We start from the raw sequence: 461,373 nt of genomic DNA, 5'->3' as shown, positions 1-461,373 counted from the left end.
AGCGTGATGCCTGGGTATTCTGTGCCCTGTACTGCGTGACGTTCGGCGGCTTTGTGGGACTTGCTAACTATTTGACGATCTTCTTCAACACCCAGTATGGTCTCTCCGCGGTCCAGGCCGCCGACATTACCACGATCTGCGTCATAGCAGGGAGCTTCTTCCGCCCTGTGGGCGGCTTTCTGGCCGATCGAATCGGGGGCTCACGGATGCTCATGTTTCTCTATACCGGGGCGTCCATCATGCTCATCGGCGTCTCCTTCATGCCTCCACTTTGGCTTGTTGTCACGCTGCTGTTTATTGGCATGATGTGCCTGGGTGCGGGAAACGGTTCGGTATTTCAGCTCGTCCCTCAGCGGTTTGGCGGCGAGATCGGCCTGGTTACCGGTATTGTCGGAGCCGCCGGAGGGCTTGGAGGTTATGCTCTGCCGCTTATTCTCGGCCGATTATACCAGGCGACAGGCTCATACACAGCGGGCTTCATTATTTTAAGTTTCATAGCTGCCGCTTCGCTGACCCTTACAGTCGTGATGCAGCTGAAATGGCGGCGAAGCTGGCTTCGCAGTGTGTCATCAGGTCCGCAGGCCGGTTCGGCCAAGCTATAAATAAAAGTCTCTCAGGTTATATCCTTGTCAAACGAATACAAATGTTAAGAATATGTTGAGGAGACCAATACCCGGTATTAAACCGGGTATTGGTCATGCTTTGTAGCTGTGCTTTTTCAATCCCCCTTCTATCCAATCCACTTCAGTTCCTTACTCGTTCGTTCCCAGTTAAAGGCTTACCCGTTCTTTCTCGTCTCTCGTCAATAGGCAGAGTTGTTCCTGAAAAGATTAGCTTCAACATGAGAAACACGCCGTATCCAAGCACCCCGCCGGCTGTATTCAGAATTAAATCATCCACATCAAAACTTCCCATTGAAAAAACGAGCTGGGAGCATTCCAGCGCGAGACTCAACCCCAGAGATGTCGTAAAGGAGCCAATGAACCCGAGGAACTTGCTCCTAAGCATAAGACCGACGAATATGCCATTAGGCATGAATATGGCGATATTCCCGAAGAGATTGATCACGTCATGTGGACTCGTAAGACGCCTCATATTCATTCGAATGGATTCAAAAGGCGTGAAATTGGCAAATTGCAATCGATTCTGTGCATATTCCGGGATCTCGGTGGCTCGATGCAGCTGCTGCCACAGAACCGATATATCTACGGAACCGAACTTGAATAGAATCACCTTGAGTAAGACGTAGAGATACAATGAATACGGCAATAATAGTAACCATTTATTCGATAATTTCATTCCGCATCATCCTTGCTTAGCAGTACCGTCACTATGATTCCGTCGATATTGTTTCCAGATATCTCATACTCGCTTCCTGCCGGTATCTCAATCTCCATGTCTTTGGATGTCACGGGTACATACTTAATTTCGTATTCCTTCCCATCTACGGTTGTTCTGTAGCTGGATTGATCCTTTAGGTAATCCAGATATTCCTCCAAGGTAAGATTCAGTTCCTTCATGATCATGCTGTGCGGCTGCCCAACATAACGAAAATGCCACGGTTCATACTGAATGCCTGTAATCTCTGTCTTGTCCTGAGGATAGCGCAGAATGAATCCGTGCGCCCATGCATGCTCCTTCAGCCACTTCCCTTCGGGCGATCGATCAATCGACTGTTGCGTCGATCCGATATCCATCGAGAGCCCGAGATTATGCTCGCTGTAGCCTGGAGGCAAGGCGTAATCGGAACCTTTTTCACGATAAAGCTGTTCTTGCTCGTCTTCATCCCGATACCCGCTGCTGATCATGAAGCGATTGACTCCATCTTCTCCGGCGGCTTCAATCATATTACGGAAATTCTCCGCCACACTGCGCGATAACCGGATCGTGTTATCCAGAACCACATAACCATACATTAAATCTTGATTTTCAAACAATGTTACGATATCCTTCGGCACCGCTTCCGGATCAAGCGGATGATCCTTATTGACCAGAACCAAGTTTCCACGCGTCACTTGTTCATCCGTTACACGGATCGTCTGCGTAGCGGATGTCTGATTCGATTGCGTGCCGGAATCCGTCTTTGTTTCCTGTCCATCCCTACTGTCCACCCTATCCTTCACGTTAGGCGTCTCCGTCAGAATGGACTCGCATCCGACCAACAGAAATATAACGAGCATAATCAAACCTTTTTTCAACTTCAACAACTCCCTCTAGCTTGGTCTATCCAGATTAATGAATAGAGTTTAAGGAAAAGTAGGAAAAAGTTAAAGTTTTTCTTAAGAGAGATGATTCTCGCCTATCCCTTTTCCCTTTGACAAGATTGAAGCCAATGGCTTAACTTGGTATTTAGACTAAAAAGAATAAAGAAGGTGCCATTATTCTTGCTCAAATTATTTCGTTATTTACGTCCCCACTGGGCTGCGGCCCTGCTTGCGCCGCTGCTTATGCTGCTGGAGGTCGCCATGGATTTGCTCCAGCCCATTCTCATGGCCAGCATTATTGATCAAGGCGTCATGCAGAACGATACTGCGCACATTCTCCATACAGGTCTCATCATGCTGGGTGCGGCTGCCATCGGGCTGCTTGGAGGTCTCGGTTGTACGATCTATTCTTCCATTGCCTCGCAGCGTTTCGGTGCCGACCTGCGCCGGGATTTGTTCCTTAAGGTTCAGACCCTCTCGTTCCGTAATCTGGACGATGTCTCAACGGGTTCGCTGATCACACGGCTTACGAGCGACATCGTCCAGATTCAGACCATGGTCCAGATGCTGCTGCGTATCTTCGTACGCTCTCCGTTGCTCGCGATTGGAAGCATGATCATGGCAGTGATCATTAGCCCGAAGCTCGCCATCATTCTGGCCATTGCCGTTCCGTTGTTGTTCGTTGTGATGTTCTTTCTGATCCGGGCTACCCTACCCTTATTCGCCACCGTTCAGAAGAAACTCGATAAAGTGAATACAGTCCTGAAAGAGAATTTTGCCGGCATCCGGGTATCCAAAGCATTCGTGCGAGCCGGGTATGAGAAGGATCGATTCCATCAAGCGAATACCGACTTCACGCAAGTTTCGGTTAAAACACAACGGATTGTCGCGCTCAATATGCCCATCTTGACCATGATACTGAACATCAGCATCGTGATTGTCCTCTGGCTCGGCGGGAAGAACGCGATTGATGGCTCGTTCGAGGTGGGAAGCCTGGTAGCCTTCATCAACTATGTGACACAGGTGCTGTTCTCCGTTTCCTCCGTGGCGATGATGCTGGTTCGAATCTCTACGGCCAAGGTTTCCGCTGATCGTATCCAGGAAGTCATGCATACGGAATCCGAGATTGCAAACGCTGATCATCCGGCGGTAAATGCATACAAGCAGGGAGAAATCGAATTTGACCAGGTGACTTTTTCCTATAAACCGGGGATTCAGAAGCCTGTTTTACATCATGTCAGTTTCAAGGTTCGACCGGGGCAGACCGTCGCGATTATGGGAGCAACCGGTTCGGGAAAAACCTCTCTGGTATCCCTGCTTCCCCGCCTGTATGATGTAACTTCCGGACGGATCTTCATCGATGGAACCGATGTGCGACAATTCGACTTATCGGCGTTACGCGAACGCATCGGCATCGTCCTGCAAGAATCCATCCTCTTCACAGGCACCATTCGGGATAATATCCGCTACGGGAAAGCGGATGCTTCCGATGAAGAAGTGATTGCAGCGGCCAAGGCTGCGCAGGCGCATGAATTCATTTCGTCCATGCCGGAAGGATACGATACGATGCTTGGACAAAGAGGCGTGAACCTCTCCGGCGGCCAGAAGCAGCGGATATCCATTGCACGGGCATTACTGCTCCGCCCCGCCATTCTGATTCTGGATGACAGCACCAGTGCCATCGATATGGGAACGGAGTCCAGGCTTCAGAAAGAGCTGGCCCGGCTGATGAAGGGTCGAACCTGCCTCATGATTGCCCAGCGGATCTCTTCCGTAATTGATGCCGATCGCATACTGGTGCTGGACGATGGAGAATTGGTAGCGGAAGGTACGCATAGCGAGCTGCTTGCTTCCTGTGAGCTGTACCAGGATATTTATCAATCGCAATTCGGCAAGGAGGTGTCTTCCCATGGCTAAACCCGATCAAGGATCCAAGCATGGCAATACAGAAGCTCCGGATCTGAGTTTGCGCGGCGGCAGCCCCATGCGCGGAATGACGATGGCCAAGGCGAAGCCCAAAAATACAATGGGAACATTACGCCGGATCTGGGGTTACATACGACCATTTAAAGGCGGCATGATCGCTGTTTTCTCATTCACGCTCATCACGACGATTCTGTCCCTGATTGCTCCTTACCTGCTGGGGAATGCGGTGGATCATTATATCATTCCGGGAGATTTTGAGGGACTCATGGGGCTGTGCGCGGTGCTTCTAGCGGTTTACGCGGGTACTGCACTCACAGCATGGCTGCAGCAGCATGTCATGGTTAAGGTCTCGCAGCTGTCTATTCAGGACATGCGGAGGGATATTTTTGCGAGACTTCAAGTCCTTCCGCTGCGTTTCTTTGACAGCAAGACCCACGGCGAATTAATGAGCCGCACGACCAACGATATCGAGAACGTTTCCGGGACGTTGAATCAGAGCGTAACCCAGCTCATTTCAAGCCTGCTGTCCCTGGTTGGATCGCTTGCCATTATGCTGTACCTGAACGTATGGCTGACGCTGCTCAGCATGGTGACCATTCCGCTTGTCATGCTGTTCACGAAGATCGTAGCAAGCCGGACAAGGAAGCATTTCTCCAAGCAGCAGAGCACGCTGGGTGAGCTTAATGGCTTTATCGAGGAAACCGTCTCGGGGCAGAAGGTCGTTCAGGTATATCGCCGGGAGCGGCATGCCGCTGCGCAGTTCGATGTCATGAACAAGAAGCTGACCGATGCCAGCATTCAAGCTCAGATTTATTCGGGTACCGTCGGTCCGGTTATGAACGTGCTGAATAACATCAGTTTTGCCTTAATTGCGGCGGTCGGCGGGTATATGGCATTCAAGGATTTTACTACCGTGGGGGTTGTCGTTGCATTTCTGAACTACTCGAAGCAGTTTCAACGGCCGCTGAACGACCTGGCGAATCAATTCAATCTCGTGCAATCTGCTGTGGCGGGTGCTGAACGGGTCTTTGAGGTGATGGATACCGAGTCCGAGTACCAGGACAATCCAGACGAGAATACAGCAGATGACATGTATGGCGAGGTGCAATTTGACCATGTCTGCTTCAGTTATAAGGAAGGAATCCCGATCCTGAAGGACGTTTCCCTTACCGCTCGGCCGGGCGAGACCATTGCGCTTGTCGGTCCGACAGGTGCCGGCAAAACCACCATCATCAATCTGCTGACCCGTTTCTATGAGATCGATTCTGGCATGATCACCATTGATGGGGTCGACATCCGACAGCTTGATAAGGATCACCTGCGGAGCAAGCTGGGAATCGTGCTGCAGGATGCCTATGTATTCTCGGCATCGATTCGGGAGAACATCCGCTACGGCCGGCTTGATGCCTCGGACGAAGAGATCGAAACCGCCGCCAAGCTTGCCAATGCGCATGACTTTATCATGAAGCTGCCCGAAGGCTATGACACGCTGCTTGTGTCGGGCGGAGGCAACCTGAGCCAAGGCCAGAGGCAGCTCTTGACGATCGCTCGCGCGGTGCTTGCCGATCCGGTCATTTTGATTCTGGACGAAGCTACCAGCAGCATTGATACGCGGACGGAGATGCATATTCAGACCGCCATGCGCACCCTGATGAAGGGCCGAACCAGCTTCGTCATCGCTCATCGTCTAAGCACGATCCGTGAGGCTGACCAGATTCTCGTCATGAATCAAGGCGGTATCGCAGAGCGCGGCACACACGAAGAGCTGCTGGCCAAACGCGGCTTTTATTACGAGTTATATAACAGCCAGTTTAAGTTAAGCGGTTGAAGATGGGTTAGGTAATATTCTTACAAGCCGCTGACAACAATTAAGAGAGCCGGTTCCATGGAACGGCTCTCTTGTTTGTCTGCTATAAGGATAAGTGTCTTGAGTAATGAGTGCTGCGTGTTGGGTGTTGCTTATCGACTACCTTCTCCTTGTTACTGCAGAGCAGAATCTGTATCTGTATCTGCTTAAGACTATCGGGAATAACACAACCGGATCTGAGAGCCTTTAATTCGATCGAACCAGCTCGATTCGCAAATCGAGCGGACACCAGATCCGTTATTTCCATCAAAACAGCTCAATTCACGAATCGAACGGACACCCGGGCCTTCATTTCCATCGAACCAGTTCAATCTACAAATCGAGCGGAGATTAGGGCCTTCATTTCCATCAAACACCAACTCAATCTACAAATCGAGCGGACACCAGGTCCGTTATTTCCATCAAACCCGCTCAATCTACCAATCGAACGGACACCCGGGCCTTCATTTCCATCGAACCAGTTCAATCTACAAATCGAGCGGACACCAGATCCGTTATTTCCATCAAAACAGCTCAATTCGCGAATCGAACGGACACCAGATCCGTTATTTTAGTTAGCATAGGGCGAAAATCACACTTTTACGGGGAATAACGTACCTCATGTCCGCTAAACTAGTTAATTTCGTCTTTTTTAACTAAATAACGGATGCTCAGTCCGTTAACAAAACAAATACAATGCGAAGCAATACAAATGCCATTCAATCGTACTTTCGATGCCATACTAATGCTATTCAAACGCACTTGCGATGCCATGCAAATGCCATTCAATCGTACTTTCGATGCCATGCAAATGCCATTCAAACGCACTTGCGAAGCAATACAAATGCCATTCAATCGTACTTTCGATGCCATGCAAATGCCATTCAATCGCACTTGCGATGCCATACAAATGTCATTCAATCATACTTTCGAAGCAATACAAATGCCATTCAATCATACTTCCGATGCCATACAAATGTCATTCAATCGTACTTTCGATGCAATACAAATACAAATCAAACGCACTTCCAATGCCATGCAAATGACTACAAGGCCACCATCTCGTACGATCCCATCATTCCAACTCAACTTGACTGGCATTACTCACGATCCGTTTTACAGCCCCGATCATCCATTCCATCTCCACATATTGATTGTTCGGTGCATTGCATTCGACGCCCCAATAGCCCTTGTAACCGCCTGCGAGCAGACACCGTACCTTCTCCTCCGCACCGGGATGGACCGCTGTTTTCGCGTCAAAATGAGTATGTACCGTCCACGGGGCAACCATCGCATCCCCTTCAGCCTCATCGGCCTTCCATCTGCCAAGATGAAGCAGAAAACCAAAAGCAGGATGATGGACTTCCTCTGCAAGCCGTTTCATTTCATGTGGAAGCAGTGAGGCGCCCATATGATTTTCCGGACCAATGGTATAACCGCCATCCGCTGCACGATCCGCATATTCGCGATAACGTTTAACCGTATACTCGAACTGTTCATCAGTCATCGGCTCCGATCCCTTATAACTGCCGCCGGTGTCGATCCGCACGGTTTCAGCGCCCAGGATTTCAGCGGCATCCAAATGAACCAGCGCATTCTCATACAGCCTCTGCCGAAGATCCGGGTCAGGATCCCATAGTTGCGCTCCGTCCACAGCAAAGTTGACCACCCTCATCTCTTTCTCATCCAGCGCTTCTCTAATCTTGCGGATGTAGCTCTTATCAGCAAGCTTGTATACGCTGTCGCTCCGATCGATAAAAAAACCGTTCCACAAATCAACCGCATCCATTCGGTACCGGTACTTCACCGTCTCCAAATAACCGAACACATCCATTTTTCCTTCCAGAAACGTATTATAAAAAGAATAACCGCCAATCGAAATGTTCAACTGAATACCTCCTCAGAATGGATAAAGGAACTAGCTTCCGTTTATCGCACTTCCAAAAGACCTACGCATCACATCTTACTCGATGGTGTATCTAAGCTGATGATATTCCCCGCCGGAGAGAAAGCCTCTCTTCCTATACAGCTGCTCCGCCTGATTTCCCGTCGTTACAAAAAGACGCAGAACCGGATAATCAGGCTCCAGGACTGTTAACGCCCTATCCAGCATCGCGGTTGCCAACCCCATCCCTCGATGTTGGGGTAATACGGCGATACTATAGACGAGTGGCAAGCCCTCCCATAAAGAGATCAAACATACACCGACGATTTCTCCCGTTATTCGGTCATATACTACGGAAGATGCTCCCAACAGCTTGGGGTCCACTGCGTCAAAATATCGTGCTACGTCCTCAGCATAAACCTGGGCTTCCCGCTCATCCGGTCCATTAGCATAGGCTTCCCTAAACACCTCTACAATCTTAGACATATCATCTATTGACGGTATTCTATGCATATCATTGAGATCCATCGATGTTTCCAGCTGCTCGGTAGGCCGCATCATGCATTGCCTGGATTCAACTCGAACGAAACCAGTTTCACGAAAAGCGATCTCCTGCTCAGCTAGAACGTTATATGCATGCAGATCCTCTGTCAATTTCCAAGATTTTAAGGCATAGCGCTTTACGGCATCCATCATCTTGGTGGTAATGGAATATGGGGGGATGCCAAATACAAGAGCGATAGAATGGTCAGACAAATAAACCCCAGCCGCTTTATCTTCGCCTGCGAATACCCAGTAACCGTCGTCCGAAGCCGATAGAACCTTGGTTAAATCACCCCAGCTCGGTCTAAACCAATTATTCTTATAATAGGTAGCGAAATATTTCGAGAACATTTTGCGATCCGCCTTTACTAATCTGTATTCCATAACTCCCCCTCCTTATCCCCTTTTGAATTAGGCTCATTATATAGGTTGGAAGAAGCGTGGGCCAAGGGATTTATCAGCTATAATAAAAAAATCACTCATTGTGTTCCTAGCTAAGATAGAATCAGGCTAACCCCCAGATACGCCGCTGTTCCCCACATAATCAACGCGGATATTCGGTTCAACGTAGACAACAATTTCCCTGATGCATCCATCCTTCCAGCTGCCCTGCCTGCTATTCCTAGACCCAAGAACCACAGCCATGAAACTGCGATGCATACGACGGCAAAAATCACTTTATCCATCCCTGAATATTGAAGAGAGCTTGTGCCAATGACCCCCATCGTGTCCAGGACAGCATGCGGATTTAACAAGGATACGGACATGGCAAAAACAATTTGCCTCTTCGGCGTAAACGAACGAGCCTCTTCCAACACTTGACCCGAAGGTTTGCTCTTCCAGGTCACCATTCCCATATAGACCAGGAAACAAATCCCCAATGTAAACAGCACGGTTCGGATCCATTCATATTCCAGAACAACAACGGATACGCCCAGAACCGCTAATGAGATCAGCAGCGTATCACAGAGCGATGCCGTAATTATGGCGGGCAGTGCCTTGACGAAGCGGGATTGTACCGCTCCCTGATTAAATACAAACACGTTCTGGACGCCCAAAGGAAGAATAAGGCCTAAAGCCAGGATGAAGCCATGAAGCAAGACACTGATCATATAAAACCAAACCTCCAGTGAATATTTTCACCATTGTAAAGGAGGATGTCGGCTGCGTCTCCAACCAATTGGTTGGCGCTTGAACCAACCAATGAGGTATACTGAGGCATATTCCTACATGAAAGCAGGTTTACTTATACTTATGGCTGAAGAATGGAAATTAAATAAGTACTCCGATGTGCCGCTTCATCGGCAAATTTATGATGATATCAAGAGCAGAATCATGAACGGGGAATGGCCGGTCGGAACCCGAATTCCCACGCAGCGAGAGCTAGCTGCCAAATATCAAGTTAACCGCAGCACCATTGTGTATGCGCTCGGGGAGCTCGCTGCAGACGGTTTAATTGAATCCCGCGTGGGACAAGGCACGGTGATTATCAACAATACTTGGAGTTTACTTGCTGCCACGCCTCCGCCTGATTGGAATCAATATGTAAAATCCGGCTCCTATCAGCCCAATATCCAGATGATCCAGCAAATCAATCGTGCGGAAACCGATTCGAACATGATCCGTCTCGGAACAGGCGAGCTCTCGCCCGATCTCCTCCCGACCGACCAAATACGGGAGACGTTTAACGGCAGGATGTCCAGCCGTTTCACCTTGGGCTACTCGGAACCGAAAGGGAGCCTATATTTAAGAGAATTCATCAGTGAGCATCTGAAAAAGAAAGGGATTATAGCCTCCCCTGCTTCCATACTCATCGTTTCCGGGGGGCTGCAAGGCTTACAGCTGATCTCGCTGGGACTGCTGCATCACGGCTCCTCCATGTTGGTGGAGAATCCCTCTTACCTGAACTCGATCCATGTGTTTCAATCCGCCGGCATGCATTTGCACGGCATCCCTATGGATGAGAACGGGATCCGAACGGAAGCCATCGGGAGACTCAAGCGCCAACACAGGGCTGCTCTGCTGTATACCATCCCTGCCTTTCATAACCCAACCGGCACCCTGATGTCTTCTGACAGGCGGGCAGAGCTGCTTCGGATATGCACTCAGGAAAGGTTGCCCTTAATCGAAGATGACGTGTATGGGGATTTATGGTTCGATACCCCCTCGCCACCTCCGCTGAAGGCTTCGGATAAACAAGGTCTGGTGCTCTATATGGGCAGCATGTCCAAGACCCTGGGTCCCGGGCTGCGCATCGGGTGGATCGCCGGGCCTGAGCCTGTCATCGACCGGCTGTCCGACATCAAAATGCAAACCGATTACGGCTCCAGCTCACTATCCCAGCATGCCGTCGCGGAATGGCTCTCCAGCGGGTTATATGAGAATCATCTCGATCATATACGGTCAGAGCTTAGGAAACGCCGAGATTTTACCCTATCGTTACTTGAGCAACATTTCCTCGATATCGCACACTGGAATATCCCTCAAGGCGGATTCTATATTTGGCTTCGTATCAAGAATCCCCTCTCTATTCGGCCTTTATTTGAGCAGGCGCTGAAGGAGAGTATTTTGCTTAATCCCGGAAATATATATGACCGTAACGACCAGCAGCATCTGCGCCTATCCTATGCATACGCCTCGTACGATCAGCTGAAGAGCGGGCTTATCCGGCTGGCAAAGCTTATCCGCCTTCATGCGTTGTCATGAAAAAAAGGGCTCTCCCGAGGACTTTGATCCTTTGGGAAGGCCCTTTCCTTTTGTCAGTGTGCCCGCTTCATTTCACTAATCCATACCCGTAACCTACACATGACGCCGCTCCATCAAATTAATGCCTATGCCCATGCACAACACCCCGATGAGCAGCAATTTGGTAATCGGGATCCAGAGATCCGCGATGCCATTGCCGTACACAACTATTCCCGTCAATGCTTTCATAGCATGCGTCAGCGGAATGACTTCCGCGAGGCCAAGCAGAATCGGATTCGTGATTGTGCCTGGCGGCATATATACCCCGCTGATGAGCGGCATGATCGGAATGATGGACGGAAACAACGTCCCAAATTGCTCAGGCGACTGCAAGATGCCAACAAAGAGCATGGATAAAGCGACGATGGTCAGTGTGTAGATCACAGTGACTAGCAGCAGCAAGCCGAATTGGTCGCCTAGGTCGAAGCCGAAACCATACCGAAAGATAAGCAGCACCAGGATGATCTGCAAGATGCCGATCACAGAGCTGTATAGCAGATGACCCATATACATCTCTGTTTTTCGGACAGGAGACAGTATCAGCCGATTCCATACGCCGGAGGCTTTATCCTTCGTAATCGTATTTACCTTGAAACCAATGGTAAACATGACCAGGAATAACGAAAATCCGAACATCAGCTGAAGTCCCATATCATGTGAAACGAGTTCTCCCCCACCCTGCGACTCGGATTGGAGACGCAAGGGTGGCTTCTCCATATAAGCATGCACGTGCTCGCGAAATTTCGTTTCATCTTGCAGGTTCGCCGCTGCGGCCCGAAGCTGCAGCTCTCGTTCATAAACCGTACGGAGATGCTGATCAGCTAACTGGGCATATGGGTTATCCATTGCGGCTATGATGCGATAATCGTCCGAGACCAGCTTCACGGCGAGATCTGCGCGTCCCTCGCGCACTTTCTTTCTTGCCGTCTGTTCATCCTCCATTCGAAATTCGAACGTATCGTTTTGATTCAGCCATTCGATCCACTTGGCTTCGGACTCATCAACCGCCCCGTCTGCGGTGAAGATGTCAATCTTGATCTTGCTATCAGCCTTCCCTCCGAACATCAGCGTGGCCAATATGCTCAGACCGATGAACATGATGATCATCCATGGATTCCGCTTTTCTTTCATCCATTGCGATAATAAGATGGGCGCCATCAGATCCGCCCCCTTCGTGGAAAAATCCATAAACTCGCAGCTAGAATAACGATGAAGAACACCCCTTGGTACAGGATCGGCAGCCATAGTTCTTGAAACGGACTACCCTGTATCCACTGAATCATGGACATTAAAGCCAAGCCGTTGGGGGTTACGCTGCCAATGCTCATCAGCCAATCCGGCAAAATATAGATCGGCACCAGATTCCCTCCGATAACGCCAAGCACGAGAAGCAGTATGAATGAAATGCCGGTTGCGACATCCGTGTCCTTCATTCGGAAGAGCATGGCCGTATAAAACGCAGATAACGCCGCAACCGTTAGACACATCATGAAGATAATGAAGGTCAAACCGATCCAGAAGATCAGGGATTTCCCCGGAAAAAGCTGAAACAGAAAATGCGAGACGATCAGCAGGACCGCAGATTGCAGCAGAGACATGCAGAAGGTCGACCCAACCTTACCGGACAAGTAGCGAAATGGATGGGTTCCGGCAAGAAGCAGACGCATAAACACCATCTCTCGCTTTTCTGTGATCGATTTGGACGCCGTCGTTGTGGAAACGGACAGCGCAAAGAATATACTGACCGCCAGGGCGTAATATTGGAACGAGGTGATCATGTCCACACCTTCAATTTGTTCCAATCCCCCGACAGGACTGTTCGCCAGCGCAAGCTCGCCCTCACCCTTGCTTTCCTGTTCTTCCATTCCGCTGTCCAGCGCAGCTTGATAATTAACGGCACCCAAAAATCCATCCAGCATATTTTGCAGAACATTCACTTTCATTGAATTCTCTAGCGCCGTCAAAGTCAGCACCGCACCGTCCCCCTCATGCAGGAGCAGCCTGTTAAGCGCAGCCAGCGTATACCCCTCAGGAACTGTTAGGACGGCCTCCACCTTCTCTTCCTTCAGCTGTACCTGGGCAGTCTGGTCATCCAAAGCAGCAACTTGAAGAAATTCCTCCACATCTTCGCTGCCGAACATATTCATTAATAAGGCTTCCGGTTGGAAATTCGCAGCTGCCTTACTCAATTCGTTCTTCTCTTCCGTGCTGATTGACAAACTCTTTAGACTTTCCTGAAAGGCATGGACTCCCTCTTCATGCCGGTCCTTCACGACCAATGCAACTCTCATCTCAAGGGATTCATTCGAATTCTCTACCCAATTCGGCAAGGCAAATCCAAGAATTAGGATTAACACTAATGGCATAAACAAAGCAATCAGCATCTCTTTCCGGTCTCTCCAATAGACGAGAAAGTCTTTTTTGAAAAATACGCCCAAGCGGCTGTCCCTCCCCTCAATCCCGAAGCTTGCGGCCGGTCAAATGAAGAAATACATCCTCGAGACTTGGCGACTGGATATGAATATTCTGAATCTGCACCTCATGGCGTTCGGCAGCCTGCACAATACCGGACAGAATGTAACTGTTCTTCATGACAATGAGCTTCAGCCCATGATCCGTCTCCTCAACCTGCCTGACGCTTTCTAAGGAGCGAAGCTCCTCGGCCAGCTCCGGATTCGGGCGATTCAGCTGGATGATCAGCGTATCCTCACCGGACAAGATGTGCTGCAGCTCCTCCTTAGTACCCGAAGCGATAATCCGCCCGTGATCCATGATGTACATCCGGCTGCACAGCTGCTCCACCTCTTCCATGTAATGGCTTGTGTACAGTACCGTTGTCCCTTTGTCCCGGTTTAATCGCCGGACCGTTTCAAGAATATGATTGCGGGATTGCGGATCAATGCCCACGGTCGGTTCATCCATGATGACGATTTGCGGATCATGCAACAGAGCAGCTGCAATATTGATCCTTCTCTTCATGCCCCCGGAATAGGTTCGAATTAACTCCTTCTGGCGATCCCGAAGACCGACCGTCTCAAGCAGCTCCTGAATTTTGATCTCCAGTTCCTTTCCGTTCAATCCATATACGCGCCCAAAAAATTTAAGGTTTTCATACGAGGTCAATTCCTCATACAAGGCAATTTCCTGAGGCACCACGCCTAATACGGTGCGAATGTCCTGCGGATGCTTGAGCACGCTTTTGCCGTTCAGGCGCACATCGCCGCCCGTCGGTTTCAGCAAGGATGATATCATGGAGATTGTTGTCGATTTCCCGGCGCCGTTCGGACCGATCAATCCGACGGATTCTCCCCGGTCCAGATACAGGCTGACTTCCTCCACAGCAATCTTGCCCTTAAACACTTTTCGAAGTTCTACGGTTTCCAGCATCATGTCCCCCCATTCTCGATATGAACCCTAACGTGCCTTGTTGCCCTTCGTTCATATCGTCCTCCACTGCTACAAGTGTATATGCAAAAAGGCAGTGCCATCACTGCCCTCGGTCATTGCTTTGATTCCGAACCATGACTTCAGTCATGTTAGGTTCGGATTTAACGGGATATCGTCCTCTCTCGCGAATCAAACCACATTGTGCCGTATAGCATAAATCGCCAGCTGTGTCCGGTCTCTTAGATCAAGTTTGTCCATAATCTGGCTGACGTGATTCTTGATCGTTCCGATTGACAAACCCAGCTCGTCTGCGATTTCGCGGTTGCTGCGCCCTTCCCCTACCAGACGCATGATGGACAGCTCCCGCGGGGTAATCGAAGCATCAACGACGGGTGCTTTCTTATCTCCCAGCAGTTTGGGGATCACCTTGGCCGCCACATCCTCCTGGAGCGACAATCCACCGCTCAAGCAGCTTCGAATCGAGCGGATCAAAGCCTCCGGCTCCGCCTCCTTCAGCATGTATCCGCTTGCCCCGCTCTTTAGCGCCTCGACCGCATACTGATCGTCGTTAAACGTCGTCAGCATCAGCACTTTTGTCTTCGGCCAGCGTGAACGTATGATGCGGGCAGCCTCCAAACCGTTCATCTCCGGCATTCGGATATCGAGTACGACGACATCAAAGGTATGGCTTTCGCATAAAGCCACAGCCTCTTTGCCGTTACCTGCTTCACCGGCAACCAGCATATCCGAATCGCTTTCGATCATCATCTTCAGACCTTGACGAACCATGGCCTGATCCTCTGCCAATAATATACGTATCAGCGGACTCCCTCCTCTATTAACTTGGACATGAATAACGTTCCGCGAACGATAAATTGGTTGTCGTACTGGGAGATTTGAAGCTCGCCCCCAGCCTCTTCCATTCGCTCTCGCATCGCTTTTAAACCATAGCCCTCCCGGTGTATATCGCGTTTCCGGTGATACGGATTGCTTACCTCAAAACGGAAAATGCCGCCTCCCGGCGCTTCAAAAATGATATACACTTCTCGCATGCTCCCATGCTTCATCGCATTGGTCATGGCTTCCTGAACCGCACGGTATACCGCAATGGATTGGATATTGTTTAAAGGTACGGTTAGGGCTCCATGCCGCGCCGTTAGCGTTACGCGCATAAAGCTCTCGGATTCCAACCGCCGGAGAAGCCCAATGATCGCGGGCAATCCGCTGGTCTCCTGCTGCTTCATGGATTTCACCGCATTCCTGGTCTCCTCCAGACTTTCCTTGGCAAGGGCTTTAAGCCCCTTCAGAACCTCGGCGGTTTCCCCGTCTGCCTGCATCCGGTGCATCTCAAGCTGCATGAGCAGTGCCGTTAATTTATGCCCGACGGAGTCATGGATATCGCGACCCACTTGAGCCCGCTCCTCTTGCCTGGCATGCTGCTCATCGGTAATCAGGCGACGTTTCAAATTACGATACTCACTGAGCAGCGTTTCATATCGCACTCTTGACTCTTCATTACGGGAGAAGACGGTGCGAAATAAGGCCAGCCCCATCGCGAGCATAACCGAGTATAAAACGAGGAAGAACCACGGAAACTCGGGGTATCCGAACAAACCCGGCACCATGGCACCTGCAGCCAGAACAAGACCAATGCAGGCAGCATGAACGAACGGGAGCCGATACACGGCTTTTCCCGCCAGGATGGAATAAACCAGCAGAATGTACGGGTTCGTTGCAGTCGTATTGGTCGGCCATAAGGAGATAACGGAAAATACCGACGCTACGAGCAGTGTGACAAATAGCATTGCAGGTCTGGCACGGAATAATGGCGCCAAAAAAAAGGCCATGAAAAAAATGGCGCTGCTCCCCAACCTCCAAGGCAACTGATCCGGATTAACATGCTGGAGCACAGGGGCGAAGGCACCCAGCCAGCTCAAAACAAGAAATAAAAACCATATCCAGAACGACCGCACTTGCTCCCCTCTCTTTCCTATCAAGAGTTTCACAATTTCCAGAAAAAAATCCCGTTCCAATTTTTAGTTATATCATATCACATGCCTCGTCGCGCCTTTGGGTGAAATAAGTAAACTGGAAATAAAAATTCGCTTCGAATTTATTGTGAAAAAATATACATACACCTTTAAACCCTTACCAATACAGGGATTTATTCGGCAGGCTTAGGGGTCGATTGCGGCGAAAAACAGGCCCGGAATTGTGACGAAACTGGTAACTCTCGTGAATGTTTGAACAAAGTATGAACTGCCTCAAAACCGCGCCACTACAATGATTTCGCTCACAGCCGTACCCTTTTGTAACAAATTGAACACATAAAATTACATACATTGACACGAATGTGGATTTATTTGTTAATTATACAAGTTTATGTGTTTTGCAAAGCCGACCGGAACTTTCTACTATAGATGTGTCAGTAACATTGAATCGAACGAACGTTTCAAGGAAAGGGGTACATCATGAACAAAAGAGGGCCGTTATTTGCATTGTTATTATGCTTTACCTTGCTCTTATCGGGATGCAGCTTGCTCACGGTATTAGATCCGAAAGGACCGGCTGCCAGAACCCTATCCGATACAATCATATTCTCCATTCTCATGATGGTCGGAATTCTAGCGGTAGTTTACGCGCTCTATATCTACATGCTTACCAAATATCGAGCCAAGAAATCCAACGAAGGTTACGAGCCGCCTCATGAAGAGGGCAACAAATGGCTGGAAATTCTGTGGACCGCCATTCCGATTCTGATCGTTGCCGTGCTCTCGGTCGTAACGGTCAAAACGACGGTGGCCGTCGAGAATGTGCCTGAAGGCTACGAGAACCAAGAGCCTCTGGTTATTTACGCTTCCTCCTCGAACTGGAAATGGCACTTCAGTTATCCGGAAGAAGGAATCGAGACTGTCAATTACGTGAACATTCCGACCAATCGTCCAATCGAGTTCAGACTGTATTCATTCGGTCCGATCACAAGCTTCTGGATTCCTCAGCTTCACGGACAGAAGTACGCGATGAGCGACATGATCACCAAGCTGAACATGGTTGCCGACGTGCCGGGTTCGATGATGGGCCGTAACGCGAACTTCAACGGCGAAGGCTTTGCCCATATGGAGTTCGAAGCTCTTGCCATGACCTCTGCCGAGTACGATGAGTGGGTTAAAGATGTAAAGGACACCGCGCCTGAACTGAAGGAAGATGAGTTCAAGAAGCTTCTGGATACCGCGCATGTCGGTCGGATGACTTTCTCCAATACGCATCTGGAATTCAGTCCGCCGCCATCCGAAGATCATCACCATGGCGGCGATGTCAACGGCAATGAGGAGCATCAGGACCATAAAGACGTCCACCCGGATCCTGCAACAACGGAAGAAACGGAATTTGACAGCGAAACGAACGTGGATCCGAACGAACCGCTGCCGAACTTCCCGGCTGAAGAAAGCCCAAATCATCAACATGAAGGACATTAAATCGGTGCGTGAAACGTTGTTCACCCGATCTACTTCATACATCCAGAAAGGAGCTAGGCCTTTATGAAATGGGACGAATTTTTCGTTACCGGTGATCCGTTAATTTACGGCGCCATGGTGAGTATCGTGCTCGTCTCGCTCGCAATCCTCTTCGGTTTGACCTATTACAAGAAGTGGGGTTACATGTGGCGGGAATGGCTGACGACCGTGGATCACAAAAGAATTGGTGTCATGTACATCATCTGTGCATTGATCATGCTGTTCCGCGGAGGCGTGGACGCGATCATGATGCGTGCGCAAACCGCCGCACCGGAGATGAAGTTTCTGACCGGTCAGCATTATAATGAAGTATTCACGACTCACGGGGTCATCATGATCCTCTTTATGGCCATGCCGTTTATTTTCGGTCTGATGAACGTCATCGTTCCGCTCCAGATCGGCGCCCGTGACGTAGCATTCCCTAAACTGAACGCAATCAGCTTCTGGTTGTTCTTTGCCGGCGCGATGCTGTTCAACATTTCCTTCGTTATCGGAGGTTCGCCGGATGCCGGCTGGTCCGCTTACTTCCCGCTGGCCAGTATCGAATTCAGTCCGACGGTCGGCAATAACTACTACTCTCTGTCGCTTCAAATCTCAGGGATTGGTACGTTGCTGACAGGTCTTAACTTTATCGTAACGATACTGAAGATGCGTGCTCCGGGCATGACCTTGATGCGCATGCCGATGTTTACGTGGTCTGTATTGATCACTTGTGTCATCATTATCTTTGCTTTCCCTGTACTTACGATTGCGCTCCTGCTTATGATGTTCGACCGCATCTTTGGTTCCCAATTCTTCACGATGGCGAACGGCGGTATGGATATGCTATGGGCCAACCTGTTCTGGGTATGGGGTCATCCTGAGGTGTATATCGTTATTCTGCCGGCATTCGGTATTTTCAGTGAGATTATCTCGGCCTTCTCCAAAAAGAACTTGTACGGTTATAGCTCCATGGTATTAAGCATGGCGATTATTTCCGGATTGTCCTTCCTGGTATGGGCCCACCATTTCTACACGATGGGTCAAGGGGCCATGGTCAACGGTTTCTTCTCCATCACAACGATGGCGATCGCCGTACCGACCGGGATCAAAATATTTAACTGGCTCTTTACGCTTCGCAAGGGTCGAATCAGCTTTACGACGCCGATGCTCTACTCGCTTGCCTTTATCCCGATCTTCACGATCGGCGGCGTAACCGGCGTTATGCTGGCGATGGCCAGTGCCGACTATCAGTATCACAATACGATGTTCCTGGTTGCCCACTTCCACTATGTGCTCATTCCAGGCGCGGTATTCGCCGTCATTGCCGGTTTCCATTACTGGTTCCCTAAAGTGTTCGGCTTCCGTCTGAACGAAAAGCTGGGCAAAATCGCATTCTGGTTCATTGCCATCTCATTTAATGTAACGTTCTTCCCGATGTTCTTCCTGGGATTGATGGGGATGACCCGTCGTACGTACACCTATTCGGCCGAAACCGGCTTTGGCCCGCTGAATATGCTGTCGATGGTCGGCGCAATTGGACTGGCGATCGGATTCATCATTCTGGTATACAACATCTACTGGAGTACACGTTACGAGCCGCGCGACAAAACAGGAGATCCATGGGATGCACGCGCACTGGAATGGTCAACGCCAAGTCCGGTTCCTGTATACAACTTTGCGGTAACACCGAAAGTCAAGGGCCGCGATGCCTTCTGGTTCTCGAAGAAAAACAACGAGCCGCTTTCGGATGAGAAAATCACGAAGATTCATATGCCAAGCAACACCGGTAAACCGTTTATACTGGGTATCGCCTTCTTCTTCCTTGGCTTCTTCCTGGTATTCAGCTGGTGGATTCCATCCATCGTTGCGGGTATCGCGGTATTGATTATTTTGGCAACCATGTCCTTCGACCGTGATCACGGATACTACATTCCGGTTGAAGAGATTGTTCAAACCGAACAGAAACTGCGGGGTGATACGGTATGAAAATAGATGCCACTCAGCCGCTGGAATATGGAACAGAGGAAAACCGTAATCGAATATTTGGCTTCTGGCTGTTCCTCGGAGCTGAAATTGCGCTCTTTGCCACCTTGTTTACCGTCTACTTCGTTCTCGTGAACCGCTTTGCCAGCGGTCCGAGCGGAGCGGAAATCTTTGAAATTACGCCGGTCCTGCTTGAAACGTTCCTGCTCTTAACGAGCAGTTTCACCATCGGTTTGGCTGTTCATGCGATGCGTCTGGGACTGAAAAAGCAGATGATGATCTTCATGGTCATCACCCTGCTGCTGGGTGCGGGATTCCTCGGAATCGAGATCTTCGAATTCTTCACCTATGTGCATGAAGGAGTAACGCTCTCAACCAGCGCCTTCTCCTCCAGCTTGTTCACATTGCTTGGCACGCATGGAGCTCACGTTACCTTCGGTCTCCTGTGGGGAGCTGCCATTCTGATTCAACTTAAAAAGCATGGACTGGATCATTCCACAGCCAACAAGTCCTTCATCTTCTCGCTCTATTGGCACTTCCTGGACGTTGTGTGGATCTTCATTTTCAGCTTTGTATACTTGAAAGGACTGATGTGACATGATAAAACAGCTGTTTCCAATTAAGCATGTAGCGGGTTATATATCGTCTCTCGTCCTTTCAGCAGTTGCACTCGTCGTTCTGCTGGATATGCCGGCAGCTTCGAAAATGGCCGTTCTGCTGGTGACCGCTATCCTGCAGGCAGCCGTTCAGCTCATGCTGTTCATGCACGTCGGGGAAAGTGATGACAAAAAATCCGTTTACATCAACATTGCCTTCGCTCTGTTCGTTGGCCTTGTCACGATTTTCGGAACGCTGTTCATCTTCGTATGGGGCTGGTATGCTTAATCCTGCGAATATCTCTGAATTTGCAACGTAACGATGAATGTTCGCAGCCTGAACATATATCATCCCATATCATAGAGGGTATCCCAAAAGATGTTAGATCTGGCGGGATGCCCTCTTTTTCTGTTTTACGACGCAGCGTGTACGAATCGATAAGACAATAGGAGGTTCCATTAGTTATGTCCAGACTCCATATCCAAAATCTCATCAAGCTCGCCCTGAAGCTTCTTGGTCAGAGTCTGTTCGTCACCAATGATCCAGGCGTGATTGTACGGAGCCTCCCCATTGGACGCAGCACTTTGACGGCGGATCGATTCAACATACTTCGTAATGGAGCGTGGCACCCCGTCTCGCTCCGTAAACAATAAAGGGGCATGCTTACCCATATGGGACAATGGAGCGGCTGCAATGGACAATACGGGCGAATCTGGCGTCGAGAACGAGAGACTGTATCCCGACGATTGAACGCCCCAACCGAAGCCTGTTACGGGATCATTAAACTGCGCGAAATGAACGGCATTCTCGAATGGGTCATCCCCGGATATTCGCGTCACCTTACCATATTGCCGCAGCTCGTCCTCTACTGCCCGGGATACCACCTTTTCCGGACCGATGATATAGATATTCGCTTTCCCTTTCCGCTTACGAAGCGCCTGTGCCGTTTCTTCAGGGACATTCTTCTCGCCAACATACAGCATTGTTTCCGGCATATGGGCAATCCAGCTCACCGCTGGGAGCGTATAATCCGGACGGTCCATCGATCCGACAATAACCGAGGTGGGTACAGATCCGGATACCTTAGAAGCATATTCATCAATCGCGGCTGCGGCTGCTTCAGGTTCCCCGGCAGCAATGTGATCAAGCTTGTATTCAAGCCCGTTCAGCTCCTTCATCACCTGATCCGAGATTGGTCCGACGGTGATAATCTCAATGCCCTTGTTATGCTCCGCTCCCCTTGGCTTCAACCGCCGCAGCTCTTCCAGCGTTTCCTTGGGAATCCCCTCTTTTTCCACAAACAGCAGCGGCCCTTCGCTAAGCTGCGTCAGATCGACGCTCACAGCCGCTATGGACCATTGAGCCGCATCCACCAGAATCACCGTCTGCGGACGACTGTGCTCATTCGTGGACTGCCACAGCGTCTTGGAGGTCAATACGGCCGCATTTACAGGATCGGATGTATTCAATCGAATGGTGTTCTTCGTAGCGGACCATGGTACAGGGACATCCTTCAGCAGCTCTTTGCTGTGAACAGCCGAGGGGATGGAGGGTTCGGAATGACTTTGAGTCTGACTCCATGCGAGGATGCCTGCCGTTAACAGGGCAAGAGCCCAGCCAGCGATCATTTTTTTCACCGTATATTCCTCCTGTCTCACAATGAAGTCTCTCTAGGACTGATCTACTCCACTCTTGATGCTGTTTAAGCTACAGATCTTCCATTAACTTCTCCTCGTCCATATCCAGCGGCAGGCCTGGACGATCATTGGTTCGGTTTCGCACCCATTGCTCCTTCAGCATCTTCACAAACACGTCATCCCGGGACAGCCAGACGCCATACTGCCGCTTCATGTGCCGCTCCGCCTCCTCGAACGATCTGAACCGGAATGGGAGAGGTTCCCCGTTCCACTCGACAATCCATTCACCGGCGTTGGCATAAACAAACAGCAGATCCTCGCCCCAGCTTTCGTATAACACGCCGGACTCCGTGCCCTTAATGTTGAACTGATTCCGCGAAGCATCGAACCGGATCGGTTCCAGCTCGAACGGTTCAGCAGCAAATAACTGATACACTTCCTCCGTGATCGTGCACCCCGCTGCTTTGGGATGACCGCCTCCCCCGTACCGCATCGCCACATCGGACACGTCCACGTGATCATGAATCGTGCGAAGGCTCATTTTCCTTCCCCCATGTTCAAGATAGCAATGTAATCAAGGTGGGGATACGTCGTTCCCAGTTCGCTGGCAAGTTCAGAGTGATAGGATTCGGCATATACGATGCCTACGCAATGCTCCCCCACGAAGGTCTGGATGAGCTCTCGCTGCTTGCGGCGGATGTAACGATCGATTTTATTCTCTTCCATGTCCAATATTTTTTCTTCAAACTCATCAAAGAAGAAGCCCCCTTGCTCCCGCAGACGCTGCGTCATCTTGCTCTCAAACTCGTCAAGGGACAACATATAGAACAAATCGTTCAGGCGTTTAGCCTCAACCTTCTGGTTCTCTTCCCATTCCCACGTATCATAGAGGCGAACCAGCTCTACGAATTCATCCAGCGCTTCACTTCTGCCCAGATGTCCATGCTCGATTAAATATTCATAGAATAACGAGGTTGCCGATGCCAAGCGGCCGTCCCGATGCGTGACGTCCACTTGCCCCCAGCTATATTCATTCAAGTGAAGAGCCGTTTTATGGTGATCGATAAGCTGCACCTGCCCTCCCTCTTCAACAAACACGTTCAGTTCCTTCTCCATATCCGGAGCGACCGACAAATCCGTAATAAACAACACATCATACGGATTATCCTGCAAGGAAGTCCGATTCAGATACCTTGCGACTTGTTGATTCAATCCGTGAATGGAGTTGTAACGGACATCAATTCCTTCGCCGAAAGCGCATTTGGCGATAATGCCGCAACCGACACCATCCAGATCATTATGGCTGTACAGATGATACATAGGTGACTTCCTCCAAACAGTAGGTTGAATGTATAGCTGATCCAAGTCTTTCATCCCTTTACAGTTCCCTAAAATCTGCCGTTTTAACCCCCTGTCAGCCCTACCCGATGGTACAATGTAACAAAAAAAAGAAGCAGCTTTAACAGCCGCTTCTTTTTGGATAATTAATTTATTATGCCTGTTGAACAGGTCTCGGTCCTTTGGTTGCCATAACCTCATACATGCCGTGGCTGGAACTGATCACATGCTCAGGCTGCGGCTTGCCGCGGTTATCACGATGTCCTTGAATATGCGCGGGACTGGTCTCCCAGCGTTTCCACGCCTCTTTGGATTCCCAGCGAATCATAACGATAACCTCTTCCGTTTCGTCGGTACGCTTTGCATTCTTGACAAGGACATTCAGATCAATGAAACCTTCAATTTCTTCTATGGGTCCGGGCTTGCTGAAACGCTCTACAACCAGATTGGATGTGCCTGCCTTAACAATAATCGTTTTCGTCTCGATCAACATATTCAACGAACACTCCCTTAGCGAAAATAACCGTAATATGAACGATATTCTTTCATTCTAAATGATAACGATTATCATTGTCAAATTTGATCCCCTTACCCGAAAAACAAAAAATCTGACCAGCAAAGTCTGCTGATCAGATCGTCATTAATTCAGTGAAACGTGCTGCATGGAATTGCAAGCTGTGCAATCCTCCTGTAAATAAAAAAGCGAAGTAAAGCCGGCCTTCTTCAGCTTGCGCGCAGCCAGGATTCCATCCGAACGCTTGGGCGTTACAATGACCACGGAGTCATCGGGTTTCAGCTCCTGCTCCCACACATAAGGCAACCTTCCGAGAGAGATGTTAATCGTCTCTTTCCGCGGACAAGCCATATAATCGGACACATCACGTACATCGAGCACTTTCAGATTCGGACATTCCTTCTGGGCCTGTCGAAGATCACTGCACTTCATGAACCGCAAGCCAGATATAGGTACATACCTTCGGTAATATAAACTGAGTATAAATATAATCAGAGCGGCAGATGCAATCAGCACAAAGCATTCCCCCATCATTGTCATGTGCATCGACTTGATGCTTGGTGAGCATGGAACATTTAACTTTCATCCCCTACCCCTACGGGTATATAGTATGTGCTTCATGCCTAAATGTCAATACATCATGACAGAGCGCATTCCTCAATTTCAAACCCTAGGTCTTCAATCAATCCCCAGTCTGCGTTATGGGCCTGGCCTTCTGTTGTTAAATAATCGCCGATGAAGATCGAATTGGCCGCATATAATCCCAACGGCTGCAAGGAGCGCAGATTCACTTCACGTCCCCCTGCAATCCGAATCTCCTTCGTAGGGTTAACAAACCGCATCATGGCAAGAATCTTCAAGCACATCATCGGGGTCAATTCTTTACGCCCTTCAAGAGGAGTGCCTTCAATCGCATTCAGAAAATTGCAAGGAATCGAATCGGCTCCAAGCGACTTCAGAGCAAACGCAATCTCCACCCGTTCTTCCAGGCTCTCGCCCATTCCGAAAATGGCTCCGGAACAAGGGGACATTCCGGAAGAGCTTGCCTGCTTCACGGTATCTAAGCGGTCATCGTATGTATGCGTGGTCGTAATCTGTTCATAGTTATCTTTGGAAGTATTCAGATTGTGGTTATATCGATGCACGCCGGCATCAGCGAGCTTGCGCGCATGATCCTCATTCAAAAAGCCCAGACAACAGCACACCTTCAGCTGAGTCGTCTGTGTAATCTCCTTCACCGCTGCGACTACATGATCTATCTCCCGATTGGAAGGACGACGACCGGAAGCAACGATGCAATAGGTTCCCGCCTTCCGGCGAATCGACTCACGCGCGCCTTCGAGAATTTTGTCTTTGGTAAGCCATGCGTATTTATCAATAGGCGCTTCCGACACGATGGACTGGGAGCAGTATCCGCAATCTTCAGGACACAGACCGGATTTTGCGTTAACGATCATGTTCAGCTTAACCTTGTTCCCATAATACTCGCGGCGGATTCGATATGCAGCCTGCATAACCGTCAGCAGTTCCTGATCCTCGCTGTTGAGAATGGCCAAAGCCTCAATCGGCGTTATTTCATGCCCTCGCACAACGTGATCAGCCAGCTTCGCCCAATCATAATGGATTTGAGTCGTCATATCCTTATTCTCCCTCTCTGTTTAAATGTAAACCATTTTATATCATGATTAGGTTAACAATAAGAGTAATAATAGCATAGATGACAAAACCGTGACAATCCTTCATGGCAGCTTTTACAAAAAAAAGGATTGCTTCATCCATGCCTGCTTCGGCTTGATAAAACAATCCTCTTCCTCGTTAATTATTCATTGAGCTTTATGGCGCTCGCTTGGGCAGCATTTTCACATATTCATCGGACAGCTTCATTAACTGCAGAATATAGTCGTAATCGCCGCGATACCGCGTGATGTCCGTGACGGGCTCGAGCGTCTTCAGTGAAACCGCCGTGCCATCCTCAAATCCGTCACCGGGAACGAACAGAATGTCATTATTAAAGAAAGAGCCTGTCGGCAAATAATATCTCATCCCGATTACATTGCGGTCCACATTCAGCAGGTCATGCCCAAATGCGTTAAAGCCTTCATCGTCAAGCGATACGCCTAAAAGGTTAGCGACGGTTGGCAGAATATCGACCTGCCCCCCTACCTGCTCGATGACCTTTCCTTCCTTCATGCCAGGTACATGAATGACAAGCGGGATATTAAATCGGCTGACCCGCTCATGGTAAGGAATGCCCAGCGTTGACGAGATCATCTCGGCGTCGGCTTCTGCCGGATTGATGCCGAAGTGATCCCCGTACACCACCAATACGGTATCATCCCACAATCCGTTCTGCTTCAGACGGTCAACCAGAGTACCGAGTGCATAATCCGAATAATTCACCGACTTCAGGTAATTCCCCAGATGGGTCCCTTCCAGTTCAGCCGGCAGAGTGATCTTCGCAAATTCATCCTTCACATGATATGGCGAATGGTTGGATACCGTGATGTAATGGGCATAGGTAGGCTTGTTCTGCTGTTGATTCTCCAGCAGCTTATCCACGCCGACACGGAACAGCTCTTCATCGGAAGGTCCAAACTCATTGAAGTTATCATTCGTGAAGTAGGGCTTGTCGTAATAATGCTGAAAATCAAGCGCAGGGTACATTTTGCTTCGATCCCAGAACTTCACGTCATTCACGTGGAATGTCGTCGTAACATAACCGTGCTTGTTCAAGAGCCGCGGCAGACTTGGCAGCTCTTTATTCCCGAATCCGGTGGACATCGCCACCGTTCCGGTTGGATAAATCGATGTATTGACCGCAAATTCGGCATCCGAAGTGTTGCCTTGCCCGATCTGTTGGAAGACATGCGGGAAATACAGGCCGCCATCTGCGAGCTGGTTCATCACCGGTGTCAGCTCCTGGCCATTCAAGGACTGACCAACCGGAAAATTCTGCAGCGATTCCATCTGAACGATGATCAGATTTTTGCCTTTGGCAGCGCCGTAGTAGTCCGGCTTGTCCTTTGCTTCCTTAACGTAAGGATAAGTCGCCAGGAGCTGCTGGGAGCGCAGAATCGTGTCTTGCAGACTCCCTTCGGCCAGCGCACGGTTCTCCTGCGATATCCGGATCACGGAGGAAACCTGGTAATTCATGAATCCCATTTGCTCCGCTCGCACGATTTCATTCTCGATTCCCCATTCTTTACGGATGATAAGTCCGGACAGAACACCCGCAATGACCAGCACAACCATCATGGATATGCGCCACTTCATGCCAGGCCTGCGCGAATAGGAAACGGAATAACTGGAACGGACTCCACCAAAATGCAATCCTCCTCGGGTGCGGGAACGAATTTTTCGAACCGCCCATATGATCAACAGGACCAGCAGGTCCAGGAAGAAGAGAAAGTGCTCCGGCTCTAACAAAGCCGTAATGCTGGCTCTTACCTGGTTTACTTGCCCGATCCCCGCAAGCGCGGTATATGTCGGTATGGACCCGAAATGAACGTTATAAACAGCGGACGCAAACATGATGAACGATAATACGACATTTAGGATCACATAGACCATCTTTTTGCCTCTTACCGGCAGGAGCAGCTCCAGAAAGCTAATCAGCGCCAGCAGGGATAGCGCGTCGGTGAGCACCTTCCCCCATATGACCCCATTAAACAGAAACACTCTTAGAAGGATCAGCTTCAATAAGAGCGTCAAAAAAACGAGTATGCATAATCTCAACCTTTGTTCAAGGTAGCGTTCCATTTTCCATTCCCTCTTTTGTGTAAAAATAATGTTAAATTGCAGCTTCCATTATAACAGGAATGTAAACGTCAATCTAATCTGCCCATTCCTTCGCCCTCCCTGTCAATTGTCCAATGCATGATCCTTACGTATCACGTAGGATAAAGCATCCCAAACAAAAGGCTGGAGGGTATAAGACATGAAGATGGTTGTAACCGGCGGAGCAGGCTTTATCGGCTCCCACCTGGTGAACGGACTCGTGAATCAAGGCTATGAAGTCCATGTGATTGATAACCTCACAACCGGAGATCCAGGTCGCCTTCACAGCGAGGCGATTTTACATGTAACCGATGTAAACAGCCAGCAGACAACGGCGTATATCTCCGTGCTGAAGCCGGACGTTGTGTTCCACTTGGCCGCACAGGCCGATGTGCAGCGGTCGATCAAAGAGCCTCAACTTGATGCGGATGCGAATGTAATGGGCACCATCAATGTACTTGAAGCTTGCCGCAAGGCTGGAGTCCGTAAGATTGTGTTTGCATCGACTTCTGGCGTATATGGAGATCTGGAGAAATCTCAGCTGACGGAGGATGATCCGGTTAATCCAATCTCCTTCTATGCCCTATCCAAGGTGGCAGGCGAGCAATATATCCGCTTATACCACCGTTTCTTCGGCCTGCAGTACACCATTCTTCGTTATGGGAATGTCTACGGTCCGGGTCAGACTGCGAAGGGGGAAGGCGGTGTTGTGGCGGTATTTGGTGACCGTCTGCGTCAAGGTGCTCCGTTTCATATATTCGGCAATGGCGAGCAAACCCGGGACTTCATTTATGTCAAGGATGTGGTTGAAGCAAACCTCGCCTCCATTCAACACGGGGACGAGAGCGTTCTACATGTTAGCACCGGCACCGGCCATACCGTCAATTCACTCGTCGATCACATCAGCAGACTGCATCCTGACCGCATTGATGTTCACTATTTGCCCGCGAAGAACGGCGATATTCTGCACAGCTGCCTGAATAATGAGAGGACCCGGGCATTGCTGCAGTGGAGTCCGTTATTTAGCCTGGAAGAAGGCATGGAAGAAACCTACCGCCACTGGCTTCGCACATCCTGATTCGGCCAATGAACGCCAGGAGACAGTAGAAGAATGAACATAGAAAACAGCCTGATTCCTCGCTCAACTGGAGGAATCAGGCTGTTTTTTTCGCTCTGAAATTTTGGATCACGGGAATTACAACCCTATCGATTGAAGCAGGCCGGCAAAATTCATCGCATAGATATGCGGATTGAAATGTTGCTCGACATGTCTCATCGCCTGGTCTCGAATCTGTTCACGAAGAACAGGTTCCTTCATGAGTTCAAGCGCTTCGGTAACGGCATGGTCAATGTTTCCGAGCACATAAAACTTGCCTGTGTAGTTATGATGAACCGAGGTGGATACCCCATCCGAATCGGTTGTCAGCACCGGGCAGCGGCAGCTCATCGCCTCAAGCACCGCATAAGGTGCTCCCTCTACCTTGGAAGTGCAGCACAGAAATCCGCCTGAGTCTCCAATAATTGAATAGTAATAAGGCATCTCGGCATTAGGCACGTTGGACCGAAGGGTTAAACGATCCGACAGGCCTAATTCATCAATGAGTAATAGGAATTGCTCCCTTTCTAACGGCTGGCTGAGCTCACTATCCTCAAACATCCACATTTGGAGATCAGGAACATGCTCCTTAAGCGCATGCCCGACATGAAGAAACTCTCGCCAATTCTTGTTATCCTCGATCCGTCCAAGCCATGCCATTACAGGGCTTGAGGGTCTCGGATAAGAATGGTACGTGAACCGTTGACTATCAAAACAATTGTTGAAATGAAACTGCGGCTTATGCGGATACAGCTCCTGGAACAGAGCGGCAATATGCGGGGTATTGGGATTAAGCAGCGCGTCAGCATATTCATTCACATATGGAACTGCCTGTGAAAGCTGCGCATGGGCAACGCTCTTGGGTCCATACCCTTGAATCTCCAGCACGAATTTCCCTTTGAACCCCAGCATTCGAAAGCGCGGGAAACTGGCGTGATCCGTCGTAACGACGATGACGTCAAAATTATTCGAATCCAAGATGTGCTTGATCTCGATGTCATTGCGGGTGACGTAGATGGGGAAGTCCGCAGCATTCTGCATGCCGGACCCCCAGTTATAATACAGGCAATGCGCCTCGATTCCGGCTAGTCGCAGTGCACGGCATCGCTGTCTGTTTAATGTCTCGACCCCCCCGCTCGGCACATAGTAGACGAACAGCACCTTCATGTCGCACCCCTCCCCTTATTCAATCACTTGAAAATCAGAATGTGAGTAAACGGCCACAAGCTGTCCTTCATTCTTGGCATGTAAGGTAACCAGCGTAGTGAACGCGTAGTTAATATTGGTCACAAGCAGAAGGCTGAATGCCATATTATGGTTCGTGATATTGGGAACATTCACTGTATTTCCAACTGCGACATGAGTCAGTCCGACATAATAGACTCCATGGGGGTGGTATCCATGTATGAGGACATCAAAATCTTCAGTTCCTGCATTGGTAATCGTTAGATCCACCGACTGGATATACCGCGCATCAATTTGACCATATTCCACTGCATCTAAACGAAAGATGGACATTTCATTCCCTCCTGGCTATGGCAGCATCATTAATATCAGGTTATGTAACTACCTCTTCGCGTGTAAGGGCATATCCATAGTGACGATCATCCATTTGTGAGTTACTTGATCCCTGGTCCAAGCCAATTCTTTCAAATTCGCATTTAATATAATGTAAGCACATCTAAAGAAAGGATCGGTGACAAGGGATGTTGAGCCTCCAAGATATCAAAGGCCCCTACCATGCGATATTCAGTTTGGGAAACAACTGTTTGCCGGGTATTGAGCTAAGAGAACACGGTTTGCGCAGATTTGCCGGACCTATCGATTGGATGGGTACTCCGGTGCTGCCTCAAATATCAAGAATGCTTCGCAATCGGTTTGAAGGCATGCTGGTGTATTCCAACTTACTCATGGTTAATCAGGCTAGTGAAGAGCTGTATAATATCTGGGATCAAGAATACGACCTCTATCTTAACCATGATTTTTATGTGCATAACAATTTCCCTCCCGATCTGCTGGGATATCCGGATGTTAAGGTTAAATATGATCGTAGAATTGCCAGATTTCTGCAGACGTTGGGAAGCGGGGGCCGCATTCTGTTTATCCGAACCGATTCCAGTCGCGAGGATATTAAGGAATTGGTAGATTCTTTGAAACAAATATGCTACGGACCTTTCCATGTGCTCGCCGTCAATCATGAACCTGTCCAGGAAATAGAAATGTTGGATTGGAACTTAGAGCACGTTTGCGCTGTAAAAATGCCGAATGTCGATATCTGGTTCAGCAACCGCTTTCGCTGGAGTTTTCTGTTCCAAGGCATGTATTTGATCTAACTTCATAACACGAGATTCGGTTCGAATCATCACATGTTCTCTTCTCCATACGACAATGGCAGACCAATATTAAAACTTGGTCTGCCATTTGACATAGGTTCTTAAACATAGTTTACCGGTTCATCCGGGAGCTTGTAATCTTTCGGAAGTGACTGAAATATTCGGTTCCAAATAACATAATCGACCAACACATCCGGAGTGGATCTTTGATTGACAAAAATCCTGTTGTACAAATCACTCATTACGTTAAAGGCTTGCTGATTCATAAGCTACTCACTCCTTTTTACTGGGATGATTTCTGAGCGATGGCGCCGTAGTATATGTTCAGCATACGTTCGATCATAAGATCCATGGACCAATGCTTATAGGCGAATGTCTTGGCGTTATTACCCAGAAATTTTCGATAATCCTCATCTCGGAGCAGCAAATTGAGGTGCTGGGCCGTGCTTCCCGGATCTCCTACAGGGGCTAACAATCCCGTGAAACCGTGAGTTACCATTTCGGGCAACCCCCCTGCGGTCGATACGACGCTCGGGAGTCCTGCCATTTGGGCTTCCATAACCGAGTACGGCTGGTTATCTTGAATGCAAGTATGGACAAAGATATCCGATTGGCTGAGCAGCCCCGGAACGTTGTCATGCTGTCCAAGGAATAACACCTCATGCTGCAGCCCCGTCCTTATGGCCTGCTCTTCCAGTTGCCCTCGCATGGCACCATCCCCTACAATCCAGCACACCCAGTCGTTTCGCATCCGCTTGAGAATAGCAAGGGATTCAAGCAGCACATGAATCCCCTTCACGAACACCAATCTGGCCGGACAGATAATGACCTTTTTCCCAGGTGGTCGCCGATGTGACGATCCCGCGCTATATTTTGCCTGAAACGCTTCAGCGTCCAGACCATATTGAAACACCGTAATCCGATAATCAGGTACCCCGCAATCGCTCATAAGAACATTCTTGGACCATTGATTAGCCGTAATCGTTAAATCAGAGGACAAGGCCGCATGATACTCAATGGCTGGAAAATAACGCCAGGCGGGACTTCCTTCATTGACGCCTTGTGCAGGATTATTTCGAAATATGTCCTTCATCTCACGTGCGACAGAGCCGTGGATATGCGATACGAGTGGCGTACGCTTGGGTTTTACCCTACTTAAAGAGCGTGTAGAAAAACTATCCTGTGTATGAATGATATCGTATTGCTCCAGCCCGAAATAGGCTGCCGCCAGCTCCATGCAGTAACGCTCGAGCTCATAAAAGCGTATCGCACTATGCTGATTCAAACCAGGAGCCGTCTGCGGATCAAGCTTTGCCTCCAGCATGGGCAGCAAAACTTCTTTGGCTAGTTCCTTCCCTTGGTTGACAATATGGATTTTCCTGTAATCCGGACTGTTTCCGAGCAGATCAACTTCATGACCCAGCTGTTCAAGACGTTTCTTGAGCTCCTGCATGAAGTTATATACTCCGCCAACATGGGGGAGTAGCCAATGGGTTGCCAGTAGTATTTTCATGGTATCCCCCATTATCGGCCAAGCTGAGCCAAATGCTCAAGTACATGGCGGTAATTGTTTTTCACCATCTCATATTCTGGAAGAATTCTCGCTTGATGACGGACCGTACCCATCTGGGAATGTACCCGATACATCGTAAGCATATCCGGTATGAATCCAAAAGAAGCTCCGCTCATTAACAGCCGAATCCAAAGATCGAAATCATGGGTGTAGGGAAGCTGTGGATTAAATAGACCTACCCGGTGAAGCCAGTCTTTCTTCATAATGACCGTGCAGCCGTTAATCGGATTGGAATACGTGAGCTGACGGGCCAAATCTGCATGAGACGCCATGGGAATCCCTTCGTACGGCGTTGTCACCCGGTTGTGCTCATCAATGACGCAAAAACCGGTATACGTGACATCGAGTCCGCTGCTCAGCATATACGACATCTGCCGCTCAATCTTTTGGGGAACATAACGATCATCCGAACTGAGCCAGGCAATATAATCACCGGAAGCATGCAAAATGCCATGATTCAAGGCGCTGGCCGTTCCGCCGTTACTCTTGCCCATATAGTAGACTCTGTTCATGTAAGGTGCGATCAGATGTGAATATTGAGTTGACCCATCATCTACGACTATGATTTCTACGGCAGGGTACGTTTGTTGTACCGCACTTTCCAATGCTTGCTGTATATACTGGCAGTTATAGAAAGGTATGACTATCGTAACCGTCGGCATCATCCCCTGTCTCCTCCTTCTGCCTAACTTGATATATGATCTCAATACATATCATGGGTTAGTACACCATATGCAGTGCACTCGCATTCCGAAAGGGACCCCTGTCCCCTGACATTTGACCAAATAACAGGCAGACGGCTTATATAGTATGAACGAAAGGAATAGTTTCTTGTACATCGTGCGCCTCCCCCTCACTGCACACACAGTGTATGGTCCAGCATGCTGGGAGGGCTGTCGACCACATAAAACAAGCTGTCCTCCCGCTTGTGAGCTGGGAGAACAGCTTGTGCAATCATGCGATATTTAATTAGAAAAACAAGCGGAGCCCCACCAAAGTCAGGATCCCGACAATGACGGTGGCAAACAGGCTTTTTGTGAGAAAAGCGGTTAGGAAAGCGGGCACGGCTGCAATCAATTCTAGTGAATGCCCCCCTGGGTCTATACGTCCATCCGATAACAGCAGCTCCTGGGCTAGCAGCGCTCCCATGACGGCAATCGGGACATGATCTAACCACCGGATCATCGCCTCGGGAATGCGGAGCTTGCTCAGAATCATAAGCGGCAGAACCCTTGGAATAAGGGTTACGACAGCACAACCGATAATCAATATGGCGATATGCCATCTTATTTCCATCGTTCGATCACCATCCCTGCAGTAGCCGCAACCACAATCGCGACTATGACCGCCGCGCTTCCCGGCATAATTGTACTGACAGCTACCACTGAAACAGCGGCAATCATAACCACCATGAAATCAAGTTTATACTTCTTCCGGCTGATCCATTGCAGAGCAAGCAATCCGATAAACATCCCCGGCAGTGCAAAATCAAGGCCAAACTTCTCCGGCTCGGGAATCCACTCCCCGACTAAACCGCCTGCTACATTGGCTGCGCACCAGAACAGATACGCCGTAATATTCAGGCCGACCATCCATTTATAGCCGAGTTTTTTCTGCTCGGTGGCCTTGGCTGCCGCTACACCAAACGTCTCGTCGGTTAACAAGGAACCGATGAAGAAGCTTTTTCCCGAAGAAAGACCTTTAAAGTAAGGGGCAAGCGCCGCGCTTAACAGCAGATGCCTGGCATTCACGAAAAATATCGTAACTATGATCGATAGGATCGGGCTAGCAGCCGCTATCATCCCTGCCGCAATAAATTGCCCGGAGCCCGCATAGAGCAGCAGCGAAATGAGCGCGATTTCGAGCAGGGTGAAACCTGCGGTGCGCTCGACAACACCTGCCGCAAAACCGATGCTTAGGTAGCCCAAGAGGGTTGGAATACAATCTTTGAAGCCTTGAAGATAGGTGTTTCCCTGGTTCCCATCCATACTAGCAGGGAGCCGTTCTGACTTGATGCTCATCTGTGTTCGATTCCTCTCTCACTCTACAATTCTATTTTTAATTACTATGAATTCTTCCCGCTGCCTTGTCAACGCTGTTACACCATTTTCCCATCAAAAAAAAGCGCACCAGGAATGCTGCTCATTCGCCAGGAACGCTTTTTTCATTCGGTTTATTTAGCTGCCTAAGGCTTTAAAATGACTTTGATACAGCCATCCTTCCGCTCATTGAAGATTTCGTAGCCGTGGGCAGCCTTCTCCATCGGAAGCCGGTGTGTGATGATATCCGAAGGGTCCACAGTCCCTTCTTTCAACATTTGATAAAGGCGCGGCATGTAATGAATAACGGGAGCAAGCCCCATTTTTAACGTAATATTGCGTTCGAACAGCTCTCCAAGCGGAAAGGCATTATACACCAGCCCGTATATGCCGGTTAGCTGGATGGTCCCGTATTTGCGAACCATGTTGACGGCCATGCGGAAAGCTCCTAAAGAACCGCCCTGAACCCTTAGTACGCTGCCCAGCATTTCCAATCCCGTCCGCTTGGCATCAAGGCCTACGCAATCGATAACAACATCCGCGCCGCCCTTTGTGAGTTCTCTGATGAAATCTTCAATCGGTTTGATCTTCTCAAAATTGTAAGTCTCCACGTGATTGGTCCGTTTCGCATGCGCGAGCCTGTAATCCACATGATCAATCGCAATTACCCGCTTCGCGCCTTTTAACCAGGAAAACTTTTGCGTTAGCAGTCCAATGGGACCGCAGCCCAGAACAACCACGACATCGCCTGGTTTAACCCCTCCGTTCTCCACGCTCCAGATGGCTGTGGGCAGCGCATCGGAAAGCATGAGCAGCTTCTCATCTTCCATCTCGGCGTCCTCAGGTATAACAAAGGGCATGGAATTCCCGTAAGGAACCCGTAAAAGCTCTGCTTGCGCACCTTGAAAACCGCCGTAGGCGTCACTATATCCAAAAAAACCGCCGGTATTCTTGCCCTCATTCGCATAATCGCATTGGCTCTCCATGTGATTCTGACAAAACAGGCATTTTCCGCAAGATACAATAAAAGGAATGATCACGCGGTCTCCCACTTTGACCCTGCTTACTTCAGGACCTGCTTCCACCACGATTCCCATCGGCTCATGGCCGATAATGTAATCATCGTTCAGCTGTTTTAATCCACCGTTGTATAAATGCAAATCCGATCCGCAGATGGCCGTGGTGGTGACTCGGATCAGGACATCGTCGCTGTGCCGAAGAACGGCGTCCTTCATATCCTTTACTTGGATCCGATGTCTGCCTTGATAAGTGACTGCTTTCACGCTCGAAACCCCTTCTAGAGTCGATATCCATTTTTGTAAGGATTTGACTTTTTTAGGTTCAGTGTGCGCCATTTCAATCAGAACTACTCCGGCAGAGCAAAAATAAAGCGAAGTTCACCCCAGCGCTTCGGGTTGAAGGTCTACAGGCTGCTTTTTCGATTTCCCGACTTTCAAGAATAATACCAACCCTAACAGCACGAGCGCCCCCCCTGCCGCCTGCAGGGAGTTCATCGACTCATTCAGCAGGAGAAAAGCCAGTAAACTCGCTCCAACCGGCTCTCCAAGAACGCTCATCGATACGGTGGAGGCTGTGGCATACTTCATCAGCCAATTGAACAGCAGATGGCCGAATACCGTTGGCACGACAGCCAATAAAGCAAAAATCCCCCACTCTCGTCCGGAATACCCCGTCATCGGAATGTTCATTCCTACGTTATACACCGCCAGTACGGAGGCCGCTACTGCAAAGACAAGCCAGCTGTATAAGAATGAAGGCAGACGCCGCAGTAGCAATTGACCCAGGAGCATATGCACGGCGACCGCAGCCGTCCCCAGCAGCGACATGATATCACCAGTCAAATGCCCCTTGCTCCCACTGAGTCCGCTGCTCCCAATGAGAAGGAATACGCCGAGGAAAGCGATCGCCATGCCGCCGATTGCCGCCAGCGATGTTTTCTCCTTAAACCAGAAGTAAGCACCTATCATCACAAACACCGGCTGAAGGGCAAGGATAATTGTGGAGCTGGCTACACTCGTCCACTTCAAGGAGCCCATCCATAACAAAAAGTGCAGGGCCAGCATCGAACCGGATAGAAGAAGCAGCAGCAGTTCAGAACGCTTCAACGATTTGATAGCCGGCGCATATTTGCCCGCGAAGGGCAGCATGATCAGGAACGTGATCACCAGTCTGTACATCGCTTGAATGGATACGGGACTGGTGGACCATTTTACGAATATGGAGGAAAAAGAAATAGCGATGATGCCGATAAACAGTGGGATAAATACAGGGATCGGTGCTCGGTTCGAATTCATGATGGTTAAATGATTCACCTTTCGTGTTATATTAGAGAATGATTTCAAATTTAAACTTTCGGAAAAGGATAATTGGCATGAAAAAGAAAGACCTTCGCAACCAAATGACCCCTCCCAAATTTCTGGCAATCGGCTTTGCTTCGATTACACTGATTGGGACGTTCCTGCTGAAACTTCCCATTGCTACGGCGGACGGAACTTCTACCCCAATCGTAGATGCTCTCTTCACAGCAGTTTCCGCCATCAGTGTAACGGGTTTAACCGTTGTGGATACAGGGACCCATTGGTCCATATTTGGACAAATTGTCATGCTCATGCTCGTTCAGCTTGGCGGATTGGGCTTTATGACCTCAGCCACCTGGATTGCATTGATGTTCAACCGCAGAATCTCGCTTCGGGAGCGCATGATCCTTCAGGAAGCAATGGGACAATACCAAATTCAAGGGATTGTAGACCTTATCCGAAGAGTGCTCGTCTATACGCTGATCATAGAAGGGGCAGGCGCATTACTGCTAACGCTCAGGTTCTCTGCCATCATGCCGCTTTCCGATGCGGCTTACTTCGGCATATTCCAGAGTATTTCCATATTCAACAATGCAGGCTTTGACCTCTTTGGCCAAATTCACGGACCCTTCTCAGGATTTGCAACCTATGTAGCGGATCCTTTTGTCAATATTATTCTCATGCTTTTGATCTTCCTTGGAGGAGTCGGCTTTATCGTCATTTTTGATCTTATTGAATATCCGAAATGCAAGAAACTGTCTCTTCATTCCAAGGTTGTATTAACCGTAACGTCACTATTAATCGTAATTGGGGCTGTCATGATCTTTATTCTGGAGCATGGCAATCCCAAAACATTAGGGCCGCTTTCGTACCCGGTAAAAATCATGGCTTCCCTATTCCAATCGATCACTCCCCGTTCCGGTGGCGTCAGCACCTTGGATATCGCGAGTCTGGAGCAATCCTCCCAGTTCTTCATGATTATCCTGATGTTCATCGGGGCAGCTCCCGGATCAACGGGGGGCGGAATTAAAGTGACTACTTTTGCCGTACTTATCGGTGCCGTCGTTACGATGATCCAGGGAAAACGGGACGTTGTTCTCTATCGCAATCGAATCTCCCAAGCCCTGGTTTACCGTTCCATTACACTAACGATTCTATCGTTGCTGCTATTGGTGGGAGCTTCCATGTTTCTGTCCATTACGGAATCTGGCGAATTCTTAAGAATTCTGTTTGAAGCCGTATCCGCGTTCGGTACTGCCGGGCTATCCATGGGACTTACAACCGAGCTGTCCGGGGTTGGTAAGGTGACCATTTCCCTGCTCATGTTCCTTGGCCGGTTAGGACCGCTAACCCTTGCTTATGCGCTGAGTCGCAAGAATAATAAAGAACTGTACCGCCATCCGGAAGGCCGGATTACGATTGGTTAAGTTATACGTCTCCCATGTCGGAACTTTTTTTGCGATTATCGAATGTGTTCAGCTTACCTGAAAGCTTATACAATCTTAAACAAACCGTACACTTCCCCCTTCCATGGGAGGCGTACGGTTTGTTTCATTGGAATACATTTCTAAAATCGTCTCTTATTCGCCGAACTCGCTAGCATCGATGGCAGCATCCAGCAAGTCATCAAACAATTCGTTATCGGCTTCAATCCGCTCGTCAATCTGAAGAAACTGCTCCTCGATTCCTGGCTCGCCAGCGAAGTTCAAGCTGTAGTCCCAGTCCCGGCCATTCTTGCTCAGGAAAGTAATCTCGTAGGCTGATGCATGTCCATCTATAGAAAATACGGTATATCCTACGAACTGATCGCTGTCATCCCGCTTCATATCCGCACGCTCGATTCGGACTTCTGACACGTTTTCACGCTCCTTCATTACGTTGTAAAGCACTCACAAGACTCAGTATATCACTTTTCCTGGCAGCTGATTATTGTTTTTATTATACGCCATGATCTAGTATAATATGGGTTGGTAAATTAAATTGCATTGGAGGGTACCAAATGTCCGATTTCAATACATACTTGGACAAATATGCCGAGTTGGCTGTAAAGGTTGGAGTTAACATACAAGAAGGACAAACCTTAGTGGTTCATGCTCCTGTTGATTCCGCCGAATTCACTCGCTTGATTGCCAAAAAGGCATATGAAGCGGGTGCCCGCCTGGTTAAGATTCTGTGGAACGACGAAACAATAACACGACTTCAATTCGAAAAGGCTGCAGATGACGTGTTTACCGAAGCGCCAAAATGGTATGCCGGCGAAATGACGGAATTGGTGGAGAACGGCGCAGCCATTCTGCACGTGCTTGCCGAAAATCCCGATCTGCTCAGCGGCATTGATTCCGAGCGTATCGGAAACTTCTACAAAGCGCGCGGAGAAGCATTGAAGACCTATCGCGCTTATCAGCAGTCCGACAAGTTTAGCTGGTGTCTGATCGCTGTGCCTTCAGCAGCTTGGGCAGCCAAGGTGTTCCCGGATGTGCCGGAATCCGAACAAGTCGGCAAATTGTGGGATGCCATCTTCCACACCGTGCGTGTGGATCAGGATAACCCGGTTGAAGCCTGGAACAAGCACCTCGAAGTGCTTGAAGCGAAATCCACCGTGTTGAACGCTAAGAAATACAAGAAACTCCACTATATCGCACCGGGAACCGATCTTACCATTGAGCTGCCGGAAGGGCATATTTGGGCGCAAGGCGACAGCATCAACGAACGCGGACATTCCTTTGTGGCTAACATGCCAACAGAAGAGGTTTTTACTGCTCCGCTCAAAACAGGCGTCAACGGAACCGTACACAGCACGAAGCCTTTGAGTTATGCCGGAAACATCGTGAACAATTTCTCCCTTACTTTTGAAGAAGGTAAAGTAGTCAGCTTCACGGCAGAGCAAGGTTATGAAACCCTTGAGCGTCTCCTGAACATGGATGAGGGTGCCCGTTATCTTGGAGAAGTGGCGCTGGTGCCGCATCAATCCCCGATCTCGGAGTCCAACATCCTGTATTACAATACGTTGTTTGATGAGAATGCCTCCAACCACCTTGCACTCGGCAGCGCTTATGCTTTCTGCTTGGAAGGCGGAAAAGATATGAATCAGGAGCAATTGATTCAAAGCGGTCTCAATACGAGTGTAACCCATGTTGATTTCATGATCGGCTCTGGCGACATGGATATTTACGGAGTGACGGCGGACGGCAAGGAAGAACCGGTATTCCTGAAAGGAAACTGGGCATTTTAAGATACGGGACAGTATAAAGCAGCTATTTCATATGAAGTAGCTGCTTTCTTGAACTTTTCCGGCTTTTAATTGACCTGAGGTTGATTTACAAACGGAAAAATTGTGTCATAATCAAGAAAGCGCATCAAATTACTTATTGATAGCATAAAGGAAATGGAGGGGCTGTCATGTCCAACTTTGAACAAAAAATGGAACGCTACGCGGAGCTTGCAGTCAAGGTGGGTGCTAATGTGCAGCCGGGACAAACGCTGGTCGTTAACGCCATGATCGATGCTGCACCGTTGGTACGTCTTATCGTGAAGAAAGCTTATGAAACGGGTGCCAAGCAAGTAAAGGTGAACTATAGTGATGAGGTTGTGAACCGGATACGGTACGACCTGGCACCAGACGAAGCTTTTCTGGAGCCGCCGACATATTATGCGGAGGAAGTAACCGAGCTTGCCGAGCAAGGGGCTGCTTTCTTGACCATTCTCTCCTCGAACCCTGACCTGCTTAAAGGCGTTGATCCGGAGCGTATTTCCAATTACCAGCGTACATATGGCGCCGCTATGGCGAAATACCGGCAATATCAGCAAGCCGATAAAATGAGCTGGACCGGCATTGCCTATGCTTCCCCTGATTGGGCTGCCAAGGTGTTCCCTGACGTTCCGGCCGAGCAGCAGGTGGATAAAATGTGGGATGCGATATTCCACGTGGTCCGCGCGGATCTCGAAGATCCCATTGGTGCATGGGAAGATCATATCACGACCCTCCAGCACAAATCGGATGAACTCAATGCCAAGAAGTATCATAAGCTTCGCTTCACTTCACCAGGGACGGATCTTACGATCGAGCTTCCGGAGGGACATATCTGGGCCCAAGCGGGCAGTCACAACGAGAAAGGCGAGCGTTTCGTTGCCAACATTCCGACGGAGGAAGTGTTCACCGCTCCGCTCAAAACCGGCGTGAACGGCACCGTACGCAGCACGAAGCCTTTGAGCTACGGCGGCAACATCATTGACAATTTCTCGATCACGTTCGAGAATGGCCGCATCGTCGATTTTTCCGCGGAACAAGGCGAAGATACCTTAACCCGCCTGATCTCCATGGATGAAGGCTCACATTATCTTGGCGAGGTTGCCCTTGTGCCTTATCGCTCCCCGATCTCGGAAAGCGGTATTTTGTATTACAACACACTGTTTGACGAAAATGCTTCCTGTCACCTGGCCATCGGCAGCGCGTATGCCTTTAACCTTGAGGGCGGCAAGACCATGACGTCCGAACAGCTTCAAGCAAGCGGTCTGAACACCAGCATTACCCACGTTGACTTCATGATGGGCTCCAAAGAGCTTCATATTACCGGAATCACTCATGATGGCAAAGAGGAGCCTGTATTCATCGACGGCAATTGGGCTTAAACCGCTACATTTTCGTTATGTGCATGACACAATGAGATCGGAAATCTGCAACAGAGCAGTCTTTTAATTAGAGGCTGCTCTGTTTTTTTCATAATGGACCTTCTAGCCCTTTCCTTTCCCTTCCCTTCCCGATTCCCGATGCAACTTCAACCCTATTTTGATTAATACCGATAGATTGCCGAGCATATGATGAAGAGATGGACGCATATCTAAGATTGCCATATTATTTCATAAGCTAATGCGCTTCAACCACATGACTTCATAAGGATCAACCCGTTTCCCGGAAACAGTCTTCAGAGTCGGCTGTTATTAGAATTAATAGGGCTTTTTTACCCGATATGTTGTAAAATGATGAGAGAAATAGGATGGTTACACCAGAGAGGGGATTATCGCGTGTCCAACCGATTACAGCTCCTCCTTGCAGCAGATTTCGCTGATCTGAGCGAACCTATTCAGGAAGAAGTCTATTATGAATTTTATGACCTCGTTTATGGACAGATACTGTATGTCGTACGGGATCATGCTGCTGTTGAGGATATCATTCAGGAGTCCTTTATAAAAGTGATTACAAGTAAGCCGAATTTTGAAACCGAAAGCAAGATGCGGGGATGGCTCCGTGTCGTCGCCAAAAACTCAACCATGAATTATTTAAGAAAAAATAAAAAATACCGTAACCAAGTGGATGTCGAGAGTGTTTTTATTAATGAAGAGGACGTGGTAGTTTCTTCCACGAACGTCGAACATCAGGTGGAGTCGAATATGCTGGAGGAATCCATCGAGCATTATCTCGACCAATTGAAGCCTGAATACAAGCTATTGATTGAGTATCGGTGGAAGCATAGTCTGACGTACAGAGAAATCGCGGAGCTGCTGAATACTCGCGAAGAGATCGTGAAGCAGCGCTTGTTCCGCGCCAGAGAATCCGTAAAGAAAATGCTGTATAGAGAGTGGGGTGAATTGGATGAGCAACGAAAAATACGATGATTGGTTTGATGAGGCGTTTGACGAAGCCTTTGATCGTGCAGCTTCACGTTCCTCACTCCCTACTGACATTGAATCTAAACGACAATCCTGGCAGCAGGTTCAACAGCAAATCAAACAGGTACACAAAAAGAAACAGCGTCGACGCACTTTTCAGTTAGCCGGAGTCATCGCAGCATCGATGGCCTTTGGTGCATTGATATTCTCTCCATCCTCTGTAACTCAAGCGGTAACACCGGTTTATCAGGAGATCAAGGATTGGGGAAATGGTGTGGTGACCCAAATTTTCGGTATGCGAGAGCCTGTTGATAAGAGCAAGGCATTAACGGCTCCCCCACCGGAGCAGGGAATAGAACCCGAAGGGTATGTGCCGCCAGCTCAATTAGTGGAAACCGAATATATAACTTTCACAGATACCGATGAATCTCTGACAGAATCGCAAAAACGCGCACCTTTTAAAATACCAAAAATCAATTATCTACCGGAAGATTACAAATTCTATGAGGCTACAGCATTAATAACGGATGAAAATCCGGTTTTTGAAGAGCTTCATCTTCATTATAAGAATTCGGAAGAAAAGTTTTTCCATATAGATCTTATCGGGATGACACTTGGTAAAATGATCAATCTCAATGGGGATATTAAGAAGACGATTATTCTTGAATCCGGAGCAAAAGCCTATTTAACCGAGACTAACCTTCGCTTCTTATACGATAATGATCAAGTGATTGTATCCATTAGCGGCTTCTTCACAGAAGATGAATTCATAAAAATTGCAAACAGCATACAATGATTTTTTAGAGAATCTAAAAAAAGAACAGGTTGTTCCCAATAAAATGGTTGAAGACAGGCTTAAGGGCTGGTCTTCGACCTTTTTGTTCCATGGCTGCCCACACAGATCAGCAGATGATGGGCCAGCGAAGGGTGAAACGCTTCCTGTACGGAGCGTCTTTCGATGCAAAAAAAGAGGGTGCCCTGCAAGATCTAGGATCTTGCGAGGCACTCCCATCATAAATCCATATTCGGATTATTGTGCTACCAATATCGAGCTCGTGTGATAAGTTCCTTCTTCATATGTACCGCTCTCTTTGACCCAGTGAATCGTCTTGGCCCGGTAATAATAACCCGCCTGCACACTAAAAGTCTTGCTTCCGCTCAGAGAGGCTCTACTCGTTCCGTTATCGTATGAAGCTCCCGAATCGACCCAAGCGGAGCCCGTCCAGCGTTGAAGAACATAATTGATACCCAGAGAATCTACAGCTTGAGAAGCACTGGTAGTGGCGCTAATCCCTACTTGAGTACTGCTTACTTTCCCTATCGAAGAAAAATAATCCATCAAATATTTATTGGCTAACGTGTTGAGAGAAGAATTTAGGTTCATTTCCACAGGAGGCGGAGTCGTTAAGGCACCGGGTGCAATGTCTGTAGCCGAATCCGCGTAAGCCCCTCCTGCCAGAGATAAACTTAATAGAACACTGACTGCAACCGCTGAAGCTATACGTTTAGGACTGCGTACTTTTGACATCATATCACCTTTCTTTCAATGTAATAGGTACATCCATATTTTAACACGCAGTGACAGAACAAAAGTTTCTAATTCTTCATGGATTGATATATTTTTTGAAACTTTTCTGCAAATAAAAAGAAGCCTCGACATATATTGTCGAGGCTTCTTCTAATATCCAGTTTACGCACCTGCTTCTTCCTGAATCAGCTGCTGCTGCTGCCTGATCAGACGAATCCGCGAAATCCGTTTATTCTCGGTCTCCTCAATCACAAAGCGATAATCCTCATACATGACAGATTGACCTTTGTGTGGGAGCAGCACCTCAAGACGCGAGGACAGCCATCCACCGATAGTATCATAGTCTTCTGTATCCACGTTCAGACCAAATTGGTCATTAATTTCATCGATCAGCATCAATCCATCAATGGAGTATTCATCCTCCCCCACCTTTTCAATGCCCGGACGCTCTTCGTCAAACTCATCTTGAATTTCACCGACGATTTCTTCCATGATGTCCTCCAGGGTTACGAGTCCTGAAGTCCCGCCGTATTCATCAATTAGAATGGCAATTTGCGTCTTGCTCCGCTGCATTCTTCGCAGCAGATCGCTGATCTTGATCGACTCAGGAACAGCAATGATCGGGCGAATCAAGGAAAGCTGGTCACGAACGAATCCGCGCATCAGATCTTTAATGTGAATAAAGCCAATGATATGATCCTTGTCTTCGTCACAAATCGGATAACGGGTTCGCATCCCCTCGCTTGCGATCTTCAGATTTTCTTCCAATGAAAGATTGTTGTATAAGCAGATCATTTCTGTTCTGGGGATCATGATCTCCCTTGCTGTCGTGTCGGCAAATTCAAAAATGTTGTCTACCAACACCATATCCGTGCTATCCATCAGGCCGCTCTCACTGCTCTCTTTCATCATATCCCGCAGTTCTTCCTCGGTATGAACATTCCGTTCAACCACCGGTTGCATCCGGAATAAACGGAGAACATTATTGGAGAGCCCATTGGCAAACCAGATAAACGGGAACATCATCGTGTAAAACACCCGCAGTGGGCCTGCAGATAGCAGCGCAATTTGTTCCGCCTTACGTACAGCCACTGTCTTGGGCGCCAATGCACCAAATACAATGTGCATGAGTGCAATCAGGATGAAGGCAATTACCAAGGACACGGCATGAACGGCTGTATTGCTCCAGCCTATGCCATGAAACCAAGGCGTAATCATGGCGGATATCGTTCTTTCGCCAATCCATCCGAGTCCAATGGACACGATGGTAATACCAAACTGGCATGCGGATATATATCCGTCCAGGTTCTTCAATATGTTCTGCGCAAATTTTGCACGTCTATGTCCTTCTTCGGCCAGAGCGTCAATACGGCTGCTTTTCACTTTAACGAAAGCTAATTCAGCCGATACAAAAAATCCATTTAACAGGACGAGAATCAATACCAAGGTTAAACTTATCAAACTCGGTAAGGGGTCACTCAATCGATCTCCTACCCGCCATACAGCATGCTATGACGAATAGGAACACCTCCTTCGGTTATTAAAAATGTGTGGTGCCATCAAGCATAACAGCGTGTTCGGACTACGCATCAACTTCCCAATGGTCTCATCTCCTTGTCTTATTCCGACTTAATCAAGCTATATAAGTAATTATATAGTACTACGATACACAGTCAAACGTTGTCTTATGACATTAATCAACGTTGTTATCAGCTTTAATTTGATTCTCAGCCATTAGCACTCGTTTTTCGATGAATTGATATATTCTATGAATAAACATTCAAAATGTTAATAGAATACGATGAATCCGCACGCGTTGGATAGAAAAAATCGCATGAACATTGAATATGTCCAAGTATAACATAAAGAAAAAACCCTCGTTTACGCCTGAGTAAACGAAGGTTCTTTATGCAATCGGATCGATTATCTAGCCGTTGGAGGCGGATTGCCGATAACACCCGGATATTGATAATGAAGCGGCTCGTCGAACACGACATAATCTAGGTTTACCATCAGCAGGATGATACGGCGGCCTGTCGACCGTTCGCTGATAATGATATGATCACGTCCAGCAGCTTCGACCACACCTGTGAACACCTTGGCATTCCATTGCGAATTGTTTTCATACGTCATATAGAAGGTTCCCTGTTTGCCCAGATTCAGTCGTAGAATATTCTCTACGTAGGATTGTTCGAATTGCGGGGCGGGAACAACGGTGCCTCCTGGAGTCATTGGGCTTCCGCTAGGCACCTGCGGTGGAACGTTCGCCGTATAACCAGCCGTCCCGCGGTTCGGCACTCCCGGATAACGGACTCCATTCATGAAGTTCACAGGTGGCACACCTTGATTGTACATAAGTAATTTCCTCCTTTAATTTATAACTCCCGCCTAAGCGGTTGTATAACATGAATCAAAAAACGGACGGGCAATCGGCATATGTCGGGGTGAAGAAACAGTGTGCTTTGAATCGGCCTGTGTTCTGCTGATTGTACCAGGTTGCCGGGCAATCTCCTGCCGGCCGGAAAAACCACAGCGCGTTGCTAGCCGGCCATATGCGTTCCCCATTAATGACCCTTTGGGCTAGCCGACGATCCCGATCCCTAGCTCGTTGATAAAAATAGCCTTTCTGTGTTGCTTCAAAACCACCCGGGCTCTGAAAAACCATATCGTTCATGCTGCGGATGTTTCGAAAATCCAGGCAGTTGCCCAATATCCGGTTCACTCCGACATTCCCGACCATGAGCATGCCTTGCTCGCCTTCGCCTTCTGCCTCTGCGCGGATCAATCTTGCCAGAAGATCCACATCATTCGAATTCGCTTTGATGACTGCCACAGAGTTCCCCTCGCTTCCTTAAGATCACTTTGTATTTGTATGTGCATTCGCCCATAAATGTGACTATGTGAAGAGAAAAAAAGTTCCTTACCGCAATTCACCACGGTAAGGAACTCTAAGCTTCCTGTTTCTATTCATGACTGCACAGCATGATCGGAATAAACATATCTGAATGTATACTCTCCTGAGCCCGCTTGAATCACAACACCCGCTTCACCATCACGTGCAGATTGAATCCCTCTCGCTTCGTCTAGAGGTATCGCCTCTCCTTCTGTAACGCTTGATGCATTAAAAACACCTGGCAGTCGGATCTCCGCTGTTGTATTAGGCGGGATGGTTACCTCTATTTGAAACTCTCCACCACTTTCCAATCTCCAACTTGACCGGACGGATCCGTACAGCGTATCGATCACGCCTTCAGCCCATGTCAATCCTTCGCCCGGCACGGGTGCAATCACGGTATGCTTATAACCCGGCGCTTCCTCCACAGTTTGTATGCCGGCAACCGTACGATACAGCCACTCGCCAATGGCTCCATATGCATAATGATTAAATGAATTCATATCCCGGCTCCAGAAGCTGCCATCTTCCTTAATACCGTCCCAGTGCTCCCATATCGTGGTTGCGCCTTTCGTAACCGGGTACAACCATGAAGGATAGTCCCTCTGCAGCAACAGCTTATAGGCCGCGTCATGCATGCCATGCTGACTTAATACATGGTTAATATAGGGTGTTCCCACAAAGCCTGTCGTTAGATGAAATCTACTCTCCTCCAGCAGCGAATAAAGACGTTTCGCTGCTCGTTTTTCCGCATCTTCATCCAGCAGCCCAAACATGAGCGCAAGCACATGCGCGGTCTGAGTCGAAGCCGCTAGCCTTCCTGACGGGGTCACGAATTCGTTGCGAAATGCAGCGACCACCTTATCTTTAAGCTCCGTATACAGGGCAGCATCTTTTTCTTGACCCAATACGATCGCTGTTTTCCTAAGCAGTTCTACCGAATAACAGTAAAATGCCGACGCTATCATATCCCGCTCTGTAGCCCCCACATAGTCGCCGGATTTCGCATCAAGTCCCAGCCAGTCACCAAAATGAAAGCCGGTATTCCACAAATACTCATTCTCCCCCTGAGCCTGAATGTAGGAGACCCAGCTCTTCATGCTCTCATACTGACGTTCCAATATCCGTCGGTCGCCATAACTGACATATACCGTCCACGGACATATGACCGCTGCATCTCCCCATGCGGCCGAAGCGTAGGCCTCATCGCCAAGCACATGGGGGACAACGAAAGGCACTGCCCCATCGCCACGCTGGTCTGCAGCCAGATCAGATAACCACTTGGTGAAGAAAGGAGCCACGTTCGCTAGATAGGCCGCCGTCCCAATAAACATCTGTGCATCTCCCGTCCAGCCAAGCCGCTCGTCACGCTGGGGACAATCCGTGGGCACATCCAGGAAATTCCCCTTGAGCCCCCATCGAATATTGCTCTGCAATTGATTAACCATGGGATCTGAGCACTGAAACGTTCCGATTTCTTCAAAGTCCGAATGGAGCACAACTGCTTCAAAAACCCCACGGCTCAACTGCTCCTCCGTGAAACCGTCTAAGCGGACATACCGGAAGCCTTGGAACGTAAACCGTGGCTCATAGGTTTCTTGTCCTCCACCTTTTAACGTATACTGAATGGTTTGTTTAGCGGTTCGGAGGTTCTCCGTATACAAGTTCCCCTCGGAATCCAGTATCTCCGCATGCTGCAGCGTCACGATAGCGCCTTCCGCGCCGGACACGCTAAACCGGACCCAGCCCACCAGGTTCTGTCCGAAATCGATGACGGTTTCACCTTTGGGTGTAATCAGACATTCAACGGGCTGCACCTTTTGGATGGCTCTTACCGGCTCGTTAATTTGAGGCTTCAGCATGTCAAACCCGTGATCGATCGTTTCGATACCATGCCAATCATTTGAGTTAAAATCTCCTGAGCTGAAGCCTTCCAGCTCCAACCGGGCATCGTAGGTTTCACCATGATAGAGTTCTGACATTGTGATCGGGCCTTTGGCCGACTGCCAGCTTGAATCGGTTGCAATTACTTCTTCGCTCCCGTCTGCATAAGTAATATGCAGCTCCAGCAAAAGGGCTAATCGATTCCCATAGATTGCGCTCCGTTCCTCCCATCCCAATTGCCCCCTGTACCATCCATTTCCGAGCCAAGCGCCGATGCCATTTAGGCCAGCATTCAGCATATCCGTCACGTCATAACTTTGCGTCTGTATCGCATGTTCATAACTCGTCCATCCGGGTGTGAAATAACAATCTCCCACCCGCTGCCCGTTCAGTTCCAGTTCATAAAGGCCTAAGGCCGAGGCATATATTCTCGCCTTCGCAATGGGCGTCTTCAAGCTGAAGCTCTTGCGAAGGAGCGGTAGATGAGGAGACTCGGCCGGCAGCAAAGAACTGGGTGCCGTTATCCATTCCCCTATCCATTTCTCTCCCTGCAGTTTACCCGTCTCCCAATAGGCTGCATCCGACCATTCCGATACCTCCCCGGCTTGATTCCAGACGCGGACTCGATAAATATAGCGCTTACAAGACGATACGCTCCATTCGCTTAATTCCACATGAACCGATTGCGAAGAAGCTACTTTCCCTGAAGTCCAAAAGGGCACAGCAAAACGATCATCATTCGAAACTTCAATCTCATAGGCCGTTTGCCTGAATGCCCTTTCGTCCGAGACCAGCTTCCAATTTAAACGCGGATGCTTCTCGCCGATTCCAATCGGATTATGCTGATACTCACATCGTAAATCCGTAACGCTGAACATAGGCTATCCCTCCGTTCACCTTCATTAAAGGTTATTGCCACAATCAAGTTTTATAGGCCGCAACTCGGGATGTGCGCTTCCCTAACCGTGCCTGTTTCAACTATTATTATAAGTGAACCTGAACGTGGAATTATGGGGATATCGGACAACAATATGAGGCATAACGGACATTCTTTCCCTATTAACGACAAGGAGAATGATGATGAAGCGACCCATGGAAACCTATTATGGAGATACCTTTTTCCAGGATGACACCTTGATGTATGTGAATCGAAACGCGGAGAATTTTACAGGCTCATACCATAACCATGATTTTCTGGAGATTGCTTATATTGCGGAGGGTGAAGGTTTTCATCACCTGGAGAACTCGGTACAGCGCGTGCGCAAAGGTCAAATGTTCTATATCCCACTCGGAATATCTCATGTATTCCGGCCCACTTCTGCAAACGGGAAGCCGCTCATCGTGAATAATTGCATTTTCTCTGTACAGCTGCTGCCCAAACTGATTGCTTTTACAACAGGTTCGGATACGGCTGCCTTTTTGAAAGGCATGGAAGATGGCTCCCTTGGATACCATGCGATTATGGACCGACATGATCGCTTCGAGAGGCTCTTTAGCTTCCTCTATGAACAAAATGCCATGCACGGCAGCGGTTCTGCCGTTTATCTGCACACGCTGCTGCTGCAGCTGATCATTGAGTTCAGCCGTGTCATCGAACATCCACATACGATGCCTTCGGTGCCGCAGCACCATTCCTTTCAGGATGTCCTTCAATACGTGGAAGTGCAGTACATGCATGAGCTCACTTTGACGCAGCTTGCACATATCAGCGGATTCAGCGAGCGCCACTTGCAGCGGCTGTTCCGCCGATATACAGGCCAGAGCTGGCATCATTATTTGCAAACCGTACGGATTCGAATGAGCCGCGAGCTGCTGCGCACCACCTCGGACAAAATCAGTACGATTGCCGAGAAGGTCGGTTATAAGGACATGCATTCTTTTCACTCCGTGTTTAAACGAAATACAGGTCTCACACCTGGTCAATACCGGAGCGATGTTCAGCATTCATAAACGATGGGACTCTCCGGCAAATAATGAAAGCATGATGATCCTGAATACTCGATCATCATGCTTTTTGAATATACTTTGATGATTTTGAACGTCATTCATTTCCCTTGATAGGGCTTTTATCACGGAGGGAAGCCATTGAAATTACTGCGATTCCTATCAATAGAACGGAGCTCAGAATGCCAACGACTTGAAATCCGGACGCAAATGCCGCTTGAGCTAACATTTGGATCTCATCGGCAAGCGCTGCAGGTAGCTGTTCCGCTGCATTCATAGCAGCAGCCAATGTATCACTGGCCGATTCTGCCGCTTCATTCGGAATACCGTCAGGAACATTCATCCGATTGCGATAAATAACTGTACCTATACTCCCCATCACAGCGATACCAAGTGCCATCCCAAGCTCGCCGCTTGTTTCCGACAAGGAAGATGCTGCTCCTGCTTTCTCTGGCGGTGCTGACCCGATAATAAGGTCCATGCTTAAGACTTGAAGAGGACCCACTCCCATCAGCAGAAGAACGCTGCCGAGGATGGGGATTAACATTCCCCATGACGTATCCGTCCATATGACCATGAGATAACCGACTGATGAGATCAATAAACCAGAGGCGATGAGATGTGATGAGGGAAACCTTCGTGCTAAGATCGGCGCTGCCAATATACCAATAATGCTGCCGGCGGCATAAGGCATCATCCACAGACCTGCTTCCACCGGAGAAAGTCCTTCCACCATCTGCAAATACTGAGTAAACAGAAAGACAAATCCCCCAACGATCAACGAACCCATCAGCATCATGATTAGCGACCAGCTAAACCCACGGTATGCGAACAATCCCAAGTCGAGCAGCGGATCTTTCAGCCTTTTTTGCCGTCTGACAAACCAATAGCCGATACTGAGACCAATGATCGATAATAGCGCTGCTAGGAAACTGATGCCTTCCTTGGCCATGTCCTTAAGACCGTAAATCAAGGGGAGAAGCGAGCCAAACGACAATATAACGCTAATGGGGTCCAGCTTCTTGGATTCAGAATTGCGGTATTCAGGCAGGAGCCACGGCCCCGTCACAAGCAGGAGAAGCATGACGGGAACGCCAAGGAGAAATACTGAGCCCCACCAAAAATATTCAAGCAGTATTCCTCCTACGGCCGGGCCGATCACAGCCCCGCTTGAGAAGCAAACCATCCACACGCTAATAGCTGTCGCCCTTTGCTTTGAATCCTTAAACATATTACTGATCAGTGCAAGCGTAGATGGCATCAAGGTAGCGCCGGATATACCGAGCAGTGCACGGGTGACAATCAGCATGCCAGCACTGGTGGAGAACGCGGCTACGATTGAGGCAACGCCAAATGCAAAGGCGCCAATTAGAAGTAGTTTTCTCCTTCCGATCCGATCACCGAGCGTCCCCATTGTAATCAGAAACCCGGCAATCATGAAGCCGTATATGTCAAGAATCCACAGTTGCTGCACACTGCTCGGCTTAAGATCCGCAGCCAAATGCGGAAGAGCCAAATGCAGCATTGTGAAATCAAGGGCTAATAGCAATGTGGGCAAACTGAGCACGATCAGTCCGATCCACTCCCGCGGTCCCGCACGTGAAGCCCGTTCGTCATTCATGATCATTCCTCCTTCATTCATTTCTTACCATTTGAAGTAACTTGCGTGCTCTTCCGCCCACTCGGCAAACGTTCTTGCAGGACGTCCTGTGATCTGTTCAACCGTTTGATTGACGGTATATGCTTCGATCGGTGGATTCTTGTACCAGTTGATGACGTAATCGATGACACCCTCATCGACTCCAAGTTCGGCCATTCGTTTACGCTCCTGCTCTTCGGTTAACTGAATAAACTTTACAGCTTTACCGATATAGTGACTAAGAATCTGCACCTTGTCAGGAACCGTTAGCGCCTCGGGACCGGTTAGGGGATAAATCTTGCCCACATGAACGTCCTCCGACAGGACCGCTGCAGCCACCCGTCCGATATCCTGCTCATGAATCGAAGCATTTAACGAATCACCAAACATATCGCGTACTACACCCTCTGTTCGTATCGATTCTCTCCAGTTCATAACATTGGACATGTAATCGACCGGCTGCAGCTGGGTCCATTCCAGATTACTCGATTCTAGTGCTTCCTCCACCGTCCCTTTCTTTCCGTCCCACAATACGCTGACGCGCTTTACTCCGGCAGCCTCCGCGATTCGAATAATCTCCTCCCCTGTCGTAAGCGGGACGTAGCCTGCTCCTGTCGTGATTAAATGGAGGCCGGTCACACCCCGTAACGCTGGAACCAGCGAGTCGGGCTTACTCAGATCACCAGCAACCACTTCTACGCCAGCAGGTAATGTGGCTGATGCCGGATAGCGGCTGAGCGCTTTGACGCGATGTCCAGTCTTAAGCAGCTCATTTACCACCTGTCGACCAACTTTTCCTGTCGCACCTGTAACTAATATGGTCATTGTTTATTCCTCCTTTTTAGCCATTGACGGTGTACTTCTGTTTCCCTATAGTTCCATTTAAACGCAATTCCAGACCGGTTACGTCCAGCCCTGGTCTAAATCAGCCATACAAAAAAGGCCTTACCCGAAGATAAGACCTGACACTACGACCATAGTCTGAGGGTTATGTGTCGAACCAATGGTTCCTTATCGCGTACAAGGCCGCCTGGGTGCGATCCTGCACCTCCATTTTTCCCAGAATATGCGTGATATGCGTCTTTACCGTTTTCTCGGTAATATGTAGTTCTGCAGCGATTTCTTTGTTACTCCTGCCGAGCGTAATCTGTTCAAGTACATGCTGCTCACGAATAGTCAGAATGTCGATGCCTTTAACAGGCTCGGTATCTGTCGCCACATGGGCAATTAATTGATTCGTTACCTGAGGATGAAGCATGCGATTTCCGTTTACGGCAGCGATGATGGTTTCGACCAGCACTTTAGGCTCGATATCCTTCAGTTGATATCCAATAGCTCCCGCTTTAATCGCCGGCAAAACCGAATCCCGATCGGCAAAACTGGTAAGAATGATAACTTTCGTATGTGGAAACTTGTTTGTGATTCGCTTCGTGGCTTCGACTCCGTCCATCTCCGGCATCTTCAGATCCATCAGGACCACATCAGGCTGCAGCTTCTCTACCTTATCCAGAGCCTCTAGCCCGTTAAGAGCTTGATCTACGATTTCGATCATGGGCTGTGTCTGCAGAAAATAACGCAACCCCCTTAATACAACGAGATGATCATCAACGATTAGCACTTTAATCTTCATAAGTTCAAACCTCTTTCTTGGATAAAAACGGAACCATTACGGTCACCATCGTCCCTGTGCCTTCCTCGCTGCTTATACTTAAGGTTCCTTGTATTTCTGAAGCCCTCTCCCTCATGCTGGTAAGCCCAAGCGAATGCGGACAGAGTTCGGGCGATCCCGGGTTGAATCCTCGGCCTTGATCCGATATTTTCATATATAGACTGGAGCCGTCCTGTTCCATTCGGATCCAGGCTCGATTCGTACCCGCGTGTTTGCTGATATTGTTCAATGCCTCCTGCCCAATTCGATACAAGGACTCTTCCACCCGGTTCGTCAAAACAGGAATTTCCTTCATGATAAACGTCAGCTGTATGCCAAGTTTCTCAGCATAGTCCTTCAGTGAAGCCAATATCCCTTTGGCCTCTCCGGAAGGTCGCAGCTGCCAAATTAACGAGCGCATTTCAGTGAGCGTTTCCTGGGCAAGCTGTCCAATATCGTGTATTGCCTCCGCCGTATGCGGATTCTCATGTAAGGTCGTCTCACGCACGCCTTGGGCAAGCAGTGAAAGAGAGAACAGCTTTTGATTGACGGAATCATGTAGGTCCCGTGCCAAACGGTTCCTCTCTTCAACCAACAATAAATCCTGCCACTCGTAATATAAACATATCTTTTCAATGGCCAATGATATATGCTCCGCCAGCACCTCTAAGATTTCAACCTCCAGCTCAGAGAAGGGCCCACTCTCACGGCCAATAAAGAGCACCCCCATCGTCTCATAGGTCTGAAAAATACGCTCAAGATGCTTTAATGGTATCGCCGCCGTATACGTATGGGGCTGAACGCCGGGAAGCACCCGGACCAGGCCTTCTTGCACCACTACGTTTTGTTCCTCATATGCCCGTTGTACGATTCCTGACTTTCGTGCGGTCTTATGGGCAGCCTTTCGTACCAACTCCTTGCAGCTATGCGTCACTTCATTCTGACGGACCGCACGAAGATACAAGTTGTCATCGTCAGACGTAATCATAGCAACAGTCGGCCAGCCAAATGCATGAGCAAGCTCCTCCACAATCGCCACATGCATTCTCTTCATATCGTTAATTTTCCATAGATATCTGGTTACTTTGCTTGCCTTGGCATAATAATCGACGATGAAACGGGCTATGCTGTCCACCGCCTGTTTCTCCCTTTGCTCCGACAGTTTTGTCCGCTCGACCGCCGTTCCAATCTGATAGGCAACGGATTGCAACAACGCAAGTTCTCCCTCGCTAAAATGCTCTTTGCCTGGCGAACCCACATTCAGCAGCCCCAGCCGTTTACCTTGAACCGTGAGGGGAATCGTAGCATGATGGGTCAGATTGTGAGTTTCTCCCCAGCACTCCTTTTTGGCATTATGCAGTCGTTCACATTCAATAATCGTAACCGGTTCATTTAAATTTCCTGCCCAATACAAGCGCAGGCATAGGCAGTCTCCGCATCGCATCGGTTTTTTGTTATCCCGTGATAAAGCAGGCGGAAGGTTGACATCGGCTATTTGATCATAATGTGGTTGATCCCCGATCAGAAAAAGCCATCCTGTCTCAAGCTGGGTTAAATCCAGCAATTTTTCGAGTGTCGTTTGCAGCATTTGCTTCATATCGTTGCTCTGGTTCAAATTTTCCGCTATTGTCTTCAGAATGAGCAATTCTTCAACGTATTGGTCTTTATCACATAACATCAGGCTCACTCCATCCCCTATCGATAAGTGAAATATCCATTGGTTAGCAGGTTACACACATTCAGCATATTACCCAAGCTCTTTCTCCAGAAGCACTTCATCTTCCCGCTTATAACCTGATTTCTCATAAACTCCGATGGCTTGGTGGTTATCATGACCCGTAAGCACCTTAACGGCCTTCACCCCACGCGCAATCAATTGATCCTCCAGAAAAACGAGCAGCATTCCTGCCAGCCCCTGCCTTCTTGCCCGCTCCTGAATGTACAATTCCGTGATCTCGCCAACATGCTCCCGGTAACAGAAGGATTGGAAGGACTGAGCACAGGCAAATCCAACAGGGTCATCACCTAAATAGGCTATGGCCACAATTTCACCCGATTGTTTTAAGTGATGTTCAGCTTCCTCCAGCGGCATTAACACTTCATTAAACTCCCAGTTTAACCGGACCAGGATGGATGCGTCCGAATGAGAGGCCAAGCGGATATGTCTCTCTTTTTTCATAAAACTTCCTCCATTCGCAGAGTAGGTGCAGGTGGTCCTTTTACTCGCAAGTATACCATCTTTATCCAGTCTGAGCTTCCTCATCCTATCATAAAAAAAAGATCCTGCCGCGTAAACAGCAAGGATCTTGTCAACTCAAACGATATTAAACTGTAGTAACCGAGAACATCAGGCCGCAATAAATGAACACAACAGCGCCTAGCCCGCATAACAACGCGCCTGCCGCGGCCCGGTTTTTGCGGAATACGTTCACGACGTTCCACAGAAGCGCTAGCCCGAGACAGAGGCTAAGGATTCCTATCCAACTCCACGTGAAAGCCAGCTCACCGATCGTAAACCCGGGATGGAACCAAACAAAAGTTGCAGCAGGGCCATACAAGGCCAATGTATCTATGACCTCATGCGGAGCAGGCTGCTGGTTCATGTATCCGGTGACGATATAAATCAACCAGATCAGAACTCCCTCACTTCGTGCCCATGCCATCGGATGATAACCGGAATCCCGGCGCAGCTTGCGCTTGACGAGATGACCGTTTACAAACGCGAATACCAACAGCGGCAGAATGAGAATATGCTTAACCAGCAGAGCCTGACCATAAGACAGCGTCCAGCTGTTTATCGGATCCGGCGTCACGGCCGTCATCAAGAATAATCCCGATCCGATAACAATGATGACACAGACGATCGCAGTTGGATGGAACCATCTAAGAAACGCACTCCAGCGGCTCTGATCCGTACTGAACCATCCTGTTATCAGCAACGTTCCCGTCCATATCGCCATCGCTGTAAAATGGCCGAAGAAGGCAAGCTGTCCTGCACTTTCGAACAAGGATGCAGCGTGGTTAAACGAGGACATGGCCACCGCAATGCCCAGCAAGGCAACGGGCATAAGCCAGCGTAATACGGAACCCGGCTTCCGGCGGACGATCATGGTCAGAATTGCCAACAGGATCGCTAGAACCAGAATCCAGGCGTAACGCTCACCCTCGCTGAACTTGAACATGATGCTGTTAAAAGACTTCCAGAACCCGATATCATCCTTGAAGAACATCATGATCTGCAGCAGCGGCACAAATCCAAATACGATGATGGCCGCTGACGCCACCGGGCCAAGCCAGGCCGGAACCGAAATGTCCGGCTTATATGCTTTCGGTACGAGGGACAGTACCGTGATGCCTGCCAGAATGGCGTAGGCTAAATATAGTAGCGGCTCACTTAACCAATAATAAGACATTTATTTTTTCTTCCGTGAGGCTCGTATTCCAAAATATCCTGCGACAAATGCTACAATCACGATGACGACGATCCACACGGTTGAACCGCTGCCTGCCGATTGTTCGGGAGCCGAAGTGTTGTCTGCCTGCTGATCCTGGCCAGCCGTTTGATCCGTGTTGTCCGCAGCGGTATCCTGCGCAGGCGTTGTTTCATCCTGCGTGTTTCCTGTATCCGCAGGCGTTTCTTCGGTATCTGCCGGTGTCTCCGGAGCGGCTTCCGCTTCCGGGGCATCTACTTCGAAAGCGTATGTCCCGTCCACGGGATGTCCATCGCCGCCCACGATTTTCCACTCCACCGTGTAGGAGCCGGATGGAAGCGGTGCAGACAGCGTCCCCAGCATGGTGTTCTGACTGATCTTGACCTCTGCTACTTCAACCGATTCGCCTTGCGCATTCTTTATCTTGAGCGTGCTCAAGTTTTCATCGATATTTTCATTAAATGACAGGCTTACTTCCTGTACGCTTTCCGTCAGCTTGGCATCCGCCGCGGGCGTACTGGTTTCCAGCTTGGAATGGGCCCACGTTGCAGTCGGGAATACCAGTATTAGCAGCAGACCCAGGGTCAGCAAGACTGAAGTTTTCACATGTTTCAACACGCATATCTCCTCCAAACCATTTATCTCAAATTTGAATCTTCCTCATCATAACAAAGACATTCTGACAATGCTAATGAGTAAATTGTGAACAATGAATTCCACATATTTCACAGAAAAAAGGAGGTGCCGCATAACACGCGACATCCCCACTTTGTTACACAGATTCTATTATGCTAACCTCTCTCATACCAATAGCCAGGTATCCCTTTGGTCAGCCGCAGCAAAGCTTCGAGGTAATAGTAATCGCCCCAGATCATATAATCATCCGGACCCGCACCGCCTCTGACGTAATAGGAACCATGCTTGATCAAGCCTTCCTCTGCTGCTTCACCGATGGTAGAATATTGGTTTACGAGAGATATCATCGACTTCTCAACGGCTTCTGTCAATAGCCCTTTATTGTCATCTTCTCCGTCCAGATGCTCCAATATCTCCAGCATGCCGCACGCCGCAATGGCGGAGGCGGAGCTGTCGCGAGGTGTACCCTCTTCAATCGGAACGTCAAAATCCCAATACGCAACATGATCCTCCGGCAAGTATTCAATAAAGAAACGAGCGGCGCGTAAAGCCGTATCCAAATATTTCGGATCACGGGTATAACGGTATGAGAGCGCAAATCCGTAGATGGCCCATGCCTGGCCGCGCGTCCATGTTGATCCGTCATGATATCCTTGATGCGTTCCTCCTCGGATGGGGGTTCCATCCTCCGGATTGAAGTAAAAGGTATGATACGACGAATCATCACCCCGCATTAAGTAGCGTCGACTCTTGTCCGCATGCGCTACGGCGACGCGCTTGTATCGCTCATCACCCGTCTGATCATATGCCCAATACAGCAGCGGAATGTTCATCATGCAATCGATAATAATGCGACCGCCGTTCTTCTCGTCGCCTTTCCGGCCCCAGGCCTGAATATACTGACCCTCTTCCCGCCAGCGCAGCATCAGATGATCCGCTGCTTTCAAAGCGAGCTGTTTACCTTCTTCATGCTCATCCACAATCCACGCTGCCAGTGCAGAGGGAAGATACAGAAATCCGATATCGTGATGGTCCAGATGCCGCTGTTCCTGCAGGCGTTGCTTATAATCCTCCAAGTGTGCTATTGCCGTTTCCTTAAACAGGGGGTCTTTCGTGTATTCATAACACAGCCAGATCATCCCGGTGTAGAATCCTTCAATCCAGTCATTGCTTTCTCCCCACTCGTAACGCTTCTCTTCCGTGATATGAGGAAACTTCATCGGAAATTGACCGATATTCCGCTTGGTTTTTTCTACCGCATCCATAATAGCTTGCTCCCACATGAGTCAACTGCCTCCTTATTCTTTAATGGCTCCGATCATGACGCCTTTCACGAAATATTTCTGCAGGAATGGATATAGAAACAAAATCGGCAGCGTAGCCACCATAATCGTTGCATACTTAATTGTTTCGCCAACCGGCATCCTATCTCCCCCTCCTACCGAGGTCATCATGCTGCTGGTATCGTTCTGGATCAGAATTTCGCGCAGGATGAGCTGAAGCGGAAACAAGTCCCGGTCCCTTAAATAGATGAGGGCGTCAAACCATTTATTCCAATGCCACACCCCGTAAAAGAGCACCATGACGGCAATGACCGGCAGCGATAACGGGATGATGATCCGGAACAGAATGGTCCAATCGCTGGCTCCGTCGATCCGCGCGGATTCCTCGAGCGCATCGGGTACTCCTTGAAATGCCGTTCGCATAATAATCAAGTTCCATGTCGTCATGGCGCTTGGAATAATCAATGCCCAGTACGTATCGAGCAGACCCATATTTTTCACGAGCAGGTATTTCGGAATGAGCCCGCCGTCAAAAAACATCGTCATTACGATCAGCATCATGATGGTGCCCTTCCACATCACGTTTTTCCTGGATAAGCCATAGGCTCCGAGAGCCGTCATCAGAATGTTCAGCGTCGTGCCGACCACCACATAAAATATCGTGTTCAGGTAACTTCGGATAATATTGGGGTTCTCAAATACCATACGATAGGAATCCAGCGAGAAGCCCTTGGGCCACAGCAGGATTCCCCGGTGCTGAACGAAATCAGCCGGCGTGCTGATGGAAGCAAACAATACGTAGAGAAACGGGTATAACGTGACGATCGATAACAAGCACAAGAGAATGACATTCGCAGAATCAAACAGGACTTCACTGACAGATTTTGAAGTTCGCATAGATGCCCCCCTTTCTACCACAGCTTCGTATCCGTAAACCGCTTGCTGAGATAATTGGCTCCAATGAGCAGCATAAAGTTAATCATGGAATTAAACATGCCGACGGCGGCACTAAAGCTGTAGCTTGCTTCCAGAATTCCCTTACGGTAGACGTAGGTACCGATAACGTCGGCCGTCTCATAGGTAACCGGATTGTACATAATCAGGATTTTCTCATCTTGCAGCGCCATAAAGGACCCAATCCGCAGGATGAGCAGAATGATGACCGTTGGCAGGATGCCAGGCAGCGTAATTTGAAGCATCTGCTTCCAGCGGCCGGCACCGTCCACTTTAGCCGCTTCATAAAGGGACGGATCGATATTGGAAATAGCTGCGAGATATATAATGGAGCCCCAACCGACCCCCTGCCAGATCGCAGATGAGGTATATATGGTGCGGAACCATTCCGGCAGCCGCATGAATGATATCGGTTTGCCGCCGAAGTAGGTGATGATATGATTAATCAGCCCGTCTACCGACAAGAAATCCACCAGCATCCCGACAACCACAACGACAGATATGAAATGGGGAATATACGTAATGGATTGTACCGTCCGCTTAAATATGCGATGTCGTACCTCATTCAGCATTAACGCCAGCACGATGGATGCGGGAAAAACAAATATGAGATCGTACGCGCCCAGTATAATGGTATTGGTAACCACTCGTTCAAAGAAAAATCCGTTAAAGAATTCGCTGAAGTGTTGAAATCCGACCCACGGGCTATTCCATATGCCGAGCCCTGCCGAAAAGTTCTTGAACGCAATCTGCAGGCCATATAACGGTCCGTAGTGAAACACGGCATAAAACGCCACAACCGGCAGCAGCATCAGGTAAATCGTGGAGTTTCGGCGAAAGTCCTTCGCAGCTCTTGCGCTGAACCTCTCTGGCTTGCTCTGTATCGTAACGTGGTTTGTCTCTTCCTTAAGCTGCACCGTATACCCTCCTCTGACAAAAAAATCATTCACAGTTAGAGGGAGAATCCCGTCGAAGTCTCTCCCTCTTCATGCGCCTACAACTTAACGGCTGTTGAAGCGGTCCAGCGCGGCTTGCTGAATCTGGAGCGCTTCCTCAATGCCCATACCCTGTACCGTTTGGACAAATTGGTCAAAACCGCTGATCGGCTCCACACCCATAATGAATTTGTTGACCATTTCTTCGTAGTACGTATTAATATCGTTCATGATCGAGGCATAACGCGTGCTTTCTTCTGCCGTTGGGGAAATAATCGGCATCAAACGGTCATTCTCCGCATTCATCCATGTCTCAATAGCCGCTTTCTGCTGAGGCAGCGCGGAATACTGTTCGATGTATCGGCGATCCTGGACGAAAGGTCCCGAATAACTAGCCAGGTTGTATTTTGACATCGCCTGGGTGATCGACAGCCCATCTGGATTTTTCATCACTTCATCGGTATAAGTCGGGTATCCGTCCTTCATCTCGTAGCTGACTCCCTCAACTCCGAAATTAAACAGCATATGTCCTTCATCTCCATATTTGTAATCGAGCCATTTCACCGTTTCCGCCGGGAACTTGTTCGCTTTCGTCACAGCCGCCCCAAATCCGTTGAACGGCGAATCCTTCTGTCCAAGGACCGGTTTATCCCCCTTATTCAGGACAACGTTCGGAGCGCCCACCAGTTCTACATCCGGATTGCTTTTTATCATGAGCTCGGAATAGCGGCCGAGGCTGCTGCCCATGTAACCGGAGAAGGCACCCACTTGATTGTTGGTCACTTTGGCATCTTTAAGCGTGCCGTCCGTTGCCGCGTAATCCTGATCGATCAGGCCTTCGGCATACCATTTGCTCATCGTTTCCAAATAAGATTTGAATTCCGGTTGGATCGGTCCATACTGGACCTTCCCATCCACTTGATAAAATCCGGTTGTAACTCCCCATGCGCCGACAAACGCATGGTTGATGCCCGTCATATCCATATCCAGCAGCAGCGGGATTTCATCCGCTTGCCCGTTTCCATTTGGATCTTTGGTCTTGATCGCCTTCAATACTTCATACCACTCATCAATCGTTTCCGGTACGGGCAGCTGAAGCTGGTCAAGCCAGTCCTTGCGGATGATCAGGCCGTTAAAGGTCAGCAAATATTCGTCCCCGCGGATAAATGGAAATACGTAAATGTTTCCTCCGTCTGTCGTAATCAGTTTTTTATATTCCGGGTGCTCGTTCAACACTTTCGTTAGATTTGGTGCATGCTCTTCAATCAACTCATTCAGGCGGATGATGGACCCGTCCGAAATGGCTTTATCCGGACCTCCTGATACGTTGGCCCATCCATGCTCCACCACATCCGGCAAATTGCCTGAAGAGACCATAATGTTAAAAGCGTCTGCCTCCTGGCCCGCCGGCGGATGCTGGAACTTCACTTTGGTGCCTGTCGTTTTTTCCAACTCCTGATATGCGGCAATTCCGTTCATATCCTGCATCGTTGCAGAGGCATTTGCATTCAGCGATACCCAATAAGTCAATTGTTCAGGATATTCTGGGTCACCACCAACAGCGACGTCTGTTCCTTCCTTACCTTTTTCCCCGGCAGGCTCCTCGGCCCCCGAGCTTTTTCCGCTGCATCCGGCAATCATAGCCACAATCAGCATAAAGATCACAAGTCTCACAACACGTTTCCGGTTTGTCTTCAAATCACGACGCCTCCCTTTTTTCCCTAATGAATGATCATTCGATAAGATTAGGCTTAGGTGGTTCCAACTAGCCCGCCCTGTTCAAATCGTAACTCTGAAGCGCTTACATCGTATACCGTACAGTTTCAACATCCATAAACAGGGATTAAGAATTGAGATGATCATTTCTTAAGGTCGATGATAGGGAATGCAGGGTTTCCTTGTATTTTCCCGGAGTGATCCCTTCGTATTTCTTAAACACCCGGATAAAACCGACGTCACTGGTATAACCGACGGAACGGGCAATGTGCGAAATCGTGTTTTTGGCATCCCGCATCATTTCCTTGGAGCGCTCGATCCGAATCTTGGCCAGGTAATCCGTGAGATTGGTGCCGCTGTTTTTCTTGAAGAAAGCCGACAGATACGGCGGTGTAATATCAAATTGCTCGGCAATGGAAGCCAGACTGATCATGGCATCGTCGTGATGATCCGCAATGTATCTCTTGATTTTCTCAAGCAGCAGCGAAGAGGAATCGCCCCTTTGATCCTTTACGTAGAGACAAACCTTGCCGAACATCCATTTCACTTCCCGGTAGAGCTCCTCAACCGTGCTCCCCTCCGTAATTTCTTCAAGCGTTTTGCCTGACTCGCCGAATATATCCTCGTACTTCAAATTCAAAGCATTCAGCAGCTTGAACATCGTACTGAGCAGGTTAGCGAACATGAGTCTGCCGAGCTCAGGTGAGATGGATTGTCCGTTGAAGTTATTGTGGTACAGACACTGGATGATATCTTGCGCCTTATCCGTATCCCCGCTTTTCATGGCGTTAATGAGCTGGATTTCCGTCTCAATGGGAAAATCATAATACACCTCCGTTTTCTGTTTCATTTCCTCGTACAATAAAATCGGTTTATACGCAGTAAAAATGGAATATTCCAAAGCCTTCAAGCTTTCGGTGTAACCGCTCGCCAAACAGCCAAGACCTGTACGGATTTCGCTAATCCCGATCGTGATATCGGATTTAAAGCGCTGTTCAATCACCAGCTTCACTTGCTCTGCCCAATCGTACAGCTGGTCGACCTTATCATGCAGCGGTTCCGGCATGTTTAGAATAATGGCAACCAGGTTCTTCTCCAGCTCCACGGAATATGCGGTAAAGGGATGAATTTCTTCCGCCACCTTCCCGGTGACAAAACGGATCAGGGCCCATTCGCTTTCCCGCTCATTATGTATGAACCCGCTGGCATCCCTCAGCTCGATCAAGGCAACCGCAAAACTCGAATGCGGGAACGAGATCCCCATGAAATCCAGAGCATGATCGGACATATCCGCCGTATCCACGTTTCCCTTCAATAAACGCTGCAAAAAGTTAGACCGAATCACCGGTGTTTGCCTGGACAATTGCTCCTTCATCTCCGTCTGCTTACCGAAGGAATCCGCCATCGTCGATTTGATAAAATCATATTCGTTACGCACCTTACCCTCCTTAGCCGGATGAGATTGCCGGATGAAACGGATAATGTCACGCAAAGGGAAATACGCGCGGTAGGTCATGAACGCACAGGCCGCAATCCCAGCAACAAGACAGATGGCCAGAACGCCGACGGCCATTCGCTTGACCATATAGACCTTTTCCATAAACGCCTTTTCCGGCACGGCCGATACATACTCCCACCCGCTCCGGGCAGATCTTGTCGATACCGTCATCACTCGTGGATTATCCGCGGTTTTACCCGTACTGTGAACCTCGGGTTCACCGGCACTCAGAATCACTTGGCCGCTGGCATCCTTGATGTAAATGGTTCCGTGGTTTGTTTTCACAATCTCATCAAGCAATCCTGCGATCTGCCTCTCCTCAATCAGCATAACAAGGGCGCCTTTGGGATTGGCTTTCTCACCAAATGGAAGCGTTTGCATATATGTGAGCATGCGTTTCTGATTCAACCCTTTGCCAACTTCGGTCACGGGTAAATACCGGTTAAAGTGGATTCCGTGCAGAATATCTGCTTGATACTGTTGATAGGTTAATTTTTCATATCCGTATATATCGGAGAACAAGACACGAGACGTTGTCTTTAAGGAGGGACTGAGAACCGTATCGCTCTCCCGTAAATATACGTAAAAATCGGTAATAAAACTGCTGCTGTTACGGTATCGCTGCATTTCCTGCATGAAAGTGTAGTAATTGTAGTTCTCGGTACCATTTCGAGGGGAGCTTGCCTTTAGCAGCGCATCCAGCCGCGGATGCGAAGTGATGTTCCGGGAAATCAGATGCATTTCATCCAATCGGCTGTCCACCACCTGCTTCGCCTGCTCGATCAGTGCCATGTTGGAGTTGTTGGCATTTTCGATCATTATCCGCTCGATTTGCGTATACAGTCCCCAGAACACGATGACCGGGATCAGCAGTATCACAAGATAGGACATGAGCAGTGTAACGAACACGGACACTCGATTGGAACGTTCATTTTTTGCACTGGTTGTCTTCAATTTCCCCATACCCACATTCCTTCCCATTCTTTAGATGTGACCTTCTTCATACTTACATTAATTACATCATACTGTTTTTATTTATCATGAACAGGTTTTCTTCAAAAATGTTAATGCATCACGAATTTGTATCATATACGAGAGTATCGGCCCCATGACTATCACGAAGAAGAGCGCCTTCCATGGGAAGACGCTCTAGATATTCAGATGAACTAAGGCTCATATATCATTTTGCGGGTCATGCCGCCATCCACAACCAGATGGGTCCCTGTGACAAAATCATTATCCGGATCGGTAAAATAAAAGCAGGCTTTGGCGATATCAGCTGGGGTTCCTACCCGTCCAGCTGGGTGCTGCTTATGATCCGCTGTACGAAGCTCATCATAGTTTCCCGTTTCAATCCACCCCGGACTTATACAATTCACCCGAATTCCATCGGGCCCCAGGCTTACGGCCATGGCATGGCTCAATGCGACAATGGCTCCTTTGGAAGCTGCATAAGCCTCCGAATTCGGCTCGGACATGATCGAACGCGTGGATGACATATTGACGATAGCCCCGCCATTCCCAGCTTTTTTCATATGTACCGCCGCTTCGCGCGTTGCCAAAAAACAGCTTCGGGCATTCGTGTTGATCACATCGTCCCAGTCTTCAACCGTTAGCTCATATGGCGATTTCCAACGGGAGACCCCGGCATTATTAATCAAAATATCGATGGTGCCGGCATATTGGACGGCTTGGTTCATCAGGCGTTTAATATCTTCTTCCTTCCTTACATCGCAAGGGGTGAAGACCGCGTTCAATCCTTGTTCCTGCAAGGCATTTGCCGCCAGGCTGCCCTGTTCTTCATGTACATCGCTTAATATCACTCGAGCTCCGCTTAGAGCATAAGCCTCAGCCAATCCGCGGCCAATCCCATGGGCAGAGCCCGTTATTACGACCGTTTTATCCTGAAATTTCATATGCCGCCCCTCCTTCTCCTTCATTATATACCACAGGAGAAGGCGTATATAAAATTAAGCCCGTCTCTTATTTAGGATGGTCATAACCGCGGACCACGCTAAGATTCGCTCTAGGGTGCCTAACGAATCCGTAGTACCGGGTTCCCTGGAAACGCAGCAGTCCCTCGTCTCCTTCCGCGCACATGCCGAATTCCTCCCCATTTACAACAAACTCCATGCGGTCTCCGCTCTCCACTTCAAAGGTCAGATAATAGGTGGTACGAGTGCGGCTCGACATCGTATCATCCGTCTGCTGCGTATGTTTCACTTCCGTTCGTTTGCTCACAATCTTGGAATCGACCGATAGCAAAGGCTGTCGGTTATTCTGACTCCATTGCAAGATTCCCTTACCGGCCGACAGCAGAATGATCCCGATGACGACGATGAAAAACACGGGCATAACGCTGCCGAAAAAATCGAACATCCAAACTGACCCCGATCCCATACGGCTCCCCCCTCCACCTTGTCTTGAAATATGTATATGCTTTATTTCGGACAATTTAACTCATAGCTCATGGAAAGTTTGATTGAAATTTTAAAGAACTTGTCCTTTTCTGGGAGCACCAAAAAAGCCGATGTCTGCACTTAACCAGTCATCAGCTTCTTCGCGAAGACTAGAACGTCCGCTTCCATTCATACTCTTCATGGTCATCTTTGTCATCATTATTCAATCGTAAGCCAATCTCATCCATTTCATCGTTTCTTCTTGTCCTGTCATTTCATGCTCCTCTGGTGTCATTTCCTGCTCATTCCAGCAAGCCAGACACTGCTCCTCGGTGTCGCATAAACATGCATCATCACAATGGTAGCAAAGGCGGAGGAAGTTAATCGTCATTTGATCGGTATGCATGAGGATCGTCCCCTTCTAAACAATTTGGAGTATCTGATTACATCTTTATAGTAGCATACATGGAGGTTAATGTTTGTGATTAATTTCACAAAATAAACCGAAAAAAAGCTTTATCAAAACTGATAAAGTCGCGGTTGATAAAGCTTTTTTAATCTGGTCTTTTTATTGGCATATTCAAACACGTATTCTCGCCACAATCTATAGACCCTGCCAGGTTTCCCCACCGTCACTGCTTTTCATTAGTCGCGATCGATTCTTGTCCGTTGTTTCAATCAGCATCCAACCGACATCAGACGATGTAAATTGCAGTTTCACCACGTTCGGATATTTGGCGAGATTATCGTTCAGGAGCTTGCTTCTCGGAAATGGCTTCCAGGTCTTGCCCATATCATTCGTATGATAAACAATACCGTTCACCATTCTCCACCCGTCATGAAGCCGGCGGAAAACAGGCTGAATGGAGCCCTTGCCGGTATCACCCGTCATGGGGAATGACACCAAATTCCATGATTTCCCCGTGTCGGCCGTAAAGTAACCCAAATAGCTTGCCTGATCATCCTTCACGCAGGTAACCGGTATATAAACCTCGCTTCCGTTACTTCCTCTGCCCAGAAACTTGGGGGCGCCGGCAAAGATCGAACCGCACCGATCCAGCAGCTTGCTCTTAAATATCTGTCCGGAGGACTTCCACTTCTGGCCTCCATCACGGGTAATATACAGTTTGGAGGATTGCATTTCACGGATGGTCGCAAATCCGACAAGCGAATCCGTGAAGGTTAAGCCGATGATGGACCCTGTTCGTGGAATCACGCTGCCGGGAACACGGGATGTAGGATACTCCGTATTCTGCATGACCTCTTCCCATAACCCGCCATTATTACTGGTTCGAAATAGCGACTTCTCCTCAGAGCCCCGGGATAGATCGCCTTTCGCCATAATCCATCCCTGCTGAGACGAAACGAAGGACATGGCCGTGACGACACCCGTCTCCGGCAGCGAAGAAAGCTTCCAGGTATCTCCCCCGTCCGTCGTATTGAGCAGGATCGTTTCGGCTGATCTCTGCTTGTTGCGTATAATCCAACCATGTTTTTTATCCGTAAACACGATGTCTTTCCCATACTCCAGCTTATCAACGAACTGTACATTGGAGGATGGAGAGATATCAACCCACGTTTCGCCATAATCCTGAGTCTGATACAGACGTAATTCCGTGTTCGTTATCCCCCAAGCAATCCCCGTTGACTCATTCAAGAGTTGGAAATCCGTCAACCGTGTATGTATCTGATATTTGCTTTTTTCCTCGGGTGCTTTCATCGCCGTATCCGGCGTTACTAGTGTAATGGTCTGACCTTCTTCTTCATCTTCAACCGATTCAGGAGGGCCTTCTACTGTAGAAGTTTGCTGTTGTTTTATCGGTTCTGAGGTACAGGCTGCTAACATGAATGCCATCATCATTAGCATACTGAGCCAGACTATAAAACGACTTGATCTCAAGAATTCTTCCTCCTCTTATTTCGATGTCATGCTGCAAGTCTGCTTTTTCGACATTATAACATATTCCGTCCAACAGAAATGTAAAGAACTGACTTGCAAAATTTACAATACTGTAGCTTTTTTGATAGTGTCAGTCTCATATGCATAAGGATGTTTTTATGATGGAAAACTATTTGAGGTGTGTAATTTTAGCAAGGCAGTTGAATTTAAGGAGGTGAAATGTCATGGCTAAACCCGATAATCGCGAAGACAATGTAGAGCATCTGCAGCAGGCGGTCCAGAAAACGATTGAAAACTACCGTGAAGCCGAAGATTATCTCGAGGAGTTTGGGGATGAAATTCCGGCAAGCGAGAAAGAACAGATTCAAGATCGTAATGCTCGTCGTGAAAAGAGTATTTCCGGCTTCCGGGAAGAGATCAAAGACGAAGCTGCTCATCAGCAAGGAGAATAATCCACAGATCAACATAAAAACAGGAGGCGCATATAATGCTCCTCCTGTTTTGTACATATCGTATTGGCCATGAGACATCACCTATTTTGAATCAGCTGTCTCATCTCGAACCGACTGAGATTATTCCTTCTTCACCAAATTCTTTTTGACAATGACTCCCTTATAATCCTTTAAATACTCGGGCGCGCCCGTAATAAAATGTCTGATTGCCTTCACCCTGGATTCCAAATCCATGGTATCGTTCGGACCCACCTGTACAACCGACGCAGATGCAGTCGCTATAATATCGATACATCCCACATGAATCTTCTTATGGTCTTGTATAATGTTTAGTTCTACGTCTGATTGCGGCGACCATGTGGGTATGGATCGGGAAAATATCGAGTAATCCTCATAATCTCCCTCGTCTTCAAAAAACACCGGCACCTGCCGCTGAACCGCCAATGCGCGTGTATTGGCATCGATATGTCCCGATTCACCGCATATACATGCTGAACTATCTGAAATATTGATGATATACATGTGATCAACATGTGAATGACGTTTCATGGTGCGGAACCCGGGGATAACGGAACAAGCGGGCTGATCTGCAGTGATTCGGAAGGTGTATCATACATGGAGGAGCTATTAATCACATGGGTATCTCCAATCAACAGTACGGACGAGCTTGAGATCGCCGTAATGCGGATCGAACCAACCTGGAGCTCTTTATTGACGACTGTCATTTTCATTTGAATGCCACTTCCCTCGTTGCAAATTAAGAAGGTGCTGCTCAACTGCCGAAGCGATCTCACTCTTCATTTGTTTGATGATCGATTGCTCTACCTCTTGCGGGTTCATGGTTTCCCTGTTCGTTTGATATTGCTTCAAATACACCGTAATTCGGTCACCGAGTTGTTTGCGCACATCTTCAATAATAACGGCAGCATATTCATCACCAAGCACAAGATGGGCTTCGGGAATCATGCGCTCGATCTGCTCGGGTACTGTATCTTCTAGATAACGTGATACATTCTGATAGATGTTCGAGTACAGTTCGCCGCCCGAATATCCCGACTGGGACAGTTCTAACGGCGGCTGACCATTCACGGTAATATCGTCCAGGGACTGCCCATCCTTTGGCATCAGTCCAATATTTAAAGTGCCTTCCAACTTTTCAATTTTCAATAAATCAAAATTATATTCCACCCGATCTATCGTTTTCTCGCTTCCCTGTCTTAATCGATCTACTTCACTGCGCATTTCCTTCAGCATTTGTTCCATTCTACTCAGCTGCTCTGACTGGGTATGAAGAATATGGAACAATTGCTGTATATAATAATCGTACATGGAACCGCCTCCCTGCTCCTATACAATCTATGCGCAGGCCATTCACCTCATTCTTGTCTATACAGTCCTTCAGTCGGAGCAGGTAGAGGAACCAGGGGATTGTTATTAGGCTGAGGCTCAAATTCAGGGGCAGGGCCTGTAAATCCACCCGTATTATAAATATTGGACAATGCCCGGATCTCTCCAGCGGTCCCAATCTGCAGCACCGAAGAATTCGTTACCGCCTCAACCCGAAGCTGCTGTATGTTAATACATTGATGTACCGTTAGATTCACAGTGGATCACAACAACCTTAATTAAGCATTAGCCGAATCAATCAGGTCCGGATCAATGGTGTTCAAGCTGTTGGCCTGGTTGTTTGCAATATTCGTGCCAATATTGTCACCGGTGTTGAACGAGTTGGCGCCGGAATACGTTTTTGTGGAGCTGTTTAAATCAATGACGCCTGTATTTCCAACCAAGACCGTAGAACTGGGGCCCACGTTAACAATCTTCATATTGCCGATAATCGAAACCACAATTCCACCTCTTCATTCAAAATCATACGCTTGGATTTATTCTATGTGGTTGGATGCCCAGATGTCACTCTAACCTTCCTTCGCCCATACAATGAAATTACAGAACGAAGGAGGGATATCTAGTGAACTCAAGATCCAAGCGCCCTGAATGGTTATCGAAGGACTCTTTTTTCAACAACAGTTCCTTTCCATTCAAGGATCTTAATGACCTCAATGAGGATTTTCAGCTGGATCCAACCGTCATTGAAGATTATGTGAAGGATACGATAAGACAAGCAACGGCCGGAAATGAAATGCTGCCTAACCCCTATACGCTTCGATACGAAACTTTTGATACGCATAACTTTCTGGTTGTGAAATGCTATGTACCCAAACGTGTCCATCCGGAAAATTTATGGATTAAACTTAATCGAACACAGATCAAAATCCACGGTTTGCCAAAAGATCAAAGCCAGACCATCGTCTTGCCCGTCCCCATTCTTCCTGCACAAAGCATTGCGACCTATAAACAGTCCACTTTACAAATTAAGATGCCTAAAATGTCTACTGGCCGATTTCATGATATCAATATTCGTTTCTTATGAATGAAGAATCCTTACCCGTTATTCACAATCTGAAAAACCTGCGTACAACATTGGTTGTATGCAGGTTTCCCCTCCTTTTATACTTAAATGACAGGATCTATACAGGTGGTTGGGGTGCAGAGAGATAGAAGTGGCTAGATAAATAGAGGTTATTTCATTGTTGTGAATTTTTCATATGATGAAATACTCACTTATTGAGTTAGATATTTCGCATCAAAACAAGCTGATTTCTAATGAAATCAGCTTGTCGAGATTTATATAAAGGTTGTTGCCGGGCTTATTCCGCCTCGGATACTACCGTATACCGCTCATGGATATGCTTCGGCTGTTCAAGCTCATCCAATACCGCAATCGCGTAATCTGCGTAGCTGACATAGCTTTGACCGTTTGAATTGACAATGACATGGTCCTTGCCTTCCTGATAGCTGCCCGTGCGCTGACCGTGCGGATTAAAGAACGCTGCCGGACTTAGATACGTCCATTTCACATCGGAAGATTTTTCCAGGTCTTTCAAGTTCTCACTGGCATGAAATGCCGTCGGATAGTATTCCTTAGGAAAATCTGGAGTTTCCAAGAGTCGCAAGGTTTTGGCTTCATCCACGAACAAGCTTCCGGCCCCACCCATCACAAACAGTCTGGTATTCGTGCCTTTAAGAGCTTCTATCAATACCCGGCCAACCTCCACATATTGCGTTTCTTGCCCGGGCGCCGCCGCAAAGGCATTCACGACGACATCGAGGCCCTGAAGATCGGCATTCGTCAAATCCAGCACGTTCTTCTCCAAAATGTTCACGCTCGAATCGGAGATCTTGGAAACATTCCGTACAATTGCCGTTACCTCATGACCGCGTGCTTGTGCTTCCTTGAGAATCAGACTTCCCGCTTTCCCTGTCGCACCGATAATACCAATCTGCATTGTGAATCTCTCCTTTATCAATTGTATATGCAAATGAGGGACGAAAAAAAGGCTTTATTTTCCCTTTTTCAATATTTCACTGGATTCATGAAGAAGTTTAGTTAACTGTTCGCTATGTTCCTTCCCCAAGAGGGAAACATACTGTCCATACAGCTGTTCAAAATATTGGTTCAGCTCCTCATATAACGACTTCCCTTCATCCGTTAAGAAAATATGCGTTTCTTTCCATTCAGATTTGCGCTGTACTAACTGCTTCTCCTCCAGCTTATCGATGAACCGTGTGCTTGTGGATGGAGCAATGGACAACTTATCGCTTAGCTCTTTCTGCGTAATGCCGGGATATTGATGGATCACCACCAAAACGTAGGAATACGTAGGAGATAAGCCGGCCTTCGCAAAAGCATCCTCCGCCATCTTGGTCATCGAACGAGCAAACCGATTTGAAGTAAAAAACAAGCATGAGCTCAGTATGGAATCATCAATGTTCATAACCAGACACCTCTCATTTGTATATACAAATTAACACAGCACTAATATATTGTCAACAACTTTCTTTTAGTTAGTCTTATGATTGATTTTATTATGATCGTCGTAATTAGGTACGTTCAAAAGCGTATATAGTTTGATTGAGAGATAGAGAGCGTTATTCTTCATTGTTATGAATTTTTCATATGTTGAATTACTCACCTCTTTTTGGAGATTAAAAATAACGATTGACCTTGACATTAGTGTCAAGGTCTACACTATATTCGAAGCCAACACTCAAGGAGGAAAAAAAGATGGAACAATTGAATCAAAGTCAAGGTCATGGGATCGAACCTAATGTTCGTGAAACTAAGCAAAACACCAATAAGGAACATGTGACCGTGCTCGGGCTCGGCCCTATGGGCCAAGCGCTTGCCGGAGCTTTTATCAAGAATGGCCATGCTACAACGGTGTGGAACCGGACAGCTGCTAAGGCCGACCCACTTATTACACAAGGTGCAGTGCTTGCTCCGACTGTTCCGGATGCCGTGCTTGCCAGCCGGCTTATTATCATCTGTGTACTCAATTATGATGCAGTCCGCTCCATTCTCTCTAATGCGACTAGCGCATTGAAAGGGAAAACCCTTATAAACCTGACAGCCGACTCTCCTGAACGTGCACGCGAAATGGCGGCTTGGGCAGCCGAGAACGGTATTAACTATATTGATGGTGCGATCATGACGCCGATAACGACCATTGGGCAGCCTTCAGCCGTTGTTCTGTACAGCGGGCAAGAAAAAGTTTACCGCAGCCACCTGAAAACACTTTCCAGTCTGGGAGGGACCGCTTCGTTCCTTGGGGAGGATCCCGGTCGTGCCGCAGCCTATGATGTTGCATTGCTGGATGTGTTCTGGACAGCCATGAGCGGCTATGTACACGCTCTGGCTATCGCACGCGCTGAGAACATTGCCGCGAAAGACATCGCTCCCTATGCGCAAAATATCATCAACATTATGCCGGATATCATGACCTATATCGCACAAGATGTGGATCAAGGCGTATACCCTGGTGAAGGCTCGAGTCTCATCTCCAATATGACAAGTATGGAGCATATCATCCACGTGGCCGAACATCACGGCATCGATAGCAGCGTTTTAAACGCAGCAAAAGCCATTGCCCAAAGAGCAATCCATGCCGGTCATGGAGAAGATGGTTTCTCACGCTTAGTTGAATTTAATCGTCCAACTGCTTAAATTGCTGATTCAACTCTTGCTTCAGATTAAAAGACTAAATGGAATATAACAACGAATAGGCAAGTCAAACAGGTGACGACAAGGTCCCCTCTTGACTTGCCTATTCGTTGAGTTCGCTCTCTTCTTAACCCTTGACAGCTCCTTCAGTCAAACCTTTCTGAATATACTTCGAGATAAACAGGTATACAATCAGCACCGGAATAACGGTCAACGATACTGCCGTAGCCATCAGACCAAAGTCTGTTCCGTATTGGGAGCTGATCTCATTCAGCAATGCAACGATCGGACGGACATTCTCTTTGTTTACAAAGATCAACGCTGAGAACAAGTCATTGTACGACCACATAAATACAAATATACTCGCCGATGCAAATACCGGCTGCGAGATCGGCACGAAGATCTTAACAAACATCTGCCATCGGTTACATCCATCCATGAAAGCCGCTTCTTCAAGCTCTTTCGGGATGGTTGCCATATAACCGGCAATCACCAAGGTGGCAAACGTCAGATTGCCTGCCGTTTGCGGGAAGATCAGGCCCCAATATGTATTGACCAGGCTCGTTTTGATCAGCAGCTCGTATACCGGGACTACGGTTGCAAACGCTGGAATCAACAAAGTCGCATACAGAATGGAATAGATGGTGCGCTTGCCCCTGAAGTTGAATCTGGACAATACATAAGCGGCTAATCCCCCGAGCAGTAATACCAAGAATACGGTACTGAAGGACATCACCAAACTATTGATATAACTTCTTCCGATATTAATGCGGTCAAATGCGTTCTGATAGTTCACAAACACCGGTTCCCATGCGATACCAAAGGAATTATTCATCACATCGCGAGAAACCTTGAACGAGTTGTTCACGATCCAGAATAACGGATAAATGGTTGTTAGGGACCACGCTGTCAAAACAACGTACATCAACGTGGTGCCTAAATTAAACTGACTCTTCCTAACGCGCTGAGTTTTGTGTTCAACGACGATGGTTGGCTCCATAACAGTACACCCCTATAATGCTTAGTATGTAATCTCGTCTCTTTTCAACAAACGGTTGGCAATTAACGCAAGCAGTACGCCAAAGACCACCATGTATATCGCAACCGCTGATCCGTAACCAAAGTTCTGATCCACCATGGCCTTTTTGTACATATACGTTCCCAGGACTTCCGTTCCATTCTGGCCGCTTGTAATGACCCAGATGAATTCGAACACCTTCAACGTACCCGTAATGGCAAGTGTGATAACAACCTTGATGTCACTCATGATGAGCGGAATTGTAAGCATCGTTGTTTTCTTGAGCCCCGTGATTCCTTCCAGTTTTGCAGCCTCATAATAATCCGCGGGTATTTTGGACATCGCGGTCAGGAACAGAACAAAATAAAAGCCCACATAATGCCATACCGTTGGAATCGATACCGCCTTTAGCGCATTCTTCGCATCCAACCACAAAATCTTCTCAATATTAAAGTTCGCCAGCAAGTTGTTCAGCAAACCGAAGTTGTAATTGTAGAACAATACAAATAATAAGGAAATGGCAGTACCGGAGATGACAACCGGGAAGAAAAAGACCGTTCGATAAAAACCTTTGAGCTTGGAAATGTTATCTACCAGGACAGCCAACACAAGCGCGATCCCCACCTGAAACACGATAACATAGAGCATGATTTCGAGCGTGTGCAATGTTGCAGCGCCAAGCAGTTTATCCGTAATGAGTCTCTCATAGTTAGCCCCTCCCACAAACTTTTTATCGAAAAAGCCGCTTGTGCGATAAAAGCTGAGATACAAACTCTTGAAGAACGGATAATATAGAAAGATTGTCATGATGGCTGCTGCGGGTAATAGAAACATCACAATATACTTGCGATCACCCTTCATATTAATCACCCTTGATGTTTATTTTTCTTCAACGTCCATGCCGAAATGACTACGCCGCCCAAATGAAAGCAGAGGGGCGGCGTACGTCACTTTTATTTCTACCGTTTCTGATGCTATTTTTTGTTGGCATCCTCGGTTTTCTTCGCTTCTTCGATCGCTTGAGTAGGAGTTTTCTTGCCTTCCACTACAGGCTGAACGCTAGCACGAAGGTTACCAAACGTTTCTTGCGAAACTTTACTGTCAACCGGCGCGCTGATGGAAGCTGCTTTCGCGGCCATAGCGAAACCGTCAAGAGCTACTTGCGGCAATCCAGTCACTTCTACGTCAGCCGCAGGTGTGCCACCGTTAGCCGAAGCGATTTTTTGAATGGACGCCGGGGAAGTCAGATGTTTCAGCAAGGCGATTGCTGCTTCTTTTTTAGCTGCGTCATCATAAGTGGCTTTGGAGAGATAGAAACCGGAACCGAAGCCGCCGACGATATCGTTACCGCTGCCAGCGCCGTCAGGAACTGTCGGGAATGGCAGTACTGTAGAGTTGTCACGGGTTTCATCGCTCCAACCGCCAATGGCCCAAGATCCTTCGATGGTCATGGCAGCAAGGCCTTCACTGTAATAGTTGCCGGACATGCTCAGGTCGATTGTTGCCGCATCTTTAGGGAATGCCCCAAGGTCATACAATTCTTTCATAGCCGCATACGCTTTTTCCCAATTTGGATCGATGCCTTCAAGCAGACCTTTGTTTTGGCCTTCAGGACCTGCTGCAGACAAAATGGTATGCTCGATCAGGTAGTGCGATTGGTCAAATGGTACGGACAAAGGAATAATGCCTTTGGCAGATAACGTTTTCACAGCTGTGGTCAATTTGGCCCAGTCTGTTGGAAGCTCCAAACCATTTTCTTCGAAGATTTTTTTGTTAACGAACAAGCCTTCATAGAAACCGGTCAATGGCGCTGCGTAAATGTTACCGTCTTTTTGCTTGGCAAGCTCGAGCGCATCAGGAATGAAGCCGTTCTTCCACTCAGCGTCCGCGTCGAGAATTTCGTTCAACGGCACAACTTTACCGGCATTGACGAATCCTTCTGCGTCAGCCCCGATGAAGTAGAACAACAAGTCAGGCTCGTTGCCGCTGTTCATGTCGGTGTTCACTTTCGTTCTGAAACCGTCATCATTTGCTGACATGGTGTCGTTGTCTATCTTCACGTTCGGATGTTCCTTCGTGAATTCATCCAACGCTGCCTGGAAGGCTTCGCGAGCTGCGTCAGTTCCTCCGAAAGTCGAGAACACGCGGAGTGAAACCGGAGCGGCTTCATCCTTCTTATCATCGGCCGGCGGAGTTGTTTCCGTCTTCGGAGTTTCTCCTCCTCCAGCAGCAGGAGTGTTGGTGTCACTGTTGTTACCGCATGCTGCGAGGAACATGGAGAGCAGCAACATGACACTCATGAGTAACATGGAAGTCCTTTTCATTTCTAATCCCCCTAAGTATTTTTTCAGAACCCTATGTAAATACTTGCTGTCTACCAGAATTTTATTCCAAGCCCTACTGGTTTCAAAGGGGGACATTCATCTTCTACAGGGGGAAATATTTCCATATCAATCTTTTATTCGCTTCACGCCTCCTTTTTTAGACTAGAAAATGTGCTAGGTATCGAGAAACCAGGTAAAATAAGGTAGTTGCTAGCTGATGATATTGATCGGTACTTCCCTATTGTGAATTTTTCATATGATGAAATAACATCATTAATTTTATTACCAGCATTCGTATTCTTTTAAGCCGCAAAAAAGAGCCTGTCGAGAGAACTCGACAGGCTCTTTTTTAGATCACTTACACCTTACCCACCCAATCCGCACCGGCAACCTCTCGCCAGCGGTTGCGGATCGACTCGTAAATATCCTCCGGCAGCTGCCCTTTTTCCAGTAACGCAGCATTTTGCTCCCACCGCTCCGGATTTGCCGTACCGACGATGGCGGTAGCTACGCCCGGCGTGCTTAAAGTGAATCTTAACGCCGTTTCAACGCCTTGCTGAACATCGGCGAGAAAATCGTAATTCAACTCGCCTAGCCGGATCCAATAAGGATAAGCATAATCCTGTTCGCTTAGCGTTTCGTTCTTCCAGGCAACATTGGCTACCGGACGTTTGGCAATGATCCCTATGCCCTGCTTCATGGCAAGCGGAACCGTGAGATCGATCGCCTCCTGGTCGGCGATGTTCAGCGAAGTTTCAAAGCTGTCGAACACGCCGGTTTGAAGGGCATAGAGCGCATCGGTCGAATCGCCGCTGTAGCCGATGTACCGTGTTTTCCCCTGCTCCTTAGCTCTTCTTAACACTTCAATCACTTCGCCCCGGCGCAAAATCTCTTCCGAGCAGCTGTGAAGATGGATGACATCGACGTGGTCCACCTGCAGTCGCTTCAAGCTGCGGTCAATGCTCTGCGCAAGCATCACGGGATCCCAATCCGGATAATCCAAACCGGAAGCGTGGCCGCATTTCGTAAACAGGTAGTAATCATCTCTTCGACCTGACAAAGCCTTGCCGATTAATTCCTCGCTGTGGCCATAACATTCCGCGGTATCAATCATGTTAAGGCCTGCATCAATGGCACTGTGCAGCAGCCGGTCAACCGTCTTTTGATCCGACTGGCCGATCTCGGCCCCTCCAAATCCCAACACACTAACCTGCATGTCCGTACGTCCAAATGCTCTTCGTTCCATATTCCTTCACTCTCCTCCCTGTTCATCCCATTCATCATTACCCGACATGAATAAACCTGAAAGCCTATTTTCGTTACATTTTCGATTTCACTATATTTATTCTGTTTGAAAGAATGCTCCCCTGCTAGAATCCATAAATGCTAAGACCGCCATCCACCAGCAGCGTTTGCCCGGTCATGTAATTGGCAGCCTCCGACGCCAGGAAAACGACAGGTCCCACCACTTCTTCCAGACTTCCCACGCGCTTAAGCGGTGTCCGGTCCAATATGGCCTGCATATAAGCTTCATCATTAAGCAGCTTCTCCGTCAGCGGAGTCCGGAAATACCAAGGTCCGACCGAGTTAACCTGAATTCCATACTGCGCCCACTCCATCGCAAGCACCTTGGTCATATGGATGAGAGCCGCCTTCGTTGAACCATAAACAACGCCTGTGCGAAGAGCCGTGTGTCCGCCTACGGAAGAGATGTTGATGATTCTTCCATTGCCCTGATCTTTCATAAATCGGGCAGCCGCTTGAGAAGCGACAAAAGCCGATTTCAGATTGGTTTGCACAATCACGTCCCATTCCGAATCCGTCACTTCCAGCGCAGGCGTACGAATGTTCATGCCGGCATTATTCACCAGTATGTCGATTCGTCCTGCCTGATGTACAAATTCTCGAATCGCTCCCTCCATCTCTTCTCTTACGGTCAGATCACCCGGCAGCACAAATGCCTGACCCTGGTTCAAGCTCTTGATCAGATTTGCGGTCTCCTCCAAATCGCTTCGGGTTCGGGACATCAAGCCGACATCGCAGCCGGCCTCTGCCAATCCTATGGCTATGGCGCGTCCGATCCCGCGTCCAGCCCCTGTAACAAAAGCTTTTTTCCCTTCCAGATGAAAGCTCGGTAAATACATACGAATCCCTCCTAAGCACTGATTTGTAACCAAATTTTATAAGCAAACAATGGAGCGTTCCTTAAACTCCGTGAAACAATTCTAGGAATTGAAATATTGCGAAGGATTGTGGCGAACCGGATCAATATACTCCTCATATCGGCCGCCCGTATAAGCTTCAATGACTTTTCGCCAAAAAGCCTGCGCCGGTATATTACTGCTGACTTGCGTCACCTTCCAGCGTCCCTGGAAATGATCAAACAGCCGGGTTGCCGCCCAAGTCCCTAATCCCGTACGCCGATATTTTTGCATAACGAAAAACTCCGTCATGTAATAGTCCGCATCTAGGGCATCATCCATCCGCTCGATCAAGGCAAACCCGGCTGGCCGTTGATCAAATGTAATAAGATAAGGATATTTACGTTCTCGTTTTTTCCAGAATTCATCCAGATCCGGATACGGTAAAAACAGCCCTTGATCATTCACCGAAATATCCAGATACTTGGTAAAATCATATAAGTACAATTGCATCAAGTTTACGATAACGGCTTGTTTCCGCTTGGGAACCAGCTCAATTCCCATACGTTCACATCGATCTGAAATCATGCTGCCGCCTCCCTAAAGCATCTCATCTATCATTTTAATGCTTCTTATCTTCATCGTATTATCCGCTCATTGTGGCACAAGCGCCATATCGGGTTCGTGAGAATCGACCATGGTGATCTGACACACGCAAGCAAGATCGACTTTCCATATGTTACACTAGTAATTAATGACACATGTCATTGCTATAAAGACAATCATTCGAGGTGGAACATGAATATACAAAAAGATATCGACCGTGCAAGACTCGATGAGAAATCGCCGGACATGCCTTGGTTTGTACAGCAATTTATCGACTACAAGCTCCCGGATCTCTCCCCCTCCACCCTGCTCGAATATGTAAGGGATTATGAAACGTTCTTTAATTGGCTCCGTTCGGAGGGGCTGTCACAAGCAGCCTCGAACCGCGAGGTAACGCTGCTTGAGCTGGAGACGCTGCGCATGGACAGCATCACCAGTTACCGGTTATATCTGACTACACGCCGGGAGGGGACCAACTCCAGAATCACGGTTTCCCGCAAGCTCTCATCGCTGCGCTCCCTGTTTCATTATTTAAGCCAGATTGCGGAAGACGAGGAGTTTTACCCGCTTCTCAAGCGTAACATCATGGCTAAAGTAGAAATTAAGCGAATTCATAAACCAAAAGACACGGCTGCCAAGTTAAAAGGAAAAATACTGGAAGAAGAAGAACTTCAGGATTTCATCACTTACATTCACGAAGGTTATGGGCTGGATGTGGAGCAGAACAAACAGGCGCTTTATGCGCATGAACAAAATAAAGTCAGAGATGCCTGTATCGCCAGCCTCATATTAAATTCCGGCCTTCGTGTATCCGAAGTGGTCAATTTGAATCTTGCGGACATCGACCTGAACAATAAAATGCTGCATGTCTATCGTAAAGGTAATAACGACGAAACCTTTAAGACCCCGGTCTACTTCCGTGCGCAAGCCAAAGACGATCTTGAATATTATCTGCAGCTTCGGCAGGCCCGCTACAAGGTGCCAAAAAAAGAAAAAGCTCTGTTCGTTGCACTGCGTAACGGCCAGAATGAAGGGCAGCGCATGACCAAGCGGGCGATTCAGGCGATGATCATCAAATACGCCAAGCGTTTTGGCAAGCCGTCCCTGACCGTTCATAAGCTGCGGCATTCGTTTGCCACCGACTATTATCTGCAAAATGATATTTACAAAACCAAAGAACAATTGGGACACGCGTCCACCGAGACAACTGAAGTGTATGCCCACTTAACGGACAAAACGATGTCCGAGGCGATTGAACGCCGCTCGGAGGACTAACTTCTTCATCATGACAGCAGCAGCGACGTGATCCGCTCCGTGTCATTCCAAGTAAATAGGGGAACCGCTAGCCGCTGCTGCATCTCATGCAGGGCTGACGGTTCCTTTAGCATTTCAGGACGCACGACGATACCCCGGGTCTCCTTAACTTGATCCAGCAGCCCCATGTCCTCCGTTCCCCGCAGCAATACGAGCTTTGGATAAGGCTGCATCTTATAGCCTTCGACAAGCACCAGATCAAAATCACTGTACAAATGGATCAACGACGCAAGTTCCAGCTCCGTTTCCATCAGCATCGCCGTACGCCCCGGTGAAGCGATGGCGATCCCCTCCGCTCCCGCCTCTCGGAATTTGTACGTGTCCGTCCCTTCATGGTCCATTTCGAATCCGTGCCCGTCATGCTTGATGACGGCTGACCGAATGCCATGCCGTTTCAACTGTGGGATCAAGCTGGCAATCAATGTGGTTTTGCCGCTGTTTTTATAACCGCATATCTGGAAAACCTTCATGTCCAGGCCCCCGGCAGAACGAGAACTTGTACGGTTTGGCCTTTAACGGCACCACGAAGCTCTGGCGGAATCACGATTAAACAGTCACTGTCTTTAATCGTGATCATGACACTTGACTCATCAAGGGAAGCAGGTGTCGCTACAAGCTTGCCGTTTGACACCTCCAGGCTCCCCCGGACGAAACGGGTAAAGTTGTTCACTTTCGAATAATCCGAACCCAACTCTGCCGTCCATTCGGTTAAAAACAACTGCTCCATGCCAAGCATCTTTCGGATCGCAGGTCGGACAAACAACAGAAATCCCACATAACAGGCCCCCGGATTACCCGATAACGCAAAGAGCAGCTTGCCCTCCTTCACAGCCGCGGTTGTAACACTTCCGGGCCGCATTGTGACTTTATTAAACAGCATGTCCAGACCTCCGGATGTCACCAGCTCCCCCATAATATCGTAGTCGCCTACAGATACGCCGCCTGTCGTCACCACGATGTCATACACCTGGAGCGCTTCTTCCACCTTTTGGCGGGCGAGCTCGATATCATCCGGGATCGCCTCCATAATCACCGGGACACCACCGGCTTCCCGAATTTGCGATGCGAGCATATAAGTATTGCTGTTGCGAATTTTACCAGGTTCAAGCGGCTCGGTGATGTCCAATAGTTCGCTGCCCGTCGAGAATATTCCTACCACCGGTTGACGATACACTTCAACCTGGTGTATGCCAAAGGTGGCCAGAACCGAAATTTCTCCAGGTCCGATGAGTGTTCCTCTGCGGAGGATCAAATCACCTTCCTGAAGCTCGAATCCGAGGGGAGTAATATTCTTCCCCGTCTCGATGGACCGCTTGAAGCCTACATGGGTAAGGCCATCCTCTGTTCGAAGCTCCGTCGCTTCAAGCATAACGACAGCGTCTGCCCCTTCAGGCACCTGAGCGCCCGTCATGATGCGGGAAGCCTTGCCTTGCTCGATTGAAATGGAAGACACATATCCGCACGGGATCTGGTCGACAACCTCTAGCCACACCTGTTCCCCTAAATCGCATGCGGCTAAATCCGCTGATCGAACGGCATAACCGTCCATGCCCGAACGCGCAAAAGCCGGAAACGGGTGGGGCGCGATCACATCGGAAGCCAGCACACGTCCATCGCTGTCCTGCAGCCGAATAAGCTCCTCCTGACCAAGCTCCGCATTAGAAACGGCTAGCCTTTGCGCGTCCCTTACCTGCAATGCACGCCGATCAAATTTATGATTGTGTTTCTTAGGCAATATCGAATGATTATCCTTCACTACACATTCCTCGCTTTCTGACTCAAAGAAAAAACTGACATTCTTACTGTACTACATTCTGCGCAATCTTCAAACCGAGCTTCCGGTCTCATCCATTCGCCGTTTTGTAGGAGAATCACAACAACCGAGTGTGTATGGGTCACCAGACAAAAAAGCGCATGGTCACTTGACCATGCGCTTGAACTCTTTGCTTTACCTTCGTCCCCTTCGGGAGATCCTGCCAGATCCGATTCGGGTCTTCGGCTTCTTGTACGATTTCTTCGGCGAATCGAACAAACCTCCGCCGCTTTCGCCGCGCTTGATCGTGCCGCGGTCTCCGCCTGTATCCGGATTTCGTCTGAACAGGCTTCCGCCCGTACCGGCAGAATCCTGGCCACGCCGGGTAATCTTCCCGCTCCGGTCCACCGTCAGCGGCGGAGCGATCTTCTTATCCTGGCTTGTTGGCTTCTTATAGTTACCTTGTGCCGGTTTATACACATCTTTACTTGTATACCCCCGGTAACCCCCGCCGCCCATCGAATCGAATAAATTCCCGATCAGAACGGCCGTTAAGTACCCTTGCAGGAAACTTGAATCATAATTGCGCTGAACATACTCCTTGGAGTCGATTTCGATCAGCGTATCGGTCGGCTTCTGGGGATCCTGCTGCAAATGGTAATACTCATCCCCATATACCAGAAACATCCGCTCGGTATCCTCAGGAGACGATTGATCCGGCGTGTTCGCCGCGATGAGCTCGCCTGCGACATCCGGAACGCTTTTATCAGCTGCCCGGTACACATAGGACGTTGCGTTTCCGTCTCGATTGACGGATTCCAGCGGATAGGTATCCTTGATATTCGGCGCTCCGCATCCACTCAATAATGATACGAACAAACTCAGCACCAACATGATTTTTATAGATATAAAAGAGCGTTCCTTCATGCCACCACTCCTAAGTCGCCCGGATAACTCGAACGTCCCCCGGTATCACTTTCTCGCCTTCATACAACATAAACCGCCCGTTCTGCCATTCAATCCGCAGCAGCTTGTAATCGTCCGATTGGTATTGCCATACGTGCTGCTCCCCGCTTTGCGTAAACGCGGTACGACCGGTAATCGAAACATGCCCCCCATATTCCTCTTCCAGATGAAATACATGATCGTCCAGATCGATGATGGATGGTACCTCATCGGGAGAATCCAGCCGTCCATCGATCGGAGCGTATAACGCGTACTGTACCGTCTCGCGTTCTTCGATATGAAGGTAAGCAATGGTGCTGCCATCCTGCAGCGTCAAGACGACCGCATTACGACCGCGATTGTGCACGCGACCCGTGACTTCATAAGTGACCAGAGACACTTCGCAAATATCGCCAGGAGCCAGCTGCAGCATGCTTTTCTCTACCTTGGGCGGCTCCGGCTTACTAAATAAATTGCTGATTCTTTTCCACATACTCATCTTTCCTGTCCCCTATCTCCATTATGCGTTCTATAGGCAAGCGGTAATAATTAACGCCCCAACCACATGCAGCGAACCTGCAAACAAACCGTATCCCGTCTTTCCCTCGCGAGTCCCTTTGTCAAGGTTCAGCTTGCCGAAGTTACGAAGCATGAGCTCTGTTAACGATTCGAGAACCAGCAATATGATAAATGAAATGATCGATACCACAATGGCCTCAAGCAGATGATATGACGTTCCGATCGACACGGATAAAATATACCCTTGTGCGAACAGCTTCAGTATCAGTCTTGTGGTTACCGCCATATTACCCGCTTTCACTTCTTCAAGATCGTTATATTTCGTGAACAGGGAATCCACAAACATCAAAACAAACAACAGCAGCCCACCGACAGCTGTCCAAAGCAATACACGCAAGATCATATCAAAATCCATCTCTAAGCCTCCACATTCAACATACAAACAAACTCCTTGAGCTCGAGCTGCTTCAATCGAAGACAGACGTTCATAAAGGGGATGTGCTCCATGTATATCTACGATCAATCAAACAAAAGCGAAGGAGAAGCACAGCTGTATTCAGCCCTGCTGTTTCTCCCTCGCCCCCTAAACTATATTACCTGTTAGACCACTGGATCCGTTTTTACTTGTTCTCGTACTGTTTCATCAAGGCTGCAAGCTCATCCTCAACGACTTTGTCCTTGCCAAGGTTCTCAAACTCTTCATCAAGGGATTTCTCTTTTGCCGACATTTCATTGCTTGCTTCCGCACGTGCTTCCATAGCGAGCATCTTCTCTTCCATACGTTTCAATCCAGCCGATGCTGTGTCGGAACCAAACCCGTTCATCGCTTTGTTGATCTCGGTTTGCGCTTTAGCCGCATTATAACGGGCGACCAAAGTTTCGCGCTTGTTCTTCATCGCGGTAAGCTGCTTACGCATTTCTTCCAGCTTGCCGCGCAGATTGTCAGCTGCCAGTTTGTTCTGATCGTAGCTTGCTTTGTACTCATCACGCTTGGCCTCGGCGGCCTTCTTCTCTTCCAGCGCGCGGCGGGCAAGATCAACGTTTTGAGCTTGTGCTGCCGTATGAGCCTGCTGCGTGCGTTTTTCAACAAGTGCAGCTTGCTCTTCATAAAGTGCTTTAAAGCGTTTCTCGATGGCAATTTGCGAAGCTACTGCTTTCTCGGCATCCTCAAGATCTTCCGTCATATCCCGAATGTACTGATCCGTCATTTTAATCGGGTCTTCCGCCTTGTCGATAATGGCGTTAATATTGGACATGGTCAAATCGCGCAATCTTTTAAATATGGACATCGTTCTCTTCCTCTCGCTTTCACTTTAAAATACTGGTATATGATTAATGTTTACGTTCCATGATCCAAAACGTTTCAAAATATTTTTTATTTAATATCCCCGTTCATACTGCTTGGGAACTTTCTGACCTCCATCAAGCGCCTTGGCTGCGTGAACCGCCCAGTAGGGATCCCGGAGCATTCCCCGGCCGATCGCCACCAGATCCGCTTTGCCTGACAAAATCACCTCTTGCGCGGCATGGTAATCATCCAGCATTCCTACCGCAATCACAGGCACCTTTAACAGCTGCTTGAACTCTGCTGCCAGATCCACCTGGTAACCGGGCTTAGCTTCCGGGCCGCCATTTGCGCCGACCTGGCCTTCTCCCCCCGAGGAGATATGAAAAATATCGACGCCGGCATCCCGGTAACGTGTGCAGACTTCCGCGCAGTACTGCACATCGTAGCCTCCGTCCACGTATTCTTTCGCAGATACCCTCATAATGATCGGCATGCCTTCAGGCAGCACTTCTTTAACCGCTTGAACAACCCGCTCGCCGAATAGAGGGAGATCTTGACCATATTCGTCACTGCGCTGATTCGTGAGCGGCGAATGAAACTGATGAATGAGATAGCCATGGGCGCCATGAATCTCAACGGTATCGAACCCGGCCTCAACAGCTCGACGAGCGCCTTCCTGGAAGGCTTGAATGAGCTCTTCCACTTCCGCCCCGGATAGCACCTTGGGCATTTTGTAGTGGGAGCTGAACGGAATCGCAGAAGGGGCCACCGACGGCTCTGCATCCTGCGCTTTTCTTCCGGCATGCCCAAGCTGGATACCAATCTTGGTCCCATAAGAATGCACGCTCTCCACAATACGGCGATAGGCCGGAATCTGGTTGTCGTCCCATATCCCCGTATCCTGATTCGTGATCCGTCCATCCGGATGGACACCTGTCATTTCCACAATAATTAAGCCAGTACCTCCTACGGCACGGCTGACGTAATGAACAAAATGCCAATCATTCGGAATCCCGTCCTCGGCTTGAACGGAATATTGACACATCGGTGGCATAACAATGCGGTTCTTGAGGGTCAAATTCTTGAAATTGTAAGGTGTAAACAAGTCTGCCAAGCGATTATCTCCTTCCATATCCAAATGATCAAGATGTAATAAAATCTGATACCGGTTATTATACACCTTTCTAAGGGAAAACTAAAAATCATCGCATTCCCATATTGAGGATAATCACCCAATCAACTGGGCATACCATATTAAAAAGCTAAAGGGGCCGATCGTGATGTTCAAACGATACCGCGCAGGAAGCTGCCTGTTGTGGATTATGTTACTCTTTTTAATAGGGCCGGACATTCCGGCAAACGCATCCGATGTACATCGTTTGTCACTTCACCCCCAGGAAACTTCCGTCATGTCGGAGTCCAGTCAGCATGCCAATCAAAGCAAGAACCAAATTTCAGACGATGCGCCGTCTTTAAGTCAATTGCTGAGAAAATACCCGGATACCTTTCGCTCTAGCGGACCCCGGGTCAAACAGATCGCTTTGACCTTTGATGATGTTCCGGATCCCCGATTTACCGGCAAAGTTCTGGACGTCCTTAAAGAGTATCAAGTAAAAGCCACATTCTTTGCAGTGGGGGAACGGGCCAAAAAACACCCCGATCTCGCAAAACGAATCCATGATGAAGGTCACGCCATTGGCAATCACTCCTATAATCATGCGCAGCTGAACAAGTTGAGCCTGGACAAATTTAAAGGCCAAATCGAACGTACCAACACGATCTTGAAGTCACTAACCGGTGTGGATCCGCGGCTAATCCGTCCACCTTACGGCGATATAAATGAAGAGCAGCTACAGTGGGCACGCAAAAACGGGTACAAAGTCGTGAATTGGAATGTTGACTCGCTCGATTGGAAAGGTCTGCCTAAGGAAGGAGTTAAGAGCAACATTCTGTCAGCTGTCGGACCAGGCTCGATCGTACTCCAGCATGCCGGAGGTGGCGTGGGATCGGACCTAACCGGAACGATTGAAGCGCTCCCGGATATTATTACCGAACTGCGGAGAAAGGGATATAGCTTCGTGACACTGCCGGAGATGTTAGGCGTGTCAGAGTCGAGATAGATCCCCATAACATAAAAAGACGGCTGACTGGAGCATTAATCCAGACTAGCCGTCTACCATATTAAAATTGTTTTTCGATGATGATGGATTGAATTATTCGATAATGAACAATTTGATATCCTGGATGCCGAATTGCTTCACGGACGATTGGGAACCCGGGATGAAGATATCAATCTTATTCCCTTTAATAGCCCCGCCGATATCACGTGCTTCTGCCACAAATGCCTTTTTCGGCAGACCTGGATGCTCATGCCCTGTAACAAGCACCTTGGTGCCGAGCGGAATGATTTTTGGGTCGACAGCAATCGTACCAAGCTCAAGGGAATTTCCGAAGTAATCAACAGCGCCCCATTTGCCGTTCTCGCTTGCAGCAGCAGAATATGCGGTTGCTTTGACGGACAATGTTTTGCTGTAATTAAATGTCTTGCCCCATGCTTCCACTACATTCTTCTCAGGGGAAACGCTCAAGCTAGGCGTAAACCCGGAAGCGCCTGGAGCGATGGGTGCAGCAGACGCTGTCGCGTTCATCGATACCGAGCCGGGAATGGTGATTTTCAGACCAGAGTATATATTCGTTGCTTTAATTTTCGGATTGGCTTTCATCAGCTTGTCCATATTAACGCCGTACTGTTTGGACAAATAATAGAAGGTATCGCCGTTCTTCGCTACGTGTACGGAGCTTGCATGGGCTTGCAAGCCGCCTCCGGCAAAAGTCATGCCTAGCGCAACGGCTGTAATGGTAAACCATTTTGCTGTTTTTCCAGCGATCTTATGGTTGAGTCCACGATGTTTAGTCCATGCTTTCATTTGTTGTAACATCTAAAGATGCCTCCTTATATGTAACTTGGTAAATCGGATGTAGTATGTCAACGAACATGAATATATCACAATTTTGTAACCTATACTGCAAGCAATTGTTACCAATACGCAAACAAAAACAGCGACAATTCCTGAAACAATCAGGTATAGCGCTGTTTTCGTCTGATGCAATGTAGATATAAAAGTTACAAAACCTTACTTAAAAACTCTTTCGTACGAGGATGGGTCGGATTGCCAAACAGCTGGTCCGGCGTACCTTCCTCTACGATTTTACCGCCATCCATGAACAGGATCCGATCTCCCACTTCCCGGGCGAAGCCCATCTCATGGGTGACGATGACCATCGTCATCCCGCCATCGGCAAGCTTCTTCATTACCTCCAATACCTCACCCACCATCTCCGGGTCCAGTGCGGAGGTTGGTTCGTCAAACAGCATGACATGCGGCTGCATCGCGAGTGCTCGCGCTATGGCGATTCTCTGCTTCTGTCCACCGGACAGCTGGGAAGGATAAGACTCCTTCTTATCCTGCAGCCCCACCGACTTCAGCAGCTCGTCTGCAGTAGCCTCGGCTTCCTTCGCCGAGACCCCCTTCACCTGAATAGGAGCAAGCGTAATATTCTCGATGACCTTCTTGTGAGGAAACAGGTTAAACTGCTGAAACACCATGCCCATTTTCTCGCGGGTAGCATTGATATTGTGATTCTTGGCGGTGATCAGCTCACCCTCGAACGAAATTTCGCCGCTGGTCGGCACTTCAAGCAAATTGAGACAGCGTAAAAAGGTGCTTTTTCCGGAGCCGCTCGGTCCGATGACAACCACCACTTCTCCTTTTGCAATCTCGATGTTAATGCCCTTCAATATTTCCAGCTTGCCAAATGATTTATGAAGATCCTTAACGGTTATCACTTGCACTCAACTTCCTTTCCCAGACACCCAGAAGCTTCGAAAGAACGAATGTCAGTATAAAGTAGATCAGGGCAGCCACAAGCAGCGGATTTAATGCCGCAAAGGTCATGCCGCGCAAAATCTGGGCTTGATACATAATATCCACCACACCGATAAAGGAGACGATGGAGGATTCCTTAATGATGACAACAAACTCATTACCGATGGCAGGCAAAACGCCTTTTAACGCCTGCGGCAATATAATGTGGCGCATCGCTTTGCCCTTGGTCATTCCGAGGGAACGTGCGGCCTCCAATTGACCGCGGTCCACGCCTTGAATGCCGGCACGGAATATTTCAGCCAGATATGCCGCACTGTTGATAGAAAGCGTCAAAATACCCGACTGTATCGGTGAGAATTTAATATCGAACGCCGCCAAACTGTAATGAATAATAAACAACTGCACCAGCATCGGGGTACCGCGGATGATCTCGATATAAGCGGTAGCCAAAAACTTAAGGATTTTGACACCCGACATCCGCATTAAAGCGATAATCAGACCGAGAATGAATCCGAAGAATACACCAAGTGCCGAAATAAGCAGCGTAAACTGGATGCCCTTGGCATAATAATCGCGATATTTCCAAAAGAATTCAAATGTGTTCAGATTCTCTGCCTTACGACCTGCAGCCAGGTCACTGGCCTCGTCGACAAATTTCTGGATCTGGTCATTCTCCTTCAAGCGCTCAAGTGTAGCATTAATGCTCTTCAGCAGCTCTTCGTTCCCTTTACGAACCCCGATGGCATAGGCGTCGTTCTCAGCCGTCGGTTTAGCGTCCGTGATCGCCATCGTTGCTTCATTCATATTGGTCTTTGCGATCGGATACTCGGCGAGGACAACATCCACGCGTTCAGATTCCAGCTGCAGCAGCAGGTCCGGGATTTTATCCAGTGATATCACATTGGCTTTCGGGATTGTTTTTGCAATGGACTCCTGAATGGAGCTTTTCTGAACCCCGATCCGAGCTCCCTCCAGGCTTTCAAGCGTGTTGAACTTTAGCGCATCTTCCTTACGGACGACGACCGATTGTTCCGCTGCATAATAAGGCTCGGAAAAATCGATGCTTTTTCGGCGTTCTTCCGTCGGATTCATGCCCGATATGACGAAATCCACGCGTCCGCTCGTCAGCTCTGGCAAGAGTGCATCAAAGGAGGTGTCCTTAATAATGAGCTCGGCGCCAAGATCCTTGGCGATTTCCTTCGCGATGTCGATGTCAAATCCGACGATGGTATCCACGCCATCTATCGTTTTATGGAACTCATAAGGTGCATAATCGGCACTCGTACCGAGAATCACCGTTTTCTTCTCACCCTCCGCATGGACGATACTGCCAAAAGACAGCACAACCACCATGAACAGGGTCATCCACGCTGTAAATTTACGTTTCATATGTCTCGTTTCTCCCCTAACTGTTACGTATAGATTCAATCATAGAAAAATGCAACTGAGTCATTATAAAACAGGATGCATGAATATGCAATGAAAATTCATCGGCTCTTATGATCATCATACTTAATAAGCCTTACTAATTGCGTTTGTTTCATTATTTTAATACAATGGTCAATTCATCATACACATAGGATTATGTAACTCTTCATTCCTTTAATCATTTAAACAAATAAATTAGGGGGTAAAATCAGTAGATAGCCATTTTGTGGATAATACTTTGCCCATATAGCCAGTAGAGGGCCATACATTTCTTCCTTCATATTAATGTAAATACAGGCCTTCAGCATTACCCATTAGGTGATAAGAGGATCTAGGGCAAACTCCTTTTTAATGATGCATAATCTATCCGTTCCCTTCCCATCTTATAATAGCGTATGAAATCCGGCACATGATAAATGAACGGTTCCCGGACTGTCTCTTTCACTCCATGATTCATGCAAGCCAGCAGTTGGTTATTAATTAGCTATAGCTTTACTCATATAGGAGGTGTAACCATGCTGTTAGAAGCACTGTATCATGTTCCAAGAGATAAATGGGCTTATGCATATGATACAAAAACCATTCATCTTCGGATCCGAACCAAGAAAAACGACATTGATTCTGTTGTTGCCATGACCGGCGACAAATACGATTGGGACCGTACGTACTTCGAGATCACCATGGAAAAGGCCGCCTCGGATGACATGTTTGATTACTGGGAATGCGGAGTCAGGCCGAAATACAAAAGACTGTCCTACGGCTTTCGGATTCATGCCGGAGATGAGACGGTATATATGGTGGACAGCGGGATTGGATGGGACTATCCTTATCCGCCTGCAGGTTACTTTGAATTTCCGTACATACATGAGATCGATGTATTCAAAGTACCGGAATGGGCCAAAGAAGCCGTGTTTTATCAAATTATGACGGAACGCTTTGCTAACGGAAACCCCGCCACCAATCCTGAAGAAACCGAGGTCTGGGGCGGCAAGCCGGAGGTGGATAATTTCTTCGGCGGTGATCTGCAGGGCGTGCTGGATCATTTGGATGATCTCGTTGATCTGGGTATAAACGCCATTTATTTTACTCCGCTTTTCCTCTCCCCCTCCAATCATAAATATGACACGGTTGATTATAAACAGGTGGATCCGCACTTTGGCGATAATGAGTTGCTGAAAAAAGTAGTAGATTCTTGCCACGCAAAAGGCATTCGAGTGATTCTCGATGCGGTATTCAATCACTGCAGCGAGGAGTTTCCTCCCTTTCAGGACGTGCTGAAGCACGGGGAAAAATCCAGATATGCCGAATGGTTTCATGTGAACCAGTTTCCATGCGAGGTCAAGGATGGCATTCCCAGCTATGACACCTTCGGCTTTTTCGGAAATATGCCGAAATTCAATACCGCCAATCCTGAAGTGAAGGCGTATTTGCTGGGTGTAGCCGAATATTGGATCAAGGAAATCAATCTCGACGGCTGGCGTCTGGACGTTGCCAATGAAATTGACCATCATTTTTGGCGGGATTTCAGACAGGTAGTCAAGAAAGCCAACCCTGAAGCTTATATCGTGGGCGAGGTGTGGTCGGACTCCTTAATCTGGCTGCAGGGTGACCAGTTTGATTCCGTGATGAATTATCCTTTTGCCGATAAGGTCCTGGAATTCTTCAATGGCAACATGGACGGGCTCACGTTTGCCAACCGCATCGGTTCGATCCTGATGCGATATCCGCAGCAGACCAACGAAGTGGTCTTTAATCTGCTGTGCAGCCACGATACGCCGCGGCTGCTTACCCGTGTGGGTGGAGATATCCGGCGCATGAAACTCACGGTTGTATTTCTGTTTACATTCATGGGAACGCCGTGCATCTTTTATGGCGACGAAATCGGATTGACAGGGGACGGAGATCCCGACTGCCGCAAATGCATGGAATGGGATCCTAAGAAACGAAATCAAGAGCTCTATAAGTTTTATCAAGGGATGATCGCGCTTCGGAAAAAGCATAAGGCGCTGAGACAGGGACGCTTCCGCTTCCTGCAAGCGAATCTCCATGATCCTTGCATTGTGTACGAGCGTGCGGACGAGACCATGCATTTTATCGTCTGGATGAACAACAGCGACTCGAAGCGGACCATCTCGCATCCTATTGTCACGACCGATTGGATTGATGCCGAGACGAAGGATCCCGTAAAACCGGTAAACGGTACGATGCATATCGATTTAGAACCATACTCGTATCGAATTTTATGCCGGCAATTGAAACATTCGTAAACCCATCTTATGTAAACCACTGACACCGTAAAATCCATACCAGGCTTTAACGAACATAGGGGTGCAAGGATAGCAGCGTTATTCAGCTATCCTTGCACCCCTGTGTCTTGTTGCCGTTTTTAAGCATGAGATTTGGTGATTTGCTGGTAGATCTCCTGATATTCCTTGGCCGAAACGTTCCAGCTGTAATCTCCGCCCAACGCATTCTTGCTCACTTTACGCCAGTGCTCAGGCTGGCGGTAAATAGCGGTCGCGCGCCGGATCGTGTTCATCATATCATGCGCATTGTAATCCTTAAAGGAGAATCCGTTCCCTTCCCCCGTATATTCGTTGTATGCATGAACTGTATCATTCAGTCCGCCTGTTTCGCGGACAATCGGCACACTGCCGTACCGCATGGCGATGAGTTGGCTGATACCGCACGGTTCAAATTTGGAAGGCATCAGGAACAGGTCGCTGCCAGCGTAGAAGCGCCGAGATAACGGTTCATTAAAGCGAATCTGGGCCGACATTTTATTGGGATACCGATTCGCCGCTTCCCGGAACCAATGTTCATAAGAAGGGTCCCCCGTTCCCAGGACAACAAATTGAATCTCATCGTAGTAGAGCAGCTCATCCAGAATCCGAATGACCAGATCGAGTCCCTTCGAATCGACCAGCCGCGTCACCATGGACATCAACGGAATATGCGGTGCCACGGGAAGATTCAACTCTTCCTGCAAGGCAATTTTGTTCTGCGTTTTTTTATTCAGACCGCTCCGGTACTTCATCGCGATATGCGAATCGGTCGCCGGGTTGTAGCTCTTGGTATCAATGCCATTCACGATACCGCTTAATCTCGAACCTTGGGCTGACAAAAGCCCGTCGAGGCCGTATCCGTAATAACCGGTCTGAATCTCCGAGGCATAAGTCGGGCTTACCGTCGTTACATGGTCTGCATAGACGATGCCCGCTTTCATGAAATTTACGTTTCCGTAATATTCCACGCCTTCCGCTGTAAAATGGCGGCTGTGGATTCCAAGCAGATCGACCAGCACCTCGTACGGAAACACACCTTGATACAACAAATTGTGGATTGTAAATACGGTTCGTATTCCCGCATAGTAGGGATCATGACGGTAGACATCTTCAAGGAGAAGCGGAATCATGGCCGTATGCCAATCATGGCAGTGAAGCACGTCCGGCTGAAAGTCGATAACCGGCAATAGCTCAAGGACGGCACGGTTGAAGAACGAAAAGCGTTCGCCATCGTCCATGTAGCCGTAAATGCCGTCGCGGCCAAAATAATATTCATTATCTATGAAATAGATCGTGACCCCGCCCTCAACCAGGGACTCGATGCCGCAATACTGCTCGCGCCAGCCTACCCGAACCCGGGTTTCCCCTACATGCGCCATGCGCTCCCGGTAGTCCTCAGGAATTCCCCGATATTTGGGCAGAACCACCCGAATATCCTCGCCCATGCCATGAAGGGATTTAGGCAAAGCAGCGATCACATCCGCCAATCCGCCTGTTTTGATGTACGGTCCACACTCTGAGGCTGCAAATAACAATTTCAATCCTGCTTCCCCCTTTGATTTCGCTTGGTTTTTCGTGCCGTCTTTTCTTTTACTTTTGCCGCCTTCAGTGAAACGTCCTCTTGAGCCCGCGGCTTTCTGGAACGCGGCTTTTTCTTTAATACCACCATACTCAGCGGAGGCAGCTTGATCTCCAGGCTGTATGTTTGGCCATGCCAGACCATTTTCTCCGCTTTCATGACTTCGTTATTGACCAGTCCGGAGCCGCCATAATCGGTGTGATCGGAATTCAATATTTCCACGTACTGCCCCGATCTCGGTAAGCCGATCCGATATTGGTCATATGCCCGGGGCTGAAAATTAATGACGATGATCAGTGTATCACCAGGTTTTGCGCCCACTCTCATGTACGATAGGACACTTTGCTCATGATCATCGGCGCTAAGCCACTCAAAGCCTTCCCATCTGTGATCCTGCTCCCATAGCGCCTTCTCCTCCACATACATGCGGTTTAACGCTGACGTATAAGCCAGCTGCTTCCGGTGGCTTTCGTAGTCCAGCAGCAGCCAATCCAGCTGCTCCTGATCCTTCCATTCAATGAACTGGCCGAACTCGCCCCCCATAAACAGCAGCTTCTTGCCGGGCTGGGTGATCTGATATCCGAGCAAAATCCGGAGGCCCGCAAACTTCTGTTCATAACTCCCCGGCATTTTATTAAGCAGTGATTTCTTCCCATGAACTACTTCATCGTGGGACAGCGGTAATGTAAAATTCTCTGAATAGGCATAACAAATGGGAAATGTTAGTAAATTATGATGGGTAGGCCGCTGATCGAATTCTTGCTCCACATAGGACAGCGTGTCATTCATCCAGCCCATATTCCATTTGTAATTAAACCCGAGACCTCCCTCGTGCACGGGTGCGGTAACCCCTGCCCATGCGCTGGATTCCTCGGCCATCATCAAGGCATTCGGGTAATACCGAAACACGGCTTTATTCAATTCCTGCAGAAAGGATATCGCTTCAAGATTTTCCACCCCACCATGCGCATTAAGGCTGTACTGACCTTCTCGCTTTTCAAAATCCAGCCGGATCATGCTTGTCACGGCGTCAACACGAAGACCATCAATATGATACATATCCATCCAAAATAAGGCATTGGAGATGAGGAATGAAATCACCTCTGGCTTGGCATAATCGAAAGACAGTGTTCCCCAGCCCGGTTTCTCTGCTTTTTGCGGATCTGCGTACTCATAAAGAGGCGCCCCGTCAAACAGCCGAAGCCCGTGGGCATCCTTGGCAAAATGTGCGGGCACCCAGTCGAGCAGCACGCCGATACCTGCTTGATGCAGCTGATCAACAAGATACATGAAATCATGGGGACTTCCGTATCTGCTGGTCAGCGCAAAGAATCCGGTTCCCTGATACCCCCATGAAAGGTCATACGGATGCTCAGCCAAGGGCATGAATTCCACATGGGTATAACACATCTCCACCAAGTAAGGAATCAGTAGGCCAGCCAGTTCGCGGTATGTATAGAACGAGCCGTCCGCCTTTTGCCGCCAGGTTCCAAAATGCATTTCATATATGTTCATCGGCTTGGTGTAAGGGGATTTGTTCTTTCTTTTCCATGCAGCATCTTGCCAATGATATCCAGAGAGATCGGTCACAACCGATGCCGTTGCAGGTCGAACTTCGGCTTGAAACGCGTATGGATCGGCCTTCAAGAACGTTTCTCCATACGGTCCGGTGATATGATATTTGTAATAAGTTCCAGTCTGCATCCCAGGGAAAAACCGACTCCAAATTCCCGAATCGGGTATCCTATATAACGTGTCTTGGGAACCGTCCCAGCCGTTCCAGTCTCCGGCAAGACCCACCTGCCTTGCATTTGGAGCCCATACCGTAAACCGCACGCCTTCTTCTCCATCTTCAGTTGCACGGTGTGCGCCCATGCATTGGTAACTGTGATACCAGGTTCCTTCATGAAATAAATACAATTGTTCCGGAGTCATGTTTCCTTCCCTAACTGCTTGGTTCAATCATCGTCACCCGCTTTTTCTTAAAAATCCATATTATTAGTGCTATTACCCCATTCTAACCATGTTGAAAATAAAAAATGTCCCTGAAAAATAATTTTGTAATTTTCATTTTACTTTTTCAATATAATCGTTTCAAACCCCGGGAATGTCGTTTATGTAATGTACAACGTGAAAATACATTGGGAGGGAAACGTGATGAAGAGAAAAGACTGTATTGCTATGCTTCTGGCCGGTGGAGAGGGTAAACGATTAGCTCCCCTTACGTCCAAGCTGGCAAAACCCGCCGTTCCTTTTGGCGGACATTATCGTATAATCGATTTTCCTCTCAGCAATTGTGTGAACTCCGGAATCGATACGGTTGGAGTACTTACACAATATGAGGCAGAATCATTACACGAACATATCGGTGAAGGTGAACCCTGGGGACTAACACATACAGGACGCGAAGGCATTGCTCTGCTTCCATCCAACAGTACACACCAAGATGGATACTTGGGTACAGCAGACGCCATTTATAAAAACATTCCATACATCGATGATCAAAATCCCGAACACGTCCTCATTCTATCCGGGGACCATATTTACCAGATGGATTACCGCGAAATGCTTGAAGCTCACATGAAACAAGCGGCTCCTGCCACGATCTCCGTGATGGAAGTGCCATGGGAAGACGCCAGCCGGTTCGGCGTCATGAGCGTTGATGACAATCTCAATATCACCCAATTTGCCGAAAAGCCGGCAGAACCGCAAAGCAACCTTGCCTCAATGGGCATTTATTTGTTCCGTTGGGACTATCTGAAGCAGCACCTCATTGAGGATGCGGCTGATCCAAACTCCAGCCATGACTTCGGGAAGGATGTCATCCCGAAGATGCTGTCCGGAGAAGAGTCGCTGCTTGCGTTTCGCTTCCAGGGCTACTGGCGCGATGTGGGCACCGTAGAGAGCCTCTGGGAAGCCCACATGGATGTGCTTAGCCAAAACGAGCTCGTTCTGGAGAGATCCGATTGGCCCATGTATACCCGTGCATGGAAGACCAAACTTTCGGCAGCGCGGACACGCAATGCGGAACACACGGACTGCTTGATTCATGACCAATGCACCTTCGAAGGAAAAGCCAAGAGCTCCGTTATATTCTGCGGTGCGGAGATCGGCAAATACTCCATCGTCAAGGACAGTGTGGTCATGCCGAATGCCAAAATCGGCAAAGGTGTCCATATCGAGCATGCTATTATTGGCGAGGGAGCGATCATCAAGGATGGAGCGATTGTAAAAGGAGCCCCTGGCAACGTTGTGGTCGTTGGACCTTACGAGACGGTGCTTCCGAAACCAACCATTCGTACCCAACCGTCCCGACTGCTTCAGGATGTATACGAAAAAGGACGCTTGCGGGCGAATGTCTCTTCATCTTAAACGAGTTTCTTCAACAGAATATTAGCTCTGAGATAAATCCTTCAGACTTTTATACAAAAAAGCGATCCGTGACGGATCGCTTTTTCTCATGTATCGTGCCCTGCTGACTGTGTCTTAAGCGCATGCGACATAGATTGGTAACACGGTAAAATTATTACATAAACCTCTTCTCATATAAATTCACGAAGCGACCACCCATATCCTGCTTAGCCACGAACAGAAATCCTTGGCGCTGATAAAATTGATTCAGCGTTGGCAGATGGGATACGCAATCCAGTCTGAAACCCTGTTTACCCTTGGATAACAAATACGATTCCGCAAAAGAAATCATCTTTGTTCCCAGCTCCAGTCCCCGATAGGAAGCGCGTACGGTCAGCCGATGCAAATAACCATAGGCCGGATCGTCCCGATTTCCCCAATAGGCTGGATCCCTATACTGTAACGTAAACATGCCGACGGCCATGTCTCTATGCCATAGGATGAACACTTCGCGCTCCGCCAGGTACTGCTCCATCAAGTCCAAGGAAAAGAGCGATGGACTCCACTGCTTGCGCCCTTGCTGCTCCATTACCTCCGCCGCTTCCTTGAGAAGCGACAGCATTTCCCCTGCCTGTTCTGCTTCAGCCGCCTTTAATTCAAACAGACCTTGCTCCGTAGAAAACGTTGCTGCTGTGTATCCCACTTCTGCACTCTCCCTTTTAAACAGCCCCACAAAGTGGAGTCTATCTATGCTTCGAAACTTGTGCCAAATACTTTGCGAGACCCGAATACAATACACATTACCCCACAAAGTGGAGCCTATGCTTACAGTTAATCTTAAGAAAAAGCTTTGCCGGTAACCCGGCAAAGCTTATACGGTCGGTCCGGCTACGTCATCCTCACCGTTCTCTAATCCGCCGGCCATCGGTATTTTCCCTTCAGGCAGCGGCAGCTTGACAATAACAGACGTTCCGTGCCCGAGCTCGCTTTCCATCTCCATCGTGCCCCCATGGAGCTCAATGAGCTGCTGCGTAATCGCAAGGCCCAGTCCCGTTCCCCCGTTAAGCGGATTAACCTGGAAGAACCGGTCCTTTACCCGCCGGAGATGTTCGTCCGATATGCCAATACCGTGATCTTCCACGGTTACGATAACAAACTTGTCTTCCATAGCGAAGGACAGGTTGATCACTCCGTTCTCATGCGAGAATTTAACCGCGTTGTCCACAATGTTCAGAAACACCTGTTTCAACCGGTTGGCGTCCCCATAGATAATCGGTTTTTCGTCGGACTCCAGTTTGATCTGGATGCCCCTCTTCTCGGCCTTTGTCCACAGATTGAGCATAATCTCTTGCAGAAGCTCCCGTAAATTCACGATACCCTTCACAAGTTTCATCTCATTCTGCTGGAGCTTGGAGAAGTCGAGCAACTCTTCAACAAGACCGATCAAACGATCGGTTTCCTTAGAAATAATCTGCATCCCGATCTTCGTTTCTTCCGGATCATAGCCACCGGAGTCGAGCGTTTCACTCCAGCCCTTAATGCTTGTGAGCGGAGTCCGCAGCTCATGCGAAATGGATGAAACAAAATCATCCTTTACCTGATTGCTTCGTACAATCTCCTGCGCCATGTAGTTCAGGGTTGACGACAGCTCACCAAGCTCGTATTTATAATCGCCTTTGATTCTCACGTTAAACCTGCCCTTGGCCATCTGCGCCGATACCGTGGTAATGTTGTTGAGCGGCTTTACGATGGAGTTGGCCAGCCCGATGCTGAAGGCAAGCACGAGCGCTAGCACGGCCCCACCGATGCTGACGGCAAACAGCGTGATTTTCATTAGCTTGTCGTTAATGAACTCAAGCGAAGTCACATAGCGAAGAATGTACGTTTTCTCAAATCCGTTCGAAACGGATTGAGATACAGCCATGACGATCTGCCCCGTACCTTGCTGCTTACCAATCCAATGGCCCGTATTGCCTGCAAGCGCTTGGGTGACATCACTGGTCTTGATGGTCTGCTCGATTTCGAAACCGGTGGATGTGGAGAGAACTTGACCACCCGGATTCAAAATTTGAAGCTCCGTTGTATACAATTCAAAATGACGAATCATCTCACTCAGCTGGTTGACGTTGTCCGTTGACGTCAATCGGAAGGGCTGATAAAAAGCGTTGGCGGTATTTATATGATTCACAATATGATTGTATACCGTATCGTAATAATACGATCGTAAAGCGATTAGAAATATAACCTCAATCAGCAGCAAGGCGATGAACACTACCAGGAAGTAGTGCAGCACGATTTGCCGCCGAATGCCTTTTTTGATGATCATTGTCCCTGACCCTTCCATTTATAGCCGTGTCCCCATACCGTCTGGAGGTATTCCGGCTCGGAAGGATTGCCTTCGATTTTTTGGCGTAATCTCCGAATGTTCACGTCCACGATTTTGGGGTCACCCATATATTCTTTGCCCCATACATGATCGAGCAGCACATCACGACTAAGCGGCGTGTTTTCTTTCTCCAGGAAAAACTGCACCAGCGAAAATTCTGTTGGCGTCAGCTCCACCGGCTGCCCGTTCTTCTTAAACTGCTTGGAGATCAGATCCAGCGTAAAGGGACCTGATTGAAACGATACCTTGGCGGTTCCCGCACGCTGGACATTCACCCTCCGCAGTAGAGATTGCAGTCTAGCGATTAACTCCGTCGGACTGAACGGTTTGCTTACGTGGTCATCGGCCCCGACGGAGAGGGCATACACTTTATCCTGCTCCTGAACTTTTGCCGTCAGGAAAATAATACCGATCCGCTCGTTCGTTTCCCGAATTCTGCGGCAAACTTCAAATCCGTCAATCCCTGGTACCATGACATCAAGCAAGGCGATATCGATATCTGGCGTCGTTTGCAGCAAACGAAGGGCTTCGTTGCCATCCCCAGTCTCCAGGACGTCAAAGCCGTTTCGTTTCAGATTAATTACGATAAAACTGCGGATAGATTCTTCATCTTCTAATATGAGCACTTTACTCAAGGTCTAGTTCCCCTTTCTTTCGATAGGAGCCACATTATTGCTGTTTGGCTTTTTATCTTTTTTACTCAATTTCAGATCGCCATGACTGCGATAAGCAATGACGCGGTTCTTCTCCTTCACCAAAATATCCCAATCGGATTCAGCTTTCCCCCACTGGGCCGTTGAAAAGAATTTAATCTCTGCAACGGACTCTCCCGTGTCGGTCATGACAAAGTTTAAATAAGCATTTTTATTGGATTCCGGTGTGATGGTAATCTTATTGTACATGTCGGGCGGAAAGTCCAGATAGAAGCGATTGTTCATATCGTAGTACCGCTGGAGTACGAATTGAAGCCCTTCTTTTTCATTGCTCTCCCGTACTTCTCCGTCCCACTGGAAGTACGTGGTGAAGAACGGGATCTCATCCAGGATAAGCCGATCTTCCCAGCCGCTTGGTCTTGTAAGAACACCAAACTCTAGAATACCGTCATCATTCACATCTTCGCTCTCAACAGGCAGTTCCTTATAGGTAAGCAATTCATCCTGGAGGACGTCAATAAACTGGTTATCCTCCATAATGATGAGCTTGGAATAAGAAGAGTTAGACACAACCGAAGCGTCCAAGATGATACCTTCTTTGTCCTTGGCCACTTTACCTGCTACAACATTGTAATAACTTTCGATATTGGGTCCCAGATCCAGCTTGTTCAGCTCGACAAAGGCATCTTCGAATTTGTCGTATTGATAGGTGCTGATATATGAGAGCTCCTTCTGCTGAAGATAGACAACCGTAATATCGTTGATCTTATCACCGTTCATATCTCCGATATTAAAGTTCGAATATGGCAAAGCCGGTATTTTTTCGAGTGAATCCCCTGAGAATGAATACACGGCCAGCAGGTTCTGAAGATTCTCGTCTCCGCGGGAGAAGCCGGCTACGATGTCGACCTTGCCGTCATTCGTAAAATCGACGAAATCAAAAGACTCCAATACCGTCCCTTCTCCGTCGAAATCAAGCTTCTTCACCCATGTATCGCCTTGCTGCTGCATAATCATGCCATGGATTTTCACTTCATCGTCCGGCGTCTGATAGAAGACGACAGCTTCCATAATTCCGTCATTGTCCAAGTCATGAATACGGATTGAACTGCTATCCACGTCACTTCGCGGCCGGACAATGGAGCCTTCCAGCTTATTCTTCAGAAGCGCAGATTGGATGGCGCCATTCAACGTCGCTTTATCCGTCGGCAAATCCGGTTTCTTCATTAAGGAGACCGGGTCCTCCTGAATAAACGTACAGCCGCTTATGATCAATAATAACAAGCCTGCCAAAAGGGCTTGCATCACTCTATATTTCAATAAGTATCAACTCATTTCTATTCATTCACCTGGCGTTTTTGGTGATCGATAATTACAGTCTTGACTTCTCGCCATGGGTTAAACGTCTTCCGGTCACATCCACGGCCAGCTCTCCGCCGGATAGACCCATGATCCGGGTGCAATACTTCTCGGCCAGCTCCAAGGGTATCACGGTAAATACGGTTAAACGTTCTTCCTCGCACAAGGTTTTAAGTGTCTTCAATACATGCTCGGCCGAAGCTGGATCAAGTCCCGTGACCGGCTCGTCCGCCAAAATCACCTTGGCACCATGCACAAGTGCGCGGGCAATAGCTATCCGCTGCTTCTCTCCGCCGCTTAACTCACCGGCCTTGCGTTTGGCCTTGTCCAACAACCCAAGGTGCTCAATCGTATCCATAGCTCCCATATAATCATCAGATCGGACCATCCCGGTTACCATTCGCCACAGCGGTGTCTGGCTGGATTGTCCGATCAATACATTCTTAAGTGCCGTTCGATTAACATTCAAGGACGGGTTCTGCTCAAGATAAGCCCATTCCCGGCGAATTCTCCGTTTTCCCGCAGGATTCATCATATCTTCGCCATCAATCGTTAATTTGCCGCCGTCCCATTTTTGCTGCATGGATAGACAGCTCATTAACAAGCTTTTCCCGCTTCCGCTAGCACCGATCAGACCGATCATTTCCCCGTGCTCCATCTGAAAAGTGATATCCTTTAACACCGGTGTGCGTTCAGGACCCATCGTTTTCTTCAGCCGATCCACTTTAATCATGTTATCGTCTCTCCCCGTCAAGTGCATATTCCTACTCTCTAGTTTAGAAGAAAGCGAAAGCAATTGCCATGAGAACAGATGTTCTATCCCTGTGTTGATGCAGTTTTGACTTTAAACCATAATCCCGTACACGCAAACAGAATATACAATCCTCCAAGCAGAACGAAGATCCCCCCGTTCCACCCTGTTTCCATGATGGCGCCCCCGGCATTCGGACCTGCTATGCTGCCCGCATTAAAATGGAAGGAAGCTACGACGTTGGCAGCCGGCAGCAGCACTCTGGGAAGGATATCCGCCGCATAAGCCAAACCAAGCGAGAAGAAGGAACCAACCAGTCCGCCGGCCAGCGTTAGCAATATTAAGGTTGCCCAGAAATTCGTTCCCGCCACGGGAATGAGCAAGAAACAGCATCCGCCCACAATACCGGCAATCGCCAGCACCCGTTTGCGGCCGAATTTATCACTCCAAATGCCGAGCGGAAGCTGCAACACCAGACCGCCGATGCCGACAAAAGGAAGCAATGCTGATATTTCGCCCAATGTAAATCCGCTTCTTAAACCGTAGACCGGGAAGTTGCTGTTAATTCCTGCTTCCATATAGCCGTAGAGAAACGCGGGAATCAATGCAAACCAGGCCAGGCGGTAGCTTTTGAGATATCGTCCAGCCGGCTGCTGCTCCCCATTCTCGCTTTTTTCCGGCTTCAGGTTCGGAAGTTTAAAGAGCACGACCAGCAGAATGAACAAGAACAGCACCGCCAGAATTATAAACGGTACCGCTTCGCCATACTTTAGCAGCGGAATGCCCAGCGGTCCTATACTGAATCCCAAACCGTAGGACATGCCGTAAAAGGATATGCTTCGCCCCCGGTTCTTCGCCGTTGACATCATCAGCACCCATAGCTGTGCCGCATAATGAAGTGCGCTGTCCCCAATACCCACAAGCACGCGCAGGACAAACCAGACGGCCACGCTCGGAATCAGCGGAAAGGCGACCAGTGACAGCATCACCAGGACCAGTCCCGAAATGATCAGTTTTTTGAAACCGACCCAGCCGAGAAGTCTTTCCGCAACAAGCGTCATCGCAAATGAGCCTACATATAAGGCCGCCGCGTTCAATCCGTTCATGGAGGATGAAATGCCCATCCGTTCCAAAAAAATAGCCAGCACCGGCAATAACAGTCCCTGGCTTAAACCAGCCGCAACCACGACGGCAATTAAAATGAAATAATGAGTTCTCCCCTGACGGGGGGTTACAGCTTCTGTCACTGAAATATAGTCCTCCTCTAATGTGAAAAAACGATGAATTTAAACAGTCAGATGAACATTATAGTGGACAAGCCCAATCCATACAAGCCATAATAATAACAATGCCATCAATTGGGAGGGTATCCGTTAATGAAATATAAAGTCAGTATCGATGTATCTATGGTCTACGAGCTGCTGGGCAGCTTCATGATATATGCAACAAGGAAATGGACCGATAACCTGGATATCGGAAAACAGCTGATAACGGAGATGGACGAGCGATTACCTCAACCTGTTCGTGTCCAGTTCAGTCGAGCCCGTTCATGGCCACTCGCGGATTATGATGTGTTATACGCCTTGATCATGCTTCGGGGAGAGCACATTGAAATCCCGGATTTTCTGAATTGGGTCGAATCTTCCGCCGTGGAAGAGCTGCATGACCTGCTGCTGCCGCACTTGCCGTCCCTCTCGCTGGATGAAACATCTAGAATTCGAGAAAACTACACACCGTTGATGAAGTTGTGGCATGAGCACTACTTCTCGGAAGTGGAGCCTGAACTGTACCAGCTCCTGGAAGAAGATGCCGAAGAGAAGCGAATGCTCCTTCCGAAAATGGACGACGAAAATTTAATCGAATACGCTTCTAGCGGCGTTATACTCGACGACGTGCCCCAGGAGAACGTAGTCTTGTTCCCGGGCACGCATTTCCGGCCGATCAATACCTATTGCTTCTATGAGAACGTACTCCTGCTGCAGTATCCGATCGATGTCCCGGAAGAAGAGGAAGATGAGCCGCCCGTGGTTCTCCTCCGCATGACCGAGGCGCTTGCGGACCCGGAACGCCTGCGTCTCCTGCGATATATTGCCGATGAACCGAAGGCCGTGTCCGAAATGGCGTCCGAGTTGGGTCAGCCTTATGAGGAATTGATGCACCATCTGATGATTTTGAGGGCAGCCGGCTTGCTGCGCTCCCATCTGAAATCCGAGAATAACGAAAGATTCAGCCTGCGACCGGATGGGGCTGCCGAACTTCAGATGTTCCTGGAGTCATACATTCGACTTTCATAGTAAGAAGGAGTGAACCATGAGTAAAACATCGCAGCATATTATCTTCGACATGGATGACACATTAATACATTGCAACAAATATTTCGATCTGATTCTTGGCGATTACTTCGAGTGGATGACCGAATGGTTTCAACATGTTGGCTTGACTACCGAAGAAGTCCGAGCCAAGCAGATGGAGGTCGACGTAGCCGGCATAGATAAGCTGGGATTTGCAAGTGCGAACTTCCCGCAATCCCTTATCGATACGTATCATTATTTCGGCCGCATTCATGGAAGAGAAAGCTCGCCCAAGGAAGAAGAGCTTCTCTACGAATTAGGACTCAGTGTATATGAGCAGGAAATCGAAGCCTACCCCGGCATGGTTGAGACGCTCGAGAAGCTCCAGCAAGATGGCCATTGTCTCCATCTCTACACAGGAGGCGAGACCCGGATTCAGAAGCGGAAAATCGAACAAATGAAGCTGGCCGATTACTTCAAAGACCGAATCTACATTCGCCAGCATAAAAATATTGCGGCGTTGGAAGAAATCCTCACGATGGGGACATTCTCCCGCTCCGATACCTGGATGATCGGCAACTCACTTCGCACCGATGTCGTTCCGGCGCTGACGGCCGGCATCAACAGCATCTATATCAAACAGCAGCGCGAATGGCAATATAACCTGGTCGAGCTGAAGCAGGAGCCTCATAACGTGTTATATACCGTATCGGCGCTGACCGAAGTGCCCGAAGTCATTGAAGAGCATTTAGATTAATCAAAATAAACCGAACCGATCAAGGATGGCATCCCTGATGGGCTCGGTTTTTTATTTAACTGTGCCGTTTCACGATTTCACGGCTTCACTCGAGTCCTCTGCCTGAACAGCAAGCTTTCCGTTCCCTTCAGCAGCTAGGACAATTCTGCCTTTAAACGTGCTGCCGTCCTCGTTTTTAAAGGATAATACCTGAGTCTTGCCTTGCAGCAGCAAGGATTTCAGCATCGCATGCGAAACCTGTTTACCGGCAAATTCCTTCCAGATGACATAGCTGCAGCCGGTTTTAAAATTGGCACAACCATAACCTTTGCGCCCTTCAATAATATGCCCTTCACATCCGGGTCTAGGGCATCGGCCTAATGAAGAACGTACGGACGACGTATCGTTTGAAGCAGCGGCATTGGATTTCGGAATCCGCTTAGCCGCTCGTTCTTCCTTGTCGCGTGGGGCTGCGGCAGCTTTTCCCGTGCTTCGCTTCCCTCTTCCTTTGGACTTGTCCTCATCTCCGCCGAAAAGCGACGAAGGCGCGGGACGCTGCGAGGATACCTTATTGATGATCGAAATGGTAAACTTCTGCACGTTTTGCATGAACACGTCGGCGGAAGCCTCGCCCTTGGATATTTGGTGAAGGCGCCGTTCCCATTGGCCCGTCATCTCAGGCGAAGCAAGTAATTCTACGCCTGCATGACGGATCAGCTCCACCGCCGTCCTCCCTTTTTGGGTAACCGTGATTCTTTTGCCCTGCATCGTAATGTATCCGACCTTCTTCAAGCGTTCAATGGTCGCTGCACGGGTAGCCGGCGTTCCAAGCCCGCTGTCTTTCATCGCATCCCGAAGCGCTTCATCCTCGATGGATTTTCCGGCACTTTCCATCGCCTTCAGCAGCGTTCCTTCCGTATAACTCTTAGGCGGCTGGGTTGCCTTTTCTTTCACTTCGGATTTCTTGCAGTGCACCGGCTCATCCGGGGACAGATCAAAGGAACGGTCGTTCCATTCCTGGGTCTCCTCTTCCTCGTCCTCTTTTCCCTTCTTGGAAGACTTGGCTTTCTTCTGCTCTTTATCCTGGGCAATCAGCACCTTCCAGCCAAGCGACAGCAGTTCCTTAATTCCCGTCTTGAACGCTTCGCCCTCGACCTCGGTAAGCACCGTATGCTGCTTGTACATGGCCGGCGGGTAAAAATGCGAGAGAAACCGGATGATGACCAGATCGTAAATATGCTGCTCTTCCTTGCTGAGCGTGCCCGGACGCTTTAACGTCGGCAAGATGGCATGGTGATCTTCAACCCGCTGCGGATTGCATACCGCCTTATTATTCATGTGCACCCGGCTAGGATCCGCTCCTTCCGCCATCGATGCATAGGAGGTCGATTTCAACATGTGAAGTGCCTTGTGCATGCCTTCGATATTCTGTTCATTCACGTAATTGGAGTTGGTACGCGGATATGAAATGACCTTGTGACGCTCATACAATGCTTGCGCAAGATCCAGCGTTTTTTTGGCAGAGTATCCGTATTTGGCATTGGCTTCACGCTGAAGAAGGGTCAAATCATACAATTTAAACGGATATTCTTTCGTTTCTTTGACTTCATATTTGGTGATGAGCCCATTCTTCCCATTAACCTTGGCTGCAATCGTCTCTGCTTTCTCTTGCGAGGTCAGCCGCTCTCCCTGCCATGTTCCGGTATACTCCAGCTGCTCTTGCTTGAACACGGCCTTCACGTCGTAGAACGTTTGCGATTCAAAGGCTTCAATTTCCTTCTGCCGGTCATAGATCAGAGCCAGAACCGGCGTCTGGACCCGCCCAACCGACAGTAAAGTCTGATGGCGTGTCGTAAAGGCACGCGAAGCATTCATGCCGATCAACCAATCGGCTTCACTGCGTGCGCGCGCAGCCTGCGTTAAATTCTCGAATTCAATCCCATCCTTCAGCTCCGCAAACCCACGGGCGATGCTTTCCGCCGTTAAATCCGAAATCCATAGTCTTTTTACAGGCTGTTTCAATTTTAATTGTTGTTGGATAAGAGCGAAAATATATTGTCCTTCTCGTCCCGCATCACATGCGTTTACGATATGGCTGCAGCGCTTGGCGACCTCTCCAATGACCTTCAGCTGATCCTTGGTTTTCGGATTCGGGATGATTTTGAATTGCTCCGGAATGATGGGCAGGTCCCGTAAATTCCAGCGTTTGTACTTCGGATCATATGCATCCGGCTCCGCCAGCCCAACCAGATGTCCGATAGCCCAAGTTATGATGTATTGCTCACCTTCAAGATATGTACGGTTATTCTTGGCCCGCGGCTCGATGACCGCAGCGATGTTCCGTCCCATATCCGGCTTTTCGGCAATGACCAACGTTTTCAAATGACATTCTCCTCCCCGATGAGTAACCATGGCGCGGTGGCTAACTCCAAAAAGGACTTCGCTCTCGCGAAGTCCTTTTAACTACTATTCATATGATAGCATATTTAGGAGAAGGATTAAACCAGTACGGTCGCACCCATCAAATATTTGTCTACCTCGCGCGCTACCTCACGGCCTTCGTTGATCGCCCATACCACGAGGCTTTGTCCGCGACGCATGTCCCCGGCGGCAAATACTTTATCTACATTGGTCGTATATTTGCCATACGGCGCTTTCACATTGGAACGGCGATCCGTTTCAAGTCCAAGCTGCTCGACCAGCGTATGCTCCGGTCCGTCAAAACCGATGGCAATGAACGCCATTTGAGCAGGAAATACTTTCTCCGTGCCCGGAATCGGTTGATACACTTTACGGCCGGTTTCGTCTACAATACGCTCGATTTGAACGGTATGAAGCTCCTTCAGATTGCCCTCTTCATCCCCGACAAATTTCGTGGTCATAATGGAGAATTCGCGTGGATCGCTGCCAAACAGCGCTTTGGCTTCCTCGTGTGCATAATCGAGCGTGTACACGTTCGGGAACTGCGGCCAAGGGTTCGCAATCGGATCACGCTGCAGCGGAGCCTGTTTATGCGTGCCGAACTGGGTAACACTGCTGCAGCCGTGGCGAAGCGCTGTTGCGACGCAGTCAGAACCGGTGTCACCGCCGCCGATGACAATAACGTCCTTGTCTTTTGCCGACAAGTAGTTGCCATCCTCGAGACCCGAATCCAGCAGGCTCTTGATGGTTCCGTTCAGATAGTCCATCGCATAATGAATGCCCTTGAGGTCACTTCCCTCAATATTGAATTCACGCGGTTTTGTTGCACCGCCGCACAGTACGACGGCATCATAGTCTTCCATCAGCTGCTTGGCGGGAATGTCTTTGCCGATCTCGGTGTTGACAACGAATTCGACGCCTTCCGCTGCGAGCAGATCTACACGGCGCTGAACAATACCCTTGTCCAGCTTCATGGATGGAATCCCGTAAGTCAACAATCCGCCGATACGGTCGGCACGTTCATAGACGGTTACGGAATGGCCTGCTTTGTTCAATTGAGCAGCCGCAGCCAGCCCTGCCGGACCAGAACCGACAACGGCTACGCGGCGTCCCGTACGCTTCGCCGGCGGCTCGGGAACGACCCAGCCTTCTTCAAAGCCCTTGTCGATGATCGCTTGCTCGATGGATTTTATCGTGACCGGCTCCCCAATCAAACCGACGGTGCAGGAACCCTCACAAGGAGCAGGACATACGCGTCCGGTAAACTCCGGGAAGTTGTTTGTTTTGTGGAGACGCTCCAAGGCTTCTCTCCACAAGCCCCGGTATACAAGATTGTTCCATTCCGGAATCAGATTATGAATCGGGCAGCCCGAAGTGCCGCCGAGCATATCGATTCCTGTATGGCAGTATGGCGTACCGCAGTCCATGCAGCGTGCTCCCTGGGTCTGGAGCTCTTCTTCTTCTAAATGTTTATGAAACTCTTCCCAGTCTTTAACTCGTTCGGCCGGGCTCCGATCTGCCGGAAGCTGGCGCTGATATTCCATAAATCCTGTTGGTGTAGACATACTGCTTTACCCCCATCCGTTCTATCCATGCTGGTTACCATGTACAATTTATCATATCATAAATCATCCGACATCGATCTTCAGATGACCCAAGAAACAGGTTTCAGTCTGATTTATTTTTTCTATTTATGCTAAAAAATTTTTTATCAGAGCATGAATCCCCATGATTAGCGGCTATTTAAGCAGCGATTTGTATAAACATTAAAAATATAGTAGCATTTCGCTTTTCTCCTGTTAAATGGACTATATGCATGATCATTTGTATTATCCTACTAACAAAACATTGTCAACATGGATGGATTGGAGTATGTCTATCCCTTCAAAGCTCGTCATCAAGCTCTTTATTTTCGTTCGAACGTAACAAACCGGTAGGCATACGGGTTCTTTTCATCCGTTATGCCGGGAACTTCTTCGATAATTTTCCATTCGTCCCAGTTCACTTCAGGGAAGAACGTATCCCCTTCAAAAGTTTCATCAATAAACGTGCAGTACAACCGATCCGCTTTCGGAAGCATCAATTCATAAATCTGGGATCCGCCGATCACCATCAGCTCTGCGTTCTCCGCGTAGGGAAGGGCTTCATCTATATCATGGATCACGATGCCCTGATCGTCCGTCAGCGTGAAACTTCGGTCTCTCGTCAGCACGATATTCTTTCGGTGAGGCAGAGGTTTGCTGCCAAAGGACTCCCAGGTCTTGCGCCCCATCAGAATCGTTTTGTGCAGGGTCGTCTCCTTGAAGAAGGCCATATCCCGCGGCAATCGCCACGGCATGGTGCCGTTCAGCCCGATTACCTGGTCCTTGCCCATTGCCCAAATCATCGATATCATTACACCGTCACTCCTTCCTTGTACAAATGGATTGCGCCGAATATCGGTACCACTTGTTTATTTACACAGCTACGGTCGCTTTAATGGTTGGATGATACTGGTAACCCTCAAATTCAAAATCTTCGAATGTATAATCAAAGATGCTCTCCGGCTTGCGCTTGATGACCAGCTTCGGCAGCTCATAAGGCTCGCGTTCAAGCTGCGTTCTGACCTGTTCCATATGATTGGAATAGATATGGACGTCGCCACCGGACCAGATGAATTCACCTGGCTCCAGGCCGCACTGCTGGGCAACCATATGGGTAAGCAGTGCATAACTCGCAATGTTGAACGGTAGCCCGAGGAAGCTGTCCACGGAACGCATGGTAAGCATGCAGGAGAGCTTCCCGCCCGCCACGTAGAATTGGAATACAAAATGGCATGGAGGCAGCTTCATGTTGTCGATCTCTGCCACGTTCCAGGCACTGACGATATGCCGCCGGGAGTCGGGATTGTTTTTAATCGAATCGATGACGTTGGCAATCTGGTCGATATGGCGTCCATCCGGCGTTTCCCACGCTCGCCACTGCGAGCCGTAGACCGGTCCCAAATCGCCGTTCTCATCTGCCCATTCGTCCCATATCCGCACGCCGTTCTCTTTTAGATACCGGATATTCGTCTCCCCGCTTAAGAACCACAGAAGCTCGTGTATCACCGATTTTAAGTGAATCCGCTTGGTTGTCATCAGAGGAAAGCCTTTAGAAAGGTCAAACCGCAGCTGTCTTCCAAATACGGATAACGTTCCCGTCCCCGTGCGGTCCCCTTTCTCTACGCCATGATCAAGAATGTCTTGCAGCAGCTCCAAGTATTGTTTCATGTATAGTCACCTCACTAGAATCTCATATCAACAGTCTACCATGTTCGTGGAATGATTGGGATGCTTAAAATAACCCTGCCGAAAGAGGCCGGATATCGCTTGCGGCATCCACATAAAAAAACAGGAGGCAGAAAACCGCCTGCGCGTTCTCTGCCTCCTGGCCGAATATATAATGACTCGAAAAAACGAAAGTCGTTTGGATTAACGGGCGATGATGTGGATCGGATGACCCATAACCAATTCCGCTGCTTCCATTACGATTTCGCCAAGCGTCGGATGCGCATGGATGGTCAAGGCTACATCTTCAAGCGTAGCGCCCATCTCAATAGCAAGACCGAGCTCTGCAATCAGGTTGGAAGCTTCCAGACCTACGATTTGCGCTCCGAGAATAAGTCCTGTTCCTTCTTCAGCTACGATCTTCACGAAGCCTTCCGGATGGTTCAAGGATACGGAACGTCCGTTACCTGCGTAAGGGAATTTGCCTGCTTTCACTTTATGGCCTTTTTCCTTCGCTTGAGCTTCGGTGTAACCTACGCTGGAGCATTCTGGATCCGTAAACACAACGGCTGGAATACATTTGTAATCCACGACGGACGGCATTCCGGAAATGGCCTCAGCAGCCACTTTACCTTCATAGGAAGCTTTGTGTGCAAGCGCCAGACCGGATACGATATCCCCGATCGCGAAGATATGAGGAATGCTTGTGCGTCCTTGATGGTCGACTTTCACAAATCCGCGCTCATCCATATCGAGGCCGATCAGATCCAGGCCAAGCTCTCCGTCCGTGTTCGGACGACGGCCAACCGTAACCAGCAGGTAATCTGCTGTTACTTCTTTGGTTTCGCCATTCACGGAGTATTTCACGGTAACTTCTTTATCGTTTTGCTCGGCACTTTCAGCTTTAGCACCTGTGATAATTTCGATACCGGTTTTCTTCATGTTTTTCGTAACGAGGCTTGTCATGTCTTTGTCAAAGCCAGCCAAAACGCTGTCCAGACCTTCGATGATCGTTACTTTCGAACCGAATTTGGAGTACATTTGACCAAGCTCGGCACCGATGTAGCCGCCACCGATTACGATCATGCTCTTCGGTACCTCAGGCAGGTTCAATGCTTCGGTAGAAGACAGGATGCGTCCGCCAAACGGGAATGGCTTCAGTTCGATTGGACGGGAACCTGTAGCAATGATGCAGTTCTTGAAGCGGTAACGCGGTGATTCATGATCATTGAATACACGCGCTTCGTTTTCGTTGATGAACATGCACTCGCCGTTGAAAACTTCCACTTTGTTGCCTTTCAGCAAACCGGCTACGCCGCCAGTCATTTTTTTGACAACGCCGTTTTTGAATTCCTGTGTTTTCGCGAAATCAACCGTTACGTTCTCCACGGAAATACCGAATGCATCGGCATGCTTAGCGGACTCGAACTGATGAGCTGCAGCGATCAAAGCCTTGGAAGGAATACAACCACGGTTCAAGCAAACACCGCCGAGTTCCGATTTATCAACGATCAGAACCTTTTGACCCAGTTGGGCGGCACGAATCGCCGCCACATAACCACCAGGACCAGCACCAATGACTAGAGTATCAATATCTAAAGAAGCATCTCCAACTACCATTAGTTACACCTCCATAACAAGCAGCTCAGGGTTAGCGAGCAGTTGTTTAATATAGTTCATAAAGTTTTGAGCCGTTGCGCCGTCGATGATACGGTGGTCAAAGCTCAAGGACAATGCCATAACAGGTGCTGCTACAATCTCGCCGTTCTTCACAACCGCCTTTTCGCTGATGCGGCCGGTACCGAGAATAGCAACCTCTGGGAAGTTAATGATTGGCGTAAAGAACATGCCGCCTGCAGATCCGATGTTCGTGATGGAAATCGTGCTGCCCTTCATTTCGTTAGGAGACAGTTTGCCTTCACGGCCGCGAGCAGCCAGATCACGGATGCTGTCAGCGATCATCCAAATGCTCTTACGATCCGCATCTTTGATAACCGGTACGATCAGACCGTTGTCTGTATCCGTAGCGATACCGATGTTGTAGTATTTTTTGTACACGATTTCGTTCGCTTCTTCGTCGATCATCGCATTCAAAGCCGGGAACTGACGGCTAGCCGCAACGAGTGCTTTAACGATGAATGGCAGATACGTAACTTTCGTGCCTTTCTTCTCAGCGATCGGTTTCATGCGGGTACGGAACGCTACCAGCTCGGTTACGTCCACTTCGTCCATGATCGTAACGTGAGGAGCTGTGTAAGCCGATTTAACCATAGCGTTCGAGATCGCTTTACGGATACCTTTGAATGGTACGCGCTCTTCTTCTGCACGAGTGTCCACCGCTGTGGATGCTGCTGCAGGAGCTGCTTTCGCTTCGGAAGCCGCTTCTTGCGCTGGAGCTGCTGCTTGGCCTCCACCGTTCTTGAAGGCTTCAACATCTTCGCGAGTCACTTTACCGTTGTTGCCAGAACCTTGCACTTGTGCAATGTCTACGCCTTGCTCACGAGCGAATTTACGCACGCTAGGTGTAGCCAGAACTTCACGATTAGGTGCTGCTGGAGCAGCTGCTCCACCGTTTCCGCCTTGTTTAGCGTCAGCCGGTGCATCTTGAGCCGGGGAAGAAGTTGTATCCGCGCTGCCTTTAGCTGCGTCAGCTTCTTGCGCAGACTGCTCTTCAGCAGGAGCCTCTTGCTCAGGAATGTCGCCTTCAGCATCGATGATAGCTACCACTTCACCGACACGGCATACTTGACCATCCTTGGCAAAAACTTCTTGAACCGTACCGTTCACGGGACAAGGAACTTCTACGACCGCCTTGTCGTTCTGTACTTCCATGATGATGTCGTCGTCTGTTACTTTGTCGCCTGGCTTGATATGCATTTTGATGATTTCACCTTCATGCAGACCTTCACCCAGCTCTGGAAAACGATATTCAAATTTTGCCAACTGAAAAACCTCCCTAGAAATTGCTGCTATTAGAAATTCATTACTTTATTGACGGCATCCACGATACGTGCTGGAGTAGGTAACCAAGTGTCCTCGATTTGCGCGAATGGATACACGGTATCCGGCGGAGTCACACGAAGCACTGGAGCTTCCAGGTGCAGAATCGCCTTCTCGTTGATTTGAGCGATAACTTCTGCGGCTACGCCTGCAGATTTTTGCGCTTCTTGAACCACGATGGCACGGTTGGTTTTCTTAACCGAAGCAAGCACAGTATCGATGTCGATTGGAGAGATCGTGCGCAAGTCGATGATTTCCGCTTTGATTCCGTTCTTCTCAAGTTCGTCCGCCGCTTTCGTTGCGGTATGAACCATCAAACCATATGCGATAATCGTAACGTCGGTTCCTTCGCGAACCACGTTAGCTTTACCAAGCTCAACCGTGTAATCACCTTCAGGAACTTCAGCGCGGAACGCATGATACAGGTTCAAGTGCTCCATGAAGAACACAGGGTCATTGTCGCGAATTGCTGCGATCATGAGTCCTTTTGCATCATAAGGATTGGAAGGTACTACAACTTTAATACCCGGGGTTTGCGTGATCAAACCTTCGAGTGCATCGGTGTGCAGCTCAGCCGCTTTAACCCCGCCGCCGAATGGCGTACGGAATACGATCGGGGAGTTGTAACGTCCACCGGAACGGTAACGCATACGCGCTGCTTGAACGACGATTTGGTCGAGCGCTTCAAAGATAAATCCAACGAATTGAATTTCAGCGATCGGACGGAAGCCTTGAATACCGAGACCTACCGCCAAACCGCCAATAGCGGACTCAGCCAGCGGTGTATCGAATACGCGCTCTTCCCCGAATTCTTTTTGAAGGCCTTCCGTTACCCGGAAAACACCGCCGACATTACCTACGTCTTCACCGAAGATGACAACGTTAGGGTCACGGCTCAATTCAACGCGCATGGCGTCGCGAATCGCTTCTTTCATGTTCATTTGTGCCATTGCTTCATTTCCTCCTTAAGAAATACAGTTCACTAAAAATTCCAGTGTATATATCGATGTCAAAACGTTCAAAAACCGACCTGATGCCGCCATGACAAAACCAGATGATTATCCAGGATCAAACCTTTGACAATCATCGGCCGTCATTTTTATTGGAAATCAGCTTTCTGCTCTTCCAGATGCTTCGGCGTTTGCTCGAACATGCTGTCGATCAAACCAGGTACTGTCATTTTTTCCGTTTGTTCTGCTTTTTTAATTTGCTCGTTGACTTTCGCTTTCGCTTCTTCTTTCACGCGAGCTGTATCTTCCTCTGTCCAGAGGCCTTTTGCTTCCAGGTACTTCGCAAGACGTGCGATCGGATCCTTCTCGTTCCACTCGCCCTCTTCTTCCTTCGTACGATATTTCGAAGCGTCGTCAGACAGGGAATGCGGACGGAAACGGTATGTCACAGCTTCGATAAGCGTTGCGCCTTCGCCATTGCGGCCGCGTTCTGCAGCATCACGAACGGCCTTGATCACAGCGAGGACGTCCATGCCGTCAACCTTAACACCCTTGATACCAGCTGCTACAGCTTTATGTGCGATCGACAATGCTGCAGTCTGCTTGGAGAATGGAGTCGTGATGGCATAACCGTTGTTTTGCACGAAGAAGATAACCGGCAGTTTGTACACACCTGCATAGTTCAAGCCTTCGTAGAAATCGCCTTCGGAAGAGCCGCCGTCACCGGTATACGTAATAACCACTTGTTTTTGCTTCTTCAGTTTGTAACCCATAGCGATACCCATAGCATGCAAGATTTGCGCGCCAATGATGATCTGAGGCATCAATACGTTAACACCCTCCGGAATTTGTCCGCCATGCTGATGTCCGCGGGAATAGAGGAATGCTTGATAAAGCGGAAGTCCATGCCATACGATTTGCGGCATATCACGGTAGCCCGGGCAGACAAAGTCGTCTTTCTCAAGCGCGAATTCGCTACCTACCATCGTTGCTTCTTGACCGGATACAGGAGCATAGAAACCGAGACGTCCTTGGCGGCCGAGATTTACGGCACGGTCGTCCCAAGTACGGGTAAATACCATACGGTACATAATTTCTTTCAGTTGATCGTCTGACAATTCAGGCAGAAGATCTTTGTTTACGATTTTGCCATCCGGGGAAAGTACAGATAGAGTATCGACTTCCTCGGTATATACTTCATAAGGAACCTTGGTCATTTTTTTCACCTCAATAAATATTTGAATATCAAGTTCCGCTGTTATAGAATTATTATACACCTGTTTTACTCCATTCGTCAAAGAAATACGGGATAAAATTTCACATTTCTTAACGTTTGTATGTATAACAGTTTGTGGATAATACTATAACAGTATGACAAACATCATAGAACAGCAGCCAACTTCAACATGTCAGGGTAATTTTAACTTATTGTTTACCGCATTTCAAAAACTAACCCGAAAAAGGTGACGAATGATGACGAATGAACGTTTATTGAAGCGAACCATCGTAAAAGAAGTGATTGAAAGCCAGTTTCTGCAGGAGAATCGAACGCTGCGCATCTACCTTCCTCCCGGATACAATGAAATTCTCAGCTATCCCGTCGTGTACTGTCAGGATGGAGAGGAATTCTTCAATTTTGGTCGCATCGCGACTTGGGCCAACCAGCTCATTCTCGAAGAAGGCGTGGAGCCGTTCATCATTGTAGGCGTGGAAGTGAACACCAAAGTTCGCACCGAGGAGTACGCGCCATTCGGCAACAGGTTCGACGCTTACCTATCCTGCTTCGCCGAAGAGATTATTCCCTTCGTCGAACAAAAATATCCTGTGCGCAAAGAGCCTGCCGAAAGAGTACTCGCCGGCGACTCCCTTGGCGGAAGCGTATCCGTGCATCTAGCCTTGCGTTACCCGCATCTCTTCACCCGAATCATCAGCTTGTCCGGCGCCTTCTATGAGAAGTCCCAGAATATGATCAGAGAAGAGAAAGATTTGTCCTGGCTCGACATCTATATGATTGTAGGCTTGCAAGAAGACAACTATGCAACCGATACAGGTGTCTATAACTTCGTTGAATTGAATCGTTCAACAAAGGCGTTGCTGGAAGAACGGGGTGCCACCATATCTTATCTTGAAAAAGACGGCCGTCACCTTTGGGGATTCTGGCAAAAAGAGCTCCCTGCTGCTCTTATGTACTTCCTGGATTAATCGATTGATTGGCAAAATCCGTTGGCTTATCTAAATGACCTGTTACAGCAAAGTTCATGGCCTGTCCCACTGGGGACTTTTTACGAGTTACGCTTTAAAGCTGTTGGCAAAAAAGAATACCTATGATGCAACAGGAAGCGCAAGCTATGCGCTCTTTGTTGCTTCACTTCAAAAAAAGATGAACAACCGCGCATTTTTTCTGGAATGTGCATTGTTCATCTTTTATGTTCAGCAGCCCGTTCTTCTTGGTATCGCTTTCAATTATTCTCGTCAAAAAAGCGGTAGACTCACCGCTTGTTCGAATCGATTATAGCTTTTCTTTCATGATTTTGTCCAGTAAGATGTCACACCCCGCATCAATAAGACGATACACTTCATCAAAATTTCCAGTGAAATACGGATCCGGCACCTCGCGCAGCTTTTCATCAGGGAGCAAATCCATAAACTTCAGAATCGCGGCCTGGTCGCCTCCCGCTAGCTTGCGCAAATTCGTCACATTCGAATCATCCATGCCGATAACGTAATCGAACTTGACGAGGTCCTGGCTTACCACTTTGCGGGCGACCATTCCCTCGTAGCTGATTTGCCAGCTGTCCAGCAGCTTTCGGGTTCCTTCATGGGGAACGCTTCCGATATGCCAATCTCCTGTGCCGGCAGAATCCACGCTGATCTTATCCTGCAGTCCACGCTGTTCAATTTTATGTCGCAGCACCGCTTCCGCCATCGGCGAGCGGCAGATATTGCCCAAACATACAAACAAGACGGATACCATAATCCTCTCTCCTTCACGCTATAATTCATCGTCATTTCACGAGGAAATTCTAATTCATGCATGACGTTACCTACCATCCATTAACCTGAACTGACTTTTTTTCCACTGGCTGCTGTAGGATGGCCTTCGTGCAGCGACCTTCTGGGCAGTCTCCATTTATAAAGCACGGACAGCATCCGGAATACAATCACCACTACAAACAGAGTAAGCAGCTCCCAAGTCTTGGTGGCCACGCCAAGGCCGATGGCGACCCCTGCTATCATGGCCCACACCGCATAGATCTCATCACGGAGTACCAGCGGCTTCCGCCCTGCCAATAAATCGCGGACCATTCCCCCGCCGCTTCCGGTAAGCACAGCAGCCACAATCACCGCGCTCATGGGGTGATTCATTTGCGTAGCATATAGAGCCCCTTGAATCGCAAAGGCAGATAGTCCGATCGCATCGAACAGCGCCTCCGTTTTCTTCCAGTGCTGAATCAAGCCGAGCGGCAGCACAAACGCTACAAATACTGAAATCATCGCGAGCATGATTAAATCGCCCTGTCCCCACAAGGTGGTAACCGGCACGCCGATCAGTACGTTTCTTATAATACCCCCGCCGAAGGCTGTTACTAAACCTAATACCACAACCCCCAGAATATCGTATTCCTCTTCCATAGCTACAAAAGCTCCGGACATGGCAAACGCAATGGTGCCAATGATACTGAATACGTCAAACACATGCATGTCCAAAATTCAGTTCCCCCGCTCCCCCGTCAATTTACATACTACATTGTAGCCGTGCCTATTAAAATTGTGCAAGCATGAAAACTGCTCTATACTAGAATACAATGACAATTCTCTCGAAAAAGGAGGAATTATAATGAAACATACTCGCGTCCTGATCTTTACAGGTGGGGAGTTGTCACCACGATTCCTGGATGAGGTTCAAAACGGGGACTTCATTATAGGGGCTGATCGCGGAGCCCTCTACTTGATTGAACATGGGATGAAACCCGACCTGTCCGTTGGAGATTTCGATTCCATTCCGCCAGAACAGATGGATCGAATACGCTCCAATAGCGGCAAGGTGATTGACTGTGATCCGATCGATAAAAATTTAACCGACACCGAGCTTGCCTTCGAGCTGGCACTGGAGCATTCCCCCGAATCCATCATGATTCTGGGAGCAACAGGGACACGCCTCGATCACACGCTGGCTAATATCCACATGCTGATTCGCGGACTCCAACATCATATTCCGTGTTCTATATTAGATGAGAACAATTTTATTACCCTGACAGGCTCCAGCTGCATTGTCGAGAACAAAGGGTTTACATATGTCTCCCTGCTGCCGCTGACTACGGAAGTTACCGGGATTTATCTCGAAGGATTCGAGTACCCGCTCCACGACGCCACATTGCGATTGGGGCAGTCACTAGGAGTCAGCAATAAGCTGGCTGAGGACAAAGGGACGGTCCGGATCGAAGGCGGTCTGCTCCTTATTATTCAGAGTAAGGACCGCTAATCGTTACTATTTTGTCATCTTTGATACGGTAATGTTAACAATCAAATCCATCGCTAAAAACCCTTGTTTATCAAGGGTTTTTTCTCATTCCCAACTCATCGACTGCACTCATTTCTTAATATTTTGTAACTTTTAATGATATTTTAATAATCCGCTTTCATTTCATGCGGCCCAAGGGTTTGCGCCGATTAACCAAAATATAGTCGGTTTCAAATCTGATATACTCGGTTCATCGCAAAAAACAAAACTGCTTGGAGGTAATAACAACATGAATCGACAGCATTGGATTAAGAAGGCCGTAGTAATCAGCTTGAGCGCAACTTTGGGTGTAGGGGCAGTTCTTACTGTTGCACCACCAGCTCCTGTAGAAGCAGCATCGGTAAGCACAGGAACTCGAGTCGTTAACTTCGGTAAACAATATATGGGAACACCTTATAAATTCGGAGCATCTACATCCACTACAAGAGTATTTGATTGCTCTTCCTTTATGAAGCATATCTTCAAAAAATACGGCGTGAATCTGCCTCGTACATCTGCTGCTCAATCCAAAGTGGGTAAAGCGGTATCGAAATCGAACCTGAGAGCCGGCGATTTGGTATTCTTCTCGAGCGGAAGCCGTGCAAATGGCCGAAACGTGACTCACGTTGCCGTATATATGGGTAACAACAAAATTTTGCACACCTACGGCAAGCCTGGCGTAACCATCTCCAGCCTTTCTGGCAACTGGAGCAAAACTTACCTGAAAGCTCGTCGCGTACTGTAGTAGTTTAATTACTCCATTGTTACTATGGAATTAGAATTATATCAAAGACCGTCTTCCTCTCACGGAAGGCGGTCTTTTTTGCTTGCAGCATTGATTTCTTCCTCCGATAGCAGTTTATATCCGGTTCCCCGAATCGTTCGCAGCAGCTTTTGTTTGCGTCCTCGATCGATTTTTTCTCTCAGATGAAGAATATAAACATCTACCACATTGGTGCCTGTATGGAAATCGTAATCCCACACCTGTTTTAATATATCCTCACGCGTGCATACCTGCCCCTGCCTTCTAGCCAAAAACAACAGTAGATCATATTCGCGATGAGTCAGCTCGATCGCTTCCTCTGCTCGGGATACATTCCGGCTCAGAGGATCGATCACCAGATCTCCGATTCGGATGACTTCTTCTTGTTCCATGCGACCAGTCTGAAATAGTTTCAGTAAATTGGCAATACGCGCCAACAGCTCCCTTGTATCTCTATCATTAGGGATGTAGTCATGGGCACCTGCCTCCAATGCCTGAATGGCTTCATCAGAACCGTCATTTCCGATGATGATGATCGGGATCTGTTCCCTTTTGCCCGTCAATCGCTCCACGAGATTGAATTCGCTCATACCCGGCAATCTGCTGTCGATAAGCAGCAGGTCTGCGCCTGAACGCTGCAAAACGGCGACCACTTCCGAATAATTCATGACATGTTTAACCTTATAGCCCGATTGTTCCAATATCTCCATAACGCTCTGGACCCGATCTTGATGATCTGCCGCGATCAGTATTACTTTCTCCACGGGTTCCCCCCCGCTTTCAACGCTTAATAATGTAAGTATGGCTGTTTCATCCTGCTTTCACTCCAAAAGATGCTCGGATCACGCACGTTTTCCGTAGTAATACATCTTATCTCCGAAGCGGCGCTATTTTTATAATGGGATAAAGGATTAGGAAAGGGGGATATTTTCGCCGATTAGCTCATTTAATCGAAAAGTATCGAGTGAACACTCTGGAGGAGGAAAATAACATGCGCAACAAACTCGTGGTATGGCCTCTTGTCATGGCTATGCTGATATCTATCGTATGCAGTGCCGCAGTGCCGCCAACCCCGGTTTCGGCAGCAGCCGAAACCAACCTCTCGCTTGGCAAAGCCGTAACAGCAAGCGGTCAATCCCAAACCTACGGGCCAGCTAACGTTATCGATGGCAATCAGGGTTCGTACTGGGAAAGCACCAATCATGCGTTTCCGCAGTGGATTCAAATCGATCTTGGCGCTGACACCAGCATCAACCGGGTCGTTCTTAAACTTCCTGCCACCTGGGAGTCTCGGACACAAACGCTAACCGTACAAGGCAGCTCGAACGGTTCGACATTCTCCAATTTGGCGGACTCGGCCGACTATGAATTTAGCCCCTCTACATCAGGAAACTCGGTGACCATCCGTTTTGATGAAGCGAGCACGAGATATGTTCGCCTGACCGTAACCAGCAACACGACGTGGCCGGCTGCGCAGCTGTCTGAGTTCGAGATTTATGGACCATCGGTCTCCCCGCCAACACCTCCAACGGGAAACAATATCGCCAGCGGCAAACCGATTACCGCCTCCTCAAGCACCTTTACGTACACTGCAACCCAAGCTAACGACAACGACATCCAAACCTACTGGGAAGGCGGAAGCAATCCAAGCACCCTGACGCTCGACTTGGGAACGAATCACGATATCACCTCCATCGTACTGAAGCTGAATCCTTCTCCGGCATGGAGCACGCGCACGCAAACCATACAAGTGCTCGGACATGATCAGAGCACAACAAATTTTAGCAATTTGGTATCGACGCAGTCCTATACGTTCAACCCCGCGTCCGGCAACTTTGTGACGATTCCCGTAACGGCAACCGTGAAACGTCTTCAATTAAACATAACGTCCAATACCGGCGCACCGGCCGGGCAGATTGCGGAATTCGAAGTTTACGGCACAGCCGCCCAGAATCCGGACCTGACCATTACGGATATGTCATGGACCCCATCTTCTCCGATTGAAAACGATGACATTACACTCCGTGCTACGGTTAAAAACATTGGGGCCGTGGAAGCCGGGGCTACGACGCTCAATTATTACTTAAATGCGGATAAAGCAGGCTCCTCCCCGGTAGCTCCGCTCGCGGCAGGTGCTTCCACCACGGTAACTCTACAAGTCGGTACCAAGGCCGCTGGATCCTATTCCGTCAATGCCAAGGTTGATGAGGATAATGAAATCATGGAACAGAATGATGAAAATAACAGCTATTCGCATGCGTCCCCGCTCGTCATCGGTGCCGTTGAAAGTTCCGATTTGGTAGGAACTGTACAATGGACACCCGCCACTCCAGTCGCAGGGAACGCAGTAGCCTTTACCGTTAATCTTAAGAACCAGGGCAACAAAGCCACGGCAAGCGGATCCCATGCGATATCCGTCGCTCTGAAAAATCCGGCCGGTTCAACGATTCAAACCTTAACCGGAAGTTATGATGGCGCCCTCGCTGCAGGTTCCTCTGCTCCTATCCATATTCCGGGCACATGGACAGCGGCAAATGGCAGCTATACAGTAACAACAACCGTGGCACCCGACACAAACGAAGTACCCCTCAAACGGGAGAACAACGTCAGCCAGGCGAATCTCACGGTATATTCCGCTCGCGGTGCCAGTATGCCATATACCCGATACGATACGGATGATGCATTACGCGGCGGCGGAGCTCAGCTGAAGACGGCACCGACATTCGATCAAGCGCTCACAGCATCGGAAGCATCCGGGCAGCGTTATGTCGCGCTTCCTTCCAACGGGTCCAATCTGGAGTGGACGGTTCGACCAGGTGAGGGCGGAGCCGGCGTCACTATGCGCTATACGATGCCGGACTCATCAAACGGCATGGGATTAACCGGCTCGCTCGACGTTTATGTAAATGGTGCGAAGAAAAAAACCGTTCCATTAACTTCTTACTACAGCTGGCAGTATTTTTCCAGCGATCATCCTGCAGACGCCCCAGGTGGAGGACGCCCGCTCTTCCGGTTCGATGAAGTACACTGGAAGATGGATACGCCGCTCCAGCCGGGTGACCAAATCCGTATTCAGAAATCCAATGCGGATAACCTGGAATATGGCGTTGATTTTATCGAAATCGAGCCGGTCCCCGCGGCAATCGCCCGCCCGGCTAACTCGGTATCCGTAACGGATTTCGGTGCAACGCCGAACGACGGCCAAGATGACCTATCGGCGTTTGAAGATGCTGTGCAGGCTGCCGCTTCAACCGGCAAAACCTTATACATTCCTGAGGGGACATTCCATCTGGGCAACATGTGGAAGATCGGCTCGGTTGGGAATATGATTGATGACATCAAGATCATAGGGGCAGGCATTTGGCATACAAACATTCAATTTACCAACCCGAATGCCGCTTCTGGCGGGATATCGCTTCGGATCGCGGGTCAGCTTGATTTCAGCCATATCTACCTCAACTCAAATCTGCGTTCACGTTATAATCAAAACGCAGTCTACAAGGGATTTATGGATAACTTCGGCACTAACTCCAAAATCCACAATGTGTGGGTTGAACATTTTGAGTGTGGGTTCTGGGTAGGCGATTATGCGCATACCCCAGCCATCATCGCGGAGGGGCTGATCATTGAAAACAGCCGGATCCGCAATAATCTTGCCGACGGTGTTAATTTTGCCCAAGGAACCAGCCATTCAACTGTACGTAACAGCAGCATTCGTAATAACGGAGACGATGGTCTCGCCGTATGGACGAGTAACGTGAATGGCGCGCCTGCGGGCGTTAACAACAACTTCTCTTATAACACCATCGAAAATAATTGGCGTGCGGCAGCTATCGCATTCTTTGGGGGAAGCGGTCATAAGGCTACTCACAACCTGATTGTTGACACCGTAGGCGGTTCCGGTATTCGAATGAATACCGTGTTCCCGGGTTACCATTTCCAGAACAATACCGGCATTCTGTTCTCCGATACCACGATCATTGGGAGTGGAACCAGTAAAGACCTGTACGATGGGGAGCGCGGCGCCATCGATCTGGAAGCGTCAAATGATGCGATCCGCAATGTCACGTTTACCAACATCGATATCCTGAACACCCAGCGCAGTGCCGTTCAGCTTGGTTATGGCGGCGGTTTTCAGAACATCGTATTTAACAACATCCATATTGACGGTACGGGGCTTGACGGGGTCACATCCTCCAGATTCTCGAATCCTCATCCAGGTGCGGCAATTTACACCTATACGGGCAATGGGTCGGCAACATTTAACAATCTGACAACGAAAAATATCGCTCATCCTGATTTGTTTTTCATTCAGAACGGTTTTCAATTAATCGTGCAATAACCCGGCTTAAACATCACAAAAAGGAGGAGTCCATTGCGACTCCTCCTTTTGATATTGATGGATTAGATAAGTAACGTTGGGTTAGTTTCAGATTAACCACCAACATATTGATTATACAACGACCTGGCCTTGGCGATATCCGATGTGCCATGCACCAGGGTTCTGCCGTCCCGGAATATAACCAAACGATGTGGATTCACCTGATAGATGATCATATACGGCGTTACGGTTGCTTTTCCTTGATGAAGCTTGTTCAACCGCTCAGCCATTTCGTCCAATTGAAGCTGCAGGGGTCTGGCTGGCCTGATCTGCACCGTATCCCTGCCGCACAACACTTCGCTTTTATCCGCGTGTTCAGCCGTCAAGTAAGGATATTTCGGATGCTCCCCGCATGTGGGACAGTCCGATTTTTTCGCTCGGTCTACGCCAAACTCCACCCGTTCATTACGCCACAAATCGAAGGACAGCATCTTTTTTCTAAGAACATGTCGATGCCCCGATAAAAGCTTCATCGCTTCCATCGTTTGATGAGCAGCGACCATCTGTACCGCTTGCGGAAGAATTCCGTTAATGTCGCAGGTGTCGCCGCCCAAGGGAATCGTCCCAAGCAGACAGTTCAAGCATGGCGTCTCTCCCGGTAAAAATGTGTAACTCATGCCTGAACATCCGACGCAGCCTCCGTAAATCCACGGGATTCCATACTTAAATCCGATGTCGTTCAGGATCAGCCGGGTTCCGAAATTATCGGTAGCGTCCATCATCAAATCAACGCCTTGACTGAGTACTGCCAGTTCCTGCGCACGTACATCCATAACGATACCGTCCACGATAACGTCTGAATTAATCGCAGATAAGCGCTTAGCCGCTGCTACGGCCTTCGGCAATCGATCGATCGCGTCCTGTTCGGTAAACAACTGCTGACGCTGCAGATTGCTCCATTCCACGTAATCCCGATCCACGATGGTTACATGCCCGACACCTGCGCGAACCAAAGTTTCCGTTACGGCGCTTCCCAGCGCCCCGGCACCAAGAACGAGCACATGGCTCTTTCGGAGGCGAAGCTGACCTTCTTTTCCAAATGGGGTAAACCGCTCTTGTCTAGAATATCGATCCTCTCGTTCCATAGGAACTGTGACACCGCGGTCCGTGGACTCCGAGGCTGCCATGAAGTGAGGCAACGTACGATTTACTTCCTCCCTGTTATCGTTTAAACGAGACATGAATTATCCTCCGATCAATATCTGCAAATCTTCTACGAATAAGAGAAGACTTCACGAAGTTTTTAAATGACAACCTATGATTAGAAATACCCATCCCCCGAAGAGGATGGGCTGTTTACTATTTCAGCCTAAAACAACCTTGTATTCAGCGCCTTCTCTAGGACACCGCGATGACGCATAATCCAGGCTGCACTCCGCGCCCTCCAGGCCAATCCCCACAGAGGGCCTTCCGATTCCGGCGTGACCTGCAGCTCAATCGCTTCCTCTGCCGTTTCCCGAACGACCACCTCAACGATCATATCAAACAGGGCCGTTCGAAGGGACGGATCGACGCCATAGGCGTCAACCATTAAACGGAGCTGCCTTGCACGGGCATTAGCATCCGGCAAACCGACTCTTTCCGCAACATCATCATCGTGCAGCTGCGGAAAGAGCCAGCACACACGGGCTAATTCGACGAGCGGATGTACAGGTCCGGCGTATTCCCAGTCAATTAATGCAATTGGCATCCCATCACGGGTAACCATATTCCAAGGTGCAATATCACCATGGCTGTATACAAGTCCGCTGTCACCCAGCTCACGCAGGAACCACGGCTTCCAGACACTCCCGGGCTGCGATTTAAATGTAGCCGAAGCGTCATGAAGTTTACGCAATAATTGTCCTACTTCGATGATGCCTTCGTCGCTCCAGGGCCCGGGATGAACAAATTCGCCTTCGATGTAACTTAACATCTCTTGGCCTTTCTCATTACATCCAGAGCCTATAATTTCCGGAATCGATGTAAACCCTGTTTGCCTCAGATGCCGCAACAATGAGTGTATAGCCGGCGTCCAAGGTCCTGATGGGCGGTACACAATCTGGCCCTGCCGTACAACCGACTTTTCAGGAGAAAGCACGACGTCCTCTCCCTGACTGGAGTTATGTTCTGAATTCATTTTAAATACGTCTCCCCTTCAGAAGGGAATTACACGGGTTAACGGGGCTATGGATGCGAATCCCCTTCATATAATAATGCCCCGATGGATAAGTCCATGTCTTCCATCAACATCTCCTCCGTTCATTTCAGGTTGTTTCTAGCATATCACAAATAAACCATAAACCGAATGTCCATCTTACCGGATATACCAAAGGAGGACAGGCAGCAATCTGCCCATCCTCCTTATAAAAATACTAATACATTCATTCTAATCAAAGTTTTCATTTCATATATCCTGCTGAGGGCAGGGTGGGGATTCTGATTGAATCAGGAATTCTGGTTGGACCAATCTTCGACGTTCCAGATCTTGGTCACCCAATCCTCATAAAACTCAGGTTCGTGGGAAACCAGCAGAATCGTGCCTTTATATTCTTTCAAAGCACGTCTTAGTTCCTCCTTAGCCACAACGTCAAGGTGATTCGTCGGTTCGTCAAACAGAATCCAGTTGCTTTCGCGCATCAGAAGCTTACACAGACGGACCTTGGCTTGCTCTCCGCCGCTAAGTGCCTTCATCGGACGGGTAATATGCTCGTTTTTGAGCCCGCAGCGAGCAAGCGCTGCACGAACCTCGTGCTGGTTCAAATGGGAAAATTCGTTCCACACATCATCAATCGGCGTAATATTCCCTGGACGTACTTCCTGCTCAAAATAAGCAGGCACCAAAAAATCCCCTTGATAGGTCTTCCCCGAGAGCGCTGGAATTTTGCCAAGTATGGTCTTCAGCAGCGTTGATTTACCTACGCCATTACAGCCTACAATAGCAATTTTCTCTCCACGCTCGATCAGGATATTCATTTTGGGGAGCAATGGCCGATCGTATCCGATCTCAAAGTCGATTCCCTCAAATACCGTTTTACCGCTGGCACGGGCTTCCTTGAAGTTAAACACAGGTTTAGCCGCTTCCTCCGGACGGTCAATCCGCTCCATACGATCCAGCTGCTTCTCCCGGCTCTTCGCCCGGCCAGAGGTGGAATAACGAGCCTTGTTCCGCTGAATGAAGTCTTCCTGTTTCTTGATGAACTCCTGCTGTTTCTCGTAAGCATCAATATGCTGGTTCTTATTGATATCAGCCATTTCCAGGAACTTCTCGTAGTTCGCTGTATAGCGAGTTAATTTCGCAAATTCCAGATGATAGATCACATCCACCACCTGGTTCATAAACTCCGTATCATGGGATATCAGAATGAAAGCATATGGGTACTGCTTCAAATATTGAGTGAGCCAATCAATATGCTCAACATCCAGATAATTGGTAGGCTCGTCCAGCAGCAGTACATTCGGCTTCTCCAGAAGAAGCTTCGCAAGCAGTACTTTGGTACGCTGTCCCCCGCTTAAAGTTGCGACATCGCGATCCAGGCCAATGACGGATAACCCAAGACCATTCGCCATCTCCTCAACCTTTACGTCCAGCATGTAGAAATCCCCGATATCCAGCTGCTCCTGAATTTCACCCATTTGCTCGAGCAGCAGCTCCAACTCTTCAGGAGAAGCATCACTCATCTTATTGGTGATCTCCATCATTTCTTTTTCCAGCTCCAGTAGAGGCAGGAAGGCATCCTTTAACACATCGCGAACCGTTTTGCCAGGTGTCAGCTTGGTGTGCTGGTCCAGGTATCCGTACCGGATCTTCGGTGTCCATTCCACCTTGCCGCTGTCTTTTAACAGCTGCCCGGTCAAAATATTCATTAGTGTTGATTTGCCTACGCCGTTTGCTCCAACCAAACCAACATGTTCGCCTGCCAGCAAACGAAAGGATACATTCTTAAATAGAGTACGTTCCCCGAAATTATGTGATACGTTCTCTACAGTCAATAAACTCATGGCTATAGTAACTCCTGTCTGTATAAAATGAACTTATTTCATGTTAATTTAGCGAAATATACACAGTCAAGAGTTTATTGTATCACATCATGGAGTCCGGCAGAAACCATAACTTTCAGGGATTAGAGGACACCGGGATTAGAACAGCTTTTCTCCTGATATCCTGCTGCCGCTGCGTCTTTGGCACTCGGGAACACTTCTTCCACGCGATAGTTGAATTGACAGACATCACGGTAATAATATTTGAACCCCCTACTATCCACCCCTCCAAAATAAACAGGAGCTTTAACAAGTCTGCCTCCTCCAAGGGCATAGTTATTATAATACTGATCGCCCATGGGGACGCCTTGAATGAACGCCATCATACCGATGTCATCCATCGTATTCACCCACTCTTCCTGGGATATCAACGGAAGCGCGAACGTATAGGTTACTCCGTTTCGGAGCGCCACTTGGTTGTGCCGCTGTATGTAATAAGCAAGATGATCTTGAACGCAATTCACAATCGTGATCCGTCTGACTTGTTCAAACCTGTCCTTGTCTTCCAGCAAAGCTATACCCGTCCTGCCGCTCAGATCCTCCCGATAGCCGGAGTGCCAGATGGAAGATCCTCCGCCTGATTCATATACCTGAACGAAGGAATCCAATGTAAACTGGATGCTGTTGGCCCTGCCATCATTCCAGGCATAAGGGATTTTGGGTGTCCATCTATGCTCCATGAGCTCCTCCCCATACGCGTTGGTGAAGGTTTGTGAAACATACATATAAAACCCGTCATAATCCAGAACAACGATAGCAGGAATATACCACCACAGAGCAGACTGAGCAGCCGGATCATCCGCGATCCCCATATTGATGTACAGCGTCCGGGAAAAGGACTCCAGCGCTCGTTCTTTATCCGCACGCATAAATTTTATAGAATCATATGCCGACTCTTTGTCCTGGGTCTCATTATCGTTCAGCATCATCCCGCCGTCTTGAACGGCTGTACGCAGAGCAGCCGAATATTTCATTTCTACGTACCGGACATCCTCTAAACTCTCGGCACGCATGCCCAGAATTATAAACATGGGGAAAAACACGGCGGTAAATACGATGGCAAGATCAGTAATCTTCATTCAGTACCAAACCTCCGTATGGAAATGCGATTGCTGCTTTGCCACCAGAATTTGATCCGGTCAACGCATCGAACATGATCAATCCGGGTGTTCGATTCAGAGTACTGACACTTACCTGAAAGTGATCTCCAGCCGTTAGACGGTATCGGCGTCTGTCATCCTGTTTATCGACATTCGACTCCGGGAATAGATAACCCATAACATCTTCCTGATAATAAGCATCATATACGACGGAATAGCGGTTCAAGAATGTTCCAGGATCTGAAGGATCGGCATATTCCGGGTGGTATTTCTTATGATGATGTTCCATTTCCACATTGTAAATGTTCCCGGTGGCTGCCAGCTCTTGCAGGAAGTCATTGTACATGATCGGAGTAATATACCCCTTCGTACGAACACTGTCCACGAATTTGGTAACGGATTGATAAACAACGAGTCGTGACAGATCATCCTGTCTTCTGGCCATCTCGCCTGCGGGAACCAAGTACAGCAGAAGAAGAGCTAGAAAGGCAGCAAACCATTTCGAAACCGAGTTTGACATTGTTGTTACCTCACTTTTACAAACTGGATGCTCTCCACTTCTCCATCGATCCTCCGAACGTACTCCGCATCATAATGGGCTTCCATATCTATGATCGAAAGATCCAGTTCCTCCGGATTACTGCCTGATTGGAACAGCACGCCATCCACATACATATTGAAGCCGCCAGCTTGAACCTCTCGCAGCGTGAATACGACTTCGCTTCCCTTATAAATGAGCTTTCTGTTCTCGTTCGTCATCTCTACGGTGATCACACCCGCATGCTGCTCCTGAGTCATTCTGCCTACGGCTGATATACCGCCATCCACCATCGTCTGAATATGGAAGGCATACAGGGCTGCGCCAAGAAATAATGCCACTGCTGCTGCCAATTCAAGTGCGCTTATCGTTTGTCCACGCAAGGCAAGTCACCTTTCCATTCATAACTATTGATCGAATTTAATGCCTCTGATTACGTTAGAATCATCCTTAACGATGGTCGCCTTAAATTTGCCGCTTGGATTGACGTACTCTGGGCTTTTCTCATCCATGACGAGTTCGATATTCCCTTGTCTTGAATCCGGATTGAGAATCGAACCGTCCTTCTCCAACACATTGCCGTACCATTGCCCTGCTTTATTTTTCCCTGTTGCTATGAAAACTCCAAATTGATCCTTATCCTTGTATTTACGCAGTGCGTTTGTCACCTGAGAACCGCTGATGGTTGTTCCGTCATACACGGTAAATGCTGCCTGGGACAACTCTGTCTGAATATCTGAAAAATTGTTTTGAGCGGTTTTGGTTGCCTCCTGCGCCGAAATAAACAAAATAACAACAATGGTAATCAGTGCTATGGTCAGAAATATGCCTGCTGCAACCTTTAAAGCGGATGATGCATTATTCATTGAAATCTCCCTCATTCTTTCAATTATTTTTTGATCCTGTCGATCATGATTCCGGTTGAGCCAATCCACGTATCGTTATAATCGTTGAATTTGCTCATAATACGTTTCCATCTGGGAGAAACTCATGCCGATAAGCGGGATAACAAGATACATAAAGATCAACGCATACATCGGAGTAAAACCGATCATTCGCCCCCATGCGGCCTTCGTATCGATCATCGCTTCGTACTCCTGCTTGCGTCGCTCGAAACTGTATATCATTTCTCCATCGAGGTCATCAAAAACATCCTTGATCGGTACTTTATCTACCGCAAGCAGCAGCTTGTCCACCAGCCGCTGAAATTCAGGAAACCAGACGTCTTCCTTCAGCTCCAGCAATGCCAGCTGGGCGCCATGTTCGTAATGAAGCAAGCTTTTTTGAATGGGAATCTTAAAAATAACAGCAAACCGATTAAGCCATTCCAATATGGCCTCAACCGAGATGCGCTCCATTCCGCGCAGTATGGATATGACCGTTTGAAATTGATAAATTTCATGCCTCATTTCCATATTGCGTACTTTCCGGTGAAAATGCAGCAGCCATAATGGCGCCGCATATGCAGCCACACCTGCCAGAAAGGATAGCAGCAGCTCCCACCATTTCAAATACTCGCTGTCATAGCGCTGCAGTTTAGTCATAATTCGATCGGTTATGATCTCAACTTGTTCCTTGGTCAATGAAGTAGGATCTGTCTCACTAATCATCTGCTTGACCTGATCATCGGTCACTTCCGGCGACATATGCAATTGTTCCATTAGCAGCCGATCGCGCTCAACCGTTTCCTCTGCCTGCCGACGCTCGATCTCATTCATCTGGCCGAACAGGGAATGATTCAAAGAAACGGGGACATACAGCAGATGATGTTTAGCCTGCACATGCAGACCTGTAGCCAGCGATAGCGACAGGAAGAAAGCCAGGCAGAAGAACGTCACCCTTCTGATATAGAGCCATTCGAACTTGATTCTCGCGTTGCTTTCCTTTAGTAAGCGTACCTGCCTGTCATATTTCACCGTACCGGGTGTCGGAGCCATTACCTTCACAAGCCAACGCATAACAGCAATCCGGTACATTCTTTCTTCCAGGGTCATCTTCTGAACCTCTGCGCGGTAATCCGTTTCCCGATTTTGCTGGAGCTTCTGAAGCAAGATGTAAGAGATTAGAATGATGATATAAATCGATATCTTGGTCATAAACCCGAGCTTGCTCATATAAAACTCATCCATCGACGGAAAACTGCTCCTGGCCCAGCGTTCAATCGGTTTGGTGAAAAAGACCGGAGCCAACGCAATCACATTCAAGCCCTTCATTAAATAATCCAGCTTGTCTCTGCGCAATATTTCCAATTGGATCTCCTTGGTCAACCCGCTTAGGCCATGCAGATAGATAGAGCCTTGTTTTCTCGCATGATCACCAAACTCCATGACAAGATGTGAAATACCCGCAAACGCTTTAAGATATCGGTTCGGCGCTACCTCATAATACCTCTCCAACTCGTCATCAGCATCGTTGGATACCAAGGCATTATAGATCCGATGAGCATGCATAGAAATTTCATGCCCTGAAGTCTCCGCTCCCTCGTACAAAGCTTCCTCTACCATTCCATGCTGCTGATAGTGATGGCGGACGGAGGAGAACAAATCAACCGATTGGACAAGTATTTTTCGTTCCAGTCGGTTAATGAACATCTCAACAAGCATATTGTTAATAACCGCTGCTGCAAGAATAACAATGACAATAAACCCCAGGTCCGGATGACTCCATATAAGGAGCATGGCGGTTAACCCGATCGTACCGGTAATCGCGAAGGCTAATCTCACGGTTTCAAACCGGAGTGATATTTCGTCATAGGGATGCATGATCGCGATCCGCTGTCTGATCCGTTTAAGATAGGCTTCGATTATAGGAAGCTTCATTCCATACCTATAGGCCAATTGAAACCATTGCCGGTACATCCCGCGCAATGACCTTACCTCGCCCGCATCAACCTCTACGACAGCTACCTCACCATACCCTCGTCTTCTGTTCATCCACGACACGATACCGAATGTGATGGAAAATAGTGCCAAAGATATGATTAAAATCAGAATTAATACCTCTTTAGAGGACACTTTGTTCCCCCCAACCCGAAGCCAGAAACACTCTGAATTCTTCGGCATCTTCCGGATGCATATGCTCCGTCATTTCGCGAACACTGCTTTCGGATAACTTGGCGGCAGCGATATAGCTACCGTCCCGGTATTCAATCACATTACGAGATACGAAATAACTTACTTCGTTCAATCTCCGCATATGTTCTGTACTTAACTGAAAATATTCCTCCATACTGTTCTTCCAGCGCTTTTCTGAAGTTCCCTCGAATGGTGGCAGGGATCCCTTCTCAACCGGGATGCACTCTGTAATACGTTCTATGTAGCGGTTACCGTAAGCGTCTCTTCTTAGATGAATGTCAAAGTTGATCACGCTGACCACCTGCTGCTCTGCAATATGCTCTTGCCTGAAAACGCCGCTCTTGAGCAAGGAGTTGCGCAAGGATTGTACAAGGTCTTTGAATGTCTTGGCATGATGGGTAAACACGGTAAACAAACTTGCCACTTGAGACATCTGTATCATCCATGACGCTACCTCGTCACTGGCAACCTCACCAAGAATATTAACGGTACCGTCCGTCTTCTTCTGCAGATCCAGACCGGCCTGCCCACTAATATGCTCGGTTTCCCTGAAGCTGAGAATATTTCTGCGGCTATAGATTTTCCTTAAATGCAGCTCAAAGGCCATCTCTTGCACCCGAAGGGTATAGGAGGCATAAATATGACCCACCATCGCCATGAGCAGCGTTGTTTTTCCGGAACCCTGCGCACCGGTGATTGCCGTAATCCGGCTGCCTTTCATTAAATACCTCAACAAACCGATTACCAATTCCGAACCGTTTCCCGTAATTAACTGATCAAGCGAAGCCTTGGGCAGATCAAACTTGCGGACAAAGAACGCCCAGGACTCGGCAAACGGGGGCCGAACCACAACGACCCTGGAGCCATCTTTCATCTCATTCACTTTATAACCGCTGGCTTCTGAAAGCTGCCCGGGATGATTGTATTTGTATATGTTTTGACATACTCTCTTCAGTTCCAGCATCGAACCAAACGATAAAAAAGCTAGATGCAGCGACACCCCTCGATAAAAAATCCAGACACTCTCGCAGCCTGTTGCTGGTGATTCGATATTTGAAAAGCCAAGCCCCAAAAACTCATCCTGGTCGTGAAAGATATCCTGTCCGCTGTCACGGTTGACAGAAATGCCACTTACCCCGCCACTGATCCCGTCGATCCGTTGATCCCTGATTTCATCCACGACGGAAAAGCCTTTGTACTGCTGATAAATGCGCTGAACGACGATATCAAGCTTCTCCGGAAACAAGAGCGGTCGCTGCTCTGACTCATAGATATACGCAATATCCTCTGCGGTTACCGCATATACGCTGCCCTCTCCATAACCGGGAATCACGCGAGGCCCTGCAAGATCATACGTCTCAAGAAGTACGGATAAAGCATTCTCTCCGTGCCTCTGCTTATACAGGTATAAGATGATCTCGAATTGATCCTGGGCTGTTAACTCGGTCAGGTTTTCGAATGGAATGGCCGCATGAATGTTGGACTCGTTCAAACCCAGATCTCTGACCAGCAGCTGCTTTAAAAAATCCTTTACATAAGCTTTATCCAGCACATCTCCGGATACGCAGCCCTTGAGGGCACTTCTCAATTCACTTCGCTTGTTCAGCCTTCGGCGATACTCCTCTTCATGCAGCCCTAAATCAGACAACTGGCTGTGCGTCAGCTGATGGAGGCTTTCTTTAACAAACGCAGTCATGGCTTCAAGAGAATAAGGGTCGGACCCCCGCGAAATAGCAGCGGTCGGTTTTCGGGTATCCAAATAACGCAGATATACAAACAGCAGTACAAACAAAATAATGATGATGATCCATATCGTATTAAAGGAATTACCCAAGAGCATGCTGGCCTCCCGCTTTCGAACCGCCGGAAGGAAGACCAAGATGTTCAGCCGCGGCATCCGCCAAGTTACAAACGGCAACATACAGTGAGCTCATCCGTTTCAGGTCAGCGCCTCTCCGACTTCGCTGCATATAAGGCATAACGGAGCGCATATTCCATGCATCCGTCATGCCGGAACAATATGGAACACCAAGCACCGTCGTTTTGATGCCAAAGCGGCGCTTGATATTTTGCAGTGTACAATGGCTCTCCCGGTCATATTTGCCGACGATATATAGGCTTGCCTTGTCCTTCAGTTCAGGGGGTAGCCCCTCCTGTTCAAGCTTATTCTCCAGTACATGCAAATTTTGATTCAAACCAACCACGATGAAGTCGGCAGCTTGAAGTATCGCGCGATCTACCGCTCCCGGATCTCCATTACCTGCATCGGCCACCGTGACGTCGTAACTTCGCTTGGAGAACTCCATAACTCTGGTCATAAGTTCCGCCTGTTTTCTGTCCTCCGCACTGCTTGTGGTCTGTATATCATCGGCGGACATTAGTTTCGGTCCACATAAAAGATCTAGCCGATCAGACAGGAGCGGCAAAGTATAATTGCGTACATTCTCCGGGTTCAGCCTCCCGCTTGTACAAAGTCTTTCCAAGGCATCCATTCCGGTATCTTGAAATGCTGTCATAAAATCAAATGATTCCTGCTTAAAGGAAAAAGCTTGTTCCACTCGCTCCCCTGCATGTCCACCATGGGCGAGCAGCACTTTGACCTGATATTCAAACGCCAATACGATAGGTAAACTCGAGGCCAGCATCGTACTGCCGCTGCCGCTTTTCAAGGGACTCCATACAGCAATCAGACTCATGCATGCCTCCTTCCTGCTTGCCGAAGTGCCCGGCGAATATGCCGCTGCTCCATTTCCGTTAACAGGCGGAGAAGTTCGGTAAGCGATCGTTTATACTGTCTGGATAATGGCTTGATACCCAGTCTTCCTGCATGTTCATTTTTTATTTTCAAGGCGAAGAACAATTCATCCCACGGCATTTTCACGGGAGGACCCAGCCACTGAATCCGGCTGTCTTCCAGATAACCTTCTATATAGGACTCATCCATCAAATCTTCAATGACCTGAACATATACCCGATGGAAAGGAGGGAGCGGATCATCTGTTCTTGCGGCTCTTAGTTCATCAAGCAAAGCCGTACTCTTGCGCAGTCCGGTTACCTCGAACCCGCTAACCCAAACATGGGCATCTGCTGTATCCCACTGCATCTTGTCCAGGAATTCCGACTTCTCCACGTCCATGACGATATAGTCGTACTTCTTCTCGTCTGCTTCTTCCAGATAGTCCATGAGCGAAGTATAATTCTCAAATCCGGTTGCCACGTCGAATCCGGCAAACTCCATAACCGGCAACTTCGGGTGCATCACGCCTATGCAATGTTTGTACTTCGCATCCATCGCACCATCCACGAGCAGTACCCTATTGTCTCCATTGGCTAATATTTTGCACATATAGAGGAGCATGTCGCTCTTATCACAGATACCTGTAAATATCCACGTCTTCACTTTGATTACACTCCTTCAATTGCTCATCTGTTCTTAGGGCTTAGCTTTGTCTTTACTAAGGACTTGAGAATATCAACTCCGCTTCTTCTGATTCCTTATCACTGCCCGCCTCGGCTTCTGGCGGTCCGGATGATCCCAGAATCTGCTCCGCTTCTGAATCCCGCTCTTCACGGAGCGGAGTCTCTGTATTTGCCTCGTCGTCAAGACGGATGTCAGCAGTATTCCGTTTTGTATCCGTTGAAGATTTCGTTTGGGAGCTTAAATTGGACGCAGGACTCCAGGAGTCTGGACTTCTTGCCCCACTAGCGAAGATGGAGTTGTGATGCATGTCGGATACCTGTGCCTGCTGATTCGGCTGAAGCTTGCTTAAATCCTCTTCCAGCGTGTTTCGCAGCGTAACTTCGAAAAACTTCTCGGCTTTCTTCACAATATTCGGGTTGCTTGCAATCAGCTTCGTTACTTCAGCGTTCGGAGGATAATTAGGTATTGCTCTCTCTTGAAGTTCCGGCTCTACATAGGTGAGTGCATAGAGCGTGGCATTATGCAGATAAGCATCCACCAAAGCGCTGGAAAGCAATAAAATCTCCCGTTCGCTTAACGTTGTCCAAAACGCCGGATTTTGAAGCCTGTCGATCTTCTTCTTGGATAAAATGATGTAATCCTGTCCGCTTGGAAACTGAACCCTTACATCGATCACGTCCCCTTGGCGTAAATTGCTTGGCAGATATACGGACTTCATCTCCCGATGACGAAGATCGGACGGTGTCGGCTCTTCTTCAAAGAGCATCGAGCGGGTAATCGGTGTTCCCTGCAGCAGCTCGATCTTGGCCCCCTTCCCGGCAATCTCTTCCTTGACCGAGAACAGATTGCCGGAAGAACCGTCATCAGGCAAACGCACTTCCTTAATATCCTTTGCATCGATGAAATGACCAGGCGGAATATCTTTTAACGGGACCCATGCAACCTTCATTGAATTGAGCTGCTGAAGCTGCGTCTCTTCAAGCTCCTTGATTCGCTGCTCGTATTTAGTACGCTCTATACTCTGCTGCTCTTTATAGCCGTGCACATAATACAACATTGCGCCGGCACATACGGCACCTGTTACGGCTGCGCCGGCTAAGCCAGCAAATATCAGTTTGCGGCTGCGCCTCCTGATAATTGGCATTGCTTCATCTCCTTCAGTTCATATGCAGTTAATTCTTTAGAAACCTGAATCTTCGCTTCCTTTCTGCCCGCGGCAGGTAATCCAGAAATAACTGTGCAAATGCCTCCCGGCTGCTGTCAGGCAATTCAAACGGGTCCAATTGCAGGGGCAAGGAATGAACTCTATTCGTTCCTAGCGTTCTTCTCATCTCTTGAATCGTTTCTTCCCCAGCAAGTGGCAGTGCGTAGATCCTGGCCGGCTGAGGATGTCTTGACAGCATCCGGGCCAGCGTTACCACATCATGCTGTCGCCACTCCGCTCCTGATCCGATAACGATAGGGAGATCGGCCCGAAGAAACTCCTCGAGCCGTTCGCTGTCCCGGTATGCTCCCAAATCCAACACCACCGCATCGTAACTGCCCCCGAGCAGCGAAATAACTTCCGTTCTGGCTGTTTGCCGCCAAAAGTGAATCCCGTTGATTTCGAACTTTCGGATAGACCCCAGCTTCCCGCCCTCGGCAATTTCCTGAATCCGGGTAAAGGCGGTAGATTTTGCGCTCATTTCTACGATCGCTACCTTCCCGTACCTTGAAGCCAAGTAATGCCCGAATGCGATACAGCTATGGGTTGTTCCTGCACCGGATGATGCCCCCAATACGGCTGTCACAAGCGTCCCGGCTAGCGTGTTGGACTGAGCACTTGATATATTCGCAGTGATCGGCTGATGCCGACTGAGCGCTGAACGAACTTCTGCCGCGGATTGATATCGATGCTCCGGAGCATATTGCAGCAGCTTTCGAATAACGGGTACAAGTTCTCTTGGCAAATCGCCACGGATATGTCGCTCCACGCCCGTTATCCATTCACTGAATTTACCGCCGGTTGAGAGATAAAGCAGAAGCGCTCCAAGCCCATACAGGTCCGATCTCGCATCGCTTTGCCTACCTCCGTATTGCTCCGGCGCCGCAAATCCAACCGTGCCCAGCTTGACGGTATCCTCCCCACTCTCTTGTTTATAGCTTCTGGCGATTCCAAAATCGATGAGTCGAACCTCCAGCTGATCGGTCAGCATAATGTTTGATGGCTTTAAATCCCGGAATACAACCTGAGGTTCGTGATTATGGAGATACTCCAGAACATCCAGCAGTTGCTCCGTCAGTTCCATGATGAAGTCCGGATTCACATTCCCTCGATATCCCCGAAAGTACTTCTCCAATGTCATGCCCTGAATATAATCCATAACTAAATAGGTGTAGCCGGTAGCCTGTGCATGAAAAAAATCGACAATGCGCGGCAGACGCGGGTGACTGAGTTTAATCAGAAGTTGTGCCTCGTCCTGAACGGTGCGCTGCATACCGGGTTCAGACAAACTCTCCTTCACTGCCCATTTCTTCCCGGGCAGCTTCAGATCCTCGGCCAGATATACACAACTCATGCCCCCTTCACCGATCACGCGGTCAATCACGTAACGCTCGCCCAACACTTCCCCATGTACTAATCTGCAAGGCTGATTCATTTCAACGCCCTCTCCCCTGACTTACAAACACAACAAAAAAAGGAAAGCACTCCGCCACATCACTGAATCGTGATGAATAGCGGGATGCTTTCCCTATCGTTGTCGTTGGTTAATTTTGGAATCATTATAGAACAAGATACATTGACTTGTAAAGAGTTTTTTAATACTTAATCATATAAAGCGTAATCTCGTCCCGATTGTGGAACAGCTGCTTTGCTCCCTGAATCTGCATTCTGGACTCTTCAAACACCGACATGATCTCTTTCACCAGCGCCATCGGTTTCTTAGTCAGCAGCTTAACCGTAATGACAGCAGTGCCGCCCGTCTGAAGACTGTGCAGCAGCCCGGTTACCATTCTGGCCATTAGTTTAGGACTCCAGCTCATATCACACACCAACAGGTCAAACTCAGAATCTCTAAACGATACGTCCGCTGCATTCTTGTGAATCACGCGGAGGTTTTTGTGACCATCGAGGGATGGGTGCATTTTCGCCGGATCAATGGCCGTAACTTGCAGGCCGCGCTCCAATAAAAAGGAGGTCCATCCGCCAGGCGCTGCTCCGATATCGACAGCCTTGCGGAAGGAATCAAACGGAATTCCGAACTGCTTCTCCGCCTCAAGGAGCTTGAATTTGGCTCTTGAGATTTGTCCCTCTTCCCGCTGAAAGCGGACGGCGCCTCCGTTCCAATCCGACAGGTTGTCCTCCGGCCGTGACACGCCCACATACCAGACACTGTCGGCAGCGAATAGTGAAATGATCCACTCCGGTGCCTGTACCGTGTATTCAAGTTCTAGCGCAGCCAAGCGATGCTGTAATTCATCCCGAAGGGCCGCGGGGTTTTCCTTCCACGAGCTGTTCTCCGTCTTTCGGATCTGGATGGATACACGGCTGCGGCCGATTTCCTCCCGCTTCATGACATGCTCAACGACAGCATGCAGTGCATCGTCAGCGGTATCGGCTGTCACCTCCAGATGTACCGGAAACAAATGCCGCAGAAAAATAGGCGGGGAAGACGTAATCAGCCGCTTCGCCTCATCTTCGGAGCTGCCGACTGTCGCCAAAAACACCTCACCCGGTATCATCATCGTGCTCTTTATACTGCCAAACATCCGGCGCAGCTCTTCTTGGGCGTAAGGAGCAAACCCATGGTTTGCCGTACATACCCACTTGCTGTGAAAATCCCGATGACTTTGATTCTGTTCCTCAAGCTCTTGCATAACATTTAATTCATCCAAACGGATTAACCTCCAGAAATAACTTTGATCCAGGGACGTCCGCCATCCCATTCCAGCTGAGCGTCGATATCATAAGTTTGTTTGATAAGTTCATGGTTTAATACGTCTTCTTTTGTTCCCGCACCCGTTAAGCGGCCGTCTTTCATGAGCGCCACATGAGTAAATAAAGGGACAATCTCCTCGATATGATGCGTGACATACACAACCGTAATTTCGCGCTGCCTCAGCTTGTCAATCTCCTGCAGCATCTTCTCCCGTTCATACAAATCCAGGCCCGCACACGGTTCATCCATAATCAGAATCTTCGGATCGGCCATGAGGGAGCGTGCCAGCATTACCTTTTTACGTTCACCTTGTGACAATATTCCGAGAGGCTGCTCCGCCAGATGGCCGAAATTCATTTCGTTCAACAGGGCATGGGCCTGGTTCCTGGCCTCTTCCGGTATGTCTTGGTAGAAGCGCAGAAAGGCGTAAGCCCCTGTTGCCACAACCTCCCAGACCGGGTCGCTCAGCGTCAATTTCTCCAATAACGACTGGCTAATATAGCCGATCGATTTGCGGACCTCACGAACGTCGCATTGTCCGTAAACATGGCCAAGGACCTCCACACGCCCGCTGGAAGGAAACATATATCCTGTCATCATTTCCAGCAGCGTCGTTTTGCCTGATCCGTTCCTGCCCAAGATGGCCCAGTTCTGTCCCGGCTTCATCTTGATACTAACATCATCCAGAATCTGACGGCTCCCTCTGACGAGCGACAAATGCTGTAGCGAAATCATGGCTTCACGCTCCTCACAAAACTCACGATATCCTGCACGGAACCCATCCGGTACAGCACCTCCGGTGCGGGGAGGGGACTCGACTGAATAGCCAGCAATGCAGGAACACTGCGGATTTGATACCGTTCCACAATGTCCGGAAGAAAGTTCACATCGGCTTCGAGCAGCTGTACATCCGGCACCACATGTTCTACAATGTTGATCATCTTACGCGCAGCGGCACATGTGCCGCATAATGGCGTATGCAAAAATACGATGACTGGGTCCGCATTCGCATCCCGTTTCGTCAGGCGCTCGTGCCATTCAAGCCTCTCCGTCAATTCACGCTGCGTTACCTCTATCATCTTGAACCCTGGGCGACTTCCCGCAGAACGGATTCCGGCATCGGTCCATTGTGAACCCGGACGCTTTCCGGCATATGCTCATAGAGCAGCTCATACATTTTTCTTCTGCCAGATGGGCTTGAGGTATGCAAATATATTTCTCGGGCCTGCAGATTTTCGGCGATCATGGCTGCAACCACGTCTCCGCCGTTCATTTGGCCATGTCCCAATTCAAAGTCAAGGGACAGAACATCCACTTCACATTCACGGAGCATCAGCAAACACTCTTCCCCGCTTCGTGCCAGCGCAAATCCTTTCGGATTGGGGCGCCAGTCGTCTAAATACAGATGAATCATATTACTCTCTCCCTTAATCAGGACCAGGACAGCACCTTGGCGATGTCTTCCCTATGCGTGCCGTCAGCCCCTTTTTCACTTTCCAGGACAAATGCCTTGCCTGCAAGTTCCGGTGCCAGAACCAGACGTTTCAGCGCTTCTGTTCCTATCATACCTTGTCCGATGCGGGCGTGGCGATCTTTTCTTGAACCGGCCCCATATTTCGAATCGTTCAAATGAACGGCAACGGCAGATTCCCAATAGCCCAGCGATTTGCCCCTGGCAAGGAGCTCATCCGTATTCGAAATATCCCAACCTCCGGCGGCAAACAAATGGCAGGTATCCAGGCAAAAGCCTATTTTCTCCGGATAATCAGCAAGCTGTCTGACCTTCACGCTCTCTTCAAGCGTCATCCCCATAGATCCATGATCCCCCGCCTGATTCTCGATCAGCAGCTTAGCCCTTCCCGTCCAGGAAGACAACACATCATTCATGCAGCGGATAATATTCTGATACCCTTCAAGGATATCCTGGCTCTTGAGATGCCCAAAATGAACCACGATACCCAGCGATCCGCAAGCCTCGGCAATCATGAGATCATTCTTCAGGGAATCTACCGTCAACTGGTAAAACGCTTCGCCCCGGGTTAAGCCAACCGCCATATTCGTCGGATATGGGGTGTGCGCGATCGAAACGAGTCCTTGTTCCTGACAAAACTTGGAGCAGGCGGCGGCATTGCGAACGTCCGGCATCTTTAAGTGAAGACTGCGCGGATTTTTCGGGAAATACTGATAGGCTAGTGAACCGATCCCGGCTGCATGCTGGGCTGCTGCGAGAAATCCGCCCCGTGTGCTGACATGGCTCCCAATTCGGACTTTAGGCTTCATGCTGACAGTTCGGACAAAAGAACACTTTGCGCGAGGTATGCTCCATCTTCACGATCGGCGTACCGCAGCGAACACAAGGCTCTCCTTCGCGATCATACACCTTGCACTCGTCATTGTAAGCCCCTGTCAGGGTATCCCCTTCCTGAAACGGCATTTCCATATATCCGCCGCCATCCGTCGCCTCGCGCATCACTTTAACGGTACTCTCGTATAACTGCTCTAAAGACTGCTCCGATAAATCCTGGATTTTGGACAGCGGGTGAATGCGGGCATCAAAGGCAATCTCATCCGCATAACAGTTGCCGATCCCGGCGACAACCTGCTGATTGACCAGCGTAGTTTTTAAAGCGCCCCGCCGTTTTCCAATCCGTTCGACAAAGCGCGCTTTGGTCATTCGCCGATCCAGAAGTTCAGGACCAAGCTCTTTAAGCGCATTTTCCGTCTCTCTGGCTGTCAGGAAATGCAAGTAACCCAGACGCAGTCCGATAAAGTACAGCACCTGATCGCCAAAGGTGATCTCGACCTGGGTCGACCTTGATGGACGCTCCTCATCTTTATGCCCCAAATACAAAATGCCGCCCAGCATAAGGTGAAGCAGCAGTCTGCCTCCGTTATGCAAATGGAATATGAGGTGCTTGCCTCTACGTTCCACAAAAATGACCTTGCTTCCCTTTAACACGGAAGTAAACTCATCAACGGTCACATTCAGTGATTTTTCACGGTTCACGACGACATTTGTAATCGGCACATTCAAAATGCTCTGCGATAACAATCTTCGGTAATTTTCCATTTCCGGCAGTTCCGGCATCATTCATCTTCCCTTTCGTCAATCACAAAAGTTTACATGTACACTCTCACTCATTATGAACACAGCAGATCTTTCACTTCGCTTAAATCCCGGCAGATAAAATCCGGTGTGACACCCGTGGCTTCCATATGGGCCTCCATATTGAGATCGGTCGTGATTCCGGTCATAACGAGCACCGTCTTACAGCCGGCATGCGCGCCAGCCGCGATATCCGTACGTATATTATCTCCGATTACATAAGTGTCCTCCGGAGCCAAACCAAGGCGATCCGAAGCAAATTTCATTAATATCGAGGACGGCTTTCCGATGACCGTCGGTTTCACTCCGGAAGCAGCTTCGATCGCAGCGCCGAGCGATCCTGCACCGGGCATCAAGCCGGTATCCGATGGAAGCTGCAAGTCCGGATTGGTCAATATCGACGCGGCTCCCTCCTGAATCCAGCGAACGGCACGGGTTAACTTCTCGTAATGGAACGAGCGGTCGATTCCTTGAATGACATATTCAGGGGACTGCTCCACGATGTTCAGACCTGCGGACAAGAGCGCTTCACGGAGCCCCTCTTCGCCAAGCATTGCCACTCTGGCACCCGGCGACTCCTCAGCGATATATTTAGCAGCAGCCAAGGAGGAGGTGCATACTTCCTCCGGCAAGGCGGGTATTCCCATCTCCATCAGATGCGCCGCCACTTGCTCCGGTGTTCGTGATGAATTATTCGTTACATACAGAAATGGAATCTGCAATTCCTTCAGCCGCTCGATGAGAAGGTCTGCCCCCTCAATCCGATAACGGCCATGATACAGCGTTCCATCCAGGTCAATCAGCAATCCTTTTGGTTTTGGTTTTTCCATGAATTGATAGCACCTTCTTTATTTCTTTCCTTCACGCCATAAATGATTCATTGATTAAAGTATTAGCGTTCTCGGCATCGCCGTGTCGTTACTCATCGTCATATTTCAAAATAAATATGTATAACCATGGTTCATAATCTGAGCAGATGTTTCCTAACGTAGAAACCCCGGTTAGTATTATTGTAAAGAAGGCTACTTCCGGTTGCAAGGTTCGTGGACAGCTCTTCAGTCCGGCGGCTGAATAGTCGAAAGAGATCGAAGACTGTGTCCAAGGGTTAGTGATTATGAACCGCTTTGTCATTTCCTGCGCTTTCCCGGAAAATAATTCACTCAATCACTCGATATTTCCCTGTAAATAACAGCGGTGTTCTGCTCATGATTTGCGCTGGATGGGGTACAGGCCAAAATCCTCTGCCAAGCGTGTATTCGCAAAAATCTCCTGCGCTTCCTTGAGCAGCGGCTGCAAATGCTCTATATCCTTATAACGGGAGCTGAAATGGGTCAGGAATAACGATCTTGCTTCAGCCCGTTTCGCTGCTTCTGCCGCCTGTTTAGCCGTACTATGATAGTATTCGTGCGCGAGTTCAGACAGATCCTCCATGAAAGTGGCTTCATGAACCAACAGATCGGCACCTTTGGCCAGAGTATCCACCCCAGGGCATGGCCTTGTATCCCCGAGAATCGTGACCACTCTCCCTTTTTTCGGTGTCAGGAGCACATCTGAGGCATGAATCCATCGTCCGTCGCCGAGTTCCACGCTTTCCCCTCGTTTCAGCTTGCCATAAAGCGGTCCTGGCTTGAGTCCATAATCCGCCAACCGTTTCAGGTCCAGACTGCCGGGAAGATCCTTCTCCACGATACGGTATCCATAACTCTCGGCCCTGTGATCCAGCTTTGCCGATTCCACGAGGAAGTGATCGTCCTCAAACAACATGCCCCCGGTATGCTCAATGACCTCCATCGTATAGGGTACGCGCGATTGGCTGATGCTCAGCGTAGTATCAATGAATGTCTTTATACCTGGGGGACCGTATATCGTCAGGGGTGAAGTTACCCCTTGGGCACCTCGGCTGGACAGCAAACCTGGCAACCCGAACACATGATCACCATGCATATGGGTAATAAATACCTTCTCAAGCTTGGACAGCTTGAGCGGGGATTTCAATATTTGATGCTGCGTGCCTTCTCCACAATCAAACAGCCACAGACTTCTTCGCTCTTCCAGCAAACGCAGTGCAATCGAGGTCACGTTACGCTGCAGCGTAGGAACCCCCGCATTTGTCCCTAAAAAATAGAGTTCCATCCCTCTTCTCCCCTTTCGGTTGTAAACCGGAGAAATCCCCCGAAACATTCGGAGGATTTCAAACCGGCTGTACCGGTATTCAAATGTTAAGCTTTATCCACGTTAAAATAATGAGCCTCCGGGTGGCTGAAGACCATAGCGGATACCGATGCCTCCGGTTCCATCATGAAACCTTCGGTAAGATGAACGCCGATATCCTCCGGCTGCATCAATTTAAATAACGGTTCCTGATCCTCCAGATCCGGACAGGCCGGATATCCGAAGGATACGCGAATGCCTTGGTATCTCGCACCCAAGCGCTGTTTCATTGTCATGTCTGCCGGATCGGGGTATCCCCAAGTATCCCGCATCATATGGTGAATCCGCTCCGCCAGCCCTTCTGCCGTTTCCAGCGCGACCGATTGAAGTGCATGGGAGCGCAAATAGTCACCCTTGTCCTTCCATTCCCCGGACAATTTTCCGACGCCGTGACCGGCCGTAACGACAAGGAATCCAACGTAATCCATAACCCCGCTGTCTACGGATTTCAGGAAATCCGCCAAGCACAGGTACGGCTCAACCTGCTGTCTCGGAAACGTAAAGGTATGCAATACTTTTGTTGTATCTTTTGGATCGTATATGAGAATGTCATTTCCTCTAGACTGTGCCGGGAAGAAACGGTACATCGCATGCGCCTGTATGATCCCCGATTGAACGGCCTCTTCCAGAATGCCATCAACGGTTTCCTTAAGCGATACCGCCTTGGGATCCTTGGCTTTAAGCAGCTGTTCCACTGAACCTTTCAGACCTAAATGATGTCCTAACAGCATCTGCATGTTGATATATGGCAGAATATGCGAAATCGGATAATTTCGGAGCACATGCCGCTCCATATCCGGTGGTAAATATACAGGAGCATCGGTCGAAATTTTGGAGCGCAGTCCTTCTGACAGCTTCGGCATTACTTTAACCACTTGCGGAGCCGCAGCATCGGCTTCCTGCTCTGCCTTGATCTCTTCCGCGATTCTCGTCCGCTGGACCGGATCGCTGAGCTGGTTGGCCAACGCAAGACCATCCATTGCGTCCTTCGCGTAAAGCACCATGCCGTCATACTCGGGACGAATGCGGGTCTTCGTGAATTTTCGTGTAAGAGCCGCCCCGCCTACCATGATCGGAACGCTAATGCCCGCGTTCTTCAAATCCTGGGCGGTGGATACCATCTGTTGGGCTGACTTCACGAGCAATCCGGACAAGCCGATAGCATCGGGCTGTTCGCGGCGGTATGCCTCGATAATTTGCTCTGGTGGTACTTTTATACCCAAATTAATGATTTGGTAACCATTGTTGGATAAGATGATCTCCACCAGGTTTTTACCGATATCATGCACGTCCCCCTTCACGGTGGCAAGCATGATTTTCCCTTTGACCGACGACTCGTTTTTCTCCATAAAGGATTCGAGATACGCCACGGAGGCTTTCATCACTTCGGCGCTTTGCAGCACCTCCGCGACAATCAGTTCGTTGTTGTTGAACAAACGTCCAACCTCGGTCATCCCGGCCATCAGAGGTCCATTAATGATCTCCAGCGCGCCGTATTTGGTTAATGCTTCATCTAGATCCGGAATGAGGCCTTCCTTGGAACCTTCCACCACATAGGATGCAAGTCGCTCCTCAAGCGTCAGGTTGGATACCTTAACCTTCTTCTCTACCTTCTTATCCCGGAAAGCCGCGACAAAAGCCGCCAGCGTCTCATCATTGGTTCTGTAAATCAGGTCCTCGGCTAGACGACGCTCTTCTTCAGGGATCGAGGCATAACGCTCCAGCTTCTCCGTATTCACGATCGCGTAGTCCAATCCGGCCTTCGTACATTCGTACAGATAAACGGAGTTCAAGACTTCACGACCCGCTTCCGGCAATCCAAAGGAAACGTTGCTGATGCCGAGAATGGTATGCACTTTTGGCATGGCTTCTTTAATTATGCGGATGCCTTCAATCGTTTCCTTGGCTGATCCGATATACTGCTCGTCCCCCGTACCTACCGGGAATACAAGTGTGTCGAAAATAATGTCCTCTGGCGAGACCCCATATTTGTTCACCAACAGATCATATGAACGCTGGGCCACCTTGAGCTTGTCATCGCGATGGATTGCCTGACCGGTCTCATCAATAGTTCCAACAACAACCGCGGCACCGTATTTATGCACCAACGGGATCACATGCTCAAATTTCTCTTCACCGTCTTCAAGGTTAATGGAGTTAATAATCGCTTTCCCTTGCGAATATTGCAGCGCCAAGTCAATTACTGCCGGATCCGTCGTATCGATCATAAGCGGCACTTTAACCTTTTTAACTACGAGCTCCAGGAACTTAATCATATCTTCCGATTCTTCACGATCCGGATCCTGTACGCACACATCAATGACATGTGCGCCATTCTTAACCTGTGCACGGGCGATCTCGGAGGCTTCCTCGTATTTACCTTCTACGATTAAACGCTTAAACTTTCTGGAACCCAGAACATTCGTTCTCTCCCCTACCATATACGGTCGGTTTTCCTGCTCGATATATACCGGCTCGATACCGGATAATGCCGGCAAATGTCCACCATCCAGCGGTCGTGGGGAGAAGCCATCCATCGTTTGTTTTAATGCGCGAATATGGTCCGGTGTTGTCCCACAGCAACCGCCGGCAATGTTAAGCCAGCCTTTTTCAGCAAAAGCCCCCATCTTTTGAGCCAACGATTCAGGAGATTCGTGGTACTGCCCATTCTCGTCCGGGAGACCCGCGTTAGGATAACAGCTGATCGCGCTTCTGGACATTTCGGATAAGGAGCGAATATGGTCACGCATGAATTCCGGGCCAGTCGCACAGTTTAGGCCAATGGATACGGGATTCAGATGTTCTAATGAAATGTAGAAAGCTTCAATATTTTGTCCGGCCAGCGTCGTGCCCATCGGCTCAATCGTTCCGGATATCATGATTGGAAGCGTGACGCCCGTTTTATCAAACGCTTGGCGAATCCCAATGCTCCCGGCTTTCACGTTTAATGTATCCTGCGATGTTTCGAGCAAAAGCGCATCAACCCCGCCTTCAATCAAGGCAACGGCTTGCTCCTCGTAGCTCTCGATCAATTCGGCAAAGGTCACACCGCCGGTAACCGATAGCGTCTTGGTTGTCGGACCCATCGCTCCGACCACATAGCGCGGGCTGTCCGGCGTGGAATATTTTTCAACCGCTGCACGGGCCAAATGAGCCGCTTTCAGGTTAATTTCTCGGGCAAGTTCAGGTATATCGTATTCAGCAAGCACAACCGAGGTTGCGCCAAACGTATTGGTTTCAATCAGGTCGGCACCTGCTTCAAGATATTGTTCATGTATTTTCTGAATGACATCCGGCCGATGAATGACCAGCATTTCATTGCAGCCATCAAGGTCCGGACCGCCAAAATCTTCAGCTGAGAGGTCCTCCTGCTGGATCATTGTGCCCATGGCACCATCAAGAATTAATATTCGTTCTTTAAGTACTTCTTGTAAGCTAGGCTTGTTCAACTCATAAACCTCCCCCGAAAACGTTAAATCTTAGTGTATCAGAATATTTTTCAATAGAAAAGCCGAAATATTGCGTTGCAATGGGTACAAATCCACATTTGCAGATGACAAATGCTGTGAGGGGGGCTATAATACATATTAATCCAACGGGAGAAAGAGGGTTAAAGCTATGGCAGAGATTGTGATTCGCAACACGAACGAACGCATTACTGGGGAAGAGAATGTTCGGGAATTCCTGAATAACCAAGAGGTTGTTTACGAGCACTGGAATATGGAAAAACTCCCGGCAGCGCTTCAAGAAAATTTCAAGCTGAGTGATGACGATAAGAAGCGCATTTTGGACATCTTTGATGAAGAAATTCGTGACTTGGCTGCAAGACGCGGCTACAAAATCTGGGATGTCATCACACTATCCGAGTCCACGCCTAATATAGAGGACCTGCTGAAAAAATTCGAAGAGGTTCACACCCACTCGGAAGACGAAATCCGTGCGATTGTCGGCGGAAAAGGAATCTTCATTATTAAGGGCTCCGACGATGTCGGTTATTTTAATGTAGAGCTTGAGCCAGGCGATGTCATTTCCGTACCGGAAAACACGCCTCACTTCTTCACATTGATGGAGAACAAGCAAATCATCGCCGTTCGTCTTTTCATTGAGGAGAACGGGTGGGTAGCCACACCGGTAGAAGATCCTCAATTCCAATAAGCCCTAAGGCTCATGGAAGCTGATTGAACAGGAAAATGAAATAAGGCAGCGCAACAATCCGCTTCCCGGATCATGCGCTGCCTTATTTATTAACGATGCGTTACTCTGTTACCTTCAGTTCCTTTAACGGCATGGAATGTTGTCCTCTCGCCGTGACATGTGAAACAATCCGATAGGTTCCTGCCTCATCGAAGGTTTTCTCCATTTTGTATACCCCGCCTTGATCATGCTTAACCGGGACCTTCGCCTGAACGCCGCCGCCTTCCAGCGTGACTTCAAATTCCACAGCGTTCGCATCTTCCACCGGACTTCCGGCTTGCGTCACCTTCGCTTCGATCAGTACCTTCTCGCCAGCCTTAATGCTCTCCGGCGTCAGAGACAGCTCGACGATGATGGGTTCGGCCATCACATCGTCACCGGATTCTGCCTTGCTGTCATTGCATGCGGCAAGCGCAACTGCCATCAGCACCATAGCTGCAATTAGGGCCATTTTTTTTCGGGTCATGCTCTACACCTCTTTTACAAAATAGGGCTATGTATTGGTTCATTCACGTAATGGTCATTTCCAAACCTCGTTAAGTTACCTATTCCATTATATCTCATTATTCTGTTACTTCTATCTCATGCAGCTTACAATTGTGTGACGTTTATCATAGCCAGCTGCAAGGTTGAAGTCCGATCGTATAACCAACAAAAAAACAGCCGATAACCGCAGAATTCTGCAGTTATGGCTGTTCCTATGTACAGTAGAATACCAAGTATACAGGTGTAAGCTCTTTATTGCATGGTTTATAGGGATGCTACGATGGCATGCAGCTCCGATAAATGTTTGATCTCAAACTTCGGTTGAATGGAAGGATCATGAGGTCGGTTTACCCGATTGATCCAAACGGTATGCAGTCCAGCCGCATTTCCGCCTTTAATGTCTGTGGTCAGCTTATCTCCTACCATCACGGCCTGATCCGCCTCGACACCTAACAAGTCGAGTGCATGCTGGAAGATGGAAACATCCGGCTTTCCTCTGCCAAAATCGCCAGATATGATGATATGATCAAAATAAGGAACCAGTTCTGGAACACCGTCCAGCTTCTCCTGCTGCAGATCCGGGCTTCCGTTCGTAAGAAGCAGCAGCTTTACATTCCCCTGCAGTTCCTTCAGAACTTCAAACGTTTCTTCATATACGTATGGTCTTGTTCTGCGTTCAGCAGCGAATTGTTCGGCCAACGTCTGGGCCAAGGTTTCATTATCAACGCCCAGGCGCTGAAGTCCGCGCCGCCATGATTCCTTGCGGTATACGGGTGCCAGCTCCTGCAGCTGTCTGAATTCAGGCTGTGATCCAGCCGTAAAATTAGCCCACAAGCCTTCAAAAGGGTTAATTCCGATCATTTTGGTAAAAGCAAAGGTATCATAGGATTCATATAATGCTCTCGCTTCTTCCCGTACTGCGGCCAACAGTGCTTTGGCATCAACGCCGGTCTCGTCCGCTCCGGCCTGGCAAGTCACTTCAAACGCTTCTTCCACACTACGTTCATCCCACAACAACGTATCGTCCAAATCAAACAAAACCGCAGCTATCGGCATGTCTCTCCCACTCCTCATATACACTGTGATCTATTTTATTTGTTAATTATGCTCCACTGGAATTTGATGAGTCTTTGCGAACTCTTCCAATCTTTCGCCCATCGCTTTCGTATCATAAAGATTCATCATGCGCGAGAATACCCAGTTGCCTGCTTTTCCCTTGCCTTGAATCACAACAGAGCCCGAAGCCAATTTGATTTTCTCGATATCGGATACAGCCAAACGACGTTCCCGATTGAACTTCATCGTGGATACGGAAGCACGCTCAATCTTCAAGTAAGGCTTGCGTAAGAAAATCATAAGCGCCAACAGAATATACAAGCTGACACCAACCCAATTCAACACGTCATTGCTTCCACCGGCTGCCTGTGACGTCGCCGTTCCGAGAAGCGCATACAAACCAGCCAATGCAACAAGCACTAACGGAAGTACATACTTACGTCCTTTAAACACGTCATGCTTATCATTAACGGCAGAGCCTTGGTACGAGGTCAGCCCCTGCTTCTTACGCTGCTTGTTGAGCTGTGACATATTTTTGTTGACTTTTCTTTCCCATGATCGTGACATATGGTTCCCCCTGGACTCAATTTCAAAATATTACCAATCCATATAAACTTGGGGTTACCGTATTCGATTCCCACGAATAATCGGCACCCCAAGTATTATAATTCTATCCTTCTATCTGGTCCCTGAATCCACTGTTGTAGATCCAGATGCCAGTTCATCGACTAATGCTTTAATCGCGGGCCGCCTTTTTGTTCATTTTCATCAACCCATTCGATCGATTCCAGCTGTTGTCTAAAGTTACTGCGAATATTGTTAAGGTATATTTCCCGAAGCTCAGCCCGTTCTTTGAGCTCTTCCGCGGTCAATCCCTCACTCTTCTGTTTTCTTGCTAGTACATTGATGCGTTCAACCAAAGTATCGATGTCCATGACTTCTCCTCCAATTCCGATATCATGTATAACTTAAACATGTGAAAAAGAGCTTGTCAAGGCAACAGCGCCCTTACAAACTCTTATTAAGAACAAATATGAACATATGATGCCTATATATGGGCTCCTCATTGTTAAGAAATCAATACTCGTCTATTATAAACACGCTTATACTGCGTGAAATCACATCGTCAGGCAAGACTACAAATATGAAGCGAGAAGTTGAGACATATATAAGGAAAGAGCCTCTCGTAGTATCATCCCATTACCAGACTGGTAAAGACAACACCTCTCCGGCCTGTATATCCGGACCTTTCAATCCGTTCATTCTTCGGATGCTATCCAGATATACTCGTGTATCCATATCTGCCGGTTTATGAAGGGAAGCAATCCGCCACAAACTATCACCATATTGAACAATAACCTGCTTCTCCCCAGTAGGCTTGTCCATCCCCCCGGCAAAAACAGAGTATGCCCCTGTCCAAAAAGAAGCTACGATCAACAGGATGAATAAAAGCTTTATAAAAGGAATGGATGCCATTCTGGACTTTAATTGGTGGATCCAAGTCTCCGGGGACTTCATCGTTTGCACTGGAACGTTCTCATAAATGCTGCGGTATGTACTGTATTTCAACATGGAATCATCATCTCCCAAACAAGTGTTCTCTTATGGATTTATATTAACACGAACACTTGTTTGATTCAATACCCAAAAGAACATTTGTTCTATTTTTATTTAGAACTTATGTTTGTACGAACGGAAGTTCTATGTTATAATTTTCCCAAACGTTACTAAATGGGGTTGATACGGCATGTCGAAAATATCCAGCCGCCAGCTGGCGATCTTAGAGTTTATCCGCAACGAAGTTCGTAGCAAGGGTTACCCGCCTTCTGTCCGGGAAATCGGAGAGGCTGTCGGACTAGCTTCCAGTTCAACGGTCCATGGACATCTTGACCGTTTGGAGAAGAAAGGCCTAATTCGCCGTGACCCTACGAAACCAAGAGCAATCGAGCTGCTTGGCCAAGAAGAGTCCGATAGCGCGAATCTGTTTACCCACACCATTGCCAGAGTACCTGTTGTTGGTAAAGTCACTGCAGGTGTTCCTATTACAGCCATGGAGAACATTGAGGATTATTTCCCGCTCCCTCAGCATTATGTAGGAGACGATAAGGTTTTCATGTTGTCGGTTGTCGGTGACAGTATGATCGAAGCTGGGATTCACAGCGGTGACTACGTCATTGTGCGCCAGCAGCAAACTGCAGACAATGGCGACATTGTAGTAGCGATGACAGAGGAAGACGAAGCAACTGTAAAGACCTTCTATAAGGAGAAGGATCATGTACGATTGCAACCGGAGAATCCTACCTACGAGCCACTGCGTCTGAACCATGTTACGATTCTCGGTAAAGTAATCGGACTCTTCCGGGATGTCCACTAATCTCATAGATCTATGAATAAGAGGTTACCTCCCTTAATTGGATGGTAACCTCTTCTTTTTCTAAATAGATCACGAAACTTGATCATAGCTAGTTTGTTTGCTGCATAATGCCTTGTTTAAGATCCAGCCGATACATCCGTATAGGTTTATAATCCGGCGAGCCTTCCCCACCCGGCCCCTCCGTGGACTGCAGAACAAGCTTATTGTCTTTCACCATGGGTGCAGTACCTGGTCTGTAATAGGAAGTATAGGACACCGTTAATTCATCTTGAAACCTGAGCTGCACAGCCTTGCCCGTATCATGCTCCACGGCGAATGCGTAAATTTGTATGGCATGACAGTCTTGATATTGCGGTGCAAGTATAAATACATCCGCATCCTGAAACGGCAATCGAACCATATGGACAGCTGCTGATGTTGGCTGAATAAAAGTAAGATCATCCAGCGTGGTTACTTCATCCGTAACTTCATTATAGCTATACCGTACGATGTAGTTTCCGGTAAACGATTGGTCCGTTTCGATACCGAAGCAGCTAGGAGCCCCCAGTGTCGTGATTTTTTCCTTTTCCACAGCAACCACACTGAGCCTTCCCTGATCTGTAAAGCCTTGCGCCCGAATTGTCTCCTCGTTATGTGGTGGTACATCCCCAGCTCTCTGTTGTTCTTCAACGTCAAAAGGCAGCTGTATGGCAAGTAACATAACCAGAAGCAGCAGCACGCCTATAAAGCCAACTTGTAGATACTTTCGGCGCTTAGGCCTACCTTCGTCACGGATCACGGACATCTGGACGTTTTTTTTCATTTCAGCCGTAAATTTTTCATTTGGAAAAGGTCCCTTTGAAGCCCGGGAATACCAGTCTGGTTTATCCTCATTCATCGCCATTCTCCTTTAACAGGTTCTGCACTTTTTTCCTTGCCCGATACAGTCTGGATTTTACGGTACCCGCCGCTAGGTTAAGGAACTCCGCAATCTGATTGATTGACATCTCATAGTAAAGGTCCAAGATGAGCACCTCCCTAAACTTCCTGGGTAAAGTCATAATCATGGCCCATATTTCATCCGTGTACTGCCCGTCCAGATACTCCAGTTCCGCGGACCGACTTGACGCATCGATGTGCAGTCTGTCCTTAAGGGTCACTTTCCGAAAGAAAAAAGCCTTTTTGTACCGGAACGCGGTATGTCGTGTGATCGTGAGCAGCCACGTTTTTAACGACGCCTGACCGCGAAATGTATGTATGCCAAAATAAGCTTTAATAAACACATCTTGAGCAATATCGTCTGCCAGTGCTTGCTGTTTGGTCAGAAAATAAGCGTAATTCCAGATATCATTTCCGTACAAGTTCATGATTTTATCCAGTGTCTGTGTGTCCATCACCGTCATCTGCTTCAAGTATTCCAGCTCCAACCGATTCACCTCATCTAATTAGAGTCATGGAGGTCAGCAAAGGTTCCCCTCTTCCGAAAAAAACAAAAAAAAGAATCTCCCCTTATAGAGGGTGATTCTGTAGTAGTTGCATTCTATGAACGATTCTCCATAACCATAAGTCAAAATGATGACTATTATTAATGAGCTACCCATTCTAAAATAGGGGCATTTTGGGGGTGAAACAAGAATAACTATCATTCCACCACCATCTGCCCCCAAAAACAAAAAACCCTCACGCCTTACGGCGCAAGGGATTCCTCTATTAATACATCGTAATGTACTGATCGCGTTCCCATTGGTGAACTTGCGTGCGGTACATGTCCCATTCGATTTCTTTCAGCTCATAGAAGTGAGCCAACGCATGATCACCGAGTGCATCGGAGATGACTTCGCTGCGGATCAACTCGTTGAGCGCTTCCTTCAGGTTTGCAGGCAAGCTAGGGATGCCTTCCTCAATGCGCTCTTCTTCCGTCATCACGTAGATGTTACGGTCAATTGGAGCCGGGAGCGACAGCTCGCGCTTAACGCCGTCCAAGCCTGCTTTCAGCATGACAGCCAGAGCCAGATAAGGGTTAGCCGCCGGATCCGGGTTACGCACTTCGATGCGCGTGCTGAGACCACGGGACGCAGGAATACGAATCATCGGACTGCGGTTACTTGCAGACCATGCAACGTAGCAAGGTGCTTCGTAACCAGGCACGAGACGCTTGTACGAGTTAACCGTTGGGTTCGTGATCGCGGCAAACGCGCGTGCATGCTTAAGAATACCCGCCATATAGTGCCGAGCCGTTACGCTCAAGCCAAGCTCATCACTCTCGTCGACAAACGCGTTCTCTCCGCCTTTGAAGAGCGATTGGTTACAGTGCATGCCGGAGCCGTTCACACCGAATAGCGGTTTTGGCATAAATGTTGCAATCAGTCCATGCTGACGAGCGATCGTCTTCACTACCAATTTAAACGTTTGAATCTGGTCAGCTGCTTTAATCGCATCTGCATATTTGAAATCGATTTCGTGCTGGCCGGGAGCAACCTCATGGTGAGAAGCTTCGATTTCGAAGCCCATCTCTTCCAGTGTCAATACGATATCGCGGCGGCAGTTCTCGCCAAGATCCGTAGGCGCGAGGTCAAAGTATCCACCTTGGTCATTGAGCTCCATGGTCGGGTTGCCTTTTTCATCGGTTTTGAACAGGAAGAATTCAGGCTCCGGACCGACATTCATGGAAGTGAAGCCCATCTCTTCGGCTTCTTTCAGCGCTCTCTTCAGAATGCCGCGCGGATCTCCTGCAAACTGTGTGCCGTCAGGCATGTAGACATCACAGATCAGACGTGCAACGCGATCCTCGGATACCCAAGGGAAAATCATGAAGGTATCCAGGTCCGGGTACAGGTACATATCGGATTCTTCGATCCGTACATAACCTTCGATGGATGAACCGTCGAACATCATTTTATTATCAAGCGCTTTAGGCAGCTGGCTGACAGGAATTTCAACGTTTTTAATCGTTCCAAGCAAATCTGTAAATTGCAAGCGGATAAATCGAACATTTTCTTCTTTGGCAATGCGTAGAATGTCCTCTCTGGTATAACTCACTTTATCCTCTCCTTTTTAAATAAAAACTAGATTGAATGATGAATTACAGCATGGCAATCCTTATTTATTAAAAAACCGGGATAATTCCCCTTGAATCAATGAAACCTGACCCGGTCTTTTAGCGGTAATCAATTCCTGCTTCAGCAAACGTCGCAACTGGGACTCAGACATCTCACGGCGTCTGTTCTCGGTATCAGGAGTAATGACGGTAGCCTCTTCTGACTCCTTCGTGACAGGGTTCATTACTTGCTTAATGCCGGCGATATTAACACCTTTTTCAATCAAAGCCTTAATCTCTAGCAGTCGCTCCACATCATTGAAGGAAAACAGGCGTTGGTTGCCCGACGTACGGGCTGGGACAATTAAGTTATGCTGCTCATAATAGCGAATTTGTCTGGCAGATAGATCCGTAAGCTTCATAACAATGCCTATCGGAAATAACGCCATATTCCTCCGAATCTCATCACCCATATCTCATCAACCTTCCAAGTGGTCTATTCTGATCCTATTGTACATTTCCTGATCAACCACGTCAACCGCATGTAAGGATAACTCACAACAATTTACGATCTTTCATGCTTTGGAGGGCCATAAGCACACCATATTTAACATGGGAGTAGGTTAAGCCGCCTTGCATATAACCGATATAAGGTGATCGGATCGGCGCGTCCGCTGATAATTCGAGGCTTCCTCCCTGAATGAACGTACCTGCCGCCATGATTACGGGATGTTCATACCCAGGCATATCCCAAGGTTCAGGCACCACATGACTATCGACCGCCGCGGCCTGCTGAATCCCTTGAACAAAAGCGATCAGATGATCCGCACCGGTAAACGATACAGCCTGAATCAAATCGGTTCGCTCATCCTGCCAGCCCGGCTTGGTTGTGAATCCTACCGCCTCAAACATCGCAGCAGCATAAATGCTGCCCTTAACCGCTTGTCCAACCGTGGATGGTGCCAGGAATAATCCCTGATAGATCCCTCTGGTCGTTCCCAGCATAGCCCCCACTTCTCGTCCGATGCCGGGAGCAGTCAGCCGATAGGCCGCCTTATCGACATAGGCTGCTTTACCGCATATGTAGCCGCCGGTTTCAGCAATGCCGCCGCCAGGGTTTTTGATAAGCGAACCTGCCATCAGGTCAACGCCCACCTCCGTCGGCTCCAATCGCTCCGTAAACTCGCCGTAACAGTTATCAACGAAAACGATCAAATCCTTGCGTATAGACCTGATCCGGCTGACCATGTCACCAATCTGCGATACCGTGAACGAAGAACGCCAATCATAACCTCGGGAACGCTGGATACCGATCACCTTAGTTGAAGGCGTGATGGCCCTCTCTACCCGCTCCCAATCAATCTCCCCTTGTTCGGTTAGCGCAACCTCCTGATAACCGATTCCGAAATCTCGAAGAGACCCAGTGCCGTCCCCGGGTTCGCCAATCACTTTATGGAGGGTGTCATAGGGACGGCCCGAAATATACAGCAGCTCATCTCCAGGCCTTAACACACCAAACAGTGCTGTTGAGATCGTATGGGTACCGGAAGCAAAATGCGGCCTTACCAGGGCAGATTCGGCTCCAAATACGTCCGCATAGACTTCATCCAGCACTTCACGGCCGCGATCATTGTATGCATACCCGGTGGAAGCCGCAAAATGAAAATCACTCACCTGAAACTTCTGGAAAGCATCGATTACCTTCCACTGATTAAAATCAACAATAGCGTCGATCTCCCGTATACGCTGACCGATTTTGGACTCAATCTCACTGCTCAATTCGAGTATATCTTGCGAAAATCTTGCCATGACTAACTGCTCTCTCCTCTTATACACATGATGTCTCACATCTTAACATATATTTTTGTTGCATAGAACTCATCCACCTCGAGCCGCCCTGAACACGCAATATAAGCCCCTGTACAGGGGCTTATATTGCATTTCCTACCTATGACTAAGATCCATTCTGAACGTAATCATGGAGCAAATAACCCATTTTCTCATAATCCGCTTTATTGATCCGAACCTCATAGAGGATATCATTCTCATCAAAAGACTGCTCCAGCACATCTCCGACACGGTATACAACCGAATTCAGATCTCCGCGGTCAGCCGGAATCCGGAACGTCACGTTCCCTCCGGACAGCTGGTCCTGAATCGCTTCGCGTACCGTTTCCAAATCCTGATCCTCATACGCGCTGATCTTTAATTGTCCATCCCCCGTCGGCAGCATTTCCAGCTGGCCCGGCTCACAAGCATCCTTTTTGTTAAACAGAACGATCTGCGGTTTATCCGCTGCCCCCAGATCCTGGAGGATGGATTGAACGACAGCCATCTGTTCGTCCCGCATAGGCGAAGAAGCATCTACCACATGAAGGATCAGATCGGCTTCGTTGGCTTCTTCCAGCGTCGCACGGAACGCCGCTACCAGATCGTGAGGAAGGTTCTGGATAAATCCTACGGTATCCGTAAGGACGACTTCTTTGCCGCTCGGAAGCTCCAGCACGCGCGAAGTGGGATCCAGCGTAGCAAACAATTGATTTTCAATATATACGTCTGCTGCCGTTAAACGGTTCAACAATGTCGACTTCCCGGCATTGGTATAACCGACGAGAGCAACCTGCACGGCCCCGCTCTTCTTCCGGCGCTCCCGGTGGAGCGTCCGGTGCCGGGTGACTTCATCCAGCTGCCGCTTTAGGTCGCTGATTCTGTCCCGAATATGCCTGCGGTCGGTTTCAAGCTTGCTCTCCCCCGGTCCGCGTGTCCCGATCCCTGCTCCTAGCCTGGACAGGTTCTTGCCATGTCCCGACAACCGCGGGAGCAAATAAGTAAGCTGCGCTAATTCCACCTGGATAATCCCCTCACGGGTCTTCGCCCGCTGAGCGAAAATATCCAGTATCAATTGAGTCCGGTCGATAATTTTTACATCGAGCGTTTCTTCCAGATTCCGAACTTGCGCACCGGATAATTCCTGATCAAATATGGCCGTTGTTGCGCCCAAGCCATCAATGGCCATGCGCAGCTCTTCGACCTTTCCTTTGCCGATAAACCACTTGGAATCCGGAACTTCGCGATTCTGCGTAATGACATCCAGCACCTCCACTCCTGCGGTTTCAGCAAGCTGAACCAACTCCTGGAGCGAGTGTTCCGGGTTTATTCCCGAGCGTTTAACCGCATCCGTCACCAAACTGACCAAAACGGCTTTATCTTCGATCTCTGTCCGGGTATCATGCGTTATATTTGTCATATAGCCAACTCCTTCTAACATTACGTCTCCTAATTTAACTAACCGCTGCTGCCCGCAATAAACATTATGATCCAAAGAAAGCAGCGCTACCCCTTCATTATGTTCGAAGACAAGCTTAAAATCATTGTATTTTTCCGTTTAACTTAAAGTCCTCCGGCCGCAGGGTCATAAGCTCCAGCTTGCCGGGATTACCGGTTACGTACTGATTCAGCAGCCGAACCGATTGATTCCTTATCGATTTCTCGATGACATTCCGTACATAACGCGCATTACTAAAGGCGTGCAGTCCGTGATCCTTCTCCATCTGCAGGTGTTCCTTGAGCTTGCTCAGCGACTGTGGCATCAAGATATAATCCCTCTCCTTCGCCATCAGCTCCGAAATCTGTATCAATTGATCCAGATTGTAATCCGGGAAGTCCATCTGGATCGGAAAACGGGAATACAGGCCGGGATTCGAATCCATAAAAAAATCAATCTCATCACTGTAGCCTGCCAGAATAAGAATGAACTGGTTTTTATGATCCTCCATCGCCTTGACCAGCGTATCGATCGCTTCCTTGCCAAAATCCTTCTCGCCACCGCGCGCCAAACTGTAAGCCTCGTCGATGAACAGGATCCCTCCAAGCGCTTTTTTAACCAGCTCTCTGGTCTTTTGTGCCGTGTGACCGATATATTCACCTACGAGGTCCGCCCGTTCCACTTCGACCAGATGACCCTTATTAAGCACGCCCATCTTCTGAAACAGCTTTGCCACGATACGGGCGACTGTTGTTTTCCCTGTTCCGGGATTTCCTTTAAAAATCATATGGTACACATGACCGCCGCTTAATAAGCCTGCTTCCGAACGCATCTGGGCCACTTGAAGCAAAGCATAGATTTCAAATACCAAGTCTTTGATTTGTTCAAGACCTACCAGTTGATCTAGCTCTTTCTGTATTTCCTGGAATAGACTGTGCTGGGAAACAGGGTTTGGCGAAGGGGCCGGTTCGCGTTCCGGAACCGCACTGCTGATGAGTGGAGGTTCCGCGCTGCGGAGCACGACATTAATCTGCCTGGATGGCCGTCCTTCAGATCGGCCGTTAGCGGCCGTTACACGCCCGTTCATTGCTCCTCACCTCTTTATCCAAAGGGCTGACTATCTATTCCAATGTATTCTATTTACAGCCTGCTTATTAGAAGTTTCGTCCTCATAGGACACCCATGGCGATCAACAGCCGATCGGCCGTCCATTTCGTATACGCCAGCACTTCCCTAGACTTGTGTTTGGCCATCGGCAAAACGGTAGATTCCGTCAGCGATATAGAAGGACGATCATAACCAAGGGTTGTCGCAACCTCCATCGCCCTCGTCCCGTGATAGTCATGGGTTACTATAATGGCGGTTTTCCACCCATGCTCCTCCATTATTGCTTGGCTGAAGAGCAAATTCTCGTAAGTGCTCGTAGCTTCGTTCTCCAGGAAGATTTGTTCCTCGGGTACGCCCGCGTCGACCAAGAAATTTCTCATCCCTTCGGCTTCGGTAAATGGATACCCGGGCTTATCAAGGCCGCCAGAAACGATGAAGGTATCAAAACGGCCTGCATGGTATTCAACCAGTGCATGCTCAAGCCGTTCGCGAAGCCCAGGACTTGGCTGATCTCCCCACATGGAAGCGCCCAAGATGATGCCGACATCCGCCTTTTCCGACGGACTGCTGACGGCGCTTTCGATCTTCCAATATGCATAACCTGACCAGAGCACTCCAAGAACAACGAGAGAGAGCAGGGTAATCATCCCTCTCCGATACCATGCTCTCTTCTTAGTGCCTGCTCGTGGCAGACTCTTATGTATTTCCTGACGCATTATTTCTTCCTCCTGAACTCTCCGTTATGAAATAACTGGTCGCGATGCTTCAGAGACATCATAAAGTAAGGGAATTCATGCGCGTCGATGGCCCGAAGCAGATTCCGCGCGGTCACCTTGGCAAGCCTGTAATCATCCCGCGTAATGTCATTCCGCCCTAAGGCATCCTCAAGCTCATCTTCATCCAGCAAGAACACTTCACCATTTTTGACGACAACAACGTCCAAATACAGATCATCAAACCAAGGGACACCCTGATCCGTTACCCCTTGTTTCTTGCAAATATCGATGTACCATTGAACAATATTTCGTTTGTCATCAAACATGGCTGTCACGATGAAATGGCTGTCCTTCGGATAATACTGCAGCCATGAATAACCTTTGTCCGCGATTCGGTAAGTATGACGGCCATACGTCTTCCACAACGGTTCTTTCAGGCCATATATGGTATATAACGTGAGATACCCTGTAAATTGCTCACATTCCACATACCGGGAAGTGAAGTGCCGGCGGGTGATACGGCGCCAGTTCGCCCGATCTCCGAATTTACGTTTCATGGAACTTTTCCTCCCCATTCGTATTCCCAGCTTACCACATTTGGGTTTCACACTCAAAACAAAGAAGCCTCCGCAATCATGCGGAGGCTTTCAAATTCATTATGGGCTGTCCTGGGACTCGTCAGATCCGTCAACCGGATCCGACGGCTCCACAATGGTTCCCGGTACCGTAGGAATATTGCCCGAATCGGTGTCGGTTCCTCCAGTGCCTGTGTCGCCATTGTTAGATCCATCTCCCGAGCCATCCGATCCATCGCCAGGAAATTGACCATCTTGGCCATTCCCGGCCCCGTTTCCATTGTCAGGAGGATTTGTTCCATTACCGTTACCGTTACCGTTACCGTTACCGTTACCATTTCCGTTGCCATTGCCTGGGCCTTCACCATTCCCATTGCCTGGCTCGCCATTACCGTTGCCGTTCCCGTTGCCATTCTCATTTCCAGGAGGGAACTCATTGCCAGCTCCGTTGTCACCTTCATCAACCGGAGGCGGTTCCTGAATGTCCCCCGGATCGGGTTCCAGATCCTCAGGCGGCAATTCCTCGGATACAGCCACGATTTGCAAAATGTTCGAAGGTTCCGACTCATCGCCGGTTGATGGATCGAAGGCCGTCACATAATAATCGTAAGTCAAACCTTCCATCGCACTCATATCCTCGATAGCGGTTCCTCCCAAGGAATCGAGAATGCGGGTGTATTCCGATTCCGACGTTTCCTTACGGTACACGCGGTATTGAATGTTGCCGTGAACCGGATTCCAGCTCAGTGATACAGTCTGAGTCTCCCCGTTATAGGAGCCCGTCAAACCGCTGACTGCAGTTAATGTCGTTTCTTCTACAGGCGGCTGTACCGGCTCGGTACTCGGGAAGCTCTTGGCTTCATATCCCTGAACCGCCTTCTCCATTACTTTGCCCCATAGGGAAGCCGAGATCGAACTGCTTCGTTTCAGCAGATGCTGCCGGTCAGGGTTGTCATAACCCATCCATACAGCTGCCGTTAACTCCGGCGTATATCCGACAAACCATACGTCGCGGTTTGAGCTGACGCCCTTATAGCCGCTCTGCGTGGTTCCGGTCTTACCGGCTACCGGACGGCTGATTCGAGCATTTCTACCCGTTCCGTCCTCTACGACGCGCTTCATCATGTCTGTCATTTGCGAAGCCGTCGAAGCACTCATTACGCGCTTCCCTTTGCTGCCTTTATTCTCATGCACAACCTTGCCTTTGTTATCCTTAATCTGTTTGATCGCAAAAGCCTCTTTAAATTCTCCGCCATTGGCAAAAGCGCTGAAAGCCTGTGCCATCTCAAATGTGTTCGTACCTGTATCCATTCCGCCGAGGGCCAGGGATAAGTTCGCATCGCCTTCGGTCATCTTGATGCCGAGACTCTGTGCAAACTCGAATCCGGCTTTTACGCCGATTTGGTTCAACAGCCATACGGCCGGAATGTTCTCGGAACGCTGAATCGCTTCCGGCATGCCAATGGTCTCCGAGTAACCGTGCAGGTTGTTCGGACAGTAATTGCTGCCAAAACATTGCTTTTTATTACTTAATCTGGAGTCCTTCGTAAACTTCCCGGATTCCAGCGCCGGTGCATACGATACAATCGGCTTCAAGGCGGATCCCGGCTGACGACGGCTGTCGGTAGCCCGGCTGAACCCGCCGCGCGTATATTCCCGTCCACCGGACATGGCGACGATACCGCCGGTTTCCTGGTTTATGATGACCATAGAACCTTCAACCGGCACGTCGTCCGGACTTTCTTCAAAGTTTTCCGGATTCTTGAACTCTTCTTCCATTGCCGTCTGGGCATTCACGTCCATCGTGGTGTAAATCTGATAACCGCCGATGTTAACGTCGTCCTCGGTAAGGCCCCACTTCTCTTCTGCCTCTTCCATGACATAATCGATAAACGCTGTATATTTCTGCTGTCTTTCAGGCGGTGTATAAGCATAGTCCACTTTTTTGGCTTCCGCTGCCTCTTCGGCCGTGATATACCCCTGCTGTTCCATCAGGGTCAATACGACCGCACGACGCTCTTTGGAGAGGTCAGGATTCTTAAGCGGATTATATCGGGACGGTCCCTTCGGCATTGCCGCAAGTGTCGCCATTTCCCATAAATCCAGCTTGTTCAGATCCGACTTGCCGAAATAACGCTCGGATGCGGCTTTGATGCCGTAATAAGGTCCTCCGAAGTTAATCCGGTTTAAATACATCTCGATAATTTCCTGTTTGCTGTGCTGACGCTCAAGCGCCAGCGCGATCGACATTTCCGTCGCCTTCCGGAAGAAGGTTTTATCCCTGGTCAAGAATATATTCTTCGCCAGCTGCTGTGTGATCGTGCTTCCGCCTTCAACCATGGAACGGGCCATGATATCCTTTACCGCTGCGCGGCCGATCGACCACATGTCCACGCCGTTGTGCTCCATGAACCGTTTATCTTCTGTTGCAATGAATGCTTGTATCAATTTCTCAGGAATATCCTCGTACTTCACGGGATCACTCTTCTGGAGGGATAGTTCGCCCATCAGCGCGCCATTACGGTCATATACCTTGGAAGTACCGTATGCGGTCAATTTATCCTGATTCTGCTCCAGCAGCTTTTCACCGCTGATCAGGATGAACAAATAACCTGCAAGCGCACAGAAGATCGCAATGACGGCCGTGAAAAACAACGCCCACGCGATTCGCTTTCCCTTGCCCTTTTTCTTCTTCGCATTCGGTTTCGTGGTTTTGGATGTCTTCGAGTTGTCTTTGTTTTTATTCAACCGTGACATCTGATTATCTTTTCCAGCCATTTGTCCCCCTCCTTACTCCCTTGCGGGATCAAGCCTTCTGACTTTAAGTCATGCCTCGGAAAGAAAAGAACAACCTTCTCAGGTTGCTCTCTGCACTCCTTATAAGCTAAACGAATTATAAACCAAAAAGTTTCAAATTAATCAGTTGACGGTATGATTCTGCTCTTTATAAAACCATTCTAAAATCTATTGATCGCTGCTGTTATCCTGCATCAGGGACACATTACGCTGCGGCATGAACGTGGAGATAGCATGCTTGTACACCATTTGCTGACGGCCGTCGCTGTCAATCACGATGGTAAAATTGTCAAAAGCTTTGATCGTTCCACGGATCTGAAAGCCGTTTGTAAGGTATACCGTGGCCGGAATGTTCTCTTTGCGCAGTTGGTTCAAGAACGTGTCTTGGATGTTAATGGACTTGTTCATTAGCCGTACCCCCAATGGTTCATTTAGATTGTTTTGAAAATATATTCAAGATTTCAGTGAAACTTTCCTGCTATTATAGCACGGATTTTTTGATAGTTTGCAGAAAAATTTCCCGAGTCGGTGACGTCTACCCACTCGATGTCCTTCATGTGGCGAAACCAAGATAGCTGCCGCTTAGCGAATCGGCGTGTATCGCGCTTGAGCAGCACGACGGCCTCCTCGTAGCTGAATTCTCCGCTAAGGTATGAAACGATTTCCTTATAACCCAACCCTTGCATGGATACAAGTCCCGGAGCGAACCCTTTGTCCATGAGCGCCGCCACCTCATCAACAAGTCCCTGGCTCAGCATAAGATCAATTCGCTCTTCAATACGGTTATATAGCATTTGCCTGTCCATTGTCAAACCGACCAAGCATAAGTCATAGGGAGATTGCTTGGTTTGGGGCGCCAGTTGGGCCGAAAGTGGGACGCCGGTCATATGGTATATTTCTAAAGCACGAACGACCCGGCGTAGGTCATTAGGGTGAAGCCGTTCGGCCGTTTCAGGATCAACCTCTGCCAATTTTTGATGAAGAGCCTCGGCTCCGTGTTCATTGGCATAGCGGAACTGCTCTTCCCTAAAAACTTCATCCGCTCCGGTCTCGCTAAACTGATAGCCGTAGCACACCGACTCCACATAAAGGCCGGTTCCGCCAACAATGAACGGAAGTTTTCCCCGCTGCGTGATCTCCGTAATGAGCCTTTGGCTTTGCTCTTGAAATTCGGCTACCGAATAGGGGTGATCGGGCTCGTGAATGTCAATGAGATGATGGGGGACGCCTTCCATTTCTTCGACTGAAATTTTGGCTGTTCCGATATCCATTCCCCGGTATACCTGCATCGAATCGCCCGAGATAATCTCACATCCGAATTCCTTCGCAATTTCAATGCTCATTTTGGTTTTACCTACAGCTGTCGGTCCTATAAGAACGAGCAGTTTCGGTTTGGTTTCAACTGTCAATGGAAATCACTCCGTACGTTATTTTCGATTTTCCCCGTTCAGGCAATGTAAAGCCAAGCCGTTCAAACTCTCCGCTGGATCGCGCTTCCTTCATGACAACGGTTTTGCGCGCGACCCTGACCGCTTCTCTCACACTTTCCATTTCCAGCGGCTCCCCGTTTGCATAATGTCTCAAAGGATGGATGGAAGCCGATTCGGCGATCGGTTCACGGAACATCGGATCAAAATAAACAATGTCTACGCTCCGGTCCGGCAGCGACTTCAAATAATCCAAGTGATGGCTGTGCCTGACCTCGATTCGCCTCATCGCCTGATCACTGGCCTCCAGATGGCTTTCATAGGTCCGAAGCCCTTCTTTCAGCAGCGCATACAAGGGAAGCGAGCTTTCCAGAGCAGTGATCCGACTGTTCGGGCCGCCTTTGCCCGAAAATACCAGGGAGTCGGCTCCAAGCCCCGCCGTACAATCCAGTACGGAATCCCCTTCCTCCATTCCGGAAGCCTCCAGCATGGGATCGGGTTTTCCGCTCAGTACGCGTTTCAATCGGACAAACCCCATGCTCGGATGAAATTCCATGACCGAGCCGTCCGGTCCGCTAAGACGTACATGTCCGTTGAGTACGACCAACACGTCGTCATCTCCGGACCTGCGTGCTAATTTTCGCAATGAATGACCGCCGCGCTGGACATAACGGCAGCCGGTTTCCCGGGCTAAACTTATCGCGCGCTCCACAATGTCCGGCGCTTCCGCTTCTCCAGTTGTTATTATCATGAAGGTCCTCCTTGCTGTTACATAACGCGCTTAAACATTTTCTCCAAATCATAAGCCGAGAAGGAAACCACAATCGGTCGTCCATGCGGACATGTGTATGGCTGCCGGCAGGCGCCCAAACGCTGTATCAACGTCATCGCCTCCTGCTCCGTCAGCTTCTGATTGGCTTTGATGGAAGCCTTGCAGGAACACATGATCGACGAGGTTTCTCTCAGCTTGGCGATATCGATATTGCGTTCGCTCAACACCCATTCAGCCATCTCTTCGATAATGGCCTTCTCGTCGCCCTTGGGGAACCAGAACGGATGGGAGCGCACCAGGAAGGTATGACCGCCAAAAAACTCCATATACACGCCAACCTTTTCAAACCAGTGCAGCCGTTCCTTCACCTTTTCCGATTCCGAGGGCGTAAATTCCAGCGTAATCGGCAGCAGCAGCTCCTGGGATGCGTCTGCCGGGTTGCCAAACTGTTCGTAGTAATACTCGTAGTTAATCCGCTCATGCGCGGCATGCTGATCAATCAGGTACAGCCCGGTATCATTCTGCGCTATGAGATAAGTGCCGTGATGCTGGCCGATAAGCGTGAGCTCCGGAAATGGCGGGATCTCTGGATCTGGTCCTGAGGCCGACTGCAGCCACTCTTTCGTTACGGCAGGAATTCCGGCATTCCCCCTGGTCTCATTGCGGTATTCACTGCGATAAGAAGAAGCTGCTGCCGTTTCCCGCATTTGCGAGGTGGCGGATGTACCTGCTGCTCCGGACCCATAAGCGCGCTTGATATCCGGCTCAGACCGGGTGAAGACCTGCCCCTCCGGCCATGTCGCTGCAGGTGGCGCCTTGAGAGGCATGTTTCCGCCAATTGAAGGCTCGCCGCTTCCGGGGATCGCGATATCCCGTTCACTGCCGCTGTCGTTCGGCGAGGCATGGCTTTGCGCAGGAGAAAATTGCAGCTGTTCCTGGATATAGGCGTTGTCGCTTTTGCCAATATTTTGTTTGGCCGGGCGTGGAATCAGGATTTCCTGCTGCAGCACCTTGCGAATTTCTTCCTCCACCAAAGCGAACAGCTCCTGCTCTTTACTGAACCGCACCTCCAGCTTGGAGGGATGAACATTCACATCAATCAAAGAGGGGTGCATGGACAACTGAATGACAACGAGCGGAAACCGGTTGATTGGCAGCAGCGTATGATAACCTCTCAAAATCGCCTGCATCAAGCCGTAGTTCCGAATATACCTCCCATTGATGATCAGCGACATGCCGTTACGGTTTGCCCGGGTATAATCCGGGCGGCTGATATATCCGCTTAGCGTGTAGTCCATATTCTCCGCTTCAAACGGTAGCATCGCTTTGGCCGATTGGGTACCGTATATGGCCGCAATGACCTGAAGGGCATCGCCGTTGCCCAGCGTCTGCAGCAGCGAGTTTCCATTGTGCCTGAGCGTAAAGGCAATATCCGGCCGGGAAAGGGCCAGACGATACACATAGTCGGATATATGCCCCAGCTCGGTTTGGATCGTTTTCATATATTTCAGCCTTGCCGGCGTATTGAAGAACAATTCCTTCACGAGAAAATCCGTTCCTCGGGGTGCAGCCGTTTCTTCGTTCACGCGCAGATGACCGCCTTCGATTTCGAGCACCCGTCCGCGGCCATCCTGAGCATTGGACGTAACCAGACGCACCTTGGATACGGCCGCGATGGATGGCAGGGCTTCGCCCCGGAATCCAAGGCTGGTGATTTGAAACAGATCGCGGCCTTCAGCGATTTTGCTTGTCGCATGGCGGTAAAAAGCCGTCTCGCAATCCTCCGGATCAATGCCGGCGCCGTTATCCGTTACGCGAATGCTGTCCAGTCCGCCTTCTTCGACCGTTACGTCAATCTTGGTGCTCCCGGCATCAATGGCGTTCTCGACTAGCTCCTTTACAACGGAGGCAGGCCGCTCCACCACCTCACCGGCAGCAATCTGGTTTGCAATATGCTCGTCCAAAATCCGAATAATCCCCATCGTTCCTACCTCCGTTTCATTTCATCCCCATGCCAAAATCACATATCCTTCGCTTGAAGCTTCAGGTCGTTCAGGAATTGCATGGCCTGAAGCGGCGTCATATTCATCACGTCCGCGCCTTTAACGGCAGCAATGAGGCTCTTGACGGCAGGATCTTGAGAAGTTTCCTGCGCCATGGAATGCTGATCCTTGCCAGGCTTAACACTCGGTTCAGGCACTTCCTCCTCGCCAAAAATGGAGAGCTGCACCACGCCGCCCTTCCGGTCGGCGCCGCTCAAGCTTTCGGTATACGGCATCTTATCATCACGATGCTCATAGACAGCTTCCGATCCGCTTCGTCTCTCATCGGAAGGAGCTGCGGCAGCTGGCTGCTCGCGCTGCATCACAATCCCTTGCTCCGATGCCACCGCGGCCAGCGAGGCCATCTCCAGGCCCTGCAGGAGCCCATAGGCGCGGTCAATGATGCTGCCGGGCAATCCTGCCAATCTCGCACAGTAAATGCCGTAGCTGCTGTCAGCCGCGCCAGGGATCAGCTTGCGGAGAAAATGCACTTTGTCTCCGCTTTCCTGAACCGCCATGGAATAATTTTTGAGACCGCCAAGGCTTTCCTGAAGATGGGCGAGCTCATGGAAATGCGTGGATACCAATGCCTTACAGCCGATATGGTCATGCACATACTCAATCACGGCTTGCGCAATCGCCATGCCTTCACTCGTCGACGTACCGCGTCCCAGCTCGTCGATGATAATCAGACTGCGGGGCGTTGCTTTTTCCGTCATGACCTGAATATCCGCCATTTCCACCATAAAAGTGCTCTGGCCGCCGATCAGATCGTCTGCCGCTCCGATGCGGGTAAAGATCCGGTCCACCAGCGGGATAACCGCGCGCTCTGCCGGAACAAAGCAGCCCATCTGGGCCAAAATCGATAACAAGGCAACCTGGCGCATGTATGTGCTTTTTCCAGCCATATTCGGACCGGTAATCAGCAGGATCGAGGAGCCGTCCTTGCGTAAATCCGTCCCGTTCGCGATAAACGATGAATCCTTCATGACGGCTTCCACGACAGGATGACGACCGCCTTCAACGATATAATCATACCCTTCGCTCAGCTCCGGCTTCACGAACCGGTATTCCGCGCTGACCGCGGCCAGGGATTGATAGACGTCAATCTCGGCAATGCGCTCCGCGAGCTTTTGGAGCCGGCTCACTTGGGTATTCAGCTTGTCCCTGAGCTCGGTAAAGAGAGCGTACTCCAGATCCACCATCTTCTCCTGCGCCTCAAGGATCAATCCTTCCTTCTCCTTCAGCTCGGGCGTGACATAACGCTCCGCGTTCGCCAGCGTCTGCTTGCGCTCATACCGGCCTTCCGGCAGGGACGACAGATTGGACTTCGTCACCTCGATATAATAGCCGAACACCTTGTTGTAACCGATCTTCAGCGACTTGATCCCCGTAGCCGCGCGTTCCTTGGCTTCCAGCTCGGCGATCCAGCGTTTGCCGCTGGTGCTCGCTTCACGAAACTCATCCAGCCGCTCGTGATAACCCGGCTTGATGATGCCTCCGTCACGCACGGATACCGGCGGTTCGTCAACAATCGCATTCTCGATCAGTTCGCACAGATCGTCGCAAATATCCGTATCCGCAGCCACCCGGCGCAGCGTCTCGGAAGCAGACTCGGCACACAGCTCTTTCAGAGAAGGAATTTGTCTTAATGACAGTTTGAGCGCGTTCAAATCCCGTCCGTTCGCGCTGCCGAACGCAATCCGGCCGACCAATCGCTCCAGATCGTATATCTCTTTAAGCGCCATCCGCAAATCTTCACGCAGTATGTACTGGTTATACAAATGCTCAACAGCCTCCAGCCGCTCTTCAATCCGGCTGCGGGACAGCAGCGGTTTATCGATTCTCCGCCGCAGGAGTCTGGCTCCCATCGAGGTTTCCGTGCGATCCAGAAGCCACAGGAGCGATCCTTTCTTCGAACGCTCACGAACCGTCTCAACCAGCTCCAGGTTGCGTCTGGTGAACGGATCCAGAACCATGTATTGTCCCGGTTCATAGGAAGCAATCTGCGTCAGCTGCCCCAGCGACCGCTTCTGCGTCTCGCTTAAATACGAGATCAGCAGGGATATGCAGGCTCTTCGCTCCTCTTCCAGGCGGGCCCAAGCCGGCTCACCGAACTGGGTGCGTACCAATGCGTCCTCCCTGCGATCCCATGCCGTATAGACGATGTTGCGGCTGCCTGGAAGCGCCTGAGATGAAATGATATCAAGCAGCGCCGCGTCCCCAATAATCTCGGAAGGCTCATAGAGGCCAATCTCATCCCGCAGCCATTCCTCCGAAGATGGAACTGACGTCACATAAAGCTCCCCGGTTGACAGATCGCATGCCGATAAAGACATCAAGCCGCCCGTTTCCGTGACACACACCATGTAATTGTTCGACTTGTCGTGCACAACCTTGCCGTCCATGATGGTCCCCGGCGTGACGACCCGAACGATTTCCCGCCGCACCATGCCTTTCGTGACTGAAGCATCCTCCATCTGTTCGCAGATGGCGACTTTGTACCCCTTCTCAATCAACCGCTGAATATAACCCTCCGCGGAATGATAAGGGACTCCGCACATCGGTATTTTCTCTGCACCGCCGCCTTCGCGGCCGGTCAGCGTAATCTCCAATTCCTTCGATGCAAGGATTGCATCATCAAAAAACATTTCGTAAAAATCGCCTAAGCGGAAAAAAAGAAACGCATCGCGCGCTTGTTCTTTGACCTTCAAATATTGTTCAATCATCGGCGTATATTTAGCCATGACGTACCTCCATTACCTTCTAGCTTGACCTCCATTATAACAGAAATTGACCGCAAGGCATTACGGTTTAACGTGCGCGTTCAAAAAGGTCGGTTTTCAGCACCGAAGCTTATGCTTCCGATGTGCGTTTGTTCAAAACGCTTCAGTTGGATGAAGCTAGGGAGTGAGGAGCGGAGCGTACGTAGTTTGTACGTGAGCACCGGAAGGCCCGGCTGAATTCAAGATTCGATGCCGAGTTGCTTCTTGATTCACTTCGTGTTAGATATAGAATTTATTCGTTATCAGCAGAGCTGATGAAATTCTATATCGCAAGAAAACCTACCTTTGAATCGCGGTCGCTCATCCTTGATTGGCCTCGATTGGTTTTCTTATCAAAATCGGACTTTTTGAACAACCTCTTAAACGGGAATATTCCATAGCGGCCTGATATCTCTGCTCTCATCCCAGGCCCGCCCCGCTTCCATGTGAGCAAGCGCCAGTTCGATTTCGCGGGCAAAGTCCGAATATTCCGGCAGCGCTGATAAATCCCTGTGCCAGCCTGCGATACATTCTTTAAGCACGGACTTGTCGCCTTCATAATAGGCGCGATGGTAACGCTCCGTATTGAATGGCCTCGCCAGCAAACGGTCGCTGTATCGAGCTGCCAGGTAGGCAACATAAAGTGACACCTTCGCGACAAGCGGGGAAACGAGAAAGCTGGGAAGCGTACGGTATTCAAAGCCGCCATACGGCTGCCTCCGAAAATCCCCCAGGAACCCATAACGCGGTCTGCGAAAACGCCCCTTGGGGTCTTCGAGCAGCGCCAGCGGCAGAGCCAGATAATTGTCCAGCGTCTGAAGAAGGGACAGGGAGAGCGGTACTCCGCTGAAATGAATATGACCGCCTAGCGGGAAATCACCATAAGGCAGAGCTCCTGCCCTCCATGTCAGCGAACGATCGGTAATCAGGCTCTGGGCTTGACGCAGAGCTTTTTGCATTTCAATCATTAACGCCTTCGGATTCGCTCTCGGTAACGGTCTGAGCTCGGCAATGGGGTAAATGACCTCCCCCCGAAAACGAACGGCGTCACTGCCGACCGATCCGCCGCGCTCCATAAATTCGGATGCAAACACAATCTCCCCGTTATCCTTCATCAGCACAAACTCGGGATCCATCCCCATGAGCAGCGGCGCAGCCAAAGGGGATTCACTGTCTTCGTTATGCGCGTGAAAACCTGCCGCCGGCACCCCCTTCGCACTCATGACGGTTTTAATCCGGCCCGCTTTCATGCGGATGTCCTCGACTACATATCTTCGCTCGGGCCGGGCATTGATGATAACCTCTCCTTCATCCACGCCCAGCGTATACAGCGACCGCAGGGCCGCTTTCTCCAATCGCCGATGCAGGCCATCCTCATACCTCCCGTTCTCGGGGTCAGGCTCAAACATGACTTCACCGCCGCCGAGCTGATAGGAGCGGATCGAGACTGCGGACAGCTGCTCAACATGAACCGCGTACCTGGCCGTGTAATGCTTTTCCTCAACCGAGCCCAAGCCCAGAAGGGACGGTATTCCGGATCTGGACAGACGTGCCTGCGCGAGAAGCACAGCAGCTCCCTTCAAGGGTACATATTCTTTTACAGCAGCTGGTTTTACTTTAAATTGAGCCATCTCCTAGTCCCCCTGTAAAAAAAAATAAAAAAGAGGGCATCCGCCCTCCGCAAAGCTGCCCTCACTGCATATGCTAAGATTAGAATCATTCCTACAGGAGGGTTATCTTACAGTTCATCCTCCAGACCTTCGTAATCAAGGTCTTCGTAATCATCGACTTCGTCTCCCAGGACGTAATCGAATTCTTTGTCCTCGTAATCGCCATGATGATGGCTGCATACTTTGACAACGACCTTGGTCTCGGCAATCAGCTCCACCGCGTACTCTCTCTCTACCCGCAGAATGACACTCGTGCCATTCGAGGATACGCTGGCCTCAACGCAGCTCGGCTCCTGTGTCGCTTCAGCCGACACTTCCACCGTGGATGCACGATGCTTCGGATCCAGATAGGAAAGAGGCACGCGTTCTACATACGATACCGTTTCTTTCGCCACATCGGTCTGTGAATTTTTGTCATAGGAATACCAGATGTTAACATCGTAAGTACCAATAACTTCAATTCCGTCTCCGGCGGCAACCGCCTCGTATTGATGGTTTATAATCCAAGCCCCCAAAATACTGGTCGGATTATTAGGCGGAGTCACGGTATGTGTTACGGTAGAGAATTTACGACCCTTGCCGCAGATCGCCTTCGTGATGATTTCTCTACATTGGTGTTTATGACTCAATGACATCTTCGAACCTCCTCCATACAATCATTCCATACATGTGTATGCAAGACATGGGCGAATGTTGAATGAAGTGGTCCAAATAAATTCATATGATGCTAAAAATATCAGATTTTTTTTTTGCAAATCCCAGAGCTATACGGCCGAATCCGCGCGCTTCTGCGGTTTTTTTGCCGTGGGCGCCTTATACTTCTTTGAAATATTCAAATAGTATTCCAGCTCATGGCATAGCTGCAGGATCGCGGAACGGACCTCGAATTCTTCGCGAGTAGTCGGCAGTTCCATCTCCTTGAACCTGTCCTCCAGCTCAATCAGCAATCCTTCGGACTTGCCCGTATATCCTTCGGCAACGACATCCTTGCTTAATTGATCGAATATTTCCGCCGTCAGCACACCGTGAGGAAGCCGCTCGTACACCTGGGATATTTGATGCATCATGCTCTGGATATTCTCCATCTGTTCCTTCCGCATATAAAAATAGATGTTCCAGGAGCCGTCCGGATGAATCATCTGGTTCTCCGATGCCCGCTTCGCTTCCTCAATTCCTTTCTCAATCTGCCGGTTGGCCTCAATCAGCTCTTTCCCGTCCCATATATGTTCAGGATCCCGAAGCGTAAGCGAGAAGTGACGGAAAATGACGGAGAAGAGCCCGTCCACCTTCTGGCGGATCTCCATCATCGCTCCCTCGCTGTTCGGCATATAAACCAGGTTCACAAGCATCGCCGATCCGAGACCGATGATCAACAGTTCAATTTGGGTGAGCAAAATGTCCATCCCGATCTCTTCCCCCTGGAACACCCGAAACACCACGACCGAGCTGGTTACGATGCCTTCCTTGAAGTTCGCCTTCGAAATCGCGGGAAAGGCAAGCAATATGTATAGAGCCAATACCCAATAATGAAATCCGAGAAAATAAAATAGAATACACGCCAGCACCAGACCCAGCAATGAAGCGAACAATCTGGACGATATGGAGCGCACACTCCGTTTTCGCGTGACGTCAACGCCAAGTATAGCAAGAAGACCGGCGGACGTAGCCCCCGGTATGTTCAAGGCATCTGTAATTAAGATGGCAAGCAGGCTTGCCGCAGCCGTTTTGATGACACGAAATCCCATGTGATGAAGAGCCTCCAGGCGAGTTGATGATGACTATATATGTTTCTTTTTATATGACCACATATATAAGGTATCTTCATCCTAGCTTATTTTTATGCCATAAACAACCATGCCTGGGGGCAATAGACCAAGCCCATTAACGATGAGTCAGCAATTTCCTTTCTATATATACCACCATTTGATACATGGCTGTTGCCACGACGGCGATAATGAGCAGACTCGACAGCACAAGCGTGAAATTGAATACCTGAAACCCGTACATAATCAAGTAACCGAGACCCGATTTGGCGACCAGAAATTCGCCGACGATGACGCCGACCCATGCCATGCCCACATTGACCTTGAGCGTTGATACGATCGCCGGATACGAAGCTGGCAAAATAACCCGCTGAAACACCTGGCGCTTGGTTCCGCCGAACGTCCGGACGACCTTGATCAGATTGGAATCCACCTCATGAAAACTGTTGTATACAACAAGCGTGGTCACGATGACCGTGATGGATAACGTAGTGACAACAATAGCCGTAAAACCTGCGCCAAACATCACGATAAATATCGGACCCAGCGCTACTTTCGGCATACTGTTGAACACAACCATATAGGGATCCAGAACCTTGTTAAGAAACGGTGACCACCAGATGAATACGGCGAGCAGCGTGCCTACCAGCGTACCGAGCAGGAATCCGACAACCGTCTCCCCTACCGTGATCCCCAAGTGCCCCCATAACTCGCCGCTGATCATATTCCCCCATATGTTGGCAAAAATTTTGGTCGGATAGCTGAAGAGCAGCACGTCTATCCATTTGAATCTCCCCGCCGCTTCCCACCAGATAAAGAATAGCAGCAGCATGCTAAGCTGGACGGTCAGCACGCGTCTGCGTAAACTTTTCTTGCGCTTCATGTGTTTTACATAAATATCCTGGAGCCAGCCCTTCGAAGAAGAAGCATGAGGCTCATCCCTTGATGTCATAGGCTTCACTCCTTCCCGATCGTTTGCATTTCGCCCCAGATCTCATGAAACAATTCGTTGAACCCCGGCTCCTTACGAGCATAAAAAGGCTGTACCTGACGTATGTTCTCAGGAATATTGAACATTCGGTGAATCCTCCCCGGGTTGCGGTTCAGGAGAATGACCCGATCGCTCATCGCAATGGCTTCGGACAAATCATGGGTCACCAGGATGGCGGTCTTCCCGCGCTCCTTCAAGGTGTCCACGATCAGATCTTCAAGCTGCAGCTTCGTCTGATAATCGAGTGCGGAGAAAGGTTCATCCAGCAATAGCAGGCCCGGATCCGTCGCCAAGGTCCTTACAAGTGCAACCCGCTGTCTCATTCCGCCTGACAGCTGGGCGGGATAGAGGTTGCCGCTGTCCCCAAGGCCCATCTCCTTGAGCAAACTCTGAACGATACCGCGACTTTCCGGATTCAACCGCTCCGTCAGTTCCAAGCCGATCAAGGCGTTATCCATAATGGTGCGCCAAGGAAATAAATAGTCCTGCTGCAGCATGTACCCGACCGCCGGCGACGGCCCGTTTACCGGTTTGCCGTTCACATAAGCGGCTCCTTTAGATGGCTGCAGCAAGCCGGCAATGACAGACAAAATCGTTGTCTTGCCGCAGCCGCTAGGCCCAACCAGGCTGATGAACTCCCCCGGTTCCACCTTCAATTGAATCCCTTCCACAGCCAGAGAGGCTTCCCGATCCGTGACATATACGTGAGCGATATCGTTCAATTCAACTACCGGTACCATTGGTGCTCTCTCCCTTCGTTCTATGGATTAGGCTATTTCATCATTTGGCTTGTTTCGCTTTCTCGGCAAAGCTGTTGTTGACGATTGTTTCAGGCGCTACACGTTCTTTCAGTTCCCCGGCCTGCTCCATCACGTCCAGCAGATTGTTCCATTCCGCCTCGTCCACGATCGGATCGGTCGCATAGCTGCCCTGCTCCTTGTAGCGTTTAACGGAAGACACTACGATGTCGCGGTCGCTATCCTTAAAATAAGGCATGATTGCATCCGCGATATCTTCGGGGCTGCTCGCATCCACCCATTGCTGTGCCTTGTACAGGGCATTCGTAAACTTCTGCACCGTGGCATCGTTTTTGTCGATAAAGCTCTGTTTTGTCATGAATACGGTATATGGCAGTCGTCCGCTTTCTACGCCAAAGGAAGCCACCACTTTGCCACGGCCTTCTTTTTCAAAGATGGAGGCCTGCGGTTCAAAGAGCTGAACAAATTCACCGGTGCCGGAAGCATAAGCAGAGGCGATATTCGCAAAATCGATATTCTGAATCAGTTCCAGGTCCGCGTGCGGATCGATCCCTTTTTTACGGAGCGTAAACTCGCCTGCCATCTGCGGCATTCCGCCTTTACGCTGACCGAGGAATACTTTACCCTTCAGGTTGTTCCAGTCAAATGCGCCCTCATCCCTGGCCATCAAAAATGTCCCGTCTGTCTGCGTCACCTGTCCGAAGTTAATGACCGGATCTTCAGAGCCCTGTTGATACACGTAAATCGAAGTTTCCGAGCCGACAAGTGCCACATCGATGGCTCCTGACAGCAGGGCCGTCATCGTTTTGTCTCCGCCAGGGGTCGTCTGCAGCTCGACATCAAGCCCCTCTTCCTTAAAAAATCCTTTTTCCAATGCGACGTACTGCGGCGCGTAGAAGATCGAGCGCGTCACTTCGCCAATCTTGACCTTCGTAGCCGATCCGCCGCCACCGCACCCGGCAAGCGCCACTCCGCAAACAAGCAGCATGGTTAACGCCAGCCCCCACCATTTTTGACGCTTCATCGTAACCCTCCATTCCCATTGACCCTTTGTTTCTTTTCAGCATATGCATGTGCCTGCCCAAAGGTTAAACGCCTGATAGATATGCTGGGGGCTATTCATTTGGCATGATCGATCGTAAACCGTCTATCGACGTATTTTCTCGGAGGACAGACCACGTTTAGTGGAAGCTTTTCTAGCGAGATAAGCATTGAAGCTTCAGAGTTGTATACTGTCTTAATACAAAAAAAACGCAGCCACTTGGGCTGCGTTTATAATGTGGATCAAAGTTTGTAAATCTCTTTATACTTCTCTTCGAGATAATCGGCCAGATAGTCCGGATTCAATTCTTCTCCGGTGACGCGCACGATGATCTCGGACGGCTTCTCGCTCTTTCCGTACTTGTAAACCTTGTCCGTCAGCCATTCCTTGATCGGGGCGAGGTTCCCCTCTTCGATAAGCTGGTCGAGGTTTGGCAGTTCTTTGCGCATCGTGTGAAGCATCTGGGCCGCATACATATTGCCAAGGGAATACGAAGCGAAATATCCGAAATCCCCGCCGGACCAGTGAACGTCCTGCAGAACGCCCATTCCGTCATTTGGCGGCATAATGCCGAGGTATTCTTTATACTTCGCGTTCCAGGTCTCCGGCAGATCCTTCACGGCCAAACCTTCGTTAAAGAGTTTCTTCTCGATCTCATAACGAATAATGATGTGCAGGTTATAAGTAAGCTCATCCGCCTCAATTCGAATCAGAGAGTTCTCTACCTTGTTCGCGGCCAAATAAAAATCCTCGATGTCCACGTCCTTCAATTGTTCTGGGAAGTGCTGCTGCAGATCCGCGAAATAACGGCGCCAGAACGGGCGACTGCGACCAATCATATTTTCCCACAATCGGGATTGAGATTCATGGATGCCCATCGAGGTACCGCCGGAGAGCGGCGTTCCTGCAAGCTCTTTATCGATATTTTGCTCATAAAGGGCATGCCCGCCCTCATGCAAAGAGCTGAATACCGCACTTAGCACATCGTCCGGAAGATACATGGTCGTAATGCGCACGTCTCCAGGGTTTAAGCCCGTTGCAAATGGATGCACACTCTCGTCCAAACGTCCCGCTTCAAAGTCGTAGCCCATCTGCTCCAGCAGGAACAAACTGAATTTCTCCTGCTGTTCTTTCGGGAACAGCTGCTTCAAGAAGTCCGTTCTCGGCTTGTAGGGCGATTTCTGGATCGCATGAACCAGCGGTACCAGGCGCGCTTTCAGACGGTCAAAAATAGCATCCACCTTTTCCACCGTTAAATCCGGCTCATACATATCAAGGAGTGTGTCGTATCTGGTGTTTTTCACGCCCCAATAATCAATAAACTCTTGCTTGAACGCAACGATCTTCGTTAAGTAAGGTTCGAAACCTTCAAAATCGCTGTTCTTCTTCGCTTCCTCCCACTTCGTCTCCGATTGGGCGGCGAGAATGGAATACTCCTGAAAGCGTTCAGGCGGAATGGATTTGCTCTGATCGTACACCTTCCGCACTTCCGCAATCATGCGGCGTTCGCGATCATCCAGCTGATGCGCCTGTTCCGGCTCCGAAAAAAATGATAACAGCTGACCCATCTCTTCCGATATTTGCAGTTTAAATGCCTCTGTAGATAAAACCCCGATCGTTTCTGAACGGATTTCGGTTCCCTTGCGTGGAGCACCCGTCCGTAAATCCCAATGAAGTAGGCCAATAGCTTCGTAATAACTCATAATTTTGCGAACCAATCGATCAAATTGTTCCCATTGTGGTAAATGTTGTACTGCCATTCCGGCACACCTTCTTTTTTTATATTAGGATTTTTCTTTACTCTATTGATGATACTTTTTACAAGGTATATAATCAACTTCCAGAAAGAATAAATAACAACATACATATAAAGGAGTGTCAGGAGGCCGTGAATATTCAACTCACCCGGCAAGCCGAGCTGAAGCTGAAGGACAAGCTCGGGGACAAGCCGGGCGCAATCAGGCTGATCTATGACACGGAGGGATGCGGATGTGCCGTCAACGGCGTCCCAAGCCTGCGTATTGTAGATGAGCCGACGACGGAAGATATCGCTGTCGAGACAGGCAGCCCGGTGTCGTTTATCGTAAACCGCAAGCAGGCCGTTTTTTTCGAAGAGAAGATGAGGCTCGATGCAGATCCAGCCACTTACTCCTTCCGGCTGGACAGCAGCGGACAGAACTATGGCACCAATATTCAAGTATTAGATGCCAGAGCGTAACTACAACAAATAATTTATAGATACAAAGGAGAGAAAATCGATGGAAAAACACCTTAACAGCATACTGGAACACAATCGCAGCTTTGTAGAGAATAAAGAGTACGAATCCTACCTGACAGGGCGTTTTCCTGAGAAGAAACTCGTCATTATTACTTGTATGGATACACGATTGGTTGAACTGCTCCCTAAAGCGATGAATTTCAAAAATGGCGACGTCAAAATCATTAAAAATGCCGGCGCGATCATTTCACAGCCCTTCGGAAGTGTTATGCGAAGCGTCATGGTTGCACTGTACGAGCTGCACGCCGAAGAAGTCATCGTTGTGGGTCACTACGAATGCGGCATGGCTTCCTTGAACGCGGATGATATGATCCAGCATATGAGAGACCGCGGCATATCCGATGAAGTGTTATCCACGCTGGAAAACTCCGGCATCCGGTTATCCAAATGGCTTCGCGGTTTCGATAACATTACGGACGGCGTAAAAAATACGGTGAGCCTGATTAAAAACCACCCGCTTCTTCCTCCAAACGTTCCCGTTCATGGCATGGTCATCGACCCTAACACCGGCGCGCTTGATCTGGTCGTAGAAGGATACGAGAACGAATAATTCGATCAAAGTCAAATGGAAGCACGAACGCATACGCGTTTGTGCTTTTTTAGTCACAATTTTGCCAAAAGCAGAGAGAAAGCCCCCTCCCCCAGTTGTCAAACCATACAGTTTCAGTGTACACTTTTTAACAACCGGACCAATAGGCGGATGACCATCCACGCCTTAGCGTCCACGATATGCGTTTCAAAGGGAGTTATGTCCATGAATACGTTGTCATACGGCTTGTTAGGCTTACTAGCAAGAAGAGAATCATCAGGATATGATTTGATGCTTCGAATACAGCCCTTTTGGCAGGCCAAACACAGTCAAATCTATCCCCTGCTGTCCAGCATGGAGGAGAAACAGCTGTTGTCCTCGCACTGGGTTCAGCAAAGCGATAAACCGGACAAGAAAATTTATGCGATTACAGAAAAAGGCATGCAGAAGCTGCGTGAATGGATGTACCAACCAATCGCGCCTGCAGTCACCAAGGATGAACTTTCTCTTCGAACCTTTTGCCTGTGGCTGACGGAGATCGGCATCGCCGTCGATATTTTCGAGGACCGCAGAATCGGGTATCTGGAGAAAAAACGTTATTATGAGCAGATTTTAGAGGGAATTCCGGAGGATACCCGCGAGATTGGAAGCAAGGCTTTCAGCAATTATGTACTCGCTACCAAAGGGCTGATGATGGCTGAAACCGAGCTGAAATGGTGTGATTGGGTACTGGAATTACTGAGACAGCAGCAGCACACAACAGCCTCAAAACATGGCCGCACAAATTTTGAAACCTTATCGTGACTCGTCCGTATTACTCTTTATTACTCTAAATTTACTGGGAGGTTCGACAGAACACGATGAAAAAAGTATTGACGATTCTTGTAGCGATTACACTGTTCTTTGTAGCGCTGACGCCTGATTCCGCAGATGCCAGAAGAGGTGGCGGAGGTTTCAAATCCGGGACCAAGTCATACAACAGCACTCCGAAAAAGGATACTAATAATGTTCAACAAACGAACAACCGTTCCAATACAGGGGCAGCCGCTAACACGAAAAAACCAGGATTTTTCAGCGGTGGCAGCTTGATGAAAGGACTTATGATCGGTGGTCTGGCTGGCTTGCTCTTCGGCAGCATGTTCGCCGGCATGGGCTTCATGGGCGAAATCATGGGATTGCTCATTAACCTGATCGCAATCTGGGCTTTGATTATGATCGTTATGGCTGTTGTACGCTCCGTGAAGAATCGCCGTAAACAAAACGAGCCTCGCGACAACAACAATAACAATAATCGGTACTAATCCATGGTTCTAAGCATGGACGAAATCGTCAATGCGGTCTGCCTTCATCAGGCGGAACGCAGAGGCGTCAAACCAACCGATGTATCGCTTGAGCTTAGCTGGGACGAAGATACCGGATATACAGCTGAAGTATGGGTCGGCGGAAGAACGCAATATTTGATTGAGGCTAACCTCATCGAAGCTATTCTCCGCTACCTGTACTCCGAATACAATATCCGCGCTTACAGTGAGCAAGTACGACTTGAGCTGGAAGACGAAATTATCGCAATCGTTCAGCAATAATACCATCTATCGATAAAGCAGCCGCTTCGCTAATATGCGAAGCGGCTGCTTTTTTGACCAAATGCACGATCATCAACGAGCTCATAGTACGATTGGTTTATAATTCAATGCCTTATCAACGATTTCCTCAGGTGTCAGATCTTTTTCCGGCCAAAAAATCAAATTGCTAATGTCGGGGTGGGGAACATTCCGCTGCAGCAATTCGATCCATTCCCCCACCTCTTCCTCGCTGCCTTCCCCATTATACAGACTTGTCACCAGATCAACGATTTGCGCTTTCGTTAATTCGTTCATGTACGGCTCCTTTCTTGTCATCGACCCAGCGCCGAATAAATTCCTTCTCAGACTTATTCAACCGCTTAAACGAATTTTCAAAAAAATAGAGATACTTGGAATGAAGTTGTTTAAGCTTTTCTATTTCGCCAGCAGAGATAGCTTCTTTAATTGCATACGTTAATTTCCCATAACTATCTACGATAATTTCTGAACTTAAAATAACATCAATCATTAACTTACCCTCGGGATTAACTGCCTTCATTTTTTTGTCCATCTAAGACTTCGATACTCCTCATACCATTTATTAATAAATTTTATGCGAAAAACGCATAAATATCAATATGCAATTTTCGCATAAACTAAACTTTTCATGGGTGATATATGATGTATAAACGAATTCGAGGACTACGCGAAGACAGAGATCTGACACAACAGCAGCTGGCGGATTATTTGCACATTTCTCAAACCACATACTCTCGATACGAAAGTGGAAATTTGGACGTACCTAGCTCAGTATTGATCAAACTAGCGGATTTCTATGACGTAAGCATTGATTACATACTCGGCCAGACTGACATTGCAAAACGTAATCACAGCAAGAAGAAAAGTAACACCAAGATCGTTGACTAAAAAGCAGTATGAATCAACCTGTTCCTACCCCACCGCATGAATAAAAACACCATTCCAGCCTTGGAAGAACCTAAATAAAAGAAATAAGCCTCCCATATTTGAGGCTCATTTCTCATTATTATTCATTCCTCTATAAATACGCCATTCAAGACATACTTCGTTTAGGAGCACTTTCCGTAACAGCTCAAACATGATATAAAACCGTATAATTGCTATTTTCCTTCATGTATTTGTCCGGCTAAACCATAAAAGAAAAGCTCCATCAAGGTTTCCATGCTGCCGTTGACATATTCCCGGTTCCCCGAATCCCAGCGTCGCCCCAGCTCATGCATGAACATCGAGAAGTACAGCATCGTGACCTCTTCGGTTTGATCCTTATGAATATACCCTTCTTGTTTCCCCAGCGCGACAAACTTCATAAAAAAATCTTTCACCTTCTCCTCGCTATACTGCTGGATGGTCTGACTTATGCCGCGCTCCTCGGAGGTTTGGAAATTCCGAAACTCTTCCGATAAAAAGGTCAGATTTTTAGCCTCCAGCAGCATGATTTCTTGGGTCTTTTCGGCAAATGTGCGCCCGGAATCCAGAATGCGCTCATACAGCGCCAACTGCTTGTCCGTCCAATCCATGATCATATCCATATAGAGCTGATCTTTGGTTCCAAAATAGTTATATATCGTTGCAGGTGACACGCCTGCCTGTTGGGCGATTTCATTAACGCTAACCTTTTGGTAACCGTGCCTCGAAAAAAGCTGGAAAGCGACAGCGTAGATTTGTTCCATTTTTTTATGCTTTCTGCGTTCATACCCGTTCATGTGTTCTCCACCTCGAATGAAGTATAAACCAAGTTTTAGAGTGATTCAATATTTTCACTACAAAACAATTGACATTCACCTACTCGAAGTTATACTCTTTTTGTAGTATATTACTCTATTTACTACATAACTTCAAATTAAATTACGAAGAAATGAGGGCGGTATGAAATGAAAGCAATAAGGATTCCTTCGATTCTGCATGAGGTTTTCGGTGAACAGCAGTCCGTTGGCACGATTCTTGTCGTCTTGGCGTTCGGCGGATGTCTGACCCTAGCGGTAAGCCTTGTTTTTCCGGATATCCTGCATTCTTTGCCTTTATGGCGTGGTATCCTAGCTTTATTGCTTATTTTCGATATTTTCTGCGGCTGTATCGCCAATTTCACCCGCTCGACCAGTAATTTCTATGCAGCCCGTAAAAAACAGCGGATTGTGTTCATCGCCATTCACGTTCATATCCTCCTGGTCGCCGTATTGCTGGATACCGACATGGTGTATGCGGTGGGAATATGGGCATATACCATCGCTGGAGCTGTGATCGTGAATGCGCTGATCGGGAAATCATCGCAGCATTTTGTAGGAGGCTTGCTCCTATCGATCGGCATAGGGGGTACGTTCTTGCTGTCCAACATCCAGCCCTACATGTTATTGGCCGGCACCCTGTTTATGCTGAAAGTATTGTTCAGCTTCGCTGTCGATCATTATGGGGGAGCAGAACAACGGGCATGAATCCTGCCCCGCACTCTATCAAGATCCGTTTCCCATTCTTCCAGTCTATATCGGGTGTCATTGACCTGTGCTGTGAGATTGTCGATAATAGTAGATAGTAGAATAAGTTCACTATCTTCAAGGGATTGGAGCTATGTAATGAAATATCATAATCTGGAAGAATGCATTATGGATCTGGAGAAACATGGGCATTTGGTTCGTATACATGAAGAGGTTGATCCTCATTTGGAAATGGCTGCCATACATATGAAGGTCTATGCTGCAGGCGGCCCGGCACTACTGTTTGAAAATGTAAAAGGTTCGAGGTTCCGCGCGGTCTCCAACCTGTTCGGGACGATCGAGCGTAGTAAATTCATTTTTCGGGATACCTTTGCATCCACGCAAGACGTCATTGCGCTGCGCAACGATCCGATGAAGGCGCTCAAAAATCCGTTCAAATATGTCGGGACAGGATTAGCAGCTAAAACCGCGTTACCTATCAAAAAAACGGGGGGGCTGCCACCTGGGTTTCAGGAAATCCAAATTTCTGATATGCCGCTAATTAAACACTGGAAGGACGATGGCGGTGCTTTTGTCACGCTGCCTCAAGTCTATTCGGAAGATCCGGAGAAGCCCGGCGTCATGAATTCCAATCTGGGCATGTACCGGGTGCAGCTGACAGGCAACGAATATGAAACGAACAAGGAAGTCGGCATCCATTACCAGATCCACCGGGGCATCGGCATTCATCAAGCGAAGGCTAATAAATTGGGGCAGCCGCTTAAAGTAAGCTGTTTCATCGGGGGCCCCCCTGCCCATACGATTTCAGCGGTTATGCCGCTGCCGGAAGGCATGAGCGAGCTAACCTTTGCCGGCTTGCTGTCCGGACGCCATTTCCGGTACAGCTATGTTGACGGCTACTGCATTAGCCACGATGCGGATTTCGTCATAACAGGGGAGATCCATCCCGGCGAAACCAAGCCCGAGGGACCTTTTGGCGATCATCTGGGCTATTACAGCCTGGTCCATCCGTTTCCCGTCATGCGCGTGCACAAGGTTTACGCCAAACAGCAGGCAATCTATCCATTTACGGTAGTCGGAAGACCGCCGCAGGAAGATACGTCCTTCGGAGAACTGATTCATGAACTGACCGGCGGTGCCATCCGGCAAGAAATCCCGGGTGTCAAAGAGGTGCATGCAGTGGACGCTGCAGGAGTACACCCCTTGCTCTTTGCCATCGGCAGCGAACGATATACCCCTTATCAACAAGTAAAACAACCGGCTGAGCTTCTCACGATTGCCAATCGGATACTGGGCACGGGTCAATTAAGCTTAGCCAAGTATTTGTTCATCGCGGCGGAAGAGAAAGAGCCTTTAAGCACACATCGCATCGAGGACTTCTTGACCTATATATTGGAACGCATCGATCTGCAGCGGGACATCCATTTCCAGACCAATACCACGATCGATACACTCGATTATTCCGGGACCGGACTCAACACCGGCAGCAAGGTCGTATTCGCGGCGGTCGGGGATAAAAAAAGGGAATTGTGCCATGAGTTGCCTGAAGTCCTAAAGGATCTCCCGGGATACACGCCAGCAAAATGGATCATGCCCGGCATTGTTGCGATCCAGGGAGTCCCTTTTGCGAGTTATGCCGAAGTGGAGCAGGAAATGGCGAGCCTAAGCGATGCAATCCGCGAGCGAGGTTCGCTCCCGTCTTGTCCGATGATCATTCTGTGCGATGACAGTGAATTCATGAGTGCGACCGTGAATAATTTTCTGTGGGCAACCTTTACGCGCAGCAATCCTTCCCATGACATTCACGGTGTGAACAGCCGCTATGAGCACAAGCATTGGGGCTGTGATACGGTCATTATCGATGCCCGTACGAAGCCGCATCAGGCCCCGCCATTAATACCGGATGAAGAGGTCGAACGCAGCATCAAGCGTTTATTTGCGGACGGAGGCAGTTTAAGTCGGATTCCGATACGATAAGTGCTGGGCAATCCTAAAGCGGACGACTAACATTAAAATGAATGCAATTTAGATGGGCTGGTCCTTTTAAGGCCAGCCCGTTGTTATATAATATTTTATTATCTACTTGGGAGGATGAACATGTTTCCAATACTAGAGACCCAACGATTAAGACTGCGGGAGATCCAGCATCAGGATGCCGGGGCTATCTACAGCTGCTTCTCGAATGATGACGTGACTCGCTATTACGGACAAGACACACTGACCACCCTAGAGCAGGCTCTCCATTTCGTTGAGCTCTTCGCTAACAATTACAGGGAGAAACGCGGAATTCGATGGGGCATCGAAAGGAAAGATGCCCAGGGTCTCATCGGCACGATTGGGTATAACGTATGGTCCCCGCGGCATAAGAGGGCCGAGATCGGATATGAATTACATCCTGCATTCTGGGGACAAGGTTATGCAAGTGAAGCCGCCTCTGCCGTTATCGCATATGGTTTTCAAGTGCTTGGCTTAACCCGCATCGGTGCCGTTGTTTTTATCGAGAACCAGGCTTCCCATGCCCTCCTGACCAAACTCGGTTTTGAAGCAGAAGGTATTCTTCGCCAGTATATATATCAAAATGGCGTGGCGCACGATACGCGGGTGTACTCATTATTAAAGAACCAGCTTCATTTGCGTTAGAGGTAGTACATAAACCGCGGAAGATTATTCATCCAGGGATTCATTGGCATCCAGAAATGGTTTGTTCACAAAATAATACATAAAACCCATCAGCAGCACGCCGCCAATCAAATTGCCAATTGTTACCGGAATCAGGTTATGCAGTACGCCTTCCAATGAAATCGTGCCGGGATGGTTCAGTACGAGCGCAATGGCAAAGGTGCACATATTGGCAATGCTGTGCTCGTATCCGGAAATGAAGAAGCAGAATACAAACAGCATCATGGCAAACATTTTGGCCCCGTCGCCCTTCAATGACATCGGGATAAAAAAGGCAAGGCACACGAGCCAGTTACAGAGAATAGCCCTGAAAAACAGCTGCACCGTCGGGGTGGTCATTTTGTGCTCAACCACATCAAGCAGAAAACCGTTCACGGATGAATCCATGAAAAGCCCGGTCAAAAATATCAGCAGCGCAAACGTGCACGCCCCCAAAATATTCCCCGCGTAGCTGAATACCCACAGCTTGACGACCTCCAGCCACCTTAGTTTCTTGCGCAGAGCGGCATACGTGTAGTAGAACGTATTCCCCGTAAACAAATCCCCTCCCCCATATGCGATTAGAATGATCGCCGCGCCAAATGTAATGGCGGCCATCGGGTAAGTCAGAGGGGAATGTTCCAGATAAAAGAAGTTGCCTGTCTTAAACGCAACAATGACACCGAAGCCGATAAACATGCTGGCAAGCATGGAGCGGGCGATGTAACGAAGATGGCTTTGTTTGAAAATTTTGTGTTTTTTGAGAGCAAGCTGCTCCACCTTGAGTAATGATTCGGTTTCCATAATTCCTCCTGAAAAAGTCGGTTCTATATAGATTACACGATTTTTCCAATAATTCATATCACCTCAAGCATCATTACCCCATTCTCCCCGATGAAACATACATGGTGGGCAGAACTCGATCCACTCCGGGTATCAATTCTGATATTTCATCTTCATAGAATCGTAACCCAATGCCGCTTCGCTTCCACTATTATGGGAAGATAAGTTTGACACACTTGTTTGATGCACAGTGCATGTGGTAATTAGTTGTTACAAAGGAGAGGATGCAACATGAACTTGAAACATCCAGCAAAAAAAGCAATCGTTGCCTTGACCATGGCAGGCGTCTTCGGCGTAAGTGCAATCGGCGTAAATCATGCTGTTTTTCCGCTTCAGCAAGCAGAAGCCGCCCAGGCCGCAAATACCGGCGATTATGCCGCGAAGCAAGCGCTCAAGACACTTAACAGCTTCTATAAACCCGCTTTAAAGGGACATTTCCCTGGAGCCGTCATCGGTTTAACGATTGGCAAAAGCACGAAGCAGGACGTGTACAAAGCCATTGGCGAGCCTTCCGTGCCCGGCAAGCATGCCGATGCTTTCGATGTATACGGGGCAAACATGGGGAATCCTGGCTACGCCTTTTCCTATAAACTGAACAAAATCCGCGAAATGCGTTATTTTGGCACGAACGTGGAACAGCAGACCAACATCGGCGGCATCACCATGAAAATGCTGAAGCAGAATTGGTTTGCACCGGATGCCACAACCACTTTCAAAACCGGAAAAATCAAACAAACCAAGCTCACTTACAACCGGGGAGAGTACAAATTGGAGTTCATCTTTAACAGCAGCACAGAGCTGGACCATATTAATCTGCTGAAAAAATAACCGTGATTGGAAACTCTTACTTTCCCAATAGCATGTTCCAGAATACATCGGAAAAGCCCGGTCTCTTAGAGCCGGGCTTTTCGGATTCATGAGAGATTTTCACAGCAAATACTGAAACAACATATCATCCAGCCACTCCTGGCTGTATTCCATCCGCTTAAATCCGGCAGCCAGCATATCCACTTGTTCCACTAACACATGAGACTCATCGGTCCCTTCCCGATAGCGGCTCAAAAAATGAAGAAACACATCCACCATACGCAAGCGCATGAGAATCGGTATTGTGCCAATCTCCTCTGCGCTCAGCCGTACACGTTTGGCAAATCCTTCGCAAAACCGCCTGATGGCCTCCCTCTCGTCCGCCATTCCCATAAACCCCGATATGACGACCGCAGGCTCCATCGCTCTTACATCCTGTGTACAAAATTCAAAATCAAGCAAAGCGGTGACCGTATGCGAGTGCTCTGCGTCTACCAGCAGGTTCGAAAAGTTCAGATCGCCATGAACCAACTGCTGCGGCAGATTTTTTAGCGATTCAAGGCTGCTGCATATATCGATGTATGCTTCTTTTAGCAAATGGAGTGCCTCTCCTTGATCCTTGAATGCCGGTGGCGGCTGCATGCAAAAATCAAGTATGAACGTCTTGTTGCACACAGGATAAGACTGAAGCAGCTCGTAATACGGCGGGTACACCGGCTTCATTTCGATTGAACAAACCGCCAGGGCATTCACCAGTTCCCCCGTCTTCTCCCCGAAGGAATACGCTGCTTGAATGCTGCCTTCTTCCGGACGTACTCCCTCAATGTAGGTAAACAGGCAGGCGTAACGCTCACTCCCGTCCTGAACCCGAACCATCTTATCGCCAGACATGGATGGAATAGGAGCCGGAATCTTAAAGCTCAGCGGCACCCGCTGCAGCGAGTCCAGGACCGCAAACTCGAATTCGATTCTTGCCCTGTCTCGATGTGTATTGTAAATGCGCATGACCGAACGGCGTTGTTCATTATGAATAAAATGGGTCGTATTGTTCCAACCCGTAGGACCTTTAGCCAGTTGACCGTCCCACTCCGGCCAGTTCGCTTGCAGAAGCTTCTGAATCATGATTTTACCTCGCTTACCTGTTAAATCTTACCATATATAAAGTTATATCAATGGATCGTCATGTCTGTGCAACTTCTTCCGTTTTCGTCACAATGACCTTTACGCCAAGCTCCTGAATCCGGTCCATAACCTCCTGATCCGCCTTCTGATCGGTAATTAACACATCCAGATCTTCGACGGCACCAGCTCTGGCAAAACCATCCTGCCCAAGGATCCGATGCGTTGCCAAGCCAATTCTGCGGCGGGATACGGCAGAGACCGCGCGTCCAAAAGCGGCAACTTCTGGTGTAGCGACGAATATTCCCTCATCGGAAATACCGCCTCCGCTAACGAAACTGATATCAAATTTAAATTGACGGATAAATTCGTTAGCCAGCACGTCCGTGATATTTCCGGAAGGCTTCACCCGTCCGCCAATTAAATAAGTGTCAATCCATTCGCGCTCTCGCAGGGCATCCGCTACACGCATGCAGTTGGTCACGATTGTCAAGGGCATTTGCTCCGGAAGAAACTTCAGCAGTAAGTAGGTAAGCGAGCTGCTGCCAATGAATAAGGTATCTCTTTCTCGGACGTATGAAACGGCTAATTGAGCAATGGCGTGCCCTTCCGGAGAGCCTTCACCATACCGCTGTTCCGGAGCCAAGGGCGGCTGCCTGACTTTCATGGAGGGGATGGCGCCTCCGTGCGTTTTCTGGAGTAAACCTTGCTCCTCCATGATTGTCAAATCCCGACGAATCGAATCAATCGATATTTCAAACCGCTCGGCCAAGTCCTTGGCAATCACCCGTTTATCTTGATGCAGCAAAGCAAGAATTTTCTGACGACGTTCCTCGGCAAACATTCCTGATTGATCTTGCACCATACAATTATCCTCCCGTTTATTCATTTTATTTCCACTTCACACCTTGATTATATTCATTTATGTCCCGCTTTTCAAGTAATATTCTTCCGTTTTATTCATTTATATGCGTCTTCATTCGCGCATAATCCTGAATGTGCATCATCATCATAATACAACATATTTCATATTCTACTTTCTATCTCACCACACGGAAACCGCAATTGCCCGTCGAACTGTCGGGCGTATTCCCGCTGCGTGCCGCGACTCGATAACGGTTGCAATAGGATCTGTGGCACAGGTACGAACCGCCGCGCATCGACCTTCTACCCGTAGACTCACCAAAGAACGGATTGATGGCCGAGGTCATTTGATGATAAGTCGGGCTAAACCAATCGCCGCACCATTCCCATACGTTGCCGGACATGTTATATAGTCCGTAACCATTCGGTTTATAGGCATCTACCGGCGCGGTACCGATAAATCCATCGCTTGCGTTATTTTTAACTGGAAATTTACCCTGCCATATGTTGCATTGATGCTCTCCGTCCAACTTCAGCAGATCTCCCCAAGGATAGGTCCTGCCCTCCAAACCGCCGCGCGCCGCATACTCCCACTCCGCTTCTGTGGGAAGCCGCACACCGGCCCAATGGCAATAAACAACCGCGTCGTTCCAGGATATATGTACAACCGGATGGTCCATTCGGTCTTCGATGCTCGAATCCGCTCCCTCGGGTGCAGCCCAGTATGCGCCTTCGACCACCAGCCACCAAGGCACTTCCTGCGGAACTTGTGCAACACTTGCCTTGGTCTCCTCCGAAGCCAGCAGTTCAAATACAAACGACCATCCGAAATGCTCCGCTTCCGTGACATAACCGGTAGCTTCCACGAACCGTTGAAACTGTTCATTCGTAACGGCATACGGTGAGATTTCAAATCCGGAAACGGTCACGCTGCGAGCCGGACCCTCGCCGTCACGCGGGAACCCTTCATGTGAATTCGTGCCCATCGTAAACGTCCCTCCAGGGATCGTGATCATGTTGGAATGTAGCTCAAGATGAGACTGGTCATGATATTGGCCTTCACTTAGACTGTCTTGATGATCCTTCGGATCGGCTTCCCCCAACTGTACTTTCGCTCTCACGCCGGCGCAGCAAGAATGTTGTTCTCCCATGCTCGTTCCTCCTATGCTAGATACAGAGAACAGGACAACCACTACCGGAGCGGTTATCCTGCTTCACTTTAACTATATATTTTATACGAATTCCTGCGGATGGCGACGCATCAATTCCGGCACCGCTTCCCCTCGGCCTGTATTTTTCAAACGCTCGATATACCGGGGCAGATGACCTTTGGCATGGTAAGGTCCTCCCTCTTTCATGACCGTCCACAACGGGTCCACGTCATACGGCATCGTTGACATCATATGATCATGCCATTCATTCAGAAGGTATACAGCCTCCCTGCACAGATCCGGTCTTTCAGCTGCCCGATTGTACTGCTCGTGGACATCCTCGGTGATATGGAACAGCATTTCTTTGTCGAACAGATGATAGCCGTCATGATACGTTCGAATGTAGAGCCATTCTCCAAATCGCACGCTTCGCTGACAGACATGGGCGCATTGAGAAACCACCAGATACTCCCTGCCGCCGCCTTTACCGGTCCGCAGGCTCTCCGCATAACTGATGCCATCCCAGCTACGTACCGGCGCAACGTTCAAATATTCCGCCATCGTAGGGAGAATATCCAGATGATAGTGGAGCTCGGGATCCGTTCCCCCCTTCACGATGCCAGGCCCCGAATGATCATCGGGATACGGCAAGTGCCCTGATCCGCTGTTCCGTGTTCTCCATAAATGCCAAGCTCCCCCATGTTCTCGCCATGATCCGCGGTAATGATGACAACCAAATCATCCATTACTCCCTTGTTCTCCAGCAATTCGAAGATCGCACCGATATGCTCGTCCATATGGCGAATGCCGCAATCATAGCCGTCCACCATGGTCCGCAGATCCTCCATCGTCCTGATCTCTCCGGGATGACGCGGATAATCGGGGGATACTTCACTATTATACATGTTAATTTCGTTCACCCCATGCGGTCCGACCTTCTTCTGATGCTCTTGAAGCACTTCTTCGGTAATCCAATCGGGAAGCGGTTCCTGCTCGAAAGGATTTCCCAGCGACTGGGGTGCCCGATACGGTGTGTGCGGATCCCAGAAGTTCACATAGAGCATCCAGTTATCTTCATCGGCGTTGCGATCCAGCCAATCCAGCACGACCGGAGATACTTCTTCTGCCGACTCCAACCCGCCCTTACCCGTATTATACATTTCATTGAAGCCCGCGTAGAAGGTCCAAGCCGAATGACGTTCACCGAACGGACTGATCAAAGCGGTCTTCATGCCGGCCCTGCGGAATATAGCTGGAAAGCTCTCCGACCCCAGCTTGTCGCGGAAGTCACGGGTGATACCTTCATGGCGCACATCGGCAGCCGTGCCTCCATGACCGACGACACCGTTATGAATGCCGAACTTACCTGTCATCAATGCGGTTCTTGAAGGAAAACATGGAGCATCCGAGGTATAGTAATTGTCAAAACGCACGCCTTCCGCCGCAATTCGGTCAATATTCGGCGACGTATTCCGATGATAGCCATAACAGCCTAAATGATCCGGCCTTGTCGAATCCAAATCCAGCAACAATACTCTCATATCCTCATCGATTCCTTCCTCATCTGAATTCACTTGATATTTCTCAAGACTTCACATGTCAGCGTTTACAATTTTTCTGCATTTGTTTGAAATTATAGGCCACGATCCCTGCAGAGTCGATGTACATTTTGTCACTATGTTGTACGATTCTACTCCGATTTGAAATAACAGGATCACATAATCGAATCAATGAGTACTCAAATGAAGCATTATTGTGCTAGGCTATAGGTATAAAATCACTGCGGGGTGTTGTCCTATGATCCAATTGATGAGCGTGAATTTTGATGATTACATACCGAATTGGCGAACCCAGCTGGAGACGATTGAGTACAATGTCCTTGTTGTGGTTAGAGAAGGCAAGGTGAGATACGAAATCAACGGGGAAGACATCATTGCCGAGCAAGAAGACGTACTCTATATCCCTCAGTCGACGAGACGAAGCGGAGGCAACTGGAAGGACACTTCACATCAGAAGCATACCATTCTCTTTACATTGGATCGTCAAGAACCCACAGGAATTCCATTTCTGGATGCGGGTCGATTCATGAAATTCAATCTCTCTCATATCCAATATGTTTACCGGCGCTGTGAGCGCCTGTATGAGGAAATGCGGGGTGGAAAAAGCTACCGTACCATGATCTGTCAGGGCATTATGCAGGAGCTCATCGGCATGCTGGCCCGCGAGCTCGAGAAGAATGAGCTAGCACCCAGCAAACGAAACTACGCGGATACCATCAAATCGTATCTGCTGGAGCATTACCGCGAACCTATCGAAATCGATCGGTTAGCGAAACTAATCCATCGCTCTCCGAGTTATGCTGCAGCCCTCTTCAAAGAGGTATACGGTCTTTCACCGATCCGGTATATGCATCAGCTGCGCGTGCTGGAAGCGTGCAGCCTGCTGCTTCATTCGGACATGACCATCGCTCATATCGCCCACTATTTGGGTTATTATGACACGTCCTATTTTTATCGGATGTTTAAAAAACATACCGGCCTGTCGCCCTCTGACTATGTACAGCAAGACGATCGGTCCGATATGTCCATGCTGTTCACTTAATCCTCGCTCGTCTTCATTCATGTTTTTAACGGCTTCTGCCCCGCAAACTGAATGACATGGGACAAGCCCTGGTGCCCCTGGCCCTCATGACGAACGACCTCTCCCATAAAAAAGTGGACTATGCGCCAATCTGCAAAGGGCTCGAGGAAATCCTCAGGCACGTATAAAAACTGCTGATCCTGCGGTCCCCCGCTGCGATAAGGAATCTGGTACGGTGAATATACCTCAGTGAGGAAATATCCTCCCGGCTTCACCGCTGTCTTCACGCCTTCTAAAGTCCTCGTTCTCAATGCCTTTGGAAAATGTCCAAACACGCAAATAATCTCATCCCATTGATCCAGCTTCCACTGCGCTTCGTGCAGATCCACAAGCTCCGTGCGAATGTGCACACCGCTTGCTTCCGCCAGTCGATTGGCTTTGTTCAGGCCGGATTCCGCGTAATCCCATACGGTTACGTTCATGCCTTCCCGGGCCAGGAACACCGCATTCCGTCCTTCTCCCTCTGCGATAGCCAGTGCGTCGCCCGTTAAACCTAATTTCTTGTGCATGTCGGATATAAATACATTCGGGTCCGTTCCAAATACGTAATCGTCCCCCTGAAACCGTTCATTCCATGGATTCATCGTTTGAGCACCTCTTTCTTTAAAATCAACGCCATTCTGTACACACAAAAGCTCATCCCCATCTTACCATTCCTGCCGCATCGATGTTAGCGGGACTTCCGAATGGTTCGGGGAATTAGCCTCTTTGCGCGTAATCTCCACTGGGCTCGGTCAGGATTAACCATAGTGATTTCTGGAGTCCGCCATCATAGAATGTCCAGCCAAATTTTGATAGCCGTTGCCAGGATCAAAACGGCCAGCATGATCTGCAGGATCCTCGTGTTCATCTTCTTGCCCGCGGCCGCTCCCAGTGGAGAAGCGATCAAGCTGGCAACAACCATAATAAGGGCCGGGATATAATCCACTTGTCCCGTCGTCAGCTTCCCTACCGTAGAACCGATGGATGAGATGAAGGTGATTGCGAGCGAGGACGCAATGGTCATTCGCGTCGGTATTTTCAATACAACCAGCATGATCGGAACGAGCAGGAACGCCCCGGCCGCCCCGACGATGCCAGCTCCGATACCGACCACAAGAGCCAGCGAAGCGGCCAGCCATTTATTGAACTTGACCTGATCCAGCGGAATATCGTCCACCCCTTTGTTCGGAATGAACATCATAATGGCCGCAATCAGCGCCAATATGCCGTAGATGAGATTGATGCCGCCTTCGCTCATCATCTTGGAGCCGAAACCGCCGATGAAGCTGCCCAGCAGTATGGCCGAACCCATATAGATAATGAGCGTTTTGTTCAGATATCCGCCCTTACGGTATGCCCACACGCCGCCGATCGTGGCGAAGAATACCTGTACGGCGCTTATGCCCGATACTTCATGCGCCGTGAAAGCCGCAAGGCCGAATAACGGCGGGATATACAGCAGCATCGGGTATTTGATGATCGAGCCTCCAATGCCAACCATTCCTGATATATAAGAGCCAATGAACCCGATTAAAAATATCGTAATGATGAAGGATATGATTAGTTCCATCGTGCTGCCCCCTTATTTCTCTTTAGAAAAGGGAACCTGTCTGGTTCCCCTTGATCTCTTTTTCTCTAGTTTCATCCGTTTATATCCATGGCCGATGTTGTTAGCGACCCTTGCAAGATTAACGTACCGCGCAGCGGTTCGGCCCGATCTCCATCTCTCGCTGCTGCTCCGTATCCGGATTCATTTTACCCATGTTCGTTTGGCGGATCTCCTGATAGCTGTTAGGCTGCGGCGGCAGATTTTGCGTGACCAACGTCCGGAACTCTGCCTCATCGGCGATGTTGAGTCCATGGTTTTCCCGGTATAGCTCTCCCAGTTTCTTCGCGACGGTTCCGTCCTCGTTCAGTTCGTCCATGACCATGAAATGCGCCGGCAGCACGGTCAGATCATCCGATAGATGGGTGTAGCGGACATAGAGCGTTTCCCGCAAGTCGCCAACCCAATCCTCCGCCAGCCCCGCCAGATCCGGACGGCCGATGGAATCGATAAACAGAATATCGCCTGTCAGCAAATATTGATCATCAATTACAAACGAGGTGGACCCGATGGTATGGCCCGGAGAATGGAGCGCTTCAATGCGAATTGTGCTGCCGCCGATCACCACTTCGCCTCCGTTCTTGAGCGGTTCGTACTTAAACGCCACCTCGCCGGCATCCTTTGGCGGAAGCCAGTATCCGGCTCCTGTCTGCTTAGCAATCAATCGTCCTCCGGAAATATGGTCCGCATGGAGATGGGTATCAAACACATGCTTGATGTTTGCATTCAGGCTTTTTGCGAAATCAAGATATACCTCCGTCATACGGGTTGCGTCAAACAATGCCGCTTCACCGTTCGATACCGCCATATAAGACAAGCAGCCTTTGCCTATGCGAACAAACTGATAAAGCGTGCCTCCATCTGCCAAACTGCCGATCTTCAGGGGAACAAGGTGTTCACTCCAGGCCTTCATGCCGCCTTTCAAATACGCCACATGCCGGCCGTGCTCGGCCAGCATCTCAGCCACCATCACCGACGAGCCTTCCTTGGCGCATACGACGAGCACTTCTTGATCCTTCGGGATTCGATCCAAAATTTCTTCCACGCCGTCAATCAAATCAAAGTAGGGAATATTCAAATGCTGAATTCCTTCGCCTTCAATCTTCCAGTCCTCGTAATCCGATGGGTTCCGCACGTCCAATATGAACAGGCTCTCTTTGCGAATCGCCTTCATGGCCACTTCTTGCGCTTGCATTACTCTTACTGTCATGTCGCCTTCCTCCTCATAATTTCAAATGGATCTGAAATGTTAAATTCCTTCCGGCTGCCTATTAAAAGCGCTCAGCATGTTTTTTCAGCAGCCATCTTAAACTGCGTTATCGTTCAAGCCCACAGTTTCTCCACGCCAGCCGCTCATGCCAGGTACGACGTTTATAATGCCTGCAAAGCCGTTAGCTGAAAGCTTTTGCGCAGCCAGGTCGCTCCGCGTTCCGGTACGGCAGATGACATAGATTTCATCCTCTTTGTTCAGCTCAGCCATACGTTCATCCAGATCACCAAGAGGAATCGATACGGCATTGCGAATATGCTCGAAAGCAAACTCCGCCGCTTCCCTTACATCCAGAACGACGATTGACGCTCCGGACGCAAGTTTCTCCTCCAGCTGATCATTAGAGGCTACATGCGGATAAGTTCGTTCTGCCGTTTCTTCTCCTGATGATTTGCGAAGGTAGTGCTTCAGCACATCCCCCTCTTCAATCGTTCCGAGATATTGATGCCCCGTGCTTTCCGCCCATGCCTGCATGTCGGCCTTGGAGCCTTTATCGGTTGCCTCTACCTCCAGTACATGTCCGGCTTCAAGATCCTTCATCGCTTTTTTCGTGCGGACGATGGGCATCGGGCAAGCGAGCCCCTTAGCATCCAGCCTCATATTCGATTCAATTGCTGCCATATCACATCGAACCTCCATTGTTTTGTTTTCGGACACACATACCGCCAGGGGTATATTTCAGTTCAAAAAAAGGGGGTGCCTATCACACCCATTCTTTTTCAAATAGACACAGTTACTCTGTATTGCCCTCCCATGCCAGCATACCGCCCGTCATATTGACGACTTGATAGCCTTGACCTTCCAAATATTCTGCAGCACGGCCGCTGCGCCCCCGGAACGGCATACCAAGACATACTCTTTCGACCGATCAAGATCCTGTTTGCGGAATTCAATCAAACCTAAAGGAATGTTGACGGCGCCCGGAATTTTACCTTCCGCGACTTCCTCCGCTTCTCGAACATCGATGATATTCATGTCAGCTCCGTCACTCAGCAGATGCTCAACTTCTTTTGGAGAAATCTCTTTCATGTTGATCAGAACTCCCTTTACTTTTTTTAGTTAAGACCAGCGATTCATGCCGCCCTTCACGTTAGTCACCGTCTCAAAGCCTAATTTCTTTAAAGTTTTGCTCGCTTTGTTGCTTCGCATGCCGCTTTGACAGATCAATACCACTTCCATGTCTTTGGAGAGCGAATCGCTGCTCGACATGAGCTGGTCCAGCGGAATATTCCGGAAACCCCGTATGTGATTCCCCTTGAACTCTCCCGGCGTCCGGACATCGATGAACTGCTTGATTGTGTTGCTGTCTTTAAGCTCTTGCTCCAGCTGTGCCGAGGTAATCTGCCTGACTCCCTGAGCCGGGAGGATTCTCCAAACGACAAACAGAATGATAAGTGCAATGAACGATACATTGAGTATATCCATCTTTATTCCCTCTCTTTATAACAGCAACCGTCGCCGCTGTTTTCCTTAAATGAACAAGTTAACATGGCCATCCTGAGCATCGCCCAAATACGCAGCAACCCCCGCATACTCAATGCCGTCAAACAGTTCTTCTTGCTGCAGCCCAAGCAGATCCATCGTCATGGTGCATGCAACAAGCTTGATGTCCTGCTCCTGCGCCATCTCGATCAATTGCGGCAGCGGAACGGCGTTGTGTTTCTTGATCACATCCTTGATCATTTTTGGACCCATCCCGGCAAAATTCATTTTGGAAAGACCCATGTTATCGGATCCGCGCGGCATCATTTTCCCAAACATCTTCTCGATGAAACTTTTTTTCTTGGGCAGCATGACATCCTCGTCCTTACGCAGTGCGTTCAGTCCCCAGAAGGTATGAAATATCGTCACCTCATGGTCATAAGCGGCAGCGCCGTTCGCGATGATATAGGCGGCCATGGCTTTGTCATAATCGCCGCTGAATAATACAATCGTTGTCTTTTTTGTTTCCGTCACTTCGTGATCTCCCCTTGTAAAATTTGATTTATAAATCTCAATGAATACGTTTATACCCCCATAGGTATATTTCCATTCAAAAAAAATTATCCCTTTCTAATCCAAAATTTCAATACGCCCCCATCCTCTGCCTGCTCCAGCATCTCGTTACCCGTCGACTTGGCCCATGCCGTCAAATCGCTCTTCGCGCCTCGATCCGTTGCATGAATCTCAAGCACTTGGCCTTGTTGCATCTCTTTCATCTGTTTCTTTGTTTTCACGATCGGCATGGGACATGCCAAGCCTTTCACATCCAATACTTTATCCGCGTTCATTATAATTCCTCCTTAAAATGATGACTATATGTTTCGTTATTTACCTGTGGGGGTATTTCAAGCAATGGCGTAAGTCATGTCAATCCTGATTGAACTTCCTACTGCCTGGTATTCAATTGAGGGAACGTTGTCCTCATGTTATCTACTTTTCACTAGCAAATTGACCGCTTCAACCACTAGCTTCTCCGTGTCCTGCCCGGTCTCTTCAGCTTTCTGTACGCATTCCACAAGGTTGGAGCTGACGACAACGCCGATCGTCCGATCTATCGCCGTCCGCGTTGCGGAGAGCTGGGTAATCACTTCCTTGCAATCCTTGTTCTCTTCCATCATTTTCAGAATGCCACGAAGCTGACCTTCGATGCGTTTCACCCGATTTTTCATTTGATCATTGTAGTCCATCTCGATCCCCTCCTGTCTCTGCACTTTTTAGGATGCATGATTAAAAGCATACGGGCTTGCATGTCTTCAATATATACCCCCAAGGGTATGTTGTCAAATGGATAATTCTAACTTTACGCTTATCATGACATGTCTGATAATTGTCACACTCTTCCGTGCTGCCATATGTTATGATACCCCATAGGGTATATAAAAATCCATTCACTATATACACCAAATCAGGGAGGAATATTCGATGGGCAAAAAAATTCTCATTGTCGGCGGCGTAGCGGGAGGAGCCTCGGCAGCTGCCAGACTGCGGAGATTGGATGAGGACTCTGCCATTGTTTTAGTGGAGCGCGGTGAATATATTTCGTTTGCCAACTGCGGTCTGCCCTACTATATAGGAGAAACGATAACCGACCGCGATAAGCTCATGGTGCAGACCGTACCCGGTCTTAGCCGCCGCTACGAGCTGGATATTCGGAATCTTAGCGAAGTTACGTCCATACTGCGTGATGAAAAAATGGTTACGATTAAAAACCTTATTACCGGAGAAACCTACACCGAGGGTTATGATTATCTGATCCTATCACCCGGCGCGAAGCCGATTACGCCGGATATTCGCGGTCTGACCGGATCACCAAACGTCTTCACTTTACGCAATATCCCCGATACGGACCGCATTAAGCAGTACGTGGATGAAGTCCAGCCGAAGGAAGCCGTTATTGTCGGGGGTGGATTTATCGGGCTGGAAATGGCCGAGAATCTGGCGGATCGCGGCGTTCAGGTGACAGTCATCGAAATGGCCAACCAGGTGATGGCTCCGCTCGACTACGAAATGGCCGCAATCGTCCAATCGCATCTTAAGGAAAAAGAAGTCCGTCTGATTCTTGAGGATGGCATAAAAGGGTTTCATGAGGGCGGTCAACAAATCGAGCTTACCAGCGGCAAACGAATATCAACCGAGATGACCTTGCTCTCGATAGGCGTTCAGCCAGAGAGCTTGCTGGCATCAGCTGCCGGACTTCCCGTCAATGATCGCGGCGCGATTCAAGTTAACGAATATATGCAGACCGCTGACCCGAGCATTTATGCCATCGGCGATGCGATTGAGGTAAAGGATTATGTCCTTCAGAGCCAGGCCTTTATCCCGCTCGCCGGTCCTGCCAACCGGCAGGGGCGCCTGGTTGCAGACCACATCTATGGTAAAACCAATGGTTACAAAGGCACGCTCGGTTCGTCGATTGCCAAGGTCTTTGATCTAACGGTTGCTGCAACAGGCGTTAACGAAAAGCGCCTCAAACAGATGAACATCCCTTATCAAGCCATCCATATTCACCCCTCGTCTCATGCCGGATACTACCCCGGGGCGTATCCCATTTCCTTGAAGCTGTTATTCCATCCGGAAACAGGTCAAATCTATGGAGCGCAAGCGATTGGAGCAGATGGCGTGGATAAGCGAATCGATGTCATTGCTACAGCTATCAAGGGAAATCTCAATGTATGGGACCTGGCGGAGCTGGAGCTTTCCTACGCGCCCCCATATTCCTCCGCCAAAGACCCGGTTAACTATGCCGGATATGTTGCCGCCAACATCATGGACGGTTTGGTTGAAACGGTGCAGTGGCATGAAATCGACGACCTGGTCGGAAACGGTGCAACCTTGATCGACGTTCGTGAGCCTAAAGAAAGGGAAGCGGGTTATATCCCAGGTTCCGTCAACATTCCGCTTAACGATCTGCGCAGCCGACTGAAGGAATTGCCGGAGAATGAGATGCTGTACGTGACTTGCCAGGTTGGGCTGCGCGGATACTTGGCGGCCCGTATTTTGGCCGAGCATGGCTTCCGGGTTAAGAATCTCGACGGCGGCTGGAAAACATACGCAGCGGTTTACAAGCCATCCTAATCGTTCCTAATTAAATCTGTTTGGAACTGATGAAACATGCTGCTTGCAGTAAAAAAACATGCAAAAAAGCCCCGGAAACACGGGGCTTTTCTTGCTTTATATACAATAGATAATGGCTTAAATCAGCTTGTGCGCATACCATTTCTTGCCGCGGAAGCGCCATAGGAAAATCGCTCCCCGCACTCCCCATTCACAATTCATGGCCAGCCATACGCCAAGGATGCTCCAGCCCAGAACGATCCCCATAATATAACCGAGAATCACCCGGAACAGCCACATGGTCAGCATCGAAGTGATAGAGGTAAAACGCGAGTCGCCTGCCGCACGCAGCGCCGAAGGCAGAATAAAGCTTATCGACCATAGCGGAACCTGTACAAGGGTGTTAATCAACAGCACTACAAACAGATCGTTCACGATTTCCGGAGGCGGGTTAAACAGCCCGACCAGCGGCCGGTAGAGCGGCATCAAAATCAAACCCATGAAGGCGAGCGAGATTGCGCCAAGCCACAAAAAAGATTTGATGAACTTCCGGGCATCCGCTATATTTCCGCGGCCAATGCATTGACCAACGACGGTCACAATCGTTAAGGACAACGCGCTGGCTGGAATTTGGAAGACGGCCGCAAGTGAAGACCCGATCGCGTTCGTAGCTATGGCGTACGTACCCAAGCTGACGATAAACACTTGGGTTAACAGCTTTCCTCCGTTAAAAAACATCTGTTCGGCTGCAAACGGAAGCCCGATAAACATAATTTTGCGCAGCATGGATATCGGGAAATGAAACAGATCTCGCAGGCGGATATGCAGCGTGGCGTCCACTCTGAACAGATAGTAGAGCGCGCAGGCTGCACCGGCAAAGCGGGCGATGTTAATCGCCAGCGTCATGCCCATAACGCCCATATTCAGCAGGGTGATGAACACGATGTTGAGCAGAACGTAGAGCAGATTCATGATTAACGACAATGCCAGTGAAGCCCGGGTCTTGCCGATCCCCCGCAGCGCGCCGCAAACCGCCTGCACGATGGCAATTCCGATGAAGGAAGTACTGCTTCCGATCAGATATACTCGCGCACTCTCCAGCACCTCGGGTGACGCTGAGCCGAACAGCAGATTCAGCACCGGCTGGTGAAGCCCAATGATCAGCAGCGCGATCGCTAAAGCGATCATCGCCACGGATGTAACAGTAGCCGCAGAAGCCCGGGATACCATCATGGCATTGCCGCTTCCCTTATATTGTGCAACGACGACGGTGCCCCCGGTTGCTACCGCCACGAACACATTGATCAGGAAAATATTCAGGGAATCCACCATGTTCACGGCGCTGACCGCCGATACGCCCGACGAACTGATCATGGCGGTGTTGACCAGATTCAAACCGATGATGAATGCCTGATCAATCAAGATCGGAAAAAATAAAGCGAAAATCTGCCGGTAGTCCATCGACTCCCCGGATAAATGATGTTGAAGCAAACCGTTCATTTGGGTTCGTAATCGAACCAACATCTGTCATCACATTCTTTTCGTTGTAATATAAAAGAAAAAAACTCTTCAAACGAAGAGCTTCAGACTTACGGTATTCAGAAATGGCTGCCGCAACCGTCGCTTGGGAGAGCTCACTCCCTCGCCAAGGGGACAATACGGATTAATTCATTTGATCCCGGATAAACCCCGTCTTTGATTGGAGGATATCACCAGACCCGAGTTCTGTCAACGAATGCAAGCCACAGGAAATGACCGTAATCCGCTGTTAAACGGAGCAACATGATAGTCTGGACTTGACGAAGACGTTTCGACAGCTATCCAGACTATTCTCCCCCAATGATCAATACAGAAGCGGCACAATGGCGTATGAAGAGCTTGTTACCAAAAAAATCCCGCTCTCTCCGTTGTTACAAGAGAGATCGGGATTTGGAGCACAAATATGCTTCTATGCTTTAGATTCGTCTGCTTCTTTTTCCGACATAAGTCAATGTATAGATCATACTTCCAGCTACGATAACCAACGAAAACAGAAGCAGCAAGTTGCTGTATAAGTCTGTCCCAGCATTCCGTAACATCGGAAGAAGTGGGAATTCCAGCAATCCTCTGGAAAGCAAACCTCCTACAATTGCCACTCCAATCCCCTCAGATAAGAAGCATGTAAAATTAAGCATTCCCATCCCAGCTCCCGCTTCCTTCTCTTCCAGCGAATCGGAAACGACGGTTGAAATCACCGTCTTCACAAAAGAAAGGCCTCCAAATACAAAAATCAGCATGGCCGTTACAATCCAAGGTGATTGATCCTTCAGCATCGCCATAGTTAAAAAACTACCGATAATCATCAAGGTGCCTATATAGAACACAAGATGATGACCTTTCTTATCAACGAGTATGCCCCCTAATATGCCAAACAGCATGACACTCATGGCACCAGGGAACATAACCCCCGCGCCAATCATGCCCGTTGACAGATGGTGGACGCTTCTCATCATATAAGGCACCATGGATAGAAATCCGGCTACCATGCCCAAAATAACGCAGCCCGCGATCGTCCCGGCGATGAACTTCTTCCTTACAAATAAATACGGTTCGATAAATGGATTGGAAGCCCGCTTGATTCGTAAGGCGAATAATACGAGCGCTGCTAAACAGCCAGCCAGATACATCCAATGTTCATTGGTCGTAAACAAGGTAAATAGCACTACGCCAACCGAGAGCAGAACTGCCCCCGTAACATCAATGGTCCCTTTCTGTTCAGTTTCATCCGGTAGCACTTTTAAGAAGAAAGGAATCGTGGCAAGTGTCATAAGAGGAAAAACAAACAACATGGACCAGTGCACATAATGGGCAACGACGCCTCCGATGACAGGCCCGATACCTTCGCCCGTTGCAACCAGTGATCCTATAAGACCAAACGCTCTTCCGCGTTGATTGGCATCGAAATAACGTACAATCATGACCATGACCAGCGCAGGGATGGCAGAGGCTCCCGCCCCCTGAATAAATCTTGCCGCAATCACAGCAGGTAAATAGGCATGTCCCGCTAATCCCAGCATAGAGCCGCTGCCGTACGTTACGATACCTATCATGAGCATTTTTTTGATCCCGTACAGATCCGATATTTTTCCGTACACAAATGAACCTATGGCAAACGTCAGCATAAAGCCTGTATTGACCCAATTGGCCGTCGATGGCTCCACATGAAATTGCCTGGCGATATCCGGCAGTGCCACATTAAACACGGTTTCATTCAAAACGCTGAAAAACACCAAAAATCCCAGCCAGGCAAACGCGCCTTTCACATTTGTGATCCGTAATTTTTGACTTGGTTGAGTAATCTCTTCCACTTGGTAGTGCCCCCATAAATTTAGGGGAATACGCAGTTTATAGGGTCAATGATGCGATTTCCCTCAAATTTTGTACCCAAATCCATCTTTTTTGCCGCATGCAATAATCCTCCTTTGAATATTCTAAGGCTTAATATAACATACGGATGAGGAAGACGAAAAATACAATGATATAGAAGCAGTGGAGCATTCACATGATGTGTGCGCCTTTAGAAGGCGGCTACATACTCCCTCTCTTCCCATCCCGCCATACCTCCATGCGAACCTCTTTCTCCAGCCACCCCTTCATACTCGCTAATTCAAACACTTGTTCAATATGAAACACCCCGCACGCGATATTCCCACTGTATACAGCATCCGCAACACTCGCCGCTACCTTAGCCGTTAATCTGGACTGATCCCGCCCGACCAGCAAAGATTCAACTGTACTGTTTTTGCCACGGCGCTTGCCCTGCGCTTCAACTTTTAGAGCAACATCATCGGATCCCATCCGTATATTCATAAAAGCTTTCACGGCAGCGTTCCGTATCCATTTAACCTTAAGCAAATGATGCAGACCGGATGCACGGAATCCTGCAAGCATGGTAGTTAGAGGGGAAGAATCAAAACCCAACCGGGTCGATACGGTGGGAACTTCCAAGGTGTTGGGCAATGTGGATTGATCCGAGAATGGGAAACGATACACGGATTTACGTCCTATTTTTTCGCCAAAAAAAACCGACCTTCCATCCGAAAAACTCGCAACCGTCTTAACGCGATAGTTCTCCATCACCTGAAAGGTGGACAGTAGATTGTCCACGGTCCACTCTACGGCAGCCTTGCCGTGCCGATCCCCTAATCCCAGCATAATCGAGATATCAACCGACTCTGTTACATCCAGACCTTTGCTCGCCCAGCTTGCCATGAGATTGGTTAAACCCGGGGCCAGGCCTACACTCAGAATAGCTGACGACCCGGATTCCTCGGCTGCGTCCTTCCACTTCGACACTTGGTTCAAAAACTCGGCTTTTGCCGATATATCCACATAGTGGGTCCCGCTCCGGATGCAAGCTCCGACCCAGGCATCGTCCGCCTGATCCAGACACATGACCACGAGTTTGATCCGTTCCCACTCACTCGCCATGACCGGCTGCCCCATATCCAATCGCATGGGGAGCACCTTCCCGCTTGTCTCCTGACTGAAACGCTCGGCTCTTTCCAAACTTCTTCCTGCAGCGTATACAAGACCGGGATATTTCTCCCCTAACTCCTCGCATATAATCCTTCCTACATGCCCATATCCGCCTACAACCACAATGCGTTCCTTCATGATACTTCCTCTCCATCTCTAAAAAAATCTATATAAGTAACGAGCCCCCGCTCAGACTTGAAAATCCTCAGCGAAGCAAGCCCTGATTTCACTTTTTCCATGGGTAAACCTCCCTTTTTTCCACATGATGCAAGTATGCAGTCTCTTTCATTCCTTCCGCATACATGACATAATAAGAATCATTCTCAATTATAAGGATGGAGAACGATAACCCTATCCCAGAAATGTGGGGTTTTCCTTAGACCGACGAAAAAGGTGACTGAATATGGGCACACATCTTAACAGCTTATTGAATAAAATAGCGGCTCTTGGCAGGGCTTTATCTAATTCCCAAACCTACCGGAGCGAACTCATGAAGCAATTGCGCTGCTGGATTCCTTTCGAATCGGCTTGCTTTACGACGGTAGATCCACGTACATTGCTCTCGACGGGTGCGATCACGGATGAAGACATTGAGGCAATCCATGATCGCCTGTTCGAGTATGAATATCTGCACAGCGATTACAATCACTTTCATAAACTGGCGAACTCCATGGAGAAGGTGGCTACGCTAAGCGGAGCTACGAACGGGGCTCTGAACACAAGCCCTCGTTATCTGAACGTCCTGCAGCCGGCAGGCTTTCATGATGAGATGCGTGCCGCATTGGTAGCGGACGGCATGTGTTGGGGATATCTGACGATATTCCGTCAGGAGGGCCAGCCCTTTTTTAGCGAGGAGGAACGGCAGCTACTCTCTTCCCTGGCACCATTCATGGCGGCCATGCTGCGTGATCGAAGTCTTCCGCGATCCCCCGTTGATGGAATAGATCACATGCCTGAGCCTGGTTTATTGGTGCTGTCCGAAACGCTCGATATTCTTTCATATAATGCTTCTGCACGGCAGTGGATGTCATTGCTCCAGGATGCAGAGGGTATGGATGCCGCTTCGCTCCCCCGCCCGCTGCGGGCAGTCTGCTTCCGAGCTTTGTCCGAGAGCTCCCGAGGTACGGCCTATTCGACGGGCGCTCATACTCGCGTCAGGCTAAGTAATGGCTCCTTTGCCAGCATACGGGCATGCCTTCTGCATGGTCCCGATTCTCTTGCCAAGCTTGCAGTCACGCTTGAGCCTGCCAATACAACGGATATGCTGCCGCTTATCTCGGATGCGTTGGGATTAACGGAGCGCGAGAACGAAGTGATCAGCGGAATTCTGCGAGGATTATCCACCAAGGAGCTTGCTCAATCCCTGTTTATCTCCCCCTACACGATTCAGGATCATCTAAAGTCCATATTTGTTAAAACCGGCGTCAACAGCCGGAGGGAATTAATATGGCAGCTTCATTCAAAATATAGCTTGAGTCCTTGAGGGTCGGGTCCGTAATTTTCCCACCACTCCGTTTCCCCTCAAATCCGGCCCACCTCCGATTATGCTGCACGGTGGCTATGAACCGCACTCCACACCCACCCTTGGTCACTGCTCCATACCAACTCTATCGATCTGCATATGATATCTAATGATAGATTCAAGGAGGTCTGGTAGCATGACAACCCCTGTGGAGTTTGATGCCATTTTCAGTCTGGGTCACAACTGTCAGGTTGCCGCCCAGTTAAGAAGAAACCAGCTGCGTCATGCAGCTGGCCCGTTGGACTGGTTCAACTTCGCTTCGACCCATGAATTTTGTAAAGTCATTAAACGTCAATTCAGCGATTTCATGCTACGGGATAATCTCGACATATACGGCAAATCCGTGAACTGTTACTATGTGCGCGATAAACGATCTTCCTGTTTATCCTTCCATGATTTCAAGAACAATCCGGAGGAGCCTCCGTTATATGACTACCCCGCGTTTCGCGAGCGGCTGGATCGAAGAATCGAACGCTTTAACCGCTGCTTGAATTCTGAACGGAAGACTCTGCTCGTGCGGATCATCGCGAATACCAAGGATGCCGAGACGATTGATCAAGCAATACGCGAAGCCTATCCCAAAGCGGACGTAAACCTGTTATTTATTATGCTCAGCAGCAGTCCCCAAATTGTAAATCTCCCTTCGTTCTCGGATCGGGTTCTCATCAAGCAAATACCGAAAGGGCCCACATGGGAAGGAGATTCGGAGGCTTGGAAGACCATTCTTAGAGAATTTTCGCTCAGTTCAGGGGAATAAGTGTTTGACAAATCCAAAATTTACCTGTATATTTACAAAAAGTGAATCGGAACTCTTACGAAGGAAGCACCCGTAAGTCTGGCGTTGAATGCGCCTTTCTAACGGGTGCTTTTTGTCGTGGGTCCGGCCATTCTGTCATGATGCGAATACCGCTAATGATAATTATTAGTTATTTAAGGAGCGATGTTTATGTTTAGAAGATTACTCACCTCATCACTTGTGATGGCACTTTTACTCTCTTTCATCCCCATGCCTTTCGCGAATGCAGCTGCGATCGAGTTCACCGATACGGTTCAAGCCCAATTGAAAGCCACGGCGGACCGGGCTGGCGGATCCGTACGTACCAAACTCATCAAACAGTTTGATGAGTTCAAATCCGAACGAAACCAGGTAATGGATTTGGATGATCGAATCTCTTCCCTTCGCTATGCCAATGAAGCCAAAGCTTCAGAAACCCGCAAAAAAATCAGCGAAATCGATAAGGATAAAATCCGCAAGCTGGAGGATCAGCTGCAAGCAGCCAAAACCAAGTACCAGCCGCTGTTTAATACCTATTCCGCGCTCAATAAACAAATCGCCGCAGCCAAAAAACTCAAAGACAAATCGCTCTCCAAGATACTGCAGTCACAGGCCAGTGGCATGAAGATCCTGGTATCCTTGGGACGTGATGATATTCGAACTAAGCAGGCGGCGCTTACGGCGGCCAAGAAAGAGAAAGCTTCCAAAGCGGCTAAAGTCCGTTCCATCCTGTCCGAGATTGAATCCTACAAAAGCAAAATCAAAGGCGATAAAAGCGCAATCTCCACGCCGAATAAACTGATGGCAACCGAGTGGAAGAATTTCAAAGCCGCAGTAAAGACCAATGAATCGGCACGAACCAGCGATGCCCTGTCCAGGCTGCTGACACTCTCCGGTCAGATCCTGACGAAAAAGAAAAGCATCTACAGTCACGAACAAAAAATCGAGTCGATCATAACGCGTGCAAATGCCCAATTTAAATAACGTTTTTAAGAATCCCGCAATACAAAAATAACTTCTGCCGCGGGCAGAAGTTAGGGTTCGATATGCAACAAATCAGATCAAAAATCAACTCAACTTGAAGCTGTTTGTAACGGGTATTGGAATCCAGCCAACTTGGATTGATCAAGTAATGGATAGTCATATAACATGCCTTCGTATATAACCTCGAATGCCGGATGCTGAAAGAAATCATTCGGGGTTACTGCGGAGGAAGGGCGATCCCATAGATGAATTCTGCTTTGCTTCATTGCCTCCGCTACGAATTGTGAGCAGAAGTACGATCTTTCCCTCGTAATATCAAGTCTCATCAGCACGCCAAACATGCCGATAAGATTGTAGCCGTAAGCATCCTCTTCATCCTTATAGCTTTGAATCACGCGTCTCGCTGCCTCAAGTTGCTCCCGCGTGACCTTTAGACGGAGCAGAGCGCAGCGCGTGCCGGGAAAGTGACGGAAGGTTCCTTCGTATACATCCTCCTCAACAAATCCCCCTATCCAGGGATTGTTGGCGCATTTCCGGCCGAAGCTGAACACTTCATTCAAGTTCTCATCCAGCACCAGCGAAGCATGATTATAGGGCGCTGCCGTAATTCGTTTAATCAGTTTGGTAAACATCGTACCCGTATCAGTCAGAAGAACATATATATTTTGGTTATCGGACATTTGCTTTCCCCCACATACTTAATTACATATTTCATTGAAGCCGGATTTCGTCAAATCCTTCGTTAATTCCATTGTAGTAGAGGCAAGCCGTTTCCATAACCGACTATAGGTGTGAATAAGACCTAGACCTAAGTCGAGTTCTCAACTGACCTGGCGACGTGATACCCATAACTATACCCCATATAAGCGACGATAGGAAGATGGCGTCATACCTTCATGCTCCATAAATCGCTTGTTAAAATAACTGACGCTCGGATAGCCCGCTTCCACTGCAATCTGTCCGATGGTTTTTTCTTTATGGTCGAGCAGCCACTGCTTTGCCATCTGAAGCCGGCAGCGCGTTACAAAATCCATTGGGGTCATCTCCATGACATTGCGGAATAATTTACAGAAATAGTAAGTGGTAACGCCGAGTCTGTCCGCCCACTCCTCCAAAATAAACGGTTGTGCCGCTTCCTGCTGCATGATCGGCAGCAGTTCAAGAATCCGGTTGGCCGAGTTGTTTGATTTATTATCCGATAAAGCGGATGCCTGCTCCACGAATACGGCTAACAAAGAATACGTTAGCGTGGACAGCTGCGCAGGCTTGAGCATCCGATGGGTCTCCGCCTCATATAACAGCGCTTCGTGCGCTTCCTCAAAGGCTGATGGCTGCCGAATGCTCCACAGCTGGCTTTTATGAAATCCGCGTTCGATGAAATAGTTCTGCAGACCGCTGCCATAAAAGTGGAACCAACGCACATCCCACGGATCGTCCTCGCTGGTGTAATAACGCTGAGCCTGCATTGGAAAATACAGCACGGCTTCACCTGGGCCAAGCGTATGGACTACGTTTTCGATTTCAACATACCCTTTACCGGAAGCCACATAGTGAATATTGAAATTGTTCAGAGACCCGGCTGCCCGCGTAACGGTATGGTCCGGTTCATCCCGGTATATCCCAACCGACTCAGGCAGGCAGAAGAATGGCATTTGCGGTAGGGTCAGCAGATGACTTTGTCGTTTCATCATAATACTCCTCGTATGACAATATTGTTGTATTGTACTACAAAATAATATTATATCAATTTTATTTCTTGTCTTTTATAATCGCAATATAATATTAATAAGTTGTATAGGAGCTGATGAACATGACTCAAAAACTTCGTTGGGGAATCCTTGGCTGCGCCAGTATTGCCAAACGCTCGGTCATACCTGGTTTACAGCAATCCCGTCTCAATGAAGTCGTTGCCATTGCCAGCCGCGATCAGGCAAAAGCAGCGCAAACGGCAGAGGAACTGAATATCCCGACTGCATACAGCAGTTACGAATCCTTGCTCGAGGATTCTTCCATAGATGCGATCTATATTCCGCTCCCCAACCATCTACATAAAGAATGGAGCATCCGTGCGGCGGAAGCCGGTAAACACATTCTATGCGAAAAACCGCTTGCGCTGACGGAAGCAGAAGCAGCTGAAATGGCGGAAGCAGCAGCTAAAGCCGGGGTAGTGCTGGCCGAAGCCTTTATGTATCGGTATCACCCACGGTATGACTTGTTGAAGGAAATGATCAACGCCGGTGCCATCGGGGACATTCGGGGCATACGCAGCGCGTTTACCTTCAACAGTTCCGCCAATCACGGGAATGTCCGCTTTCGCAAGGATTGGGGCGGCGGCTCGATTTATGATATCGGCTGTTATCCGATCAACGCCGCGCGCATCCTGCTGGATAAAGAGCCGGAAGCTGTTACCGTTCAAGCTTTCTTCTCCCCTGAGCATGATCATGTCGACATGATGGCATCCGGATTAATCGAATTTGGAGGGAATGTAGCGCTGACATTTGATTGCGGAATGTGGGCGGCGTATCGCAATCCTCTTGAAATTGTGGGCACGGATGGCCTGATTGAAGTCCCTTACGCCTATAGCCTGCCTGAGGACGGAGCGAACTTCTTCTTAACGACCGGCGACGGACGTAAAGAAATCGAGGTCCCTCGTGCAAACGCATACAGCGAACAAGGCGACCATATGGCCGAAGCTATTTTGAACAACAAGCCTCTCCGCTACTCTTCAGAGGATGCCGTTCACAATATGAAAGTCATAGACGCCTGTCTGCAATCTGCCCATGAACGGAAGCGAATTGTGTTGTAATTACACCCAAGGAGGATATGAATATGAAATATATATCAATCAAGGGATTAAACAAACCTGTCTCTGCGCTAATGAAAGGAACGGACTACTTTTATCATGATTCGTATGAGAAAGCAGCCGCGAATATGGATGCATACCTGGCTATCGGCGGCAATTCCGTTGATACCGCCCACATCTACTGTGGAGGTCAAAGCGAAGAAGTGATCGGCAGATACATGCAGGAAAGAGGTAACCGGGATCAGATCGTCATATTGACCAAAGGTGCCCATCATGACCAGAATGGTCCGCGCGTAAATAAAAAAGACATCAAGAGCGACATCACAACGAGTTTTGAGAGACTGCAGACGAATTTCATCGATCTGTATGCTCTTCACCGTGACGACCCGGAGGTTCCGGCAGGTGAAGTTATTGAAGCTCTGAATGAGTACATTGCCGATGGGAGCGTTGGCGCCATTGGGGTATCCAACTGGACGTGGGAGCGCATCCGGGATGCCAATGCCTATGCCGAAGCGAATGGACTGGTCGGTTTCTCCTTCAGCAGCCCGAATCTCAGTCTGGCCAAACCAAACGAGCCGTTCTGGAAAGGCTGCGTCTCAGCCGATGCAGAGACGATTGCGTGGCATGAAGCTGAGCAGTTTCCGCTGCTCTCCTGGTCTTCCCAAGCGAGAGGATTCTTCACCGGCCGGTTCACACCGGAAATTCGGGACAATGCGGATCTTGTGCGGGTATTTTATAGCGATGCGAACTGGGAACGGTTAGAGCGTGCTAAACAACTGGCCGCTTCGAAGAATGCGACGGCCATACAGATTGCGCTCGCTTACGTGCTGAACCAGCCCTTCCCGACCTGTGCGCTGATCGGTGCGCAGACTGCGGAAGAATTAAAATCCTGTGATGAGGGTTCAACCATCCAGCTGACGAGGGAAGAATTAGACTGGTTAGACCTAACGATCGATCAGCTGGCTTCAATCTAAATGTTAAAAGCGCCTTGTGCCAGGATATTTTCATCCTGCTCAAGGCGCTTTTTATAGGTTAATGACCCGTCTGATATTCTACGCAAGCGCGAATCATCTCCCGGCGGGTAGAATAATCGCGCTGACAGAGCTTTCCTTCCTTACTCCTGTACACCCCGAAGATATGCTTCATATTCAACCGTAAACTCGAGCGCTTCCTTAAAATCCGGGGATTTAAGCGAAAGGGCCGCGACGACTTCCTCTTTTCCTCTCTCATGCAAGGCTATGATTCGAGGCTGCCTTGGGACGCGAAACTGTGTATGGTCATGATATACAACGGTAACGATGGTGCCGAGCGGCTCCTTCACCGGCGAATAAACCGTGCTCCACATCCAGCGCTGCTGGTCTGTCCCTTCCTGACTTCCCCATTCTCTTGAGATGTCGAAGTTACCCGGGAAATTAGGTTCAGGACGTATTCCCATCTCCTTTAATTGTTTATGAATCGGTAAGAATAACAGGTTCAAAAACGTCCCATACGCCGCATCTCCAGCCTCGTTGTATGCCTTCAGCAGTTTTTCCTGGTTTACGGTAAGTACTTTTTGCCAGTTCCCTTCAATGTGTTCGGAAATGTAGCTTCCGATGGCTTCGATCGGGTTATCCTGTTGTTCTTCCAAAAACTCCTGCAGCGGCTTCATTGATTTCATGTTTAACCCCTTCCATTTCATGGATTTTGGATGTACTTCTCCAGCATACAACATTCATGCAAATTGTAAGGTTTGCTGGATATCCGGTCCATATTAGGGGGAAAACCTTCTCTAGTGCTTTAATCTCATACAGGTATGTAGGCCGCCAAAACATCCGGCCCGGATCCGGATCGGATGTTTAACATGATTTGCTACTAAAATTAACATTAATACCTACACCGTGGTTTAGTTATCCGGGAATCAACTTACTCTAAACCACTGTAACATGCCGGTAATTACATCCATCGTCTCCTCGATGCCCTTATCCGTTTCCGGCATTTGAGCAACCCACAGCGAGCATTCGTTTAAAGCGCCGGACAAGGCATGCGTCATAGCATCAACCGGAACGGTCTTCATCATTCCCTGATTCTGCATGAAGGCTAGCTGCTCCCTTAGGTGACTCATCGAATTCTGCTCGTCCATCTCGCGCCAAGACTCCCACCCTACGACACTCGGACCGTCAATGAGCATAATGCGCTTATTCTGCGGCTCTACCACGGTCGCAATAAAAGCCCGACAGCCATACAGAAGCTGCTCCCAAGGATCCTCAGAGCTATCTGCTTCCGCCTCCACGCGCTGCCCAATTTCCGACTGCACTAATTCTAGCACGGCAAGAAACAGCCCTTGTTTATTCTTAAAATGATGATACAGCGCACCGCGGGTAACTTTAGCTTCGTCGGCAATCTCCTCTAGTGCCGCATTGGCATAACCTTTTTCCGTGAAATGTGTTCTGGCTACCTTCAGCAGCAACTGTATAGTTTCGTTAGCTTCGCTTTTGGTTCTTCTCATAATTCGCGTTTCTCTCTCCTATGCATCATTCGGATGCTATTCTCATGGACGTTAGTAGCTTCAGCACTTCCTGATCTCCGCTCTTGGCCATGGATCTTAGCGAATGCTGAAGTATCCAAGGACCGTACATCCCACACGATTCCAGATGTTCAAGCAGCCAGGGAAGGACGGTATCCCGGTAATCTTTGTTTAGATCATGAAGATGATTCGCAACCGATTTGCGGACATAGCCAGAGGAATCCTGCAGAAGGGGCTCTAGCAGTGCCAAATTGTGGGCAGGATCTCCCTTGATCACTGGAATTCGCTTTGCCCACGGCAGACGAGGCCGGGTACCTTCACTAACCAGGCGACGGACATGCGAATTATCATCCGAAAGCCAGTCCTTCAAAATTTCAAGACACAGATCTTCATAATGGAGCAGAAAGGGCCTAATCGCATACTCCGATGTGTGCCGTTTGGTAATTTCATATAACGCGTTCATCGATATTTCAAAGTGATCAAGCCCATATCGTTCCACAAAATATGCAATCGGCATGAGAAAATACCCTTCCGTGAACATTCCTTTCTCTGTTTCATTCTCTGGTCCTATGATGCCGAGTAAAATCTCCAAACTATCCGGATAACCAAAGGGCAGGGCCTGCTGCAATTCTTCCGCAATAACGGCTACCCTTCCTTTCAATTCAAGCGTCGCTGTCTTGCGGCTTACGGCTTCAATGAAAACCTCCGAGGGAAACTCCGGAGCAAGCGGCTTAATTCGATCTGATAAAAGAATCGCCAGTTCTCTTCCAAAGTAGTCCTTTAATGCGGTGGATGTACTCATTTACCGGGTTGGTCATCATCGGTGGACCACACATCTTCATTATACAGCTCCATAAATGCTTGTGAAGGCGGAATGACTTTAATCATATCGATCATCACCCCATTCGGGTCACTGGTAATAAAGTGCCTCTGCCCAAATTCCTCATCCCGTATATCCAGATGAAGCGGCAGCTTTTCGTGGATGATCAGCCTTTGATACTCGGCATCCACATCCTCCACCTCAAAATTAAGAATCAATCCCTGCACTGGTTTCTGAAAGGAAGACGGTACCGTGGGATGATTTTTGGACAAGAGGGCCATTTCATAAGCGCCTTGTCCCTGGTCTCCATTCTTCAGGCTTACATACCAATCCGCTTCAAAAACAACCTCAAATCCAAACAACCGTGTGTAAAACTCTGTGCTCTCGGCAACCTTCTCTGTCATGATAACAGGATAAAATCCTTGCAGTTTCATCTGGAAAACATCTCCTTCTAAATGGGATGAATCCAATTTAACATACAAACAGAATGTATGTAAATAGTTATATCTGAAATTGGTCTGATACCCTCAACTCCTTTCCAACAAAAAAACCTGCAGACAAAATCTGCAGGTTTTTACTTAAACGATACTCACTACCACAGCAAGCTCACCGCGAGCAGATCAAACAACGCCAGTGGCAGAATCACATTGCTGTAATACGGATTGTACGGGTATGGCGGGTATGGTGGTCTTGGTCTCGGATAAGGGCCGGGATAAAAACCTCGATCCCCTTGCTCGATTTGAATGTACACATTTTTGGCATCCAGGTTAATAATGATACCCTCAAAGACTTCATCGTCCAAGGTTTGCACTCTAACTTTTCGGTTCACGGCTTTTTTGAGCGCTGCGTGAGCATGTTCCTTATGCTTTTTCATGGAATGTACCAGATGGTGATCGCATTGAAACAGCATTTGCGGTTGCGTTGAATAATTGTTCATGATGCTCCTCCTTCGTTCTCTTCTACCCGCATTGTATGCAAATGTCCCGTCAAGGGTGTTCGCCTATGTGAAATCCGTTTAATGCATCGTAGATACGGGTATAGTACAACCAGATGAAGGAGGGTTAAACATCATGGACAATCGAAATATACAGACAAAGCCCGGCAGCTTTTTTATTGAAAACAATGGAAAAACGGTAGCCAAAATCTCCTACTCGCCTCAAGGAAACGGAGTGATCAGTATCGATCATACCTATATCTCACCCAGCCTGCGAGGGCAAGGAATCGCCGACGAACTCGTGCGAAAAGTAATAGGATACGCTCGGGAAGAAGATTTGAAAATCATCCCCGCTTGCTCTTATGCCGGGCATTATTTTGACAAAAACGTCGACGAGCGTGACCTGCTGCACAAATAAAAAAGAGGATTAAAACATCATTCGTAAACGGATGTACCGTAAGGTTAATCTCGCCAGCCATAAGGATGCTCCTCTTATCGGTTGGCTTTCACGCGCCTTGATGTCCAAGTTCAAATGCAGCACTGGTATTTACTATTGCGATAGAGTGATCCTATCCTCTATGATCAAAGGGTATAGCTTAAGTTAGGGAGGCATCTATATAATCATGAGGCAAACAGCGGAACATTGGGTCTGGGAACAGATGTTTGATAAATTGCCTATGGGGGCGATCCTGATCTCTGCGGTTGACGAGCCTGTGGCGAAGGTTAATGATCGTTTCTGCGAACTTACCGAATCCAAACGTTCAGACCTGCTTCAGCTCAAACCTTCCGAAATCCAAGTTCTATCTAATCTATCGATTCAACAAATATTGCAATCATTGACATATGAACAAACGTCCACGCTCAAGAGAGACTCATATTTTATCCACCGTAACGGAGATCAAGTCCATGTCTCTGTCTCGATTTCCCTGCTGAACCATCCCGCCCCTGGAGAGGCTCCATGGATATTATGCTGTATAGAGCCCGGGACCGTACAGGAGAAATCGTCTTTGCCTCCGACCATTAAGAATGATGAACTCCTTGCACTCATTTCTAAGAGCGGACAAGATCTTATATCCATCAGCAGCGCTGATGGCATCATCGAATACATCTCACCATCTGTGACGGAAATACTCGGATACACCCAAGAAGAAATGACGGGCCAATGCCGGATCGATTACTATCACCAGGTGGATTCCGAGCAAATGAAAGAACCGGGCAAGCTATTTTCAGAGGAAGATAGTTTCGTTCGTCGCATTCGCCATAAGGACGGGCATTATTTATGGTTTGAAACGTCTTTTCAGTTAATTCGGGGAGCTCACGGCGAGGTTAACAAGGTTCTGGCCATTGGACGAAACATTACCAAGCGCAAAACGGATGAGGATACGCTGGCCCATGCGCAGCGGATTGCCAAGATCGGTTCCTGGCGTTGGGACTTGATCACGCATACGCTCACCTACAGCGATGAAATGAGGCGAATTTACGGATATCAGATCCGTGCCACTGAACCAAACCATAACACGCTGCTGTCATTGGTCGTCCCGGAGGACCGTGAGCGGCTGGAGGCAGCCGTGAGCAGAGCCATTCTAGGAAAGGCGGATGAAATCATCTATCGGATCCAGCTTCAGGACGGTCAAATCCGAACCATTCGAGCTCAATGGGAAGTCTCCGTTACGAAGGAAGGCAGACCCATGGAGATGGTCGGTATGGCGCAGGACATCACCGAGCAGGTGCAGATTGAACAGCAGTCGCTGGAGAATGAAAACAAGTACAAGCTCATAACCGAAAATTCCCTTGATTTCATATCGAGCAGCACCATAGACTGTTCAACGTTTCTTTATTGTTCACCTTCCTGTTATTCACTGCTTGGATATCGTCCGGATGAGATGGTTGGCACCAGTATATTCGATTATGTATACGCGGAGGATATCATACCGCTACAGGACTATTTTAACAATTGCCTGGACGGCAAACTGCTCACACCGATCACCTTCCGTTATATACATAAGGATGGCAGGCACATCTGGTTTGAAGTCAATTGCAAGTACATCAGCACGCAGGACGGCCAAAAGAACGAGATCATTTCGATTGCCCGCGACATCTCCGAACGAAAACTGATGGAATTCAAGCTAAAGGAAAGCGAGCAGCGATACCGTTCTCTATTTGAATATAATCCGTCGGCCGTATACTCCATGAATTTGGATGGCGACTACTTAACGGCCAACCAGAATCTGCAGGAGCTGACAGGATATACGCTGGACGAGCTGATCGGGATGTATTTCGGACCGATTGTAGCGGAAAAGGACATGGCTCGCACGTTGTTTCATTTTAACCAGGCAACAGAAGGCATACCTCAGAGCTATGATCTAACGATTATCCATAAGGATGGACATCCCATCGACATCAATACGATTAACATCCCGATTTTCGTAGATGACGAAGTCGTCGGCGTCTATGGCATTACCCGGGATATCACCGAGCGCATACGAACCATGGAAGAGATCAAGAAGCTGAGCCGGGAGCTCGCCCTTTTGCTGAATACGGTGTCCGAAGGCATTATCGGGCTGGACATTCACGGACACGTCGCATTTATCAATCCGGCAGGCGCAGCGATGCTGGATTATGAACCGGCCACCACCATCGGAAGATTTTGCGACCAGATCATCAAAGAAATTCGCCATGACGGCACTTTTTATCGGGGGGATGATTCTCCGCTTGTTCGAGCCGTCCAACAAGGCGTACCGCTGTCCAGAGCCGAAATCGTGCTTTGGCGGGGCGACGGCACCAGCTTTCTGGCAGATTATCAGGTCAATCCAATCTGGGACCAAGGCGAGCGCAAAGGCGCCGTTATGGTATTCCGCGATATTACCGACGAGAAAGAAATCATCCGGGCGAAGGAGAATGCCGAGCGGGCAGATCAAGCGAAAACGGAGTTTCTGACCATGATGAGTCACGAACTCCGCACGCCGATGAACGGCATCATCGGCATGATTGAGCTATTACGAACGACCCATCTTGACGAGGATCAGCTGAATTATACCGATATTTTGATGGAGAGCAGCAGCTCGCTGTTGCACATCCTGAACGAGATTCTCGATTTCAGCAAAATCGAGACCGGCAATATGACACTCATTCAGGAACCGATCGATTTACGTTCCTTGCTTGAAGTCGTCGTTGATTTATTCTCGGCCAAAGCAAAAGAAAAAGGATTATCATTATCCTGCAGCATCAACAGCTCCACTGTTCCCGATGTGATCATCGGCGATGCTCTGCGGCTGCGGCAAGTGCTTGTTAATCTCATCAGCAATGCCATCAAATTCACGCATGAGGGCAGCATCACGATGAGTGTCGAGGGACTGCGCAGGACCGGGACCCAGGAAATCACGCTTGCTTTTCAAGTAAAGGATACGGGAATTGGCATCCCTGCTGAACAGCAGCATCAGCTGTTCACCTCCTTCTCGCAGCTTCACCCATCCTTGAATCGCAAATATGGGGGTACGGGATTGGGACTGGCGATCAGTAAAAAACTGGTCGAGCTGATGGGCGGGGTCATCGGCGTCGAGAGTCGCGAAAATGTTGGATCCTCCTTCTACTTTACGATCCCGATCCGTACGCTGCAGGATGAAGTCACGGACAAACAAGCATAGGCGTCTCTCCCCTATTCTCTACAAGCAAAAGGGTGATCTACAGCGATGAGCTGTGGACCACCCTTTTCCCATATATGCAAATGGTACTATTCCTCGTACAGGGACTCCAATTCGTCGACAAGCGATCCAACATATGCAACCGCTTTGGAGATCGGCTCGGAAGTGGACATATCGACCCCTGCCATAGCCATTAATTCCAGCGGACTCTTGCTGCCTCCGGCCTTGAGGACTTGGAGCCAGCGGTCTACAGCCGGTTGACCTTCCTCGCGAATCAATTGTGCTGCAGCTGTTGATGCGGTTAGTCCAGCGGCATACGTATATGGATAAAGACCCATATAATAATGCGGCTGTCGCATCCAGGTAAGCTTTGCTCCTTCATCGAGCTCAACCACGTCACCCCAGAAATCGGATAACACAGCACCTTTTAGCTCAGATAGCTTATCTGCGGTAATCGGCTCATCGGCCATCGCATGGCGGTATACCCGTCGCTGCATTTCCGCTTCCAGAAGGTGAGTCACATAGTTATGGTAATACGTGCTCAGAAGCTGAAGAATAACAGAGCGCCGCATCCGCTTATCCTCGGATTGACTGAGCAGGTGATCTGCCAGCAGCAGCTCGTTCATCGTGGAAGGCGCCTCGATAAAATACAAGGAAGGACGGGCGTTGGTGATACGCTGATGGTCCGCTGCCAGCATCAAATGACCAGCATGCCCGACTTCATGCGCTAAGGTGAAGGCATTTCGCATATTGTCCGCCCATGCCATCAGGATATAAGAATGCACTCCGTATACGGAGGAACAGAACGCTCCTGTAGACTTACCAATATTATCGGCATAATCCACCCAGCGCTTGGAGAACGCCGATTGAACGATCTCGCCGTATTCAGGACCCAGTATCGACAAGGCACTGGAAATCGTGGAGCACGCTTCTTCATAAGTAATGCTTGGATTGAAATCCGTGTCCATCGGCGCTTTCAAATCGCAGAACAGCATTTGATCCAGCCCGAGCACACGCTTCTTCAGCTTCATCAGTCTTCGCATATGCGGAGCTAACTCCGTCAGAATGGTATCATGAATGTTGTTGTACATCTCCATCGTCACTTGCTGCGGCTTCAGCAGCATGTCCGTTACGGAATCATACCCGCGAAGCCGGGACATCACCACCTGTTTCTTCACTTCGGTGGCGTATGCCTCGGCAAATGTATGGCGCGATCCCTGCAGTGACTTCGTGAACGAGGCATAGGCCTCGCGCCGAAGCTGCGTATCCTCTGACATTTCGTAAGAATTCTCGTACAGGCGGAACGAGACCGGCTTGGTTCCGTCATTCACTTGAATATCGTCAAAAGTCATATCCGACAGCTTGCTGCGCAAATAGATGCGGTAAGGGGAACCGAGCACCTCTCCCAGCGATGCCAACACGCTTTCCGTCTCAGGACTCAAGCGGTGAGGCTTCGATTCCAGCAGCAATGTCAAACTTCGGGCATAAGGAACAAGCCCGTCTTCCTTCGTTATGTATTGTTCGATGATTCCATCCTCGAGATCCAGCAGCTCCGATTCAATAAACGTCAGGGAAGATTGGATGCGTGAGAGAACATCGCCCGTTCTGGCCGAATTTGCCAGGTTGGCCGGATTGGTTCCGTCTTCCGATTGTCGTAATCTAGCATACGCCCCGACTTTGCTAATGCTCTCCATCAGAGCTTCCTGTTCGTTCAAGCACTCCAGAAGAACGGTCGCACCCTCTCCCAGCCTGCCTCTGAATCGAGTCAATTGAGCAGCTTGCGATTCAATCGCTTTTAATCCCGCTTCGAATGCTTCTTGCGAGACAAACAAATCATCCAGATTCCAAGTAGCCTCGATTGGAACCTCACTTCGTGTCAGCAATTTCCCCATGGATATAACTCCTCTCGTGTCTTGTCCTCTCATGATTGACGCCAGCAGTTACTATGGATAAGCAACTGTATAACAATTCCATCATATCACAGTTTTTTAAGGGATCGTATCCGCTTTTCGACCTTGACTTGTGACCCTATTTATGGATATAGTTATTTCATACTCTTATCTAAAGGAGAGATTTTGATGTCGGTGGTCGTTCTTAACTAACCAAATTTCATATGGATCGAAATGTAAAATTTTGGGCATTTCCTGTAAAGGGATATGTTTATTTTTTGATGGATTTTCATTTCGTCCGTTGAATTAGTTAAGAACTGCGGATATCAATGGAAGCCCCTTTAGGGTTTATTCAGATATGATATGGTCATCCGTGCTGAGTTCAGCACGGATTTTTTGGGTCTCCCCCTCCTTTTATTCAAAAGGGTTATTTGGAGCCGTCCCATAACGCCATGCCATCAGAATAACGATCTATGGGCGGAAAGCGAACCTTAGTAGTTCGCTTTCCGCCCTTTTTGTGTTGTATACCATCCATTTTATAGTCAAAGGAGAATGTAACCCATGAAACCCTTCGCATTAAACAAATTGGAGTACGAGAAAATACGCACCGAACTTGAACGCTTTGCCGTATCGTATCTGGGCGTCGAGCATATCCGGAAGATGGCCCCCCTCACCCAGATAAAAGCCATCCGCAACAAACTGAATGAAACGGAGGAAGCCAAAACCCTGCTCCAGACCGGAGCTAGCGTCCCTATTCCTTCACTGGAGGGCATTGAAATGATCCTGGATCTGCTCGGCACCGGTTACGTGCTGTCTGAGCGCGATTTCGGGAATATGGTCCAATATCTGAGAAGCTGCCGTCAGCTCATTCAGTATATGAAAGCCAAGGAGGGCATTGCTCCATTGATCAGTTCCTACGCCTCATCCATGCATGAACTGCGTCCACTTCTGTCCGAAATCGAACGCAGCATTCACGGGGGACGTGTTGTGGATAGCGCCAGCAAAGATTTGGCCAAAATCCGCAAAAAAATCATCGTAGCCGAGGAACGGATCAAGCGTAAGCTCGACAGCCTGATAAGCCGTTACAAAGGGATCATGCAAGAGCATGTCATCAGCAAGCGCGGAGATCGTTACGTGCTGCCCATCAAGAAGGAGCACCGTAAATCCGTGAATGGCTCGATTCTGGATGAATCGGCCAGCGGGCAGACGGTATTCATCGAGCCCTCCGACTTGCAGGGACTTCAGATGGAATTGAATTTCCTGCACGCCGATGAAGTCCGCGAAGAAACGAAGGTGCTGAGTGATTTGACTGCACTTGCCGAGCAATATCAATTCGAACTGAGAACCAATGCCGACATTGTTGGAATCTACGATTACATCATAGCCAGGGGCAAGTACGCCGTTTCCATCGGCGGGCGCAATGTAAGCCTGAACCAGGAGGGGGTCATCCATCTAAAATCCGCGGTGCATCCTTTAATCGGCTCCACGATGGTACCGCTGGACTTCTCTATCGGGGAGCGGTATAAAACCTTGATCATTACAGGGCCTAATACCGGCGGCAAAACTTCTGCTCTGAAGACGGTTGGTCTCATCACCGTTATGGTGCAATCCGGTCTGCTGGTTCCTGTCGCGGAAGGCAGCCATTGCTCCATCTTTGACGAGGTTTCCGTCGATATCGGAGATGGGCAGAGTTTGGAGCATGCCCTCAGCACGTTCTCTGCGCACATTCGCAACATCCGCGACATTTTGCAGACAGCCGGCCGGTCCACGCTTGTACTGCTCGATGAAATGGCTTCGGGAACGGATCCCGGTGAAGGCGTTGGATTGTCGATCGCCATCCTGGAGGAGTTGAGTCAACGTCAAGCAACGGTTGTGGTAACCACCCATTTTACCGAAATCAAAAATTTTGCCGAGCGCACCTCCGGCTTTGAGAATGCCCGCATGGAATTTGATGCTGACACACTCGAGCCGCTCTATCGTCTGCGGATTGGTGAAGCCGGGCACAGTTATGCCTTTGTCATTGCAGCGAAGCTGGGCATACCGGAGTCGATCATTGCCAGATCGCGGGAAATCACGGAAGCTGGAGCGGCAAGAGCTAACACGGCCCTTATCCAAAAGGTAAGCTCAGAGTCCGATGATAAGGCTGAAGAAACACGTCCGGAAGAATACGGTACGTTGCCGACAGACAAACAGGATAAGCTAATGAATGATGAAGATCATCAAGAAGAAGATTCTCCCTCTTCCCTCTATCAATTAGGCGATCGTGTCTATGTGCCTTATTTGAAACGAAGCGGAACCGTGTATGAAACCATCGACGGTAGAGGTAATATCGGTGTGATGATTCAGAAGGATAGACTGAAAATTAACCATAAACGGCTGAAGCCTTATATTGCAGCCAAGGATCTTTATCCGGAGGATTATGATCTTGATATTGTTTTTGAGAGCAAAGAGAACCGGAAGAAGCGTAAACTGATGAACCGCAAGCACGTTGAAGGACTGCAGATCGAAACGAAACCGGAATAACGAAACTCTTGTCGGTGGGTAGACCAGGATATCAATAAGAATGCTAAGGATTTTCGGAGGAGAGATTACGATGAACATACGTACAGAAACCAAGAACGATTATGAGAAGGTCCAAAACCTTCTCACTCAGGCTTTTCCCGGACAGGAAGAAGCGATTCTAGTGCGGCGGCTGTGGGAAGATAAAGACTTTCAAGGGGAATTATCAATCGTAGCGGAAGAAGATGGGATCATCAAGGGACATATTATGTTCAGCCGGTCTAGCCTTTTTGACGGGGTTCATAGGCATCACGTGGCTGCGCTAGGGCCGCTGGCCGTGCTTCCGGATTATCAACGACAAGGGATCGGCGGGAACTTGATTGAAGAAGGCAAACGGCGGTGTCTCTCGCATGGCTATCCACTTGTTTTTCTGTTCGGTCATCCGGCATATTATCCCCGTTACGGATTTGTGCAGGCCAGAGCCTATGGAATCGACATCACCCAATTTACGGTTTCCGATGAAGTGTTCATGGTTGCCGAGCTTCAGCCGGGCGCGCTCGGTCACCTGCATGGCGAATTCCGTTTCCACTCCGCTTTCGAAGATTTGGGGTAAGTCGAGCTTCAAAGTCCATATCATCCGAATAGGTTTGATCAAGCCGGGGAATCCTTGGTGGCATTCAGCTTCTGATATGTTGTACAATAAAATCTAAATGACTATTTGAAGGATGGTTTTCAACATGTATGTAGCTCAGGATTGGCAAGATTACGAGGTCATCGATACCGGAGGCGGAGACAAGCTGGAACGCTGGGGCGACGTGATTCTCAGACGTCCGGATCCGCAGATCATATGGCCGATTGAACGCGAAGATGGACAGTGGCGCAGTGTGCACGGACACTATCATCGCAGCTCGTCGGGCGGCGGGCAATGGGACATGAAAAAGCAGCTTCCGGACCGGTGGACCATCTCATACGACCAATTGAAATTTCATATTCGACCAACCAATTTTAAACATACCGGTTTGTTTCCGGAGCAGGCAGCCAACTGGCGCTGGATGATGGATAAGATCGCTTCTGCCGGACGTCCGGTCAGCGTGCTGAACCTGTTCGCCTATACCGGCGGAGCAACCGTCGCGGCCGCCTCGGCCGGAGCTCAGGTTGTACATGTGGATGCTGCGAAGGGGATGGTTCAATGGGCCAAGGAAAACGCGGCATTGTCCGGACTTGCCGACCGTCCTATCCGTTATATCACGGATGATGTGTTTAAATTCGTGCAACGGGAGCAGCGGCGGGGGAACAAATACGATGCGATCATTATGGACCCTCCATCTTATGGCCGCGGACCAAGTGGAGAAACGTGGAAGCTTGAGCAAAGCTTGTATCCCTTCCTCGAAAGCTGCATGAGCATCGTATCGGATAATCCGCTGTTCATGCTGATTAACTCCTATACAACCGGAATCTCCCCTACCGTTCTGAATAACATGCTGACCATGACCATGAAGCCGAAATACGGCGGTACCATCAGTGCGGGAGAGATCGGATTGCCGATTACCCGCTCCGGCATGAACCTGCCGTGCGGCATCCTGGGTCGATGGGAGTCCTGATTCAATGAACAAGCGGGAACCAGCAGCATATCCGGTTGTGCCGATTCTGTTCGAGGATAATCATGTGTTAGGAGTAACCAAGCCGGTAAACATCCCCTCCCAAGAGGATGCTACCGGCGATCCCGACATGCTGACCATTCTGAAACAGGACATTAAGGAGCGCTACAATAAACCGGGCAATGTATTTTTGGGATTGGTGCACCGTCTGGACCGTCCGGTTGGCGGAGCGATGGTGTTTGCCAAGACTTCCAAAGCCGCATCCCGATTATCGGAATCCGTCCGCAGTCGCAGCTTCCGCAAGCAATATGTGGCGGTCGTTCATGGGATTCCTTCGAAAACGTCAGGCCGGCTCGTAAATATGCTGTATAAGGATGTAAAAACCAACACCGTTCATGTCACCTCTAAAGGTACGGACGGGGCCAAGGAGGCCTTTCTGGATTACACCGTGCTCCAAACGTCCGAAGGCTTCAGCCTCGTCCTGATCGAGCTGCACACGGGCAGGCCGCACCAAATCCGTGTACAGCTGAGCCATGCGGGACATCCGCTGTTCGGAGATCAGAAGTATGGAAGCAAGGTGAACAAAGCTGGCCAGCAGATTGCCTTATGGTCCGTATTGGTCGGATTTCCTCATCCCGTTACCAAAGAGGAGATCTCCATTCGTTCCATGCCGCCCTCCGACTATCCCTGGAGCCTGTTCTCGATGGAGAAGCTGGCGTCCACATGATTGGTCCTATCCATAGAACTCAAAAAAACCGAAATCCAGCCTTGGATTTCGGTTTTTTTATACTTCTGTTTCATGATGGCAAATACTGTAATATTGTATCCCTCTACGATAATATATTATCCCTTTACTTTTATCAAAGAATGCCGAAAAATAGAAACTACATAGTTTAACATTTTTTAGATGATTTGTACAATCATGGTATAAACTCTGCTTGCGAGTTTATATAGATCAATGGTGCCAAGGAGGAGGATGATCAAAAGCTGTTCATGAATGGTTACACGGTCGGCTCGGTTGTTTATGATGTGTAACAGGGCAAGAAAACTCACAGCTCAGGGAGGTTTGATCAGCAACAAGTGTCCGCTGAATTTCACATTAAATATTCAAGGAGGTATTTGTTATGGATCAGGTTCAATATCAAACAAATCGCCGCTTGCATTTGAAACCGCTGTGGATTTTTTTAGGAAGCACGCTGTTGTTCTTCACCATCATGATCATCACGGCAAGCAGCGTCTCCGCTCATGGGTATATTGAATCACCAGCCAGTCGTGGTTATAAGTGTAAGCTCGGAGAGAACACCAACTGCGGCAGAATCATATATGAACCGCATTCCCTCGAGGGAAAAGGTAACTTCCCCGTCGGTGGACCGGCGGATGGTCAGATTGCTGGTGCTGGAATTTTTCACGAGCTCAATGAACAATCACCTACCCGCTGGAGTAAAGTGAACATGAATGGCGGACCCAATACATTTAAATGGGTGCTGACCGCAGCTCACGCCACATCCGATTGGAAATATTATATTACGAAAAAAGGCTGGGATTCCAGCAAACCCCTCGCACGCGCAGATCTCGAATTGTTCTGCTCCTTCAATGACGGTGGCAAACGTCCGCCGAACACCGTAACCCACACCTGTAATGTTCCTACCGACCGCACCGGCTACTATCTGATCTTGGCTGTGTGGGAGATCGCCGATACAGGCAACGCCTTCTATAACGTAATCGATGTGAACCTGAATAACGGCAGCGGAAATCAGGACACGCAAGCTCCAACCGTACCCGGTAACTTAAGATCCACAGGCGTCACCAGCACCAGCATCTCGCTCTCCTGGAACGCTGCCACGGATAATGTGGGGGTAACAGGTTATGAAATCTATCAAGGATCTAATCTAGTAACAACCGTATCAGGATCAACCTTAAGCCATACCGTCACCGGTCTGCAAGCGTCAACCTCCTATACCTTTACGGTAAAAGCACGCGATGGAGCAGGCAATGTCTCCACGGCGAGCAATCCGTTAACGATTGCCACATCCAATCCGGTACCGGACACTCAAGCTCCGACGGCTCCCGCCAATCTACGATCAGTCGGCTCTACTTCAACCAGCGTATCATTAGCCTGGAACAATTCCACGGATAATGTCGGCGTTAGCGGCTATGAGGTTTATCGGGGCACAACGCTGGTGACCACGGTATCCGGCGGCACGCTTTCCTATACGGTCGGCGGGTTATCACCCAACACAGCCTATAGCTTCACTGTTAAAGCTCGTGATGCGGCTGGCAACGTCTCCGCTGCAAGCAATGAACTGCAAGTTACCACGGCGGACGGCTCCACACCGGAAACTCCGGCTTGGGCACCAAACACTTCATACCAGCTAGGAGCCTTAGTCACATATGGCGACAACACCTATGAGTGCCGGCAAGCCCACACGTCCCTGCCTGGTTGGGAACCCTCCAACGTGCCGGCTTTATGGTTGCTTAAGTCATAATCTCAATACGTCATGTAAAGATTCGAAACGAGATATAACGATAATGTTCCATAAGTATAAAAATATGTAACAGCCCTCAAGGGTGAGCTGCCGTCTGCAGCCGCCCAGGGGGCTATTCTACGTTTAGAACGTTAGCTTTAGCTTTAGAACTTATACTTATACCTCAACCAGAACTTCCTTTGGAGCTGTACTAATCTTTCCTAACAGATAGACAAGCAGCTGCTGATTATGCGAGGATATGCGGTTCAAAATTTGGGAAAGGTACTCATCCCTAACCTGTAATCCGCGTGTATATTCCTCACGCCCTTTATAGGAAATCGTCACCCAGACGATCCGTCTGTCATTCGCGTCCCGTTCCCGTTTGATCAATCCATTCTTCTCCATCCGGTCCAATAGCATGGTTACGGCTGCCGGACTTGTGGCCAGGTAAGGAATGAAATCGGAAGGTTTCATTCGCTTTAATTCAGCAAGCACCTCCAGCACCATCAGTTGCGATTCCGTCAATGTCGGTGCTAATCCGGCTTCCATATGGAGCTTATAATCCTTGGCCAGCTTGGACCACACCTTGGCGAATTCGGCAGTATGCATATTTATCCCGTCCCTTCAATAATGCTGTCATGATCAAACATCGGATACCGTCCGTGGATGTTGCGCTGTACTTTTTGTGAATGGGTTTCGTTTGAACCCTAGTCATGATTCCATAATAGTTTATAGGATTAACTTTTCGCGGGCACCCTCTCAATATCCTTCTTTTTTCGTTAAAAAATATAATTTCCAATCAAGCGACAAAACCCGCCAACCCTTATATGACGGCGTTTTTCAAGGTTCACCCTACTTCGACACAGTCAGGCATATGTCAAATAGTATAAATAACAGCTCAAATGTTGCGGGAAACGCAAAATATAGCAAAAGCACCTCGACAAATATCATCGAAGGTGCTTTTCGTCCGTCTATCTTATCTTGTCCAAACTTGGAAATTTCCAAGAAAAGGATGTTACGCAATTTTGTTTAACTTTCTTTACCTGACTCCGCATGCGGAAGAGTTACCAGATCGACAATCCGTCCTTGCTTGCCAACTTCGGCAAGCAGTTTGCCTATCGATTTACGTTCCGCGATCGGAACTTTTTCGGTGTGAATCAGATGGGCTTGCCCGTCTTCGCTGTACGCCATAATCTGCAGCGGTTCACGGCAATAGAAAGCTCCGACAATGGCGCTGCCGTTAGGCTTCACCCGCTTGCCTTCCTTAAACTCAAACGTAGCCATGCCTTTTCCGCCGCGGCTTTGCGTCTGGTAATCCAACAGCAAGCTGCGCTTGCCATAGCCAAGATCCGTGATAGTCAAAATCTCACCCTCATCGTTCTCCACCCATAATGCCGCAACGACTTCATCCCCGTCACGGAGCTGAATTCCTCGAACCCCGCCGGAAACGCGTCCCATCGCGTTGACTTCCTGCTCATTAAACCGGATGCTCATCCCTTCTTTCGAGATTAGCACAATATCTTTATTGTTATCACTCACAACGACCTGGATAATGCTGTCTTCCGCAGCGACCTTGGCTGCAGCAACAGCGCCAGCCCGCTTGGTAACATACTCCTTGAGCTCTGTGCGCTTCACTTGACCTTTGCGGCTGACAAACACAAGCGACTTGCCCTCTTCTTCAAAGTTCGAAACCGGAATGACCGATACGATGTGATCCTCTTTCGGTACCTGAATCACGTTAACGATGGCCGTACCGGCATCTTTCCATTTGTATTCCGGAATCTGGTGAACCGGCAATAAGAAATACTGCCCACGGCTCGTGAATATAAGCAGATTCTCCAGGGTATTGACTTCAAACAGACGTGTGATGTAATCCCCTTCCTTAACGCCTGAGCTTTCCAGCTCACCGCCGCTTCGGGTGAAGGATAACATGCTGGTGCGCTTGATGTAGCCTTCATTAGACAGAGTTACGAGCACGTCCTCTGCGTTCACCAGCACTTCAAGATTAACCTTGATCTCTTCCACTTCTTCCTGAATGACAGAACGCCGGTCGATGCCGTATTTCTCGCGAATTTCAAGCAGCTCTTTGCGAATGACGGCAATCAGCTTCTTATCGCTGTCCAGTATCGCACGCAAGCCCTCGATTTTCTTCATTAACTCGTCCAGCTCTTTTTGCAGGGAATGAATTTCAAGGTTCGTAAGGCGGTATAATTGCAAGGTCAATATGGAATCGGCTTGTCTCTCCGTGAAACCGAACATCCATTGCAGATTGTTCTGGGCATCCTGGCGATTCTTGGACGCTTTGATCGCCGCAATGACCTCATCCAGGATATTTAAAGCCTTAACCAGGCCTTCCAATACGTGCGCCCGATCCTCTGCTTTCTCCAGCTCATACTGGGTCCGGTGCGTGACGACCTCACGCTGATGCTGGATATAGGCAGATAACATGTCTTTAAGCCCCAGCTGTTGAGGGGTTTTATTCACGATTGCAACCATATTGAAGTTGTACGTTATTTGCAGATCGGTTTTCTTGAACAAATAAGCAAGAATCCCGTTTGCGTCGGCATCCTTCTTCAGCTCAACGACGATGCGAAGTCCTTCTCGTCCGCTCTCATCGCGAACCTCGGCGATGCCCTCGACTTTTTTCTCCAGTCGTATGTTCTCCATCGTGGTAACAAGCCGTGACTTAACGACCTGATAAGGAATTTCCGTGATGACAATCTGCTGCTTGCCGCCGCGAAGCGATTCAATGTCCGTCTTCGACCGTAGATAAACGCGGCCTTTGCCTGTCCGATAGGCGTCCAAAATGCCTTCGCCGCCCATGATGATTCCGCTGGTCGGGAAGTCCGGACCTTTGATAAAGGTCATAATCTCCGCCAGCTCAATCTCCGGCTTCTGCATTACGGCAATACAAGCATCGATCACTTCCCGCAGATTGTGAGGCGGGATTTCAGTGGCAAAACCCGCGGATATCCCGCTAGCTCCGTTCACAAGCAGGTTTGGGTACCGTGAAGGCAGCACAACCGGTTCCTTGGCCGTGTTATCAAAATTATCCTTAAACAGTACGGTCCGCTTCTCGATATCCCGAAGCAGCTCCATGGCAATCGGCGATAGCCTTGCCTCGGTATAACGCATCGCTGCGGCGGGATCATCATCCTGGGAACCCCAGTTTCCGTGGCCGTCCACGAGCACATGTCCCATCTTCCATGGCTGAGCCATCCGAACCATACCTTCATAAATCGATGAGTCCCCGTGCGGATGGTAATTACCCATGACATCCCCGACGGTTTTCGCCGATTTACGGTATGGTTTATCCGGTGTGTTACCCGAATCGTACATGGCATACAGGATCCGGCGCTGAACGGGCTTCAGCCCGTCACGAACGTCCGGGATCGCTCGGTCCTGAATAATATACTTGGAATACCGGCCAAATCGATCACCTACGACCTCTTCCAGAAAAGCCGGCAAAAATTGCTCAGATAAACTCATTCCTTCACCTTCTATTCCTCAAACTCTGCGAAGTTGACATTTTCTACGATCCACCGTTTGCGGGGATCTACTTTATCTCCCATCAGCGTAGACACACGACGCTCCGCTTTGGCAGCATCATCGATTTGTACCTGCAGCAATGTCCGTGTTTCCGGGTTCATCGTCGTTTCCCATAATTGCTCCGGGTTCATCTCGCCCAGACCTTTGTAACGCTGCAGCTCAAAGTTTTTGAATTCCTTCAAATAATTAGCCAGCTGCTCATCCGTCCAGGCATACCGAACGGTTTCCAGCTTCCCGGATTTGCTGGCGATTTTATACAGAGGAGGCTGCGCAAGGTAGACGCGGCCTTCATCAATTAAAGGTTTCATGTATCTGTAGAAGAACGTAAGCAGCAGCACCTGAATATGAGCGCCATCCGTATCCGCATCCGTCATGATGATGATTTTCGAATAATTGCTGTCCCCGGCGGTAAACTCCGTACCGATCCCTGCACCAATGGCAGATACAATTGCTCGGTATTCATCATTCTTCAGGATGTCGGCCAGCTTCGATTTCTCCGGATTCATCGGTTTCCCTTTAAGAGGCAGTATAGCCTGGATTTTCGAATCCCGTCCCTGCTTCGCAGAACCGCCAGCGGAGTCCCCTTCGACTATAAACAATTCGGTTCTCGTAAAGTCCTTGGACTGCGCAGGCGTCAGCTTGCCGCCCAGATTGGAGCTTTCGCTTCGCTTCTTGCCGCTGCGCATCTCGTCCCTTGCTTTACGGGCCGCTTCACGCGCTTTGGAAGCCTGGATGGCCTTCTTCAGCAGCGTTTGTGCGATCTGCGGATTCTCCTCGAGGAAGATTTGCATCTTCTCGGTGACAATGCTGTCAACCGCACTGCGTGCAGAAGCGCTTCCCAGCTGGTCCTTGGTCTGTCCGACAAATTCGACCTCAGCCATCTTGACGCTGATCACGGTCATCATGCCTTCCCGAAGATCATTGCCTTCCAGGTTCTTGTCCTTTTCCTTCAAAAGATTGTTCTTGCGGGCATAATCATTCATGACACGGGTGTAAGCTGTCTTAAAACCCGTCTCATGCGTACCACCCCCGCGCGTCGGGATGGAGTTAACGAAAGAAGCCAACGTTTCGGTATATCCCGCATTATATTGAAGGGCGATTTCAACTTCGATATCATCCTTCTCCGCGTAAAAATGGATCACATCATGCAGCACGTCCTTGCCTTCATTCAGGAACTGAACGAACTGGCTTGCGCCGCCTTCATAGAAAAACTCTTCCCCGTTGCCGCTGCGCTCGTCTTTCAATACAATCCGGAGTCCGGAGTTCAGGAAGGCAATTTCCTGTAAGCGCTCTGCAAGCGTGTCGTAGTTCAGATGCGTTCCCGCGGTAAACACGCGCGCATCCGGTTTAAACGTAATCTTCGTCCCTGTTTTGTTCGTATTGCCAAGCACCTCAAGACCCGTTACAGGTTCCCCGACATGCTCTTTTCCTTTTTTGTCCTGCCAGTATTCAAATCGTTGGCGATGAATTTTACCGTCACGGTAAATTTCCACCTCCAGCCACTCGGACAGCGCATTGGTTACGGATGCGCCAACGCCATGAAGACCGCCGGACTTCTTATATCCGGAACCACCGAATTTACCGCCGGCATGCAAAATCGTAAATACAACCTGCGGGGTGGGGATGCCTGTCTTGTGCATTCCGGTTGGAATACCGCGTCCGTTGTCGTATACCGTCGCGGATCCGTCTTTATGCAATGTAATTTCAATTCTCGAGCAGTACTTGGCCAAATGCTCGTCTACGGCGTTGTCCACAATTTCCCATACCAGATGATGCAAGCCTGACGAGCTTGTGCTCCCTATGTACATGCCTGGCCGTTTGCGCACCGCAACGAGGCCTTCGAGCACTTGAATGTCGTCAGCATCGTATCCTGAACGGTTGTTACCGCCGTTCTTCGATGACTCTGCAAACATATCGATCTGTTCGACCATTCATGCTCCTCCTTCAATTTCACGTATCTCGTGTATTTCTATTTCTACATTTCAATATTTTAGAAGAACGCTGTTCCCTAAAAAATGCAAACAAATGTTTCATGCTTTGTCCATTTTAATTCAAGATATCCCTTCTCGTAAAGACACTGAATGAAACAATAACCGCACAAATGGCCCAGACGGCCAATACGGCAAGGGAAAAATTCAAAGTCATCCCCTCAATTGGCGGCAAATTGCCTGCTAAATAATTCGTTAAATTGAGGTTTACCATGAACAAATATTTCGCGCTGCTCCAGGCCGATGCCATATTCGTCAGAATATTTCCGGCAATCAATGCGGCCATCATGATCACAATGCTCGCCGCCGTGCTTCGAACCAGCACGGACACCATAAAAGCCAGCATACCGACGCATACGCCGACAAACCACACCAATCCACCCTGCATCAGCAAATACTTCCACTGTGGAACAGCATGAACGCCGGACATATCCACATCAGACCCAACAATTTGGAATCCCGTGAATACCGGTATGTCAAATCCCTTGTATCCGAAGGCTAGGCCGGAGATCAGATAGGCTATGACAAAGGTGGAAACGACAATAAGAGACGTAAACATGATCAAGGCGATCAGTTTGCTGAGCAGCACCTTCCATCGCTTCACAGGCCTTGTCAGCAGCATTTTGATGGTACCGGTCGTCCGTTCACCGGAGACGATATCCGAGGCGATAGCCATAATGAGCAGCGGGATAAACAGGGATATCGCATTATTCAAAAATTCCCGTGTAAACGTAACCCCGTTTGGTTGATTAGGATTCACATCATGCTGCAAATAATACTGCATTTGCTGAATAAAGATTTGCCTATATCGTTTCCATTCATCCGGCACCCTGTCACTGCTAAGCGAATTCTCATTATCCGTGATTCGCTGCTGAAGTTCAAGCCGCCAATCACTGTTGAACTTCTCCCGGCTCCGTTCAGCTGACTTCATCTGGGCATAAGTAAACATAGGAACCAGAACAAGAAGAACGAGAAGGACAACATAAAACCGCTTTCGTTTGATAATTTTGATGCACTCGTTTTTGATCAGGGGCAACAGGTTACTCAATACTCTCACCCTCCGTCATCTGCAGGAACAGCTGCTCCAGCGTAGGATTGATCCGATGAACCTCCCGGACCTGTACTCCCGCAGCTACCAGCCGTTCCACAGCTCTTGACGTGTATGTAGTGCTCATACGGGTCACAACAGCGTCCGGAGACATGCCTGCGAGCAAATTATCGTCGAGCACGTCCTCGGGGCGTTCGACGATGTGGCAATAATCCAGCTTTTGCAATATCCGTTTCCCTTGCACGGCGGGATTCAGATCCCAGATCACATGATCGCTGTTGCCGGCAATCAATTCTTCGACCTCGCCAACCGCAAGCACTCTTCCGCTGCTGATGATCGCCACGCGATCGCATAACAGCTGGATTTCGCTCAGCAGATGACTCGAGACAAAAACAGCCAACCCTTCCTCGGCTAACCGATGGATGAACTGCCGCATCTCTTTGATCCCTTTCGGATCAAGACCGTTTGTCGGCTCGTCAAGAATGAGCAGCCTCGGTCTGCCGAGCAGGGCTTGGGCTATCCCGAGCCGCTGCCGCATTCCCAGAGAATACGTGCTCACCTTGTCATGAATTCTTCGATCCAATCTCACCGTATCCACAACTTCCTGTATTCGCTGCTGGTCAATGCCGGGCTGCATTCGCGCAAAATGCTCAAGATTTTCCCACCCCGTCATATATGAATACATTTCAGGATTCTCCACGATGGAACCGATATAACGCAGCGCCTGCTCCTGCTGGCGGTTCACATCATAACCGCAGACCTCGATCTTGCCGGAGGTCGGTTTGATCAGATCAACCAGCATCCGGATCGTGGTCGTCTTTCCTGCCCCGTTCGGCCCCAAGAACCCGAAAATTTCGCCTGCGCGCACGTCGAACGACACATCATGTATAATCCATTTTCGACCGATTTTCTTTTTTACATGCTGGACAGATAACACGATTTCTTGAGCTTGTTCATTCATCGTTTTCCAACTCCCCATATGACATCCTCATCATGCCTAGAGCATACCCTCTACAATTCGATCCGCAATAGCCTGATATCCTTCCCCGTTCGGATGAAAATGGTCCGAGGACAGATACTCGCCCAGCTTGTGCTGAAACAGATCAAACGTAGGGACCAATGTCATATTGGGATCCCGGTTCACAATCTCCATGACCGAATGATTCCAGGCAGAGACCACGATATTGCCGGGTATGAGCAAATCCTCCAAATCGGAAAAAGGATGATAGAGACCGATATAAACGATTCGGGCATCCGGATTAATGGCGCGAATCTTCTCCAGAATCGCCTGCAGGCGTTCAGAGGCCTGCGGCAATGCGGCCATCAGCTTGGCAGGTTCGAGCTCCAACTCATCGGAATTCGCCGCCCCGTCCATCAGCCCGCTGCCTTGAAATATATCATTGCCTCCGATCGAAAGCATAATCACATTGGCTTGCTTCAAGGCATACTGTATTCCCTTGTCATCCAGCTTGGGAAGCAGTGCTTCGGTGGTCATTCCGTTTATGGCCAGATTTGCCAGCAGGCTCGCTGTTCGTCCATCGCCATTTAATTGATCCACGCTTCGGCGGACAAAACCGCTCCCGGTGTTGTCCCCTGTTCCCTTGGCCAGTGAATCTCCAATCGCAGTTACCTTTAAATCTTGGGGCAAAACCGGTTGTGACGGATCGCTCCCCGGCTGTTCCGGCGCTGTCTCTTCTTCGGACGCCTCGGATCCGCCACCGGTCAGCAAGGGCTGTCCTTGCGGATCATTAATATCTTTGAACGCATACATAAAACCGATAATGAGCACAATCGTTACAATAACCGACACGGAGGCAGTGATTCGCCATATCCATGCAGATGATTTCATGACATTCCCCCTACAAAACTCCTCATTACATTACCTTAAGACTTCTATATAAAATTTGCAAATCAAAACACGCAAAGAAGACTGCCCCGGACGCAATCTTTCGATGCGTGACCGGGGCAGCCTTTTCATATGAAACAAGATAAGTGCTTATTGACTGATGAATTCTTGAACCCAATATCCGTTATAATATCCAACACCGATCATGGTGAAATTCGGAGACAGGATGTTTTCACGATGACCTTGGCTATTCATCCAGGAGTTCATTACTTCTTGAGGCGTACGTTGCCCTTTAGCAATATTCTCGCCGGCATAGCCGTAAGAAATACCGTAAGCTTTCATCATATCAAATGGCGAACCATGTGTCGGTGAAGTGTGGCTGAAGTAATTGTTATTACTCATATCCTTCGCTTTATCCAGCGCTACGGTTGTTAGCTTAGCATGGACCGTGAGCGGCTTCAGACCTGCATTCGCACGTTCTTTGTTCACCAATGTGACAACCTCGGAAGCAAAATTCGATTGTTCCGTTGTACCCGCAGGCTCGGAAGGCTGGGACGGTTTTGTAGATGGAGCGCTAGTCTCAGGCTTGCTTGTTTCCGGTTTGCTGGTTTCAGGTTGCGTCGCTTCTGGTTTAGTGGTTTCTGGCTTGCTGGTTTGCGGAGTTTCAACAGGTTTGTCTGCCTGAGGTTTTTCCGTTTGCGGCTTCTGAACCACCCATTTAAACTGGGATTCAAAACCTTGGCTTTCCAGGAACTTCTGGATCTTTTGCTGCCAATTTACATAATTATTGCTCTCAGCAGGTGCTGCGGATGCCGTAGTGGGCAGCATGATACCGACAGCCAGTACAGCAGCAATGCTGCCGCCTGCGATTTTCTTTATCCAATGGTTGTTCATAAATGCTCATCTCCTATGCTCATAGTTGTGAGTTTGCTTGACCGCCCGTTCTAAGATGAATTTCAAGGGTGCTGGACGATCAAACAATAGTTACATTTTTGTAATCTCGTACGAACACATTGTAACACATTTGATACCTTGGGCAATCCTACAATTGTTGGAAAAGCGACCTTGAATTCCTACCTATACATAGGTGATCAAGTCGGCACTTGTCCCAGATCATATGTAGTGGTCGATGCCTGATTCAAGCGATGAATCTCTTTTTATATCGGTGGTCTTTCGATCGATTTTTAGGCCATGACAAAGAAAAAACCCATCCCAAAAATGGGATGGGTTCATGAAAAGCCCCTGGATTACAGCTTTTTACTAAACTGATATCCAGCCTTTTCAAATCCAATATGCTCATAAAATGCATGTGCGGGAGCAAGTTCTTCCCGGTTGCCGCTTGTGAGAAACAAGAGGTGGCTACCATGCTGTCTTCCCCATGTCTCTGCACCGCGAATCAATCTTTTGCCAATTCCTTGGCCGCGGTAGCTTGAGGTTACAATAACCGAAGTAATTTGAGTGACCGGTTCGGTCATAGTGAAGGATTTGACTTGACGAAGCATGATCATACCAACAACAACACCATCAACTTCAGCAATCAGATTGCCGTACAAAGGATTGTCGTTCATCGCTTCCATCCGTTCACGCATGACATTCAGCGTGGTCGGATAATTCAGTTCGCGCATCAAGGATGTGACAGCTTCCAAATCATTCTTCTCAAAGTTTCGAATCAGCAGTGCAGGCGCAGATAATACGCTTTCGATGCTCATTATACCCTCATGCTTCCCTTCTTCTATGAATTCTGAGTAAACTCTACTTCTATTTTGTAAGTTTATGAAGAAGATTGCAAGTATCGAGCGACATTTTTTTTACATTTGTGTCGGTTTTGTTAAACCTTTGTTAAGCCGTTTTTACAAAAATCGGTATTGTGCTTCAATCAACCCATGGTACGTACCCTGCTTCTGCATAAGCTGGCTGTGATTTCCTTCTTCGATAATCTTACCGTGATCCAGCACAACGATATGATCGGCATGGCGGATCGTTGATAAACGGTGCGCCACGATGAAGGAGGTTCGGCCCTGAAGCAGCACTTTAAGAGCTTCTTGAATTTTCAACTCCGTCTCGGTATCGATACTCGCCGTTGCTTCATCCAGAATCAGAATCCGCGGATCGGCAAGGAGCGCCCTGGCAAAGGACAGCAGCTGCCGCTGACCCATAGACAGCATATTCCCGCGTTCTTCAACCTCGGTATCGTAACCCCCCGGCATCTGAACGATGAATTCATGGGCGCCGACCGCCTTGGCTACATCCTCAATCTCCTCATTGGTCGCATCCAGACGGCCAAACCGGATATTATCGCGAATCGTGCCGGAGAATATAAAGGTATCCTGCAGCACGATGCCAATCTGATTGCGGAGGCTTTCCACCGTCACCGATTGGATATCGTATCCGTCAATCGTTAGCTTACCTTCGGTAATATCATAGAATCGGCTGAGCAGATTAATGATAGTACTCTTGCCTGATCCGGTATGACCGACAAGCGCAATCGACTGGCCTGCCTTTACATTCAGATTGATCCCTTTGAGAGCCTGACGTCCTTTTTCGTATTCGAACACCACATTCTCCAGCTTGATGTCCCCTTTAATCGTTGGCAATTTCTTCGCCCCAGGCTGATCATCAATGCTCGGCTTCTCGTCAATAAACTCAAAAATACGTTCAGAGGAAGCCATGGCGACAAGCAATTGGTTATACATTTGGCCAAGCCGGTTGATCGGCTCCCAGAAGTTTCCGACATATTGGGTGAAGGCAATTAACAGACCGATGGTGAGCTCGCCTTGCTGGATCAACACGGCACCGAGCCAGAACAAGATCAATGAACCGAAACCGCCGGTAATTTCGATAAGAGGCCCAAACCCTTGGTTCATGGCGGACGCTTTATCCCAGGACTTTTTGCTGTCCATGTTCATGTTATCAAAGAACTTCATATTCTCTTCTTCTTGCGTGTAAGCTTGGGTTACGCGGATCCCCTGAATCGATTCATTCAAGTGAGAGTTAATCCGCGAGTTCCGAATCCGTACATCCTGCCATGCACGCCGGATGCGTACACGGAGTTTCGTCGAGATGAAGAACATGATCGGTACCGTGACAATAACAGCAAGACCGAGCTTCCAGTTTATTAACAGAAGAATAACGACAATACCTACTAACTGCACGCAGTCGATGATCAGGTTGACAACCCCGTTGGTAAACAAATCCTGCAGGGAGTTAACATCATTCGTAACCCGGACCAGCACAGATCCAGCCGGACGCTTGTCGAAGAAATTGAAGGATAAGCGCTGAATGTGCTGGAACAGATCTGCTCGCAGGTCATAAATGACCCGCTGACCGATGATATTCGTAAATCTGATACGAAATATTCCTGCAACCCATTGAATGATATACATCGCAAGAACCGCGATTGTAATCTGATACAATAGGGTTAAGCTCGGGTTGCCATCCCTCGGGTCTATGGCCTGGTCGATTGCCAAACTGGTCAAGAACGGAATGGCCAGCTTCGTTATGGTACCGATGACCATCATAAGGCCGATCAACGGGAGAATCTGTTTGGCGTAAGGTTTCATATACGAGATCAGACGCGTCAGCTGCGCCCAGTTAAACGGCTTTTCAATCGCATCGTCGTCCTTGTATACAAAACGTTCATTCGTTTCTTCCGAAGGCTTCCGCGGCCTCGGAATCTTTTGCTTTTGATGCGGTTCAGTATTTACATTGGCGTTCATGCTTGCACCTGCCCTTGCGTGCCTCCTGCTTGAGCTTGCTTCGCAATAAGGTCCGCATATTGTATTTTGTATACATCCTGATAAGGCCCCGGCACTGCAATCAAATCGTTATGCTTGCCGCGCTGCACAACTCTTCCCTCATCCAGAACGAGAATTTCATCCGCATGACGCAAAGAAGAAATCCGGTGAGCGATAATAAATGTCGTTCTGCCGTTCATGACTTCCTGGAAGCCGGACTGAATTTCATGCTCGGTTTCCATATCTACAGCACTGGTGGCATCATCCAGGATCAGGATTTTCGGATCTTTCAGAAGGGCTCGTGCAATCGCAATCCGCTGCTTCTGTCCGCCGGAAAGTCCCATCCCCCGTTCGCCGACAATGGTATCGTAACCATCCTTCATTTCCATAATAAAGTCATGGGCTTTGGCCAGCTTTGCAACACGGATAATTTCTTCCATGCTAACGTCCTTCATGCCGTAAGAAATATTGTTGCGGATGCTGGACGAGAACAAGAAGGTCTCCTGAAAGACCGTGGCAATCTGGCTGCGCAGACTCCGGATCTTTATATCATTAATGTTCATGCCGTCTAGTTTGATGCTGCCCTGATTCACATTGTAGGCATGCATCAAGAGCTGGATAATGGTCGATTTACCAGACCCCGTTCCCCCAAGCAGGCCAATCACGGAGCCGGGACGAGCATCCAGATTAATATCTTTGACGGCCGCCATCTTGTTACCGTAAGCAAAGGTGACATTATCAAATACGACATGACCCTTCACCTCGCTTGGCACCAAATCTACCGCACGCTCACGGTCTTCGACATCGATCGGCTGATTCAGCAGCTCCAATACCCGTTCACCCGATGCCTTGGACTGCGTGTAGTTATTAATGTGAAACCCGATTCCCCAAAGCGGGCCGATTATGTACCAGATCAAAGTAAAGAAAGCTGCCAGTTCCCCTACCGTCATGGAACCTTGGATGACCATCGCTCCGCCGACGGCTAGCAAAATGACGACACTGATATTCGCGAAGAGCTCCATCATCGGGAAGTAACGGGCCCATAGGGAAGAGGCAAATATCTGGTTGGTTTTGTAACGCTCATTCCGTTCGGAGAATTTCTCCACTTCGTGAGGTTCGCGAGCAAAAGACTTTACGGTACGAACACCCGTGATATTCTCCTGAACCGCGGTCGTCAGCGAGCTTAGTGCCAGACGCATCTCCTGGAACGCCGGATGGATCTTGGATTCGAACTTTAGAGCCGCCACAACCAAAAATGGCATCGCTACCAAAGTTACGAGCGTCAATTTCCAGCTAATGGTAAACATCATAATGGAACCGAAAGTCACCATCAATACCAGATTGAGCAGCTGAGCAAAACCGAAGCCGATAAACATTCGAATCGCTTCCAAATCGCCCGTCAGCCGTGACATCAAATCCCCGGTCCGAGCCGTGTCATAGTAACGGAACGATAGAAATTGCAATTTTTCATAGCAGGCGTTTCGTAGCGCATAAGCCAGGTAGTTCCCCAGCCTCCCCCCAAAAAATCCGTGCAAAAACTGCATGAAAGCTTTAAGGATGACCACACCCAGCACAGTGAGTGCCAGCTGCGGTACGATACCGTAATTCTCCAGCTTGATTGCATCGTCAATCAGCACTTTTAACAGATGCGGATAGACAAGTCCTAAAGCGGTTGCAATCGCCAGACACAGCATGGAAAGAAAAAGATAACTTCGTTTCTCCCAAAAGAAGCCCTGCAGTTGCCTGAGAACATTCATGTTTATCCTCCTTTGGATTATTTTCGTTCAGGTTATGTAGCATTTATGAAGTTTATCATCGACCTGAACCCGCGGCAAAGAGGGAAAACCGCCATAAATGAGCCAAAAGGACCTAAAGGGGGCAAATAGTATAACTTATCTTTGTTTCATAATGAAATCATCGGAAATTCTCATTAATACTAGGGGATATAATCACATTGTCAGTCCCTTCAACCATCAGGCTTCATCCACGATTTCCGACTTTTTTGAACATGCTTGAAAAAGGGTAAAATCCTAAGCCGTTTTCACCCCAGTGCGAACGTTGTAACGGATTAAAATATGTCATACCATCCTCTTGACCTTATCCACCCGAACGAGCATAGGAAAAAAGGCGCCCCGCCAGGATGGCATTTGGGACGCCCTTTGATGGAAAAGTATGCGATTGGAGTTTAGACCTGCATAACATCGTTATTCGTATGGAAGCTTCAGACTCCAACATCTACACCTTTCGTTGTGTGCACATGTTATGGCATAAGATCCGCCATTACCGAGCCGCCTGAATCATAGCTTCCAGCTCATTCGCCAGCTTACTCCACAACAACGGAGACTGACCGTCCTGCAGCGAACCGAGGATGGCAGCCATGGATTCCTTCAGCTGTTCCTCCAACACCGATACATGATGCTGCAATGAACGTACACTCATCCGAACATAGTGGTCCGTCAGCTGCTCTTCCCGAATGCTCACCACACTCGCCACGGCTTCCTTCACCTTCGGCTCTGCCGCTTCTCGAAGCTTGGAGCTTCCGCTGCCCTCAAAGAAATGCTTCGGGTTCTTAAATGTCGACCAGAAGGCCAACCAATCCCCTTGTATTTGCAATTCCGTTTCTTCCAGCTCCGGCGATGACCAGTCCTTATCCCGCCGGATGGCAAGGGACAAGCCCTCGGCCATACCGTTGATATCCGCTGCTGCTTTAAGCGCTGCGTCTTCGGTTAATTTGCGGCCGGCCATCTCTAATCGAAGCGTTGTTGCCCATAACTCCTGATCCAGCTCCGTGGACATCGTCCGCATCAAATCACGCCCGCAAGCCGCAAAGGCCGATTTCAGGTGACCTGCGTCCTCCCGAAGCACGGAAGGATTAAACGACTCCTGAAAGAAACGGTTCATGGCATAATCCAGCCGCTGCCGTACATGAAACAGCAGCTCGCTGCTTTCCTGCGCGATATCACGGGACATGTTAATCTCCGTTAAAGCCGCAAGACGGGATAGGGCTCGTTTGTGAACCTCTTCCAGCTCCACGATTTTACGCTCACGCGTGGTCTCATCCTGGGCTGCCATATCGGCCCAAGCTCTGATTCGATCCCTCACCGAAGCCAGTTCATCATAACCGGCGCGCTCTGAAAGCCTTGGCAGCTCTTCAACCGCAAAACGGCTAAGCGCATCTTCGAATACCGGGAACCCCGATTCCTGCAATTTCGCTTCATCCCCATACAGCTTACTATCCAGCGCTGCCAAACTGGAAACAGGGAAGATATGCGGGCTGCCTACCCCGCTGGACGTCAGGTTGGTACGAACATGCTTCACCACCTCATCCAGTTCCTCTTCGGATTGTGCAAGATCTGCGGCATTGACGATAAAAAACATTTTATCCAGCGCAAAGCTGTCTTTAACCCTGCCCAGCTGGGACAGGAATTGCCGATCCGCTTTGGAGAAAGCATGGTTGTAATACGTTACGTATACGATAGCGTCCGCATTTTTAATATAATTGAACGTTACGCCGGTGTGCCGGGCATGAAGGGAATCGGCTCCAGGCGTATCCACCAGCACGATCCCCTGCTCTGTCATCGGACAGCTGTAATACAGATCTATCCCGTCAACAAAACAGGATTTGGTTTCGTCGGCCACATAGCCCCGATATTCCGCCAGCTCTACGGTTTCTGTCATACCCAGTTTGGTCTCCATCATGTCAAAGCCGGCTGCCGCAGCCTTCAGAAACCCATAATGCGGCAATCCTGCCGGATGAATACCGGCCGGATTCAATGCTTCTGCCGCGCTTCGCCAATTGCTCGGAGTTGGTTCTTGGAGACCCAGCACGCTGAAGGAGTACTTCAAATCGTCCCACCACATCTCGCGGCTCTTCATGCGCACGTCTGCGGTACCATGGGTTTTCCCTTCTGCCGGTGCCACAATCCGGTTCACCGCCGCCGTTGTCGGGTGCGGTGATACCGGCAATACCGACTCGCCAAGCAGAGCATTGGCGAAGGAGGACTTCCCGGCGCTGAACGCGCCGAACAGCGCCAAAGTGAACGAGCCGCCCGCAAGCGCATCCGCGCGGGCGGTTATATCCCGCGCGGCCGATGCCAGCGCGGGATGCGGCGCCAGCAGCGCGGCCGCCGCGCGCAGCTCGGCTGCCGCGGCATCCAGCCGCTGGCGCCGCTGCGGTGCCGCCGCCTGCGTCCCGGCGGCGCGGGGCGCCGTGCGCCCGTGCCCCGGCTGCGCCGCCGGGGCACCGCCCTGGGCAGCCGCTGGCGCGGGCTGCCCTTCCGGCTCCCTCACCTCCGGCAGGAGGCCGGGAGTGAGGGAGGTGCGCGGCGGGAGCAGCTGCGCCAGCTCGGCCGCACGGGCGGCTTCCGCCTGCTGCAGGGCTGCATAGCTGGCGGAAGCCGCAGATTGCGCCAGGAGCTCGGCACCCTGGCGCTCCAGGTCCTGCAGACGGACGGCCGCAGCGTCCGTCAATACCGCCTTCAGCCGGTCGGCCAGCACCAACACGGCCCTGCGGTAGCTGCCCTTGATTTCCTCGGCCAGCTCCCGGTTATAGTTCAGTACGTATTCGCCGGACACCGTCGCTTCCGGATTCACGATCCGCGTAATCATATCCTCCCGCACACCGGGAAGCTCAGCGTCCATCAGGCTCTCCCATTCGGTATTCCACTCCGTATGCTGTTCCACGCTTTTACGGAACAGCGAACGCAGATGCCAATCGATCTGCGATGCGGTCTGTTCCTCCAATCGATGATAGAAAGCCTCGAGACGGCGCCGACGCTCCTCTTCCGTCTTGCCGCCTGTGAACAGAAACCCGACTTTAAAACCGCTTTTGCGGCTTTCCAGAAAAGCCAGACTTAAATCCCGAACATCCGCCGGCGTCAGATTGGCGTTTGCCAGAAGGGCATCCGCTTCTTTGCGCAGCTCCGAGCGAACGGTCTCTGGCATCAGCTGGACGGTTCTTTTTTGATCCTCCAGCTCCTGCAGCCGCGCTTTCATCGCCGCTGCGGCCTCCTCGCCGCCCATTTCCTCCAGCAGCCGCTCCTTCTCTTCCTGATGGCTTCTGGTATAGGCCTCTACATGCTGATCGGCAGCATGACGAATGGAGCAGGATACGCTGTAGCGCAGCAACGGTTCCTTATGAGATATCAGTTCACCGATCAAGGACTTTAGAAGCCCCCATTGATTATAGGGATGATCCTGAGCTTTAAGCGAAGTGCATAGCAGCCCCTTATACGTGATCTTCCACTGGGCGAACGCCTTCTTCACGTCATTCAGATAAGCAGAAAGCGTCAACTCGTCATCACGATGCTTGTCGATCTGATTGACGATCAGATACAGCGGTTTGCCCCAATCGGACAAACTCTTGGCAAACATCAGATTACTCTCGGACTGCACATGATTATAATCCATGACGTAAAAAACGATGTCAGCCATATGGAGGGCAGAATGCGTGGCAAGCCGGTGCCCGTCATCCGTTGAGTCAACCCCGGGGGTATCCATCAAGACGCCATCTTCGCCAAGCAGCGGCACATCATCCCACACTTCAATCGCGGAATACTCCCGGCCCTCCTTGCAGTATTCGGCAAGTTCGTCGATTGTTACCGTCAAAGGCTCTCCAGGCTCCGCAGCAGATCGGTGAATCAACGCCCGCGGCTCACCGCTTCGGATTGTAACCACATTCGCACTTGTCGGTACCGGACCCGAGGGCAGTACCTTTTTGCCGCAAAGCGCATTAATCATGCTCGACTTCCCTGCGGAAAAATGTCCGCAGAAGGCCAGCGTCAGCTCACCACCTGTACCCTTGCGTATTAAATCCTCCGTCAAAGCGGAGGAAGATTCGTCATTCCACTCCACAAAACGGTCCCGAACTCTGGTTAGTTCCGTAACACTGTATCCGATTTCATGCTCAGCCATCAACTTCAATGTCATTTCTCGCTCCTGTCCATTGATCTCTCAATTTCTGACACATTCTATTCACATCATTTTATTTTATCACCGCTTGCACTGTAAAGGAATCATTGCATTTCATTTTCGGCCGTTGTCTTGATATAACAGTCCTTTATCTATGCAAAATGGCAGGTCAAGGAAGTGATCTTCCTTGCCTGCCATGGGTCCAAACCTTCTTAATGCCGGCACATACAGGAGGAATGAGGTGAAAGTACACACTCGATCACCCTGAAGAACCAGGTTTATCTCATATTTTAAAACATCAAATTTGAAGAACTTAAGATACAACGGTGTTTTCTTCTGCCGGAATTAAAATTTCAAAGACATTTCCGTGCTGCAGAATGGTTAACCCGCGTGATTTATCGCGCATGACCACCACTTCAGGCTTCTGCGACATACGCTCCAGATAATGCTCGGGAGCATCCCCGGAATGACTGAACGTCACGCCTTCGACTTCTTGCTCTTCATTCTCACTCAGCTGGCTTTGGCTCTCCACCACATGTTCAAAAATATCTGAGAACAATTCAAAATTGTCGGTGTAAACAGAGATGCATTTCATGTGTAATCCCATCCTCTTTTAAATTTAGCTCATGCCGATCCAGGATACCGTCTCTTTTACCTCGCGAAAAACCGACTTTTGATCACTGTTGTTTCCAGATTTCCATTCACCCATGCGGCTAAAGATAGAAATCCGGAGACAAAGGCAAGCATTGCGCTTGCTTGCAATTATGTCCATTTCGCTAGCTATTCATTAAAGTACCGTGTTCCCAACGAATCAGATGAACCTCTTTTTTGTCTATTTCTTGCTGTTTTACAGTTGTTCCTTATTCTTCCTGACTGCTAAGGTTTTCATACGTTTCTTTCCTTCACGGCAAACATCCAGCAATGGGCATACCGGGCATTGCGGATTTTGAGCCTTGCAGTGATACCGTCCGAAAAAAATGATCCGATGATGGGTCAGCGTCCATTCTTCACGCGGTACCCGCTTCATCAGCTTTTTCTCCACTTCCAGCACGGAATCTTTCCAGGCGGCCAGTCCAAGTCGCTTGGAAACCCGCTCCACATGCGTGTCTACCGCGATGGCAGGCACACCAAAGGCATTGGAAACGACGACATTGGCTGTCTTACGTCCAACCCCAGGTAATTTGACCAGCTCATCATGAGCTTCCGGTACCTCACCGCCATACTGTTCGATCAGAATCCTGCACAAATTCTGAATATGTTTGGCCTTATTCCGGTATAATCCGATCCGCCTAATATCCTGCTCAAGTTCCTCGATCGGTACCGATACATAATCCAGAGGCGTTTTGTATTTCTGAAACAGATCCTTTGTCACTTTATTAACCGTTTCATCCGTGCACTGGGCGGACAGCAGCACGGCGATGGTCAGCTCAAACGCATTGCTGTGATGCAGTTCGCAATGTGCATCCGGAAACATGCTCTCCATCGTGTCCAAAATATGCCGTACCGTTGCCGCATTCATATGATTTCCCTCCCGCAAAAAAAAATCTTGATGCGGAAATCCCCGCATCAAGACGGTGTTTCTCGAGCAATCCCAGGTCGATAATTTACTGTTTTACGATCTCAACAACGACACCGTTGTTTAAGTACAGTACAATATTATCATTTTCCTTAAGGGATTGCACGGACAAAGTAGTGTCACCTTGATGAACAAATACTTTATCCGATAATACATACCGGAAATTATCGTTAATCGATTTGCGTTTTACTTGAATTTCCGTATTGCTTGCCTGCCAGAATGCACGTTCAACCTTCTCCAGAACCTGGATAATGGTAACGCCCTGAATGTCTTTTCGAATCTCTACGCGATCTCCTGAGGTCAATGCGCTTAAATTCGAAGCCGTTGAACCATTCTTAACGACTTTAACTCCGCCGCTTACACCTAACGTCTGGCTATTGCCTGAATAATCCTTCGTGGTCAATGCATTTGCGGAAGCATCAACGCTTGTCACTTCGCCAAGCGTCAATTTAACTTCAGCTACCGCTACAGGCGTTAAGCCTTGGAACGTTATATTAACGAGTGCTCCCGGACGCAAATCAGCGAGCAGAATTGCTTGTCCGGTTTCGCCGGTCAATATGGATTTATCGGTATAAATATCGCTTGTGGAGCCGTTTGCTTTCACTCGAATACGGTTCCTTGTGGGTTCCGTTGAAACAACCTCAAATTGTGCGGAAGTTTTGAGTTTTAAGCTCTGTAAGTAATCCTGATTGTTCGACAGCTGGGCTAACACTTCGTCACCAATCCGCAAATCTGCCAGGGATGCGCCTGATCTGCCGAAGATTTCCACAATCGGACTATTGTAGTAAGAGATTTCTTCCGCTTTACCGTTAGCGGTCATAATCGAAATCACTTGCTTGGATGTGTTAATGCTGTTAATTTTACCTTCTACTTTGTATACCACTTCTAATGAGAGTACGCGGGTACCAATCAGGGAGACACTTACCTTGCGTCCCGAGACAAGCAGTGGTCCAACTTTATCCAGCGTGGTTCCGTAGCTCGAGTCCAGCTTCGTCTTGTCATCCAAGACGATTACACGAGGCTGGTTGTTCGCATCCTTGACGGTCAGCCAGTGCGTCTTCCCGTCGTAATTTACGACGGTAACGGCATCCAACTGCTCGATTTGACGACCCGTTACTTCGATTTTCGAAATTTTTTCCTCAGCGTTAATGGTCAGTGTTACCTGGTCACCGGATACGGCATCAGCGAGTAAATCGGACAGAACAGGTTTAGCCACGCCGTTAATAAAGATTTCCGGCTTCTCTGCCAGATACTTCGTTTCGAGCTGTGTACTTCCACTTCGCTTGTATGTGATGGTCTTCCCGTTCTCTTCAATGGAATAAAGCATTGCCTGCACGGTACGATCGACGCTTTGCGTAACTTCCATCGTCTGCAGAACGCTGTTTTCTACCGAAAAGTTCACGGTGTAGCCGCTCTTCAATTCAGCCGGAGCCAAAATCTGATTCTGATATCGAATGACGGTGGCATCATCCCACGTGTACGTATCCTCATAACCGGTGCTATCCTTAAGGGTTACTCTTTTGTTTACCGTATCCACGTTCTGAACGACGCCTGCTCCCGTCTTGTTAACCAAGCCGCTCTTCACCCGGATTGACACGATTTTCTTCTGCGGGCTGTACGTTTCGCGTTCAATCGTAAGCAGACTGCCGGCAGCAAGCGTCTTCGGATCGATCTTGGTTCCGTTCTGATCCAGGAACACCGTGCTTGGCTCGTAACTCAACTCTTCAAAGGTGCTGCCAGTATCCAACCAAATGACGTTGTTCGGCGACAAACGTGCATATGTGCGGTCAAGCCGCTCCACTTGCTGGGTCGAATCCGTAATTTCTACGTAAGCAGCCGTTCCGTTATTCACGATGACCACTGCTTGTGTGTAAGGATTGATCTCCGAGAATTGCAATCTCTTCTCCGAATCCGAGGTGAAATACGCTGTCGAATTATCCAGCTTGAATGAATTCAGCTTGCCATCGGCATAAAGCTCCAGCTTGCCGTTCTCGATCGAAGCGATAGAACCTTTGTATTGGTTCTCGTAATTTGTGGTAATGTAGGCCTGGGCACGGCTGAGGAACGTTGCAAGCTGGGCACGGGTAACGGCCCCTTGCGGATCGAACTTGTTGCCGTTCAAGCCTTTTGCAAGACCTAACTCAACGGCTACATTGACATATCCCAGACGATCCGGGGATATCTTGGCGTTATCCGCAAAGCCTGTCGCTTTATTTTTAGCTGCATCAGCCTCCGCCGTACGTCCAATGGAACGGACAAGGACTTCGGTTATCCATTCCCGGGATGCTTTCTGCGCGCCCCAAATGACTTTCTCGTCCGTATATCCGGATTCTTTTTGCTTGTCGAGCAGGTTTTGCTGAAAAGCCAGTTCAACATACTTCGTAAAATAATCATTCACTTTAATATTTGTCGGTAATGTCGCAGCGCCGTTGCTTAATTGATCCTGCATGCTTAAGAACCGGATCGCCATCGTTACGGCTTCCTGCTGCGTTACGGGATCGTTCGGACGAAACTTTCCGTTATTCCCGGTCACGATCCCCTGTGCTGCTAACTGATAAATATACTTTTCTCCCCAATATCCGGCATTAACGTCACTGAATGCGTTTATGGCCGTTTGGGATGCATTTGCCGTTGTCGCATTTGACGCTTCTTCATCTGCCGAGACGATCGAAGCCCCGCCTCCGAATGCTATAAGTCCGGCCATGACGGCGGAGACCACTTTTTTGGAATGAACATGTTTGCTGTGTCTAAGTACCATTTTCTTTCCCCTCTCAATAACTACTGCTTCATCATATACTAATATTCGACAGCAGATCGTGATCTCCTTCAACCATCATTACCGAGTCATCGGATTTTCCAAATCGACATGACCCATTAACGATTCGGTCTGCTGACCATCCACCAGAATTTGAAGTGATTTCACTTCGTCAAACTGGAAAAAGGTTTTTTTGATCGCATCGATGGCAAACGACTCGCCGCCTGCACCCAGGTTAGCTTCGTCCGGAACCGTCACATCGAGCGTCAGAGCTCCGTTTTCAAATTTCAACGAATTCAGTCCGATCTTCTCCCACAGGGGAACCATATCGGCCTTATCGCTCTTTTGCAATGCTTGATAGGCCGCTTCGTATTTTTCTTGATCTTCCTTATACGAAATTTCGGCCGTACCTTCTACCAGCTCCATCAAATCTGGATCCGTGTAATAGGCTTTGATGCTCTCTGTTTTTGCTTCCGGCGTTGTCACTTCGCTGCCGCTGCCCGTAGACGATCCGCCTGATCCGTTCGACGCTCCACTATGATCCTGTCCTGTCTGATTATCGGGTGCAGGCGTTATTTGCTCCGGTGTATCGTTTGGAGCTGCTCCGGGTTTCTGTCCGCAACCGGCACCAATCAGCATTACGGCTGCCAATAGGCCAGCCGACCATATTTTTTTATTCAAAAGTAGCCACCTCCTGCAATCACGATCTCGTTAATCAACCTTCAAATAATTTTTGATGCCTCTGACAATGGCCTCGGCTACCCGATCCTGCGTTGCCGGATCAAATAGCTTGCTCTCATCGGTCTTGTTGCTCAGGAACCCGACTTCCAGCAGAGCGCCAGGCATTTTGGTCTCGCGAATGACATGGAAATTGCCGTATCTCACTCCGCGATCCTTTAAGCCCATAGCCTTTACGATCTCTTTATGGAGTGCATTCGCCAGCGCTTTGTCAGATTCATGGTAGTAATAGGTTTCGGTTCCGCTTGCAGTGGAAGGGCCGCTATTAGCATGTATCGATATGAAAACATCAGCCTTCAGATCATTCGCAATTTTTGCGCGATCCTTCAGCTCGAGGAAAGTATCGTTACTGCGAGTCAAAACGACTTCGATATTTTGTTCTTTGGCCAACAATTTCTCAACTTTCAGCGCCATTGCGAGGTTGAAATCCTTCTCCCTCTTCTTCGTTACCCCGATTGCTCCCGGATCGTGGTCTCCATGACCCGCATCTATGACCACAAGCTTCTTCCCGCCTGTACCAGGTGTAGGGTTGGAGCCCGTATTCAAATCCACAATGAATAGGCCCGATCCGTTCTCAAGGCCTGAAACGGTGTAATTTTTGCCATAGTTGAGATCAATGACAATGCGCACGGTCATCGGGTTGCTGTTGTACAAGGAATAACGTACGGATTTGACATCCGGATATCCCGTTACGTCCATCTGACCGGTCTTCATCACGTCATCAAAGCTGGCATTGCTGCTGAACGTATCCGAGAAATTCGTGTTCACCATATCGATGACGATACGGTCCGGATTGCTAAGCTTTGATACATTCGGCTTGGCATTGCCCGTAACGGCGACCATCAGCCTGTTTTCGCTGAAACTGATGCCGTCCACAGTCGACGTAGTTACGCCAGGCTCTTCACTAGGGTTACTCCCGTCGTAGGACGAGGTCAGATAGACGGACTTCTGCGCGTTATCCCATCTTACTTGAAGGCCCATCTGCTCACTTACAAACCGGATGGGAACCAGTGTTGTTCCACCGCGTAGAACAGGTGCCTTGGTCATTTGTACGCGCTGACCGTTGATGTCAGCTTGCTGACTTCCAATCACCATCGTTACTGTCTGCGAGCCGTCTTGGACAGTTACCGTCTTGGTCGCCTTGTTCCAGTACACGTCAAATCCCAGATTCTCGGATATGACACGGATCGGAACCATGACGGTGCCGTTATTGTTCTCGACCTTCACGCCAGATGACAGATTGATTTGTTGACCATCCAGGTAAATCTTTGCGCTGTACGAACTCGCATCCGCCATTTTAGGAAACGCAATCATAATGACAACCAGAAACATTAAAAAACCGAACTTCTTCATCCTTCACCCCTACCATCCTATTATTTTGCCACAGATTGGCGTTTCTGCACTCAGCCTGTCCGACATTACCTGACAACCTATAGACGCAAAGTCACGATGAAAGTTGCGAAATTGTTCCCTTTTTACCAAAAAAACACCTATTTCAAAAACTGAAATAGGTGTTTGGTCCTTCATTTGAATTTCGTTAATAGTACCTTATAACTACTTCCGAGTCATTGGATGCTCCAGCTCAACATGTCCCATTAAACTTTCGATCTGATTACCATCTACTAGCAATTCCAGAGACTGCACCTCATCGAACTGGAAGAAGGTTTTCTGCAAGGCATCAATCGCAAACATTTCCCCTCCGGATCCGAGGTTGGCTTCGGCTGGTTTGGTGATATCCAGCGTCAAAGCTCCTTTATCAAACTTAAGTGACTTCAGCGTAATCTTATCCGACCATAGTGGACTTAGTTCGGCATCACTGCTCGTTTGAAGTCCTTCAAAGGCTTTCTTATATTTATCTTCTTCACCCGAGTACGTGATCTCTTTGCTTGCCTCTTTCAGATCGATCATCTCAGGGTCCGTATAATAGAGTTTAATATTGGCCTTCTTCGCTTGGTCCTCCGTTGCATTCACATCCTTTGTATCCACAGGGGTCCCAGTGCTTTCACCGGTTGTGCTCTGCGGTGGTGTGCTTGTTCCCTCGCCCGCGTTTACAGGTATTGCTTCATCTTCCTTATGATCATCAGCCGCCGTTTCTTCCGGATTATCTTGCGGCGTTTGTACTTCTTCTGTTGCGGTCTCCGGATTTGTCTCGGCAGGGGCTGCAGTCGGCTTCTGTCCACAGCCGGCACTAAATGCAAGCAGCAGCGCCAGCAATCCTGTCATCCAATATTTTTTGTTCATGACTTTCGTCCCCCTCTAAGTTCATCAAATCTTGTACACATTATTGTACTTGAAGATATTCTTTAATACCCGCTACAATACCTTGTGCAACACGATTCTGGAAATCGTCTTCAAACAACTGGGCTTCGTCACCCTTGTTGCTTAAAAAGCCAATCTCGAGCAGGACAGCCGGCATCGTCGTTTCTCTCGTCACATGAAGACTGCTATATTTGACTCCCCGATCCATGAGTTCAGTCGCCTTGACAAGATGTTTATGCATCACGTTCGCCAAAGGTTTGCTGGCATCTCTCGTGAAGTAAGTCTCTGTGCCGTGCGGACTGCTGGAATTGTTGCTGTTTCCGTGAATCGATACAAATATATCGGCCTTTATGGAATTCGCCACTTTCACGCGATCGCTAAGACCCAGCGTTGAATCGTCGCTCCGCGTCATCACAACATTAATGTTCTTTTCTTTTCTCAGCAAGGCTTCCACTTTCAAAGCAATATTAAGATTAAGAACCTTCTCTTGATTACCGTTTGCGCTGATCGCGCCCGGCTGACTGCCGCCGTGACCGGCATCAATAACAACCGTCTTCTTGCCGTTGCCGGTCACCGGGGGAACGGGCGGTACGAGGATTTCTCCCTCTGCGTTCAGGTCAACAATAATGAGCCCCGCTTCTTGGGTTACTCCATAATTTGTAGGTCCTGTCAGGTCGATGACAATACGCACAGTTGACGGATTGTCACTGAACACGGCATATCGTACTTTCATAACATCGGGATAATCCGTGATTTCCATCTCGCCGCCGCTTTGCGGATTCACAGCATGTCCAGCCAGGAATGCAGAAGAGAATACGGTATCGGGAAGATCGATAACAATCCGATCGGGTCCTGTCACTTTAAAGACATTTGGCGTAACCGCACCTTCTGTAGCAATCATCAACCGGTTGTCGCTAAAGCTGAGCCCCGTCATGGCTGCCTGGTTCCCTGTTTCGACAGGCGGAGGTGTTTGACTGCCCGGATTGTTTCCGGCACCTGGATCGACCTCTCCTTCAGAGACCGGTGGTAGGGAGCTGGAGAGGAACACTGCCTTCGTCTGGTTGTCCCATTTCACATCAAGCCCCATCTGTTCACTAACAAACCGAAGCGGCACAAGCGTGCTCTTCCCATTCAAGACAGGTGGTAAATTCAGATCAACCTGAGCACCATTCAATTCTGCCTGATGGCTGCCGACCACCATGCGGACCGTCTTCTCGCTGTTCTCAACGGTAACGGTTTGGCTGGCCTTCTCCCAACCTACCTTGAAGCCGAGATTCTCGGATACCACGCGGATCGGAATCATCACGTTACCTTTCATGTTGGCTACCTGGACGCCCGAAGACAAATTCAATGGTTCCCCGTCAAGAAAAATGGCCGCATTTGAAGAACTGGCTTCACCACTTTTCGGAAACGCCAGCAAGAAGACTATCAACATCATTACAAACCCTAACTTCTTCATGAATCCACCTCGATCATCCCATGATTAAATTTGAAAAGCAAATCTAGCAATAAAACTAAAAATATGTAAATCAGCACATTCCCGACAGACGCTGCCGGACAAATACTGACATAAAACAATGATTCCTCTTGGCTGCCGCTGCATATTAATTCCATAATACCAAAAAAAACTTCCATTTCCTACACAGGAAATGGAAGTTTAATAATCTTGTAACCTTTTGCAGTGGAATTGCGAGATTAAGCGAACAGACGCTCCCCATGCTTCTTCTCGTATGCATCGATTGCACTTTCATGCTGCAGCGTCAAACCGATGTCATCCAGCCCTTGAAGCAGGAATTGACGGCGGTGCTCGTCAAGATCAAAGTCAATATGGAGTCCTTGATCATCCGTTATCGTTTTGCTCTCCAGATCGACGTTCAGCTTATATCCTTCATTACCTTCTGTGCGCTGGAACAATTCTTCCACCTGCTCCTCCGACAGTTTGATCGGAAGAATCCCGTTCTTAAAGCAGTTATTGTAGAAAATGTCAGCAAACGATGGAGCGATGACCACGCGGAATCCGTAATCGAGAATCGCCCAAGGGGCATGCTCACGGGAAGAACCACAGCCAAAGTTGGCACGGGAAATCAGAATGGTCGAGCCTTGGTAACGAGGCTGGTTCAGCGAGAAGGTGTCGATATTGCCTCCCTCTTCATCAAACCGCCACTCGTAAAACAGAAACTGTCCAAATCCTGTACGTTCAATCCGTTTCAAAAACTGTTTCGGAATAATGGCGTCCGTATCTACATTCACCCGGTCTACAGGTGCGACAATACCGTGTAATTTCGTAAATGCTTGCATAAACTTCTCCTCCGTCCTTCTTAGCTCACAACTTCTTCGGCTGCAAAGTTCCAGTCACGTACATCCACAAAGTGTCCTTTAACCGCAGCTGCCGCTGCCATTGCCGGCGACACGAGATGCGTTCTGCCGCCGCGGCCTTGGCGTCCTTCGAAGTTACGATTGGACGTGGATGCGCAGCGTTGTCCCGGCTTCAGTACATCCGGATTCATCGCGAGACACATACTGCAGCCTGCTTCACGCCATTCGAAACCCGCTTCAACAAAAATTTTGTCGAGCCCTTCTTGTTCAGCCTGGATCTTCACTCGGCCTGATCCGGGAACAACGATGGCTGTCACATTGCTGGACACTTTATGGCCCTTCGCTACGGCTGCTGCCGCACGCAAATCTTCAATGCGTCCATTCGTGCAAGAACCGATAAAGACATAATCGATCGGAATTTCGGACATTGGCGTCCCTGGCACAAGCGCCATATACTCCAGCGCTTTCTCCGCTGCCTTGCGCTCATTCTCGGTCTTGAAATCCGCAGGGTTAGGAACCGTCGAGGAAATGTCAGTACCCATACCCGGGCTCGTTCCCCAAGTTACTTGCGGGATCAGAGATTCTACATCGAACTCAACCACCACGTCGAACTCGGCGCCTTCGTCTGTCACAAGCTCTTTCCAAGCGGCTACTGCAGCATCAAAAGCTTCGCCTTGCGGAACATATTGACGTCCGCGCAAGTATTCAAACGTCGTTTCATCCGGAGCGATCATGCCCGCTCTGGCTCCGCCTTCGATGGACATGTTGCACACGGTCATGCGCTCTTCCATCGACAATTCGCGGATCGCTTCACCCGTATACTCAATAACATAACCTGTTGCAAAATCCGTTCCGTATTTCGCAATTACGCCAAGGATCATATCCTTGGCCGTTACGCCCGGATTGCGGCGACCGACAAAGCGCACTTCCATGGTCTTTGCTTTGGCCTGCTGCAAACATTGGGTTGCCAGAACATGCTCAACCTCGCTTGTTCCGATACCGAACGCAAGGGCGCCGAATGCACCGTGTGTGGATGTATGGCTGTCGCCGCATACAATCGTTTTGCCCGGATGCGTTAAGCCAAGTTCCGGCCCCATGACGTGCACAACGCCTTGATCAATCGTATCGAGATCATACAGGGTAACGCCAAAATCCTGACAGTTCTTGGTCAGTGTATCGATTTGCTGCTTCGAAATCGGATCCGTAATATTAAAACGGTCTTTCGTTGGAACGTTGTGATCCATCGTTGCGAAGGTCAGTTCAGGACGGCGTACTTTACGGCCGCTAAGACGCAAACCCTCAAATGCTTGCGGTGAAGTTACCTCGTGAACCAAATGCAGGTCAATGTACAAAATACCCGGCTTGCCTTCCTCTTGATGAATAACGTGGTTATCCCAAATTTTTTCGAACATTGTCTTCTTACTCATCATCATCACCCCATTGTTCTTTACGTCCATGAGAAGATAATTGCTTGTTATCTTCTTTAAATATAAGGAAGATCTACAACGCATCATCTTTACGTTGATAGTAATATATCATTTCCTTCTTCATTGTTCCAAGATATAATATCTATAAAAGTAATAGGATTCAGCTATAACGGAGTGATGCTTAAATGGAACTGAGACAACTGCAATATACGCTGCAAATCGCGGCGGATAAAAATTTTTCCCGAGCCGCGGAGAAGCTTCATATCGCCCAGCCTTCCTTGAGCCAGCAGCTCTCCAAGCTGGAGAAAGAGCTCGGCGTGCTGCTGTTCCAGCGCAATACGAGCAACGTTGAGCTTACCCATGCCGGAGCCAGCTTCGTCGAGCATGCCCAGAAGATCATGGACGCCGTCGAGCAGCTGAAGCAGGAGATGTCGGACATCTCCCAGCTTCGAAAGGGTAAGGTCGTAGTCGGCAGCATGCCGATTACAGGTTCTCACCTGCTGCCACGGGTTTTGCCTGCCTTTAAAAAGGGATATCCGGATATTGAGATCACCCTGTTGGAAGACTCCTCCATGAACCTGGAGAAGCTGACGGCCAGCGGCAAGGCCGATCTTAGCCTCCTGGCGCTGCCGCTGTCCGAGCCGTCGCTGTCCTGGATTCCCATCGGTGAGGAAATGATCGACTTGGCTGTTCCTCCGCAGCACCCGCTTGCGCTGCGGGCAGCCTCCGATCCCGTACGGCCCATCACAATCGATGAAATCCGGAACGAAGCGTTTGTTGTCCTCAAAAAAGGACAGGGCTTCCGGAAGCTCACCTTTGATATATGTCGGGAGGCAGGCTTTGAACCGAACGTTGTATTCGAGAGCAGCAACATCGAGACGCTCCAATCGCTGGTCGCAACCGGAATGGGCATAACGCTGGTGCCTCGTTTTATCGCCCGTGCGAAACGCAGCGAGTTTATTCCTGTCTACTTGCCGCTCGCTGATCCCGTTCCGAGCCGCACGCTGGTTGTGGCTTACCGAAACGGCCGCTATTTGTCCAAAGCGGCGGATGCGTTCATCGACACTTTTAAGCAGGTCATGGACAAGCTGGTTGTGGAGAGCGTTCAGGACTAGTGCACGCTGCCCCATGAATAAAGAGAAGAAGCTCAGCCAAGGTCAACGAACAAGACCAAGCTGAGCTTCTTCTCAACGTGAAATTATAGCACTCCCATTTCGTTTTAAACGGAGTTTTATTTGCGCAAATTATGCTGGTCAATCAATCGGTTCTGTTCATCCGCAGTACGGGACTGATCTTGAATCGACTCGTTCTTTCCGTTGCCGCCCCCGGCAACGTTTTCCACAAAGTTGCGGAACTGTTGTTTCTGCTCTTCTTCCTGCTCATGGTTTTGGCTGTCGAATTGGTTGTTGTCTGCCATCATTCAAAGCCTCCTCTCAGACGGATTACCCATAGTATACCCGCCTCTGCCCAGATGAAACTTCATTTTTTAGAGGAGTTTAACCATCATCACTTTTATTGAAAATACAAATTCGGACGGCGGTCTTCAAAAACCGGAATGCGTCCTCTCACTTCATCCGTAAGACCGCAATCCAGCGTACCGGTCAGGATCATTTCCTGCTCATCCCCTTCGGCAATGACCTCCCCCCATGGATCGATGATCATGGAGTGGCCGAAAAAGCCCGTTTCTCCGCTGGTTCCAACTCGATTACACGCAACGACATACATTTGGTTCTCGATCGCTCTGGCCATGAGCAGCGTTCTCCAATGATGCAGTCGCGGATGCGGCCACTCCGCTGGCACAAACAGCACTTGAGCGCCGCCGAGTGCGAGGGTGCGGGACAGCTCGGGGAACCGTATATCGTAACAGATCGACGCGCCCGCTTTTAATTGTTCCAGCTCAAAGGTTACGGGCTGCTGCCCAGCTTGCAGAAACTTCTCTTCATCCATCAGGCGGAACAGGTGAATTTTGGAATATTTGGCGATCTGCTCCCCGCTCCGGTTAAATACATACATGCTGTTATAAATCCGATCTTCGATTCGTTCGGCTACAGACCCGCCTACGACTTGAATACGATGTTTTCGTGCAAATTCGCTCAGCATGCGAGAGGTTTCCTGTCCCATGGGATCGGCAAGCTCTTGAATTCGGTCCAGCGCATACCCCGTATTCCACATTTCCGGCAGCACGATGACGTCCGGCTTCCTATCAGCCGCTGCGGCCTGCTCCATCATGCCGAGCATTTTACTCATATTGGCCTTTACGTTTCCTATTTCAATATCGGCTTGGATAAGTGCGATATTCAATTGAGCCTTTGCTTCTCCAGTCATCTTGCAGCCTCCTGTTATTCCGGTTGAATCCAGCACCAGCGCCGATGTAATCATGAAATCCATGATCGGGCTCTTTTTCAGGAATTCATCCGTTCTCTATATGTCATCATCATAGCCTCCCCCGCCCTGTTGCTGCAACACCCAAGCACCATTTCCCTCTATACACCCCTGATAAATCGTGTTAAATTAATCCTAATTGTTTTCAATATCAGCTGTATTCGAGCGTAATTAGATAACGGAGTGATGAAACTGCAATGAACAACAAATTAAACGAATTCCAAATAGAGCCGGCCGAGATGATGTCCCAGCTGCCCACGCAATTTTTCGCGACCTTGGTCTCCAAGGTAAACCGCCAAGTGGCGCAGGGACATGATGTGATCAATCTCGGACAGGGAAATCCCGATCAGCCCACACCGCCTCATATCGTATCCAGCTTGAAGGAAGCGGCCGACAATCCGCAGTTTCACAAATATTCGCCTTTTACCGGCTTTTCCTTTCTTAAAGAAGCCATTGCGCATCGATATAAGGAAGACTACAACGTGGATCTGGATCCGGAGACGGAGGTAGCGATTCTGTTTGGAGGAAAAACAGGGCTTGTACAGCTTCCGCAAGTGCTTCTGAATCCGGGCGATGTATGTCTTGTCCCGGACCCCGGTTATCCGGATTACTGGTCAGGCGTTGCACTGGCCCGTGCCCAGATGAAATTCATGCCGTTAACCGCTGCGAACCGGTTTCTTCCCGACTATGGCGCGATCACACCAGCAGACAGAGAAAAAGCGAAGCTGATGTTCTTAAATTACCCGAATAATCCGACATCCGCCGTCGCTCCCCTGTCCTTCTACGAGGATACGGTAGCATTCGCCGCCGAACACGGGATCGTTGTAGCCAGCGATTTTGCTTATGGAGCGATCGGGTTTGATGGAGATCGTCCAGTCAGCTTTTTGCAGGCAGAAGGAGCCAAAGAAGTTGGCGTGGAATTTTACACGCTCTCCAAAACCTATAATATGGCCGGATGGCGCGTTGGCTTTGCCCTGGGGAACAAAAAAATCATCTCGCTGATCAATATGCTGCAGGACCACATCTATGTCAGCCTGTTCGGCGGCATTCAGGCAGCAGCGGCCACGGCTCTCACCTCGCCGCAAGACTGCGTTGAGGAGTTGGTGGCACGCTACCAATCGAGAAGGGATGCCTTCTATGGCGCCCTGTCCGAAATCGGCTGGGAAGCTCAAAAACCGGCTGGCTCCTTTTTCAGCTGGCTGCCGGTACCGAAGGGCTTTACTTCGGTATCCTTTGCCGATCTGCTGCTTGAGGAGGCCAAGGTCGCGGTTGCGCCTGGTGTCGGCTTTGGCGATCACGGCGAAGGATATGTCCGCGTCGGCCTGTTAAGCAGCGAAGAGCGAATGCAGGAAGCCGCCTACCGAATCGGCAAGCTGAACCTGTTCGGTTAACCTTTTTCCTTTTGAAAAAACAAAAACGATGTGCTATTCTTGCAATAACAATTGAATGCAGTTTTCAAAAACGCAATGACGGGACCAGTACGAAAGCATATGGCACGATGACCAGAGAGCGAATTCCATGGGCTGAAAGAATTTGCCGTGACCCCCTTTCCGAAACCTACCCCCGAGCGGCCTGGCTTGCCAGGACAGTGCCTTCTGTTACAGGGTTAAAGCCGGATGAGCTGCGCTCATCAACAAAGGTGGTACCGCGGAAGTCAAACTTTCGTCCTTTTTCATACAGGACGAAAGTTTTTTTGTTTTCAGGAAATGGATTCGTTACAGCTATACCTACCCATCATAAATACAAGGAAGTGATCACGATGCTATCGCGCATCGTCGTAAAAATCGGAAGCAGCTCCCTTACGACAGACGAGGGCGGACTTAATCTTGATTCCATCGCCTTCTTTGCCGGAGAGCTTGCCGCTCTCCGCAAAGCCGGTCATGAGGTTCTGCTCGTGACATCCGGCGCCGTCGCAGCAGGGTTTCGAGAGATCGGCTACGAGAGCAGACCGAAGCTGCTGCATGAGAAGCAAGCATCCGCCGCACTGGGCCAAGCGCTGCTGATGCGTGCTTACCAGAATGCGCTGGCCTCCCATCAATTGAAGGCCGCGCAAATTCTGTTGACGAGAGGCGACTTCGCGAACCGCAAACGCATGAATAATGCCAACATGACGATTACGGAGCTTCTGAAGCAAGGCGTTATTCCGATTATTAATGAGAACGACACCGTTTCCATTGACGAACTGAAATTTGGCGATAACGATACGTTATCCGCTCTGGTTGCGAACTTGGTCCGCGCCCAGCAATTAATCATCCTGACCGATACGGATGGTTTGTACACGGCTGATCCACGCAAGTCGCCGGATGCAACGAAATATGAGGAAATTGATGAAATTACCGATGAGATTTACAGCATGGCAGGAGGCGCTGGTTCCAGCGTAGGTACAGGCGGCATGCGATCGAAAATCGATGCTGCCAAAATCGCCACCCGCGGCGGTGTCCCCGTCTTCGTTGGCAAAGCCAGCGAGACCGGCGATTTGCTTAAGGCGCTTGAGCATGCAGGTAAAGGCACCTATTTTGCTACCCACCTATCCTCTCTGCCGATGAAAAAGCAGTGGCTCGGCTTTATGTCCTCGCCGCTAGGCCGGATCGTTGTCGATCCGGGCGCCGAGAAGGCGCTGATTCACGGAGGCCACAGCCTCCTTCCCGTTGGCATTAAACGGATCGAAGGCAGCTTCCATGCCGGGGACGTGGTGGAAGTCGTTAATATGAACAACGAAAGGCTCGGCAGGGGGATCGTCAATTACGATGAGGACCAGTTGCAAGCCGTGCTCGGTTTGCCGAGCAGTCAAGTGATCGGCATCATCGGGGAAATCCATCGGCTTGAGGTCATTCACCGAGATGAATGGATCACGTTAAAATAATCTGGTTCCCATAACCAATAATGCTTTTCCTAATCATCCATCTAAGGAGGAATTATTATGAGTGAGGTTCGCAATAAAGCCAAGCTGGCCAAACAGGCCGCATTCGGTCTTGGCAGACTGAGCACCGAGGAGAAAAATCAGGCTCTGCTCATCATGGCAGACGCACTGATCCAACGGACAGCTGATATTATGGAAGCAAACGCGGAGGATCTACGTCGTGGGAAGGAGCTTGGCACCTCCGCCTCCCTCCTGGACCGATTGGCACTGAATGAAACCAGAATCGAGGGCATTGCCGAAGGCTTACGCCAAATCGTGAAGCTGCCGGACCCAATCGGCGACACCTTGGAAACGATCGATCGCCCGAACGGACTGAACATCGTCAAGAAACGTGTTCCCCTTGGCGTGATCGGCATCATTTATGAAGCACGTCCAAATGTGACGGTCGATGCAGCCGGACTGTGCTTGAAGACAGGCAACGCGGTCGTACTCCGCGGGGGTTCTTCCGCCCTCTCCTCCAACCGCAAAATCATCGAGGTGCTTCACGAAGCTATGGAACGCACCGCACTGCCTAAGGATGCGCTTCAGCTTATCGAGGACCCGAACCGTTCCTCCGTGGATGAAATGCTGAAGCTCAACGGACTGCTGGATGTCATTATCCCTCGCGGCGGGAGCTCGCTGATCCAGAACGTTGTGTTAAATGCCACGGTGCCCGTGATCGAAACCGGAGCCGGGATATGTCATACCTATATAGATGCATCGGCAGAGCCGGACATGGCAGTTGCCATCAGTCTCAATGCCAAGGTGCAGCGCCCTTCGGTCTGCAATTCCATGGAAACCCTGCTCGTCCATGCTGATTATGCCAAATCACATCTGACCGTGCTGGCTGAAGCATTCCGCGAGCGTAACGTCGAGCTGCGAGGATGTCAGCGTACCCTGGATTACGTTCCTTGGGCTGTAAAAGCGACGTCTGAGGATTACGCTACCGAGTACAACGACTATATCTTAAACATCAAAATCGTGGATCACCTGGATGAGGCCATTGAGCATATTTCGATTAATGGCACAAAGCATTCGGAATGTATCGTTACGGAGGATAAGGATCATGCGCAGCGCTTCTTGCAGGAAGTAGACGCAGCTGCTGTTTATCATAACGCTTCGACCCGTTTCACCGATGGCTTTGAATTTGGCTTCGGCGCCGAAATCGGGATCAGCACCCAGAAGCTGCATGCCAGAGGTCCTATGGGATTACCCGCGCTTACTTCCTCCAAATATGTTATTATCGGTAGTGGTCAAATACGCGAATAAATCATTCATCTAAAGCCATAAAGGAGGAAATAACGATGTGCCAATCCCCGCAGAACCGACCTTTAATAGATAAAGCAATCACCTTCTACGGCGCCGGCTCGATGGCCGAAGCGATCGTACGAGGATTAGTCAGCCGTTCTGTCGTGCTTCCTGAGAATATTACGATGCTTAATCGGAGCAATGTTCAACGCCTTCAGGAACTGAGTGAGCGCTATGGTGTCCAGATCAATAACGACGATGCCGCTAAAATCGAAATTCTGAAAACTTCACCGGTGATCGTGCTTGCCATGAAACCGAAGGATGCTGCTAAAGCGTTAAAAGAACTGGGACCGAAGCTCTCAAGCGATCAATTGATCATCTCCGTGATTGCCGGACTTTCGATTTATACGACGCAGACGCTGCTTGGAACCCAGCAGCCCATTGCACGTACGATGCCGAATACATCCGCCTCCATCGGGCTTGGTTCCACAGGAATCGCGTTCTCGAAGGAAATCAGCGAAGAACAGCGCCAACTGGTCATGACCTTGTTCGAAGCTGTTGGTAATGTAACGGTCATTGAAGAAGAGAAGATGGATATCCTGACCGGTATATCCGGCAGTGGTCCGGCTTACTTCTATTACATGATGGAAGCCATGACTGCCGCAGGGATCCGCGGCGGCTTGACGCCGGAACAAAGCCGCGAGCTGACACTCCAAACCATTCTGGGCGCCGCCCGGATGGTGCAGCAGACCGGGGAACAGCCTTCATCGCTTCGTGCGAAAATTACATCGCCGAACGGATCAACGCAAGCGGCCCTCGAAACGCTCGATAAAGGCGATTTCTTCGAAACCGTCATTGCCGCCGTGAACCGCTGTGCTGAGCGTTCCAAAGAAATGGGCGCCATGCTGAAGGAGCAGATCTCATGAGCCGCTGTATCGCAACGTACCGAATCTATGACGACCAGGCGGATTTTCGTAAGAAGGCGACTTCCATCGCCGTTGGCATGACGGTCGGCAGCTGGACCGAGCTGCCGCAAGCCAAGCGTGAAGCGATGCAGAAGCATCTTGGCGAAGTTGTTGACATTCAGGTTCACGAGGGCTGGGAGCCAGGCAGCCGGTATGCGGACGTCAGCATTGCTTATCCGGACATTAATTTCAGCCGGGATATCCCAGCCCTGCTGGTGACCGTGTTCGGCAAAATTTCCATGGACGGGCGCATCAAACTGACTTCCCTGGATTTGTCTCCCGACTTCTTGAGTGCGTTTCCCGGACCGAAATATGGCATCGACGGAGTCCGCGATCTACTCGGCGTCCATGACCGCCCTCTGCTCATGAGCATATTCAAGTCAGTAATCGGACTGAATGCGGACGAGCTTAGAGCCCAATTTATCCGTCAGGCGCTTGGTGGGGTGGATCTTATCAAAGATGATGAAATCCTGTTCGAGAACGACCTCACCCCAATCGAAAAACGGGTCAGCATGTGCATCCAGGCTGCTGCCGACGTGGAACAACAGACAGGCAAAAAACTGCTGTATGCAGCCAATCTGACCGGACGGACGTCGAGGCTGCGTGAGCAAGCGCTGCGTGCGATTGATGCCGGCGCTAACGCCCTGCTCTTTAATGTGCTGTCCTATGGGTATGACGTTTTGCAAGAGTTAAGCAGTGATCCGGATATCACCGTGCCTATTGCGGCTCACCCTGCGCTTGCCGGGGCCATTTATCCTTCTCCGTACTATGGGATAACGGCTCCGCTGCTGCTCGGCCAGCTGATGCGGATTGCCGGCGCGGATCTGGTGCTCTTCCCTTCTCCTTACGGATCGGTAACGATGCCGAGAGAAGAGAATCTCGCGATACGCGACGAGCTGCACAGCGCTAAACTTGGCGTGAAACGAAGCATGCCGGTACCATCCGCAGGAATTCATCCTGGACTCGTTCCCCGCATCATCCGGGACTTTGGCACCGATGTGGTCGTTAACGCTGGCGGCGGAATCCACGGACATCCGATGGGAACCGAAGCGGGCGGCAAAGCCTTTGTACAAGCGATCGAGGCGACGATGAAATCCGTGCCACTCGCCCACTTTGCCGAGGAACACGAAGAGCTGAAAGCCGCATTGGACATCTGGGGAGGAGAAGTATGACATCTGGAGATAAACAGCCGATCATTTTTTGTGATTTCGACGGAACCATCACAAACAACGATAACATCGTCGCCATTATGAAGCACTTCAAACCGGAAGGCTTTGAGTCGATCATGCAGGACACGCTTGACCGCACCATTTCAATTCGGGAAGGCGTAGGCCGCATGTTCGCGCTCTTCCCTTCCTCCATGAGAGAAGAAATTACCGAATATGTTCTAAACCATGCAGGGATTCGGGAAGGCTTCAGTGCATTCCTGGATTATTTAAAATCCGAACAGATTGAATTCTACGTTACAAGCGGCGGCATCGATTTCTTTGTCGATCCTCTGCTGAAGCCTTTTGGCATCCCGGCAGACCATATCTTCTGCAACGGCTCCAATTTCGAAGGGGATCACATTGAGATTACCTGGCCTCATCCTTGCAAGGAATCCTGCCATAACGACTGCGGCATGTGCAAGGTCACGGTGATGGACCGTTTTCCGGCCGACCGGTATTACCGCATTCTGATCGGTGACAGCCTGACCGATTTTGAAGGTGCCAAGCAAGCGGATCTGGTTTATTCCCGCTCATCGCTCACCGAGCAATGCAGGAAGATAGGCGTACATCATGTACCCTTCGAGACATTTACCGATATCCAGAACGACATGAAAGACAAGTTTAAACAGGAGGTGCTGTAAGTGGCATTTTCAGATATCCAGCTTGAACAGAAACAAGCTGCCCTGCAGGATCTTAGAGGGATCAAGGAACTGTTCGCTTCTAGAAACTGGTTCCCCGGCACCAGCGGTAATCTATCTGTCCGTGTTGGCGAGTTCAACCCGGAGCAGTTTTATTTTGCGGTGACAGCCAGCGGAAAAGACAAGTCGGTACATACGCCTGAAGATTATCTTTTTGTGGATCAGAACGGCGTGCCTTGCGAAGCAACCGGCTTAAAACCTAGCGCGGAAACCTTGATTCACTGCGAAATTTATCGCAAGACCGGCTGCGGTGCCATTTTCCATGTGCACACCATTGATAACAATCTGATCAGCGATTGGTATGGGGAACAAGGTTATGTCCCTGCCCAAGGAATCGAGCTGATCAAAGCCTTTAATATTTGGGAAGAGGACGCCGCGATTCGCATTCCGATCCTGCCGAACTACGCAGAGATTCCACGGATTGCAGAGCTCGTTCCGGATGCGCTCGATCCTGCGGTACCCGGCATATTGCTGCGTAACCACGGCATCTATGCCTGGGGCAAAAATGCATTCGAAGCCAAGAAACATCTGGAGGCATTTGAGTTTATATTCGAATACGCCTACCGTCGTCTGCTTCTGAATGCAGCCGGATCCAAGTAATATATTCATATTTGCAGATATAGGGCTTGAACAGCCGGATGCTCCCTTATCCAGCGTTCTTGGGGTGCATCCGGCGTTATATTTCCGTTAGGAGTGTGTAGGGATGCTCGAAAGTTTAGCCATTGGCATCGTATTTGTTTTGTATGGTTTGGTCCTCTTTTTGATTCCGCCCAAAAGTTCCAAGAGTTTTTATGCGTATAAAACTACGTCATCTCTCAAAAATGAACGGAACTTTAAAGTTGCCAACGCCTATGTCAGTCTGCTGCTGATGATTTTTGGAGTCATCCTGCTGCTGATCGCCAGGCTTACCGGCCATTTCATGACGACAGGCATTGCTACCGTGATCGTTTTTATCCTGATATACATACTCGTTGAACGAAAATTAAAAAACCTGTAAAACGATTCAAAATCGTTTACAGGTTTTTTCTTTATATAAACTATAGGCGATTCTGCTCATGCTCCGTTAAAGAGATCGAAGGCGCAGGTACCTGATCCGGTGATGCATAAGCATTGAAGATAAACAAACAAGTCACAACAAATAGAGCAATATACAACAGGTAATACAGATTCTTGGCCACGATATCTCCCTCCATATCTCGTTCATATCTATTTTTGGTTCTGTGCAGAAGGTCAGAAACCCGATGAGAAGAATGCTGAATATATACCGGGTACGAGCAAGGATAGTCCCCTGGAGAGTGTACCTACTCGCCATTGCCGTTCAGACTTCGATGAATGTTTCCCAAATCTTGAATGGACATCTCATTCGTTGTCGGTATCATAATATGAGCGCTCTCCCCTTAACGAATCCTTTTTCGAGCCAGTCATCAGCTTGATTCCTCCTCCGATAAGAAGAACGGCGATAATCGCGGTCTTCAAGTAGGAACGAATGCGGTAATCCAGCTGCAGATGAGGAAAATGTGTATCGATATAAGGCATCACAACACTGCTAAATACGAAATAGATACCGAGTACAAGCAGTCCAAGTCCGAGCCAGCGCTGCTGATTCCCAAGTCCCGAGATGATCGGTCGATCGCGCAGCGGCTCCCTGCCGTAACGGCTTACTTGCTGCAGACCGTCAAAGAATGCATAAAACCAGATCAACGGAATCAAGAACAGGAACAGCGACAGCTTGAGTACATCCAACACATAAATGCTGCCAAGAAATAGGACCATGAGCTGCAGTCCGCGTTTTTGCAATCCCAAATACATTTGACCCGCTCCGGGAAACGCCGATAACAAGGTGGCAAACACTTTACTCCGGCGTCCGCTCTCTCTGCCGCTCTCGAGCTCATCAAACAGCGTACGATCGATAAGAAATTCTCCAGCTTGCTTACGGTGAACCAGCTGAACCACATCAAACATGCAGTAGAGCCAAATAATAGGCAGCATGCCCAGAAACAGCAGGAATACCGATTCGTGAGTCAAGCCTGTCAAGAACAGCAGAATCGTTCCAAGTCCGAAGAATGCGATCAGGAATGACAACCCTCGCTGCATCAATCCCAGTTGAAAATGCCCCAAACCGGGTATGAAGGACAGCAATATGGTATAAAAGCGTTCTGACTCATCACTCTTTTCCTGACGAATCTCCATCGGACGTCCATATTCATCGTGGATAATCGTTATAGGCGTATACCGGATCAAAGCAATTAGCAGGTCAAGCATGCTGATTCCCCAGATCATTAAGGCTCCGATAATTCCCAGCGCAAAAACCGCGTCGGAAGCCGTCATGATCCCAAGCACAAATCCACCGAACAGGCTTCCGAAGAACAAGAACGGATATAGCAGGGCGCGTCCCTTTCTCCCCCAATAATAATGGCCGAGGCCCGGAAGGATATTTAATATAAAGGCAAACCCTTTACTTTTTTGCGGTTGCACTTGGCATCTTCCTTTCTTTTTTCTTATCTGGACAATAGCTGGTCAAGCCAGCCCGTTGTTTTTTCTACCCATTGCTCACTGTAGGAAGGTGTTTCGGATAATGGAACATCATGATTCATTTCGCCGGGAAGAAGTCGGTCAAAAGCCCCGGTGAAGAGAAACAGCATGGTAATGGAGGCGGCAATGGTGTAGTGAACGATCGCGCGTTCGTACCATCGCTTCGGGCGTTCCTGAATCCGCAGAGGTGCTCTATGGGTGTATGGCTTAATTTGTTCGTGTTCCACCACCTGCTGCGTAAAAGCTTCCGGGTCTGACAGGCCAGGGAGTTCGGAATCCAGCTCCGCCAGTACCTGCATGTAGATCTCCAGCACGCTGTCATCCGATAACATGAGCTCTTCATAAGAAGACCGTTCTTCTGCCGAGCCTTCTCCTCTAACATATCGTGCCGTCAGCATCTTAAGCTCGTTATCCTTTACGTTCATTTCCATTCCTCCTCCTTCCAAGATTTCCGAATCCATTGTCTGGCCCGGTATAATTTCGATTCCACCGTCTTGACCGTGACATCCAGCTCGGCTGCGATTTGTTCGTAGTTTTTCTCTTCCAAATAAAAAGCCGTTATAATGGCGCGGTGATTGTCCGGCAATTGTTTAATTTTCTCTCGAAGTTCCTCTCTTCTCTCCTTATGTACGAGCAGAGAAACCACGTCTTCGTCCCGGGAAGGGAGTTTATCCAGCACTTCATCATGTTCGCCATGCAGCTGCTCCGGCGGTTTACGGGAAAGCTTCCTCTTCATATCAATCGCTTTATTTAGCGTGATGCGTGTAATCCAGGTTTTAAAGCCTTCAGATCGGTACTGGGGGAGAGCTTTGTATACTTGAATAAACACTTCCTGCGACGCATCTTCCGCTTCCTTGGCATCCCGCAGGACCGAGTATGCCGTATGGAACACGTGCTGGCTGTAATGGTTCACCAGTTCCCGAAAGGCTTCTTGATCACCTTGCAGGATACGCGTGATTAACGTTTCAGCATCAATAACTCTCCCCTCCTTCCCAAATACATAGACGTCAGCTCTGAAAGCTGACCCTGCACTTTTTTTAAAAAAATATTTAATAAATATAAAGCAAGCGCAAAATTGCTCGTCCCATAGTCTACCCATACCGGTCAAAACAAAAAAAGAACGTCTATCGACGCCCTTCTTAGGAAGTTACAGGATCATGCCGCTAAGAACAAATAAAACATTCATCACAAAATGCATAACCATCACGGGAATCAACCCTTTGGAACGAATAGCCACGCCACCCATCATGATCCCAAAGATTGAAAACAGCAGACAAACTGGCCATGAAAAACCAAGGTGGTAGTGGTATAAACCAAAGGTAACTCCGGCGATGCCGAGCCCTTTCAGCTCACCAAATCCACTTACAAAATGACTAAGTATGTATCCCCGCCACAGCAGCTCCTCAAGGACGGCATTGATCAGCGCAAATGATAGTGCATAACCGATAAGAACGAGAAAATGCGGCTGTCCCCAGTCAATAAAGAATGAAAAAATGGAACAGACGACAACCAGGAAAATGAGCATGAAACGCCAGATCGGGTCTTGTACCGGGCCTTTGAATATCCATGGAAAATAAATCGTTGTTCCCCATGAACCCGTGGCAAGGTATAACGGTTTTTTCTTCGTTAACATGGCCGCCAGTGCAAAGGGTAATACAAATAATATCAGGCTTAACCTCGATAGGATGATGGCCCAGGCATCGTCCCCCGCTAATCCATGTTTGATGATTTCACCAGAAGAATGATAGAGCATATAACCTATCACCATGATAAGGGCCACGATGGCCGTGTCATTTATTTGAGTCGATATCTTGCGTACGCTTCTTAGCTTGCACAATGTATATATTAACAGGATCAGTCCGATTCCCCACGCCGCGGATAGAAGGAATGATGTCCATTGAACCCATACGATGGTGGCAATCATGATGATCAAGCAGGTGATATGTTCACCTGGGCGGTTCGTAACTTGCAAGCAATTCTCTCCCATTCTGTAACACGTATTATGATATCATGATACCCTTCTATTATGGCCGGATCAACTAGAGATTGGTGCATCGTCTATTTCTATGGGCTCTACCACATTCAGCAGAAACGGGCGTCCGTGCAAATATTCATGAATATAAGCTAGCGCATAGATTTGCTCACCCTTTATACTTTCTGTCTCTCTTGGATTGGAGGCATGGTGGCTATAATTCTCCATCATGATCATGATGAAAAAACACTCCAGAGACTGAAAATAATCCGATCCCAACAATCGTATGCTTTCATATCCTTGAAGCACTTTAAATCTTTGGTACGGAACAAGTGATAACATAACCGCCGCCAGATCGTAAAGAAAAAAACCGTAGCCACATCTACCAAAATCAATCGGATGAGGAACTTCCCCTTCAAATACTACATTCCCCAAATGTAAATCGGCATGAATGAGACCGTAGTTGCAATCATCAGCCTTCATATGATCAAGCTGGGATATAACTTTTTCAGCTGCGAGTTGATACAGTGACCATGAGACTTCCGACAAAAAAGTTCCCGCATACCGTTCCAGCTTGGCGAGCGCTTCTTTATAACTGTTCATCCCCCATACGGGCTTACGAAGATCAGAAGAACTTTTGAAGTCAAGTGCAGTTTCATGCATTCTGGCCATCAAGACACCTACCTGATAAGCTTGATCTTCTGTAAGTGCTTCATGGACATGCACACCCTCCACCCATTTCATCACGGTGACATGGGTGGAGGTGAATCCATCCTCCGTACCGATTTTCAACCATCTTAACCCACTTGGAGTGGTTATACCTGTCGGCACTTTGATACCTGCTGTAATAAGGGCATCCAGGAATTGAAGCTCTAAGTCTATTTCATGACTGCACCGTCGATCCGAATGGATTCTCAACAAGTATGTTTTATCTAAGCTCGTCCTAACTCGATATGTAATCGTGTCCGAAATACCGATATATTCAATCTCAACCCATCTCAGGTTATATTGCTGAAGTGCCGATATTGCAACCCTTTTGGCTTTATCGAGCAGCGCACATCGTTGTTCTTCTGTTACAAATTGAAAAAAATCATTCATATACTCACCTCTGCTCCATGGTTTGAACGTTCTTGAATGATTATAATTGCTCAGCAACTGTACTTCCTATATAACGGTTGGTTTAAAATGACTTTTATACATAAGAAAAAGCCACATCAGAATCAGTTCCAATGTGACTTTGCATTACTTGTTTTTGGTATATACAATTTTTTTGATGGAATCGCAGGATAAACAAAATTGAGAAGAAAGCTGGTCAATGGTAGCGCCCGACGCAAACAACTGCCGGATCTCCAGGTTTCTTTTTTTCAAATACACCCGGCTTCCCGAGTTTTCTCCCCATTTCTTGCGTAACCCTTCAGGTTTCGGGATATACACCATCCCGCCCTGTACATATTTCTGTACTTCCTTCAACAATTCCTCTGGAAGGATAATATCCGCGTTTATATATTTCATGGTAGCTCTGCTCCTTAAAATTAAAATAAGGTTTTAAGGATGCAAAGTCCATTAGATAAACGGCCTCTCTACACGAGGTAATCAGGCGGTAACTTTCTCATCGCTCCATGCAAACAACCGCCGTTGTTCATCATATAGACTTTGCATAGAGCACATCTGCAATCTTCCCATCATGATCTTACCCCTCCCTTCACAAATTATGACATTCCGACTGGTTATGACCATTATAACCGATGTTAGGCGAAAAATCGAAGGGCTCAGTCTCATCCTGATAAGCCGATATTAAACCGCTAAGCTTGCAAACGACCGAAGCATTTCCTCCACGGTTTTAAAATAATAGATGGGCTTGCATGCCGCCAGCTCCTCTTCGGAACCATACCCATACCCTGCAGCAATACTGTGTATCCCGCAGTTTCGCGCTCCAATCAGATCATGCTTCCGGTCTCCAATCATAACGGCTTCCGATGTATGAATCCGGCATGTATCCAGAACGTGCTGAATGATTTCAGTCTTGGCGGACCGGGAACCGTCCAGTTCGCTCCCGCACACCATGGAAAAATAAGCGGTTAGCTGAAAATGCTCAAGGACTGTCTCGGCAAAAACCGTAGGTTTGGAGGTAGCGACATACAAGCGGCGCCCTTGGGATAACAGCAAACCCAATAGCTCACGTATTCCACCATACACCTCATTTTCATAAAGGCCGGTGTCCTTATAATATTCACGGTAGCTCAATACGGCGCCCCAAGCCTCGGCTTCACTAAAATGATATTTTTCGATAAAGGTCGCCTGGAGCGGAGGACCGATAAAACATTCCAGCTCGGATAGATCGTTTACGATAATCCCATGCTGACCGAGTGCATAACTTACGGCTTTCGTAATGCCTTCACGCGGATCAGTCAAGGTGCCATCCAAATCAAATAAAATATGATTGTATCTCATTAGATTATCCTCCTCCATGCATGATTCCTAAGCCAGATCCTTGATCTCCAGGAGATTCCTGATCACATAAGCAGGACGATGATGATCACTTAAAGGGGTACCCCGGCGATTATAATAACAAAAATCAATTCCGGCTCTCGTTGCTCCTTCATAATCATCCGTAAGCGAATCCCCTATGTATAACACCTCGCCTGGACCTACCGCCAATTCCTGCAATGCGAGTTCAAAGATCTGCGGGTCTGGCTTCCAGCACTTCACCTCATCCGAAATGATGAAGGAGTCAAAATAATGAAACAATCCTCCTGTTGTCAGGCGTTTACGCTGTGCTTCGCCAATGCCGTTGGATATGACCCCTAGCGCAAAGTCACCATGCAGATGCTCCAAAATAAGGTCGGCATTAGGCTCCATATGGTTGGAACTGCAAAACAACCCCCAGTAAGTTTCCGATATCTCCCGGAATTGATTGAACTCCCGCTTCAACCTTAGGAAGGTATCCGTGAAGGAATGCTCCAGCACCTGCCTAATATCGTGATTGTTCTGAATTCGGTTCATCCAATAATTAAAATTAATCGGTCCGAACGTGCTCCAGAATTCCTCCCACGTCAGATCCTCATGCAGCCGGTAGTGCTCCAGCGCTTGCTGCATGCATATCCTTTCACTCTGACTATAGTCTAATAACGTGTTATCCAGATCAAAAATAATGGCCTTGTATCTCATCTCCAACTCCCCTTCTAGCGTGCTGCACCTATATCCATTCGTTGATCCCGGGAAGTTCTCCTGCTAATCATAGGACTTAAACTGCATGAATAGAACAGATCATGCACACAAAAAAGCACGCCCGTAGCGGACGTGCTTCTGATCTATCTTCCGATATTTCTAAATTTCTGCGTATAGGCTTTGGCATCCTGTGCGGTACGCACCCGGTTGCGGCTCCATTCAAGCAGGATCCGGTCAATGTAGCGGAAATGCAGTTTGCCCGCAAATACCGCTTCTTTCAGAGCCAATAGGATTAACTCGTCCGGATAGCGATCCGCATCAACCCAGCCGGAGATCGTTTCCAGCTCCATGGGCGACAGCGGGCGGCCAAACTCTTTTTCGAAAATGGTGAACAAATTCCGCTCTTCCTTCTCAGGAACAGAATCCCCCGAAACAGCTGATTTGCTGGTAGCAGGGCGGGCATTCAAAAGCGGAGACGCAAACTTGGTTCCTTCTGGGGTCTTTGCTTTGTGCTCTTCAGCCAGGCACGAAGCGAGCTTTTCATACAATCCGTGGAGATTGTAGCGCTCGTAATGAATCCCCTGGGTTTCGTCCACATACTCATCAATCCCGATCAGCCCTACCTTCATCAAGCGCTGCAAGCTGGTAGCGATGAATTCGGTGGGAGCCCCCGTCACTTCCGCAAGCTCCTCCAGCGAAGGAAACGCCTTGAACTCCACCTGCTGATAACCAATCAAATGAATGACCAGCATGGCTTCACGGTCGCTTAAACCAAGTGACCGGTAATGCTTGAGCAAGGCATAAGGAATGATCGCCATTCCTTGACTCATGCCGGCAGCGGCGCCGGCCGTCCACCCATTCACGCCTGTGTCCACGTTACCGTCGTGGTCCATAGACTCACCTCTCACGGCTTACGGGTACAACCGGTACAGAGTACGTGGGAACGGAATCGTTTCACGCACATGGTCCAAACCGCAAATCCAGGCAACGGTACGCTCAAGACCTAGACCGAAGCCGGAATGAGGAACGGTGCCGTATTTACGCAAATCCATATACCATTGATAGGTTTCCATCGACAGATCATGCTCCTTGAAGCGCTCTTCAAGCAGCTGCGGATCGTCGATCCGCTGCGATCCGCCAATAATCTCGCCATAACCTTCCGGAGCGATCATATCCGCACACAGAACGACTTCCGGACGATTCGGATCCGGCTTCATGTAGAAAGCCTTGATTCCCGCCGGGTAATGGGTAATAAAGACCGGCTTGTCATACTTCTCGGCAATGGCCGTTTCATGAGGCGCGCCAAAATCCTCACCCCAAGGAATATCAAAATCTTGCGTATGCAGGAATTCAATGGCCTCATCGTACGTGATCCGCGGGAATGGTGCCTGGATCGCCTCCAGCTTCGAAATATCACGACCGATCGTTTCAAGCTCCTGGCGGCAGTTTTTAACCACGGACTGCACCACATGACTAATGAACTGCTCCTGTACCTGAAGGCTCTCCTCATGGTCCGTGAAGGCCATCTCAGGCTCAATCATCCAGAACTCGATCAGGTGACGGCGAGTTTTGGACTTCTCGGCACGGAACGTCGGACCGAAGGAGTATACCTTACCGAGCGCCATAGCGGCAGCCTCCATGTATAACTGCCCACTCTGGGTCAAATAAGCATCTTCATCAAAATACTTCGTGTGGAACAGATTCGTTGTACCCTCCGCGGAAGTTGGGGTCAAAATCGGCGGATCCACCAGCGTAAATCCGTTGGAATCAAAGTAATCTTGAACCGCGCGGATAATTTCAGCACGGATTACCATGATCGCACGTTGTTTCTGGGTACGAAGCCACAGATGACGATGGTCCATTAAGTAATCGACGCCATGCTCTTTAGGCGTAATCGGATAGTTTTCCGTAAGATGTATGATTTCAATGCCGGTAACCGTCATCTCGTAACCCGATTGGCTCCGCGGCTCTTCACGTATAACACCCGTCACGTACAACGAGCTTTCCTGTGTCAGGCTTTTCGCGTCATCCCATACTTGTTCGGATACTTCGCTCTTCACAACAACACCCTGGATATATCCGGATCCATCGCGAAGCTGCAGGAATTGGATCTTGCCGCTGGAACGCTTGTTGTTGATCCAGGCGCCGATCGTGACGGTCTCGCCGACATGCTGGTTGACGTTACGAATCACACTTTTGGTGGCCATGCTTAAATCTCTCCCTTATATCACTACTATTTAACGGTTGGAAGCTTGTACGATACGATGCGTATCCCGAGCAATAACCAGTTCTTCGTTGGTAGGGATCACTAGTACCTCGACCTTCGAATTTGCCGCAGAAATACGGCGCGGCTCGCCGGAACGAATGCTGTTCAGCTCCTCATCCAATTCTACTCCGAGATAGGTAAGCTGCTCAAGCACTCTTTGACGAAGAACGACCGAATTCTCGCCGACGCCCGCAGTAAATACGATGACATCCACGCCATTCATGACGGCAGCGTAAGATCCGATGTATTTACGAAGGCGATACTCATACATTTCAAAGGCCAATGTGGAGTTCGGATCGCCTTTTTCCATGCCTTCCGTAATCTCACGCATATCACTGCTGATTCCGGAAATCGCCAGCAAGCCGCTGTGCTTGTTCAGCATGGAGTTCACTTCATTGACGGTCAGCTCTTCCTTATTCATGACAAACGGTACGATTGCAGGGTCCAAATCACCGCTGCGCGTACCCATCATGAGCCCTTCCAGCGGGGTCATCCCCATGGAGGTATCGATGGATTTCCCGCCTTTTACTGCTGTCAGGGAAGCACCGTTACCGATATGGCAGGTTATGATCTTCAGATCCTCCAGCGGCCGGTTCAGAAATTCTGCCGCTGCCTGGCTGACATAGGCGTGGGACGTGCCGTGCGCACCGTAACGACGTACTTTATATTTATTATAAAGTACTCTCGGAATAGCGTACAGGTATGATTTCTCCGGCATCGTCTGATGGAACGCCGTATCAAATACAACGACCTGCGGGACGCCCGGCATATTGGTTTCTGCTGCCTTAATCCCCATCATCGATGCAGGATTGTGAAGCGGAGCCAAATCGAACAAGCGGCGGATTTCCGCTTTGGCGTCACTGTCAACGAGCGCGGATTCTTTAAAAGACTCCCCGCCGTGCACGACGCGGTGTCCAACGGCCTGAATGCTGTCGATGGAATCGATCACGCCGTGCTCCTCGTTCGTGAGCATGCCCAGCACTTTGCGGATGGCCGTGGTATGCTCCAGAATTTCGCTGACTTCGGTTACATCCTGTTTTCCCGTCGGCTTATGCGTCAGAATCGAGGAATCCATGCCGATCCGTTCGACCAAGCCCTTTGCCAGCACGGATTCATCCGTCATGTTGTACAGTTGATACTTCAGTGAAGAACTACCTGCATTAATTACGAGAATATTCATACCCGGTCACCATCCTTATCGTACTTGAAAAAGCCTTCTCCGGTTTTAACGCCCAGTTGCCCTGCGCGGACCAGTTTCTTCAAGACAATCGATGGACGGTATTTCAGTTCGCCGTACTCGCGGAACATGCGCTCCAGCGCAGCGAGAATGGAATCCAAACCGAAACGGTCGGCCATCTCAAGCGGTCCATGCTGGAAGTTATATCCGATTCTCATTGCGTCATCGATATCCTCCGCCGAAGCCACGCCCTCTTGCAGCAAGTGCATCGCTTCATTGATCATGAGGGTAATCATGCGGGTTGTAACGAAACCTGGAGACTCATATACCATGATGCCTTTTTTATCCGAAACTTCTTCAACAAAGCGCTTCGTTTCCGTAAACGTATGATCGGAAGTTTTCAGACCGCGGATGATTTCAACAAGGTCTACCTTGGAAACAGGATGAATGAAGTGCATGCCAATAACACGCTCAGGATATTTGGTGGAGCTGGCGAGCTCCGTCAAACTAAGCGTGGATGTATTACTTGCTAATATCACATGGCTCGGACATACTTGATCAAGCTGTGTAAAGACCTCTTTCTTCGCTTCCAAGTCCTCTATAATGGTCTCAATCACCATATCGCAGGTGCTAAGCTCGGCAAAATGAGTTACTTTTTGAATCCGGTTCAGTATCAATTTCTTCTCTGCCTGGGTAATCCCCCACTTCTCCAATTGTTTATCTAGACTGGTCTCGATCATTCGGTATGAATAGTCCAGTTTCTCTGGAGTTTTCTCTACGAGCAGTACGTCAAGACCTTTGGCTGCCAGCATCTCCGCAATGCCCTGCCCCATAGTCCCGCCGCCTACGACGCCGATTTTTTTGAAGTACATGGTTTCTACTCCACCCTTTCCTTATCTCTATACTTTATTGTACCCCATTTGTCGAAAAATACATTTTCAGAGCACAAAGTATAATAATATCTTAGCACGACAAAAAAGTAAAAAAAAATAACCAGCATAACAATTTATGCTGGTAAAAGCGCGTTTTCACGAAATTGACAACGAAATTGTTCCCCCGAGAGAATTTCTTCCTTCAACAGGATATCAAGTGAATTGTCGAATATTGGCCGTTTCTGTTCCAAGAGATTCTTGGTGCGGTTCATTAACTCTTCCAAAATCACATTATTCTCTTTCATTAACTCTTCAGTTGTTACCATGTTCATGTTAACAATGCCCAGCGACGTCAAACCTGACTTCATCATCGTCTCCACGATGTTCAGCGATTGCTCAAAGTCATTGCTTGAGCCTGTGCTTCGGCCTCCGTAAAAGATCTCTTCGGCGGCCGCACCGCCAAGCGCAATCATAATTTGCTCTTCCAGGAAGGTTTTCGTGTATAGATATTGTTCCTCCTGCGGATTATGACGAACATAACCTAGCGCTTTACCACGCGGGCTGAGTGCAACTTGCTTCACACTGCCGGGACGCACAAGCTCTGCCATAATAGCATGTCCCAATTCATGTATGGCAACGCGCTTCTTCTCTTCCAAATTCGATTCACGGTCGGAACGCTCACCCATCATTACCTTGTCAATCGCCATGGACAAATGACGCTGATGGATAAACTGTTCATTCTCGCGCATCGTGTAAATGGCCGCTTCATTCATGACGCTCTCGAGTTGTGCGCCCGAGAAGCCGTATGCTTCTTCGGCGATTTTCTCCAAGTCGACATCTTCATGCAGCGGCTTATTGCCCGCATGCAGATTCAAAATATGAGTGCGTCCCTTCTTATCCGGCAGATCGACCTGAATGTGACGGTCGAAACGCCCTGGACGCAGCAGTGCGCTATCCAGCATTTCTTTCCGGTTTGTCGCGGCAATTACCAGAATACGAGGAGTATCCTGCGAATAGATGCCATCCATCTCGGTTAGCAGCTGATTCAGCGTCTGGTCGTACTCGCGCTGCTGGCCGCCTTCGCGTTTACCGCCAATGACATCGATCTCATCGATGAAGATAATGGCGTTTTGCTTGTTTTCCTTTGCCGCACGGTTACGGGCATCCTTGAACAAATCCCGGATGCGCCCTGCACCAACACCGACATACATCTCAACAAATTCACTGCCGGATGCAGCGACAAAGATCGAATCGGTGTAATGGGCAGCGGCTTTAGCCATCAACGTTTTCCCTGTTCCCGGAGGCCCGGTGAGAAGAATGCCCTTCAATGGACGAATCCCGAATTTCTTAATGTCTTCATGACGAATCAGAAAATCCAGTGCTTCACGCAGCTCTTGCTTCGCATTATCCTGCCCGCCGATTTCTTCGAACGTCAGCTTGGCAGGTCCGCTCTTTTTCCGCTTCCGCTCATTCGCTGCGCCTACTGCGATGCCGCCCTTCATCTTCGCGATAAACAACAAGCCGCCTACAAGTGCTGCAGCGATGAGCAGGGGCACGATGTTCACGCCGACAAACACAAGGAATACCAGCAAAACCGGAATAAAGCCTAACATGATTTCTTTAGCTAATTTAGGCATGATTCCACACCTCCATGTTGCCAGACTGACGCGGCAAGATTATAAATTTACCAGACTTGCCGTCTGACAAGCTGACATAGACGTTGGTGTCATCAATCGTTGCTTTTGCTTTCAGATTCGGAGACTGGGCAGCAAGCTGCTCGAGCGATGATTGAATATCGGTATACTGCTTATTATCCATCGCTTCAGCGACTGACAGCATCGCCTTCTCCCACCATTGATCCAGTGCTTCCGAGGAATGATCCTCCACCTGGATTTTCAATTCCCGATTGCCAATCACAGACTTGCCTTCCTTCTTAATATGCTGGACCAAGCCTTGCAAATTTGTATCCGGAGCCAAATCAAGATTCAAAGTAACGGTATTCTGTTTAATATCTATATGTGAATCCTTCACGCCGTCATATTGTGACACAACATTGGCCAGCGGATTTTGCAAAGCCATCTGCCGATACAGAAACCATCCGCCAAAGAGAACCGATGCTGAGATCACGACAGTCAGCACGATAGGTACAATGCGTAGTTTCATGAAGTTCCTCCTTCATTTCTGTATGAAATTTTGTCTATCATGTTGCAATACAATAATACATATAACAACGATATATAGGGATGCATGTAGTTTATATGCTCATTTTGTACAAGTATGAGTATATCACATCTTATATACTTTTTCATGCATGTCTGTGAAAATATTTAGAACAGTTTTTCCATATTATTTCTGAATACGCTTACAATTATAGAGAAAATAAGAGAGGAACCCGCGAATATTAAAGGGCCCCTCTCTACTTCTTATTTATTGATTTGGAAGAATAATGTCATTACCGATGGTGTTACCGTCTTGAAAACGATAAAACCGATAACCGCGCTGACCGTTGTGTTCATACTGCAGCTGCCAGGCATACTCGCCCTCATACATTCCAGGCAGCAGCCGCTTAATTTCTGCGCCAGGCAATTCGTTATAAATCTGCTCCCGCATCTGGTCTTCTGACAACCCCGTATTCAACAAAACGGATTGGACAGCGTCGGCACCTTCAACAGGTACGTTGTCATCCGTAAATTTCACCCATACCATACGATCTTGATTGTCCTGATCCTTCCCGCTTATCACCCAATAGTTATTGTCCTCGCCCCACACCGATTTATAGGTCTTCCCGGACGTAACCAATTGGCCATGCTGTTTGGCGGCAGCAATTGCCATTCTTTCTTCATTCCAAGCATCTTTCATCACATATGAATAATAGAGCTGTAAACCAAGCAGTAACAGCAGCACGCCGGATACACTCAGCAATATCCACTTCGTTTTTTTCTTCAAATCCGTCTTCCTCGCTCCCCTTGATTATTCCCTAGAGGGTTGTAAGACGCTCAAAGGCACGCTGCGCTTCCCGGCGGATACGTTCCTCATCGAGAGTGAGACTCGCGCCATTCTTCACTACCTGCTTGCCGTCAACCCATACATGCTCTACATCCTTCGCACTGGCGGAGTAGATAGCATGAGAAATGTAATCCGTCTTCGGAAGGAAGTGCGCCTGATCCGTGTTCAGTGCGATCATATCTGCCTTCATGCCTACCGCAAGCGTACCAATATCCGTAAGGAAGGCTGACTTGGCTCCATATTCTGTACCCATCCGAAGCGCTTCGGATGCTGGAATTGCGGTTGGATCCCCGCTTACTCCTTTATGGATCAGTGCGGCCAGCCGCATCTCTTCAAACATATCCAGATTATTATTGCTGGCAGGTCCATCGGTACCCAAAGACACGGTGACCCCGGCTTTCAGCAGTGCAGGCACGCGAGCGATGCCGCTGGCAAGCTTCAAATTGCTGCCTGGATTATGCGAAACCATAACTTGATGTTTGGCCAGAATTTCGATTTCTTCATCGGTCAGATGGACGGCATGCGCAAGCAGCGTTGGACGGGAGAACATGCCAAGCTTCTCTAGATGGGCAACAGGGCGAAGTCCGTAGTCATTTACGTTCTGAGCTACTTCCGTTTCCGTTTCGGACATATGCGTATGCAAAGGCAGATTCAAATCATGTGACGCTTGCACGAATTTTTCGATGAAATCCGGCGGGCACGTATAGGGTGCATGCGGTGAGATCATCGTCGTAATTCTACCGTCAGCCTGACCATGCCAGTCTTTCGCGAATGCAACCGCCTCTTCCAGCTTCTGCTGCTGCACCTCAGGCGGACATAATCCGATGACACCGCGCGTCAGAACGCCGCGCATGCCTGAGTCCTCCACTACCTTTGCAACCTGATCCATATGATCATACATATCCACAAATGTCGTGGTTCCGCCTTTAATCATCTCCAGCACGGAGAGCGAGGTTCCCCAGTATACATCGTCGGCCGTGAATTTGGCTTCCATCGGCCACATTTTTTCCTGAAGCCATACTTGCAGTGCCAGATCGTCGCCATACCCGCGAAGAAGCGACATGGCCGCATGTCCGTGCGTATTCACCAATCCAGGCAGGAAAAACAGATGGGTTCCGTCGATGATTTCTGTTCCCTCTTGGACAGTCGGCTCTTCTTCACCCAGGTAAGTGATCCGGTCGTTCTCCACGACCATATATCCGTGTAACACGGATCTGCCTTCCTCTAGTACCGCAAACGTTCCGTTTTTAACCATCCACTTCGTTGTCGTCATGTGCTGCATCCTCCTTGCCGTTATCCAAATAATAGGCCAAACTCTGCAAATCCGTAGTAAAATCTGCCGTATGGATCCGGATATGGGGTGGAGCTTTCAGGATGGTCGGCGCAAAATTCAGGATAGCCTCGATGCCTGCCGCGATTAGTTGATTCGCTACATTCTGCGCCTCAAAATCCGGAACGGTGATAATCCCGATACGAATGCCGTACTCATGAACCGTCTTCTCCAGTTCCTCCATCGGCTGTACGACCAAATTGTTAATTTTCATACCAACTTTGGGAGAATACGAATCGAAAACCGCCACAATCTTCATATTGTCCTTCAGAAATGCATTGTAATTCGATAATGCATGTCCAAGATTACCGGCCCCAATCAATGCGACATTGATCTTCTGGTCCAGCTTTAGAATCTGGCGAATTTTCTCGATCAGATAAGATACGTCATATCCGATCCCTTTCCGTCCAAAATCACCGAAATACGCTAGGTCCTTACGAATTTGAGCAGGATTGAGGTCCAGTTTCTGCCCCAGTTCCTGGGAGGAAACCGTGGAGACCTCCCTTTTCTGAAGCTCATTCAAATAGCGCAAGTATACAGGTAATCTGCGGACCACGGCTTCCGAAATTTTTTCCGATTTCATGCATGCTCCCCCTAATAATAGGTTAATAACTACATTTGTTTGTGCTCGTTCATGGTTTCACTTTATTCAGCTTGGTTCCCTATGCCTGCCTCTTCCTGCAGCCATTTCGAAATTCGGGGAACGATCCCCTCTGTCGGCATGTGCTCCATCTTCGGTCCAGGCAAGGAATATAAGAAATACTTCCCGTAATAGGATTCAATGACCCGAGTATCGTAAACGATGACAATCCCCTTATCCTGCGCGGTCCGTACCAGTCGGCCAAATCCCTGTTTGAAGCGAATGACCGCTTGCGGAACCGAAAGCTTCATGAACGGGTTCTTCTTCTGCTGCTGCAGAAGCTCGCTCTTGGCTTCGACCAGAGGGTGATTCGGCGGCTGGAACGGCAGCCGGACGATGGCAAGGCAGGTGAGCGCCTCACCGGGTATATCTACTCCTTCCCAGAAGGAGCTGGTGCCCAGCAGAACCGAAGCGCTGCTATCCTGGAATCTCCGGATTAACTTGGTACGGCTGGTTCCGTCCATCCCTTGTCCCAGTACCGTAATATCGCTGGATCCCAGCGCCTCCTTCAAGGGCTCATGCACCTGACGCAGCATGCGGTACGAGGTGAACAGGACAAGCATGCGACCGTGCGTTGCGATGGCCGTATCAGCCAATGATTGCACAAGTGTATTCACAAAGAGTGCATCCCCGACCGAGCCCTTCACGCTCGGAAAATCGCGCGGCACAACAAGGAGAGCCTGCTCCCTGTAATTAAACGGGGACGGCAGCAGGACCGTGTTCAGGTTGCCGTTATCTGCCGCTTCCTGAAGACCCAAGTTCTCGATCATGAACTGAAACGATTTGTCCACCGACAAGGTCGCCGATGTCAGGATCACGCTTTGTTTTTTGTCAAAAAACAATTCCTTTAAGTGGGTGCTGACGTCGACAGGCACCGCATAAAGCTGCAGCGATTTGCCGCGGAAGTTGCCGTTCGCCTCCATCCAGTAAACCGTGCCCTCATCGTTCAGGGACATGAAGGTCCTCAGGTCCTCGCGGTGTGCCGCCAGGTCCTTAAACAGACCCGATAGGTCTGTTAACAGACTGTCCGCGCTGTAGTCGTCCAGATCTTCCTTCATTTCGGCAATCAGCTTGTCACCCTTGCGAACGACATCACCCAGCGTCAGATGGATTTGATGCTCCAGCTCGGCCAGCGAATTCCAATCCTTCGGCTTCTTCAGCGGCGATAAGCGAAGCGAGAATTGACCGGCATCCCCCGGAGTCGCGTCTCCGCGCTCCGGAAGAAGTCCGAACAATTGGTCGCTGAGCCGGTCCCAATTCTCTTTGACGGTGATCAGATCCGGATAAATCCGGTCGATGATGGAAGACCACTCGACAGCCTTCTCATGGGACGACGCTTGCAGCAGCTGGCGAAGAGCCGGAAGCTGACCGCTTCGGCTGTCTTTGTACATACGGGTCAACGTATGGACAACCGAAAAATATTTCATCTGCAAGCCAAGGTGCTTGCCCGCGACGTCCTCCAGATGATGCGCTTCATCGATGACGAGACGCTCATAACTCGGAAGCAGCTGGTGATTCGCTTTCACGTCGGTGAACAGCTTCGAATGGTTCGTAATGACAACATCCGCGATGCCCGCTTCATGTTTGGCCCTGTGATAATAGCATTTGCGGAACCATGGGCAGGCACGGCCCAGGCAGGAATCCGAATCGCTGGAGATGGTCTCCCAGAAATCCCCTCCACGGCCGCCAAGGTTCAGCTCCTCATCATCCCCGTTCTCCGTCTGGGTCAACCAAACCAGCATTTGCGCTGCGGTGATCACATCTTCCTTCGGGGAATGAAAATCTCTTCTATTTATTTTATGTTCAAATTTTCTCAAACACAAATAATGGCCTCTTCCCTTGAAAATAGCCGCTTTAAAAGGAAAAGGAACAACCTGGGTGAGCAGGGGAATATCCCGGTCACGCAGCTGTTCTTGAAGGTTGATCGTATGCGTGCTCACCATAACCTTCTGTTCCTGCTTCACGCTTTGATAAATCGCCGGCAGCAAATACCCGAGGGATTTGCCTGTTCCCGTGCCGGCTTCGATCAATAAATGTTTATTGTTATCGAGTGCCTGCATCACTTCCTGAAACATCATGTCCTGGGCATCCCTGCTCTCGTAATGAGGCAGCGTTTCCTTTAGACGTTCACGGACATCATTCATGTATTGCTCAAAGCTTACATCAGCCAAGGGATTAGGCTCCGTCTCATCCCTGGCAGGCGTTATATCGTTCCAATCGTCAACGGCCAGGGCAAATTGACGATAGTACGTATGGGTGTCTCCGGCTTGTACTGCCTGGAGCTCCCTGTCGGCACGGATGCCGTCAAAGAACCAGGCCAAGTCGCTGTCCTCGTCGGCAAACAGGTCGCTTAACCGCTGCACGGTAAGCAGAGGAAGCTCATCGATCTCCTCCAGGCATTTCAGCAGCGCATAGGCTGTGGCAAGTGCATCGCTGTCCGCCTGATGCGGACGGTCATGCTCCAGGCCGAAATGAGAGGACACCATCCCAAGCTGATAAGAAGGAAGCGAGGGAAAACATATTTTTAAGAAGTGCATCGTATCTAGAATTCGGCCGCTGAACGGTAAATAGCCGCAGCGATCGAGTGCATTTTGCAAAAAGTTAAAATCAAAAGCGACATTGTGCCCAACCAATACAACATCGTCGAGCATGGGCACGAGTCCCATCATCATTTCTTCCAATGACGGAGCATCCGCTACATCACTGTCGGAAATGCCGGTCAAACCGGTAATAAAAGGAGGGATCGGAATCCCGGGATTGACATAGGTGCCGTATACGCGGGAGATGCTTCGATCCTCTTCGATGATGGCCAGTCCAACCTGAATGATCTCATCTGCTGACTGGTTGCCCGTGGTTTCAAAATCCAATACGGCAAATTTCATTTCGATAAAATCCCTTTCCTCCAGACTAATTAACAGCATACCAGAAGTTGCGGGTTTTGAACATTCCGGGTACAAAATCCCCGCTCTCCTCCGTTAGCTCCATACGGCAAAAAGCGATACCAAAGTCTCAAGGATGAGCTCTGACATCGCTTCTTGTTTTGGCTTGATTTTTACAGCAAAGAGATCAATTGGCTGCCGTACTGGAGTTCCCCTCGATTCTGCTTGCAGACCTCCAAATTGATAATGGGGTCAGGAAGCGTCGGGTCGCTGTGAATCGCCAGTGCGAAATGCTCCTCGGCCTTCCCTTGCTGTCCATTCAACACCTCGATGCATCCAAGCGCATTGTAAATCATCGCCCGCATCTTTTTGTTGTCTGCCAGGGGCAGGATGGACACCAATACATCGGATGCCGGTATGGTTTGCCCCAAATAAAGATGGGACATCGCAATATACAGCTTGATCAGAAGGCTATCCGGAAATACGGTGGCGGCCGCCTCAAACTGCTGTATGGCCGGCTGGAACATCAACAACTTGTAATAACCTTGACCGCGAATAAATGCATCAAGCTGCAATTCAGGCGCTTCGGTCGGTGGAAAAACAGGAGGCGAGGCGGCACTCTCGCGGAAGATGGCCATCTTCTCTTCAAAATGGAGCCATTCCTCGATAATGCCCTCGCTCATGCTTTTAAGCATGTTCCAGTTTTGTACCAGCGCCTGTTTTTGGGGACCTTGAGCAGAAGGGTAATGCTTCACAATTTCATCTAACATGTTGTTCATTTCAGCGAATACATGTTGAAACATAGCTGCATCCCACCCTTAGCGGAAAAATGAGATCAGTGCGTCGACCTGCACTCATTTTCTGTAGAAGACGGTCTTTTCATCCCTTTAAGGTCCCGACACATTTTGGTTCTTAGGAGACCTTTAGAGAACCGCGGCGTGAACCTCACGGTATTCCGTGTTTACCGGCTTATTCAATTCGTCAACGATCACGACCGTTGGGGTGTGATTGTCGTATTCCTCTTTGGACATCATGGCGTAAGAAATGATGATGACGTTGTCGCCAGGCTGTACAAGCCTTGCAGCTGCCCCGTTCAGGCAAATCACGCCGCTGCCGCGTTCGCCTTTGATCACGTACGTTTCCAAACGGGCGCCATTGTTATTGTTCACGATTTGAACTTTTTCATTCTCCAGAAGATCTGCAGCCTCCATCAGATCCTCATCAATGGTAATGCTGCCCACATAGTTCAGATTGGCTTCCGTCACCGTTGCGCGGTGGATTTTGGATTTCATCATTGTTCTAAACATGGGATCCCCCTACTTTTGGTTGAAGTAACGCATTGTCAATGAGGCGGGTACGGCCAAATCGTACGGCCAGCGCCATAATGACGGTTCTGCCTTCATCCGCAATGCGATATGAATTTTCCACAGGAACAAGTTCCGGGAAAGTGAGCAATTCTGCATAATCAATGTCTGCGAGCGGGGACCGGGATATATAATCCCGAAGAAACGCACGGATCTCTCCTGCCGTCGTCGCTTGTCCCTGCCGGATTGCCTCCTGAGCCGTCCGTAATGAGCCCGACAGCACAAGTGCCTGTTCCCGCTCTTCCGGCTTCAAATACACGTTGCGCGAGCTTAGAGCGAGACCGTCAGCTTCGCGAATGATCGGACAAGGCACGATGGTCACGTCCATGTTCAAGTCCTGCACCATTTGCTCAATCACGGCCACCTGCTGGGCATCCTTCATTCCGAAGAAAGCATAGTCAGGTTTTACGATATTAAACAATTTATTAACAACCGTGGTAACACCGTCAAAATGCCCGGGACGGGAGGCCCCGCACAATAATGACGTAATTTCCGATACGGCAATCTTCGTTTTGGTCGGCTGGGGATACATTTCCTGAACCGTGGGAATAAAAACCACATTCACCCCTTCGGATTCCGCCAACGCCAGATCGCGTGCCTCATCCCGAGGGTAGGTCTCATAATCCTCACCCGGTCCGAATTGAATCGGATTGACAAAGATACTGGCGACCACCGTACCTGCCATTTCCCGCGCCTTGCGCATCAGGCTGGCGTGCCCTTCATGCAAATAACCCATCGTAGGCACAAGTCCTACCGGACCACTGCCGGATTCTCGGCGGTCCTTAAGTTCTGATCTTAATTCCGCAATGGTGCGAATCACTTTCATGATGTCGTGCCCACCTTCTCCTTTTGACTCCCATATAATGTGCTTGTCGTTTCGGAAGCTGCATGATTCTCGGCCTTAAAAACATGCTCCTCGGCCGGGAATGAGCGGTCCTTCACTTCCTTCACGTACTGCGTGATGCCTTCACGGATGATGGAACCGACATCGGCGTAGGTTTTCACGAAACGTTTGTCCCGATAAGGGGACGCGTACTTCAATATATCATGGAATACCAGCACCTGACCGTCACAGTAGCGGCCCGCTCCGATGCCAATCGTCGGTATGCTCAGCGCTTTGGATATTTCTGCTGCCGCCTCTTCCGTAACCAGCTCCAATACAATGGCAAATGCTCCAGCCGCTTCAAGTGCCTTCGCATCATTCATGAGCCGCTGCGCGTCTTGGGCATCCTTGCCCTGTATGCGGTAGCCGCCAATCTGATTCACCGACTGAGGCGTCAGCCCGATATGGCCCAGCACCGGTACGCCGGACTGTACAATCCGTTTCACGGTGCCGGCGATTTCTTCTCCGCCTTCCATTTTGACGGCATGCGCATGGCCTTCCTGCATCAATCTCCGCACCCCGCGGAGACTTTCATCAATATCTCCGTGGTAGGTCATAAACGGCATATCCGCTACGATGAACGTTTCTTCCGCCCCACGAGCGACTGCACGGGTATGGTATACCATGTCGTCAAGCGTAACCGGAATGGTGGAGTTATAGCCAAGCACGACATTACCGAGGGAATCTCCTACCAATATCATATCAATATCCGCTTCCTCCGCCAGTTTGGCGGAAGGATAATCATACGCGGTCAGCATGGTGATCGGTACACCCTTCTTCTTCATGTTCTTCATCTTTACGATGTTCAGTGGTTGTTTGCCTGCCATTGTGACACAGCCTCCTTTGTGTAAATAAGTTAGACACAATAAAAAAAACCTTTTAGCACATACTTGCTAAAAAGTCCGAAAGGCAAAAAAGAGTCACTCGCGATCGTCCCTTCTGTCTCGGTCCTTTCGGCTCAGAGCAGAATCCAACGTAACCGGCATAACAGTTATGAAGGTGTTCTAAAAAAATGTTCATTGCCACTTGCTGAAGAGTGCAATTCGCTCATGGCGATACCGCCTCTTGGTCATAGTATAACAAATTTGAGCCACGATTTCACCATGTTTCATTTACCTGGTATCAAAAAGAATTTCACCGGAATATACGGGGATTAGCTCGTCATCATGATTGCGAACCAGCAGCGCGCCGTCCCGGTTAAGTCCTGTGGCAATCCCGCTAAAACGGTCACGGGCCGTCTGCACTTGAACTTCCCTGCCCACCGTGCCGGATAATGCTTCCCAGAGAGAGGCAATAGGCTCGAAGCCCTGCTCGTTGTACAATTCATATAAAACCTCCATCTCCGCCATAATGGACTGAATCAGCCCTGTCCGGTTGACGGTTGCTCCGCCAGCCATGCGAATCGAAGTCGCAACGCCGCGCAGCTCCTCCGGAAAATCCGATTCCTTCAGATTGGCACTGATTCCGATTCCGGCTATGCAGTAGCGCACCCTTTCGTCTTCTGTTGCAGACTCCAGCAGAATGCCGCAAACCTTTTTGCCCTGAAACAGAATGTCGTTTGGCCACTTAATATCGGTCTGCACACCGGCGCACTTCGCAATCGCACGGCATACCGCAACGCCTGTCAATAAGGTCAGCTGCTGGGTTAGATGCAGCGGCTGCTTCGGTCTGAGCACCAGGCTCATCCATATGCCTTTGCCTCTTGGAGAATGGAATTTTCTTCCCATCCTCCCGCGACCGCCTGTCTGCTCTTCCGAAATCACAAGCGTGCCTTCGGTTGCCCCTTCTTCCGCCAATTGACGGGCATCTTCCTGAGTAGATGACGTTTTGTCAAGGAGCTTCAGCGGTTTACCGAAGGTCTGACTGGTCATCCCCGCTGTCAGTTGCTCCACGCTCAGTTTGTCCGGTTCATCGATCATGCGGTAGCCAAGCCGCGGAACGGCCTCAAAATCATATCCCCATTGACGGAGCTTATTGATCTGCTTCCATACGGCTGTCCGGCTGATGGACAATTTACGACTGATCTCTTCTCCGGACAAAAATTGCCCGGAATGCTCCTGGAACATTTTCAGAAGCGTATTGTCTTGATCATAATCCTTCATTATGAATTACCACCCGCTTTGCTTCTTCAATCAACGATTCCTTATCGTTGTTAATTAAACCTGCCGCCGCTTTCTCCAGCAATTGCCCGAGAAGTTCTCCGAGCCATGGGCCTCCACGCTTGTCCAGCGTTTCAAGCAGTTCGTTTCCGGTGATGGCCAAATCTTTCAAACTCCGAATTCGGAGTTCCCGGAGCCAACCGTCAAGCTGTTCAATTACGCTTAATGAAGCTGAGGCTGCTCCCGTTTGGTTCAAGGCCTTCTGCAGCTGCAACCAGCCTTGAGCTGCCTCGGCTCCGTGGACGAGGACCAGCTTAATCCATAGGTGCCTGTGACTCTCGGCAGCTTCCACTTCCTGCTTTTGCCGATAGGACTCATGAAGCGCTAACAGCTTAACGATGGCTTCCCGCTGCTTATTGGAGAACGTCCACGATCGTAGCAGCTCCTCTGCTTCCTGGGCTGAAATGCCGCAGGCAAGCAGCAGCAGCGCCCAGCGGATCGTAGGTTGCTCCTGCTTGATCCCATTCATGGCTTCTATCGCTTTCATGTCATGTCCGGTATATGGAAAGGGCGCCTTCATTCGGGCGTACAAGCCGCTGCGGACAAACAGCTCCAGTCCGCGCAAGGGGGCCGGACCTGTTAGGATCTTTTCAAATTCACTGCGAATGCGCTCCATCGCAATCCAACTTAAGGTGTCTCTCTCCGAGAGAATCCCTCTCCAAGTATGCACAGCGATGGAGAACCCGAATACGGAAGCGAAACGGATGCAGCGAACCATGCGCAGGGCGTCTTCGCGGAAACGGAGGCGTGCATCGCCCACGCAGCGGATCACCTGCCTGTCAATATCCGCCCGTCCGCCAAACGGATCCACCCAGGAGCCATCAATCCCTCGGGCCATTGCGTTCATCGTAAAATCACGTCGTCGCAAATCCTCCGTTACTTCTTCGACGAAAGCAACCTCCGTTGGATGACGGTGGTCCTCATAACCGCTCTCCACGCGATAGGTCGTCACTTCGAAAGACTGGCCTTCCATCAGCACCGTCACGGTCCCATGCTTGATTCCTGTAGGAATAACCTTGGGAAAGATGGAACAGGTGACCTCGGGCAAGGCGGAGGTAGTTATATCCATATCACTGACCTTGCGTCCCATGTATTCATCACGGACACAGCCACCGACCCAATACGCTTCATGTCCATGCCGAAGCAGAGTCCGGACCACGTCCGCACTCCGCTCAGCCATATCAGGATCCGCGTTGCGCCATCGTATTGAATTAAACATATCTGCCATAGTTTCCCGTTCCTTTATCCGAAAAACAACGAGAGGGTCGAGCTTAGCCGCAGACCGGCTTCAGCTCGCTAACCTCCCGTCCCAATACTCGGTAATATATTTCTTCGTACTTGCCCCGTATCAATTCATTGCAGAACATCGTTTTGGAACGATGGAGACAAGCCTTGCGAAGCCGCTCACTAAGCGCTTCATCCTTTAATATTTCAAGCACATGCTGGGCCATTGAATAGGTGTCTCCGATTGGAGCCAAATAGCCGGTTTCGCCATGGGTAATCAACTCGGGAATCCCGCCTGCCGTGGAGCCGACGGTAGGCACTCCGCAGGCCATCGCTTCCAGAGCGACCAGGCCAAAGCTTTCTTTCTCGGAAGGAAGCAGCAGCACATCGGCCATCGATATCACGTGTGCAATTTCATCTTGTTTGCCTAGAAAATGCACCTTGCTGCCGAGTCCCAGCTCATTGATCCGGCATTGGATTTTCGGAAGCTCCGGCCCTTCCCCGACAAGGAGCAGCTTCGCCGGTACCTGTTCCTGGACCTGGGCGAATATTTCCAGCACGTCTGCTACCCGTTTAACCGGACGGAAGTTGGAAATATGCATCAAAATCTTTTCATTCTCATCTGCATAATCTTTACGCAGCGATTTCGAATCCCGCGGATAATACACCCGGGGATCCACAAAATTGTAGGTAAGGTCAATATCCCGGCTTATATCCAGCAGCTCCCGCGTTTCTCGAATGAGATCCTGAGAGACAGCCGTAACGGCATCACTTTCGTTAATGGCGAGCCGAATCAGGTCCTTCAGCGATTCATCCTGCGCCAGAACCGTGATGTCGGTTCCATGCAGCGTCGTGACGACCTTCAGTTGATCTCCGACCATCTGCTTTGCCAAGAAGGCACACACGGCATGCGGCACCGCATAGTGCACATGAAGCACATCAAGCTGCTGCATTTTGGCTACCTGAGCCATCTTTGTCGCTAGCGACAAATCATATGGCGGGTATCGGAACACATAGTAGTCGTTTACTTCAACTTCATGATAAAAAATATTTTTATGGAAAGTTCCTAACCGGAACGGAATGCTGTGAGCAATAAAATGAACCTGGTGGCCTTGCTCGGCTAGGAGTTTCCCCAGCTCTGTCGCCACCACGCCCGACCCGCCCAATGAAGGGTAACAGGTAATGCCGATTTTTAATGGTTGTTGATTCATGTCAGGCCTCCTTTACGTACGCCTCTATATATTATGCCTGCTTGGAGCCGAATAGATGAACAACATACGGACTTTTACAAGCGAAACCTTCTGCATAAGGAATAAGCCTGCGCGCTCCAAGCAGTGAATCCCTGGCCCGCACACGCTCTATGTACCCCTCGGTCAGCGGGGTAGAGACTGCATCTTCTTCAGCCTTTTGGAACTGGGAACGGTAACAAGACAGGGCCTGCTCCTTAACGGCGTAATGATCCGTAACGTCAACGACCAGGTCCGTTCTTCCGATATCATTAATGAAATAAAAATAAAGCTCGTCCACCTTAACCGGCGGCTGCTCGGGCATGTAACGACGAAGCTTGGCATTAAATACCGCTTCCTCAACCAATCGGCTGCAAGCCACATGGTCCGGATGGCGATCCTCCCAGTAAGGAGCAAACACAATCGAGGGAGCAAACTTGCGAATCTCGGCTGTGACCGCTTCAATGTTCTCCGGCGTCACAAATAAGCCGCGGTCCGGCAGTCCCAGATTCGTACGGACCTTGAGATCCAGAATCCGGGCAGCTTGGTCTGCCTCCTTCTTGCGAAGGTCGACCGTGCCGTTGGACGACATCTCGGCCTGCGTCAGATCACAGATCCCGACCGACAGTCCCGCTGCCGTATGCTTCGCAATCGTTCCTGCCATCCCGATCTCGGCATCGTCTGCGTGTGCTCCGAAGATTAAAATATCCAGTTGGCTGTTCATTAGCTATCCACACCCGGTTTGTATTTATGAACGAGTTCCCGCCATGCAAAATCGCCACGGTCCAGCGCTTTAACAAGAATCTCGGCCGTTGCCACATTGGTAGCAAGCGGAATTCCCTGCACGTCGCACAAACGAAGCAGTGCGTTAATGTCCGGTTCATGAGGCTGTGCCATCAAAGGATCCCGCAAAAAAATGATCAGATCCATCTCATTGTCCGCAACGAGTGCGCCAATCTGCTGGTCGCCGCCAAGCGGCCCTGAAGCAAAACGGTGAATGCTAAGCTTGGTTTGCTCCATAATACGGGTTCCCGTCGTTCCCGTTGAGTAAAGATTATGATCTTCGAATACATTTTCATACGCGATAACAAAATTGACCATTTCCTCTTTTTTACGGTCATGAGCGATAAATGCAATATTCATAGTAATTTCTCCCCTATGTTAGTCGATAAAATGATCAAATCCATAGACCAAGCCGGTGTATCCCATTACCTTCTCTATAGCCATCTTCACGCCTGGCATGTAAGCTGCACGCTCATAGGAATCATGTCGAATCTTCAAGCTCTGCCCGTAACCGCCAAATATAACTTCCTGCTGGGCAAATACACCCGGCAGACGAACACTGTGAATCCGGAAGCCGTTATAATACCCGCCTCTGGCGCCCTCGATGACCTCTTCTTCCTTCGGATTGCCCTGCCGGATCTCCTCGCGGTTTGCGGCAATCATTTCTGCTGTTTTGATCGATGTTCCGGAAGGCGCATCAAGCTTCTGGTCACCATGAGTTTCAATGATTTCAACATGAGGCAAATATTTGGCAGCCGCAGCAGCAAACTTCATCATCAGGATCGCTCCGATGGAGAAGTTCGGTGCGATCAAACCGCCGATATTCTGCTCCACACACAGCTTGTCCAACTCTTCGATTTGCTCTGGCGTGAAGCCGGTTGTGCCCATGATCGGACGCACGCCGTGCTTAATGGCCAGAGCCGTGTTGATATAGGCAAACTGCGGTGCTGTAAAATCAACCATGACATCCGGTTTCGATTCAACCAGCGCCATCTCCAGATCGGAGGTCACCGTAATGCCGCAGGCAGGAAGACCCACAAGCGTCCCTGCATCAGCACCCGCATCCGATCGGCCTACAGCGGCAACCAGTTCCAGTTCATCATCGCCCAAAACAAGCTTCACTACTTCTTTACCCATACGGCCGCCGGCACCGACGACCGCAACTGTCCATTTGTTTGCCATTCTACATGTCCTCACTTTCAATCCGATGCTGTATCCTGCATATATGATTTCAAACGCTGTTTGAGTTCCTCCATAATATGCTGAAGCCCACTCTCCTGCGGGTACAATGAAATGACCTCTTTTAGCGTGGAAATGGCGCGCGCATGCTCATCAAGTTCGCTGTAGACCAGAGCAAGCCATACGTAGGCCTGGGCGTATAAAGGGTCCATCGCTACGGCTGATTTCAGATGAGACACGGCCTGATAGAGCTCAGACTTGGTTACATCCTTGCGATTCTCGACCATTTTTCTGGCACGCTGCACCAGTTCCGCCGCCTTGATATGCTGTAAGTGAAGCGCATATTCCGGTTTGTCCGGCTGCAGCCTGACGGCTTCTTCCGCGTGTGTAATCGCCATCTCCAGTTTGTTGCTTCTGCCGTAGGTAATGGAGCATCGGTAATGCACTTCCGCATCTCCCGGATTCGCAATGATCGCTTGCTCAAACCAACGTAACGCCTCTTCGAAATCATTCTGAAGTATGCATCGATATGCTTTTTGTATATAACTTTCAGGTTTCACGGGCTGTCCCTCCCCACAGCGGGTTTGGTACAGCATATGTAGCAACAGCCTAATCGGTGTTTATTTTCGTCCAACGATCGGCATCACGCGTCGCAAATTTATGCATGACTTTCGCGTGCGCTTCCGCGAGATCAATGCCAAGGGAATTGGCAAAACAAATCGTAATAAACAATATATCTCCAAGTTCCATTTCGATGGAATTGTCTGCTTCATCCGCTTTCTTCGGTTTTTCCCCGAACTGATGATTAACCTCTCTGGCGAGCTCGCCCACCTCTTCGGACATCCGGGCCATCATGGATAAAGGACTGAAATAACCTTCCTTGAATTGTGATATGTATTGATCGACTTCCTGCTGCATTTCAGCCATTGATTTTCCCAAGACTCTATAACTCCCTTCACTGCACAGTCTGCCTCAACTTGTAAATCCAAGCTGGAAGCAGCATTCTCTCATGACGAGCGATTGGTTTTAAACCTATGTTATCGTAAAGCGGATTTGAAAACAAATAATTTTTTATGGCTGGGACATGATCGGCACATACTAGGTAGGTGTACGAGCAACCCAGACATAAGGGTAATATCCACCATCGGGAATGCGAGGGGTCTTATGAAAACGTCCAAATTGCTCCATCAGCTTCAAACGATCATTCCGATCATCGCCGGCTCCGCCATTTACGCATTCGGCCTTATGTATTTCATCATTCCGAATGAGCTCATGGAGGGGGGCGTCACCGGCATTACCGTACTGCTTAACTATGCCTTTAACATATCGCCGTCCATCTCAACCATGGCGCTCAATATCCCGTTATTCTTGGTCGGCATGAAAATTCTCGGTAAACGCCAGTCTGTTTACACAGGTCTCGGCATTGCCTCATTAACCCTGTTTCTGTGGCTGTTTGAAGCGTTGATCGACCGCGGTTATGTTGTGCCGTTTCACACCGAACAGGATTATATTCTTGCTGCGCTCTACGCAGGTGTCACATTGGGGGCTGGGCTTGGCATTGTGTTCCGGTTTGGCGGTACGACGGGCGGTTCAGACATTATTGCCAGAATTATTAACCGGAAATTCGGCTTCAGCATGGGCCAAATTATTCTATCCCTGGATATCTTGATCATCGGGCTATCCTTATTCTTTATCCCGCTCGAGCGGATATTGTATACCCTCGTCGCCGTATTCATCGCTTCCAAGGTCATCGATTTCATTCAGGAAGGCGCTTATGCCGCCAAAGCCTTCACCATCATCAGCGATCAGGCGCCCGAACTTGCCCATCGCATATCAACCGAGATGGATCGTGGGGTTACGCTAATCCCCGCCATCGGCGCCTACTCCAAGCAAGCCAAGCATATGGTATACTGCGTCGTATCCCGGCAGGAAATTCGCCGCTTAACGGGAATCGCCAAATCGTTAGACCCTCGGGCATTTATTATCATTAATGATGTCAATGATGTGCATGGCGAAGGATTTAAAGAGGAATAGCCCGGTTCGTACCGGGCCACAATCGGAACTGCTATGGATTCCCGCCTACATTTTGCGAGGGAACATCGGTTTTGAGCTATACTGCTGACCACGGTATTTGCGGTATCCCGCAAACGTTAATGCCGCCAAAATGAAAGCGCCGATGACCAGCTGCCAGGTCCATGGCTCCTTGACCTCTCCCAGCGGAGCTAGGGCAGGTTCATCCTTTTTCTTGCCAAACAACGTGTTGATCATTTCCTCGCCCTGCGAAACCACTTTTTGCACCTGTGCCGTGTCCCCCGATGACACCAGACCCCCTGCATAGGATATCCAGGACTCCATCATGTTGACATCCTCAGGCTTTCGCTGTATGACAACGGAAGGACGGATGAGTTCATAATGTTCACTGAGGCTGGCATACGCTCGTCTCATGCCAGCCTGATCCTGCTGAGCAGCATATTCCCCCATGACCCTCAGGTCTTCACGTATGACCTTGTAATATTGCAGCCATAACGCATCTTTGACATGGATCAGGCTATCGGTTGCCATACGGAGTTTACCTGCGGACACCATCCAGTGCTGCGGCTCCTGCGTAGCCCGTGCCGTGGCTTCTTTCATCTCCAAAATACTCTCAGCCAAAACATGAATACCTTCTACACCGGTCAACCCCTGAAATGACGAAGCCTCAAACAACCCGGATACCCGGCGAATATCCTCCAGCACGGCTTGTACATTGCCTTCCTCCACATGACGGTATAGCTGCTCTACTTCCTTGTTCAGCGCCTTGGCCTGTATGGATGCGGCGGGCGAAGTCTCCGACTGTTCATTTGCCGGGGTAGCCCATACAGAATCACCCATGCTGACGGTAACCAGCATAAGCAGTGCAGACAGACACAGCAGGAGCTTCGGAAAGGTTCGAAACATGGGACATCCCTCCTACCGTATATGTATGGCAGAAGGGATGCTCATAGAACCGCGTTGCCTACACGGCTAACGGTGTTTGGAATTCCCGTATTTCATGAAGATCCAGCCGGCAAAACCGCTGAAGAGAGTCAAAAGATAGGTGAACAACTCGACTGCTGAAAGGTCATCATATAATTGACCCGGCAGCCAAGGAAATACGCCGTACGTATAATCTACGGTGTCATTCAACAGTGTCCATGCAATGGCCCCGGTGAGCGCTGTCCAGCGATAATGAAACAATCGTACGAACAATAACGCTTCCACCGCCATCGCCGTATGTGAAGCAACGAGCATCCAATCCTGCCATGCCAGCACATCCCCTTGGGCTTGTCCGGCAAATATGATAGCAACAGCCCATATTCCATACTTTACCGAAGTAACGACCGCCAGCGCCTCAATGAATTGCTGAAACAAAGAGCCCCCAAGCCCCCGAGGCGGGTAAAGGAGCAGCAGAAGCGCTAAACTGAAGAATAAACTGGCCGTCGGGCTGTCCGGTACGAATATGACCTGCCATAGCAAGCCATGATCCACGGTATCGACCATTTGACCACCATACCATATGTATCCATAAATCGTTCCAAGGATGTTGCATATGAGCAGCAACCAGAGAATCGATCGCTTGCTTAGAAATTCCCGGCTCCAAAAATACGAAATCGACAAGCTCCGTCCTCCTGTCCTGTTCCTTGTATTGTTCATTTTACGACTAATGCCGATTATACCTAATCCCCACATACATTTCATCTATATTTAACATTTAAAAAAACCTGACCGCCATGCGGTCAGGTTCGTCTGTGCATCTTACTCTGCAGCTGCTTCTGCCTTTTGGCTTGCAAGCCAATCAGCCAGCTGATCGAGTTGTTCTTCGGTTACTCCAGCACCAAGAGCTATGTCTTTCATAGCCGGCATGCCGCCTTGGCCATTTTCAATAATAGCCATGATCTCTTCTTTTGTGTGGGTATCCCCGACACCGCGAAGCGACGGACCGGATGCCCCTTTCAAATCTGCAGCATGACAAGAGATACAGGTAGCTGTCTTAAAGGTTTCCATCGCGGGATTATCCTTATCAACGATCGCTACAATGCTGTCTTCTGGCTGCTTCGCATTTGAGGTCGGAAGACCGGCTGCACGTTTCTCGTGAGCTTCTTCTTCACGCTGAATATGCTCAGGCTTCTGTCCAGTAGCTTCCAGCTCATGCACATAGTGCGTCCAGGCTGCGTTCGTCAGATAGATGACTGCAAATAACGACAGAATCATAAGGGCCGAAGTAATAGGCCGCTTGTAGAACCGCCGCTCTTTCCCCGTATCAAGGAAAGGAACAAGGAGCAATGCGCCGAAGGCAACACCCGAAACACCAATCGTACCCAGTACTACATAATCACCGGAAGCGTATGGAAGCTTCAGGTATTCATACAGGAACAGGAAGTACCAGTCCGGCATCGGGATTACTGAAGCTCCCGGATCCGCCGGATAACCGAGCGGAGCCGGCTCCGAGATGGTCAGCACAAGGAAACCGACCAGTACAACTACACCAACCATCCATTCCTTCAACAAGAAGTTAGGAATGAACGCTTCTGATTTGCCGGGATAAGCGGTGTAATCCGGCGGCGTAACCCAACCGCTGCCTTTTTTCACACGTGAATCGCCGACATAAACTACTTTCTCATCAGATTTATGACCATGTGCCATAAATATGCGCCTCCCTTCTTCTTATAGTGGACCGGAAATACCTTGTCTGCGGATCATGATAAAGTGTCCTACCAGTAGAGCAAGAAGGACAGCCGGAAGGAAGAATACGTGAATCGCGAAGAAACGCGTCAACGTTTCGGCGCCTACGATCGTACCGCCTTGCAGCAATTCTTTAATGATAGGTCCAAGCCAAGGTACGGAGTTCGCAATCTCCAATGTAACTTTTGTAGCGAAGTAAGCTTTGTTATCCCATGGCAGCAGGTAACCTGTCAAACCAAGACCGAGCATAACAAAGAAAATGAGCATACCAACAACCCAGTTCATTTCACGCGGCGCTTTGTAAGAGCCGGTGAAGAACACGCGCATCGTATGCAAGAACATCATCACGATTACCAAGCTTGCGCCCCAGTGGTGCATACCGCGGACAATCTGTCCGAAAGCAACCTGCGTTTGCAGGTACTCAACACTGTTGTAAGCGTTTATGATATCCGGTACATAATACATCGTCAGGAACATCCCCGACAGAATCTGGATGACTGTGATAAAAAACGTCAAGCCGCCGAAACAGTACACAAACGCGGAGAAATGATGCGCCGGGTTTACGTGTTCCGGTACCTCGTGGTCTGCAACGTCTCTCCAAATCGGCGTGATATCGAGACGTTCATCAATCCAGTTGTAGACATTCTTCAACATCTGAATCTACGCCTCCTATTTAACTACGGTATTTGGCACGATGGCGCCGAGGTAAATCCAGCCGTTCTCGATTTTCGTCTCGTACTGGTCAAGCGGCTTCGGCGCTACTGCCAGGTTCTTACCGTCCGGTGTATAACGCGCACCGTGGCAAGGGCAGTGGTATTCATCAGGGAAATTTTTGTTGTTATTCCATCCAACAAGGCATCCCAAATGCTTACAGATCGGTGAAAGCGCTACAATTTCACCCTGATCGTTCTTACGAATCCACGCCGTCAAAGTAGCTGTACTGTTGTACCAGCCGTCCTGCTGTTTGAGCTCGAAATGGAATTCCTGTGGATCGTTGGTAATTTTGCTCTCTTCCGCGACCTTTACAAAAGACCCTTCTTCTTTATTTTGAAGAATCGGATCAACAGCAAAGCGAAGCATTGGCAAAACTACTCCAGCAGCCATATAAGCTGTGGCACCGCCCAACGTGTATGTAAGAAATTGTCTGCGGGACATCTCTTTCTGTCGGGGTGGATTGTGCGATTCTTCATGCTCGTCATTGTGGTTGCTGCTCATTCTGTGTTCAACCCCCTTTGTCAACCGTTCTTAAGTGTCATCAATGATTAAAATCACACGACTTACTAGGACATACTAATAATATCTTAGGCTCCCAAGACCGTCAAGAATTTGAACCCCAAATTTGGGTTCGCTTCCAATAGCCCTTTCATAAATTGTTGGTTTTTTGTCACATTTAGACTCAGCTTTCCTGCTGCCACATTTCACTGATTTGCCCGGCAACGATGGCTGACAGTGGGATGCCTTCGCTGCCTTCCAACCTGCGCCGGGACAGGACCAGCGTGCTATCAGGCACATCCTCTTTGGAGAGCTCAACATCCGCAGTCATAATAACAACAAATTTAAACCCGCTGGATTTGACATTGTGACAAACTTCATTTAGAAGCTTTATATCTTCAGTATTTCCATATTGTACAGCAGGATATGTAACCAATCTTCCCTTAAACGGAATTTCAGCCAAATCCATAAAATCCCGCAGCCGTTCAAGCGCAGCTGTCACCTCCCACGGCGTTTCCATACCCGATAATCCGGTAAACGGAATCAGGCAGGTATCAAAAAAAGGTTTAAGTTCCGGCCAAGTCTGCTCGTCCACTTCACTAAATTTCATGCAAGGTACATCCTTTCTGCTCACTCATCATCATTTCGTTATCATTATACGAGTGCAAGGGCGGGTAAAGCAAAAAAAAGAAGAAATGCGCTAAAGCATTTCTTCAATTCAAAGTCCTCAGTTCATCCGTCAGGTTTCGGAAAGCCACTTCGTCGCCGGAAGCCAGCGCTTCGTCAATTTCTTTATACAGCTCTTCACTCCGATGCTTGCGCAATGCTTCGTCCCACACCATTTCGGCCGCCAGACCTAACATAACCTCGTAAGTAACCTTCATCTTATCCATTAGGATGCACCTCCAAACTAAATTTGCGTATACCTTATATTCTTTCCCTTTAAATGCTTCTACTTCCAAAACTTTTTGCGGCTGCTGCGAATGTAACCAAACAACCTAGAGAATCAAATCATTCGAATCGCTGATATGTAAGCCGGCTTCCGCGGCCTTCAAGCCAAGCGCCGTCATTTTGTACGTAGTCCCCATAGTCTGGCTCTCTCCTATTCTGAGCATCCCCAAATGCATCAGCATGCGGATAATCCGCTGCTCCAAAATATTTTGTGGACTGTCATAATAGAAAGGACGGATTAGCCAGCCCAGCGATTCGTAAAGAGAGGCTGCGGTGACCCAATCTCTTGCGCATTGACTGATCCAGTATACAAGAGAATTGATATTGGGAATTGCGCCTTTATAAAGTCTTAACCAAAAGCGGAATATCTGTATCACGCTAACTTGATTTCCTTCTTCCATAAGCGCAGTTCCGCTTTCAGTCAGGATCAACCGGGCGTTGTTTTCCCTGATCCATTTTTTAGCGTAAGCATAATCGTACAGCAGCGCAAAGCGATCGGGATATTCAATGCACGAGCGTCCATACCCGAACCTCCACGCTCCCTTGGTAATCAATGGCTCGGAAATATGCAGTGTACTCATGAGCTGCTGCTGATTTCGCCTATACATGAATCCTTCCTGATTCAACTCGATATCATGTCTGCCGACGTATTTAAGAATCAGCATGAGATCTTCTGCGGCGAGCCCCTGCTCATCCCGGTACACTTCCGGGTCATCACTTAATCGCTCCAGATTTTGATGAAGCCGTTCACGCAGCACGTCACGAAACCGCTCCTTCATATCCGAAGGCACTTGAAACAAGTACTTGGTGGAATGGGTAAAGCCGTTAAACAACCAGCCGCTTCGGCGATAACGTGCGACCGCCTCACGCGGACTTTCCGTTTTGGCGGCGGCAGCTTTCTTGTTTGAAGAAGCTTGTTCCTCTTTCTCCTCCAATTCCGCCGAATGACGGATCGCAGCCGTCAATTCTTCCAGGCTATAGCCTGTTCGGGTGTCAAATGCCAGGTTGTTCAGAAAACGCAAATCGCTTGGTGACAAGCTGCTGACCTGCTCCTCGAAAAACTCTCTGCGTCCGAGCTTGGACAGAATACTCTGGATCAGTTCATGCTTTGAATTCCGCTTAGCGTCACAATCATAGTGATTCGCTATATTGCTAAGCTGTCCAATATCGGCATATGTGAGCATATCCGCTAGATTCATCTTCCATCGCCTCGCCGTTTTACAACCATTATGGGAAGGTTTTGGACATTTGATACCTGATACACTTCGGTTTAACGAAATATTTTTTATTTTTTTTGTATATAGAAATGACTATGCTCTCTTATTAAATGATAGAATACTTACTGATTGCTGCAGAGATTTCGCTTATGATGAATTACATCTAAATAAAATGAAAAAACCGCTTTATATGAAGGAAATGATTGAATCACTACAGGAGGATAGGATCATGAGAACCCCAGAACATGAAATATAACTAGGTGCGAATCGAATCCGTGGACCTCCATTAAGAGCTTTTCAACAATGAAACAACACTCTTAATAAAAGCTTGGAGGTTATGTGAAATGATAAAAGATACAGCGTTTATGGCCTTAATTCAAGATATCGATCAACATTTTTCAGGATGGGACTTCTCGCGAATTACAGCATCAGGCCGCATGCAGTCCCATGCCCTCCCCTGGTCTTTAGGCAGCATGGTCATTCCGTTCATGCGAGATGCCGCTACGATGCTGGATATGGGGACAGGCGGAGGAGAGTTCCTATCCTCCCTTCATCCACTGCCGAAAACGGTTTATGCCACTGAAGGGTATAAACCAAACGTACCGATTGCACGACAAAAACTTGAGCCGCTTGGCGTAAAAGTCGTCTATTTTGAAGAGGATTCCTCGCTGCCTTTGAAGGATCATTTTTTTGATCTGATCATCAATCAGCACGAGTCCTATTCCGCAGCGGAAATCCAAAGAATTCTTAACGATCAGGGCGTGTTCATAACCCAGCAATCTGGGGGAACCGACTGTTATGGAATCAACGAATGGTTTGGCGTTCCGTTAAATGAAGAGTTCGCGCATTGGGATCTGGCAACCGCTGTCCAAGAACTGCAGGATCACCGTTTCAACGTCACCTTCAGCCGGGAAGCCTTTTCACCGCAACGGTTTTATGACATCGGTGCACTGGTCTATTACCTGCAAGCGATTCCCTGGCAGATTCCCGATTTCACGGTGGAACGGTACCTTGAGCCTTTATATCAGATTCATCAGGAAATCCGGACCAAGGGCTATTTCGAGGTGCAGCAGCATCGGTTTATTTTAATAGCGCAAGCGTAAAACTTCATCCTAATACCAAAAAAGAGCCTTCCCGCGGGGAAGGCTCTTACTTCATTAATGAATCTCCATGTTACGACTGTTTTGTCAACAGATGCTTGGTACAGTTAAACAGCAGGGGCGACCAGTCATCATCTTTTCTCTCCAGGACGGTGAGCGACAAATTGCCGATCCGCTCGCTTAGAACGCCGCGGCACACCAGCTTGTAGAGCTGCGCTAAAAAACCACCGTGGCTGACAACCAGAATATTAGCGTTTGGGTGTTTATGCCACATATCATCCAAAAAGACAAGCCCCCTGGATTGAAGCTCCAGATCCGTCTCCTGTCCCAAATCGAGCAGGTGCCAATCGGCACCGAACCGGGATTCACGTTCTTCCGCTGTCAGACCTTCCACCTGACCGTACTTGCGCTCGCGCAAACGGTCATCGGGCGGCATCAATGGAATGTTCAGCATGGACGAGATGATCCTGGCGGTTTCTTCAGCACGGGAAAGTCCGCTGCTAACGGCAAAGTCCCACCGGTATGGCTCCTGCAGTAGTCGTTCCCCAAGCAAACGGGCTTGACGACGACCTTCCTCATTCAGTGGAATGTCCGTTTGACCTTGGATTTTGCCTAACGCATTCCAATCCGTTAAACCATGACGAACCAAGCCGATTTGCATGCCGCATCTCCTCCATCCTAACCTCTTTTTTATCTTCTGACTCGATTTAATTTTTTCAGGAAAAACATGGCGAATCCAATGCCCAATAGGGATAGTATCATCCAATATTCTGGCTGGGTCGGGCTCATATCAACCACAAAAGGATCAATAATGCCGCTGTTGGTTTTCGGAATCTTGTAATCGTCCTGAGAGTTCAGGGTTTGGGCCGTATCAGCCACCCCCGTAGGAATGATCCCTGTCGTTACCGCTTCCGGAACTGGCTCCGGCTGATTGCCGGTTGCTGCAAAATAAACGAAGCTGCATACAAACAGAGCTAAAAAACCGGCAATCATAAGTGTCAGCCGCTTGCGGAACACTCGGCTTACCGCCCGACTCTTAGACGTTTCCTCCACCAACCATGGGAAATCCCGATAGATGCGGTCCATCACGTTGCGGTTGATCTGTTCAGCGTCCATGTCGGGGATCTCATGTTCCAGAACGTGAACCATGTTCTGGCTTTCCACCCACATTTCGTACTCCGCTGCACACGAGCTGCAGGTTTGAACATGTGCTATCAGCCGTTGTCGCCGCAGATCATTGTCCGGCAAATCCCAGACAGTTTCCATCAGCTCTTGGGCTTCATCGCAAGTCATCTGTTCTTCATCCCTCTCAGATCCTCAATAACCGGCTCATAAAAATAGGGTTCGAGCTGAATTTTGACACTGCCGCGAGCTCTGAACAACAATGACTTAACCGAACTGACGCTTTGACCTAAAATATCCGCGATTTCCTGATAATCCAGTTGATCATATTCCCGCAGAATCAGCGCCGATCTCTGTTTCTCCGGCAAATTATTAATTGCTTCCCTTACCATATGTACTCGTTCACTGCGTAGGATTGCCTGCTCCGGAGCAACCTCCAGCGGAGCCACAGGCACGACCCCGCTCTCCTCCAGCGGCAATGTGCCGCTCCGATGCTTGCGCAGTTCGCTGAGAACGGTGTTGCGGGCTATGGTATAGAGCCAGGTCGAGAAGGATGCATCCACTTCCCGGAATGAGTGCAAACTCCGGAATGCCTTATAAAATGTTTCCGAGCATAAATCTTCAGCCATAAGCTCCATGTGCGAACTTTTTAACATATGATAGACAAATGCTAATATTTTTCTCTGATAACGCCGCATTAATTCGGAATAAAGTTCGGTATTGCCTTGCTTAATTTCTTGGATTAGTTGGGAATCCGTCATATGATTTTTCGTTCCTCCTTCACCATCCGGTGCCTCTTCCCTGTCCATTACATCTCCCTCCGGATGCAATGTTCAAGGATTTGTGCAAAAGTACCGTCAAACCATATATAGTTACGCCACAAGATGTCTGACTATTCTATGTATTTGGCAATTTCCCCAAATCTTCTACACTAGCACTCTAGCATTATAGCACATATTGGAGAAAAGTTCAGGTTTGTGGCAGCAGCTTTGCCACGGATAGGAAAAAAGACAAAAAAAATCCGCCTTCAACATTGAAGGCGGTTGCACACAGTGCAATATTTTGGATAGGAGTGGAGAGAAACCATACTGTACTTTTATTATATGTATACGTTTTCATTTTGTCAACACTGAAAACGCATTTATTTCCGGTTGTTTAAAAACAACCGGAAAATTACTGGTACACCGAGTGTCCTTGCGACAGCAGAAGCTCTTTCGCCCGCTCCTGTTCGATTTCATTGCGGAAGGAAAGCCTCATCACACCAGGCACATCTTCCCGGCTCTCGATAATCTGCATGTTGCTGAGGTTGATGCTGTTCGTCCCCAAATCCGTCGCTATGCGGCCAATGATACCCGGATGGTCAGGCACGTCCAGATACAAATCATATTGGGGAACGATCATTCCCTTCCTTCGCTCCGGCAGCACGCTGCGGAATTCCCCCGCTCTGCGGAAAGCCTCTTCAATAGCAGCCCCGTCCTTCGACTCCAGCATGTCCATAAATCGCTGGATTCCTTCGTTCCAGTCTCGTAACAGCGGCAGCATGACATTGCGATTATTTAATAGAATGTCCCGCCAAACGACCGGGTCGCTGGACGCGATACGGGTAATATCCCGAAAGCCCCCTGCAGCCAGCGTACGGTACAACGGATTATCGTCATTGTAGGAGCTGATCTGGTTCACCAAGGCCACTGCGATCACATGAGGCAGATGACTGATGGCTCCAACAATCTCATCGTGCAGCCTTGGCTCCACTTTTACAATGTGAGCACGCGTATATGACAGAAGCTCCACAAGGATGTCCAGCTTCTCCTGAGGGACATCATCCGGCGGAGTAAGCACATAATATGCATTCTCGAATAAGACGGTGGAGGCAGCGCCGACACCGGATCTTTCCGAGCCGGCCATCGGATGTCCACCGATAAAATAGGCATCCTTAAGGGCAAGTTGGGATGCGCATTCGGCAATACTTGCTTTGGTACTGCCTACATCCGTAATAATGCATCCGGGTTTAAGCCGCAATTCACTCAGACGTTTTATGTACATCTCGAGACTTCCTACCGGAACGCACAAAAATATGACGTCCGCGTCCTGGGCAGCTTCTTCCACCGAAAGCGTAACCTTATCGACAACGCCCTTGGCGATTACCTGGTCGGCATATTCCTGCGTGTGGGCATAACCGGTAACGGTTATGCCTGGTTTACCTTTGAAGTTTAATGCTAACGAACCGCCGATCAAGCCGACGCCGAAAATAGAAATTTGCATGGTCATGTTCTCTCTCACTCGTTTCAAGCTGCGATTATTGTTATGTTATTAGATCAAGCTGGAGCATTCACTTCTTGGAGCACTTGTTCCAATGCGCCGATGAAAGCCTTGTTTTGTTCTTCAGAGCCAACGGTTACGCGAATATAGTTCGGGTAAACCTCAAAACCCGGACGTACGATGATGCCTTTGCTCAGCAGGGATTTGAACACTTCGGTACCTGGTCTCTTCACATCCACCATGATGAAGTTCCCGTTCGCAGGAAAATAGGATAATCCAAGACGATCAAACTCCCGCTGCACATAAGTGATTCCCTCAGCATTCAATTGACGGCATTTAGCTACGAATTCCTGATCTTTCAAGGCGGCCTTCGCGGCCACTTGGGCCAGGCGTCCTGTATTAAACGGCTCACGCACTCGGTTAATCAAGGAGATAACCTCAGGTTGCCCGATGCCGTAGCCGATGCGAAGAGCAGCCAGGCCGTATATTTTGGAGAAGGTACGCAGAACGACCAGATTCGGATAACGTTCCATTAACTTGATGCTGGCCGGATACGAAGCGTCCGTTACGTATTCATAATAAGCTTCATCAAGCACAACCATCACGTGAGCAGGGATTTCATCCAGGAAAGATACCAGCTCGTTCTCGGAAACGATGGTTCCGGTCGGATTATTCGGATTGCACACCCAAATGATTTTGGTTTTGTCCGTAACGATTTTTGCCATGCCCGGCAGATCATGCTTCCCGTTAACCAGTGGCACCTCAATGCTTGTCGCACCTTCAATATCCGCATTCGTTTTATACACCGAGAAGGTCTGATCGGCCATAATGGTTTCGTCTCCCGGCTCCAGGAACGCACGAATAATGAGGGCGATGATTTCATCGGATCCGCATCCGAAAATAATCTGATTGCGTTCAATACCAAGCTGATCAGCAAGCTCCGCCGTTAAATCGGCCGAACTTCCATCCGGATACAGGCTGAGCGTTGCCAGCTCAGCGGTAATGGCTTCGGTTGCGCGCGGTGAGCAGCCATACGGATTCTCGTTGGAGGCCAGCTTAATGACCACATCCAGGCCTAGTTCTTTTTTGACTTCTTCGATGGGCTTCCCGGGTTGATATACAGGAAGATTAACAATTTGCGCTTTCGGTTTCATTCGATATTCGCCTCACCTTTCATAACTGCTTAAACACAACACTATCCCTTTAATTGTGCCACAAACTCCCTGATTTGCAAAAGTCCCTGCTGTCTTGTCTCTTCCTTCTCAAGGAGGGGAATAGTAGACTCGATCTGACGTACTATGGCACTGCCAACAACGACGCCGTCGCAGATTTTAGAGAATCTGGCAACCTGTTCGCCGGACGAAATGCCAAAACCAATCGCGATGGGCACATTGCTGTACTGCTTCACCGTTTCAAGGAATGACTCCACTCCTGCATAAAAATCGTTGCGCTCGCCTGTCACGCCAAGCGAGGATACGCAATACACAAAGCCGGTCGCTTCCGAAGCGATGCTCGCAATCCGCTCATGGGAAGTAGGTGCCACCAGTGGAATCAGGTGAACGCCCGCAGCATGAGCCCGTTTCCGAACCTCTTCGGATTCTTCCACCGGCAGATCTGGAATAATCAGCCCGCTGATATCATGCCTTACCACTTCTTCGAAGAACACATCCAGTCCGGTCTGCAGAACCGGATTGTAATAGGTGAACAGAATGAACGGCAGCTTACTGCCTCGTTCTCTCGCCAGGCGCGCGGTCTCCATGCAAGTGCGGATGTTCACCTTGCTCTTCAGGGCACGCTCGGAAGCACGCTGGATGACCGGGCCATCGGCGAGGGGATCAGAATAAGGAACGCCGAGTTCGATAATGTCGGCTCCCGCCATTTCAAGCTCATGTATGATATCCAGCGTCGCTTTCACATCCGGATCCCCAACGGTCAGATAAGGAATCAGGGCCGTCTTGTTTTGTTGATTCAACAACGCAAAGGTCTGGTCAATTCGGTTCATTCGGATTTCCCTCCCGTGTAAGCCATGATGGACTCCACGTCCTTGTCACCGCGACCGGACAAATTAATGACGACGATATCGTCCTCAGTCCACGCGGAGGCCATTTTTACGGCTTGCGCCACGGCATGCGCCGATTCCAGCGCAGGAATGATGCCTTCCGTTCGGCATAAGAGCTGCAAGGCATCCAATGCCTCTTGGTCGGTTATAGGCACATACTGCACGCGCTCAATATCTTTTAAGTAGGAATGCTCTGGCCCAACGCCGGGGTAATCCAGACCGGCAGAAATGGAATGTGCCTCCTGAACCTGTCCATACTCATCCTGAAGCAAATAACTCATCGATCCCTGGAATACGCCTTGGGTCCCTTTGGACATGGTGGCCGCATGATAATCGGTATCGATCCCTTTCCCGGCCGCTTCGACACCGATTAGACCGACTTCCTTATCTTCCAGGAACGGGTAGAACATGCCGATCGCGTTGCTTCCTCCCCCGATTGGTGCAAGAATCGCGTTTGGAAGTCTTCCTTCCGTCTCCAGAATCTGCTTGCGGGTCTCGTCACCGATGATCCGCTGGAAGTTCCGGACCATCATCGGATACGGATGCGGACCTACTGCGGAACCAAGCACATAGAAGGTATCCTCAACGTTGCTGACCCAGTAGCGAAGCGCCTCGTTGCCGGCATCCTTCAGCGTTCGGCTTCCCGACGTCACCGGAATCACTTCGGCTCCGAGCATTTTCATGCGGAATACATTCAACTGCTGCCGCTTGGTATCCTCTTCGCCCATGAACACCTTGCATTCGAGACCGAGCAGAGCGGCTACGGTTGCAGTGGCAACTCCATGCTGCCCGGCGCCCGTTTCGGCAATGACCTTGCCTTTGCCCATACGCTTGGCTAGCACGCCTTGAGCAATGGCGTTGTTGATTTTGTGGGCGCCTGTGTGGTTCAAATCCTCCCGCTTCAGATAAATTTTAGCCTTGCCGAGGTGTTTGCTGAGTCGTTCAGCATAATATAAGGGCGTTTCCCGTCCGGAATACTGTTTAAGCAAATAAGCGATCTCCTCTTTGAAGGCAGGATCCTCCGAAAAGCGAATATACTCTTGTTCAAGCTCTATTAAAGCGTTCATGAGCGTTTCCGGCACAAACCGGCCACCAAACACTCCAAAACGTCCATTACGGTCAGGAAGTTGTGTCATTTCCCCTTCACCCTTTCTATGAATGCCATCACTTTGTTTATGTCCTTCACGCCAGGCTCGCTCTCAACGCCGCTGGATACATCCACGCCGTAGGGAGCGTATTGGCCTATTAAATGCGATACATTATCCGAATCCAATCCGCCGGCTACAAACAAGGGGATCCCTTGCCGTTTCGCCCATTGCTGGTAAGGTGGGATGAGATCCCAGGCAAATGTCTTGCCAGAACCTCCGCCATACACCGGATCATACGTATCGATCAGCAATCCGTCGATGCAGCCCGCATACGGATCCAGTGCTGACAGACGTTCCGATTCCGGGCGGTCACTCCCGATCGATATCGCCTTAAAAACGGAAACCGGGAAGCGCTCCTTCACTTCCCGGCAAAATTGCGGCGATTCCTGACCATGCAGCTGCACGATGTCGAGCGCTGCTTCTCGTAGAAGCTCTTCCAGCTCATTCAAATCAGGGTTAACCAAGACGCCGACAGCGGCGGGAATCTTGTTATGATCCCATTCCCGCAATACTTGCATAAGCTGTGCAGCCTGCTGCGGAGATACCTTCCGCCGGCTCTTGGCAAATACGAATCCGATATAATCCACAGGTAAGTTTATCATAGATTTTAGCACTTCAACGCTTTGAAGTCCACATATTTTTAGCGCTGTACTCATCACCCAATATCCCCTTTATTCTACGTCTGCAGCGATCGGCAAGGGTCCCATTAGATCGTTTACCGCGCGGAACACGTCCTGCTGGCGCATGAAATGCTCCCCTACCAGAACACCATGTGCCCCAACATAATGCAAGTAGGAAATATCGGCTGGACCTGATATTCCGCTTTCGCTGATCAAGGTAATTCCCTGCGGTACTTGTGCCGCGATATCGGCTGTTGTCTGCAGCGATGTTTCAAAGGTCCGCAGATTGCGGTTATTTATTCCGATCAGCTGAGCTGTTCCCAGCCCAAGAACCGATTCCAGCTCCTGTCCATCATGGACCTCAATCAGGCTATCCAAGCCAATCGAGCCGGCGATGTCTATAAACTCCGCAATCCGCTCAGGCTCCAGTATGCTCGCTATTAAGAGAACCGCGTCCGCACCTAACAGTCGCGCCTCGTAAATCTGAGTCTCGTCGATAATGAAATCCTTCCGCAGCAAAGGAATGTTGACGGCCGCCCTTACCGCTTTCAAATACTCTCCACTACCCTGAAAATAGTCCTTGTCGGTCAGCACGGAAAGACAGTCGGCATCGGCTGCCTCATATGCTTTGGCGATCATAACCGGATCAAAGTCCGGACGAATTAGCCCTTTGGACGGCGAAGCCTTCTTCACCTCGGCAATTAACCCCATGCTGCGTTTACGCCCCGTCGACAACGCCTTCCCAAAGCCGAGAGTCGGCGGTAAATCCGCTATTTGCCTCTCTGCCTCCGAGATGCTGAATGTATCTCGCAGCTGAGCAACTTCTCTACGTTTCGTTTCTACTATTCGATCAAGATACATAACTCATTTCCCCCGTTCTTGAGATCAGCTGCTCCAGCTTGGACTGAGCCAGCCCTGAATCGATCGCTCCCGCAGCGCGCTGCACACCTTCGGCCAAACTATCCGCAAGCCCAGACACATAGATGCAGGCACCGGCATTGGCAAGCACGATATCCCGATAAGCACTGCGCTCACCGCGCAGCACGGATCCGATGATAGCCGCGTTCTCTTTTGCATCGCCGCCCAGAATATCGCTCATCGGATGAACCGACAGTCCCAGGTCATGCGGATGAATGTCATACGTTCGGACTTCTCCGCCACGAAGCTCGGATACGCGCGTAGGTGCAGAGATGCTAATTTCATCCAAGCCGTCATGGCTGGTTACCACCATGGCCCGCTTTAAACCAAGCTCTTTAAGCACCTGTGCGATGGTTTCCGTTTTGTTCATATCGTATATCCCGAGCATCTGCCGATCTGCGCCGGCCGGGTTTGTCAAAGGCCCCAGCATGTTAAATACGGTTCGAACCCCGAGCTCTTTGCGAGGAGCTGCGGCATATTTCATCGAAGGGTGATAGATCTGGGCAAACAGGAAACAAATTCCGATATCATTCAGACAGGCTGTCGCTTGCTCTGCCGTCAAGTGGATATTCACGCCCAGCGCCTCGAGCACATCGGCGCTGCCCGCCCGTCCCGATGCCGAGCGGTTGCCGTGTTTGGCCACTCTGACCGAAACCGAGGAGGAGATAATGGCGGATACGGTAGAAATGTTAAACTTATGAATCCCGGATCCTCCGGTGCCGCATGTATCCAGCAGCTGGTTTCGCTCGGTAACGACGCGCCCGCCCGCACCACGCATCGCCTCGGCGAAGCCGGTGATCTCTTCGACCGTCTCCCCCTTCATTCTCATGGCCGTAAGCAGCGCCCCGATTTGGGAATGGGTTGCCTGGCCTTCCATAATGGACTGCATGACCCCGCGCGCTTCCTCCCGGCTCAGATCTTGACCTTGAATCAGCTTCGTAAGGCTGGATTGCATCGTTTCCATGACGTTCATTACGTTCTCCTCCTTCGGTTTAAGGTGTGTATTGGTACAGGTAATCCTGATTAATTAAATCGTTAGCCCCCGTGCTGGACGGAAACATCGCTTCCGCGACGCGGATCGCCTTCAGCATCCCTTTGGCTTTGTTGATGGTTTCTTCATATTCCTTCTCCGGTACCGAATCCCATACGATGCCGGCCCCCGCCTGGACATAAGCTTTGCCCTGACGAAAAATGATCGTACGGATCGTGATGCAGGAATCCATATTGCCGCCGAAGCCGAGATAACCGATGGCGCCCGCATACGCGCCTCTTGCTTCCCGTTCCAGCTCCGCAATAATTTCCATGGCCCTTAGCTTCGGAGCACCGGATACCGTTCCTGCCGGCAAGCAGGACAGAAAAGCATCGAAGAAATCCTTATCCTCTCTCAGCTGACCGGAAACGCTGGATACCATATGCATCACGTGGGAATACTTTTCAATTTCCATGAACGTGTCGCACTTCACTGTGCCGAACTCTGACACGCGGCCCAGATCATTGCGGCCCAGGTCCACCAGCATCAAATGCTCGGCTCGTTCCTTCTCGTCCTGCAGCAGATCTTCGGCTAGCGCCTGATCTTCGGCCTCATCGCTGCCTCTAGGTCTGGTACCTGCAATCGGTCTTGTTTCCAATCTTCTTCCATCCACCTTCACCAGGGCTTCCGGGGAGGTTCCTACGATAATGTCGTCGTCCATCTTGAGGTAGTACATATACGGTGAAGGATTTAGCGTTCTCAGCACCCGGTATACGTGAAGCGGCGATACTTCGGTCTCAATATGGAAGCGCTGGGACAATACCACCTGAAAAATATCACCAGCACGAATGTATTCCTTTGCTTGCTCCACATTGGAGAGGTACTTCTCTTTTGTCATATTGGATTTAATGTCGCCCATATCAACATCCGCCGGAATGCCTTTGGAGTTCACGTTCTCCCGCGGTCCCTGTTCTTGCAGCTGCTCGGCTGCGGCTTCCAAGGTACGGCATACATCCCGATAGCTTTGCCGGATGGTTTCGTCCGAATCCCCCGGCTTCACATGTACGTTGCCAACCAGCATGATCTGCTGCTTCACATGGTCGAAGACAATGACTTGATCGCAAAACATGAACCGGATATCATCCATTCCGAGATCGTCCATCGCATGTGCCGGAAGCTTCTCATAATATTGGAGCAGGTCATATCCAAAAAATCCGATAGCCCCTCCGGTAAAAGGTGGCATCTCCTTCAGCTGCGGGCTGCGGTACGTTCGCAGCAGCGCCTTTAACTCCTCGACAGGCTTTCCTTTCAGCAGGGAACGCTCTCCGTTCCTTTCAATTTCGATCTTTCCTTTTTTACCCGTAATCATTAAGAAGGGGTCTGTTCCAATAAACGAATACCGTGCCCACTGTACTCCGCCCTCAACGCTTTCAAGTAAAAATGCCCGCTTCCGTTCCGCATATCGTTGAAAAATGCGAATCGGGGTTTCCATGTCGGCTAACAGTCTGATCGCTACCGGAATCAGGTTATATTCACCTGCCATAGCCACCACTTGCTCCATTGATGGATTCGCCATGTCAATCCCTCCTTAATTGATGGTATACAACAAAAAAACCTCTACCGAAGTAGAGGTTAACGTTCAGAATAAGTCTATGAAAAAAGAGCGCGGTCAAGGAATTCAGAGCCCATTCAACAACGAACTACAGCGGCTATTGTTCCATTGACGGATACAAGAAATAGGCTTGTAACCAGCCGTGAACATGCTGTACTATTCATCATGAAATCAAGTTCATCCTTAATCCCGATTATGTTATTGCCTAAAATGCCTCAGCTCTTCTCAACTCAACTCATCTGTAAAACCTAACTCTACTCAGCTATTCTGATATCACTATACAGGATGAAGCCCTGTTACTGCAACCCTAAATTTCTACATCAGGCGTTGGAGCCTGATAAATCCGGTCGCAGCCGCTTGGCTTCATTCAAATACACATGCTTAATCTCGCTCTGGCTTTTATCCGTATTGACCTGAATCATAAACCGGATGCAGCGCGGCAGACTGCCTTGAACCGGTATTTCAACCGAACACATCAATGGGACCAGATCCCAGCCTTCCAGCTGGCGTATCGCTTTGGCCGGAAACGTCGCGTCCAGATCCTGTGTCATCGTAATCCATATATTGCTGATATACTCCGGCTGAAGCTCGTTGCGTCTCACCATCTCTTCAAGGAGCCTCAGCGTTTCCTGTACAATCTCCTGCTCATCGTTGCGGGTGACGGTTGTCGCCCCCCGGATTCCCCGATTCATCATGAACTATCCCTCTCCCTTCAACTGTTCAACCACGGATCGAACAGCTTCTACCGGTACATCCTTAACGATGCTGACGGAGCCGATGGATTCCGGTACGATAAATACCATATTTCCCTCGGCAAACTTTTTATCATGCTGCATAGCGTCCATAATTCGCTCAACCGAGACGTCACCCGGCAAGGTTACCGGCAGATTCACCGCCTGGAGCATGCTCACCGTCTCATTGTGCAGATCCGCCGGTCTGCCAAGCTTTTCGGCAAGGCGGGCCGAGCCTGCCATGCCGATGGCAATCGCCTCGCCGTGCAAGAAGCGTCCGTAGCCGCCAACGGCTTCAATGGCATGACCGATGGTATGCCCGAGATTAAGGATGGCACGCAAACCGCCTTCCCGCTCATCCTGGGATACGACGTTCGCCTTGATCGCGCAGCCGCGCTCCAGGCCATATATCAACGTATCAGGATCCAGGCTCAGCAGCTTTTGCCCATTCTCCCGGCACCAATAGGCAAAATCACGGTCCAGGATCAAACCATGCTTCACCATCTCTGCAAGACCAGAAGACACCTCGCGCGGAGGCAATGACATCAGCGTGTTCACATCGTAAACCACCATAACGGGTTGATGGAACGCGCCGATCATATTTTTGGCTAACGGATGGTTGACCGCCACTTTGCCGCCAACGCTGCTGTCATGGGCCAGGATGGTGGTCGGGATCTGAACAAACGTCACGCCGCGCATATACGTTGCCGCGACGAATCCGGCCAAATCACCAACAACGCCTCCACCCAGCGCAAATACTGCCGAGCTGCGATCCAGCTTGCCGTTGATTGCTGTAGTCATTACCTCTTCATAGACCTGAAGCGATTTGGAGGATTCACCGGAAGGGACAATATGGGAAATAACCGTGTATCCTTCCGATTTTAACTGCTCCTCCACTTGAGACAAATAATGAGGCGCTACTTTATCATCCGTTACAATCAAATGCGGGCTCTTGCGTGTAATTCCATGCTTCGCGCTCAGCTCACCGATGGTATCCAAAATGCCAGCTCCGATATAAATCGGATAGGAACGCTCTCCCAGCTCTACCTGAAGTGTTCTCATATTAGTAGTTCTCCAGCTGCTTCAGGTAGTTCTGGTAATTCGCATGAATTTCTTCCATCGAATCACCGCCAAACTTCTCAAGGAAAGCCTTCGCTACTTCCCATGTCACAACATGCTCCATGACAACGCTGGCGGCCGGAACCGCACAGGCATCCGAGCGTTCAACCTGAGCCGTGAAAGCTTCCTTTGTATCGATATCCACGCTTTGGAGCGGCTTGTACAGCGTCGGAATCGGCTTCATGACGCCTCGAACGACGATCGGCATGCCGTTGGTCATCCCGCCTTCAAATCCGCCCAGGCGATTGGTTGCACGGTGGTATCCGCGCTCTTCGCTGTACATAATCTCGTCATGTACCTGGGAACCGGGCAATTGGCCCGCTTCAAATCCGATTCCGACCTCAACGCCCTTAAAGGCATTAATCGACATCACGCCCTGTGCGATGCGGCCATCCAGCTTGCGGTCATATTGGACATGGCTGCCCAATCCGACCGGCACGCCTTCGATGATGCATTCCACGATGCCGCCGATGGAGTCGCCTTCTTTTTTGATCTGGTCTATGTAGGCTTCCATTTTCTTCTCGGTCTCTTCGTCCACCACGCGAACCGAGGAGGCTTCCGTACGCTCGATCAGCTCATCGATCGAAAGATTGTGCGGGGGAGCTTCGATCTCGCCAATCCGGATGACCTGGCCTGCCACTTTAACGCCGAATTGTGCCAGGAATTGTCTCGCGATAGCACCTACCGCTACGCGAACTGTGGTTTCACGGGCACTGGAGCGTTCCAGCACGTTACGCAGATCCTTCAAATTGTATTTCAAACCGCCGTTTAAGTCGGCATGTCCCGGTCTTGGACGGTGTACCCGTCTTTTCACCTCGTCGTTGCCCTCAATCGGCTCCACGTTCATAATGTTCTGCCAATGCTTCCAGTCATTATTCTGCACGACCAACGCGATGGGCGCACCGGTTGTATAGCCGTGACGCACACCTCCTAGGATTTGCGCGGTATCCTTCTCGATCTGCATGCGGCGTCCCCGGCCATATCCCTTCTGTCTCCGATGAAGCTGAAAGTTCAATGCTTCGAAATCAAGCTCCAAATTACTTGGAAGTCCTTCGATTATAGTTGTCAGCTGAGGACCGTGCGTTTCCCCGGCAGTTAAAAAGCGTAAGCTCATGATGCTTTTCCCCCTTTAAACTTTTAAGCGTTAAACCGCTAAACTCCGTAAATATCTTCTGCTCATTATAGTATAGGTCTAACGCTTTGACAAGAATGCCTCAAGACAAGCAAAAGCGCCTCTCATCCTTCGGATTGAAAAGCGCTTATGCGTTATGATTAGCTGTCTCTATTGAATTTTACGGTAGAAAAAGGTCTCGTTGCTCTCCAGGCCATATTGTCCCGGATTAAAGATCTGTTCCGTGCTGCCCACAAACAAGAATCCGCCTGGCTTTAGGCTTGAGGCAAACTTCTGGTACAGCTTGTGCTTGGCGCCTTCCGTGAAATAAATCATCACGTTTCGGCAAACAATCAGATCATATCCCGTCTCGAAGCGGTCCGTCAGCAGATTCTGCTTATGAAAGGTTACTTCCTTCTTCAAATGCTCACTGAAGCGATACACCGAACCTTCTTCCTTAAAATAGCGGGCGGCTACATCCGGAGGCACATCCTTCAATGACCTCTCGACATATAGGCCCTCCTTCGCTTTATGTAATGCGCCGTCATCAATATCTGTCGCCGCGATGCGCGCACGGCTCAGCATCTTCTGTTCGGACAGTATCATAGCAAGCGTGTAAGGCTCCTCACCCGTGGAGCAGGCGGCGCTCCATATTTTCAATACCCCGGGATTCTGCTGGGATATCTCCGGCAATATTTTGTCACGGAGAACCTCCCACCGGTTGGGATTGCGCCAAAACTCCGAGACGTTAATTGTCATCCGGTCTAAAAACTCATGAAATAATGGCTTGTCCTTCATCATTGCGTCGTAGAAGGCCGAAAAGGTTTCAAAGCCCTTCTTCAAACGCAGCGTTGTCAGCCTTCGCTTCATCTGCGCCTCTTTATAATCTGCGAGATTGATCCCCGTGCTTCGTTCGATGCTGCGAACAAAGCCGATATAATCCGGATCATCCAGCACAGGTTCATGTTCCGTCATCGTATCATCCTGTTTAATCAGATTATTCCGCTTCCTTAGCTTACAGCCAAGGGGACAGCGTTTTGTTATATTCAACCAATTCCTTCTCTTCAAAGAAATTGGCAATTTCGCGTTGCGCGCTCTCCGGTGAATCCGATCCATGAATCAGATTGTGCGGCGTATGAGCTGAAAAATCCCCTCGGATCGTCCCGGGCAGCGCATCCTTCACATTCGTTTTGCCAATCACTTGGCGGGACAAAGCAATGATGTCGTCCCCTTCCCAAACCATCGCAAACACCGGTCCGGACGTTATAAACCCAACCAAGTTATCAAAAAAATCTTTGCCTTCATGTTCCGCATAATGGCGCTTGGCCTGCTCGTCTGAAATCTGCAGGAACTTGCCTGCAACCAGCTTGAATCCTTTATCCTCCAAACGGCCGACGATTCGGCCGATCAGCCCACGTTGTACACCATCCGGTTTAATCATTAAAAAAGTACGTTCCATTGGCCTCATCACGCTTCCCCTCATTCTAGGATATTGAACAATCATTCCATGCTCAGGTGATGTTACATGTTTGTACCCGTATTTTAACAGAAAGCAACCTCATGGTTAAGGCTAATATGACCGCTTTGTAATAAAATTTGCGATATCTCTAAGCTGTTTTTTGGTCTTGATGTCAGGCAATGTATCCAATGCGGCCAATGCTTTACGGATATACCGATCAGCGAGCGCCTCAGATCTCGATATACCATCGCTTGAGGTTACAAGCTTCACGGCGTCAGTCACATCACACTGGCCATTCAGTGCATGAATCCGATCCAGCTCTTGCAGCAGCGACTCCCTCCGTTTGCTATCTTCGAGAGCAAATATAACGGGCAGCGTAATATTCCCCTGCCTCATATCGCTCCCCGGCGGTTTGCCAATCTGCTTCTCCGTCCCGCACAGATCCAGAAGATCATCCTGAATCTGAAAGGCCATGCCGACGTTATATCCGAATCGATACAGGCTGTTTGCGACCTTGCGGTCCGCATCCGCAGCCAGTGCTCCGAGCTGGCAGCTGACGGCAATCAAGAGCGACGTTTTGCGGCGAATACGCAGAAGGTACCTTCTGACGTCCTGATCAGTATTAAAGAAATCACGAATCTGCTCCATTTCCCCGATGGACATCTCGACCATGGCCTTGGCGAGAATTTGATGAATCTCTGGCTGCTTCAGTTGGGTCGTCAACTCCAGCGCCTTGCCGTATATATAGTCGCCGGTATACATGGCAATCCGGTTGTCCCACTTCGCCTTTACCGTTGGCTTACCTCGCCGCGTGTCCGCATCATCGATCACGTCATCATGAACGAGCGATGCACTGTGAATCATCTCGAGCGGGACGGCCACATGCTTCAGCTTGTCAATGTCATAGTCGCCGAACTTACCGCCCATCAGCACAAAAACAGGACGGAGTCGCTTGCCTCCTGCTCTAAGCAGATGCAAGGAAGTCTCGGTTAGCTCTGGGCTGTCGCCTTCGACGCTGAGATAGAGTTCCTTCTCAATAACGTCCATATCTTTTTTTAAGGTTCCGAATATGTCAAATCGTTTCATCTTTTCACCCGTATGCTTAGATTCTCATTCCATCACTCCGGCACTACCTTGCGATCTTAGCAGGCCTAGCTCACCTACGAACTTGAAATATAAGCGTAACCCTTCTTTGTTGTCGTTCGTCCAAATCGTAGCACAGGTTCGTTAAGTCGTCATAACAACAGCGCTAGCTCCTTGGATGCGGCCCGGCCTGCTATTCTCCCCATCTCGTATACAATTGATGATCAATGCGCAAGCTGTCCAATACCTTGCCGACCAGAAAATTCACGATATCATCAATGGTCTTCGGTCCGTAATAGAACGCAGGCATCGCGGGAATGATTTTGACGCCAAGTTTGGCCAGCGCCAGCATGTTCTCCAGGTGAATCGCATGCAGAGGCGTTTCTCTCGGGACAAGCACCAGAGGACGGCCTTCTTTCATCATCACATCCGCGGCGCGTCCCATCAGATTGTCGGAAGAGCCGTGAGCGACCGAGGATAATGTCCCCATAGAGCATGGCATGATGATCATGCCTTCCACAAGGTAAGATCCACTGGCTATCGTTGCCCCGATGTCGGAGATCGGATGGTAGATGACACTCCCCTCATATCCGCCGAATTTCTCGGCCAGCACTTCTTCGCGGTTGCCTGCCTGAAAGCCCATTTCCTCCTTCAGAACACGCCATCCCGCATTGGAAATGATCAACTGCACATCATAGCCCAGCGAGAGCAGGCTCTCCGTAAGGCGAACTCCGTATATGCTGCCGCTGGCTCCCGTTATCCCGACAACCCAGCTTTTTCTGCGCAAGGATTTCATCAGATATACCGCACCACCAAATCAATCAGAGTGAATACAAACAGAATGATGCTCAGTGTACTGTTCATCGTAAAAAAGGCGGTTTGCAGACGGCTCATATCGTTTGGCGACAAGATGTAATGCTGATAGAACAAAATTCCGCAGGCGATGACCATGCCGATCAGATACCACCAGCCAACCGGTGTGACAAAGAAAAGAATGATAAAGCCGATAGCCGTTACTACGTGAAAACCGCGTGCGAACCACAACGCTTTATGCAAACCGAACCGGGAAGGAATCGAGTACAGCTTTTCTTTTGCATCAAACTTCTCATCCTGGCACGCGTAAACAATATCAAATCCCGCCGTCCAGAACGCAAGCGCGATATAGAATACAATGGCCTTCCAGTCGATTTGACCGGTTACCGCAACCCATCCGCCAAGCGGAGCAAGCGCCGTTGTAAGCCCGAGCACCAGATGGCAAAGCCAAGTAAACCGTTTGGTATATGAATAAATAATAAGCATAAAAATAGCGATAGGCAGCAAACGGAATGCAAACGGATCCAGCATGTAAGTGGCCCAGAAAAACACCGCGAAAGACAGAATAATGAATAAGATAACTTCCAGCGGTTTTAGCAGGCCTGCCGGAATGGCGCGACTTGCGGTGCGGGGGTTCTTGGCATCGATATGCTGATCCGTGAGCCGATTCAATCCGAACGCAGCGCTGCGTGCACCGAACATGGCAAGAAAGATCCATCCGATATCTCCCCAGGATGGTAGCTGGTCAAACACGACGGCCGATCCTAGAATCGCCCCCATAAAAGCGAAAGGCAGAGCAAACAGTGTATGCTCCACTTTAATCATTTCAAGATAAGTTCCTATTTTCTTAAACATCCAGATTCTCCTTGATCCCAATATGTAAGGCTGCTATGCCACCAGTCAAGGGATAGGCCTGAACCTGTTGAAGTCCGGTCTGACGGAAAGCTTCGGCAAGCTCCTCTCGTCCTGGGAACAACGCCAGCGATTCTGGCAGCCACTTATACTGCTCGTAACGCTTGGCTACCAGTTTCCCCATCCGAGGCAGCACTTGTTGAAAGTAGAAATAATAAATGCCTTTGAACGGCTGCCAAGTCGGCTTGGACAGTTCCAAACATACAACCATCCCGCCAGGCTTAACCACGCGTTTCATCTCATGCAGAACCTGCATGTAATCCGGTACATTGCGAAGACCGAAACCGATCGTCGCGTAGTCGAACTGATTGTCTTCGAACGGCAGGCTCATGGCGTTTCCCTGAACCAGCTCCACCTGTTGGTCCAGCCCATGTTTGGCAACCTTGCCCCGGCCGACATTCAGCATCCCCTCACTGAAATCGAGTCCAACTATGTGTCCGGATTCACTTGCCTGTGCCATACTAATCGTCCAGTCGCAAGTACCGCAGCATAGATCGATGGCCGTATCGCCATGGCGCATGTTCATCTTCTTCATCGTAAACTTGCGCCAAGCTTTATGTCTTCGAAAGCTGAGAATATCATTCATCATATCATATTTTCCCGAAATGCTTTCAAAGACGGAATGGACGTATTGCTCTTTTGGATTTTTGCCGTCATGCTTACTCATGTCTAACTTGGTTGTTTGATTATCCACAGCATCCCCCTACCCTTCACTTACGACGCACCGGTACGTGCTTAGCCGTTTCAGGAACGGGTCCAGCATACCGGCGTACGGGCTCTCTCCTACACGGTTTGCCAGCAGCAGCTGTACGGCATTTACGGACTCGCGCAGCTTGTCCAGCAGTTTCTCCGAAACCTTGTGCTTCAGGATCAGCTTCCTCCAGTCCTTCATATCCGTTTTCTTGCCAACCAGCATCTTCCGTTCCTCGTCGCTCCCTGACTCGATCAGATGCCAGTACACGTAACCACATCTGCCGACTTCAGGCGTCGCACAGCGTTCCATCTCCTGCACAAGCGTCTCACATTCCGTAATTTCCTTGAGCAGCTTCTCCCATGTTTCTTGTACGGACACTTCAAGCAGCGGAGTAAAAGAAAGAAACAGCTGCATATTCAGCTGTACCGTTAGCCGTAGATATTCTTCAGAAGGCAGCAGCGTTTTTTTCATTTTGCCGTATAATCTCATCTTCATCACATTAACATCGCTGACAGCCTTGCTAAGAAGCGAGATGACAGCAATTTCGCCCTTTAAGGCAAGGAGTTGATAAAAACGGCTGCTGAAATAATCCCCTGCAAGCACTTTTAACTGCCGGGATCGCATCATCGCCTCTCCTTGATTGCCCTCCGTAACGTCGATGCTCTCATGCGTATCGAGTCCCACCTGAACCAGTGAGGTAACCAGTGCGTACAATTCTTCATGTCCGGCAAGATTTCGTCCCGAATCCTTTAAAAATATGTATAGCAAATGAACACGGGCATCCGGAAAATTCGGAAGTTCCGTGTGGTTCTGAATCATATCATAATTTAAATATTTCTCTGCCAGTTCTGGTACGCGATACGATTTCATTCTCAGCCTCCGTGCACTTGATGTTCTTTTGTCCAATTGAGCCCACAATCCAATCTATTATAACACATGTTCAAGGCACGTACATGCCCTGCTATCTACTATTTTACCCCTTTCAAGGCCTGCTGAACTGCTTTAGCCAAAGATTCGTAAATGTCAGGTTAAGAGGGGCCGCAACGGATGGCGGAACATCGCCGTTCTCAAGCTGGGTTAGAGCTTCTGCATTGCGCAAGTCCCAGGCATCCTTGTTCATGTTCGAAGCCAGCAGCAGATACCGCTTCCCTCCCCAGCGATCGATGGCTACCACCCTTAGATACAACTGCTGCACATTATCCGTTCCTTCGAAGGTAAATGACATAATGCTGGCGATATCCTCATATACCTCGGCGGCCGTTTCCGGGGGGTCGCTTAATTTGATATCCAGCGTCAGGGCGCCTTCATCATAATCTGCCCGGCTTATTTTCAGATGAAGAGGAAGATTCATTAGGGAGTCCACGAGTTTGGCATCGCTTAACTCCCGACTGTGATAGGGAATCGCCGCTGCCACAGCGCCGACCTTATAACGGGCTTGCGATTGAAGACCCATTAACATTGCGAGCATGATAAATGCTATCGCCGCGGGCAGGAGTACGGCTCGTACGGATTGCCAGTGCTTCATGTCCTAAACCTCCTCTATTCCTAGTTTCTTCTGCTCCTCATGAGTCCATACCTCATTGTATAAAGAAAAAAAGCAGGCTATGCCTGCTTCAGGTAAAACGAGCCGATTCGGTTTAGAATAACGATCGAGATGTCCATGCCACGGCTACTCCCAGCGCAGCGATCCTCGCCAGATTCATGAGGACGAAATTTTGCACCGCGATCACAAATGTCTTCTCTTTGGAAGGATGGGCGGTGAACAGTGCGCTTTTTTTATAAACCGGGACAAGGGTGACGAACACCAGAAGAATTAACACGGGATGCACCTTCATCAGGAGAAGAGCCACCAGATCCAGATAAGCAAGGCAGTACAGAATTCGGAACAGCTTTAGAGATGGCCTGAATCCTATATATACGGGCAGCGTATACCGCTTGTTCTCCATATCCTCATCCATGTCGCAGATGTTGTTGGCCAGCATGATGTTGGCAATCCCCAGAATGGCCGGCAGTGATACCACCAGCAGCAGCAGTACCTCGGGAAGGTTCACCTGAAGGGACAGAACGCCGCCCTGGAGATCCAGAACCGCCAGATGGCCACCCTCGGCATGGATCCATGCCGAAATAAATAGGATGACAAATCCCATAAACAATCCGGAGAACAGCTCGCCTAGCGGCATCCGCGAGATCGGAATCGGTCCGAACGAATATAATATCCCTACGGCAAAAGACAATCCCCCCAGCAGCAGGATTAACCAGCCCGTAGATAAGAACAGCGCAATCCCTGCACCAACGGCTGTCAATAGCAGTACGATGATGACGGAGACGACCGCAGGCTCCTTGAGGTTATAACGTACAATGGCATTGTGCTGCTCGTAACCGAACCCGTTCTTTTTAATCGCTTTTTTATAGTCGTAATAGTTATTGATGGCCGTCGTTGCCATATCAAACGACAGCAATGATGCCAGCATCAGGGCAAAATGATACCCATCGAACTGCTGAAAACGAAACAACGCATACAAAGTGCCGAACAGGAACGGAATCATGCTGGCTACCTTTGTCTGTATTTCCACCAGTTTAAAAAAAGCCCGGATTCCCATGACCATCATCCTTTATCCAATTGATCTGATTTCAGATTAAAGGATTTCATGGCCGTGGTCTGTTGGAATTGTACTTGACAAACGAGTTTACAAATGTGACGAATGTTACTTTTGGAGCAAGATCACATTTATTCCGGGATGTTCTGATCCTTCCGCCTGCGGCTCCAAGGCGTACCCAGCAGCGGCAGCGCCCAGCGGTCCAGACCATACCAGCCCGCCACTTTCCAGGCCATTACGAGCCAGGTAGCCAGGATAAACAATAATGGATTGGAGCTTACCGTGCCCGCGAATAAAAAGCTGGCATTCATTAATCCGCCGAAAAACGCGGCAATCCCCGTCAGCAGACCCAATATCAGCCCGAGTCCGACCAATACCTCACCGAAGGCCACCATATACGAAAACAGCTTGGCGTTAGGGAGCACAAATCCTTCGAGAAAAGAAGCATACCATCCCGTGACGTCCTTCCCCTCTTCCGCCTTAGCCAGCGCTCCCCCGACAAATCCCTGAATGGCCGCTCCGGCTTCGCTTCCCGTCCAGGCTTCAGCCGTCAGCTTTTTCAATCCCGACGTTAACCAGGCGTATCCGAGATACAGCCTCACAAGCAGCCATATCCACGCCGAGCGCGTACTGCTGAACAAAAACATGGATACCGGATTTTCAGGGACCACGATATACTGTCCGTCTCTGTATTGTTTAGCCATGATTTCTTCAAACATCCTTTCGTATTTTTATTCATTTCCGCTAGTATATACAACGTTCTCGTATCCAACAAGGATACCTTTAACAATTCGTTAACACACAATTCATCCATAGAAACATCAAACATAAAAAAGCCCCACCAATTTGGTGGGGCTTAGCCATAGATATTAATCCTATTCAGATGCCGGATTCAATTTTCCCGTGCTTGGTCATGACCTCTGCTTTGCCGCGTATTTTCACCGCAGACGTATGATCCGTGAACTGTGCGATAATGACCTCGCCTTTGTCCAGCTTCTCGGTATGATGAAACCGGGTGTCCTGACCGCGGGTAAGGCCGATCACCTGCACGCCATGGTCCAGCGCTTTGACGATAAAATAATCCCCGTTTTGAACGTTTTCCATTTTTCAGACCTCCTCACCGTAAGCTAAAAGAAAAGGCCGTGAACGAATTCACGACCTGTGCTCTTAGGTAATATGTAGAAATCTTTATTTGATTCCGTCTTTGAGCGCTTTACCAGGTTTAAATGCAGGAATTTTGCTCGCAGGGATTTCGATTTCTTCACCTGTTTGCGGGTTGCGGCCTTTGCGTGCGGAACGCTCGCGAACCTCGAAGTTGCCAAAGCCGACCAGCTGTACCTTATCTCCACTTTGCAATGCTTCGGAGATTGCATCGAAAACGGCATCAACCGCTTTAGTTGCATCCTTCTTGGAAAGCTCAGTAGATTCAGCTACTTGTGTAATCAGATCCGATTTATTCATTCTTTCACCTCCCTAACAAGGAATGTGCTCCACTTGCTATTCACTGTTTCCGTTTTACCGCAAATTATACGTGCAATCGGGTATTTTACCCCTATCTCGCGTTTAGAATGCATGACGCGGAACAAATTTATAGTAATACAGCCATCTCATAATTTCAAGCGTTTTGCTTTGCCAGACCAAAGAAAACACGAAAAACAGCCGCTAATCGGGACTTTAGACCCGTTAGCGACTGCGTATTCAACACCTTACCTGCACTCACTTAAAGAATAATCGCGATCAAACCGCCGGAACCTTCGTTGATGATGCGACCCAAAGTTTCTTGCAATTTATATCTTGCATTGTCAGGCATCATCGCGATTTTGCCTTGAATTCCTTCACGAACGATCGAGTGCAGCGAGCGTCCGAAGATGTCGGATTCCCAAATTTTGATCGGATCGTTCTCGAAATCCTGCATCAGATAGCGCACAAGCTCTTCGCTCTGCTTCTCTGTGCCGATAATCGGCGAGAACTCGGATTCCACGTCGACTCTAATCATATGGATGGAAGGCGCGGTCGCTTTCAATCTTACCCCGAAGCGAGTGCCTTGACGGATAAGCTCAGGCTCATCCAGCGCCATCTCAGCCAGGGAAGGAGCAGCAATACCGTAACCTGTCGTTTTAACCATTTCAAGCGCTTCTGCGAAGCGGTCGTATTCCCGTTTGGCGTGGGAGAACTCCTGCATCAGCTGCAGCAAATGATCTTTACCGCGAATCTCGACACCCACAACCTCCATCAAGATCCGGTCATACAGTTCGTCAGGTGCAAAGAGATCAATCTCGGCAACGCCCTGACCCATATTCATGCCGCTAAGGCCGGCATGGTTGATGAAGTCATACTCCATGAACTGGCTGACCACCCGATCCACGTCACGCAGACGGCGGATATCTTTCACGGTATCTCTGACCGAGTTCTCATAGTTGCTGCGCAGCCAGTGGTTCTCGTTAAGCACCATAACCCAGCTAGGAAGATTAACGTTCACTTCATGCACTGGGAACTCATATAATACTTCACGAAGAACGCCGGTTACATCATCTTCGGTCATCGTGGCTGCACTCAGTGTCATCACCGGAATGTCGTATTTCTCTGCCAGCTCATTGCGCAGCTGAAGCGCTTCTTCGCTGCGTGGACGAGTCGAGTTAATGACCACCACGAATGGCTTGCCGACTTCCTTCAGTTCCTCGATGACGCGCTCCTCAGCCTCAACATAAGAGCTGCGCGGAATTTCCGCAATGCTTCCGTCTGTGGTGACAACGACGCCAAGCGTGGAGTGTTCCTGAATGACTTTGCGGGTTCCGATTTCTGCCGCCTCCTGAAACGGAATCGGCTCTTCGAACCATGGCGTCGAGATCATTCTCGGACCATTCTCATCTTCATAGCCCTTAGCGCCTTCAACGGCGTAGCCTACACAATCCACCAGTCTGACGTTGACCTCAAGACCTTCCGTAACTTTGATCTGTACCGCGTTGTTCGGCACGAATTTCGGCTCGGTTGTCATGATTGTTTTCCCAGCAGCACTTTGAGGCAGCTCATCGACAGCTCTTACTCGATCCGCCTCGTTCGTAATGTTCGGGAGAACAACCGTCTCCATAAACCGCTTGATGAAGGTTGATTTTCCCGTACGGACGGCACCGACAACACCTAAGTAAATGTCCCCTCCGGTCCGTTCGGCAATGTCCTTAAAAATGTCCACTTTTTCCAAAAGAGATCCCCTCCTCAAATTACTCCGAAGGAAAAATGCTTTAAGAGCATCCGCTTCGTGTTCCACTCATAGCCAAAGCCATTGCAACAGATGAGCAGCCTTTACAATGTCGCCAGCATCCCGCCGCCGGTATTCCATGAGTTTTGATGGAAACGGCAAAGCGGCGTAACTCGTACATGCATTTGGACTAGTAACATCATATGTACCGGGTTCAAAAATATGACGGTTGCCCCTTAAAGTCCGTCCAGTTTTTTTTAAGATATCGAATAGGCCTATACGAACTAGACACCGCCATCGAATACCGTAAAGAAAAACTACCGCTGGGGCGCGGGTTTGTCTTCATGCTGCGCGCCTTCAGACGTTTTCGTATGCCTCATGATGTGGGCAACCGGCTCTTGCCCGCACTACTCTTTCAGATTATGAATATGCGCGCACTTTAATAGATATTCCAAAGAGATTCAACCATTTTCAAAAATATCTATCAAAGAAGGTTCTCAAGGAAAAAATGCAAACCGCCTCTATGCTTTCGTGTGCTCGTTCTTCAGGCATATATCGGTAACCATGCAGGGTCAACAAAAATACCCGCCGATAACGGCGGGTATAGGTTTAGGATAGCGGCTGAGCAACGGGCTGCCCATCCTTCCATGTATAAGGTACGGATTTTACCGGGACATAATAGGATTCCTTCTCCAGAAACACCCGCAAATCCTCTCCTTCTTGCGGATCGGAACCGTTCTTCTGGATCGCCTGCATAATATCAAAGGCATAATCGGCGTACACCGTTCCCTCTTCATCCATCATAAAGGTCATCTCCTGACCTGAGTATACACTCATTAATCTAACGGATTTGGCTTCGGTCTTGGACAGGTCCACCGCGGTATATCCCGGGTAGAGGGCTTCCCCTGCGGGAAGCGCGTTGTCATGCGCCATTTTGTACAAATTAACCGCTCTCTGAACGTCATTCACCTTCTGGGCCGTGTTCAAGTCCATAACCTTCACGGTTGGCTCCGTTTCCTCATTAATAATGAGAAAATATCCACTGCCGCCATTCTCAAATGCCGTATCCGGGATTTGGTCAATGTATCCCCGGTTCTTCAGCTGATCAAGGTCGACCCGGTATTTCTCATACCGTGGAATTTCCGGACCTGCCGTAATCATCGGCAAAATGCCCTGTTCTTTATAAAAATCATCTACGGCCGATTGTATCCGCTTGACACTTTCCCTATATGAAACCTTGTTCTCCTGCAATTTCTCGTCAGGATATAGACAGCCTGTCAGCAACATCGGAAACAGCACCAGGACTAAGACGGCAGACATCCGCTTCGAACGGCATGCCGCTTGGGTCATCCAAGTGTTCATACTCAACTAACATCATCCTTCGCTATAAGAGGTTGTTCAAAAAGTCGGATTTTGATTAGAAAACCAATCGAGGCAAATTCAAGGCAGAGCGACCGCGATTCAGAAGTAGGTTTTCTTGCGATATAGAATTTCATCAACTCCGTTGATAACTTATAAATCCTATATCTAACACGAAGTGAATCAAGAAGCCACTCGGCATCGAATCTTGAATTCAGCCGGGCCTACGCAGATGCTTTCGAAGTATGTTTCCTGCGGAAACATTTCAGGTGCTCACGTACAAACAACGTACGCTCCGCTCCTGACGTCCCTAGCTTCACTCAACTGAAGCGTTTTGAAAAAACGCACATCGGAAGCATAAGCCTCGGTGCTGAAAACCGATCTTTTTGAACTCGCGCTTTAAATAAAGTCATCGGACTCCCGATTTCTCGCCGCTTCCAGCTGTTTGCGTATCGCAGCTTTGAGCGGATCCTCGGGAATCATTACCTTGATATGATTCGTGATTCTCGTCTGGCAGGATAGCCGGTAGCCTTGTTCAATCATCGAGGTCCCCAGCTTCCTGATTTCATTGGGCTCCGGAGCGGAGCAATGATCGCGTTCCTCGCTCGGGACGATGATCTTGCACATCAAACAACCGGCCTTGCCTCCGCAGCGGGTAGGAATACGTACACCGGCCCGACGCGAGGCATCCAGAACGTTTGTGTGCGGACGAACCTTGACCTTTTTCTGATCCGGTTGAAATATTACCTCGTAGTCCAACGATAAACGCGCTCCTTTTCTTATGTACACCTTCTGCCATATTCCTTGGCTGCTTTTACTCAGTACTCCGGTTAAAGTCCGGTTAATCGTTTCAAAACCATTCGATGTTCCCCATGCAGCTGGTTCCGGCTTAATAACTGCTGAAGAAGCGGCATATGATGGTCCATGTCCCGCAGAATCACTTCCGCAATGGCGTCGTATCGATCCGGCCTGTCCCGAAGCACATTAAACACAAGTTCATGGGATAACGGCATCAGCCGTACCGTGGCGCCCTGTATTTGACTCTCTAGTGCTGCAGGATACAGCAATTGATCGATCTCAACACAGTAGGAGGATCCGTTTGATTTCACTTCAAATCCGCCGACCAGTTCAATCGGGACTTTCTCTATTTCATAGTGGCTCAGAATCGAAGAATATATCCCTTCTTGGTCCAAGCGGGGAGCATCCACGGCCATAGAAGCCAGCGACTCATGTAAAGGCTGTACGCCCCCAGTATCGGTATATATATCGATATCTCTCGGCGGTTTGTCCAAAGTTACATCCTGAAGGAGCAAGCTGCAGCTTCCACCGAGCAGCCAAGCCACAGGTACCTGATTCAGCTTGTGAATGGCGGTAGCTAACACACTCTCCAATTCCGGCAGATCATTCAGCGTCATGCTGCACCCCTTTACCGTATCGTCCCGGATTGGCTTCCTACGTTATATGATGGAGGCCAGTCCAATAATAAAACCGAAAATCATCATCATAAAGGCCACGAACGACAGCGCGCCGCGCAGAAACCCCTTGGTCTTGCTTCGCGCAAGCGTAACTACTATGACGGACAGTGCCATAATCAATAACGCGACTAGGGACAGCCACATCTTTTGCATCGGATCCATGTCACGAAACTCTCCAATCTCTCATCAATTTCAACCTATTATATCACGAAAATGATAGCGCCTCACCTCAGGTATGTCGAAAAAAAGAACAAAAGCCGCTATCCAATCCGGAGCGTCTTTTGTTCAACATCATCATCGTATCTTATTTGTTCATCATCATTTTCATCAAGGCTTCCATATTGCTCGGATTCATGCCACTCTTCTTCACCGCGCCGACAATCTCCTGGATCGTGTCCTCACTAACAGGTATGTTCGCCATCGAAGATACCTGCTTGATCAGCTGGCGGAGCTGGGCTTCATTTTGCATTGTAGACGGCTTAACCGTGCTAGCCAGCTTATTGACAGCCCCTGAAGAAATTTTCTTGCCGCTTTTCTTGTTAATCGCATTGAGTACATCCTTGTGAAAGCTTTTGCTCATTTCCACCCCTCCTCCGACATCCTCACATCAATATATGAGTCAATCATCGGAATGGTGAATAAGCTAGGTGTGCCATTGCTCCCAAGTTTCAAGCGGCATCATTTCCATCTCTGTTTTGGGATCCCGGCCCATCAAGGCTTCTACGGCGATCCGGGGATTCCGGTCTTTAAACAACACATGGTACAGTTGGTCGGCAATCGGCATCTGTACGCCGTATTTCTCGGAAATGGCATGTGCGGCTTGGGTCGTGCGTATTCCTTCCACAACCATACCCATGGAGCCCAGAACCTCATCTAACTTCTTCCCCTGACCAAGCATCGAACCAGCTCGCCAGTTTCGGCTGTGCTGGCTGGTGGCGGTAACCACGAGGTCACCGATTCCCGCAAGCCCGGCAAACGTCAGCGGATTCGCGCCCATTTCCATGCCGATTCGCAAAATTTCTGCCAAACCTCTCGTAATAAGCGCTGCCTTGGCGTTGTCACCAAAACCGAGTCCGTCGGACATCCCGGCCCCTAAAGCTATGATATTCTTCAAAGCCCCGGCCAGCTCTACACCGATCATATCCCGGTTCGTGTACACTCTGAAATACGTGTTCATGAACAAATCCTGAGCGGCTACTGCCGCCTCGGCATCCAAAGACGCCACAACAACCGTTGTCGGGCAGCGTCTGACCACTTCCTCCGCATGGCTTGGTCCTGATAATACCACTACGCGGCCTTCCTCGCAGCCAAGCTCCTCGGATATGACCGTGGACATCCGCTTCAAGGATTCGATCTCAAATCCTTTGGTTGCGTGAATCACCAGCATATCTTCGGTCCAGTACTGCTTCAGCTGGCCCGTCACCTCCCGCATCGCGGACGAAGGCGCAACAATAACTACGGCTGCAGCCGAAGAGACTGCCTCTTTCATATCGGTTGTAGCGCGAATATTCGGTGGTAGCTCCACTCCGGGTAAATAACGGGTGTTGGTATGCGACTCGTTGATTTCACGAGTCTGTTCCTCCGTTCTTGTCCAGACGACCACATCCAGATCATTTGAAGCGAGAACACTTGCCAAAGCGGTTCCCCAACTGCCTGCCACCAGAACAGCGACTTTGTCAGACAACGCGCTTCCCTCCTTTGTCCTTTCCTTTTCCGGACCCCAGCTTGTTTTCACGCCCCTGCACAAGCTTCACGATGTTCGAGCGATGCCGCCAGAAGGCGAATATGCATATGATCAAGCTCGTCCAAAAGATCGGCCACGAATAATCCGCGATCAATAGAAAAACAGGGGTAAGCACTACAAATATAAGGGAACCCAAAGATACATAACGGGTAAAAACAATGGATAGAATTGCGATAATGCCTGCTATAAACGCTGGTATAAAGCAAAGCGTAGCAAGCACCCCAATGGCTGTTGCAATCCCTTTGCCGCCTCGAAAGCGGAAGTATAGAGGCCAGTTATGACCGATAATGGCCGCAATACCGCACAATCCCGGCAGCCACGCATTGTCTCCCCCGAGCCATCGTCCGATCCAAACCGCAGCGATGCCCTTAATTACATCCAAAGCCAATACCAGTATGGCAGGTCCCTTTCCCAGGACGCGAAGGGTATTGGTTGCCCCGGCGTTGCCGCTGCCATGCTGACGAATGTCAATCCCTTTCAGGATTTTGGCAAGCAGTACGCTGAAGCTTACTGATCCGAGTAAATAACTCACTACTATCGCTACGATCTCCAAAATCAAGCTATTCTCCCCTAACTCTCATCAGACTTTCTTCGAGTAAATATCCTGATGGGTGTACCTTCAAAGTCAAACGCGGCCCGAATCTTGTTCTCAAGGTAACGCTCGTATGAGAAGTGCATCAATTCCGGATCGTTGACGAATACGACCATGGTCGGCGGCTTGACTGCAACCTGTGTCGAATAGTTAATACGCAATCTTCTTCCCTTATCCGTTGGAGGCGGATTGATGGCAATCGCATCGGATATGACATCGTTAAGGAGATGCGTCTGCACGCGCAGCGAATGCTGATCAGCCACATGCTTAACGACAGGGAGCAGCTTCTGCAAACGCTGCTTTGTTTTGGCCGACAGGAAAACAACCGGCGCATAGGTCATGAACAAGAAATGATCGCGGATCTTTTTCTCGAACTGCTGCATCGTTTTGTCATCCTTCTCGACCATATCCCATTTGTTCACAACGAACAAAGAGGCTTTACCGGCCTCATAGGCATAACCGGCAATATGCTTGTCCTGCTCGATGATGCCTTCTTCCCCGTTGATGAGGACGAGAACGACATCCGCACGCTCGATGGCACGCATGGCGCGCATGACACTGTATTTCTCCGTGGTCTCATAAACTTTCCCGCGTTTGCGCATACCAGCCGTATCGATGAGCACATACCGCTGCCCATCCTTCTCAAACGGCGTGTCAATAGCATCGCGAGTGGTACCGGCTACGTCACTGACAATGACGCGCTCTTCTCCCAAAATGGCATTGACCAGAGAGGACTTGCCCACATTCGGTCTGCCAATCAGGGCAACTCGAATAACATCCTCGTCATATCCATCGTCTTCGAGTTCCGGCAGATTCTCGACCACAACGTCCAGCAGGTCGCCGATCCCTGTGCCGTGACTGCCCGATATTCCGACAGGATCGCCAAATCCGAGGGAATAGAACTCATAGATATCATCAACACGCTTCAAATTATCCACTTTGTTTACGCTTAGTATGACAGGTTTACCTGAACGGAACAGAATCTGTGCAACTTCCTCGTCCGATTGGGTAACCCCTGTCTTGGCATCGCACATAAATACGATGACGTCCGCTTCTTCAATTGCAAGCTCGGCCTGCATGCGGATGGATTTCAATATCATGTCATCGCCGTCGATTTCGATACCGCCGGTATCAATGACGCTGAACGCTTTACCATTCCATTCGGCACTACCGTAAATCCGGTCACGGGTAATACCCGGTTTATCTTCAACGATGGCTAATCTGTCGCCAATCAATCGGTTAAATATGGTGGATTTACCGACGTTAGGCCGTCCAACGATAGCCACTACGGGTCTTGCCATAGTCACTCCTCCTGTCAATTCTTACGATTATCATCATAGCAAAAAACGTTACAATTGGCTAACCTTTCATCTTTATTTCTATTATGCTCTACCCCATGTTACAACATCCGTAAACGTTCGTCCCCTAAAAAAACAAATGGCGAACCCAGATTTCTGGGTTCGCCGACTTCGTTATGATAGGTCAATAGACCGAACAAAACTGTTCCCGGGCTTACTTGAATTTGCTCAGCTTATCGCCGAAACGCTCTCCAAGCGTAACGCTCATGCCTTGATTGTTCAAAGAAACGTTCGGGTTGTCTTTCAGGTCGATTTTAGGACCTTTGGACGGTTTTTCAGCGCGTGGAGCTTGAGCAGGCGCTTCTTCCGTTTCTTTGATGCTCAGGCTGATACGCTGCTCAGAAGTGTTGATATCAAGCACTTTAACCTGAACTTCTTGGCCTTCTTTCAATACTTCTTGCGGTGTACCGATATGCTTGTGGGAGATTTGGGAGATATGAACCAAACCTTCAACACCTGGTGCCAGTTCAACGAAAGCACCGAAAGTAACCAAACGTTTAACAACGCCTGTTACAATGTCGCCCGTGTTGAATTGCTCGCCGGCTGTTTCCCAAGGACCTGGAGCGGCTGCTTTGATACTGAGGCTGATTTTGCCTTTTTCAGGATCTACTTTCAGTACCTTCACACGCACTTGATCGCCTTCGGACAGTACATCGGCAGGCTTGTCGACGTGGCTCCAAGCGATCTCGGATACGTGAACCAAACCGTCTACCCCGCCAACATCAACAAATGCTCCGAATTGCGTAAGGCGTTGTACTGTACCTTCCAGCACTTGGCCATCTTGAAGCTCGGACATCACTTTTTGTTTGTTGGCTTCGAACTCTTCTTCAAGAACATCCTTCTGGGAAAGGATCACTTTGTTGTTCTCGCGGTCCAGTTCCTTCACTTTCACGCGAAGCGTGCGGCCTTTGTAGTCGCTGAAATCTTCAACGAAATGACGCTCTACCATGGATGCAGGAATAAATCCGCGTGCACCCACATCGGCTACGAGTCCGCCTTTAACAACGTCAGCCACCGTTACTTCGAATACGTCCTGATCCGCAAAATGCTTCTCAAGCTCTTCCCACGAATTCTCAGTGTCGATCGCGCGCTTGGAAAGAACGAGGCTTTCCTTGTCGTCGTTAATGCTAACGACTTTGCACTCTACCTCTTGGCCAACCTGAACCGCATCAGATGCGTTATCAAGCTGCACAGAAGACAGTTCGCGAACAGGAATTACGCCGTCATATTTATATCCAATGCTTACATAAGCTTGGTTGTCCTCCAGTTTGACGATCGTCCCTTTCACGGTGTCCCCTTTTTTCAAGGATACGATTTGGTCCAGCTGCTCTTGGTTTTCTACAGCCTCTTCATTTCTTGTTTCTTCCGACATGTCAAATAACCTCCTCAATTCAAACCCCATTTATTTAAACTCGCATTCGCGAAGTTCAAAACATAATTGCTGTAGTATCTTTCCAATCTCCCCATGCTTTTTATGCATGGAACGAAATAAATCAGTTCACGGTTGGCTTGCCGCTTGCGCGCATTTCGTGAATCTTGGCCATGATCAACTCGGTTGCTGCATCCAGCGCTTCCGGTGACTTGTCACCTTCAAACCGTGATAGATCCACAGGGGCACCATAGATGATTTTCACTTTGCGAAAAAGCTTGTAATCTCCAATGATCGCAGCCGGTATGACCGTCGCCCCGCTGCGGAGAGCGAAACTAGCTGCACCCCGTTTGGCCGCAGTTGAATCGGAATTGCGCGTACCCTCAGGAAAGATACCCATGATCTCGCCCGTACGCAGAATCGTGAGGGCGGTTTTGATCGAATCTTTGCTTACTCCCCCGCGCTTGACCGGAAATGCTCCAAGCTGACGAACCAGCCATCCGAACACCGGAATGTTGAACAGTTCCGCTTTGGCCATGAACTTAACCTGGCGCTTGACGTGAATGCCCACAGATATCGGATCTCGAATGCTAATATGATTGCTACAGATTAGCACGCCGCCTTCTGAAGGAATGTTATGTACGCCGACAGATTCAAATCTGTAGAGAATAGCGAACAAACCGCGGACCACCGCTCTGCAAAAAACATAAATCATGCCCATTTCTCCCCATCCCACTTAAGTTTCGCAATATGAAAGAATTGCCTCCACAACCTGATTGATATCCATATGTGTCGTATCCAGTATGATGGCATCCTCTGCGCATCGGAGGGGCGACACTTCACGTTCCTGGTCAAGCCTGTCACGTTCTGCGATATCTCTTTCCAGTTGTTCCAGCGATATGCCTTCATCACTCAACTCATTGAAGCGGCGGAGAGCTCGTTCCTTGACACTGGCCGTCATGAAAATCTTCACCTCAGCATCCGGCAAAACGGTTGTGCCGATGTCACGTCCATCCATGACAACGCCCTTATCTTCCGCCATTTGCTGCTGTAAACGGACAAGCTTTATCCGCAAACCCTCGATTCGTGCATATTGGGATACCACTGCACTAACCTGATGTGAACGAATATACGGCGTGACGTCTTCCCCGTTCAGCCAGACCATTTGACCATTTTCATGCGGTTTTAATTCAATCACCATATTTTGTGCATGTTGAAGCACTTTTTCGGGATTTTCTGGAGAAATCCCTTGGTTCAGCATGAACCAGGTGACTGCCCTGTACATGGCTCCGGTATCCACGTAGATGTACTGCAGCCTGCTGGCTACCATACGCGCTACGGTGCTTTTACCCGCGCCTGCCGGACCGTCGATGGCAATATTAATTCTGTCGCGATAACCTGTCCCCTGCGTAACCAACGGGGCATTCCTCCTCAAACATCTACCTCGAAATCGAAAGGGCTTACCATCCGTTGCGGACGGGATCACCGTTTCTCTAGTGAAAATATATAAGACAGCGCAGATGAAACTAAGGCGTAATCTTATATTTCAAGAAAAAAGCAGGCGCCCGCCTGCGACGTGAAAATTATACCACACTAGCTAGAGTGATGCAAAAGAGAAGGGGTGTTTTCCCCCATCCAATCGTTTACATTTGGCTCGTTAACGGGAACACCCTCCATCTGCTGAATTGGCGAGATATAGGGCCGGCTAGGCTCATAATGCAATAGGAGCTGGGTGATCACCAAAGCAAGCACTAGTCCGATTAGCAGCTTAAGCAGCATGTGCCCGTAGCGGTCATGCAGGGCTTGTCCCTGCTCGGATTCCTTAACTTCCAGTCCTGTTTTTTCGAGCAGTTGGTCGTGATCGTTTACGACTTCTGACATGGCTGACAGTTCCTCCCGCACAAAATTTTCGGATAGTGTGCCACCGGCTTGTCCCTTTTATGCATTAACGGTTGCGAAAATCAAATTGTCTCTCAAAACAATAACGAATCAGCTTCTGGCGTTCCATATCTGCAATCTGATTAAACTTCAGCATAACGATGCTTCGGTTGGTTGGGAGCTCCTTCACCCTTACAACCTCGCCTTCAAACGGGACATGCTCCACGGATCCGTTCTTAAACGGGATGAGGATCCAGCAAGACAATATACTCCCTTCCGCAAACGTTTGATCCGGCTGCAGATGAAAGGATACGCCACCGCCGCCAACATCGTCGGTTTTGGCTAAAAACTGGCCGCCGTCTTTGGTCATAACGGCTACCTCGAGCTCGGCTTGCACCCGTAGGAAGCTTCTTCTCTGCACCTTCGTAATTTGATCCTGCTCCGGCTTCTTGATGCGAACCAGACGGATAATATCCTCATGGTGGCTAAGGACGTGGGAATTGAAGAAATTCTTGACTCCGCCTTCCGTTAAAAAAAATGCGGACAGCTCGTCCCCGATATACAGCTTTTTCAGCTTGCCCGTCCCTTCCTGCAGCGGAACCTCCATATACATCGATTCGTCATCCATGTCGGAAATGCGGGATTTATAAACAATATTAGCTTCCTTCTCATCCCCCGTATCCAACTGGATATAGAGGACATCGTTAATCTTTGGATACAATGCGCTCACCCACTAATTCATCATAATCATTATGTTCCATTATATCACGGGATCCCACGGCCCATAGGACAAAATCTTCAAATCAAGGTCGATTCATGTCCATCCTCGGGAACTCGGGACTCTCCACCTTGCTTTTAGTTACTTCATCCAAACAAAAAAAGCCGGTTCAGGAAATCTCCTGAACCCGGCTTGCATCATACAGTGCTTTACTTATTTAATTCCTGACTGTGCATCCTTCACGACCTCGACCGTTTCCTCAAGGCCGGTATCCGAGTTAATGTAAATCCGATACTGGGCTCCATTAATCCGCCCGCCGAATTCATAACACAGAGTATCCTCGGAGCGGTCGTTTTTGATTAAGGCTTTACGGTGATAGAGCACTTTATACTCAGGATTCAAGACCTTCTCCGCTTCGGCAAGACTAAGTTTCGGCTGCGGGATTTCTCGCTTGATCTGATGCTCGTATACAAAATCGCTGGCCTGGAATCCAATGACATCCCCATTGTCCATAGCCGAACGAACCGTGATTTTTTCAGGATAAATCAGCACGCCATCCTCTTCACGAACAAAGGAAAAGTTAGCCAGGTTGTCATATTGGTCCGCCGAAACCACCGTCATGTCGGAATAGCCTTTTTTCGTCAGAAATTGCTGGGCTTTGTCGATTGCAGTTTGAACGGACGCTTGCTTGGCACCCACATTCCGCTCATCCGTATAGGAGATCAGCTGGCCGCCTTTTTCGGTAAAGTCCATGCTGAGCATATGACCATTCGGATGCTGTACCTTTGCTGTATACGATACCCACTCGGTGCCGTTTCCGTTCTTCGTCACTTGCACTTTGGCATCATTGCCTCCATCCGAGAACTTCAGCGCTTTGCGTTTCACATCCTCTTCCGATATCGGCATGCCTGCCAATTGCTTCACGGAGCGGCGGTTATAGATGCTGCTTACCGATGGTCCCCAGTCAAGCTCAGGGTAGGACTCCACCTTCTTATCCACCGTTTTGAAGCCGTCAATAATGGAATTATCTTCGACTTTATTGGTAGCCAGTGCCGTCTCTACATCCATCCAGCGCAAACTGTTTGTGATAACCTTGTTTTGCACATGCTGCAAATCCTTCGTGATTTCGCCGGAGTTGGCGTACAAGGATTTCAACGTTTTGACCTCATTCTCACTGAGCGGCTCCTTCGTTAAATCACGCACACCTGTTTTGTAAGCAAAATTAGAAATTCGGGAAAGGAACTCTTCGGTCTTGTTGAAGGGAAGGAGCGTAAGCGGCAGCTGGCTGATCTCATTTTGAGCCTCGCTGGTTAGGCGCCATACATTCATCAAGCCCTTGCGATGCATCCCTTGGGAGGTAGAGCTCACCGCGAGCGTATTGCCGAGCTCGGCATGAATCCTGTCCATATTGTACGACAAGTCATGGAATGCCCGTTGGTATTGGTTCTCGGCATTAATCAATATGGCGTTTTTCTCTTTATTCTCTTGATAACCCCATACCAGAGCCCCGATCAATAAAATTGTGGCCACAGGAAACAGGATAGCGCTTAATCGTTTGTACATGATGCGATAGTCTCCTTTCTTCTACTCACTGCCGTTAGTTTGACTAGAAGAAAGAAGTCTTATGCATTTCTGTATAATTCCTTCATCCCTCAGAAATCTTCCTCAATCTCGAAGTGATCGCGGTTGTTGCACAGACACTGCTTAAATCCGGTTTCGATCCGGCCCTGTTCCTTTTTTCCCCGCAGCACAAAACGTTCACCGCAATCTTTGCAAAGAATTTTCACTTTTACACGCAAAAAAAGACACCTCCCTTTCTATGATTCCCTGGCTGTCAGCCGAGGTCTATAGAATGAAGTGTGCCCTGATTTGTTAAGTGTTAACCTCTTCCTCCCGCTTAATGAATCGGAAAGGAGAACGGTTGTTAGCTCTAGAGATTTTGCCCATGCCGCCATACCATAGCAGCACCATAAGCGGTACGATGAACCATACCCATGTGTGGGTCAGCAGACTCAGAATCAGGTCGTACAAACCATGCCACATCCAAGGCAGGAACAAGGATAGAACGAGGAAGAACCTTCTTCGTTTTCCTTCCGTGAATCTCGCATGTCCCATGTAGTATCCCATGATGACGCCAAACATCGCGTGTCCCGATACGGGCAGCAGTGCCCGCAGGAACATCGGTCCAAAGGCTGCCTGGCTGTACCAAGCGTAAAGCAAATTCTCTACCGTAGCAAATCCAAGCGATATCGCCACTGCATAAAGGATGCCGTCATAAGGCTCGTCAAATTCCGTATGGTTAAAAATAATATGATACATTACGAACCATTTCAGAAATTCCTCAACACCCGCCGAAACGAGCAATGAGTTGACTACCGGATTGTCGCCAAGCCATAGTATCATTCCCCGCTGCAAAATCATAACCGGGAAAACGATCAGAACCCCTAACATGAACACCTTGATCACCATGTGCAGGGGCTCTTGATCATACCTATCTTTCAGGTAAAAATACGTGAGCAATGCGATTCCCGGCGCCAAAGCTGACGCAATTACCGAGAACACCAGCACTAAAATTCCCCTTCCGTTAGTTGCGGGCCTGAAGTCCGGCACGCACGCCCACCTTAATTATTGCTGACGCTGGAAGTGTGTACAGATAACCTCAATCGCGTGCTGAGGCATTACTTTCTTACCGTATTCATCCAGCATAGCCTCCGTTACTGAAGAGGATTCACCGAATTCAGCCAGCATTGCAATAACCGCCGGCAGCTTCTCGCTATCCAATTCCTCAGGATCGAAGTACAAAAACCATTTATCCATATAGTGATAGAGCTTACCCGCTCCGCCTACAAGGTCCTTCAACATATGCGATGCTTCAATGAGCACTTCAAAATCCTGAAAAACATAGACGATAGTATCACTTTGATCCAGCGTTACTTCCATTTCATAAATCTCGTCCGGCATATCTTCTTCGGACAAGCCGCCGAAATGATGATCGTATTTCCCTCTCGTCACAATAACCACCATGCCCTGGGCAGGCAGTGCGAACACCTCAACGGCAAGAGGTCCGGTGGCATCAAATCCGAGCTCACTGTATGCCTGATCCATCATCTCCGTAAACAGGTCATAAACTTTCGGTATTTCCTGCCACATCTCTTCCTTCTGGATCCCACGCTCACTCAGATCGTCAAACGTGAGGAAAATCCGTATCTTATCTTGACTCAAACGCTCTATTTTCATGACAGGATCCTCCTTACGTAAACAAAAGTTTATAACAAATTATGATGTCTGGATTATGACGTGATAAAAATGGTTTTATATAATTGATTTTATCATTTAATACCCACAAATGCACGTAAATATGTAACTGAAGAAAAAAGAATCATTCACAGGGATTCGTGTGGCCGGTCCCCGAGAATGATTCAAAATGGTTCATGCCGTTTACAAACCCGGTATGACGGTGTGGGTTTCTTTCAAAATCTGTTCGACTTCGTTCTTGACATCAGGGTTGTTTCGGATAAAATCCTTGACTTGCTTCAGGTTGGCAGCCTTCGAATGAGTCGATGTCTGTACCCCTGCAGTTCCATTGGAATGAGTGGAATCATGTCGGCCTGAACTGGGAGACACGCTTTCTTGGCTCGAGCCGGAATACTGCTGGCTCTTCGTGCCCTGAATTTTACTCATCGCGGTATCCGCGAATCGACCAAGATTCGCATCTTTCATCATTGAGGAGAAGAACCTGCTGTTATTACGGGAAATCATCCGGCATGCAACGGCGCCGATAATGACACCATATAGAAATGACGAAGTCTTCACAAATGATACCTCCTTCTATGATAAACTCGAGATTATTGTTCTCGCACCGCCAGGAACTCATGCTACATAAATACAGGAAAGTGAGATGGAATCATGGTTAGAACACGAACAGTACTTCTGCTGGCTTGCTGCCTTATGCTCAGCGCTTGCGGCAACAACGGAGTTGATCAGAAGCAAGGCACGGCCACGGAAGTCGGTAATGACAGAGCAACGCAGCAAAATGAAACCTCTGGACAGGCGTCCGCTCCGAAAGAAGGTACCGACAAGTCAACCGACACGGACAAGCCTGAAACCGAGCCTGAAGTAGATACTCCCGCGGACCCATCGGATGAAGCTGTCAAGAGTCCCGATGCCGAGGCGCCGACTGAACCGAAGTATCACATGAATAAGGTGTATCGCATCGTCCCCAATGATGATACCGTACCCGAAAAAGTGGTGCTGCTCACATTTGACGACGGTCCCAAGGAAGAAAAAATGATCAGCCAAATGATCGATACGCTCGACAAACATAACGCCAAAGCGATTTTCTTCGTGAATGGATACCGCGCAAAGGAACATCCTGAACTGCTGAAGCTGATCCATGACCGCGGTCAAATCATTGGGAATCATTCCTGGGACCATATCGACCTGAAAAAAGAAAATAAACAGACGGTAAAGAAACAGATCGGCGATGTGCAGCAAATCGTCAAGGAAGCGACCGGATCGGAACCGAAGTTTTTCCGTCCTCCGTTCGGCTCAGGCGGAGATATCGTCAAGGAAGTTGCCCTTAGTCATGACCTGCTGTTCATGACCTGGTCCAACGGTTCGCTGGATTGGGAAAGCAAAAGCAAAAACAAGCCCGAAGCCGTAGTCAGCAATGTGCTCGAGCAGCTTCACCCCGGCAGCAACATTCTGATGCACGAGCTTCCGTGGACCGTAGAGGCCCTCGATACCTTACTTACCAAGCTTGAAGCCAAAGGATATGGCTTCGTGGATCCGCGACAAATCGAACCTAAAATAAGATAATCCGGGAAAACACAAAAACCTTAATTCTGCCGTCACCATCTGACGATCGAATTAAGGTTTTTTGCGTAATGTAATCACATGGTATTCTGCGGGACATTGCAAGCGCAGCGGGATATGGGAAGTACCGAATCCCCGGCTGATCAGCATCCTGGAAGAATGTTCGGTTTCGCCCGTCTTTCTCGGCAGTGCATACCATCCGGATTTAAACTTCTTGTAGAAGCGCGTCAGACGAACGGCTCCGGCCAACGGCAGCACGATCTGTCCCCCATGGGTATGTCCTGCAAGCACCAGATCCCCATGCACCACATCCTTGTCCTTGATCCATATCGGATCATGCACCAGAATGATGTGATACTGGTCTTCGGCTGCATTCCCCCGAAATCTTGTGTAAGGGTGTTTCCGGCTGGCTGGCTGCCTTACACCGCTGAGAACAATTAACTCGTTACTCCGTTGTAACGTAACGGTCTTGTCATTCAGCAGCATAACGCCGCTCTCCCGCAACGCTTTACGGACAGCGTCCTTGCCTGCATTGAGATCATGATTCCCCAGGACGGCATAGACGGGTGCGATACGGACCAGCACCGACATGTTATGCCTCAACCGCTGAAGGGGCACTCCTTTTTCCGTGATATCTCCGCCAAGCAGTACGCAATCCACCGATGAAAGATTGGATAATAGCTTTTCTTCTGACAATTGTCTGCGATGTATATCGGTGATGAACAATATCCGAAACCCGTCAAACGAGTGAGGGATACGTTCGGATACGACTTCTTCCTCACGCACCCGATAGCCCCTGGCCTCAGCCCTCATCCAGCCGATAGCGCCTGCTCCGAGTGCCGCAGCACCTGCTATCCACATCAACACACTCATAGTAACTCCTTTAACAACTCCTTTAATGGAGGTGCTCCGATAAGTCCCCACCACAGAAGACCTACCATTAACAATATGAAAATGACGATCAATGAGTTCACAAACCATTTGCTCATTCTTACGCGGTACGAGGAATATGTATTCGTGCGTTTTGGAGCAGACACTTCTTCCTCTGTTTGACGCTGACGTGACCGGGTCGATCTCGAACGGCTCAAACCGTCCGCTGTCGTGCTGCTCTGGGACTTTTGCTCCACGGAGCTTGCTCGGGGTGGCGATTTAGATCGGCTCCGCGTTTCATCCGCTTGTCGCGACTTCGCTGCCGGTCTTTTTTCTGTTTGAGCCGTTGACTTGTTTTTGCGGCTTTTATTTCGGCTCTGATGTCGCTGCATTCTGCTAAGTTCGTTCATGTTCCTCTTTCCTCCGAAACCGAATCAACATTCCTGATATGAAATCAATCAGAAAATGGCACAGGATTGGTGCCCAAATGGTACCCGTTTGAATATAGACGTAGCCCAGACCGTAACTGCTTAAGAAAACCCACCCGGTTGGAAGCCAATGCTTTAAATATCTGACATGAATAAGCGCGAACAAAATACTCGTCCAGTACGGTCCGAACGCATGCTGGATGGCTCCCCGAAACAATAACTCCTCGCAGATGGATACAACCAAAGCTATAACAAAAATATGCCAAACCGGCCTTTTGCGGAACAGCATTTCATTGATTCCGCCATCGTCCATACTATCCTCTGACACAAACCGGGATAATACAAAATCCACTACCAGCATGGCAGCAGCAAGCCCGAGCCCCCAATAAACGAACTCGATATCCTTCGGAATGACAAAGAGCCCAAACGGATTCCTCTGCTGAAACAGGATCCAGATCAACCCTGCAATAAGTGTCAATGCTTGGGTAAGATACAGATTAATAAGCAGCAGCCGATCGTTTAATTGGTGGGCTTCGATTCTTTTTACGCGTATTTTAAATTTTTTCATAGAAGATGGGCCTGTCTTTCATCTTGATTTTTAAGATTATCATCGTATACAACCATAGTAATATCAGAATCATTCAATCATAGGCGGGCATATGCATCATAGCAAATTAACGGCATGACATTCAAGGCTATCCCTTGATTCTTCCCCTGCTTTAAGGCCCATGAACGGAATAAACACCTATTGACACAATGTTAGAGCCATGATACATTATGAAAAAATTAATCTGTGAAAACCGATGATGGAAAAGAGATGCTGTAACGTCCTCAGAGAGCCGATGGTTGGTGTAAATCGGTGGCGTAAAAGTATTCTTGAGCGTTCCTGAGATATTTCGCTGAAACTTGAAGTAGGCGCAAATCGGATGATATCCGTTACCAATCATGGTCTGAACAGACCGCTTGAGGCTGCCGCAACATGGCAGCGAATAAGGGTGGCACCACGAATAACTCTCGTCCCTTACTACGGAGGTAGTATGCGGATTGGGAGTTTTTTTATGTTCCTGTCTCTTTGCCACGACACCGCGTCAAACCTGTATAGACCTCTTGCAGCTTTACTTGGAATCTTTGGTGTATAACGGAATACGCCCCGCGTAATCCTTATTCAATATTGCAGTACCGCATTTTATAGAGGATTTTAAGGAGGAAGAGAAACCATGTTTAAAGTATTGGTATCGGATCCGATCAGTGATTTGGGGATCCAGCAGTTAATGGATGCCGCCGATGTGCAGGTAGACAAAAAAACCGGGCTCAACGAGGATGAGCTCACTGCCATTATCGGTGAATACGACGGACTCCTCGTACGGAGTCAGACACGTGTGACAGAACGCATTATGAATGCGGGAACTAATCTCAAGGTTGTCGGCCGTGCTGGCGTTGGCGTTGACAACATTGATCTTGAGGCTGCTACGAAGCGCGGGATCGTTGTTATCAATGCGCCAGACGGTAACACGATTACAACAGCGGAGCATACGTTTGCCATGATGATTGCCCTCGCCCGTCACATCCCTCAGGCCTATGCCAAAACGGTGAACGGATCCTGGGACCGCAAATCCTTCCTCGGCGTTGAGCTTCGTAACAAAACGCTGGGTGTCATGGGAATGGGCCGAATCGGCAGCGAGGTGGCTAAACGCGCCAAGGCATTCGGCATGAACATTCTTGCTTTCGATCCGTTCCTGACGGAAGAGCGTGCGGACAAACTGGGCGTGACACTCTCCTCGGTGGATAACATTATCCGCAGCGCCGACTTCATTACGGTCCATACTCCGCTTACGCCGGAAACCCGCCATATGATCGCAAGACCGCAATTCGAAATGATGAAACGCGGCATGCGGATCGTGAACTGCGCCCGCGGCGGCATCATTGACGAACGCGCCCTTGTGGAAGCGATCGATGAAGGCATTGTTGCCGGAGCCGCATTTGACGTATTCGAACATGAGCCGCCTGAAAGCGATCATCCATTCCTGAACCATCCAAAGGTTATCGTAACCCCGCATTTGGGTGCATCTACCGTTGAGGCTCAGGAGAACGTTGCGATTGACGTGTCGGAACAAGTGCTTCATATCCTGCGCAACGAGCCGTTTAAGAATGCGGTCAACTTCCCGCTTGTAGCGGCCAGCGTAATGAACAAACTGCAGCCTTACTTCTCGCTCGGCGAGAAATTGGGCAGTGTAGCGGCTCAGATCACCGCACACGCGGTGAAGGAGATTCACGTTGACTATGCAGGCGAGCTGGCTGAAGTCGATACGCAGGCCTTGACCCGGTACATCGTGAAGGGTGTGCTGGAACGTCATCTCGGAAACGAAGTGAATATCGTAAACTCCATGCATTTGGCAAAAAGCCGTGATCTTCACGTCGTTGTCTCCCAGACACCAAAAACCAAAGACTTCACCAACCTCGTTACCGTTACGCTTAAAACGCAAAACGGTTTGGAGCGAATTGTCGCAGGTACACTCCTGCTCGGTTACGGCGAACGGATTGTCCGTCTGGATAAATTCCCGGTCGATATCTCTCCGGAAGGTCATCTGATTCTGATCTCCCATAACGACAAACCGGGCATTATCGGTCGTGTCGGAACCCTGCTCGGCGAGAACGATGTCAATATCGCCTCCATGCAGGTTGGACGTAAAGTCATCGGCGGTGAAGCCATCATGCTTCTGACGGTGGATAAAGACGTTCCTAAAGACGTTCTGGTCAAGCTTGCCGGGCTGTCGGAACTGAACACCGCGCAGCAAATCGCGCTGGGCTAAATTCAGGCCAGAATAAGACAATAAGGGGTTAATCATTGTTCCACGTAGAACAAGATTAACCCCTTTATTTCAACAAAAAAACACGCTCCTTGCGAGCGTGTTTTGTCTTTTGCGGAGACATTCCCTAAGATTCTGCCGATTTTGTAGGAATGATCATCGTAAACACCGTTCCTTCGCCTACTTCACTTGTTGCGTTAATCGTGCCATGATGCGCTGTCACGATATTTTTCACGATGGCGAGGCCTATGCCGGTTCCCACCGTCTCCCCCCGCACACGCGCTTTGTCGGCCTTGTAGAATCGCTCAAAAACAAAAGGCAGATCTTCAGGCGGAATACCGACGCCTTGGTCGCTAATCTTCACCTGGAGCGCCTCTGTATTCGATACGGTAATCCGATCGGCAATGATTCGGATCTGCTTGCCTGAAGGCGTATGACGAAAAGCATTATCCAGCAGATTGGTCAACACCTGCTCAAGCTTATCTTCATCCGCCGCTTCGAGCAGAAGATTCGAGTGAAGTTTGTTGAGCTGAAGATCAATCTCGCGCTCCTTGGCACGAACGGTGAACTTCCGGTATACCCTTTCACACAGTTCACCTGCATCCATCTCGCGCAGGGACAACTCTGCATGCCCTGCTTCCATACGGGTTAAATCAAGCAGATCCTTCACCAGCCGGCCCATCCGCAGGGATTCCTCATGAATCACCTGTATCAGCTCCCTGCTCTCCTCCGGTGAAGCCGCCATCCCGTCAAGCAGCGCTTCACTGTAGCCCTGCATCATGGACAGCGGCGTCCGGATTTCGTGCGACACGTTGGCAATGAAATCCGTACGCATCTTCTCCAGCGTGACCTGCTCGGTAATATCCCTTAATACAACAACGGCGCCGCGGATCACTTCATCCGAATATAAGGGGGCCATATGTGCCGACCAAATTCCCTGCTTCACATGCAGGTCAGCGCTTTGGTCCTTCCCTTCGTTCACGGTGGCATAATAGAGCTCACTGAGCGGTTTCGGCATGACATCGGCCGCCCAGCCTCCGCCCTGCAGCTCATCATCCCACTCCAGCCCTTTCCAGGTTTTCATGATTTCCTGCCCTGGAGGGTTCACCAGAATGACCTGACCGTGGTTATCAAATGTAATCACCGCGTCACTCATGCTTCTCAGCACACTGGACAGATGCTCCTTCTCATGGTTCAAGTTGCGGATATTCGTTTCCAGCTCTGCTGCCATATGGTTGAACGTATTGGCCAGCTCGCCAATCTCGTCACTGGTCACAAGATTTAGCCGAGTGCCATATTTCCCTTTACGGATGTCATTGGCTGCCTCAATGAGCTGCTGCATGGGCTGGGTAATCTTCGTTAACAGAAACAACCCGAAAAAGGTGGTCATCGAAAAACCGATAATGGCCACATAAGTAAATAAACGTTTGATGGCATCCGAATTCGCAAACGTGGTATCGATATAGGGGAGCAAAAATAATCCGAGCGTCAGCAGCACGCACGCGACTAAACAGGTTATCGTAATCCAAAGCTTGCCGACGAGTGATCTCCAAAAACTCACGTTACTTCGGGACCTCCAGCTTGTAGCCTACTCCCCATACGGTCGTAATCATCGCTGCGGATTCCGCGGATACCTTATTTAACTTCTCCCGCAGCCGCTTCACGTGAGTATCGACTGTGCGAAGATCGCCGAAAAATTCATAATTCCATACGTCCTTAAGCAGTTCTTCCCGGGAGAATACTTTGTCCGGGGACGAGGCCAGGTAGTGCAGAAGCTCATACTCCTTCGGCGTCAAACTGATTTCATGCCCGCCGGCCGTCACGCGGTGAGCATCATGTTCAATAATCAAATGAGGGAAAACAATGCTATTGCTTGGGTTTGGTTCCTTGCTCAAATAGGCCGTAGCGGATGAGCGGCGCAAAATCGCCTTCACGCGATAGATCACCTCGCGCGGACTAAACGGCTTCACAACATAATCGTCGGCTCCCACTTCAAATCCCTGTACGCGATTTATCTCCTCACCCTTGGCAGTCAGCATGAGAATAGGCGTAGACTTCACCTGGCGGAGACGGGTGCACACTTCGACGCCGTCCATGCCGGGCAGCATGACGTCCAGAATAACGAGCCCGTAATCTTCCGAGCTTGCTTTGCGAAGAGCAGTTTCTCCATCCTCCGCCTCTTCGATTTCATACCCTTCCTTCTCCAAATACATTTTTAACAAGCGGCGAATCCGTTCTTCATCATCAACAACAAGAATACGATTTCCGTGCTCTGACATTGGCGGCCAACTCCTTCATTTTTATAGGGAAAATCAGAAGTGGCCCTCTTGATTAAGAAAGGGCCCTTCTGATTGATCATTCACTGCTATTCTATTGACAATTAATCGGTTCCCGCATAGGAATGCAGACCCGCGATAATCAAGTTGACGCCGACCAGCGTAAACATGACCACGATAAAGCCGATAACGGACAGCCAGGACGAGTGTTTCCCCTGCCAACCGCGCGATAGCCGTAAATGAAGGTACACGCTGTAGAACAACCATGTAATAAGCGCCCACACTTCCTTCGGATCCCAGCCCCAGAACCGGCCCCATGCAATTTCAGCCCAGATCATGGCGAATATGAGACCACCCAGCGTAAATACCGGGAATCCGATCGCAATGGCGCGATAGCTGATTTCATCCAGATCGTCCGGATCCAATCTATTCAGTGCAGGCTGAATGAATTTTGCTAGCGGCTTACGCAGAATCAGGCGGAGCAACCCGTACAGGATCACCCCCGTGATCAGCGACCATATTACCGTATTCAGCTTACGCCCCGCATTCACGCCGTGCATCCAGGACGGAGCTTCCATGAGTGGAGATTTCATGCCCAAGAAGGACTGCATGCTCTCCGTCTCGCTTTTATAAGGTGCAACAAGCGGTGGCATGTTATATTCCACTTTTACTATTGTACTATTTTCTGTCTTCGGGTCAACCAAAGTCTGGTTAAACTCAGCCTGATATCCGCTTGCACGGAAGCTGTACACCGACAAAATAAATCCGATCAGTATCACGATGGCAAACATGCAGAGTTCAAGCCAGCGCTGTTCTCTGCGTGCGCCCTTATCTGTCCCGCTAAAGTTAACGGTACGGAGCAGGTGCATCAAGCCGGCAATAAAACCGACCGCAAAAAATGCATCGCCCAGCGCAGCCAAGGTTACGTGAATCCCCAGCCAATAAGACTGAAGCGATGGAATCAGCGGCTGCACCTCCTGCGGAAACACGGCTGCATATGCCATGATCAGAATCGCCAGCGGCAGGGCAAACAATCCGAGCAGCGATTTTTTGTAGATAAAATAAAGTACGAGGAAGGCAATCATGATTGCCATCGACAAGAAGGTCATAAACTCATACATGTTGCTGACAGGCACATGACCAGAGCCCGCCCATCTCGTAAAGAAGTACAGCAGATGTCCGATCAAACCGATCGATGCCGTAACAAATGCGATTTTCCCCCATTTAGCCAAATGGGCTTCCGGGTCCCGCTTGCGGAACCGTCGTCCCATAACGGCAAGTGCATACATGATAAATGCCGCACAATACAAGGTAAAGGCAACGATAAATGCGTTGCCGCTAAAATCAATTAGATTCATCCTTAGTCCCCCTGTTATTCTCCAATGACTTTTCATCGACTTCGATATTCATTTGCTTGAGGATCGCGGAGACCTCCTTGCGCAGCCCAAACCAGTTCTTGTTCGTATGTGCGCCAAGTGTCAGCGTTCCGTTATCAATACGCAGCCAGATCCGGCGATGGGTGAAATAAAAGCCCATGACCAGGCCGACCATACCGATAAAACAACCAATCCAAATGAACGGCATGGCTTTATCCACACGAATATTCAGATAAGTCGTAGATTCCGAAAAGTCCACATCGTCCATGCTGAGAACATCCAGTTGTACGAGCGCTTCCCCACCCGCCAGCTGTGCATTGATCGCTTCCTGGTTAAAGCGTTCCTTATCGATCTGCTTCGGGAAGTAGAAATATTGAATGCCTTCCTTCGGCAGCTCAGGTCCCTTAATCAGAAATAAGAATGCAGGCGCATTCGGGTTAGGTGACAGATTTACCGGTTTGCCGTTATCGCCAAGTCCAAAATCGGTAAAGGATTGTGTAAGCGTTAACGTATATTCTCCCGCCTGATACTCTCTTTGAGGATCGTCGATCGACAATGTGATTTTTCCGTATTCCTTCCCGCTCTTACTGTCAACCAGCACCGGCGAAACCGAACGGAGAATCGGGGTCAGATCATAATCGAATTGATAAGCTTTTAACCCTTTGTAATTGAGTGGATGATTTACCTCGATGTTATGACGCGTCACTTCCACGAGCTCGGGCTTTTTGCCGAGATCGTCACAATTGGCCTCGCACATATACAGAATCGCCTGCGTTTGGAACTCCTTCGGCAGTACTTTATTCTTGCCTTTAAATTCCTCCGGCATATCGTCCTCGGTATAGAACTCCACCTTAAAGCCATCGTTCAATAAATAATAACTGGTATTCTTGATGTGCACAGGCTCATCTTGAGGGAAGGCCATGTGCTCGTCCATATGCAGACCAGGAAGATTCCGTCCAAGAACGGCAAGCAGGAAAATAATCAGGCCGATATGAAGAACATAGGGGCCCCAGCGGCTGAACCGCTGCTTCTCCGCCAGTAGGGTTCCGCCATCCGTTCGCACGCGGTAGCCCTTCTTCTTAATGATCGGTTTCACCCGTTCAACCCAGTCGGCACCGTCCTCTTCGACTTGTCCTTGGTATATCACCTTTTGGCGGGTAAGGAAGGACATATGCTTCGGAATCCGCTGTCTGCTGAGCGCTTTGTATAGTGGAAGGACCCGGTCCAGACTGCAAATGACAAGCGATGCGCCGATCATGACAAGCAGCAGCACGAACCACCATGACGTGTATGTATGGGACAGCCCGAGCAAGTAATAAATATGCCCCAGCTGCCCGTACTCCTCTTTGTAATAGACCGAGGGGTCAATATTAAGGAATGTGCTTTCCTGCGGAAAGATGGTCCCTAACGAGGAACCAATCAGGGTAAGCAATATCAGATATATTGCTACTTTTACCGAAGAAAAGAAATTCCATACCCGATCGATAATACCGGGATTTTCTTTCTGTGATCGACGAGCAACGCCGTCATACCGCATTTCCAGAATCGGCTGGGCCTCTGCTTCCTCGGTCAGTGGCTTGCCGCATGCCTCGCAGAGGACCGTCCCCGTTGGATTCTGGTGTCCGCAATCACACTTCGTATTCTGGATCAAAGGCTTGGAACCTTGACTCATTTCGCATTCACCAACTGTTCAATTTGTTTGTCAAGGGTGTTCAAATCCAGTTCGCCTATACGAATATGATCAATTTTGCCAGAGGCCGTAACAAAAAAGGTGGTCGGCATCGGCCCAACCCCGAAGCTGGCAACAGCATCCCGTTTAGGATCCATCAGTATAGGGAACTTCACGCCGGTTTGAGCAACAAAATTCTCAACGGTCATTTTGTTCTCGCCCACATTAATTCCGATGATCTCAACGCCTTGACTGCTCCATTTCTCCCACTGGGCTTGAAGAGCCGGCATTTCCCGCACGCATGGCGGACAGTAGGTGCCCCAGAAATTAATCACCCTGGCCTTGCCTTCGTATTCGCTCATGGTATGTACGCTGCCATCCATGCCTAGAAGTTCAAAGTCCGCTGCCTCTTGACCCACTTTGGGAACCTCATCAGAACCGAATACCACGGTTGCAACGGCGTAAACTCCGACCAGGATTATGGCAAGCAGAATCACAATCTGTACGCTTTTCTTTGATTTGCCCATAAAGCAGCAGCTTCCTTTCTATGACATTCATCATATCGTTTACTACGGGTGTGAACATCCTATGAACAATTATAACGAAATTTGTCATAAACGCCGCTCGCCATTTTGAATATTATGTGTCGGGTTTAACGTTTTCTCTTCGGTTTCCCGCCCGGCTTAGCGGCTTTCGCCATCTGCAAAAGCTGGTTGATTTCATCCGCTGTCAAATGGCGGTACAAACCTCGTTTTAAATTTTGCAGCAGCAGATCCCCATAAGATATCCGCTTCAAACGCGTTACCGGATGGGAAATCGCTTCGAACATTCTTCTCACTTGACGGTTGCGGCCTTCATGGATGGTAATCGATATGACGGATTGTTTATTATCCGGGTCCACATCCTTATATTCCACTTCGGCAGGAGACGTCATTCCGTCCTCCAGCATGATCCCTTGGCGAAGCTTGTCCAGCTCGGTGCCATGGGGCACCCCTTTCACGGTAGCCAAGTATGTTTTGGGCACATGATATTTAGGGTGGCTGAGCAGATTGGCAAACTCGCCGTCATTGGTCAGCAGCAGGAGTCCTTCCGTATCGTAGTCCAAACGTCCAATCGGATATACCCGCTCTTTGATGCCCTTGAGATAATCCGATACAATTTTTCGGCCTTCGGGATCAGAAGCGCTTGTAATAACTCCCTTCGGCTTGTTCAGCATAATGTATACCTTTTTCTCATTCTTAATCGGTTTGCCTGAAACCGTAATGATATCCTGAGCTGGATCGGCCTTCGTGCCGAGTTCGGTAACGGTCTCTCCGTTTACCTGCACCTTGCCTTCAAGAATCAATTCCTCGCACTTGCGGCGGGAAGCGACTCCGGCCTGTGCCATAATTTTCTGTAATCTCTCCATGTTCGTTAGGTCACCTCATTCCTAATGATAACCATCGACAGGATAAATCACAAGCGCGTTCCATGGAAAATGTGCTCCAGGGCAGGAGTCGGAGTGAGGAAACAAGTATAACGGGGAAATATCATGGAGTCTGGATAGCTCCAAAATGATTTTGCTGGCGGTAAACAGCTGTGTTTTCTGGTCCAGCGACATGGACTCGTAGCCGATATTAAAGTCGCCCTCCAGACAGATATGAATCTGGCCCGGGTGAACCAGCACGGATGAAGAAGAAACCGAGCCGTCCGGATGAATTTTAAAATCCCAGTTCCGCGGTTCCCGCTCGCATACGGTATGATGAATAACAAAACCCTCGATTTCCATTTCATCACCCCTACTACAATTTGTAATTGCAGCAGTATATGACGCGAGGGAATCGAGGGTATGGGCACACGTCCCGTTACATAGAAAAAACGCTCCGTCTTACTCAGACCGTCCGAATGATCTCAATTAACCGAACACCAGCAGGCAGACGGCGATCGCGGCAATAAAACCGACCACATCAGAGAACAGCCCCACCTTCAGCGCATACCGGCCATTGCGGATTCCGACGGCGCCAAAGTAGACGGTCAGTACGTACAAAGTCGTGTCCGTGCTTCCCTGTATGGTCGAAGCAATTCGGCCAATCATGGAATCCGGACCGTATGCCCGGATCAGTTCCGTTGTGTAAGCGAGAGAGCCTGTACCCGTCAGCGGCCTGAGAATTCCCAAAGGCAAAATCTCGCTCGGCACGCCCAGCGATTGCAGAAAGGGGCCCGTCCAGCCCACAAAAAACTCCAGCGCGCCGGAAGACCGGAACACGCTAATGGCGACCATCATGCCCACCAAGTGCGGGATGATCCCAATCGCCGTGGAGAAGCCGTCCTTGGCTCCATCCACAAACGATTCATATACGGGCACTTTGCGGGTATAAGCATAAAGTGGAATGAATGCGATAATAATGGGAATAGACCAGGCGGAAACGAGATTAATCCATGACAGCAAGAATCATCACCCCTTCACATCCGGGTTCAGGCTTGTACCGATTCCCGGCGGCTTCTGGCGGCGTATCGTCCTTCTTCGATACCATCGGTCAGCCATAATGGCGGCCGCCGTCGCAATCGCTGTGGCCAAAAGCGTGGTCCCAACGATTTCCGAAGGATTAGCGGACTCATAATTCAGCCTGATCGCGATTAGCGTTGTCGGTATGAGCGTAATGCTGGCCGTATTTAATGCCAGCAGGGTACACATCGCCGGAGACGCTGTTTCCTTATCCGGGTTTAACTTCTGAAGCTCCTGCATCGCCTTAATCCCCATCGGAGTCGCCGCATTCCCCAGACCGAACAAATTGGCGCTCATGTTGGACAATATATACCCCATAGCGGGATGATTCTTCGGTACATCCGGGAACAGGAAGCGGACAACCGGGCCCAGCAGCTTGGCAACCTTCTTCAGCAGGCCCGCGTCCTCTGCCAGGCGCATCATGCCTAGCCAGAATACCAGTATGCTGATGAGACCGAAGGAGACGGTTACTCCCGTCTGGGCTCCGTCAAATGCGGCTTTTGTAACACTTTCGATGTTCCCGTTAACTGCCGCAAAGATAAAGCCGATCAGTATCATCCCCATCCAAATCAAATTGATCATCTCTTCGCCCCCGTTTGCTGCCTCGCTCGCGTGAGAATACACGATCTCTTTAGCGAAGGCTAGTTATGATTTGGCCCTAAACAGATGCCTTAGCACTTCTCCTGCAGACTGCCACAGCGACAACGAACCGATGGGTCCGGATGTGCTTCTGGACTTCTGCAAAACCTCAGGGACTTCAGGTAGCTTGCTTCCTTCCGCATAGACCGGAACTTTGCCGATGCTGACATTATCGAGCAGCAGTTCAATATGACCCCGAAGCCCGAAAGACAGGTCGGGCGTGCTCGTTTTATGCAGGACCAGCCTCTTCACCAGGCGCGCTTCCTCATCATGCGCAAACGCATACGTAAAGGAACTCCCCGTGACCAGTGGATAGCCCTGGATCTTCTGCCCTTTCTCCGTAACCTTTTTCAGTGGAAAATGGTTGAATCCGTAATCCAGCATCTTGGAATGATCATTCCAATCGTTGCCGTCATTCAGCGTAACCGCCGCAATCTGCTGACCGTTTCGGGTAGCGGAGCTTACCAGGCAGCGGAATGCTTTTTTGGTGTAACCGGTTTTGACGCCGTCCGCCCCCTCGTAGAAACGAAGCATCTTGTTTTTGTTATCCCATTTGTAGTCCCACGCTTCATTCGGATTGGGTGCTTTCTTGGTCGGCGTTTTGACAATCTCGCTAAAGACAGGATTCTTGAGGGCATAAGCCGTCAGTTTGGCAACGTCATTAGCGGAAGAATAATGATCATCATGATCCAAACCATGAGGATTCATAAAATGCGAGTTCGTCAAACCGAGTCCGGCCGCCTTCTCGTTCATCAGCAGCACAAAGCCTTCTTCCGTACCCCCGACATGCTCGGCGATGGCCGTCGCGGCGTCGTTGCCTGATCGCAGCATTAAGCCGTACAGCAGATTCTCAAGCGTCATCTCCTCACCTAGCTTCAGGAAGAGAGAGGAGCCCTCTTTGGCAAAAGCATTCTTGGAGACCTTGACGCGATCGTCCAGCTTGCCGTGTTCAATCGCCACAATGGCTGTCATGATCTTGGTCAGGCTTGCGATTCTTAAACGCTCGTCCCCGTTTTTGCTGTAGAGCATTCTACCGGAAGTGACATCAATCAGTGCAGCTGCCTGCGCATGGTTGGCGGGGCCATTCTCATGATCTGCATGCACGGGAACAACCGTTACCAGCAAGCAGCTTATGGCAATCAACATGGATAACAAAGACTTGCAGTTCGTCCATTTCATTTTCATCATTTTATCCTCCGGTGTTCAGAAATCTTGTACAAGTATATGTCGTCCGCGCTAAAGGTATGTCCATTTCATAATTATCCAAGAGTTCAGCTTCGCTGAATGCTCATATAACCGCTTCTCTTTACAGCAAAAATCCCTTCCGTTATGAACGAAAGGGATTTGCTTGCTCCAATCAGTACGCAGGCGGAGGCGTGGTGCTGTTCGCGGCATTGCTTCCTGATTGAAACATCGACTGGATTTGATCGAGTAAATACGGGGTTGCATCAATAATCCGTTCAAACAGATGGGTTTGATTGTCCAGCGGCACGATGTGCACGCCTTCTTTACCCACGACCAGGAAAGCAATCGGCCGAATGGACACGCCACCGCCGCTGCCGCCGCCAAAAGGAAGGGCACTATGATCGTTGTGCGTCCCGTTAGTGGTGGTGGATGCGTGTGTGCCTCCCGCCTCAACGTTGTAGTCGCTACCGCCGGCCGCGAAACCAAACGCCACTTTACTGATTGGCAAGATAACGCTGCCGTCCGGCGTATTCACCGGATCGCCCACAATCGTATTAACGTCCACCATTCCCTTGATGTTTTCCATAGCCGTTTGCATCAAGCCTTGAATAGGGTGTTCTGCCATGATCTAATTCCTCCTTTCACCTTTAACACGCGAACTATAAGTACCAGTCCAGCATACATAGCTTTTCCGCAAGAGATTTTCGCTATGCAGTTAAGCTCTGTGGAAATTTGCGGCGGACCGTTAAAGAGCGGCACCACATCAATTCGGGGAAGCTCTTTCATGACCAGGCGATACGACATCCATCCAAGTAACGTATGCTTGATGCCGTGCAGCAGACCAGTCGCTACCGCCGTGTCGGCTGCATGCTCCAGGGCAATCCGGGTTGACCAGCGCACATCCATGAGATGAACGGCCGACATCGTCTGTCTCAACCACTTTTTGAAACCTTTTGTTGAAAGCATGGCCCGCCCGTAGTCCTTAAATCTGATCGTTCTGCTCGAAGCCTTCTCCTCTATTGAATCGGGTGCAGTTCCCTGTTCTCCGTCTCCACCAACGGTTTCCTTCTTAAACTCGATCCCACCGTTCGCCAGGTGAAAGGGGACTGCATACTTGCGCTTAATTAATCCGAAGATCATTTTGATTTCTGCCAATACTTTATATTCATCTTTTTTCAGAACCACATCCAGCTTAATCGTTACCTTGGAGCTCAGCACAACGATCAGCAATACGATGAGGAGAACGACCAGACCAGCCGCCAGAAAGATCCATATCCTCACGAAGTAACCCCCAGCACGAACTTAGTCAAATGTAATCCGCTTGGCTTAGTATGGCAAAAGCGCCTCCAAATGATGCGAAATTGTTCCAAGTCCTTGAATTCAAATTTTCGCTAGCCGCATAAAAAATCCCGGACGATGGATTTTACCATGCCCGGGATCAACTTTTTGCTACAACCTATAATATTGTATACTGGCTAGGTTTCCTCTACATCATCAAACGTAAGCTGACGACCGTCAAGCTTATCGAACAACAGCTGAGTCTCCTCTTCTAAATTATCGTTATCCTCGAATTGCGACGGCTCCGGCAAATCCTTGATGTTGGCAAGCCCGAAATATTCCAGGAAAGACTTGGTCGTTCCATACAGAATCGGTCTGCCAATCGCCTCGGCGCGTCCGACTTCCTCGATCAATCCTTTGCTTACCAGCGTATGGATGGCCCGTTCGGACTTGACGCCGCGGATGTCTTCAATCTCTACGCGCGTAATCGGTTGACGGTAGGCCACGATGGAAAGTGTTTCGAGTGCGGCTTGCGACAAGGAGGAGCGGGAGGGAGAATACGCCAGGCGCTCAAAATACGGAGCATGCTCGGCCAGCGTCGCGACTTTGTAACTCCCCGCAATCTGTACGATCTGAATCCCGCGCTCATGGCGCTCCCATTCCTCCTTCATGTCCTCAAGCGCTTCGCCAACCAGGCCATCCGACTGCTCGGTGATCTCAGCAATTTGCCTAACCGACAAGCCCTCTTCTCCCGACAGGAACAGAAGCCCCTCAATAATCGATTTCAGCTTCGGATAATCCATCAATGCGTCCTTCCCCTCTCCACTCCATGACGATATCTTCAAACAACTTCTCTTGGTAGCACAAAATTTGCTTCATTTTCATCAGCTCCAAAATGGCCAGGAAGGTTACCACGATTTCATGCCGTACCATCTCTTCGTGTAGCAGCTTGGAGAACAGGATTCTGCCTCCAGGCCCAACCTCCTCCAAAGCATCCATGACCTGACGAATCCGGTCCTTAACCGATATTTCATCCCGCTGAATGCGGGCATACGATGTACGTTTGACTGCTTTGCTTAACGCTTTTTGAAAAGCAGCGATCAAATCCGAAATATGTAATCCCTGAACCGGATTCTCTTCCACTTCCGGCATGTAAGGCGTCAGGTCTTCCGCTTCCTTGGAATACATCAGACTGCGTTCCCATTCCTTCTCATGCAGGTGGCGAGCGATGCCTTTGTACTTACGGTATTCGATCAGCTTCGCAATGAGCTCTGCTCTGGGATCCATGTCATCCTCTTCATAAAAATCGAACTCGTCCATTTCGATAACCGGAGGCTTCGGAAGCAATAGTTTGCTCTTTATAGACAGCAGCGTTGCAGCCATGACCAGAAATTCGCTCGTAATTTCCAGCTCCAGCTCCTGCATGTTGTGCAAATAGGCCATGTATTGTTCGGTAATCTCGCTGACGGGAATATCCTGGATGTCGATTTCCGCTTTATCAATCAAATGCAGCAGCAGATCGAGCGGTCCTTCAAACGTTTCCAGCTTGTATAATACGGTCACGGTGAATCCTCCCGCCAAAAAAATAAAATGCAGTGCTCCAAAAAAAGAGCACTACATTAAATAAGCACTATTTTAGGCTTTTCGTCAAGTTCGCCATTTCGATGGCTGCCATGGCCGAATCCCAGCCTTTATTGCCGGCCTTCGTTCCCGCACGCTCCACGGCTTGTTCGATATTCTCCGTCGTCACGACACCGAAAATCGTTGGTACACCGGTCTTCAGGTTAATTGCGGATACCCCCTTGGCCACTTCGTTGCATACATAATCATAGTGCGTGGTGGACCCGCGAATGACGGTTCCCAAGGTGATGATTGCATCGTATTTGCCGCTCTCTGCCATTTTTTGGGCAATCAGCGGGATTTCAAACGCACCCGGCACCCACGCCACGTCGACTTCGTTCTCCTGTGCGCCATGACGCTTCAGTGCGTCCAGTGCGCCGCTCAGCAGCTTGCTGGTGATGAATTCGTTGAATCGACCTACGACGATCCCGTACTTTAGACCCTCGGATACTAATTTACCTTCAAATATTGTTGTCATGATGAATGACTTCCTTTCGGTTTGGAGTTTATATAAGGTCTTAAGGTGATCATAGGCATTGCTTCGCAAGAAGTCGCTGCCGGATCAAATCGTTCTTCCGATCGCTGTTAAATCCTGATTTCATGATCTATTTTTTCAAGGTGGAAATCAGGATTTAAAGGCGACCGCTACCGCTTCTCCAGAACTGATTTGCTCCTCTGCTTATTATGCTCAGGCAAATCCGTCTTCTCAAATAAGACCTTTTGTTATATGGTGATTAGTTGGCACTCTCGTTCTGCTCGATATCGCTGAATTTCAGCATATGACCGAGCTTGGCTTGCTTGGTATGCAGGTAGCCCGTGTTATCCTCGTTCTCCGGCATTTGGATCGGAACGCGCTCCACAACCTCAAGACCGTAACCCTCGAGGCCTTTGATTTTGCGCGGATTGTTTGTCAGCAAGCGGATTTTTCTGATCCCCAGATCCTTCAGGATCTGGGCTCCGATGCCGTAATCGCGCAGATCCGCCGCAAAACCGAGCTTCAGGTTCGCGTCCACGGTGTCGAGTCCCTCTTCCTGCAGTTTGTAGGCTTTCAATTTGTTGATTAAGCCGATGCCCCGCCCCTCCTGGCGCATGTAGAGAAGAACGCCTCTGCCTGCTTCATCGATTTGGCGGAGTGCCGCCTCGAACTGGGGACCGCAATCGCAGCGATGGGAGTGAAACACATCTCCTGTCAGACACTCGGAATGCACGCGCACGAGGACAGGCTCATTCCCGTCGATCTCCCCTTTTACCAAGGCAACATGCTCTTTATTGTCCACGTCGTTGGTGTAGGCTACGGCCTGAAACACGCCGAAGTCGGTCGGCATCCGCACAGCTACCTCTCGCTGGACAAGCTTTTCTTTTTCATTGCGGTAATGAATCAGATCCTTGATGCTAATCAGCTTCAGCTCATGCTTCTTGGCAATCTCCACAAGGTCCGGCAGCCGTGCCATTGTGCCGTCTTCCTTGATTACCTCGCAGATGACGCCGGCCGGATAGGAGCCGCTCAATCTGGCAAGATCGACAGCGGCCTCCGTATGTCCTGCCCGGCGCAGGACGCCTCCATCTTTTGCGATCAACGGGAACATATGACCTGGTCTTCGGAAATCGGACGCAGATGCATTCGAATCCAAAATGCCTTTGACGGTGATGGACCGCTCATAGGCCGATATGCCTGTCGTAGTGTCCTTATGATCAATGGAAACCGTAAAGGCCGTTCCATGAAAGTCCGTATTTTGGGTAACCATCGGTTTGAGGTCGAGCTCCTGGGCTCTGGCCTGCGTCATGGGCAAACATACGAGCCCACGGCCTTCGGTGATCATAAAATTAATGACCTCCGGGGTTGCCTTATCTGCTAATGCGATAAAATCACCCTCATTCTCACGGTCTTCATCATCGACAACAATGACGACCTTGCCTTCCTTCAAATCGGTTAACGCCTCTTCGATTGTATGAAATGAAAAGCGCTCATCCATCGCTACTCCTCCTTCTTCCTCATGGAGACTCTATGTGAATCACTAGGCTTAGGCAAATCCGTGTTCCGCAAGATAATCCCTGCTGATCCCCGGTTTTGTTCCGCCTTTGCTGCCGGCCCCTTCTGAGCCGTAATGCAGCAGGTGATCTACATATTTCCCTAAAATGTCGCATTCGATATTAATCGTATCGCCCGCTTTTTTATAAGCCAGCACCGTCTCCGCCAGCGTATGGGGGATGATGGATACCGTAAAGGAGGAATCTGTCGTTTTGACAACGGTCAAGCTGATTCCATCCAGGGTGACGGAGCCTTTCGGAATGATATATTTGAATATGTCCCCATTCGCGGGCGCAATCTCGTATACCACGGCATTCTGATCTGCCTGCACGCTGCGAATGACACCTACGCCATCCACATGCCCCTGAACGATATGGCCTCCGAATCTGCCTCCGGCCGCCATCGCCCGTTCCAGATTCACCTTTCCGCCTGGCTGCAGTTCCTTAAGATTGGTATTTCTATAGGTTTCCGGCATCACGTCTACCGTAAATATACCTTTGTCAATGGTTGTAGCTGTCAAGCAAACGCCATTAACGGATACGCTGTCCCCCAGCTTTAAATCATCCATAATCCGGCTCGCGGAAATGCTCAGCAGCATGGCTTCGCCCTTCCGTCCGATCCGCCTCATCTCGCCGATCTCCTCAACCAATCCAGTAAACACAGGCTTCCCTCCTTTCTTTCTCCTTATTTCCAGACCGGAATCCCGGTGACGTAAATATTGTCGCCAAGTCTTTCGGTCTCAAGTCCTGTCAGCTGAATCGCTTGATTCATCTGCTCATACCCGCTGAACATGTAATTTCCCGGGGAATCGTATCCACCAATAATCTTAGGGGCGATGAACTGGATGAGCCGATCCACCAGCTTCTGTTCCAGCATTGAGCCATTCAGCGTGCCCCCGCCCTCCAGCAAAATGGAGGCAATCCCCTTTTGCCCCAGTTTCACCAGTGCAGCCTTCAGATCCACACGCGGTCCTGGCCCGCAGGGGATAACCTGAATTCCTTGCTCTTCCAGCACGGACCGGTTCTTCTCATCCGCCTGCTCCGTCGTCAAGACCCATGTCGGCGCCAAACCGTCTGTCACGACATGGCTGTCGAGCGGGATTCGTAAGCTGGAATCCACAATGATCCTAACCGGATGCAAGCCTTCCACGCCAAGTCTTGTCGTCAGGCTTGGATTATCCGCGATTACGGTAGACACGCCTACCATGATGCCCTGGTGACGATGACGCAGCGTATGCACAAGCTCTCTTGATTCCTCATTGGATATCCACTTGCTATCACCGGTTTTCGAAGCGATCTTGCCGTCCAGCGTGCTGGCTGTCTTTAACGTTACGAAAGGCTGACCCGTCGTAATGAATTTAATGAAGGTTTCGTTCAAGCGAAGAGCACGTTCCTTAAGGACACCGATCTCAACCCTGATTCCCGCTGCGCGCAGCATTTGGATCCCATTGCCCGCAACAAGAGGATTGGGGTCCTCGCAAGCAACAACCACTCGCTGAACACCTTCGGCAATCAGCCTCTCGCTGCATGGCGGCGTCGTACCGTAGTGACTGCAGGGCTCCAGTGTCACGTACACCGTACTGCCCGCTGCTTTGCTGCCAGCCATATTCAGAGCATGAACTTCAGCGTGCGGTGTTCCGCGCTCCAGATGTGTTCCCACCCCTGCAAGCGCGCCATCCTTAACGACGACACAGCCCACAACCGGATTAATCCCGGTTTGGCCCTGAGCACGTTCAGCCAGGTCCAGCGCAAGTGACATATAGAATTCATCGTTGACGATATCCATGCTAAACATGCCCCTTTCTCAACGTTCACACAAAAAAGCCCTGCCAAAGATTCGGGGAATCCTTAACAGGGCTTGATGGAAGTTATAATCGACACACTAAATAACCGTTATGATCGCAGGTTTTGCCTATAACAAACGATTCAAATCCGTTACCGACGACATCAAATCATCGCAAGCACAGGTTTGAATCGCATGTGAAAACCTGCACATAACGCATATCGCGTTGTGTGCACAGACACAAATAGCACATGTTGCTTATGTGTCTTTCACTCCTTCTCCCATCCAGACTATACTGTCGGTCCCGGATTTTCACCAGGTCCACCGCATACGGTGTGTTACAACACACGCATATCCGGGTCACGGACTAAGACGCAGCCATCTGCTTTCTAAAGCTCAATCACTGCGTTCATCACCGCCGGTAGGGAATTTCACCCTGCCCCGAAGGATTAAACATATGAAATTGTTTGATCTTATCAAGAATCTTATCACCACCTTTTGAAAATTGCAAGAAAAACAACTAACTTTTTTAAAGTTTATAACTTAATGACAATATGTGTATTGAATGTAGAAGGAGAATCCTCCCCCAAGGGAGAACAGTTAAATAGGATAAACACAGGAACTAGATACAGTTGAAAAGGAGCACGCAACGATGAAAACATCGCTGGACATTGTCGTCCGTCCTACGGAGATCGACGTCAACGGACATGTAAACAACGCCAAATACCTGGAATATCTGGAGTGGGGCCGTGAGGAATGGTACGAAGCAGGAAATCTTCAATATGACCTATTGAAACGGCTCGGTGTCCAGACCGTTACCGTCAATATCAATATTAATTACCGCAAGGAGTGCGGCCAGGGCGAACGGCTGACGATCGTGACCGAACCGCAGATTATGGGTCGTACGAGTTATGTGCTGATTCAGACGATATACAACGAACAGGGAGAGCTGTGCGCGGATGCCGCCGTTACCAGTGTGGCGATGGATGTACATACTCGAAAAAGCCGGCCTGTTCCGGAGGAGCTCCGCCAATTATTCCCTGACCCTGCCTAACCCCTCCCCGGAATATTAAAAACAGGCTCACCCTTATGAGTGAGCCTGTCCTGACCGGAAGCTAATGGTTACGCTTCGTATACTTCTACTTTTTCCATTTTGTCGCGGCCTTTGAATGCATCCACATACTCCATGCCCTCTACAACTTTACCGAACACCGTATGTTGTCCGTCCAAATGCGGCTGCGGCTCGTAGCATACATAGAACTGGCTTCCGCCCGTGTTGCGGCCGGCATGCGCCATGGCCAAGCTTCCACGCTCATGCTTGTTAGGGTTGATCTCGCAGTTGATGGTATAGCCAGGACCGCCGGTTCCCGTTCCCTGTGGGCAGCCGCCTTGAGCAACGAACCCAGGAATTACGCGGTGAAATACAAGACCGTTATAAAAACCGGAGTTCGCCAATTTCTCAAAATTAGCTACCGTATTCGGTGCATCATTCTCGAACAGATCAAGCACTACCTCTTTGCCGTTCTCTAATGTGATCTTCGCTTTTTTAGCCATATGTGTTATCTCCTTCCGTTATTAGAACGCTTTAATCGATTTTTTTACAATGCATTCTATAGTTTACTATGAATTGAGCTTCGAAGCAAAAACGATCTTGTCCCCCGTTTACACATCCTATATCAAGTCCAAGGCAAACCAAAGAGCCCTGACCGCAGCCGGAGGCAGTGGCGGGCCCTCTTGGGTTTTAGAGCCGTAAAACAAACTTCAGTTTAATTGGTTACGGTTTCTTTGGTTACACTTGCCGGCACCACATCATGACTGATGATGTCCGCAAGCGACTCACGGCGTACGACCAGCTTGCTCTGTCCGTCCTTCACGAACACGACTGCAGGTTTGCGGATGCGGTTGTAATTGCTAGCCATGGAATAGTTGTATGCGCCTGTGCAGGATACGGCCAGCAAATCGCCTGTTGCTACCTTCGGAAGCTCCAAGTCCCAGATGAGCATGTCTCCGCTCTCACAGCACTTGCCGGCAATGGATACCGTTTCTTCCGGTTTCTCATTCGCCCGGTTCGCCAGCAGCGCTTCATATTTCGACTCGTACAGCGCCGGGCGCGGGTTGTCCGTCATTCCGCCGTCTACGGCAACGTATTTACGCACTCCGGGAATATCCTTGCTTGTGCCCACCGTATACAGGGTGGTGCCTGCATCACCAACAATGCTCCGGCCCGGTTCCACCCAAATTTCAGGAAGTTCGGAGCCAAGGCCCGCAAAATGGGTCTTCACGGCATCCGTGATCGCTTTTACATACTGGGATACTTGAAGCGGCGTATCGCCATCCACGTAACGGATACCGAAACCACCCCCAAGGTTTACAACCTTGAACACAACCCCCAAACCTTCTTTAACGGAAGCCGCGAATTCAGCTACGCGCTGAACAGCCATCTGAAAGCCTTCCACCTCAAAAATCTGGGAGCCGATATGGGAATGAATACCCATCAGATGAATGTTCGCTTGAGCCTCGGCAAGCTTCACCGCTTCATAAGCAGAGCCGTTGCCGATATCAAAGCCAAATTTCGAATCCGTTTGGCCTGTTGAGATATACTCATGCGTATGAGCCTCAACACCCGGTGTCACGCGTAGCAGAATGTTGACCTTCCGATTCTTCTCGGCAGCAATCGCTTGCAGCATATGCAGTTCAACTACGTTATCGACAACGAAACAGCCAATTTCCGCATCCAGCGCCATCTCAATTTCTTCCGGGGTTTTATTATTTCCGTGGAAATGAATCCGGTCTGCCGGGAATCCGGCCTCAAGTGCGGTGTACAGCTCTCCGTCTGATACGACGTCAAGCGACATACCTTCCTGGTCGGCCAATTGGCACATGGCCATCACGCAAAACGCCTTACTTGCATACGCGACTTGGAACTTCAAGCCGGACGCCTTGAAGGCCTCGATGTATTCCCGACAACGATTGCGAACCGACTGCTCGTCTACAATATATAATGGTGTTCCATATTGAGCTTTCAAATCGGATGTGTCACACCCGCCGATTTCCAAATGCCCCTGATCGTTAATCTTGCTTGTACCGTGTAAAAACATGCTTACAATTCCTCCGATCCATTGATTCAAAATAGGGTAATCGAATAATTGTTCACAGTATAGCAGACAACGGAAGGTAATCAAAATGGATTTTTCAACACAACATTTGTGTTATTGTTATTGCTCGCCTCTCGGATTCATTTCAGGGCCCATTTTGGTGTTGTCGCGTGTTTTATTGTGGGCCGGGCGTCTTCTAGATAGAAGCAGCGGTTTGCGGAACAAAATTTCGCCCATCGCTTTTGCACTAAATGGTATAAATGGCCACAAATAAGAGGAATTGTAGGAACGGTGTGTCGTCAGGAGCAGAATCAGAAGCGTCGTCCCGATGACAAAACCCTTCACCCCAAACAGGGCTGTTGCAAGCAGAAGGAGCAGCCTGACCATCCGGTTGGCAAGTCCCAGCTCATAACTCGGAGTTGCATACATCCCGATGGATGCAACCGCCATATACAAGACGACCTCGTTGACAAACAATCCGGTCTTAACGGCGATGTCGCCGATCAAGATCGCGGCGATCAGCCCCATCGCCGACGCAAGCGGTGTCGGCGTATGAACGGCAGCCAAGCGGAGCAAATCCACGCCGAATTCAACGATCAGAAACTGCAGGATAATCGGAATTTTAGCATTCTCCTGCGGACCGATGATATCGAGTCCCGGCGGCTTCAGTTCAGGATGGACAACAAGCAGCATCCACAGCGGGAGCAGGAACATGGATGCAAAAATGCCTATAAAACGTATCCAGCGGAGATATGTCCCCATAAATGGGGTTTGGCGATTCTCCTCGGCATGCTGACACAGATCCAAAAACGTGGTTGGCATAATCATCACGCTCGGTGAAGTATCTACCATGACAACTACTCGGCCTTCGAGCAGATGGGAGGATACAACATCCGGCCGTTCCGAATATCGGACCAGCGGAAATGGGTGCCAGCCTTTGTTCACGATTGCTTCTTCGAGCTGTTTATCTCCAAGTGGAAGCCCCTCTAAATCCACTTCCTTGATTTTATCGCGAATCGCCTCAACCTGCGTACGGTCCACGATGTCATCTATGAAAACCAGGCACACATCCGTTCTCGTCCGCCTTCCGACCTTCATGACCTCAACGTGAAGTCCCGGATCACGAACCCGTCTTCGCACCAGGTTCACGTTGGTAACGAGTGTCTCCGTAAAACCATCCCTTGCGCCGCGAACGACACGTTCCACCGCAGGCTCCTCGAGCCCGCGCACAGGATATTTCCGGGTATCCAACAAGATAGCGGAATGCGCATCCTCAATGAACAGCGCACATATACCCGAGAGCACTTCGTTAATCACTTTGCTGAGCCTTGTATCCCGCTCCACTTGGACATGGGGAATATAGCGGGTCATCATCTCGGTAAGTGCCTGATTGCTCACATCCTCCGGTGTCAGATACGTCAGCCTTGTCAGTATATCCGTCACCACGGCATCATTCGTGAAGCCGTTTAAGAAGAGAAGTCCCGCGTTTCTGCCGGCAAAGTTCATTTCACGGAATACCACATCAAAAGAAACCCCAAGACCGATAACTTCCTTAAGCACTTTTTTCAGATCACTCAGCTTTGCGGGGACATGGTCTGTATGCTGCCAGTAGATGACGGATTCCTCGGTGCTGTTGGAGGTCTCGGCCTCCCTCTTCTCAGCCAGCTCCTGTTCCTCCAATGCTTTGATCTCCGATGGTGGAATGATCGGAATATCGGTCTCCCGTTCGCCGTTATATGTTGTTTTCTCGTCCATAACCTACCTCCTAGCCTCAACTATCACTTGCTGTAAACAAACCAGTCGAACAGAGAGCCCGCTACCTTGCCTGCGACCATGGCCATAAGAAGACCGAACAAATAGCCCGTCAACCGGAGCCGCTTGGCCAGAATCGGCAATACATTCAATACTTCGGTCAATGCGGCTGCCAGCATGCCGATGAATATCCCGCACATCAATCCGATCACGGTACTCACAACCGGTCCCAAAGGAACGGACCATCGCCAGAAATCGGCCACCGTGCCGATAAAAGATCCGGCAATTAAAGCCCCTTCATACCAATGGACCCGGTTGTACGTTGCCGTCAGCTGGGACAATCTCGGAATGATGTCCAACACGATGATGAGCGCAATGACTCCGCCGCCGACGGCGATGCCCCCAGCTACGCCAAGAACACAGGTGAATATCCCTTGCAGAATGGACATCATCATGGTTCCTTACCTGTCGTATCCGCTCCGGCGTTCATTTTCCGATATTCTTCGGCGACCACGAACTGATCCAGATTTTCCTGATAGAGGTACATTTCCACCTCGAGCGGGGTCGGTTCTTCATTCCATTTTTTCTTGAATAAGTGATTGAAGAACACCGTCATTCCGAATCCGAGCCCGAGCGAGTATGCAATCTGGAACAAATAGGGATGCTCGTCTCTTTTCCCCGTCACCATCTCGACGATTCGGATCTGTACCTCGAGCATGTTGACGTCGGCATGGAAATTCATAATGGTCAGCGCCGAACCGAAAAACAAGAGCAGCCAAATGAGCGGGAACCACAATTTGGACCGCTTGCTCTCCGGACCAATAAGCTCCACCAGGGTATGATGGTTTCCCATCGGTTCAATATGGGCGCCAGGAATCAAGGCTTGAATCTTCGGGATGATTTGTATCAGATCCATGACAAGGCGGTTGCCATCGATATCCTTCGGCTGCGTAAGCGGCAGGGCTCTAAGCCGCTTCTCCCATTCGGGCTCGCAGACAATGAAGGCGACATCACCTAGTTTGACGGTCTGGTTTCTTGGTAACCGTATGCGGCTCCTTAGCTGCAGAAACACCGTCGGAGTGGGATTAACCTTCATCCGAAACACTCCTTTACTGCTAAATTACCGTTAGTATGGGAAATGTCTCTCCTTTCTACTCGGATTTACCATACTTTCTTTATCCGGCACATCAACAAGGAGGTTGTTGAAAAATGAAAAGACGCCGTCCCCTAAGGGCGGCGTCAGTTTGAGCATTTCTTTAGAATAACGGCTGCGAGCCGCTACTGCGCGATCTCGTTCCGTATGCTCTGCAATATTTTTTTCTCAAGTCGCGATACCTGTACTTGGGATATGCCCAGCCGGCTGGCAACTTCCGACTGCGTCTGATCCCGGTAATACCGCAGATATACAATGAGCCGCTCCCGTTCGGTCAAGCCGCCTATCGCTTCATTCAAGGCCAGCTTGTCGAACCATCGTTCCTGCGATTCATCAGCTATCTGATCCATTAGCGTTATGGGATCCCCGTCATTTTCAAATACGGTCTCATGAATCGAGGTTGGCGGTTTGTTCGCCTCTTGGGCAAACACCACTTCCTCGGGGGTTACCCCAAGCTCTTCGGCAACCTCTTTCACCGTTGGAAGCCGATCGAGCTGCTTGGACAGCTCGTCCCGCTTCTTCCTGACTTTGTTGGCCATTTCCTTAAGCGAACGGCTGACCTTCAGGGTCCCGTCGTCCCTTAAGAAGCGCTGAATTTCTCCGATGATCATCGGTACGGCATAGGTCGAGAACTTTACGTCATAACTGAGATCGAACTTGTCCACGGATTTGAGGAGACCGATACAGCCGATCTGAAACAGATCATCAGGCTCATACCCCCGGTTCATAAACCGCTGAACGACAGACCAGACAAGACGAATATTACAGTTGACGAGCGTGTCCCGGGCGACATTATCCCCGCTTTGGCTAAGTGCAATGAGTCGTTTGACCTCCGCGTCGTCCAAATAAGTCTGCGAAGTTTTCTTCACATCGGCATCCATTTGTCCAACCCCTAATTATATAAAGCTTTCTTAGATTCGATCCTCTTTTTCATTTTGATCGACGTACCGCTGCCTGGTTCGCTGACCACTTCAAATTCGTCCATGAAATTTTCCATGATGGTGAATCCCATGCCGGATCGCTCCAGCTCTGGCTTTGATGTATAAAGCGGCTGCTTGGCCATCTCCAAGTCTTCGATCCCATGGCCGGAATCTTCAATGCACAGCGTGATCATATCCCCGTCTATGGAGGCTTCAATCTTGACAACCCCATCCGGATCACTATCGTAACCGTGGATAATGCTGTTTGTGACCGCTTCGGAGACTACCGTTTTCAGGTCACTGAGCTCATCCATGTTGGGATCCATCTGGGAGATGAACGCAGCCACGGCGACACGGGCAAAGGATTCGTTTTCCGACTTTGCGGCAAACTGCAGAGTCATAAAATTATGCTGTGCTTTTCCTTCACTCATGACACTACCTCCAAACCCGAGAGTGCCGTGCTCTCGTTCTCATATATCGGCATGATCTTGAACAGCCCCGACATTTCAAGCAAGCGGTAAACCTGTGGCTTGACATCGCATACCGCCATCTTTCCGCCTTTTTGCTTGATGAATTTATAGCGTCCCAGGATGACCCCAAGTCCCGAGCTGTCCATAAAGTCCAAGTCCTTTAAGCTCAGCACCAAGTGCTCTGTTTGACGTCTCTGAATAGCTTCATCCAGCTGCATCCGGACATGATCGGCCGTATGATGATCCAGTTCCCCGGACAGACGGACAATCAGTACATGCCTGTGATGCTCCATATCAACATGCAGATTCATGTTTGCTCACTCTCCTCCCTGACATGAACAAAGATTTCTACATTTGAAAAAGACATTCCTGCATCCCGACAAAACTAGAAGAAAACTCCTATTAATCTACATGAAACAACTTGCCGGTTGTCCGTTTGAACAGCTTCCAGAATCCGGCCTTCTTCACCTCGACAGGAGATGTCAGCTCGAACTCCTTCACTACCCGATCGCCTTGATACACCGTTAGCTTGCCGACGACTTGTCCGGCGGCTACCGGCGCCTTTAAATTCGGGTCCATCTGAATTTCATGACGGATATCCGGACTTTTTACGCCCTTCTTAACCAGCACGCTGTAATCTTTATCCGCTTGAATCGAGATCTCTGGCACGGTCCCCTTCTGGACCTTCACGATACCTAACACTTCACCCGGCTTATAGATGGAATGCATCGAATACTGGGAGAAGGCATAGTCAAACATGCGAGATACTTCATTATTCCGAGTCTTTGTATCCGGAGCTCCCATGACAACGGCTACAGCGCGCAGTCCGTCCCGTTTGGCCGTTGCCGATAAACAGAATTTGGCCTCTGACGTGTATCCGGTTTTCAATCCGTCAGCACCCGTGTAGAATCGAACCAGCTTGTTTGTGTTGACCAGCCAGAACGGTTTTTCTGAATCTTTACGTAAATAATCCTGATATGCTCCCGTATATTTGGTGATCTGGTCATATTTCAGCAGCTCCCGGCTCATGACCGCAATGTCGTGGGCCGAAGTATAGTGATTCTCTGCAGGAAGTCCGTTGCAGTTCACAAAATGTGTATCCTTCATTCCCAGCTCGGCCGCTTTCTCGTTCATCAGCTTCACAAACGCTTCCTCTGAGCCGGCAATTTTCTCCGCCACCGCGACGGAGGCATCATTGCCTGATGCCATGGCTATGCCTTTGAGCATCTCATCCACCGTCATCTCTTCGCCGGGCTCAAGAAAGATCTGCGACCCGCCCATGGAGGCCGCATATTCGCTGGTACGCACTTTATCCGTCCACTGCAATTGTCCTTCATCGATGGCCTCCATCGTAAGCAGCATCGTCATGATCTTGGTGATGCTCGCCGGAGGCAGCTTATCATGGCTGTTTTTCTCGTAAATAATGGTTCCGGTATCCGCATCCAGCAATATAGCAGAACGAGCACCTGGTGCCAGTTCCTCTTGAGATGATCCTTCGCCGGGTTTGCTTTTTTCTTCTGCATAACTTGGTACAGCCGCACTGGACAACCCTACAAATAGAACCAGCAATCCAGCGATTAACGCTTTTTTCACTTCCATCCCCTCCTGACATTCGTAATGGCATCCCGAAAAATAACGGGTCTGCTATTCATTGTCGTCAGGATGAAAACAAATTATTCCAGTATTTTACGGAAATATTATCACCTTGATCTTAAAGGAACACAGAATAACCCCACAAAGTGGAGCCTATGCTTCGATGCTTATTCCAAATCCTTTGCGGGGACCCCAAACACGTATAAATGCGAATACAGAATGGTTCAGCTTCGCTGAAAACTTATAGCAAAAAAGCTGGGCTCGGCAGATATAAATCCGCCGGAGCCCAGCCCCTTGCTAAAATGGGTTATTACATTTTTGGAATAATGGCCATGACAAGCGCAAGGAATTTCTCCCGGACCTTCTCGGCGGTCTCCATAACCTCGTCATGGGATAGCGGCTGATCCAATATTCCGGCTGCCATGTTGCTGATGCAGGAGATGCCCAGCACTTCAAGACCGGCATGTCTGGCCACAATGACCTCAGACACCGTGGACATGCCTACCGCATCCGCACCGAGCGTACGCAGCATGACGATCTCGGCAGGCGTTTCATAGGTTGGTCCGAGCAAACCTGCATAGACCCCTTCTCTCAGCGCAATGCCCTGACCCACCGCGACTTCTTTTGCCAATTGGCGAAGCTGACGGCTGTAAGCCTGGGACATGTCCGGGAACCGAACGCCAAGCTCCGGATCATTCGGCCCGATCAGCGGGTTGGTGCCTGTCATGTTCAGATGATCGGAGATCAGCATGAGGTCACCCGGCTCGAAGGACGTGTTGATGCCGCCCGCCGCATTGGTAACCAGCAGACTTTTCACACCCAGCTCTTTCATGACGCGCACTGGGAAAGCCGTCACTTCCGGACCATAGCCTTCATACATATGGAAACGGCCCTTCATCAGAACGACAGGTCGATCGTGAATCGTACCCAGCAGCAGTTCTCCTTCATGGCCTTCTACTGTGGACACGGGAAAATGAGGAATGTCCGTGTACGGGATGGAGACCGGGTTCTCAATTAATTCTGCCAGCACGCCGAGTCCTGAACCCAAAATCAGGCCGACCTGGGGCTCGACACCCTTCTGCCCGCGTATGTATGCCGCTGCTTCCTTAATGCTTTCCTGATGAATTGAACTCATGTTCATACCTCTCCTAACTGAGAATAAGTTGTAGATCTTAGTCGAGCAGGTCTCGCTAAGATCTCGGGTGAAAATGATCATATACTTCCTTCATGCTTTTCTTGGTGGATTGATACATGCCGGTGGTGGATAATGCCGAGTGACCCAGCATCTCCTGAACCGAACGCAAGTCGGCGCCGTTCTGCAGCAAATGAATGGCAAACGAATGGCGAAGGGTATGCGGCGTGATCTCCTCATCGATATCGGCCAATTTGCCATACTTTTTAATGATTTTCCAAAATCCCTGCCGTGTCAAGCGCGTACCGAGTGAATTCAGGAATAATGCATCCTCATCCGCATCACGAATCAGCTTGTCCCGCATGTCTTGCATATAAATAGCCACGCTCTCGGCTGCGATCTGGGTAATTGGAAGAATTCGCTCCTTCCCTCCGGAAACGGCACAGCGAAGAAATCGCATCTCCATATTTATGTCATGCGTATTCAAATTCACCAATTCCGACACCTTAATACCTGAAGCATATAGCAGCTCCAGCATTGCTTTGTCCCGGGCCCCCTGAGGGGTGCCGGAATCCGGGGCCGACAGCAGCTTGTCCACCTGCTCAATGGTTAGCGACTTGGGCGGCTTCCGTTCCGGCTTCGGATTATCCAGCAGCTGGGTCGGATCTTGTCCTATAACGGCTTGACGCACCAAATATTGAAAAAAGGAACGCAAGGAAGCCGTGCAGCGAAGCTGGCTTGATGCCGCCTTGCCCTGCTGCCTCAGTCTTCCCATGTATAATCCAAGCATGGTACGTGTAACTTCCTGCGGATGGATAACGTCTCTTTCCTCTGCAAAAGCAATGAATCCTAGTAAGTCGGCCCGGTACGATTCAATCGTACTTCGGGACAATCCCTTCACGTCTTCCAGATAGGTTACATATTCGTCCAGATATTGTTTCATGATCTTTTTGCTCCTATTCCCGTGTGCCCGTTACAAGCACGATCACTCCCCATACCAGTAGTACAATCGCAGACGTTCCGCCGGCGAAAATCGGGAGTCCATGGTGCTTTCAGGCTGAAAAGCCTTAACCGCTTGACCGGAAGGCGCACGGTAAGGATCCACTGGGGTCAGCCAATCTCCCACCCAACCCAGCACAAAGTAAAAAAACATCGTCAGAACGGCAAACATCGTAATAAATCGGATCATTGAGCCTATTTTTCGGATCGATATAATCACTGGCAGCGCCTCTCTTTCATCTTTGCTTGATCACCAAGTGAAAGTGGGTATTACAGGTATACTTCACGTATATCCTATGATACAAGCTGCTGGATTATGACGCTTTCCTCTGATGTTCTTTAGTCATTGGACTTGGCGGTTATTGGGATAGAATAAAAAAAACGTCTTATCGACGTACATGGATGATGTAGAATGATAGATTGTTCTTGCGTGAACGATACGAACTCGTGCATGTTCCATATATATTTTGGTTACCATCTAAAAAACCCTCCCGGCTTACCGCCGTAGAGGGCTTGCCGTGATGGTCATCACTGCGGTTTGTTGAATGATATAAAATTATGATTTGTCCTGGTCATTCTTGCCCTTCTCTTTGCAACGGTAGCATATGCCATGGAAATCAAGCCGATGGTCATGAACGGTAAAGTTAAACTCTCGCTCTAACCGCTCTTCCAATGGACCGAGCCAATCCTCGCGTATCTCATCCATGCTTCCACATTGAGTACATATCAAATGATGATGGTGATGCTTCGAAGTATCCGTCCGCAAGTCATAACGGGCGACACCATCGCCAAAATTTATCTTCTCGACAACATGAAGCTCACTGAGCAGCTCTAGGGTACGGTACACGGTTGCCAGACCGATCTCCGGAGCCTTCTCTTTCACGAGCATAAATACATCCTCTGCGCTAAGGTGGTCGTCTTCATTTTCCAACAATACGCTTACCGTGGCTTCCCGTTGGGGCGTTAATTTGTATCCTTGGGATTGTAGCTGCTGCTTAATTTTGTCGATCCGCGCTTCCATCGTTTCCCTCCCCCTTGGAAATCACTGCACGTTATTGTTCACTTCCTTCATTATAGGGGGATTTGACAAACAAAGTCAAACGGTTTTGCTTTATGGAAAAATTCGCGGATTATAGCAACATTGGCGTGACCCAGCGCATCATGACCGGGGTTACCCAGGTTTCAAAAGAAGCGACTCCGAGCGTTAACAGGACCATGAAAAAGGTCAGCATCGCATACGAAGCAAAGGGCTTTACCATGCTCCCGCCGCGATTCATAATAAACCGGTCCCTGATGATGTATAGGGAGAAGGTTATCGCCGCTACGCTGCACATCATGAGCACGGGGATGATGAACAAATTTTGCGGCGCAATCGATACCAAGGCGAACAGCAGTCCTTTCCAAGAATACTGTCCGACCAAGTAACCGACCGTAAACCCAATAAGCACTCCTTTTAAGAAGTCCAATATCAATATTCCCGGAAGCCCGATAACGGACAATCCCAGAATCCATATCAAACCGATCCATTTCAGATGAAGGGCTGCGATGCTCCAGTAAGAAGACTGACTCATGGTTTCTCCACCGTCCTGCACGTTTACAAAAAAGTGGTTTAAATATCGGGCCATCTCCTGCTGCTGCTCCAATGAAAGTGCATTGACCATCAACGCTCCAAACAGGACGCCAACTAAAAACAAGACGCCCACGAACACATAGAGCATGGTCTGATCCTTAAAGGCTTGGCGGAATGATTGCATAGAATAGAGTCTCCTTTCTGTGTCTCTACTCTACTCTATGACCATCACCCTTCTTGTATGACCTAGCGATTGAAAGAGTTGATCGATTTAGCGGAGAACCTTCCCGTAAGAGCCTCCCCCGCCATCCGATAAGGACAATGTCCCGTTTCTAGCCATCACAATGCTGGCAGCGAGCCCTTCTCCAGCAACAGCGGCAAGCTCTGCTTCCGTAGCCTGGTGAAGGATGTGCATTTCGGTGCCGAAAGCCCCCAGCAGCTTCGACATCGACGATTTGCCAAGGCCCGGGATGAACTCTAGCGGAACCTGATAGTGATATGCCGGCCGGCTTTGCGGTACCATGGGCTCTTTGCGGTCAGCGATGTTCAGAATCCGATCAAACACGCCCTGCACCAGCTTGGTACTCCCGCAGTAAGGACAGCGCACCAATTCATGAATATCGCTGCCCTCCTCCAGAATGCTGTCACAGCCGCCGCAGTAAGTACGATGGTATTTTCCGAGTCTGGGATTAAGCCCGTAGTTCGCGCTGATTCTTCGACCGTTACTTGTTCCAAGCGCCTGGCGAAATTCGGTAAATGAAGGCTTCGCCATATCAATCCGGTTGTATTCCCTGCCGATTTTTCCAAGCGAATGCGCATCCGAATTTGTCAGAAAGGAGTAGGCGTCCAGTTCGCTTATCCGCCCCGCCATCGAGGAATCAGCACTGAGTCCAAGCTCTATTCCCGCAATCCCGTTCAGGTCCAGCACCTCGCTCATACGATCCGCCATGCTGCCGTACAGCCCTTTATGAGGCGTAAAGACGTGTGCAGGTATCAGCAGCCCGCCGCGATCCAAAATCTCCTGCTGCAGCTCACGAGGGCTGACATAGATGCGCTGCGAACTAAGCTGCACATTCTTCATGTATTTTGCCATCCAGACAGAAAACTCCTGAATGGTGTTCAGGTCAGGGAAATAGGCCAGCACATGGGCTGCCCCACGGCCGCTTTCGCGAATTTCAATCTCGCTTCCAAGCAGGATCACCGTATCCTGATACGCGATGCCGCCTCCATCTATCTCCTGCATGACGCCGCTGTCCAAACATTGGAGAATATCCTGCTGTACCGAAGGAGAATGGCAATCGATGATACCGATCATTTGGATGCCTTTGCGCTCCGAGGCCTCCACGGCTATATTCTCAAAGGTCAAATTGTTACTTGCGCTAATTTTCACAGCTTGTCCGCTGCTTGTGCGCCCTATGTGAATGTGCATGTCGCAGTAATAGGACTGAAGCTCCTCCCCGGTTGACATGTTCTTTTCAGGCTGCAGCATATCAGATTTTTCCTGTCAGGCTATACATATTCCAAGCATAAACGGCGAGAATGGTCTTCGCATCGCTGATTCTTTCTTCTTGTATGAGTGAATACGCCTCTTCCAGCGAGATTTCCATCATCTCTATAAATTCATCCTCATCCGGGTTCATGTCGCCGCTGACCAGATCCTCTGCCAGATATAAGTGAATGATCTCATCTGCAAATCCCGGGGAGGTATAAAAGGAATGCAGTTTACGAATGGAACCGCATGAATAACCCGTTTCTTCCTGTAGTTCGCGCTTCGCCGCTTCCAGCGGATCTTCCCCCCGCTCCAGCTTGCCTGCAGGGATTTCAACCTCACAGCGCCCAAGCGGCTGACGAAATTGATTGACGGCCAACATTTTGTCGCCTTTTAAGGCAAGCACCGCTACTGCGCCGGGGTGTCTGACAACTTCACGTTTCGCAGTCTCCCCATTTGGCAGCTTCACCGTATCGACCTGCAATGAAATAATCTTCCCTTCAAAAATCGATTGGGTAGATAGGGTGGTTTCTTCCAGCAATTTATCCGAGGCTTCTCGGTTCTTACTGCCGATATCGCTCACAAAATGACCTCCTTTGTTTAAAAACGGCATGACTGACCATGCTATTGCATAAGGTGTATTATATCAAAATTTACAAGAAAGAAGGAACCTGCCCATGAAAAGCTACAAAGGGGATCATTCCGTACATATGGTAGGACAGGCTTGGCAGATACGGATCATGCTGAAACAATGGCAACAGCAATGGGGCTCGGAAACGAAAATCATGGATATAATTTCTAAGTCTTCTAAAAATATTTACGAAAACAAGGGGTGAAATTAGGTCTTACGACCTGATTTTCGACTTTTTTCTATTTTTTTCGAATACGGACCATGACCTTTACACCTATATGGGTGTTATAACATTGGGAGGCTTCGACATGCGACATATACCTATTATTGAAACCGAACCAATCACTAATCCACCTTCAACTGAATATGAGCGCGGTAAGTGGTACAAAAGACGCGGGTATCTTGAGAAGGCGTTAAAGAGCTTCAAGGAAGCTGCGCAATCCGCCCCGACCGACATGACGAGCTCGGGCTGGAAGGAAGTTGATCTAAGCTGGCTCGAATACGGGTTATTGAGCATGCGGATGCGTTCCTTCGGCAAATCGGAGGAAGCTTTCAGAACCGTCGTACAGCATTCCGGTACCTACGTCCAAGAGGCTCTGAACCAGTGGGCTGCACTCCTGCACATGCAGGGGATTTCAGACCACACGATTTGGGAACGACTCCTGGACGAAACAAGGAGCTTTCCGGCTTCCAACATCATGGTTGGCAGATCACTATTCTACATCGGAGCTTATCCGGAAGCTGCCCATTGTTTTGCTAAACAGGGGAGTTTATATCCAGATACCTGTATCCAGTATGTAGCTTGCCTGATCATGACGGGTCAAGTATCTGAAGCCATGCAGCTCATCGACAGTTACCTTCGCGACTCGACTCACCACCTGCGCGAACTGCCACGTCCAAGAACGTCTGAAGGAGCTCAGCTGGCCAGAATCAGGCAGCTCTGCGAGTGGAACATAAACCATTCAATCCCTGACCGATTTATCGCCATGTCGGATACTTTAGAATTAGCACGTGCTGCCGTTACGCTTAATATGATATCCCTAGCCGAACATCTGCTTACCCATAGCGGCGAGCATGCTTATTATGCTCTGATCTGTTTTCTTTATGATGAAGGCTACAGAGGACTCGCAATTTCAAAATTAAACCAATTGGAAGCGCTGCCGCTACAAGAGCAGGACAGCAACTGTATGAAAGTATGTTTTATAGCGGCAGAGCATTTATATGATCAAGGAAAATATGATGAGGCTGCATCCCTGTTCGAGCAGCTTAGAGTGGCTTATCCCGGGCGTACAGAGATACGATTCGGCGAAGCTGCTTGTTATTTGCAGTCAGCCTTGATCTCCCTCTCTGCCCGTCTTGAGGAACAGTATTCCTCGGAAGTGGCGAGAAAAGAGATTGAACCATACATAGACAACATCAATGCCGCATTGCATGTGGTCGAGAACACGAACTGGCATACCACTTGGTCGCCTGCCCAAAAAAGACGGGAGAACCAATCACCCATGGCAACCTTGAATTAACAGACAAATCTAAAAGCCCGCAGGGACGTCAAATGTCCGCCGCGGGCTTTATTCTTTTTCTTCTGCCTGTTTGTCGACTAAGCCTTAGCTGTTTCCTGGATGATCCCCACAACGATCTGCGCCGCCTTGACCAAATCTGCAGCTTGAATCCGCTCCTGCGTCGTATGAATATCTTGATATCCAATCGCCAAATTGACGGTTGGAATTCCAAGACCGTTAAAAATGTTGGCGTCACTACCGCCTCCGGAGCGGAACGTGCGGGTGGGCAAGCCCAAACCGCCGATGGCACGCTGCGCAAGCTGAACGACCTCATCATGTTCATTAAAACTGAAAGCCGGGTAGACTATCTCGCTAATGAACTCACAATTGGCATTGTACTCCCGCACGGTAGTTTCGAGCGCCTCACGCATATCATTTACTTGCTTATCCACTTTCTCTTGAACGATACTGCGTGCTTCAGCATCAATCTGAACATGGTCACAGACGATGTTGGTTGCGCCTCCACCCTGGAACTTGCCAATATTTGCCGTGGTTTCTTTGTCGATGCGTCCCAGCTTCATTTTGGCTATCGCTTTTGAAGCGACTTGAATGGCACTGATGCCATCCTCCGGGTTCACTCCGGCGTGAGCCGACTTGCCCTTGATAATCATTTTGATTTTTGCTTGGGTCGGTGCGGCAACTGCAATGGAGCCTAATTCACCGTTGGAATCCAGGGCAAAGCCGAGATCGGCATCCAAAACATCAGGGTCAAGCGCACGAGCTCCCACCAAACCCGATTCCTCACCTACCGTAATGACAAACTGGACTTGTCCGTGGGGAATGTTATTTTCCCGGATAACCCGAATACCTTCCAGCAGTGCGGCGATGCCCGCTTTGTCATCAGCACCGAGGATAGTCGTTCCATCACTTCGAATCCAGCCATCATCACCCAAGGTCGGATTAATGCCTTTACCGGGCGTTACGGTGTCCATATGGCAGGTGAATAGCAGTTTAGGCGCTTGCGAGGCCGCCTCGTCCGCTTTCCAGGTAATAATCAGATTTCCTGCTCCGTGCCCTGTCTTCTCTTTGGCATCATCTTCGATGACGTCAAAGCCAAGAACGGAAAATTTATGTTTGAGAACCTTGGAGATCTCTTCTTCATGCTTGGTTTCACTATCGACACGAACCAATTCCATAAACTCTTGGATGATACGCTCTTCTGAGATCACTGGACTTCCCTCTCTTTCGCAGATACGATACAATGTCTTTATATCTATATCACAATGAATGATGCTGCTGCATGTATGTTCATCATTAAACCTATTTCAAAGGAGTTACACAATGCAACGTAAAAAGTGGTTTCGAATTGTTATCTACCTCATGCTGATTGCGATGATCGGATCAACACTGCTGGTTATCCTTGAGCCATTATTCCTTCGCTGACACCCTGCATTTACGAGCGCCTGCTGTTACAACCAACGAGCCTCATATGGAAATACCCGGGTGAAGAATGGCACGATCTCCCGGGCTACTTCCTCAACTTCAAAACCCCGCCCCGTACAGTCTTCCAATGAAGTTACACCATATTCCTGTATACCGCATGGAATGATTCCAGCGAATCCCGCGTCTGCGATCCCGGATTTAATATTAAACGCAAAACCATGGCTTGTCACAAATCCGCGATGCTGGCGGGCTTTATTGAATTTAACGCCGATGGCGCAAATTTTCAGATCCCCTACCCATACCCCGGTGTACTCGGGTTTGCGGCCGGCTTCGATGTTGTATGATGCCAAGTAATCGATGATGACCTGTTCCACATCGCGCAGAAATCCGTGCAGATTCAAATTCTTGCCGCCGTCCAGCAGTAACAGCGGATACCCGACAAGCTGTCCAGGACCATGATATGTAATGTCACCGCCACGATCTATTTCAAACAAGCCGATGCCCTGCTTCTCCAATTCCTCTTTGCTTAAGAGCAAGTGCTCCGGATGACGCTGCGACCCCATGGTATAGGTCGGAGGATGTTGAAGGAGCATCAAGCATTCATGCTGCTCCCCCTGATCGATGGCGGAAACATGTTGTTTTTGAAGCTCCCAAGCCATGCCATAATCTACAACCGGCGTATACGATACATCTAACGGTTTATTCATGTGCTAACGCCTTCTTTCATAGGGTTCCCACTAACCAATGAATGCTCCTGTAAATGACTTTGGTATGAGTGGCGTCTGCGAACCTTCTTCCGAAGAATCAGTCCGCAGATGCATAGAAGAGACATTAATAAAGCTTCGTATCCAGGGTGTACCCTTCCAGGTTATCCTTAACCCGCTGCAGGAATCTTCCGCAGATAACCCCATCCAAAATCCGATGATCGAGGGAAAGACACAGGTTCGCCATTGAACGAACAGCGATCATATCATTGATGACCACAGGCTTTTTAACAATGGATTCAAACGTTAGAATCGCAGCCTGCGGATAGTTGATGATCGGATAAGACAGAATCGAACCGAAGGATCCCGTATTGTTCACCGTAAAGGTACCGCCCTGCATGTCGTCTAGCTTCAGCTTGCCTTCACGGGTCTTGCGTGCAAGCTCTTCGATCTCTCTAGCCAAGCCGGCAATATTCTTCTGGTCGGCACGGTGGATGACCGGCGTCAGCACGGAATCCTCTGTTCCGACGGCCAGGGACAGATTGATATCGCGCTTCACCACGATTTTATCCACGGCCCAGAACGAATTCATGATCGGATAATCTTTAATTGCGTTCACAACGGCTTTCAGCAAAAAGGCCAGGTAGGTCAGATTAACCCCTTCCTTACGCTTGAACTCGTCCTTCAGCTGATTACGCAGCAATACGATATTGGTCACGTCGACCTCAATCATCGTCCACGCGTGCGGAATCTCCGTCACGCTTTGACGCATATTTCTGGCGATCGCATTACGCATCGGCGTAACATCGATAAAGTATTCCGATCTGCCGCCTTCCATTCCTTCCACTTCGATGGTTGGAATTTTCGGCGATTCCGTCAAATGCAGCCCGGAATGACGCACATCCGGAATAGCTGTGCCAAGTGGAGGCGACGGTTCCGCAGGCGTCTGATGCTGCAGCCCTTGAAACGGCGAAGTCCCGCTAGGCTGTATCGTTTCTTTCGGTGCCTGGGCGCTCTGGGCTGGTGCTGCTCCGGCAGGAGCGCCTTGGCCTTGGGCTGCTCCTCCCTTTTCAATATAAGCCAGTACGTCTTTACGAGTGATTCTGCCGCCCATGCCTGATCCCTGTACTCGCGAAAGATCAATCTGATGCTCGGCTGCCAGTGTTTGCACAGCTGGGGAATACCGGAAACGCATCGAACCTTCTTCGCTGCCGCTTCCCTGATGCTGACTCACGGGAGCACTTGCAGCCGGCTGGGGAGAAGGATCTGCCCCTTGACCGGAAGCGACAGAGATCCGGCAAATGATCTCGCCAACATTGACGGTCTGGCCCTCCTGGGCAAGAATCTCTCCCATGACGCCGTCCAAGGTGGATGGAATCTCGGCATTGACTTTGTCGGTAATGACTTCACAGATCGGTTCGTACTGCTCGATGGCATCCCCCGGCTTCTTCAGCCACTTGGCAATGGTCGCCGAAACAAGGGATTCCGCCAGCTGAGGCATTGTAACATCGGTCAATTTCTGATTTTGTGACATGCTCACACTCCCTGTTCTTAATAAAGCGCCAATTGACGCATGGATTCTTTGACTTTGTCCTTGTTAAGCATGAAGAATTTCTCCATCGGCGGACTGATTGGCATAGCTGGTACATCCGGACCGCACAAGCGCATGATCGGGGCATCCAGATCATAGAGGCAGTGCTCCGCAATAATCGCGGCTACTTCCCCGCCGACGCCGCCGGTCTTATTATCTTCATGAACGATCAGCACTTTACCCGTTGCACGGGCCGCTTCAATAATCGCTTCCCGGTCAAGCGGCTGTATCGTACGCAAATCCAGAACATGCGCGCTGATGCCTTCTTCCTGCTCAAGCTCTTCGGCAGCCTGCATGGCAAAGTGCAGCGGCAGACTGTAGCTGATCACCGTAATATCCGACCCTTCGCGCAGCAATTTCGCTTTGCCGATCGGTACAACGTAATCATCTTCCGGTACATCGCCAGTAATCAGCTTGTAGCATTTTTTGTTCTCAAAGAACAGTACCGGATCCGGGTCGCGTATCGCAGCTTTCAGCAGCCCCTTCGCATCATAGGCCGAGTACGGCGCAACGATTTTCAATCCCGGCGTTCCGAAGAAAACCGATTCCGGGCACTGGGAATGATACAATCCCCCGAATATTCCGCCGCCGATCGGCGCACGAATCACGACGGGACAGCTCCAATCGTTATTGGAACGATAGCGGATTTTCGCTGCTTCACTAATAATCTGATTGGTTGCCGGGAACATGAAGTCCGAATATTGCATCTCGGCAATCGGCTTCATGCCATACATGGCCGCTCCGATAGCGACACCGGCAATCGCGGACTCCGCGAGCGGGGTATCAAGCACCCTCATTTCGCCGAACTGATCCAACAAACCCTTGGTTGTTGTAAACACGCCGCCTTTGACGCCTACGTCCTCGCCTAACACGAATACGGACTCGTCACGCTCCATCTCTTCCTTCATGGCCAGGCGAATTGCATCGATATATTCCATTACCGCCATCTTTTACACGCCCCCTTCATCATCGGCATATACGTGAAGAAGCGTATCTTCAGGCTTCGGAAATGGAGCCAAGTCTGCAGATTCCGTCGCTTCTTTGATCTCCAGGTTTAATTGCGCAATCAGATCCTGATCGCGTGCTTCGTCCCAGAGCCCGCAGTCGACCAAATAGTTCTTAAAGCGGGCGACGCCGTCTTTCTTCCAGTTCTCTTCGACCTCTTCTTTTGTCCGGTACGCCAAATCGTTATCCGATGTGGAGTGCGGAGACAAACGGTACATCATGGATTCGATCAGTGTTGGACCTTCTCCGCGAATCGCACGCTCACGCGCTTCCTTTACGGCTGCATAGACCTCGAGCGCATCGTTGCCGTCCACTCGAATGCCAGGGAATCCATAACCGAGCGCGCGGTCGCTTACCTTCCCGCTAATCTGTTTATGAAGCGGCACCGAAATGGCGTATTGGTTATTCTCGCACATGATAATGACAGGAAGTTTGTGAACGCCCGCAAAGTTGCAGCCCTCGTGAAAATCCCCCTGATTGCTTGAGCCCTCGCCAAACGTAACAAACGATACAAAATCCTTCTTCTGCATCTTCGCCGCCAGTGCGATACCCACTGCATGCGGAAGCTGTGTGGTTACAGGGCTGGAGCCCGTCACAATTCGCAGGCGTTTACTGCCAAAGTGTCCAGGCATCTGCCGTCCGCCGCTGTTCGGATCCTCTGCCTTGGCAAAAGCCGACAGCATCAGTTCGCGAGGCGTCATGCCCACTGCCAATACAAATCCATAGTCGCGGTAATAGGGTAAAAAGTAATCTTTCTCCCGGTCGAGGGCAAACGCAGCAGCAACCTGACACGTCTCCTGCCCGATCCCGGATACGTGAAAATTAATTTTGCCCGCACGCTGCAGCAGCAGGTTGCGCTCATCGAATTTTCGCGCCAGCACCATATATTTGTACATGTCTAGCACTTGTCCGTCGCTCAGTCCAAGCTGCTCATGCCTATTGTTGTTTGCCATAACCGTTTCATGTTCTTTCATGGAGATCCCTCCTTTATGTGAGCCATGACTTCAGGCTTGATCCTTCGCGCCTTGTAACCTAAGTTTAAAGGCGTATTTGATCAAGTATTAAAACCTGGTACTAAGACTTGGCTTAATGTTATTATAATCCCTTTCTCGGCAAAAAGAAATGAGGGATTCCACAAAAGGATGTACTTATCCTTATAATCCAATGGCTCGTCCATCCACCGCAAGCATCGCTTCACCGATGATTTCGGATAAGGATGGATGGGCATGCACCGCCGCTCCCACTTCCCATGGAGTCGCATCCAGTACTTGCGCCAGTGCCGCTTCGCCGATCAGCTCCGTAACATGCGGACCCATCATATGCACGCCCAGAATATCCTGCGTCTTCTGATCGGCAATAACCTTCACGAAACCCTCCTTCGTTCCGTGGATCAAAGATTTGCCTATCGCCGAGAACGGGAATTTTCCGATCCTGATCTCATGTCCGCGTTCTTTGGCCTGCTTCTCCGTTAGTCCGACACTGGCTACCTCATGACGGGTATAGATGCAGCGAGGGATCCATTCGCTTCTGTAGGCTTCCGTCTTCTCGCCTGCCAGATGGTTCACCGCGGCTATCCCTTCGTGGCTTGCTGCATGGGCAAGCTGAAGACCCCCGATGCAATCGCCGATTGCGTAAATATGGGGTTCTGTTGTTTGCATATTGGCATTCACCACGATGACGCCGTTCGCAACCCGAACGTCGGTATTTTCAAGCCCGATATTTTCAGTGTTACCGATTCTCCCGACAGAGAGGAGCAGCTTGTCCGCTGACAATGTTCTGGTATCGTCCTTTTGCTCAATCGTGATGGACACGCTTTGATTCCGGATCTCACAGCTATCGGTTTGAATGGAAATGTTGGTGATAACCTCTACGCCTCTGGCGGTGAGCATCTTTGTCAGCTCCCGTCCAACTTCCTCGTCTTCGGCTGGCAGCAGATGGGACGAAGCTTCAACAATCGTGACCTGAACGCCAAAATCATTCAGCATCGAGGCCCATTCCACGCCGATTACGCCGCCTCCTACGATGATGATGGATGCAGGGAGCTCATCCAGTTGAAGCGCATGGTCGCTTGTCAGTATATGTATGCCGTCAGGCTCTAGCCCCGGTAAGTGACGCGGACGCGAACCGGTTGCGATGATCAGATGAGTGGGAACCACGGTTTCCATCTCGCCGTCCGGAAGCTCAACCGCCACTGCCCCGCTGCGCGGAGAGAAAATGGACGGGCCGATAACTCTCCCTTTGCCCTGCACGACGGTAATTTTATTTTTGCGCATCAAATATTGAACGCCCTGGTGCAGCTGAGCGACGATACCGTCTTTACGCTTCTGTACTTTGTCAAACGCTAGCCGGACCCCGTCCGTCTCGATGCCATAGCTCTCGCTATCCTTCATTTCTGCATACAGCTCGGCACTCCGAAGCAAAGATTTGCTCGGAATACAGCCGCGGTGCAAGCAGGTCCCCCCCAGTTTGTCCTGCTCGATGATGACCACATTTTTACCAAGCTGGGCTGCGCGGATGGCCGCAACATATCCACCGGTTCCCCCGCCAAGAATTGCTACATCACATGTTATAGCCACAAACGGCACCTCCATAATAAGTCCAGTTTTACACTTTCATTGTACTCTCTTTTTTTCGGATTACAAAATCAGCATCCATAATGGAAATAGACATTGCCCTATGAAAAAGGTATGATAAACGGTAGTTCATTACATCAGTCGCAGGAAGGAATCTTCTATGAAAATGTTAATTTCCCGCTTTATTGCCATCTTGATTTTGGTTATCCCGGGTTTTATGGCAATGAAGGGTTTCTTAATGATGAAAGATGCGGTTTTTCTATATATTTCCGTTCATGGGGATGACAGTGTGGCAAACCCCGCTTTCGGTTGGCTATCTTTTCTAGGCGGGCTGGCTCTGTTTGTCATTGGTATCGGATTCTTGGGCGGCTGGATTCTGTTCCGGGACCGCAAGCGAAATTACGTTGGACCAAGATTCAAAAAGAAGCGCCAAGCGCCGAAATCAGGAACGCCATCCAAAAGCTAATCCTATCAAAAAAACACCGGGGAGCCCTCCCCGGTGTTTATCATATGTTCTGAACTCCGCCGTTTATTCCATCAATGCATCCTTCAGTTTACTCGACATTCTCGTTTCTCTGGACGTCGCTTTCAGCGCGGTTTTCCGCAGATTGAAATTTTGCTTCGTTAAAACTTCCAATTCGTCATACATCGCATGGATTAACGTCAGGGCTTCCGGAGATAAGCCTTCCATGGCTTCTACCTCTCGAATACGCTCTTTCCATGCTGCCATCTTGTCGCTCATGCTGATCTTCCTTTCAGGGCACTTCCCTCTATCTTTCTTCTAAATGATAATGATCCTGCCGCTTTCGCTAGCGAACCTTCAAATCGGCGGACAATTCAGCAATCAATTTCGGCATCCAATCGTGCAAATCCCAAAATTTAAAGCCGGCAGCTGCCGCTCTGGCATGATCCATCGTCCAATCTCCCGGAATTCCGAACGGGGACATGTGGTCAGGTGCTGCGGAAGACTGCAGCGGTGCCGACCTTCCAACTTCCTGCTGGATCTGGCTCATCAATTCCCGGACCGAAATCGTTCCGCTGGAGCAAGCATTGACTGGGCCCTCCAATTGAACTTGACCTGCCCATTCCAGGAACGCAGCCGCTTCCTCGGCATGCACAAACGAGATTTGCGCGTCAGGATCAGGCAAACCAATAGCTTCTCCGCTGGCTGCATGCTCAATATGAAAATGCAGTCTTCGCGTATAATCATCCGGTCCCAGCACAATCGGCAGCCGGACAGCGGTAACGTTCAGGTTGTGGCAGCCGAATAATACCGCCTCCGCCTGGCGCTTGCCTTCCTTATAGCTGTAGTCCCTGCTTTCGTTCATCATGACAGGGTATCTGTAAGGATCAAAGTCCTCTTCCCTCACCGGATGATCCGCAAAATCATAGACCGATAACGTAGAGGTCAGCACGTATTGTCCAATCCGTCCGGCAAAGATGTCTGCAGCTTGTCCCGCTTCTTCCGGAGTATAACATATATTATCATACACGATATCAAAGTCCTGGCTTCCCACTGCCTGTTTTAAACCTTCCGGATCCTTTCGATCCACGGTAAGCCGCGCAACGGCACCCCCGAATGAATCCTGGTGATGTCCGCGCGTTAAAATCGTAACGGCATCGCCTTTAGCCAGCAGCCGGTTAACCAGCCTTTTACCGAAAAAGCGGGTACCGCCCAATACTAATATCTTTGCCATTTATAATTCCTCCTTACCGGGAAATAAGAATATCGTTAATAGTACCGTACTTTATACATCCTTAACCATTTCATAAAACGATCAGTCCTCTTTTCTCCATCCATATCGAAGACTCCTTCTTTTTTCCTATTTTATATTATGCTGCTTATCTCCTGTAATGTAAAAAACCGACCAAGCTGTTAAGCTCAGTCGGTCTGATGTTTGTAAATCGATTCGTTCTATAACCCCAATTACAAATTGCATCATAGCTTGGAGACCGGTTCATCATCCGCTCTCGGCACCCCGAAATTCGGCGTCCCGTCCTCGTTCCACCGGATGACCTGTACGCGCGTATGCCGATTCGGATCATATAGAGGATCGCCCACAATCTCCTTGTAACTTCTTGCATGGTACACCAGAATGTCCTGCGAGCCATCCTCGGAAATCGTGAAGCTGTTATGCCCTGGTCCATATTGGCCATTGGCTTCCGATGTCGTAAACACGGGTACTGGCGACTTGACCCAGGAGCTCGGATTCAGCAGATCACTGTCCTCATCGGCTGTCAGCAGCCCCATCGCATAATTGTGGTCCGTGGCGCTCGCGGAATAGGTCATGAATATTCGCCCGTTTCGCTTCAGAACGGCGGCCCCTTCGTTCACAAGATACCCGATCTTCTCCCAGTCGTACTCAGGAACCGAGATGCATACCTGTTCCCCTGTAAGGGTCCATGGATTTTCCATCAATGAAATGTACAGATTGGAATTGCCTGGAATGCCCGGATCTTTCTGAGCCCATACATAATATCGTTTGCCTCTATGCTCAAAGGTTGTTGCGTCCAAGGCAAAAGATTCCCACTTCGTGATCACTTGCCCCTTCTCCACCCATTCCCCTTCGAGCGGGTTCGCCGAAGCGTTCTCCAGTACGAACATGCGATGATCAAACAATCCGTCCCTCGTTTCTGAAGTATGGGCAGCGGCGAAGTACACATACCATTTGCCATCCATATAATGGATCTCGGGTGCCCATATGTTGGCACTCATCAGGCCTGACTCATGCTTGCGCCAGATCGTAATTCCTTCAGCATCCGCAAGCCCATGTATCGTTTGCGAGCGTCTAAGCTCAATACGGTCATACTCCGGCACGGAACCGGTAAAGTAATAATAACCATCGGTATGTTTATAGATCCAGGGATCAGCCCTTTGTTCAATCAGGGGATTTTTTATATATAATTCAGACATGGTGACGACTCCTATACCTTATAGTTTGACTTCCGCTAGCTTTCTATTTTTAAATGTTTCTTTGAATCCAATCTTCTTGCTATCCTTTGATGCCTGCGTTTAAGTTAATCGACTGCACAAAGTATTTCTGGGCAAACAGGAACAACAGCAGCGTCGGAATGATGGCCAGGATCGCAGAACCCATCAATTGTCCGATCATGCGGTAATTGCCGTAAATGTCCTGTAACAACAGCAAACCTGCTGTGACCGGCATCTTCTCCACATCGGTATACACGATGACGGGCCAGAGGAAATCATTCCAGGAACCCGTAAATGAAAACAGGCCGCATACAATCAGTACAGGTTTCATGAGCGGCAAAATAATAGAGTAATAGATTCTAAAATCTCCCGCTCCATCCACGCGTGCCGATTCATCCAAATCCTTGGGAACGCCCATCATGAATTGTCTGACCAAAAAAATGTTCCCCATCCCGGCCAAACCGGGAATGATCATTGCCCAAGATGTATTAACCCATCCCAGCGCATCAATGATTTTATAAGACGGGATCAGATTCACTACCCCAGGAAAGAAGGATATTCCAAGCAAGGTAAAGAACAAGGTATCTCTTCCCTTAAAGTTCATGCGCGAGTATCCATAACCTGTAATGGAAATGACAACGATCACGAGCAGCGTATGCATCGTTGCAATAAACACGGAGTTCATCAACCAGCGCAGAATGGGCGCGGTCGACGTGTTTTGCAGAATCGTGACATAATTATCAAAAATCCAGCTATCGGGCAGCAGTCTGAAACCGCTGGAAACCACCTCAGCCTGGGACCGAAAAGATGTGGTAATGCCAAATATGACCGGAATTGCCCATATTACACACAGGATGATCAGAAATGCGTAAGCTATATATTTTGACACGCTTATGTTGGATGAAGCCTTCTTCGGACCAGAGCGACCAAGCTTGGAATCCGCGTTTACTTCATGTAGTACCGGGTTCGACATTGCACAGTACACCTACCTTTTATCGTTTCCGTCGTTTGCAAGCTGATCATGCCGCTAGGACGCGTTTCGGTTCATCACATAATACTGAAGGGCTGAAATGACGAGAATGACCAGTCCGAGCAAAACCGCCATCGCGGATGCCATACCCGCAATCGATTCCCCGTGACCGAAGGCCAGCTGCCGGATATACATCATCAATACCGTCGTGCTCTGTCTGGGTCCTCCGTCCGTCATCATTAATGGCTGACCGAATACGTTAAAGGCTCCGGCTGTCGTCATAACAAAGGTATAGATCAGCGGAAAACGAATGGAAGGCAGTGTAATGCTTGAAAATCTGCGGACAGGCCCCGCTCCATCTATCTCGGCCGATTCATACAAATCCTTCGACACTCCGCTTATGGAAGCCCGGTAGATAATCATGTTGCCACCGACTCCGCCCCACACCGTAATGACAATGATAATCAGCCAGGCATAGGGCTGGTTGGCTGCCCAGACCGTTTCTGAGCCGAAAATATTATTCGTAATCCCGAGCTGCTTATTGAAGATTAAAGACCAGATCAGTGCCGCTGCGGAAATCGAGATGAGTCCGGGAATATAGAGGATGGACTGAATCACATTTTTCATTTTCACTTTTTTGTGTTCCAGCGATACGGCAATCATTAACGGAATGATGATTAATATAGGGACGCTTAGCACAACAAAGATGAGCGTATTTTTTAATCCATTCATAAATTGGGTATAGAAGGTAGACTCCGTGTCAAACAGAATCGTTTTATAGTTGGCCAAGCCAACCCATACAGGGTCATTAATCAGATTCCATTGCGTAAAGGAAGCATAGATCCCGTATAGGGTCGGCAATAGAATAAATACGATAAAAAGTATCAGATGGGGACCTACAAAGAAATAAGGCGTCAACGACTTCTTATTCATACCCTTTCATTTCTCCTTTGGAAAAGAAAAGTGTCTTCTAAGGAAGGACACTTTTCTTTTTTTCAATCTGCTCTGCTGTTATTTACTTTGCAGCACTGTTGCCTTCCGCGATTTTATCCTCTACAAATTTCTGCATCGTCGCCAGGGTCTCGTCGATATCGACATTGCCTCGTACGATATCCGCTGCATATGTATCCACAGCCTCCGCTACGTATGGATAGTACTCGTAGGTGTAAATGTACAAGGATTCGATTTCTTTTTCGTTGGCGGTAAAGAATGACTGAATATAATTACCGTACTCCGGGCTCTCAATGACCTGTTTACTCGCTACAATCTGTCCCGCTTTTGCCCACTCAATCGAGTTTTGGCGAATGAATTCCAGGAACTGGCCGATGGCCTGCTCTTTTTCATCCGTTCTCTTATCGTTCTTCAGCATGGAGAATAAGTGCGAAGAGGCCCGGTTCGTATACTTATCAGCACTCGTCGAATAAATGTTCGTAACGCCAAAGTCCAATCCATCGACGGTTGCGTGTGCCGTCGAGCTCCATGTGCCGTCTGTGGAAAATAAAACGTTTCCAGATTGGAACATCAGATAGCCGTCCTCACCAAAAGGGGTCATCAAGCCTGCATCCGATATTTTCTTAATCTCCGTAAATGCTTGCTTCATGGCTTCTGTATTTACGGCCGGCTTGCCGTCTTGTTGAATGTCGCCGCCCAGGTTCTGGATTTGCGCCAGCACAACCCAGCCCAACAGAGCGTCATTGATCACGTAATCGCCTTCATCCAGCTTGCCTTGCAGCGACAAAATTTCATCAATGGTCACGACATCATCATCAAGGAAGCTTTCAACATTGTATTTTTTGAGCAAATTTTTATTGTAATACATCGCATTGCTGTGAATATCAAGGGGTACTGTATATTGGGTGCCCTCGACGTTTCCAGTTGCCCAGGCCTGCGGCAAGTAATTATCCGCTTTCAATTCTGGCTGAGCTTGCATGACTGCCGTCATCGGCTCCAACACACCTTGCTTAACGAAGCTAGGAACGCGGTCTGCGTGAATAATGGACAGATCAGGAACGCCTTTGCCTGAATTCAGGACGGTAGAAATTTTTGTATACATATCCGAAGTAATCACGTGCTTCACTTTATATTCAGGATTGGTGGCGTTGTAATCTTTCACTAGCTGATCCATGTAAGCCCCGTCATCACCTGTCAAAGGCGTCCAGAAGGTAATGGTGTTCTTGTCCCCGTTGCCACATCCCCCTAGTACCGCTACCGCTAACAATACAAGTATTAGTGAAACCCCCATTTTTTTCTTCAACAAACTCTCCTCCTATTACTAATCATTTGGTTAATCATTTACCGACATGGATCATGAAAACGATTAACTTTGGTTCAGTATACACTCGTTTTGAAAACGGTGTCAATAACATATATATAAATCTTTGTTACTTATTTTTAGTTTAATTAACATTTACATTAATCATATAATTGAAAATTTGTTGTATTAAATGCTTAGATTTATATACAGGTTAATAAAGCATGTGTTATGATGCATATAAGTTAATGAACCTGGTTTATGAAAAACTTGTTGAAAGAAGTGGTCATATGCAATTGGAAATAGACAAGTCATCGCTTGTGGTTTACGAGGCTTTGGCCAGCGAAGTTCGAATCAAGATTATTCAGCTGCTCTCCAAAAACAAAATGAATATCAAAGATTTGGCCCAAGAACTTCAAATCAGCAGTCCGATTGTGACAAAACATATTAAAAAGCTCGAAGATGCAGGCATTATCCGGACAGAAAAAGTACCGGGAAAATCGGGACAGCAAAAAATATCGATCCTGAAGGTGGATCATATCGAAATCAACTTCCCGAAAAAGATTTTTCATTCCTTTGCTTCATATGAGGCATCCGTGCCGATCGGGCATTACACGGACTATGACCTGAAACCTACCTGCGGCCTTGCTACCGAGAAGGAATTTATCGGGCGGGTTGACGAACCCAAATACTTCATGGATCCCAAGCGTGTGGATGCAGAAATCCTGTGGTTTACGGAGGGCTTTATCCAATACAACATCGCGAACTTCCTTCAAAAGGATGAAAAGCTGCAGCAGTTCGAAATCAGCTTGGAGATTTCCTCGGAATTTCCTTTTTCCAATGATGTTTGGCCTTCCGACATCACGTTCTCCTTAAACGGGATCGAACTTGGGACGTGGACAAGCCCGGGGGATTTCGCGGATACGAGGGGGAAGTATACGCCTGCATGGTGGCCGCACAACATCAACCAATACGGTCTGCTAAAAACGATACGAATTACAAGCCATGGTACTTATATCGATGGCGACCCGCTCTCTGCCGTCTCCATAGATGATTTGGATGCAACCTGTGATCGCTGGACCTTTCGAATTGAAGTGAAGGAAGATGCAAAGCACGTGGGAGGTGCCACATTATTCGGCAAGAAGTTCGGAAACCACGAGCAGGATATCCAGTTCAAAATGTATTATCTGTGAGGCCAATCGAAGGTAGATAACACCGAAGATTGTTCACCTGTTAAGTTACCTAAATAAAAACAAACCAGCCGGATTAGCGGCTGGTTTGTTTTGCTCAAAGTCCATGGCAAACATAAAATCACTCCTTCACAGATTACGACATCGCAACCAATAAAGGAGTGATTTCAATGTTCCGCGCAAGTAGACATTCAGGATAACCTCTTTCATTACCCTAAATCCCTTCCTCAGTCCTTACCCTTTCAAGATACCTTATGCTCAATTCTCAGCTTGTCAGCGACCATCGCGATAAACTCGCTGTTGGTTGGCTTGGATTTGCTGATGTTGATGGTGTAGCCGAACAGATGCGAGATGCTGTCGATGTTACCGCGTGTCCAGGCCACTTCGATTGCATGACGGATCGCACGTTCCACGCGGGAAGGCGTTGTTTTGAATTTCTCTGCGATTGCCGGATACAACGTTTTGGTGATCGCACCAAGAATTTCGATATTGTTGTATACCATCGTAATGGCTTCACGCAAATATTGGTAACCCTTGATATGAGCAGGGACACCAATCTCATGGATAATCGAAGTGATATTCGCGTCCAGATTTTTGCCTTTGCCCATGGGAACCACATTGGATTTCATACTTGTAAATGAAGCGCCTGACGAAATGCTGCTGGACGAGCCAACGAGTTGACGAATACGGCTGGCGAGCACCTCCATATCAAACGGCTTCAAAATATAATAGGAAGCTCCCAATTGTACGGCTCGCTGCGTAATATTTTCCTGACCAAATGCCGTAAGCATAATGACTTTCGGCTGCGGAGACAAATTCATATCGCGTAATCGCTCAAGTACGCCAAGGCCGTCCAAATGAGGCATAATAATATCAAGGATCAGCACATCCGGTACTTTTCCCGATTCCTCAATCATGCTCAGTACTTCTTCGCCGTTATAAGCGATTCCGGAAACCACCATATCTTGTTGATCCGAAATGTATTCACCAAGCAGGTTTGTAAACTCACGGTTGTCGTCTGCCAATAATACCTCGATCTTTTGCAATTCGTGCTCCTCCTTTATCAGATCAGTTGTTATTTTAGAACATTTTCTTGTGTATAAAGTTTTCGACATGCTTATTTAAATTCCTTCTGTCGAAAATTATTTTTCTTTATTTTTTTTGAAGTTGATTTATAATTAAATATTTTGTTTCAAATTAATCTCTAATTCGTTATTTTACGACAAAAAATCTCAAGGCATTAACCTGCCTTAAGATTTTGAGGAGTTGATTCTGTAGATTGTAGTATGCCAGAGTCCTGAAGCATCCATTCAATAAAGCATCCATACCCCGATTTAGGATCATTAACAAAAACGTGCGTTACCGCTCCAATCAGCTTGCCATCCTGAACGATCGGACTACCGCTCATGCCTTGTACGATCCCGCCTGTCTTCTTAAGCAATCTCGGGTCGGTGATACGAAGCACAAGCCCTTTCGTTGCAGGAGCATCCTGCTTGGACACATGAACAATCTCCACTGTAAAGCGTTCAACATCCTGCCCTTCAACGACAGTTAAAATCTCTGCCGGTCCTTCCTTGACCTCATGGGATAAGGCTACGGGAATGGGCTCCTGATACAGACCGTGTTCAGGAAGATTATTCATTTTACCGAAGATGCCAAAATGGGTATTGCGCTCGACATTGCCCAAAATCTTGCCGTCTTTTGTGAAGGTGGCCCGTTTTTCCCCCGGCTCGCCTTCTTCACTTCGACTAATGGATGTAACGTTGGACTGAACAATCTGTCCGCTTCCGACATCAATGGGTGTTTGAGTATTCATATCGGTGATAACATGGCCTAAAGCTCCATAAACTTTCTGATGAGGCGCATAGAAAGTTAAGGTTCCTACCCCTGCTGCAGAATCACGGATATACAGACCAAGACGCCAGCTTTGATCTTCTTGATCATATGCTGGACTCAGTTTTGTTGCCATTACTTTGCCGCCCCGCTTAAAGGAGATATCCAGTGGCTTATTAGCTTTACCAGCCTTCTCGACGATATCAGCAACCTTAGTCACATCATTAAGCGGCATTCCATCCATCGTGGTCAGCAGATCGCCAACCTTCAAGCCAGCTGCTTCTCCAGGAGACACTTTAGCACCGTTTTGAACGCGTACCAGATGATGTCCAACGACCAGTATACCGGAGGATTTCACTTTGACACCGATGGTTTGGCCTCCAGGAATGACCTTGAGCTCCGGGATCACCTTCACATGAACTGTCTTCAGAGGAATTTTACCAAATAATTTCAGGGTTACTTCCGCATTTCCGCTTTGCTGGGGGTTCAGCTGCAGTGGATGCTTTAGCGATACTTGAAGTTTTGACTCGCGGGAGCCGTTAAGCTGCAGGACATCCGGGCGATCAACTGAAGCGAGGGCTTGAACTGGCATGGCTACATCAAGGCGGGACTGCTGACCGGAAATCAATCTCAGCTCATTAGGCAATGAAGCAAAAGACTGGACTGGATCAGCGGTTCCAATGAAACAAAGAAGGAAAGCAAGAACGAAACCGAGCAGTTTTCTCCTGAGGTTGGGCTTCAATGGCTGTCACGCTCCCTTTTTCTTCTTTCGCTTGACGAAAAGGTGGTCGCCAATTGCGTACCTTTAAGTTACCCTGCCCTTAAGGATTTATAACTGTCAATCATTGACCCAGAGCCGTTCTGGAAGCCTTTTGCGCTGCCGCCAGATTGAGCATTTCTTGGGCATGATGAAGTGTCTTTTGAGTGATCTCGACTCCGCCAAGCATTCGTGCAAGCTCTTTTACACGCCCCTCTTCAGTCAGGTTTTCTACTTGCGTCATCGTTCTGGAGGCTTCCAGCTTCTTCTCGATTAAATACTGATGATCCGCCATGCAAGCGACCTGCGGTAAATGCGTTATGGAGAACACCTGACAGGTTTTAGCCAGCAAAAACAGCTTCTCCGCAATCGATTGGGCAGCCCTTCCACTGACACCTGTGTCGACTTCATCAAAGATTAAGACCGGTATTTGATCATGACGGGCAAATATACTCTTCATCGCCAGCATAATTCTGGACATTTCTCCACCCGAAGCAATTTTGGCAAGCGGACGCAGAGGTTCACCCGGATTGGCGGATATGAGGAATTCGGCCGTATCCATACCTTGTCTGGTCAACCTTACTTTATGTCCTTCATATTCGTAACCGTTAGGATCCAGCTGCAGTTCCATGCGAACCTCAAGCGAGGTGCGTTCCATTTGAAGATCCTTTAGTTCTCCCTCCACCTGCCGTGCTAAATCTTGCGCACATTGCTTGCGGGCAATACTAAGCTCTTTCGCGCTAACCAGCAGCACGCTTAACAACTCGTCACGGCGCTGTTCCATCGCTTGTATAAACTCGTCCTTATTCTCCAGCATATCGGTTTCCTGCTGAATTCTCACGTAGTATTCCAGAATTTGCTCAACATTATCCCCATATTTTCGTCGCAATCCGGAGATCATATCTAAACGAAGTTCAATTTCATTCAGCCGTTCCGGATTGAATTCAATGCTGTCGCGATAATCCCTCAGCTGGAAAACCGCATCCTCCAGCTGATAATACGCGGATTGCAGCTGCTCAACAAGCGGCTTTAACCCCTTCTCATCGTAGCCGGACACATCCTCCAATCTGGATAGGGCACGGCTGACGGATTCCAGACCCGAAGATCCGTACAATAGGTCGTATGCTCCGGCAACGGAATCCATCATCTTCTCGCTGTGGGACAGCTTGGTTCTTTCTTCGGACAATTCCTCATCCTCACCGGATTTTAGCTCCGCAGCCGCGATCTCCTCGAGCTGAAACCGATACATATCCAGCATTTGATACGCCTTCTGGCTGGTCTCCTGCAGGTCCCTGAGCTCCCGCTCCACTTTGCTGAATTCGCCGTACAATTCTTGATATTTCCGTTTGGCAGGCCCGATGACCTTATCTCCGTATGTGTCCAGAAGACTCATATGCTGCTCTGAACGCAGCAAGCTTTGATGCTCATGCTGGCCATGAATATTGATGAGCTTTTCTCCAACTTCACGCAGCATGCTTAAATTCAGCAGCTGTCCGTTAATACGCGACGTGCTTTTCCCTTGAGATGTCAGTTCTCTCCGAATCAATAAATGCTCTTCCGGATCCGCTTCAACACCCAGCTTCTTCAGTGTTTCCCATACGGGATGCTGCGCAGGCAGCTCAAACAGAGCCTCAATCTCCGCTTTGTCGCACCCGTAGCGAATCAGCTCAGCCGAGCCGCGGCCGCCGGCAATTAATCCCAGCGCATCGATAATGATGGACTTACCTGCTCCGGTTTCCCCCGTCAGTACGTGAAATCCCGGATAAAAATGCACATCCACGCTTTCTACAACCGCAAGATTCCGAATGGATAGCGTGTTTAACATGTTTCCCACCTCCGCTACTGCTTAAAACTGCCAATGAGTCACAAATATTTATTACGAAATGAAATTTTTGATTTGGGTAACCACATGTTCTCCGTCATCTTCCGTTCGGCAAATCAGCAATATCGTGTCATCGCCGCAAATGGTCCCCATGATCTGGGTCCACTCCATATTATCGAGCAGCACGGCAACGGAATTAGCTGTTCCAGGCAAGCATTTCATGACGACAAGATTACCGGTACGGTCAATGTAAACAAAATTATCGACAAGCGCTCTTTTGAGCTTCTGTACAGGGTTATAACGCTGATCTGTCGGCATGGAGTATTTATATCGCCCATCATCTGTAGGCACCTTAATGAGCAGCAGTTCTTTGATATCACGTGAAATCGTAGCTTGAGTGACCTGAAAACCTTCCGCACGCAATGCGTCCACAAGCTCATCCTGTGTCTCAATATCCTGGTGGGTAATAATATCCCTGATTTTAATATGGCGTTGTCCCTTCATAAAGAGCCTCCTGAGTATTAACTGTTGTAATCATCCTGACCAATCCATTCTTCGTCCGACCAATCCATGCTTAAACGGTGAATCGACTTCTCGTTCACATTAATGTAGAGCAGCCCGGCACATTCGGGATACAGCAGCAAAAACGGCATCAACCGATCGCGAATGCCCGAGCCCGTCCAGTCGACCGGCATCCGTTCCCGTGCCAGCTTCACCATGTACAGATCACCACTGTCATCGGATGCAATGTAATCGATAAACAACCGACTCAAGATGGGTCTATGCCCCGTTTCAAATGACAAGTTTATTTTTACTTTACCCCCAACGACGTCATATCCTTCTTGTTCGAGCATCCCAATCGCTGGGTGTTCTGGAATGTGTTCATTTATCGGGATGCCCGGCAGTCGATCCGGTGATGGCGACATTAGCCAACGATTCAGCCTATAACCGATAAGCAAGGCTATGACGACACCAAGCAATATCATTAATAACCAATCATAACGCTCATTCATCCTCTCACCTCGAATTTTGTATTCGCGTATGAGAACATAAATTCCTCTTTTTCAGCAAAAGAAACCCATCATTTCGATGAGTTTCCTGTGAATGTATGAGCCGCTTGCGTTACGACGGTATCAATCCATTGACTCAAATGGACAGGTTCTTGTCCATCTGCTTGAGTCGGTTCTTCCGAGCTTTCAGAAACCTCCGGCTCTAATCGCCAGTGGGCCAGGAATTCTATATTGCCTTCTCCACCCGTAATCGGAGAGAATGTCAGGTTTTTTAATTTGAACCCAATTTCATCCGCAAAAGTCAGCACTTGCGTCAAGACTTCCCTGTGAACCTTCGGATCACGAACCACGCCGGACTTACCCACCTTCTCCCGCCCTGCCTCAAATTGAGGCTTGATCAGAGCAGCTACATCTCCTGGTTTACCCAGGAGCATCTTCAAAGGCGGTAAAATGATGCGAAGGGATATAAACGAGACGTCAATGCTGGCAAAATCAGGCTGAGGGCCATTCAGGTCATCCGGTGTCATATAGCGGAAATTGGTTCGCTCCATGACACACACGCGTTCATCGTTACGCAGCGACCAATCCAACTGGTTATAACCGACGTCGATCGCATACACATAACTTGCCCCGTGCTGGAGCGCGCAATCCGTGAAGCCTCCAGTCGAAGAGCCGATATCCAGCATCGCGCGCCCCTTCATATCGATGTCGAATGAACGAATCGCTTTCTCAAGCTTTAATCCTCCACGGCTGACATAGGGATGAACCGAGCCTTTGACTTTCAATTCGGACGTCCTCGGAATTTTCATGCCGGCTTTCTCGATCCGCTCGGTTCCGGCATAGACCAGACCCGCCATAATCGCGGCCTTGGCTTTTTCGCGACTCTCATAATATCCCTGCTCCACGAGCAGGACATCAATTCGTTCTTTCTGAGATGAATCCATATTATACTCCCGATGGTTTACTAAGACATAAAACTTCTCTTGCCGAGCCCGGCTGTCCGGGCATTCTTCAAGCTCCGGATCTCCTGACAAACCGATTCCAATGTCAGCCCTACTTCTTCGCGCTGCTGCGGTATGCTGCCATGCTCGATAAACCGGTCTTCGATCCCCATTAAAGATACGACCGCATCATGGATTCCCTGCTCCGCAAAGAACTCCAGAACCGCGCTGCCCATACTACCTGCTTGCGAAACTTCCTCCAGAACCAGCATGGATGTCCCCGTCTCTGCCAGATTCCGCAGCATGCCTCCATCAAGCGGTTTAAGGAATCGGGCATTTACGACTTCCACCGTAATGCCTTCCCGCTTGAGCTGCTCCGCAGCTTCCTCGGCCAACTGAACCATAGGACCGGATGCCAGAATCGCGTATCCTTCGCCAGGACGAACGACTTCCCAAGTCCCGATAGGAATCGGCACCAGTTCGGTGTCCATTGGAACGCCGCGCACATTGTTCCGGGGGTATCGGTAAGCGATAGGTCCCTCATTATAATCGAGCGCTGTTTTCATCATATGACGAAGCTCGTTCTCGTCTTTTGGCATCATAATGACGATATTCGGGATATGACGCATGAAGGCTACATCGTATACCCCTTGATGGGTTTCGCCATCTGCACCGACAAAGCCGGCACGGTCAATCGCAAACATCACGTTGGCGTTATGGCGGCAAATATCATGCACGATTTGGTCGTACGCACGCTGCATAAACGTGGAATACACCGCAAATACAGGCTTCATGCCTTCCATTGCCAATGCTGCGCACAAGGTCGCGGCGTGCTGCTCGGCAATCCCCACATCGATCATACGATCAGGGAATTTCTTGCTGAACGGGATCAAGCCGGAGCCGCCCGGCATCGCCGGCGTAACGGCCACGATTCGCTCGTCCTGTTCCCCCAGCTCAACCAGCGTCTGTCCGAATACTTCCGTGTACATCGGATTTCCTACCGCTTTAAGGACTTGGCCGGATTCAATCTTATAAGGCGTGATCCCATGCCATTTATGAGAATCGGATTCAGCCGGTCGGTATCCCTTGCCTTTGGTTGTTACGGCATGAATCAGAACGGGTCCATCCACATTGTCGGCCTGCTTTAACGTATCGATCAGTTTGTTCAGATCATGTCCGTCTACAGGGCCCAGATAGGTAAATCCGAGTTCCTCGAATAAAACGCCGGGAACCATCATATATTTAAGGCTGTCCTTCATCTTCTCTGCCGTCTTGGCCAGTTTGCCGCCGATAGCAGGAATTTTCTTCAGGAGCATTTCCACTTCGTCCTTAGCACGAAGATAATAACGATCAGATCGGATCTTGCTTAAGTAGTTATGCATGGCACCCACATTCGGTGCAATCGACATTTCATTGTCATTCAGGATGACCATCAGCTTTTTCTGCTCATGGCCAATATGGTTGAGCGCTTCAAACGCCATGCCGCCGGTAAGGGCACCGTCACCGATCAAGGCGATCACCCGGTTGTTCTCACCTTTCAAATCACGCGCCATCGCCATACCCATTGCGGCAGACAGCGAGGTGCTGCTGTGCCCGGCTTCCCAGACATCATGCTCGCTTTCGGAACGCTTTACGAAGCCGCACAAGCCTTTGTATTTACGGAGCGTATCAAATTTATCCATTCGTCCGGTCAATATCTTGTGTACATAGGCTTGATGGCCCACGTCAAATATGATCTTGTCACGAGGGCTGTCAAAGCAATAGTGCAAGGCCAGCGTGAGTTCAACCACTCCCAGATTCGGTGCAAGATGGCCACCGGTAACGGACAGCTTTTCGATTAGAAAATGACGGATTTGTCCTGCTAAATCCTCGAGTTCGTCCACCGATAGATGTTTAAGTTGTTCGGGATGCTTGATATTTGGAAGAAGCACGAAGAATCTCCCCGCTTTCCTTGATTAAGTTTACGTTCTTCAGCTGATATGAAATCAGCCATTAACAGACATTATATCACAAAAAAACCGTTTGCATGTAAAGCGTGCTTAGTGATCCCGAGCCATCAGGAAATCGGCGATCTCCAGCAATCTGGAGGGATCATTGAAATTCCCTTCGGAAATGACCCGCTTGGCTTCTGCTGTCAGGCGCTCAACTTCACGCCTTGATGCGTCCAAACCGATGAAGTACGGATACGTTACTTTTTCCTGTTTCACATCGCTTTGTACCGGCTTCCCAAGCTTGGACTCATCCCCGACCAGATCCAGGATATCATCTTGAATCTGAAAAGCAAGGCCGATATGATGCCCGAAGGTTCGCAAGGATTCAATCTGGGATTCCGAGCACCCGGCAATATGCCCGCCGGCCATAAGCGAGAACATAATCAGATCACTCGTCTTATGCAGGTGAATATACTCAAGCTGCTCTAGCGTCGTTATCCCTTGTTCACCCTCCATATCGGCAACCTGACCGCCTACCATCCCCCGCGGACCTGCATACTCCGCAAGATCCTCCACAATCGACAGCACGCGCTCAGCTGGAACACCATGCTTTCTGGCAGCCTGGATTACGCTGTAAAAGGCATGCGTCAGCAAGGCATCGCCGGCCAAAATAGCGCTCGCTTCGCCAAAAACCTTATGATTCGTTGGCTTGCCGCGGCGATAATCGTCATCATCCATCGCTGGAAGATCGTCGTGGATAAGGGAATATGTATGGACCATCTCAACGGCGCAAGCGACTGGAAGAGCAGCATAACGGTTGCCGCCTCCGGCCTCGCATGCCGCAATGACAAGCAGCGGACGCATTCGCTTGCCGCCTGCCATTAAAGAATACGACATGGACTGGCGAAGGGTTTCAGGAACTTTCCAACCTGGCGGAAAAAGATTTGTTAACTCGCTATCCAGTCTGTCCCAAATCTCATTCATATATTGATGAATCGGAAGTCTGTTATTCACCCAGTTCACCTGTCTCATCCAGCGTCCCGCCAAAAGGCTTACGCTTCAGTTCTCCGCCCTCTTCCACGATCATTTCGATTTTTTGCTCAACCTGCTCCAGCTTTTTGCTGCACATCTGCGACAGCTTCATGCCCTGTTGAAATAAATCGATTGCTTTTTCCAGCGGCACATCTCCATCTTCCAACTGCTCTACAATCGTCTCGAGCTGCGCCATCGCTTCTTCAAAGCTGATCTCCAATGTTTCATTCGCCATTCTCTTCATCCTCCTTCATTCCCCACACTTGACACTGCAGCTGTCCGTCGCTGACCCTCACGTTAACCAAATCGCCTAACTGAACATCTTCGATGGATTTGACAAGCTTTTGTTCTGCCTCGTCGTACACGAGGCTATATCCTCTGGACATAATTTTCAGCGGACTGAGCGCATCGAGATGCCTCATTTCGGTTTGCAGCTGAGATACCTTGGATTTCATGATCGACTGCATCGCATTCATTAACTGCCGGTTGGCCTGATCTTTTCTTCTCGCGGCAAACTCCGCTTGGGTTCGCGGATTATACCGGATTAATCCCTGATGCAGTGATTTTTGTCGCTGGCGGACCAGGGATAGCCGGGATTTGAGGTTCCCCTGCAGCCGCTGGGACAGCATGTCCAAACGTTCGGCATGTTGAAGCATATACCGGCGGGGATGAACCAGAACCGGGGAACGCTGGAGCGAAAATAAACGTTCACGACTCCGCTGAAGACGCTGCTGAAGTCCCTGGTTCAGCTGACGCTGTCTTTGAACAAGCTGCCCTCTCAGTTCCGCGCTGCTCGGTACCGCAAGTTCAGCGGCGGCCGTCGGCGTTGCGGCTCGTACATCTGCAACAAAATCGGCGATCGTAAAATCCGTTTCGTGTCCAACGGCCGAAATGACGGGAATATCGGATTGATAAATAGCTCTTGCAACGATCTCCTCATTAAACGCCCACAGCTCTTCCAGTGATCCGCCGCCGCGCCCAACGATGAGCACATCCGCCTCAGCCATGTCATTCATCGTCCGAATACCCTTCACGATCGAAGGAGCAGCCCCTTTGCCTTGAACCAGCACCGGATAAAGAATGGCTCTCGCCTGTGGGTACCGTCTCCGGATCGTAATCATAATATCCCGAACCGCGGCACCCGTCGGCGAGGTAATAACACCAATTGTCTTGGGATAACGCGGCAGAGGCCGCTTGCGCTCGGCTGCAAACAAGCCCTCTTCCTCCAGCTTCGACTTCAGCTGTTCATAAGCAAGGTACAAACTGCCGATCCCGTCGGGCTGCATTTGAACCGCATAGAATTGATATTGACCATCTCGTTCATATACCGACACATTGCCCCGGGCAATGACGCGCGAGCCTTCCTTCGGTATAAAAGGGAGCCTCTGGTTATGAGTCGCAAACATGATCGCACGAATCCGGCTGCCTTCATCCTTTAAGGTAAAGTACATATGTCCGCTGGAGTGATGGGTGAAATTCGAAATTTCACCGCGGATCCATACGTCGGAGAGCCTCGAATCGCCTTCCATTTTCATGCGGATATAACGGTTTAAATCCTTAACGGATAATACTCGTCCTGGATCTGCCGACTTCATATCAGCTCAACCCATTGAGCCTTTTGGCGGCTATCAAGGTATTCTGCATGAGCATCGTGATGGTCATAGGGCCCACGCCTCCAGGAACCGGAGTAATCGGACCGGACACTTCCTTCACGCTCTCAAAGTCCACGTCCCCGGCAAGCTTCCCGTTCTCCAAACGGTTCATGCCGACATCAATTACAACAGCACCCGGCTTCACATAACTGGCATCAATCATATTCGCTCTGCCAATTGCAACGACCAGGATATCCGCTTGGCGAGCGATTTCAGCCATATTCCCCGTGCGAGAGTGACACATCGTAACGGTGGCGTTCTCGCGCTGGAGGAGAAGTGATACCGGTTTGCCAACGATGTTGGATCTCCCGATTACAACCGCATGCTTGCCTGCAATCTCGATGCCTGTCCGCTTGATCATTTCAATCACGCCGGCAGGCGTGCATGGCAGCAGACTGTCATCGCCTATTACGAGGTTACCCACATTAACTGGATGGAAACCGTCCACGTCCTTTTCCACTGCGATCGCATCAATGACGGCCTTCTCATGGATGTGCTTTGGCAATGGGAGCTGGACCAAAATTCCGTGAATGGATTCCTGTGCGTTAAGCTTGTCCACGAGCGCCAGCACTTCTTCCTGGCTGGATTCCGCGGAAAGACGGTGCACCTCGGAATAAAAGCCCAGATCCTGACATGCCTTCTCCTTGTTGCGAACGTAAACATGCGAAGCCGGATCATCACCTACAAGTACAACAGCCAAACCAGGACGTACATTCTGCTTGGACAATTGTTCTACTTCTAACGCAATCCCCTTGCGAATTTCTTCAGAAATCTGTTTTCCGCTAATTATCGTTGCTGCTGTCATCCTAATCTCTCCTCCATTATGATTGAATGATGCCGATTCAAGCTTAGCTTAAGCGTACAGATTAAGACTGACGCAGCTTCACCTTGACTTGATCCAGCTCCTGAATCATCCGGCCCAGTACACCGTTGACGAACTTCCCTGATTCCTCGGTTCCGAAATGCTTGGACAACTCAATCGCTTCATTCACAGCTACCTTGCCAGGCACATCTTCACGGGATGTCAGTTCATATACAGCCAGACGCAGGATTTGACGATCCACACGGGAAAGACGACTTACCTGCCAGCCTTTCAAATAATGAGCGAGCAGTGCATCAATCGAATCCTTGGATTCCCATGTTCCATTGACCAATTGCAGCACATACTCCTTCATTTGAACTTCGTCGCCGATGACCCGCTCGGTCTCATTTTCTTCGGCCGCTTCCGAGAGCAGCATCGACACGGCTTCCACACTGTCGACTTCGTTCATCTCCATCTGGTACAGGCTTTGAACGACAATCTCTCTTGCTACACGTCTTTTCATTTTGTTCCTCCTGTGGACCCTGCTGAATCCATTTTTCTAATTAGTATGATCCATTTGCCGTCAAGACTTGACAACAATTAAAACGCCAAAAAAAAACCTGTGAATATCTCTCTCCGCAAAAAAGGCGCACGACACCTGTCCTCAGCATTTTTTCCGGAGAAAGCATATCACAGGGTTCATTTAAACGGCCGCCAGCGCTCGGAAAGCCATCGTCCCCATTCCTGAAAGTGGAACATGGAACCTTCCTTCAGATCCTTGCGCTTGCCAAATATATAGCCGATAAATACCACTAATGCAAAGAACAGCATATCCCAAAAACCGGATAATAAGTAAATCAGTCCGCACACAAGCCCGCCGGTCACCCCGGCAATTCTTCCTCTGTGACTCTCCCATATTTCTTTCCAAGGCATTGGGGAAGCTCACCTCTATTCCACGCGGCTCTTGAAGCTTGGTGCCTGAACCACGTTAGCAATATATACGGATACGGATGACACGGGTATTCCTGTTGTATCTTCAACAAAGTCATGCACCTGCTTCTGCACTTCCGTTGTCAGTGTAGGAATGGATTCCTCACCATCAACCACGGCACGAATCGCAATATCAAGACCCGATTGGGATACCTTGATCCGGGATTTCAAATCCTTGACTCCCCGGACGCGCGAAGCCGCCTTCAGGCAGAGATTCTCGATCGTCTCCACAGAGATTTGGATGTCGCCAAATTCCGTGCGCTGATCAATGGAATTCAGGTTCGAGCGATCACGCCTTACGGAGATGAAGAAGAAACGGATGCTCAGTAAAAACAAAACCGCAGCTACGATAATTCCAGCCCAGAAAAGGCGTTGTTCCTGAACACTCGTTAATTCATACGGAACAGCGCCACTCAACAGGAGGATGGCAACTACGGATATAACACCGATACTTAAGCTGTAGATAAACAGCAAAAGTCTGTCCATTATTTTGGCCACGATTCAGCACAGCCTCCTTAAAATTAGATGAAACCCTCGACATCGCTGCCCAGGGCTAGCCTGAAACTATTCTATTTCACGCGTTGAGCAAGATCCAATTCTTCCGTCTTCTCCACGGCTTTCATGAAATGGACATCATGAATATGTACATTGACTTCAATTACCGTAAGCCCTGTCATATTCTCGATCGAACGTTTCACGTTGCGCTGGATTTCTCCGGCTACTTCAGGAAGACGATGGCCATACTCCACGATAACGGATACGTCAACAGCAGCCTCCCGTTGTCCAACTTCCACTTTGACACCCTTGGATAAATTCTTGCGTCCGAGCAGTTCGGCAATGCCGCCTGCAAAGCCTCCGCTCATCCCTGCAACCCCACGCACCTCTACCGTAGCAAGTCCAGCGATGACTTCAATAACCTCCGGTGCAATCTGAATCTCACCGATATCTGTACGTTCAAATTCTGTAGGCAAAGTTTCCGCCATTGTCTCAACACACCTTTCGGAATAAGTTAGCGGATGCACCTGAACTGCATAAGGCATGCGCTCTTATTACTCATACTATACCATTTGGCCAAGTTTATGACAAACTTGGCCAAAGGTTTCAAATCTCATTTTCTTCCAAAAATTTAATATCAAAGTCACCCTTCAAGAAGGTAGGATGGTTCATCAGTTTCTGATGGAACGGGATGGTTGAGTAGATCCCTTCAATCTCGAATTCGGCCAAAGCGCGCTTCATCTTGGCGATGGCTTCATCGCGGGTCGGCGCCCATACAATCAGCTTGGCAATCATCGAATCATAATAAGGCGAAATGGTATAACCGGGATATGCCGCACTGTCTACCCGCACGCCAGGACCTCCTGGCGGCAAATAGAACTGAATGGTTCCAGGGGCAGGCATAAAGCCCTTGTCCGGATTCTCGGCATTAATCCGACACTCAATGGACCAGCCGTTAATAACGACTTCTTCTTGAGTGAAAGAGAGCGTGTTGCCCTCGGCAACGGAGATCATTTCCTGAATCAGATCAACCCCGGTCACCATCTCGGTCACCGGATGCTCTACCTGAATCCGCGTGTTCATCTCCATGAAGTAGAACTGACCGTCCTGGCCGAGCAAAAATTCAAGCGTTCCTGCACCGGAATAATTAACGGCCTTCGCGGCACGAACGGCGGCTTCGCCCATCCGGCTGCGTACCTCTTCACTTAGCACCGGACAAGGAGCTTCCTCAACAAGCTTTTGTCTCCGGCGCTGCACAGAACAGTCACGCTCCCCGAGATGCACGGCGTTGCCATGTTTGTCGGCGATAATTTGAATCTCTACATGTTTCATGCCGGTCAGATATTTTTCCAGATATACGCCTGCATTGCCGAAGGCCTTCTGAGCTTCCTGCTGTGCGTTTGTAATCTGTTTAACCAGCGTTTCTTCATCCTCGGCGATCCGAATACCCTTACCTCCGCCACCTGCAGTAGCCTTGATAATGACGGGATATCCGATATCGCGTGCAAGCATAACGGCTTCATTCAGATCCTCGACCAATCCGTCGGATCCCGGAATAACCGGAACACCTGCATCCTTCATCGTCTGCTTCGCAACAGCCTTGTCTCCCATACGGTTGATCGCGTCAGCGGAAGGACCGATAAAGGTAATGTTGCAGGATTCACAAATCTCCGCGAAATCCGCGTTCTCGGCCAAAAAGCCGTAACCGGGATGTATGGCGTCACACTCGGTCAGTGTGGCCACGCTCATGATATTGGTAAAATTCAAATAGCTGTCTTTCGATAACGTAGGGCCGATGCAGTAGGCCTCATCCGCCAAGCGAACATGCAGGGATTCCCGGTCCGGCTCTGAATATACGGCAACCGTTGCGATGCCAAGTTCCCGGCAAGCCCGGATGATACGGACGGCAATCTCTCCCCGGTTCGCGATAAGCACTTTTTGAAATGTCATGCAGTAACCTCCTTCGGACTCTTGCGACTCTCGTTCTTGGCGAGTCCCTCCATATTACTCCGGCTTCACCAGAAACAGAGGCTGCCCGAATTCTACAAGTTGACCGTTCTGAGCGAGAACCTCTACGATTTCGCCTTTGATCTCTGCTTCCAGTTCATTCATCAGTTTCATGGCCTCAATGATGCAGACCGTCGATTTCTCAGTCACCTTGTCCCCGGGACTGACAAACGGCCCGGCCTCAGGCGATGGGGAACGATAGAAGGTTCCTACCATCGGTGATACGATTTTATGTAATGAGCTGTTGCTATCTTCCACTGAATCCTGCTGTGGTGCCGCTGCAGGTGCTTGATTTGCCGTATTCGGCTGTACGATCTGTGGTGCCATCATTTGCTGTGCCGGTATATACGCTTGCGGCGCTGCCTGATAGTTGTTAACAACCTCGGCTGCATTGGGTTTCTTAATGGATAAGCGTGTACCTTCGCTCTCAATTTCCAGTTCATGCACGGAAGTTTGATCCACCAGCTTAATAAGTTCCTTGATTTCGTTTAATTTAAACATTATCGACGTTCACTCCTTCACTTTCTTGGAAGCCCTTGCTTAGGACAGTCAGTCAATAGCTTAGAGTATTATATCACAATCGAGCGAAATAGAAAGAGCCCAAGGCAATCCTTAGACTCTTTCGGTTTATCGTATATCCGTGATTTATGTTGAAATCTGCAGACAAGCTTATGGCGCAACATATTGAACGGTTACTTTATCCGGCGAAACCTTCAATTCCTTCATCACAAGACTCACGATGCCGGCTGCACCTTTGGCATCGAGTTTTTCACTCAGAACGACCACATTATACTTCTCGCTCTCTTCCTTCACAACGGCGTTGCCGTATTGCTGCTGCAGCGCTTCTTCGATGCTGAGAATCACTTCCTCTTTTGCTTCGGCCGCTTTCAGCTGCTCGGTTGCTTGAGCTGTTTGCTCCGGCTTGTTCTCATGATTGTCGATCTTTGTCATTAACTCATCGTATAATTTCATATTTTTTTGAGAGCGGTCCAATTTATAGGACTCCAACTGAGCTGCTGCGGATGTTGCATTGGCCGCCACTTGCTCCAGCACTTCTTCATCCGTTTTCTTTCCGTTGCTGGTGCTGCTTGTGTCTTTGGACTCCTCGGCTCCCTCTTTGCCTGTGCTGCTAGCGTCTTTGGAGTTCTCGGCCCCCTCTTGGGATTCCTTCACTTCCGGCTCTTCCGTTTTTCCAGCTTCACCGCTGGCTTTTCCTTGATCCCCTTGCTCACCTTGTGTTGCTTCTGCAGGATCTTCCGTGCCGGCCGCACCTGTATCGCTCGTATCAGTGCCTTGCTCATTGGCACCGGAGTCACCGTCAGTGCCTTCTTCAAGCACTTCGTTCACAACCAGCTCGTCGCCAGCGCCTGCGGTTCCGTTTGCTTCTTGTCCAGCGCCCGGCTTCTGACCGTCCACTTGCGTGCTCTCGGCAACCGGCGGCGCTTTCGTTCCCGAATCGTCGGTGAATAAATAATAAGCTGACAGGATGACCATCAAACTAAGCATGGATACTAACCATATGGTTTGTCTTTTGTTATTCATCTGAACGTTTCCTCCTTTAAATGAAAACCTTGGCACGAATGATCGGATCATTCGATTGGCTGCGGTTATTCCTGTTTACGCGGGACAACGGATATACGATAAGACGGGACATTGAGGCCTCGCTGGATCGCATCCACGATCAAGCTCTTTACAACATCATTCTCGGCTCCCTTGGCTACGACGAGCACACCCCGGACTTGAGGCTTGATCTTCTTGGTGACGATTGGGGTTTCTTCCCCGGATGATTCATAGGTGACAATCTGGCCGTCTCGCTGATAACTTGTTACATGGCGCTTACCTCCGTTAGCATCGGTTTCCTCCGTCAGCTCCTGGGTATCTTTCATATCTCGCTGGACGACCAGCTCTTCTGTAGATTCCACAGTCACCATGACATCGACGGCCCCAACCCCAACAATCTGTTCCAGCATGGTTTTGGTGCGACTTTCAAAATCCTGCTCGATACTTTCGAACTCACCGCCGCCGCTGGTTGAAGTCCCGCTTTGGGGCGTTGAGACCGCTGCAGACTCCGGCGGCGGCTCGCGGCCGATATTCTCATGATCCAGCTTCTTCACATTGACGAAGGAGTTGAACAGCATAATCGCGACGCCGATCAGACCTAGAATGATCAACCATCTGAAGGTTTGCATTTTTCTTGCTCCGCCAGCTCCTCCGCCAAGCCATTGCTCCAACCGCTTCAACCAATTTCCCATCATCCTCACCTCCGCTACAGCTTTTTATCCTGCTCCTGCCCTGGCATGTATATCGTGATCAGATCCGGCTCTAAATCCCACCGGCGGCTAATGTAATCCCGAACCGGGTCTGCTCTTGCTTCTTCGGCCTTGCTCACTGCTTCTGCATTCTCTTTCACCGCTGCCTTCTCATCCCGTTCCGATTGCATGGATTCAACATTCACCTGAACGGAATCCACGGGTTCTATGCTGATGGGCTCCTTACCCTCCCTTTTGTCTACCTCTGCATTCTCCGATTCACCTCCAACCAGCCTTACGTCAACGGAGCGTATCGCAGCGCCTGCATATCCCTTGTCCTGCCCAGCAACTGCAGCCAGCACCACCTTGACCTCCTGGACCGCTTCCCCCGTTTCTGCCGCAATCTCTTCTTTCATCACCCGGGCTAATTCATTGCCTGCCCACTGAAGGCTTTGGCTCTGCTGCGTTTCCTTCAGCTTCTCGGCCTGTGCCAGAATATGCTCCAGCTGAACCTCTTCCGGCAGCCCTTTCTCCTGCCGCTCCAGCTCCATCGCCAGTTGATTCTCGGGGGATCCGTTATCAATGCGATAATCGGGCTAAGCAGCGTAAGCAGAATCAACAGGCTCAAGACTAATCTGGCGTACCGTTCAAGCGCCTTGCCGGGCAGTATCAAATCAACGAAGGCTGCAAAGAGAACCACCATGATGACGCTTTTCAACCAACCTCCAAGCCAGTCCATTCGCCATTCCTCCTAAGCATTGGCCGCCTTCTATGTTCTGCCTCACCTCATCATGACGGTAATGTTGCCTGCCGTGAGCAGAATCGTTATGGCCAGGAAGAACATCATACTGACTGCGGCCAAGGCTGTAAAAACATACAGCATCGTCTTCCCGATCGTCTGCAGGCAGGTGCCGATCGGGGTGTCTCCTAGCGGCTGCATGACGGCCGCCGCGATGTTATATATCAAGGCAAGCGTCAAGATCTTGATCGCAGGGAATGCGCATAGGAACAAAATAATGATGACCCCTGCCAGCCCGATGGAATTCTTGACGAGTAATGAGGCCGAGATCACGGTATCCGTTGCGTCTGCGAACATCTTGCCGACTACCGGGACGAAATTGCCGGTTACATATTTGGCTGCCCGGATCGTCACCCCATCCGTTACCGAGCTGGTCAGTCCCTGGACGGAGATGACACCCAGGAACACGGTAAGCAGCACGCCCAGAACACCCATCGAAATTCCTCGCAGCAGGTTGCCAAGCTGGGTTAGCTTGTACTTTTCGGAAAGCGAACTAACCAGGTGCAGCAGAGCCGAGAAGAACAGAAGCGGGAACACAACCGTGCTGATCAGCGTACCTACCGTATGTACCATGAAGATGACTAGCGGATGAGCCACCGTGACGGTCACCACATTCCCCATCGAAGCCATCAGTGCAAAAAGCAGGGGAAGCATCGCCATCATGAAATCGATCATTTGGGTAATGGCGTCCCGGGCATATCCTATCGCGATGCTGAAGCTGTTAACGGCAATGACAAGGACAACCATGTAACAGATCGTATAGGCAACCCGACTCACGGTGCTTTTTTCAAAGGCCGTCTGCAGATTCTCAAGGATCAGGCTCATGATGCTCAGCATCACGATGGTTGCCAGCAGCTTGCCGTTATAGAGTACCTCGTGCCACAAATATTTTCCGATGCCGGACATAACCCCTTTGAAGCTAAGACCGTCGCCGCCCGGAAGCAGCATATCCATCAGGGACGGCGTCTTTCCATCAGGGAAGAAACCGCCGTAATCCTTCATGAGCCGGTCCCAGTATTTCTCGACCTGGTCTGTCGGCAGCTGCTGCGTCTGCTGCTCAACCCACTCATCGGCTGGATTGGCCGCGTCAGCCGCACTTACCGTTCCGCAGAACAATCCGCTCATAAACAACATCAGGATCAGTAGACGAAACACGGCCAAGCCTTTTCGAGGTATTACTCCTGTAACCATGTCCCCCCACCTTTTTCAAGCCGGGAGGAGCTTCAGGACCGTCTCGATGATGATCCCGATAATCGGTACAGCGAGCACCAATATGAGCACTTTTCCCGCCAGTTCTATTTTGGATGCGATCGATTCCTGTCCGGCATCTCGTACGATCTGGGCCCCCATCTCCGCGATATAGGCAATTCCGATAATTTTCAGAACGGTCTTTAAATAGATGATCTGGACACCGGAGTTCTCCGCCAAATCTTCCAGCATGGATAAGACATTTCCGATCTTCCCGATCAGGAACAGGAAGATGAGGAGCGAGGTCGCCACTGCGAGAAGAAAGGCAAAGAGCGGCTTCTGTTCCTTGACAACCAAGATCAGCACGGTAGCGATGATGCCCAGTCCTACCACCTGGATAATTTCCATAAAGGTCCACCTACTGGAATAGAAAAATACTTTTGATTTCCTTGAGCAAATCGTCAAGCAGTCTGACGACCATAAACAGCACAACCACAAACCCGATAAGGGTCACCCAATGTGCCATATCCTCTTTCCCCATCTGTTTCAGGACCGTATGGATCATGGCAATGATGATCCCAATGCCGGCGATCTGGAAGATGGCGTTCACTTCAATGTTCATTTCCCTTGGCACCTCGCTAAAAGATCAAAATGACGATCAATGCTCCAATGAGCAGTCCCAGACTTTTGCTCATTTTTTCATATTTGACCTGGTCATCCCTTGCCGCTGCTTCTTCATGCTTGAGCTGTCCCACGGCCAGAGCGATATGTTTGATCTGGTCCTGCCTGTCACTGGTGCCAAGAACGCCGCTTAGCTGCTCCAACACCTCACGCTCGGCACTTTTCATCGATGTTCGTTTCCAGTATTCGCCCAGTGCCTTGCGGATGCTTTCCTGTGCGGATAACCCGTAGTCGGGCCTCATGTAAAGCGCGGCTGCGGCAAATAATGATCTGAGCGGTTCACGAAGGGAATCGCCAATTCGCTCCAGCGCATCGGGTAATGGCGTCAAGCCGTAGCTGATCTCCGTTTCCAGCCGTTGAAGCGCGAGAATGAGTTCTCGCAGCTGCCTGGGTCTTGCCGCGAATTGCTGGGCCTGATAAAATCCGGCTAAAGTTCCAGCTCCCAGCACGAGCACAGCCCCGACCAGTTTAAGCATAGGCATCACCGCCCGGCGGACCGGCTGCAGCCGTCTGAAGCGTTCGCTGACCTCCGTCAAACAGCTTGAATGATCTGTGGTCGCCCGTTCTGTTAAGAACGGCATACATTTCAAACATCCGGTTCTCCAGAAGACCGGCGAGTGCTGGTCGCCCCCGCATATCTTGTATGGACGAGCCATGTGCCGTTGCTATGACGCTGATTCCCGCATGCAAGGCTTCAATGACGGCTTCCGCATCCTCCGGCCGACCGATCTCGTCCACAATCAACACATCCGGGGACATCGAACGGATCATCATCATCATCCCTTCAGCTTTCGGACAGCCATCGAGCACATCCGTACGCGGACCTACGTCGAATCCAGGGACTCCGCGCAGACAACCGGCGATTTCAGAACGTTCGTCAATGATGCCTACCTTCATTCCCGGCCAATGCACGGCCGATTTCCCCCATTTGCCGTAACTGATCTGCCTCGCCAGATCCCGAAGCAGCGTGGTCTTGCCTTGCTGGGGCGGGGATAAAATCAGCGAGTGCATTACCCTTTTCCGTTTCCGGTCGAGTAAATGCGGGATGATGTCATCCGCCGCACCCTGAACTTCCTTGGCAATCCGGACATTAAATCCGCTAATATCCCGAATGTGTTCAACCTTACCACCGCTGAGCACCGTCCGGCCGGTGAGCCCGACCCGATGACCCCCAGGTATCGTGATAAACCCTTTTCGCAATTCCTCTTCCATGGTGTAGAGGGAATGGTTACTGATTAGATCCAGCAACCTATGGGTATCTTCACGCGTCGGCTTATACGCTTCATCAGGCCGCAAAGTGAGCCCGCCGCGCCGGTCCAGAAAATGATGCTTGCCCGCCGAATTAATCTCCAGCGGACGTTCCTCCCGGATACGTACCTCCTCCACATGATCGAGAAGCTCTTTCGACAGGTTCAGCAGCATCCGTTTTACGGTCTCGGGAAACAGGTCTAACCAGTTCAATGTCATATCAATTTCCCCCAGGTTGTCCTTTTTGATCATCTTCTAATAAGAGAACTTCATATCCCATGTGTATGCTTGTACCTGAAAAATATGCAGCGAATCTATCATTTTTTTAAAACGCCGTATAAGAGACAGGAAACGCCGCACAAAATCCAGCCGATCTTCCCCCACGACAATTTATCCGCCATTCCCACGAGTCCGATCGTTGTTGTCAGAATCAAGATCAGCGGGCCCATAAAAGCCAGAGCGGAATTCACAGCCAGCGCTTTATCGACCTGGTTCAGGCGCAGCATGATGATGGCCGCCACAATCTCGAGACTGCCGGAGAAAAAACGAAGCGTGGCCATACTAGCGACAAACTTGTCCAGCATGCTCTATATCCTCCTTCTTCCTTGTTCACAAGTGTGATGTTTAAAAATATGCGAGCCACTCTCGTTTTATCTCTATTTTTTCAATTTCATAGAAGCGAACTTTGAATCTTTCGGACAACGCAAAAAATCCCGGTCGATATGGACCGGGATTAACTCTATTTAATATCGATATGATTGCATAAATTATTCCATTAAAAACAGGTTATCGACGCACCTGCGGTCCGCCAACGGAAGCCTGCTGATCCGTATCCAGTCCGTACGCGGTATGAAGCGCTTGTACGACACCTTCCAGATTGGTTCCTTCAATGACACAGGATACTTTGATCTCGGACGTGCTGACCATCTTGATGCTGACCCCTTGCCGGGAGATGACATCAAACATTTGCGCCGCCACACCCGGATGGCTGACCATTCCGGCACCAACAATCGATACTTTCACCAGATGATCTTCCGAGGTAACGTCACGATACGGAATCTTGCCGCGGATTTGTTCGATAACCGACAACGCACGCTCCCGATCGGCCAAGGAAACGGTAAAGGAAAAGTCTGCTTCGCCGTTCTGGACACCGCTCTGTACGATAATATCAACATCAATCGCTTCTTTCGCAAGCTCACCGAACACTTGAGCCAAAACGCCCGGCGTATCGGAAACGCCCAGAATACTGATTCTTGCCACATTCTTGTCAAATGCAATTCCGCTGACAACCACACCTTGTTCCATGCTTGCTTCCTCCTTAACAACCGTACCCTCGTTATGATTAAAGCTGGATCTGACGACAAGCTTCACTTGATTATGCTTCGCATACTCAACCGCGCGCGGGTGAAGAACAGCTGCACCAAGATTGGCTAGCTCCAGCATCTCGTCATAGGAAATCTCCTTCAACTTCCGCGCACATTTGACAACCCGCGGATCCGTGGAGTAAATCCCGTCCACATCCGTATATATTTCACATACATCCGCTTGAATGGCAGCCGCAAGAGCAACCGCCGTGGTATCTGATCCCCCGCGTCCAAGCGTTGTAATCTCTCCGTCTTCCGACATTCCCTGGAATCCCGCTACAATGACGACATTCCCTTCAGCAAGCGCTTTAAACACGCGTTCAGGCATAATATCCGTGATACGGGCTTTGCCATGCACCGCTTCCGTACGGAACCCCGCCTGCCAGCCGGTAAGAGACTTTGCCTTGCGTCCGAGACCGTGAATAGCCATGGATAGCAGCGATATGGATATCTGCTCTCCCGTGGTCATCAGCATATCCATTTCCCGTGCCGGTGGATTCTCGTTCAACAGCTTTGCCTGGTCAATCAAATCGTCTGTTGTATCCCCCATAGCAGACACCACGACTACACATTGATGACCTTCATCTTGTTTCTCTACAATTCTTCTGGCAACACGCTTCATACGTTCTGTATCCCCTACAGAGCTGCCTCCGAATTTCATGACGTACAGTGACAATGCTTCTTTCACTCCCCACTAATATCAGTATGTAACAGCATTCAGGTGGTTTCTCACTTTAAAACAGTATAATACGAAAGTGAGTCATCCCGTCAAGGCTTTTCAAGGCAAAAAGGACTCAGGTTTATGGCACCGGCTTTTGCCCATCGCAAAAAGACTCCCGTACTTACGTACAGGAGTCCTCGTTGTTTAGAAGATATTGGCACCCGTCAATCGTTGAAGGGTCCCGTTTTAAAGCCTACTATGCACGGGAGATGTATTTACCTTCGCGTGTATCGATCAGAAGCACATCGTCTTCGTTAATGAACAGCGGTACTTGTACATTCAGGCCGGTTTCCACTTTCGCATTCTTCGTTGCGCCCGTAGCCGTGTTGCCTTTGATTCCCGGCTCGGTTTCAACGACCTTCAGCTCCACGCTGTTAGGCAGGTTGATCCCGAGGATCTCGCCTTGGTAGCTGATGATGTTAACGTTCATGTTCTCTCTCAGGAAGTTAAGCTCCCACTCCAGCTGCTCACTCGTCAAGCTGAATTGATCGTAAGTTTCGTTGTCCATGAAGACATGCTCTTGACCGCTGGCATAGAGATACTGAACCCCACGGTTGTCGATGATGGCGCGGCCAATCGTTTCGCCTGCACGGAACGTTTTCTCGACGGTGTTGCCGTTGCGAAGGTTTTTCAATTTGGAACGAACGAAAGCTGCGCCTTTACCAGGTTTAACGTGCTGAAAATCCAAAACGGTGAATATATCGCCATCTACTTCTACGGTCAAACCTGTCTTAAAATCGTTTACTGAAATCACTAAGATTCCCTCCTAAGGATGCGGTCTAATTAATATAGTACACAATTTTCCTAAAGTACAAGTTCAAAAAGCTAGCTTTTTGAACAGTCTCCTAAAGCACAGTGTAGTCTTTGGACGAGCTTGTTAGTATATGAATACCCGATTCCGTAATCACGATATCATCTTCAATACGGACACCGCCAAGCCCAGGCAAGTATATGCCCGGCTCCACCGTTACCACCATGCCCGGCTGCAGCACATCATCACTCAGCTTGGACAGTCTTGGAGATTCGTGAACCTCCATACCCAATCCATGCCCGGTGCTGTGACCAAAGTATTCCCCGTATCCATAACGGGTAATAATATCACGGGTTAAGGCGTCTGCCTCGCGTCCTGTCATGCCAGGTTTAATATGATCCAGTGCATGTAGCTGCGCTTCCAGCACGATATCATAGATCTCCTTCAGCTTAGGATCAGGACTTCCGAGCGCAACGGTTCTGGTGAGATCGGAGCAGTATCCGTCAAGCAGCGCACCGAAATCAAACGTAACGAATTCGTTCCCTTGAATCACTCGCTCGCTGGCAACGCCGTGCGGAAGAGCCGAACGCTCGCCGGAAGCGACAATGGTATCAAAGGAAGACGCGGTTGCGCCATGCTTGCGCATGAACATTTCCATCTCCAGATCGATTTCTCGCTCCGTTTTTCCGGCAGCCAGAATCGTCAGCACATGGCTGAACGTCTGATCAGCCAAATCGGCAGCCCGCTGCATAATGCTCAATTCTTCCGCATCCTTGAATATGCGCAGATCCTCTACAAGACCTGAAACCGGCACCAGGCTAATTGGCGCTAGCTGTTCCGAATAGGTCGAAAATACGCCGTATGTAACATGGTCCTGTTCAAATCCAAGCGATGTTATTCCCTCGGAAGATAGCAATTCCTTGACCGTCTCCATAACCTTAGGACCATGCTCAACCACCTGAAAGCCGACGGCTTGCTGTGGAGCTTGAGTCATATAACGGAAATCAGTCAGCAGATAGGCATGATCCCGGGTAATCAGCACATAGCCGGCAGACCCGGTAAAGCCTGTCAAATATCTGCGGTTGATCGGGCTTGCCACCAGCATGGCTGTTAAGCCTCTAGTCTGAAGTTTCTCGCGCAGTTTAACCACTCGTTTGTTACTCATTCTAACCTCTCCTCTCACCCATGTCCAAGCCGGCACAAGAAAAACATCTTCGACGTATTTCTCAGCAGCCAGTTACGGTTAGCTGTAATTCTTCTGATAACAAAAAGCAACCTCTCGGTTAAAGCTTTCTAATATCTGATCGGATTAGCTATCCTTCTTGGTCGTTCAGGACTTGCAAAAGGGCCGACAAGCCCAGTGTGTAACTCGCTGCGCCAAAACCCGCGATTTGTCCGACAGCAACAGGTGCGATGACGGAGGTATGACGAAATTCCTCCCTGGCATGAATGTTCGATAGGTGAACTTCCACTGTCGGAATACGGGCAGAACTGATGGCATCACGTACAGCATAGCTGTAGTGAGTCAGTGCTCCCGGGTTAAGAAGTATGCCGTCCGCCTGTCCAATAGCTTCATGAATACGGTCGATGATAGCACCCTCATGATTAGACTGATAGAAGGTAATACCGATACCGGCGAGTTCCGCCTGTTTACGCAAATTATCTTCGATCGCCTGCAGGCTGAGTGAACCGTAAATGCCCGGTTCACGGAAGCCGAGCAGGTTTAAGTTCGGTCCGTTTATCACCCATATGGATTTCATAGGGCTTCCCACCTTTTCGTCAAATAACCAAAAGCTATTTTACCATAGGCGGGATAGGGTTGAGAAGTTTTTCTTGGCTAGCCCGTCACCTTCTTCGGTTCGCGCAGTTTCTCATCGGTGAATTCCTGCGCAGTCGTATAACCGATAAATAGTCCCCATAATATAAAAATACAAACCTCAGAGATGTTTGTATCCCAAGGCAGCTTCTTCACCGGATCCGTCAGCCGAAGCCATGGATTGAGCGCGACGAACAGCACCGCCCACCATACGATTCCGTATGCAATCCCGGGCCATGGGCCCCTCAGCTTCCTGAACAAGGTGACATATATGAGGGAAGCGATGACGGAAAACGCGATAAAGGACAGCCAACCGGCAATTTGGCCTGCTGTCGTCGTCAGGAACTCATGCTTGAAGAACGGCTCCAGCAAAAAGCCTGGCAGCACCTTCGTGAATTTTAGCCAATAAAATATCCAAAGCACGGCCCCCCAGATCAGACCTGCAAAATAGCCCAGCTCCAGGGCAAACGTAAACGGATTGGTGACTTGGTTCTGCTTGCGAAATTGATGTTCATGCATCTATTGATTCTCCTCTTTTTCAATTATCGAATGCCCGCTGTTACTCCATTTCATCTCTGAACGTAGTATGCTCTTCTTCCCCTGCCCTAATCCAACTAGAAATTACTTTCAAAATTCGATACAATAGTTCATAGAACGAAAAACATGTCAGGGAGGGTGAACTGGTTGTCCGATAAGTCAACCCCGATCAGCTATGGAGGCCAAGCTGTAATCGAAGGCGTTATGTTCGGCGGCAAGCATGTGAATGTGACGGCCGTGCGGCGTAAAAATAACGAAATCAAGTTTCTCGAGGTGCCTCGCGAAGACAAGGCTTGGGTTCGAAAGCTGCGGAAGATTCCGCTTCTTCGCGGCATCGTCAGTCTCATAGATTCTACAATTAAAGGTTCCAAACATTTGAATTACTCTGCGGATGCTTATGCTGACGATACCCTGGAGCCGGAAGAACGTGAAAAACAGAAGGAGAAAGAAGACACCGGCTGGAGTCTAAGCATGATCATCGGTGTGGCCGCCGTCAGCGTGCTTTCCTTCATATTCGGTAAGCTGCTGTTTACACTCGTTCCTGTTTTTGTAGAGGATTTCTTTTTTGGCGATACATTTGATCACTATATTGTGCATAACCTGATTGAAGGCGTCATTAAATTAATACTGCTGCTCGTGTATTTATGGGCAATCTCCCAGACACCTGTCATTAAAAGACTGTTCCAGTACCACGGCGCCGAACACAAAGTCATCAGCGCATTTGAAGCCGGCGAAGAGCTGACGGTGAAGAATGTTCAGAAATATACGCGACTGCATTATCGCTGCGGCAGCAGCTTCATGATGCTGACCATTGTTCTCGGCGTTGTCGTCTACTCGGTGGTGCCATGGGATACCATGACGCAGCGGGTCATTCAAAGAATCGCGCTTCTACCGGTCGTGCTTGGCGTTTCCTTTGAGTTCCTGAAACTTACCAATGCCATGCGAGACATGCCGGTACTCCGTTTCCTCGGATATCCCGGTCTGTGGCTGCAGCTTTTAACGACGAAGGAACCTACTGATGATCAAGTTGAAGTATCCATCGCATCCTTTAACAGAATGCGTGAGTTAGATGCTCAATACGAGAATGTTACAGTTCACCAATCTGTGACAGGAAGTGTGCTGGATCCCGCGAAAGGGTGATAATCCATGAGAAGGCATGCGATCATTTTTTGGACGGCGATCACGTTAGCCGCCATAGGGCTACTGGTATTCCTGTTAGATCCTGGATCAAGAATGAATATTATGATTCCACTCATTATTGTAGCTGTCGTGTATGTGCTCTATAAGTTCCCGCCTCGTCGTTTTAACAAGCGGCCTAAGGTGAAACCTTCCAAGCGAACGGCAGCTAAGCTGGCGGCTAAACATAGCACCGCACGGAAGAGCAATCCAGCTGCAAAACGTAAACAGTACCCGTTTCAGGTTATCGATGGGCAAAAAGGAAAACCGGACCCATCCGATGATGTTCCTAAATATCACTAAGAAGAAAACCGTCCAACCGTGCTAACTCATGCCGGCCGGACGGTTTTTTAATGTTCGGATTTCCAGCGGGCGAAAAACATCGTACCCGCCGTTAACCCCGAATTGTATAAATTCTCGCTTTCCTCCTTGGTCAGATTAAAATGAGTGGTACCAATGCCAAGTGTCGGAATTTTAATCGTTCGATTCCGGTTTTGCTGTTCAATATAACGTTCATCGTGAGCGGAAAGCATCGTCTCAAACATGGCGGTTAACATGCCGATCGGGCCATCAATCAAATGGGGCAAGTTACTATTCTTCCCGACCATCTGGAAGCCAAGCACTGGCAGCGGCTTAGGTCCCCCCTTCGACTCGCGATCAAAGAGCCATAACGGAAAGTTGCTGAGCAGTCCCCCATCCACAATGTATACAAATTGTTCGCCGAACGACTTGCCTTTGGCGGCCCTGCCCAATAAGCGAAGAATGACGGGATCGAAAAAATACGGAATGCTGCAGCTCATGCGCACAGCCTTGGCCACGGGAAATATTGCGGGGTTTATGCCATATTGGCGAAGGTCATCCGGAAGCACCAGCAGCCTTCCATTCGTAATGTCCGAAGCCACGATATACAGCTTGCCTGCCGGGATGTCCGAGAACGTAAATATCCCTTTGGCAAGCAGGATTTCCCGAATCCAGTTCTCCAGGGCTTCTCCGGAATACAGCCCTTTCTTAATCAACACCCGCAAGGCGGGACCGATAAACTTCGTATTAAAAATCGGCGCTCGCTGGAGAAACGAATGAAAGGGCGTCTCCTCAATAATGCGCTTGATCTCGTCTGCCCGGTAGCCTGCTGCCAGCACGGATGCCACGATCGAACCGGAGGACGTTCCGGCAACACGGCTGAATTCCATGCCGGCATTCTCCGCCGCCTTGACAGCCCCGGCAAGCGAGATCCCCTTCACTCCCCCACCTTCAAATACCGCATTAATTTGCATATAAAATCCCCCGCCTCACATGGTCTAATGACTATGTATGAGCGCGGGGGATGTTTCATACCTATGGGACGTGCCGATTCATCTATAATATGATTGCAATTGATCTTTAATGCCTAACGGATTACTTAAAATATTCTCTGCTCTAAAGAAAATGCTGCCTTTAACCTCGGCATAATTCTGATTGTACTTCAATTGATTGATGATCTCCGATGCGCTCTGCCAACCGATTTCGCTGGTTCCCAATTTGTAGGGGGCATGCCCGATCAGGAGATCTACGCCGGTTCCTTGTACTTCGCCGGCCCACCAGTCCACCAGCTTATCATAGTCGGCGGCCGGATTACTCATGCTCCAATAGATTTGCGGAGCCACGTAATCGATCCAGCCGTTCTGGATCCAGGCCCTCACATCAGCATACATGCTGTCATAAGCCGTCACGCCGGCTTTCGTATCCGATCCCGTCTTATCCACGGACTGGTTACGCCATACGCCGAAAGGACTGATTCCGTATTCAACGTCCGGTTTCACACGGTGAATATTCTCACCGAGCGATTGCACAAATGCATTGATGTTTCCGCGACGCCAATCTGCGAGGTTTGCGTAAGCACCTTGATTGTATTGGCGGTATGCCGCATCATCTTTGAAGACCGTATTCGATGGGTAGAAGTAATCATCCAGGTGAATACCGTCAATATCGTATCCGTTCACGACCTCCATAATGGTATCGATGATATGCTGACGAGCTTCCGGGATCCCTGGATTGATGTACAGCTGCTTGCCTGTGTTCACGATCCAATCCGGGTGGCTAAGCGCAACATGGGATGGATCGAGCGATGCCGTCAAAATATCGGTATTGGCCCGGAAAGGATTAAACCATGCGTGGAACTCCATATTCCGTTTATGCGTTTCCTCCACCATGAAAGCTACCGGATCATACCCCGGATCTGCTCCTTGAATGCCTGTCAGCACTTTGGACCATGGCACCATAGTGGATGGATACAATGCATCGCCAGCCGGACGTACCTGCACGTACACGGTATTGATGCCAACTTCCTGGAGCGAATCCAGCAAGGCGATGTAAGATGCCTTTTGCTGTTCTGCACTGGTCTTTGTTTTCGGCCAATCCAGATTGAACACCGTGGATATCCAGGCGCCTCTGACTTCATCCCCATTGGATACCGGTGGTGGAAGAACAACGTCCGTGCCTGTGGTCAGCGAGATACGCTGTGCCGCTTGGTTCCATTCGACTTGCACACCCAGGTTCTCGCTGACAAACCGCAGCGGAACCATAACCCGGCCGCTCTTAATTTCAACCGATGCATCAAGTGCTACGGATGAGCCGTTCACAAGCGCGGTTTTACTGCCGGATGTCAATTGCAGATTCGAGCCGTCCAGCCCGATCGTTACGGTCTTTAACTTCTGATTCCAAGCTACCGAAGCGCCCAGGCCTTCACTGATAATCCGCGTAGGAACCATGGTTACATTAACCTTCGGCAATATGTAAGGAGATACGTCACTGTTTAAGGTTACGCCGTCCAACTGAATACGGATAGGAGCTGCCTTCGCTTGCGCAGTTGGGACCACCGACGGGAGACACAATAGTAACATAATCAGCACCAACAACCATCTACGAAGCTTCATTTCTATTAATCCTCCGAAAATATGAAATTTGCAGGTAATCTAACTTATTAATATAACACTGGAAATATGACGGTTCAGTTTAAAAAAGCATCTGTCACAAGCGGACAGATGCCACATTACGATTCGTTGACTAATTCGTTATGAACGTCACGCAAATCCTGAAGTCGATTCTCATCGCGCTTGAAATACTCCACAAGCGTCTCAATTCTCGTAATGGAATCCCAGCTTAAATGATGCTCGATTCCTTCAACATCCCTATAAATATTTTCATCCTGTACACCTATCATCTCAAGGAATTCCTCAAGCAAATGATGACGTTCCATGAGCCGTTTGCCCATTTTTTTGCCTTTGCTGGTCAGAACCAAACCGCGATATTTTTCATAGATCAAATATTCGTCTTTGTCCAGCTTTTGAATCATCTTCGTGACGGATGAGGGGTGAACCTCCAAGCCTTCGGCAATATCCGAAACGCGCGCATATCCTTTTTCGTCGATCAACTTGTAGATGCGCTCCAAATAATCCTCCATGCTAGGTGTCGGCATCTTATTCCCTCTTTTCTATAATTACATAACCCGTGCAAAACACTGTTTTACCTGCACTAGTAATGATACATGTTTTGGAGACCGGTTGGCAAGTCCTGGCCCAATCCTATGTCAATAATGACTTATGAATTGAACCAGTCTTCCACTCGATTTTAAAATTTAAGCCACTCCGGCGTAATGCCTTGCAGCCAAATCGTAATTTTGTACATTTGATCTGTAAAGAGCAGAACCCCCATCAATATCATCAAGACGCCGCCGACCTTCATCAGCGTGCTTGAATACTTGAGAATCCAGCGGGTCGAGCCGATGAAAAAAGCCAGGATGAAAAAAGGCACTGCAAACCCCAGGGAGTACGAGGTAATCAACGGGAACCAGGTTCCCGGATCGGAAGCTGCCAGCGCGATGATGGCCGTTAAAATCGGGCCGACGCATGGCGACCAGCCTGCAGCAAACCCGATGCCAAACAGAAATGTTCCTATGTATCCGGTCGGTTTGGATTTAAAATTGAATTTCCGGTCCTTCATTAAAAACTTGGGCTGGAAAATGCCAATGAGCATAAGTCCCATCACGATGATCAGCAGCGCAGAAAGCTGACGGATCAAGTCTTGATATTCCGTGAAGAACTCCCCGAACAGGCCAGCCCCCCAACCGAGGGTATAATAAACAGCAGAAAACCCAAGGATGAACGCAAGTGTATGCGTCATGGTCCGGAATCGGACCTCCTTGCGGTTCTGATCGTTCTTCAAGTCATTAACCGACATGCCTGTAATAATCGATAAGTAGGACGGGTACAGCGGTAAACAGCATGGAGATATAAAAGAAGCAAAACCGGCAGCAAACGCGATGCCGATATTAATATCAGCCATTTTATTTCAGAACCCCCTTATGTCGTAAAGCCCTTTTTGCCGACAAGCGTAATGATAAGCAGGCTGATCAGCAGCAGCACGATGGTCGCGCCGGGTGCCAGATTAAATACGCCCGCAAGCATCAATCCCCCGATTACGGCAATTTCGGAGATGATGACCGATAATACGATAGAGCTTCGGAAGCTTCTTGCCAGCAGTAAACTGATCGCTACCGGAATCACTAACAATGCGGATACCAGAAGTGCGCCCACAATTTTGATGGCGGTGCTTACGACAAGGGCCGTCAGTACCGTAATGATCATGTTCATCCATTTGACAGGCAGTCCGCTGACACTGGCGGCATCCTCCTCGAAGCTGAGCAGGAAGAACTCTTTAAAGAACATCACCACAACCGCAATGACAACGATGGTTACACCGCCCACCATATAAATATCCGTGGAATCCAGCGTGTAGATACTGCCGAACAAATAACTCATAACATCCGTATTATAGCCCATTCCTAGGGTGAAAAACAGCGAAGCAAGCGCAACGCCGCCAGACATAATAATGGCGATTGACAGCTCGGCATAACTTTTATATGCCTTTCGCAGCTTCTCAATCGCAAATGAGGCCAGCACCGCGAACACAAGTCCAGCGGCAAGCGGATATACTTCGATCAGAAATCCGAGCGCCACACCCGCAATCGTAACGTGCGACAATGTATCGCCGATCATGGACAGCCTGCGCAGCACGAGGAATATCCCGATAAGCGGGGCTGTAATGCCGATCAGAATCCCTCCGATCAGCGCCCGCTGAAAAAAATCGCTAAACAAAATATCAAGCAATGATAACGTCCCCTTCTCCTGCTTCAAAAAGCTTGTTTCTATACCATTATACGAGCGAATGCTGCAAATCCACTTCCGCGCAGTTTTCGATTTCATGAGAATGCCTTACAAAAAACTGAATTTTCCCGTTCTGCGATACCGGCGATTCTCCCAGGTAGTCTTTGACCATGTCCAAATCATGGGTGACCATCAAAAACGTCATGTGATGATGGGCATGCATATGGGTAATCAGTTCAAAGAATCCGGCCTGGGTCTCGGCATCAATGCCGATCGTAGGCTCGTCCAGTATGAGCAGATCCGGACGATTGATGAGCGCCCGAGCGAGAAACACGCGCTGCTGCTGTCCCCCTGACAGAGCCCCGATCCGCTTATCGGCAATATCCTGAATGCGCATCACTTCCAGCGCGTCCTCACATTTCTGGTGGTCCAGGCGGTTCAAACGGCGAAACATTTTCTTCCGATTATATAGCCCGGACATGACAACTTCACGCACAGTGGCCGGGAACAGCGGATTAAACGAATTTTTCTGCGGAACGTACCCGATTCGCTCCCAGTCCTGAAACTTACGGATCGGCTGACCGAACAGTTCGATAGAACCTTCGGCGGCAGGCAGCAATCCAACGATCATGCGGAGCAGCGTCGTTTTGCCTGCCCCATTCGACCCGACAATACCTACGAAGTCCCGCTCTTTTATGGTGAAATTGAGATCCTTGATCACCTGTTGCTCGCGGTAATGAAAGGATACATCCTTGATTTGTACAATAGGTTGGTGGCAATCCTGTGCTGCCGGCTCCATAACCAGGCCGCCTTTCTCTCTGTAGTCTTTCTATCTAAATATATGAACATCATAAACATTCATAACACGAAAGAAGAGGGGGATATGCTCCCCCATCTTCCTTATTGTAAAGCCTTCGTTAGATTTTGCAAATTTTTCTCCATCAGCGTGAAATAATTCTCGCCGCCGCTCGCCTGCTCTTTAGTCAGTCCCTCCACCGGATTCAATACCAAGGTTTCCACGCCTGCTTCATTTGCCAGCGTTTTGGCAAGTTTATCCGATACGAGCTCTTCGAAGAAAATATATTTAACTTCCTTCTCTTTCACCGTCTTGGTGAGGTTCACAATATCCTGCGCTCTGGGCTCCGCGTCTGGCGACAGCCCCATAATCGCATGCTGCGTCAAACCGTAATCCCGGCACAGATATCCGAACGCCTGGTGGGATACGACTATGTCTTTTTTCGGCATTTTGGACAACTCGCTTGTGAAATCGTTATCCAGTTTGACCAGCTTCTCTTTCAAGGCTTCAAAGCGCTGTTCGTAACCGTCCTTATGTTCAGGATCCACCTCGACAAGGCTGTTCTTGATATTCTCAGCCATGACCAGCGCGGATTTTGGGCTTACCCATGTATGCGGGTCCGTATGATGTGTGTCGGTGCTAGTCTCGGCGGGCTCTTCTGCGTGGTCATGGCCAGCATGATCTTCTTCAGCGCCTTCCTCATGGCTGTGGTCGTGCTCTGCTTCGGCACCTTCTTCATGGCTGTGATCGTGCTCCGCTTCGGCACCTTCTTCATGGCTGTGATCGTGCTCCGCTTCGGCACCTTCTTCATGGCTGTGATCGTGCTCCGCTTCGGCACCTTCTTCATGGCTGTGATCATGTTCCTCTTCGTGGGCTGCTTCCCCGTGTCCATGACCATCGTCTCCCACAGCATCAATCAGCTGGATGCCGTGACTGACTTCAACCGGCTTGACTTGCGTGTCTTTATCAAGTCCCTTCAAAAATCCTGGTACCCAGCCTTCCAGCCCGGCACCGTTATAGAGAAACAGCTGGGCCTTGGAAGTATTCACGATATCCTGGCTGCGCGGTGTCCAATCATGCGGCTCCACGCCCGTTGGCAGAAGATTTACGACATTGGCGTCATCCCCGCCAATCTCCTTCGTAAATTCATATATTGGATAAAAGGTCGTAATGACGTTTACCTTGCCCTCTACAATGCTGCCGCCGGATTTACTTCCGCATCCCGACAGGATGAGTACCGCCAATAAGATAGAGGTTACACTCCAGGTCCAACCGGTAAGTTTGTTCTCTCTATTTCTCTTGTTCATGTTCATCTCCCCATATCCGCTCCGATCAATTAATCGTAATCTTTACTAACAAGATTATAAAAGCAGGCAACCTCGTTGTCAACCAAATCGTAAGAATTACTATTAATTTTCAATAGAGATGTTATATCCTCCGTATTAAAAGAAAAAATAACGGCGTACCCTTTAACAGGGTACACCGTCTATCGCGACTTAATTCAATGAGAGAGCATTTTATTTGACAACTGCGCCGTTAGGCATGCCGTCCGGTACGGTTGCAAGCGTCAGCTGATCGCCGTGGGATGCGGCCAGAATCATGCCTTGCGACATTTCGCCTCTAAGCTTCACCGGTTTCAGGTTCGTTACGCAAATCACTTTCCGTCCAACCAATTCCTCCGGCGTGTAAAACTTCGCTATGCCGGATACCACTTGCCGCTGCTCGAATCCGAGGTCAAGCTGCAGCTTAAGCAGCTTGTCCGCTTTCTTCACTGGCTCGGCTGCAATCACCTGCGCTACGCGCAGCTCGACCTTGGCAAAATCCTCAATGCCGATTTCCTCTTTAAGCTCTACAGGCTCCGCCGAGCTCTCGGCCGGCGAATCTGCTGCTGGGCTCGAAGTCTCTTCCTGAGTGACCTTCGTACCGCCTGTCATCGCCTCGGCAATGTATGCCACTTCCTGCTCTGTATCCAGGCGAGGGAATATCGGCTCGCCTTTTTGAAGCTTCGTTCCAGCCGGTATAGCTCCGAACTGGCGTCCGCTCTCCCAAGTCGTCCATTCGCCTTCCGCCAGGCCAAGCTGATCCCACATTTTCTTCGGTGTTCGGGTCAGGAACGGCTGAAGCAGGATTGATGCTACGCGGAGCGTCTCCACCAAGTGACTCATGACCGATGCCAGCTCATTCCGTTTGTTCTCGTCTTTGGCCAGTGTCCAAGGCTGGGTCTCATCAATATATTTGTTGCTGCGGCTGACAAACTGACTGATGGCCGTCAGCGCAACGGAAAATTCCATATTTTCCATAGCGGTTTCGACTTTCTCATAAACCGACTTAGCCGCTTCCTCGATCGCTGCATCAAACGGCGTTACGCCGGCGGAGAACGCCGGAACGACTCCGTCAAAATATTTATCGACCATGGCCACGGTACGGTTCAACAAGTTACCCAAGTCATTGGCCAGGTCGGAGTTCACCCGTTCCACGAAGCTTTCCGGCGTAAAGGTGCCGTCCGCTCCGAATGGAACTTCACGCAGCAGGTAATAACGAAGCGCATCAAGACCATACCGGTCAATCATCGTAACCGGATCAACCACATTCCCCTTGGACTTGGACATTTTCCCGTCCTTCATCAGCAGCCAGCCATGGGCAAACACCTTTTTCGGAAGCGGAACATCAAGCGCCATCAGAATGATCGGCCAATAGATCGTATGGAAACGGACGATCTCCTTACTCATCAGGTGTACGTCGGCCGGCCAGTATTTGTCATACAGGCTGGTGTCCTCTGTACCGTAACCGAGTGCCGTTATATAGTTCAGAAGGGCGTCAATCCACACATAGATCACATGTTTCGGATCGCTCTTCACTTTCACGCCCCACTCATAGGTCGTACGGGACACAGCCAGATCCTCAAGACCCGGCTTAATGAAGTTGTTGATCATCTCATTCTTGCGGGATACCGGCTGAATGAAATCCGGATTCTCCTCGTAATACTGGAGCAAGCGGTCCACATATTTGCTCATGCGGAAGAAGTAGCTCTCTTCCTTCACAAGCTCAACAGGTCGTCCACAGTCCGGACAGTTGCCGTTTACAAGCTGACGTTCCAGGAAGAAAGACTCACAAGGCGTACAGTACCAGCCTTCGTATTCGCCCTTGTAGATGTCATCCTGCTTCAGCAGACGCTCAAATACCTCCTGTACAACCGTGGTGTGGCGCTGCTCCGTGGTGCGAATGAAATCTTCGTTCGATATGTCCAGCTTCTTCCACAGGTCCTTGATGCCGGCCACGATATCGTCGACGAACTGCTGCGGGGTTTTTCCAGCCTCCGCCGCTTTGCGTTCAATCTTCTGTCCGTGCTCATCGGTCCCCGTCAAATAACGGACATCGTATCCGCGAAGCCGTTTGTAGCGGGCCATCGCGTCGCCGGCCACCGTAGTATAAGCATGCCCGATATGCAGCTTATCACTTGGATAATAGATTGGCGTTGTAATATAAAACGTCTTTTTGTCTGCCATTGTAACCTTCCTTTACCGTGAAATGGATTGTTTGTATCAGGCAATCTCTTTACGAAAACAGCAGTAAATAGCAAAAAACCCCCGTCCCCATGGGACGAGAGTTGTTCTCACGTGTTACCACCCAAATTCCCTGTTCCCTTACGGGTAACAGGCTCATCTGCCGTCATCCGGCCGTCCATTAACGCTGGCTCACGCCGCTCCTTTACGGCAGCCTTCATACCCCGACTGCAGCGCTCAAAAGCGGATCCTCCAAGACCATTTTCCGAAATTCGCCAAGACCGGTTTCCAGCTGCTCCGGCTCTCTGTTCAAGGCAAGCTTTCCGTACTTATCTCTTCCTCGGATATACCTATAATTTCTTACATTTTAATCAAACAGGCTGCGGCGTGTCAAGATGAGCCGCGGTCCGTCGAATGGCTATGACCTATAAGACAGGATGCATTCCGTTTCGTATCCGCTAGGATACCCCAAAAAACGCTATTTCTCTGTCCATGAAGACGACATCTTATCCTTGCGCGGCGGAACCATATCAATGCCGCCTGGATGAAACGGATGGCATCTTGCTATTCGCTTGGCCGCCAGCCAGGAGCCCTTGAGCGCGCCGTGCACCTCAATCGCTTCAAGAGCATAGGCCGAGCAGGTTGGATAGAATCGGCAAGTCGCCGGTTTCAACGGAGAGATGAATTTCCGATAGAAGTGTATCGGCACCTTCACCACCCTGCGCGCTGTGCTCATGCCCGGCTATCCCGCTTTCCTGCACTGGCTGATGAAGTTTCATTATCCGCACTGTCCTTGCTGCAGTCCCGGCAGTAGCCGAACACTTCGAATTTATGCTGAACCACCTGGAAATCATCCGGCGCATCGGTCAGCTGCATCGGGCAAAACGTAATCGGGTACGTCTTCTGGCACTGCAGGCAGATCATGTGATGATGGTGATGTTCTTCGCTGCAGCGTCCTCGAAACTTGATGCCTTCCTCGAACACAACCTGCTCCAATACGCCAAGCTCGTACAATACCCGAAGATTCCGATAGACCGTATCGAAGCTCAAACCGCTGTACTTCCGGCCCATATATTCGTACACATCCTTGGCCGTCAAATATCCAGGATGTTCCCCAAACAATTTGGCAAGTGTCTTGCGCTGATCAGTAATGCGCAGCCCATGTTCCGACATGGCGTCGATGATCTGTTCCGTCGTAAGCATACGGAGGTAACCTCCTCTACTTGAAGATACTCTCTTCTTATAATGCCTGAAAAATAAGACAGCGTCAATGAAAGCGGTTCTGTATAGGCTAAACGCCTGCAAGGTACCCGCCAGTGGAAAATAGATGCCTGGGATATGACATGATCCCTCAGCAAGAACCAACAAAAAGGACAGCCCTAACCATGTTCTGGCTAAGAAGGCTGTCCCGTTGCTATACATGATGAATGGATTTAGTTCTTTAATTGCGGAAGCGGCTGGAGCAGGATGTTGATTGGCAGACTGCTTCCCGGTGCCGCCGTAAACAGGATTTCCACGGTCTGCTCGTAATTCCCCGTACGATAGAGAACGGCAGCTTCATTCGGCGCAGATACAGCGCCTCCGCTTGTATTCGGCGTCTGAATGATATTTCCGTTCACCATCATCGCACCCATGTACTTGCCTCCGCGCGGATTCAGCGTGATCAGCGTATTGGGTGCTACGCGGTGCAGCTTGATTTTGTACAGTACACCGAAGTTCCCGGCATTGGATTGATATGAACCGTTAATGCCGTCATACCCTTCCAGATTCGGATCGTTTGTCTTGTCGCCGAGCGCGAGACGGGTAGGCGTGTCGCCAACCAAGTCATAGGATTCAATGATCCGCGTCGAGTCCGGATACGTTCCCCGGTTATGCACGCCATCGCTCGGATGGAGTTTCAGGTAAGGCAGCTTTTGAATCGGATCCTTGGCTTCATCAATCATGATGACATCATAACGGATCGGCGAGTCCGAATAGAGATCAGCAAACATGGAGAGCACCTGCTGATTCTTCAAGGTTTGCGCGCTCAAGTCTTGCAAAATGATCCGGCTTTCCCCAGGGGCGAGCGAGATCGTCTTGAATGCATCCGCTGACTGCATGGACTCGAGGTAACGCTGGACAGCCGCTTTACCCGTGGCTGTCGGGATATTGATCGGACCGCCCAAACCGGTATACTCGGTGGTCAGACGCGCCGTCATCGTGTTGATGTTGGTAGCGACGACATACATCTTCATATTCTTCCCGGTAGCGTTCAAGTGGTGAATCATGAATCGCGTGCTGGCATTGCCGACCTCACGGTAGACAATCCCCTCTTGATAGACGGTTTCCGGAGAGTTGCTGCGAATCAACAGATACGGTTCGGAGCTTCTCGTAATCGGCATCAGTTTCCATGTCGGCACAGCTGATCCGTCAAAGGTGTATTTGTCGCCGATGCCCGTAAATAATTGATTGAATTGATCGCGCGTATACAACACTTCACTCGTTACGTTGATGATCTTCTCGTATGAGCTGGTCGCTCCATGTTTATCGGTAACAATGAGCAGCACCTTATGCGTTCCTGCCGTAAAAAAGGCCTGATCGTTGTTTTCCCACTTATACGTAAGCTCATCGCCAGGATCGTTGTCATAACTCATATTCATGTACGTTATTTTCTCACCGATCTTATATTCCTGTTTGTCCGTTTCGAACATGGCAACAGGGGGCGTATTCGGTGCGGATACTTGAATGCTCAATATATACGGGTCGCTCCACTCCCCGCTGGAATCCTGTACCGAGTAGGAAACCGTATGCACGCCGGGTTCGTCAAAAATCTCTTCCCGGCCTTCCCAATGCTCGTCAACAATAGCCAGTCCCGTCGGAGAATAGGCATTCGTCTTATACGTAACCGTTGTTTGTCCGGCAAGAATCTCGCCAGGCTGCACCGTGAAGGAAGCTACCGGCTTTGAGCTCAGGCTAAGGATAACCCGTTTGTTCGGCTGGTCCACCCGATAACTAATGTCCAGCGCCTGCGTAATGCTGGTCAGCGGCACCATGAATGTATTGTTGGACTGATAAGCCGGTCCCTTCATTGATTTTCTGACCCCGTTCACGGTGTATACGCTGCTGTTCGTCTTAAAACGAAGCTCATCGTTACCGCGGATAATAATCGTTTCCTTTGTCTTTCCGTCATAGGTCAGCTTCAGGCCGACACGATCAACGAGGGAGCGAATGGCAACATAGGATACGCCATTCTTGACTGCCATTGGCTGACCTGCCGTATAAGCTTTCCCGTTCTGATACATCTTGTTGCTGTTCATCATCAGGATGAGGTCATTCGGACCCAGGTTCGGTATGTTCGGAACCTCGCTGCCAGATCCCCCGCCGTTATTTCCGCCTGGCTGTTGGCCGTTACCGTTGCCGCTGCCCATACCGGATAAATCAAGAATAACCTTTTTCTCGGGCTGGTTTACCCGGTATGGAATATCAAGGGCTTGCGTGATCGCGGTTAACGGAACCATAAACACATTGCTGCTCTGGTAAGCAGGGCCTTTCATTGGGCGTACCTGTCCGTTGACCTTATAATTGCTGCTTCCTGTCGTAAACCGAAGTTCATTGCCATCCTTAAGGATGATGGTTTCCTTCGTTTTGTTATCGTAAGACAGCTTCAGTCCTGCACGTTCAACCATGGCGCGAATGGCGACATAGGATACCCCTTGCTTCACAGCCATCGGCTGACCCGCTTTGTATTTCTTGCCGTTATGGTACATCACATTGCTGTTCATCAGCAGCACAAGTTCGTTAGCCGAAACATGGGAAGTGCTGACTTCGGGCTTGTCTCCGGATGGGCTGCCCTCTTCGTTCTCTGATACCTCATTATCGGAAGGATCGCTATCCGTGTCCTCCTGCTCCTGCTGTTCATTTGGGGCAGAAGGTTCGGCATTCGGATCGCTAATCGTGCCTTCAACTGAATCAGAAGGTGTTTCCTTTGGCGTTGCCGATGTTTCCTCCGCTTGCTGCATGTCCGTCTGTTGTTCTCCACTCTGCTGGCTTTGTCCTTCCACCGGGGACTGCAGCGCTGATTGGCTATTTAGCGCCGGAGCTGTAATATCCGGTGATTCAGCTGCCGCGGGAAATGCCATGGATACCTGTGCCGCGGCAAGGACTGTAATCATCGAGATTCTCTTGAAATTCATTCTCTACTCCTTTAAAACACTCAGTATAGTCTGTCTGCCTCTATTGGACATACTATTAGACGCGAAGTTTCCCGAAAAGTTGCTCAGAAATGGCTGGAAAATAGGAAAACCGGAGCATTCCTGGGTAGGAAGACTCCGGTTTGAGCAACCCTTATTCAATTGTTGACATAGTCCTGATTACCGCTCCAACCTAGCGGATAAGCCTCGCTGATCCCTACCGGGAGCTTACCCTCCGGTTTAACCTGTCCTATCAAGACGCCCGCGGTCGCATTCATATAATAAGGCGTGTTCTCGTAGCTGCACAAATACGTCGGAACCGGGGGAAGATCATTGATATCATAAGGATTACGGGTAGCGACGATAACAAGGGCCACATCCTCAAGTTCAGCCAGCTTGTTCACCAGCTTCTGCTGGCCGGCGGGAAGACGGCTCTCGGAAGTGTACGTGGCTACCACAATCTGTTTATATCCTTCGGCTGCCTTAACGGCCTGCTCGACCTCTTCATCGGACATATCGGTTCCGACACGCAGATCGTCTGCCGGAACCCCGTAACATCTTAAGGCATCCCCCAAGGTATAGCTCATGCTCCATGCTTCATCAACCTGGGTTGCCGAAAGCAGTTCCGGCCAGATCACGGCCACAGCCTGCGCCGGCTTAAGAGGCAGCTGCCCTTCGTCTTTCACCAGCGTGATGCCTCTGCCTGCGATTTGAGCCAGCAATTGTTTGGTCTCTTCCGCCACCTCGCCAATCGGGTAGACCGGAAGCTCCTCTGCGAGCATCGCATTACGCTGCTTAAGCGCCAATATCCGCTCTACAGCCGTATCGATCAGATTCTCTGAAAGCCTTCCGCTGCGGACAGCTTCAATGACGGCCGTAATCGCCGCCGTCTGCTCGGATAGATTGTGGCTGACCAGTACGCAGTCCGCACCCGCTGTGATCGCGCGTATCGCGCCCTCCGGAATCCCGTACTCTTTGGAGATCGCATGCATCTCAAGGCAGTCCGTTATGATCAGCCCTTCAAACCCCATCTCTTCCCTCAGCAAACCCGTTAACACGGCATGAGAAAGCGTTGCCGGCAGATCACTCGGCTCTATCGCCGGGAAACTGACGTGAGCCGTCATAATGGCGTCCACACCGTCCCGGATCGCTTGCGCGAACGGATACAATTCCACGCTACGGAGCCGTTCCAGATCATGCGGTACAGAAGCCCGCCCGAGATGTGAATCGACGCTCGTATCGCCATGTCCCGGGAAGTGCTTGGCCGTAGCGGACACGCCTTCTTCCTGATATCCCTTAATGGCCGCAGCCCCAAGCGCGGCAACAGCTTGGGGATCTTCGCCGAAGGAACGCACGCCGATGACCGGATTACGAGGATTGTTGTTCACGTCGAGGCAAGGAGCGAAATTCATGTTCACGCCGAGTGAACGCAATTCGCGCGCCCCGATTTGCGCTACCCTGTACGAATCCTGCGCGCTGCCCGCTGCTCCAAGCGCCATATTTCCCGGAATGCGGCTGATGCCTTCATGATCAATCCGGGCAACCATACCGCCCTCCTGATCTATTGAGATCAGAAGCGGGAACTTTTGGCGGTCCGATGCGAGCTGCTGCAAGGACTCTGACAGTTCGGCAAGCTGAGGCAGCGTTTTCACGTTCCGGCGAAAATAGCAGATGCCCCCGACCTGATATTGTTCGATCAGTATTTTGGCGTGCTCATTCGGCGTCAAGGCGTTGAAGCCGCATATAAACATTTGTCCTACCTTTTGTTCTAACGATAAATCTGCTGCCGTCCATTTCATTGATCTCATACCTACTTTCTATCCATTTAAAGGACTTTGCAAGCCAAGCGGGTTAATCTAGCGATGACTGTAGCAGCCTGCATGGGCCCTATCAAAACCTATACCGTTGCCTCTCCGGACATTTCCCGGAATTCGGATGGCGTCATGCCGGTGGCTTTTTGAAATACCTTGGTAAAATACCGACGCTCATGATAACCGACAAAAGAGCCGATCTGCGCAATGTTCTTGTCGCTGTTCACTAACAGGAACTTGGCCGCCTCCATCCGCTGTCTCGTCAAGTACTCCACGAAGGTAAGCCCGACATGGTTCTTGAACAATAAACAGAAGTAACTGGAGCTGATCCCTAAATGCTCCGAAAGCTCCTCAATCCCCAAATCCTGTCCCATATGGGTATTGATATACTCCAGAGCAGACGTTACCAATTGCTCCGGCGTTTTCTTAACCGCTTCAGGATTCGGAGCCTCATCGATTAGCGAAACGGTATTGTAATACTTCTCTTTCGCCCTCTTCTTGCGGATCTCCTCCCCGATCTCTCGAATCTTCATTTCAAGCTCACCGTAATGAATCGGCTTGCTGATATAATCCTTGACGCCAAGCTTAATTGCTTCCCGGGCATATTCAAACTCCTGATATCCCGTTAACAAAAAAATTTCCGCCCGGCTTCCTTTCTCCCGAATCTTCGTAATAAAGGTCAGTCCGTCCATGACGGGCATCCGGATATCACACAGAATCAGATCCGGGTTATACTGATCCGCTACTTCAAGTGCTTCCATCCCGCTTCGGGCAAGTCCGACAACCTTCATGCCCATCTCTTCCCAAGGCAGAACCTTGCTGAGATTGTTCAGGATTGGAGCCTCATCGTCAACTAATAATGCCTTCAACATGCTGCCCTTCCCCCCTGTCATAATTGGGTATGACGCATTGTATAACGGTGCCGCCGGGGCGGCTTGAGCATATGAATAGACCGTAATAATCCCCGTACTGAATGCGAAGCCGGTCAGCCACGCTCCGCAGTCCAAGTCCCCGTCGTTCCTGGTTCACTTTGAGATTCTGCATCGTCGTCTGTTCCGATCCGTTATCCTCGGACACCATATATTCAAACATGGACAACTGCTCTGAGGTCATGCCGAGCCCGTTATCCTCTACCCGAATGATGACATTACCGAGTTCCTTCCATGCAGAGATGCGTATCCATCCTGTATAAGAAATCCCTTCAAAGCCATGCTGTATGCTGTTCTCAACCAGCGGCTGCAGCGTCAGCTTCAAGATGCGGCTGTGCATAAGCTCTTTCGGCACGTCAATCTCGTATTCGAACAGGTCCTCGAACCGAAACTTCTGGATTTCAAGGTAGCTCTGCAAGTGCTTGATTTCTTCATCCAGCGTAATTTCTTCCTTCTCCTGTATACTGATCCGCAAGATGCTGGCAAGCCGGTATACCATTTCGCTGACCTTGCGTCCTTCATTCTGTACAGCGAGAACGTTGATCGATTCCAAGGTGTTAAAGAGGAAGTGCGGCTTAATCTGCGCTTGCAGCACACGCATCTCCGCGTCGGTCTTCTGCCTCTGCTCCTTTTTGATCTGCGCAAACAGATTGTTGATCCGGTTCATCAAATTGTTGAACCCTTTCGACAGCAGCAGCAGCTCATCCTCTCCCTTCTCTTCAACTCTCGCATTCAAATCCCCATCTTCCACGCGGCGCATAAACCGTACGATGACTGCGATCGTCCCGGTAATCCGATTCATGAACAGGCGGTTGAACACAATCGCCGTAACCAGACAGAGGCCCATAATGACGAAGAACCACTTGGCAAAAGAAGTCACTTCTTGTGAGAGCGAGTTCCAGCTGGTCACCGAGACGAGATTCCAGCCGTAATCATTCAGATGATAGATGGAGACAATATTCTCCTTACCGTTAAACTTGGCTTTAAAACTTTGGTAGCCTTGCTTAAATTCAACGTCACGCTTCATATATTGACTAATATTTTGGCCATCCATATCGTTATTTGGATCAAATAAAATGAAGCCTTCATTGTTGACCAACATAAACGATGTATTCTGCAGATTGTTAGGCAGCGTCAGATGACGGAAAATTTCTTCAAACTCCCACCTCTTGATCTGGACGACCAGGATCCCCAGCTTGCGGAGTGTCGTCACGTCCTTAATCAGCCTGATCTGGGTAAATACCGGCTCCGCCCCGTCAATTCCGGAAATTCGTGCGGAGCCAGCCATTTGGGGATTCCGTTAAGCTGCACAACCTCTTCGTATAAAGGACTGTTCTTAAACTGCTCATAGGGCAGTGTTCTGAAATCCTCTTTACTGAATATCGGAATCGGCGATGACTCTTTATTGAAATGATATAAAAACGCATAACTGATGGCTGGGTGATTGTATAGTAGATTCCGAAAGTTTCGCTGTCTGTCGTTCAGTTTCAGCTGTTCCGCATTGGATTCCTTAATCAGGTTTTGATCATCGGGATTCTTGGCATTCAGCGCCATGGCAAAGACGGAGGTGGCAATCCCGTTATCCGTGACATACTCCATCTCCTTGAACACGCTCAGAATGCTGTAGCTGATCGCTTTTAGCGAATATTCAGCCTGCTGGCTGTACTTTTTCTCAATCGAATTGTACGTAATAAAGAATGTAAATAGGCCCAGCACAAATAACGGAATAATAATAAGCCCCAAAAAGGCCGTGAATAGTTTGTTCCGCAAATTCATACGCATGCTCCTGCTCCTGGTATTACCCCTTGACGCTTCCTGCGGTAACGCCTTCAATGATCTTCTCTTGCAGCACGGCATAAATGATAAGGACCGGCAGCACGCTGAATACGATACCCGCGGACATCTGTGCGTAGTTCATATTGTAGGCGTCCCTGAATCCGACCATTCCGACAGGCAGCGTTCTCAGTTCATCATTCGATAGGAAATAGTTAGCAAGCAAGAATTCGTTCCAGTTACCCAGGAAGTTGATGATAAATACGGTAACGATGGCCGGTACGGTCAGAGGTAAGATAATTCTAGCAAACAACCCTCCGGACCTCAATCCATCAATAACCGCGGCTTCTTCGATTTCACCGGGCAGCGACCGCATGAAGGCAGCCAGTATAATAACCGAGAACGGGATGGCATTGGCAACATACGGCAGAATCAGGGCCATATGCGTGTTCAAAATATCCAACTGCCTCATCATGCCATATATCGGCAGCATGAGAGAGTTATTTGGAATCAGCATACCTATCAAAATACATTGAAAGACAATCGCGCTGATCCGGTTGTATCTCATCCGCGTCACGGCAAAAGCCAGCATCGCCGCAAATAGAATCGACAAGCAGGCTGACAGCACGCCGATGTATAAGCTGTTCCAGAAATACGTGCTAATTTTGGCGCTCACCCATGCGTTCACATAGTTATCAAATACCAACGTGCTTGGCAAACCAAATGGGTTCGTAGCAATGGACTGGTTATCCACCTTCACGGAAGAGAACAGGACGAACAGGAATGGATATAGTATGACGAGCAAGTAGGCCATCAGAAAAATGTGCGGGATCAGTTTCTTTATTGCTCTCATCAGTATTCAATCCTTTCGTTGCGTCTTGCGACCAGCACCTGGTAGAGCACCGTTACAATAATCGTAAAGAGGAAGATCAGCACGGCGATCGAATTGCCAAAGCCATGCTTGAAGCTCGTAATTGCATATCGAATCATATATGTCGCCATAACGTCGGTTGAGCCGGCCGGCCCACCCTTGGTCATAACCAGAATAATGTCCGCCGCTTTCATGGCTCCCGCGATCGACAGCATGATCACAACAGAGATAATTGGCATAATTAAGGGAAGCGTGATTTTGGTTGCTCTTTGGACGCCTGTCGCTCCATCGATTGCCGCAGCCTCATCAAGCTCCTTCGGTATGGATAAAATTGCGGCAAGCACCATCACGATGTAAAAGCCGGTCCATTGCCACGCGTTTGTGATCAGGATGGCAATCATGGCCCATTTGCGATCCGATAACCAATAGATGGGTTCAATGCCAACCAGCCCTAAAATCTCATTCATCAGACCAAAGTCCGGATTGTAAATGAATCCCCATAAAATGCCGATGACAGCCGTCGACATGATGGACGGCGCGAAAACCGCCGTTTTATAAAGCCCCTTCAAACGCTTCACGTTTGCGATTAACAGGGAAAAGATTATGATCGTCGGAACCTGGATCAAACAGGAAAAGAGAATGAAATAAACGTTGTTCCTGACAGCTTTCCAAAAAGCATCGTCATTCAAGGCTGTTACATAGTTATCGAACCCAATATACTTCACATCTTTGGAGATGCCGTTCCAGCTCGTAAAGCTGTTGTCAAATGCAGTAAAGATCGGGTATATGAAAAAAGCCAGAAACAGCAAGAATGCCGGCAGCACAAAAACGATGTAAATCAGAGGATTTCTCAGCGCTTTGTTCATGGTAACCTCCGTATTTATGTCTGATGTTGTTTAGGCGAAAGGGCACCCCCAAGTACCGCAGCGGGTGGTGCCCTTCCGTCTAGGATTGTAGTTATTCCTCTGAAGCATTGGCCGCTTCTTGCGCTGCCTGCACATTCTCGAGCATCTTCTCGGCATCAAGCTCGCCGCCGATGACTTGCTGAATTCCCATGCTCAGTGCGGTGTTCACGTCTGCTTGAACAAGTGCATCAAAGGCAGGGAAGGATTTGTTGATCTCACTTACGCCTTTGAAAATGTCTTGCATAAGCGGGTCGTCCGAAGTGGAGTTCATGGTGGCCAGATCCATCTTCATCGCCGGCAGTACACCGTCTTCTTTCAGTCCGCGAAGCTGCATTTCATCTGTCCACATATTTTTGATGAACTCTTTAACCGCCTGAAGTTTACGAGGATCTTCCGCAACCGCTGCCGAAAATCCATATCCGTTGTTTGCGTCCTGCATGACAATGACTGGGTCGCCTTCATTAACCGGAGGCAGGTTGAAGTATCCGACCTTGCCTACCATGTCACCCGCTTGAGCCGGATCTCTAAATACGGAGTTCGCCCACGATCCGTCCATCATCATGATGGCTTCGCCGGTAATCATTTGGTTTCTCATGTCCGCATATTCGAATCCGAGCTCGCCTTTTTTGAAGTACCCTTTCTCAACCCATTCTTGGTGCTTCTTCACACCTTCAACGACTTTCGGATCCGTCCATTTCGTTTCTCCGGTCTTGAAGCCGTAAGTAACCTCTGGCCCCGCGTAATAGCTCCACAAGTTATTCGTGGTCATGAGCGGAATCCAAGCATCCTTGGAGGATTGCGCGAACGGAATCTTGCCGTCGGCTTTGATGGTTTCGGCAATTTGCTCTAATTCAGCCAATGTTTTTGGAACGCTCAGCCCTTTTTGCGTGAAGTAGTCCTTGTTATAGAAAATACCTTCGATGGAACCGCCAATCGGCAATCCGTAGATCTTGCCATCATGTGTGAACGGGTCTAGCGTCGTAAATTTGTCTTTAATGCCCAGCTCATCCAAAATCGGAGTCAAATCGAGCATCAAGCCTTCTTTGGAATATACGCCTGCATCGGGGCTGCCGAACACATCGAACACTTCCGGCGGCTTACCGGCTGCCATCTCGCCTCTCAGCTTCTCTTTACGGTTCACTTCAGAGTCTACAGCGTCCAGCTTGATTTTCAGTCCGGGCACCGCCTCTTCGGTCTTACTGACCACATCGTTCAGCAATGCGAGACGGAACTTCTTGGATTCACCTACTTGCGTATGGCGGATGGTGATTTCAAACGGCTCATTGCTTACCGTTTCTTCCGAACCACCTGACGGCTTCTCTGCTGCCTTGTCACCGCCGCCGCACGCAGACAAAAGCGTGGATGAGACGAACAGAAGCGACATTAATAATGCCAGACCCTTTTTCTTCATTGTCTTGACCCTCCCGAAGTGTTTGTATATTTGATAGGCACTTTCCTTACATCTTCATTATAGAAAGCGATTGCATATTTCGATAGGTCGACATTTTTCTATCCAAGGGATAAAATCCTCTACAAAAAAACAATAACCCTTCCATTATTAGGAAAGGTTATTGTCATTAATCATAACATATTATGTTTAGTATTATGCAGCTGAAATCATTACTGGACAGTCTCTATATTCTCGGGTATTTCGCCAATCAACCGGTAAGCGCGTGCCACTTCCTCTTCGGATGGTGAAGGAACGCCCTCTAATGGATAAGCCATGCCGAGTTCCTTCCATTTATACACGCCCATCTGATGATATGGCAAAATTTCGAATTTCTCGACGCCGTGCAGCGTCCGAATAAATTGACCTAACTCAATCAAGTCTTCTTCGCTATCATGGATGCCCGGCACATATACGTGCCGGACCCACATGTTCCGACCATGTTCGGACAGCCAGCGGGCGGTCTTCAACGTCCGTTCATTGGACTTCCCGGTGAGCTTGATATGCTTCTCGTCGTTGATATGCTTCAGATCCAGCAGCACCAAGTCGGTATGCTCCAGCAATTCCGATATTTTCTCCGGTTCATTATAGCCGTTGCTGTCCAGCGTCGTATGCAAATTCCAGCGTCGCTTCACTTCCTTGAACAGCTCCGTGACAAAAGGATACTGCAATGTCGGCTCACCGCCGGAGACCGTTAACCCGCCCCCCGATGAACGGTAGTAGCTCAGATAAGGCTCAATCTCTGCCAATACGTCATCTACCGTCATCTCGCGTCCTTCATGCAGTCCCCAGGTATCCGGATTATGGCAGTATTGACACTTCAAGAGGCAGCCCTGCATGAAGAGCACAAAGCGGATACCCGGACCGTCCACCGTTCCGAACGTTTCTATGGAGTGTACATGACCTTTTAGCATGGTGCGTCATCCTTTCCGTATCCGCTATGGTAGTCTTCCATCCTTACATCGATCCGTGGAACGTACGGTTGATAACGTCAAGCTGCTGTTCGCGCGTCAGTTTGACGAAGTTGACCGCATAACCGGATACCCGGATCGTCAACTGCGGATAATTCTCCGGATGCTCCATCGCATCCATCAGCTGCTCCCGGTCAAATACGTTGACGTTCAGATGGTGCGCTTTGCTGCCAAAGTAACCGTCCAGCATCGCAACCAGGTTGTTCACACGGATATCACTTTCCTTGCCAAGAGCTTTCGGTACGATCGAGAACGTATTCGAGATGCCGTCGAGACTGTCCTCGTATGGCAGCTTGGCCACGGAGGTCAGCGAAGCGAGAGCTCCCTTCTTATCGCGTCCGTGCATTGGATTCGCGCCCGGCGCAAACGGCTCGCCTGCCTTACGTCCATCCGGCGTGGTTCCTGTCTTCTTGCCGTATACAACGTTCGACGTAATCGTGAGCACCGATTGCGTTGGCATGGCATCACGGTATGCCTTTTGCTTGCGAATCATGCTCATGAAGGCCTCGACCAGCTCAACAGCGATGCTATCCACGCGATCATCATTATTGCCATAGCAAGGGAACTCGCCCTCGATTTCAAAATCCACCGCAATCCCTTGCTCGTTGCGTACCGGCTTCACCTTCGCATATTTAATCGCGCTCAGTGAATCCGCTGCTACGGACAGGCCTGCAATGCCGCATGCCATCGTGCGCAGGATATCCCGGTCGTGAAGCGCCATCTCGATCCGTTCATAGCTGTATTTGTCATGCATGTAATGGATCACATTGAGCGTATTCATGTAGAGCTTCGCAAGCCATTCCATCATCGCCTTGAACCGCTTCATGACCTCATCATAACTCAGAACTTCCGCGGTGATGGCCGGATATTCCGGTCCAACCTGGGCGCCGGATTTCTCATCTCTACCGCCGTTAATCGCATAGAGCAGCGCTTTGGCGAGGTTTGCTCTGGCTCCGAAGAACTGCATCTGCTTTCCGATGCGCATTGCGGATACGCAGCAGGCGATGCCGTAATCGTCTCCGTAGATCGGGCGCATAAGATCATCGTTCTCGTATTGAATCGAGCTGGTTTCGATCGAAACTTTCGAACAATATTTTTTGAAGGCTTCCGGCAGCTTCTCCGACCATAGCACCGTCAAGTTCGGTTCCGGAGCAGGCCCCAAATTGTACAGGGTGTGCAGGAAACGGAAGCTGTTCTTGGTCACTCTCGTCTCACCGTTTACCGACATGCCCCCAATGGATTCCGTCACCCACGTCGGATCCCCGCTGAACAGCTCGTTATAATCCGGCGTACGCAGGAATTTCACAATCCGAAGTTTCATTACGAAATGGTCGACCAGTTCCTGGGCTGTTTCTTCCGTCAGCTTGTCTTCAGCCAGATCCCGTTGAATATAAATATCAAGGAAAGAAGATACCCGGCCAAGCGACATCGCAGCGCCATTCTGCTCCTTGATAGCGGCCAAGTAACCGAAATACAGCCACTGGAATGCTTCCTTCGCCGTATTCGCAGGTTTGGAGATGTCATAACCATGCATAGCCGCCATTTCCTTCAGTTCCTTGAGCGCCCGCATTTGTTCAGACAATTCTTCCCGCAAACGGATGACCGGCTCATCCATCGCATCCACTTCAAGCTCGGCGAGTTCTCTCAATTTGTCCTGGATCAGCGCGTCCACGCCGTATAACGATACTCTGCGATAGTCACCGATGATACGTCCACGGCCGTACGCATCGGGAAGACCCGTAATAATCCCGGCCTTGCGCGCTGCTCTCATCTCAGGAGTATAGGCATCAAACACACCTTGGTTATGCGTTTTGCGTATGCCGTTAAAGATGTCCACAACCGCCTGCGGCATTTCAAAGCCGTATGCGTTGCACGCATCAATCATCATCCGGATTCCGCCGAAAGGCTGGATGGAGCGTTTGAACGGCTCGTCGGTCTGAACGCCGACAATCTGTTCCTTATCCTTATCCAAATAGCCGGGTTGATGGGAGGTGATGGTTGATGGTGTATGGACATCCACATCCAGAACCCCGCCATTCTCCCTTTCCTTCTTGGTTAAATCCGATACGATATCCCACAGCGCTTTGGTGTTATCCGTGGGTCCAGCCAAAAATTCATCAGAGCCATAATAGGGAGTAATGTTCTCAGCAATAAAATCATTAACGTCAATCCGCTTGGTCCATTTACCTGATTTAAAACCTTTCCAGCCTGCTTCTTTTTCAATCACCGACATATTGAATCCCTCCTAGATTTGCTGGGGCTTGCAAGGACAGGCGGGGCCACACCTTGATCTATCCCAGATCTTTAATGTGATTATTTTCACGATCAATGGTGCCACTACCCCGCCTTGTGCCTTCAAGCTTCTATATCAAAGATCTGAGATTCAGCTTCCTTCTACATCTTTATTGTAGTCCTGTTGATCTCCTGCATCTGTGATAATAATCACAAACTTATCTTTTCCCGTGACTTTTATCACTCTGAGTCTAGTTTTGCATGCCTTACCTCAAAATCTTCATGGATCTTCACGATCAGCGTTTAGAGTCTATCCTGTCTAGAACCGGCCGTAAAATGCGTTGCGGTAAACTTCTGCGAGCTCCGTTACCAGCGGCAGCTTCGGATTGCTCGTTGTACACTGGTCTTCAAAAGCCCGGTCCGCCAAATGCTCAACATTTTTCTCGAAATCTTTAGGGTCGATGCCAAGCTGCTGGAACGATTCCTCGATCCCGAGCTTGCTGTTCAGCTCCCGGATTGCGCCAATCAGACTATTCACGCCCTCTTCCGTCGTTCTTGCCGGCAGTCCGAGAATCCGCGCGATTTCAGCATATCTCTCATCAGCCACAAAGTGGGTGTATTTAGGCCATGCAGCGAATTTCGTTGGCTTCTTCGCGTTGTAACGGATGACGTGAGGCATCAGGATCGCATTGGTGCGTCCGTGTGCCGTATGATACTGTCCGCCCCACTTATGCGCAAGACTGTGGTTGATGCCAAGGAACGCATTCGCAAAAGCCATGCCGGCAAGCGTCGAAGCATTATGCATTTTTTCGCGGGCAAGTTTGTCGCCGGTAAGCGCCGACTGCTCAAGATACTGGAACACCAGCTGTATGGCCTTGATGGCAAGCCCATCCGTATAATCGCTGGCCATCACCGATACGTAGGCTTCAATTGCATGTGTCAGAACGTCCATGCCGGTATCGGCTACCGCCGTTTTAGGCAGCGTGTAAACGAATTCCGGATCGATAATCGCCACATCCGGTGTCAGCTCATAATCAGCCAGCGGGTACTTGGTATTCCCCAGCCCTTTGTCCGTGATCACGGCAAACGAAGTTACTTCCGAGCCCGTTCCCGACGTTGTTGGAATGGCAACGAACTTCGCTTTCCGTCCTAGCTTCGGATATTTATAGACCCGCTTGCGGATATCCATGAATTTTTGCTTCAGATTGTTAAAATCCGTATCCGGATATTCATAGAACAGCCACATGGCTTTCGCTGCATCCATTGGCGATCCGCCGCCGAGGGCGATGATGCAGTCCGGCTGGAATCTTGCAAGCATTTCCGTTCCGCGTTCTACGGTCGTTGTCGAAGGATCCGGCTCAACCTCCGAGAAGACTTCGATGGCTACCGGCACTCTGCGCTGACGCAGATAGTGCTCTACCCGCTCCACATAACCCAGCTTCACCATCATGGGGTCGGTAACGATAGCGACACGGGTGATTTCCGGCATTTTCGCAAGATACTGCGTCGAACCTTTTTCAAAGTAAATTTTGTCCGGCACTTTAAACCACTGCATATTCACGGTTCTGCGGTTCACCCTTTTCACGTTGATTAAATTGACAGCCGTCACGTTCGACGAAGTGGAATTACGTCCATACGAACCGCAGCCCAGCGTCAGCGATGGCAGATTCGTGTTGTAGATATCGCCGATACCGCCTTGCGAAGATGGCTGATTCACCAGGATACGGCAGGTTTTCATCCGATCCGAGAATTTCATGATGATGTCCTCATTGTGCGAATGGATTACCGACGAGTGGCCCATGCCGCCAAAAGCAACCATCTCTTCAGCGCGCGTGATGCCCTCTTCCGCATCTTTCACTTTATAGCAGGCCAGCACCGGGCTAAGCTTCTCGGCAGACAACGGGTAGGCAGGTCCGACTCCCTCCAGCTCGGCGACCAGGATCTTGGTGCTTTCAGGTACCTCGAATCCGCAAGCCTCGGCTATCTTAGCTGCCGGCTGTCCGACGATAGTAGGATTTACCGCACATTTATCCGATACCATCGCATGCGCAGTCAGTTTCGCCAGCTCTTCCTTGTTGACAAAATAACAGCCGCTGGCAATCATTTTTTTCTTCACTGTATGATATATAGGCTCCTCGATAATGACAGCCTGCTCGGAAGCGCAGATCATGCCGTTATCAAAGGTTTTGGACAAAATCAAATCGTTCACTGCCTGATCCAAATCCGCGCTCTTCTCAATAAAGCAAGGCACGTTTCCTGGTCCAACGCCCAGGGCAGGCTTGCCGCAGCTGTATGCCGCTTTGACCATCGCCGAACCGCCTGTAGCCAGAATGCAGGCAACGTCAGGATGATTCATCAGCGCATTGGTTTTATCCATGGAAGGAGCTTCGATCCACTGGATGCAATCGGCAGGAGCACCTTGCTTCACGGCAGCATCCCGCAGTATCCGTGCGGCTTCCTTGCTGCAGGCCTGCGCGGATGGATGGAATCCGAAGATGATCGGGTTTCTTGTTTTAATGGAGATCAGTGCCTTGAATATCGTCGTGGAGGTCGGATTGGTTACCGGTGTTATCCCCATGATAATCCCGATCGGTTCTGCTATTTTTTGAAAGCTGTCATAGGCGTTGTCTTCAATGATACCCACGGTTTTGTCGTATTTAATGCTGTTGTGGATATACTCTGTGGCAAACAGGTTTTTGATGATCTTGTCTTCGTACACGCCGCGTCCGGTTTCCTCAACCGCCATTTTCGCCAGCTGCATGTGCTTCTCAAGACCTGCCATGGCCATGGCCTGTACAATCCCGTCGACTTGCTCCTGATTCAATTCCATAAACTTTTCTTTGGCCCGATTCGCCTTGTCAATCAGCCCCTGAATGTACTCCGACGCTGTTTGTCCTTTTACTTCCACCGTTCCTTTGCTCACAGCCATATCTCTCATCCTCCCATGATTCATGTTTCTTTCTACGCTTTGATCGTAACACAGCTGTTTTTAATTTCATGTGAATTATTTCACAATATAAGTATTTATCTTTTCTGTGTGATTTACACCTGTCTCCCCCTCCTTTCAAGTGAAAGAGGTCACAAAGTTTGAAAATTCGCCACGATTTCCCTCTTATTCCCCTCCAAAAGTGAATGTTTTCACGTTATAATGTATTTAAAGATTAAACAGATCAAATTTTAGGATGTTAGGGGATACCAACATGAATACTGTAGACCATGTAATGGAAATCGAAAACTTAGGGAACACGCAGTGCTTCTCGGAGCAAAACCGCAACCGTCTGCTGGTCAGCATGAAGGAAAGGGTACTCCCTGAAGGATCCCATTTGTTCTGGGAAGGCGATTTCGCCGACAAGCTGTACTACGTTAAACAAGGAAGAATCAAATTAACCAAATCGACCGATGAAGGCAAAGAACTGATTCTATATATGTACCATCCGGGAGACATGGTCGGGCAAGCCGATCCATTCTTCAGCAACAATCACAGTTTCTCGGCAGAGGTGCTTGAGGATAGTGTTGTCGGTGTCATCGAGCACAAGGATCTGGAGCTGCTGATCTGTCAGCACTGCGACTTCGCCATTGATTTTATGAAGTGGATGGGCATTCACCACCGCATCACCCAGACCAAATTTCGGGATCTCATGATGTACGGCAAGCCCGGCGCTTTAACATCGACACTCATCCGGCTGAGCAACACCTACGGGCAGCATCAAGCGGATGATACTATTCTCATCAACAAGAAGATTACCCACACCGATCTATCGAACATGATTGGCGCAACCCGCGAAAGCGTGAACCGGATGCTGAGTGACCTGCGCAAAAAAGATGCTATCGAATATGCCGGCGGGATGATTGTCATTAAAGATCTTCCGATGCTGCAGGAAATCTGCCATTGCGAGTTGTGTCCGAACGAAATCTGCCGGATTTAATCGGCCTCCCTTCAGTGCATAATATACAGTCATCTGCTTACAATAACCTTGTCTTTCCAAACCAAAATAAAGGGAGTGCTCAGCATGCGTGAAGGTTTGATTCCTGCTGTTCTTGGAACTGTGGTTTCTGCTTCGGGTGCCGCTCTGCTTGGCAGCAAGTATAAACTTGCCGCAACCGGTATTCTCGGCTTCGGACTGGCTCATATTGTGCTTGGTGCGATTGACCTGGTGGAACATCGGTAAGGATTGGAAGACAAGATTCATATAGCTGTCCTGTTCAGTCATTGAACTGAAGGGACGGCTTTTTATGTATGTGCCCGACGGGATCCCTCTTTTTTGTTAGGAGACGTTCCGTGCAGATCCCTCACTTTAATTAGACAAATGAAAGAAGCGGTCAACCGTTTGGTCGACCGCTTCTTTTCGGCTGTATATCAAGTGAGTAAACCCACTTTATGAGCAGCCCCTTTTCTATGATGCCTACTATGCAACCTTCTTTTGCTTGCTCCCTTTTCCCGACGAGATAAACCAATACGCCATCCCCACAAACAATCCGCCGCCAAGAATGTTCCCCAGCGTGACCGGCACCATGTTGCTGATCCATCCGCCGATGGAAATGGTCTCGGGATGCCCCGGCAAAATCGTCGCGAGCGTCAGAAGTGTCATATTGGCTACGCTATGCTCGTACCCTGTCGCAATGAAGGCAAACAGACACCACCATATTAAGATCAGCTTGGTCGTTTCTCCTTTGGCCCGAATCCCCATCCACAAGGCCAGACAGACAAGCCAGTTACACAAGATGCCTCGGAAGAACAGCTCCATAAACGGATCATTCATTTTCTTGGCGGCAGCCGTGAAGATGAGATGGTCCGGCGGCAGGCCTTTGAACAGGCCGGAAGCATACACCAGATAGCTGAGCAGAATCGCTCCGGCCAGATTGCCGATAAACACGAGCACCCAGTTCTTCAGCGTATCCCCCATTGTCGTTCGACCGGATAATGTGCTTATCGTAAAAAACATATGATTCCCGGTAAACAGCTCTGATCCTGCGAACACCACCAACGTGAGCGCGATCCCGAATGCCGCTCCCATGACGAGGGATTGGAAGGGCGAACCGGCAGCCGCGAGCGGCGCCCCCAACTTAAAGATCAATACAATTCCAATGCCGACATACGCGCCGGCCAGCATAGCCGATACCATATAGCGCAGCAGATTATGATTCATCTGCTCCTTTTTCCCGACGGCGGCATTAACAACGGCTTCCACATCCGTTTTAAACATGGGATACCACCCCTTGATTTCGTCTGTTTAATATGCGAGATCTGGCCTTAAACAGCCACCTCAACCTTCCCGTCCACGGCGCGAATCGGGTATACACGAACCTGGCCTTGATCCGGAGCCTGTACGAGCCCGGTTGAAAGCTCGATCTTCCAATCGTATAACGGATCGTAGATGTAGTGCCCGGATACGATGGCTTCCGAGAGTGGCCCTCCTTTGGGATGCGGGCTTTGATTGTCCAGCGCAAACCATTGATGATCCGAAGTCCGGAAGACGGCAATCTCCCGGTCTCCGAGATGGACCACCCTTCCGAGCTGTGACAGAAAATCATTTTCATTTCCTACCGTAATAAATCTTTCGGTTTCCATAACATGCAGCCTCCACTTCTCTTGTCTATTCCGATCCATACTGCAATAAACTCTATATGCTCAGGCGGCAAGAGGAAAGCAGGTTCCTCCCTCCTTCTATTTGCTGATCACTGGTCTTGCATCCTCGAATAGCGTATAACGCAGCTTCTCGTCGTTCAGCACTTTCTTCCAAGGATCCTCAACTTGCTGCAGGGCAAGCTCGATTCTCTCCACCAGTTCCTTACGCTGCTTCGGATCGTCCAGGATAACGGCTCGGATTTGTTCCAGTCCCAAACGCTCTACCCACTCCGAGGTTCTCTCCAGGTACTTACCGGTTTCACGGTAATACTGCATCAGGGCTCCGCAGATTTCGACCAGCTCTTCATCCGTTTTCACTTTGCAGAACGAATCCGCCAGACGTGCCTTCGTGCCGCCGTTGCCTCCAACGAATATTTCCCATCCACCGTCATTGCCGACGATTCCGATATCTTTCGTGCACGACTCGGCACAGTTTCGCGGACATCCGTTGACCGCCATTTTAAATTTCGCCGGGAAATCCAGTCTTTCGAATTTCTCCTCGAGGAATGCCCCCATGCCCATCGAATCCTGCGTACCGAAACGGCAGAACTGGGATCCTACACAGGTCTTCACGGTCCGCAGCGATTTGGCATAGGCATAACCCGACGGCATATCGAGCTCTTCCCAGACGCTCGGTAAGTCTTCCTTCTTAACACCGATGAGGTCCAGACGCTGTCCGCCGGTAACCTTGACAACTTTCACATTATATTTTAGCGATACATCCGCGATTTTCTTCAAATCCTCCGGCGTGGTAACGCCGCCGTACATTCTTGGGACTACCGTATACGTGCCGTCTTTCTGAATGTTGGCGTTCATCCGTTCGTTGACAAAACGGGATTCCCTCTCCTCCTGATGGGTTACCGGGTTCAGCATGGCCAGATAATAATGAATGGCCGGGCGGCATTTCGAGCAGCCTTCCGGGTTGCTGAAGTTCAGAACATGCATGACTTCCTTCGTCGTGGTAAGCCCCTTCGCACGGATTTCGGCGACGATTTCATCCCGATCGAGTGTCGTGCATGGGCATATGCCTTGTTTGCCTGCGGCCTTAAAGCCATCGCCCAATACGCTCTGGAGTATTTGCTCCACGACAGGTTTGCAGCCGCCGCACGAGCGGGTAGCACCTGTGCAAGCTTTGATCTCATCCACTGTCGTATGACCTTGGAGAGTAATGGCATCCACGATGGCTTTTTTGGTTACGCCGTTGCATCCGCATACGATCTCATCGTCGGGCATCTTTTCGAGCGAAAATGCCTTGCCGCCTCCTGTCCCTGCACGATCCGTGCCCATGATCGAATCGTAAATCTCATCCGTCATGGCTGTCTTTTTCCGAATCATGGATTGAAGGCTTGCCGAATCGCTCACATCTCCGAACAATATCGCCCCGACAATGATATTGTCGCGGATTAATATTTTCTTATAAGTCTTGCGCCAATCATCTTTCGCGGTGATCACCGCGTGTTCGGCTTGCTCCATGAACTCTCCGGCAGAGAATACATCAACACCGCTGATTTTCAGCTTCGTCGATACAATGCTTCCCTCGTAAGGCTGGCCTTCCACGCCGCACAGATGCTTCGCCAGCACCTGTCCCTGTTCGAACAACGGCGCAACCAGGCCGTAGCATGCGCCCCGATGCTCGCAGCATTCGCCAACCGCGTACACATCCGGCCAGGAAGTTTGAAGATAATCATTAACTACGATTCCCCGGTTTACTTCGATTCCGCTCGCTTGGGCGATTCCCGTGTTCGCTCTGATGCCCACTGCCATGACCACCAGGTCGGCTTCAAGCTCATCCCCATCCTTGAACCGGAGTCCCGTGACTCTGGTATCTCCCAATATTTCGGTTGTTTGTTTGCCTAGTAAGAAGTTGATACCCTGCTGTTCAAGCTCCCTTTTCAGCATGCCGGATGCCATCGAATCCAATTGGCTCTCCATCAAATCCTGCATGAGATGAACCACCGTCACCTCCATGCCGAGGCTGACCAATCCCTTGGCAGCTTCCAGACCCAGAAGCCCTCCGCCGATGACTGCCGCTTTCTTGTAGGCCTTAGCGGCCTCCAGCATCTGGGTGCAATCGGCTATGTTACGGAAACCGATAACGCCTTCTTTGTCACTACCCGGTACGGGTAAAATAAAAGGCTTCGAGCCCGTTGCTATCATTACTTTGTCATAAGGCACCGTCAATCCGTTGTCGGCTGTCACGACCTTGCGCTCTCCATCAATGGCTGTTACGGTGACACCCGTATGCAAAGTGATATGGTTATCCTCGTACCATTTCCAATCATTCAATACAATGTCATCCAAGGTTTTGCTGCCTTCCAACACATACGACAGCATAATGCGGTTATAATTCGGATGAGGCTCCTGTCCAATGACGGTGATGTCAAAATTCCCACCCAGTTTAATGATTTGCTCGACCGTGCTAATCCCGGCAATACCGTTGCCAATGACAACTAACTTTTCTCTCTTTATATTGGACATAAGTTTGATTCCTCCCCAACACGTTTATCTAGATCGTGGTATTCCGTTCCTTTCACATAAATTATATCGTCTGACGGCATTATTTATTGTGATATATTTCACATAAATCGTTAAAATTTTAAACAAAAATACCAAATAACCCTGTCCGCGTCGGAACAAGGTTATGATGAGAACACCCTCTATATAATATCGGCTTCCATATAGGCTCGTTCGCCGCTTGGCACTTTTAAATAAGGGCGAATACCCGCAAACCCCTTCGCATCCAGATTTACCCCGGTCATCCAGTTCCCCTCTAATAAGCCGCCATCCGATTGCATAGTGACGGCAGGCGCCTGAATATGCTCCTGATACAGAACGATGCCGGCCTGTATGGTCTTAAAGGCTTTTCCCTGCTCCACCAACGGTACGGCGCTGATATACGTAGGCACAAAGTAATTCGCAATCACATCCAGCTCTTCCCCGTCAAAAAACGGCTCGCTGCCAAGGAAGGGATGCATCATCACGATTTTCTCATAGAGTGACCAGATGATCATCTGCAGAAATCTTCCCGTTCGTCCCCTATTCTGCCCGGTAGCATGAAATCGATCGGTTTCATAACCAATGAACTTCCATCCGCCGGGGGCTTTGACCCATTTCTGAAACATGACTGAAGCACTGGTACCGTTTTGGTTAACGTTTTCTGCAGGTTCCGGGCTTGTTCCAGAAGCAGCTAACCACAGGGAGTCCGGCACATACTGGCTCAGCATCCGCTTGGTTTTCTCAAAAATATGAAGCACTTTTAATGAAGCGTTTTCAAGTTCTGAGATGTCCTCTTGTCCATAATGGAAACGGGAGATATACGTTCGCTTGGTCATGGGCTCGCCTCCTTGATATGCCGCTCTCGTTATTTACATCATATAGCGGCTGCGTCCGCTTGGTGCATGTCCACATATTCTTGCCGTAAATAAACAGAAACCATACTTCCGTTTAGAAAAAAAACCCTGAAATGAGGATATCTCATGCCAGGGTTTAATCATCAAGGGGAGTCTTAAGATGACTCATCTTTCGACCCATTGTTCTGCCCAGGATGCAATTTGCTCCATCACCGGACGAAGTGCTTTGCCTTTTTCAGTCAGTTCATATTCAATACGTACCGGTGTTTCCGGATAGACATGACGAATCAGTATCCCTTCACATTCCAAATCCTTCATCCGCTCGGAGAGCATTTTATCGCTCATGGACGGAATCAAATTCGAAATATCCTTAAAGCGCTTAGGCCCGCTCATCAACGTTTGAATAATCAAACCGTTCCACCGTTTGCCCAGAAAAGAAAATGCAGATTCAAAACGGGGACACATCGTAACATTTGTAACTTCCATATCCCTTCACCTCTTTACGAAGTCACCTTGTTTATAGAAACTC

At 49.3% G+C, this 461,373-nt stretch carries 455 protein-coding genes, 4 pseudogenes, 1 riboswitch and 2 other annotated features (1 of these 462 running past the window's edge); of the genes and pseudogenes, 79 read left to right on the top strand and 380 right to left on the bottom strand.

Features of this window, described 5'->3' with window-relative positions; all coding sequences use genetic code 11:
• Positions 1-602, top strand: partial view of a nitrate/nitrite transporter gene (locus BJP58_RS32895; protein WP_194542161.1) — the 3' end only. The gene continues 625 nt to the left of window position 1, outside the view; 602 of the gene's 1,227 nt are visible here — the last part of the coding sequence; its start codon lies off the left edge, out of view; the stop codon is at positions 600-602.
• 142 nt (positions 603-744) lie between these two features.
• On the opposite strand, the gene BJP58_RS32890 is transcribed toward BJP58_RS32895, so the two are convergent.
• Both BJP58_RS32890 and BJP58_RS32885 read right to left on the bottom strand, forming a co-directional pair.
• A complete protein-coding gene (locus tag BJP58_RS32890; RefSeq protein WP_194542160.1) occupies positions 745-1,299 on the bottom strand; it encodes a VanZ family protein in 555 nt (184 codons plus the stop codon).
• A complete protein-coding gene (locus BJP58_RS32885) occupies positions 1,296-2,198 on the bottom strand; it encodes a M15 family metallopeptidase (protein WP_194542159.1) in 903 nt (300 codons plus the stop codon). The genes BJP58_RS32890 and BJP58_RS32885 overlap by 4 nt, the downstream gene beginning before the upstream one ends.
• Before the next feature lie 186 nt (positions 2,199-2,384).
• Between BJP58_RS32885 and BJP58_RS32880 the strand changes: the two genes are divergently transcribed.
• Both BJP58_RS32880 and BJP58_RS32875 read left to right on the top strand, forming a co-directional pair.
• Complete coding sequence (locus BJP58_RS32880; RefSeq protein ID WP_194542158.1) at positions 2,385-4,121, top strand: ABC transporter ATP-binding protein; 1,737 nt, start codon at positions 2,385-2,387, stop codon at positions 4,119-4,121.
• Positions 4,114-5,958, top strand: coding sequence for an ABC transporter ATP-binding protein (locus BJP58_RS32875; protein ID WP_194542157.1), 1,845 nt, complete (start codon positions 4,114-4,116; stop codon positions 5,956-5,958). The genes BJP58_RS32880 and BJP58_RS32875 overlap by 8 nt, the downstream gene beginning before the upstream one ends.
• A 766-nt stretch (positions 5,959-6,724) precedes the next feature.
• Here BJP58_RS32875 and BJP58_RS32870 read toward each other — a convergent pair.
• The 4 genes from BJP58_RS32870 to BJP58_RS32855 all read right to left on the bottom strand — a co-directional run bounded on the left by BJP58_RS32870 (position 6,725) and on the right by BJP58_RS32855 (position 9,516).
• Positions 6,725-6,886 carry a hypothetical protein gene (locus BJP58_RS32870; protein ID WP_194542156.1) on the bottom strand — a complete coding sequence of 54 codons (162 nt, stop codon included), beginning with the start codon at positions 6,884-6,886 and terminating at the stop codon, positions 6,725-6,727.
• A gap of 165 nt (positions 6,887-7,051) precedes the next feature.
• Positions 7,052-7,864, bottom strand: a complete 813-nt coding sequence (locus BJP58_RS32865) for a sugar phosphate isomerase/epimerase family protein (protein ID WP_194542155.1) — start codon at positions 7,862-7,864, stop codon at positions 7,052-7,054.
• 75 nt (positions 7,865-7,939) lie between these two features.
• Positions 7,940-8,788, bottom strand: a complete 849-nt coding sequence (locus BJP58_RS32860) for a GNAT family N-acetyltransferase (RefSeq protein WP_194542154.1) — start codon at positions 8,786-8,788, stop codon at positions 7,940-7,942.
• 110 nt (positions 8,789-8,898) lie between these two features.
• Complete coding sequence (locus tag BJP58_RS32855) at positions 8,899-9,516, bottom strand: LysE/ArgO family amino acid transporter (RefSeq protein WP_194542153.1); 618 nt, start codon at positions 9,514-9,516, stop codon at positions 8,899-8,901.
• Positions 9,517-9,658: 142 nt separating this feature from the next.
• On the opposite strand from BJP58_RS32855, the gene pdxR reads away from it, so the two are divergent.
• Complete coding sequence (gene pdxR / locus BJP58_RS32850; RefSeq protein WP_194542152.1) at positions 9,659-11,110, top strand: MocR-like pyridoxine biosynthesis transcription factor PdxR; 1,452 nt, start codon at positions 9,659-9,661, stop codon at positions 11,108-11,110.
• A 93-nt stretch (positions 11,111-11,203) separates the two neighbouring features.
• Here pdxR and BJP58_RS32845 read toward each other — a convergent pair whose 3' ends face one another.
• The 5 genes from BJP58_RS32845 to BJP58_RS32825 all read right to left on the bottom strand — a co-directional run bounded on the left by BJP58_RS32845 (position 11,204) and on the right by BJP58_RS32825 (position 16,383).
• Positions 11,204-12,307: an ABC transporter permease gene (locus tag BJP58_RS32845; protein ID WP_194542151.1), complete on the bottom strand. Its 1,104-nt coding sequence runs from the start codon at positions 12,305-12,307 to the stop codon at positions 11,204-11,206.
• On the bottom strand, positions 12,307-13,587 hold the full coding sequence (locus tag BJP58_RS32840) for an ABC transporter permease (protein WP_194542150.1): 1,281 nt from the start codon (positions 13,585-13,587) through the stop codon (positions 12,307-12,309). Before BJP58_RS32840 ends, BJP58_RS32845 begins: the two co-directional genes overlap by 1 nt.
• 16 nt (positions 13,588-13,603) lie before the next feature.
• Complete coding sequence (locus BJP58_RS32835) at positions 13,604-14,536, bottom strand: ABC transporter ATP-binding protein (RefSeq protein WP_194545148.1); 933 nt, start codon at positions 14,534-14,536, stop codon at positions 13,604-13,606.
• A gap of 189 nt (positions 14,537-14,725) precedes the next feature.
• A complete protein-coding gene (locus BJP58_RS32830; RefSeq protein ID WP_194545147.1) occupies positions 14,726-15,358 on the bottom strand; it encodes a response regulator in 633 nt (210 codons plus the stop codon).
• A complete protein-coding gene (locus tag BJP58_RS32825) occupies positions 15,355-16,383 on the bottom strand; it encodes a sensor histidine kinase (protein ID WP_233354825.1) in 1,029 nt (342 codons plus the stop codon). Before BJP58_RS32825 ends, BJP58_RS32830 begins: the two co-directional genes overlap by 4 nt.
• Before the next feature lie 624 nt (positions 16,384-17,007).
• On the opposite strand from BJP58_RS32825, the gene qoxA reads away from it, so the two are divergent.
• From qoxA to qoxD, 4 genes are all read left to right on the top strand, one after another.
• Complete coding sequence (qoxA, locus tag BJP58_RS32820; RefSeq protein WP_194542149.1) at positions 17,008-18,012, top strand: cytochrome aa3 quinol oxidase subunit II; 1,005 nt, start codon at positions 17,008-17,010, stop codon at positions 18,010-18,012.
• A gap of 63 nt (positions 18,013-18,075) precedes the next feature.
• Positions 18,076-20,019 carry a cytochrome aa3 quinol oxidase subunit I gene (gene qoxB / locus BJP58_RS32815; RefSeq protein ID WP_194542148.1) on the top strand — a complete coding sequence of 648 codons (1,944 nt, stop codon included), beginning with the start codon at positions 18,076-18,078 and terminating at the stop codon, positions 20,017-20,019.
• Positions 20,016-20,612 carry a cytochrome aa3 quinol oxidase subunit III gene (gene qoxC / locus BJP58_RS32810; RefSeq protein ID WP_194542147.1) on the top strand — a complete coding sequence of 199 codons (597 nt, stop codon included), beginning with the start codon at positions 20,016-20,018 and terminating at the stop codon, positions 20,610-20,612. Before qoxB ends, qoxC begins: the two co-directional genes overlap by 4 nt.
• A 1-nt stretch (position 20,613) precedes the next feature.
• Positions 20,614-20,901 (top strand): cytochrome aa3 quinol oxidase subunit IV, encoded by a 288-nt coding sequence (qoxD, locus tag BJP58_RS32805; RefSeq protein ID WP_194542146.1) that lies wholly within the window; start codon positions 20,614-20,616, stop codon positions 20,899-20,901.
• Positions 20,902-21,071: 170 nt separating this feature from the next.
• Here the strand turns inward: qoxD and BJP58_RS32800 are convergent, their stop codons facing one another.
• The 6 genes and pseudogenes from BJP58_RS32800 to BJP58_RS32775 form a co-directional block, all read right to left on the bottom strand.
• Positions 21,072-22,241, bottom strand: a complete 1,170-nt coding sequence (locus tag BJP58_RS32800; RefSeq protein WP_233355180.1) for a cell wall-binding repeat-containing protein — start codon at positions 22,239-22,241, stop codon at positions 21,072-21,074.
• A gap of 79 nt (positions 22,242-22,320) precedes the next feature.
• Positions 22,321-23,570: pseudogene (locus tag BJP58_RS32795) on the bottom strand (DHH family phosphoesterase).
• 172 nt (positions 23,571-23,742) lie between these two features.
• Positions 23,743-24,081: an antibiotic biosynthesis monooxygenase gene (locus tag BJP58_RS32790; RefSeq protein ID WP_071224335.1), complete on the bottom strand. Its 339-nt coding sequence runs from the start codon at positions 24,079-24,081 to the stop codon at positions 23,743-23,745.
• Between the two features lie 147 nt (positions 24,082-24,228).
• Positions 24,229-24,534 carry a rhodanese-like domain-containing protein gene (locus BJP58_RS32785; protein WP_233354824.1) on the bottom strand — a complete coding sequence of 102 codons (306 nt, stop codon included), beginning with the start codon at positions 24,532-24,534 and terminating at the stop codon, positions 24,229-24,231.
• A gap of 206 nt (positions 24,535-24,740) precedes the next feature.
• Positions 24,741-25,739 (bottom strand): biotin synthase BioB, encoded by a 999-nt coding sequence (bioB, locus tag BJP58_RS32780; RefSeq protein ID WP_194542143.1) that lies wholly within the window; start codon positions 25,737-25,739, stop codon positions 24,741-24,743.
• A gap of 196 nt (positions 25,740-25,935) precedes the next feature.
• Positions 25,936-27,861, bottom strand: coding sequence for an LTA synthase family protein (locus BJP58_RS32775; protein WP_194542142.1), 1,926 nt, complete (start codon positions 27,859-27,861; stop codon positions 25,936-25,938).
• Positions 27,862-28,039: 178 nt separating this feature from the next.
• Here BJP58_RS32775 and BJP58_RS32770 point away from each other — a divergent pair, with 178 nt between their 5' ends.
• Entirely contained in the window at positions 28,040-28,957 is a 918-nt protein-coding gene (locus BJP58_RS32770) for an NAD-dependent epimerase/dehydratase family protein (RefSeq protein ID WP_194542141.1), read from the top strand.
• Positions 28,958-29,074: 117 nt separating this feature from the next.
• On the opposite strand, the gene BJP58_RS32765 is transcribed toward BJP58_RS32770, so the two are convergent.
• Both BJP58_RS32765 and BJP58_RS32760 read right to left on the bottom strand, forming a co-directional pair.
• Positions 29,075-30,142, bottom strand: coding sequence for a glycosyltransferase family 4 protein (locus tag BJP58_RS32765; RefSeq protein ID WP_194542140.1), 1,068 nt, complete (start codon positions 30,140-30,142; stop codon positions 29,075-29,077).
• A gap of 15 nt (positions 30,143-30,157) precedes the next feature.
• Positions 30,158-30,493 (bottom strand): hypothetical protein, encoded by a 336-nt coding sequence (locus BJP58_RS32760; protein ID WP_071224341.1) that lies wholly within the window; start codon positions 30,491-30,493, stop codon positions 30,158-30,160.
• A gap of 188 nt (positions 30,494-30,681) precedes the next feature.
• Between BJP58_RS32760 and BJP58_RS32755 the strand changes: the two genes are divergently transcribed.
• Positions 30,682-31,308 (top strand): DUF1796 family putative cysteine peptidase, encoded by a 627-nt coding sequence (locus BJP58_RS32755; protein WP_194542139.1) that lies wholly within the window; start codon positions 30,682-30,684, stop codon positions 31,306-31,308.
• 101 nt (positions 31,309-31,409) lie between these two features.
• Here BJP58_RS32755 and BJP58_RS32750 read toward each other — a convergent pair whose 3' ends face one another.
• The 7 genes from BJP58_RS32750 to BJP58_RS32720 all read right to left on the bottom strand — a co-directional run bounded on the left by BJP58_RS32750 (position 31,410) and on the right by BJP58_RS32720 (position 37,235).
• The gene (locus BJP58_RS32750; protein WP_194542138.1) at positions 31,410-31,574 is read right to left on the bottom strand and encodes a hypothetical protein; all 165 of its coding nucleotides are present in this window, start codon (positions 31,572-31,574) and stop codon (positions 31,410-31,412) included.
• A gap of 17 nt (positions 31,575-31,591) precedes the next feature.
• Positions 31,592-32,821, bottom strand: a complete 1,230-nt coding sequence (locus BJP58_RS32745; RefSeq protein ID WP_194542137.1) for a glycosyltransferase family 4 protein — start codon at positions 32,819-32,821, stop codon at positions 31,592-31,594.
• 11 nt (positions 32,822-32,832) lie between these two features.
• The gene (locus BJP58_RS32740) at positions 32,833-33,546 is read right to left on the bottom strand and encodes a glycosyltransferase family 2 protein (RefSeq protein ID WP_194542136.1); all 714 of its coding nucleotides are present in this window, start codon (positions 33,544-33,546) and stop codon (positions 32,833-32,835) included.
• A 304-nt stretch (positions 33,547-33,850) separates the two neighbouring features.
• Positions 33,851-34,177, bottom strand: a complete 327-nt coding sequence (locus BJP58_RS32735; protein ID WP_194542135.1) for an AzlD domain-containing protein — start codon at positions 34,175-34,177, stop codon at positions 33,851-33,853.
• Positions 34,168-34,902: an AzlC family ABC transporter permease gene (locus tag BJP58_RS32730; protein ID WP_194542134.1), complete on the bottom strand. Its 735-nt coding sequence runs from the start codon at positions 34,900-34,902 to the stop codon at positions 34,168-34,170. Before BJP58_RS32730 ends, BJP58_RS32735 begins: the two co-directional genes overlap by 10 nt.
• Positions 34,903-35,066: 164 nt before the next feature.
• Positions 35,067-36,203, bottom strand: a complete 1,137-nt coding sequence (locus tag BJP58_RS32725) for a zinc-dependent alcohol dehydrogenase (RefSeq protein WP_194542133.1) — start codon at positions 36,201-36,203, stop codon at positions 35,067-35,069.
• A 114-nt stretch (positions 36,204-36,317) separates the two neighbouring features.
• Positions 36,318-37,235 (bottom strand): DMT family transporter, encoded by a 918-nt coding sequence (locus tag BJP58_RS32720; RefSeq protein WP_194542132.1) that lies wholly within the window; start codon positions 37,233-37,235, stop codon positions 36,318-36,320.
• 77 nt (positions 37,236-37,312) lie between these two features.
• On the opposite strand from BJP58_RS32720, the gene BJP58_RS32715 reads away from it, so the two are divergent.
• Positions 37,313-38,665, top strand: coding sequence for a TrkH family potassium uptake protein (locus tag BJP58_RS32715; protein ID WP_194542131.1), 1,353 nt, complete (start codon positions 37,313-37,315; stop codon positions 38,663-38,665).
• A gap of 153 nt (positions 38,666-38,818) precedes the next feature.
• Here the strand turns inward: BJP58_RS32715 and BJP58_RS32710 are convergent, their stop codons facing one another.
• A complete protein-coding gene (locus BJP58_RS32710; RefSeq protein WP_071224350.1) occupies positions 38,819-39,094 on the bottom strand; it encodes a hypothetical protein in 276 nt (91 codons plus the stop codon).
• 143 nt (positions 39,095-39,237) lie between these two features.
• Here BJP58_RS32710 and BJP58_RS32705 point away from each other — a divergent pair, with 143 nt between their 5' ends.
• The 4 genes from BJP58_RS32705 (at position 39,238) to BJP58_RS32690 (ending at position 43,641) form a co-directional block, all read left to right on the top strand.
• Complete coding sequence (locus BJP58_RS32705) at positions 39,238-40,470, top strand: aminopeptidase (protein WP_194542130.1); 1,233 nt, start codon at positions 39,238-39,240, stop codon at positions 40,468-40,470.
• 167 nt (positions 40,471-40,637) lie between these two features.
• Complete coding sequence (locus BJP58_RS32700; protein WP_194542129.1) at positions 40,638-41,867, top strand: aminopeptidase; 1,230 nt, start codon at positions 40,638-40,640, stop codon at positions 41,865-41,867.
• 393 nt (positions 41,868-42,260) lie between these two features.
• Positions 42,261-42,851: an RNA polymerase sigma factor gene (locus tag BJP58_RS32695; protein WP_194542128.1), complete on the top strand. Its 591-nt coding sequence runs from the start codon at positions 42,261-42,263 to the stop codon at positions 42,849-42,851.
• Entirely contained in the window at positions 42,829-43,641 is an 813-nt protein-coding gene (locus tag BJP58_RS32690) for a DUF4367 domain-containing protein (protein WP_194542127.1), read from the top strand. Before BJP58_RS32695 ends, BJP58_RS32690 begins: the two co-directional genes overlap by 23 nt.
• A gap of 234 nt (positions 43,642-43,875) precedes the next feature.
• Here BJP58_RS32690 and BJP58_RS32685 read toward each other — a convergent pair whose 3' ends face one another.
• The 5 genes from BJP58_RS32685 to BJP58_RS32665 all read right to left on the bottom strand — a co-directional run bounded on the left by BJP58_RS32685 (position 43,876) and on the right by BJP58_RS32665 (position 50,028).
• On the bottom strand, positions 43,876-44,376 hold the full coding sequence (locus BJP58_RS32685) for a hypothetical protein (RefSeq protein WP_233354823.1): 501 nt from the start codon (positions 44,374-44,376) through the stop codon (positions 43,876-43,878).
• A gap of 159 nt (positions 44,377-44,535) precedes the next feature.
• Positions 44,536-45,855, bottom strand: coding sequence for a hemolysin family protein (locus BJP58_RS32680; protein ID WP_194542126.1), 1,320 nt, complete (start codon positions 45,853-45,855; stop codon positions 44,536-44,538).
• Positions 45,856-46,296: 441 nt separating this feature from the next.
• Positions 46,297-46,695 carry a spore coat protein GerQ gene (gene gerQ, locus BJP58_RS32675; RefSeq protein ID WP_397376706.1) on the bottom strand — a complete coding sequence of 133 codons (399 nt, stop codon included), beginning with the start codon at positions 46,693-46,695 and terminating at the stop codon, positions 46,297-46,299.
• Between the two features lie 88 nt (positions 46,696-46,783).
• On the bottom strand, positions 46,784-47,206 hold the full coding sequence (locus BJP58_RS32670) for a cell wall hydrolase (protein WP_194542125.1): 423 nt from the start codon (positions 47,204-47,206) through the stop codon (positions 46,784-46,786).
• A gap of 134 nt (positions 47,207-47,340) precedes the next feature.
• Entirely contained in the window at positions 47,341-50,028 is a 2,688-nt protein-coding gene (locus tag BJP58_RS32665; protein ID WP_194542124.1) for a glycoside hydrolase family 78 protein, read from the bottom strand.
• A 196-nt stretch (positions 50,029-50,224) separates the two neighbouring features.
• Between BJP58_RS32665 and BJP58_RS32660 the strand changes: the two genes are divergently transcribed.
• A complete protein-coding gene (locus tag BJP58_RS32660) occupies positions 50,225-51,100 on the top strand; it encodes an AraC family transcriptional regulator (RefSeq protein ID WP_233354822.1) in 876 nt (291 codons plus the stop codon).
• A 91-nt stretch (positions 51,101-51,191) separates the two neighbouring features.
• On the opposite strand, the gene BJP58_RS32655 is transcribed toward BJP58_RS32660, so the two are convergent.
• The 17 genes from BJP58_RS32655 to BJP58_RS32580 all read right to left on the bottom strand — a co-directional run bounded on the left by BJP58_RS32655 (position 51,192) and on the right by BJP58_RS32580 (position 69,133).
• Positions 51,192-52,715: an MFS transporter gene (locus tag BJP58_RS32655; protein WP_199341192.1), complete on the bottom strand. Its 1,524-nt coding sequence runs from the start codon at positions 52,713-52,715 to the stop codon at positions 51,192-51,194.
• A 24-nt stretch (positions 52,716-52,739) separates the two neighbouring features.
• On the bottom strand, positions 52,740-53,558 hold the full coding sequence (locus BJP58_RS32650) for an NmrA family NAD(P)-binding protein (protein ID WP_194542123.1): 819 nt from the start codon (positions 53,556-53,558) through the stop codon (positions 52,740-52,742).
• A 163-nt stretch (positions 53,559-53,721) separates the two neighbouring features.
• Positions 53,722-54,363: a response regulator gene (locus BJP58_RS32645; RefSeq protein WP_071224363.1), complete on the bottom strand. Its 642-nt coding sequence runs from the start codon at positions 54,361-54,363 to the stop codon at positions 53,722-53,724.
• 4 nt (positions 54,364-54,367) lie between these two features.
• Positions 54,368-56,059, bottom strand: coding sequence for a GAF domain-containing sensor histidine kinase (locus BJP58_RS32640; RefSeq protein WP_194542122.1), 1,692 nt, complete (start codon positions 56,057-56,059; stop codon positions 54,368-54,370).
• A gap of 69 nt (positions 56,060-56,128) precedes the next feature.
• On the bottom strand, positions 56,129-56,560 hold the full coding sequence (locus BJP58_RS32635; protein WP_194542121.1) for a GNAT family N-acetyltransferase: 432 nt from the start codon (positions 56,558-56,560) through the stop codon (positions 56,129-56,131).
• Positions 56,561-56,705: 145 nt separating this feature from the next.
• Entirely contained in the window at positions 56,706-57,794 is a 1,089-nt protein-coding gene (locus BJP58_RS32630) for a copper resistance D family protein (protein WP_194542120.1), read from the bottom strand.
• The gene (locus tag BJP58_RS32625; RefSeq protein ID WP_194542119.1) at positions 57,795-58,430 is read right to left on the bottom strand and encodes a copper resistance CopC family protein; all 636 of its coding nucleotides are present in this window, start codon (positions 58,428-58,430) and stop codon (positions 57,795-57,797) included.
• A gap of 173 nt (positions 58,431-58,603) precedes the next feature.
• Positions 58,604-59,731, bottom strand: coding sequence for a glycoside hydrolase family 88 protein (locus BJP58_RS32620; protein ID WP_194542118.1), 1,128 nt, complete (start codon positions 59,729-59,731; stop codon positions 58,604-58,606).
• A gap of 15 nt (positions 59,732-59,746) precedes the next feature.
• Positions 59,747-60,628, bottom strand: coding sequence for a carbohydrate ABC transporter permease (locus tag BJP58_RS32615; protein ID WP_194542117.1), 882 nt, complete (start codon positions 60,626-60,628; stop codon positions 59,747-59,749).
• A 14-nt stretch (positions 60,629-60,642) separates the two neighbouring features.
• Entirely contained in the window at positions 60,643-61,602 is a 960-nt protein-coding gene (locus BJP58_RS32610) for an ABC transporter permease (protein WP_194542116.1), read from the bottom strand.
• A gap of 84 nt (positions 61,603-61,686) precedes the next feature.
• A complete protein-coding gene (locus tag BJP58_RS32605) occupies positions 61,687-63,318 on the bottom strand; it encodes a type 2 periplasmic-binding domain-containing protein (RefSeq protein WP_194542115.1) in 1,632 nt (543 codons plus the stop codon).
• A 145-nt stretch (positions 63,319-63,463) separates the two neighbouring features.
• The gene (locus BJP58_RS32600; protein ID WP_194542114.1) at positions 63,464-65,797 is read right to left on the bottom strand and encodes an AraC family transcriptional regulator; all 2,334 of its coding nucleotides are present in this window, start codon (positions 65,795-65,797) and stop codon (positions 63,464-63,466) included.
• A gap of 203 nt (positions 65,798-66,000) precedes the next feature.
• Positions 66,001-66,750 carry an SDR family NAD(P)-dependent oxidoreductase gene (locus BJP58_RS32595; RefSeq protein WP_194542113.1) on the bottom strand — a complete coding sequence of 250 codons (750 nt, stop codon included), beginning with the start codon at positions 66,748-66,750 and terminating at the stop codon, positions 66,001-66,003.
• A gap of 67 nt (positions 66,751-66,817) precedes the next feature.
• Positions 66,818-67,234 carry a DUF2500 domain-containing protein gene (locus BJP58_RS32590; protein WP_113056724.1) on the bottom strand — a complete coding sequence of 139 codons (417 nt, stop codon included), beginning with the start codon at positions 67,232-67,234 and terminating at the stop codon, positions 66,818-66,820.
• A 90-nt stretch (positions 67,235-67,324) separates the two neighbouring features.
• Complete coding sequence (locus BJP58_RS34020) at positions 67,325-67,453, bottom strand: hypothetical protein (protein WP_267907851.1); 129 nt, start codon at positions 67,451-67,453, stop codon at positions 67,325-67,327.
• A 3-nt stretch (positions 67,454-67,456) separates the two neighbouring features.
• Positions 67,457-67,639, bottom strand: coding sequence for a hypothetical protein (locus BJP58_RS32585; protein ID WP_071224374.1), 183 nt, complete (start codon positions 67,637-67,639; stop codon positions 67,457-67,459).
• A gap of 198 nt (positions 67,640-67,837) precedes the next feature.
• On the bottom strand, positions 67,838-69,133 hold the full coding sequence (locus tag BJP58_RS32580) for a YCF48-related protein (RefSeq protein ID WP_194542112.1): 1,296 nt from the start codon (positions 69,131-69,133) through the stop codon (positions 67,838-67,840).
• Positions 69,134-69,357: 224 nt separating this feature from the next.
• Here BJP58_RS32580 and tlp point away from each other — a divergent pair, with 224 nt between their 5' ends.
• On the top strand, positions 69,358-69,585 hold the full coding sequence (gene tlp, locus BJP58_RS32575; protein ID WP_194542111.1) for a small acid-soluble spore protein Tlp: 228 nt from the start codon (positions 69,358-69,360) through the stop codon (positions 69,583-69,585).
• A gap of 120 nt (positions 69,586-69,705) precedes the next feature.
• Here tlp and BJP58_RS32570 read toward each other — a convergent pair whose 3' ends face one another.
• The 5 genes from BJP58_RS32570 to BJP58_RS32550 are packed head-to-tail and all read right to left on the bottom strand — an operon-like array spanning position 69,706 to position 71,432.
• Positions 69,706-70,134 (bottom strand): spore germination protein GerPE, encoded by a 429-nt coding sequence (locus BJP58_RS32570; RefSeq protein WP_194542110.1) that lies wholly within the window; start codon positions 70,132-70,134, stop codon positions 69,706-69,708.
• Positions 70,131-70,316: a spore gernimation protein GerPD gene (locus BJP58_RS32565; RefSeq protein WP_071218159.1), complete on the bottom strand. Its 186-nt coding sequence runs from the start codon at positions 70,314-70,316 to the stop codon at positions 70,131-70,133. Before BJP58_RS32565 ends, BJP58_RS32570 begins: the two co-directional genes overlap by 4 nt.
• Positions 70,294-70,914 (bottom strand): spore germination protein GerPC, encoded by a 621-nt coding sequence (gene gerPC, locus BJP58_RS32560; protein WP_194542109.1) that lies wholly within the window; start codon positions 70,912-70,914, stop codon positions 70,294-70,296. Before gerPC ends, BJP58_RS32565 begins: the two co-directional genes overlap by 23 nt.
• A gap of 47 nt (positions 70,915-70,961) precedes the next feature.
• Positions 70,962-71,189, bottom strand: a complete 228-nt coding sequence (locus BJP58_RS32555; protein ID WP_074961788.1) for a spore germination protein GerPB — start codon at positions 71,187-71,189, stop codon at positions 70,962-70,964.
• A 21-nt stretch (positions 71,190-71,210) separates the two neighbouring features.
• Positions 71,211-71,432, bottom strand: coding sequence for a spore germination protein (locus BJP58_RS32550; RefSeq protein WP_071218161.1), 222 nt, complete (start codon positions 71,430-71,432; stop codon positions 71,211-71,213).
• A gap of 122 nt (positions 71,433-71,554) precedes the next feature.
• Here BJP58_RS32550 and BJP58_RS32545 point away from each other — a divergent pair, with 122 nt between their 5' ends.
• Positions 71,555-72,016, top strand: coding sequence for an Hsp20/alpha crystallin family protein (locus BJP58_RS32545; protein ID WP_194542108.1), 462 nt, complete (start codon positions 71,555-71,557; stop codon positions 72,014-72,016).
• 277 nt (positions 72,017-72,293) lie between these two features.
• Here BJP58_RS32545 and BJP58_RS32540 read toward each other — a convergent pair whose 3' ends face one another.
• Positions 72,294-72,932 carry an NAD(P)-dependent oxidoreductase gene (locus BJP58_RS32540; RefSeq protein ID WP_194542107.1) on the bottom strand — a complete coding sequence of 213 codons (639 nt, stop codon included), beginning with the start codon at positions 72,930-72,932 and terminating at the stop codon, positions 72,294-72,296.
• Positions 72,933-72,986: 54 nt separating this feature from the next.
• Entirely contained in the window at positions 72,987-73,421 is a 435-nt protein-coding gene (locus BJP58_RS32535; RefSeq protein WP_194542106.1) for a MarR family winged helix-turn-helix transcriptional regulator, read from the bottom strand.
• A gap of 290 nt (positions 73,422-73,711) precedes the next feature.
• Here BJP58_RS32535 and BJP58_RS32530 point away from each other — a divergent pair, with 290 nt between their 5' ends.
• Positions 73,712-74,650: an NAD(P)-dependent oxidoreductase gene (locus tag BJP58_RS32530; RefSeq protein ID WP_194542105.1), complete on the top strand. Its 939-nt coding sequence runs from the start codon at positions 73,712-73,714 to the stop codon at positions 74,648-74,650.
• 124 nt (positions 74,651-74,774) lie between these two features.
• On the opposite strand, the gene BJP58_RS32525 is transcribed toward BJP58_RS32530, so the two are convergent.
• From BJP58_RS32525 to BJP58_RS32500, 6 genes are all read right to left on the bottom strand, one after another.
• On the bottom strand, positions 74,775-75,647 hold the full coding sequence (locus BJP58_RS32525; protein WP_194542104.1) for a carbohydrate ABC transporter permease: 873 nt from the start codon (positions 75,645-75,647) through the stop codon (positions 74,775-74,777).
• 21 nt (positions 75,648-75,668) lie between these two features.
• Positions 75,669-76,526, bottom strand: a complete 858-nt coding sequence (locus BJP58_RS32520; RefSeq protein WP_071218167.1) for a carbohydrate ABC transporter permease — start codon at positions 76,524-76,526, stop codon at positions 75,669-75,671.
• 113 nt (positions 76,527-76,639) lie between these two features.
• The gene (locus BJP58_RS32515) at positions 76,640-77,989 is read right to left on the bottom strand and encodes an ABC transporter substrate-binding protein (RefSeq protein ID WP_194542103.1); all 1,350 of its coding nucleotides are present in this window, start codon (positions 77,987-77,989) and stop codon (positions 76,640-76,642) included.
• A 358-nt stretch (positions 77,990-78,347) separates the two neighbouring features.
• Positions 78,348-79,235, bottom strand: a complete 888-nt coding sequence (locus BJP58_RS32510) for an aldo/keto reductase (RefSeq protein WP_194542102.1) — start codon at positions 79,233-79,235, stop codon at positions 78,348-78,350.
• A 124-nt stretch (positions 79,236-79,359) separates the two neighbouring features.
• Positions 79,360-80,133 (bottom strand): SDR family NAD(P)-dependent oxidoreductase, encoded by a 774-nt coding sequence (locus tag BJP58_RS32505; protein WP_194542101.1) that lies wholly within the window; start codon positions 80,131-80,133, stop codon positions 79,360-79,362.
• Between the two features lie 81 nt (positions 80,134-80,214).
• Positions 80,215-80,718, bottom strand: a complete 504-nt coding sequence (locus BJP58_RS32500; RefSeq protein WP_194542100.1) for a GNAT family N-acetyltransferase — start codon at positions 80,716-80,718, stop codon at positions 80,215-80,217.
• A 210-nt stretch (positions 80,719-80,928) separates the two neighbouring features.
• On the opposite strand from BJP58_RS32500, the gene xerS reads away from it, so the two are divergent.
• Positions 80,929-82,011: a tyrosine recombinase XerS gene (gene xerS / locus BJP58_RS32495; RefSeq protein ID WP_194542099.1), complete on the top strand. Its 1,083-nt coding sequence runs from the start codon at positions 80,929-80,931 to the stop codon at positions 82,009-82,011.
• 8 nt (positions 82,012-82,019) lie between these two features.
• Here xerS and mobB read toward each other — a convergent pair whose 3' ends face one another.
• The 7 genes from mobB to BJP58_RS32460 form a co-directional block, all read right to left on the bottom strand.
• Positions 82,020-82,520, bottom strand: coding sequence for a molybdopterin-guanine dinucleotide biosynthesis protein B (gene mobB, locus BJP58_RS32490; RefSeq protein ID WP_194542098.1), 501 nt, complete (start codon positions 82,518-82,520; stop codon positions 82,020-82,022).
• A complete protein-coding gene (locus BJP58_RS32485) occupies positions 82,517-83,806 on the bottom strand; it encodes a molybdopterin molybdotransferase MoeA (RefSeq protein WP_194542097.1) in 1,290 nt (429 codons plus the stop codon). Before BJP58_RS32485 ends, mobB begins: the two co-directional genes overlap by 4 nt.
• Before the next feature lie 192 nt (positions 83,807-83,998).
• Entirely contained in the window at positions 83,999-84,730 is a 732-nt protein-coding gene (locus tag BJP58_RS32480; protein WP_194542096.1) for a DUF4247 domain-containing protein, read from the bottom strand.
• Between the two features lie 10 nt (positions 84,731-84,740).
• On the bottom strand, positions 84,741-85,247 hold the full coding sequence (locus BJP58_RS32475) for a DUF4178 domain-containing protein (protein ID WP_076321199.1): 507 nt from the start codon (positions 85,245-85,247) through the stop codon (positions 84,741-84,743).
• A gap of 30 nt (positions 85,248-85,277) precedes the next feature.
• Positions 85,278-85,682, bottom strand: a complete 405-nt coding sequence (locus BJP58_RS32470) for a DUF350 domain-containing protein (protein WP_071218177.1) — start codon at positions 85,680-85,682, stop codon at positions 85,278-85,280.
• A gap of 205 nt (positions 85,683-85,887) precedes the next feature.
• Complete coding sequence (locus BJP58_RS32465) at positions 85,888-86,556, bottom strand: PspA/IM30 family protein (RefSeq protein ID WP_071218178.1); 669 nt, start codon at positions 86,554-86,556, stop codon at positions 85,888-85,890.
• A 90-nt stretch (positions 86,557-86,646) separates the two neighbouring features.
• Positions 86,647-87,669 (bottom strand): NADH:flavin oxidoreductase/NADH oxidase, encoded by a 1,023-nt coding sequence (locus BJP58_RS32460; protein ID WP_194542095.1) that lies wholly within the window; start codon positions 87,667-87,669, stop codon positions 86,647-86,649.
• Positions 87,670-87,835: 166 nt separating this feature from the next.
• Between BJP58_RS32460 and BJP58_RS32455 the strand changes: the two genes are divergently transcribed.
• On the top strand, positions 87,836-88,675 hold the full coding sequence (locus BJP58_RS32455) for a polysaccharide deacetylase family protein (RefSeq protein WP_194542094.1): 840 nt from the start codon (positions 87,836-87,838) through the stop codon (positions 88,673-88,675).
• 93 nt (positions 88,676-88,768) lie between these two features.
• On the opposite strand, the gene BJP58_RS32450 is transcribed toward BJP58_RS32455, so the two are convergent.
• The 3 genes from BJP58_RS32450 to BJP58_RS32440 form a co-directional block, all read right to left on the bottom strand.
• On the bottom strand, positions 88,769-89,494 hold the full coding sequence (locus BJP58_RS32450; protein ID WP_194542093.1) for a 3D domain-containing protein: 726 nt from the start codon (positions 89,492-89,494) through the stop codon (positions 88,769-88,771).
• A gap of 185 nt (positions 89,495-89,679) precedes the next feature.
• Positions 89,680-90,402: an amino acid ABC transporter ATP-binding protein gene (locus tag BJP58_RS32445; protein WP_194542092.1), complete on the bottom strand. Its 723-nt coding sequence runs from the start codon at positions 90,400-90,402 to the stop codon at positions 89,680-89,682.
• Complete coding sequence (locus BJP58_RS32440) at positions 90,389-91,831, bottom strand: ABC transporter substrate-binding protein/permease (RefSeq protein WP_194542091.1); 1,443 nt, start codon at positions 91,829-91,831, stop codon at positions 90,389-90,391. The genes BJP58_RS32445 and BJP58_RS32440 overlap by 14 nt, the downstream gene beginning before the upstream one ends.
• Before the next feature lie 554 nt (positions 91,832-92,385).
• On the opposite strand from BJP58_RS32440, the gene BJP58_RS32435 reads away from it, so the two are divergent.
• Positions 92,386-94,137: an alpha-glycosidase gene (locus BJP58_RS32435; protein WP_194542090.1), complete on the top strand. Its 1,752-nt coding sequence runs from the start codon at positions 92,386-92,388 to the stop codon at positions 94,135-94,137.
• A 119-nt stretch (positions 94,138-94,256) separates the two neighbouring features.
• Here the strand turns inward: BJP58_RS32435 and glgA are convergent, their stop codons facing one another.
• Together glgA and glgB are read right to left on the bottom strand one after the other, a co-directional pair.
• Positions 94,257-95,696, bottom strand: coding sequence for a glycogen synthase GlgA (glgA, locus tag BJP58_RS32430; protein ID WP_194542089.1), 1,440 nt, complete (start codon positions 95,694-95,696; stop codon positions 94,257-94,259).
• Entirely contained in the window at positions 95,693-97,669 is a 1,977-nt protein-coding gene (glgB, locus tag BJP58_RS32425; protein WP_194542088.1) for a 1,4-alpha-glucan branching protein GlgB, read from the bottom strand. The genes glgA and glgB overlap by 4 nt, the downstream gene beginning before the upstream one ends.
• A 222-nt stretch (positions 97,670-97,891) precedes the next feature.
• Between glgB and BJP58_RS32420 the strand changes: the two genes are divergently transcribed.
• Positions 97,892-99,106 carry a glucose-1-phosphate adenylyltransferase gene (locus BJP58_RS32420; protein ID WP_194542087.1) on the top strand — a complete coding sequence of 405 codons (1,215 nt, stop codon included), beginning with the start codon at positions 97,892-97,894 and terminating at the stop codon, positions 99,104-99,106.
• Positions 99,107-99,260: 154 nt separating this feature from the next.
• Here BJP58_RS32420 and BJP58_RS32415 read toward each other — a convergent pair whose 3' ends face one another.
• The 6 genes from BJP58_RS32415 to BJP58_RS32390 form a co-directional block, all read right to left on the bottom strand.
• The gene (locus BJP58_RS32415) at positions 99,261-99,788 is read right to left on the bottom strand and encodes a GNAT family N-acetyltransferase (protein WP_194542086.1); all 528 of its coding nucleotides are present in this window, start codon (positions 99,786-99,788) and stop codon (positions 99,261-99,263) included.
• A gap of 168 nt (positions 99,789-99,956) precedes the next feature.
• Positions 99,957-101,411, bottom strand: coding sequence for a sensor histidine kinase (locus tag BJP58_RS32410; RefSeq protein ID WP_194542085.1), 1,455 nt, complete (start codon positions 101,409-101,411; stop codon positions 99,957-99,959).
• Complete coding sequence (locus BJP58_RS32405; protein WP_076321185.1) at positions 101,408-102,106, bottom strand: response regulator transcription factor; 699 nt, start codon at positions 102,104-102,106, stop codon at positions 101,408-101,410. The genes BJP58_RS32410 and BJP58_RS32405 overlap by 4 nt, the downstream gene beginning before the upstream one ends.
• Positions 102,107-102,109: 3 nt before the next feature.
• Positions 102,110-103,351 (bottom strand): hypothetical protein, encoded by a 1,242-nt coding sequence (locus BJP58_RS32400; RefSeq protein WP_233354820.1) that lies wholly within the window; start codon positions 103,349-103,351, stop codon positions 102,110-102,112.
• 145 nt (positions 103,352-103,496) lie between these two features.
• A complete protein-coding gene (locus BJP58_RS32395) occupies positions 103,497-104,216 on the bottom strand; it encodes a phosphonate ABC transporter ATP-binding protein (RefSeq protein ID WP_100536497.1) in 720 nt (239 codons plus the stop codon).
• An 83-nt stretch (positions 104,217-104,299) separates the two neighbouring features.
• The gene (locus BJP58_RS32390; RefSeq protein ID WP_194542084.1) at positions 104,300-105,481 is read right to left on the bottom strand and encodes an MFS transporter; all 1,182 of its coding nucleotides are present in this window, start codon (positions 105,479-105,481) and stop codon (positions 104,300-104,302) included.
• Between the two features lie 129 nt (positions 105,482-105,610).
• Here BJP58_RS32390 and BJP58_RS32385 point away from each other — a divergent pair, with 129 nt between their 5' ends.
• Together BJP58_RS32385 and BJP58_RS32380 are read left to right on the top strand one after the other, a co-directional pair.
• Complete coding sequence (locus tag BJP58_RS32385; protein WP_194542083.1) at positions 105,611-106,528, top strand: ArsR/SmtB family transcription factor; 918 nt, start codon at positions 105,611-105,613, stop codon at positions 106,526-106,528.
• 16 nt (positions 106,529-106,544) lie between these two features.
• Positions 106,545-107,282: an HAD family hydrolase gene (locus BJP58_RS32380; protein ID WP_194542082.1), complete on the top strand. Its 738-nt coding sequence runs from the start codon at positions 106,545-106,547 to the stop codon at positions 107,280-107,282.
• Between the two features lie 69 nt (positions 107,283-107,351).
• Here BJP58_RS32380 and BJP58_RS32375 read toward each other — a convergent pair whose 3' ends face one another.
• The 8 genes from BJP58_RS32375 to pdhA all read right to left on the bottom strand — a co-directional run bounded on the left by BJP58_RS32375 (position 107,352) and on the right by pdhA (position 118,097).
• A complete protein-coding gene (locus BJP58_RS32375; protein WP_194542081.1) occupies positions 107,352-109,643 on the bottom strand; it encodes a type IA DNA topoisomerase in 2,292 nt (763 codons plus the stop codon).
• A gap of 116 nt (positions 109,644-109,759) precedes the next feature.
• Positions 109,760-111,247, bottom strand: a complete 1,488-nt coding sequence (locus BJP58_RS32370) for a glutamate synthase subunit beta (RefSeq protein ID WP_194542080.1) — start codon at positions 111,245-111,247, stop codon at positions 109,760-109,762.
• Positions 111,248-111,588: 341 nt separating this feature from the next.
• Positions 111,589-112,077, bottom strand: a complete 489-nt coding sequence (locus BJP58_RS32365; RefSeq protein ID WP_194542079.1) for a dihydrofolate reductase — start codon at positions 112,075-112,077, stop codon at positions 111,589-111,591.
• A gap of 61 nt (positions 112,078-112,138) precedes the next feature.
• Entirely contained in the window at positions 112,139-112,933 is a 795-nt protein-coding gene (gene thyA, locus BJP58_RS32360; protein WP_071218198.1) for a thymidylate synthase, read from the bottom strand.
• Positions 112,934-113,134: 201 nt separating this feature from the next.
• Positions 113,135-114,550: a dihydrolipoyl dehydrogenase gene (gene lpdA / locus BJP58_RS32355; RefSeq protein WP_009589200.1), complete on the bottom strand. Its 1,416-nt coding sequence runs from the start codon at positions 114,548-114,550 to the stop codon at positions 113,135-113,137.
• A 3-nt stretch (positions 114,551-114,553) separates the two neighbouring features.
• The gene (locus tag BJP58_RS32350) at positions 114,554-115,873 is read right to left on the bottom strand and encodes a dihydrolipoamide acetyltransferase family protein (protein ID WP_194542078.1); all 1,320 of its coding nucleotides are present in this window, start codon (positions 115,871-115,873) and stop codon (positions 114,554-114,556) included.
• A gap of 29 nt (positions 115,874-115,902) precedes the next feature.
• A complete protein-coding gene (locus BJP58_RS32345; RefSeq protein ID WP_071218200.1) occupies positions 115,903-116,880 on the bottom strand; it encodes an alpha-ketoacid dehydrogenase subunit beta in 978 nt (325 codons plus the stop codon).
• A 149-nt stretch (positions 116,881-117,029) separates the two neighbouring features.
• Positions 117,030-118,097, bottom strand: coding sequence for a pyruvate dehydrogenase (acetyl-transferring) E1 component subunit alpha (pdhA, locus tag BJP58_RS32340; RefSeq protein WP_113056870.1), 1,068 nt, complete (start codon positions 118,095-118,097; stop codon positions 117,030-117,032).
• 256 nt (positions 118,098-118,353) lie between these two features.
• Between pdhA and BJP58_RS32335 the strand changes: the two genes are divergently transcribed.
• On the top strand, positions 118,354-119,082 hold the full coding sequence (locus BJP58_RS32335; protein ID WP_071218202.1) for an alpha/beta hydrolase: 729 nt from the start codon (positions 118,354-118,356) through the stop codon (positions 119,080-119,082).
• Between the two features lie 34 nt (positions 119,083-119,116).
• Entirely contained in the window at positions 119,117-119,395 is a 279-nt protein-coding gene (locus BJP58_RS32330) for a hypothetical protein (RefSeq protein ID WP_194542077.1), read from the top strand.
• Here the strand turns inward: BJP58_RS32330 and BJP58_RS32325 are convergent.
• Positions 119,390-119,854, bottom strand: a complete 465-nt coding sequence (locus BJP58_RS32325; protein WP_071218203.1) for a low molecular weight protein-tyrosine-phosphatase — start codon at positions 119,852-119,854, stop codon at positions 119,390-119,392. The two genes, BJP58_RS32330 and BJP58_RS32325, sit on opposite strands and share 6 nt — an antisense overlap.
• 80 nt (positions 119,855-119,934) lie before the next feature.
• Positions 119,935-120,582 (bottom strand): trimeric intracellular cation channel family protein, encoded by a 648-nt coding sequence (locus BJP58_RS32320; RefSeq protein WP_194545140.1) that lies wholly within the window; start codon positions 120,580-120,582, stop codon positions 119,935-119,937.
• A gap of 136 nt (positions 120,583-120,718) precedes the next feature.
• On the opposite strand from BJP58_RS32320, the gene BJP58_RS32315 reads away from it, so the two are divergent.
• Positions 120,719-121,363 (top strand): thiamine diphosphokinase, encoded by a 645-nt coding sequence (locus BJP58_RS32315; protein WP_194542076.1) that lies wholly within the window; start codon positions 120,719-120,721, stop codon positions 121,361-121,363.
• Positions 121,364-121,631: 268 nt separating this feature from the next.
• Entirely contained in the window at positions 121,632-122,126 is a 495-nt protein-coding gene (locus BJP58_RS32310) for a C40 family peptidase (protein ID WP_071218205.1), read from the top strand.
• A 59-nt stretch (positions 122,127-122,185) separates the two neighbouring features.
• On the opposite strand, the gene BJP58_RS32305 is transcribed toward BJP58_RS32310, so the two are convergent.
• Entirely contained in the window at positions 122,186-122,908 is a 723-nt protein-coding gene (locus BJP58_RS32305) for a response regulator transcription factor (protein ID WP_194542075.1), read from the bottom strand.
• 227 nt (positions 122,909-123,135) lie between these two features.
• Here BJP58_RS32305 and BJP58_RS32300 point away from each other — a divergent pair, with 227 nt between their 5' ends.
• On the top strand, positions 123,136-126,486 hold the full coding sequence (locus BJP58_RS32300; RefSeq protein WP_194542074.1) for a discoidin domain-containing protein: 3,351 nt from the start codon (positions 123,136-123,138) through the stop codon (positions 126,484-126,486).
• Between the two features lie 92 nt (positions 126,487-126,578).
• Here the strand turns inward: BJP58_RS32300 and BJP58_RS32295 are convergent, their stop codons facing one another.
• From BJP58_RS32295 to metH, 22 genes are all read right to left on the bottom strand, one after another.
• On the bottom strand, positions 126,579-127,652 hold the full coding sequence (locus BJP58_RS32295; protein WP_233355178.1) for a ThiF family adenylyltransferase: 1,074 nt from the start codon (positions 127,650-127,652) through the stop codon (positions 126,579-126,581).
• 182 nt (positions 127,653-127,834) lie between these two features.
• Entirely contained in the window at positions 127,835-128,644 is an 810-nt protein-coding gene (locus BJP58_RS32290) for an aminoglycoside phosphotransferase family protein (protein ID WP_194542072.1), read from the bottom strand.
• 308 nt (positions 128,645-128,952) lie between these two features.
• Entirely contained in the window at positions 128,953-130,506 is a 1,554-nt protein-coding gene (locus BJP58_RS32285) for an ABC-F family ATP-binding cassette domain-containing protein (protein ID WP_071218209.1), read from the bottom strand.
• 122 nt (positions 130,507-130,628) lie between these two features.
• Positions 130,629-131,624 (bottom strand): hypothetical protein, encoded by a 996-nt coding sequence (locus BJP58_RS32280; protein ID WP_194542071.1) that lies wholly within the window; start codon positions 131,622-131,624, stop codon positions 130,629-130,631.
• Positions 131,611-132,165, bottom strand: coding sequence for a hypothetical protein (locus BJP58_RS32275; RefSeq protein WP_194542070.1), 555 nt, complete (start codon positions 132,163-132,165; stop codon positions 131,611-131,613). The genes BJP58_RS32280 and BJP58_RS32275 overlap by 14 nt, the downstream gene beginning before the upstream one ends.
• 5 nt (positions 132,166-132,170) lie before the next feature.
• Complete coding sequence (locus BJP58_RS32270; protein WP_233354819.1) at positions 132,171-132,566, bottom strand: hypothetical protein; 396 nt, start codon at positions 132,564-132,566, stop codon at positions 132,171-132,173.
• A gap of 24 nt (positions 132,567-132,590) precedes the next feature.
• Positions 132,591-133,049, bottom strand: coding sequence for an ABC transporter permease (locus tag BJP58_RS32265; protein WP_071218212.1), 459 nt, complete (start codon positions 133,047-133,049; stop codon positions 132,591-132,593).
• Positions 133,050-133,124: 75 nt separating this feature from the next.
• Positions 133,125-135,197, bottom strand: a complete 2,073-nt coding sequence (locus tag BJP58_RS32260; protein WP_194542069.1) for a hypothetical protein — start codon at positions 135,195-135,197, stop codon at positions 133,125-133,127.
• Positions 135,187-137,097, bottom strand: coding sequence for an ATPase, T2SS/T4P/T4SS family (locus BJP58_RS32255; RefSeq protein WP_194545138.1), 1,911 nt, complete (start codon positions 137,095-137,097; stop codon positions 135,187-135,189). The genes BJP58_RS32260 and BJP58_RS32255 overlap by 11 nt, the downstream gene beginning before the upstream one ends.
• Positions 137,084-137,953 carry a CpaE/TadZ family protein gene (locus tag BJP58_RS32250; protein WP_194542068.1) on the bottom strand — a complete coding sequence of 290 codons (870 nt, stop codon included), beginning with the start codon at positions 137,951-137,953 and terminating at the stop codon, positions 137,084-137,086. Before BJP58_RS32250 ends, BJP58_RS32255 begins: the two co-directional genes overlap by 14 nt.
• Positions 137,950-138,657, bottom strand: a complete 708-nt coding sequence (locus BJP58_RS32245) for a hypothetical protein (RefSeq protein WP_194542067.1) — start codon at positions 138,655-138,657, stop codon at positions 137,950-137,952. The genes BJP58_RS32250 and BJP58_RS32245 overlap by 4 nt, the downstream gene beginning before the upstream one ends.
• 55 nt (positions 138,658-138,712) lie before the next feature.
• Positions 138,713-139,822: an SAF domain-containing protein gene (locus tag BJP58_RS32240; protein ID WP_194542066.1), complete on the bottom strand. Its 1,110-nt coding sequence runs from the start codon at positions 139,820-139,822 to the stop codon at positions 138,713-138,715.
• 28 nt (positions 139,823-139,850) lie between these two features.
• Positions 139,851-141,317, bottom strand: coding sequence for a serine/threonine protein kinase (locus BJP58_RS32235; RefSeq protein WP_194542065.1), 1,467 nt, complete (start codon positions 141,315-141,317; stop codon positions 139,851-139,853).
• Between the two features lie 160 nt (positions 141,318-141,477).
• On the bottom strand, positions 141,478-142,554 hold the full coding sequence (locus BJP58_RS32230) for an SAM-dependent methyltransferase (RefSeq protein WP_194542064.1): 1,077 nt from the start codon (positions 142,552-142,554) through the stop codon (positions 141,478-141,480).
• 5 nt (positions 142,555-142,559) lie between these two features.
• Complete coding sequence (locus BJP58_RS32225; RefSeq protein ID WP_194542063.1) at positions 142,560-143,333, bottom strand: ABC transporter ATP-binding protein; 774 nt, start codon at positions 143,331-143,333, stop codon at positions 142,560-142,562.
• On the bottom strand, positions 143,330-143,677 hold the full coding sequence (locus tag BJP58_RS32220; protein ID WP_194542062.1) for a thioredoxin family protein: 348 nt from the start codon (positions 143,675-143,677) through the stop codon (positions 143,330-143,332). Before BJP58_RS32220 ends, BJP58_RS32225 begins: the two co-directional genes overlap by 4 nt.
• The gene (locus tag BJP58_RS32215) at positions 143,674-144,012 is read right to left on the bottom strand and encodes a cyclic-phosphate processing receiver domain-containing protein (RefSeq protein WP_194542061.1); all 339 of its coding nucleotides are present in this window, start codon (positions 144,010-144,012) and stop codon (positions 143,674-143,676) included. Before BJP58_RS32215 ends, BJP58_RS32220 begins: the two co-directional genes overlap by 4 nt.
• 17 nt (positions 144,013-144,029) lie before the next feature.
• Complete coding sequence (locus BJP58_RS32210) at positions 144,030-144,878, bottom strand: deoxyribonuclease IV (RefSeq protein ID WP_194542060.1); 849 nt, start codon at positions 144,876-144,878, stop codon at positions 144,030-144,032.
• Entirely contained in the window at positions 144,868-145,686 is an 819-nt protein-coding gene (mutM, locus tag BJP58_RS32205) for a DNA-formamidopyrimidine glycosylase (protein ID WP_194545137.1), read from the bottom strand. Before mutM ends, BJP58_RS32210 begins: the two co-directional genes overlap by 11 nt.
• A gap of 53 nt (positions 145,687-145,739) precedes the next feature.
• Positions 145,740-146,534 carry a TIGR01457 family HAD-type hydrolase gene (locus BJP58_RS32200; RefSeq protein ID WP_194542059.1) on the bottom strand — a complete coding sequence of 265 codons (795 nt, stop codon included), beginning with the start codon at positions 146,532-146,534 and terminating at the stop codon, positions 145,740-145,742.
• Positions 146,535-146,907: 373 nt separating this feature from the next.
• Entirely contained in the window at positions 146,908-147,837 is a 930-nt protein-coding gene (rnz, locus tag BJP58_RS32195) for a ribonuclease Z (protein ID WP_194542058.1), read from the bottom strand.
• An 86-nt stretch (positions 147,838-147,923) separates the two neighbouring features.
• Positions 147,924-151,364 (bottom strand): methionine synthase, encoded by a 3,441-nt coding sequence (gene metH, locus BJP58_RS32190; RefSeq protein WP_194542057.1) that lies wholly within the window; start codon positions 151,362-151,364, stop codon positions 147,924-147,926.
• A 169-nt stretch (positions 151,365-151,533) separates the two neighbouring features.
• Here metH and BJP58_RS32185 point away from each other — a divergent pair, with 169 nt between their 5' ends.
• Positions 151,534-152,070: a cupin domain-containing protein gene (locus BJP58_RS32185; protein WP_071218227.1), complete on the top strand. Its 537-nt coding sequence runs from the start codon at positions 151,534-151,536 to the stop codon at positions 152,068-152,070.
• A 100-nt stretch (positions 152,071-152,170) separates the two neighbouring features.
• Here BJP58_RS32185 and BJP58_RS32180 read toward each other — a convergent pair whose 3' ends face one another.
• From BJP58_RS32180 to BJP58_RS32160, 5 genes are all read right to left on the bottom strand, one after another.
• On the bottom strand, positions 152,171-152,575 hold the full coding sequence (locus tag BJP58_RS32180) for a FixH family protein (RefSeq protein WP_071218228.1): 405 nt from the start codon (positions 152,573-152,575) through the stop codon (positions 152,171-152,173).
• 284 nt (positions 152,576-152,859) lie between these two features.
• Entirely contained in the window at positions 152,860-153,651 is a 792-nt protein-coding gene (locus BJP58_RS32175; RefSeq protein ID WP_071218229.1) for an HAD family hydrolase, read from the bottom strand.
• 42 nt (positions 153,652-153,693) lie between these two features.
• Positions 153,694-154,218, bottom strand: coding sequence for a hypothetical protein (locus tag BJP58_RS32170; RefSeq protein ID WP_071218230.1), 525 nt, complete (start codon positions 154,216-154,218; stop codon positions 153,694-153,696).
• A gap of 161 nt (positions 154,219-154,379) precedes the next feature.
• Positions 154,380-154,586 (bottom strand): DUF896 domain-containing protein, encoded by a 207-nt coding sequence (locus tag BJP58_RS32165; RefSeq protein ID WP_194542056.1) that lies wholly within the window; start codon positions 154,584-154,586, stop codon positions 154,380-154,382.
• 265 nt (positions 154,587-154,851) lie between these two features.
• Positions 154,852-155,223, bottom strand: coding sequence for a LysM peptidoglycan-binding domain-containing protein (locus tag BJP58_RS32160; RefSeq protein ID WP_194542055.1), 372 nt, complete (start codon positions 155,221-155,223; stop codon positions 154,852-154,854).
• 175 nt (positions 155,224-155,398) lie between these two features.
• On the opposite strand from BJP58_RS32160, the gene lexA reads away from it, so the two are divergent.
• Positions 155,399-156,025: a transcriptional repressor LexA gene (gene lexA, locus BJP58_RS32155; protein WP_006209658.1), complete on the top strand. Its 627-nt coding sequence runs from the start codon at positions 155,399-155,401 to the stop codon at positions 156,023-156,025.
• A gap of 88 nt (positions 156,026-156,113) precedes the next feature.
• On the opposite strand, the gene BJP58_RS32150 is transcribed toward lexA, so the two are convergent.
• From BJP58_RS32150 to BJP58_RS32045, 22 genes are all read right to left on the bottom strand, one after another.
• Positions 156,114-156,902, bottom strand: coding sequence for a hypothetical protein (locus tag BJP58_RS32150; RefSeq protein ID WP_194542054.1), 789 nt, complete (start codon positions 156,900-156,902; stop codon positions 156,114-156,116).
• The gene (locus tag BJP58_RS32145) at positions 156,895-157,431 is read right to left on the bottom strand and encodes an RNA polymerase sigma factor (RefSeq protein WP_194542053.1); all 537 of its coding nucleotides are present in this window, start codon (positions 157,429-157,431) and stop codon (positions 156,895-156,897) included. The genes BJP58_RS32150 and BJP58_RS32145 overlap by 8 nt, the downstream gene beginning before the upstream one ends.
• Before the next feature lie 283 nt (positions 157,432-157,714).
• Positions 157,715-159,043, bottom strand: coding sequence for a type I glutamate--ammonia ligase (glnA, locus tag BJP58_RS32140; protein WP_194542052.1), 1,329 nt, complete (start codon positions 159,041-159,043; stop codon positions 157,715-157,717).
• A 60-nt stretch (positions 159,044-159,103) separates the two neighbouring features.
• Positions 159,104-159,514 carry a MerR family transcriptional regulator gene (locus tag BJP58_RS32135; protein WP_006209652.1) on the bottom strand — a complete coding sequence of 137 codons (411 nt, stop codon included), beginning with the start codon at positions 159,512-159,514 and terminating at the stop codon, positions 159,104-159,106.
• An 82-nt stretch (positions 159,515-159,596) separates the two neighbouring features.
• Positions 159,597-160,850 (bottom strand): methionine gamma-lyase family protein, encoded by a 1,254-nt coding sequence (locus BJP58_RS32130; RefSeq protein ID WP_194542051.1) that lies wholly within the window; start codon positions 160,848-160,850, stop codon positions 159,597-159,599.
• Positions 160,851-160,995: 145 nt separating this feature from the next.
• Complete coding sequence (hflX, locus tag BJP58_RS32125) at positions 160,996-162,288, bottom strand: GTPase HflX (protein WP_194542050.1); 1,293 nt, start codon at positions 162,286-162,288, stop codon at positions 160,996-160,998.
• Positions 162,289-162,409: 121 nt separating this feature from the next.
• Positions 162,410-163,393 carry an AAA family ATPase gene (locus BJP58_RS32120; protein WP_194542049.1) on the bottom strand — a complete coding sequence of 328 codons (984 nt, stop codon included), beginning with the start codon at positions 163,391-163,393 and terminating at the stop codon, positions 162,410-162,412.
• An 82-nt stretch (positions 163,394-163,475) separates the two neighbouring features.
• The gene (locus BJP58_RS32115) at positions 163,476-164,129 is read right to left on the bottom strand and encodes a YdcF family protein (protein WP_194542048.1); all 654 of its coding nucleotides are present in this window, start codon (positions 164,127-164,129) and stop codon (positions 163,476-163,478) included.
• Positions 164,129-164,686 (bottom strand): ribonuclease FAU-1 family protein, encoded by a 558-nt coding sequence (locus BJP58_RS32110; protein WP_071218240.1) that lies wholly within the window; start codon positions 164,684-164,686, stop codon positions 164,129-164,131. Before BJP58_RS32110 ends, BJP58_RS32115 begins: the two co-directional genes overlap by 1 nt.
• Positions 164,687-164,785: 99 nt before the next feature.
• Complete coding sequence (locus BJP58_RS32105; protein WP_194542047.1) at positions 164,786-167,482, bottom strand: transglycosylase domain-containing protein; 2,697 nt, start codon at positions 167,480-167,482, stop codon at positions 164,786-164,788.
• 186 nt (positions 167,483-167,668) lie between these two features.
• Positions 167,669-167,908, bottom strand: coding sequence for an RNA chaperone Hfq (hfq, locus tag BJP58_RS32100; protein WP_071218242.1), 240 nt, complete (start codon positions 167,906-167,908; stop codon positions 167,669-167,671).
• A gap of 53 nt (positions 167,909-167,961) precedes the next feature.
• Positions 167,962-168,909, bottom strand: a complete 948-nt coding sequence (gene miaA / locus BJP58_RS32095) for a tRNA (adenosine(37)-N6)-dimethylallyltransferase MiaA (protein WP_194542046.1) — start codon at positions 168,907-168,909, stop codon at positions 167,962-167,964.
• Entirely contained in the window at positions 168,899-169,678 is a 780-nt protein-coding gene (locus BJP58_RS32090) for a class I SAM-dependent methyltransferase (RefSeq protein WP_194542045.1), read from the bottom strand. The genes miaA and BJP58_RS32090 overlap by 11 nt, the downstream gene beginning before the upstream one ends.
• 17 nt (positions 169,679-169,695) lie before the next feature.
• Positions 169,696-171,681: a DNA mismatch repair endonuclease MutL gene (gene mutL / locus BJP58_RS32085; RefSeq protein WP_194542044.1), complete on the bottom strand. Its 1,986-nt coding sequence runs from the start codon at positions 171,679-171,681 to the stop codon at positions 169,696-169,698.
• A 38-nt stretch (positions 171,682-171,719) separates the two neighbouring features.
• On the bottom strand, positions 171,720-174,488 hold the full coding sequence (gene mutS / locus BJP58_RS32080; protein WP_194542043.1) for a DNA mismatch repair protein MutS: 2,769 nt from the start codon (positions 174,486-174,488) through the stop codon (positions 171,720-171,722).
• A 398-nt stretch (positions 174,489-174,886) separates the two neighbouring features.
• Positions 174,887-176,137: a putative amidoligase domain-containing protein gene (locus tag BJP58_RS32075; RefSeq protein WP_194542042.1), complete on the bottom strand. Its 1,251-nt coding sequence runs from the start codon at positions 176,135-176,137 to the stop codon at positions 174,887-174,889.
• Between the two features lie 107 nt (positions 176,138-176,244).
• A complete protein-coding gene (locus BJP58_RS32070) occupies positions 176,245-176,811 on the bottom strand; it encodes an outer spore coat protein CotE (RefSeq protein ID WP_071218248.1) in 567 nt (188 codons plus the stop codon).
• 129 nt (positions 176,812-176,940) lie between these two features.
• Positions 176,941-177,921 carry an aromatic acid exporter family protein gene (locus BJP58_RS32065; protein ID WP_194542041.1) on the bottom strand — a complete coding sequence of 327 codons (981 nt, stop codon included), beginning with the start codon at positions 177,919-177,921 and terminating at the stop codon, positions 176,941-176,943.
• A 136-nt stretch (positions 177,922-178,057) separates the two neighbouring features.
• Positions 178,058-178,891 carry an ABC transporter permease gene (locus BJP58_RS32060; RefSeq protein WP_194542040.1) on the bottom strand — a complete coding sequence of 278 codons (834 nt, stop codon included), beginning with the start codon at positions 178,889-178,891 and terminating at the stop codon, positions 178,058-178,060.
• Between the two features lie 5 nt (positions 178,892-178,896).
• Positions 178,897-179,670 carry an ABC transporter ATP-binding protein gene (locus BJP58_RS32055; RefSeq protein WP_194542039.1) on the bottom strand — a complete coding sequence of 258 codons (774 nt, stop codon included), beginning with the start codon at positions 179,668-179,670 and terminating at the stop codon, positions 178,897-178,899.
• Between the two features lie 40 nt (positions 179,671-179,710).
• Positions 179,711-180,712: an ABC transporter substrate-binding protein gene (locus tag BJP58_RS32050; RefSeq protein ID WP_194542038.1), complete on the bottom strand. Its 1,002-nt coding sequence runs from the start codon at positions 180,710-180,712 to the stop codon at positions 179,711-179,713.
• 260 nt (positions 180,713-180,972) lie between these two features.
• Positions 180,973-182,490: a carboxypeptidase M32 gene (locus tag BJP58_RS32045; RefSeq protein ID WP_194542037.1), complete on the bottom strand. Its 1,518-nt coding sequence runs from the start codon at positions 182,488-182,490 to the stop codon at positions 180,973-180,975.
• Between the two features lie 128 nt (positions 182,491-182,618).
• Between BJP58_RS32045 and BJP58_RS32040 the strand changes: the two genes are divergently transcribed.
• From BJP58_RS32040 to BJP58_RS32020, 5 genes are all read left to right on the top strand, one after another.
• Entirely contained in the window at positions 182,619-182,948 is a 330-nt protein-coding gene (locus tag BJP58_RS32040) for an iron-sulfur cluster biosynthesis family protein (protein ID WP_194542036.1), read from the top strand.
• A 40-nt stretch (positions 182,949-182,988) separates the two neighbouring features.
• Positions 182,989-183,558 carry a beta-class carbonic anhydrase gene (locus BJP58_RS32035; protein ID WP_071218255.1) on the top strand — a complete coding sequence of 190 codons (570 nt, stop codon included), beginning with the start codon at positions 182,989-182,991 and terminating at the stop codon, positions 183,556-183,558.
• A gap of 204 nt (positions 183,559-183,762) precedes the next feature.
• Positions 183,763-184,341, top strand: coding sequence for a PadR family transcriptional regulator (locus BJP58_RS32030; protein WP_113056814.1), 579 nt, complete (start codon positions 183,763-183,765; stop codon positions 184,339-184,341).
• A gap of 56 nt (positions 184,342-184,397) precedes the next feature.
• Complete coding sequence (locus BJP58_RS32025; RefSeq protein WP_194542035.1) at positions 184,398-184,838, top strand: hypothetical protein; 441 nt, start codon at positions 184,398-184,400, stop codon at positions 184,836-184,838.
• 3 nt (positions 184,839-184,841) lie between these two features.
• Positions 184,842-185,120, top strand: a complete 279-nt coding sequence (locus BJP58_RS32020; RefSeq protein ID WP_071218258.1) for a YxcD family protein — start codon at positions 184,842-184,844, stop codon at positions 185,118-185,120.
• Positions 185,121-185,201: 81 nt separating this feature from the next.
• Here BJP58_RS32020 and BJP58_RS32015 read toward each other — a convergent pair whose 3' ends face one another.
• Both BJP58_RS32015 and BJP58_RS32010 read right to left on the bottom strand, forming a co-directional pair.
• Complete coding sequence (locus BJP58_RS32015) at positions 185,202-185,414, bottom strand: bacteriocin immunity protein (RefSeq protein ID WP_194542034.1); 213 nt, start codon at positions 185,412-185,414, stop codon at positions 185,202-185,204.
• Complete coding sequence (locus BJP58_RS32010; RefSeq protein WP_194542033.1) at positions 185,383-185,670, bottom strand: hypothetical protein; 288 nt, start codon at positions 185,668-185,670, stop codon at positions 185,383-185,385. The genes BJP58_RS32015 and BJP58_RS32010 overlap by 32 nt, the downstream gene beginning before the upstream one ends.
• A gap of 110 nt (positions 185,671-185,780) precedes the next feature.
• Here BJP58_RS32010 and BJP58_RS32005 point away from each other — a divergent pair, with 110 nt between their 5' ends.
• The gene (locus BJP58_RS32005) at positions 185,781-186,026 is read left to right on the top strand and encodes a helix-turn-helix domain-containing protein (protein WP_194545136.1); all 246 of its coding nucleotides are present in this window, start codon (positions 185,781-185,783) and stop codon (positions 186,024-186,026) included.
• A gap of 212 nt (positions 186,027-186,238) precedes the next feature.
• On the opposite strand, the gene BJP58_RS32000 is transcribed toward BJP58_RS32005, so the two are convergent.
• A complete protein-coding gene (locus BJP58_RS32000) occupies positions 186,239-186,841 on the bottom strand; it encodes a TetR/AcrR family transcriptional regulator (protein ID WP_194542032.1) in 603 nt (200 codons plus the stop codon).
• 168 nt (positions 186,842-187,009) lie between these two features.
• On the opposite strand from BJP58_RS32000, the gene BJP58_RS31995 reads away from it, so the two are divergent.
• From BJP58_RS31995 to BJP58_RS31985, 3 genes are all read left to right on the top strand, one after another.
• Positions 187,010-187,567 carry a hypothetical protein gene (locus BJP58_RS31995; RefSeq protein WP_194542031.1) on the top strand — a complete coding sequence of 186 codons (558 nt, stop codon included), beginning with the start codon at positions 187,010-187,012 and terminating at the stop codon, positions 187,565-187,567.
• 138 nt (positions 187,568-187,705) lie between these two features.
• Entirely contained in the window at positions 187,706-189,544 is a 1,839-nt protein-coding gene (locus BJP58_RS31990) for a UbiD family decarboxylase (protein WP_194542030.1), read from the top strand.
• A gap of 120 nt (positions 189,545-189,664) precedes the next feature.
• The gene (locus BJP58_RS31985; RefSeq protein ID WP_194542029.1) at positions 189,665-190,207 is read left to right on the top strand and encodes a GNAT family N-acetyltransferase; all 543 of its coding nucleotides are present in this window, start codon (positions 189,665-189,667) and stop codon (positions 190,205-190,207) included.
• A 24-nt stretch (positions 190,208-190,231) separates the two neighbouring features.
• Here BJP58_RS31985 and BJP58_RS31980 read toward each other — a convergent pair whose 3' ends face one another.
• On the bottom strand, positions 190,232-191,029 hold the full coding sequence (locus tag BJP58_RS31980) for a formate/nitrite transporter family protein (protein ID WP_194542028.1): 798 nt from the start codon (positions 191,027-191,029) through the stop codon (positions 190,232-190,234).
• A gap of 270 nt (positions 191,030-191,299) precedes the next feature.
• Between BJP58_RS31980 and BJP58_RS31975 the strand changes: the two genes are divergently transcribed.
• Positions 191,300-191,896, top strand: coding sequence for a YjgB family protein (locus BJP58_RS31975; protein WP_194542027.1), 597 nt, complete (start codon positions 191,300-191,302; stop codon positions 191,894-191,896).
• A 99-nt stretch (positions 191,897-191,995) separates the two neighbouring features.
• On the opposite strand, the gene BJP58_RS31970 is transcribed toward BJP58_RS31975, so the two are convergent.
• From BJP58_RS31970 to BJP58_RS31955, 4 genes and pseudogenes are all read right to left on the bottom strand, one after another.
• Entirely contained in the window at positions 191,996-192,997 is a 1,002-nt protein-coding gene (locus BJP58_RS31970) for a phosphotransferase (protein ID WP_194542026.1), read from the bottom strand.
• 58 nt (positions 192,998-193,055) lie between these two features.
• A complete protein-coding gene (locus BJP58_RS31965; RefSeq protein ID WP_194545135.1) occupies positions 193,056-193,838 on the bottom strand; it encodes a DeoR/GlpR family DNA-binding transcription regulator in 783 nt (260 codons plus the stop codon).
• Positions 193,839-194,034: 196 nt separating this feature from the next.
• Positions 194,035-195,009, bottom strand: coding sequence for a formylglycine-generating enzyme family protein (locus BJP58_RS31960; RefSeq protein WP_194542025.1), 975 nt, complete (start codon positions 195,007-195,009; stop codon positions 194,035-194,037).
• Between the two features lie 81 nt (positions 195,010-195,090).
• Positions 195,091-196,550, bottom strand: a pseudogene (locus BJP58_RS31955) (sulfatase).
• A gap of 256 nt (positions 196,551-196,806) precedes the next feature.
• Here BJP58_RS31955 and BJP58_RS31950 point away from each other — a divergent pair.
• Positions 196,807-197,610 (top strand): helix-turn-helix transcriptional regulator, encoded by an 804-nt coding sequence (locus tag BJP58_RS31950; protein WP_194542024.1) that lies wholly within the window; start codon positions 196,807-196,809, stop codon positions 197,608-197,610.
• A gap of 17 nt (positions 197,611-197,627) precedes the next feature.
• On the opposite strand, the gene BJP58_RS31945 is transcribed toward BJP58_RS31950, so the two are convergent.
• The 9 genes and pseudogenes from BJP58_RS31945 to BJP58_RS31905 all read right to left on the bottom strand — a co-directional run bounded on the left by BJP58_RS31945 (position 197,628) and on the right by BJP58_RS31905 (position 203,176).
• Positions 197,628-198,233: a class I SAM-dependent methyltransferase gene (locus BJP58_RS31945; protein ID WP_194542023.1), complete on the bottom strand. Its 606-nt coding sequence runs from the start codon at positions 198,231-198,233 to the stop codon at positions 197,628-197,630.
• 185 nt (positions 198,234-198,418) lie between these two features.
• Entirely contained in the window at positions 198,419-199,201 is a 783-nt protein-coding gene (locus BJP58_RS31940; protein WP_194542022.1) for a sulfite exporter TauE/SafE family protein, read from the bottom strand.
• 118 nt (positions 199,202-199,319) lie between these two features.
• Positions 199,320-200,447, bottom strand: a complete 1,128-nt coding sequence (locus tag BJP58_RS31935) for an MBL fold metallo-hydrolase (protein WP_194542021.1) — start codon at positions 200,445-200,447, stop codon at positions 199,320-199,322.
• Between the two features lie 96 nt (positions 200,448-200,543).
• Entirely contained in the window at positions 200,544-201,128 is a 585-nt protein-coding gene (locus tag BJP58_RS31930; RefSeq protein WP_194542020.1) for a sulfurtransferase TusA family protein, read from the bottom strand.
• A gap of 112 nt (positions 201,129-201,240) precedes the next feature.
• Positions 201,241-201,536: pseudogene (locus tag BJP58_RS31925) on the bottom strand (rhodanese-like domain-containing protein).
• Between the two features lie 30 nt (positions 201,537-201,566).
• Complete coding sequence (locus tag BJP58_RS31920; protein WP_194542019.1) at positions 201,567-201,932, bottom strand: rhodanese-like domain-containing protein; 366 nt, start codon at positions 201,930-201,932, stop codon at positions 201,567-201,569.
• Between the two features lie 45 nt (positions 201,933-201,977).
• On the bottom strand, positions 201,978-202,463 hold the full coding sequence (locus tag BJP58_RS31915; protein ID WP_194542018.1) for a DsrE/DsrF/DrsH-like family protein: 486 nt from the start codon (positions 202,461-202,463) through the stop codon (positions 201,978-201,980).
• Between the two features lie 86 nt (positions 202,464-202,549).
• A complete protein-coding gene (locus tag BJP58_RS31910) occupies positions 202,550-202,777 on the bottom strand; it encodes a sulfurtransferase TusA family protein (RefSeq protein WP_194542017.1) in 228 nt (75 codons plus the stop codon).
• Positions 202,778-202,915: 138 nt separating this feature from the next.
• Positions 202,916-203,176, bottom strand: coding sequence for a metal-sensitive transcriptional regulator (locus BJP58_RS31905; RefSeq protein ID WP_071218276.1), 261 nt, complete (start codon positions 203,174-203,176; stop codon positions 202,916-202,918).
• A 235-nt stretch (positions 203,177-203,411) separates the two neighbouring features.
• On the opposite strand from BJP58_RS31905, the gene BJP58_RS31900 reads away from it, so the two are divergent.
• Positions 203,412-205,064 (top strand): CoA-disulfide reductase, encoded by a 1,653-nt coding sequence (locus tag BJP58_RS31900; protein ID WP_194542016.1) that lies wholly within the window; start codon positions 203,412-203,414, stop codon positions 205,062-205,064.
• 117 nt (positions 205,065-205,181) lie between these two features.
• Here BJP58_RS31900 and BJP58_RS31895 read toward each other — a convergent pair whose 3' ends face one another.
• The 3 genes from BJP58_RS31895 to BJP58_RS31885 form a co-directional block, all read right to left on the bottom strand.
• Positions 205,182-206,567, bottom strand: coding sequence for an MATE family efflux transporter (locus BJP58_RS31895; protein ID WP_194542015.1), 1,386 nt, complete (start codon positions 206,565-206,567; stop codon positions 205,182-205,184).
• Between the two features lie 431 nt (positions 206,568-206,998).
• Positions 206,999-208,354: an MFS transporter gene (locus tag BJP58_RS31890; RefSeq protein WP_194545134.1), complete on the bottom strand. Its 1,356-nt coding sequence runs from the start codon at positions 208,352-208,354 to the stop codon at positions 206,999-207,001.
• Positions 208,355-208,610: 256 nt separating this feature from the next.
• Positions 208,611-209,699, bottom strand: coding sequence for a saccharopine dehydrogenase family protein (locus BJP58_RS31885; RefSeq protein ID WP_194542014.1), 1,089 nt, complete (start codon positions 209,697-209,699; stop codon positions 208,611-208,613).
• A gap of 265 nt (positions 209,700-209,964) precedes the next feature.
• Between BJP58_RS31885 and BJP58_RS31880 the strand changes: the two genes are divergently transcribed.
• The 3 genes from BJP58_RS31880 (at position 209,965) to BJP58_RS31870 (ending at position 212,842) form a co-directional block, all read left to right on the top strand.
• Positions 209,965-211,044, top strand: coding sequence for a LuxR C-terminal-related transcriptional regulator (locus BJP58_RS31880; protein WP_194542013.1), 1,080 nt, complete (start codon positions 209,965-209,967; stop codon positions 211,042-211,044).
• Between the two features lie 175 nt (positions 211,045-211,219).
• A complete protein-coding gene (locus BJP58_RS31875) occupies positions 211,220-211,840 on the top strand; it encodes a DUF1796 family putative cysteine peptidase (RefSeq protein WP_194542012.1) in 621 nt (206 codons plus the stop codon).
• Between the two features lie 189 nt (positions 211,841-212,029).
• Entirely contained in the window at positions 212,030-212,842 is an 813-nt protein-coding gene (locus tag BJP58_RS31870; RefSeq protein WP_194542011.1) for a hypothetical protein, read from the top strand.
• Between the two features lie 89 nt (positions 212,843-212,931).
• On the opposite strand, the gene BJP58_RS31865 is transcribed toward BJP58_RS31870, so the two are convergent.
• Together BJP58_RS31865 and BJP58_RS31860 are read right to left on the bottom strand one after the other, a co-directional pair.
• Positions 212,932-213,522 carry a hypothetical protein gene (locus BJP58_RS31865; protein WP_194542010.1) on the bottom strand — a complete coding sequence of 197 codons (591 nt, stop codon included), beginning with the start codon at positions 213,520-213,522 and terminating at the stop codon, positions 212,932-212,934.
• 171 nt (positions 213,523-213,693) lie between these two features.
• Positions 213,694-214,530 carry a helix-turn-helix transcriptional regulator gene (locus tag BJP58_RS31860; RefSeq protein WP_194545133.1) on the bottom strand — a complete coding sequence of 279 codons (837 nt, stop codon included), beginning with the start codon at positions 214,528-214,530 and terminating at the stop codon, positions 213,694-213,696.
• Positions 214,531-214,652: 122 nt separating this feature from the next.
• Here BJP58_RS31860 and BJP58_RS31855 point away from each other — a divergent pair, with 122 nt between their 5' ends.
• Positions 214,653-215,648 carry a Gfo/Idh/MocA family protein gene (locus BJP58_RS31855; RefSeq protein WP_194542009.1) on the top strand — a complete coding sequence of 332 codons (996 nt, stop codon included), beginning with the start codon at positions 214,653-214,655 and terminating at the stop codon, positions 215,646-215,648.
• A 23-nt stretch (positions 215,649-215,671) separates the two neighbouring features.
• The gene (locus BJP58_RS31850) at positions 215,672-216,619 is read left to right on the top strand and encodes an aldo/keto reductase (protein ID WP_194542008.1); all 948 of its coding nucleotides are present in this window, start codon (positions 215,672-215,674) and stop codon (positions 216,617-216,619) included.
• A 140-nt stretch (positions 216,620-216,759) separates the two neighbouring features.
• On the opposite strand, the gene BJP58_RS31845 is transcribed toward BJP58_RS31850, so the two are convergent.
• From BJP58_RS31845 to BJP58_RS31825, 5 genes are all read right to left on the bottom strand, one after another.
• On the bottom strand, positions 216,760-217,302 hold the full coding sequence (locus tag BJP58_RS31845) for a DUF6022 family protein (protein WP_233354818.1): 543 nt from the start codon (positions 217,300-217,302) through the stop codon (positions 216,760-216,762).
• 240 nt (positions 217,303-217,542) lie between these two features.
• Entirely contained in the window at positions 217,543-218,130 is a 588-nt protein-coding gene (locus BJP58_RS31840) for a TetR/AcrR family transcriptional regulator (RefSeq protein WP_194542007.1), read from the bottom strand.
• Between the two features lie 25 nt (positions 218,131-218,155).
• A complete protein-coding gene (locus BJP58_RS31835) occupies positions 218,156-218,950 on the bottom strand; it encodes a DNA alkylation repair protein (RefSeq protein WP_194542006.1) in 795 nt (264 codons plus the stop codon).
• Complete coding sequence (locus BJP58_RS31830) at positions 218,947-219,402, bottom strand: VOC family protein (protein WP_194542005.1); 456 nt, start codon at positions 219,400-219,402, stop codon at positions 218,947-218,949. Before BJP58_RS31830 ends, BJP58_RS31835 begins: the two co-directional genes overlap by 4 nt.
• Before the next feature lie 158 nt (positions 219,403-219,560).
• A complete protein-coding gene (locus BJP58_RS31825) occupies positions 219,561-219,905 on the bottom strand; it encodes a hypothetical protein (RefSeq protein WP_194542004.1) in 345 nt (114 codons plus the stop codon).
• 133 nt (positions 219,906-220,038) lie between these two features.
• Here BJP58_RS31825 and BJP58_RS31820 point away from each other — a divergent pair, with 133 nt between their 5' ends.
• Both BJP58_RS31820 and BJP58_RS31815 read left to right on the top strand, forming a co-directional pair.
• Complete coding sequence (locus tag BJP58_RS31820; RefSeq protein ID WP_194542003.1) at positions 220,039-220,320, top strand: GNAT family N-acetyltransferase; 282 nt, start codon at positions 220,039-220,041, stop codon at positions 220,318-220,320.
• 205 nt (positions 220,321-220,525) lie between these two features.
• Positions 220,526-223,546: a PAS domain-containing hybrid sensor histidine kinase/response regulator gene (locus BJP58_RS31815; protein ID WP_194542002.1), complete on the top strand. Its 3,021-nt coding sequence runs from the start codon at positions 220,526-220,528 to the stop codon at positions 223,544-223,546.
• An 86-nt stretch (positions 223,547-223,632) separates the two neighbouring features.
• Here BJP58_RS31815 and pepF read toward each other — a convergent pair whose 3' ends face one another.
• A complete protein-coding gene (pepF, locus tag BJP58_RS31810) occupies positions 223,633-225,435 on the bottom strand; it encodes an oligoendopeptidase F (protein WP_194542001.1) in 1,803 nt (600 codons plus the stop codon).
• Positions 225,436-225,993: 558 nt separating this feature from the next.
• Here pepF and BJP58_RS31805 point away from each other — a divergent pair.
• The 5 genes from BJP58_RS31805 (at position 225,994) to BJP58_RS31785 (ending at position 232,015) form a co-directional block, all read left to right on the top strand.
• Positions 225,994-227,955, top strand: coding sequence for an endonuclease MutS2 (locus BJP58_RS31805; RefSeq protein ID WP_194542000.1), 1,962 nt, complete (start codon positions 225,994-225,996; stop codon positions 227,953-227,955).
• Between the two features lie 70 nt (positions 227,956-228,025).
• On the top strand, positions 228,026-228,544 hold the full coding sequence (locus BJP58_RS31800) for a GNAT family N-acetyltransferase (RefSeq protein WP_194541999.1): 519 nt from the start codon (positions 228,026-228,028) through the stop codon (positions 228,542-228,544).
• 124 nt (positions 228,545-228,668) lie between these two features.
• Entirely contained in the window at positions 228,669-229,532 is an 864-nt protein-coding gene (locus tag BJP58_RS31795; RefSeq protein ID WP_194541998.1) for a class I SAM-dependent methyltransferase, read from the top strand.
• A 4-nt stretch (positions 229,533-229,536) separates the two neighbouring features.
• The gene (locus BJP58_RS31790) at positions 229,537-230,256 is read left to right on the top strand and encodes an RluA family pseudouridine synthase (protein WP_194541997.1); all 720 of its coding nucleotides are present in this window, start codon (positions 229,537-229,539) and stop codon (positions 230,254-230,256) included.
• Positions 230,257-230,653: 397 nt separating this feature from the next.
• A complete protein-coding gene (locus BJP58_RS31785) occupies positions 230,654-232,015 on the top strand; it encodes a lytic polysaccharide monooxygenase (RefSeq protein ID WP_194541996.1) in 1,362 nt (453 codons plus the stop codon).
• A 156-nt stretch (positions 232,016-232,171) separates the two neighbouring features.
• Here the strand turns inward: BJP58_RS31785 and BJP58_RS31780 are convergent, their stop codons facing one another.
• From BJP58_RS31780 to leuC, 20 genes are all read right to left on the bottom strand, one after another.
• Positions 232,172-232,603, bottom strand: a complete 432-nt coding sequence (locus BJP58_RS31780) for a MarR family transcriptional regulator (protein WP_194541995.1) — start codon at positions 232,601-232,603, stop codon at positions 232,172-232,174.
• 420 nt (positions 232,604-233,023) lie between these two features.
• Entirely contained in the window at positions 233,024-235,483 is a 2,460-nt protein-coding gene (gene gyrA, locus BJP58_RS31775) for a DNA gyrase subunit A (RefSeq protein WP_194541994.1), read from the bottom strand.
• An 11-nt stretch (positions 235,484-235,494) separates the two neighbouring features.
• On the bottom strand, positions 235,495-237,474 hold the full coding sequence (gene parE, locus BJP58_RS31770; protein WP_194541993.1) for a DNA topoisomerase IV subunit B: 1,980 nt from the start codon (positions 237,472-237,474) through the stop codon (positions 235,495-235,497).
• Positions 237,475-237,589: 115 nt separating this feature from the next.
• Complete coding sequence (locus BJP58_RS31765) at positions 237,590-238,579, bottom strand: ABC transporter permease (RefSeq protein ID WP_071218334.1); 990 nt, start codon at positions 238,577-238,579, stop codon at positions 237,590-237,592.
• Positions 238,572-239,540: an ABC transporter ATP-binding protein gene (locus tag BJP58_RS31760; RefSeq protein ID WP_194545132.1), complete on the bottom strand. Its 969-nt coding sequence runs from the start codon at positions 239,538-239,540 to the stop codon at positions 238,572-238,574. Before BJP58_RS31760 ends, BJP58_RS31765 begins: the two co-directional genes overlap by 8 nt.
• Positions 239,541-239,576: 36 nt before the next feature.
• On the bottom strand, positions 239,577-240,428 hold the full coding sequence (locus BJP58_RS31755) for a GDSL-type esterase/lipase family protein (RefSeq protein WP_194541992.1): 852 nt from the start codon (positions 240,426-240,428) through the stop codon (positions 239,577-239,579).
• A gap of 147 nt (positions 240,429-240,575) precedes the next feature.
• Complete coding sequence (locus BJP58_RS31750) at positions 240,576-241,319, bottom strand: CAP domain-containing protein (RefSeq protein ID WP_194541991.1); 744 nt, start codon at positions 241,317-241,319, stop codon at positions 240,576-240,578.
• A 353-nt stretch (positions 241,320-241,672) separates the two neighbouring features.
• A complete protein-coding gene (locus BJP58_RS31745; protein WP_071218337.1) occupies positions 241,673-242,134 on the bottom strand; it encodes a GNAT family N-acetyltransferase in 462 nt (153 codons plus the stop codon).
• A 141-nt stretch (positions 242,135-242,275) separates the two neighbouring features.
• Positions 242,276-244,141, bottom strand: coding sequence for an ABC transporter ATP-binding protein (locus tag BJP58_RS31740; RefSeq protein WP_233354817.1), 1,866 nt, complete (start codon positions 244,139-244,141; stop codon positions 242,276-242,278).
• A complete protein-coding gene (locus BJP58_RS31735) occupies positions 244,138-245,916 on the bottom strand; it encodes an ABC transporter ATP-binding protein (RefSeq protein ID WP_194541990.1) in 1,779 nt (592 codons plus the stop codon). The genes BJP58_RS31740 and BJP58_RS31735 overlap by 4 nt, the downstream gene beginning before the upstream one ends.
• Before the next feature lie 523 nt (positions 245,917-246,439).
• Positions 246,440-250,087: a dynamin family protein gene (locus tag BJP58_RS31730; protein ID WP_194541989.1), complete on the bottom strand. Its 3,648-nt coding sequence runs from the start codon at positions 250,085-250,087 to the stop codon at positions 246,440-246,442.
• A gap of 295 nt (positions 250,088-250,382) precedes the next feature.
• A complete protein-coding gene (locus BJP58_RS31725; protein WP_006209564.1) occupies positions 250,383-250,664 on the bottom strand; it encodes a hypothetical protein in 282 nt (93 codons plus the stop codon).
• A gap of 252 nt (positions 250,665-250,916) precedes the next feature.
• Entirely contained in the window at positions 250,917-251,588 is a 672-nt protein-coding gene (gene nth, locus BJP58_RS31720) for an endonuclease III (protein ID WP_071218341.1), read from the bottom strand.
• Positions 251,589-251,673: 85 nt separating this feature from the next.
• Entirely contained in the window at positions 251,674-254,403 is a 2,730-nt protein-coding gene (locus BJP58_RS31715; protein ID WP_194541988.1) for an S-layer homology domain-containing protein, read from the bottom strand.
• A gap of 78 nt (positions 254,404-254,481) precedes the next feature.
• Positions 254,482-255,081, bottom strand: coding sequence for a GerMN domain-containing protein (locus BJP58_RS31710; protein WP_194541987.1), 600 nt, complete (start codon positions 255,079-255,081; stop codon positions 254,482-254,484).
• 30 nt (positions 255,082-255,111) lie between these two features.
• A complete protein-coding gene (locus BJP58_RS31705) occupies positions 255,112-256,491 on the bottom strand; it encodes an N-acetylmuramoyl-L-alanine amidase family protein (protein WP_194541986.1) in 1,380 nt (459 codons plus the stop codon).
• Positions 256,492-256,692: 201 nt separating this feature from the next.
• Positions 256,693-257,379 (bottom strand): GerMN domain-containing protein, encoded by a 687-nt coding sequence (locus BJP58_RS31700; protein WP_194541985.1) that lies wholly within the window; start codon positions 257,377-257,379, stop codon positions 256,693-256,695.
• 40 nt (positions 257,380-257,419) lie between these two features.
• A complete protein-coding gene (locus BJP58_RS31695; RefSeq protein WP_194541984.1) occupies positions 257,420-258,856 on the bottom strand; it encodes an N-acetylmuramoyl-L-alanine amidase family protein in 1,437 nt (478 codons plus the stop codon).
• Between the two features lie 236 nt (positions 258,857-259,092).
• On the bottom strand, positions 259,093-259,695 hold the full coding sequence (leuD, locus tag BJP58_RS31690) for a 3-isopropylmalate dehydratase small subunit (RefSeq protein WP_194541983.1): 603 nt from the start codon (positions 259,693-259,695) through the stop codon (positions 259,093-259,095).
• Positions 259,696-259,715: 20 nt separating this feature from the next.
• Complete coding sequence (gene leuC, locus BJP58_RS31685; RefSeq protein WP_194541982.1) at positions 259,716-261,140, bottom strand: 3-isopropylmalate dehydratase large subunit; 1,425 nt, start codon at positions 261,138-261,140, stop codon at positions 259,716-259,718.
• A 185-nt stretch (positions 261,141-261,325) separates the two neighbouring features.
• Between leuC and BJP58_RS31680 the strand changes: the two genes are divergently transcribed.
• Positions 261,326-262,255 carry a LysR family transcriptional regulator gene (locus BJP58_RS31680; RefSeq protein ID WP_071218349.1) on the top strand — a complete coding sequence of 310 codons (930 nt, stop codon included), beginning with the start codon at positions 261,326-261,328 and terminating at the stop codon, positions 262,253-262,255.
• A gap of 116 nt (positions 262,256-262,371) precedes the next feature.
• Here the strand turns inward: BJP58_RS31680 and BJP58_RS31675 are convergent, their stop codons facing one another.
• Together BJP58_RS31675 and BJP58_RS31670 are read right to left on the bottom strand one after the other, a co-directional pair.
• Positions 262,372-262,560 (bottom strand): hypothetical protein, encoded by a 189-nt coding sequence (locus tag BJP58_RS31675; protein WP_233354816.1) that lies wholly within the window; start codon positions 262,558-262,560, stop codon positions 262,372-262,374.
• Between the two features lie 92 nt (positions 262,561-262,652).
• Positions 262,653-263,465 (bottom strand): carbon-nitrogen family hydrolase, encoded by an 813-nt coding sequence (locus BJP58_RS31670; RefSeq protein ID WP_194545130.1) that lies wholly within the window; start codon positions 263,463-263,465, stop codon positions 262,653-262,655.
• Between the two features lie 254 nt (positions 263,466-263,719).
• On the opposite strand from BJP58_RS31670, the gene BJP58_RS31665 reads away from it, so the two are divergent.
• The 8 genes from BJP58_RS31665 (at position 263,720) to BJP58_RS31630 (ending at position 271,537) form a co-directional block, all read left to right on the top strand.
• Positions 263,720-264,913: a pyridoxal phosphate-dependent aminotransferase gene (locus BJP58_RS31665; protein WP_194541981.1), complete on the top strand. Its 1,194-nt coding sequence runs from the start codon at positions 263,720-263,722 to the stop codon at positions 264,911-264,913.
• A gap of 66 nt (positions 264,914-264,979) precedes the next feature.
• Positions 264,980-265,195: a binding site (T-box leader), on the top strand.
• A gap of 86 nt (positions 265,196-265,281) precedes the next feature.
• Positions 265,282-266,385 (top strand): glutamate 5-kinase, encoded by a 1,104-nt coding sequence (gene proB / locus BJP58_RS31660; protein WP_233354815.1) that lies wholly within the window; start codon positions 265,282-265,284, stop codon positions 266,383-266,385.
• Between the two features lie 57 nt (positions 266,386-266,442).
• Entirely contained in the window at positions 266,443-267,690 is a 1,248-nt protein-coding gene (locus BJP58_RS31655; protein WP_194541979.1) for a glutamate-5-semialdehyde dehydrogenase, read from the top strand.
• 35 nt (positions 267,691-267,725) lie between these two features.
• Positions 267,726-268,595 carry a pyrroline-5-carboxylate reductase gene (proC, locus tag BJP58_RS31650; RefSeq protein ID WP_071218354.1) on the top strand — a complete coding sequence of 290 codons (870 nt, stop codon included), beginning with the start codon at positions 267,726-267,728 and terminating at the stop codon, positions 268,593-268,595.
• Positions 268,592-269,806, top strand: a complete 1,215-nt coding sequence (locus BJP58_RS31645; protein WP_194541978.1) for a 2,3-diketo-5-methylthiopentyl-1-phosphate enolase — start codon at positions 268,592-268,594, stop codon at positions 269,804-269,806. The genes proC and BJP58_RS31645 overlap by 4 nt, the downstream gene beginning before the upstream one ends.
• Positions 269,803-270,483, top strand: coding sequence for a 2-hydroxy-3-keto-5-methylthiopentenyl-1-phosphate phosphatase (locus BJP58_RS31640; RefSeq protein WP_194541977.1), 681 nt, complete (start codon positions 269,803-269,805; stop codon positions 270,481-270,483). The genes BJP58_RS31645 and BJP58_RS31640 overlap by 4 nt, the downstream gene beginning before the upstream one ends.
• The gene (locus BJP58_RS31635) at positions 270,484-271,140 is read left to right on the top strand and encodes a methylthioribulose 1-phosphate dehydratase (protein WP_194541976.1); all 657 of its coding nucleotides are present in this window, start codon (positions 270,484-270,486) and stop codon (positions 271,138-271,140) included. It abuts the gene before it with no gap.
• A 103-nt stretch (positions 271,141-271,243) separates the two neighbouring features.
• Positions 271,244-271,537 carry an SdpI family protein gene (locus BJP58_RS31630; protein ID WP_071218358.1) on the top strand — a complete coding sequence of 98 codons (294 nt, stop codon included), beginning with the start codon at positions 271,244-271,246 and terminating at the stop codon, positions 271,535-271,537.
• Positions 271,538-271,577: 40 nt separating this feature from the next.
• Here the strand turns inward: BJP58_RS31630 and BJP58_RS31625 are convergent, their stop codons facing one another.
• The 31 genes from BJP58_RS31625 to BJP58_RS31475 all read right to left on the bottom strand — a co-directional run bounded on the left by BJP58_RS31625 (position 271,578) and on the right by BJP58_RS31475 (position 300,139).
• The gene (locus BJP58_RS31625) at positions 271,578-271,718 is read right to left on the bottom strand and encodes a hypothetical protein (protein WP_194541975.1); all 141 of its coding nucleotides are present in this window, start codon (positions 271,716-271,718) and stop codon (positions 271,578-271,580) included.
• A 181-nt stretch (positions 271,719-271,899) separates the two neighbouring features.
• Positions 271,900-273,015 carry a DUF6677 family protein gene (locus BJP58_RS31620; RefSeq protein ID WP_194541974.1) on the bottom strand — a complete coding sequence of 372 codons (1,116 nt, stop codon included), beginning with the start codon at positions 273,013-273,015 and terminating at the stop codon, positions 271,900-271,902.
• Between the two features lie 23 nt (positions 273,016-273,038).
• The gene (locus tag BJP58_RS31615; protein ID WP_194541973.1) at positions 273,039-273,497 is read right to left on the bottom strand and encodes a hypothetical protein; all 459 of its coding nucleotides are present in this window, start codon (positions 273,495-273,497) and stop codon (positions 273,039-273,041) included.
• Positions 273,494-274,171, bottom strand: a complete 678-nt coding sequence (locus BJP58_RS31610) for an RNA polymerase sigma factor (protein WP_233354814.1) — start codon at positions 274,169-274,171, stop codon at positions 273,494-273,496. The genes BJP58_RS31615 and BJP58_RS31610 overlap by 4 nt, the downstream gene beginning before the upstream one ends.
• A 48-nt stretch (positions 274,172-274,219) precedes the next feature.
• On the bottom strand, positions 274,220-274,840 hold the full coding sequence (locus BJP58_RS31605; protein WP_233354813.1) for a CPBP family intramembrane glutamic endopeptidase: 621 nt from the start codon (positions 274,838-274,840) through the stop codon (positions 274,220-274,222).
• Positions 274,841-275,107: 267 nt separating this feature from the next.
• On the bottom strand, positions 275,108-276,142 hold the full coding sequence (locus BJP58_RS31600; protein ID WP_194541971.1) for a phosphotransferase enzyme family protein: 1,035 nt from the start codon (positions 276,140-276,142) through the stop codon (positions 275,108-275,110).
• Positions 276,143-276,286: 144 nt separating this feature from the next.
• A complete protein-coding gene (locus tag BJP58_RS31595) occupies positions 276,287-276,556 on the bottom strand; it encodes a CD3324 family protein (protein WP_071218363.1) in 270 nt (89 codons plus the stop codon).
• Between the two features lie 282 nt (positions 276,557-276,838).
• A complete protein-coding gene (locus BJP58_RS31590; RefSeq protein WP_194541970.1) occupies positions 276,839-277,495 on the bottom strand; it encodes an HAD family hydrolase in 657 nt (218 codons plus the stop codon).
• Between the two features lie 27 nt (positions 277,496-277,522).
• Positions 277,523-278,212, bottom strand: coding sequence for an HAD family hydrolase (locus tag BJP58_RS31585; protein ID WP_233354812.1), 690 nt, complete (start codon positions 278,210-278,212; stop codon positions 277,523-277,525).
• Between the two features lie 143 nt (positions 278,213-278,355).
• Positions 278,356-279,105, bottom strand: a complete 750-nt coding sequence (locus BJP58_RS31580; RefSeq protein WP_194541968.1) for a DnaD domain-containing protein — start codon at positions 279,103-279,105, stop codon at positions 278,356-278,358.
• Positions 279,106-279,123: 18 nt separating this feature from the next.
• Positions 279,124-280,419 carry an asparagine--tRNA ligase gene (gene asnS / locus BJP58_RS31575; RefSeq protein WP_194541967.1) on the bottom strand — a complete coding sequence of 432 codons (1,296 nt, stop codon included), beginning with the start codon at positions 280,417-280,419 and terminating at the stop codon, positions 279,124-279,126.
• Between the two features lie 30 nt (positions 280,420-280,449).
• Positions 280,450-281,658 carry an acetate/propionate family kinase gene (locus BJP58_RS31570; protein WP_194541966.1) on the bottom strand — a complete coding sequence of 403 codons (1,209 nt, stop codon included), beginning with the start codon at positions 281,656-281,658 and terminating at the stop codon, positions 280,450-280,452.
• On the bottom strand, positions 281,655-282,527 hold the full coding sequence (locus BJP58_RS31565) for a 3-hydroxyacyl-CoA dehydrogenase family protein (protein ID WP_071218369.1): 873 nt from the start codon (positions 282,525-282,527) through the stop codon (positions 281,655-281,657). The genes BJP58_RS31570 and BJP58_RS31565 overlap by 4 nt, the downstream gene beginning before the upstream one ends.
• Before the next feature lie 134 nt (positions 282,528-282,661).
• Positions 282,662-284,164 (bottom strand): AAA family ATPase, encoded by a 1,503-nt coding sequence (locus BJP58_RS31560; protein WP_071218370.1) that lies wholly within the window; start codon positions 284,162-284,164, stop codon positions 282,662-282,664.
• Positions 284,157-284,690 (bottom strand): hypothetical protein, encoded by a 534-nt coding sequence (locus tag BJP58_RS31555; RefSeq protein ID WP_071218371.1) that lies wholly within the window; start codon positions 284,688-284,690, stop codon positions 284,157-284,159. The genes BJP58_RS31560 and BJP58_RS31555 overlap by 8 nt, the downstream gene beginning before the upstream one ends.
• A 264-nt stretch (positions 284,691-284,954) precedes the next feature.
• On the bottom strand, positions 284,955-285,473 hold the full coding sequence (locus BJP58_RS31550; RefSeq protein ID WP_194541965.1) for a cell wall elongation regulator TseB-like domain-containing protein: 519 nt from the start codon (positions 285,471-285,473) through the stop codon (positions 284,955-284,957).
• A 31-nt stretch (positions 285,474-285,504) separates the two neighbouring features.
• Positions 285,505-286,806, bottom strand: coding sequence for an amidohydrolase (locus tag BJP58_RS31545; RefSeq protein ID WP_194541964.1), 1,302 nt, complete (start codon positions 286,804-286,806; stop codon positions 285,505-285,507).
• A complete protein-coding gene (locus BJP58_RS31540) occupies positions 286,781-287,446 on the bottom strand; it encodes a redox-sensing transcriptional repressor Rex (protein WP_194541963.1) in 666 nt (221 codons plus the stop codon). Before BJP58_RS31540 ends, BJP58_RS31545 begins: the two co-directional genes overlap by 26 nt.
• A 62-nt stretch (positions 287,447-287,508) precedes the next feature.
• Positions 287,509-290,385, bottom strand: coding sequence for an ATP-dependent DNA helicase DinG (dinG, locus tag BJP58_RS31535; RefSeq protein ID WP_194541962.1), 2,877 nt, complete (start codon positions 290,383-290,385; stop codon positions 287,509-287,511).
• A gap of 170 nt (positions 290,386-290,555) precedes the next feature.
• The gene (locus BJP58_RS31530) at positions 290,556-291,161 is read right to left on the bottom strand and encodes a hypothetical protein (RefSeq protein WP_233354811.1); all 606 of its coding nucleotides are present in this window, start codon (positions 291,159-291,161) and stop codon (positions 290,556-290,558) included.
• Between the two features lie 144 nt (positions 291,162-291,305).
• Positions 291,306-291,689, bottom strand: coding sequence for an aspartate 1-decarboxylase (gene panD, locus BJP58_RS31525; protein ID WP_071218377.1), 384 nt, complete (start codon positions 291,687-291,689; stop codon positions 291,306-291,308).
• Positions 291,682-292,572 carry a pantoate--beta-alanine ligase gene (panC, locus tag BJP58_RS31520; RefSeq protein WP_194541960.1) on the bottom strand — a complete coding sequence of 297 codons (891 nt, stop codon included), beginning with the start codon at positions 292,570-292,572 and terminating at the stop codon, positions 291,682-291,684. The genes panD and panC overlap by 8 nt, the downstream gene beginning before the upstream one ends.
• Positions 292,569-293,456, bottom strand: coding sequence for a 3-methyl-2-oxobutanoate hydroxymethyltransferase (gene panB, locus BJP58_RS31515; RefSeq protein WP_194541959.1), 888 nt, complete (start codon positions 293,454-293,456; stop codon positions 292,569-292,571). The genes panC and panB overlap by 4 nt, the downstream gene beginning before the upstream one ends.
• Positions 293,457-293,741: 285 nt before the next feature.
• The gene (locus BJP58_RS31510) at positions 293,742-294,731 is read right to left on the bottom strand and encodes a biotin--[acetyl-CoA-carboxylase] ligase (RefSeq protein WP_194541958.1); all 990 of its coding nucleotides are present in this window, start codon (positions 294,729-294,731) and stop codon (positions 293,742-293,744) included.
• The gene (locus BJP58_RS31505) at positions 294,718-296,016 is read right to left on the bottom strand and encodes a CCA tRNA nucleotidyltransferase (protein ID WP_194541957.1); all 1,299 of its coding nucleotides are present in this window, start codon (positions 296,014-296,016) and stop codon (positions 294,718-294,720) included. The genes BJP58_RS31510 and BJP58_RS31505 overlap by 14 nt, the downstream gene beginning before the upstream one ends.
• 43 nt (positions 296,017-296,059) lie before the next feature.
• A complete protein-coding gene (bshA, locus tag BJP58_RS31500) occupies positions 296,060-297,223 on the bottom strand; it encodes an N-acetyl-alpha-D-glucosaminyl L-malate synthase BshA (protein WP_194541956.1) in 1,164 nt (387 codons plus the stop codon).
• Positions 297,224-297,254: 31 nt separating this feature from the next.
• Positions 297,255-297,962 (bottom strand): bacillithiol biosynthesis deacetylase BshB1, encoded by a 708-nt coding sequence (gene bshB1 / locus BJP58_RS31495; RefSeq protein WP_194541955.1) that lies wholly within the window; start codon positions 297,960-297,962, stop codon positions 297,255-297,257.
• Complete coding sequence (gene mgsA / locus BJP58_RS31490) at positions 297,962-298,381, bottom strand: methylglyoxal synthase (protein WP_071218384.1); 420 nt, start codon at positions 298,379-298,381, stop codon at positions 297,962-297,964. Before mgsA ends, bshB1 begins: the two co-directional genes overlap by 1 nt.
• 18 nt (positions 298,382-298,399) lie before the next feature.
• Complete coding sequence (gene dapB / locus BJP58_RS31485; RefSeq protein ID WP_194541954.1) at positions 298,400-299,203, bottom strand: 4-hydroxy-tetrahydrodipicolinate reductase; 804 nt, start codon at positions 299,201-299,203, stop codon at positions 298,400-298,402.
• A 17-nt stretch (positions 299,204-299,220) separates the two neighbouring features.
• Positions 299,221-299,760, bottom strand: coding sequence for a tetratricopeptide repeat protein (locus BJP58_RS31480; protein WP_071218386.1), 540 nt, complete (start codon positions 299,758-299,760; stop codon positions 299,221-299,223).
• A gap of 49 nt (positions 299,761-299,809) precedes the next feature.
• Positions 299,810-300,139, bottom strand: a complete 330-nt coding sequence (locus tag BJP58_RS31475; protein WP_071218387.1) for a nucleotide pyrophosphohydrolase — start codon at positions 300,137-300,139, stop codon at positions 299,810-299,812.
• Positions 300,140-300,364: 225 nt separating this feature from the next.
• Between BJP58_RS31475 and BJP58_RS31470 the strand changes: the two genes are divergently transcribed.
• Complete coding sequence (locus BJP58_RS31470) at positions 300,365-301,234, top strand: YitT family protein (RefSeq protein ID WP_071218388.1); 870 nt, start codon at positions 300,365-300,367, stop codon at positions 301,232-301,234.
• A 45-nt stretch (positions 301,235-301,279) separates the two neighbouring features.
• Here BJP58_RS31470 and BJP58_RS31465 read toward each other — a convergent pair whose 3' ends face one another.
• From BJP58_RS31465 to BJP58_RS31430, 8 genes are all read right to left on the bottom strand, one after another.
• Complete coding sequence (locus BJP58_RS31465; protein WP_194541953.1) at positions 301,280-302,137, bottom strand: sporulation protein YpjB; 858 nt, start codon at positions 302,135-302,137, stop codon at positions 301,280-301,282.
• A 66-nt stretch (positions 302,138-302,203) separates the two neighbouring features.
• Positions 302,204-302,836 carry a DUF1405 domain-containing protein gene (locus BJP58_RS31460; protein WP_194541952.1) on the bottom strand — a complete coding sequence of 211 codons (633 nt, stop codon included), beginning with the start codon at positions 302,834-302,836 and terminating at the stop codon, positions 302,204-302,206.
• Positions 302,837-302,974: 138 nt separating this feature from the next.
• The gene (locus tag BJP58_RS31455; RefSeq protein WP_194541951.1) at positions 302,975-303,862 is read right to left on the bottom strand and encodes a menaquinol-cytochrome c reductase cytochrome b/c subunit; all 888 of its coding nucleotides are present in this window, start codon (positions 303,860-303,862) and stop codon (positions 302,975-302,977) included.
• 21 nt (positions 303,863-303,883) lie between these two features.
• The gene (gene qcrB, locus BJP58_RS31450) at positions 303,884-304,555 is read right to left on the bottom strand and encodes a menaquinol-cytochrome c reductase cytochrome b subunit (RefSeq protein WP_006209500.1); all 672 of its coding nucleotides are present in this window, start codon (positions 304,553-304,555) and stop codon (positions 303,884-303,886) included.
• A 15-nt stretch (positions 304,556-304,570) separates the two neighbouring features.
• Positions 304,571-305,116 carry a Rieske (2Fe-2S) protein gene (locus tag BJP58_RS31445; protein WP_015734548.1) on the bottom strand — a complete coding sequence of 182 codons (546 nt, stop codon included), beginning with the start codon at positions 305,114-305,116 and terminating at the stop codon, positions 304,571-304,573.
• Between the two features lie 181 nt (positions 305,117-305,297).
• A complete protein-coding gene (locus tag BJP58_RS31440) occupies positions 305,298-305,723 on the bottom strand; it encodes a DUF2487 family protein (RefSeq protein ID WP_194541950.1) in 426 nt (141 codons plus the stop codon).
• Between the two features lie 103 nt (positions 305,724-305,826).
• The gene (locus BJP58_RS31435; RefSeq protein WP_006209497.1) at positions 305,827-306,006 is read right to left on the bottom strand and encodes an IDEAL domain-containing protein; all 180 of its coding nucleotides are present in this window, start codon (positions 306,004-306,006) and stop codon (positions 305,827-305,829) included.
• Between the two features lie 105 nt (positions 306,007-306,111).
• A complete protein-coding gene (locus BJP58_RS31430) occupies positions 306,112-307,263 on the bottom strand; it encodes a hypothetical protein (RefSeq protein ID WP_194541949.1) in 1,152 nt (383 codons plus the stop codon).
• Positions 307,264-307,625: 362 nt separating this feature from the next.
• Between BJP58_RS31430 and BJP58_RS31425 the strand changes: the two genes are divergently transcribed.
• The gene (locus tag BJP58_RS31425; RefSeq protein ID WP_194541948.1) at positions 307,626-308,384 is read left to right on the top strand and encodes a class I SAM-dependent methyltransferase; all 759 of its coding nucleotides are present in this window, start codon (positions 307,626-307,628) and stop codon (positions 308,382-308,384) included.
• Positions 308,385-308,454: 70 nt separating this feature from the next.
• Here BJP58_RS31425 and BJP58_RS31420 read toward each other — a convergent pair whose 3' ends face one another.
• From BJP58_RS31420 to BJP58_RS31200, 45 genes are all read right to left on the bottom strand, one after another.
• Positions 308,455-309,042, bottom strand: a complete 588-nt coding sequence (locus tag BJP58_RS31420) for a histidine phosphatase family protein (RefSeq protein ID WP_194541947.1) — start codon at positions 309,040-309,042, stop codon at positions 308,455-308,457.
• Between the two features lie 29 nt (positions 309,043-309,071).
• Complete coding sequence (locus BJP58_RS31415) at positions 309,072-309,674, bottom strand: anti-sigma factor family protein (RefSeq protein WP_194541946.1); 603 nt, start codon at positions 309,672-309,674, stop codon at positions 309,072-309,074.
• Entirely contained in the window at positions 309,671-310,264 is a 594-nt protein-coding gene (locus BJP58_RS31410; protein WP_194545129.1) for an RNA polymerase sigma factor, read from the bottom strand. Before BJP58_RS31410 ends, BJP58_RS31415 begins: the two co-directional genes overlap by 4 nt.
• 412 nt (positions 310,265-310,676) lie before the next feature.
• Positions 310,677-311,765, bottom strand: coding sequence for a prephenate dehydrogenase (locus tag BJP58_RS31405; protein WP_374198246.1), 1,089 nt, complete (start codon positions 311,763-311,765; stop codon positions 310,677-310,679).
• 53 nt (positions 311,766-311,818) lie between these two features.
• Positions 311,819-312,916 (bottom strand): histidinol-phosphate transaminase, encoded by a 1,098-nt coding sequence (gene hisC / locus BJP58_RS31400; RefSeq protein WP_194541944.1) that lies wholly within the window; start codon positions 312,914-312,916, stop codon positions 311,819-311,821.
• Positions 312,917-312,957: 41 nt separating this feature from the next.
• Positions 312,958-313,764: a tryptophan synthase subunit alpha gene (gene trpA / locus BJP58_RS31395; RefSeq protein WP_194541943.1), complete on the bottom strand. Its 807-nt coding sequence runs from the start codon at positions 313,762-313,764 to the stop codon at positions 312,958-312,960.
• Positions 313,761-314,957: a tryptophan synthase subunit beta gene (gene trpB / locus BJP58_RS31390; protein ID WP_071218400.1), complete on the bottom strand. Its 1,197-nt coding sequence runs from the start codon at positions 314,955-314,957 to the stop codon at positions 313,761-313,763. The genes trpA and trpB overlap by 4 nt, the downstream gene beginning before the upstream one ends.
• The gene (locus BJP58_RS31385) at positions 314,954-315,628 is read right to left on the bottom strand and encodes a phosphoribosylanthranilate isomerase (protein WP_194541942.1); all 675 of its coding nucleotides are present in this window, start codon (positions 315,626-315,628) and stop codon (positions 314,954-314,956) included. The genes trpB and BJP58_RS31385 overlap by 4 nt, the downstream gene beginning before the upstream one ends.
• A gap of 12 nt (positions 315,629-315,640) precedes the next feature.
• Positions 315,641-316,450, bottom strand: a complete 810-nt coding sequence (gene trpC, locus BJP58_RS31380; RefSeq protein WP_194541941.1) for an indole-3-glycerol phosphate synthase TrpC — start codon at positions 316,448-316,450, stop codon at positions 315,641-315,643.
• Positions 316,440-317,480, bottom strand: coding sequence for an anthranilate phosphoribosyltransferase (trpD, locus tag BJP58_RS31375; RefSeq protein WP_194541940.1), 1,041 nt, complete (start codon positions 317,478-317,480; stop codon positions 316,440-316,442). Before trpD ends, trpC begins: the two co-directional genes overlap by 11 nt.
• A 19-nt stretch (positions 317,481-317,499) precedes the next feature.
• Entirely contained in the window at positions 317,500-319,053 is a 1,554-nt protein-coding gene (trpE, locus tag BJP58_RS31370) for an anthranilate synthase component I (protein WP_194541939.1), read from the bottom strand.
• Between the two features lie 356 nt (positions 319,054-319,409).
• A complete protein-coding gene (gene aroH, locus BJP58_RS31365) occupies positions 319,410-319,784 on the bottom strand; it encodes a chorismate mutase (protein WP_194541938.1) in 375 nt (124 codons plus the stop codon).
• Positions 319,785-319,787: 3 nt separating this feature from the next.
• On the bottom strand, positions 319,788-320,882 hold the full coding sequence (gene aroB / locus BJP58_RS31360) for a 3-dehydroquinate synthase (protein ID WP_194541937.1): 1,095 nt from the start codon (positions 320,880-320,882) through the stop codon (positions 319,788-319,790).
• A gap of 1 nt (position 320,883) precedes the next feature.
• Positions 320,884-322,053: a chorismate synthase gene (gene aroC, locus BJP58_RS31355; RefSeq protein WP_194541936.1), complete on the bottom strand. Its 1,170-nt coding sequence runs from the start codon at positions 322,051-322,053 to the stop codon at positions 320,884-320,886.
• A 168-nt stretch (positions 322,054-322,221) separates the two neighbouring features.
• On the bottom strand, positions 322,222-323,025 hold the full coding sequence (locus tag BJP58_RS31350; RefSeq protein WP_071218407.1) for a CheR family methyltransferase: 804 nt from the start codon (positions 323,023-323,025) through the stop codon (positions 322,222-322,224).
• 40 nt (positions 323,026-323,065) lie between these two features.
• Positions 323,066-323,509, bottom strand: a complete 444-nt coding sequence (ndk, locus tag BJP58_RS31345) for a nucleoside-diphosphate kinase (RefSeq protein WP_194541935.1) — start codon at positions 323,507-323,509, stop codon at positions 323,066-323,068.
• Positions 323,510-323,620: 111 nt separating this feature from the next.
• Complete coding sequence (locus BJP58_RS31340) at positions 323,621-324,595, bottom strand: polyprenyl synthetase family protein (protein ID WP_194541934.1); 975 nt, start codon at positions 324,593-324,595, stop codon at positions 323,621-323,623.
• A 190-nt stretch (positions 324,596-324,785) separates the two neighbouring features.
• Complete coding sequence (locus tag BJP58_RS31335) at positions 324,786-325,388, bottom strand: UbiX family flavin prenyltransferase (protein ID WP_194541933.1); 603 nt, start codon at positions 325,386-325,388, stop codon at positions 324,786-324,788.
• Positions 325,388-326,260, bottom strand: coding sequence for a UbiA-like polyprenyltransferase (locus tag BJP58_RS31330; protein ID WP_194541932.1), 873 nt, complete (start codon positions 326,258-326,260; stop codon positions 325,388-325,390). Before BJP58_RS31330 ends, BJP58_RS31335 begins: the two co-directional genes overlap by 1 nt.
• A complete protein-coding gene (locus BJP58_RS31325; RefSeq protein WP_194541931.1) occupies positions 326,253-326,984 on the bottom strand; it encodes a demethylmenaquinone methyltransferase in 732 nt (243 codons plus the stop codon). Before BJP58_RS31325 ends, BJP58_RS31330 begins: the two co-directional genes overlap by 8 nt.
• Positions 326,985-327,020: 36 nt before the next feature.
• Entirely contained in the window at positions 327,021-327,881 is an 861-nt protein-coding gene (locus BJP58_RS31320; RefSeq protein WP_194541930.1) for a heptaprenyl diphosphate synthase component 1, read from the bottom strand.
• Between the two features lie 112 nt (positions 327,882-327,993).
• On the bottom strand, positions 327,994-328,536 hold the full coding sequence (locus BJP58_RS31315; protein WP_194541929.1) for a hypothetical protein: 543 nt from the start codon (positions 328,534-328,536) through the stop codon (positions 327,994-327,996).
• A gap of 112 nt (positions 328,537-328,648) precedes the next feature.
• The gene (locus BJP58_RS31310) at positions 328,649-329,611 is read right to left on the bottom strand and encodes a 1,4-dihydroxy-2-naphthoate polyprenyltransferase (protein ID WP_194541928.1); all 963 of its coding nucleotides are present in this window, start codon (positions 329,609-329,611) and stop codon (positions 328,649-328,651) included.
• 128 nt (positions 329,612-329,739) lie between these two features.
• Positions 329,740-330,312, bottom strand: coding sequence for a DoxX family membrane protein (locus BJP58_RS31305; RefSeq protein WP_194541927.1), 573 nt, complete (start codon positions 330,310-330,312; stop codon positions 329,740-329,742).
• A gap of 175 nt (positions 330,313-330,487) precedes the next feature.
• Complete coding sequence (mtrB, locus tag BJP58_RS31300) at positions 330,488-330,712, bottom strand: trp RNA-binding attenuation protein MtrB (RefSeq protein ID WP_071223937.1); 225 nt, start codon at positions 330,710-330,712, stop codon at positions 330,488-330,490.
• Positions 330,713-330,796: 84 nt separating this feature from the next.
• Positions 330,797-331,069 (bottom strand): HU family DNA-binding protein, encoded by a 273-nt coding sequence (locus tag BJP58_RS31295; RefSeq protein ID WP_006209463.1) that lies wholly within the window; start codon positions 331,067-331,069, stop codon positions 330,797-330,799.
• Positions 331,070-331,328: 259 nt separating this feature from the next.
• The gene (spoIVA, locus tag BJP58_RS31290) at positions 331,329-332,807 is read right to left on the bottom strand and encodes a stage IV sporulation protein A (RefSeq protein WP_071223935.1); all 1,479 of its coding nucleotides are present in this window, start codon (positions 332,805-332,807) and stop codon (positions 331,329-331,331) included.
• 606 nt (positions 332,808-333,413) lie between these two features.
• Positions 333,414-334,166, bottom strand: coding sequence for a hypothetical protein (locus BJP58_RS31285; protein WP_194545128.1), 753 nt, complete (start codon positions 334,164-334,166; stop codon positions 333,414-333,416).
• A gap of 396 nt (positions 334,167-334,562) precedes the next feature.
• Positions 334,563-334,922, bottom strand: coding sequence for a 2Fe-2S iron-sulfur cluster-binding protein (locus tag BJP58_RS31280; protein ID WP_194541926.1), 360 nt, complete (start codon positions 334,920-334,922; stop codon positions 334,563-334,565).
• Positions 334,923-334,993: 71 nt separating this feature from the next.
• Positions 334,994-335,578, bottom strand: coding sequence for a hypothetical protein (locus tag BJP58_RS31275; protein ID WP_194541925.1), 585 nt, complete (start codon positions 335,576-335,578; stop codon positions 334,994-334,996).
• Between the two features lie 42 nt (positions 335,579-335,620).
• A complete protein-coding gene (locus tag BJP58_RS31270; RefSeq protein ID WP_071223929.1) occupies positions 335,621-335,800 on the bottom strand; it encodes a DUF2768 family protein in 180 nt (59 codons plus the stop codon).
• Positions 335,801-335,942: 142 nt separating this feature from the next.
• Positions 335,943-336,218 carry a stage VI sporulation protein F gene (locus tag BJP58_RS31265; protein WP_006209456.1) on the bottom strand — a complete coding sequence of 92 codons (276 nt, stop codon included), beginning with the start codon at positions 336,216-336,218 and terminating at the stop codon, positions 335,943-335,945.
• Between the two features lie 63 nt (positions 336,219-336,281).
• Positions 336,282-337,322 carry an NAD(P)H-dependent glycerol-3-phosphate dehydrogenase gene (locus tag BJP58_RS31260; RefSeq protein WP_194541924.1) on the bottom strand — a complete coding sequence of 347 codons (1,041 nt, stop codon included), beginning with the start codon at positions 337,320-337,322 and terminating at the stop codon, positions 336,282-336,284.
• Positions 337,315-337,941 carry a glycerol-3-phosphate 1-O-acyltransferase PlsY gene (gene plsY, locus BJP58_RS31255; protein ID WP_071223926.1) on the bottom strand — a complete coding sequence of 209 codons (627 nt, stop codon included), beginning with the start codon at positions 337,939-337,941 and terminating at the stop codon, positions 337,315-337,317. The genes BJP58_RS31260 and plsY overlap by 8 nt, the downstream gene beginning before the upstream one ends.
• An 11-nt stretch (positions 337,942-337,952) precedes the next feature.
• On the bottom strand, positions 337,953-339,275 hold the full coding sequence (der, locus tag BJP58_RS31250; RefSeq protein ID WP_071223925.1) for a ribosome biogenesis GTPase Der: 1,323 nt from the start codon (positions 339,273-339,275) through the stop codon (positions 337,953-337,955).
• Positions 339,276-339,486: 211 nt separating this feature from the next.
• Positions 339,487-340,704, bottom strand: a complete 1,218-nt coding sequence (gene rpsA / locus BJP58_RS31245) for a 30S ribosomal protein S1 (RefSeq protein ID WP_071223924.1) — start codon at positions 340,702-340,704, stop codon at positions 339,487-339,489.
• Positions 340,705-340,825: 121 nt separating this feature from the next.
• Positions 340,826-341,416: a lysophospholipid acyltransferase family protein gene (locus BJP58_RS31240; RefSeq protein ID WP_127594155.1), complete on the bottom strand. Its 591-nt coding sequence runs from the start codon at positions 341,414-341,416 to the stop codon at positions 340,826-340,828.
• A 21-nt stretch (positions 341,417-341,437) separates the two neighbouring features.
• Positions 341,438-342,118 carry a (d)CMP kinase gene (gene cmk, locus BJP58_RS31235; protein WP_071223922.1) on the bottom strand — a complete coding sequence of 227 codons (681 nt, stop codon included), beginning with the start codon at positions 342,116-342,118 and terminating at the stop codon, positions 341,438-341,440.
• 176 nt (positions 342,119-342,294) lie between these two features.
• On the bottom strand, positions 342,295-342,582 hold the full coding sequence (locus tag BJP58_RS31230; RefSeq protein WP_194541923.1) for a DUF5359 family protein: 288 nt from the start codon (positions 342,580-342,582) through the stop codon (positions 342,295-342,297).
• A 64-nt stretch (positions 342,583-342,646) separates the two neighbouring features.
• Positions 342,647-343,309 (bottom strand): flagellar brake protein, encoded by a 663-nt coding sequence (locus BJP58_RS31225; RefSeq protein WP_233354810.1) that lies wholly within the window; start codon positions 343,307-343,309, stop codon positions 342,647-342,649.
• Positions 343,310-343,510: 201 nt separating this feature from the next.
• Positions 343,511-344,860: a germination protein YpeB gene (gene ypeB / locus BJP58_RS31220; RefSeq protein WP_194541922.1), complete on the bottom strand. Its 1,350-nt coding sequence runs from the start codon at positions 344,858-344,860 to the stop codon at positions 343,511-343,513.
• Between the two features lie 89 nt (positions 344,861-344,949).
• Positions 344,950-345,096, bottom strand: a complete 147-nt coding sequence (locus BJP58_RS31215) for a hypothetical protein (protein ID WP_181469710.1) — start codon at positions 345,094-345,096, stop codon at positions 344,950-344,952.
• A gap of 73 nt (positions 345,097-345,169) precedes the next feature.
• Positions 345,170-345,865, bottom strand: a complete 696-nt coding sequence (gene prsW, locus BJP58_RS31210) for a glutamic-type intramembrane protease PrsW (RefSeq protein WP_194545126.1) — start codon at positions 345,863-345,865, stop codon at positions 345,170-345,172.
• A 57-nt stretch (positions 345,866-345,922) separates the two neighbouring features.
• Positions 345,923-346,534: a genetic competence negative regulator gene (locus tag BJP58_RS31205; RefSeq protein ID WP_194541921.1), complete on the bottom strand. Its 612-nt coding sequence runs from the start codon at positions 346,532-346,534 to the stop codon at positions 345,923-345,925.
• 201 nt (positions 346,535-346,735) lie between these two features.
• Positions 346,736-347,110, bottom strand: a complete 375-nt coding sequence (locus BJP58_RS31200) for a hypothetical protein (RefSeq protein WP_194541920.1) — start codon at positions 347,108-347,110, stop codon at positions 346,736-346,738.
• A gap of 93 nt (positions 347,111-347,203) precedes the next feature.
• Here BJP58_RS31200 and BJP58_RS31195 point away from each other — a divergent pair, with 93 nt between their 5' ends.
• The gene (locus BJP58_RS31195) at positions 347,204-348,115 is read left to right on the top strand and encodes a polysaccharide deacetylase family protein (RefSeq protein ID WP_194541919.1); all 912 of its coding nucleotides are present in this window, start codon (positions 347,204-347,206) and stop codon (positions 348,113-348,115) included.
• A gap of 51 nt (positions 348,116-348,166) precedes the next feature.
• Here the strand turns inward: BJP58_RS31195 and BJP58_RS31190 are convergent, their stop codons facing one another.
• The 3 genes from BJP58_RS31190 to BJP58_RS31180 are packed head-to-tail and all read right to left on the bottom strand — an operon-like array spanning position 348,167 to position 349,978.
• Positions 348,167-348,973 (bottom strand): metallophosphoesterase, encoded by an 807-nt coding sequence (locus BJP58_RS31190; RefSeq protein ID WP_233355176.1) that lies wholly within the window; start codon positions 348,971-348,973, stop codon positions 348,167-348,169.
• Positions 348,974-348,981: 8 nt separating this feature from the next.
• The gene (locus BJP58_RS31185; RefSeq protein WP_194541917.1) at positions 348,982-349,392 is read right to left on the bottom strand and encodes a hypothetical protein; all 411 of its coding nucleotides are present in this window, start codon (positions 349,390-349,392) and stop codon (positions 348,982-348,984) included.
• Entirely contained in the window at positions 349,379-349,978 is a 600-nt protein-coding gene (locus BJP58_RS31180) for a CPBP family intramembrane glutamic endopeptidase (protein WP_071223912.1), read from the bottom strand. Before BJP58_RS31180 ends, BJP58_RS31185 begins: the two co-directional genes overlap by 14 nt.
• A gap of 226 nt (positions 349,979-350,204) precedes the next feature.
• Positions 350,205-350,435, top strand: a binding site (T-box leader).
• Between the two features lie 192 nt (positions 350,436-350,627).
• Between BJP58_RS31180 and serA the strand changes: the two genes are divergently transcribed.
• Positions 350,628-352,220: a phosphoglycerate dehydrogenase gene (gene serA, locus BJP58_RS31175; RefSeq protein WP_194541916.1), complete on the top strand. Its 1,593-nt coding sequence runs from the start codon at positions 350,628-350,630 to the stop codon at positions 352,218-352,220.
• 124 nt (positions 352,221-352,344) lie between these two features.
• Here the strand turns inward: serA and BJP58_RS31170 are convergent, their stop codons facing one another.
• The 18 genes from BJP58_RS31170 to ribD all read right to left on the bottom strand — a co-directional run bounded on the left by BJP58_RS31170 (position 352,345) and on the right by ribD (position 368,559).
• A complete protein-coding gene (locus BJP58_RS31170; protein WP_194541915.1) occupies positions 352,345-353,778 on the bottom strand; it encodes an ATP-binding protein in 1,434 nt (477 codons plus the stop codon).
• A gap of 1 nt (position 353,779) precedes the next feature.
• Complete coding sequence (locus BJP58_RS31165; protein ID WP_009595176.1) at positions 353,780-354,496, bottom strand: response regulator transcription factor; 717 nt, start codon at positions 354,494-354,496, stop codon at positions 353,780-353,782.
• A gap of 101 nt (positions 354,497-354,597) precedes the next feature.
• On the bottom strand, positions 354,598-355,851 hold the full coding sequence (gene ccsB, locus BJP58_RS31160) for a c-type cytochrome biogenesis protein CcsB (RefSeq protein WP_113056954.1): 1,254 nt from the start codon (positions 355,849-355,851) through the stop codon (positions 354,598-354,600).
• Positions 355,838-357,541: a cytochrome c biogenesis protein ResB gene (resB, locus tag BJP58_RS31155; RefSeq protein WP_194541914.1), complete on the bottom strand. Its 1,704-nt coding sequence runs from the start codon at positions 357,539-357,541 to the stop codon at positions 355,838-355,840. Before resB ends, ccsB begins: the two co-directional genes overlap by 14 nt.
• Positions 357,538-358,065, bottom strand: a complete 528-nt coding sequence (locus BJP58_RS31150; RefSeq protein ID WP_194541913.1) for a redoxin domain-containing protein — start codon at positions 358,063-358,065, stop codon at positions 357,538-357,540. Before BJP58_RS31150 ends, resB begins: the two co-directional genes overlap by 4 nt.
• Before the next feature lie 125 nt (positions 358,066-358,190).
• Entirely contained in the window at positions 358,191-358,946 is a 756-nt protein-coding gene (locus BJP58_RS31145; protein ID WP_071223906.1) for a pseudouridine synthase, read from the bottom strand.
• A 21-nt stretch (positions 358,947-358,967) separates the two neighbouring features.
• Entirely contained in the window at positions 358,968-359,306 is a 339-nt protein-coding gene (locus BJP58_RS31140; protein ID WP_194541912.1) for an N-acetylmuramoyl-L-alanine amidase, read from the bottom strand.
• Positions 359,307-359,432: 126 nt separating this feature from the next.
• The gene (locus BJP58_RS31135) at positions 359,433-359,966 is read right to left on the bottom strand and encodes a spore maturation protein (RefSeq protein WP_269468910.1); all 534 of its coding nucleotides are present in this window, start codon (positions 359,964-359,966) and stop codon (positions 359,433-359,435) included.
• A 6-nt stretch (positions 359,967-359,972) separates the two neighbouring features.
• A complete protein-coding gene (locus BJP58_RS31130; RefSeq protein ID WP_194541911.1) occupies positions 359,973-360,605 on the bottom strand; it encodes a nucleoside recognition domain-containing protein in 633 nt (210 codons plus the stop codon).
• A gap of 63 nt (positions 360,606-360,668) precedes the next feature.
• The gene (locus tag BJP58_RS31125) at positions 360,669-361,850 is read right to left on the bottom strand and encodes a D-alanyl-D-alanine carboxypeptidase family protein (RefSeq protein WP_194541910.1); all 1,182 of its coding nucleotides are present in this window, start codon (positions 361,848-361,850) and stop codon (positions 360,669-360,671) included.
• Between the two features lie 169 nt (positions 361,851-362,019).
• The gene (gene ytfJ, locus BJP58_RS31120; protein WP_194541909.1) at positions 362,020-362,472 is read right to left on the bottom strand and encodes a GerW family sporulation protein; all 453 of its coding nucleotides are present in this window, start codon (positions 362,470-362,472) and stop codon (positions 362,020-362,022) included.
• The gene (locus BJP58_RS31115; protein ID WP_194541908.1) at positions 362,445-363,128 is read right to left on the bottom strand and encodes a DUF2953 domain-containing protein; all 684 of its coding nucleotides are present in this window, start codon (positions 363,126-363,128) and stop codon (positions 362,445-362,447) included. Before BJP58_RS31115 ends, ytfJ begins: the two co-directional genes overlap by 28 nt.
• A 194-nt stretch (positions 363,129-363,322) precedes the next feature.
• On the bottom strand, positions 363,323-363,928 hold the full coding sequence (gene scpB / locus BJP58_RS31110; protein ID WP_194545124.1) for an SMC-Scp complex subunit ScpB: 606 nt from the start codon (positions 363,926-363,928) through the stop codon (positions 363,323-363,325).
• Positions 363,897-364,688: a segregation and condensation protein A gene (locus BJP58_RS31105; RefSeq protein WP_194541907.1), complete on the bottom strand. Its 792-nt coding sequence runs from the start codon at positions 364,686-364,688 to the stop codon at positions 363,897-363,899. Before BJP58_RS31105 ends, scpB begins: the two co-directional genes overlap by 32 nt.
• Positions 364,689-364,755: 67 nt before the next feature.
• Positions 364,756-365,223, bottom strand: coding sequence for a 6,7-dimethyl-8-ribityllumazine synthase (gene ribH, locus BJP58_RS31100; protein WP_194541906.1), 468 nt, complete (start codon positions 365,221-365,223; stop codon positions 364,756-364,758).
• A 256-nt stretch (positions 365,224-365,479) separates the two neighbouring features.
• On the bottom strand, positions 365,480-366,718 hold the full coding sequence (locus BJP58_RS31095) for a bifunctional 3,4-dihydroxy-2-butanone-4-phosphate synthase/GTP cyclohydrolase II (RefSeq protein WP_194541905.1): 1,239 nt from the start codon (positions 366,716-366,718) through the stop codon (positions 365,480-365,482).
• A gap of 48 nt (positions 366,719-366,766) precedes the next feature.
• Positions 366,767-367,435: a riboflavin synthase gene (ribE, locus tag BJP58_RS31090; RefSeq protein ID WP_194541904.1), complete on the bottom strand. Its 669-nt coding sequence runs from the start codon at positions 367,433-367,435 to the stop codon at positions 366,767-366,769.
• A gap of 23 nt (positions 367,436-367,458) precedes the next feature.
• A complete protein-coding gene (ribD, locus tag BJP58_RS31085) occupies positions 367,459-368,559 on the bottom strand; it encodes a bifunctional diaminohydroxyphosphoribosylaminopyrimidine deaminase/5-amino-6-(5-phosphoribosylamino)uracil reductase RibD (protein WP_194541903.1) in 1,101 nt (366 codons plus the stop codon).
• Positions 368,560-368,825: 266 nt separating this feature from the next.
• Positions 368,826-369,009: riboswitch (FMN riboswitch) on the bottom strand.
• A 199-nt stretch (positions 369,010-369,208) separates the two neighbouring features.
• Here ribD and BJP58_RS31080 point away from each other — a divergent pair.
• Positions 369,209-369,610, top strand: coding sequence for a YbgC/FadM family acyl-CoA thioesterase (locus BJP58_RS31080; protein WP_194541902.1), 402 nt, complete (start codon positions 369,209-369,211; stop codon positions 369,608-369,610).
• Positions 369,611-369,678: 68 nt separating this feature from the next.
• Here the strand turns inward: BJP58_RS31080 and BJP58_RS31075 are convergent, their stop codons facing one another.
• The 16 genes from BJP58_RS31075 to BJP58_RS31000 form a co-directional block, all read right to left on the bottom strand.
• Positions 369,679-370,110, bottom strand: a complete 432-nt coding sequence (locus tag BJP58_RS31075; RefSeq protein WP_009595227.1) for a peptidylprolyl isomerase — start codon at positions 370,108-370,110, stop codon at positions 369,679-369,681.
• A gap of 212 nt (positions 370,111-370,322) precedes the next feature.
• Positions 370,323-371,654, bottom strand: coding sequence for a diaminopimelate decarboxylase (gene lysA, locus BJP58_RS31070; RefSeq protein ID WP_194541901.1), 1,332 nt, complete (start codon positions 371,652-371,654; stop codon positions 370,323-370,325).
• 117 nt (positions 371,655-371,771) lie between these two features.
• Positions 371,772-373,406, bottom strand: coding sequence for a spore germination protein (locus BJP58_RS31065; RefSeq protein ID WP_194541900.1), 1,635 nt, complete (start codon positions 373,404-373,406; stop codon positions 371,772-371,774).
• A gap of 23 nt (positions 373,407-373,429) precedes the next feature.
• Entirely contained in the window at positions 373,430-373,858 is a 429-nt protein-coding gene (locus BJP58_RS31060) for a stage V sporulation protein AB (protein ID WP_194541899.1), read from the bottom strand.
• Complete coding sequence (locus tag BJP58_RS31055) at positions 373,855-374,499, bottom strand: stage V sporulation protein AA (protein ID WP_194541898.1); 645 nt, start codon at positions 374,497-374,499, stop codon at positions 373,855-373,857. The genes BJP58_RS31060 and BJP58_RS31055 overlap by 4 nt, the downstream gene beginning before the upstream one ends.
• 182 nt (positions 374,500-374,681) lie before the next feature.
• A complete protein-coding gene (gene sigF / locus BJP58_RS31050; protein WP_006209412.1) occupies positions 374,682-375,437 on the bottom strand; it encodes an RNA polymerase sporulation sigma factor SigF in 756 nt (251 codons plus the stop codon).
• Positions 375,438-375,448: 11 nt separating this feature from the next.
• The gene (gene spoIIAB, locus BJP58_RS31045; protein ID WP_071223888.1) at positions 375,449-375,907 is read right to left on the bottom strand and encodes an anti-sigma F factor; all 459 of its coding nucleotides are present in this window, start codon (positions 375,905-375,907) and stop codon (positions 375,449-375,451) included.
• Complete coding sequence (spoIIAA, locus tag BJP58_RS31040) at positions 375,904-376,257, bottom strand: anti-sigma F factor antagonist (protein ID WP_071223887.1); 354 nt, start codon at positions 376,255-376,257, stop codon at positions 375,904-375,906. The genes spoIIAB and spoIIAA overlap by 4 nt, the downstream gene beginning before the upstream one ends.
• Positions 376,258-376,348: 91 nt before the next feature.
• Positions 376,349-377,539: a D-alanyl-D-alanine carboxypeptidase family protein gene (locus BJP58_RS31035; RefSeq protein WP_269468909.1), complete on the bottom strand. Its 1,191-nt coding sequence runs from the start codon at positions 377,537-377,539 to the stop codon at positions 376,349-376,351.
• A gap of 310 nt (positions 377,540-377,849) precedes the next feature.
• Positions 377,850-378,674: a purine-nucleoside phosphorylase gene (locus BJP58_RS31030; protein ID WP_071223885.1), complete on the bottom strand. Its 825-nt coding sequence runs from the start codon at positions 378,672-378,674 to the stop codon at positions 377,850-377,852.
• A gap of 55 nt (positions 378,675-378,729) precedes the next feature.
• Complete coding sequence (locus tag BJP58_RS31025) at positions 378,730-379,614, bottom strand: site-specific tyrosine recombinase (protein ID WP_194541896.1); 885 nt, start codon at positions 379,612-379,614, stop codon at positions 378,730-378,732.
• Between the two features lie 42 nt (positions 379,615-379,656).
• Positions 379,657-379,890 carry a YqzK family protein gene (locus BJP58_RS31020; RefSeq protein WP_194541895.1) on the bottom strand — a complete coding sequence of 78 codons (234 nt, stop codon included), beginning with the start codon at positions 379,888-379,890 and terminating at the stop codon, positions 379,657-379,659.
• A 336-nt stretch (positions 379,891-380,226) separates the two neighbouring features.
• The gene (gene fur / locus BJP58_RS31015) at positions 380,227-380,691 is read right to left on the bottom strand and encodes a ferric iron uptake transcriptional regulator (protein ID WP_006209405.1); all 465 of its coding nucleotides are present in this window, start codon (positions 380,689-380,691) and stop codon (positions 380,227-380,229) included.
• 109 nt (positions 380,692-380,800) lie between these two features.
• Positions 380,801-381,424, bottom strand: a complete 624-nt coding sequence (gene spoIIM / locus BJP58_RS31010; protein WP_194541894.1) for a stage II sporulation protein M — start codon at positions 381,422-381,424, stop codon at positions 380,801-380,803.
• Between the two features lie 87 nt (positions 381,425-381,511).
• Positions 381,512-382,729 (bottom strand): endonuclease Q family protein, encoded by a 1,218-nt coding sequence (locus tag BJP58_RS31005; protein WP_194541893.1) that lies wholly within the window; start codon positions 382,727-382,729, stop codon positions 381,512-381,514.
• A 1-nt stretch (position 382,730) separates the two neighbouring features.
• Positions 382,731-383,312, bottom strand: a complete 582-nt coding sequence (locus tag BJP58_RS31000; protein ID WP_194541892.1) for an NUDIX domain-containing protein — start codon at positions 383,310-383,312, stop codon at positions 382,731-382,733.
• 94 nt (positions 383,313-383,406) lie between these two features.
• Here BJP58_RS31000 and mciZ point away from each other — a divergent pair, with 94 nt between their 5' ends.
• Both mciZ and BJP58_RS30990 read left to right on the top strand, forming a co-directional pair.
• Positions 383,407-383,565: a Z-ring formation inhibitor MciZ gene (mciZ, locus tag BJP58_RS30995; protein WP_194541891.1), complete on the top strand. Its 159-nt coding sequence runs from the start codon at positions 383,407-383,409 to the stop codon at positions 383,563-383,565.
• A 103-nt stretch (positions 383,566-383,668) separates the two neighbouring features.
• Entirely contained in the window at positions 383,669-384,880 is a 1,212-nt protein-coding gene (locus tag BJP58_RS30990) for a tetratricopeptide repeat protein (protein ID WP_194541890.1), read from the top strand.
• A gap of 77 nt (positions 384,881-384,957) precedes the next feature.
• Here BJP58_RS30990 and BJP58_RS30985 read toward each other — a convergent pair whose 3' ends face one another.
• Positions 384,958-386,088: a tripeptidase T gene (locus BJP58_RS30985; protein ID WP_194541889.1), complete on the bottom strand. Its 1,131-nt coding sequence runs from the start codon at positions 386,086-386,088 to the stop codon at positions 384,958-384,960.
• A gap of 112 nt (positions 386,089-386,200) precedes the next feature.
• On the opposite strand from BJP58_RS30985, the gene prli42 reads away from it, so the two are divergent.
• A complete protein-coding gene (gene prli42, locus BJP58_RS30980) occupies positions 386,201-386,302 on the top strand; it encodes a stressosome-associated protein Prli42 (RefSeq protein WP_162487679.1) in 102 nt (33 codons plus the stop codon).
• 26 nt (positions 386,303-386,328) lie between these two features.
• Here prli42 and lipB read toward each other — a convergent pair whose 3' ends face one another.
• The 5 genes from lipB to lpdA (BJP58_RS30955) form a co-directional block, all read right to left on the bottom strand.
• Positions 386,329-387,009, bottom strand: a complete 681-nt coding sequence (lipB, locus tag BJP58_RS30975; RefSeq protein ID WP_194541888.1) for a lipoyl(octanoyl) transferase LipB — start codon at positions 387,007-387,009, stop codon at positions 386,329-386,331.
• Between the two features lie 124 nt (positions 387,010-387,133).
• Positions 387,134-388,540, bottom strand: coding sequence for a dihydrolipoamide acetyltransferase family protein (locus BJP58_RS30970; RefSeq protein WP_194541887.1), 1,407 nt, complete (start codon positions 388,538-388,540; stop codon positions 387,134-387,136).
• Positions 388,541-388,557: 17 nt separating this feature from the next.
• Positions 388,558-389,544: an alpha-ketoacid dehydrogenase subunit beta gene (locus BJP58_RS30965; protein ID WP_194541886.1), complete on the bottom strand. Its 987-nt coding sequence runs from the start codon at positions 389,542-389,544 to the stop codon at positions 388,558-388,560.
• Positions 389,545-389,547: 3 nt separating this feature from the next.
• The gene (locus BJP58_RS30960) at positions 389,548-390,576 is read right to left on the bottom strand and encodes a thiamine pyrophosphate-dependent dehydrogenase E1 component subunit alpha (protein ID WP_194541885.1); all 1,029 of its coding nucleotides are present in this window, start codon (positions 390,574-390,576) and stop codon (positions 389,548-389,550) included.
• Positions 390,577-390,756: 180 nt separating this feature from the next.
• The gene (gene lpdA, locus BJP58_RS30955; RefSeq protein ID WP_194541884.1) at positions 390,757-392,178 is read right to left on the bottom strand and encodes a dihydrolipoyl dehydrogenase; all 1,422 of its coding nucleotides are present in this window, start codon (positions 392,176-392,178) and stop codon (positions 390,757-390,759) included.
• A 157-nt stretch (positions 392,179-392,335) separates the two neighbouring features.
• On the opposite strand from lpdA (BJP58_RS30955), the gene BJP58_RS30950 reads away from it, so the two are divergent.
• Entirely contained in the window at positions 392,336-392,641 is a 306-nt protein-coding gene (locus tag BJP58_RS30950) for a DUF2627 domain-containing protein (protein WP_071223872.1), read from the top strand.
• 63 nt (positions 392,642-392,704) lie between these two features.
• Here BJP58_RS30950 and BJP58_RS30945 read toward each other — a convergent pair whose 3' ends face one another.
• The 6 genes from BJP58_RS30945 to BJP58_RS30920 form a co-directional block, all read right to left on the bottom strand.
• Entirely contained in the window at positions 392,705-392,917 is a 213-nt protein-coding gene (locus BJP58_RS30945) for a hypothetical protein (protein ID WP_194541883.1), read from the bottom strand.
• Between the two features lie 67 nt (positions 392,918-392,984).
• Positions 392,985-393,872, bottom strand: coding sequence for an NAD-dependent epimerase/dehydratase family protein (locus BJP58_RS30940; RefSeq protein ID WP_194541882.1), 888 nt, complete (start codon positions 393,870-393,872; stop codon positions 392,985-392,987).
• 242 nt (positions 393,873-394,114) lie between these two features.
• A complete protein-coding gene (locus BJP58_RS30935; protein ID WP_194541881.1) occupies positions 394,115-395,089 on the bottom strand; it encodes a glycoside hydrolase family 43 protein in 975 nt (324 codons plus the stop codon).
• A gap of 79 nt (positions 395,090-395,168) precedes the next feature.
• Positions 395,169-396,080 carry a carbohydrate ABC transporter permease gene (locus BJP58_RS30930; protein WP_194541880.1) on the bottom strand — a complete coding sequence of 304 codons (912 nt, stop codon included), beginning with the start codon at positions 396,078-396,080 and terminating at the stop codon, positions 395,169-395,171.
• 54 nt (positions 396,081-396,134) lie between these two features.
• A complete protein-coding gene (locus BJP58_RS30925) occupies positions 396,135-397,010 on the bottom strand; it encodes a carbohydrate ABC transporter permease (protein WP_194541879.1) in 876 nt (291 codons plus the stop codon).
• 82 nt (positions 397,011-397,092) lie between these two features.
• Positions 397,093-398,334: an extracellular solute-binding protein gene (locus BJP58_RS30920; RefSeq protein ID WP_194541878.1), complete on the bottom strand. Its 1,242-nt coding sequence runs from the start codon at positions 398,332-398,334 to the stop codon at positions 397,093-397,095.
• A 284-nt stretch (positions 398,335-398,618) separates the two neighbouring features.
• On the opposite strand from BJP58_RS30920, the gene BJP58_RS30915 reads away from it, so the two are divergent.
• Complete coding sequence (locus BJP58_RS30915) at positions 398,619-399,521, top strand: ArsR/SmtB family transcription factor (RefSeq protein WP_194541877.1); 903 nt, start codon at positions 398,619-398,621, stop codon at positions 399,519-399,521.
• A gap of 239 nt (positions 399,522-399,760) precedes the next feature.
• On the opposite strand, the gene spo0A is transcribed toward BJP58_RS30915, so the two are convergent.
• The 32 genes from spo0A to BJP58_RS30760 form a co-directional block, all read right to left on the bottom strand.
• Positions 399,761-400,564 carry a sporulation transcription factor Spo0A gene (gene spo0A, locus BJP58_RS30910; RefSeq protein WP_194541876.1) on the bottom strand — a complete coding sequence of 268 codons (804 nt, stop codon included), beginning with the start codon at positions 400,562-400,564 and terminating at the stop codon, positions 399,761-399,763.
• A gap of 194 nt (positions 400,565-400,758) precedes the next feature.
• Complete coding sequence (gene spoIVB, locus BJP58_RS30905; RefSeq protein ID WP_194541875.1) at positions 400,759-402,093, bottom strand: SpoIVB peptidase; 1,335 nt, start codon at positions 402,091-402,093, stop codon at positions 400,759-400,761.
• A 100-nt stretch (positions 402,094-402,193) separates the two neighbouring features.
• Entirely contained in the window at positions 402,194-403,933 is a 1,740-nt protein-coding gene (gene recN, locus BJP58_RS30900) for a DNA repair protein RecN (RefSeq protein WP_194541874.1), read from the bottom strand.
• A gap of 51 nt (positions 403,934-403,984) precedes the next feature.
• The gene (gene ahrC, locus BJP58_RS30895) at positions 403,985-404,434 is read right to left on the bottom strand and encodes a transcriptional regulator AhrC/ArgR (RefSeq protein ID WP_071223861.1); all 450 of its coding nucleotides are present in this window, start codon (positions 404,432-404,434) and stop codon (positions 403,985-403,987) included.
• Between the two features lie 17 nt (positions 404,435-404,451).
• The gene (locus BJP58_RS30890) at positions 404,452-404,943 is read right to left on the bottom strand and encodes a hypothetical protein (protein ID WP_194541873.1); all 492 of its coding nucleotides are present in this window, start codon (positions 404,941-404,943) and stop codon (positions 404,452-404,454) included.
• 68 nt (positions 404,944-405,011) lie between these two features.
• A complete protein-coding gene (locus tag BJP58_RS30885) occupies positions 405,012-405,884 on the bottom strand; it encodes a TlyA family RNA methyltransferase (RefSeq protein ID WP_194541872.1) in 873 nt (290 codons plus the stop codon).
• A 20-nt stretch (positions 405,885-405,904) separates the two neighbouring features.
• Positions 405,905-407,812, bottom strand: coding sequence for a 1-deoxy-D-xylulose-5-phosphate synthase (gene dxs, locus BJP58_RS30880; protein WP_194541871.1), 1,908 nt, complete (start codon positions 407,810-407,812; stop codon positions 405,905-405,907).
• Positions 407,813-407,920: 108 nt separating this feature from the next.
• Entirely contained in the window at positions 407,921-408,796 is an 876-nt protein-coding gene (locus BJP58_RS30875; RefSeq protein WP_374198247.1) for a polyprenyl synthetase family protein, read from the bottom strand.
• A gap of 22 nt (positions 408,797-408,818) precedes the next feature.
• The gene (gene xseB / locus BJP58_RS30870; protein WP_009591232.1) at positions 408,819-409,079 is read right to left on the bottom strand and encodes an exodeoxyribonuclease VII small subunit; all 261 of its coding nucleotides are present in this window, start codon (positions 409,077-409,079) and stop codon (positions 408,819-408,821) included.
• Entirely contained in the window at positions 409,069-410,439 is a 1,371-nt protein-coding gene (gene xseA, locus BJP58_RS30865) for an exodeoxyribonuclease VII large subunit (protein ID WP_194541869.1), read from the bottom strand. Before xseA ends, xseB begins: the two co-directional genes overlap by 11 nt.
• A gap of 1 nt (position 410,440) precedes the next feature.
• Entirely contained in the window at positions 410,441-411,301 is an 861-nt protein-coding gene (folD, locus tag BJP58_RS30860) for a bifunctional methylenetetrahydrofolate dehydrogenase/methenyltetrahydrofolate cyclohydrolase FolD (protein WP_100536241.1), read from the bottom strand.
• Between the two features lie 61 nt (positions 411,302-411,362).
• Positions 411,363-411,821, bottom strand: a complete 459-nt coding sequence (nusB, locus tag BJP58_RS30855; protein WP_194541868.1) for a transcription antitermination factor NusB — start codon at positions 411,819-411,821, stop codon at positions 411,363-411,365.
• 176 nt (positions 411,822-411,997) lie between these two features.
• A complete protein-coding gene (locus BJP58_RS30850) occupies positions 411,998-412,231 on the bottom strand; it encodes a DUF2273 domain-containing protein (RefSeq protein ID WP_113057002.1) in 234 nt (77 codons plus the stop codon).
• 15 nt (positions 412,232-412,246) lie between these two features.
• Entirely contained in the window at positions 412,247-412,786 is a 540-nt protein-coding gene (gene amaP, locus BJP58_RS30845; protein WP_113057003.1) for an alkaline shock response membrane anchor protein AmaP, read from the bottom strand.
• Between the two features lie 71 nt (positions 412,787-412,857).
• Complete coding sequence (locus BJP58_RS30840) at positions 412,858-413,271, bottom strand: Asp23/Gls24 family envelope stress response protein (protein WP_071223853.1); 414 nt, start codon at positions 413,269-413,271, stop codon at positions 412,858-412,860.
• A 118-nt stretch (positions 413,272-413,389) separates the two neighbouring features.
• A complete protein-coding gene (accC, locus tag BJP58_RS30835) occupies positions 413,390-414,733 on the bottom strand; it encodes an acetyl-CoA carboxylase biotin carboxylase subunit (RefSeq protein WP_194541867.1) in 1,344 nt (447 codons plus the stop codon).
• Positions 414,734-414,787: 54 nt separating this feature from the next.
• On the bottom strand, positions 414,788-415,291 hold the full coding sequence (accB, locus tag BJP58_RS30830) for an acetyl-CoA carboxylase biotin carboxyl carrier protein (RefSeq protein WP_071223851.1): 504 nt from the start codon (positions 415,289-415,291) through the stop codon (positions 414,788-414,790).
• 168 nt (positions 415,292-415,459) lie between these two features.
• The gene (locus tag BJP58_RS30825; protein WP_194541866.1) at positions 415,460-416,332 is read right to left on the bottom strand and encodes a SpoIIIAH-like family protein; all 873 of its coding nucleotides are present in this window, start codon (positions 416,330-416,332) and stop codon (positions 415,460-415,462) included.
• Between the two features lie 65 nt (positions 416,333-416,397).
• Entirely contained in the window at positions 416,398-417,042 is a 645-nt protein-coding gene (spoIIIAG, locus tag BJP58_RS30820) for a stage III sporulation protein AG (protein WP_194545123.1), read from the bottom strand.
• A 14-nt stretch (positions 417,043-417,056) separates the two neighbouring features.
• Positions 417,057-417,590, bottom strand: coding sequence for a stage III sporulation protein AF (locus tag BJP58_RS30815; protein ID WP_267907849.1), 534 nt, complete (start codon positions 417,588-417,590; stop codon positions 417,057-417,059).
• On the bottom strand, positions 417,512-417,778 hold the full coding sequence (locus BJP58_RS34015; protein ID WP_267907848.1) for a stage III sporulation protein AF: 267 nt from the start codon (positions 417,776-417,778) through the stop codon (positions 417,512-417,514). The genes BJP58_RS30815 and BJP58_RS34015 overlap by 79 nt, the downstream gene beginning before the upstream one ends.
• 42 nt (positions 417,779-417,820) lie before the next feature.
• Entirely contained in the window at positions 417,821-419,029 is a 1,209-nt protein-coding gene (gene spoIIIAE / locus BJP58_RS30810) for a stage III sporulation protein AE (protein WP_194541865.1), read from the bottom strand.
• Between the two features lie 15 nt (positions 419,030-419,044).
• The gene (gene spoIIIAD / locus BJP58_RS30805; RefSeq protein WP_071223846.1) at positions 419,045-419,434 is read right to left on the bottom strand and encodes a stage III sporulation protein AD; all 390 of its coding nucleotides are present in this window, start codon (positions 419,432-419,434) and stop codon (positions 419,045-419,047) included.
• Between the two features lie 10 nt (positions 419,435-419,444).
• On the bottom strand, positions 419,445-419,648 hold the full coding sequence (gene spoIIIAC, locus BJP58_RS30800; protein ID WP_007129715.1) for a stage III sporulation protein AC: 204 nt from the start codon (positions 419,646-419,648) through the stop codon (positions 419,445-419,447).
• Between the two features lie 16 nt (positions 419,649-419,664).
• On the bottom strand, positions 419,665-420,183 hold the full coding sequence (spoIIIAB, locus tag BJP58_RS30795) for a stage III sporulation protein SpoIIIAB (RefSeq protein WP_194541864.1): 519 nt from the start codon (positions 420,181-420,183) through the stop codon (positions 419,665-419,667).
• Positions 420,176-421,174: a stage III sporulation protein AA gene (spoIIIAA, locus tag BJP58_RS30790; RefSeq protein ID WP_194541863.1), complete on the bottom strand. Its 999-nt coding sequence runs from the start codon at positions 421,172-421,174 to the stop codon at positions 420,176-420,178. Before spoIIIAA ends, spoIIIAB begins: the two co-directional genes overlap by 8 nt.
• Positions 421,175-421,272: 98 nt before the next feature.
• The gene (locus BJP58_RS30785; RefSeq protein ID WP_071223843.1) at positions 421,273-421,539 is read right to left on the bottom strand and encodes a YqhV family protein; all 267 of its coding nucleotides are present in this window, start codon (positions 421,537-421,539) and stop codon (positions 421,273-421,275) included.
• Positions 421,540-421,741: 202 nt separating this feature from the next.
• Entirely contained in the window at positions 421,742-422,995 is a 1,254-nt protein-coding gene (locus tag BJP58_RS30780) for an aspartate kinase (RefSeq protein ID WP_194545122.1), read from the bottom strand.
• A 241-nt stretch (positions 422,996-423,236) separates the two neighbouring features.
• A complete protein-coding gene (efp, locus tag BJP58_RS30775; RefSeq protein WP_009591242.1) occupies positions 423,237-423,794 on the bottom strand; it encodes an elongation factor P in 558 nt (185 codons plus the stop codon).
• Positions 423,795-423,885: 91 nt separating this feature from the next.
• Positions 423,886-424,956 carry a M24 family metallopeptidase gene (locus BJP58_RS30770; RefSeq protein ID WP_194541862.1) on the bottom strand — a complete coding sequence of 357 codons (1,071 nt, stop codon included), beginning with the start codon at positions 424,954-424,956 and terminating at the stop codon, positions 423,886-423,888.
• Between the two features lie 148 nt (positions 424,957-425,104).
• The gene (gene aroQ / locus BJP58_RS30765; protein ID WP_194541861.1) at positions 425,105-425,551 is read right to left on the bottom strand and encodes a type II 3-dehydroquinate dehydratase; all 447 of its coding nucleotides are present in this window, start codon (positions 425,549-425,551) and stop codon (positions 425,105-425,107) included.
• 77 nt (positions 425,552-425,628) lie between these two features.
• Positions 425,629-426,126, bottom strand: a complete 498-nt coding sequence (locus tag BJP58_RS30760) for a YqhR family membrane protein (RefSeq protein ID WP_194541860.1) — start codon at positions 426,124-426,126, stop codon at positions 425,629-425,631.
• A gap of 165 nt (positions 426,127-426,291) precedes the next feature.
• Here BJP58_RS30760 and BJP58_RS30755 point away from each other — a divergent pair, with 165 nt between their 5' ends.
• Together BJP58_RS30755 and BJP58_RS30750 are read left to right on the top strand one after the other, a co-directional pair.
• Positions 426,292-427,284 (top strand): DUF1385 domain-containing protein, encoded by a 993-nt coding sequence (locus tag BJP58_RS30755; protein ID WP_194541859.1) that lies wholly within the window; start codon positions 426,292-426,294, stop codon positions 427,282-427,284.
• 6 nt (positions 427,285-427,290) lie between these two features.
• Positions 427,291-427,623, top strand: coding sequence for a hypothetical protein (locus tag BJP58_RS30750; protein ID WP_071223836.1), 333 nt, complete (start codon positions 427,291-427,293; stop codon positions 427,621-427,623).
• Positions 427,624-427,670: 47 nt separating this feature from the next.
• Here the strand turns inward: BJP58_RS30750 and BJP58_RS30745 are convergent, their stop codons facing one another.
• The 20 genes and pseudogenes from BJP58_RS30745 to adhE all read right to left on the bottom strand — a co-directional run bounded on the left by BJP58_RS30745 (position 427,671) and on the right by adhE (position 454,797).
• On the bottom strand, positions 427,671-428,594 hold the full coding sequence (locus BJP58_RS30745) for a patatin-like phospholipase family protein (RefSeq protein ID WP_194541858.1): 924 nt from the start codon (positions 428,592-428,594) through the stop codon (positions 427,671-427,673).
• A 78-nt stretch (positions 428,595-428,672) separates the two neighbouring features.
• Positions 428,673-430,232, bottom strand: a complete 1,560-nt coding sequence (locus tag BJP58_RS30740) for a family 10 glycosylhydrolase (protein ID WP_194541857.1) — start codon at positions 430,230-430,232, stop codon at positions 428,673-428,675.
• Positions 430,233-430,348: 116 nt separating this feature from the next.
• The gene (mntR, locus tag BJP58_RS30735; protein WP_009591262.1) at positions 430,349-430,774 is read right to left on the bottom strand and encodes a transcriptional regulator MntR; all 426 of its coding nucleotides are present in this window, start codon (positions 430,772-430,774) and stop codon (positions 430,349-430,351) included.
• A gap of 152 nt (positions 430,775-430,926) precedes the next feature.
• Positions 430,927-431,640, bottom strand: a complete 714-nt coding sequence (locus BJP58_RS30730; protein ID WP_194541856.1) for a cytochrome c biogenesis CcdA family protein — start codon at positions 431,638-431,640, stop codon at positions 430,927-430,929.
• Positions 431,641-431,657: 17 nt separating this feature from the next.
• Positions 431,658-432,464, bottom strand: coding sequence for a metal ABC transporter permease (locus BJP58_RS30725; protein ID WP_194545121.1), 807 nt, complete (start codon positions 432,462-432,464; stop codon positions 431,658-431,660).
• A 46-nt stretch (positions 432,465-432,510) separates the two neighbouring features.
• The gene (locus tag BJP58_RS30720) at positions 432,511-433,260 is read right to left on the bottom strand and encodes a metal ABC transporter ATP-binding protein (protein WP_071223831.1); all 750 of its coding nucleotides are present in this window, start codon (positions 433,258-433,260) and stop codon (positions 432,511-432,513) included.
• A 101-nt stretch (positions 433,261-433,361) separates the two neighbouring features.
• Complete coding sequence (locus BJP58_RS30715; protein ID WP_194541855.1) at positions 433,362-434,564, bottom strand: metal ABC transporter solute-binding protein, Zn/Mn family; 1,203 nt, start codon at positions 434,562-434,564, stop codon at positions 433,362-433,364.
• 210 nt (positions 434,565-434,774) lie between these two features.
• Entirely contained in the window at positions 434,775-436,763 is a 1,989-nt protein-coding gene (gene metG / locus BJP58_RS30710; RefSeq protein ID WP_194541854.1) for a methionine--tRNA ligase, read from the bottom strand.
• A 475-nt stretch (positions 436,764-437,238) separates the two neighbouring features.
• A complete protein-coding gene (yidD, locus tag BJP58_RS30705) occupies positions 437,239-437,496 on the bottom strand; it encodes a membrane protein insertion efficiency factor YidD (RefSeq protein WP_194541853.1) in 258 nt (85 codons plus the stop codon).
• Positions 437,493-437,963, bottom strand: coding sequence for a Fur family transcriptional regulator (locus tag BJP58_RS30700; RefSeq protein WP_194541852.1), 471 nt, complete (start codon positions 437,961-437,963; stop codon positions 437,493-437,495). Before BJP58_RS30700 ends, yidD begins: the two co-directional genes overlap by 4 nt.
• A gap of 230 nt (positions 437,964-438,193) precedes the next feature.
• Positions 438,194-440,932, bottom strand: coding sequence for a stalk domain-containing protein (locus BJP58_RS30695; RefSeq protein WP_194541851.1), 2,739 nt, complete (start codon positions 440,930-440,932; stop codon positions 438,194-438,196).
• 155 nt (positions 440,933-441,087) lie between these two features.
• Entirely contained in the window at positions 441,088-442,728 is a 1,641-nt protein-coding gene (nagZ, locus tag BJP58_RS30690) for a beta-N-acetylhexosaminidase (protein WP_194545120.1), read from the bottom strand.
• Positions 442,729-442,826: 98 nt separating this feature from the next.
• Positions 442,827-443,612: a response regulator transcription factor gene (locus BJP58_RS30685; RefSeq protein WP_194541850.1), complete on the bottom strand. Its 786-nt coding sequence runs from the start codon at positions 443,610-443,612 to the stop codon at positions 442,827-442,829.
• Positions 443,590-445,445 (bottom strand): annotated as a pseudogene (locus BJP58_RS30680) (cache domain-containing sensor histidine kinase). Before BJP58_RS30680 ends, BJP58_RS30685 begins: the two are co-directional and overlap by 23 nt.
• A gap of 22 nt (positions 445,446-445,467) precedes the next feature.
• A complete protein-coding gene (locus tag BJP58_RS30675; protein ID WP_071223823.1) occupies positions 445,468-446,295 on the bottom strand; it encodes a carbohydrate ABC transporter permease in 828 nt (275 codons plus the stop codon).
• Positions 446,295-447,179: a carbohydrate ABC transporter permease gene (locus BJP58_RS30670; RefSeq protein WP_194541849.1), complete on the bottom strand. Its 885-nt coding sequence runs from the start codon at positions 447,177-447,179 to the stop codon at positions 446,295-446,297. Before BJP58_RS30670 ends, BJP58_RS30675 begins: the two co-directional genes overlap by 1 nt.
• A gap of 91 nt (positions 447,180-447,270) precedes the next feature.
• Positions 447,271-448,629, bottom strand: a complete 1,359-nt coding sequence (locus BJP58_RS30665) for an ABC transporter substrate-binding protein (protein ID WP_194541848.1) — start codon at positions 448,627-448,629, stop codon at positions 447,271-447,273.
• 209 nt (positions 448,630-448,838) lie between these two features.
• Positions 448,839-449,579, bottom strand: a complete 741-nt coding sequence (pflA, locus tag BJP58_RS30660) for a pyruvate formate-lyase-activating protein (protein ID WP_194541847.1) — start codon at positions 449,577-449,579, stop codon at positions 448,839-448,841.
• Between the two features lie 43 nt (positions 449,580-449,622).
• Positions 449,623-451,869 carry a formate C-acetyltransferase gene (gene pflB / locus BJP58_RS30655; protein WP_194541846.1) on the bottom strand — a complete coding sequence of 749 codons (2,247 nt, stop codon included), beginning with the start codon at positions 451,867-451,869 and terminating at the stop codon, positions 449,623-449,625.
• Between the two features lie 318 nt (positions 451,870-452,187).
• The gene (adhE, locus tag BJP58_RS30650) at positions 452,188-454,797 is read right to left on the bottom strand and encodes a bifunctional acetaldehyde-CoA/alcohol dehydrogenase (RefSeq protein ID WP_194541845.1); all 2,610 of its coding nucleotides are present in this window, start codon (positions 454,795-454,797) and stop codon (positions 452,188-452,190) included.
• Between the two features lie 271 nt (positions 454,798-455,068).
• On the opposite strand from adhE, the gene BJP58_RS30645 reads away from it, so the two are divergent.
• On the top strand, positions 455,069-455,794 hold the full coding sequence (locus BJP58_RS30645; RefSeq protein ID WP_113057034.1) for a Crp/Fnr family transcriptional regulator: 726 nt from the start codon (positions 455,069-455,071) through the stop codon (positions 455,792-455,794).
• 84 nt (positions 455,795-455,878) lie between these two features.
• Positions 455,879-456,037, top strand: a complete 159-nt coding sequence (locus BJP58_RS30640) for an asparagine synthase (RefSeq protein WP_071223816.1) — start codon at positions 455,879-455,881, stop codon at positions 456,035-456,037.
• Between the two features lie 237 nt (positions 456,038-456,274).
• Here BJP58_RS30640 and BJP58_RS30635 read toward each other — a convergent pair whose 3' ends face one another.
• The 5 genes from BJP58_RS30635 to BJP58_RS30615 all read right to left on the bottom strand — a co-directional run bounded on the left by BJP58_RS30635 (position 456,275) and on the right by BJP58_RS30615 (position 461,330).
• The gene (locus BJP58_RS30635) at positions 456,275-457,072 is read right to left on the bottom strand and encodes a formate/nitrite transporter family protein (protein ID WP_071223815.1); all 798 of its coding nucleotides are present in this window, start codon (positions 457,070-457,072) and stop codon (positions 456,275-456,277) included.
• 47 nt (positions 457,073-457,119) lie between these two features.
• Entirely contained in the window at positions 457,120-457,437 is a 318-nt protein-coding gene (gene nirD, locus BJP58_RS30630) for a nitrite reductase small subunit NirD (protein ID WP_071223814.1), read from the bottom strand.
• A 96-nt stretch (positions 457,438-457,533) separates the two neighbouring features.
• Positions 457,534-459,972 carry a nitrite reductase large subunit NirB gene (gene nirB, locus BJP58_RS30625; protein WP_269468908.1) on the bottom strand — a complete coding sequence of 813 codons (2,439 nt, stop codon included), beginning with the start codon at positions 459,970-459,972 and terminating at the stop codon, positions 457,534-457,536.
• Between the two features lie 179 nt (positions 459,973-460,151).
• Positions 460,152-460,826, bottom strand: coding sequence for a hypothetical protein (locus BJP58_RS30620; protein WP_194541844.1), 675 nt, complete (start codon positions 460,824-460,826; stop codon positions 460,152-460,154).
• A 183-nt stretch (positions 460,827-461,009) separates the two neighbouring features.
• Positions 461,010-461,330: a winged helix-turn-helix transcriptional regulator gene (locus tag BJP58_RS30615; RefSeq protein ID WP_071223811.1), complete on the bottom strand. Its 321-nt coding sequence runs from the start codon at positions 461,328-461,330 to the stop codon at positions 461,010-461,012.
• Positions 461,331-461,373: the final 43 nt, after the last annotated feature.

Origin of the sequence: Paenibacillus sp. JZ16, assembly GCF_015326965.1 — a bacterium.
GTDB lineage: Bacteria > Bacillota > Bacilli > Paenibacillales > Paenibacillaceae > Paenibacillus_AQ.
This window is presented reverse-complemented; position numbering and strand designations above follow the sequence as displayed.

Bases quoted from the DNA above. Each gene is read 5' to 3' on its own strand.
- BJP58_RS31455 (WP_194541951.1), bottom strand. From the start codon at position 303,862: ATGGCACATGGTCATAAATCTGATGAGAAAGTAGTTTATGTCGGCGAT.
- spoIIIAA (WP_194541863.1), bottom strand. From the start codon at position 421,174: ATGACATTGAACTGGTTAGACCTGTTTCCCGAGACCGTAAAACGGATG.
- BJP58_RS32890 (WP_194542160.1), bottom strand. From the start codon at position 1,299: ATGAAATTATCGAATAAATGGTTACTATTATTGCCGTATTCATTGTAT.
- BJP58_RS31075 (WP_009595227.1), bottom strand. From the start codon at position 370,110: ATGGCTAAAAAAGCGAAGATCACATTAGAGAACGGCAAAGAGGTAGTG.
- BJP58_RS32660 (WP_233354822.1), top strand. From the start codon at position 50,225: ATGATGATGAAGCGACCCATGGAAACCTATTATGGAGATACCTTTTTC.
- BJP58_RS32120 (WP_194542049.1), bottom strand. From the start codon at position 163,393: ATGAACGGGCGTGTAACGGCCGCTAACGGCCGATCTGAAGGACGGCCA.
- BJP58_RS32740 (WP_194542136.1), bottom strand. From the start codon at position 33,546: ATGATGCCGACGGTTACGATAGTCATACCTTTCTATAACTGCCAGTAT.
- BJP58_RS31610 (WP_233354814.1), bottom strand. From the start codon at position 274,171: ATGGGTAGACTATGGGACGAGCAATTTTGCGCTTGCTTTATATTTATT.
- prli42 (WP_162487679.1), top strand. From the start codon at position 386,201: ATGCAACGTAAAAAGTGGTTTCGAATTGTTATCTACCTCATGCTGATT.
- BJP58_RS30945 (WP_194541883.1), bottom strand. From the start codon at position 392,917: ATGAGCGACAAGATGGCAGCATGGAAAGAGCGTATTCGAGAGGTAGAA.
- BJP58_RS32440 (WP_194542091.1), bottom strand. From the start codon at position 91,831: ATGAAACGTAAATTTACAGCGTGGATGACCCTGTTCATGGTGGTTGTG.
- BJP58_RS32510 (WP_194542102.1), bottom strand. From the start codon at position 79,235: ATGGAACGAAGAGCATTTGGACGTACGGACATGCAGGTTAGTGTGTTG.
- BJP58_RS32410 (WP_194542085.1), bottom strand. From the start codon at position 101,411: ATGATCATCAAAAAAGGCATTCGGCGGCAAATCGTGCTGCACTACTTC.
- BJP58_RS32115 (WP_194542048.1), bottom strand. From the start codon at position 164,129: ATGCGTCAGGAAATACATAAGAGTCTGCCACGAGCAGGCACTAAGAAG.
- BJP58_RS30825 (WP_194541866.1), bottom strand. From the start codon at position 416,332: ATGAATAACAAAAGACAAACCATATGGTTAGTATCCATGCTTAGTTTG.
- BJP58_RS32310 (WP_071218205.1), top strand. From the start codon at position 121,632: ATGAATCGACAGCATTGGATTAAGAAGGCCGTAGTAATCAGCTTGAGC.
- nirD (WP_071223814.1), bottom strand. From the start codon at position 457,437: ATGGAAACCGAAAGATTTATTACGGTAGGAAATGAAAATGATTTTCTG.
- BJP58_RS32395 (WP_100536497.1), bottom strand. From the start codon at position 104,216: ATGATTAAAGTGGATCGGCTGAAGAAAACGATGGGTCCTGAACGCACA.
- aroQ (WP_194541861.1), bottom strand. From the start codon at position 425,551: ATGAAATCCATATGGGTGATAAACGGACCGAACTTAAACCTGCTCGGC.
- mutL (WP_194542044.1), bottom strand. From the start codon at position 171,681: ATGGGGATTATTCGGATTTTGGACGAGCATATTGCAAACCAGATTGCT.
- BJP58_RS32665 (WP_194542124.1), bottom strand. From the start codon at position 50,028: ATGTTCAGCGTTACGGATTTACGATGTGAGTATCAGCATAATCCGATT.
- BJP58_RS32600 (WP_194542114.1), bottom strand. From the start codon at position 65,797: ATGGGGAAATTGAAGACAACCAGTGCAAAAAATGAACGTTCCAATCGA.
- bshA (WP_194541956.1), bottom strand. From the start codon at position 297,223: ATGAATCAACAACCATTAAAAATCGGCATTACCTGTTACCCTTCATTG.
- BJP58_RS30915 (WP_194541877.1), top strand. From the start codon at position 398,619: ATGCAATTGGAAATAGACAAGTCATCGCTTGTGGTTTACGAGGCTTTG.
- BJP58_RS31675 (WP_233354816.1), bottom strand. From the start codon at position 262,560: ATGATGGCAGACAACAACCAATTCGACAGCCAAAACCATGAGCAGGAA.
- BJP58_RS32135 (WP_006209652.1), bottom strand. From the start codon at position 159,514: ATGGGTGATGAGATTCGGAGGAATATGGCGTTATTTCCGATAGGCATT.
- BJP58_RS31995 (WP_194542031.1), top strand. From the start codon at position 187,010: ATGAAAGCAATAAGGATTCCTTCGATTCTGCATGAGGTTTTCGGTGAA.
- lysA (WP_194541901.1), bottom strand. From the start codon at position 371,654: ATGTTTTTACACGGTACAAGCAAGATTAACGATCAGGGGCATTTGGAA.
- lipB (WP_194541888.1), bottom strand. From the start codon at position 387,009: ATGAATAAACCGTTAGATGTATCGTATACGCCGGTTGTAGATTATGGC.
- mutS (WP_194542043.1), bottom strand. From the start codon at position 174,488: ATGGCTAAATATACGCCGATGATTGAACAATATTTGAAGGTCAAAGAA.
- ytfJ (WP_194541909.1), bottom strand. From the start codon at position 362,472: ATGGCAGAACACCCTATTCAAGGCTTGATGCAAACGGCTATGGAAAAC.
- BJP58_RS31595 (WP_071218363.1), bottom strand. From the start codon at position 276,556: ATGAAATATATAAACGCGGATATTATCCTTCCAGAGGAATTGTTGAAG.
- BJP58_RS32275 (WP_194542070.1), bottom strand. From the start codon at position 132,165: ATGTCAAACTCGGTTTCGAAATGGTTTGCTGCCTTTCTAGCTCTTCTT.
- BJP58_RS31970 (WP_194542026.1), bottom strand. From the start codon at position 192,997: ATGATTCAGAAGCTTCTGCAAGCGAACTGGCCGGAGTGGGACGGTCAA.
- BJP58_RS31275 (WP_194541925.1), bottom strand. From the start codon at position 335,578: ATGACGCTGAATGATCTGCCGGAATTGGAGAGTGTGTTAGCTACCGCC.
- nagZ (WP_194545120.1), bottom strand. From the start codon at position 442,728: ATGAAATGGACGGCAGCAGATTTATCGTTAGAACAAAAGGTAGGACAA.
- trpA (WP_194541943.1), bottom strand. From the start codon at position 313,764: ATGAACCGAATTGACCAGACCTTTGCGTTGTTGAATCAACAAAACAAG.
- panD (WP_071218377.1), bottom strand. From the start codon at position 291,689: ATGTTTAGAACAATGATGAAATCCAAAATCCACCGCGCAACGGTGACG.
- BJP58_RS30730 (WP_194541856.1), bottom strand. From the start codon at position 431,640: ATGGCTGATATTAATATCGGCATCGCGTTTGCTGCCGGTTTTGCTTCT.
- accC (WP_194541867.1), bottom strand. From the start codon at position 414,733: ATGACATTTCAAAAAGTGCTTATCGCGAACCGGGGAGAGATTGCCGTC.
- BJP58_RS31905 (WP_071218276.1), bottom strand. From the start codon at position 203,176: ATGGACTACAATGATCAAATGAAAAATCGGGTGAAACGCATCGAAGGT.
- BJP58_RS31125 (WP_194541910.1), bottom strand. From the start codon at position 361,850: ATGATGAAAATGAAATGGACGAACTGCAAGTCTTTGTTATCCATGTTG.
- BJP58_RS32595 (WP_194542113.1), bottom strand. From the start codon at position 66,750: ATGAAATTTCAGGATAAAACGGTCGTAATAACGGGCTCTGCCCATGGG.
- BJP58_RS31585 (WP_233354812.1), bottom strand. From the start codon at position 278,212: ATGAGATACAAGGCCATTATTTTTGATCTGGATAACACGTTATTAGAC.
- BJP58_RS32105 (WP_194542047.1), bottom strand. From the start codon at position 167,482: ATGGCTGGAAAAGATAATCAGATGTCACGGTTGAATAAAAACAAAGAC.
- BJP58_RS31330 (WP_194541932.1), bottom strand. From the start codon at position 326,260: ATGTTTAAGAAAATAGGAACTTATCTTGAAATGATTAAAGTGGAGCAT.
- BJP58_RS31670 (WP_194545130.1), bottom strand. From the start codon at position 263,465: ATGACTGGAGAAGCAAAGGCTCAATTGAATATCGCACTTATCCAAGCC.
- BJP58_RS31800 (WP_194541999.1), top strand. From the start codon at position 228,026: ATGAACATACGTACAGAAACCAAGAACGATTATGAGAAGGTCCAAAAC.
- ccsB (WP_113056954.1), bottom strand. From the start codon at position 355,851: ATGAATCTAATTGATTTTAGCGGCAACGCATTTATCGTTGCCTTTACC.
- BJP58_RS31130 (WP_194541911.1), bottom strand. From the start codon at position 360,605: ATGATCAATTTGATTTGGATGGGGATGATACTGATCGGCTTTATCTTT.
- BJP58_RS31025 (WP_194541896.1), bottom strand. From the start codon at position 379,614: ATGAAACAATATCTGGACGAATATGTAACCTATCTGGAAGACGTGAAG.
- BJP58_RS31465 (WP_194541953.1), bottom strand. From the start codon at position 302,137: ATGTTTCGAACCTTTCCGAAGCTCCTGCTGTGTCTGTCTGCACTGCTT.
- BJP58_RS31880 (WP_194542013.1), top strand. From the start codon at position 209,965: ATGGGCACACATCTTAACAGCTTATTGAATAAAATAGCGGCTCTTGGC.
- BJP58_RS31350 (WP_071218407.1), bottom strand. From the start codon at position 323,025: ATGACGGAACATGAACCTGTGCTGGATGATCCGGATTATATCGGCTTT.
- trpB (WP_071218400.1), bottom strand. From the start codon at position 314,957: ATGACACAACTTCCTGACCGTAATGGACGTTTTGGAGTGTTTGGTGGC.
- BJP58_RS31630 (WP_071218358.1), top strand. From the start codon at position 271,244: ATGCTCGAAAGTTTAGCCATTGGCATCGTATTTGTTTTGTATGGTTTG.
- metG (WP_194541854.1), bottom strand. From the start codon at position 436,763: ATGGCAGACAAAAAGACGTTTTATATTACAACGCCAATCTATTATCCA.
- trpD (WP_194541940.1), bottom strand. From the start codon at position 317,480: ATGAACGTCATGGAAACGATGCAATCCAGCCTTACGAAGCTGATTCAA.
- BJP58_RS32235 (WP_194542065.1), bottom strand. From the start codon at position 141,317: ATGAATCAGCCTTGCAGATTAGTACATGGGGAAGTGTTGGGCGAGCGT.
- fur (WP_006209405.1), bottom strand. From the start codon at position 380,691: ATGGAAGCGCGGATCGACAAAATTAAGCAGCAGCTACAATCCCAAGGA.
- hfq (WP_071218242.1), bottom strand. From the start codon at position 167,908: ATGAACAAGTCCATTAACATCCAAGACACGTTCTTGAACCAACTGCGC.
- BJP58_RS31945 (WP_194542023.1), bottom strand. From the start codon at position 198,233: ATGAATCCATGGAATGAACGGTTTCAGGGGGACGATTACGTATTTGGA.
- ribD (WP_194541903.1), bottom strand. From the start codon at position 368,559: ATGGATATCGTCAACGATGAATTCTATATGTCACTTGCGCTGGACCTG.
- BJP58_RS32170 (WP_071218230.1), bottom strand. From the start codon at position 154,218: ATGTCACGATCATGGGAAAGAAAAGTCAACAAAAATATGTCACAGCTC.
- mntR (WP_009591262.1), bottom strand. From the start codon at position 430,774: ATGCCGACACCTAGCATGGAGGATTATTTGGAGCGCATCTACAAGTTG.
- BJP58_RS32330 (WP_194542077.1), top strand. From the start codon at position 119,117: ATGACCTGTTACAGCAAAGTTCATGGCCTGTCCCACTGGGGACTTTTT.
- BJP58_RS32320 (WP_194545140.1), bottom strand. From the start codon at position 120,582: ATGCATGTGTTTGACGTATTCAGTATCATTGGCACCATTGCGTTTGCC.
- BJP58_RS32570 (WP_194542110.1), bottom strand. From the start codon at position 70,134: ATGAAACGTCATTCACATGTTGATCACATGTATATCATCAATATTTCA.
- BJP58_RS32020 (WP_071218258.1), top strand. From the start codon at position 184,842: ATGGTTCTAAGCATGGACGAAATCGTCAATGCGGTCTGCCTTCATCAG.
- ribH (WP_194541906.1), bottom strand. From the start codon at position 365,223: ATGACAACAATATTTGAAGGTAAATTAGTATCCGAGGGTCTAAAGTAC.
- mciZ (WP_194541891.1), top strand. From the start codon at position 383,407: ATGAAAAGCTACAAAGGGGATCATTCCGTACATATGGTAGGACAGGCT.
- BJP58_RS30645 (WP_113057034.1), top strand. From the start codon at position 455,069: ATGAATACTGTAGACCATGTAATGGAAATCGAAAACTTAGGGAACACG.
- BJP58_RS32255 (WP_194545138.1), bottom strand. From the start codon at position 137,097: ATGCTCTTGGGTAATTCCTTTAATACGATATGGATCATCATCATTATT.
- BJP58_RS31335 (WP_194541933.1), bottom strand. From the start codon at position 325,388: ATGAAATCCTTGCGCAGAAAAAGCTGGGTTGTCGGGATAACGGGAGCC.
- BJP58_RS31715 (WP_194541988.1), bottom strand. From the start codon at position 254,403: ATGGTACTTAGACACAGCAAACATGTTCATTCCAAAAAAGTGGTCTCC.
- spoIIIAC (WP_007129715.1), bottom strand. From the start codon at position 419,648: ATGAACATTGAAGTGAACGCCATCTTCCAGATCGCCGGCATTGGGATC.
- qoxA (WP_194542149.1), top strand. From the start codon at position 17,008: ATGAACAAAAGAGGGCCGTTATTTGCATTGTTATTATGCTTTACCTTG.
- gyrA (WP_194541994.1), bottom strand. From the start codon at position 235,483: ATGAGTTTATCTGAGCAATTTTTGCCGGCTTTTCTGGAAGAGGTCGTA.
- BJP58_RS32745 (WP_194542137.1), bottom strand. From the start codon at position 32,821: ATGAAAATACTACTGGCAACCCATTGGCTACTCCCCCATGTTGGCGGA.
- BJP58_RS32295 (WP_233355178.1), bottom strand. From the start codon at position 127,652: ATGGCAGCCTCGGAGTCCACGGACCGCGGTGTCACAGTTCCTATGGAA.
- BJP58_RS31430 (WP_194541949.1), bottom strand. From the start codon at position 307,263: ATGAATCTAGCGGATATGCTCACATATGCCGATATTGGACAGCTTAGC.
- BJP58_RS32090 (WP_194542045.1), bottom strand. From the start codon at position 169,678: ATGATAATAACAACTGGAGAAGCGGAAGCGCCGGACATTGTGGAGCGC.
- BJP58_RS31940 (WP_194542022.1), bottom strand. From the start codon at position 199,201: ATGGAACTAATCATATCCTTCATCATTACGATATTTTTAATCGGGTTC.
- BJP58_RS32685 (WP_233354823.1), bottom strand. From the start codon at position 44,376: ATGATGTCAAAAGTACGCAGTCCTAAACGTATAGCTTCAGCGGTTGCA.
- BJP58_RS31875 (WP_194542012.1), top strand. From the start codon at position 211,220: ATGACAACCCCTGTGGAGTTTGATGCCATTTTCAGTCTGGGTCACAAC.
- xseA (WP_194541869.1), bottom strand. From the start codon at position 410,439: ATGAAGTCGGCAGATCCAGGACGAGTATTATCCGTTAAGGATTTAAAC.
- serA (WP_194541916.1), top strand. From the start codon at position 350,628: ATGTTTAAAGTATTGGTATCGGATCCGATCAGTGATTTGGGGATCCAG.
- recN (WP_194541874.1), bottom strand. From the start codon at position 403,933: ATGTTAAACACGCTATCCATTCGGAATCTTGCGGTTGTAGAAAGCGTG.
- BJP58_RS32500 (WP_194542100.1), bottom strand. From the start codon at position 80,718: ATGATTTCAGATCGATGTGAACGTATGGGAATTGAGCTGGTTCCCAAG.
- BJP58_RS31600 (WP_194541971.1), bottom strand. From the start codon at position 276,142: ATGAATGATTTTTTTCAATTTGTAACAGAAGAACAACGATGTGCGCTG.
- BJP58_RS32160 (WP_194542055.1), bottom strand. From the start codon at position 155,223: ATGTTGAAATACAGTACATACCGCAGCATTTATGAGAACGTTCCAGTG.
- BJP58_RS31980 (WP_194542028.1), bottom strand. From the start codon at position 191,029: ATGGAAACCGAATCATTACTCAAGGTGGAGCAGCTTGCTCTCAAAAAA.
- BJP58_RS32070 (WP_071218248.1), bottom strand. From the start codon at position 176,811: ATGTCATTGAGTCATAAACACCAATGTAGAGAAATCATCACGAAGGCG.
- leuD (WP_194541983.1), bottom strand. From the start codon at position 259,695: ATGCAAGCATTTACGAAATTACACGGTATTGTCGCACCTGTAGACCGG.
- bioB (WP_194542143.1), bottom strand. From the start codon at position 25,739: ATGACGACTCAAATCCATTATGATTGGGCGAAGCTGGCTGATCACGTT.
- BJP58_RS30695 (WP_194541851.1), bottom strand. From the start codon at position 440,932: ATGAATTTCAAGAGAATCTCGATGATTACAGTCCTTGCCGCGGCACAG.
- bshB1 (WP_194541955.1), bottom strand. From the start codon at position 297,962: ATGAACAGCCAACTGGATATTTTAATCTTCGGAGCACACGCAGACGAT.
- BJP58_RS32700 (WP_194542129.1), top strand. From the start codon at position 40,638: ATGTCCAACTTTGAACAAAAAATGGAACGCTACGCGGAGCTTGCAGTC.
- BJP58_RS30720 (WP_071223831.1), bottom strand. From the start codon at position 433,260: ATGGAGCCGGCAGCACAGGATTGCCACCAACCTATTGTACAAATCAAG.
- BJP58_RS32435 (WP_194542090.1), top strand. From the start codon at position 92,386: ATGCTGTTAGAAGCACTGTATCATGTTCCAAGAGATAAATGGGCTTAT.
- BJP58_RS31140 (WP_194541912.1), bottom strand. From the start codon at position 359,306: ATGGAAATCGAGGGTTTTGTTATTCATCATACCGTATGCGAGCGGGAA.
- BJP58_RS31900 (WP_194542016.1), top strand. From the start codon at position 203,412: ATGGGCAAAAAAATTCTCATTGTCGGCGGCGTAGCGGGAGGAGCCTCG.
- BJP58_RS31645 (WP_194541978.1), top strand. From the start codon at position 268,592: ATGAGCCGCTGTATCGCAACGTACCGAATCTATGACGACCAGGCGGAT.
- BJP58_RS32345 (WP_071218200.1), bottom strand. From the start codon at position 116,880: ATGGCACAAATGAACATGAAAGAAGCGATTCGCGACGCCATGCGCGTT.
- BJP58_RS31930 (WP_194542020.1), bottom strand. From the start codon at position 201,128: ATGGCAGCAATTGAATCGAATATGAGGCTGGATGCTAAGGGGCTCGCT.
- BJP58_RS31870 (WP_194542011.1), top strand. From the start codon at position 212,030: ATGTTTAGAAGATTACTCACCTCATCACTTGTGATGGCACTTTTACTC.
- BJP58_RS30785 (WP_071223843.1), bottom strand. From the start codon at position 421,539: ATGCTGGACAAGTTTGTCGCTAGTATGGCCACGCTTCGTTTTTTCTCC.
- BJP58_RS30665 (WP_194541848.1), bottom strand. From the start codon at position 448,629: ATGAAGAAAAAGGGTCTGGCATTATTAATGTCGCTTCTGTTCGTCTCA.
- BJP58_RS30640 (WP_071223816.1), top strand. From the start codon at position 455,879: ATGCGTGAAGGTTTGATTCCTGCTGTTCTTGGAACTGTGGTTTCTGCT.
- BJP58_RS31590 (WP_194541970.1), bottom strand. From the start codon at position 277,495: ATGAGATACAATCATATTTTATTTGATTTGGATGGCACCTTGACTGAT.
- BJP58_RS32315 (WP_194542076.1), top strand. From the start codon at position 120,719: ATGAAACATACTCGCGTCCTGATCTTTACAGGTGGGGAGTTGTCACCA.
- BJP58_RS31205 (WP_194541921.1), bottom strand. From the start codon at position 346,534: ATGAAAATAGAGCGTTTGAGTCAAGATAAGATACGGATTTTCCTCACG.
- BJP58_RS30935 (WP_194541881.1), bottom strand. From the start codon at position 395,089: ATGTCTGAATTATATATAAAAAATCCCCTGATTGAACAAAGGGCTGAT.
- BJP58_RS31055 (WP_194541898.1), bottom strand. From the start codon at position 374,499: ATGAAGGTTAATCCCACTCCGACGGTGTTTCTGCAGCTAAGGAGCCGC.
- yidD (WP_194541853.1), bottom strand. From the start codon at position 437,496: ATGAGCACAGCGCGCAGGGTGGTGAAGGTGCCGATACACTTCTATCGG.
- BJP58_RS31410 (WP_194545129.1), bottom strand. From the start codon at position 310,264: ATGACGGATTCCCAACTAATCCAAGAAATTAAGCAAGGCAATACCGAA.
- BJP58_RS32470 (WP_071218177.1), bottom strand. From the start codon at position 85,682: ATGGATTTTGATATGATCTTGCGTGTATTGCTTTGGACAGCTGTCGGT.
- BJP58_RS31695 (WP_194541984.1), bottom strand. From the start codon at position 258,856: ATGAAGAAGTTAGGGTTTGTAATGATGTTGATAGTCTTCTTGCTGGCG.
- BJP58_RS32010 (WP_194542033.1), bottom strand. From the start codon at position 185,670: ATGGACAAAAAAATGAAGGCAGTTAATCCCGAGGGTAAGTTAATGATT.
- BJP58_RS30965 (WP_194541886.1), bottom strand. From the start codon at position 389,544: ATGGCGGTAATGGAATATATCGATGCAATTCGCCTGGCCATGAAGGAA.
- rnz (WP_194542058.1), bottom strand. From the start codon at position 147,837: ATGGAACTCTATTTTTTAGGGACAAATGCGGGGGTTCCTACGCTGCAG.
- BJP58_RS32015 (WP_194542034.1), bottom strand. From the start codon at position 185,414: ATGAACGAATTAACGAAAGCGCAAATCGTTGATCTGGTGACAAGTCTG.
- BJP58_RS30940 (WP_194541882.1), bottom strand. From the start codon at position 393,872: ATGGCAAAGATATTAGTATTGGGCGGTACCCGCTTTTTCGGTAAAAGG.
- BJP58_RS32775 (WP_194542142.1), bottom strand. From the start codon at position 27,861: ATGGAACGCTACCTTGAACAAAGGTTGAGATTATGCATACTCGTTTTT.
- BJP58_RS31530 (WP_233354811.1), bottom strand. From the start codon at position 291,161: ATGAACAACATGTTAGATGAAATTGTGAAGCATTACCCTTCTGCTCAA.
- dinG (WP_194541962.1), bottom strand. From the start codon at position 290,385: ATGAAATTTGCCGTATTGGATTTTGAAACCACGGGCAACCAGTCAGCA.
- BJP58_RS32515 (WP_194542103.1), bottom strand. From the start codon at position 77,989: ATGAAAAGGACTTCCATGTTACTCATGAGTGTCATGTTGCTGCTCTCC.
- BJP58_RS32705 (WP_194542130.1), top strand. From the start codon at position 39,238: ATGTCCGATTTCAATACATACTTGGACAAATATGCCGAGTTGGCTGTA.
- hisC (WP_194541944.1), bottom strand. From the start codon at position 312,916: ATGAAACCGAAAGCGCAAATTGTTAATCTTCCTGTATATCAACCCGGG.
- mutM (WP_194545137.1), bottom strand. From the start codon at position 145,686: ATGCCGGAACTGCCGGAAATGGAAAATTACCGAAGATTGTTATCGCAG.
- BJP58_RS31165 (WP_009595176.1), bottom strand. From the start codon at position 354,496: ATGTCAGAGCACGGAAATCGTATTCTTGTTGTTGATGATGAAGAACGG.
- lexA (WP_006209658.1), top strand. From the start codon at position 155,399: ATGTCGAAAATATCCAGCCGCCAGCTGGCGATCTTAGAGTTTATCCGC.
- BJP58_RS31655 (WP_194541979.1), top strand. From the start codon at position 266,443: ATGAGTGAGGTTCGCAATAAAGCCAAGCTGGCCAAACAGGCCGCATTC.
- BJP58_RS34015 (WP_267907848.1), bottom strand. From the start codon at position 417,778: ATGGACTGGCTTGGAGGTTGGTTGAAAAGCGTCATCATGGTGGTTCTC.
- BJP58_RS32770 (WP_194542141.1), top strand. From the start codon at position 28,040: ATGAAGATGGTTGTAACCGGCGGAGCAGGCTTTATCGGCTCCCACCTG.
- BJP58_RS32200 (WP_194542059.1), bottom strand. From the start codon at position 146,534: ATGGAAAAACCAAAACCAAAAGGATTGCTGATTGACCTGGATGGAACG.
- BJP58_RS31565 (WP_071218369.1), bottom strand. From the start codon at position 282,527: ATGTACTTCAAAAAAATCGGCGTCGTAGGCGGCGGGACTATGGGGCAG.
- BJP58_RS32005 (WP_194545136.1), top strand. From the start codon at position 185,781: ATGTATAAACGAATTCGAGGACTACGCGAAGACAGAGATCTGACACAA.
- BJP58_RS32175 (WP_071218229.1), bottom strand. From the start codon at position 153,651: ATGCCGATAGCTGCGGTTTTGTTTGATTTGGACGATACGTTGTTGTGG.
- BJP58_RS32225 (WP_194542063.1), bottom strand. From the start codon at position 143,333: ATGATTTCGCTACAGCATTTGTCGCTCGTCAGAGGGAGCCGTCAGATT.
- BJP58_RS32800 (WP_233355180.1), bottom strand. From the start codon at position 22,241: ATGATCGCTGGCTGGGCTCTTGCCCTGTTAACGGCAGGCATCCTCGCA.
- BJP58_RS31060 (WP_194541899.1), bottom strand. From the start codon at position 373,858: ATGATGATGTCCATTCTGCAAGGGATATTCACCTGTGTTCTTGGCGTA.
- BJP58_RS32760 (WP_071224341.1), bottom strand. From the start codon at position 30,493: ATGTCCATCTTTCGTTTAGATGCAGTGGAATATGGTCAAATTGATGCG.
- nth (WP_071218341.1), bottom strand. From the start codon at position 251,588: ATGAATGCGGCAACGGTACGGCATATTTTGGACACGATGGAGAGCATG.
- BJP58_RS30615 (WP_071223811.1), bottom strand. From the start codon at position 461,330: ATGGAAGTTACAAATGTTACGATGTGTCCCCGTTTTGAATCTGCATTT.
- spoIIAA (WP_071223887.1), bottom strand. From the start codon at position 376,257: ATGAATCTGCATGTTGATATGGAGCATCACAGGCATGTACTGATTGTC.
- BJP58_RS31560 (WP_071218370.1), bottom strand. From the start codon at position 284,164: ATGCCTAAATTAGCTAAAGAAATCATGTTAGGCTTTATTCCGGTTTTG.
- qoxC (WP_194542147.1), top strand. From the start codon at position 20,016: ATGAAAATAGATGCCACTCAGCCGCTGGAATATGGAACAGAGGAAAAC.
- BJP58_RS31895 (WP_194542015.1), bottom strand. From the start codon at position 206,567: ATGTTGGTTCGATTACGAACCCAAATGAACGGTTTGCTTCAACATCAT.
- BJP58_RS31965 (WP_194545135.1), bottom strand. From the start codon at position 193,838: ATGTTTGCCGAGGAACGTCGTCAGAAAATTCTTGCTTTGCTGCATCAA.
- accB (WP_071223851.1), bottom strand. From the start codon at position 415,291: ATGTTTAAATTAAACGAAATCAAGGAACTTATTAAGCTGGTGGATCAA.
- BJP58_RS31190 (WP_233355176.1), bottom strand. From the start codon at position 348,973: ATGTGGATAGCAGGTGCTGCGGCACTCGGAGCAGGCGCTATCGGCTGG.
- BJP58_RS30885 (WP_194541872.1), bottom strand. From the start codon at position 405,884: ATGGATTCATCTCAGAAAGAACGAATTGATGTCCTGCTCGTGGAGCAG.
- BJP58_RS32585 (WP_071224374.1), bottom strand. From the start codon at position 67,639: ATGCATACCGATCAAATGACGATTAACTTCCTCCGCCTTTGCTACCAT.
- BJP58_RS32000 (WP_194542032.1), bottom strand. From the start codon at position 186,841: ATGAACGGGTATGAACGCAGAAAGCATAAAAAAATGGAACAAATCTAC.
- BJP58_RS31340 (WP_194541934.1), bottom strand. From the start codon at position 324,595: ATGAAACGATTTGACATATTCGGAACCTTAAAAAAAGATATGGACGTT.
- BJP58_RS31640 (WP_194541977.1), top strand. From the start codon at position 269,803: ATGACATCTGGAGATAAACAGCCGATCATTTTTTGTGATTTCGACGGA.
- BJP58_RS30890 (WP_194541873.1), bottom strand. From the start codon at position 404,943: ATGAATGAGCGTTATGATTGGTTATTAATGATATTGCTTGGTGTCGTC.
- BJP58_RS32290 (WP_194542072.1), bottom strand. From the start codon at position 128,644: ATGAATTCAGAACATAACTCCAGTCAGGGAGAGGACGTCGTGCTTTCT.
- BJP58_RS30970 (WP_194541887.1), bottom strand. From the start codon at position 388,540: ATGTCACAAAATCAGAAATTGACCGATGTTACAATGCCTCAGCTGGCG.
- BJP58_RS32165 (WP_194542056.1), bottom strand. From the start codon at position 154,586: ATGGACATCGATACTTTGGTTGAACGCATCAATGTACTAGCAAGAAAA.
- BJP58_RS32130 (WP_194542051.1), bottom strand. From the start codon at position 160,850: ATGGCAAGATTTTCGCAAGATATACTCGAATTGAGCAGTGAGATTGAG.
- tlp (WP_194542111.1), top strand. From the start codon at position 69,358: ATGGCTAAACCCGATAATCGCGAAGACAATGTAGAGCATCTGCAGCAG.
- BJP58_RS30740 (WP_194541857.1), bottom strand. From the start codon at position 430,232: ATGAAGCTTCGTAGATGGTTGTTGGTGCTGATTATGTTACTATTGTGT.
- BJP58_RS32480 (WP_194542096.1), bottom strand. From the start codon at position 84,730: ATGAAGGAACGCTCTTTTATATCTATAAAAATCATGTTGGTGCTGAGT.
- BJP58_RS32755 (WP_194542139.1), top strand. From the start codon at position 30,682: ATGTTGAGCCTCCAAGATATCAAAGGCCCCTACCATGCGATATTCAGT.
- BJP58_RS31780 (WP_194541995.1), bottom strand. From the start codon at position 232,603: ATGCATACTGCCGAATTCGCCAAGGTGTGGTCCAAGCTGGCCAAGGAT.
- BJP58_RS32250 (WP_194542068.1), bottom strand. From the start codon at position 137,953: ATGAGTCTGATTGCTGTATGGAGTCCCTTGAAAAGCGGCAGCGGCAGT.
- aroH (WP_194541938.1), bottom strand. From the start codon at position 319,784: ATGATGAATCGGGGAATCCGGGGGGCGACAACCGTCACCCGCAACGAT.
- BJP58_RS32640 (WP_194542122.1), bottom strand. From the start codon at position 56,059: ATGTTATGTGATAAAGACCAATACGTTGAAGAATTGCTCATTCTGAAG.
- BJP58_RS32630 (WP_194542120.1), bottom strand. From the start codon at position 57,794: ATGTCTTATTATTGGTTAAGTGAGCCGCTACTATATTTAGCCTACGCC.
- BJP58_RS30990 (WP_194541890.1), top strand. From the start codon at position 383,669: ATGCGACATATACCTATTATTGAAACCGAACCAATCACTAATCCACCT.
- pepF (WP_194542001.1), bottom strand. From the start codon at position 225,435: ATGGGGAAATTGCTGACACGAAGTGAGGTTCCAATCGAGGCTACTTGG.
- BJP58_RS31095 (WP_194541905.1), bottom strand. From the start codon at position 366,718: ATGGATGAGCGCTTTTCATTTCATACAATCGAAGAGGCGTTAACCGAT.
- resB (WP_194541914.1), bottom strand. From the start codon at position 357,541: ATGAGTCAAGGTTCCAAGCCTTTGATCCAGAATACGAAGTGTGATTGC.
- BJP58_RS31185 (WP_194541917.1), bottom strand. From the start codon at position 349,392: ATGAACGAACTTAGCAGAATGCAGCGACATCAGAGCCGAAATAAAAGC.
- BJP58_RS31195 (WP_194541919.1), top strand. From the start codon at position 347,204: ATGGTTAGAACACGAACAGTACTTCTGCTGGCTTGCTGCCTTATGCTC.
- BJP58_RS32530 (WP_194542105.1), top strand. From the start codon at position 73,712: ATGGAACAATTGAATCAAAGTCAAGGTCATGGGATCGAACCTAATGTT.
- BJP58_RS31470 (WP_071218388.1), top strand. From the start codon at position 300,365: ATGAAAACGTCCAAATTGCTCCATCAGCTTCAAACGATCATTCCGATC.
- BJP58_RS31835 (WP_194542006.1), bottom strand. From the start codon at position 218,950: ATGAGTACATCCACCGCATTAAAGGACTACTTTGGAAGAGAACTGGCG.
- proB (WP_233354815.1), top strand. From the start codon at position 265,282: ATGCTATCGCGCATCGTCGTAAAAATCGGAAGCAGCTCCCTTACGACA.
- BJP58_RS31795 (WP_194541998.1), top strand. From the start codon at position 228,669: ATGTATGTAGCTCAGGATTGGCAAGATTACGAGGTCATCGATACCGGA.
- BJP58_RS32030 (WP_113056814.1), top strand. From the start codon at position 183,763: ATGAATACGTTGTCATACGGCTTGTTAGGCTTACTAGCAAGAAGAGAA.
- proC (WP_071218354.1), top strand. From the start codon at position 267,726: ATGTGCCAATCCCCGCAGAACCGACCTTTAATAGATAAAGCAATCACC.
- sigF (WP_006209412.1), bottom strand. From the start codon at position 375,437: ATGGATGCCGATGTGAAGAAAACTTCGCAGACTTATTTGGACGACGCG.
- der (WP_071223925.1), bottom strand. From the start codon at position 339,275: ATGGCAAGACCCGTAGTGGCTATCGTTGGACGGCCTAACGTCGGTAAA.
- BJP58_RS32215 (WP_194542061.1), bottom strand. From the start codon at position 144,012: ATGATTCATCTGTATTTAGACGACTGGCGCCCCAATCCGAAAGGATTT.
- BJP58_RS32785 (WP_233354824.1), bottom strand. From the start codon at position 24,534: ATGAAGTGCAGTGATCTTCGACAGGCCCAGAAGGAATGTCCGAATCTG.
- pdhA (WP_113056870.1), bottom strand. From the start codon at position 118,097: ATGACCAAGGTTCCTTATGAAGTATATACCGAGGAAGTCGATACTCTA.
- qcrB (WP_006209500.1), bottom strand. From the start codon at position 304,555: ATGTTGAAGAATGTCTACAACTGGATTGATGAACGTCTCGATATCACG.
- BJP58_RS32045 (WP_194542037.1), bottom strand. From the start codon at position 182,490: ATGGCAGTACAACATTTACCACAATGGGAACAATTTGATCGATTGGTT.
- BJP58_RS32875 (WP_194542157.1), top strand. From the start codon at position 4,114: ATGGCTAAACCCGATCAAGGATCCAAGCATGGCAATACAGAAGCTCCG.
- BJP58_RS31820 (WP_194542003.1), top strand. From the start codon at position 220,039: ATGGACAATCGAAATATACAGACAAAGCCCGGCAGCTTTTTTATTGAA.
- BJP58_RS31990 (WP_194542030.1), top strand. From the start codon at position 187,706: ATGAAATATCATAATCTGGAAGAATGCATTATGGATCTGGAGAAACAT.
- BJP58_RS31850 (WP_194542008.1), top strand. From the start codon at position 215,672: ATGAAATATATATCAATCAAGGGATTAAACAAACCTGTCTCTGCGCTA.
- BJP58_RS30715 (WP_194541855.1), bottom strand. From the start codon at position 434,564: ATGAACAAGAGAAATAGAGAGAACAAACTTACCGGTTGGACCTGGAGT.
- parE (WP_194541993.1), bottom strand. From the start codon at position 237,474: ATGGTCGAACAGATCGATATGTTTGCAGAGTCATCGAAGAACGGCGGT.
- BJP58_RS31615 (WP_194541973.1), bottom strand. From the start codon at position 273,497: ATGAACGTAAAGGATAACGAGCTTAAGATGCTGACGGCACGATATGTT.
- pflA (WP_194541847.1), bottom strand. From the start codon at position 449,579: ATGCTAAAAGGTCATGTACACTCCATAGAAACGTTCGGAACGGTGGAC.
- BJP58_RS31750 (WP_194541991.1), bottom strand. From the start codon at position 241,319: ATGAACAACCATTGGATAAAGAAAATCGCAGGCGGCAGCATTGCTGCT.
- BJP58_RS32825 (WP_233354825.1), bottom strand. From the start codon at position 16,383: ATGGCCTTTTTTTTGGCGCCATTATTCCGTGCCAGACCTGCAATGCTA.
- ahrC (WP_071223861.1), bottom strand. From the start codon at position 404,434: ATGAAGGGACAACGCCATATTAAAATCAGGGATATTATTACCCACCAG.
- BJP58_RS31180 (WP_071223912.1), bottom strand. From the start codon at position 349,978: ATGAAAAAATTTAAAATACGCGTAAAAAGAATCGAAGCCCACCAATTA.
- BJP58_RS30770 (WP_194541862.1), bottom strand. From the start codon at position 424,956: ATGAGTAACAAACGAGTGGTTAAACTGCGCGAGAAACTTCAGACTAGA.
- BJP58_RS31310 (WP_194541928.1), bottom strand. From the start codon at position 329,611: ATGGGAATCCGGGCTTTTTTTAAACTGGTGGAAATACAGACAAAGGTA.
- BJP58_RS32335 (WP_071218202.1), top strand. From the start codon at position 118,354: ATGACGAATGAACGTTTATTGAAGCGAACCATCGTAAAAGAAGTGATT.
- BJP58_RS31760 (WP_194545132.1), bottom strand. From the start codon at position 239,540: ATGAATGAACAAGCTCAAGAAATCGTGTTATCTGTCCAGCATGTAAAA.
- BJP58_RS32540 (WP_194542107.1), bottom strand. From the start codon at position 72,932: ATGCAGATTGGTATTATCGGTGCGACAGGGAAAGCGGGAAGTCTGATT.
- BJP58_RS31265 (WP_006209456.1), bottom strand. From the start codon at position 336,218: ATGAGCAAAAGCTTTCACAAGGATGTACTCAATGCGATTAACAAGAAA.
- BJP58_RS32370 (WP_194542080.1), bottom strand. From the start codon at position 111,247: ATGTCTACACCAACAGGATTTATGGAATATCAGCGCCAGCTTCCGGCA.
- BJP58_RS31680 (WP_071218349.1), top strand. From the start codon at position 261,326: ATGGAACTGAGACAACTGCAATATACGCTGCAAATCGCGGCGGATAAA.
- BJP58_RS31320 (WP_194541930.1), bottom strand. From the start codon at position 327,881: ATGAAATCGTATCGCGTACCAGAACTGGCAGAGAAATATTTAAATTAT.
- BJP58_RS31745 (WP_071218337.1), bottom strand. From the start codon at position 242,134: ATGAGCATCGAAAGCGTATTATCTGCGCCTGCACTGCTGATTCGAAAC.
- BJP58_RS31240 (WP_127594155.1), bottom strand. From the start codon at position 341,416: ATGATTTATGTTTTTTGCAGAGCGGTGGTCCGCGGTTTGTTCGCTATT.
- BJP58_RS31960 (WP_194542025.1), bottom strand. From the start codon at position 195,009: ATGGGAGAACAACATTCTTGCTGCGCCGGCGTGAGAGCGAAAGTACAG.
- BJP58_RS30750 (WP_071223836.1), top strand. From the start codon at position 427,291: ATGAGAAGGCATGCGATCATTTTTTGGACGGCGATCACGTTAGCCGCC.
- BJP58_RS31315 (WP_194541929.1), bottom strand. From the start codon at position 328,536: ATGAAGCACTGGCAATCCGTACGAGCCGTACTCCTGCCCGCGGCGATA.
- BJP58_RS31435 (WP_006209497.1), bottom strand. From the start codon at position 306,006: ATGGATAAGATGAAGGTTACTTACGAGGTTATGTTAGGTCTGGCGGCC.
- BJP58_RS31145 (WP_071223906.1), bottom strand. From the start codon at position 358,946: ATGGAGAGATTACAGAAAATTATGGCACAGGCCGGAGTCGCTTCCCGC.
- mobB (WP_194542098.1), bottom strand. From the start codon at position 82,520: ATGAAGGTTTTCCAGATATGCGGTTATAAAAACAGCGGCAAAACCACA.
- BJP58_RS30850 (WP_113057002.1), bottom strand. From the start codon at position 412,231: ATGCCTTGGAAAGAAATATGGGAGAGTCACAGAGGAAGAATTGCCGGG.
- panC (WP_194541960.1), bottom strand. From the start codon at position 292,572: ATGAAAGTGATTCGCACCATTGCGGAATTAAGATCAGAACTTAAGGAC.
- trpE (WP_194541939.1), bottom strand. From the start codon at position 319,053: ATGGCGAATCCATCAATGGAGCAAGTGGTGGCTATGGCAGGTGAATAT.
- BJP58_RS32590 (WP_113056724.1), bottom strand. From the start codon at position 67,234: ATGGGATCGGGGTCAGTTTGGATGTTCGATTTTTTCGGCAGCGTTATG.
- BJP58_RS30930 (WP_194541880.1), bottom strand. From the start codon at position 396,080: ATGTCGAACCCGGTACTACATGAAGTAAACGCGGATTCCAAGCTTGGT.
- BJP58_RS32285 (WP_071218209.1), bottom strand. From the start codon at position 130,506: ATGAGTTTATTGACTGTAGAGAACGTATCACATAATTTCGGGGAACGT.
- panB (WP_194541959.1), bottom strand. From the start codon at position 293,456: ATGGCAGGCAAACAACCACTGAACATCGTAAAGATGAAGAACATGAAG.
- BJP58_RS32855 (WP_194542153.1), bottom strand. From the start codon at position 9,516: ATGATCAGTGTCTTGCTTCATGGCTTCATCCTGGCTTTAGGCCTTATT.
- ndk (WP_194541935.1), bottom strand. From the start codon at position 323,509: ATGGAACGTACTTTTTTAATGATTAAACCGGATGGTGTACAACGTGGG.
- BJP58_RS31510 (WP_194541958.1), bottom strand. From the start codon at position 294,731: ATGAAGGATTATGATCAAGACAATACGCTTCTGAAAATGTTCCAGGAG.
- BJP58_RS32300 (WP_194542074.1), top strand. From the start codon at position 123,136: ATGCGCAACAAACTCGTGGTATGGCCTCTTGTCATGGCTATGCTGATA.
- BJP58_RS30815 (WP_267907849.1), bottom strand. From the start codon at position 417,590: ATGGAGCTGGAGCGGCAGGAGAAAGGGCTGCCGGAAGAGGTTCAGCTG.
- BJP58_RS31845 (WP_233354818.1), bottom strand. From the start codon at position 217,302: ATGAAATCAATGAAGCCGCTGCAGGAGTTTTTGGAAGAACAACAGGAT.
- aroB (WP_194541937.1), bottom strand. From the start codon at position 320,882: ATGAGAACACTTCAGGTAGAGCTGGGAGAGCGTTCCTATCCGATTTAT.
- spoIIIAE (WP_194541865.1), bottom strand. From the start codon at position 419,029: ATGGTTACAGGAGTAATACCTCGAAAAGGCTTGGCCGTGTTTCGTCTA.
- BJP58_RS32835 (WP_194545148.1), bottom strand. From the start codon at position 14,536: ATGCTGGAAACCGTAGAACTTCGAAAAGTGTTTAAGGGCAAGATTGCT.
- qoxD (WP_194542146.1), top strand. From the start codon at position 20,614: ATGATAAAACAGCTGTTTCCAATTAAGCATGTAGCGGGTTATATATCG.
- BJP58_RS32690 (WP_194542127.1), top strand. From the start codon at position 42,829: ATGAGCAACGAAAAATACGATGATTGGTTTGATGAGGCGTTTGACGAA.
- trpC (WP_194541941.1), bottom strand. From the start codon at position 316,450: ATGTATCTTGATCGAATAGTAGAAACGAAACGTAGAGAAGTTGCTCAG.
- BJP58_RS32730 (WP_194542134.1), bottom strand. From the start codon at position 34,902: ATGAGCATCAAGTCAGAACGGCTCCCTGCTAGTATGGATGGGAACCAG.
- BJP58_RS31735 (WP_194541990.1), bottom strand. From the start codon at position 245,916: ATGAATGTTCTCAGGCAACTGCAGGGCTTCTTTTGGGAGAAACGAAGT.
- BJP58_RS32210 (WP_194542060.1), bottom strand. From the start codon at position 144,878: ATGAAGCCTAAAGTCCGAATTGGGAGCCATGTCAGCACACGGGGCGGA.
- spoIIM (WP_194541894.1), bottom strand. From the start codon at position 381,424: ATGCAATCATTCCGCCAAGCCTTTAAGGATCAGACCATGCTCTATGTG.
- BJP58_RS31425 (WP_194541948.1), top strand. From the start codon at position 307,626: ATGATAAAAGATACAGCGTTTATGGCCTTAATTCAAGATATCGATCAA.
- BJP58_RS31935 (WP_194542021.1), bottom strand. From the start codon at position 200,447: ATGACAGTAAGAGTAATGCAAGCGCAAGAAGTGGCCATGAAGGCGATT.
- BJP58_RS32220 (WP_194542062.1), bottom strand. From the start codon at position 143,677: ATGATAGAGGTAACGCAGCGTGAATTGACGGAGAGGCTTGAATGGCAC.
- BJP58_RS32365 (WP_194542079.1), bottom strand. From the start codon at position 112,077: ATGATATCGATGATTTGGGCAATGGGCAAGGACCAGGTAATCGGGCTG.
- BJP58_RS32325 (WP_071218203.1), bottom strand. From the start codon at position 119,854: ATGGTATCCGTCTTGTTTGTATGTTTGGGCAATATCTGCCGCTCGCCG.
- nirB (WP_269468908.1), bottom strand. From the start codon at position 459,972: ATGTCCAATATAAAGAGAGAAAAGTTAGTTGTCATTGGCAACGGTATT.
- BJP58_RS30620 (WP_194541844.1), bottom strand. From the start codon at position 460,826: ATGACCAAGCGAACGTATATCTCCCGTTTCCATTATGGACAAGAGGAC.
- BJP58_RS30635 (WP_071223815.1), bottom strand. From the start codon at position 457,072: ATGTTTAAAACGGATGTGGAAGCCGTTGTTAATGCCGCCGTCGGGAAA.
- BJP58_RS31420 (WP_194541947.1), bottom strand. From the start codon at position 309,042: ATGCAAATCGGCTTGGTTCGTCATGGTTTAACGGATTGGAATGCGTTA.
- BJP58_RS32655 (WP_199341192.1), bottom strand. From the start codon at position 52,715: ATGAATGACGAACGGGCTTCACGTGCGGGACCGCGGGAGTGGATCGGA.
- BJP58_RS32845 (WP_194542151.1), bottom strand. From the start codon at position 12,307: ATGGCGCCCATCTTATTATCGCAATGGATGAAAGAAAAGCGGAATCCA.
- BJP58_RS31030 (WP_071223885.1), bottom strand. From the start codon at position 378,674: ATGAGTTCAATTCATCAGGAAAGCATTAAGGAAGCAGCGGCATACATA.
- BJP58_RS30950 (WP_071223872.1), top strand. From the start codon at position 392,336: ATGAAAATGTTAATTTCCCGCTTTATTGCCATCTTGATTTTGGTTATC.
- BJP58_RS30960 (WP_194541885.1), bottom strand. From the start codon at position 390,576: ATGAAAGAACATGAAACGGTTATGGCAAACAACAATAGGCATGAGCAG.
- BJP58_RS30700 (WP_194541852.1), bottom strand. From the start codon at position 437,963: ATGCTTACGACGGAACAGATCATCGACGCCATGTCGGAACATGGGCTG.
- BJP58_RS32525 (WP_194542104.1), bottom strand. From the start codon at position 75,647: ATGGAGCCAACCATCGTCGTTGAACACAAAACTCAGCGCGTTAGGAAG.
- nusB (WP_194541868.1), bottom strand. From the start codon at position 411,821: ATGAAAAGACGTGTAGCAAGAGAGATTGTCGTTCAAAGCCTGTACCAG.
- BJP58_RS32455 (WP_194542094.1), top strand. From the start codon at position 87,836: ATGTTCAAACGATACCGCGCAGGAAGCTGCCTGTTGTGGATTATGTTA.
- BJP58_RS31855 (WP_194542009.1), top strand. From the start codon at position 214,653: ATGACTCAAAAACTTCGTTGGGGAATCCTTGGCTGCGCCAGTATTGCC.
- BJP58_RS31665 (WP_194541981.1), top strand. From the start codon at position 263,720: ATGAACAACAAATTAAACGAATTCCAAATAGAGCCGGCCGAGATGATG.
- BJP58_RS31270 (WP_071223929.1), bottom strand. From the start codon at position 335,800: ATGGATCCGATGCAAAAGATGTGGCTGTCCCTAGTCGCGTTATTGATT.
- BJP58_RS32385 (WP_194542083.1), top strand. From the start codon at position 105,611: ATGAAATATAAAGTCAGTATCGATGTATCTATGGTCTACGAGCTGCTG.
- pflB (WP_194541846.1), bottom strand. From the start codon at position 451,869: ATGTCGGTGATTGAAAAAGAAGCAGGCTGGAAAGGTTTTAAATCAGGT.
- dapB (WP_194541954.1), bottom strand. From the start codon at position 299,203: ATGGCAAACAAATGGACAGTTGCGGTCGTCGGTGCCGGCGGCCGTATG.
- BJP58_RS30840 (WP_071223853.1), bottom strand. From the start codon at position 413,271: ATGGCGGAAACTTTGCCTACAGAATTTGAACGTACAGATATCGGTGAG.
- BJP58_RS31910 (WP_194542017.1), bottom strand. From the start codon at position 202,777: ATGAACGCGGATAAAGTATTGGATGTGAAAGGCTTGGCATGTCCCATG.
- BJP58_RS32060 (WP_194542040.1), bottom strand. From the start codon at position 178,891: ATGACATCAAGGGATGAGCCTCATGCTTCTTCTTCGAAGGGCTGGCTC.
- BJP58_RS32790 (WP_071224335.1), bottom strand. From the start codon at position 24,081: ATGTTGATCGAGACGAAAACGATTATTGTTAAGGCAGGCACATCCAAT.
- BJP58_RS31065 (WP_194541900.1), bottom strand. From the start codon at position 373,406: ATGGACGAGAAAACAACATATAACGGCGAACGGGAGACCGATATTCCG.
- BJP58_RS31830 (WP_194542005.1), bottom strand. From the start codon at position 219,402: ATGAAACTGCAAGGATTTTATCCTGTTATCATGACAGAGAAGGTTGCC.
- BJP58_RS31805 (WP_194542000.1), top strand. From the start codon at position 225,994: ATGAAACCCTTCGCATTAAACAAATTGGAGTACGAGAAAATACGCACC.
- aroC (WP_194541936.1), bottom strand. From the start codon at position 322,053: ATGAGCTTACGCTTTTTAACTGCCGGGGAAACGCACGGTCCTCAGCTG.
- BJP58_RS32055 (WP_194542039.1), bottom strand. From the start codon at position 179,670: ATGGTACCGGTAGTTGAATTGAACGATATCGCTCACGTATATGTCACG.
- ypeB (WP_194541922.1), bottom strand. From the start codon at position 344,860: ATGTACAAACGATTAAGCGCTATCCTGTTTCCTGTGGCCACAATTTTA.
- spoIIAB (WP_071223888.1), bottom strand. From the start codon at position 375,907: ATGAGTGAAGGAAAAGCACAGCATAATTTTATGACTCTGCAGTTTGCC.
- BJP58_RS31570 (WP_194541966.1), bottom strand. From the start codon at position 281,658: ATGAATATTCTCGTAATTAATGCAGGTAGTTCTTCACTGAAGTATCAA.
- BJP58_RS32150 (WP_194542054.1), bottom strand. From the start codon at position 156,902: ATGAATGAGGATAAACCAGACTGGTATTCCCGGGCTTCAAAGGGACCT.
- BJP58_RS32720 (WP_194542132.1), bottom strand. From the start codon at position 37,235: ATGAATTCGAACCGAGCACCGATCCCTGTATTTATCCCACTGTTTATC.
- BJP58_RS32025 (WP_194542035.1), top strand. From the start codon at position 184,398: ATGAAAAAAGTATTGACGATTCTTGTAGCGATTACACTGTTCTTTGTA.
- mtrB (WP_071223937.1), bottom strand. From the start codon at position 330,712: ATGGAAAACGTTCAAAACGGGGATTATTTTATCGTCAAAGCGCTGGAC.
- BJP58_RS31840 (WP_194542007.1), bottom strand. From the start codon at position 218,130: ATGAGAAGAACCAAAAGCGAAGCTAACGAAACTATACAGTTGCTGCTG.
- BJP58_RS31705 (WP_194541986.1), bottom strand. From the start codon at position 256,491: ATGAAGAAGTTCGGTTTTTTAATGTTTCTGGTTGTCATTATGATTGCG.
- BJP58_RS32535 (WP_194542106.1), bottom strand. From the start codon at position 73,421: ATGAACATTGATGATTCCATACTGAGCTCATGCTTGTTTTTTACTTCA.
- BJP58_RS32645 (WP_071224363.1), bottom strand. From the start codon at position 54,363: ATGAAGATTAAAGTGCTAATCGTTGATGATCATCTCGTTGTATTAAGG.
- BJP58_RS31725 (WP_006209564.1), bottom strand. From the start codon at position 250,664: ATGAAATGCATCTCTGTTTACACCGACAATTTTGAATTGTTCTCAGAT.
- rpsA (WP_071223924.1), bottom strand. From the start codon at position 340,704: ATGTCGGAAGAAACAAGAAATGAAGAGGCTGTAGAAAACCAAGAGCAG.
- BJP58_RS31605 (WP_233354813.1), bottom strand. From the start codon at position 274,840: ATGGTGATAGGTTATATGCTCTATCATTCTTCTGGTGAAATCATCAAA.
- BJP58_RS30875 (WP_374198247.1), bottom strand. From the start codon at position 408,796: ATGAATGAGATTTGGGACAGACTGGATAGCGAGTTAACAAATCTTTTT.
- BJP58_RS32450 (WP_194542093.1), bottom strand. From the start codon at position 89,494: ATGTTACAACAAATGAAAGCATGGACTAAACATCGTGGACTCAACCAT.
- BJP58_RS30685 (WP_194541850.1), bottom strand. From the start codon at position 443,612: ATGTTGAAGGCATTATTAGTTGACGATGAGGCTCCAATCCTGAACAAT.
- BJP58_RS30925 (WP_194541879.1), bottom strand. From the start codon at position 397,010: ATGAATAAGAAGTCGTTGACGCCTTATTTCTTTGTAGGTCCCCATCTG.
- BJP58_RS31415 (WP_194541946.1), bottom strand. From the start codon at position 309,674: ATGACTTGCGATGAAGCCCAAGAGCTGATGGAAACTGTCTGGGATTTG.
- BJP58_RS32520 (WP_071218167.1), bottom strand. From the start codon at position 76,526: ATGAAGGGTGATCGCAAGTATATTGTGATGTTTCTATTACCCGCAGCA.
- lpdA (WP_009589200.1), bottom strand. From the start codon at position 114,550: ATGGTAGTTGGAGATGCTTCTTTAGATATTGATACTCTAGTCATTGGT.
- BJP58_RS31975 (WP_194542027.1), top strand. From the start codon at position 191,300: ATGAACTTGAAACATCCAGCAAAAAAAGCAATCGTTGCCTTGACCATG.
- BJP58_RS32280 (WP_194542071.1), bottom strand. From the start codon at position 131,624: ATGAAGATTACTGATCTTGCCATCGTATTTACCGCCGTGTTTTTCCCC.
- BJP58_RS30675 (WP_071223823.1), bottom strand. From the start codon at position 446,295: ATGAGAGCAATAAAGAAACTGATCCCGCACATTTTTCTGATGGCCTAC.
- spoIIIAD (WP_071223846.1), bottom strand. From the start codon at position 419,434: ATGGAAATTATCCAGGTGGTAGGACTGGGCATCATCGCTACCGTGCTG.
- BJP58_RS32035 (WP_071218255.1), top strand. From the start codon at position 182,989: ATGGAAAAACACCTTAACAGCATACTGGAACACAATCGCAGCTTTGTA.
- BJP58_RS31295 (WP_006209463.1), bottom strand. From the start codon at position 331,069: ATGAATAAATCGGATCTGATTACACAAGTAGCTGAATCTACTGAGCTT.
- BJP58_RS32860 (WP_194542154.1), bottom strand. From the start codon at position 8,788: ATGGAATACAGATTAGTAAAGGCGGATCGCAAAATGTTCTCGAAATAT.
- scpB (WP_194545124.1), bottom strand. From the start codon at position 363,928: ATGGATTATCCGAAGCTGAAATCGATTATTGAGGGGCTTCTGTTCCTG.
- BJP58_RS32265 (WP_071218212.1), bottom strand. From the start codon at position 133,049: ATGAATAATGCATCATCCGCTTTAAAGGTTGCAGCAGGCATATTTCTG.
- BJP58_RS31885 (WP_194542014.1), bottom strand. From the start codon at position 209,699: ATGAAGGAACGCATTGTGGTTGTAGGCGGATATGGGCATGTAGGAAGG.
- BJP58_RS31325 (WP_194541931.1), bottom strand. From the start codon at position 326,984: ATGAGTAAGCATGACGGCAAAAATCCAAAAGAGCAATACGTCCATTCC.
- BJP58_RS32715 (WP_194542131.1), top strand. From the start codon at position 37,313: ATGAAAAAGAAAGACCTTCGCAACCAAATGACCCCTCCCAAATTTCTG.
- BJP58_RS32565 (WP_071218159.1), bottom strand. From the start codon at position 70,316: ATGAAAATGACAGTCGTCAATAAAGAGCTCCAGGTTGGTTCGATCCGC.
- BJP58_RS32650 (WP_194542123.1), bottom strand. From the start codon at position 53,558: ATGACCATATTAGTTACAGGTGCGACAGGAAAAGTTGGTCGACAGGTG.
- BJP58_RS32420 (WP_194542087.1), top strand. From the start codon at position 97,892: ATGAAGAGAAAAGACTGTATTGCTATGCTTCTGGCCGGTGGAGAGGGT.
- BJP58_RS32615 (WP_194542117.1), bottom strand. From the start codon at position 60,628: ATGCGAACTTCAAAATCTGTCAGTGAAGTCCTGTTTGATTCTGCGAAT.
- hflX (WP_194542050.1), bottom strand. From the start codon at position 162,288: ATGACAAATATAACGCATGATACCCGGACAGAGATCGAAGATAAAGCC.
- BJP58_RS31545 (WP_194541964.1), bottom strand. From the start codon at position 286,806: ATGACGACAACGAAGTGGATGGTTAAAAACGGAACGTTTGCGGTACTA.
- BJP58_RS32400 (WP_233354820.1), bottom strand. From the start codon at position 103,351: ATGAAGAAACCGGATTTGCCGACGGATAAAGCGACGTTGAATGGCGCC.
- BJP58_RS30745 (WP_194541858.1), bottom strand. From the start codon at position 428,594: ATGCAAATTAATGCGGTATTTGAAGGTGGGGGAGTGAAGGGGATCTCG.
- BJP58_RS31700 (WP_194541985.1), bottom strand. From the start codon at position 257,379: ATGAACAAAAAATATTGGATGACAGGATTGCTGGCGCTGCTGCTTGCA.
- BJP58_RS34020 (WP_267907851.1), bottom strand. From the start codon at position 67,453: ATGATGACAAAGATGACCATGAAGAGTATGAATGGAAGCGGACGTTCT.
- BJP58_RS31305 (WP_194541927.1), bottom strand. From the start codon at position 330,312: ATGGCTAAACAATACAGAGACGGACAGTATATCGTGGTCCCTGAAAAT.
- BJP58_RS32185 (WP_071218227.1), top strand. From the start codon at position 151,534: ATGGCAGAGATTGTGATTCGCAACACGAACGAACGCATTACTGGGGAA.
- folD (WP_100536241.1), bottom strand. From the start codon at position 411,301: ATGACAGCAGCAACGATAATTAGCGGAAAACAGATTTCTGAAGAAATT.
- BJP58_RS31740 (WP_233354817.1), bottom strand. From the start codon at position 244,141: ATGAACGCCAATGTAAATACTGAACCGCATCAAAAGCAAAAGATTCCG.
- BJP58_RS31785 (WP_194541996.1), top strand. From the start codon at position 230,654: ATGGATCAGGTTCAATATCAAACAAATCGCCGCTTGCATTTGAAACCG.
- BJP58_RS31445 (WP_015734548.1), bottom strand. From the start codon at position 305,116: ATGAGCAGCAACCACAATGACGAGCATGAAGAATCGCACAATCCACCC.
- BJP58_RS31540 (WP_194541963.1), bottom strand. From the start codon at position 287,446: ATGAAATCGGAAAAAATTTCGGAAGCCGTGGTCCGCAGATTACCTGTA.
- qoxB (WP_194542148.1), top strand. From the start codon at position 18,076: ATGAAATGGGACGAATTTTTCGTTACCGGTGATCCGTTAATTTACGGC.
- spoIIIAG (WP_194545123.1), bottom strand. From the start codon at position 417,042: ATGGGAAATTGGTTGAAGCGGTTGGAGCAATGGCTTGGCGGAGGAGCT.
- BJP58_RS32750 (WP_194542138.1), bottom strand. From the start codon at position 31,574: ATGAATCAGCAAGCCTTTAACGTAATGAGTGATTTGTACAACAGGATT.
- leuC (WP_194541982.1), bottom strand. From the start codon at position 261,140: ATGAGTAAGAAGACAATGTTCGAAAAAATTTGGGATAACCACGTTATT.
- BJP58_RS31080 (WP_194541902.1), top strand. From the start codon at position 369,209: ATGAAAACATCGCTGGACATTGTCGTCCGTCCTACGGAGATCGACGTC.
- BJP58_RS31150 (WP_194541913.1), bottom strand. From the start codon at position 358,065: ATGGGCAAATCAAAGAAAAGCGTACAGATTGTGATTCTGCTTGCCATA.
- BJP58_RS31860 (WP_194545133.1), bottom strand. From the start codon at position 214,530: ATGAAACGACAAAGTCATCTGCTGACCCTACCGCAAATGCCATTCTTC.
- asnS (WP_194541967.1), bottom strand. From the start codon at position 280,419: ATGGCCACCAAAAGTGTGATTCGTAACGTCAACCAGCATGTCGGCGAG.
- gerPC (WP_194542109.1), bottom strand. From the start codon at position 70,914: ATGTACGATTATTATATACAGCAATTGTTCCATATTCTTCATACCCAG.
- BJP58_RS32765 (WP_194542140.1), bottom strand. From the start codon at position 30,142: ATGAAGGTGCTGTTCGTCTACTATGTGCCGAGCGGGGGGGTCGAGACA.
- BJP58_RS31950 (WP_194542024.1), top strand. From the start codon at position 196,807: ATGATCCAATTGATGAGCGTGAATTTTGATGATTACATACCGAATTGG.
- BJP58_RS32380 (WP_194542082.1), top strand. From the start codon at position 106,545: ATGAGTAAAACATCGCAGCATATTATCTTCGACATGGATGACACATTA.
- adhE (WP_194541845.1), bottom strand. From the start codon at position 454,797: ATGGCTGTGAGCAAAGGAACGGTGGAAGTAAAAGGACAAACAGCGTCG.
- xerS (WP_194542099.1), top strand. From the start codon at position 80,929: ATGAATATACAAAAAGATATCGACCGTGCAAGACTCGATGAGAAATCG.
- glgB (WP_194542088.1), bottom strand. From the start codon at position 97,669: ATGACTCCGGAACAATTGTATTTATTTCATGAAGGAACCTGGTATCAC.
- BJP58_RS32110 (WP_071218240.1), bottom strand. From the start codon at position 164,686: ATGAAACGTAAATTCGGAGATCGGGCGAACTGGCGCCGTATCACCCGC.
- BJP58_RS31825 (WP_194542004.1), bottom strand. From the start codon at position 219,905: ATGAACAATTATTCAACGCAACCGCAAATGCTGTTTCAATGCGATCAC.
- BJP58_RS31920 (WP_194542019.1), bottom strand. From the start codon at position 201,932: ATGGATATACTCAATGTATCGTTCATTGCACTTATCATTCTGTTTGTC.
- BJP58_RS32465 (WP_071218178.1), bottom strand. From the start codon at position 86,556: ATGTCCATATTTAAAAGATTGCGCGATTTGACCATGTCCAATATTAAC.
- thyA (WP_071218198.1), bottom strand. From the start codon at position 112,933: ATGAAACAATACTTGGAGCTGCTGCAAGACATTCTTGATCATGGCGTA.
- pdxR (WP_194542152.1), top strand. From the start codon at position 9,659: ATGGCTGAAGAATGGAAATTAAATAAGTACTCCGATGTGCCGCTTCAT.
- BJP58_RS32735 (WP_194542135.1), bottom strand. From the start codon at position 34,177: ATGGAAATAAGATGGCATATCGCCATATTGATTATCGGTTGTGCTGTC.
- BJP58_RS31285 (WP_194545128.1), bottom strand. From the start codon at position 334,166: ATGAACACTTGGATGACCCAAGCGGCATGCCGTTCGAAGCGGATGTCT.
- BJP58_RS32065 (WP_194542041.1), bottom strand. From the start codon at position 177,921: ATGGGATTTCGTGTCATCAAAACGGCTGCGGCAAGCCTGCTTGCCATC.
- BJP58_RS32180 (WP_071218228.1), bottom strand. From the start codon at position 152,575: ATGACCCGAAAAAAAATGGCCCTAATTGCAGCTATGGTGCTGATGGCA.
- BJP58_RS31580 (WP_194541968.1), bottom strand. From the start codon at position 279,105: ATGGACCACGACGGTAACGTGGACACAGGCGTGAATGGGTGGACGGCC.
- mgsA (WP_071218384.1), bottom strand. From the start codon at position 298,381: ATGAATATTGCATTTATCGCTCATGACCGTAAAAAAGAGGAAATGGTC.
- BJP58_RS30760 (WP_194541860.1), bottom strand. From the start codon at position 426,126: ATGCATGAACATCAATTTCGCAAGCAGAACCAAGTCACCAATCCGTTT.
- BJP58_RS32620 (WP_194542118.1), bottom strand. From the start codon at position 59,731: ATGTGGGAGCAAGCTATTATGGATGCGGTAGAAAAAACCAAGCGGAAT.
- BJP58_RS31230 (WP_194541923.1), bottom strand. From the start codon at position 342,582: ATGTCAGAAGTCGTAAACGATCACGACCAACTGCTCGAAAAAACAGGA.
- BJP58_RS31755 (WP_194541992.1), bottom strand. From the start codon at position 240,428: ATGAAATCATCTGCATGGATATGGCGAATCACTGCCTCCGTGTCGGTT.
- BJP58_RS31730 (WP_194541989.1), bottom strand. From the start codon at position 250,087: ATGACATTGAAGTTGATGGCTGAGCATGAAATCGGATACAGTGTTACG.
- xseB (WP_009591232.1), bottom strand. From the start codon at position 409,079: ATGGCGAATGAAACATTGGAGATCAGCTTTGAAGAAGCGATGGCGCAG.
- BJP58_RS32075 (WP_194542042.1), bottom strand. From the start codon at position 176,137: ATGGCTCAATTTAAAGTAAAACCAGCTGCTGTAAAAGAATATGTACCC.
- BJP58_RS31985 (WP_194542029.1), top strand. From the start codon at position 189,665: ATGTTTCCAATACTAGAGACCCAACGATTAAGACTGCGGGAGATCCAG.
- BJP58_RS30670 (WP_194541849.1), bottom strand. From the start codon at position 447,179: ATGAACAAAGCGCTGAGAAATCCTCTGATTTACATCGTTTTTGTGCTG.
- BJP58_RS32240 (WP_194542066.1), bottom strand. From the start codon at position 139,822: ATGCCAATTATCAGGAGGCGCAGCCGCAAACTGATATTTGCTGGCTTA.
- BJP58_RS31440 (WP_194541950.1), bottom strand. From the start codon at position 305,723: ATGAAATTTAGTGAAGTGGACGAGCAGACTTGGCCGGAACTTAAACCT.
- BJP58_RS31405 (WP_374198246.1), bottom strand. From the start codon at position 311,765: ATGCAAATTTCTATTTTCGGCGTCGGCTTGATCGGCGGTTCGTTAGCA.
- spoIIIAB (WP_194541864.1), bottom strand. From the start codon at position 420,183: ATGCTTAAACTGGTCGGGGCTGTGCTCGTGCTGGGAGCTGGAACTTTA.
- BJP58_RS31555 (WP_071218371.1), bottom strand. From the start codon at position 284,690: ATGAAACTACGCATTGTACCTATCGTGCTGACTGTCGTGATCTCAGCA.
- BJP58_RS31505 (WP_194541957.1), bottom strand. From the start codon at position 296,016: ATGGCAGATATGTTTAATTCAATACGATGGCGCAACGCGGATCCTGAT.
- BJP58_RS32505 (WP_194542101.1), bottom strand. From the start codon at position 80,133: ATGTATTTACCGAGCTTTCATCTGGAAGGGAAAAAAGCTTTTGTTACA.
- gerQ (WP_397376706.1), bottom strand. From the start codon at position 46,695: ATGAATGGAGTCCGTTATCCGGGAGTGCCGAACCGCGGGACGGCTGGT.
- BJP58_RS32635 (WP_194542121.1), bottom strand. From the start codon at position 56,560: ATGAAAAAAGAGAGACATATCCGCTTGGCCTCTCATTCGGACGCATCC.
- BJP58_RS31790 (WP_194541997.1), top strand. From the start codon at position 229,537: ATGAACAAGCGGGAACCAGCAGCATATCCGGTTGTGCCGATTCTGTTC.
- BJP58_RS32475 (WP_076321199.1), bottom strand. From the start codon at position 85,247: ATGAGTATGTGGAAAAGAATCAGCAATTTATTTAGTAAGCCGGAGCCG.
- BJP58_RS31005 (WP_194541893.1), bottom strand. From the start codon at position 382,729: ATGCTGCAGCCTGAAAAGAACATGTCAACCGGGGAGGAGCTTCAGTCC.
- BJP58_RS31815 (WP_194542002.1), top strand. From the start codon at position 220,526: ATGAGGCAAACAGCGGAACATTGGGTCTGGGAACAGATGTTTGATAAA.
- BJP58_RS31865 (WP_194542010.1), bottom strand. From the start codon at position 213,522: ATGTCCGATAACCAAAATATATATGTTCTTCTGACTGATACGGGTACG.
- BJP58_RS32050 (WP_194542038.1), bottom strand. From the start codon at position 180,712: ATGAAGCGTCAAAAATGGTGGGGGCTGGCGTTAACCATGCTGCTTGTT.